This is a genomic window from Planococcus sp. CP5-4_YE, assembly GCF_019042655.1.
Classification (GTDB): domain Bacteria; phylum Bacillota; class Bacilli; order Bacillales_A; family Planococcaceae; genus Planococcus.
Genome location: NZ_JAHPZO010000002.1, coordinates 1 through 378,976, shown reverse-complemented (window position 1 = coordinate 378,976; position 378,976 = coordinate 1). Strand labels below are relative to the sequence as shown.

Here is a 378,976-nt window from a genome sequence, read left to right as displayed (position 1 = left end):
CTTTCGACCCTGCTCGACCTGTCCGTCAAGTAGTCAAGCTCCCTTGTGCCTTTACACTCTGCGAATGATTTCCAATCATTCTGAGGGAACCTTTGAGAGAGAAAGTGAAGAAAGAGGAGGAGAAAGAGAAAGTCAAACTGCCCGCCTGACACTGTCTCCCAAGCCGCTAAGGCTTGTGGGTTAGAAGTTCAATACAACCAGGGTAGTATCCCACCGACGCCTCCCCCGAAGCTGGCGCTCCGGGTTCTCTGGCTCCTACCTATCCTGTACAAGTTGCACCAAAATTCAATATCAGGCTACAGTAAAGCTCCACGGGGTCTTTCCGTCCTGTCGCGGGCGCAGGAAATTTGAGAGGAGCTGTCCTTAGTACGAGAGGACCGGGATGGACACACCGCTGGTGTACCAGTTGTTCTGCCAAGAGCATCGCTGGGTAGCTATGTGTGGCCGGGATAAGTGCTGAAAGCATCTAAGCACGAAGCCCCCCTCAAGATGAGATTTCCCATTGCGCAAGCAAGTAAGATCCCTCAAAGACGATGAGGTAGATAGGTTCGGGGTGGAAGCGTGGCGACACGTGCAGCTGACGAATACTAATCGATCGAGGACTTAACCAATAACTGAAACGTGAGTTTCCCACAATGTCGATTTATCCAGTTTTGAGCGAACAAGCTCAAGAGTCCAGTGATGATGGCAAAGAGGCCACACCCGTTCCCATCCCGAACACGGAAGTTAAGCTCTTTTGCGCCGATGGTAGTTGGGGGTTTCCCCCTGTGAGAGTAGGACGTCGCTGGGCAATCATCTTTTTTTACTTTGTACCGAGATTTCCTTTTACCTTGCTTCCATAGCTCAGCAGGTAGAGTGCTTCCATGGTAAGGAAGAGGTCACCGGTTCGAACCCGGTTGGAAGCTTTTGATTCTTTAAAGTTTCTTTACATCGGAAACTGTTTTCTTTATAATTTTTTTGTAAGGCCCCTTGGTCAAGCGGTTAAGACACCGCCCTTTCACGGCGGTAACACGGGTTCGAATCCCGTAGGGGTCACCATTCATGGAGGATTAGCTCAGCTGGGAGAGCATCTGCCTTACAAGCAGAGGGTCGGCGGTTCGATCCCGTCATCCTCCACCATGTGTCCATTTTCGATATTAATCGTATAACGGTGGGGTAGCGAAGTGGCTAAACGCGGCGGACTGTAAATCCGCTCCTTCGGGTTCGGCAGTTCGAATCTGCCCCCCACCACCAGTTTTTATTGCTTTGGGGTATAGCCAAGCGGTAAGGCAACGGGTTTTGATCCCGTCATGCCCTGGTTCGAATCCAGGTACCCCAGCCATTTTTTATTTTGAGCCATTAGCTCAGTTGGTAGAGCATCTGACTTTTAATCAGAGGGTCGAAGGTTCGAATCCTTCATGGCTCATTTATCTTTGCGCATTTTCGCGCGGGGCCTTAGCTCAGCTGGGAGAGCGCGACGCTGGCAGCGTCGAGGTCAGGGGTTCGAGCCCCCTAGGCTCCATTGTTCCATGTGCAATCCATGTGTAAAAACCCCGTATCCATTCAATTGGATACGGGGTTTTTTTAGCTTCCAATATATTCGGATTGCGGCCGGAAAATCACGTTATCTTGCTGTTGCTCTATCGCATGGGCAGTCCAACCGACGACCCGTGCAACGCTGAAGGTTGGGGTGAATAGCTCGGGTGGCATTTGGATAGACCGCATAATCGCTGCTGCATAGAATTCTACATTCGTATAAAGAGCCCGTCCTGGCTTTCGTTCATTTAGCAAATGAGTGATTTCTTTTTCTGCTAAGACTGCAAGGTTTAGCCATGGGTCTTGTTGTTGCAGCTGCTGGCATTTTTCACGCAGCAGGATGGCGCGCGGATCTTCTGTTCGATACACTCGATGGCCGAAGCCCATGATTTTCTCGCCTTGCACCAGTTTTTGTTCAATGACTGGATTGATCCTTTCGGGAGACTGGATTTCATCAAGCAATTCAAGCACACCGGACGGGGCGCCTCCATGCAAAGGGCCTTTCATGGTGCCGAGTGCGGAAACGATGGCAGCGCTTAAGTCCGATTCGGTGGAAATGGTAACGCGGCCAGCGAAAGTGGATGCATTCATGCCATGTTCCATCGTTAAGTTCAAGTACGTTTCCAAGGCTTCAGTTTGTGCATGTGTCGGTACTTGTCCTTTAATCATCCACAAATAGTTTGCAGTGTGGCTCAGGTCGTTTCTTGGCGGGACGAATTCCTGGCCGGTACTTTGCCGGTATAGAAGCGCGGTCATCACTGGAAGGGCAGCAGTCAGGGCAATGGCTTGTTGTTGGATCTCCAATTCTTTGAATTCGGCATGCTGATAAGCTGAAACGAGTGTCCTCATGCCATCCATTAATGAAGTCTCTTTGGGCAAAACTTGCGCAATGGCCATAAGATAATCCGGCAATTGACGATAGGATGTTAATTGTTCAGTGAGGCTTGAGAGTTCTTCTCTTGAAGCATGATGGCCATGCCATAGGAAGTAGGCGGTCTGTTCGAAGCTCTTTTGATTAATCACTTCATTGATCAATGTTCCGCGGTAACGGAGTTCACCCTTATCCCCTTCGACAGATGCAATGGCAGTTTGAACGGCGACAATGCCTTTAAGGCCTTTTTGAAACATGGAAATTCCTCCTTTTTTTCAAGTATAAGTTGAAGCTTTAATTATGAAAATTAAAGATTTATAATTGAAATAATTAAAAAACCTAATTGAAAGAGGGAATGGAAATGGAGATGCAATGGTTAAGGACCTTTGCGGATGCGGCGGAAACCTTGAATTTCCGCAAGACTTCCGAACGCTTGATGTTATCGCAGCCGAGTGTGACGGTGCATATTCGGCAATTGGAAGAGTATTTGGGGATTCGCTTGTTTGACCGTATCAAGAATCGTGTGGTGCTAACCGAGGAGGGGCGGCATTTTAAACAGCAGGCAGAAATATTGGTAGAACAATTCGATTCGACGGTGGACGAGCTTCAATCGTTTGCCCAGGGCTACCGGCGAAAATGGACCATCGCGATTTCCCCGTTGATGGCTGAGACGGTGCTGCCCTATATTCTAAACTCATTTACGAAAGCGCACCCAGATCTTGAGCTGGTTATCCGGGTGGAAGAGTCGGAGGCGATTGAAGACCTGGTGGAAAGCGGGGAAGTGTCTGCTGGCATTTCCGCTTTGCGGCCGGCAAAACGAATGATGTTTCATGAAGTGGTTTATGAAGATCCTTTATTGCTCATTGTGCCGAGGGATGCTTATGATGATGAGCGAGGACCGGTGGTTTCAGCAGCAGAGGTGTTGCAGCAGAATTTCATTTTCACGCATCATCATCCCGTTTTTTGGGAAGATTTACTGGTGAAATTGCGCGTGCAGCTGCCGGGCATCCGGACCATGAAAGTGACGCAGGCCCATATTGCAAAACGGTTTATCCAGGAAGGGCTCGGTGTGTCGTTTTTGCCGAAGTCGATGGTGCGCCGCGAATTGATCGAGGGGCGTTTGATGGAAGCTCGCTTTGACTTATTCCCATTGCCCAGTGTCGCGACGTATTTCCTCTCCCGCAATATGGGAGAACTGGAAAAAGAGTTCTTGAGCCGCGTGCAATCAGTTTATTTCAGGTGAATTGAAGAGACGACAGTCTTATAGAAAATAGCGGATGTAGCGGATGCACTGGTATACTGCAAATAAGGAGGGGATGGATATGTATATTGAACAGCGCAATATTCGGCTACGTTTGCTGAAACGTGAGGATTTTAAAGCATTATGGGCGCTTTATACACCGGACATCTTCGAATACATGCTGACTAAGGTGGAGCATTTTGAAGATTTAGAGGCGTGGTTATCGGCTGGAATGAACCAATCCAATGTTCTGGTGTTTGCCGTGGAGCTTCCGGAAAGCGGCGAGATTATCGGCACGACACGCATTTATTCGATTGATGAAACGAACAAAAGCTGTGAAATCGGGGCCACTTTCTATAGTGAAAAAGCACAGCGCACACATGTCAATACGGCCGTCAAACATGCGCTGCTGGGCTATTGCTTCGAAGAGCGGGAGATGATTCGCGTCCAGTTCAAAACCGATGCTGAAAATATCCGTTCCCAAAAATCGATCGAACGGATAGGAGCGGTGAAGGAAGGGCATTTACGCAACGAACGAATCCGCTCGACGGGGGAACCCAGGGACGCCGTTGTCTATTCCATCATTGACCGGGAATGGCTGGAAGTGAAAAAATCACTGGAAGAGAAAATGAATAAATATTCGGAATAATGTTAGGTTGAGCCAAGAGAAGCTCAGAGGGTACAATGAATGTATCTTACTGAGGGGGTATAAAATAATGAATAAATTAAATGTTTCTATTATAGGTGTACCAATGGACCACGGGCAAATGCGCCGTGGCGTCGATATGGGGCCAAGCGCGATCCGTTACGCAGGCGTTGTGGACCGTATCGAAAATCTCGGACATTCGGTAAATGACGAAGGCGATATCCAAATCCGCAAAGCAGATGGCAAAGTGGACGAAAACACGAATTTGCGCAATATGGACGTGATTACCGAAGCAACCGAAGCGCTTGGAGAAACTGTTTCAGGTGTAGCTAAAGCTGGAAACTTCCCATTAGTATTGGGCGGCGACCATAGTATTGCGATCGGCACGCTTGCCGGCATTTCGGAGCATTACGAGAATTTGGGTGTTATCTGGTACGATGCGCATGCAGATATGAACACGAGCGAAACGTCGCCGTCGGGCAATATCCATGGTATGCCGCTAGCGGCAAGCTTCGGCCATGGCCATGAGAAATTGACGGACATCCGCGGCTATTCGCCAAAAGTGAAGCCGGAAAACATCGTCATCATCGGGGCTCGTTCTGTTGACCCAGGTGAGCGCGAATTGATTAAAGAGCATGGCATCAAAGTGTTCAGCATGCACGAAATCGATAAAATGGGCATGGATCATGTCATGCAGGAGTCGATTCGCTATTTGCGTGAAGAGCGACAAACGGACGGCGTCCATTTGTCGCTTGACCTCGATGGCATCGATCCGATGTATACGCCGGGCGTCGGTACGCCGGTGCCAGGCGGCATCAGCTACCGCGAAAGCCATTTGGCGATGGAAATGCTGTTCGATGCAGGGTTAATCACCTCTGCAGAATTTGTTGAAGTCAACCCGATTCTCGATGAAAAGAACCGCACAGCTGATGTGGCGGTCGCGTTGATCGGTTCATTGCTTGGCGAAAAATTGGTATAAGAATGAAGGGGCTGTCCGGAATTTCCGGGCGGCTTTTTTTATTGCGCAGCATGTATAAGGGATTAGGGAGAAGGGTGTAGGACTGTCGGGTAACACATTGCACGATTCTTATCAGTGAAATAATAAACTGATGAATTCATTCAAAGAACTGGAAATTGGCTGGTTTTTTCTGGGGATGGTTTGATAGGATAGAAGAAGAGAAAAAAATGAAACCTTTTCAGAACTGGACCGTATATAAAAGACAGCCGCATGGCGGAGGGAAATGAGATCATGGATGCGTTAGTGAATAAACGAATAAAACGAGTCATGAAGGGCGACCAAGACGCATTTGCCGAAATCGTGGAGCTGTATCAACATCAGTTGTTCCAGATTTGCTACCGTATGCTCGGCAACCGGCATGAAGCGGAAGATATTGCACAGGAAGCATTTACGCGGGCCTATGTGAACATACACACCTTCGACCAGAACCGTAAATTTTCTACGTGGCTTTACCGCATCGCCACCAATCTGTGCATCGACCGAATCCGCAAGAAAAAGCCGGATTATCACTTGGATGCGGAAGTAAGAGGCACGGAAGGCTTGAATATGTATTCGAAGATTGCCAATGACGAAGAGCTTCCGGAAGAAGAGTTGATGCGGATGGAAGTTCAGGAGCGGGTGCAGTACGAAATAAGCCGCTTGCCGGATAAGTACCGGGCAGCGATTGTGTTAAAATATATCGAGGAATTGCCGCTGGCTGAAATCAGCGAAATCCTGGATTTGCCGCTTGGCACGGTGAAAACGCGGATACACCGCGGGCGCGAAGCACTTCGCAAGCAATTGAGCAATTTGTAGGAGGCGAGCATGATGAATGCGTGTCCGGAAAAAGTCATTCGCATGATGGACGATTACCTAGACGGGGAAATCAGCCCATCAGAAGAGAAAGAACTGAAAGATTCCTTGCAGAACTGCAGCGACTGCAGAAAAATATATCAAGAACTGACCAAGACCATTGCGTATGTCCAAAGCGCTTCGCACGTCCAGGCACCGCCGGATTTCGTGCAAAAGACGATGGCTGGTTTGCCGAAAGAATCCCAGCGCGTCGGAGTGAAACGCTTTATGCGCCATCATCCGCTGATGATCGCGGCAGCACTGTTCGTCTTGTTGATGAGTGCAGCGATGATGTCGAGCTTCAGCGACGACCAGCAATTTGCCTTTACCAAACAGGAGAATCTGGTGGTGGAAGGCGAAACGGTCGTAGTTCCAGCCGGACAAACCGTTGTCGGGGATATAACGATCCGCAATGGGGATTTACGGGTTGATGGGGAACTTGAAGGCGACGTGACGATCGTCAACGGCCAGTATATGGCATCGAGTGGCGTCATTAACGGCGAAATCGAGGAAATCGACCAAGTATTCGAATGGCTCTGGTATACGATTAAAGGGACATTCCAGGATGCCGTCAGCTTTTTTGGCGGCAATGACCAATCAATAGACGAGTAAAGCCCATCCATTCTGTGGATGGGCTTTTTGTATGGGGGCAGATGTCGCGGGATATGATATACTGAAACTATATGTACATGGAGAAAAGCGAGGGTTGCAGATGCCTTTTTTGGAAAACTTCACTGACCAGACACCGCTTCAGATGATCGGAAATCTTATCGACATCCTGTTGGTCTGGTTCGTTATTTACAAACTTATTACTGTCATCAAGGGAACGAAGGCTGTCCAATTATTAAAAGGAATCTTCTTTATTATCATCGCGCGTCTTGTGACCCAGGCGCTCAACCTGGAGACGCTCGGTTGGATCATGCAGCAAGTGCTCGAATGGGGTTTTCTTGCCATCATCATTATCTTCCAGCCGGAACTGAGGCGGGCACTCGAACAGCTCGGACGCGGAAAATTGTTCTCAAGCAGTACGCTTAATGAAGAATCCGAGCGCAACCGCTTGATTGAAGCGATGAGCAAATCGGTCAGCTATATGGCGAAGCGCCGCATCGGGGCACTCATTTCAATCGAGCGTGAAACCGGGCTCAGCGAATACATAGAGACGGGCATTCCGATGAATTCGGACATCACTTCCGAATTAATGATCAATTTATTCATTCCGAATACGCCGCTGCATGACGGAGCGGTCATTGTCCAAAAGAACCGCATTGCTGCGGCAGCCTGCTACTTGCCGCTGTCTGAGAGCCCGTTCATTTCGAAAGAGCTGGGGACGCGCCACCGTGCAGCGCTCGGCATCAGTGAAGTGACGGATGCAATCACCATTGTGGTATCGGAAGAGACCGGCGCAATCAGTTTGACGGCGAACGGCGATTTGCACCGCAATTTGTCGCTCGAGGATTTTGAAGTGAAGCTTCGCCGCATTTGGTTCGGTGCTGAACAGCAGCAGGCGTCGACGTCCTGGTGGAATTGGAGGGGGAAAAAGAATGGATAAGATGATGGACAATCCGTGGTTTCTCCGGATTATGGCATTATTCCTGGCCTTTCTGCTCTTCTTTTCCGTCCAGACGGAAAATACGACGACCACGACCGAAACCGGTAGAGTGTCGGAAATGATTGAAGATGTGGAACTGCAGGTGTATTACGATGAGAGTTTGATGGTCAGCGGCGTGCCGGATACGGTCGATTTGTATTTGAGCGGCCCGGCGAGTATCATTCAAACGACGCGCCAGCTCGATGATTATACCTTATTCATCGATTTGCGCAATTTGCCTTTAGGGGAGCATCAAGTGCCGATCCAGACAGAAAACTTATCGGAGCAATTGAGCGCACGCGTGGATCCAGCATTTGTTAACGTCGTGCTCGAGGAGCGGGTGTCGCAGGAATTCGACATCGACGCGGAGATGAACGAGCGCTTGCTGGCAGAAGGCTTTATGTTGGATGGTTTGTCTGTTGAACCGGATACCGTAACGGTGACCGGTCCGCAAAGCGTCATTAACGCCATCAGCTTTGTCAAAGCGACAGTGACCGGGGAGCCGGAAATCAAGGAATCTTTTACCGCGGAGGCCCGCGTGCGCGTTTTGGCAGAGGACTTAACGAAACTCGATAATGTCACGATCGAGCCGGAATCCGTAGCGGTAGACGTCACGGTGGAAGAATACAGCCGCGAATTGCCGGTGCGCATCGAGTCGAATGGCGATCCTCAGACGGGCATTACGATTAATTCATGGACACCATCAAGCAAGCAAGTGCGTGTCTTCGGTCCGCGGAGCGTACTGGATACCATGGGTGAATATGTCATTGAAGTGGAAGCGAACAGCGTCACAGCATCTGATACGACAGTGACAGTGGAATTGCCGATTCCATCGGGCGCCTCCGGGGTTTCTCCAGGAGAGATGCAAGTAGAAGCAGCTATTTCAGTAGATGAATCATTAATCATACCGGAAGAGTTGGAAAATCCGGAAGTTGCCGAAAGCAATGAAGAAGAATAAAATAGCTAAAAATGTAAATTTAAGTTAATATAAACAAATCATAATACAGAGTGATTGAAGGAGCGAAAAGCATGGGAAAATATTTTGGGACCGATGGTGTACGAGGGGTAGCCAATAGCGAATTGACGCCGGAACTGGCATTTAGGCTTGGGCGTTTTGGCGGCTATGTCTTAACGAAAAGCTCAAAGGAAAAACCGAAAGTGCTGGTAGGACGGGATACACGAATTTCCGGGGAAATGCTGGAAAACGCATTGGCGGCTGGATTATTGTCAGTCGGTGCAGAAGTTATGCGCCTCGGCGTCATCAGCACTCCAGGTGTTTCATATCTGACACGCGTCATGAGCGCGGAAGCGGGAGTCATGATTTCTGCTTCCCATAACCCGGTCGCAGATAATGGCATTAAATTCTTCGGTTCGGACGGCTTTAAATTGTCGGACGACCAGGAAGCGGAAATTGAAGCCTTGCTTGATGCAGAAACGGACGATCTGCCGCGCCCAACAGGCGGAGATCTTGGCAGCATCACGGAATATTTCGAAGGCGGCCAAAAATACATCCAGTATTTAAAGCAGACTGTGGACGAAGAGTTCGACGGCATCCACGTGGCGCTTGACTGCGCACATGGTGCGACATCGACGCTGGCAACGCACGTATTTGCGGACTTGGATGCAGACATTAGCTCGATGGGCGCATCGCCAAACGGTTTGAACATTAACGAAGGCGTTGGATCGACACATCCTGAAGCACTTGCGAAGCTGGTCTTGGAGAAAGGCGCCGATGTCGGACTTGCTTTTGATGGCGACGGAGACCGTTTAATTGCGGTGGATGAAAAAGGAACAATCGTCGATGGCGACCAGATCATGTACATTTGCGCGAAGCATTTGAAATCGGAAGGCCGCTTGAAGCAGGATACGGTCGTTTCGACGATCATGAGCAATATGGGCTTCTATAAAGCACTTGAAGAAAATGGCATGAAGAGCGTCAAGACGGCTGTAGGCGACCGCTATGTTGTCGAAGAAATGAAAAAGAATGAATATAATTTGGGCGGAGAACAGTCAGGCCATATCATTTTCCTTGATTACAATACGACAGGCGATGGCTTGCTATCAGGCCTTCAACTAGTGAACATCATGAAGATCACCGGCAAGAAATTGTCTGAGCTAGCGAATGAAATGACGATTTTCCCGCAGAAGCTCGTCAACATCCGCGTAACGGACAAGCACGGCGTGACGGATAATGCGCTTGTGGCAGAGAAGATTGCGGAAGTGGAACGCGATATGGACGGCGATGGCCGTGTGCTCGTGCGCCCTTCCGGAACTGAGCCATTGGTGCGCGTCATGGTCGAAGCGCCGTCTGCAGAAGCGTGCGAAGATTACGTGGAGCGGATCGCGGCGGTTGTACGCGAAGAAATGGGCATGAAATAACTAAGCTAAAGGCCGGAGCGGATGCTCTGGCCTTTTTTGTGGGCAAAGTGATATGAAGCTAAGTATAGAATAGAGAGGTGCATAAAGATGGAGATTACGCTCCAGGGAGGACGCTTTCCGGAGGGCTCGCATTGAGCCGCTTCGATCGCTGCACAAAACCCTGCCTGCTCAACTCTCACGATGTTCGAGTTTCGCAAACGAATACGCTCAATACCTTTCGCATATTCGCTTGCAGGGTCTCAATTGTCTCGCTGATCCTCCCGGAGTCGCCTCCCTTCCGCTTCATCTCTAGTTTTAGAGAGGAAATGAAATGAGTTTGGCACTGGACTTAGTGTGAATAGTTTTGTTCTGCTTCGTAAGTCCAAATTGGATAGCTCTGGCAACTTCACCACTAGCAAGTCTAGCTAAGCGTCTCCACCAACGGATGCATCCAATCAACAGCGATACTTTCTCGCACACAACACCCATTGAAATCTAAAAGCCGAACCGCGCACAAGGGCGAGCCGAAGCAATGAGACAAGTGTTCTTCTTGGCTTATTGCGGGAGGCATGCCCAAAGCGGGAGGCGACTGCTTCGCGATGAAAAGGTCAATGACAGCTTCTTCTTACCCGTTTGTCCGATGTCCGACTCACTCCACAAGAGTTTCATTAGCTGAAACCTTTATGGCTATTTATCGTCATTTCAAGGGGCAGCGCCGTCAAAAGTTTACCAAAGAATTCAAAAAGATAGGTTACGGGATTTTCGGCATAAATGCGCAATGTAAAGCAAGGATGCTTGTCCTGGTGGCTTTTTGTGCAGGCTAGAAGTTGTTCGGAGCTGAAAATAGTTAGAAAACATGAGGAGCAATGAACCAGCCGCTGGAAGATGACTGTGCAGATTGTCCTAAGAAGAGTTGTGCGTTCATTGACGGAATTGTGCACAGCGGTTATGATAGGGAGGTCGGTTTAATGCCGATGCAAAAGGGGGATAGAAGTTAGTGCGAAGGAAACCAATTATAGCGCCTGTACTGAAGAACTCGGACGGACCAGTCAGTCTTCAGTAGACGAGGAGGAGGAGTATCGAGTTTTCGGCGGATACCTCCCGGCCGCGAAGCCCGGTCGTTAGGTGCATGCTTAAAACAGTCGAGCGATCGATTGGACAATCAGCTTGCACGGGTTCACGATAAGCGTTCGAGAACGCTTATTTTGACATTTAGAAAATTGGAGGAATATAAATTATGTGTGGAATTGTCGGGTATATTGGAGAACAGGATTCAAAAGAGATTTTATTGAAAGGCTTGGAGCGTCTGGAGTACCGTGGATATGATTCAGCGGGGATTGCAGTGCGCAACGGCGAAGGCATCAAAGTATTCAAGGAAAAAGGCCGCATTGCGGATCTGCGCGGAGTCGTGGAAGATGATGTGACAGGAAACACAGGAATCGGGCATACACGCTGGGCAACACACGGCAAGCCAAGCAAAATTAACGCTCACCCGCATCAGAATACATCAGACCGCTTCACGATCGTTCATAACGGCGTTATCGAGAACTACCACCATATCCAGCGCGACCATTTGGAAGGCGTGGAAATGGAGTCTGATACAGACACAGAAATCATCGTGCAATTGATCGGCAAATTCGTCGAAGAAGGCATGACGACAAAAGAAGCGTTCAGCAAAGCTTTGAAATTGATGAAAGGCTCTTACGCGATTGCATTGCTTGATGCACAAGAAGAGCAGACGATCTACGTAGCGAAAAACAAGAGCCCGCTTCTTGTCGGCCTTGGCGAAAACTTCAATGTCATCGCATCTGATGCCATGGCGATGCTGCAAGTGACGGACCAGTTCGTTGAATTGATGGACAAAGAAGTTGTCATCGTCAAAAAAGAAAGCGTGCAAATCTTGACGCTCGACGGCGAAGAAGTGGCACGCGATCCGTTTACAGCTGAAATCGACATGAGCGATATCGATAAAGGTACGTACCCTCACTATATGCTGAAAGAAATCGATGAGCAGCCAGCAGTTATGCGCAAAATCATCCAAGCTTACCAAGACGAGAACGATCAGTTGACGATCGACTCGAAAATTTTGGACGCTTTGGAATCTGCAGACCGCCTGTACATCATTGCTGCAGGCACAAGCTACCATGCAGGTTTGATCGGCAAGGAATACTTGGAGAAAATGGCGGGCATCCCAGTAGAAGTGCACGTAGCGAGCGAATTCGGCTACAATATGCCGCTTCTTTCTGAAAACCCGTTGTTTATCTTCATTTCCCAGTCCGGCGAAACAGCGGACAGCCGCCAAGTATTGGTGCGCATCAAAGAATTGGGCCATCCATCACTGACGGTGACAAACGTGGCGGGCTCTACGCTTTCACGTGAAGCAGACCATACGCTATTGTTGCATGCTGGCCCTGAAATTGCGGTAGCATCCACAAAAGCATACACAGCGCAGTTGGCTGTACTTTCAATCTTGGCAGCAGTAACGGCAGAGCGACGCGGCCGTGATATCGGTTTCGATTTGGTCCAGGAAATGGGCATCGTGGCGAACGCTGTGCAAGCACAAGTCGATATGAAAGAAGAGCTTGAACAAATCGCAACGGATTTCCTTTCGACGACACGCAATTGCTTCTTCATCGGGCGTTTGATGGATTATTTCGTCGGCCTTGAAGGCGCATTGAAGTTGAAAGAAATCTCTTATATCCAAGCAGAAGGCTTTGCTGGCGGAGAATTGAAGCACGGCACGATCGCATTGATCGAAGAAGGCACGCCGGTCATCGCGCTTGCGACGCAGGAATCCGTCAACTTGAACATCCGCGGCAACGTCAAAGAAGTGGCGGCACGCGGCGCCAATACGTGCATCATTTCCATGGAAGGCTTGAACGAAGAAGGCGACAGCCACGTCTTGCCGAAAGTCCATGAATTGTTGACGCCACTCGTATCGGTCATCCCGCTTCAGTTGATCAGCTATTATGCTGCTCTTCACCGTGATTGTGATGTTGACAAACCGCGTAACTTGGCAAAATCTGTAACAGTTGAATAAACAATGAGTGAACCCTCGCATCCGTGCGGGGTTCTTTTATTTCCTGGGAAATATGAAATTTTCAATAATAAGTTTGAATATTCGTTCTTTTTATTGAAAAGAAATGATTTATCTCCTATGATGAAAGGGCATCGAGATCTGCATACATGCGGTTATCATAAAGGAGGCGGAGTTATGACGAAAATTGGCATCATTACCGGCAGTACACGTCCCGGACGCACTAGTTTGCAAGTGGCGGAATGGGTGAAAGGCATCGCCGACCAGCGCGGCGACGCTGATTATGAACTCGTAGATTTGGCTGAATACAATTTACCAATGTATGCAGAGCCGGTTTCTGCGGCGTACAGCCAGGATTATCAAACGCCCGAAGCCATTCCATGGGCGAAAAAGATTGCGGAGTTGGACGGTTATGTATTCATTTGCCCGGAGTATAACCATGGCGTTACGTCAGCGTTGAAGAATGCCATCGATTATTTGTACATCGAATGGAACAATAAGGCGGCAGGCATTGTCAGCTACGGATCGGCAGGCGGCGTCCGGGCAGCGGAATCCTTGCGCATCATACTGGCAGAACTGCAAGTGGCTACGGTCCGGGTCCACCCCGCCATGTCCTTGTTTACGGATTTCGTGAAAATGGGCGAATTCAAGCCGGCAGCATTCCATGAGAAATCGGTCAATGCCATGCTCGATCAAGTCACTGCGTGGGCGAATGCGCTGGAACCTTTGCGCAAGTGATCAAGTGAATAAACTTTTCCACCGAATCCTGGATGGGGGGCGCGAACAATAGCGTCCCCATTCGGGATTTTATTGTGGAAGAGTCTGGACTCTGAAGCCTGGAAAATATTGAGTTATCGTTTCAACACGAATGGAAGAAAGTGTATCATTAACATGAACAGCAAAGAGTGTAGCGGGAAAAGAGGAAATCGAGTGGGGACTATGACAGAAAAAAAGGCAAGGAAGCGGGCTAAGAAAGTGCTGCGGGCGTTTGCGGTTATCATTGGCGGGTTCATTACAGCATATGGATTGGAAGCCGTATTGATTCCGAATAACGTATCGGACGGCGGTGTGACGGGACTGAGCATTGTCGGTTCCCAGCTGACGGGCATGCAGCTCGGAATTTTGATCGGCCTGCTGAATATTCCCTTCGTTTATCTTGGGTATAAGCAAATCGGCAAGAGCTTTGCCATCTATTCGGTGATCGGCATTGCCGCTTTGGCATACGGGACGACCATTATGCACCATGTCCCGCAGATTGTCGAAGGTGATTCACTGCTGGTGACAGTAGTCGGGGGTATCATCATCGGTTTCGGCATGGGGCTTGCGCTGCGCAATGGCGGTGCGTTGGACGGCATCGATATGCTCGCGGTGTTGCTGTCGCGGAAATTGCCGTTTGGTACAAGTGATTTAATTTTATTCCTGAACTTATTCGTCTTTATCGTCGTGTCGACGGTTTTCGGATTGCAGGGCGCGTTCTTGTCGGGAATCGCTTATTTCATTGCTTCCAAAGTGATTCATATGGTGGAGGAAGGCTTGAGCGGTTCGAAAACGTATAAGATTATCACGAGTGAACCCGAGAATATGGTCGAGACGATCCGCGACCGCTTGGGGCGCAGTGCTACATATAATTTGGTCAAAGGGGCGTACACCAATGAAGACTATAAGGAAATCACGTGCATCATCAACCGCCTCGAAGATAGCAAGATGAAAGAAATCATTTACGAAATCGACCCGCAGGCTTTTGTTGCGGTGTATGATGTCGCTGAAGTGAAAGGCGGCAATTTCAAGAAGCGCGATATCCATTAATGAAACAGGGGGAGACGATATGATCATCGGATTGCATCACGCACAAATCACCATTCCAAAAGGGGCAGAAGTAGAAGGAAAAGCGTTTTATTGCGAGCTATTGGACTTGCAGGAACTCGACAAGCCGGATGCCTTGAAAGGGCGCGGCGGCTTTTGGCTTTCAGTCGGCCATCAGGAAGTGCATGTCGGGACTGAAGACGGCTTTGACCGTTTGGCGACAAAAGCGCATCTCGCGTATCAAGTAGAAGACATACATTATTGGCGCGAGAGGCTGGAAGAAAACGGTGTGGAGATTCTGGAGGCGGTGCCAATTCCGGGATTTGCGCGTTTTGAATTCCGCGATCCGTTCGGCAATCGGGTGGAACTGATTCAACAGGAAGGAGCGGGAGAAAGCCAATGAAAGTGATAGCTGGATCAGATCGACAAGATAGTGAATTTATCCGAAACAAATTGATTGCGTACAATATGAAAAACTTGCCGGACGAAGTTAAGACGCCGGTGGAGCATCTGAATGTTGTGCTGAAAGACGATGACGGGACAATCATGGGCGGCATTACCGCTACTGCGTTCTGGCAGCATTTGCATGTCGACTTTTTGTGGGTGGACGAACGCTTGAGAGGGCAAGGACAGGGGAAGCTGCTGCTTGAGAAGATGGAGCAAGCTGCGAAAGAACACGGCTGCCGGTTGATTACGCTCGATACGTTCAGTTTCCAGGCCCCCGATTTTTACAAGCGAAACGGCTACGAAGTCTTCGGCAAGCTCGAAGATCATCCGAAAGGCTTCAGCCAATATTTCCTGCAGAAACGACTAGAGAATTAAAACACAAGGCCGGCCTGAATGCAGGCTGGTTTTTTCTATGGAAAAATTTCATTTTCTTGATTTTCAAAGTATTGCCGAAGTTTCACGATCAGCCGGTAAAGCTCGGCGTGATCGCGGTGGCTGTTTCAACTTTGGTCATCGGCTTCTGGGTGGCATTTTATTTATGGATGATTCCAGAGAATACAGCGGCTTACTTCACGGCAACGGCTGAACAGAATTATATGATTGTTGCTGTCTGCCTTGTCGCGTTTATCGCCTATGCGCTGTACACGAAATCCTGGATTACCATTATCGTCGCGGCGTTGATGAGTGCGGGGCCGCTTGCGGAAAAATGGATCCCACAGGATGTAAATGAAGATCCGCTATACATCGCCATGGCTATCGGGATTTTCGTCTTGATCGGTATTGCGGCTATCTGGTTGTTGATGCGAAAAAGGCATAAAACGACTTAAGTCATGAGTTAGGTAGAAGGCTTATCTTCACTCTGGATGTCACCGACCAGTTCTTCGAGCAAGTCTTCCAAGGTGATAAGGCCGGCCGTACCACCGTATTCATCGAGCACGATGGCTAAATGGTTATGGCTTTTCTGCATTTCCAGGAACACTTCATCAATTTTGCGCCTTTCAAACACAAAATGGGGCGCCCGCATAATTTGGCGGATATCGAAGACTGGCTTCGGTGGATTTTCCCGATAGCGAAATAGATCCTTAAGGTGAATACTGCCAATCATCTGGTCTCTATTGTCCTGATAGACCGGAAATTTGGAGAAAGGGTGCAGCGTGGCGAGGCTCACGATATCGTCGAGCGAATCATCGACAGAGATGGCGATGATGTCTGTCCGGTGAACCATGATGTCTCCGATGGCTTTGTCGTTGAATTCAAATGCGCGCGTAATGATGAATTGCTCCATGTCTTCGATGGTGCCTTTTTCCTTGCCGGCTTCGAGCATTAGGCGAATTTCTTCTTCGGTTTCTTCCGGCACGGGTTGATGGGGGTCGATGCCAAACAGGCGAATTACTCCGTTTGTTGACCATGAGAGAATGGTGACGAATGGGCTGGTGAGCACGGCGATCGCACGAAGCGGATAGATCATGGCCATTGCAATGGGTTGTGGTTTTTGGAGGGCGAGCCGTTTTGGCACCAATTCCCCGAAGACGAGCGTGAAATAAGACAGCAGCAAAGTGATGAAAATCAGGGAAGTGATTTGCACGATACCGGGGGATACCGGAAGTGCCGTGCCTTGGACATAAAGCGACAATTCATCCGCAAAGCTGTCCGCGGCGAAAGCGCTCGCCAAAAAGCCCGCGAGTGTAATGCCGATCTGGATCGTCGCAAGGAACTGGCTCGGCTGCGACAGCATGGCATCGATCAGCTGGGCTTTTTTATTGCCTGACTCGGCCATTTTCTTGATCTTGTAGTCGTTCAATGAAATTAACGCAATTTCAGACGCCGCAAACAAGGCGTTGGCGAAAATCAATGCACTCAATACCCCAAGTGCCCATCCCATAATGGAAGCCTCCTTCTGACAACGGTAGTCGAGCCTGAAGCAGCATAACGAAAACGGAAAGTTGCGTGAGTGTTAATTAGCTTCAGTTTAGCCGAAAAATGTCGGGAAACCAATTATATGCAATGAAAAAAGAAGAGCTGCCGCGGCAGCTCTTCTTTCCAGGTTGTCGAGAAATGTAAGAAGTCATATTTTCCGAAGCTTATCGCTCGCTTTCCGTGGGCTCGCGCCCAAGCCTCCTCAGCCGCTTCGCTGCTTGCGGGGTCTCGGTCGTCTCGCTGATCCACTGGAGTCGAGCGAACGCTTCTCCAAATACTTGGATAGAACATTGATTTTAGAGTGTAGAATAAGTGATCTCTTTTTTCATTCGTAGCAGATCACAGACTTCTTTCTTATAGATCAATTAAATAGTGCCGGCTTCGAATGATTCGTCGCTAATTTCGCCGACGATTTCTTCGAGAATGTCTTCCATTGTCACTAGGCCTGCGATGCGTCCGTCTTTTCCGGTGATGACCGCCATATGCGTCCGGCTTTGCTGCATGCTGGCGAGCACTTTTTGGATCGGCGTATTTTCCGGGAAGCGCGGCATCGGATGCAGGAAAGATTCCGGCGTCTGGGTCCTGCCGGCTGCCATGCTTGTCAGCAATTCTTTCGTATTGATGAAGCCGAGCAGGCGGTTCGGGTCTCTACCTTCCGTCACGGGGTAGCGTGTATATTCATGGCCATCGAGTACCTTGAAAAGTTGTTCCTGTGTCAAAGAACTCTCGACCGAGACGATTTTCTCTTTCGGGATCATGATGTGCTTGACGATGCGCTCATCAAAATCGAAAATATTTTTCAAATACGTCAGCTCGGTCTGGTTGATCTCGCCGCTTTGGTAACTTTCAGCCATGATCAATTTCAATTCCTCTTCGGAATGGGCTTCCGTATGGCCGCTCGGTTCCACTTTGAACAAACGCAAAAACAAGCGCGCTGAGCCGTTCAATAGCCAGATGAATGGGCTCATGATTTTCCCGAACCAGTACAGGGGCGGGGCAAGCAATAAAGTCATGCGTTCTGCGTATTGGATCGCCAAAGTTTTCGGTGCCAGTTCGCCGATGACGACATGCAAAAAGGTCACAAGGCTGAGGGCGATAGCATAGGATAAAATGGTCGCGATGGCAGGGGACAAATTGAACTCCTCAAACAGCGGATGCAACAGGCGTTCAACGGTCGGTTCCCCGAGTGCCCCGAGTATCAATGCCGTGATCGTGATGCCTAGTTGGCAAGCAGAGAGGTAATAATCGAGTTTATCTGCCACTTCTTTGGCGCGGACGGCTTTTTTATTGCCTTCCGAAATCAATTGGTCGATTCGCGACATCCGCACTTTCAAAATGGCGAATTCAGCGCCGACAAAAAACGCGGTCGCCAAAATCATTAAAGCTACAAGCAATAAGTTAATCGTTATTTGTCCATCCAAGTCGGATCCCCCAGAATCGGGGGCTCACCTCCAGTTAGTCGATTTGGTCTTGTGGTTTTTTCGGATTTTGCGTAAACAGGACTTGCTTGATCTGCTGATGGTCCATATCGGTGACTGTCCATTCAGTATCTTTATACGCCAACTGTTCGCCGATTTGGATTTGTCCGGTCGTGCGATAATGGATCCAGCCGCCGATCGTGTCGATGTCCTGGCTATTGTCGAAGTCTACGCCAAAACGCTCTTCGAGTTCTTTCAATAGCACACGTCCACTCAATACGTACTCGCGGTCTGCGATTTTCTTGATTTCCGGTTCTTCGTCTTCATCGAATTCGTCGCGAATTTCGCCGACGATTTCTTCGAGGATGTCTTCTAGTGTTAGCATGCCAGCGGTCCCGCCGTATTCATCCGCGACGATCGCTAAGTGGACGCGGGCATTCTGCATGCGCAGCAAGGCACCTTGCAAATCTGTCATCTCGAACACAGTCGGCACTTCACGAACAAAATTATGCAACTTCCAATCGCGCCCCGCAACGATCTGCGGCAACATTTTCTTGGCGCTGACAAAACCGATGATTTGGTCCTTGTCGCCGTCTTCCGTTACCGGATAGCGCGTGTAGTTATGTTCATCAAGCACATCGATGATTTCTTGAGACGGCATGTCGAGGTCGAGCGTCACGAGCTCGGTCCGCGGTACCATGATGTCTTTTGCCGAACGTTCATCGAATGTGAAGACATTTTCCATATAAGACAATTCGTTTTGATTGATGGCGCCGCCTTCATAGCTTTGTGCCATGACGATTCTTAGCTCGTCTTCCGAATAAGCCTGCTCATGCCCTGGCTGGACTCCGAAAACTCTCAACAACAGGCGTGCGGCTCCATTAAGCGCCCAAATGAAAGGCTTCATGATTTGGCCGAACCAATACAGCGGGGGAGCCAACAGCAGCGACATCTTTTCTGCGTATTCGATGGCGAGCGTTTTCGGTGCCATTTCCCCGAGCACAACGTGTAGATACGTCACCAATAGGAAAGCAATCGCATAGGAAGCGGCGGATGCGACCGAATCCGACACTTGGAAAAAGTCGAAGACCGGATACATGAGCCGTTCGACGGTCGGTTTCCCGAGCGCCCCGAGGCCGAGTGCCGTGACCGTGATGCCGAGCTGGCAGGCAGATAGGTAATAATCCAAGTTGCTAGCCACTTCTTTGGCGCGCACGGCTTTTTTATTGCCTTCTGCAACGAGTTGATCAAGGCGCGACATGCGGATTTTGACGACGGCGAATTCAGAACCGACGAAAAAGGCGGTCAAAGCGAGCAATAGTACCAGCAAAGCTAAATTCAGTATTGTAATTATGTCCACGTAAGATTCCCTGAAAAGGGATTCACCTCCATAAGTAATTCAGCCAGGCGGGGGGACGTAAAAAAATCCCGGTACGCCTGCTGAGGGTTTTCGAACTCTGCCAGTCGAGAACAGAAATCTGCCGTTTGCCGAAGAGAGGAACCAATCAGGCAATGAGTTTGTGAACTTTGATCTCTTGACACTTGCGGCAGCCTGCCACGAAGCTGGCTAAACAAATAAAATGCTCTATTTCAAGATCAAAATGCGCTAATCCCTTCCCAATGGGTTCCCCTCCTTTTATGATTAAGAAGTATAATACCATATATATTGGCAGATAGTAGAAATTCCATGTGTAATTATTCGGAAATTCAGCGGTGAATTTGGCGATATTATGTAGTAGCTTTTTTGTTTTTATATGTTATACTTTTTTTAACAACTCAATAGACCTTGACATCACGTCAAAGGGGAGTAGCTATGGGGAAACCTATTTCACAGTCGTCATTACATGGACCCGTTCCATCGGTTGTGATAGCAAAAACATTTTGCTTAGCAAGACCTTTGCCTTCTATAGGCATAGGTCTTTTTTGTTGCCAAATTTAAGGAGGTTTTTCAGTTGGAAGCAATTTTATTAGAGTATTTATGGGTGCTGCTCGTCTTAGTGGCACTTGAAGGTTTGCTTGCTGCTGACAATGCCGTCGTCATGGCGGTCATGGTCAAGCACTTGCCGAAAGCGCAACAGAAGAAAGCATTGTTCTACGGGTTACTCGGGGCGTTCGTGTTCCGTTTCGCGGCATTATTCATGATCACATTGCTCGTCGATGTCTGGCAGATCCAGGCACTCGGTGCAGCGTATCTCTTGTTCATCGCGTTTAAGCATATTTACGATCAGCGAAAAGGCAAAGAACACACCATCGAACCTGAAAAGACAAAAGGTTCTGGTTTCTGGATGACGGTATTGAAAGTGGAACTGGCGGACATCGCGTTCGCGGTCGACTCGATGCTCGCAGCGGTTGCGCTTGCCATCACTTTGCCGCATCTTGGCTCTATGGAAATCGGCGGCATCAACGGCGGACAGTTCGCTGTCATGTTGACCGGTGGTTTGGTCGGACTCGTCATCATGCGTTTCGCGGCGCATAAATTCGTTAAACTCTTGGCGAATTACCCGCAGCTTGAAACAACAGCGTTCGTCATCGTCGGCTGGGTCGGCGTGAAATTGACGGTCTTGACGCTTGGGCACGAAGGCGTCGGCATCTTGCCGTACGATTTCGCCCACTCGACAGAATGGAAATTGATCTTCTGGGGCGTTCTTCTGGCCATCGTGGCAGTCGGCGCACTTGTCAGCATCAAGAAAAAGCGCGAACAAAGCGTTGCGTAATTCCGGCTGGCCCGGTTGCAAGTAAAGTTCCTGCATGATAAAATCAACTCAATTCTGAAATGAAACGAGTTGATGGGTGGACAATGCGTAACTAACCTATATTTTTAGTCATTTGAAATAGTTATTTTTCGAAGGCAAAAACATAGGATTAGTCTGCCCATTTCATCCGTAAGGTGTTGTAGTTTATTCGGCGCATCCAAATGTACTGGCTAATCCTTCCAAATTTAGATTTGGGAGGATTTTTTTAATTCTCCCTGTCCAAAACGAGAAGGGGTGGTTCTGCATGACAGAACTAATAAAATTACTGAACATATCCGTGGAAATCGAACAACAAACGCTATTTGAGAACGTGACAGCGAACATCATGAGCGGCGATCGCATTGGCATCATCGGGAAAAACGGCGCCGGAAAAACGACGCTTTTGCGGCTGCTCGCTGGAGATATCGAACCGGCCAGTGGACAGTTAATTCAAGGCACACCGGACATGAGCGTGCGGGCAGTCGAACAGGAACTGCCGGATTACAGCTTTGAAGACGTGACAAAAGCGGAACAAGCGCTATTGAACAGATGGCAAGTCCCGCTTCGTGATTTCGCCCAATTGAGCGGAGGCGAAAAACTCAAAGCGCGGCTCGCGAAAGGCTTGGCAGTGCCAGCGGATCTCTTGTTATTGGATGAGCCGACCAATCATCTGGACGCACAAGGCACAGAATATTTGCTGCGCGAATTAAACGCTTATCCGGGAGCCATCGCGATCGTCTCGCACGACCGCTATTTCCTCGATCACATCGCGACGAAGATCTGGTCGATTGAAAATGGCAAAGTCTATAGCCATAACGGCAATTACAGCGACTATATGGAATTTCGCGAACGTAAGCGGATAAGCCAGCAACACGCTTATGACACACAACAAAAACGCATCGACCGGATCGAAAGCCAGATGAAGCAACTATCCTCGTGGTCTGAATCGGCACATGCCAACTCTACTAAGCAGGAAGGCTATAAGGAATATTACCGGGTCAAAGCGAAGGGCATGGACGCGCAAGTGAAATCGAAGCAAAAGCGCCTGGAGAAGGAATTGGCGAACGAGGCGGTCGACGCTGTCGAGCCGGACTACGAAGTGGAATTCGCTTTCCGCGCCAATCCGAAAGCGGGCAAACGCTTTTTGGAAGTGAAAGATGCCGGGAAATCTTTTAGCGACATGCCAATATTTAAAAATGCCTCGTTTACGGTCCAGCATGGGGAGAAAATCGCGGTCGTCGGCGCAAACGGCAGCGGCAAGACGACGTTTTTGAAAATGCTGGCGGGTGAAGAGCCGGTAAGCGTAGGGGAGCTATGGCTATCGCCTTCCGCTTCTATCGGCTATTTGACGCAAGACGTCTTTGATTTGCCGCTCGACCGGACGCCTGCCGAATTATTTGAGCAATTCACGTTCAAAGAGCGGGGGCGTGTGCAGAATCTATTGAAACACTTAGGTTTCCGTAAAGAGCAATGGCTGGAGCCGATTCGTGAGATGAGCATGGGCGAGCGGGTCAAATGCAAATTGATGAAATTCATCCTGGAGGATAAAGACGCCTTATTGCTCGATGAGCCGACCAATCATTTGGATTTGCCGTCGCGCGAACAATTGGAGTCGACCTTGTCGGACTATCGCGGCACGCTTCTCGTCGTATCGCATGACCGCTATTTACTCGACAAGGCGACGGATGGCAAACTGGTGTTTGAAGGCGGAACAATCCGCAAGCAGCTCGGGGAAGCGCCGCCAAAAGAAGCGCTTGGCAGCACCGGTGAACTTCGGTTGAAACTCGAGACGGAGCGTCAGGCCGTGCTCGGCAAACTGAGCTTTATGCAGCCGAAAGACAAGGGCTACGCTGAACTCGACTGGCGCTTTGTGGAATTGACGAAGCAATTGAAGGAATTGGAGTAGACAGCGATAATTCAAAAGAGACGGCTGCGGCCGTCTCTTTTGAATTATGAAGAAGTCTATGGTCTGCTATGAATCGAAAAGCTGATTATCTTATCTACAATTCAGAATCAATGAAATATCTCAGTATTTGGAGAAGCGTTCGCTCGACTCCTGCGGGAAAAGCGGGTTTGAGAGACCCCGCAGGAACGAAGTGACGAGGAGGCTCGATTCCCGCCCGCGGAAAGCGAGCGATAAGCTTCGGAAAATACGACTTTTCGCCTTTCTCAACAAGCTTGGAAAATGGACGGCCAAGACAGTATCTTTTTTATGCCAAGCGGCCGTCTTTCATGGTGATGACGCGGTCCGGATTATAGGACATAGTGCGAAAAGGCGTTAGATTTTCCTTTCCTGGATGAAGTTGGCTTGTATAATGGAAAGAAAACAACTGCAACAGATCTGATTTTGCTGCGGGGGATGAGGGGTACGGGAGATGAGTGGAATTTCACGGCACAAAGAACAAGATTGCTTAGGGTGCAGGCTGGCAAACGGTGAGCTTCCGGTGCACATGGTGTATGAAAATGAGTGGGTCGCGTGTTTTTTGGACCACGATCCGTTTGGCGAAGGGCATGTGCTCATTTTACCGAAAGCCCATTACCGTTTTATTGATGACATGGATAGTGAGACGGCACTCGCCATTCTAAACGCTTCACAATTAATGAGCCGGGCCATCCGGGAGCTTTACGCACCGTTTGGCATCACGCAGACGCAAAATGGCGGCGGGGCCGATGAATTGACGCATTTTCATTTGCATGTCGTGCCAAGAGATAAAAATCAGCCATTCGCGAGTTTTTATACAGGAGAAGATTTGGATAACGAAGCGCTGAAGCATCATCTAGCCGACACACGTACGAATTTAGTGGCGGCGGTTGAAGCGCAGTTGTCCGGATTTCCCGGGAAATAATATAGTGGTCAGAAAGGAAGACATTATGGCAAAACGAATCGATGAACAACTACTCCATCAACAACATTACGCAGAAATTCGCGACAAAGTGGCAAATGATCCGTATGCCCGTTCGCTCGGCATCCACTTAACTAAATTCGAAGAAACACTAGCTGAGGCGGAGCTGGTGGTGCAGGATCACATGGTCAATGCCTATGGAACTGCACATGGTGCCGTTATTTTCGCGCTCGCCGACCACGTGCTATCGGTAGTCAGCAATGCACATGGCAAAGCATCTGTCGGTTTGTCGACCAACGCCCAGTTTATCCAAGCGGCAAAGCCTGGGGATTTACTGACGGCGCGTGCGATCGAGACGAAACGCAATTTCCGTGTCGGCTTCTACCGCGCGGATGTATTACGTGGAGATGAGATCATTGCAACGGTCGATGGCGTGTCGTACCGGAAAGACCAGTATTTCGTGGAAACGGAAAAAGAATGAATCTTGTAGATGGAACTGGAAAGGGGGCGTGGAGATGCTATTGACGATTCAGCCAGAAGAGCTGACCGAGCGCTGGTACGATGTGTTCGAACAAATTGAATGGACGGAAGTGTTGCTGTTCGTGTTTTACGTGGCGTGCATTTTTCTCGTCAGGGCAATTGTGCTTGCCATTTCTCGCCGTTTAAGCAAAAATCGGGTGTTCCGCTACGTAGATCCAGTGCTGCGCAGCTTATTGAACTGGGCCACAACTTATGGGATTTTGCTATTCATGATCTTTTATTTTTCCAATTCGGGATGGATGTTCGACCGGCTGTTTGAAATCGGCAATGTCGAAATCACGGCATTCTTGGTGATCCTGGTGATCCTGATTGTGTCGCTCGCTAACCGCGCTTCGAAAATCATCACGCGTTATATTTTGCCGAATGTCTATCAACGTTACCATTTGGACCGCGGTATGAGTTTTACATTCGACCGGATGTTCCACTATACCGTGATGGCCATTGCAATCATTGTCAGCTTGACGACGGTCGGATTGGATTTGAGCGCCTTGACTGTGTTTGCAGGGGTGCTTGGGGTCGGAATTGGGTTTGGCCTGCAGAACATCGCTTCGAACTTTATTTCAGGCATCATCCTGTTGTTCGAGCGGCCGATTAAAGTCGGCGACCGGGTCATCATCGACGATTTGATCGGCGATGTCGACAAGATTTCGATGCGCTCGACCGTTATTAAGACGATCCATAATGAACACGTCATCGTGCCGAACTCCTATTTTCTGGAGGAGCAGGTGGTCAACCGTTCCTACGGCGATCCACGCATGCGTCTGGTAGTTCCCGTTGGTGTCGCTTATGGAAGCGATGCGGATCAAGTGAAGAGCGTGTTGCTGCAAGCTGCACAAGAAGAAGAGCAAGCAGGAGGTATCGTCTTGTCAGACCCAGAACCGTTCGTCAATTTTGCGGCGTTCGGCGAGTCGTCGCTCGATTTCGCGTTGATGGTGTGGATCGATAACTCGAACCAGGTCATTGCCACAAAAAGTGCCTTGAATTTTCGCATCAACCGGCTGTTTGCGGAACACAAAATTGAAATCCCATTCCCTCAGCGCGATTTGCATATTAAAAGTATGCCTGAGATAAAGCGGGAATAAAACGCATGGCTCCTTGTGGTCTCCTAACTGCCACAAGACAAAAGGGCATTGCGAACCACCAATAAGTTCAGAGCAGGTGAAGTTGAATGGAAATAATCATCGAACAAGAGCGAGCATCGGAATTTGAAGCAGTGGAAGAACTTATCCGGCAAGCCTTTGCCAGCGAGGAGTACAGTGATCAGACGGAGCATCAGCTGGTAAAGCGCTTAAGAAACAGCAAGGCTTACGTAACGGAATTGTCTTTGACCGCAAAATGTTCAGATGCCAAGTTGCTTGGCCATATTTTGCTGACGAAAGCATGGATTCTAGAGGGGGAAAAGTCATGCGAAACCCTCGCGCTGGCTCCCGTTTCGGTGTCGCCGGAACACCAAAGAAAGGGTATCGGAAGCGCATTGATCAACGCTTCATTCGAACGTGCGAAACAGCTGGGCTTTTCTTCTGTGATTGTACTGGGCCATCCAGCATACTACCCGAAGTTTGGTTTTGAACCAGCGAGCCGCTGGAATATCCGTGCTCCTTTTGATGTTCCGGAAGAGGCGTTTATGGTGATCGAATTGGTCCCAGGCGCATTGGCGAATGTGAGCGGTGTGGTCCAATATGCGGGTGAATTTTCAACTTTAAAAAAGAGGAAGAGACGAATAGGTCTCTTCCTCTTTCTAATTTATGAGACAGCTTTTGCTACAAGCGGTGCTGCGGCCGGTTTGCCGAAATAATAGCCTTGGAACAATTCATAGCCTTGTGCTTTCAGCCATAAGAAATCTTCTTCGGTTTCGATGCCTTCAGCAAGCGGCGTCGAGCCGACTGCTTGGGCTTTTTTAAGAAAGCTTTGTGCGACTGTTTGCTTTTCGGCATCTTGGGCAACGCCAAAAACGTATTTCATATCGAGTTTCATAAAATGCGGTTTTAGTTCACCGAGAACTTCGGCGGTGCTGTAGCCTTCGCCAACATCGTCGAGTGCGTATTGGAAGCCTCTTGATTTGTAATAGCCAAGAATATGCTTTAAGTGCTCCAAATCGTCGACTTTCTCGGATTCGACGACTTCAAAGACCAGTTGGTCCGGATCGACGCCTGTTTGGTGAGCCAGGTCGATTGTCGAACGCAGGCAAAATTCTGGCGAGTAAATCGAAGTCGGGATGAAATTGATGAATGCTTTTTCGCCTGACAATTGGCCGGCCGCGCGAACAGCAGTCATCCGGCAGACACGGTCAAGCGCATACAAACGGCCGCGGCTTTTCGCAGCGGGGAAGATTGTATTTGGGTAGATGACCTGGCCGTCGGCATCGTGGAAACGCGCGAGCATTTCGTAAGCAAACACGTTGCGCTCTTTGTCGACAATCGGCTGGAAATGGGAGACGATGCGTTCATTTTGGATGACTTCATCAATCCATTCCATATCGAATACTTGATGCATATCCGTGATCGGTTGGTAGCTTTCCCGGTTGATGCGGAATTCCGCGGATTCGATGTCCAACAGGTCTTCGCAAAAGCTCAAAAATTCGCGGGCGCCGAATTCGCCCATGCGCAGCCGGTTGTCTTTTAAAGAGACGTCCAGGCCTTGGCGCTCTAAGTGATCTATGGCAATTGGGATAATGGAATGGTTCAATTCACCGCTTAGGCGAATATCAAATGTCAGTGTCGAGACAGAACAATTATTACAGTTCAAACATGCTCCCCCTTAAATTTGTGGTAATTAAAGTATATCCGATGTGACTTAATACACAAGAAGAATTTACAAAGAAGGGATTTAAGGATGAAAAAGCAAATTATTTACCAAAAAATGGTTAGGTTTCTGATTTGGTGATGAAAGGGAGTCGGAAGCTTTGCGCAGCTTCCTGTGAAAACGATAAAATGGGCATATTCATAATTCAGGAGGCGATAAGATGAATGAAGAAATGATATTCCGCCAATGGAAAACATGGCGCGGCATGATCATCAAGCTGCTGGATAAGATAAGTGAAGAAGAGGCCGACCAAATGCCGGCACCGTTCCGCAATTCAATCCGCTGGAATGCTGGGCATTTGGCAACGGGAATTGACAGCTTTGTTTCGAAGTCACTCGGCGTGGAGGCGTTGTTGCCGGAGCATTACAAAGCCTTATTCGCAAGCGGCACATCCCCGCAAAACTGGGAAGGCGACGTGCCATCGCTTGAAGAGCTCAAGCAAGTGCTGCGCGACCAGCCCGGCCAAATCGAACAGGTGACTGCCGGCAAGCTCGACAACAAATTGCTCGAGCCGTTTCTCGGCATGGAGACGCTCGGAGAAGTTTTGGCATTCATGATTTCACATGATGCGCTTCATCTCGGGACGATGAGCGCCATCCGCAAAACGATTAAAATCCAATAAGTAGATGAAAGCCCCGCCTGAAACTATAGGCGGGGCTTTATTACAGGAGTATGACATTGTCGTTTCCATAGTCATATCGGCGTGCCTGCCCTTATACAAAATGGTATACTGAAAGCAATTCATTGGAAAAGGTGGCAGGCGGAATGTCTTCATTTACGGAGTTTTGCGGATATATCACAGCGAGCCCGCGTACGCTCGCTGAACAAGTAGTGGAGCGGGTGCTCGCAAAAATCGACCAGGAGATCCCGGCAGAGGAACGCTTGCGCGCGGTGGACATGTACGAGGAATTGCTTGGCTATCTTGGCGACACCATCGGCAACGAAGCCGACCTCGAGGTGCCGGATGCACTCATTGAGTGGAGCAAGCAAAATGCAGAGATGCAAGTATCTTCCGGCGGCAAGATTTCAGAGATTGTCGTGCGTTATCCGCCGACGCGCGTCGTCATGGCGGAATTGTTTACGGAACTGAGCGTCAAATCAGGGCTCAGCTTGGAAGAGAACGCGCTGGCCATCAAACGCATCAACACCTTGCTCGATGTCAGCCTGAACGAGACCTTCTTTGCATTCGAACGGCTTCAGGAAAAATACGAAGCGGAAATGCAAAGCGAGATGATTGCATTGTCGGCACCGATCGTTCCAGTCGCGGATGATGTTGTCGTGTTGCCGTTGATCGGCTATCTCGACAGCTACCGGGTCAACCACATTTTAACGAATGTCATCCCGCATATCGCAGAGATGGATGTGTATCATGTCATCACGGATTTCTCGGGCGTCTTGACGATTGACGACCAGAACGCAGAAGCGATACACCATATCGGCAGCACGCTCAGTTTGATGGGCATCCATGTCGTCGTAGCGGGTATGCGTCCGGATTTGGTGCAGACCATCGTCCAGTCGGGCATTCAATTAGCCTCGGCGGATGCCTATGCAACCGTCAAGCAAGCACTGGAAAGTCTGGAGAAAATCGAATCGTAACAATGCGAAGAACCGGGCCAGGTAGAGGCCCGGTTTTTTTGTGCCAGTTAGTAAATATTTCAGCGAAACTGCCGATAATAAAAGAGAAGCATCTATAGTGGTTGGATGTTAAAGGCTAAAAAAATGTAAATTTTTTCATTTAATCTTTTACTATGTATTGTATATAGCGTGATAATAAGCTATCGTTTGGAATAAATAATTCATCTCGATTTCAAAGTAAAAACTTATAGTGGAGGCCCTTCATGAACGAAAAGGAACAATTGGAACAGCGCATCCAAGAGTTGATGACTCTATGGGATGCGTCGAAAGAGCTCAACACCCATCTTGATCAGGATAAAGTGTTCGACAATATTTTGCAGCAGATGATGCAAGTCATCGGCGCGGAAGCTGGCACCTTATGGATAGCGGATGCAGACGGGCAGCAGTTACAGGCCGTGTCGGCATTCGGTGCAGCAGCTGAAGAAATTCTCAACGTGAAAGTGCCGAGAGGGCAAGGTGTCGTGTGGAAAGTTCTCGAAACAGGGCAGGCCCAACGTATCGAAGACGTCACGCGGCATGCCGATTGGAACGAACAAATCGACCAGGAGAGCGGATTTATCACCAGTTCTCTCCTAACGGTGCCGTTAATCGTCAAAAGCCAATTACTCGGCTCTTTGCAATTGCTCAACAAGCGCGACGGCGAATTTTTTACCGAAGCAGACTTGCGCTTGGCAGAAGCATTGGCGCATCAATCCGCGCTCGCGCTTCACAATAGCCAAATGTACGATGAGCTGAACCGCATGCTCCTCAGCATGATTCGGACGCTTGCCAGCCTGCTCGATGCGCGGGATCCGTATACGGCGGGGCATTCCGAGCGTGTAGCCAATTATTCCTTATGGATCGCCCAGAAAATCGGGATGACGCCCGCCGAATGCGAAGAATTGTACAAGGCCGCGCTACTGCACGATATCGGAAAAATCGGCATTCGCGACGAGTTGCTGCAAAAACCTGGGCGCTTGTCTCAAGAAGAATTTCAGGCGATCCAGCAGCACACAACCATCGGTGCCGGCATTTTGGCGAATATGGAACCGCAACATGCCATGGAGCGTTCAGTCGAGACGGCGAAATCCCATCATGAGCGCATTAACGGCAGCGGCTATCCGGAAGGGCTAAAAGGCGATGCGATTCCGTTATTCGCGCGCATCGTCGGCGTGGCGGATGCCTTTGACGCCATGACCACCGCTCGCCCGTACAGCACAGGGCGTACGGAAAAACAAGGAGCTGTAGAACTGCTACGCTGCCGGGGCGAATTATTCGAAGCCCATTTGGTGGATGCGATGGTCGAAATCTTGGAAGAATGCCAGTACGACATGAGTACGTATAAAACAGAGCGGAGATACCGGATATGAGCATGTTTGATATTTTACTGCTGGGGCATTTGACCGGTGATTTTCTGTTCCAGACTTCGTGGATGGCGAAACACAAAGCGACGCAGTGGCTGCCGCTGCTAACACATGTGACGGTTTATACCGCGATCGTCAGTTTGTTCGGGCTGCTTGCAGGCGGCTTGTCGCTGACGGCCATCGCGGTGATTTTCGTCAGCCACATAATCTTGGACCGACGCAGCTTTGTCCAATTTTGGGTGAAGCGCGTCCAGATGACGACAGGGGCGGAAAGCAAATGGCTATCGATTGTGGCGGATCAGATTTTCCACCTCTTGTTTCTGGCTTTGGCGATTGCGTTGACATAGGAGTGAGTGAAGATGACATTGAAATCAAAGCATTACACCATTGAAAAAGAATATCCGGTCGACCGGCAGACGGCGTGGGAGCAGCTCGCGGACAATAACCGCTTGAACGATGCGATCGGTTTGTTCCCCGTGAAGTTCCAGCCGAGCCAGACGGAATCGACTGGTTTGTTCTACCGGGAAGCGGCAGCGAAAGTGATGGGCGTCGTGCCGATGACATGGAAATCACTGCCGTTTGAATGGCAGGAGCTGGAGTATTATACGACCGAACGGCAATATCTGGACGGGCCGCTTAATTATTACATATTGACGCTGGAATTTTTTGATGTAAGCGAAGGCGAAAAGCCGCGCACGAAAGTCCGGCTGACGGCAGAATTTTCTCCGAAGAACGTGCTCGGCTATGTCGGCATCCAGGCAACGGGAGTGCCGGCGCTAAAGAAAATCATGGCGTTTTTGGACGATTACCAGCAGGAAGAATCCGAAACAGCCCCGCGTGCGAATAAACGGGCGCCAAAAGTGAACACGGAGCAACTCGAGAGCTTGAGCCGCCAATTGGCCAAGTATCCGGTCGCCCCGCAATTCACGGCGCGCTTGCAGCATTACCTCACCAACAGCACCGACCAAGACGCAGCGGAGATCGTGCCGAAAAACCTCGCAAAGCTATGGGATATGCCGGTAGAAGAAGTACTGCGGGGCATGTTATATGCCACGAAAGCTGGCTTGCTGCAACTGAGCTGGCACGTCATTTGCCCGAATTGCCGTGTCTCCCAAGACAGTCACCGCAGCTTGTCGGAACTCGAGCGAAGCTTCCACTGCGACCTGTGCGGCATAGCCTATGACGCGAATTTCGACCAGTCCGTCGAATTGCATTTTGCGGTGCATCCGACCGTGCGCACCGCTTACGCAGAAGTGTATTGCATCGGCAGCCCGCTCATCACGCCGCATGTCATCGCACAGCGCATCGTTCGGGCAGGGCAATCGGTCAGTTTTAAGCCAGTCGCAGGACACACGCCGATGCGCTTGCGCGTGCTGCAATTGAATGACCAAATCCGGATCGGCCAGACCGGTGCGTTTTGTTACACAGCATCTGGATGGACAGCACAATCACGGGAAGCTTCGGACATTGCCATCACGAACGATAGCGCAAAAGACATCGTCGTCGCGCTCGAGTACGCCGATTGGAATGAAGAAACCGTAACGGCGGCGAAAGTGACCGCCATGCAGGAATTTCGCGATTTGTTTTCGTCAGAAGTACTGGCACCGGGGCAGAAAATCGCCATTGGACATGTAACGATTCTGTTCACCGACCTGAAAGGCTCGACCGCGCTCTACGAAGAATCTGGAGACGCCAATGCCTACGGACGCGTGCGTGGCCATTTCGACTTTTTGACCGAACACATCAAGCAAAATTCCGGCAGCGTTGTCAAAACAATCGGCGACGCGGTCATGGCGGTGTTCTCAAAACCCGCAGACGGCGTCAAAGCAGCACTCGCCATTCAGGAAAAACTGGATGCTTTTAACGAACAAACACATGATACACTGCTACTAAGGCTCGGTCTCTTCAGCGGACCGGCCATCGCCGTCAACTCAAACGACCGGCTCGATTATTTCGGCCGCACGGTCAATTTGGCGGCGCGTGTGCAAGGGCAGGGCGATGCGGGCGAAGTGATCCTGAGCCAGGAGTTGCTCAACCAGCCTGACGTTGCGGCCCTAGTCGATGCACAAGGCTTATCGATTGAACCATTCACCGCCGAATTGAAAGGCATCACAGGCGAACAAGCTTTGGTACGGTTGCGCATGCAGAAGATGGTTCATATAGAAGCAGGCTAATTAGAAGTTTTCATATAGAAAGGAAGTCAGCCATGAAAATCCAGACAGAACAATTCGGCGAGCTCGAACTTGAAGACAATCGTTTGCTCACATTCGAACGCGGCATCCCGGGATTCGAAGAGGAAACGACATTCGTCTTGCTGCCGGCAGACCCATCGGGCGACTCGCCGTTCTTTTTCCTCCAGTCAACGGAACACGCAGCAATCAGCTTCTTCATGGCGGACCCGTTCGTTTTTTTGCCGGACTACGAAGTGAAGCTCGATGACACTTTGACTGCGCAATTTAAGCTGCAAGCCCCATCTGATGCAATCGTCTTGGTGACCGTCACGCCGAACAAGCAAATCGGTGAGGCGACGGCGAACTTGAAAGCGCCGGTCGTCATCAATAATAAACAACAGCTCGGCAAACAGATCGTCCTGAACAACCCGAACTACCAAGTGAAACATCCGCTGTTCCAACAAGCGGCAAGGCAGGTGTAAGGAATGCTCGTACTCGGACGCAAAGTCGGCGAATCGATCGTCATCGACGACAACATTGAAATTACGGTCACTTCCATCGAAGGCGATCTCATCAAACTGGGGATTTCCGCACCGAAGGAAATTCCGATCCACCGGAAAGAGATTTATTTGGAGATTCAGGAAGAGAACAAGAACGCGGTATCGAATGTGATTGATATTAGTGATTTTTTGAAGATGAAGAAATGAGAAGAGCCTGCGATATTTTCGCAGGCCTTTTTTATATCAATTCTATAATCATTTCGCTACAGGCGGAGGCTTTCGGGCTCACAGGATGTGAGTCATGCAACTGGCGCGACAGGACGTCGCGTTGCCAGTTGCCGCGGGCGTCTTCCTAAGGAGTCCCCGCCCTCCGCTTCATTTAGCATATTATTTAAGAATTCATTTACCCTAATCTGAAAAGAAAAAATATATTTTTAAAAATTACTAAACATTTTAAAACGCTTACCGATAAAAAGAATGTAAGGCAGTCCAAACGGATTTGGGCGCTTGCAAAAAACAAAAAACATTACACGGAGGTAATACACAATGATTATCAATCACAACATCGCAGCACTTAACACGCACCGCCAAATGGGCTCAGCTCAAAGCGCGCAAATGAACAACATGGAGAAACTATCTTCAGGACTTCGCATCAACAGCGCAAAAGACGATGCAGCAGGGCTGTCAATCTCTGAAAAAATGCGTGGCCAGATTCGTGGACTAGAGCAAGGGTCACGAAATGCACAAGACGGTATCTCAATGTTGCAAACTGCAGAAGGTGCGTTAAACGAAACACACGATATTTTGCAACGCATGCGTGAATTGTCTGTACAATCCTCAAGTGATACCAACGTTGCAGAAGATCGCACAGCACTGGACACTGAATACCAAGCATTGGCAGCTGAGATTACAAGAATTTCTGATCACACAGAATTTAATAAACAAAAATTATGGAACGGTGATACTACGGTAGTAGATTTTCAAATTGGCGCAAATGTCGGGCAAACGATTTCCTATACATTCTCTGATAAAGATGCTGCTGCATTAACCGGTGGGGTTGGTGATTTATTGACTAAGGCTAGTTCGCAAACAGCACTGGGAGCTATAGATACAGCAATCGCTACAGTATCGACAGAGCGTTCAAAATTGGGATCAACTCAGAATCGTCTTGAACACACAATCAACAACTTAAACACATCTTCTGAAAACATTACAGCTGCGGAATCACGTATCCGCGACGTTGATTATACCGAAGCCGCTTAAGCGAGTGGAGGTACAGTCGTCCTGGCCGGTAACAGCCAGAGATTACGACCGGGTGAATTGCTGGAAAGCCCTGATAGCTTTTATTGCCACAACGTAGTTGGAAACGACAAGCGTGACGGCCCTGAAAAAATAAAAGATTGGGCAATCAGCAGCCAAGCTCCTGTCTCGAAAGAGTGGAGAAGGTTCAACGACTAGGATAGACCATCTAAGGCGAGAGCTATGGTGATGAAATCCGTAGGTGAAACAGTATACATCAGTACTGTGGATCCGAAGTGCCCGGCCCCTACTAACACTAGAGGGTGAAGATATAGTCTAGTCATTTATGAAAGTAAATGTTCGCACGATGGCGAAAGAAATGATGGAACAAACGAAGAACTCGATTCTTGCACAAGCGTCACAAGCAATGTTGGCTCAAGCAAATCAGGCTCCACAGCAAGTTCTTCAACTACTACGCTAAAATAACTTTTTTATTCTTAATTTAGCACCTTATGTTCTTTGATAAATGCGCTTCAAATGGATTTGAGCGCCTAAAAACATTACACGGAGGTAATACACAATGATTATTAATCACAACATCGCAGCACTTAACACGCACCGCCAAATGGGCTCAGCTCAAAGCGCGCAAATGAACAACATGGAGAAACTATCTTCAGGACTTCGCATCAACAGCGCAAAAGACGATGCAGCAGGGCTGTCAATCTCTGAAAAAATGCGTGGCCAGATTCGTGGACTAGAGCAAGGGTCACGAAATGCACAAGACGGTATCTCAATGTTGCAAACTGCAGAAGGTGCGTTAAACGAAACACACGATATTTTGCAGCGCATGCGTGAATTGTCTGTACAATCCTCAAGTGATACCAACGTTGCAGAAGATCGCACAGCACTGGACACTGAATACAAAGCATTAGCTAAAGAAATTACCCGAATTGCTGTGGACACAGAGTTCAATAGACAAAAACTTTGGAGTGGTGAAACTGCTGGGGTAGATTTCCAAATCGGTGCTAATGTTGGTCAAACAATCTCATATACTTTTTCCGACAAAACAGCTAATACTCTAATGGGTGGGACAGGAATTACACATTCTACCAATGTGGATCCGGTGGCAGCGGCAGCGGAGGATGCTACTGCTCAAGCTACTGCTGATGCGGCTGCTATCGGCGATTTGACAAGTAAAGCCAATGCACAGACTGCCTTAGGTAAGTTAGATACAGCAATCGCTACAGTATCGACAGAGCGTTCAAAATTGGGATCAACTCAGAACCGTCTTGAACACACAATCAACAACTTGAACACATCTTCTGAAAACATTACAGCTGCGGAATCACGTATCCGCGACGTTGATTATGCCGAAGCTGCGTAAGCGGGTGGAGGTACAGTCGTCCTGATTGGTAACGATCAGAGATTACGACCGGGTGAATTGCTGGAAAGCCCTGATAGCTTTTATTGCCACAACGTAGTTGGAAACGACAAGCGTGACGGCTCGAGAAAATAAAAGATTGGGCAATCAGCAGCCAAGCTCCTGTCTCGAAAGAGTGGAGAAGGTTCAACGACTAGGATAGACCATCTAAGGCGCAAGCTATGGTGATGAAATCCGTAGGTGACACAGTGTCCATCAGCACTGAAAGATCCGAAGTGCCCGGCCCCTACTAGTTTAGAGGGTGAAGATATAGTCTAGTCATTTATGAAAGTAAATGTTCGCACGATGGCGAAAGAAATGATGGAACAAACAAAGAACTCAATTCTTGCACAAGCATCACAAGCTATGCTAAGTCAAGCAAATCAAGCACCGCAGCAAGTTCTTCAATTGCTACGTTAATTTTAAACACGAAAAGGAGCCTGATTTTAGGCTCCTTTTTTTATAAGCAAGTTCACAAGGGGGAGTTCCTATGGATATCGCCGCTTTATCGATGTCGCTTAGCCAGATGAATGTCCGACAGGAAGCAAGTGTGTTAGTGACTAAGAAAGCGATGGACCAGGCCGAGGCGAATAGCGCGAGTGTCGTGAAGATGCTTGAACAATCGGTTCAGCCGCATATTGGCAGTTCGATTGATTTGAAAGGGTAAAATGTTTATAACGAAAGGGCTGCTAACAAAATCGGCAGCCCTTTTTATATAAGGAAACAATGATTGGTAATCTGACTGATGTTCAAGCCTGTCTCAAGTTTCAACTTGATTAATTGGGCTTTATAACTTTCCTTGATTTCTATTTGGTATGGTTTTGTGTGAATAATCGTACTTTTTACGGAGCTAGCCATTTTGAAAAAACTGATGTGATCTTGAAGCAGTTCCTGGAGGATGGGCAGCTTTTCATACTGGTCATTGATTTCTGAAGTCGGCTTTTCAAGAATTAAATTTTCAGGTAAGTAGATAGTTGACCTTTTCGCTATAGGTCTCATGTTTCTTTGAAATGGCTTTTTTCGAGTCATTGAGACATGAATATATGGTGTAACCAATCTCAAGAAATAGTTAATCTGAAATTGATCATAGAGGACGAGGCGGTTCTGGCCATCTATAGAAAAGTTGAAACCAAATTTTATGTTGAGAAAATCAATGAGGAACTGGTTTTCTGTAGGAGAAAAACTGTCAGTAGAAAGAATGATTTTTTTCACTAGCCCGCTTTGCTGATTTAAATGGCCATCATCCTGGTACCACCAAGATAAGGATCTTTTAGTGAAATGCTGTTCGATATAAGCGAAGGGTAATTCCTTTTTGCCATGAGGATACCATGTTTCATATAAAGTATTTAATTCCTGAGAAGTGCGAGATTGAACTACATAGCATTCTGTAAACCCTTGAGCGACCCTTGAGTCTATTATTCTCTTATACTTTGGAGGAGCTAGTGGATAGAATTCTGAAAGACCTTCGAAGCAGTGTTCTGACCAGCCTTTATCAGTTAAAGTATGAGTGAACTGAAACCTAGGTTTTCTTCCAGCCTGCTTTGTTAAGCAGCCATCTCCGAGTAATTTTCCGCACATCATATCTTCCATACGTATATCTCCTCCTTGATCTAGAGAAGTCTTTAAATAATTATATGAATTTAAAGTGTCGTATGCAAAATAGAACAAGGCATTCAACCGCATGTTTTTTACTTCACAAGCTCATGTATAGAACATGGAAAAAGTCACAGCTTTCATTCCAAATAAAACTACTTTATATAAAGTCTACCACCAATACGCCTATTCTTTTTTCCAACATCTTCTTGTAAACTAAACGAATAAATGGAAACGGAAGGTGTGGAAGAGTATGATGGGGCCGATCAATTCAAATTGGCTGTTTCAGTCGGCGATGAGTTCGCTTCAGCAGACATCGTCAACAAACGGAAGCGGAGCGGCGAACAGCCAAATGCCTGGGATGGCGGGGCCAGGGTCGTTTATGATGCTGTTGATGGCAGCGATGATGGAAAATGTCCAGCAAATGCAGTCACAGCAAATGCCAACTCAACAAGCGCCGGCCGCAAATAACTTGTCTTTCACGACGCCGGCAAGTTCTTCGTATAATCCGGCCGTCGTGAATCTGACGATGCAGCATAAAGACGTGGCGACGAGCGCTGCGGATCAAAGCGACTTGAAGTTCCGGCCGGTACAGTTCTTGAAATTGGATGGGCAGCTCGCTGGTAAACTGAGCGGCAGTGCTGTGCATTTCATTGAAGCTGGAAAGAAATACGATATCGACCCGAATCTCCTGTCTGCGATTGCAGTGCACGAAACCGGAAATGGCTCATCGCGTGCGGCGAATGAGAAAAATAATATCGCCGGTATGATGGGCAAAAACGGCCTCCGCAGTTATGAATCGGTTGCCGATAGCATTTACGACATGGCGCGCAATTTGCGGCAGAATTATTTGAACCAAGGCAAGGAAAGTATCGCGCAAATCGGCGCGAAATATGCTCCGGTCGGCGCAGCGAACGATCCGACCGGCCTCAATAACCACTGGACGCAAGGCGTCAGCAAATTTTATACGCAACTCACATAAGATAAGGCAGGCTCTTTGCGAGCTTGTCTTATTTTTTTGATTCTGTACTAAAAAAAAAGCAAATCGTGCCGATAATAAGGATAGAGAGCTTTTTAGATCGATTTGAGAAGACGGGGAGTGTCGTCATGGAAGTCACTAATCAATCAATGCCACAGCTTCAAGAGGCCAGCAAAATAGAACCTATCGTTGCAAAAGAAACGGGAATTCCTGAAAAAAACCAATTCCAAGAACCCGCTCAGCCTGTTACAAAAGAAATGGTGGCGGATAAAGTCGCCGTCATGAACGAATTTTTAGTGCCGACTGAAACCAATATTAAATTCCAGCTGCACGAGCAATTGGAAGTGTATTACGTGCAAGTGATTGATACCAAAACCGATGAAGTACTGCGGGAAATACCGAACCGGAAATTTCTGGACATGTACGCCTCGATGGCCGAAATTACGGGCATGATGATCGATGAAAAACGATAAGACAGGAGTGAACGAGCTATGAGCGCAATGCGAATCGGCGGATTAGCTTCCGGGATGGACACCGACTCCATCGTAAAACAAATGATGCAAATACAGAAAATGCCGTTAGATAAACTGATGCAACAAAAAGTCTGGACCGAATGGCAGCAAGAAGCGACGCGCGAACAAAACCTCGCGTTCTCTAGTCTGCGCACGAGTGCCAGCAACTTGCGCCTTCAATCGAGCTTCAATGCCTATAGTGCCGAAGCAACAGGCTCCGGCAGTGCGAAAGTGACAGCGACCGCCACGGCGATGAGTGGGAAGTATGATGTGCAAGTCACTGCGATGGCAACTCCCGCGAAATACACTTCCACAGCAGCGATTCAAAAAACACCGGAAGAAGCAGCAAGATCGACCGATGCCATTGGTGTTGCGGGAAGAATTCTCGTAAACGTCGGAGAAGAAACTGAGGTCGAGGTAAACATTACAGCAGACATGACTTATAAAGCGGTCGCAGATTTATTGCAGTCGGAAACAGCCGACAGCGTGCCCGCTCTTCGAGTCAATTTTGATAACACCACTTCTCGCTTTTTCATTTCCTCGAAAGAATTAGGCGAGGCGCAAAACTTTAGCTTATCTTTCAAGACTGCTGACGGGGCTACAGATAACCCAGAGCTCAGCAAACAAATTACCGGCACAAACGATTTATCGGTTACGACAACCAACGGGGCAAATGGTTCTATCGTTATCGATGACGTTGAAGTAACCGGGCTGACCAGCAATAAAACAACGGTTAACGGACTGACGATTGAGATGCTCAAAGTTGATACAGATGGTTCATCGTCCATAACCGTTAAATCGGATCCCGAAAAACCAGTGCAGATGCTCAAGGATTTTGTAGAAGCGTACAACAAAACGATCGAAGACTTGCAAAAACAGATCGTGGAAAAACGCTACCCGGATTTCCAGCCGCTCTCGGACGAACAGAAAAAAGACATGAGCGATAAGGAAATCGAATTGTGGGAAGAAAAAGCGCGCAGCGGCTTGTTGCGCAATGACCCAATCATGAAATCGGCGCTGCAGGATCTGCGCCGCGAATTCATGGATAAAGTCGAAAGCATCGGGGATGGCAGCATTAATTTATTATCACAGATTGGCATCAATACAGGCGATTACCGCGAAGGTGGAAAATTGTTCATCGACGAGGATAAATTGAGGACCGCTCTTTCGGAAAAACCCGATGAAGTGATGAACTTGTTCACGGTCCGCGGTGCAGCTGGCGACGGAATCGGTGCGCGTGTCTACGACAAGCTCAACGATATCGTCAAGAACTTGAGCACACAAGCGGGAAGCCCGGCAAGCGCCGTCGACAATAGCACGATGTCCAAGAAACTGCGCCGCATGGAAACGGAAATCACGCGCTGGCAAGACCGTTTGACGAGCATCGAAGACCGTTACTGGAGCCAGTTCACAGCGATGGAAAAAGCGCTCAGCAAAATGAATTCGCAAAGCGCTTGGATGCAACAGAATATGTTCGGAGGCATGTAATGGAGAACAGGTTCGATGGGCTCACCGAATTTTTGGCGCAAACACAAGCGATTTATGAACAAGCACAATTGATTGATTCAGACATGGATAAAAATGAACTGGCACAGCTCGAACGGCTTCAGGAATTATTCGATAGCCGGCAAGAGACCATCGAAGCGCTCGCTGCACAAGGAACTGGCGAATGGTCAGCAGATGAACAAGCGATCATCGCCAAAATCCAGCAAACAGAAATTCAGCTGCAGCCGCTCATGCAGACGGTGCAGGAACAGTTTTCCGCACAGATGACCCGGCTCGGCCAAACGCGGAAAGTATCGGGGAAATACGCCGGCGCTTACCGCCAGACCGCGAGCGGCGGCTCATTTATCGACCAACGCAAGTAAGAGAGGGGCACTATAATGGCAACAATCAATCCATACCAGACCTACCAGCAAAATTCCGTCATGACCGCATCTTCCGAAGAATTAACCTTGATGCTCTATAACGGCTGCTTGAAATTCATCAAACTCGCAAAAAAAGCGATGCTAGATAAACAGTTTGAAGAAAAAAACAAAAACTTGCTGAAAGCGCAAGCCATCATTCAGGAACTGCGCAGCACCTTGAATCCAGACATCGCGCTGTCGAAAGAACTCGAACAGCTGTATGAATACCAAAACAATTCGCTCATGGAAGCGAATATGAAAAACGACGCAGCGGCACTCGAAGCTGTACTCGCAGACGTAACTGAACTGCGCAACACCTGGAAGCAAGCCATGGCATTAGCAAAACAATAAAGGATATCAATTGGGTTGAAGTATTGCAGAAGTAGGCAACTCTTGCGAATGTCTTTCGATTAAAAGTCAAAAGATATGATATGCAATAGTTGTTAAGTGCTGAAAAAAGCGGAAGGCGGCGACTCCTGCGGGAGCAGTGCCCTGGCAGCTGGCAACGCGACGTCCTGTCGCGCCAGCTGCATGACCCACATCCTGTGGGCCCGAAAGCGTCCGCCTGGAGCGATTTTATCACTATCCTCAAACTTCCAATTATTCAACTCGACAACTATCCAAAGTGAAATGAGGTATGGACGTGGATAAGACATCTTGGTTAGGCATCATTTTGGGCGTACTTGTGCTCGTCGGCGGCATGGCGCTAAAAGGTTCCAGCCCGGCCGCACTATATAATCCAGCTGCATTGGTCATCATTTTCATGGGCACCGCCGCCTGTATCTTGATCGCCTTTCCGATGGACGAAGTCAAACGCATCCCAGGGTTATTCAAAGTCCTGTTCGGGGAACAAAAAACACTATCAATCAAAGAAATGATCCCGATGTTCACCGGCTGGGCGATGGTCGCCCGTAAAGAAGGTTTGCTTGCACTAGAAGAGCGTGCAGAAGAAGTGGAAGACCCATTTTTGCAGCGCGGCTTGAAGATGGTCGTCGATGGCCAATCGCTCGAGCACATCCGTGACTTAATGGAAGAAGACATCGCGGCAATGGAAGACCGCCACGAACTTGGGGCGAAAATTTTCACGCAAGCCGGTACATACGCGCCGACACTCGGCGTACTCGGAGCCGTTATCGGACTCGTCGCCGCACTCGGCCATTTGGACGATGTGGCATTGCTTGGGAAATCGATTTCGGCGGCATTTATTGCGACGCTGTTCGGGATTTTCACGGGATACGTGCTGTGGCACCCATTCGCCAATAAATTAAAGCGCAAATCCGAACACGAAGCGCGCGTGAAACAAATTATGCTTGAAGGCTTGCTTGCTGTACAAGAGGGCTTGCCTGCACGGACTGTAGAAGAAAAACTTTTGACGTATCTGCCAGCCAAAGACCGTGTGCTAGAAGACGGACAACAGAGTGGTGTTGAAGTTGAAGCGTAAACACAAGCACGAGGAACATGTCGACGAATCCTGGCTCATTCCGTATGCCGATATCTTAACGCTGCTCTTAGCACTATTTATCGTGCTGTTTGCGGCAAGCGAAGTCGATGCGAAGAAATTCAAGGCCATTTCCGAATCGTTCAATGTGGAATTGCAAGGAGGCACTGGCTTGCTTGACCAGTCAGCGCCAGTGGAACTGGACACCGACACGTCGCCATTTGCGATCATTCCTGAAGAAGGCATGACCGAGGAAATGATGGAAGAAGTGGAAGCTGTGCGCGACCGCCAGGAACTGGGCGAGTTCCAGGAGAAAATCGAATCGTATATTGATGAAAAGGGCTTATCGCCGAAGCTTCAGACAGAGTTGACCGATAAAGGGCTCATGCTGACGATTAATGAAGGTGTCTTGTATCAATCCGGTAGCGCGAATATCGACGAGCAGGCGCGCACGATCGCGAGCGAATTATCAGAGCTGCTCGTCAGCGATCCGCCGCGGATGATCTACATCGAAGGCCACACAGATAATGTGCCGGCAGCTGGCGGCGAGTTTGAGTCGAACTGGGAACTCAGTTCGGCACGTGCCATCAACTTTATGAAAATTTTACTGGAGAATGGCGACTTGGACCCAAGAAAATTCAGTGCGACCGGCTATAGTGAATACCAGCCGATCGCCGCGAATGACACAAAAGAGGGGCGTGCGCAAAATCGCCGCGTCGAAGTGCTGATTTCGCCTTATAAAGATCAGCCCGAAACCGAAGAGTAAGAGGTGGATGATGAAAAAAGTATTGTTGGTCTTGTTGATTGCGGCGCTTGTAGGTGCTGGAGGAGCAGTTTATTTTCTCCTGACGCAAAAAGATGTGGATGCGGATGCACCGCTGACAGCCGATGAAATGGTGGAGCTGAGCATCGACACGGAAGAAATCACGACGAATCTCGCTACACCGGCATCATATGCAGTGGTTCAATTCAATATCCTATCAGCGGATAAAAAAGTAAAAGAAGAGATGGAAAAGCGCCATGCTGAAGTTCGGGCTGCGGCAATCGCGACCGTAGCGGGCATGGAAAAAGAACAGCTGGTCGGCACTGAAGGCATCGCCTTGCTCCAGGATGAAATGACGGCACAGCTCGAAAGCCTGGTCGGCAAAGGGAAAGTGGAACGCGTGCTTGTGACGCAATTCAAAGTGCAATAATGTTTTTTAAAAAAAGGCTAAACATTTTTCAAGAATGGCCGATATTAGTAGTATAGATAGTAAATCGAATAGTCCCGGACAACGTAGAACTGATTGCGATAAGAAACTAGGTGATCCATTTGACAACCCCGAAACTGGACAATTGCCCCAGCTGCGGAGCGCTCTTTTTGCGTGATCAAATCGCTTGCTGCTTGAAATGCCACCAGGATAATGAAACGGCATTCAAAAAAGTCTATATGTTTTTGCAAGAGCACGAACACCGGAATGCTTCGCTCGAAGATGTCCATCTATTCACCGGCGTCTCTGTCCATAAGATTTCTGAATTCCTGCGGGAAGGGCGGATTTTGACAGGAGATTATCCGAATCTTGGATATCCGTGCTCACACTGCAAACAGCTCATCCATCGCCACATGCTCTGTGAAGACTGCCGACTGGATTTCTTGAGAAGCGCCAACGAAATCCTGGCTGATGACGGCGATTGGGCAAACAGCACGCAAGCACGTTGGAAAATGAAGAAATAACTTTAAGAGGTGGTGAAGGAATGAATATAGATAAGACGAATAGTTCTTCCTTTATACAATCTTATCAAAAGCAAATGCAGGTGACGCCGGCCCAAAAGGCGCGCCCGCTTCAACAGGAAGACCAATTGCAGATTTCGAGTGAGGCGAAGGCGATGTTCGAGAAGAATACGGAAGCGGATATCGCCCGTCAGGAAAAAATACAACTGCTGAAAGCACAGGTTGCTTCCGGTGAATACCAGGTTGATCAAGACAAAGTAGCTGAGAAAATCCATCAGTACTGGTTTGACAAATGACAGTTGAGCGATGGAAAGAGAGGGAACTCCGGTGTTGAAAATGATGAACGCAACACTTGATGAGCTGATCGTAATACAGCAGCAACTGATCCGCTACGCAGAGCGCAAGCAAACGGTGCTGATCGAGCATAAAGTCGATGAGCTGACAGAACTCGTCAAAGAAGAAACACGGCTGCTCCGCAGGCTTGGGCAACTGGAAGATGAGCGAGAACGCTTGGTGATTGAAGTGCTCGAAGAACATCCTGGACTCAGCTTCAGCCAGTTCACAGAACAATTGTCAGATGAAACGGCCAAACAGGCGCTGCAAGAGCAATTAACGACCTTGAAGCAATTGCTCATGGAACTGCAAGCGAAAAACCGCCAGAACGAAAAACTGGTGCAAGACTCCGTAGATTTTATCGCGGGCATGATCGGGCACATCACCACGCCAGTTAAACAGCCATACAATTACCAGCCTCAATCCAGCACCAAACATACACAGTCAACCAATCGGGGCTTTTTCGATACAAAAGCGTAAAGTCCCGAGAAGAAAGCAGGGGATCACGTGTCAACTTTTCACACTTTGGAAACCGGCAACCGCGGCTTGTCTGCAAGCCAGGCAAGCCTCTCCACGACCGGCCAAAATATCGCGAATGCCAATACGAAAGGCTACTCGCGCCAACAAGTGAATACGAGTTCCTCTGTTTCTCTTGACGTCTGGACCAAACAAGGCGCAGGCCAGCTCGGGACCGGTGTTTCCATCGACTCAGTGATGCGTGTGCGCGACCGCTTTCTCGACCAGCAGTACCGCGGACATACGGCAGAATTTTCGGAATGGCAAACAAAGAGCGAAGCGCTCGGAAACGTCGAAACGATTCTCGGGGAACCAGGAGATAACGGCCTCAATGCTTCGATGGGCCGGTTGTGGAATGCTTGGCAAGACTTGGAAAGTGATCCATCAAACATTGCCGTACAAGCCGTCGTGAAAGAGCGGGCGCAAGCATTTGCGGACGTGGCCAAAACGATTGACCGGTCGATGGGTGATTTGACCGTGGAATTGCAAGAGCGCACAACGGCTGCAGAAAAGGATGCCCAGACCTTAATCTCACGAATTGAAGAATTGAACAAAAACATCATGCGGACTGGCCCGCAAGCAAACAATTTGCGTGATGAACGCGATGCGGCCGTCGACAAATTGTCGCAGTTAATGGATATCAAAGTCACAGAAAAAACAGACGGCAGCTATGCGCTAACGCTAGCGGCAAACAATCAGCCAGTGAAAGCCGGCGAAGCGCTCGACCTTGAGACAGCCGGCGGCAAGCTTGGCGGACTCGCGGAAGCCGCAGCCACTGTCACGAGCTACCGAGAAAACATTAACGTCGCGGTTACAGAATTTGCAGAAGCGAATGGTAATGTTTTTAAAAATACAGCAGCAGGCGAATTGAGTGTGGCAAAAGATGCCAAGCTGGAACTGCCGAACGGCCTTGATGGAGACGTGAAAAAAGTGCAAGCCGATTTTCGGGCACTGGTGAGCGGCTTGGGAGCAGAAGCACAGAGTGCGGGCTATGCGGTTTCGACGCAAGAGCAACTGATGGTGTCGACCGAAAACCGCCGCCAGTCAGTCGCGGGTGTTTCGCTGGATGAGGAAATGTCGAACTTGGTGAAATTCCAGCACGCGTACAATGCAGCAGCCCGCTTAGTATCGACCACCGATGAAATGCTCGATACGATCATTAACCGAATGGCTGCACGCTAAAGCTGATAAACGGAGGACAATCCAATGAGAGTAACCCAGCAAATGATGCATCAAAATTCCGTCAACCATATGCAGCAAAATCTCGGCCGCTTTGAGAAAACCAATTTACAGGCATCAAGCGGCAAGTTGCTCCATAAACCGTCCGACGATCCGCAAGCAGTGGCGAAATCGATGAGCTTGAAAACTGTCATGTCGGCGAACGATCAATTCGAACGCAATATCGGGGATGCCAACTTATGGCTGGATGAAAATGATCGTTCCATCCAGGCGATGGTCGATGTCACCCAGCGCATCCGGGAACTCGGGGTTCAAGGCGGGAGCGGAACATTATCTCCAGAAGATCGCGAATTGATTTTCAAAGAGGTCGGTGTGTTGAACGAACAATTGCGCGAATTCGCCAATGCCGAAGTCGACGGCCGATATTTGTTCGGCGGCGGCGACGGCACAGTCAAGCCGTTTGCGGATGCCGTTTCTTTTGAAGCAGCACCAGCGAACGGGCCGCTGAAAACGGCGAAAATCGGCATTGGGCTGCAACTCGAAATCGGCATCTTGCCGGAAACGCTGGTCGGAAAAGGCGACGATCCCACCAATTTGTTCCGGGCCGTTGGAAAACTCGCTGACAGTATCCAAGCTGGCGAATCCGTCAATATCGATGAAATCGATGGTGCGCTGGAACGTTTATTAACCTCAGCCGCAGAAAACGGTGCACGCCAAAACCGCGTCGAAGCGACTGAAAGCCGCTTATTGGACGCCAAGCTTTCTCTTGGATCTGCGTTATCTTCTATAGAAGACGTAGATTATGCTGAAATACTAATAAAGCTAAAGAGTGAAGAAAGCATTTACCAGGCGAGCCTGTCATCTTCTGCCAAAATCATGCAAACAAACTTAATGGATTTTCTTCGGTAAACAGCGGATGCATACAGGCATCGGCTGTTTTTATTTTTGTAAAATGTACTCTGAAAACAATAAAGATAATTTCGAGTTACCATATATGGTGGAGTCTTTCTCATCCAAGGTAGTGTATAAAAACCCGTATTTCCAAGAGTGATCTGGAAATACGGGTTTTATCGTTGTTATTTCAATCAAATATAAAATGGATAATATTAGGATTTCATCGTATTGACCAGACCCATCATGTCATCCGCAAAAGAAATGGCGCGGCCTTGTGATTGAAACAGGCGCTGTGTTGCAATCAGCTCGGTCATTTCACTCGCCATGTCGACGTTCGACATTTCCAGCACCGCTTGGGAAATAGGCGAAGTCCCGAGTTCCAAGGCGCCGGCTGCAATTTGTTCGGCTTCAGTGCCCGGCAAGCGATAGCGGTTATCGCCTGTTTTTTCCAGAAGGGCTGTTCGGTTAATTTGAGCGGTTCCGAATTGGAAAGTTTCAGCCGCTTGGCCGGCATAAGTTGCCGTCACGACACCGTTTGCCCTGATGTTCAATTCTTCGTATCCCGCGGCAAGCGTAATCGGCGTCCCATCAGCATCTAAGACTGAATCGCCCGAAGCAGTAACAAGTGCCAATCGATCGCTGCCTGCAATCGGCTCAGCTTGAAACGATCCATTTCTAGTGTAATAAATGCCATCTTCGTTCGAGACACGGAAATAGCTGTTCGGCGAATCGATGGCAAAATCCAGTTCACGGCCGGTTTGCTGCATTTGGCCGAGCGAATGCCGGGTGACGCCGTCAGATAACAGCGTCCCGCCGCCAATGCGCAGGCCGTTTGGCGTGCTCCGGCCGATTTCATTGGCAGGGCCAGCTTGCTTGTTGACGCTGTGAAGCAACGTGTCCGCAAAATTGGCTTCTTGTTTTTTATAGCCGGTCGTATTGACGTTAGCGACATTGTTGGCGATCATATCGATTTTTTTTTGCAATTCGCGCATTGAGCTGCTCGCTGCGTTCATTTGGATGTTCATCTGTTTGGCTCCTTATTAGACCCGGCCGATTTCATTGACCGCTTTTTCCATGCTGCGGTCGTAGGCCTGGATTACTTTTTGGTTGGATTCAAATCCACGATAAGCGGTCATCATATCGGTCATCGTGCGGGTCAAATCAACATTTGACTGTTCGATGAAGCCTTGCTTGACGAATCGTTCGGCGTTAGCGGCAAGTGTCGGGGCGTCCGCATCATCTCCCGCCCACGCAAGCAAGTTATGGCCTTGCTTGATCAATTGTTCTGGCTCATCCGTTGCCCCGATCCATAAACTTCCGGCATTGGTTCCATCTGCTAGGGTAAGGTCCCCGTTATTTTGCACAGCAAATCCGTTATCGCCGACTTGCAGCGGCTGGAGATTGTCACCGAGCACGCGCTGCCCGAAGCTGGTTGCAAGAAATCCTTGCGCATCGACCGTAAACTGTCCATTGCGCGTATAGCGAACCTCGCCTTCTTCGGTTTCCACGGCGAATAATAAAGTGCCGCGCTCTCCGGTTTCGGCATCTAGCGGCAAATTATCATTGACCAAGGCGAAGTCGGTCGCATTCCCGGTTTCGCGTATCGGCCCTTGCAGGAATGAAGGAATCGCTTCCTGCACATAGACGCCAGTGGAAAGTCGGCCGATCGGTGCAGGTTGATTGGCATTCTGCGCTTTGATTAATTGTTGTGGAAACGAGCGAATTGCCGCTTCATCAGTTTTAAACCCTGGAGTATTGGAATTCGATAGATTATTTGTCAATATTTGTTGATTTCTATTTTGAGACATCATTCCCGAAGTCGCTGTGTATAATCCTCGAAACATATTACCTATTCATCCTCCCTTTTCTAGTCTTTAGGACTATGAGTTCAATTTCATATCTTTATTTTAACAGAAAATCGTAGATTAAATGGAAAAAATAGTAGATTTTTTTTATAAAATAAAATAGCCAAAATAAAAAAAGCATGATACTATACCGAGGTAGTGATGACTCAAAATGATTCTAAAAGACGAGTTTAAAGAAAAATATACCCATATCATGACGAAAATAGCAAACTTATACGAAAGTTAAGGACGCAAAGCTACGGGTCTAACTGTCTCAGACACAGGATCGCCGGGTTACCGAAAGATGGTAGATTTGACTCAAATCCGCCTTTTTCAAAGTGGGTTTTTTATTTGGGCAAATTTTAGAAACGGGGGAGAAAAAAGATGAATATCTTTCCATCAAGCATTCAAAAAATGGAGCAGGCGTTGTCGACTTCAACATTAAAACAACGTGTCCATGCAGGAAATATCGCTAATGTCGACACGGCCAACTACAAGAGCAAGCAAGTAAATTTTCAGCAAGCGATGGAACAGGCAAGTGCCTCGCAGATGAAGAGTTATCGCACTGATGCACGCCACCTGGAGTTTCAGAGCGGGCAAGGGGCCTCGCCAGTGACAGTCAACCACAATACGAAAATGACGCCGAACGGCAATAATGTCGATATGGATTTTGAAATGGCGGAGCTGGCGAAAAACCAATTATGGTATAACGCCGTTACCGAACGGGTCAACGGCAAGTTGTCCAGCTTGAGTTCAGTCATCAATGGAGGGAGATAACGCGTATGTCTTTATTTAATGGTCTGAATATTAGCGCATCTGGCTTGACCGCCAACCGTTTGCGAATGGATGTTGTGTCTTCGAATATTGCCAATGCCAATACGAACCGTGCTGAACTAGTCGACGGGGAATGGGTGCCGTACCGCCGCAAGACTGTGGAATTATCAACAGCCGGCACATCGCCGTTTACTAAACAATTGACGGCCGCCATGGAAAATAAAGGAGCCGGTGCAGGTGTGAAAGCGAGCGCCATCCGGGAAGATGCGACGCCGTTTCCGGTCACTTACGATCCGGAGCATCCGGATGCCGATGCGGAAGGGTATGTACGCACATCAAATGTGGATCCGATTAAAGAAATGGTGGATTTAATGTCTGCAACGCGTTCCTATGAAGCGAACGTCACCGCGATGAACGCTTCGAAAAGCATGTTCATGAAAGCACTCGAAATCGGAAAATAACGAAGTTTAGTTTAGGAGGGGCAGCATGGATAAAATTGCACAGTTGCAGACACCGTTTCTGCAAAATCAATTCCTGGAGAAAATGCAGCCGGAACCGCAAGCGACAGGTTTCGGCGATGTCTTCAAAAATGCGTTGAAAGAAGTTAGTGCCGCGCAGAATGTATCTGATAAAAAGACGGATCAATTGCTGACGGGTGAAGTGAAAGATGTCCACGAAGTGATGATCGCTTCGCAAAAAGCGAGCTTGTCGCTTCAAATGACGATGCAAGTGCGCAACAAAGTAGTGGAAGCGTACCAAGAAGTGATGAGAATGCAAGTATGAAAAAAATTAAGGTGTGCGTTCAATGAAAGAGAAGTTCGAAACCTATAAAACCAAAACAAAAGACTCCTGGGGCAGTTTATCGAAAGCGACCAAATGGCTGATGGCCGCGTCCTTTTTCATCACTTTGCTTGCTTTAGGGCTTTTTGTTTTCTTCAATAGCCAATCCAATATGTCGCCCTTGTATTCCAATTTGGACCCGGCAGAGGCCGGCGAAATCAAGGCGGCAATCGAAACCCAAGGAATTCCAGTCGAAGTATCGACTGACGGTTCGACAATCTCCGTTCCGGACGAACAAGTTGCCAGCTTAAAAGTAAGCTTGGCAGCAGAAGGCTTGCCGAAAAATGGCAATGTTACGTACGGCATATTCAGTGAAAATATGGGCCTTGGCATGACTGACCGCCATTTTGACGTGGTCGAACGCGATGCCATGCAAAACGAGTTGGCGTATTTGGTCAAGCAAATCGCCGGCGTGACTGATGCGAACGTCATGATCACCTTGCCGAAAGAAAACGTTTGGTTGACCGATGAAGAACAAGTATCGACCGCTTCAATCGTCATCCAAGGTGACGGCACCTTGAATTTGGACCAGAAACAAATCAACGGCTTGTATCATTTGGTCAGCAAATCAGTGCCGAATCTGCCGATGGAGCAAATCGTCATCATGGACCAGAACGGCCAAGTATTCGAATTGCAAGATACAGGAGCACCGGACACCAATTTGACGGTGTATCAGCAAAACCGCGAAATCCAGCAAGGTATTGAACAAGACATACAGCGTGAATTGCAGCAGATGCTCGGGCTCTTGCTCGGTCAGGACAAAGTCGTCGTTTCTGTGATGGCGAATATCGATTTCACGAAAGAAAAACGCGAAGAACAATTGGTGGAGCCAGTGGATCTCGAAACGGGCGAAGGCATCGACATCAGCGTTGAGCGAATCGTCGAGACTTACGCAAGTGAAGGAGAGGCGCTGGCAGATGATGCCGGAACCGGGGAGGCGGATATCGCCAATTACCCTGCAGCAGACGGGACTGGAACGAGTGAATCTGAACGGACCGAAGAGCGCATCAACCGTGAAGTCAACCGCATTAGCCGTCAAATCGAGATGAGCCCTTACGTCATCGACGATATTACGATTAATGTCGGTGTTGAACCACCAGTGCCGGACAATCCAGCAACATTAACCGAACAGAACGTGACAGATATCCGTACATTATTGGCGAATACAGTCAGCGCGTCGCTCAGTATGAACGAATTCCAGCCGACGCCGGCAGAACTTGATGACCGTATTTCCATCTTTGCGACAGAATTCCAAGGGCGTCCTGAATTGGCTGAAGAAGAGCCAGTGACGACTTTCTGGACAGGCGTTCCGCTTCTTTGGTACGTAGTGGCTGGAGTGGCCGTCATCCTGTTGACGGGAATCATTCTGCTCGTGGCCAAACGGCGCAAAAAGCAGCAGGAAGAATTGGCAGCTGAGCTGGAGATGGATTACTTCGAACGGGCGGCTGCGAAAATGCAGCCAGCAGCAAACGCAACCGAACAAGACGGTGGAGTCGATTTGTCGGAATTTAATAATCGTACCAATCCAAAGCGCAAAACCATCGAGAAGCTTGCCAAAGGGCGTCCTGATGATTTTACAAATCTACTGCGCTCATGGATGGCGGATGATTAGGGGAGAATTGAATGGTAGAACGCATTAAAGAATTGACAGGAATCCAAAAAGTCGCCGTGTTGCTTGTAGGCATGGGTCCTGACGTTTCCGTCGAAGTATTCAAGCGCTTATCTGAACGGGAAATCGATCAATTGACGATGGAAATTTCTAATGTCCGTCAATTGAAGAACAGCCAGACAGAAAAAGTGATCAATGAATTTTACGAAATGGTATTGGCACAAGATTATATGAACGAGGGCGGGCTCAGTTATGCGCGTGAAGTTCTCGAAAAAGCGCTTGGCAAAGAAAAGGCTATCGACACGATTGGCCGTTTGTCGAACCGCCTTCAAGTCAAGCCCTTCAATTTTGCCAGGCGTTTGGATCCAGCGCGGCTTGTCACGGTGCTTCAACACGAACAAGCGCAAACCATCGCCTTGGTGTTGTCTTACCTCGATCCAAAGCAATCATCGCAAATTCTGTCCCAGCTACCGTCAGAACAGCGGGCAGAAGTGGCAAAGCGAATTGCATTAATGGAAAGTACCTCACCCGATGTCATTCAGCAAGTCGAACAAATTTTGGAACGGAAATTATCTTCTGTGAATGGTGTCCAGGATTACGCAGTGACCGGTGGGGTGGAAGCGATTGTCCGCGTCCTCAACCAAGTCGATCGAAGCACAGAAAAGGCTATCTTATCTGAACTTGAAAGCGGCAGCCCGGACCTCGTTGCAGAAATCAAAAAACTTATGTTTGTCTTTGAAGATCTCGTTAAGTTGGACGTGCGTTCGATACAGCGGGTTATTCGCGAAGTCAGCGATGTGGAATTGAGCCTGGCATTGAAGGCAGCTAGTGATGAAGTCAAGGGAAGTATATTCAGAAACATGTCTTCAAGGCGCTCTGAACTGATTCAAGAAGAGATAGAAGTCATGGGGCCAGTGAAACTGAAAGATGTAGAAAATGCGCAGACAGAAATCGTAGCGCTCATTCGCAAGCTTGAAGAAGAGGGAGAAATCACCGTTTCCCGTGAAGAGGGAGATGAGCTGATTGTCTAACATCATCCGCAGCAGCGAACAAAACGGCACGAAAATCATCCAATTGCGTAAAGTGGAAACCCGCCGGCCGTTCGAAGCTCAAGCGGAGTCAGACATCGAACAGTACGGTGAGCGTTTGAAAGGTGAAGTAAGCGGCTTGGAGCAGCAATTGGACGTACTGAGAAAACAATTGGCCGAAGAACAGCAGCAAGCACGAGAAGAACTGGCCGAATGGCGTGAAACCCAACAGCAACAAGCATTAGAAGAAGCGGAACGACAGGCGCAAGCTGCGGCGGAAGCAGGGTTTCAAGAAGGCTTCGCACAAGGGTTTGCCCAAGCTGAAGCGGATTTTCTCCAAAAGCGCGAGCTGATGGAAAGCTTGATCGCCGCCGCCTACGAAGAACAGCGCCGCATCATCCGTGAAGCAGAACCGTTCTTACTATCGCTTAGCACCGAAATCGCGCGAAAAATCATCCGCAATGAATTGATGCAAGACGATGTGCAGCTCCTGTCGATTATCCGCCACGTACTCCGGCAAGTAGACGACTCAGAAGAAGTCGCCATCCATGTGGCGCTGGAAGATTATCCGGCGATGCTGCCATTTGAAGACGAGCTGAAAAGCTATATCCGGGCAGGCGCTGAACTCAAACTGATGCCGGTCGCAGGGCAAGCGCCTTCCGGCTGCACCATTCATACGAAAAACGGCTCGTTTGACGCGACACTCGATAGCCAGCTAAACGAAATCAAAAAGCAATTGCTCGTTTATTGTGAGGAGAAATCCAATGATGAAACTGATAGATAGCGAGTACCTGACGCTGCTGGAAGAAATCGAGCCGGTGAGAAAACACGGGAAAGTCGTCCAAGTGATCGGCTTGACCATCGAAGCGCAAGGCCCAAACGCCAAGCTCGGCGAGTTGTGCTTATTGTACCCGAGCCGTTTTGACCCGCCGATCGAAGCGGAAGTGGTCGGCTTCAAGGAAAACAAAATCATGCTCATGCCATTGCGCGATTTGGCGCAAGTCGGGCCAGGATGCCTCGTCGTCGCGACAGGCGTGCCGTTGCAAATCCGTGTTGGCCCGGCCATTCTCGGGAAAATTCTCGACGGCACTGGCAAGCCTTTGGATGACAATAAATTGCCGAAAGGTTTGAAGAAATATTCCACGACCAACACGCCGCCGAACCCGCTGAAACGGCCGCGCATCGACAAACCCTTGGAAGTGGGCGTGCGTGCGATCGACGGCTTGCTGACGGTCGGGCAAGGCCAGCGCATTGGCGTATTCGCCGGAAGCGGCGTCGGAAAAAGCACGCTCATGGGCATGATCGCCCGCAACACCGAAGCCGATGTCAACGTCATCGCTTTGATTGGCGAGCGTGGCCGGGAAGTGCGTGATTTCATCGAACGCGATCTCGGGCCGGAAGGGTTGAAAAACTCGGTCGTCATCGCTGCGACCTCCGACCAGACGCCCATGCAACGTATCAAAGGGGCATTGACGGCAACAGCAATTGCGGAGTATTTCCGCGACCAAGGGAAAAACGTCATGCTGATGATGGATTCTGTGACGCGCTTTGCCATGGCGCAGCGCGAAGTGGGCCTGGCGGTCGGTGAACCACCGACCAGCAAAGGCTATACGCCGAGCGTCTTCGCTTTATTGCCGCGCTTATTGGAACGCTCCGGCACTTCGTCGAAAGGATCGATCACGGCATTCTACACTGTGCTGGTCGACGGGGACGATATGAACGAACCGATCGCCGATGCGGTGCGCGGCATCTTGGACGGCCACATCGTTTTGGACCGCAAATTGGCGCAAAAGGGGCAATTCCCGGCGATCAATATCATGGCAAGCGTGAGCCGTATCATGAATGAAGTGACGACGCGCGACCACCAAAGAGCCGCTACCGAATTGAAGCGATTGCTCGCTGCCCACGATTCAGCGGAAGACTTGATTAATATCGGAGCCTATAAAAGCGGCGCTAATAAAGAAATCGATGAAGCAATCCGCGCGTATCCATTGATCCGCGATTATTTACAGCAGGATATTTACGAGAAAGCCGAATTGACGGAAAGCGTCGACCGGCTCGCACAACAATTTGGAGGTGCTGAAACGTGACACGATTCAATTTCCGATTCCAGAAAATTCTCGACCTGAAAGAAAACGAAACCCAGCTGGCACAAGTAGAGATGGCCGAAGCGCTGAAAAAAGAGCAAGCCGTCCGCGAGCAAAGTGAAGTCTTGCATAGCAAGATTACCCAGGCGGAAGAAATGAAAAAAGCAAAAGAGCAAAAAGGCATCCCCATCTCCGAGCTGCGCATGCTAGAAGAATATATCCACCAGCTCTATGAGCAGTCGTTCATGGCGAAACGCGAAGTTGCAACCCACGAACGCAATGTCTCGAGAAGCCAAGATGCATTGAAAGAAAAAGCACGCGAAGAAAAAACCTGGGGCAATTTAAAAGAGCAAAACTATGCCGCCCACCAGAAAGAACACCAAGCGGCAGAGCAAAACTTTTTCGATGACCTGGCCGGCAGCCGCTATTACCGCCTCGGCAGAACCGGTGATGCACAGTGAACGCGCTAGTGTCCGCATTGACCGGCCGGCCCGCTGCACCCGCAGCTGCAGTGAAAACGCCGGCAAGCAATGAGCCCGCGGGACAATTTGGGCAATTGCTTATGGCGCTATCGGCGGATTCGACACAGCCGCAAGCGGAGCCAGAAGCTGCCTTGGAAGAATTGCCGTTGAAAGAACTCACCGCGCTCCTCGAGCAATTATCGGGCATGCCCGTAGAACAATTGACCGAAGAGCAGCAAGCTTTGCAATACGCAGTCTTCCAGTTGCTCGCAGATTTGAACGGGGAGCAGCTGAAGCAAGCCATCGAAGCCTTTAGTTCGGACGAAGAAGTGCAAGGTGAATTGACTGCATTAGTAAAACAAATAAAATCCTTATTACTGACTGCTAAAGAATTCGCACAACCCGCTGGATTTTCGGGGGTCGCGGAAAAAGAAATTGCCACAGCCAAAGCGGCACCGGAAGAAGCGCTGCGTCCGCTTATCGAGTTGGCTGCGCAGCTGAAAGAAGAAACGCTTCCTTCAGAAAAATTGCTGTTATTGAAAGAGCTTACGCCTATCATAACGGAAGCGCGCCTGCCATTTGCGCAAACACCTGCCGCATGGCTCCACGCGCTGTCGAAAGAAAGCACTCAAGCTAACAGTGCAATCGAGCAGCAAGCGCCTGACACGCAAGCCGCGAAAGCGGTGCCTGCAGAAGGCGAAGTGATTCCAAAAGCGGAAGCGGTTCAACCTGCAGCTCCTGTAAAAACTGAAGGGCAGACGCAGGCCGCCGTACTTCCGGCAGCATTTGCTGATCAAAAGCCAGTGGATGTCCCGGTTCGACAAGTGCCGGTGCAGAAGCTTGCAGAAACACTCGCAGAATGGATCAGTTCACCGGCCCGCTTGAGCGCCGGTGGAAATGAAACGCGCTTACGCATCAATATCTTTCCTGAACACCTCGGCCATCTGGAGATTTTGGTGAGTACGGCAGGCGGCAAAGTCAGCGCGCAAATCATCGCGAGCCACGGCGCAGCAAAAGAAGCAGTCGAGTTTCAATTAAATCAATTGCGCATGTCACTGTCTCAACAAGGTGTGGAGATCGATCGCTTGGAAGTGCGGGAAGAGCGCAGTTCATCCGAATTCCAACAGCACGAACGGCAGCGGGAAGCGCCCTTCTCGAATGCGCCGGGAAATAAAGTAAACCAGCGCAGCGGAAGCGGCGGCGAATCCGTTTCGGATGATGCTGAGATAGCGCCGAAGCGCCAGCGTGAAGCTGTTTCAATGAATGGCCAAGTGGATTACAGCGTTTAACAAAGGGGACTGATTGAATGAATATCACCACAGCAACAACAGCTGCGAATCAGCCGGCGGCAGCTACAGAAAAAACAAAGCCGGATGCACTTGGGCAAGATGCTTTCCTGAAAATCCTGATCGCCCAGCTGAAATACCAGGATCCGATGGAACCGCAAAAAGATGCGGAATTCATCGGGCAGATGGCACAGTTCAGCAGCCTCGAGCAATTGACGCAGCTGAACAAGACGATGACGGGCTACGCGGGAGAAGGCGGCAGCGCATCGCTTGCAGGTTCTGCCCATTTGCTCGGGACGGAAATCAGCTGGTCAGCGAATGAGCAAGCTGGCACGGGGATTGTCAAAGCTGTCACGATGAAAAATGGCGAAATCATGGTCGAGCTGGCAGACGGAGAAACGAAGATTCCATTGTCGGCCATTGAACGGATCGAACAGCAAGGCGAAACCAAAAACGAACAGGCGGCCGAGCAAGCTTAAACTTGCAGCCAGCTGAAAGGGGAAATGAAAAATGTTGCGTTCTATGTACTCCGGGATTTCCGGCATGAAAAACTTCCAGGTGAAATTAGATGTTATCGGTAATAATATTTCCAACGTCAATACCGTCGGATTCAAGAAAAGCACCATCACGTTCCAAGATTTACTGAGCCAAAATTTATCCAGTAGCGGAGCTAACCCGATGCAAGTCGGCCTCGGTTCTACCGGCGCTTCATTGAACGTCAATCATAATCCTGGATCTGCTATGTCAACAGGTGTTGGGACGGACCTCACAATTATGGGCGATGGATTTTTCGTTGTGCAAGATCCCGAGGCACTGCTTGGCGAAGGACAATACTTGACGCGTGCCGGTAACTTTACCGTTACCGCAGAAGGGAATTTAGTAACAGCCCAGGGATATAACGTATTAGGTGCTGACGAACAGCCGATCAATATCGCTGGATACGATTCGTATGCCATCAACCGGCTTGGTGAAGTCATCGGAAAACAAGCGGATGGCACGGAAGTCACCGTGGCGAATGTCGGAATCGCTTCTCCTGAAAATCCAACTGGCCTGCGTAAATTTGGGGGCTCATTGTATGAAATGACCAATATCGCTAGTCCGGGTGGCCTCGTGGTCGGAAATGCTGTAGATGCAGGAACAGAAATCGGTTCTGGAATGCTGGAAATGTCCAACGTTGACCTTACGGAAGAGTTCACGGAAATGATCATCGCTCAGCGAGGTTTCCAAGCGAATTCACGGACCATCACGACTTCTGATGAACTGCTTCAGGAAGTCGTGAACTTGAAACGATGATGATATTGGCTGAACGGAGTGAAGCGCAATGATTCACTTAACAAGATTGAACCGTTCTGAAATCGTCTTGAATGCGGTCTATATTGAGCGCATTGAAGCGATGCCAGACACGGTGATTACACTTACTACCGGAAGAAAAGTGCATGTATTGGAGCCAGTACGGACAGTGATTGACTTAGTGACCACCTATTACAGGGATATCAATATCCTGCCGAAATTGCACGATGCACCCATGGAAGAGTAAGGAGAGTCCGCATGGAACCGAATTTTTCAGACAAGAACACAGAAGCTTTGAGCAGCAAGAACATTCATACCTATGATTTCAAGAAGGCCTTGCGGTTTTCACAAGACCAGATCCGGACGCTATCCCGCATCCATGAGAATTTTGCGCGTCTTTTGACTTCCTACTTTTCAACACAATTGCGCACCTATGTGCAAATCATTGCTGAAAAGGTAGAGCAAGTGTCCTATACAGATTTCCTCGAAAATATTGAAAAAAAGTCGATTCTCGGCGTATTTGAAGCACCTCCGCTTAACGGCAGCATGGTGATGAAATTTTCGCCGGAAGTGGCATATGTCATGTTCGACCGCTTGCTCGGTGGGCAAGGAAATGTCGTGCAAAGACCGAGTGATCTGACTGAGATTGAAATCAGTGTCATAAACCGGATCTTTTCCGAGTCGCTGAGTTGCTTTCAGGAAGCCTGGACATCGGTCATTGAATTATCGCCAGAATTAAAGGAAGTTGAAGTGAATCCGCAATTTTTGCCGATGGCTTCGCCGAACGAAACCGTCATCATCGTTAAATTACAGGCGAAGATTGGCGAGACTGAAGGCGAAATTCAGTTATGCCTGCCGCATCTGGTACTGGAACAAGTCTTGCCGAAATTATCCGCACGCCATTGGCTTGCGAGCCAGAAAAAAGCGGTCGAGCATCAAGAAGTGGAAGTGCTTGAAAGACGCCTTCATGCAACGAAGATGGACGTAGCGGCAGTGCTGGGAGAAGTGGCTATCGACATCAAAGATTTTCTGGATCTGAAAAAAGGCGACATCCTGCGTTTGGATGCAGCAATCGATGCACCGGTAAAACTGTATATCGACCAGAAACAAAAATTCCTTGCACAGCCGGGAATTTCGAAAGGCCGTCTGGCTGTACAAATTACAGGATTGTGCGGGGAAGGGGAAGTTTGCGATGAAGGATGAGCGCCTATCGCCTGAAGAGATGAAAGGGCTGTTGAATAAGACGGACAGCACCGTCCCGCAGGCAGCTTTGGGCAGCCATGAACTTGGCGTACTGAAAGAGTTGTTCTGCACAGCGTTCGGCGGCACCGCTGCACTGCACGACCCGCTGTTTCCGGAAACGGCAGCTATCCAAGGGCCAGTTTGGAGCGTAAAGAGCAAGGATGAGCTGTTTGCTGAAACCGAGACGCCGGTTTATGTCGCGCTCGGTGAATATAGCGGCTTGTTGAAAATGCCGCAGATCGTCACGCTCGACCAAGCAGAGGCAGATGCGATGGCTTCAGAACTGTCAGGTGAAGCAGACAACGACGAGCTGTTCGCGGCAGTCCAGGATATGCTCGTGCGCCTGTTCGGATCATCGGCGACCGCTTTGTCGATGGTGAGCGGCCAAGAAGTCGGCTATTCCTTATCGGGCATGGACATTCTGGAGGCGGGACAGAAATTTCCGTTCACTCATTTCACGAAAGAGCAATGGTTTGCTGAAGCGCTGTTTACGCTGACTGTCGGCGACCGCCAAAATGTAGCGTTCCGCATGTATTTGCCGGCCGGCCCGTGCCGAGAGTTGGCCGAAGAGCTGGCAGGCTGCGAACATGTGGAAGAAGCGAAGGAGACACAGGATATGTCATCAAACGAACATCAACAATCAGAAAAAACATCACAGCCGGCGGATTCCAATGGGCCGAACGTCCAGTCTGTCCAATTTTCGAGCTTTGATGAGATCGCCGCTGAACAATCGGCGCCGAACAACCTCGACATGCTCTTGGACATTCCGCTGCAAGTGACGGTGGAACTTGGCCGGACAAAACGGATGGTCAAGGAAATCCTCGAGATGTCGCAAGGATCGATCGTCGAACTCGACAAACTGGCGGGAGAGCCGGTGGACATTCTCATCAACAACAAACTGATCGCAGTCGGAGAAGTGGTCGTCATCGACGAAAACTTCGGCGTGCGGGTAACAGATATTTTAAGTACGGCAGAGCGCATTTCCAAATTGCGTTGATGCAAGGCGAAGGAGTACGGCAAGTGTGAATTACAGACAATGGATTTATCTACTCATAGCGCTCGCTGCCCTTTGGCTTGCTATGCCGGCAATGGCGTCTGCGGACGCAGGAAATGTGGCCGATTGGTTGAATGAAGCCCCAGGTGAAGCTGAACCGGCAGAGGCGGAAGTGGTGCCGGAGATCGAGGAAAAGAGTTTCGCCGCGATTATCGGGCAATTGATTTTCTATACTTTGCTGATCGCCGGATTGATTTACGGGCTCATCAAATTTTTGGCCATGCGCCAAAAAGGCGTGCAGTCGCAGCGTGCGGTCCAGCTGATGGGCGGCTCGCCGCTCGGCCAGAACAAATCGCTGCAGCTGGTCAAAGTCGGCGGCCAATTTTACTTGATTGGCGTGGGCAATGAAGTGACGCTCATCAAGGAGTTTTCGGGAGAAGCAGAAATCGCAGCTTTGGAACAAGACTTGGAGCAACAGCGTCCGGCAGCATCTGCTTTGTTCGGAAACGGCGGCAAATCGAAAGAGTCTTTCGCGAATTTCGAGCAATACTTCGCCCGCAGTTTGGATAAACAAAAAGAGCGGCGCTTGTCTTTCGGCAAAAAGCACACGGATGACGGGGAGGACCAGCGATGATTCCAGAATTATTATTGGCCATTCCCGGCATCTCGCTCGACAATACCGATCCCGGAGATGTCTCGACGACTTTGCAATTATTATTGATGCTCACAGTTCTATCGCTCGCACCAGGCATCTTGATCATGATGACGAGCTTTACACGGATCATCATCGTGTTGAGTTTCGTGCGTACGGGCCTCGGGACGCAATCGATGCCCCCGAACCAAGTACTGGTCGGATTGGCATTATTTTTAACCTTTTTCATTATGGCGCCGGTTGCGACGGAAATGAACGATACCGCGCTCCAGCCGTATTTGGACGAAGAACTGACGCAGGAAGAAGCGCTCGATGCCGCTATGTTGCCAATCAAGGAATTCATGGCGCAGCATACGCGTGAAAAAGACTTGGCGTTGTTTTTCAAATACGCCGAACTTGAAAAGCCGGACGACATCGAAGGCATTCCATTGACTTCGCTGGTCCCGGCATTCGCGCTTAGCGAATTGAAGACCGCTTTCCAGATCGGCTTCGTCATTTTCATCCCGTTTTTGATCATCGATATGGTCGTCGCATCGACTTTGATGGCGATGGGGATGATGATGTTGCCGCCGGTCATGATTTCATTGCCTTTTAAAATCTTATTGTTCGTCCTGGTGGATGGATGGTACTTAATCATCGAATCGCTGCTTGTCAGCTTTTAGCGAGAGGAAGAATTTATTTGACGCCGGATATGGTCATCAAACTAGCAGAACAATCCATTTACCTCATCATTCTCATATCAGCTCCGCTATTGCTCATCGCACTGGGAGTGGGGCTATTGGTCAGTGTATTCCAGGCCATGACCCAAATCCAGGAGCAAACTCTGGCATTCATCCCGAAAATACTGGCGGTATTCCTGTCGCTGGTCATTTTCGGCCCCTGGATGCTGACGATGCTCCTGGATTATACGCGCGATTTGTTCGAGCAGCTTCCACGGTTTATCGGATAAGCGCCGATGAATGATGTTCTTAATCTGCTGCCGTTCTTCTTGCTGGTGCTCATCCGCCTTACCGCTTTTTTCCTGATTGCGCCGCTGTTTGCGATGAGGGGCGTGCCCAATCAATTCAAAATCGGCATCGCCGCTTTTCTCGCGCTGACGGCGACGACCGCGTGGGCCCCGGAAACCGCAGTGGTGCTCGATGGCAGCTACACGCTGTTGATCTTCAAGGAATTGGCGGTCGGTTTGGCGCTTGGCTTTACGGCTGCGTTGCTCCTTTATGCGGTGCAAATCGCCGGAGCCTTCATCGATTTCCAGATGGGCTTTGCCATCGCCAATGTCTTGGATCCGCAGACGGGCGCTCAAGTACCGATCATCGGGCAATTCAAATACACGCTCGCGCTATTGTTCCTATTGACCGTCAACGGCCATCATATGATGCTTGACGGCGTGATGCAGAGCTTGCGCGTCCTGCCGGCGGAAGAGTTCTTGTCGGTCGGCGCGGAATCCATCGCGCGTTTTATGACTGATCTGTTTATAGAGATGTTCATTATTGCCTTCCAGATTTCCTTGCCGATCGTCGCGTCGTTGTTTTTGATCGACGTGGCACTTGGAATCCTGACGAAAGCCGTTCCGCAATTGAACATTTTTGCAGTCGGCTTGCCGCTAAAAATCTTCGTCGGCTTTGTATTGTTGCTTTTGACGATGACCGTGTTCTTTTATCTATTGCAGGTTCTCTTTGAAAAAATGATGGTCAGTATGGGCGAATTAATCAGCTTATTGGGAGGCGGATAGGATGAAGCGCTACCCATTGGACCTGCAGTTTTTTGCGGGTGAAAAAACTGAAAAGGCGACGCCGCAAAAGCGCCAGGAATCACGCAAGAAAGGCCAAGTCGCCAAAAGCCAGGAAGTCGCGGCCGCACTCATCATGCTCGGCGGCATCCTGGTCCTGAGTTTTCTAGGGGATTGGATGCTTGATCAATTGCTGGCCATTTACCGCATCAATTATATCCAATACATTAGCTGGGACATCACACCGGACACGATCCGGCTCATGTTCGAACAATTGGCCATGGATGCGTTCTTGGTGATTGTGCCGATCATGCTGGTCGGCGTGGTCTTCGGATTTCTCGGAAATTACATGCAGGTGGGACCGCTTTTTACGGCAGAACCGTTAAAAGCGAAGCTCGAACGTCTTGACCCAATCAAAGGCGCAAAACGGATCTTCTCGGTACGTGCGCTGGTGGAACTGGCCAAGTCCTTGATGAAGATTGCGATTGTCGGGGGCGCGGCTTTCGGTGTCTTGTGGTTCGGGCAAGAGGAAATTTTCTCGCTGTCGCGGCAAAGCCTGCGCGATTCCCTGAGCCTTGTTGGCGGACTCGTCATTCAGATGGGCATGGTTGCGGCACTGATTTTGCTGTCTTTATCCACGCTTGACTATATGTACCAAAAATACGAGTTCGAAAAGGGCATCCGGATGTCCAAGCAAGACATTAAAGACGAATACAAAAAGGCGGAAGGCGATCCGTTGATCAAACAAAAGATCAAGGAAAAGCAACGCCAAATGAGCATGAACCGCATGATCCAGGATTTGCCGAACGCTGACGTCGTCATCACCAACCCGACGCATTACGCGATTGCTATCCAATACGACGCCGAAACGATGGAAGCGCCGAAAATCATTGCGATGGGAAAAGATTTCACGGCGCTTAAGATCAAAGAAAAAGCGAAAGAGCTCGGCATCGTGACAATGGAAAACAAGCCGCTCGCCCGCTCGCTCTACGCACAAGTATCGATTGGCGATTCCGTGCCCGAAGAACTATTCCTAGCCGTCGCCGAAGTCCTGGCTTATATCTACGCTTTGAAAGGGAAGCTTTCGTAATGTATATATAAACTGAACTGAATGAAGTAAGAACGGATCAGGAGTATTGAATAAATTTATACGCTATAGAGTTTTAAGAAGTAGAACTTTTCAATTCGCCAACTATCAGTGAAATATCTAAGTGTTTGGAGAAGCGTCCGCTCGTAAAACCCTCTGCTCAATAATGCTGCGCATTACTTCGCAAAGATAAGGTCTCACGTAGTTCGACTTTATCTTTCCTGTGGACTAGCGAGACGACCGAGACCCCACAGTGAACGTAGTGAGCGAGGAGGCTTGGGCGCGAGCCCACGGAAAGCGAGCGGTAAGCTTCGGAAAACACGGTTTCCCAGTAATATCCAGAATTATCTTCAATATACATAGCAAACCGCAATACGAAAGAGGAGGAAGCAGTTTGAAATTCAGAGATTATGCGATATTGGTATCGGTGATCATGATTGTCATCATGATGGTTATCCCGCTGCCGCCGCTGTTATTGGATATTTTAATCATGATCAATATCAGCTTGGCGCTGACCATCATCCTGGTGGCGATGAACACGCAAGAACCGTTGCAGTTCTCGATCTTTCCGACGCTCCTCCTGCTGACGACTTTGTTCCGTCTCGGTTTGAACGTCTCGACGACACGCTCGATCCTGACCAATCAAACCGGCGGGCAAGTCATCGAAACCTTTGGCTCGTTCGTGGTCGGGGGCAGTGCCATCATCGGGATCTTGGTGTTCTTGATTTTGGTCATCATCCAATTCCTCGTCATCACCAAAGGTTCGGAGCGGGTAGCAGAAGTTGCGGCCCGTTTCACGCTCGATTCGATGCCCGGTAAACAGATGAGCATCGATGCTGATCTGGGCGCAGGCATGATTTCTGACCGCGAAGCGAAAACACGCCGCGAAAAAGTCGGCCAGGAAGCCGATTTCTACGGCGCGATGGACGGTGCCAGTAAATTTGTTAAAGGCGATGCGATCGCCGGCATCATTATCACCATCATCAATATCATCGGCGGCTTGATGATCGGCGTCGTCGTCCATGGCTTGCCAATTGGTGAAGCGGCGCAATTGTTCACTTTGCTATCAATCGGCGATGGACTCGTCAGCCAAATTCCGGCGCTGTTGATTTCGACGGCAATGGGGATTGTCGTCACCCGTGCCGTGTCGGATGGCAACCTCGGATCCGATATTACCCGTCAATTGTTCGCTTTCCCGAAAATGCTGTACGTCGTCGCTGGAACGCTGATGATGCTCGCAGTTTTTACACCTATCAGTCCGCTGTTGATTATGCCAGTCGCTGGCGTCATTGCCTTTAGCGCCTTTAGGATGCAAAAAACGCTCAACGCCGAGGAAGCGGTTGAAAAAGACAGCGACCCGGGCGAAAAAGAAGCGGCTGATCTGAAAAGCCCGGAAAGCGTCACGGACCTGCTGCATGTCGACGCAATCGAATTCGAATTCGGCTACGGCTTGATTCCAATCGCCGATAAAAACCAAGGCGGGGACCTATTGGACCGTGTCATCATGATCCGCCGGCAATGCGCGATGGAACTCGGCATTGTGGTTCCGGTCATTCGCATCCGCGACAATATCCAATTGCAGCCGAATGAATACGTCATTAAGATCAAAGGCAACCGGGTCGCGCGCGGCGACATCATGCTCGACCATTATCTCGCGATGAGCCCAGGGGTCGATGATGAGAACGTCTACGGTATCGAAACGGTCGAGCCTGCATTTGGCATGCCGGCACTGTGGGTCGATGAAGATATGAAAGAAGAAGCTGAGATGGCGGGCTACGCCATCGTCGATCCACCGTCTGTCGTCTCGACGCATTTGACGGAAATCATCAAACGCCATGCGCATGAACTCGTCGGCCGCCAGGAAGTGAAGTCACTCATTGAAAATATCCGTGACTCTTCTCCAGCTGTCGTCGAAGAATTGATTCCTAACTTGATGAGCATCGGCGAAGTGCAGAAAGTGCTCATGAAATTATTGAAGGAAAAAGTGTCGATCCGCAATTTGCTGGTTGTCTTGGAAACCTTGGCCGATTACGCACCGCAGACAAAAGACATTGATTTGCTGACGGAATACGTGCGACAGGCACTCGCCAGACAAATCACCCGCCAGTATGCGCCGGACAATGAAGCGTTGAAAGTCATCACGGCAGGAGCGAGCCTGGAGAAGAAATTCGCCGATTCGGTCCATCGCACCGAACAAGGCAATTACCTGTCGATCGATCCGGAATCATCCCAGACGATTTTCCAAAAAATCACCGAGCAGGCCGGCCAGCTGCAGCAAAACGGCGTCCAGCCGATCCTGCTTACTTCGCCTGCCATCCGCATCTATATGCGCCAGTTCGTGGAACGCTTTGCGCCGGATCTGCCGGTATTGTCGTATAACGAGTTGGAGCCTGAAATTGAAATTCAAAGTGTTGGAGTCGTGAATATCCCATGAGATTAAAAACCTACCGAGTCACTACGATGCCTGAAGCTATGGTGCTCATCAAAAGGGATTTGGGCGATGATGCCCTCATCCTCAATACGAAAAAAGTGAAAACCGGCGGCTTGTTCGGTTTGTTCCGAAAAGACTGTTTGGAAGTGACCGCGGCGGTTGAAACTATGGAAGAATCGGAGCCAAAATCCATTTCGCCAGTCAACGCGCAAGCGATGCCGGTTGAAGCGCCAGTGGCAAAGAGCCAGGAAAACGATGCGCTGATGGACGAACTGCAAAGCTTGAAGCGGCTCATGATGCACGAAGGGCCGGAAGACCGGTTGCCTGAATCGTTGCGCCCACTGCGAAGCTTGCTGGAAAAGCAAGGCGTGGAACAAGCGGTGCAGACAGAGCTGCTCTCCAAATTGCTGCAGGCATCAGAAAGCGAAGCGCCGGTGCAGGAGGCGTTTCATGCGGAGCTCATCCGCTTTATTGAACAGCATCAACAGGCTGTCAAGGATGACTCGCCGTCAATCGCCTGCTTTATCGGTCCGACAGGCGTCGGTAAAACGACGACCATCGCAAAAGTCGCAGCTGAGCAATTGCTGGAACATAAACGCACCGTCGGTTTAATCACAGCCGATACGTATCGCATCGCAGCCGTGGCGCAATTGAAGACTTACGGCGAAATCCTGGATGTGCCGGTCGAAGTGGTGGAATCGCGCGAACAACTGGCCGGGGCACTGGATGCCTTGAAAGCCTGCGACGTCATTTTGATCGATACGGCGGGGCGCAATTACCAGCAGGCCGAATACATTCAAGATTTACAGAAGCTGCTGCCGGAAACACAGCATATCCATACAACTTTGGTACTGAGCTTAACGGCAAAATATGAAGACATGATCCAGATCATCGGCAACTTCGAGGCGCTGTCGATCGATGAGTTGCTGCTGACGAAAAAAGATGAAACGGCTTCTGCCGGGGTCATCCTTAATTTATTGCATCGCTACCGGATCCCGCTTCGCCGCATCGCGACCGGCCAAAACGTGCCGGATGATTTGGTTGCGGCAACACCTAGGCGTATTGCCGATTACATTGCAGGGGAAGAGCGCCATGCGTGACCAGGCCGTTCAGTTAAGGGAAAAGATGTCCCGCAAAAAAACCAAGCCCAGCCTACGCAATACGCGTGTCCTGGCCGTGACAAGCGGAAAAGGCGGCGTCGGCAAATCGAATTTCACTTTGAATTTTGCGCTCGCGTTGATCGAACAAGGGAAGTCTGTGCTGATTATCGACGTCGATTTGGGATTTGCCAATATCGATATCTTGTTCGGCCATGCGCCGCGCGAAACGATCATTGGCATGCTCGACAAGCAATTGGCGATCGAAGACGTGATTGAGCGCGGCCCGCTCGATTTGCAATTGATTGCCGGAGGGCAAGGGTTTTCAGGATTGTTTGAACTCGATGCTGAAAAAATGAAACGTTTTATGGAAGAGCTTGGCAGCCTGCAAGGAAAAGTGGATTTTGTGCTGCTTGATACGGGAGCAGGGTTGTCCGAGAACAATATGCGTTTTCTGCTCGCGGCCGATGAAGTGCTGTTGGTCACGACGCCTGAACCGACGTCGGTCACCGATGCCTATTCAGTCGTCAAGATGATGCACGCCAAAGACTCGGACCTGGCCATCCGACTCGTCGTCAATCAATGCACCGACGGCAAAGAAGGCCATCAGACAGCCGAAAACTTTGCGGAAGTCGCACAGCGCTTCCTGGATAAAGACATCCGGACGCTCGGCATTTTGCCGTCGGATCTCCATGTGCCGCAATCGGTGAAAAAGCAGGAGCCGTTCTTGTTGGCTCATCCGAGCAGTTCGGCGAGCAAAGCGATGCGCACGCTCGCAGCACAGTATCTGGAGTTGCCGTCGCCGTTCAAGATCGGGCTTCGTGGATTCGTCATGAAATTATTCTTCAAATAAAGGCATAGCGGAAGTGGGGTGGACAGCTTGGTAAATCAGAAATTGTCGAATGCAGAATTAGCGCAATGGGGCAACTGGCAGCAGCATAGGGACCAGGATGCCGGCGATTATTTAGTCGCGAAGTATTTGCCTTTGGTGGATTATGTGATTCAACGCTTTCTTATCAGCCTGCCGAAAACCGTCGATAAAGATGAAGTCCGAAGCTACGCCTACGAAGGCTTGCTGGACGCACTCGATAAATTCAAGCCGGAGAAAGACTGGAAATTCGAAACCTACGCCGCCTGGCGAATCAAGGGGGCAATCATCGACGGCCTCCGGAAAAGCGACTGGCTGCCGCGTTCGTTGCGGGACAAAGTGAAGAAAATCGAAAAAGCGTACGCTGAACTGGAACAGCAAAAAGGCGAAAGTGCCAGTGACCAGGAAGTGAGCGAATACTTGGGGATGACTCCGGCGGAATTGAACCGCGCCGTCTCGGAAGCTGCCTTATCGGCAATGCTGTCGATGGATGACGACCAGTCGAATTTGGAAGAGCGCATGCCGCGTGCGAGTATCGGTTCGCCGGAACGCGAGCTGTCTGGGCAGATGACCAAAGAGGCCTTAGCGAAAGCCATTGCCACATTGCCGGAAAAAGAGAAATTGACGGTTTCGTTATGTTATTTTGAAGAAATGAAGCTGACCGAAATCGCGGAGATTCTCGGGCTCAGCGTTTCGAGGGTGTCGCAATTGCATTCGAAAGCGATGCTCCGGTTGCACGCGGCGATGCTATCAGTCCACGAACATTATTAATCGAAGGAAAGCAGGGAGCAGATGGTAGGACTGTTGATAGTGGTCAGCACTTTATTGTTGTTGCTGAACGTCAAACTGATGATGTCGAGAAAGCTGATGGTCGAGCAGGAATCCGAACGGCTTGAAACGGCCATGGCGGAATTCATTGCAGCCGTCGAACAAGAAAATGATGTCTTATACGATAAATTGATGGACCGGCTAGAGCAGACGGAAGCGAAAATGATGCAATGGGAAAAAACGGATCATCCAGTGGCAGAACCGGCAGGCCCAGCTCTTTCTGCCGATCCGCCTTCCGTGGAAACAAGCCGGCGCGATAAAGTCCGTCAGCTCACGAAACAAGGTTTCTCGGCTGCCCATATCGCTAAGCTTTTGGAGCTGCCGATCGGCGAAGCGGAAGTCGCTGTCCAATTAGAGAAGAAAAGACAGATTCGATAGGTGGGAAATGGAAATGCGTATTGATGCAGCGAGGCCCAGGCCATCAGAACAACCTAATACAAACGTCGCAAAACCGGCAAGCGGCTCGTTTACCGAGGTGATGAAGCAATCCCGGACAGAGCTTCGCCGAGATGCCCTCACGCCGCTATTCTCGCATGTCGAACAGAGTGGCAAACGTCTTGCGGAACATCGGACCTTGGAAAATTTGGTTGCCTATAAACAATCCATCAAACAATTCCTCAAAGAATCGCTTCGCCATGGGATCCAGCTGACCGACCAAGCAGCAGGTAATTTCGGGGAAGGGGCACCGCCTCATCAACTCGTGAAGGTCATTGATGAAAAAGTGATTGCGCTCCAGGATCAATTATTGGATAATGAAGTGGGATATATTGGGATACTGGAAACAGTAGGGGAAATAAAAGGCTTGTTGCTGAATCTTTATATGTAAGCAACATGAGAAAAGGGAGAAGTGCGGCAATGGGGGACAATCGCAGGGAATTTTTTCGTGTATCGTTTATCCGGGCCATCGATGGAAAAGTGGTGGTTCCAGAAAGAGAAGAAGTACTCGTAGACATTTCCAGTCTTAGTGCGGGGGGATTGGTTTTTACTGCCTATCTCGACTTCGCACTGCACGAGCAGGTCATTTGCAGCTTTGAATTGCTGGACGAACCTTTTGAACTCGAAGGGAAGATTATCCGGAAGCTAGCGAAAGAGCATAATTTTGAATATGCTGTGCAATTCAATGCTGGCCAGCGTTCTGTATCAAAGTTATTTCAGCAATTGAATACATATCAAATCCGCAAAAGAAAAAGCGTATTGAATGATTAACGGAAGGCTCCGGCCTTCTTTTTTTTATGCAGGAATATAGATATCTCGAATCGAAAGTAAGGGGAGATGGACGAGGAGAGGGGATTGGGAAATGCGGGCAGGTGAACATCTTCTGAATGTATGGCGGCACTTTGACGGGTTGCCGATGGATAATTTAGTGAAAGCTTGGAATTATGAACGGGCTGGCTTGAAAAAACAGCGCAGTGTCGAGCAAATGCGGGAGCATCGTGAAGCTTACGGGCTTGGCGGAAATTGTTTCGACTTGGCACTTTGGCTGATGGCGGAATTCCGCGAGGCGGGAATCGAGGCATATGCGGTCGGTTCGGAACTCAGCACGGAAGGCGCGCATGCAGCGGTATTGGCGTTCGATGAAAAGGGCAGGCGTTTTTTGTGTGATTTAGGAGACCAGTGGATAGAGCCGATTTTAGTGGACTCGCAAGACCCGTTTTTCTCGGATGCTCCGCAAGCAGGATTTTTTCCGGGAGCGGACGTGCAGTTGTCAGCTGAGTCTGATGGCATGACGATTATCTACCAACGGCCAGGAGGCAAATTGTCTGTACAGAAGTATTCACTGAGTCCAGTCGGCGAAGAAGCATTTTGGCAGGCAGCGGAATATTCGCAGCATCAACTTGGCAAAATACCGCTTATCGAAGTCCGTGTCCCGTTCGAAGGCGAAGTGGCGCATTGGGAATTTGGCAATTGGCGAAGCGAGCTCAGCACGAGTAAAGGCTTATTCGAAGAAGAGCCTGCCCCTTCCTTTGACGCATGGGTGGAGCGCATTCATGAGCGGTCAGGGTATGACCGCGATATAATAGAAGAAGCACTCGCATTTTACAAAAGCATGGACTGAACAAAGCAAGGCAAGGAGGCAAAGCGCATGAACATCAATTCATTACCGAAAGAAATTCAGACGGAGCGGTTGAAACTGGTGCCGATTACGGAAGAACTATACCGTAATTTATACGGCAGCTACGAAATGGGTGCGCATATCAGCCTGCATTTGGATGATTTAAAACAAGACCAGCGGCTTTACGGCTGGGGCGCATGGGTCGCTTTCGATAAATCTGGCGCGCCGGTTGGCGACATGGGATTTAAAGGGCGTCCGGACAAAGCGGGGAAAGTGGAAATCGGCTATGGCGTGAAAGAATTTTACCAAGGAAACGGCTACGCTACAGAAGGCGTGCAAGGCTTGATCGATCGGGCCTTTTCATTTCCGGAAGTGCGGGAAGTGACGGCGGAATGCTACGAAGACAATGCGGCTTCGATTCGCGTGCTCGAAAAACTGGGGTTTGAACGCACCGCACAGTCGAAAGAATTAGTGTTTTGGAGGTTGCGCGATGGCTATTGAAAAAATTGCTTGCGTAACAGAGGATGGCGCGCTGATAGGTGTTGCTACGCGCGATGAAGCCCATCGGCAAGGCTTATGGCATGAGACCTTTCATTGTTGGATCGTGTCGCGTGAATTGGGCCGCACCCTGATCCACCTGCAGCTAAGGAGCCAGGACAAAGCGGATTTTCCAGGGCTTTTTGACATTACGGCAGCGGGCCATATCGCAGCGCATGAAACGATGAAAGACGGCGTGCGGGAAATCGAAGAAGAGCTCGGCTTAGCGCTTGCGTTTGAGCAATTGACGCCGCTTGGAGTAGTACATGATGAGATTTTGCTGCCCGGATTTACCGATCGCGAGCGGGCTTATATTCATCTATACGAAGGAACACAAATCGACTTGGCGAATTACCGTTTGCAGCCAGAGGAAGTCGCGGGGATGGCCACCGTTGATTTCCAGGCATTTTTCGAATTGTGCATGAAGCAAACGGAGACCATTGAAGCGCGTGGATTTATTGAAACACAAGAAGGCAGGCATCTATTGAAGCAAAAGCTCGGTTTGTCCGATTTCGTGCCGCATCAACCATCGTATTGGAAGCAAGTGGCGATCCGCATCCGCCGTCAGTTGATGGATAGTTAAGCAGAAAAATAAAAAGTGCTTGTATGGAATATTTCCATACAAGCACTTTTTTTAGTTTGTCAAAACACGCTGAAGTCTTCTGATTTCAAATCAGTGATGAACATATGCCCAGGTGCATGAGTGATCATCAAAGAAGGTTTGCTTTCCATCGCGACAGCTTGTGGCGTGACGCCGCAAGCCCAAAAGACCGGTACTTCACCGGGCTTGATTTCCACCGCATCGCCGAAATCGGGCTTTGTGATGTCTTGGATGCCGATCGATTCGGGATTTCCGATATGGACGGGAGCGCCGTGGACGTTCGGAAAGCGGCTCGTCACTTGGACCGCGCGCACGATGTCTTGTTCTTTGATCGGACGCATGCTGACGACGGTCGGCCCTTGGAAGCGGCCGGCTGGAACAGCGGGAATCGATGTCTTGTACATCGGTACGTTGCAGCCTTGTTGCTGATGGCGCATCGGGATGCCGTTTTGCGTTAGTGCTTCTTCGAATGTAAAGCTGCAGCCAAGCAGGAATGCGACCATATCATCTGTCCATAATGGCCGGATATCCGTCGTCTCTTCCGTCAATACGCCGTCCCGGTAGATGCGGTATTTGGGGATGTCGGTGCGCAAATCGGCGTTCGGCGCGGACAGTGCCGGCACGAACGAACCGGGTTCTGTGACGTCGATGACCGGGCAGGATTTTGGGTTGCGCTGGCAGAACAGCAGGAATTCAAACGCCATGTCTTTTGGCAAGATGGCCAGATTCGTTTGGATGAATCCTGGGGTAAAGCCGGAAGTCGGTGATTGGAATTCGCCTTTTCGGATGGCGCTGCGCAGCTCTTTTGGAGACGTAAATTGCATGCTTCCTTCACTCCTTATTTAAGATGCCGTTCAATAGCATGTAGCCGTCCAGCCAGGACATGGGGATAACGATGAAGATGTCGAATCCGAATGAAGCCAATATGGTTTCAGTGAAAACGGTCGTTTGGGTCAAGAACCCGGGCCCGATAGCGGAAGTCGCCATCAGCAAGGCAGCGCCGAGCAACACGATGCGATTGGTGTTTTTCACCTTTTTGACATTGTTCATGGAAGTGCCTCTTTAGGCGGTGTTAAACGATTTTCTGAATATGTTGGATAGCGATTCCCGCCTCTTTCAAGGAGCTGGAAATATGCAGCGCGAACTCTTTTGCGGTTTTGCCATCGCCGTGGATGCAGATCGTTTCTGCCTTCAAAGCGGTTTCGGTGCCTTCTGTGTTGATGACTTTGCTTTCTTTGACCATGCGGATGACTTGCTGGATCGCGGCATCTGGATCGGTGATGAGCGCATTGGCCTGGCTGCGCGGAGTGAGTGTGCCGTCCGGTTGATACGTGCGGTCGGAAAACACTTCATTGGCGGTGCGCAGGCCGATGCGGTTGCCGGCTTTGATGATTTCGCTGCCCGACAAGCCAAACAAAACCAGTTCGGGGTCGATTTTATAGACCGCTTCTGCGATTGCTTCGGACAGCTTGGCATCGCCTGCGGCCATATCGTACATGGCGCCGTGGGCTTTCACGTGTTGAAGCTTTCCGCCTTCTGCTTTAACAAAACCGTACAGTGCACCAATTTGGTAAATGACAAGATCATATATTTCCTGTGGTGTGACAGCCATGTTGCGCCGCCCGAAACCGGCAAGGTCCTGAAGTCCTGGGTGCGCACCGATGCCGACGTTTTTATCGAGCGCAAGCTTAACGGTTTCGCGCATCGTCGCCGGGTCGCCTGCGTGAAAGCCGCAAGCGATATTGGCGGACGTGACGTAATCGAGAATCACTTTGTCGTTGCCGAGTGAATACGTGCCGAAGCTTTCGCCCATGTCGCAGTTCAAATCTACTGTATGGTTCATATTTATTCCTCCCGTTTCAGATGGATAGCGATTTTCAATTGGCGGATCTGCTGTTCTTGTTCAATATAAAGCTGCTGTGCATCATTGACGGATATATGGCGGAATTTCAGCGATTCGCCGGGTTTTAATTGGCTGATCAGCGGCAAGTCGACCGCTGCGACTTGGCCGATTTTCGGGTAGCCGCCAGTTGTCTGTCGGTCGGCTAAAAGAACAATTGGGTTGCCGTCTGCCGGCACTTGCACAGAGCCGAACGCAACCGCTTCCGAAATCAATTCTTCCTGCTTCTCAAGTGCCAGTTCAGCACCTTCCAAACGATAGCCCATGCGGTCTGAACTGGCCGAAACGGTGAAAGTTTTTTCGAATATACGTGAGCGGCTCTCTTCATTGAAGAGGGTGAATTGCCGTCCCGGCATCATCCGGACGATTGGTTGCTCGTGATAGGGAACAGGCGGGATGAGCCAGTCAGGCGCCTGTGCGTTCTGGTTTTTTAAGGCTTCCAGGCGCCCGGCAGGAAGAGGGAGCGTCTTCAAGACGTCGCCATTTTTTAAGGCGCGCCCTTCGAAGCCGCCGATGCCTGCCCGTAAATAGGTCGAGTGGCTGTCCATGACAGGCGGCACGTCAAAGCTGCCCGCCACGGCCAAATAACTGCGTGCGCCGCGCTTTGGCTCGCCGAACGACAAGACACTGCCTCTTTGGACGAAATGGCCGCGCCACATCGGGAGCGGCTGACCGTCGAGCAATGGAGACAAATCACCTCCGCAAATGGCGATGAAATGGTCGGCTTCGAACTCGATGACCGGGCCGGACAAGGCAATTTCCAAAGTCGGAGACGTTTCCGCATTGCCCGCGAGCAGGTTGGCGACGCGGTGGGCAAACGGGTCCATGACGCCGCTTGCGATAATGCCGTAGCGCTGGAATCCGGTGCGGCCGAGGTCCTGGACCGCTGTCTGCATCCCACCTTTACGAATGTTCAGCATCTCGCTTCGCCTCCTGTTCATGGTATTCGGCTTCATCGATTTGCGTGAAGCGGATTTCATCGCCTGCGCGCAACAAACTCGGAATGTTTTGTTCCGGAATGAACAGGCGCAATGGCGTTCGGCCGATCAACTGCCAGCCGCCAGGTGTTTCAATCGGATAGACGCCGGTTTGCATGCCAGCGATTCCAACGGTGCGTTCCGGGATGCGCAAACGCGGTGATTTCCTGCGCGGGGCTGCAATTTTTTCGGACATGCCGCCGATGAATGGAAATCCTGGGGCGAAACCGATCATGTGCACGCTGTAGATGCCGGACGTGTGGATTTTTACGACTTCTTCTTCAGTAAGGCCATTATGCTCTGCGACAAAGCTGAGATCAGGACCGAACTCGCCGCCGTAGCAAACGGGAATTTCGATTTTGCGCGGGGCCGGGGCTTCGACATCATCCAACTGTGCGATTAAGAGATGCAGTTCTCGTTCAACTTCCGCTTGCTTGAGGCGGCATGGGTCGTAGAAAACCGTCACGGTCGTGAACGCCGGGATGAATTCGATTAACCAGTCCGGTGCCTCTTTTTCCAGAATCGCCGCTAGTTTGCGAACGGCTTGTTCCGACTCTTTATTGATGTTGGTGCCGGTTTCGATGACCAGCGCTTGTTCGCTGAGTGGGGAAAATGTGAATACCAAAAAGTTCACCTCATCTGCAGATTATTCTGAATACTTTAATAGTATAATACTTCTCACTGGTGAATGAAAGTGGAGAAAAGTTGGAGTTTAGCAAGCACGACTGCCGATAAATCAGTAAAACTATCGAAATGAATCAATAATTTGACTTGATGAATAAGAGGCTTACGGGAGTGGGAAAGGAAAAAACTTCTAAAAAGGTAAGAGGAATGTTATTAAAATAATAGCATTTTATAAAAAACCCGATGGCCGCAGAAGCGGACATCGGGTCAGTGGAGGTTATTCTTCAATTTCAATCGGCTGGGTCACATCGGCTCCGTCGAAAAACTCGGCGGAAAGTTCAGCGATGGTGCCGTCTTCAAGCATTTCATCTATCGCCTGGTTGACGTTTTCGACCAGTTCGTCATTGCCTTTGTTCATGACCATGCCGCCTTCAGATGGGCGGTATTTGATCGTCGGGTGGATGACGATGTCGAGTTCCGGGAACGCTTCGATGGCGAGCGTCTGCAAATAATAATCATTAAGGATAACATCGGTGCGGCCGATTGCCACATCGCGCAAATAGGTTTCATTCGTGGCGTTGTCATACGTCACTTCTTCAGCGCCGTATGAACGGGCTGTTTCCATATAGACGGATGTCGAAGCGCCGGCTGCTTTTTTGCCTTCGAGATCTTCGAGTGTTTCGATGCCGGAAAGGTCGCCTTCACGGACGATAGCAGTACCGTACGAATATTTGAACGGAGTGGAGAACACAAATTTCTCCTTGCGGTCTTCATTGATCTCGATATCGTTCGCGGCGATATCGACTTGGCCTGTCTGGACCGATGTCATCATCTCGTCAAAGCCCATTTCAGAGAATTCGACTTCGAGTTCAAGGCGTTCGGCCATTTCGCGGACGACTTCGACTTCAAAGCCGGTCAATTCATCGGTGCCTTCCTCGCGGTACGAAGTCGGGTAAAGTGTGCCGGATGTCGCAACCGTCAATGTGCCTTGTTCTTGAATCTCGTCCCAGGCGCTTGCCGTGTCAGCAGTTTCTTCGCTATCGCTGCCGCATGCGGACAAAGTAAGTGCTGCGGCTGCAGTGAGTGCGGCGACAGAAAACTTAGGGGTCATGATTTTATTCAAAAGAAGCTCCTCCTGTCTTGTCATACTTATGTAAAACATAGCATGATAAGCGCTTTCAGGAAAGCTAGAATGCTCTTGGAAAATAAAGTTGTAATTATCTGATTTTTAAATTTGACCAGGGTGGTCGAACACTGTATATTTAAATCGACCAGGGTGGTCTAATGGCACGTGAGAAGCGGAGGTGGACATTATCATTGCACGGTTTGAAAGTTTGGAAGCAAGCAAGCAATACACCATCCGCCAGGCAGCGCTTGAGGAGTTTGCGGCACATGGCTACGACAAGGCATCGACCAACCGCATCGTTAAAACAGCGGGGATCGGCAAAGGAATGTTGTTTTATTATTTCACCAGCAAGCAGGAGCTCTATGAGTATTTGGTGAAGTATAGCCTTGAATTCATCCAGAGACGCTATTTGGATCGAGTAGACGCAGAGGAACCGGATTTGATCGAACGGCTCACGCAGCTTGCCCGCCTGAAAATGGAAGCCCAAGCGGAAAATGAAGAAGTGTTCAAGTTTTCGGCCATCTTTTTGCAAGAAAGCAAAGCGCATTTGCCAAAAGAGCTGGCGGCAAAAATAGAGGAATTGAAGCAATTCGGTTACAGCCTTATGTATGATGGCATCGATACTAGCCGGTTCCGTAAAGATGCAGATCCGGATAAAGTGTTTCATTTGATCCGGTGGTCGATCGATGGTTACCAGCAGGAGCTGCTTGCCAGATTGACGGGGCAAAAACTTTCCGAGATTGATTTCGCGCCGTATTGGGAAGAATTCTATGAGTATTTGGCCATATTGAAGAAGAGCTTTTACGAAACGGAGGAGGAATCGCGATGACAGTCGTCAAAACACAAGGGCTCAGTAAAACCTTCGGAGATTTCAAGGCGTTGGATGGCGTTGACATCGAAGTGAAAGAAGGCGAAGTATTTGGCTTTATCGGGCCGAATGGGGCGGGGAAGTCCACGACCTTGCGCGTGCTGCTTGGCATTTTGAAAGCATCCGAGGGCAGCGCCGAGATTTTCGGCAAAGATGTTTGGAAAGATGCGGTCGATATCCATAAACGGGTGGCGTATGTGCCGGGTGATGTCAATTTATGGCCGAACCTGACCGGCGGCGAAGTAATCGATTTGTTCGGTAGACTACGCGGCGGCTACGATAAGAAACGGCGCGATGAACTGATCAGCCGGTTCGGGCTCGACCCAAGCAAGAAATGCCGGACCTATTCAAAAGGCAATCGCCAGAAAGTGGCGCTGATCGCCGCCTTTTCCGCTGATGCCGATCTCTATATCTTTGATGAGCCGACTTCAGGCCTCGACCCGCTGATGGAGCGCGTATTTTCCGAATACGTTGACGAAGCGAAAGCACAAGGAAAGAGCATCCTGTTATCGAGCCATATCTTGTCGGAAGTGGAAAAGCTATGCGACCGCGTGGCGATCATCCGCAAAGGTCGCATCATCGAAACCGGGACCCTCAAGGAAATGCGCCATTTGACTGGTTCCTTGATGTTCATTGAAACCCATCAGCCGATACCAGATTTGGCAGAACTTCCGGGCGTACACCGTGTGCAGGCGTTCGACGGGGGCTGGTCGTTCCAAGTGGACAGCGATGAGCTTGATGCAGTCGTTCGCCATTTAAGTGCGTTCGGCCTGAAGCGGATGGAAAGCCGTCCGCCAACCTTGGAAGATTTGTTTATCCGCCATTATGAAGAAACCGAGACAGGAGCAGGGGGTGGCGTGTGATGAGCCAGCTTTTTGATCATACGTGGAGTTTGATGCGTTTTATTTTGCGGAGAGACCGCGTCCGCCTGCCCATCTGGATCTTGTCGTTCGCTTTTGTATCGGCAGGTGTCGTCCTCGTCTTCGAAAATTTATACGGAGATGATATCGAACGCCAAGCTTTAAGCGAAACGATGGAAAATCCGGCGATGATCGCCATGGTCGGGCCTAATTACGGCGGAATGGACTATACGACAGGCGCTATGACGGCACATGAAATGCTGTTGATGACGGCCGCTGTTGTGGCGCTGATGAATATCTTATTGGTCAGCCGCCATACGCGAGGCGATGAAGAAGAAGGGCGGCTGGAGCTGGTACGTGCGCTTCCTGTCGGCCGGTTGTCGACTACGGCAGCAGTTTTAGGCGTGCTAGCGGGTGTCAATGCCTTACTCGCTTTAGTGACCGGAGTTTCGATGGCAGCTCTTGGAGTCGACAGTGTGGATTTTCATGGCTCGATCTTGTTTGGGGCAGCACTTGGCGCCACGGGCTGGTTGTTTGCCGCGTTCACGACCGTCATTGCGCAATTGACCCAGAATGCACGGGCTACGACCGGATTGTCGATTGCCGCGCTGCTCGCATTTTACATGATTCGTGCAATAGGCGACGTCATGAGCGAACCATTGGCACTCAGCTCTCCGCTCGGATGGATTTTGCGTGCCAAGCCGTATATTGAAAACGAGTGGTGGCCGGTTGGGCTGTCGCTCGGCTTGGCACTCGCTCTCTCTATCCTTGCCTTGTATTTAAACAGCATCCGTGACCATGATTCGGGCTTTTTGCCGACGCGTGCCGGACGCACTACGGCTTCTAGCATGCTGCAGGGGACGTTTGGTTTAGCATTTCGCCTTCAACGCACGAGCCTGATTGCTTGGGCAGTTGCCATGTTTATTCTGGGCGCTTCTTATGGCTCCGTGCTTGGCGAAATCGAAAGTTTCTTCGATGATATCGATCTTTTCCAGCAATTGATTGTCCAGCAGGCGGGATTTAGCTTGATCGAATTGTTCATTCCTGTGTTGTCATCAGTCATGGCCATTTTGGCTTCAATCCCAGCGATTATGGTGGTATTGAAAATTAAGACAGAAGAAAAGAATGAGCGGATGGAGCACCTGGTGAGCCGCTCGGTTTCCCGCGTGCGCCTTGTTTTCAGCTATTGGCTCCTAGCTTCATTGACTGCCGTCACGATGCTTGCGATGACCGGGCTTGGACTCGGCATTGCGGGCAATAGCGTATTAGAAGACAGTTTATCGTTTAACACCTATCTCGGCGCGCCGCTAGCGTATTTGCCTGCGGTGCTAATCATGATCGGGCTGGCCTTAGCATTTATTGGCTACTGGCCTAATATTGCGAGTTTCCTCTGGCTTTACTTAGGTGTATCATTTTTTGTCGTCTACTTGGGAGAATTGCTGCAGCTTCCGGAGTGGGTGGAAAAGCTAACGCCATACGGACACATCCCAGCGATTCCATTGGACGAGGTCAATTACGGTATGCTCGCATTGATGGTCGCAATCGCCGCAGCCTTGGCGCTGGCAGGTGCCTATGGCTTCCGCCGGCGTGATTTGCAAAATTGATGGCTAACTGAATGGCAGCATATATAGAAGGAGAGATGAAAAAAATCCCCCGCGCGATAAAGCGCTGGGGATTTTTAGGTTCATAATAGCAACCAGGCGGCGAGCGGGCTGAGCAATGCGCCCAAAACGGCGGCCAAGGTCATCGCCACGGAACTCATAGAGGCATCCTCCGGGCCGTATTCGAACGCTTTCGCTGTACCAAGCCCGTGGGCAGAAGCGCCCAGGCCGATGCCGCGCCCGATTGGGGAATCGATGTTCAATAAGTGCAGCAAATATGGCCCGAGCAGGATGCCAGTGAAGCCGGCGACCATAACGAATACAGCAGCCAGCGACGGGATGCCGCCGATGGTTAATGCCACTTGCATAGCCACAGGAGTAGTCAATGATTTCGGCAAGACCGTCAAGATCAATTCTTCCGTAAAGCCGAGCCAGCGCGTGAAGAGCGTGCCACTGACCAGACCTGCGACGACGCCGGCGGTAATCCCCGCCGCGATCGGGACCAGGTTTTTCTGGAGCAATTCACGATGCTTATAGAGCGGGACAGCAAGCGCGACCACAGCCGGGCCGAGAAAAGCCGCCACCCAGTCGCCGCCTTCCATATAGGTCTCATAAGGGACATCGAACAGGATCAAAATGGCCACCAGCGCTACCGTCGAGGTAATGACAGGATTCAAGGGCGTTTTACGAAAGCGCATATAGAGGAAATTGGCGATAACATAAGTTGCTACGGTCAGGACAGAGAACACAATGGCGGAGGAAGTGAATGCCATGATTACGATTCCTCCTTTTGTGCTGCGCTTCGATTCGCGATTTGCTGGCTAACAAATCCGGCGGCGGCCATCGTGATGAGCGTACTGATGATCACGATCGGCAGCAGCAACACGCCTTTTCCGGAAAACAATGGGCCGTAGTTAACTACACCGACCGTGGCCGGAATGAAATATAAGGAAAGAAAGCTTAATAAAAAAGTAGCGCCGGCGTCTATCCATTCGAGGGGATAAATTTTCAGCAATAAAGCGCTGAACAACAGCAAGAAGCCGATGATGCTTCCGGGCATCGGCAACTGGAGCAAAGCTTGAATAGCTTCGCCAATCAGCAAAAAGCCGTACAGGACAAGCAATTGCAAAACGATGCGTACGATCTTCATGGGGCACCTCCGCCTTCCGGACAGTTTGGGAAAACGATGGACGTCTTCATATATGTAGATATTTTACAGCAATGGATTGGAAATGCGAGCCAATAGTTCGTGAACTGAGGCGCAGTAACTGTAAGTAAAGGAAGAAAATGTTATAGCGCAAAAGCTCTTTACGCCAAGATTTCTAGCGGATAATGAAATTTTCCGAAAACAATAATTTAATGCTTGCATTTTGTAGAGGATGTTGTACTATTACCTTATGCAATATATCGCATACAATTATTCGTTGATAGTATTTTGATATATAAAAGAATGAATATTCAAAAAGTGAAGGAGATAGTAAGTATGGACAGCAAATTATCGATGAAGGCTTATCTTATCATTGGGACAATGCTTTTCGCATTATTTTTCGGAGCAGGGAACTTAATTTTCCCGGCACAACTTGGCCAATACGCAGGCGAGAATGTTTGGTTGGCAATGGCCGGTTTCTTGACAACTGGCGTCGGTTTACCGCTTCTCGGTATCTTAGCGATCGGCTTTTCGAAAAGCCGCGACTTGCAAGATCTCTCGAGCCGCGTTCATCCGGTGTACGGCTTATTGTTCACTGCCGCGCTTTATTTGACGATCGGACCGTTCTTCGCATTGCCGCGGACAGCAGCCGTTTCTTATGAAGTAGGCATCGTGCCATTCATCGGTGAAGGATCAGTCGCGATCGGCTTGATTGTCTTCTCGGTGATCTTTTACGTGATTTCTTTATTGCTATCATTGAACCCGACACAAATGGTCGACAGCATTGGCAAATTCTTGGCTCCGGCCATCTTGGTCGTTCTTGGCATCTTGCTAGTTGCCGCGTTCGTGTCTCCGATGGGAGAAGCTGGCCCTGCACAAGAGGGGTACGCAAGCGGTGCCTTTTTGACTGGATTTACGGAAGGGTATAACACGATGGACGCGCTCGCTTCTCTTGTGTTCGGGATCATCGTCATTTCAGCCGTCCAGAAAATGGGCGTCACTTCATCGAGTGGTTTGCTGAAGGCGACACTTTGCAGCGGGGCTGTAGCAGCTGCGTTGTTGGCAGTCGTGTACACAGGAATCGCGTTTCTTGGCGCAACCAGCACTTCGCAACTGGGCCTTTTGGAAACCGGAGGTCCGGTTCTGAGCGGGGCTTCTGAACATTATTTCGGTACGTTAGGCGCTATGCTGTTGGCAGTGATCATCACCTTGGCATGTCTTACGACCGCGGTCGGCTTGACTGTCGCCACTTCAGAATTTTTCCATAAGCTGACGCCTGGCATCAGCTACCGGACCTATGTCTTTATCTTTACGGTGTTTTCATTGGTCGTCACCAATGCTGGACTTTCGAATATTATCACCTATTCAATTCCTGTATTGATGTTCTTGTATCCACTCGCAATTGTCCTGATTATGCTGGCGTTTATGTCACCACTTTTCAATCATAGCCGCATCGTTTATGTATCGGCTATCGGCGTGACTTTCTTCATCGCGATCATCGACGGATTGAAAACCTTAACGGGTTCGCTTGGCATGGGAAATCCAGCATGGCTCCAAAGCATCGTCGACTTTTATGCAGAAGTTCTGCCGCTTTATGGCGATGGACTCGGTTGGTTCGTGCCAGCTTTGGCTGCCATCCTCATTTCAGGCATTGTCGCCCGTTTGAGAAACCGCAGGGCGTCGGAATCACCTGCATTTACCAATCGCTAGAAAAAAGCTGTTTCCAACGTGTCCAACACGGTGGAAACAGCTTTTTTAAATGCCTTTGGAAGCGGTCAGTTCTTCGATGGTGCGGACCCAGTTGGATTTCATCAAGTGTGAAATTTTTTCAGCGTCTCCGGCTTTGAGGGTTTCGATAATTTCAATATGCTCGTCATGGGAACGCATCGTCAGGACAAGGGAATGATGGAAAAACTGTCTGCGGACGTGTGATTGAAGCTGGCCGAGAATGGAATCTATATATGGATTGCCGGCTGCATCCACGATGATTTGATGGAACTCCTCATCGATTTTCAATGCAGAGAACGAATCGCTATTGCGAATAGCACGCGCAAATTTTCGGTTGGTTTCTTCTAAAAGCCCAAAAATCTCAGCGGTCAAATTAGGAATGGCCAGTTCACCGGCAAGTGCTTGTAGCACGGCAAGGGGAGGCAGGAGATGTTTGATGTCTTCGATATGGATATCCGTCACGCGTGTAGCTTTGCCAGGAAACATTTCAATGAATCCTTGCACTTCAAGAAGCTGCAGAGCTTCTCGAATCGGTGTCCGGCTCAAATTAAGAGCTTCAGCGAGTTCAGTGTCGACCAGTTTCTCGCCAGGCTGTAAAGTACCATCGATGATCCATTGCTGCAATTGCAAATGGGCACTTTCTTTAGCGGAAACGCGTACCGGCCTTGTATGGTCTACAGGAATCGGCATAGTAAATCTCCTTTCGAAATTATCTGACTCCATTATACACTAATCTGTAGAGCAGTAAAATGCAGAATGCAATATATCTAAAACATGGATTTCTTAAGGTCAGTTTGATGCCTGCTGTAAAGGGAATAACAACACCATCAGGAAACTTTAAGGAGGAGCCGCCATGTTATCATTCGTTACCAGTAAAGACGAACAAACCTTTGCTATCGAAGTCGAAGGCAAGGTGACCAAAGACGATTTGAAAAAATTCGATAATGTCGTATTCGAGAAATTCCGCAACGATGAGAAATTCAATGTCTATGCTGTAATCGGCGATATCGATGCCCCTACAGCAGGCGCGATGTTCGAGGAGCTCGCCATCGATGCCAAGCGGTGGACCCAGTATAATAAACTCGCAATTGTCAGCGAACAAAATTGGCTCGATAAAGCATCGGGCGTTATCGACAAACTTCCGGGCGTTCAAGCTGAATATTTCCCGATCGACCAGATGGAGCAGGCTTGGGATTGGATAAAGGAGAGGTGAAGAGACATGTTGTCAATTGTACCGAGTAAAGACATAGAAACGATTGCGATTGAAGTGGAAGGGCGTGCCAGCAAAGCCGACATTGAGAAATTGGATCATGTCATCCGCGACAAAGTGAGCGAGAAAGGCCATTTCAATATGTATGCGATCATCTATAAAGTAGAAGATTCGACTTTGTTCGATGCAGCAGACAGTGCAGAAATCGATCGGCATAGCTGGAGCCAAGCGCGCAAGTTCGCGGTTATCAGTGAAAGAGACTGGACCTCGGCAGCGAGCGGCTGGCACGGCTTCGCGAACGGCCTGGAAACACGCCATTTCAAGCTCGACGAAATGAACGATGCATGGGAATGGATGCAAGAATAACCAATGAATACAAAGCGTTCCGCGTTACTGCGGAGCGCTTTTTTCTGTTGAGAGAAATGTTGAGAACAAAGTTTAGAAAGCTTGGAATTAAAAGAAGTGATTAAAAAAGTTTCTGTTTATCGACTGCGTTGCAGGGGGCTGCTTGCCGTGGGGCGGGTGTTGAGCCAACGTGCCGCAAAGGACGCGACACGATTGTCTCGCCAGCCCGCACGGTCCCACAGGCGTCAGCCCCCTTCCACTCCGTCTCTAGTTTAGAGGGGAAGAAAACTTCTTCTGTCCACTCGATGGGGGAAATGAGGAGATGCGTCATGGTTTGTAGCTCGTATCATTTGGATCAAAGAGAATGCGATTTTCAATCCTCATCTTCCAACAAGATATTCGGTTCAAGCACCAACGTGCCAGACGCTGCATCATAGGAAGTGATTCCCCCACTAGCCGGCAACTAGTTACAGAAGCAGATCTGATTAAACATAAGAAACTCAATGAAATCTCCCAGCCGCCCAGCGACAAGGGTGAGCCGACGCAGGAAGACAGGCGTTCTTCCTGGCTTACTGCTAAAGGCCAACCCAAAGCACGGCGGCGAATAGTAGGTGACTTTAGAACAACGCCCAACACACTTACACAAATAAACCCTCGCTATCTTCACCTTTACTTCATCCTGGGAAGCGATTTCCCCGCTAGCCGGCAACTGACTAAAGAATCAGATTTGATTAAACATACTCGAATCAACGAAATCTCACAGCCGCCCAGCGCCAAGGATGAGCCGACGCAGGAAGACAGGCGTTCTTCCTGGCTTACTGCTAAAGGCCAACCCAAAGCACGGCGGCGAATATCTCGATGAAGCTTCATTCGAAACATCCTAGCATTTCCGCAAACTAACCCTCACTAACTTCACTAAGCTTCTTCAATGTGCACAAGCTCTGCACGCACGATGTGGAAGAGGTTCAAGACAATCGTCTTGCCCGCTGCATCTTCTACCGGAAATAGGCTGACGGCAATGCCGATGAAATGGTCTTCAAGCGCGCCTTCAATGCGGATGCCTTCCAGCATGTCTCCGTTGGTCAGCAGGATGTTGTAGATGTAGAATTTCTTTTTCACGACGGCTCCTCCTTTCCTTATCCAATTCATTGAAAAGGGCATTTGAAAGTGGGCAGGGCGATGGATTTCCTTTACACTGATTATAATGCAAAACGCAACGGCATAGATAGGATGAGGAATTGTGAGAAACGAATTGACGGCAACAGTGAAAGATGTTTTGAGAAATGAATTGGCGAAAGGGTCTCCACTCATCACAAAAGACGGATTAATGAGTGAAATCGACGCGCCGGAAGGAACCTTACTGCGCCTTGTCGATAAAGACGGGGAACATTTGGGCACTGGCTATTACGGCGAGCAGAACAAGGGCGCCGGCTGGGTGTTGACGAGAAACCAGGACGAGGCAGTCGGCCAAGCCTTTGTTGAACGCAAGCTGGAATTGGCATTCAGCCGCCGCGAGAAATTCTTCAACAATCCAGAGACGACCGCTTTCCGTGTCTTCAACGGCGAAGGAGATGGCTTCGGAGGGTTGACGATTGATTACTACGCAGGATTCTATCTGCTGTCCTGGTATAGCGAAGGGGTCTACTCGTTCCGCGAGGACGTCGTGGCCGCTTTGGAGAACGTAGTGGAATGCACCGGAATCTATGAGAAAAAAAGGTTCGATACGAAAGGCCAGTATATCGAAGACGATGATTTCGTATCGGGCGAGCGCGGAGAATTCCCGTTGATTGTTAGAGAGAACGGCATGAATTTCGCGGTATATTTGAACGACGGCGCGATGACTGGCATTTTCCTCGACCAGCGCGATGTGCGCCAGGCGATCCGCACAAAATATGCGGAAGGCAAAAGCGTGCTTAACACTTTCTCCTATACGGGAGCGTTTTCAGTGGCGGCGGCGCTTGGCGGTGCCGACAAAACGACGAGCGTGGATCTCGCGAAGCGCAGCTCAGCCAAAACCATCGAGCAGTTCAGCATTAACGGCATTGATTTTGACGAGCAGGACATTTTGGTCATGGATGTCTTCAATTATTTCAAATACGCCAAGCGCAAAAACTTAAGCTTTGATCTGGTCGTCCTCGATCCGCCAAGCTTTGCGCGCTCGAAAAAGCATGTCTTCAGTGCGGCGAAAGATTATACCAATTTGATGAAAGAAACAATCGATATTACGGCGCCGGAAGGCTTGATCGTCGCTTCCACCAATAGCGCTTCGTTCAATATGAAGAAGTTCACCCAAATGATCGATAAAGCATTCAAAGATAAAAATCAGAAATACAAAGTGGTGGAGACGTATAGCCTGCCGGCGGATTTCCATGTCGACCGGAGATTTCCAGAAGGTGATTACTTGAAAGTGCTATTCCTCCGTTTACTGTAAGGCGGGCTCATAAGCAGAAACAAAGCGCGCAGATGGGCATTCATTGGTGAATGTGCAACTGCGCTTTTTGTGCATGCTCTTGTACACGCAATGTGGGTTATAATGGAAAAATCGTAATTACTTAATTTGGAGGCGGCTTTATGGCAAAAGCAATTTCTTCATCGTCGCTCGCGGGAAATCCGGTTTATCCGGTGATGTTCGCGATCGGCGGTGTCCATTTACTGAATGATTCCTTGCAGGCGGTGATTCCGGCAATGTTTCCGATTTTAGAGAAGGATCTGGGCTTGTCCTTCACGCAGCTCGGGCTGATCGCTTTTGCGCTGAACATGGTGGCGTCTGTCTTGCAGCCGGTCATTGGATTTGCGAGCGATAAAAAGCCGATGCCCTATGCGTTGCCGCTCGGCATGGTGTTCTCGTTTATCGGGATCGCGGGCTTAGCGTTTGCGCCGGAGTATTGGCTCATCTTGCTGTCGGTGATCTTTCTTGGCTTCGGTTCTGCGGTATTTCATCCGGAAGGCTCGCGCGTTTCCTATATGGCAGCGGGATCGAGACGCGGCTTATCACAGTCGATTTACCAAGTTGGGGGCAACTCTGGTCAAGCGCTGGCCCCTTTGATCAGCGCATTCATCCTCGTACCGCTCGGCCAACGGGGCGCAGCGCTGTTTCTCTTCGTCGCAGCGCTCGGCATTTTCGTGCTCACGAAGATTTCCGCTTGGTACAGGGCGCAGTTAGAGCGTGATAAGCTCGCGAAAGTGAAAAAAGCGGTGCTGTCTTCACTGCCGCCTTTGACGAAAAAGCAAGTGGGTACGGCTTTAACCTTGCTGTTACTAATTATTTTCGCGCGTACTTTTTACATAACGACGATTACGAGTTTTTATATATTCCATTTAATGGATAACTATGGGGTAACTATTCAGCAAGGGCAAATGTTTATCTTTCTATTTCTTGGAATCGGGGCGTTCGGAACCTTTTTCGGTGGCCCGCTCGCAGACCGCATCGGCCGCAAACGTGTCATTGTGCTGTCGTTGATCGTGCCGATTCCTCTGGCGCTGGTGCTGCCGTATGTGGCCTTGCCGATAGTTGCGGTCATTCTGTCCGTCCTGGGCTTTTTCCTCATGTTGAGCTTTTCGGTCATGGTCGTTTACGCCCAGGAACTCGTGCCAAGCAGAATCGGTACAATGTCGGGGCTGACAGTCGGTTTGGCGTTCGGCATGGGGGCTATTGGAGCCGTCGCGATCGGCGTGTTGATGGATTCGATTGGGGTTTATGAAACGATGGTTATTATTTCCGTGCTGCCGATTCTCGGGCTGGTGGGCCTAGCTTTGCCAAAAGATCGAAAAATCACTGCTGCGTAAATGGTTTGACCGGATAGATAGGAGATGGAGTTATGGAATCAATTCAGAAGAAACAAAGTATCAAGCCGTTTTTTACGCTTTTAACGTCGATTAAAATCCCGAAATGGGCACTGATTTTCGGGCTGGCGACAAGCCTAGTCACTACGATTGTCGGCTTGCTCGTCCCGTTGCTCACGAGAGAATTAGTGGACGGGTTTTCAGTGGAGGCATTGAGTGCAGGGTTGATTGCTGCGCTTGCGGCTGCCTTTATCGTGCAGGCTGTTATCAACGGGGTATCGATTTATTTACTAAGTATGGTCGGCCAGCGCATCGTGGCGGGACTGCGTGAGCGTATGTGGCTTCATTTGCTGCGCCTGCGTGTCGGGTATTTCGACCAGCACGCAAGCGGCCAGACGGTGAGCCGTGTCGTCAACGATACCGGCATTGTCCGGAATCTGATCACCGATCATTTCCCGAATTTCGTCACTGGCATTATTACCATTATCGGAGCGGTAGCCATTCTTCTTGTGCTGGACTGGAAAATGACCTTGATCATGATGCTCGCCGTCCCGCTGACGATCGCCATCATGATTCCTTTGGGACGCAAGATGGCGAAGATTTCCCGCAGTTTGCAAGATGAAACCGCTGTGTTCACAGGCGATGTTCAACAAACGCTCGGGGAAATCCGTTTGATGAAATCATCGACTGCCGAACAAGTAGAAGAACAGCGCGGGTTGTCGGGCGTTCAGAAACTTTATGGCCTCGGCATGAGAGAAGCGAAAGTCTACGCCTTGATCGGCCCGCTCATGTATTTAGTCGTCATGGTCGTCATCGTGATGATCATCGGCTACGGCGGCATCCGAGTATCGGAAGGGTCGATGTCGACCGGCTCGCTGGTTGCCTTTTTGCTGTATCTGTTCCAAATTGTCGTGCCGCTTGCTACATTTGCGCGCTTTTTTACGGAATTACAAAAAGCGAGAGGGGCGACAGAGCGCATTATCGATATTTTGGAGTTGCCCCTTGAAGAGCCAGAACGCGGCAATGAAATAGACATTAGCGGCAAAACACTGCGCCTCGAAGATGTCAGCTTTTCCTACGAAACCGGCGAACCCGTTTTGCAAGGCGTGTCATTCGAAGCGCATCCCGGCCAGAAAATTGCTTTTGCCGGTCCAAGTGGCGGAGGCAAGACGACGATTTTTGGGTTGATTGAACGCTTTTACGAACCGACTGCAGGGACGATCACCATTGGCGATGTGCCGATAAATGAAGTGGCCATTGCTTCTTGGCGCGACCAAATCGGTTATGTGTCACAAGAAAGTGCCATGATGGGTGGTACGATTCGTGCCAATCTAACTTACGGCTTGCCGGATGCAGACCGCTATGAGGATGAGGAGTTGTGGCGCGTATCTCGTATGGCGTATGCTGAAGAATTCATCTCCTCGTTTCCCGACGGATTAGATACACAAGTCGGAGAGCGCGGCGTGAAATTGTCCGGCGGGCAAAGGCAGCGCATTGCCATCGCCCGCGCTTTTTTACGCGATCCGAAATTATTGATGATGGACGAAGCAACAGCAAGTCTCGACAGCCAATCCGAGGGCATTGTCGGGCAAGCACTTGGGCGTTTGATGGAAGGGCGCACGACATTGGTCATCGCCCATCGCTTGTCGACCATCGTCGATGCGGATCAGATTGTCTTTATTGAAGGCGGGCGTGTCACAGGCACCGGCAGTCACCGCGAGTTAACTAGGAAACACGCCTTATACCGCGAATTTGCCGAACAGCAATTGACGTAATCTTTTTCTTGACCTTGACGCAACGTAAAGGTTTAAAGTGGGATTATCAGGAGGTGGCGGCATGTATACGGTGCAGAAATTGGCAAGGCTTGCCGGTGTGAGTGCGCGCACTTTGCGCTATTACGATTCGATCGGCTTATTAACGCCGCAAAAAAACGAATCAGGCTACCGGTTGTACGGGAGCGTAGAAATTGATCGCCTGCAACTCATCTTGTTTTACCGGGAGCTCGGTTTTGGGCTTCAGGACATCGCGAAGCTGTTGGACGATCCGGATTTTGATGAAACTGAGGCATTAATCGGGCAACGTAAGCTGTTGCTTGAAGAACGCAGCCGCCTGGACCTTTTGATCACCAATGTGGAGAAAACGATTTCCACAAAACAAGGGGAGAGTCGAATGGCAAATCACGAAAAGTTCGAAGGATTCAAGAAGCAGCTGGTCGATGACAATGAAGCAGCTTACGGGAAAGAGATCCGCGAGAAATACAGCAATGCGGAAGTCGACCGTTCAAACGCTAAAATGCTCGGCATGGACCAAGAACAATACGAAGCGTTCAAGTCCCTTGAGCAAGAGATCTTGGAGAAGTTGGAGCATGCGGTGAAAGAAGGCAAATCGGAAGGGATCTTAGGGCAGGAAATCGCTGATTTGCATCGGCAGTGGCTCGGGTTTACATGGGGCAGCTATGAGCCGAAAGCGCACGCCGGACTGGCTGAAATGTATGTGGCAGACGAACGCTTTGCGGCCTATTATGAAAAAGCCGGCGAAGGGGCGGCGCAATATTTGCGGGATGCGATCATTGCCTATACAGATAAACTGAATGAATGAAACTTGGGCCCGCTTGTTTGCGGGCTTTTTTTGTTTCATCCAACATGGCTAGGGAATGGAAGTAAACAAATAACAAATGAAAATGGCGGTGGGGAAATGCTGACAGTGATGAGCTTTAATATCGCCTCAGGAAAACGAATTGACGGAGAGCTAGACCTTGAAATGACGGCACAAGCGATTGAACAAGGAAAAGTGGATATTGCCGGTTTACAGGAAGTGGACCGCAACTTCTCCTCGCGCAGTGAGTTTTTGGATCAGGCAAAATGGCTGTCCAAGCGGCTCGGTATGCATATGGCATACGGGCCGAACTTGATCGACAGGGGAGCCGGCGGGGCACGCCCGAAACGTGAATACGGCAACGCCATCTTAAGCCGTTATCCGATTATGTCATCCCGAAACCATGATTTGAGCGCAGTCGAAGTGCATCCGGAAGAATTCGAGCCGCGCGGAATGCTCGAAGCAGTTATCGAAGTGGCAGGGCGGCGATTTTCGTTTTATAATACGCATCTGTCTTTGATTGACGAAGAAGTGGATCGCAGCTTGACGGAAATCCTTGCCGTAATTGCCGACAACCCGCTGCCCCAAGTGCTGGTGGGTGATTTCAATGCTGCGCCTTCCACTAAGCACATCCAGCGATTTTCCGCGCATTTTTACAACGCGTTTGGTTCAGGTCCTTATCCCGATACGTATAAAAAGCAAGGTGACCATGGCCAAAAGATCGACTATATTTTCCATGATGCCCATTTCGAAGCGATAGAAGCATGGACCATCGACAGTGATGCATCAGACCACATTCCAATTGTGGCAAAAATCAGAAATTTACAAAACTCTAACAATTTTTAACCTGTTTTTAACTTACAAGCGCGCCATCCTTGCTATAATTGAGGGGACAATTGCAGCTGCCACTGATTCGTTTCAACCAGAAAAGGAGATGGTCTCATGCACGGCGATGCCAGCAGGACCCCAGCAGTGAAAGTGATGTCGTTCAATATTGCCCATGGAATGGGAATGGATGGCCATGTGGATTTAGAAAGAACCGCGCAGGTGATCGAAGCGTCGGGAGCCACTATTGTGGCTCTCCAGGAAGTCGACCGTTATTTTTCAGACCGCAGTTTTTATATGGACCAGGTCGAATGGCTTTCTGAACGGCTTGGGATGTACGCCGCATATGGCGCCAATTTGAACCAGGCACCGGATGACCCAGAGCGACCGAACCGCCAGTACGGCAATGCCACATTAAGCATTTATCCAATCAAATACGCAGAAAACCATTTTTTAACGCAAGTCGTTACGGACATCTATAATAATGAGCAGCGAGGTGTTCTCGAGACAGTAATTGAAGTCGGGGGCACGTACCTCAAAGTGTTAAACACTCATTTAGCGTTGAAAGATGAAGAGCTTGAAATGAGCGTTGCGGAAATATTGGGGATTGCAGGCAAAAGCCATTTCCCGAAAATTATCTTGGGCGATTTAAATGCACCGCCGACACATCGCCATTTGGCCCATCTCCACTGTACGATGACGGATGTTTTCCTGAAAGCCAAACGCGGCGACGCTTATACGTACCCGTCTCCTTATGAAAATCACGAAACCGGCGAATCGTTTAAGCCGATGACACGCATCGATTATATTTTTGCTGATCACGGCTTCGACGTACGAGAGGCAGAAAAAATCGAGACGGCCGTGTCGGACCATTTGCCGATCACTGCAGAGCTCGTCTGGACACAAAAACATGACTCGACTGCAATCATCGTGCCTGCAGCCCAGCCATCTACACAAAAAATTTAAATACCAAAAACCGCCGGCAATTTTTACTGCCGGCGGTTTTTTTATGCGGTGATCAATCAAGCAAAGCTTTTTTGAGTGGCCGTCTTGGAACGGCGCGCGAGTTTGACGAGCAGGTAGACAAGCGGCGTGTCCGCTGCTGCGACGACCCATTTGAACAAATACTGCGTCAAAATCATGGCAGCCAATGCCGACAGCGGCATCGTTCCATAAAAAGCGATGGTGATGAAAATCGTCGTATCCACCAATTGGCTGACCATCGTCGAGGCATTATTACGCAGCCATAGTTTCGACTCGCCGTTACGTGCTTTTAATCGATAGAAAATCGTGACGTCTAAGTTTTGGCTGATGAAATAAGACACCAAACTTGCGAGAGTCACCCGGAAGCCGGCCGAGAAAATCGACTCGAATGCTGCCTGGTCTGCAAAAAACGGCGCGGATGGCAAGTGGATAGCCGCAAAGATGAACGCCAGCGCTGCGAGTTGCGTGATAAACCCGGCCATAACCGTTTGGCGCGCGGCTTCTTTGCCGTACACTTCCGCGATTGTGTCGGTGATGGGGAACGTAAAGACGTAGACGATGACTGCAGCCGGCAGCACGGCCCATTCACTGATGGAGAATAGTTTGACCGCTAGGATATTCGACAGGATGAGCAGGCCGACAAAAGCGCCGTTTAAATAAAGTAACATGGCCGCTTCCCCTTATCGGTTGGTGATCGTTTCCGGATTCATGTCGTGGTTCATCATCCGGTACGTCGCCATTTCTTCGTATTTCGTGCCAGGCTTGCCGTAGTTCGTATACGGATCGATCGACAAGCCACCGCGCGGAGTGAACTTGCCCCATACTTCGATATAGTGCGGGTCAAGCAGCTCGATCAAGTCGTTCATGATGATGTTGACGACATCTTCATGGAAATCGCCGTGATTGCGGAAGCTGAACAAATAGAGCTTCAAGGCTTTGCTTTCGACGAGTTTTTTATCAGGGATAAAGCTTAAGTAGATCGTCGCGAAATCCGGCTGGCCGGTTTGCGGGCACAGCGAAGTGAATTCCGGGCAATTGAATTTGACGAAGTAATCGCGCGTGTGGAGATTGTCGATCGCTTCTAGAATGCCTGGGTCGTACTCGAATTTGTAGCGCGTGTTCTGGTTGCCGAGCAAAGACAAATGCTCGAGCGTCTCTTCATTTCTTCCTGCCATGTGAGTGGCCTCCTTATATTCGGCCGGTTGGGGGAGAGCTATAAAAAATTCGGACAAACGAAAAGCCGAATCGCATGTGGATTCGGCTTGATTTCAAAATCCATAGTTTTTTATAGAGGGTGGAATGCTATGAACCTCTCCCGTTGCCGGGTTATTTAATTTCCTGCTTTATCGTATAAGATGGGGGCGGTTCTGTCAATTGGTGGTTTGTTAGAGCTTAGAAGCTGTATTTTGTGAGGTATATAGTTGATGCGATGGAAAGTGTGAAATGAAAAGAAGTGATTGGAAAAGCTTCCGCTTTTCGACTGCGTTGCAGGGGGGCTGCTTGGGGCTCGCAGGATGCGAGTCATGCAGCTGATGCGACAGGACGTCGCGCTTTCAGCTGCCCGAGTATAGGGCGGGTGTTGAGCCAATGTACGGCAAAGAGCGCCGTACATTTGTCTCGCCAGCCCGCGCGGTCCCTCAGGAGTCAGCCCCCCTTCCACTCCGTCTCTAGTTTTAGAGGGGAAGAAAACTACTTCGGTCCACTCATCAGAAAATGTGGAAATGGGTCACATTTTATAGTTCATATTTTGGATCAAGGAGAGTGTGTTTTTGTCCTCGTCTTCCAACTAGATGTTCGGTTTAAGAACTTATGTATCAGACGCCGCATCTCAGGAAGCGATTCCCTCACTAGCCGGCAACTTTATATAGAAGCAGATCAATTTAATCATGCTCCCATACATTGAAATCGCTAAGCTGCCCAGCGCCACGGGTGAGCCGACGCAGTAAGACAAGTGTTCTTCTTGGCTTACTGCCAAAGGCCAACCCAAAGCAGGGCGGCGACCACAAAGCTGAAGCACCAATAGAATGCTGAAACACTTCAACACCCAAACTCTCACTAGCTGCTTCAAACATATCTCAGGAAGCGATTCCCCCACAAGCCGGCAACTGGGTACAGAAGCTGAACTGCCTAAACACACCCCAATCAATGAAATCTCCCAGCCGCCGAGCGTAAAGGGGTGAGCCGAAGCAGTGAGACAGGCGGTCTTCCTGGCTTATTGCAAGAGGCCAACCCAAAGCCCGGCGGCGACTACAAAATGAAGCTCAACTAGTGAACAGGTATAATTTTACAAGCAAACCCTCGCTATCTTCCTAGTATGGTCGATCCGAGAAGCGATTCCCCCACAAGCCGGCAACTGCGTACAGAAGCTGAACTGCCTAAACACACCCCAATCAATGAAATCTCCCAGCCGCCGAGCGTAAAGGGGTGAGCCGAAGCAGTGAGACAGGCGGTCTTCCTGGCTTATTGCAAGAGGCCAACCCAAAGCCCGGCGGCGACTACCAAAATGAAGTACAAATAGAATGCTTATACATTTGGACAACGAAACCCTCGCTATCTTATTTTCCAGCAAACAAAAAAAGCTAGAGACAGAATCTCTAGCCTTTCATTATCAATGGAATGGGCAACCTGATTGCACCGTCGTGTTCTTTTGTTCGTGATAGAACACATTATCCGGACGGTTTTTCAGTTTTTGGACGTCTTTCAGGATCAAGCGGCTTTTTGGCATCGTTGGCATGCGGGACATGTCGTAGGACAAGTCTTGTTCAGGCACGCTGTATTTCAAGTTCTCTGCAAAATACTTGAAGATCGACTGCATATACATGACCGTCATCCATTCACCCGCACAGCGGTGTCCGGTATGATGGTCGCCGCCTCCTTGCGGAATGAAAGAAAACGGGCTGCCGTCCCATGTGCTGAAGCGTTCTGGGATGAATTCATCGGCGTTGTCCCAGGAATCGGGATGGTGGTTGGTTCCGTAGAGATCAAGAATGACGCGCATATCTTTTTTGAAATCGACGCCGTTCCAGTTGAAATCTTTTTTGGAGATCGCTGCCATGACCGGTGCGAACGGGTAATAACGGCGCACTTCCTGGGCGAAATTATGGCTGTAATTGTTTTCGTCTGCCTGCAGTTTGCCGCGCGTGACCGGGTTTTCGTGCATTGCCATGACACCGAAGACGATAAAATAAGCCGTAGCGATCATCGGGCGGTAGGCATTATTCAAATCGACAGCTGCCGTCTCAAGGTCGAGCAGCTTGCCGTTCGGCGTGCGGTGGTGGGCGACGATATATGCTGCTGTGTACGCTGGCGGATTGTATTCGCCTTTGCGGATTTGTTTGATGATTTTCTTCAGCCAGTCTTCATGTGCATTGCGTGCTTTCATGCCTTCAAGGTAACGCCCTTCAGTGAGGCCAAACGAATCGACCATCGTGACAAGCTCCCATGTGCGCTGCTTGACTTCGCTTTCTTTCATTGGCAGCCCAGCCCAATGGATCATCGAGCGCGTGAAGATTTCTTCGATTTCATCCAATAAGATGACTTCGTCCATGTGCTGCCATTGTTCAGCTTTGGCTTCTAATTCTTGGATCATCATGCGTTTGGCGTCTTCTAACCGCTCAGGTGTCATCATCGACAAGAACATGCGCTTTTGCTGATGATGGTCTTCGCCGTCGCGTCCATGGACAGCTCCGCGCCCGAATAGCGTTTGTTCAAGTGGAAGCGGCGCTGCGCCGCTGCGTTTGAAACAATCGTTATTGTAGAACAGTTCAGCCGCTTCTTCACCGGCCATGCACACGACCTTTTTTCCCATCAGGCGGGTTTCGAAAATATCCGAACCCAGCTCTTTGCGGCGGCCAGGCAGGAAATCAAATCCTTCTCCGAGAAGGGATAGGGTATTGTCCAATTCTTTTGCTTTCGGGATCGGGTGCTTCACTTTCATGTAACGTCAGCTCCTGTCAGTATGTTCAATGCAGGTGATTACCTGTTAAGTTGAATAGTCATTGTAGGAAACCATACCCTTCTGGCGCCTAGGTAAACGCTTCTGGAATTTCCGGATGACACATATCAAAAAGCTGGAGTAGGCGTTTTTTCATGGTACACTTAAAACAAAAGATAGGCTGAAAGGAGCGGCAAGGATGACAAATGGATTCGGCGGCTTATCCCGCCAAGCACTCGAATGGGTCGAGTCGAAATGGCCAGGAGCTGCGTTGGAAGAAGCTGTGCCTTTAGAAGGCGGGACTTCTTCACTGCTTTATGAAATTCGCGCAAGCAAAGGTGGGGAACGGCAGAGCGTCGTGTTACGGCTCCACCATAAAGGAGAGTGGCTCGACCAGGAACCGGATTGGGCGAAGCATGAAGCGATGAACCTGGAGCTTGCAGAAAAAGCGGGCATTCCCGCTCCGCGCATTTTGGCATTTGATGAAAGCGGCGAAGCATGTGGCATGCCGGCCGTGTTGATGACGAAAGTTCCAGGAGCCGTCATTTTGCCGCCAGCTTACGATGCCGCCTGGCTCGATGGGCTTGCTGAAACACTTGCTGGGATCCATCGCCACAAAGCGGAAAGTTTTCCTTACGAATACTTCGCCTATAACGATGCACGGCGGCTCGAGCGGCCGAAGTGGTCCCGTGTAGAGGGCGATTGGATGCGCGCGTTTTATATTGTCGCTGCGGGTGGTCCGCCAGTTGAGTATTGCTTGATTCACCGGGATTATCACCCGGGAAATATTCTTTGGGAAGAGGGCCGCGTGAGTGCGGTCGTCGATTGGGTCAATACGTGCCGCGGGCCGGCTGGTGTTGATGTAGGACATTGCCGTGTCAACTTGGCCCAGCTTTACGGCACGCGGGTCGCCAATGAATTTTTGGATGCTTATGAACGCCATGCCGGCGAGTCATTCGCTTATGATCCGTATTGGGACTTGTTGTCCTTGATCGATACATTGGACGGCAGCCCGGCAGTCTATCCTGGATGGAAGACATTTGGCATGACTGGCTTATCCGACGAATTGGTCCGCTACCGCCTGGATGAGTATTTGATGAGCTTGATGGATCGCTTCGATGATTTCTAAGCTGTAGCCCTGAGGTTTGATTTCTCCGAGAAAGGCAATATATATAGCACAAGCGAGTATTTAGAGGAGGAGTCATAATGACGGACGAACAGCAAAAGAACTTGAAGCAAGAACTCGAAGCGCAATTGAAATCGCTCGAGGAACGGATGGAACATACAGAGGAATTCGAAACTAGCGAACTATCCAACTATGATAATCATCCAGGCGATAATGCCACTGATTTGTATGACCAAGAACGCGGGATGGCGATGGAGCAATTCAAGGAAGAAGAGCATGAAGACGTGCTTGCTGCGCTAAAAGCCATTGAAGATGGAACCTATGGAAAATGTGCAGTGTGCGGTAAAGACATTCCATATGAGCGGCTTGAAGCCATTCCTACCGCACTGACTTGCATCGACCACGCAGACCACAGCTTGGATTTGGAAAGCCGCCCATCAGAAGAAGATGTAATCGGATCATCGACAGACCGCCCGGCCAAAACGGAAGACAGCCGAATCCGCGATTACGACAACAGCTTTGAAGATGTCGAGAATTTCGGTTCCTCGGATGGCCCTCAAGACCAACCTGGAGAAGATCAGGAAGATTTCTACAAGGACGACGAGGCAGAGGAAGACGAACAATTTAAATAAGCTGGTCCCGGCGCTCGCCGGGGCTTTTTTTAATACAGATAGATGGAAGGGGATCCGGATGGAACGCTTGCATAAACAATTTCTAGAGTTAGAGAACAGCCATTTGGCGCCGGCTGCCAGGGAGTCGAACCTCAACATGGCGGAAGTATTGGATGATGAGTTTTTTGAATTCGGCATCTCCGGCGGGATTTGTCAGCGTTCTGACTTTGACGGGGACTATGATTTACAAGAAGGCGACTATCATATTTCCCGCTTTGAAGCAAAAGTGCTCGGCCCGGAGTCGGTTCTGACGCTGTACTTATTGGAGAACCGGACGACAGGGATCTGGAGCCACCGCAGTTCGGTCTGGAAAAAACGCAAAGACGGCTGGAAGCTCTTCTTCCATCAAGGAACGCAGACAGATGGTTTCAAGAAATGGGAATAGGGAAAATGAAAGACAGTCATTAGTTTGAAGGAGGATCATATATGGAGCATGCGATTGTGTTATTCGATGGAGATTGCAATTTCTGCGATTCCAGTGTACAGTTCATCATCAATCACGACCCGGCAGGTTATTTTCAATTTGCTTCCCTGCAAAGCGAGATCGGGCAGGAGCTTTCTGAAAAGCATAATATTCCAGACGACGTCGACAGTCTTGTATTGATTGAAGGCGGCGAAGCGTACGTGAAATCCGAAGGTGCGCTCAAGATTTCACACCATTTGACGGGTCTTTGGAAATTGGCGTATCACCTTCAGCCATTCCCGCGCGTACTTCGCGACGGCGCATACGACGTCATCGCCAAAAACCGCTATAAAGTATTCGGCAAGCTCGACAGCTGCATGCTGCCGCCTCCGCATATCCGCAAGCGCTTTTTGGATCAGTTTTAAATAAGTAAAAGGGCGGTTCCAGAAAAACTGGAACCGCCCTTTTTATATGGAACTGTCTTGCGGTTGTTCATTACAGGAAGTTCGAAAAGCGCCAATAATGGGCTGCGATCGGATCGGCCATCCAAGCAAGTCCTTCGCTTTCGGTCTGGTGAAGCCGCTGCCATGTCCCAGCATCGCCGAGCTTTATATAAATTTCGTGATTTGGCGACTGGTCATGGATGCCGATGAAATCATACACGCCGTTCCGGTAAAACATCGCCGATAGTTCATAATCGATGTTCGGCGATGTCGTCAGCGGATTTCCGACGCTGTGGGTAAGCAGGACTCCAGTTTTCAGGGGTGTCTCTTCCAATATTTTGGCATTGACGCCCTCACTCGAAGCGATATCTGCTTTACGGAATTTCCGTCGCCAATTATAGGAGATGCTGGTGCCGATATCTTTGTCAAAATCGAATACGCTCTGTTGTTGCGACAGGTTGACGATGGAATTAGTGAGCGAGCGGTAATGTTTCGAGTCAGGGTTGAATGTGCGATTATCCCCCTGGAAATAAGTGTTCGGCGATGTCAGGTTTGGATTTTTCAAGACATCATCGGGCAAAAAGGTCAGGTAGCGCAGATGCCATTTTAGCTCCGGTGGCTTGCTCTGGCCTTCCGTGAGCAATTGGTTGAGTGGAGCGATCTTTTTCGACAGCCAGAATTTTTCTACCGCCGCTTGTTCTTGTGACGAGCCTGCGTTCAAGGCTCCGAATATATTGGCGACGAGCGATTTGACTTTGCGCAATGGGCTTTCGGTCCGTTCGACTGGACGTCTTGCGCGCACCCAATAAACCATTTCGCGGTCTTCTGGCACATTCCAGTCGGTGAATTGGGTGTTCTGGATTTTTGCGACTTGCTCGCCGTCGCGGTAGATTTCGTATTCGTCAATGCCGTCAATTGCACCCCAAGCGAGTGAAATCCGCTCGCGTGAAACAATGGTCGACAACACGATCTGTTCCAATTGATTGATGCAATCGGGGTCGCGCTTTTCGGTGCCGGTCAAAAGTTTCAAGGCTGGAACCCAGTTGCCTTGTGCGGTTTGGCGTTCTATCGTGTAACAGAACAATTCGCCGGGGGGCAGGCCTTCATCGCGAAACGATGATTGCGTACCTGTATAGACGATTTCTCCGTCTTTTTTGATCTGTGAAACTTCGTCCGTCGGGGTCCAAGAAAAAGAAATCATGCTATCGGTTTGTTCCAATAATTCTATATCCCATTCTTTGTTCATTAATGAGCCTCCTTTTCGCTTGTGATAAGGTATACCCGAAATTTGGAAATGATGAACCTCCGAAAAAACTGATTTTGTTACATATTTTAAACATTACATATATTAAAGAGCGTTATAATAGAAATAGTTAAAAAGAGTGCGAAAATTTCGGATGAAAAAGTGATGAAGGGGAGATGGAGAATGACGAGGGAAAATCTGAAAAACATAAGGGATTTCAGCGATTTCGACGAAGCGGCTTCATATATTCTCCAAATTCTCAGCAAACAAGCAGGCATGAATAGTTTCTATATCGCGAAGCAAGAGGCTGGTGCTTCAAAAATCGTCAAGGTACATAACACGAAACATCATTTGATTGAAGAGGGAGAAGCATTCCCCTTGCCAAGCATGTTGTCGGCTTTGAGCGTCGAGCATGGGGCACAGGCGTTAATCATCGAACACATTGGAGAACATGAATTGACACGTTCTCTGGGAATTGCGGATGGATTCGAAACAGGTTGTTTTGTCGGCGTGCCGATTTTTTATGAAGACGGGTCAGCCTATGGTACCGTTTGTGGACTTGACGATGGCCCGTGTGAGTTGCCGTCGGATTTGCCGTTCATCTTTGAAACGCTCGCGACCTTATTGACGTATGTCTTAGAGCTTGGACGGGCATACGGGGAAATCGAATCGCTGGCTGCCCCAATGGTCCCGATTGTCGGAAGGGTGGCGATTTTGCCGATTATCGGCGAAGTCAGAACAATGAGGGCCCAAGCGATCATCGACCATGTCATGCACGGCTGTGCAGAAAAAGGCATCGAAGTGCTGGTGATCGATGTCTCGGGTGTGTCGCAGATCAACTCACAAGTCGGTGAATATTTATTGAAACTTGTGAAGGTCTTAAGTTTGATCGGCGTCCAGCCGGTCGTGACAGGCATCCAACCTTATATGGCATTGAAAGTCCCACATTTTGCAGAGACCTTAAAAGGGACGATGATTGAGGCGAATCTCGAGACAGCGCTCAAGCGCCTCGGTTTCAGCTTTCAAAAAGATTGAAACACGTCGATTTTGCCGATGTCGCTTATCTTCGGTGCGTTAAAAGGCCATTTCCTATGTTGAAAGGAAATGGCCTTTTGTTAATCTTCTTTATCGAAAAAAACGTGTTTGAGCTCCCAAGTATCATCGATTTCAAGCAGTCCGAATGAATACTGCGGTTCGCGGCGTTTATCAGTCGGCGAGCCGGGATTGAATAAAGTCAGACCGTCTATTTCGCGCATGAGCGGCTGATGGGAATGGCCAAAAACAATGATGTCGACGGTTTCGCCTTCAAAACTATCCAGTGCTCGCTGTTCGGTCGTTTTGCGTATGCCATCTCCATGGACAACGCCGATTTTCAAATCGCCGAATGTCAAAATTTTTTTCCGGCCGAAACGGTCGACGATTTCCCAAGGATCGACATTGCCTGCCACACCATCCGTTTCAGCATATGCTGATAATTCATGGTAGACGTCGAGTACCTGCCAGTCGCCGGCATGGATAATGAAATCGGCTCCATCACAAGCATCGACAAGCGGTTGGGGAAGTTTTTTTCCGCGGTTCGGAATGTGCGTATCAGATACGATGACTACTCTCTTCATCAAATCGCCTCCAAAATCATTTTATTCCACTTTACCAAACTCTTAGCTATACGTCTAAAAGCGGCAGAGGTTAAGGGGATTGAAAAGGGGGAAGATAAGGTAGAAAGAACAAGTTGGAGGGATCGTTATGGGCATCGACATGAAGAAATTCATCGCATCAGGCGCGGCACTCGGCGCAGGATTGATTTTATTAAAGGCTTATAGTGGGAAAAAGCGCAACGTTTGGGTATATGAAGACAGTGATATGCACAATAGTTATGAAATCGACCATGAGGAAAGTGTTAACGATCCTTATGACCGTGCAGAAGAGGGGCTAACCCAATTGGATTCGGCCTATCGTTCGGAATGGCAAGCGAATGCATTTCCACAAACAAAGAAACAATTGGAAGAACTGGAATCCTGATTGGATGAACGACGAAGAAAGCGGCAATAACCAAGGGCTGAAGGAGGCAATTGCGATGGCTGAACGGAAAGTCATTTGTTATATCGCACAAAGTTTGGACGGTTATATCGCCGATCCCGAAGAAACACTGGACTGGCTATTGGATGTGGAAATGGATGGAGATGCCGGGTATCAGCAATTCATCGAAACGGTCGATACCATTTTGCTCGGCAGACGCACCTATGAATGGGTACTCTCCCAGGAAATCGGAGAATTTCCTTATGTCGATCAGCGCTCCTATGTATTCACAAGCCATCCGAAAGAGGACGAAGGCCAGATCAGCTTTACATCGGAAGACCCCGCTAGCATCGTAAGAAAGTTGAAGCAGCAACCCGGGGGCACGATCTGGCCGGTCGGCGGCAGCTTGTTGCTGGAGAGTTTATTACAAGAAGACCTGGTTGATGAATTTATCATTTCCATCGCGCCGGTAACGCTTGGGAACGGCATCCCATTATTTCAAAAAGCGCAGCGGCAATTTGATTTCATATTGAAAAGCGTGGGACAAGATGGCCAAATCGCACAATTGCATTACACAAGACGAAGAAATTGAATCGATGTATTTTGAGAGAAGGCGGGCGCATAGCTCGCCTTTTTTTCGGTTCTGCGGTGGTGGAAGCGAAGATTTCTAGGTCTAAAGAATCCACTGAACATAGAAAGGCCTAGCGAGTTGATCGAAAAATTCGACAACAAAGTAACTACGTCGTATTGTGTTTGATATTTACCAAAGATATACTTTAAAAAGAATCGATTGTCGATTCTTGTCAAAAAGGAAAAGGAGAGGAAGCATGAAAACAATTAAAGTGCTCTTATTCAGTTTAGCAACGATTTTCTTTCTAACATTTTCACATTCAGCAGTTTCCGCCCATGCGCCTGATTTACACGAAGGCGTTTCAGGAAGCGAAGTAACAGAACTTCAAGCGAAGCTTCAAAAACTCGGCTATTTCCACCTCGCACCGACCGGCTATTATGGCTCGGTCACGAAAGATGCCGTGGTCCAGTTCCAGCGCGATTTCGGTGTCAAAGCAACCGGCTTTACCGGGCCGTTGACGCGTGAAAAGATGAAGCAAGTCGATATGATGGCACGCACCGTTCACGGTGAAGCCCGCGGCGAAATATTCGAAGGAAAAGTGGCAGTAGCGGCCGTCATTATGAACCGTGTGCAATCTCGTGCTTTCCCAAGCAGTACATATGGCGTCATTTTCCAGCGCAATGCTTTTACAGCAGTGAATGATGGGCAGTATTGGCTGACGCCAAACGCTTCCGCTTACCGAGCTGTACGGGAAGCAGTGAAAGGCTGGGATCCATCTTCCGGCGCGACATACTATTACAACCCGGTCACGGCAACTGATCAGTGGATCTTCACCCGTTCGACCATCAAGAAAATCGGCAAGCACGTCTTTGCCAGATAATGAGAAAAGCCTCCGGAAAAATTCCGGAGGCTTTTACGTTTCGTTTCAGCCGGACGCTTTCCGCGGGCACGGCCCCAGCCGCTTCGTCGCTAACGCTCCTGTAGGGTCTTCGGCTCGCGTCGCTCCTTCGCTTAGCTCAGTCACTGCTCCCGCAGGAGTCGCCGGCTTCCACTTCACTAGTGTTAAAAGGATACTTATTTAAAATGACTATAATATTTAGTTATTTTTAATATGAAATAGAATTCGAAATTCTCGTGACAAGAAAGTTGGCATTTGTTTTATATCTCAGAAAAAAGCCTCCGGAATTTCCGGAGGCTTTTTGTTATCCTTTGACGGCGCCGGCTGTGATGCCTGCGACGAAGTAGCGCTGCAGGAAGACGTAAGCGATGACCATCGGTGCTGAGGCGATGATGACGCCTGTGAACAGCATTGGATAATTGGTGGAATATTGTCCTTGGAACTCAAGCAATGCGAGTGGCAAGGTTTTGTAGGCGTTGTCCGTGATGAACAGCAGCGGATACAAAAGGTCGTTCCAGTGCATGACGAACAGGAAAATAGCGGTTGCTGATAGCGACGGCATCGAAAGTGGAATCGCTACTTTCGTGAACATTTTCCAGTTGCCAGCCCCGTCGATCGTAGACGCTTCAAACAATTCCTTCGGCAAAGTTTTCATAAAGCCGGTCAAGATGAAGACAGCAATCGGCAAAGTGGTCGAAATATTAACGAGAATCAAACCGACCAGGCTATTGGTTAACCCTAAATCTAGCATCAATGAATACAGCGGCACCATAATGACTTGCGCTGGCACCATCATGCCGAGTGTGAACAAGCCGAATAGCACATTGCCAACCCAAGTGTTCATGCGTGTAATGCCGAATGCAACCATTGCGGCAAGCAGTAGAGTGAGCGAGACCGAGAACAAGGTGACGATGGTGCTATTGAGAAAATAGCCCGCCATCGTTTGTTCCTGGAATATCGCGACATAATTATCGAAATTAAAGCCGCCGTCTGGCAAACCGAGCGGGTCGCGGAATGTTTCCTGAAGTGTTTTAACGGACGTCAACAGGACGACCACTAACGGAATCAGAATCAGCAGCGCATAGATGAGTAGTGAGAATTTCCTGAACAGCAAAGTTGCCGCCCCCTTTCTAATAAGATACGCGGTCTGATCGCAAGGCCTTGAACTGCAGATAAGTGATCAAGGCAATGATGACCATAAAAATGACCGAAATCGATGAGGCGTAGCCAAATTGATAGCTCTTAAAAGCAACTTCATAAATATACGTGGCAATGATTTCTGTAGAGTTATTTGGCCCGCCGCCAGTCATCGCGAAGACGAGGTCGAAAGCTTTAAATGACTGGATGGTCGTATAAGCAACAACGATGGTGGCAGAAGGTGCAAGAAGCGGCCATGTGACGCTTCTAAACGCCTGCCATTTGCTGGCGCCTTCGATTTTTGCCACTTCGTACAACTCTTCTGGAATGGCCTGCAGCCCTGCGACAAAGATAATCAGCATTTGCCCCGCGTGGAACCACACTTGGGTGATGGCCAGCGAATAAATCGCGATATTGGCATTGCCGAGCCAGTTCTGTGCAAGGAAATCAAGGCCAATGAGTTCAAGTACTTGGTTCAGGATGCCCATCGACGGATCGTAGATGAATGCCCAAATGAACGCTACCGAAACCGAAGAAAGAATGGTCGGGAAAAAGTATAGCGCACGTAAAAATACATTCGTTTTCGTGTTCTTGATGACGATCAGTGCAAAAGCAAGCGCAACGAGTGTCTGGAACACGACGACCGTCAGCATGAACTTCAAGTTATTGCCGATCGTTTTCTGAAAAATCGAATCGCCGGTAAATGCTCGGGTGTAATTGTCGATGCCGACAAATTGGAAGGTGGTGCTTAAGCCATCCCAGTCCGTAAAGGAATAAAACAGGGCGCTGATGGTTGGATATAAAAAGAACAAGCTGTATAGGACAAGCCCCGGAAGAAAGAACAGGTAGATGGATTTGGAAATTCTCATGGACTTGTTATTCCCTATTTTCTTCTACGATTTGCTGGGCTGCTTCAGCCGCCGCCATTGGATCTTCGCCCCCAAGAACGTTTTCAATTGAACTGAGGACCGCATCTTCAATTTGGGCGTTGGTGATCAAAAAGCGCGGCTGGAAGCGCGTATTGCGCTCGTCGATCCAATACGAGGTGTTCTGCAAGGCCTCGGATTCGTATTCGACACCGTTGACAGTCAAGTGCTGCCCGGTTTCATTGGCGTATTTGGAAGCCACTTCCGGCTGGCTCAAATAGTCGATGAATGCTTTTGCTTGGTCTTTCTTGTCGGAATTGCTGTTGACGGCCAGCATGAACGTTGCCGTATTGATACCTTCATAAGTGGCTTCGCTTTCTTCCACTGTGATCGGCGCGAGCAAGTCGAGTTCGAGGTCCGGATTCAAGTCGAGCAATGAATTCATATGGTAAGAACCGGTCGCAAGCATAGCTGCTTCTTCGTTTGCGACCATCGCCATGGCAGAATCCTGGTTAGTGCCGAGCGCATCGTCCTGGATATAGCCTTTATCAGCAAGAAGTTTAAAGTCTTCCAGCGTATTGACCCACCAGTCATTCGTCAAGGACTCTTCGCCGTTCTGAAGTTTTTGGAAAACCTCTTCATCCGGCGCATTGTTCATCATCATGCTGTTCATGAATTGGTTTGGCCCGATGTCAGCGCCTGGGAAAGCGATCGGCGTGATATCGTTTTCAAGCAAGGTATCGGCCATTTCCTGGAATTCTGTCCAGCTTTTCGGCACTTCTAGCCCAAGTTCGTCAAACATGCCTTTGTTATAGACAGGCATATTGAAGACCAATTGATATGGCAAGGCATATTGCGTGTCGTCTTTCTGGCCGACAGCGATCAGGCTTTCGTCAAAATTTGAGACGAATTCTTCTCCGCTCAAGTCTTCAAAAAAGCCGGCGCTTTGGATTGATTCAAATTGTGCGCCCGGGAAAGAAGTGAAAACGTCTCCTGTAGAACCTTCCTGCAGCATGCGCTGTGCCGTTGCCTGGTATTGGTCGGACGGATAGATGTTCTGCTCTACACGAATGTCAGGGTTCGCTTCTTCGAAATCGGCAATGATTTCATCGAGCACGGCTTTGTCTTCTCCTCGCCAGTGCATAAAGCTGATCTGTGTCGCGTCGCCGCTCTCAGAGGAAGAGTCCTCGCCTCCGCTTTCGCCTGCACAAGCGCCGAGTATTAAACCAAGTCCTACTGTTCCTGTTGCCATCCAAAGTCTGTTTTTCATTTTCTGATACCCCCTTCGATTTTGAAAACATTCTTCTACTATATTTATAACCCAAATCTTCTTATAAATACAGAATTATCTAAATTAAACGTTTGCTTTCAGTTGACAGACGGCTCCGAATTCCATAAGATGGTCACAAGCTTTTAATTGCGCGGCAACTTTACAGGACTGCGGAAACAAAGCGCCACATTAAAAAACGTTGAATAAGAAAAGTAGCGCATGGATAGCTTCTGACAGAGAGCCGGGACAGCTGGAAACCGGTGTGGCACATGCGTGAATGGACTTATGAGTGGCCATCTGAAAAGAAGGCCCGTCTGCCCCGCGTTACTGGGGTTCAAGTGGAAGCTGAGAGCTTCAAGATGAGGTGGCACCGCGGTCAATCCGTCCTCTGTACGAAATGATCTTATTTCGTACAGGGGGCTTTTTGTGTTGAACCGGCGGTGCCCGAAAGAAAGTGGAGTTGAGCCGAGATGAGAAGAGATGCACAGATCAAGAAAGTAGAAGGAGATAGCTTAACGCCGATTATGGTGTTTAATCGCTTGCAAGGGCCGTACAAATGCTTATTGGAAAGCTCGCTGAAAACGAGCGCAAGCGGCCGCTATTCATTTATTGGGGCGGATCCGTCGAAAGCATTTATCGGATTGAAAGACCGGTTGGAAGTGATCGATTACCGAAGCGGTGAGCGTTTCATAGAATCAGGCCGCCCGCTCGAACGCATTAAAGAGTTGATGCCTAAAGACGACCGGAATATTGAGGGCTTGCCGTTTACAGGCGGGGCGATTGGCTATATTGGATATGATGCGATTGCTGCTTATGAGCCAGTCGAAAGCGCACGGAAAGATAGCTTGAATATGCCGGACATCCACTTACAGCTGTACGAAACGATTGTCGTGTTTGATCACGTGCGCCATGAGGTCACGGTCATTTCCTTTGAGGGGCGTGCAGACGCTGTCGTGGACCAGCTAGAACGGACAGCGGAAACAGAGTCGATTGACCAGCCGCAAACTTTGAATTTTCATTCGGGAACAACGGCTGAACGTTTCCGTGAGCAAGTGGAGCTGGCCAAACAGGAAATTCGCAAAGGCGAAGTGTTCCAATTGGTGTTGTCGCAGCGCTTGTCTGCAGATTATCGGGGGGATGCGTTCACTTTGTATCGCAAGCTCCGCAAACAAAACCCATCACCCTATCAATTTTTCATCGATTTCGGGGATTATGCCGTCGTCGGCGCGTCACCCGAAAGCTTATTGACGATCCGCGGCGGCGAGATGGTCACCAATCCAATCGCCGGCACGAGAAAGCGCGGCAAGACAGAAGCGGAAGATACAGCACTTGAGAACGAATTGCTGGGGGATGAAAAAGAGCGTGCTGAGCACCAAATGCTCGTCGACCTCAGCCGCAATGATGTCGGCCGCGTCGCGAAAGTCGGTACGGTCGCAATCCCGAAATACATGGTCATCGAGAAATACCAGCACGTCATGCACATCGTATCGGAAGTGACTGGTGAACTAGAAGGCGCGATGCACCCGCTAGATGCGCTTGTTTCTTGCCTGCCGGCTGGTACAGTATCCGGCGCCCCGAAAGTGCGTGCGCTCCAGCTCATCCAGCAGTTTGAAGAAGAGCGGCGCGGCGTTTACGGCGGCGCTGTCGGTTACCTTGGCTTCAACGGCAATCTCGATGTGGCGCTCGCTATTCGGACATTCGTGGTCAAGGACGACGCTGTCCACGTCCAGGCGGGGGCGGGCATCGTCTTCGATTCCGAACCGCAAGCCGAATACGAGGAAACGCTCCACAAAGCGCGTTCATTGACGGAGGTGTTCGGATGATTCTGTTAATCGATCACTACGATTCATTCACATATAATATCTATCAAGCGATTGCAGCTCTCGGTGAAGAAGTGGAAGTCGTGCGTTACGGCCAGTTGAGCCTGGATGAAATCCGCGGCAAACAAGCGCAGGCAATCGTACTGTCCCCAGGGCCGGGGCATCCGAGAGATGTACCCGAATCGATCGAGTTGATCCGAGCGCTCCACCGCGATGTGCCGATCCTAGGCATTTGCCTTGGCCAGCAATTGCTCGGGGAAGCATTCGGGGGGCGTGTGACCGAAGCTCCGGTCATTCGTCACGGGAAGGTTTCCGAACTGTCCCATAGTGGAACGGGCTTGTTCGCTGGAATGCAAGAGCGCGTTCCAGTCATGCGCTATCATTCGCTGGCTATCGAAAAAGCCTCCATACCTGATTGTTTTGACGTGCAGGCAGAAGCGTTGGATGACGGTACCGTGATGGCAATCAAACTTAAAGAGTATCCGGTCTACGGGCTCCAGTTCCATCCGGAATCGATCGGGACGCCGGAAGGCACCGATATGATGGCAAGATTTGTGGAACTTGCACGTGAAAGCAGGCTGCATATGCAGCAAACCGATCGTGATTAAAGATATGGACATAACAACAGCTGCCCGCTAATGCGGGCAGCTGTTTCAGGTTGTCGAGAAAGTTAAGAAGCCGTATTTTCCGAAGCTTATCGCTCGCTTTCCGTGGGCTCGCGCCCAAGCCTCCTCAGCCGCTTCGCGTCTTGCGGGGTCTCGGTCGTCTCGCTGATCCACAGGAGTCGAGCGAACACTTCTCCAAATACTTAGAGCGGTCATTGACAGTTGAAAATAGCAAAAGACGCTCTTTTTTCATAGTTGAGAGCGAATCATAGACTTCTTCACCACTCTGCAACAGCTGCCCGCTAATGCGGGCAGCTGTTTCTGTTCAGCCTCTGGCAACAGGCATCGTGCAGCAGCGGAAAGCGCCACCGGATTTGATGATTTCCGAAAAATCAATTTCGATAACGCGGAAGCCGTGGTCGCGTAACTGCTGATTGACCTTGGTGTTTTGCGGTTGGCTGAAGACGCGGCGGTCGCCGATCGACAGCACATTCGTGCCGAGTTTGAATTGCTCGTCGGTTTCGACAGGAATCAGCGTATAGCGTTCACTCAGCAAGTCAATGGACGCTTGCTCCAAGGCTTCCGGATAAATAAGCGCTTCGGTCGGCGATAAAATATTGAAAACGCAATCGAGGTGCAAGTATTTTTCATTGAGTTGGATAGGGACGATGCGGAAATCGGGCATATGCCGCTGCAATTCTTCAATCGCTTGTTCGGAAGTCCGGCTGCTGATGCCGATAAATACTGTATCCTGATCCACCATGACATCACCGCCTTCAATGCGGTGGCCTGGCAAATGCTTGAAGCGGACGCATTTTTCAGCGAGCCAGTTTTGCAGCACCTGTTCTTCTCCTTGGCGAACATTCGCGGCCATCTCGCTGATGAAGACCGTGTCGCCGATCGTAAAGCCAATGTCACGTGTAAATACCTGCTCCGGATATTCTTCAGAGGCTTCCAAAAAAGCAGTATTGACGCCTTCTGCAGCCAAAGCGTCGACAAAGGCGGTATGCTGTCGCGAAGCTTCCGTTACGTCAATGTTCTCCTCTTTGTATCGTTTCTGTACATCGTTGATGACGTCGCGAATTTCCATGAAACGCGGGGGGCATAAGAGTACGTGGCGCAATGTGTCGTATTCGCTGCGGCAATTGGCCGCTGGGACTGGCTTGGCATGTGTAGACATAGTGAGTTCCTCCAAAGAACGTGATTTTACAGTACTATTCCTTTTTCAAACTCTCATAAAACCTGGAAAAAGATTTATTTGGATTTCACTGCAGACAGTTCTCAGGAAAGTCCTGCTTTTAAAATGGAAAGATCCCCAACAAAAAACAGGCGCTCTATTCGGAGCGCCCGTTAGTCTTAGTCGCGATAAAATACTTTATCAACGTTGTATTTCGCTTTTCCTGTATTGATCAGGTAAGTCTCATAAATTTCGCGTTCCATCGGGTCTTCTATGATGGAAACCGCAATGCGATGGACTTCATCGCGATGGTTTTTCAATGGCGAGACATTGTCTTCAAAATGTTTTTTCACGCGCTGGCGCAATTTGCGGGCTTTTCCGACAAACAGCAACTCACCGCTGTGGTTGAAGAATTGGATAATGCCGCCTTTGTCGCGTGGGATTTCATGCAAATCGATAAACCCGTATAGCGGTTTAATGACTGCTTCATCGCCTTGAATCTCTTGTTTGCGCTGAGTGATGCTAATGTCAGCTTTCGGTGCTTGAATATTAATCATGTTATCACGTCCTCTATTATCGTAAAGTTAGTCTACCATAGAAATGCCGTGAACGCCATCTGCCTAAGGCTTACAGGCGGTCGAGTTCCTGGGCGATTTCAGCTTCGCCTTGAAGAATCTCAAAGACTTTTCCGTAGGTGTTTTTACGATCAACCACTTCAGCAAGTGTACGTGCTACATCTGCGCGTGGAATCGAACGGCCTTCAAAGGATTTAAAGCCTTCAGGGGAAGCTTCGATGTGGTTGGTTTTGTCTTCATCCGATAATGGGCCGGGACGTACGATAGTATAATCAAGGCCGCTTTGTTCAAGAAGGTCATCTGCTGTACGTTTGGCTACCAGGTAAGGCTTCATTTCCTCGCCGCCGGCATCCGGGTCATCAGATCCGACCGAGCCGAGCTGGATAAAGCGTTTAACGCCTTTTTGCTTCGCGTAGTCAGCTGCTTTGACAGAGCCCCATAAGTCGATAGTCAAAGTTTTGTCAGCACCTGTTTTAGGGCCTGAACCTGCTGCGAAAATGACTGCATCAACGTCGTCAAATGCGTGGCTGAAGTCTTTTTCCAAGTCGCCAAGTACGATTTTCTTCGCTCCGCGTTTTTCCATCTCTTCGCGTTGCTCTTCTTTGCGGATCATGGCGACCGCGTCATAGCCCTTTTCGGTTAATTCTTCTACAAGGTTGCGGCCCACTTGGCCATTTGCTCCGATAACTAATACGTTCATCAAAATCCACTCCTAATTTTTTATGTCTGCTTGTTGTTTTCCCGGATCCCTTGCATTTAAACGCCAAACCTTTCCGCCATGCTATTCAAATGGGCAGATGAAAGCTAAAATAGAGCAATGGAGGTGCAATAATGGAAATCATTAATTACGAGGTAGAAAAATTGCAAGACCCAACCGGCATCCTGGCGGGGGAGCGCTTTGAGTATACGATGGCAATCAAAGTGGATGAAGAAGACGAATTGTACCGCCCGGGCGGCCTCGACTTGCGCCTAATCTTGGCGGTGGAAGACGGCAATGCGCGCATCGCCGATTATCATTTTATCGACAACGACAGTGAGAAGCCGCTTGATTTTGCGTTGGACGAAGAGGAGGAGCAGGAAGTTTTGGCATTTTGCAAAGAGCGCCTCGCTGAATAGATAATGGCTGTGAGACCAAAAAACCCCTACCGATTACGGTAGGGGTTTTTGAAAATTAAAGTTTTACTTCGACTTCAGCTTCTTCACGCAATTCCTCTACGCGCGCGAAAGTAGCTTCCTGGTCTTTTTGCTCTTGCAATGATTGGCGGATGGTCGGTTCCATCTCTTCAAAAGCCGGTGCTTCTTCTTCTGAGCTTTCAACGAATTGGTCATACGCTGCCTGGACTTCTTCGTCCGTCACTTCAGGTGAATCGATTTCTTCTTCGATATAGCTTTCGTAGACAAGCTGTTCACGCAATTGCTCTTCCATTTCTTCAAGGGTGAAGCCTGTTTCAGCAAGTGCTTCGTTCATGGCTTCTTCGTCCTCGAAGTTGGCTTTCAATTCTTCCATGCGCTCTTCTACGACGGCATCATCCGCTTCGTGGCCTTTTTCCTTGGCATCCTGAAGCAGCACTGCATTGCCGATGACAACAGACATCGCTTCATCTTCGATCAATTGAAGGTTCTCTTCCGTTGAAGGGTCCTGGCCTTGTGAAAGCAAGGTGGATTCGAACTGGCGGGCGACGCTATTATACACTTTGCCTTGGATTTCTTCGCCGTTGACAACTGCCACTACGGCGTCTTCTTCAGGAAGTTCGAGCGCCGATTCGGCAGGTGCTGCTTCTTCGGTTCCCGTTGCTTCTTCAGTTCCTTCTGCCTGTTCGGTCTCTGGTGCAGCTGCTTCTTCGTTTGCGGTGGATTCTTCATTATCAGAACATGCGCCGAGCACTAAGGCGAGGGCGAATGGGGCAAAAACAAATGTCATTTTTTTAATCATATGAAAACTCCTCTTTCGTCAGTCTCGTTAAAGTAAACCACATTTAGGTAAGGGTTTCAAATTGTAGGCCGTGTACCTTTCGGGAAAGGAGTTTTTCTGTAATAATAGAGACTATTATTTTTCTTTCACTAGGGTGGATATGCAGAAAATTGAGCTTTAATGGTATCATTATCGGTGGCAATACATATTCATTCAACATTATTAAAATTAGATGACGGAGGCGTACATAATGGCGAATTTGGAGAACATAAAAGCACGCAAAACCTTGGATCACATCCAGCCTTACTCACCAGGCAAGCCGATTTGGGAAGTGCAGGAAGAACTGGGCTTGGAGCGCGTCATCAAGTTGGCGTCCAATGAAAACCCGCTTGGCCCGTCGAAAAAAGCTGTTGCGGCCATCGAACAAGGCGTTCTTGGTTTGAACCGCTACCCGGATGCAGATGCGAGTGATCTGAAAATGGCAATCGCCAAAGAACATGGCGTCGAAAAAAACCAAGTCATTCCGACAAACGGTGCTGACGAGTTGATCACGCTCATCTCGGAAGCGTTTCTGGAACAAGGCGATGAAATCATCGTGCCGGACCCATCGTTCAGCGAATACGATTTCGGCGCGCACATCATGGGTGCAAAAGTCGTAAAAGTGCCGTTTACACAAGGTTTCGCATTTGATGTCGATGCCATGATCGCGGCAGTGACCGACAAGACAAAAATCATTTACATTTGTTCACCGAACAACCCGACCGGGACTTATATGAAGAAACAGGATGTCCAGAAATTATTGGACGCTGTGGGAGATATATTGGTTGTCTTTGACGCGGCGTACAGCCATTACGCGGATGCGGACGATTACACGGATGGCGCCGAATTCATCCGCCAAGGCTATCCGTTGCTGACCTTGAAAACCTTCTCGAAAATCTATGGCATTGCAGGGGTACGCGTTGGATTCGGCATTGCGGCGGATTCGATCATCACGTCGATCCTGAAAGTGAAAGAGCCCTTCAACGTCAATACGCTGGCACAACTCGCTGCGACAGCCGCAGTGTCAGACCATGAGCACGTGACGCAATCACGTGAAATCAATACCCGCGGGCTCGAGTATCTGTATGGAGCCTTTGAAGAACTAGGCCTCCCGTATACGAAGAGCATGGCGAACTTCGTATTGGTCAAATTGGGCGACGAAGGAGAAGCGCTTTATCAAGACCTAATGAAAAAAGGCGTTATCGTCCGCTACGGTAAAGGCTGGGGCCTTCCTGAATACGTGAGGATTTCAGTCGGCACAGAAGAAGAAAACGAATTCTTCGTCCAAGCATTGCGTGAATTGATCCAAAAATAAAGCGTATGACATGAAGCCTGCGTTTAAAAACCGATTGTCCGGGAGATCCTGGGCAATCGGTTTTTTTAAAACTTCATCCCTGTTTAATGCAGTGGCGAAGGGGGAAGAGGGGAGGAAAACGAAATTAGAAAAGGATGAACGCTATGCTATACGATTGTGCCATTATCGGCGGAGGGCCAGCGGGTTTAAATGCTGCGCTGGTGCTTGGCCGTTCAAGAAAGAATGCAGTATTATTTGATGATGACAATGGGCGCAATTTAGTGACTCGCGAAGCGCATGGGTTCATTACAAGAGACGGCATTTGCCCGGAAGAACTCAAGCGGCTCGGGCGTGAGGAGATCAGCAAATACGGAAGCGTCAAAACGGAAAACGAGCGCGTCGTCAACATCGACCGTATTTCCGAGACGCATTACGAATTGACGACCAAAAGCGGAAAGGTTTTTCATAGCATCAAAATCATCATCGCGGCGGGATTGAAAGAAGAACTGCCGAATGTGCCGGATATCGAGAAGTTTTACGGCACGACTCTATTCAGCTGCCCTTACTGCGATGGATGGGAAATGCGCGACCAGCCGCTTGCGGTCATTGCCGATAAAAAAGTATTTACTTTAGCGAAGGAGGTCTATACTTGGAGCCGGGACTTGGCGGTCTTCACGAACGGTGAAGGGCGTCTGGAAGAAGAGGAAAAGCAGAAGCTGCTTGCCAAAGGAATCAAAGTTTATGAAGATACGATTTCCGGCCTGGAAGGGGAGGACGGCAAGCTACGCAGTGTCAGGTTGGAAGATGGCACCTTGATCGACCGCAGTGCCGGATTCGTCACGCCTTTATGGAGCCATGCGACCAATTTCGCCAAAGAGCTCGGCTGCAAACAAAACGAGTACGGCGGGATCTTGACGGATGATTATGGGCGCACGAATGTGTGGAATGTTTATGCAGCAGGAGATGCATCGCTAATCGTTCCATCACAGCTTGTCATCGCAGCGGGCGAAGGCAGTGCTGCGGCCATCGGGGTATGCGGGGATTTGATAAACGAATACTTCGATGAAATGTAGGCGCCGTATCAGTTGCATAGACCTGCGTGGGTGCAGTAGACTTTAGAAAAACAGCCGGGAGGCGAACCGAATGGATCCGAAAAGTTTGCTGTCTTCCATTACGTATGTCGACACGGAACGCTCGATCGTAGCCGGCCAGATGAAAATCATCCACACCGAATACGAAATTCATTTATACGAAGATAAATTGATTGCCTCAACCAAAGAGTTTAATTTGATGCATGTCTGGGATATTTCTTATAAGACCTTTTCCGACGATGCCAATTTATTGTATTTACACACGCACCGCGGCGTCTTGACTTATAAAGTGCCGAGGGATCCCGACCGTTTCGTCAAAACCTTTAAAAAACTGAAAAACACCAATTATTGAGAAGCTGGAATTTTTTCCGGCTTCTTTTTTTTCGAGTAGAATGGGAGAAAAGGGGGAATGGATATGGAAAACGAATACGCAGTCGGATGGGGAACGCTTGCGCTGATCAATGCAGGGCTCGCCCAAGGCAAGAACCGGAGTGGCCTTATGTGGTTCCTGGCGTCGCTCCTTCTTGGCCCCATCGCTACTTTGGCCTTGGTGATATTCGAAAAATTACCGGAAGAAGGGAGCACACATGATGATTGAACCGATCAAGCTTGCGGAACGCTTTACCGATTATGTCAATGCACAGAATGTCGACGGGGTTCTTTCCGTCACGGACCATAATGTTGAATTGATCAGTCCCGGAAAATCAGCCGCAGGCCACGAAATGCTTGCCGAATGGGTGAGAGAGTCCGGCATGCAATTGGAGACGCTCACCAAATTCGCCAAAGCCAACCGGGTCATCTTCGAACAGCTCGCAAAAAAACAAGGCGAGCCGGGAGAATCCCATATCTTCCATTATTTTGAGATGGACGATAAGAAAATCCATCGTATTGGGCGCTTTGATGAACGGGATGAAGCTTTCGGGGAAAGCGGATTGAGCGAGAGCGATCAAGTAAAATAAGCGGAACAATTCTTTCTGTTTATGGGGAAACAGGATACGCCCTTCTGCAAATTCCAACTGGAATTTGCAGAAGGGCTTTATTGTGATTTTTAAGGTTTTAATGATAATAATTATCGTTTAAAAATGCTTTGAAAACGTATTAATTGATATGTATTATCAATTAAAAATAGTTATTCTCAATTACTTGGTTCAGCAATAAAGTTGTGCTATGATATCTACATTATAATAATTATAAATAAGAAAATTGAGAAGTTGGAGGTGTGGGCATGAGCACCCAGTACAAACCTGCGATCCACTTTCAGCACGTGGATTATCGCATTGGAGACTTAGAAATCTTGAACGATATCACCGGTTCCTTTCCCCAAGGCCGCATCACCACTTTGGTAGGGCCTTCTGGCGCCGGGAAGTCGACTTTACTTAAATTATGCAACGGTCTAATCTCCCCGGAAAACGGAGAAATCTTTGTGAAGGATAAAGCGATTGGCGAATACGATCCGGTAGAATTGCGCCGGATGGTCGGGATGGCATTGCAGAGCGCACCGATGATCAGCGGCACTGTCTACGAAAACTTGAATTTGCCTTTGGAATTGCAAGGGCAGCAATTGGCGAAAGAAGAGGCTGTTGAATTGCTCGAGGATGTTGGCTTGAAAGGTGATTTGCTGGACCGCAAAGTGAAAGAGCTGTCAGGCGGGCAGCGCCAGAAAGTCTCCATTGCGAGAACGCTTGTCAACAAGCCGGAGATTCTCCTGATGGACGAAATCACCTCTTCGCTCGACCGTGCTTCAAAGCTTGAAGTCGAAGAGTTGATCAGCAAAATCAACCGGAAATACAAGACGACGATCATTTGGATCACCCATAATCTCCAACAAGCGCTCGAAATCGGTGATTACACATGGGTCATGATGGACGGCCAAGTGGTGGAAACCGGTGAGAGTTCGCTGCTTGAAGATCCGCAAAATGACCGTGTTGAAGAGTTCGTGAAAGGGGTGGTGTCATGAGTTATTGGGCTTTATCGTTGACGCTCATTTTTGTCCTCATCCCGCTATTATTATCGAAAACCTTGAATTTAGGCCTCGGCCGCGATATGACAGTTGCGACCATCCGCTCGATTATCCAGCTGCTTGCTGTCGGATATGTTCTGAAATTCGTCTTCGACTCGGAAAGTCTGCTTTATATCTTCTTGATGGTCGCATTGATGATTGTTGCAGCGACCCATAACGCACAGAAAAAAGGAGCAGCCATCCAAGGGATCACTTGGAAAATCGCTGTCACGCTGATTTTCGTGGAAGTATTGACGCAAGGAATTCTGATCGGCTTTAACATCACGCCGGCTACGGCACAGTACATCATCCCAATCAGTGGCATGGTCGTCGGGAACTCGATGGTGCTGTCGATCTTGTTCTTGAATCGCTTCACGGCGGAAGTCGAAGACCATCAAGACCAGACGGAATTAATCTTGTCGCTCGGCGGAACGCCGAAGCAGGCCATTCACCGCCAATTGATCAACTCGATTAAGGCGAGCATGATCCCCACGATTGAGAGCCAGAAGACGGTCGGGCTCGTCCAACTGCCCGGCATGATGAGTGGGCAGATCATCGCCGGGGCAGACCCGATACAAGCGGTGCAATTCCAGTTGCTCATCATGTTCCTGTTATTGACGACGGCTGCTGTGACGAGTGTTTTCCTCGGATACTTGTCCTATCCAACCTTGTTCAATAAACGCATGCAATTATTAAAAGGCTGACGCTAGGTCAGCCTTTTTGTTGTGGTCAGATCTAGTTGGCGGTTCCCGGATAAAAGCTGTCGATTTCAAAGCGTCCTGAGCCGGGCAGGCTTTCGAGCAGGTCCGGGCCGAACAATGCGGCAGGGGTCCAACTGCCGCCTGGGTAGTCGCCTGACAGTAAGCGCTGTGTCACTTCCAGTGCTCCGTAAACGGTTAGGTCATAGACGTTTGCAGTATCGATCCGGCACGTTTTGACAACGCCATCCGTATTTTTGGCTTGTCCCCAAATGTGGGCAGCACTTCTGGCGCGCTCTTCCTGGTCTGGCCCTTTTACGCGTCGCTCGATCCATTTCATCAAGGGTTGCTTCACTTTTTCAGAAGACAGTATTGGGCTCGCCACATTCATGAGCCGTGCCGCTTTGACAGCGGGTTTCGGTGTCGGAATCCACGCCGTTATATTGGGGATGCCGGTGGTGTAATAAGCAGTAGCCACATCACCCCAGGGAATCGCCATGGCGGATTTTTGGCCGCGCCCGAAATCGATCATCCGCTGGTGCTTGCCGATCGCGACAGCGGTCAGCTGCCCATCTTTGCGGATGATATTGCCTCCGCCGAGCCCTTCGACCATCGTCTTCATCGTGCCGGGCGAGATGCCGGAATCCGAATCGAAACCAAGGGCGAGTTCGACGGCATCCGGCAACGCTTGTTTTAACTTCAGGGCGGTGCAATCGGTAGGAATGACATCGAAGCCCACTCCAGAACATAAAATGATATTCTTCTTTTGCGCTTCTTGGTGCAAAGAGTGGGTATGTTCGAACACACTGATCTCCCCAGTGATATCGAGATAATGGGCACCGGCCTCCATGCAGGCGTGGATCATCGGTTTGCTGGTCTTCTCGAAAGGGCCGGCGCAATGCAGCACGAGATCGACCCCCTCCAGATGCTGAGCTGTTTGGTTATTCAATTCGAAGATGCGGAATTCCAAACCAAGTTCTTCGGCAATCGGCTGCACTTTTTCCTTGCTGCGTCCTGCCAGGACCGGCCGCAATCCGCGTTCAACCGCTTGTTGTGCAATTAATTTTCCTGTATAGCCTGTCGCTCCGTACAATAGCCATGTAGTCATTGTGTTGGTCTCCTTGTTATTTGGCGTCTTTCTTGTGTTCTTCAATAAGCAGGAAATTCCTGTCTCTTTATTGAAACTAATAAGAACAACTTTCCATTTTTAATACGAACAAACGTTTGTTTTTAACTGCGGCAGTCAGGTAGAATGAAAGAAATGATCTGAAGGAGGAATTGTCGATGAAAAATATCCATTTGATTCCATACCGTGTTGAACAAGTGACAGCTGCTCCGCCGCGCATTCCGGAAGGCGTAAGGATGATCCAGGCGCCCGAAATGTGGGCGAATGGAGAGCAAGGCAAAGGCAATATAGTGGCCGTATTGGATACAGGCTGCCAGACCGACCACCCGAATCTGGAAGCGCGGATTGCAGGCGGGCGCAACTTTACGCATGATGACGGTGGAGACCCTGAACGATTCGAGGATTATAACGGACACGGCACACATGTCGCGGGGACGATCGCCGCTTCGGATATACAAGAAGAGGGAGTAGTCGGCGTAGCGCCGCTCGCTGATCTGCTCGTCGTCAAAGTGCTCGATAAAGAAGGCAGCGGCAGCTATGAAGGAATCATTGCGGGCATTCATTATGCCGTCGATTGGCGCGGTCCGGAAGGGCAAAAGACGACGATCATTTCGATGTCGCTTGGCGGTCCTGAAGATCATCCTGAATTGTACGAAGCCGTAAAGCGTGCGGTCGATGCAGGAATCCCTGTTATTTGTGCAGCCGGCAATGAAGGGGATGATGCTTATGATACCGATGAATTTGCCTATCCCGGTGGCTACGGCGAAGTCGTTCAAGTCGGCGCTGTCGATTTCGACCGGCGCATGGCCCCTTTCAGCAATACCAATAACGAAATTGATCTGGTGGCGCCGGGCATCAATATCTATTCGACTTACTTGGATGGAAAATATGCAAGTCTGTCCGGCACTTCGATGGCGACGCCGCATGTTTCAGGAGCCTTAGCCCTGATCCGCAATATTTCCGAGCGTGATTTCGACCGAGAGCTGACAGAGGCGGAATTGTATGCGCAGCTTGTCCGGCGCACCATTCCACTCGGTTATCCGAAAACCGCGGAAGGCAACGGTTTGCTGGCACTCGATATCTTGAATAAGTTCGAGCAATTGTTTAAGATCCTCAGCAATTCCTATGCCAATGGACTGAACCGGTAACTGAATCCATTCAAAAAACCCCCAGACGCAATGTCTGGGGGTTTCCTTGCATTTAATCCATCACTGATTTATCCGTTTTCCGCTGCTCTTCAATCCACCAATCAATATGGTTTTCGTCGAACAGGATCATATCGCCATAAGGCCGGGCATGCGGAATCGTTCGTTGTGACAGGAGCTGCTCAATCTGCTCTTCTGTCATGGGGTGCCTTTTCTGCTCCAAGTATTCGAGCAATTTCGGTATTCCCTGGATCTTCCCCATTTAATCACCTCCCACAAAACCTTCCTTGCAGAAGCAAAGAAAGTTCAGCACGAGTTATTAAACAGGTTGCTGAAGATTCCATTCCCCTATTTTTGCATGTTCAACCCTCAAAACCGAATATCTTTTAAAGCGCAAAGTGGAACGCGGGCAACCCCCTCCCGCTCGCTGCGTGAATATGTTAGAATTTCCCCATATGTTAAAAACTATGTAAGGCAGTAAAAGTGCTTTTAAGAAGAGAAGGTGCAGATAGATGAAAGTCGGAATAGATGCGGGTGGGACGCTGATCAAGGTGGCCTATACCGACGGAGGCCCGATTCATTTTGCGAAATCCCCGATTGCTGAAATCGGTTTGGTAGCAGAGTGGATCAACGGGCTTTCGGTTAGTGAAGTATGTGTGACCGGCGGCAAATCAGGTGTGCTTGCATCTTTGTTGAAGAACTCCGTCCAGGAGATGGTGGAATTTGAAGCGACTCATCTGGGCGTCCAGGTTTTGCTTGAACGCATGGGGCTCCACGAGGAAGCTTATTTGGTCACCAATGTCGGAACCGGCACGTCGATCCATTGCGTGCAGGACAATACACAGGTGCGTCTCGGCGGCACGGGAATCGGGGGCGGCACATTGGTCGGCCTCAGCCATTTATTGACAGGCATCACTAGCTTTGATGAAATCGTTGAACACGCCAAGCGTGGATCGCGCGAACGCATCGATTTAAAAGTGAAGCATATTTATGAGGGCAAAGAGCCGCCGATTTCAGGTGAATTGACTGCCAGTAATTTTGGGCAGGATCTGTTTTCCATTTCTCATGAGTTGTCGAAAGAAGAATTGCTTGCGACAGTTATTGGCCTTGTCGGTGAGACAGTCAGTACGGTCAGTGTTCATGCAGCGCGCCAATGCCGCAGCTCGACGATTGTCTATATTGGGTCTTCGTTCAGCGACAATGCCCTTTTGAAAGAAGTGGTCACAAGCTACACCATTCTGCGCGGCTCGACGCCGCTGTTCCCGGATAAAGGTGAATATTCCGGCGCAGTCGGTGCTTTATCTGTTTTGGAATAAAAAAAGAGCATCAGCTTTGATGCTCTTTTTCTTCGTTATTGATCGATGATTTCCAGTTTTTCACGAATGTCGGTGCGCGCTTGTTTTTCCGGCACGTGGGCAGGGTAACCCATCATCATGGTTGCGACGATTTTTTCGCCCGGTTCGACCCCGATGGCCTCACGGAAGACGGGGTTGTAAATCCAGTCGTTCGAGCGCCAAATCATGCCGATGCCGCGCTGCCAGGCGGCCAATTGGAAATTTTGCAGCATGGAACTAAGCGCGCCGTAATCTTCGTCGAAGCGGCGCTGGCGCGGGTCGACCGGCATGATGGCGACCAGGTGGAGTGGGATGTCGCGGAAATACTGTGCTTTATTGAGCACTTTTTGTGGAATGTCGCCGTCCGGTGTTTTCATCGACTCGAGAAATGCCTGGACGAATTTTTCTTTGCCAGCGCCGGCATACAGCTGAAAGCGCCAAGGTTCATTTACTTTATGGTTAGGTGCCCATTTGGCGATATTCAGCAAGTCGATGATTTCTTCGATGTCGACAGCGTCTGGTTTGAATTTTTTGATCGATCTTCTTTCCATGATCATTTGATCAATCGGATTCATCAAGTTGAACCTCTCCTATCCTTTAAATGCTTTCGGTTAAATCCTACCACGAATGGCGAAAATCGTGTTGAAAATGACATATTGACCTCTGTAGAAATACTGGTTTCTTGATAAAATAATTACTATATAAGTTGATGATACGACTTCATAACATTCCGCAAAACCGCTACGAAAAAGCTTTGCTCAACTCTCGCTAAGCTCGAGCATCGCAAATGAATAAGCTCCGCTTTTCCTCGCTTATTCATTTCCTGCGGGCGAGCGCCAAGCCTCCTCAGTCGCTTTGCGCCTTGCGGGGTCTTGCCTGTCTCGCTTTCCCGCGGGAGTCTCCGCGGTTTTGCTCCATTTAGACACCGTTAACATAGTTCGTCTTTTTATAATTTAGATTTCTTTAGTTTGATATATAAGCAAGGAGTGATTCGAATGAAGAAAGCCGTGGTCATCGGCGGAGGGATTACAGGCCTTTCCGCCATGCATTATTTAGAACGATTGAAAAAGCAGCACGGGCTCGAGTTGGAATTGGAATTGGTTGAAAAAGAGAAAGAACTGGGCGGCAAAATTCGCACGGTGAAACAAGAGGGTTTTACGATGGAGGTGGGGGCGGATTCCATCGTTGCACGCCATGCGAGTGTATTGCCACTCATTGAAGAGCTTGGGCTCGAAGAACAGATGGTCTACAACGGAACCGGCATTTCTTATTTGTACACTGACAATCAATTGCACGCCATCCCGAAAGATACAGTATTCGGCATCCCGATGGACCGTGAAGCGCTGTTCAGCTCGACGCTCGTGTCGGAACAGGGGAAAGAGCGGGCGATGGAAGACTTTGAAACCGTAAACGACCGTTTTACAAAAGATAGCTCGATTGGCGAATTCCTGGAAGCGTTTCTCGGCAAAGAATTAGTGGACCGCCAGATTGCTCCTGTCTTATCAGGCGTCTATTCGGGTTCATTGCGTGAACTTACTTTGGCTTCCACCTTGCCGTATTTGATCGATTATAAAAATGATTACGGCAGCATCATCAAAGGGTTCGAAGCGCATAAGGGAACATTCCGAGGGGCAGCGAATAAGAAATTCATTTCATTCGATGGAGGGATGGTGGCTTTGATCGATCGCCTCGAAGAGCAATTGGAAACGGCACTTGTCCGAAAAGGTGTCGGGACGAATTCATTGGAAAAGCGAGACGGACGCTATAAGCTGGGCTTTTCAGACGGCACCTCAAGCGAGGCGGATTTCATCGTGCTGGCGATTCCGCACCAGCAAGCCCAAGCATTGGTGAAGGACGACACGCTTGATGAGGAATTTGGCCAATTGATCAACTCGTCGTTAATCAGCGTTTATCTGGGATACGACTTGCCGGATGAACAATTGCCGGCGGATGGCACAGGCTTTATCGCCTCGGAAGGCAGCAACCTGGCGTGCAATGCTTGCACCTGGACGAGCCGCAAATGGCCGCATACCTCGGCGCAGCAAAAGTTATTGGTGCGTTTATTCTATAAGAGCACGAACTCAGTATTCGCTGAACTGCAAAACAGCTCTGATGAACAGATTGAGGCTATAGCGAAAGCGGATATCCAAAAAAGCCTGGGCATCGAGCAACAGCCTGCTGTCATCGACATCACGCCGTGGAATGAGCTCATGCCGAATTATCATATGGGCCATAAAACGGCGGTCCTGTCACTTGAAGCGCGGCTATCTGGCGGCTACCCGGGTGTCTATCTAGCCGGCTCTTCCTATTACGGTGTCGGCATCGGCGCCTGCATCCAAAACGGCAAAGACCTGGCGCAGAAAATCGCACAAGCAATGGATGAAGATAAAAAATAAAAATATTGTCATCAACACGCAAAAAAGCTCCGGAAAAATTCCGGAGCTTTTTTATATACTGCATTATTTCATGGCATTAAGGCGTTTGTAGCTGTCGAAATGCTTGCCCCAATAACTGTCGTTGAGGCTGGTGATTTGGACGCGGTCACCGCCGGCATGGATGAAGCTATTGTTGCCGACATAGATGCCGACATGGGAAATGCCTGGACGGTACGTATTTTTGAAGAATACCAAATCTCCCAGTTGAGGGGAGCTGACCGTAAAGGAACTTGCGTAATAGCCAATCGTGTTCGTGCGCGGGATCGTGATGCCTGCGCGGTTATAGACATAGTACAAATACCCGCTGCAGTCGAAGCCGCTCGAAGTCGCGCCGCCCCATACATAAGGCACCCCAAGTTGCGTGCGTGCGATGGAGAGCACTTGGTCCACTTTCGAAGAGGAAACCGGATTGGAAACTTGGACAGGCGAAGTGACAGGTACCGTGCCTCCTTGGATTTTTAGCGTTTGGCCGACATGGATAGTAGAGTTGCTCAAATTGTTCCAGCTCATCAATTGGGTAACGGATATGTTATAGCTTCTGGAAATCTTGCTGAGCGTATCGCCTGAGACAACCCGGTATGTAGTAGTGTTCACTTGTGCTGGCGGTGCAGCCGGTGCAGGTGCAGGCGAAGCGACGACTGCTGATGCTGTGCCGCTGACTTTCAGCTTCTGGCCGATATGGATCGTAGAGTTGCTCAAATTATTCAGTTGCTGGATTTTTGCGACAGATGTGGAATGTGCATTGGCAACTTTATAAAGAGTATCACCGGCTTTGACAGTATAAGTGCTGGTTTTGGTGGCAGCTGGTGCGGCCGGTGCCGGAGTGTTCACTGCAGCTGGTGACGTCAAGCGCAGCACTTGATTTGGATAGATAGCATCCGTGCTCAGGCGATTCCATGTTTTCAAGTTGGCGACAGATACATCGTTGCTTGAAGCCACTTTCCATAATGTATCGCCGGGTTTAATTGTATACGAACTTGCTTCTGTATCCGCAGCCCCAAGTGCCAAAGATAGGACTCCTGCCGTGATTGCCATGCCGATCAGCTTCTTCATGCTCATTCCCCTTTTGGTATCCGCAACGTAACTTGCGTACGCAATTTTCTTTAAGTGTATTCAGTTTCACGAATATAGGCAATAAGTTTTATATTACATTTGTGTTACAAAAATCTAAAGGCTTAATTTAAAGTTTTATTTTCCCTATAAATATAATAATGGTAAAAATTTCTTCTAGTCTATTAGATGTGAATCATAACAGCACATTCCTAAAACAATTGTTGAAATATTTGTTCTAATCTGACATTATGGAAGTAGTGTGTTGATGAATCATCATTCAGTAGAGGGAGGAAAAATAATGTATGCGACACTTGGAAGTATATTTGACCATACGGTTTCCCTGCATCCCGAGCGTGAAGCGTTCGTCGATTTAAGAAGGAATAAGCGCTGGACATACGCGCAGTGGCGAGATGACGTGCACCGCTTGGCGAATGCGCTGACGGCAGCTGGCGTCGCTAAAGGGGATCGCGTTTCCACGTATCTTTTCAATAATCAAGAGTTGGCGACCGCATTATTTGCTTGCGCTAAAATTGGCGCAATCTTCAATCCAATCAATTTCCGCCTGAAAGCGGAAGAACTGGCATTTATCCTAGAAGATGCCAAGCCCGAAGTGGTGCTATTCGAAGAAGTGCTAGAAGGCGTCGTACAGGCCATAGCGCCGCAGTTTCCGGCGGTTCAGTTCTGGACGATCGACGATAAAACGCCATCGTTTGCAAAAAATTATCATGAACAGGTGGCAGGGGCATCGATGGAAGATCCGGGTGTCGATATGGAAGAATCGGATACATACGCGATTATGTATACGAGCGGAACGACAGGGCGTCCGAAAGGCGTCATCCACCGGCACCGCAGCATGGCCGAACAGAGCATGATGTGTATCGCCATGCTCAAGACGACCAAAAATGATGTCGGTTTGGTCGCGGCACCGATGTTCCATTGCGCAGAGCTGCATTGCAATATCATTCCGCGCGTCCAGGCGGGCGCATCGAGCATCATCATGCATCAATTCGATCCATTCTTGGCGCTTGATACGATCGAGAAAGAACAAGTGACAGTGATGTTCGCAGTGCCGACGATGTGGAGCATGATTGCCGAAATAGATGGTGCGCAACAGAAAGTAAAGAGCTTGACGCGCGGTCTTTACGGCGCCGCCCCTATGGCACCTGTGCTCGTAAAACGGGTCAAAGAGGTGCTCGGCATCGATTTGATCCAAGCCTATGGACAGACGGAAATGGGGCCGGCCATCACCTTTTTGTCAGAAGAGGATCAGCTGACAAAAGCTGGCTCTGCCGGACAGTCTGCTTACAATCACGAAATTCGCGTTGTCCGACCGAATGAAGACGGCCCGTCTGAACCGGGAGATGTGCTCGCGCCGTTTGAAGTCGGAGAGATTATTGTGCGTGGGCCAAGTGTGATGGAGGGGTATTTCCAACGCGATGACGCGACGGAAAAAGCGCTTTATAAAGGTTGGTATCATTCGAGTGATTTGGGTTATATGGATGAACAAGGTTATTTATACGTCGCAGACCGCGTCGATGATATGATTATCAGCGGTGGAGAGAATATCTATCCACGTGAAGTAGAAGATGCACTTCATGGCCACGACAAAGTACAAGACGTCGCAGTTCTTGGTGTTCCGGATGAGAAATGGGGCGAATCGGTGTTGGCTTTTGTCGTCTCGAAAGATTCGTCGCTGACTGAACAGGATTTGGAAGAATACTGTGTCAATCACGAAAATCTGGCGCGCTACAAGCGGCCGCGCTCGTACCGTTTTGTCGAGGAACTGCCGCGCAATGCCAGCGGAAAAATCCAGAAATTCTTGCTGCGCGAACAATATCGAGAATTATCGTCTTGAATAGACGGCAAGAAAAGAGGGGCAAATATGGTGAAGATGAAGCCTGTGGAAGAAACAATCATGGGGGTGCTCGGCATCGAGCTGACGCAGCAGTCCGCTGAACGGATTGTCGCGACGATGCCCGTGCATGCTGCGACGCATCAGCCATTCGGCTTATTGCATGGCGGGGCGTCGGTGGTTCTCGCGGAGACGGTGGCAAGTTTCGGGACCTGGCATGCGATTGACCAGCAAAACGAAATTGCGGTCGGGCTGGAAATCAACGCTAATCACATCCGTGGGAAAAAAGACGGCGTGGTGACAGCTATCGGCACGCCGCTTCATAAAGGGCGTACGACAATGATTTGGGATATCAAAATCATGGATGAAGAAGAGCGGCTCATTTGCGTGTCGCGCTGCACGGTGGCGATTGTCCAAAAACCAACTGAATGATGGCGAAAGGCCGGATCTCGCACAGAGGATCCGGCCTTTTTGGCGGGTCTAGGCATTAATTCGACCGAGCGGCCATGTTATAATGGGGAAACAAGGAAGCTGGAGACGGGAAGGCAGTGACAGGTTTTGAAAAGGGAGATTATGCAACAAAGCATTGCGTTGTTTGTCGACAAAGGCTATAGCGCCACTTCGATACAGGATATTGTAGACGCGCTGGGCGTGACAAAAGGATCTTTTTACTATCATTACAAAAGCAAAGATGCACTGTTGATGGACATCCATCAGCAATACATCGATGAATTGCTCGTCAGGCAGGAATCGATCCTGCAAGGCGCGGCGCCGGCAACAGATAAACTGGCAGCGATCGTCCGTTTATTGATCGGTGACATGGAAAAGCAAGGGCCGATCGCCAATGTCTATTTCCGTGAACTCCGTCATTTAAAAGAAGAAAACGCCAAAACGATCCGTGCAAAACGGGCAGAATTCCGTGAACAGATCGAATCGGTCTTGCTGGAGGGAATCGAAAGCGGCGAGTTCCGCAAAGAGTTGAATCCGAAGATGACCGCTTTCGCCGTGCTTGGCGTAACCAATTGGAGTTATCAATGGTTCCAGCCGGGCGGTGAACTGGCTACTGATGAGCTGGCTCAACTTTACACCGATTTCATCCTTTACGGCATTATGCCAGCGCAATCTAAAAAGCCGTGATCCGTCCACCCGGATCACGGCTTTTGAATGCTTAATCTTGTTCCGTCTTCAGTAAATGGTGTTTCAGTTCCATGCCGCCCCGAAAGCCAGTCGCATCACCATTTTTCCGGATTACCCGGTGGTAGGGAATGAATAGCAGCAAGGGGTTTGCGCCTACTGCAGAAGCGACTGCACGGACAGCTTGCGGCTTGCCGATGCGCTCAGCCAATTCAGAATAAGAAATGGTTTGTCCGTAAGGGATTTCCTGCAAGGCTTGCCAGATAGAGCGTTGAAATTCAGTGCCTGCCACATCAAGTGGCAGTGAAGATGCTTCACGTGAACCTGCAAGCCAAGCTTCGATCGCATATTGATATTCCCTCAATGCTTGCAGGTCTTGGACGAAATCAGCGCTTGGAAATTGTTTGGCGCAATGCTGCTGCATTTCAACAAGGCCTTCGCCTGGCGAACCAACATAACAAAGGCTCTTATCGCTTTTGACAAGAACGAGCCGAAAGTTATATTGTTCGGCGTAAGCCCAGTGGATGGTATTTGCCATAGCCATCATCCTTCCGTATTTTAGTTTCAGTATACGCTCCGCCCGGCCGCCTTTCGGCAAGCAGATTTCCTGTTTGAGCTTTTGAAGAACGGGAATACGAGGGGTAAGACATAAGGAGGGATCTACATGGCAAGAGACAAAAACAAAGAAAGACTGGAAGAAGAGCGCCGCGAGCAAGAGTTGCGTGAAGAACAACAGGCTTTTAAGGATAGTGCCAGAAACCTCGACGAACAGAACCAAATGACCGATACACAGAACCAGCAAAAATAAGGCAATCGCTAAAACCAGCCCGTGCACCGGATAATCCGGTGGGCGGGCTTTTTTCACTATGCGTGCAAGCGTGGTAGTATGGTACATAATACTTTTTAGGAAAGAGTGGTTTTCATGTTTGACACCCTTGAACAATTGATGGAAGAAAAAGGAATAAACAGCAAGCGTTCGGTCGCATGGAAGAAAATCAGTGAAGAAGAACAGCTGTCGGAAAGATTTCTCGCTGATAATGCGCGCAATATTCATTGGCAGCTGGTTTCCAAGCATCAACCACTGTCCGAAGGTTTTATCCGCCAATACAGCGGCTTTCTTTACTGGGATGAAATCCTCCGCCACCAGCAATTATCAGAGCGTTTTCTGGAGGAGTTTTCAGTGCCTGAGAAATGGCAGCCTGAAGAAGGCCAGCTATCTCCGAAGCAGTTAAAAACTTTGGAAGCGCATAACCAGCCTTTTGACGAACAGCAATATTGGAAGCTCGTATCGGCCAAACGCTTATCGCCGATGTTTATCGAGAAACATCATGACCGAATCGATTGGCAGATACTCAGCGAACAGCAAGCATTGCCGATGACCTTGATCGGCCGCCATGCCGATAAAGTCGACTGGCTCGCTGTGACGCGTCGGCAAAAATTGACGGAACGGTTTATCGAAAAGCACAAAGGCCAAGTGGAATGGGAAACGCTGTCGTTCCATCAGGCGTTGTCGGAGCGGTTCATCAATCGGCATAGCGATAAGATGGCGGCGATTTCTGCAGAACAGCCACGCTCAGAAGCTTTTCTCTATATGCATCTGGAAAAGATGGACCCGGAGACAATTCTGGCGTTTCAACAGATTGGCCAGGCAGTGGAATACGAAAGCTTTAAAGTTTATAGCATTTCCCGGAATAGCCGTAAAAAATACATTGTGGAGTTCTATCATTACGATGAACCGGATTCCCCGCGTTTTCTAAAACTGGACGATGAAGGCTTTTATGATTTGCTGGAAGAGTACGAGTTGCAGGACCATATTGAAGCGGATTTCCCGGAACTTTTGGTCATCGAAGAAATGCGCTTTTGATCAAACGCACCCAATTGTGGGTGCGTTTTTTTAATTGCTTGAGAATTTTCCTGGACGCTGGCAGGCTTGTGTTTTCCGGCATCCCGTTTATAATGGGAAGAAAAATTGAAAGTTGGGAATATGCATGGCGATGACCGATTTGACGATTGCAAAAGAAGCGGCTATCCGGCCGATCCAGGAAATTGCACAGCAAGCTGGGATTGCGGAAGACGCTTTGGAATTATACGGGAAATACAAAGCGAAAATCGATGTGAATAAATTGCCGAAAACCACGAAGGACGGAAAAGTCGTGCTTGTCACGGCAATCAGCCCGACACCGGCAGGCGAAGGAAAATCGACGGTGACAGTGGGACTTGCGGATGCATTAAAACAAAGCGGCGAGTCAGTCATGGTGGCGCTTCGCGAGCCTTCTCTCGGGCCGGTCATGGGTGTTAAAGGCGGCGCGACAGGCGGCGGTTTTGCGCAAGTATTGCCGATGGAAGACATCAATCTTCATTTCACGGGCGATATCCACGCTATCACGTCGGCGAACAACGCGCTCGCTGCCTTGATCGATAACCATTTACACCAGGGGAACGCGCTTCGGATCGATCCGCGGCGCATCACATGGAAGCGCGCACTGGACATGAACGACCGGGCGCTGCGCCACGTGACGATTGGTCTCGGCGGCCCTGCGCAAGGCGTGCCGCGTGAAGACGGCTTCGATATTACGGTTGCATCAGAAATCATGGCGGTGCTGTGCCTCGCCACTTCACGCGAAGACTTGAAAGAACGCTTGGCCCGTATGGTCATCGGCTATACGTATGACCGCGAGCCGGTCACAGTCAGGGACTTGGCAGCGCAAGGCGCGCTCGCGTTACTCTTGAAAGAAGCATTCAAACCGAATTTGGTGCAGACGATCGAAGGGACGCCGGCAATCATTCACGGCGGCCCATTCGCGAATATCGCCCATGGCTGCAATTCTTTGATGGCGACGAATACGGCGAGAAGCCTAGCGGATGTCGTCGTTACAGAAGCCGGCTTCGGGGCGGATCTTGGCGCTGAGAAATTCATGCACATTAAATCACGCAAAGGCGGCTTCCATCCTGATGCGGTCGTCATTGTTGCGACAGTGCGCGCGCTGAAAATGCACGGCGGTGTCGATAAGAAAGAGCTTGGCGCTGAAGATGCGGATGCAGTGCGCCGCGGCATCGTCAATTTGGCGAAACACGTAGAGACGATCCGCCAGTTCGGCATCGAGCCGGTCGTAGCACTCAATCGCTTTACCGGAGACAGCGATGCGGAACTCGCGCAAGTGATGGGCTGGGCGGAAGCGGAACAAGTCGCCATTGCGCTGACGGAAGTGTGGGGCAAAGGCGGGGCCGGCGGGCTCGAACTTGCGAAACTTGTCAGACGCCAACTCAATAATGGCGCTGATTTTACTTATCTGTACGCAGAAGAAGATGCCGTCGAAGAAAAGCTGCGGACGATTGTGCAAAAAGTGTACGGCGGTGCGGATGTCCAGTTGACGGATAAAGCTCAGAAGCAATTGGCCGAGCTGAAAAAATACGGCTGGGACGCATTGCCGATCTGCATGGCGAAAACGCAGTATTCACTGTCGGATCAGCCGAAACTGCTCGGGCGCCCGGAAGGCTTCACGGTGACGATCCGCGAACTCATTCCGAAACTCGGGGCAGGATTCATAGTCTGCCTGACAGGAGATATCATGACCATGCCAGGCCTGCCGAAATCGCCTGCTGCACTCAATATGGATGTAGCGGAAGACGGGCAAGCGCTCGGATTGTTCTAATGACAGCCAGCGTGCAAATTGTAGATTATGTCGAACAAGGCCAATCCCTTTATATTCAATTGAAAGTAGTGGATGCAGAGACTGGCATGGAAGTCGAAGGCGAGGTCCGTTTTCTTGGGGAGCTACTATACGGGGAATTGATCCACGAAAAGAAATCGCCGCTGACAGACACGACGCGTATTGAAACCATCGCTTATTTAAAAACCCATTTCGGAAGATGATTTCCGGAGTGGGTTTTTCTTTTGTTTTTTCGACTGAATATTCAATTATTAATGGTTGGTTTCATGCCGATTGTGCTAAGGTGAAAGAAACGAGTGGCCTGAATGAATAATCGATTCAAAAAGGAGCGGTTGCCATGAAACTGCAGTCTGCACGAAGCCAGCAAAAACATTTATCGGTGGCGGTGTATAACGGAGGATTTGCGCTTGTGCGGGAGATGCGTAATTTGAAGTCGGACGGTCCAGTGGAAGAAGTGCATTTTTTGGGCGTTGCCGAACGGGTGGAGACGGATTCGATTATTGTGAAAGGGCTCGACATCCTGGAGCAGAATTACGATTACGACCTGGTCAGCAAAGGGAAATTATTGGAACGCTATATCAACCGCAACGTTCATGTGCGGAACAGCGAAATCGGGGAAGAGTGGGAGATGCGTCTGCTCAGCGTGTCGGAATGCATCATCGGCGAACGGGCCGATACGAAAGAAATCGTCATCGATCCGGCCGGGGAACTGATTCTTCCGGCATTGCCGGAAGGCTTATTGCTGAAACCGGCACTGGTGTGGAAAATAGCGCCAGCAGCGGTGGACCAGGAAATCAGGGTATCGTATTTGACGAAAAGCCTCGAATGGCATGCCCATTACACTTTGGAAATCAAAGACGAAGGGTTCCAATTTGATGGCTGGATAAAAATTTTGAATCACAGCGGCGCGCATTACGAAAAGGCAGAGCTTGCTTTGGTGGCTGGGCATGTCCGCCAGGAACAGGAAATGAAGAATGGTGATTCACCGATTTTGTATTCGCGTATGCAAGAGTCATTGATTACAGCGGAAGCTTTGCCGGACCGTCTTGTCTACAGGATCAACCGGCCGGTCACCGTCATGAACGAACAGCTCAAGCAATTATCGCTATTCTCGGCGCACGGCGCACAATTCAAGCGGGCTTATCAAGTGAGGTCAGGTGATACCCATGCCGATATCCAGCTCGAATTTTCCAACTCGAGCGAAAACGGGCTCGGCATGCCGCTGCCGGAAGGGGTGGTGAAAGTATACGAAGCCGGGGATTCGGGTGAAACGTTTTTCACGGGCGAAGGTCGAATCGAACACACAGCGCCTGGGAAAAACCTGCGTATCTATATCGGAAAAGCGACGGACATCACGAGCGACAGCCATGAAAAATTGCGTGAAAAGCATGGCGTCCATGAATACATCACTTATGTGTACAAACTCGAAAATGAAAAGACAGAAAGCATCCGTTTACTGGTTGAACACGTTATTTTCGATCCCATTTGGGAAATGGAATCGTCCAGCCACGATTATGAACGGAAAAGCAGTTCGAAAGTGGAATTTGTCCTCCGGATCCAGCCTGAGACCACGGTTGAATTGGAGTTCACGTATAAAGTCGATAAACGGCGAGAAGAGCGAGGCTATTAGAAAAAGGAGGAGAACAATATGGAAGTCGCATCAGTCAATGGGCGCATACATGTGAAAAATCTGGCCGTAAGCATACTCGTTCCGGTCGTCGGCGGGTCGCTTGTCGGAGCGCTTGCCAATAGAGGCACACGCGAACAATACGACCGATTAAAGAATCCGTCATTTGCCCCGCCAGGATGGGTGTTTCCAATCGTTTGGACGGCACTGTATAAAATGATGGGCGTCGCCAAATACCGCGCGCAAGAAACGGCCAAACCGCTCGGGCGGGAACGGCAAGTGCTGACCCCATATGAACTTCAACTTGGGCTGAATTTCCTGTGGTCGTTTTTGTTTTTTAAATGGGGTCTGCGGGGAACGGCGCTCGTTGAAATGGCGGCATTGCTCGGTACAATCATTTGGACATCATATGAGTTTTATCAAGTCGACAAGCTAGCGGGGGGGTTGATGGTACCTTATATTGCCTGGGTGGCGTTTGCGCTTGGCTTGAATTATTCATTCTGGGAGTTGAATAAATAATCACCCGAAGTGTCGGAATCCTCAGCGGTTTCGGCACTTTTGTCTATTTTTTGACCTGGTTTTAAAAAAGTATTTCAAACACTGCAAACTGTTAAAAAATTATGATGCATAGTGATAGGAAAACGACTACAATGAAGGAAGTTGACAACGTTCGAGGCATGGCCTTTTTGGGACTGTTGAAATCAACGCAGTTGAATGGTATCAGGAGGGAAATCAATGTTAAAAGATGTGTTTATCGGCTTGTCTCAAAACCGTCTCCTTACGGCTGCGGCCAAAAAGTACGGCTTGAAATTGGGTGCCCAAACCGTAGTGGCAGGGACCAATATCGAAGAGACTATTAAAAGTATCCGCAGTTTGAACGCGCAAGGCATTAGCGCGACAGTCGATAACTTGGGTGAATTCGTATTCGAGAAAGAAGCAGCGTTCGAAGCGAAAGAGAACATCATGGATATGATTGAAGCGATCCATAAGAATAAAGTCGATGCCCATATTTCCTTGAAACCGACTCAGCTCGGCTTGGATATCGATTATGATTTCTGTCTGGAAAACTTGAAAGACATTGTCGCACTTGCCCATAATTATCATATGCACATCAATATCGATATGGAAGATTTCGGGCATGTCCAGCCTTCGTACGATCTTTTGAATACGCTTTCGAAAGACTACGATAACATCGGAACGGTGATCCAAGCGTACTTCTTCCGTGCCATGGACGATTTGCAGGAACATAAAGATTTCCGCCTGCGCATCGTCAAAGGCGCTTACAAAGAGCCGGCGGATGTGGCTTACCAGACGCGCGAGGAAATCGATGAGAACTTCATCAAGCTGATTGAGTATCATTTGCTGAATGGCAAATTCACGTCGATCGCAACACATGACCACCACATTATCAATCATGTCGAGGCTTTCATCAAAGAACATGGTATTTCATACGATAAATTTGAGTTCCAAATGCTGTACGGCTTCCGCAAAGAATTGCAGCGGGAACTTGCCAATAAAGGGTATAACTTCTGCACATACGTGCCATTCGGCGATGACTGGTACGCCTATTTCATGCGCCGCCTAGCAGAGCGTCCGCAAAACTTGAATCTGGTATTCAAGCAAGTATTCACCAAAAAGAACAATATCGCCATCGGGGCTCTTGCCGGAGCATTCGTGCTCGGCCGCGCGACCAAAAAGCGTAAGTAAGAAAAAGGCGTCTCTTTTAAGAGGCGCTTTTTTTCAATCCCTCAAACCTGAAGGAGTGTAGGTATGTACAAAACGATCATTACCCCTCGTGTCTCGGAGACTGATGCGGTCGGCCATATCAATAATACGACTTTACCGGTCTGGTTCGAGGCGGGGCGCAATCCACTATTTGAACTGTTCACGCCGGACCATGATTTCGCCAAGTGGAAAATGGTCATTGTTAAAACGACACTCGAATTCACCGGGCAAGCGTTTTTCGGCAAAGATGCCGAAGTCCGTACTTGGGTTGAGCGCATGGGCAATAGCAGCCTCGAATTGTATGAAGAATTGTACCAAGAAGGCCGCCTGTGCGCTAAGAACCGTGCCGTCTATGTAAACTTCAATCTGTCGCAGCAGCAAAGCGAACCGATTCCGGAACGGATCCGCGCCGAACTGACCAAGCATCTGCGTGAGGTAAACGAACACTAAACCATATAAGTTAAATCAGTAGCTACACGAAACGACATTTCAAAAAATAACGGAAATCATCAAACCACACTCTATTCATTTATTAGCAGGTGAAGTTGAAAAGCCCCCTATTTTGTTGTTTGTTTACTTGACGAAAGCGTGGAAGATGGCGACTAATGAATAAGCGAAAGGCACTTGAGCTTGTTCATTTGCGACCCATCTGCCTCGCAGATGTGGGAGCAGCTGAGTTTTGAACTCAGCCCTTAGCGAACAAGGGGTGGCTGAAGCCATGCCCTGGCAGCTGGCATCGCGACATCTTGTCGCGCCAGCTGCATGACCCACATCCTGTGGGCAAGAAAGCGCCCGCCTGGAGCGATTTCACCAATCTCTTTTGGTATCATCAACCTCTAATTTAACCTATTACAGTAAACTTGGTCTGATCGAACTTCACTGATGCTTTGCGGGTTCTGAATAGTTTTTTAATTAAAGCCGCTCTTGAATGGCCATATAGACATGCTATAATAAATGCATTCAAAAGAATATTCACTCATATAATAGCGGGGATATGGCCCGCAAGTTTCTACCGGTCCGCCGTAAACGGACTGACTATGGGAAGCAATGGAACGAAAAGAAACCGCCTATTTTTAGCGCGGCTTCCTTTTGCGTTTCCTTTCGGGAAAGCCCGGAGGACCTTGCTCCACTCATGGTTATGATTGGATGCGCGTCCTCCGGGCTTTTTTACGGGGATGCGGGAAAAGGAGCGAAAAACATGAAGCAATTAGAACAGAAGATCATAGCGGACGGCCGGGTATTATCCGAAGCGGTCCTGAAAGTCGATTCATTTTTAAACCATCAGATTGACCCAGCCTTGATGAAGGCGATTGGGGAAGAGTTCGCTTCGCGGTTTAAAGCAGCGGGCATCACGAAAATTTTGACGATTGAATCGTCTGGTATCGCGCCGGCCGTCATGGCGGGGCTTTCGCTCGGCGTGCCGGTAGTATTTGCGAGAAAGCGCAAATCGCTGACTTTGACGGATGGTTTGTACACAGCCCCCGTCCATTCCTTTACCAAAAATGAAACAAATGATATCTCCGTGTCCCATGATTTTCTTGCCGAAGATGATGTCGTGATGATCATCGATGATTTTCTGGCGAATGGCCAAGCGGCACTGGGGTTGCTCGATATCGTCGAGCAGGCTGGCGCACAATGTGCAGGTATCGGCATCGTCATTGAAAAGGGATTCCAGCCAGGCGGGAAATTGCTGCGCGATAAAGGGGTTCGTGTTGAGACCTTGGCGAATATCAAATGGATGGAACCCGGCCACGTGGAGTTTTACGGGGAGGTGCCGAACTGATGAAAAAAGCTTTTGGAGAAGCTGCGCTCGGACTTCAACACGTTCTGGCAATGTATGCAGGAGCGATTCTCGTTCCCTTGATTGTCGGGGCAGCGCTCGGGTTAACACCGGAGCAACTGACTTACCTCGTATCGATTGATATTTTGCTGTGCGGTGTTGCGACGCTGCTGCAAGTGTTCAATTCCCGCTTTTTCGGCATCGGTTTGCCGGTCGTGCTCGGCTGTACATTTACGGCGGTTGGTCCGATGATTGCCATTGGCGGCCAATATGGCATTTCGGCAATCTACGGCTCGATTCTCGTTTCTGGCCTGTTTGTCATTGTCGTTTCCGGATTTTTCGGTAGCCTCGTGCGCTTTTTTCCACCGGTCGTCACTGGTTCAGTGGTCACCATCATCGGCATCACGCTTATTCCGGTCGCTATCAATAATATGGGTGGCGGGCAGGGGGCGGCAGATTTCGGTTCACTCTCCAATATCGCCTTGGCTTTCGGGACATTGGGCTTTATCATTTTCCTGTATAAATTCTCCCGCGGATTTATGCGTGCCGTATCGATACTTCTAGGTTTAATTGCCGGAACGGTGGCAGCCGGGTTTATGGGCAAAGTCGATTTCACACCAATCGCAGAAGCGTCGTACTTCCATATGGTCCAGCCATTTTATTTCGGGATGCCAACGTTTGAGTGGTCTGCAATCCTGACGATGATCTTGGTAGCGCTCGTATCGCTCGTCGAATCGACAGGGGTCTATTTTGCGCTCAGCGACATCACGAAAAAAGAAATCCAAGAAAAAGATTTGGCGAAAGGCTATCGTTCTGAAGGATTGGCGATTTTCCTTGGCGGGATTTTCAATGCGTTCCCGTATACGGCTTACTCGCAAAACGTCGGGTTGATCCAAATGTCCGGCGTGAAGTCCCGCAGGATCATCTTCATCGCGGCAATCATGTTGATCGTCCTCGGGTTTGTTCCAAAAATCGGCGCCATGACGACGATCATCCCGACGCCGGTTCTTGGCGGGGCGATGATCGCGATGTTCGGCATGGTTATTGCACAAGGCATCAAAATGTTGAGTGGCGTCATCTCGGAATCGCAGGAAAATTCCATGATTGTCGCTTGTTCAGTCGGCATCGGGCTTGGCGTGACAGTCGTTCCGGAATTGTTCGCGTTATTGCCTGCAGGCGTCCAGATCTTGACGAGCAACGGCATCGTTGCCGGGAGCTTGACGGCAATCGGTTTGAATATTATCTTCCATATGCTGCCTTCCCGCAAACGAAAACGCGAGGCGAGGGCTGTACAATCCAACCAAGCAGTCACTCCTCACGGATGAATAGAAAAAAGCTGTCCCTTCTAACGTGAGGGGGCAGCTTTTATTTTTGCGCCTGGCTTTTTTCGAGCAGGAATTCCAATGTTTTCTGGAGGGTTTCCTGGCCGTCATTCGTGTCCAAGGCGTATTGATATTCATGCTTCAGGTTTTTATCGGTGCCACGGAAGAAGACATCGGTGACATCGACGCCTTTGATACGTAGGCTATCGGCGAGTGCGACCGATTGGGGCTCGAGTGGATCGGCATCGCCAGCTGAAATGAAGACGTCGGGGTAAGCAGGCGTGACATGCTGGATGGTCGACATTTCATGGATATTACCGAATGTCTCAAAGCTTTCTGCACCTGTATAGGCATTCAAGAAGGAATCGATATTCGGGAAGCCGGATTCGCGGACCGTCTCCATATCGTATAATCCGCAAAATAACAATGCTCCGCGCAATTGTTGCGAGGAAACGGCTGGTGATAAGCCCATCGTGTCAGCGAGGTTCGGATTGGTCTGCAGGGCGGCCAGCTGGCTGGCGATTTGCGCGCCGGCGGAATCACCGCCGACAAAAATCCGTTCCATATCGCCGCCATACTGGATAGCGGATCCGCTCAAAAACTTCAAGGCCTCATTTGCCTGGATGACAGGTCCCGGGTACAACTGGCTTGGCGCCAGCGCATAGTCGATATTGGCAACCAAATAGCCGGCGTTCGCCAGCGTCATGCCATAATCCTGCCGGCTGTCTTTTGATCCGCCGATAAAGCCGCCGCCGTGGATCCATAAAATAACCGGCAAGGGGCCGGTAGCATCCGTCGGATAATAGAGGTCCATGGATGCGTTATCGGACTCATGGTAGGGGATGTCTTTGACCACATTGACATGGGAAGTGATTTCCGCGATGTTTGGAGGCGGGCTATATATGGCCGATCCAATAATCGGTGCAGCTATTTGTTCTTCCGTCAAATGGTTGGCCAGCACTAATCCGGCAGAGGCTAAAAACACCGCTGCAAGAAGTGCCAATATTTTCTTGGAAATGGATCGTTTACGTCTCATAAATTCCATCCTCTACGCGGCAAATTCACCGAAATTTCAATCAAGCTTATTGTCATCCTATCATGTGCCGTGCAGCTCCTCAAAAGATTAACTGTCATGAAATTGAAACGGAACTGTAAGGTTTTGGAGGTTCGCCGGCGGCCAAATCGGGTATTTAAATGAAAGGCCGATGGGTCATTTCAAGAGTTGAAGGAGGGGTTTTCATGTTCGGATTGAGCGATTTGATAGCACTGGTCATATCTGCATTTATCATTTTGCCGGTTGTTGTCTTTATTCGAGAAGCGGGCTATTTGATCGTCAGTGCCTTGCTTGGCGCGCAGAATCCGCGTTTAACAATCGGTTCAGGTCCCCGAGTCTTCAAGATCGGTATGTTCGACGTGAGAAAATATTATCATTTATATAGTTGGTTTGCCTATGATGATTTAAAAAGGCAAAGCAAATTCGCATATATCATGCTATATGCCGGGCCGATTTTAGCGAATGTGATTGTGGCATTCGTTGTCAATGCACTAGTCGCCAACGGGGTTTTGGACCAATACGAGACTTTCTGGAACCGGTTTGTGTTCTACGGGTTCTATTTTGTACTGTTTGATGCAGTGCCGATGAAAACGGCGAATGGCATGCCAAACAACGGCATGATCATTTATGAAATGCTGCGCTACGGCAAGCGCACCGATTTTAATGACGAGCCGTTCTTGCCATCGACAACCGAAGTCGAAGAGCAGTATGAAGAGGAAATGGAAAAGGTAGAAGAGATGAAGGAAAACCAAAAAGACATTATTGAAGATGACGAAGATTACTCAGCAGAGCAGCAAGAAAAAGAACGCCGTCAGAAAGAGGACATCGAGGAAAGCAAACAGCGCGACAAAGAGGAATTGAAAAAAGCCAAGAAATTAACGATTAAACAGCGCCATGAAGCAAAAGAAGAGAGCACGGATTGAAGGCTGCATGCAATCATGCTCATCATGATATGATGAGCACGTCAAGAAAGAGGGAGTGAATATATATGGGTGAAAGAACGAAAGGCATTCATCATATTACTGCGATCGTCGGGGAAGCACAGGAAAACACCGATTTTTATGCAGGCGTACTCGGTATGCGCCTCGTCAAGAAAACAGTGAATTTCGACGATCCGGGTACGTACCATTTGTATTTCGGGAATGACCAGGGCTCACCTGGCACCATCATGACTTTTTTCCCTTGGGGCAAAGCCTATCAAGGGAAAGTGGGAGACGGCCAAGTCGGCGTTACAGCCTTTGCTATTCCTGAAGGCGCTCTTGCATTTTGGCGCAGCCGCCTCGAAAGCTATAAGGTTTCATTCGAAGAGCATCAACGTTTCAGTGAATCCTATTTGAAGTTTGAAGATCCTCATGGGCTTCAGCTAGAACTGGTTGAGCGTGGAGTAGGCAAGGCGAGCGAATGGGCCGGAAGCGGCATTACACAAGGCAATGCCATCAAAGGCTTTGCTGGGGCTGTCTTATTTACGGCCAATGCCGCTAAAACCGCCGAGTTATTGGAAGAAGTGATTGGCTTTACCCGCAAAGAAGAGCAAGGTGATTACGTCCGTTTTGTCTCGGACGGCGAGCTTGGGAATATATTGGATATCAAGCAAACCCGTGTTGGAACTGGCCAAATGGGTGTCGGCACCGTCCATCACATCGCATTCCGTGCGGATGACGACGTCGATCAACTGGAATGGAAAAACCGTATTGAAGCTTATGGTCTCGGCGTCACGCCAGTCCAAGATCGCAATTATTTCCGTTCGATTTATTTCCGGGAATACGGCGATTTGCTCTTTGAAATTGCGACCGACCCACCAGGCTTCACAATCGACGAAAGCCCGGACACGCTCGGTGAGGAACTGCAATTGCCGAAGCAATACGAGCAGTACCGGAAACGTTTATTGGCGGAATTGCCGCCAGTCTATGCGCGGCCACTTGAATAACGAATTGAAAAAGCAGCCTGGACATATGTCCGGGCTGCTTTTTGATTTCATGAGGATTTGGAGAGCGCACCTTTTAATACTAATTGAATGTTCTGCGGCCTTTCGGCAAGCCGCCTCATGAAATAGCCGTACCAGTCTTTGCCAAACGGGACATAAGACGTCACCTGATAGTCTTCAGATAGTTCCTTCAATAAGTCCGTACGGAAACCGTAAAGCATTTGAAATTCAAAACGGTCTTTTGGGATGTCTTGTTCTTCTATATAGTCAATCGCTGCATTGATAATATGGTGATCATGCGTAGCGATTGATGTGAATACCGGTTGGTCGAGCCGTAGCTTGATGAGCTTGAGGAAATTGGCATCCACTTCCTCTGCGGACTGGTATGCGACTTGTTCACTTTCCTGGTAGGCCCCTTTCACCAGCCGCAGCCTGACGTTTCGCAGTGCGTCCAAATCTTGTTCCGAACGGAATAAATAAGCTTGGATGACAGTTCCGACACTGTCGAATTCTTCTCTTAAGGTATGCAATATATCGAGTGTTGGTTGGAGGTGCTCGTAATTTTCCATATCCAAGTTGACGTATATGCTTCGCTTTTCTGCTTCAGCCGCAATTTCACGGATGTTTTCCAAGCAAAATTGTTTATCAATATCGAGCCCAATCTGTGTCAATTTAACGGATAAATGGGCATCTACACAGGCTTCTGTGATAGCTTCAGCCGTCTGGATGATCTCATTTTTTGCTTGTATGGCTTCCTCTCGGCTGGTGACGAATTCCCCGAGCCGGTCGATTGTAGCGGAGATGCCATCCTCGTTCAATGCGCGAACCGACGCCATCATATTCGGAATATCGGTTCCGGCAACGACTTTTGCAGCGCCCAGCTGAAAGCCCCATTTTTTGGCTCCGCTGTTCAATAACCGATTATTGGACAAAGCGATAAAAAAATTCCTCGTGATTCCCATTACTAGCCCTCCAGTAAAATAAAATATCAATGGCAATCCACCTTTTAGTAACAGCGGATCTAAGCGTGAATTAACCCAATAGAATCAGCGGTTGCTGAGCTTCTGCAAGGGGTCGTTCTCCGTGTGGCTAGAGCATATCATATAAATGACTGAAAATAAAAACAACTATTGAAATAATTATATTTCTTATTGTGTACCTTCCACTTATTGGGTTTTAGTAAACAAATTATTCAAAAAAGTTTTTCTGGAAAATGAAAATCCTCTCCTTTGAGTGAAAAGAAAGCCTTTGTAGCCGCAGTGGGGAGGGAAAAGGTGTAAAATAGGCGGTATGTGTTTAAAACTATTTCATATATACGGAAGGAGGGCTTGCAGATGAGGGCATTAGCAAAAAAAGGGTTCACTTTATCTGTAATTATTTATGCCGTTCTTCATTTCATCCATTATTTTTATGCCAATCCATGGACCGAGTCGCTGTTGCCGATTGCCGGCTTATTTAGTTTGGCGTTTGCGTTCGGTGTGTTGCCGCTTCGCAAGCTGCAGTTGCAGACATTCCTCGCTGTCACTGCAATCGGTGTACTAGCAGCGACGAGCCAGAATTTTTGGCAGGATCTGGCGTCAGCGCTCGTTCAGATGAAAAGCCTGATCGCCTTATTGCTGATCGTTCCGATGATCAGTTGGGTGCTTAGGGAAGAGCCTTACATAGAAGAAATCATGAGCTTCGGCAATAAATGGTTAAACAAGAGCCAAACTTTTTACGCAGGGCTGATGGGGATGACGCAGATCATCTCGCATTTCCTATTGTTCGGAGTCGTGCCGATGATGTACAGGTTCATCGATTCATTCCTGAAAGATCATAAAGACGAAGCATGGGAAAATTACAAAGGCACGGCAATTTTGCGCGGCTTCGCCCTGTCGACGATGTGGGTCATCAGCATTCCGAGCTTTATCTTTGCCGTTGGGGCGATGGATGCGGTGTTATGGAAGTCGATGCTGCTCGGCCTCGGCGCAGCTATTGCCGGGACCTTGCTGTCGGTTGCCTTTGCGACGGCGGATGAGAAACGCTACGGAAAGGATTTTTCGGCCGTGCTGACGAACGAAATCGATAAAGCGGTGGCGAACTCGCGGAATGCGGGCAGATGGAATAGAGACGTTGCGGAATTCGTTTTCCTGTTCATCTCGCTATTCGGCACGATCTTCATTCTCCACGAATGGACGGGCGCAGACTTTCTTGTCGTCATCCCGCTCGTCATTCTCGTCTGGACCTTCCTGTACTTCTTGCTTAAGAGACGGACAGGAAACTATGCGCGGGAAGCGGCGATTTATTACAGAGAGGGCGTATCGAGACAAGCTCAGCAGTTCAGCATCCTGCTTGCTGCAGGCTTGCTTATTTATGCGCTCAATCAATCGGCAGTCGGCGATTACGTCATCGGGGCGATGAATTATTTGACTGGCCATGTGCCGTTTTTGAATTTGCTGTTCCTGATTCCGTTCATTGTCATCTTTCTGGGCTTTATCGGACTCGGCCCGCTGCCGGTCATTGTTCTAGTGACGGGAGTACTGGAATCGGCTGTCCTGCCGTTTCCACCTGAACTGATCGTGCTCGCGGTGACATCAGGAAGTGTTATTTCCATCATCCTGTCGCCGTTCGTTATGCCGGTGATTATCTTAAGTAGTGTCAACGGTTTGAGCGGCATCCGCAATGGTTTGCGTTTCAATTTGAAATTCGCCATTGCGTTCTACGTCATGATGCAAGTGTTCGTCCAGACTTTATTGTATTTCTGGAGTTGAAAAAATGCCCGGAGAGCCTAACGGTTCTCTGGGCATTTTTGGGTCTTCATTGAAAGTGAATCCCTTTTGTCATATAATTTAGAAAATAAAGAAAAGGGAGGCTGTCCAGTACTAGAGAGTGCCAGTATGCTTTTTGGGTCAACTGTTACGCTAATGGAAGGGCGAGCTGCCATTCCGGCGTAGTTACCTTAACGTTGTTGCCACGGGAAAGTTATTTGAAAAAAGCGGGCTTATTCGACCTTGCGAAAGCGCAATATGGATAATAGAAAACCCGCCATTCAAGCACTGAATGGCGGGTTTTTGTGCATTTGTTAAGCTTGTGGCGCATGGATGTCCCACGATAACTTCAACGAGTCAGCCAAATACTCGGCAGCTTCCATGGTTTCAAAGTCATCGACTTGGAAGTGGGAGTGGTTGGCTGCATAAATCGATTGGCGTTCGCGGAAAAGCTGTTCCATCTCTTGAAGGGTCTTATCTTTAAGGAGTGGCCGTGTTTCTGTCAGCACGTGAATGCGTTCTTTCCAGGAATCCCAGGAAATATCAAAATATAAAACTGTGCAATTTTCCATGCAATTGCGGCGGTTTTCCTCCTGGAGAAAAGCGCCTCCCCCAACAGAGATCACGAGCAAAGGCTGGCTGCCGAAAGCCTTGATTAATTCCCGCTCTTTGTTGCGGAATGCGTTTTCCCCGTAAGTTTTAAAAATTTCCGGGATCGGCAAGCCGAATGCCTTTTCGATTTCTTCATCGATGTCAATAAAATCGCGGTAAAGCCGGCGTGCCAATAATTTGCCGACTGTCGTTTTTCCGGCTCCCATAAAACCTGTGCAGACGATGCTTTTCTCACGGACGGACAAAGGGAAATTCAACACGACCACTCTCTTTCTATTTTGGATAATATCAGTTTTCACTTCACCACTTTACCGCACTGCATCAGCGAATTGGAAGGGGGAAGTTAAAATATAAAGAACTTTACGCCGCAGCTCGATGGATCATTGGCAGGAGATACAGGGTAAAGAGAAACAAAGGAGGGATAGGATGAGCAGCACATACATATTGAGCGGATCCTATGCGACCGCTGAACAGGCGGGTATCACGCTTTGGGAATTAGAGCCCGCTACAGGAAAATTGACAAAACAGGCAGAAGTGGGGGGAGTGGAGCGCCCTTCATTCTTGGCGGCCCATCCAAACGGCACCAGCTTTGTGGCTGTCAGTGAAACAGGTGATGGGGAAGTGGTCGCCTATTGGCTGAACCCCAAAAAAGGCTTGATCCAAGAACTGAACCGCCAAAATGCGGGGGGCGACCATCCAGCCCACATCACGATCGATGAAGACGGGCAATGGGCGGTTTCTGTCACCTATTCCGGAGCGCATGTTACGGTTCATCCGCTTTCTGCGGACGGATCGATCAGTGAAATGTCCGACACTAAGCGCCATAAAGGAAGCGGCGCGGATCGAGATCGGCAAGATGCTGCCCATCCGCATTCAGTTTTTCAATTGCCGGGAACTAATCGCTTTTTCGTTTCTGATCTTGGAATGGACGCAATTGTCCGTTACCGCCTCGACCTGCATTCAGGAACGCTTGAACAGGAAGCCGTGACCAAGACGGCACCGGGCGCAGGGCCGCGCCATCTCGCGTTTCATCCATCCGAAGATTTCGCTTACGGGGTGAATGAACTGGATTCCACCGTTTCCATTTATGCGCTGGAAGGCAAGGGCTTGAAAGTGGTAAAGAACATTTCAGCGTTGCCGGAATATTTCACAGGGAACAATACTGCTGCTGAAATTGCCGTATCGGGAGACGGGCGCTTTGTTTATGTTTCAAACCGAGGCCATGACAGTATAGCGGTGTTCCGGGTAGCGCAAGGGTTATTGGAATTGGTCGGCCATGCAGATGCTGGCGGAGCGGGGCCACGCCACTTCACGCTGGTGCCTAACAGCCCTTGGATCGTTATTGCTCATGAAGAGTCGGGAACGATCGCCGTCAAGAAAATCGGCGAAGGCGGGATGCCAGGTGAGACAGTCGACATGGTCAATGCGGTCGCTCCCGTCTGCGTGCGCTTGCTGAAATAGCAAAAGGCAGAGCCGAAGCCCTGCCCATTCACCAATCGGTTTGCGTTTTTTCCATTAGCCCAAGTTCTTTTAATAACCGGACTGCCGGACTTTCTTGATTGCTCTCGAACGCTTTTTCCGTACATTCGGAATGCGGCGGGTAATTCAATTCTTGTGCCTGGCCGAGCGTCGATTCTTCCAGGAAATTCGTCGGGTCGGATTCTTCGAAGCAAGACGGTGCGATAAACGTACGATGCGTATGTTCGAGCACAATGCGGCTTTGTGGGGAAGGTTCGTTTTCCTGGGGCATGAAAAACCAGGCAGCCACAACAGCAACGAGCACGCATGCGGCAGCGATGACTAGCGGTTTGCGTTTCATCCTTCCGCCTCGTCGACGAGGATCTCTGCATCGCGGACGATGTCTTCAACCGGTGGGTTGAGACCATCATAGTCTTTCATGATGACGCCTTCGTGGTCGATTAAATAAAACGAAGTGCCATGGATGACTTGATCGTCATCTTGCGGCTTCTGGGCAATCGCCTTGAAGTTCTCAAGCGCAAAGTCGGCGATTTCTTCCTGGGAGTAGCCGGTAAGCAGATGCCAGCTGGTCAAATCGACATCGTAGCTTTCCGCATACGATTTCAAGGTTTCCGGCGTATCGACGGTCGGGTCTACGCTGAATGAAACAATCTCCACATCAAGCCCTTGTGCCTGCAGCTCTTCCTGGACGCCTTTCATGTTTGCCATCATGGGCAGGCAGACAGTCGTGCAATTGGTGAAGACAAAATCAGCCAGCCAGACTTTTCCTTCGAGGTCGCTGGATCCAAAATCTTCATTATTATGGTCAGTGAATGTGAATTCTTCTGTTTCCCAATTCAATGGGTCGTCAATGCCTTGGCCGCAGGCAGCCAAAAACAGGGTGCCAATCAGCAAGAAGCTCAGTAAATAAGTTTGGGCTCGCAAAAATTTCGCGTCCTTTCTATGTGGAAGCTGGTCTTTCTTTAGCCTATTCCAAACCGCGCCTGACAACAAGCCGTTAGATCAGGAAAAATATGAAAACATTGCGACATTCCGGCCGTTTGTGGAATTTCTTGGCAGTCATCAGCATCTTAACAAGGACTTTACATTTCAAATGTAGAATAGAAACTAAACTTGGTTTTGGCCAAAAGGAGGCGCTGCATGGAATTTTTGTTGAACACATGGACGAAAGAACGCCTGCAAGCTTTTCATGAAGGACAGATGGTTGATGGCTATTTGTATTTCGGCGCACATGCAGTTGGCGAAGAAACGACATTTTCGGTTTGGGCTCCTGACATTAAAGGCATCGATGTCGTCTGCGTGGACCCCGAGACGGAAGACACCTCCACGTATCCGTTAGAGCGGCATCCGCATGATGCGAGCATATGGGGAGTGAGCGTCCCGGAAAATTTGGAAGGCCAGCTTTATGAATATGCGCTTCGGACGCCAAGAGGCGAAGTGCTGTGGAAATCTGACCCGTATGCAAGGCAAAGCGAGAAACGGCCGTTCACGAAATCCATCGTTTCGGGTCTGGAGGAATACGCTTGGCCGCTGGAGGTCCTGAAGCGCAAGCAAACGATTAACGACAAGCATCTGGAACGTGCGATGGCCATTTACGAAGTGCATCTCGGCACTTGGCGGCGCAAGGAAAATGGGGAATTCTATACGTACCGTGAAATTGCAGATCAATTGATTCCGTATGTGATCGACATGGGCTTCACGCATATCCAGATTTTGCCGATTACCGAGCACCCGCTCGATGAATCTTGGGGCTACCAGACAACGGGTTACTTTTCGCCGACAGGCCGCTACGGCACAGCCGATGACTTAAAGTATTTCGTCACCGCTTGTGCGCAACATGGCCTTGGCTTGTTCTTGGACTGGGTTCCCGGCCATTTTTGTGTGGACCAGCACGGATTGGCGAATTTTAACGGCCAATTGCTTTACGAAGAAGAGCGGGAAGAGCGCCGCCTGAACCCGGATTGGGGAACCTTGAACTTTGACATCAATAAAGGCGAAGTGGTGAGTTTCATCTTGTCGAGTGCCCATTATTGGCTAGAGGAATTCAAGTTCGACGGCTATCGGATGGATGCCCTCGTCAATCTATTGTTCATCCCGAATATCAAAGAACGCCCACATAACGCGGAGGGGGCAGATTTTCTCAGGAAGCTGACGGCCAGCTTGAAGCTCCATTATCCGGAGAAATTGCTTATTGCAGAAGATGCCTGGCATTATCCGAAAGTGACGCATCCGGTCGAATCTGGCGGTGTCGGCTTCGACTATAAATGGAACTTCGGCTGGATGCATGACACGCTCGAGTATATGAAAACGCCGCCGGCAGAGCGGTCGGGCGCCCATGGCAAAATGAATTTTTCAATGGTGTATCAATACGAAGAGCGCTACCAAGTGATTTTTTCCCACGACACCGTAGCGGATGGCCGGAAATCTTTGCTCAACAAGCTGCCGGGCACAAGGGAAGAGCGTTTCCTCCAACTGCGTTTGCTGTTCGGATTTTGGATGGCGCATCCCGGCAAGAAATTGTTATTCATGGGCCAGGAGTTCGGCCACTTCGAAGAATGGGAATTCCAGCCGGAACTCGATTGGGCATCGCTCGAGGATCCCCAACATAAAGGGATTGCTGAATTCATGAAAGAATTGCTGGCATTCTATCGGAGCGAAAGAGCGTTTTTTGAACTCGATGATGAACGCGACGGCTTTATGTGGCTCGATGCCGATAACCATGAACAAAGCGTAGCGACCTTTATCCGGAGGGGATTTTTGCCGGAAGATGAATGCCTTGTGCTGTGCAATTTCTCTGAACATCATTATAAAAAATTTCATGTCGGGGCACCGCGAAAAGGCTCCTATGAAGAAATCTTCTCCACCAATTCAGCAAAGTTTGGCGGTACGGCTGCAGATTTGCAGCAGGCGGCAGAAACACTCGATGTTTCGTGCGACAATCAGGATTTCTCATTAGAGCTTGATTTGCCGCCGTTTACCATGAGCATCTGGAAAAAAAGAAAAGATGGGAGTGATTTGTTGTGAATGAAAAAGTAGTTGCCATGCTTCTCGCAGGCGGGCAAGGAAGCCGTTTGAAATCATTGACATACGATATTGCCAAGCCTGCCATTCCATACGGCGGAAAATACCGGATCATTGATTTTCCTTTATCGAATTGCACCAATTCGGGCATCACGACGGTCGGCGTACTGACCCAATATCAACCGCATGCGCTCCACCGCTATATCGGGCTCGGCACGCCTTGGGACCTTGACCGCCATAAAGGCGGGGTGACGATGTTGCCTCCTTACGCCGAAATCGACGGCATCAAATGGTATGCCGGAACGGCCAGCGCAATTTATCAGAACATCAATTTCTTGACCAGCTGTGAACCTGATTACGTCTTGATTTTATCGGGCGACCATATCTACAAAATGGATTACGAAAAGTTAATAGAATATCACAAAGAAAAACAGGCGGATGTAACGATTTCCGTCTTAGAAGTTCCTTGGGAAGAGGCGAGCCGCTTCGGCCTTGTTGATACAGATGATGACATGAACGTCATTGACTTCAGTGAAAAGCCGGAGGATCCGAAAAGCAATCTTGCTTCTATGGGTGTTTATGTCTTTGATTGGAAAAAGCTGGAGTCTTATTTAGAAGACGATAACATTATAGAAGAGTCGAGCCATGATTTCGGAAAAGACATTCTGCCCAAAATGCTGTCTGACCAAAAGAAAATGGTGGCATATCCATTTAAGGGCTACTGGAAAGACGTTGGGACAGTGGATAGTTTATGGGAAGCGAATATGGATCTCCTCGACCCATCGGCAGGGCTTGTCTTGCACGACCCCGCCTGGCGGATCTATTCATCGAACCCTCAGCTGCCGCCGCAAGTGATCACCGATTCGGGGCGTGTGCAAGGTTCGATGGTCAATGAAGGCTGCGTCATCAGTGGGACTGTCAGACATTCAGTGATCTTCCAAAATGTCCTCATCGAAAAAGGTGCGGTTGTCGAAGACAGTGTTGTCATGAGTGGAACAAAAATTGGCTCTGGCGCACATTTGAATCGTGTCATCGTTCCGCCAGACATTACGGTTCCGGAAAATTACCGTCTGCACGACCCTGCGAAGGGCATTACGCTGTTAACGCAAGACTTAGTCGATTCATGGAAGGAGAGTGGGCAGCAATGACATTGATGGCCGCAGTGGACGCTTCTGTAAAAGTAGCAGGACTCCAAGACCTGACCATTCATCGATCAGTCTCCTCGATTCCATTCGCAGGAAGATACCGCCTGATCGATTTTGCTTTATCGAATTTAGTGAACGCAGATATCAACTCGGTCGGCATTTTCGCGTCGCAGCCCTTTGCATCATTAATCGACCATATCGGAGTTGGGAAAAGCTGGGATTTGGACCGTCGTAAAGAGGGCTTATTCTTTCTGCCAACCAGTCATCAAAACGGCGGAATTGCCACAGTTGGATCATTCCATGATTTTGAAGAACACATCCAATTTTTTGAAAAAAGCCGCCAAACGCATGTAGTGGTCACAAGCAGCTTTGTCGTTGGGCAATTGGATTATAAAGAAATGCTAGCCCACCATCTGGCATCCGGGAAAGACATTACGGAAGCGGTCGGTGCAAGCGGCTCTTTGAAATCGTATATCCTATCGCGCAGGTTGATGCTTGAATTGATCCGTTCCTATCGTGAAAAACGCATTCTCAGCATCGAAGATTTAGTGAATTTGAAAAAAGCGCCTTATTCGTATGGCGTTTATGAATACAAAGGGTATTTTGCCATCATTGACTCGATCCAGCAATACTTCAAAGAGTCGCTCGGGTTATTGGACGAGAACAACCGCCGACTGTTATTTCTACCCAAAGAACCGATTTACACAAAAGTGAAAGATGAACCGCCAACGCGTTACCTTGATGGATCTAAAGTGTCGAACTCGATGATGGCAAACGGCAGCACGATTTTGGGCAATGTCAAAAACAGCATTGTCAGCCGGGCAGTCACTGTTGGCATCAATGCAAGTCTCGATAGCTGTATCATTATGCAGAAATGCACCATCGAAGAAAATTGCGAACTCTCTTATGTCATTGCTGATAAAGATGTCTATATCGAAAAAGGCGTGACGTTGACCGGCACAGCTGACCGGCCGATCGTCCTCAGAAAAGGCGAACGGGTCACGAAGGAGGATTCCCAATGAAGATTGTGATGGCCGCTGCGGAATGCGCCCCTTTTGCCAAAGCGGGGGGCTTGGCCGATGTAATCGGTGCATTGCCGCAGGAGTTGGCCCGCCTCGGACACGAGGTGCAGGTCATCATCCCGAAATACAGTTTGATCCATAAACGCTACCAGCAGCAATTCCTTAAGGTGGAAGAAAATTCCTTTGAATTTAAGGGAGAAGAGAAAAATTATGCAATCTACGAACTGAATATGCATGGTGTCAGGTTCCTGTTTTTGGAAAATGATTCTTATTTTGAACGGGACAGCATTTACGGGCCGGATGATGCCGAACGTTACGCCTTTTTTAGCCGGGCGGTCCTGGATTTCCTGACGCGTTCCGAAACAGCGCCGGATGTTCTGCATGTTCATGACTGGCATACGGCTGTTTTGCCATTTTTATTGAAAGAAGATCCTCAATACCAGCACCTATCCGACCGCGTGAAAACCGTCCTGACGATCCACAATATCCAGTTCCAAGGGAATTTTCCGAAAGACGTATTTTTGGAACAGTACCGAATGGATGAAAAGTTCTACGAAAACGGCCAAGTTGCATGGCTCGAGAACTTCAATTCTTTAAAAACCGGTATGCTCTATGCCGATAAATTGACGACGGTCAGCCCGAACTACCGCGATGAAATCTTGACGGAAGCTTACGGGGAACATTTGCAAAACCTCCTTATTGAACGGCAAGCGGATTTGCATGGCATATTGAATGGCATCGATACGGAAGCTTATAACCCGAAAACCGATGAACACATCGCACAGACTTTTAGCGTAGAGGATTTGCAGGGGAAACAAGCGAACAAGCGCGCCATCCAAAAACGCTGCGGCTTGCCGGAACAGCCGGATATTCCATTGATGACAATGGTGTCGCGGCTTTCGGGGCAGAAAGGGATCGATATACTCGAACAAAGCTTGCCTGAATTTTTGGAAGGTGATGTCCAGTTTGTGCTGCTCGGTTCAGGAGAAACGCATTTCGAAGAATTTTTCCAACGCCTTGAAGTGGATTATGCTGGGAAAGTCTCCGTCCATCTCGGGTTTGATGAATCGTTTGCCCATCAATTATATGCAGGCGCGGATATATTCCTGATGCCTTCGCATTTTGAACCTTGTGGATTGAGCCAACTGATTTCCATGCGCTACGGCACGATTCCAGTCGCCAACCGGACGGGCGGCTTGAGCGATACGGTAGATGAATACGAGGAAGATGATAAGTCAGGAACGGGCTTTTTAAGCGATTTCAAAGCCGGCACTCATTTCGATGAAGCCTTATCGCGCGCGCTGTCCTTCTATTACAAGCCGGACCATTGGAATGCTTTGATCCATAACGGCATGGCGAGAGATTCGTCATGGTCGCGTTCGGCTAAAGAATACGAGAGATTATATACGAGCTTAAACTGAAGGGTGTGTTGAGAATGTTTTACTCCAAGGAGCAATTCAAGGAAGAATTCAACCGGCGATTAACAGTGGAAAATGGGGATAAAACAGAAAACACAGCCTATAATGTATTAGGGAAAATGGTTTGTGAACAAGTGCTGCAGGAATGGGATAAGCAGCAAGCAGCCAACCGGGACAGCGGCGATAAGCAATTGTATTATTTGTCGATCGAATTCCTGCTGGGCCGTTTGCTCGGGCAAAATCTGCACAATTTGGGCGCTTACAACTTAGTAGAAGAAGCGCTCGGCGAACTGGGCTATAAACTATCGGAAATTGAAGAGCTTGAACAGGAACCAGGCCTTGGAAACGGCGGGCTCGGGCGTTTGGCGGCGTGTTTCCTGGATTCACTCGCTTCGCTCGGCCTGCCCGGGCATGGCTGCGGGATCCGCTACCGCGGCGGTTTGTTCACACAACATTTCATCAAAGGCTTCCAAGTGGAATTGCCGACCAATTGGATTAAAGAAGGGCAAGGCATCGAAGTACGCAGGGAAGATCTTGCACTCGATATCCCGTTTTATGGGGAAGCCAGCATGACTGTAGAAGAGCAAGGCGTCCGTACGGAACTGAAGAATGCGGTTTGGGTCAAAGCCGTGCCATACGATATGCCGATTGTTGGGGCAAAGGGCGGCACGATCAACACGCTCAGGCTCTGGCAGGCGGAACCGTCCGACCAGCCGTTGCCTTATGGGCTCGGTTATTTGGTAAATGAACTCGAGACCGCTAAAATATCCGACCGCCTTTACCCGGATGACGCACTTGATAGCGGGAAGCTGCTGCGTCTAAAACAGCAATACTTCTTGTGCAGTGCCTCTATCCGCACGATCCTCGCGACACGTAACTTCGATATTGAAGAACTGCCTGAAAAAGTAGCGATTCAAATCAACGATACGCACCCGGCTTTATCCGTGCCGGAATTGATGCGGATATTGATGGACGATTACGAATTGGATTGGGATCAAGCATGGTCGCTGACGACGCGAACCATCTCCTATACGAATCACACAATTTTGGAAGAAGCGATGGAAAAATGGGAAAGCCGCCTGCTGCGCCAGTTGTTGCCGCGTGTTTACCAAATCATCGAAGAAATTGATCGGCGTTTCAGAGCCGAATGGGAATCGAAGGAACTGGATGAACAGGCCGTGCATAAACTGTCGATCATCGACGGAGGCGTCGTGAAAATGGCCGTCTTGGCCGTCGTCGGCAGCTATAAAGTGAACGGGGTGGCAAAGCTCCATACAGAAATCCTGAAGAAACGCGAAATGAAAGAACTTAATGAATACTTCCCGCATAAATTCCATAATAAGACCAACGGCATCACTCATCGCCGCTGGCTGCTTGCAGCAAATCCGGAATTATCTTCACTCATTACCGAACACATCGGCCCGGATTGGATCCGCCATCCTGAACAATTGAGTGAACTTGGATATCTGGCGGATAGCCGGCCGTTCCTGGAGGCATTCCAAGCCATCAAAAAGCTGAAAAAAGAGCATTTGATCCACCACCTCGAAAGAGAGCACAATACCATCGTTGACCCCGATTCGATTTTTGATATCCACATCAAACGAATCCACGGCTATAAGCGCCAACTGATGAATATTTTGCATGTCCAGCAATTATACAAGCGCATCAAAAGCGATCCGAATTACCGGCCGTATCCACGGACCTTCTTGTTCGGCGGAAAATCCGCCCCGAGCTACCATTTCGCTAAACAAGTCATCAAGCTGATCAATACGGTCGCCGAGCGTGTCAATAATGATCCGGTCGTAAGGCGCCATCTGCATGTGGTGTTCGTCGAGGACTATAACGTCAGCCATGCGGAGTTCTTGATTCCAGCAGCAGACATTAGTGAACAGATTTCCACTGCCTCGAAAGAAGCATCAGGCACAGGCAATATGAAATTCATGATGAACGGCGCCTTAACCCTTGGGACGTATGATGGGGCGAACGTGGAAATCTTCGATGCAGTCGGCGAAGAAAACGCCTTCGTCTTCGGTATGAGCTCAGAAGAAGTCATGCGTTTTGAGCATGATAGAAGCTATAATCCGAAAGACATTATTGAACAAGACCCGTCTATCCGCGAGACTATTGAAGAATTGGCACGCGGAGAATGGTCAGACGGCCCGCATAATTCCGATTTTATCGTGCGCCAATTGACGGAGAACGGAGATCCATTTTTCGTTCTGAAGGACTTGGCGGACTATGCTAGGACGCATGATCGTGTGCTTGATGCATATGGCCATCCCGTCGAATGGGCGAGCATGTGCGTAAGGAATATCGCGGCATCCGGCATTTTCTCAAGCGACCGGACAATCCAGCAGTATTCCGAAGAAGTATGGGGATTATCGAAAGTTCCGACTAACTGAAACTGGCAGGAGGATAAGCAATGGCACAAGCAAGTTTTGATAATACCGATCTGGCTGATTACAAAGCAAGCGGCGCTTTAGAAGGAAAGGTGGCGATTGTTACCGGTGCAAGCAGCGGCATCGGGCAAGCAGTCGCGATCGCCTATGCAAAAGAAGGGGCGCGTGTAGTCATCGGCTATCTCGATGACGAAGAAGGCGCCGACAAAACCTTGGGCATCATCCGATCTTACGGCGGCGAAGCACGTGCTTTAGGCGGAGACCTTGGAAAATCCGAAAATTGTGATGCACTTGTGAACTTTGCGCTCGAGGAGTTTGGCGCTTTGGATATCGTCGTCAACAATGCAGGGTTCCAATATCCGCAAACTTCGCCGCTCGATATCAGCGATGAGCAAATGCTCAAAACCTTCGAAATCAAGGCATTCGCGATGTTTTATTTAGTGCGTGCGGCGTTGCCTCATTTGAAAAAAGGGTCGCGCATTATCAATACCGCTTCCATCAATGCTTACCGGGGCCATTCCGATCTCATCGACTACTCTGGGGCAAACGGCGCGATGGTCGCCATGACACGCTCCTTGGCAAGACGGCTCGTTCGTGAGGAGATTGCGGTCAATGGCATTGCACCAGGCCCGATCTGGACGCCGCTCATCACAAAAACTTTCGGGGGGGTGAACCCGGACGTCGGGTCCGATTTCGGTGAAGACGTGCCGGCAGGACGCCCCGGACAGCCATATGAACTCGTAAAAGCTTATGTATTCTTGGCGGATCCGCAAAATTCCTATATGACCGGGCAATTTTTGCATATGAACGGCGGCGACTATATGTCGACATGAAAGCACGGGTGCTCCCGTGCTTTTTTATATGGAATTCCACGTTTTTCGTAAGCTGTGGTAAAATTCGGCTAAGAGGTGGAAAACATGAAAAAGCTAATGTGGCTTGCCGTTTTGCTGCTGGGTTTAGCGGGCTGCGTCCCGCTCGGTGAACCGGCTAACCCGAAACCGGCGGAACCGGAACGGCCAGAGCAAAACACAACTGTAGGGCAACTGGGCGGGCTTGCTGTTCATTATATCGACGTTGGCCAAGGGTCCGCCGCGTATCTGGAATGGGACGGCTATTCGATGCTGATTGATGCCGGCGATTGGAACGCCAGTGATGTGCTGATGTATTTGGACAAACTGCAAGTCGAAGAAATCGATATCGCGGTCGGGACCCATCCAGACGCCGACCACATTGGACAAATGGCGCGGGTCATCGAAACTTACGACATCAGGGAAGTGTGGATGTCGGGAAACATGAGTTCCTCCAATACGTTTATCCGGATGCTAGAAGCGGTCGATGAAGCCGGGATTCCATATGAAGAACCACGGCGTGGGGACGAATACGAGATCGGTTCGCTGAAAATCGAAGTGCTCCATCCCAAAGAATTGAGCGGTGATACAAATGGCGATTCGCTGTCATTTCACATCAGCTACGGGGAGACAGCATTCATCTTTACAGGCGATGCCGACATCCAGGCAGAAGGGGAAATGGTCGCCAGCGGCTTGCCGCTCGAAGCGGATATTTTGCTGATGGGCCACCATGGCTCCAATACATCCACGAGCCTGGAATTTTTGCAGGTCGTGGAGCCCGAGGTAGCGATTTATAGTGCAGGCCTTGATAATCCTTATGGCCATCCGTACGCAGAAGTGCTGGCGTCTGTGGAAAATGAAGGGGCGGAAGTGTACGGCACTGACGTCAATGGCACCATCATCGTCGAGACGGACGGCCAGGAATATAGCGTAGAAACCGAACGGGAAGGCGTCGCCAAAGAAGGCAGCAACCGCTGTGTGGATATCAACGGAGCCTCTACTGCGGAGCTGTCGGAGCTGACCGGAATCGGAGAAGCATTGGCGGAAGCAATCATCGACGAGCGCCCGTTTGAAACGCTCGATGACTTGACGCGTGTCAGCGGCATCGGCGAAGGAAAACTGGCTGGGTTGAAAGAACAGGGATTAGCTTGTGTAGGGGAGTGAGCAGATGAGAGGGGTATTGGATCGATTTGAAGATGGCGGTGTGGCTGTCATCATCGCAGAGCAAGCTGGGCGCGAATTCCATGTGCCGCTGCGCTATTTACCGGAAGGCAGCAGGCAGGGCATGTGGTTCAGACTGAGCATCGAAGCGGGACGGGTCGTGGATATCGAAGCGGATCTCACACAGACGAATGAACGCGCTGCAAAAGCCGAAGAATTGATGGCAAAGCTGCGCAACAAAAGCACAGGAAGCCGCTTTAGGCGGTAATAGAAAAGCGTATGGAGAGTGTTCTCCATACGCTTTTCTTACGCTTGTTTTCAATTTGATGCCAGTTCGGTCAGTTCCAGATGATAATCCGCTACTTCATTGTCTTTATAAAGGTTGGTCGTATCTGTGAAATAATTGGAAATGGCAGCGTCGAATTCCTGGTCTTTAGCCGGCAAAGTGACGCGGAAATTCATCTCATACAGCAGGACGGCAATATCGTGGTAAACTTCGCTCGTCACTTTGAAGTCACACGAGAGATGTCTCCGGCCGTCTTCTAATTGACGCAAGTCGAGCTGGTGCGTTTCGATTTGGCGGCCGTTCAATTGAATGGGTTCGCTCATCATTTATTCCTCCGTTCCGTTTGCTGAAAAAACAGTATAGTAACGGTACCATGAAAAAAACACCAAAGCACAATCATGTGCTTTGGTGTCTGATTTTTTCTGCGCGTGTGACTTCTTTTTTCGATTTGCGAAGGTCATTGAAAATTAATGCGCCGACCAAGAACAATCCAAGGTATCCGACAATCGGGTAAAACCAGTTGACTAGTTTCGTGAACCCGACAAAGCTCAGGATGTAAGCAGCGACTCCGACGATGATGACGAAGATGCGGAATTTCGCTGTCCCCATTTCGACAAAGCGTGCGGAGAACGAGAACAGCATGCTGACGCCGGTGTTGTAGATCATGCCGAACAAAATGACCGACATGAAGACGCCGAGTGCAGGCGATAAATCATCCGCAATTTGCAGCATCGGCATTTCTGCCGTGCCGACGACATCGACTTTCGAGAAGATCGCCAAGTGGCTCAAGATGATCAGGATACCAAGCCCAAACCCACCGATCAGCCCGCCGCGTGCTGCGATCTTTTCATCTTTTTCAGTCCCGCCCATGACGATGGACATCGAAGCCCCGACCGCAATATTGAAGGAGACGTAGTTGATGGCAGACAACCACCAGTTGGCAACTGCCGATTCCTGTTCTTTGGCGATGGATTCAAGCGCTGAAAACGAACCATCCATCGTCAATAAACTGTAAGTGGCAAGCCCAATCACTGCAAGAATCAGAAACGGCGTGATGCTTCCGATGATGTTGATGACTTTTTGAACGTTCAGCATGATTGTCAAGATGATCAAAGCCGCCATGACGGTGCTGCCAAGAGCGGCTGACCAGCCGAACTGCTGAGAGAAAATCGAACCGGCTCCGGCGATCATGACGACGCCTACACCGAATAGCGTTAAAATGATTATGTAATCAACGATGGTGCCGATCAAACGGCCACTGATGCCGAAAATGGCTTCTTTATGGGAAGTAGTGCGCATGCGGCTGCCAAGGCGCGTCAAGCTCATCCCCAGATAAGCAAAAAGTGCAGTGGCAATCACGGCCGCCACAGTCCCCATCATTCCAAAACTGGTGAAATACTGCAGGATTTCCTGCCCGGAAGCGAAACCAGCACCGACGATAATCCCAATAAAGGCGCTCCCCATTTTAATACTTTTAAACATCTTGCTCCCCCTCGTTAAGCGTACAAATTTACTTATTTGAAAATTAACCTTTTTCAAATATAGCAAAATTAAAACGTTTTCACAAATTCAATTAGGGAAAAATAGTATTTTACTAGTTTTTCAAGGGATTTTCAGCAGTATAATAATATTTGTGATATAACTTTTTTTGGTAAGAAATAAACTTGGGTCATAATAAAACCCCTCACGGCGAGCTGCCGTAAGGGGTTTAGTTGATCATCAGTTGTCTTTGTTAGCTACGATGACCAATTTGCCTGTGTCTAGAACTTCTTCGTACTCATCTGCTTCTTGCTTCGTGAGGCCAGCTGCTTCGAGTTTCGCGCGCAATTCATCGCCGCGGGAAGAAGTCATGTTTTTCATGCTGTCGAGAAAGCCTTGTTCTTTCATGCCGACTGACTCTGTATCAAGTGCTTTCGTGATGTCTTTTGTGCGTTTCGGGTCATGCGCGAAAATATAGATGTCGTCATGCGTGAATCCTTGTGACTCAAGCTTTTCAATTTCTGCTTTTGCTTGCACTGCGTTTTCGACTGATAGTTTAATTACCAAAACGAATCCCTCCAATATTTTCTTCTTACTCTCTATATACCACGTGCCAAAACTCTTAAACTACGTGGCGTATGTTGAAATGATATACTGGGGAAAAACGGGAGGAGTGGTGACCATGAAAATTACGCCAATCGGGATTTGGGGCGGCTATCCGAATAAAAACGAAGCTACCTGCGCTTATTTGATCGAACAGGACGGCTACCGCTGCTTGCTAGACTGCGGCAGCGGGGTGGTCGCGGCGGTGCAGAATTACACGGAACTGAAAGACATCGATGCGGTCGTCATCAGCCATTATCACCCCGACCATGTGGCGGATATAGGCGTCTTGCAGCATGCTGCGATGGTCGGGATGCAATTGAAAGAATGGGATGTGCCTTTGCCGATCTATGCGCATGACAAAGATCAAGAAGGCTTCGCTGTATTGTCTTATAAAGGTGTGACGGAAGGGCGTGCGATAGAGGTGGGCGACACGCTCGAACTCGGGCCGTTCCAAGTGAGTTTTTGTGAGACAGACCACCCTGTCTACTGTCTGGCGATGCGCTTTACGAATGGCGAACGGACAGCGGTCTTCACGGCCGATACAGCATGGAAAGACGAACTCGTGCCGTTTGCCCAATCAGCTGACCTGCTCGTCGCGGAATCGAATTTATACGAAAAATACCTCGGCGTCATCCAAGGCCATATGAGCGGCAGTCAAGCGGGGAAGCTTGCTTCACAAGCTTCAGCTAAGAAGCTCTTATTGACTCATTTGCCGCAGTACGGAGAATTATCCGAAATCCTCACGGAAGCGAAGAAAACTTACAGCGGCGATGTGGCGTTCGCTGAAATCGGCAAAAGCTATCAATTATAGGCAGAGCAGATAGTTTGAATTTGAAGGAATTTCCTCCTATCCTTATATCATCCGAATTGGATGGAAGGAAGTTGACACATGACACAACAAACAAAAGAGCTTGCAGTATCCATCCTGGACCTGGTTCCAGTGCGCCAAGGCTATCCGGTGGTGCAAGCGTTCGAAGATATGACAAACCTCGCACGCCATGCCGAACAACTGGGCTATAAACGGTTCTGGCTGTCTGAGCATCACAATACACCGACGCTCGCAAGTTCAGCGACGTCGATTCTCATTTCCAAAGTGCTTGAAGCGACCGATACGATCGAAGTCGGTTCCGGTGGCATCATGCTGCCCAACCATACGCCGCTCGTTGTCGCCGAACAATTCGGCACACTCGAGACGATGCATCCCGGTCGCGTCAATCTGGGCCTCGGCCGCGCACCGGGCACCGATATGCAAACCGCTCGCGCTCTTCGCCGGACAACTCAGGAGACGGCGTTCCAATTTCCTGAAGATGTCGAAGAACTGCAGCGTTATCTGGGGCCGAGTGAGGCGCAGGAATCTGTGAAAGCCTATCCGGGCGTGGAGACGGAAGTGCCGTTATTCATTCTCGGTTCAAGCACATCGAGTGCAGTGCTCGCGGCGAAACTTGGCTTGCCTTACGCTTTTGCGGCGCATTTTGCCCCTCAGCAATTGGAATCGGCAGTCGCCATCTACCGCTGCCGCTTCGAGCCTTCCGAAAAATTAGCAGAGCCGTACGTTATCGCCTGCGTAAATGTTGTCGGTGCCGACAGTGCAGAAGAAGCGGAACAGCTTTCGACTTCAAGCGACCAGTTCTATTTGAATGTCGTCCGCGGCACAAAAAACCCATTAATGCCGCCAGTCGAGACGATGGACGGCCGCTGGAGCTACGCTGAAGAAGCGATGGTCAAATCGATGGCGCGCTACACATTCAAAGGGCATGTCGAGCAGCTAGGCGAGCAGATTGGCCGTTTTGCCGGATCATTGCCAATCGATGAATTGATGGCAGTCTCCTATATCTATGACCAGGACAAGCGCATGCGCTCTTACGAAATCCTGAAACAAGCAGTATCGAATGCTGTACGATTGCCATGAAATGTTCACCTTACGGGCGTCAATAGCCGCTCGGCTTCATGTATAATACTAGGGAAACTTGAAGTTTAAAGGTGGTAGTAATTAATGGACTTTCTCTATTTTCCTGAAGACAAGTCTGAATATATTCCGGGAATCATCTCGGTCGTCATTATTTTCATCCTATCGATCCTTATCGTCCGTCTTTTGATGAGAGCGTCGCGGAAACAAGTCAAAAAATTGAATGAGCAAGGATACCCGGTGATTTACGACCGCGGTGAAACGCGGAAAGAGTCTGATGAACAAGCGCAAGCAGATCGACAAGAAAATCCGAACACACCGGATGAGCCGCGGGATACAAACGGCCAGCCAACGGAAAAGCCCTGACGCTTCAGGGCTTTTTATATTTAGTGGAACATGTAGACTGAAACAATACTTTAAATGAAAAGAGTTGCCTCATGACAAAAAATTTAGCGGGCGGCTTTCAATGGGCGATTTTCCTTATCGCTTCCTCCATTGCAGCCCCCATCGCCATCGCAAACATCTTCGGTATGGACACTGCCGACACCGCGCTGTTTTTGCAGCGCACCATCTTCGTCCTCGGCATCGCCTGCCTGATCCAAGCCTTTATCGGCCACCGCTTGCCGATCAACGAAGGGCCAGCCGGCTTATGGTGGGGCGTATTTATCGTCTACGCCGGACTTGTCGGCGTTTTGTATTCAACTGCTGAAGAATCCTTGCAAGTACTGCAAAGCGGCTTGTTCTATAGCGGTATTCTATTTATTGTTTTCGCTGTCACGGGTGTAGTGGATAAGCTGAAACAGTTTTTCACTCCGACCGTCACGTTTATTTATTTACTACTGCTCGTGTTGCAGATTAGTGAATCGATCATGAAAGGCCTGTTCGGCATTTCATCGGAAGGGGATTTATTGGATGTATGGGTGCTGCTGGCAGCGGTCGCGGTCATTTTAATCACTTTCTATTTCATGTTCCACCGTTCAGCGTTCATCAGCCGCTATTCAGTACTCCTGTCCATCGCTTTTGGGTGGCTGCTGTTTTGGGCTATCGGCAAAGCGCCGAGCATTCCTGAAACTAGCGGGGCATGGATAACATTCCCGGACATGCTGGTCTTTGGCCCGCTCGTCTTTGATGGGGGCATGTTTGTAACGACTTTGTTCCTGACCGTATTGCTCATCGCCAACATGATGGCTTCGGTCCACGTCATGGAAAGCTTGCTAAAAAACGCCTTCTCGATCCAGACAGAAGACCGTATGAAGCAGGCATCAGTCGCATCAGGGCTGAACCATCTGCTTGCTGGGCTGTTTTCTTCTGTCGGCCCTGTGCCGATTTCCGGTGCAGCTGGGTTTGTCAGTGCGACAAGGACTCCCGGACTGCGGCCATTCATCGTTGGCGGTGTCATCGTCACGGGCATCAGTTTGTTTCCACAATTGATGGCTGTCCTCGCTTCCTTGCCGGCTCCGGTTGCGTATGCTGTCATCTTTGCAATTTTCTCCAAGATGGTGGAAATGGCCTTCAACGCGCTTGAAGCGGAAGAAAATCGAAAAAGATCTTACAAAGTATCGGCTTTCGGCCTCATGACAGGTGTCGGTTTGATGTTCATCCCGACGGAAAGCATGGCGGGGCTGCCATCAGCTGTCGCTGCTATTTTATCAAATGGCTTGATAACAGGGACCATCATTGCCATCATTATTGAACAAGTGATGATGCGGTTCGTACGTGTAAAATAAAAACAGGCGGCATAAAGGATTTCCCTTTATGCCGCCTGTTTTGTATTAATGTTGCTGGTCGATTTCTTCGGTCAAGCGTTCCAGTTCGTCGATCAATTCGCCGATATAAGCAATTGTGTCGCGCAATGGCTGTTCGGTCGTGATGTCGACACCTGCCATTTTTGATAATTCGACAGGGGTTTTCGTGCCGCCTGCGTTTAATACGTCAATCCATTCGTCGACGGCTGGCTGGCCTTCTGACAGGATCCGCTTCGATACTTGCGTGGAGATGGTTAGCCCGGCGCTATAGGTATACGGGTAAAGCCCCATATAATAATGCGGCTGGCGCATCCAGGTCAATTCTGCACCTTCTGTAACTTCCACATCATCGCCCCAGAATTCCTCCAGCACGCTGCGTTTCAACGCATTGAGCACGCCGGCATTGACGTTTTCTCCGGCATCAACTTTTTTATACACTTCGCGCTGATAAGCTGCTTCGAGCAAATGAGTGACAAAGTTATGGTAATAGGTTCTGGCGACGATCGATGAAATAACCCAGCGCTTAAATTTCGGATCTTCGGAATTCTTCAGTAAATGATTGGCTACGAGCATTTCATTCATCGTTGACGGCGCTTCGATAAAGTACAGCGAAGGGCGCGCGTTTAATAAGTTTTGCTCGCGGTTCGCATGATAGAAATGGCCCGCGTGGCCCAGTTCATGCGCCAATACGAATACTTCGTTCATGCGGCCGGTCCAGGAAATTAGGATATACGGGTGGTCGCCGTAAGGGCTCGCGCAGAATGCGCCTGTCGACTTACCTTTGTTCTGCGCAAAATCGATCCAGCGTTCATCGTACGACCGTTCCACCATATGTAAATAATCCGGTCCCATAATGCCGAGCGCATCATTTATATACTGTTTCGATTCCTCGACCGTAATTTCCGGATCATATTCCGGATCCAAGGAAATCTTCAAATCGGCAAAAGTCATTTTGTCCAAGTTGTGCGCTTTTTTCAGCAATCGCGCATATTTGCGCATATGCGGCGCCAGTCCCGTCTGGATCAAATCGATTTGGCGGTCGTAAAGCGGACGTTCGACTTCCTGGTTGAATAGCAGATACTCGAAAATATCCTCATATCCGCGCAAATCAGCTGTTGTTTTTTCCGTCTGCAATTGCATGTCATATGTTTTAGCAGTCGTGTGTTGATAGTCGCGGAGTTTGTCGGAAAACGCTGTGAACGCAGCGCGCCGCAGTTCGGTATCGGTTTCCGCTTCCCAATCGCCTTCGAACGAGACGTAGCTGAGTGGATGGGATTTGCCGCCAGCTTCGAAATCAGGAAAGTCCATATCGACCATTTTCGTTGTATTGTACAATCCATAAGGGGACTGAAAGACAGAAGAGTAGGAAGCCAATGCTTTCTCTGCAGCTGGGTGCAATTGATGTGGTTTTTTTCGCAGCAATTTCTTCAAATAGCCTTCGAACTCTTGCGATTGCGACATCGCTTGTTTTAAGACGGGTTCGGGCAATTCCAATAACTCACTTGCTACGAAAGCGAGTCGGCTGCTAATTTTAGCTGAAAATGCGCTGAATTTCCCGGCGCGCATCTGGGCTGCCGCATCGGTTTGGTCGGTGCTGTAGGAGAGGTTGGCGTAAGTGCCTGGTGCTACCAATTTCTCAGCAATTTCAAGATACGCTTCAAGGGCTTCAAGGGCTGACTTGGCGTCAGTGATACGGCCTTGGAATTTCTCCGCATAAGCGGCAGTTTCTTGATCAAGTTCCTCTAAAGCAGTGTCGAATGCTTCAGGACTTGCCATAAGACTTTCTAAATTCCATGTTTCTTCTATTGATACTTCTGAACGTGTCGGTAAACTTTTAACCAATGATTTTCTCTCCCTTTGTATTCCGGATGTCGAACTAATTCTAAGTATACGGTTCAAATCTAGAAAAGTAAAAAAGTTTTAAAATTAATAAGAAAATTAAGAAAAATAGGTTTAAGCGCTAAATGACGTGGGTATCCACTTAGTACAAGGCGGAATGACCATCAGAAGACACGAGCGGTTTTTACCGGAATCGCCTTTTGATGAGAATATGCACAGCCTTGGCGGAAAATTTGCTTTACTGGCGATATAGCTCTTGTCGGGAACCAGATGAAAATGGTTCAGCCTAAAGAAATTTCGTTTTAACAGTAACAGGTAGGTTTTTTGTGTAAGTGCAACTGAACGCCTGGCTGCAAAGTCTATTGATCACTGAGAAGTATATGTGAAAAATCCAAAGACGGCCAGCGCCATTAAACTGCATAGGCGGGAGTTTTGTTTTACATCGCCAACATGTACGTTTGTAGAAGAATCGAATTGAATAGAATTTTCCGCGTGCGAAAATCCTCCAGGGACGAATCGGAGGATAAGGTAAGGAAGAGCATGATCCGAGTTTATCGGGTCATGCTTTTTCTATGCCTTCTGGCAGGCATCTTTCGGGGTCATGTGGAATAGAGCATAGAATGACTTTTACCAAAGGAGTGGACGAGATTGAGTGAAATGGTAGAACATGCAATCCAAGACGAGTATGGACAAGATTTTGCCTGGTGCTACGGATGTGGCCGGCTGAATGAAAATGGGCTTCAACTCCGGACAGGATGGGACGGCGAAGAAACCGTGACTTTCTATGAACCGCGGAAAGAACATACGGCGATACCGGGTTTTGTTTACGGGGGATTATTGGCATCGCTTGTGGATTGCCATGGAACGGGTTCGGCGTCGCTCGCCCTTCACCGCAAAAACGGCTATGAGCCTGGCAGCGGGGAAGAACCGCCGCGCTTTGTGACGGGGTCTTTGCACGTCGATTATCTGAAGCCGACGCCGCAAGGCAAGACTTTGAAAGCAGTAGGGGCGGTTGAAGAGATCCATCCGAAAAAATTCAAAATAAACGTAGAAGTGTTTGCGGATGGAGTAAAAGTCGCAAACGGAGAAGTGGTTGCTGTGTTAATGCCATCGACTTTCACTTCTTGAAACGAGCGCCGGAGGCATCCGGCGTTTTTTTATACGTTTTATTCTTTAAAGTCTATAAGACTTGTAGGGATTAAGAGGATGTTGTATGCTCAAGGTATTCAAAGCTCTATTTCTGAGGAGGAACCCGAATGACGGAGAAAGTTTATGTAATTCATGAAAACGAGGAATGGACGGTCCATTTATTCCGGCGCTTAGATGAACTCGGGGTGCCCTATGAAGATTGGTTTACCAACGCAGGATCGGTCGATTTAACGACTGACCCGCCGCAAGGGGTTTTCTATAACCGCATGAGCGCTTCTTCGCATACGAGAGGGCATCGCTTTGCGCCCGAAATGGCTGAAGCGAAAATTGCCTGGCTCGAACGCCACAACCGCCGCGTCGTCAATGGCAGCCGTGCACTCCGGCTTGAAGTGAGCAAAGTGAACCAGTACATGGCGCTTGATGCAGCCGGCATCCAAACGCCGAAAACGGTTGCTGTGAGCGGCAAAGAACAGCTTCTTGAAGCGGCGTCCGTTTTTGAGGGCGAATCGTTTATCACTAAACACAACCGTGCTGGAAAAGGGCTTGGCGTCCGGTTGTTCCATTCATTAGAAGCGCTGGAGGAATATGCGGGCAGTGATGGATTCGACGAATCCGTAGATGGCATCACCTTATTGCAGCAATACATTCAAGCGCCTGAGCCGTTCATCACGCGCTGTGAATTCGTCGGCGGCAAATTCCTCTATGCAGTGCGAGTGGATACATCGGAAGGCTTCGAGTTATGCCCAGCCGATGCCTGCCGACTTGAAGACATCTCTTGCCCAGCAGATGGCGCCTCGGAAACGCGGCCGAAGTTCCAGGTCATCGAAGGTTTTGATGATCCAATTATCGCCAAGTACGAACGTTTCCTTAAAAAAAACGGCATCGAAGTGGCGGGCATTGAATTTATCCAAAATGCCGGGGGCGAACTATTCACTTACGATGTCAATACCAATACAAATTACAATGCAGATGCGGAGGGCGTAGCTGGCACGTACGGCATGCTGGAACTGGCGAAGTATCTAGAACGTCAGCGGCAAACCGTCCCGGCTTTCGCAAAGTAAAGAAAGAACATACAAAAGAACGGCCGGAGCAGAGCACACCGGGCCGTTCTTTTTTTCTTGCCGTTGGCTGGACGTTTACCTCTCGCCATTCAAGGGAACGGTTGAAAAAAGGGATTTGTTTGTGGAAGGGAGTGAACTCGCGATGGATAAGGAAACTAAGGAAGTGGAAGAACGGACACCTTCGGAACCTGAAGATGTGGCCGATGTGGACAGCAAAGAATTGAAAACGGCGTCAAAATTCGATGGCATTTATAGCCGCGTCTCCTCGAACCGTATCGAAAATCTGCGCACGACCCATATCGAAAACAAGGCGAAGGAATTAGCGCGCAAAGGCCGCCGCTAAGCTATTCTTCACGCGGCAATTTCTCCATGGCATTTGCGACTTCAAACGCCAAATCGTCATTGCCGAATGATTGGAGAACTTCGAGCAAGACATCGCCGCCGATATCGTATTCGAACGCTTCGGTTTCTTCCATAGCGGTTTTCAGCAGCTGGTTTTCAGCTTGTGCCGGATATGCCGCTGTATAAAGTGCAAGCGGGTCGACTTTATGGTTGACGCACCATTGCACAAATACACGGACCATCGTTTCTTCGTCTTGCTGATATTTCTTGATGATAAAATCTTCACGGCTTTCGTATTCCATACAGGCCACTCCTTTTACAGAATCTTGGGATGTTTTCACAATAGCAGATAAATCATTCGGTTGCATGGACTTCCTGCATTATTTGCTCTAAAATGGTCCATAGCACTGATAGTATCGGAGGGGAAAGAATGAAATTACTTCAAGTACGAAAAGGACAATTCGTCTATTACAATAACGAATTGCATAAAGTCTATTCCGTCAAGCCGCTCGCTAAAAAATCGGTCTTGATGTTCCGTGTCAAAGACATGGAGCAAGTGGCGAGCCGCGCTGACGAAGTGTCGCTCTATAAACCGAAACATATGGATTCGTTCATGTTCTTCGGCGAGCGCTACACATTGCGCGAAGACGTACCGGCAGAAGAAGGCGGCTACATCTTGATCGCCAAGCCGGATCCGGATTATATGGACCATTATTCCTTGAACGAGTTTGAGAAAATCGAATCCGTTGAAGGCAAGAATGTCATCACGAGCAGACAGAACACTGTCAAATCAAGAGAGTTCTTCGTGATGGTCCCAGGAGAAGAGCAAGGCAGCAACGATATTGCTTATTTCGACAAAGGGAATGTATCGAAAGAACAGCAGCAGCATGACGCCCAATTGGCAGAAGATCTGCGCGACAGAAGCTCGATCCGCCCGTCAATCGGCGATGTCTATTTGAACCTTGATAACACAGGGACGGCCATGGTCGTCGCTATCATGGGCGAAGAAGTGACGCTTGGCACAGGCGATAAGCTGACGTTCCACGACTTGCACAAAGCGGACAACTGGAGCTACCTCTACAACGTAGCGGACGGCGATTTCCGTTAATTTCCTGTAATGAAAAAAAGGCAAGGCGGACTCATTTGAGTCGCCTTGCCTTTTTTCTACTGAAAAATCTTTGTGCTCAACTATCTCGATAGTCGAGCATCGCATAAAAAGATTTACTCAACTTTCGCTTTGCGCAAGCATCATATTAACCACTGCGCTCCCACATCTGCGTGACAGATGCGTCGCCAATAAATGAACTCAGCGATGCTTCGCTCATTCATTGGCTGTTTTTTGATTCTTCAATTCACTACTTCACCAATTATTTATTTCACCAGGACATCCTGGAATTCCTTAGTGTCGTCAATCACTTTTTTAGCGTATGGGCATTGCGGGTCAATTGACTTGCCTTCGTTTCTTGCATGCTCAACCATTTTGCCGACCAGTTCCTTGCCCATCCCTTGCCCGCTAAGCTGCGGTGCCACTTCGGTGTGGTCAACTGTTAGCACATCACCGTTTTCGACGTAGCTGACAAAGCCGACTTCCTCAGAGCCATCGAACATGGCGATCCGGTTATCTTGATGTTGAAAATCCATTTTACGTTCCTCCTTTTTGAAAAGCATTCTACTTAAAAGGTATTCCCGTTCTGTTCAATAATATGCATAGCGGGTATAAAAGGGAAAAGGAGGGATGGCATGGAGCCCAATCAAAAAGAACAACAGGCTGTCACCCAGATTGAAGAAATCTTTGGTGAGCATAAAGGCTATCGGCGTGCGCATGCCAGAGGCGCAGGATATAAAGGGCTATTCCAAGGCAGCGGCGATGCCACCGACTTGACCGATGCTGCGCATTTTCAAAAAGCAAAGGTGCCGGTGCTTGTGCGCTTTTCCCATTTCTCGCCGGATCCCACTTGGGCGGATGCCATGTCGCCGGTCAAAGGGATGGCAGTCCAATTCAAGATCGGGCCGGAAGAGGTGACGAACATCGTATCAGTGACTTCACCGGTATTTTTTACCCGTTCGCCTGAACGTTTTATGGAGATGCTTAAAGTGTCACGATCTTTTCAAAAGGGCCGCCCGAAACTAGGAGAGCTGGCAGAACTGCTGACGGATTTTCCTGAGGTGAGGGCAATGTTCTCGAGCATGAAAAAAATGACGGTGCCGGAAAGTTTCGCAACGGGCATCTATCATTCCATCCACGCTTTCTATTTTGAAAAAGAAGGCAAGAGACAGGCAGTCAAATACGTATTCGAGCCAGATGCTGGGGAAGACAAGCGTTCCTTAAAGGATATGAAAGATTTGCCTTTCGGCTATTACGAACGGGAATTGGCTGAGCGAACCGCACGCAGCCCCGTGTCTTTCAAGCTGTATGCCATCATCGGTGAAACAGGCGACCCGACGGACGATCCGACGCGCGATTGGCCGAAAGATCGTGAACGAATCTTTCTTGGAAACTTGGTAATCGAAGCGCCAGAAGAAGAAGCCGAACAAGCGCTGTACGATCCGACTGTAATGACCGCAGGCCTCAGTTGTTCGGTTGATCCGATTCTCCAGTTCCGCCGGGGTGCATACCGGTATTCCTATGACAAACGCATAGCTGAAAATGAATGAGCGAAGCGCCAGCCATGCGAAAAGCTCCTGGAAATTCGCTTTCCTAAATGAAAAGACAGCCCGTTAAATTACAGGGGGCTGTCTTTTTCAATAGAGATTGCCTTGTTTATGCAATACAGTCGATAGGCGCTGCACGGCATGGATAAAGCAATTTTCACGAAGTGGATATGGGTCTCCAAAGTATTGGGGAAGGATGGTATCCATCGTTTCCTGCATTTTTTCCAGTAACAGGCGAAATACTTCCGATTCTTCGTGATATTGTGTTTCGCGGCCTTGCAGCCATTCAAGGTAAGAGACAATGACGCCGCCAGCATTGGCTAAGATATCCGGGATGATGATAACCCCTTGATTGTCCAAATACTCATCAGCAACGCGCGTCGTCGGTGCATTTGCGCCTTCTACGATGATCTTGGCTTGGATGCTTTCCATATTATCTTGGTGGATTTGGTCTTCAAGTGCTGCCAAAAAGAGTACATCGACGGGCAGAGTCAATAATTCATCGCGTCCCCCGATTTCTGCTTTGATGCCGGATTTGCCAAGTTCTGCGGCATCTTTCGGCAAATCTCCCCGATTGCCGGAAGTGAAAGCGATCAAACTTGGGATATCGAGGCCGTCTTCATTATAAAGGGTGACATTGCGGTCGCTGACGGCGGTTATTTGGTTATTCAAGGCCCGGCATTGATAGGCTTCGAGTGCAGCGACAGATCCGACGTTCCCGAATCCTTGGACCGCCATCTTCAAAGGGCGTTCCGCATGCTCCAAAGCTGTCTGTGCGAAGATATTACCTGAATTTTCCAGGTGTTCTTTGTGTGCCAGCACGTAATCATGGATTAAATAGCGGAAAGTGAAATAAACGCCTTTTCCGGTCGCTTCCCGGCGCCCGAGAGAACCGCCGTTAACGACGCTTTTGCCAGTAAAACTCCCGAGATAAGGCTTGCCGTGGTGGATTTTTTTATACTCTGCCATCATCCAGTCCATTTCACGTTCGCCTGACCCCATATCGGGTGCTGGAATATCTTTGTCCGGCCCGATGACGTCAGCGAAATAGCGCACATACTTGCGCGACACGATATTCAATTCCTTTTCGCTGTAATTTCGTGGATTGATAACGATGCCGCCTTTGCCGCCGCCAAATGGAACTTGGTGAAGGGCATTTTTCAAGGTCATCAAAAAGGCCAGATTGACGACTTCTTCTTCATTGACCCCCTCGTAAAAACGGATGCCTCCTTTATAGGGACCTAAGCTATCGTTATGCTGCACCCGGTAAGCGGGGATTCGTTCGATCGTACCGTCTTCCCGCGGAACGCGCAAAAATGATTTGTGGATATTATTCGGTGTGGAGATAATGGCACTTAAAGAGTTGAACGCTTGTTTACGGACGCCATCAGTTAAATCAGGGAGAAATTCCTTTTTTTCATATAAGGCATCGAGTGAATCCTGAATGATTTTCTTCGTTTCTCCTTCCACTGCAAGCACCTCCAAAAGTCATTACCTTCCTATACCCTTTCGCTGCATCCATAAGCTATAGAAAACCCGCCGTTCGGTAACGGCGGGCGGGAAATTATTTCTTGCGCTGCATCAATTCAAGTTCTGCATTTAAGGCTTTAAACAACGCAATAACCATTAAAATCATGATGAATGAAAATGGCAAAGCCGCGATAATAATGGTGTTTTGCACAGCAGTCAATCCACCGACCGAAAGCAGGATTGCGGCGACGAGCGATTGGGCGATGCCCCAAAGAATTTTGATTTGGTTGCTCGGAAGCAAGGAGCCGTTCGTCGACTGCATGCCGAGCACGAAAGTCGCAGAATCTGCAGACGTGATGAAGAATGTGCTGACGAGCAAAATGGCAAGAACCGACATGATCATGCCAAGCGGTAAATGGCTGAATGCCGCAAACAAAGTTTGCTCTGTGGAAAAGGCCGTCAAATCAATGCCGCTTTTTTGCATATCGATAGCAGTCGTTCCGAAAGTCCCGAACCAAAATGACCCAAAGATTGTCGGTGCTAAAACAACGCCGATCAAAAACTCACGGATCGTCCGGCCTTTTGAAACACGGGCGATGAACATGCTGACAAACGGCGCCCAAGCAATCCACCATGCCCAATAGAAGATAGTCCAGCTATCCAACCAGCTGCGATTTTCAGTACTGAGAGGAGCGGATTCAAAGCTTGATCCAATGAGGTTTTGGATATAAGCCCCGAAAGTTTCTGTATAGATATTCAAAATTAAGATGGTCGGCCCGAGAACAAGAACGAGTGCAAGGAGAGTGATCGCCAGCACCATGTTCGTATTGGAAAGGTATTTAATGCCTTTATTAAGGCCAGACCAAGCCGACATGATAAACAGCAATGTGACTACAGCGATGATGACTATCTGCACCCATTCTTCTTGAGGGGCGCCGAAAAGATAGGCAATCCCGCCATTGATCTGGGCAGCGCCAAATCCGAGCGAAGTAGCTACCCCAAATACGGTAGCGAATACAGCCAATACGTCGACCAATGTACCGAGCGGGCCGTTCATCCGATCACCGAATAAAGGTTTTAATGTAGATGAAATGAGGGCGGGTTCTCCTTTGCGAAATTGGAAGAAAGCCAAGGACAAGGCGACCATTCCATACATGGTCCAAATGTGGATGCCCCAATGATAATAAGTTCGCTGCAGGGCTTCTTTAAACGCTTCGTCCGACCCTATTTCAGCAGTGGCCGGTTGAATTGCAAAATGCGATAGTGGCTCAGCTGCCCCGTAAAATACAAGGCCGATTCCCATGCCTGCTGAAAAGAGCATAGAGACCCAAGTGAAAGTAGAAAACTCCGGGCGGTCCGAATCGCGCCCGAGCCTGATTTTACCGTAAGGGCTGAAAATAATAACAATGACGAGAATCAGGAGGATTGCCATGATTGTAAGGTAATACCAGCCAAAAGCAGTATTAATGTAGTTGCGAATGGTTACAGTGCCTTGCTCAAATAATTCTGGAGCGATAACCCCGAAACCGACAGTCAAAATGACGAGTGCGAATGCGATATAAAAAACTTTAGTTGCGTTGTTCATGTTTCCTCCTATGATGTTTTTTTAACATAACTATTAAAGGTATAGGATTGTGAAGGAATAGTCAAATGCTTAGGTAATATTAAAAAAAGCCGTATCTTTATATAGGAATTGGGCGAATTTGGTTATTGGGCAGCCGGTTTTTCGGCGTGTAAGTTTCATTTTATAGAGAGAAATTTAAAAAAGCCCCGCACATTGCATGCAGGGCATCGACTCACCAGCCATTCCATTCATTTTGCTGTTCCTCTTCCGCGACGATGCGCAGATCGTCGGCAGAGATGATGAGGATGTCGTATTCATTCTTGTCGGCATAGCGCTCCGCTTCCTGTTTGATGAACTTCGGCGAGCCCTCCGTTTCCTCGTCGTAAATCAACAGGATGCCGTCGGAATTTCGGAGGAAGAACTTATTTTTCTCGACAAACTGCCAAGGCGCTTCATAAGGCTTGTTGGTCAAGCTGCGGTGGAAATCGGCTTGGGATAACAGGAATTCGTATTTTTCCTGCTTCGCTTCGTTCCAATTTTTCTCCTGGTCCTCAAAAGGCGTGAGAATGGCGAAATGCAGCTGTGGAAATTCCTCCTGCAAGTCGATGACCACTTCAGCAGCCCAAGTTTCAACGCCGAGCTGGCCGCTCAGGATCACCCATTCAAGCCCTTCGTCGACCAGTGCGCGCAGGCGGTTTTCGAGCGCTTTCTTGATAAAGCGCACCCCTTCGTGCTTGTCGTCGAATATACCGAGCTCATGTGGTTTATAGCCGGTGATGACTAAGCGTTTAAGCATAGCGTCTCCTCCTTTATATCAATCAGTGTTATCAGTTTAACGCATTTTTTTCCATTAAGGAGAATACGGCGCTCTTTCTCATCTTCTGTTTTCGGTTAACTGAATATTCAATCTTATGATAAGCTAGACGGAAAAGGAGTGAGGCCAGTGCCAAAAATCGAAGACGTGGAACAGGCAAGAAGCCGCATTCAAGACATCATCCATAAAACGCCGATCTTACAGTCACGGTCGCTCCAGGAAAAATGGGCGCGCCGAGTGTTCTTTAAAGCGGAACATTTGCAGAAGACGGGATCGTTCAAGATTCGCGGGGCGGCAAACGCTGTGACAAATGCAGTATCGAACGGGGCAACGCTCGTAACGGCCGCGTCTTCGGGCAATCATGGCCAAGCGGTCGCTTATGTAGCTGCGGAGCTCGGCATCGCCTCTGTTATCGTCGTGCCGAGGGATGCAAGCCCGGCAAAAGTCGCAGCGATCAAAGCGCATGGAGGACGGGTGGAATATTGCGGAACGACTTCAGCGGAGCGGATTCCGCATGCCAAGTCGCTCGCGACTCAAATGAAAGGCGTCTACATTCCTCCGTATGACCATCGCGACATCATCGCCGGACAAGGGACAGTGGGCTTAGAGATGGTCGAGCAACTGCCGGATGCTGACGTCATCGTGGTGCCTGTCGGCGGCGGCGGATTGATTTCCGGCATCTTGACGGCAGTGAAAGCACTGCGTCCGGATGTATTGGTGATTGGCGCAGAGCCGGCGCTTGCGAATGACACGGCCTTATCTTTGGAGCGGGGAGAGATTACAGCGATCGGCCCGACCGAAACGATTGCCGACGGCTTACGGACCTCGCAGCCGGGAGACCTGACATTCCCGATTGTCAGCGGGCTGCTCGACGGGCTGGTATTGGTGGAAGAACAAGAAATCATCGAAGCGATGCGCGATATCGCTGTCCGCACGAAGCAATTGGTGGAGCCTTCAGGCGCAGTTGCCGCAGCTGCCGTCATGTCGGGCAAGGCAGGCACCGCGGATCAGACCATCATCGCGGTGATCTCCGGAGGAAATGTCGACTTGCCGCGTTTCGCCGGATTGCTGAACGCTGAAATTGAATAAATCTGATTGCCATATGCCGAGCCTTAATTGTGATGGGGCTCGGCTTTTTGGCGCGGGGAGGCGATTGCATATTAGCGATGAAAACGGTAACATGAAGTTTAAGTATTCTGAACATACCGACTAGTTGGTATTTATAATGGAGGAGGAAGCAATATGCAAGTAATGGATTTATTTGATTTAACTGGCAAGACAGCAATCGTGACAGGAGGCGGCCGGGGGCTTGGCGCACAGATTGCGGAAGGATTCGCGGAAGCCGGCGCCAATGTGGTGCTATGCTCGCGCAAAGTGGAAGCATGTGAGGAAGTCGCCAAGCAGCTCGAAGCGAAGGGCGTGAAAACTTTGGCGCTCGCTTGCGACGTCACCAGTCCACAAGACGTTAAATATGTTGTCGAGAAGACCGTCGAGACGTTCGGGACGATTGATATTCTCGTAAACAATTCAGGAGCTTCCTGGGGAGCGCCTGTAACTGAGATGCCGCTCGAAGCATGGAATAAAGTAATGGCGGTCAATGTCACCGGGACATTTCTCATGAGCCAGGCTGTGGGGGAAGTGATGATTCAAAAAAACAGCGGCAAGATCATCAACATCGCTTCAGTTGCAGGGCTTGGGGGGATCGACCCGCAGCTGATGGATGCGATTGGCTACAATACGAGCAAAGGCGCGGTCATCACGTTCACAAAAGACTTGGCCGCGAAATGGGGGCGCCATAATATCAAGGTCAACGCTATCGCGCCTGGCTTCTTCCCGACAAAAATGTCGAAAGACGTGATGAAGCATGGGGAGGAGGGTTTGCTGGCGAGAACGCCGTTAAACCGTTTCGGGACAGATGAAGACTTGAAAGGGGCGGCTTTATTCCTGGCGGCGAAAGCATCGGATTATGTCACAGGCGATGTCGTGATGGTCGATGGCGGTATGCACGCCATGTAAGGGAGTCAGCCATTGGATGCTGTACGTATTTGAACAAAAAAGGGGACGGAGACGATGAAAGCTGAGGCGAATGTATACCGGGGCGCTGATTTCTTGATAAAAGCCGCGGGCCCGATCTTTACACCTGAACAGTTTACCGACGAACATAAAATGATTGCGAAAACAGCGAAACAGTTTCTGGAGAAAGAAGTGCAGCCGCACAACGATCGGCTGGAAGGACAGGATTTTGAACTCGTCCAAAAGCTCTTCCGCAAAGCAGGAGAACTGGGCCTTCTCGCGCACAGTATTCCGGAAGTTTACGGCGGGCTTGGGCTCGATAAAATCAGCAAAGGGCTCGTCGGCGAATCGCTCGGCCCGGCAGGCGGATATGGCGTAGCACATTCCAACCATACATGCATCGCGACGCTGCCGATCACGTATTTTGGGACGCCTGAACAGAAGGAATATTATTTGCCGAAACTTGCAAGCGGCGAGTTTATCGGCGCGTATTGCCTGACAGAACCGGGAGCGGGTTCGGATGCCTTAGCTGCCCAAACGACTGCGGTGCTAAATGAACAAGGGACGCATTATTTACTGAACGGTTCGAAGTTGTACATCACCAACGCCGCGTTTTCTGATACCTTCATTACCTATGCGAAAGTGGACGGCAAAGCATTCACGGCATTTATCGTCGAAAAGAAACATCCTGGCTTATCGCTTGGCCCGGAAGAAAAGAAAATGGGCATTAAAGGGTCTTCGACGCGTCCAGTCATTTTTGAAGATTGTGAAGTGCCGGTGGAAAACGTGCTTGGTGAAGTCGGAAAAGGCCATGTTGTGGCATTGAACGTTCTGAATCTCGGCCGCTTTAATTTAGGATCGGCTTGCATGGGCGCTGCCAAATTCAGTTTATCGCTGGCGCTGGGCTACACGCAGGAGCGCAAGCAGTTTAATCGTGCCATTTCGGAGTTTTCGGCGACACAAGAAAAAGTGGCGACGATGGCGATGCGCATATTCGCTTTGGAGTCGTTGCAATACCGGACTGCTGGCTATTTGGAAGATGCGCTCGGCGGATTGTATGAATCGCAGGACCATGGATTGATTGCGAAGCGGATGATGGAATATGCCACCGAATGCGCAATTTGTAAAGTCTACGGCTCTGAGACCTTGGATTTTGTCGCGGATGAAAGCCTGCAGTTGTTCGGCGGCTACGGCTATATCCAGGAATACAAAATCGAGCAAGTGTACAGGGATTCGCGCATCAACCGCATTTTCGAAGGCACTAATGAAGTGAACCGATTGCTCATTCCAGGCAATATGTTAAAAGCGGCCGCAAAAGGCGCATTTGACCTGGAAGCGGCAGCGGCGACGGCTGTTGAGGAAATGCAGACGCCGGAAGTGCCATATATTGGAACGCTTGCCCGCGAAACGGAAGCCGTGCGGGCGATGCGGCGCGTCTTCCTCAGCATGCTTGGGCTTGCCGCAAAATCCTATGGGACTGGAATCGGTGAGCAGCAGGAGGCGCTGTTAAAACTTGCAGACATCGCAATTGCCTTATATGCCGCCGAATCGGCGGTCGCGCGCGCACAACAGGCGCTAGAATCGGATGAGAAACAAGCACAGCTTAAAGTGGAGATGACACAAGTGTTTATCGATGATGCCTTGCTCGAAACCGAGATGACTGCACGCCAAATAATCCAAGGCATTGCGGAAGGAGAAGAACTGGCGCGCTTTACAGCGATGGTGACAGCTGAACTTAGCCGCTTGCAGCGCGGCGGGACAGCTACGGCTAAACGCCAATTGGCTCAAACGATTTATCAGGCAGGGCAGTATATTAGCTAAGGGGGAAAAGACATGAAAGTAGTGAAATTCGAGGAATACGGTGGGCCGGAAGTGCTTCAGTATATCGATTCGGAGCAGCCGACGCCGAAAAATCATGAAGTGTTGATCGAAGTGAAAGCGGCAGGCGTCAATTATGCCGATACAGCAAGGCGGGAAGGGAAATATGTCGTGCCGACCGAATTGCCTTATATTCCGGGTTCGGAAGTGGCGGGAGTGGTTGTCGAAACAGGAGCGGGCGTCACGCGCTTCAAATCGGGCGACCGCGTCGTCGCCTTGATTGAATCATCGGGCTACGCTGAATATGCGGCAATTCCGGAACAGGTCTTGACGCCAGTCCCGGCAGGCGTCAGTTTTGAAGAAGCGGTGGCATTGCCGCTTCAAGGCTTGAGCGCTTACCATATTTTAAAAACGATGGGCCGTTTGGAGCCGGGCGAAACGGTATTGATCCACGCTGCCGCAGGAGGCGTCGGGACGATTGCCGTGCAGCTTGCGAAACTTTTTGGGGCCGGAAAGATCATCGCTACGGCGAGCACGGAAGAAAAACTATTCCATGCTGAGAAAATGGGCGCCACTGATTTGGTGAATTATAGCGAAGATGGCTGGGTAGGGCGTATCAAAGAAATCACGGAAGGCAAAGGCTTCGATTTAGCCCTTGAAATGGTCGGGGGCAGTGTCTTCAACGATACACTGAAGACTTTGGCGCCATTTGGGCGATTGGTCATTTTCGGTGCGGCAAGCGGCGAGCAGGCGACATTCGCGCCAGGTCAATTGATGAAGCGCAATCAATCGGTCATCGGCTTTTTCCTGCCGCAGATTATGCGCAAACCAGAATTATTCCAGAAAAGTTTTCAGGAACTGCTCGGGTATATGGATAGCGGGCAATTGAAATTGACAATCGGCGGCACGTATCCACTCGAACAAGCGGCAGATGTGCATGAATTGCTGCAAAGCCGCAAAACGATCGGCAAGCTGGTGCTAAAGCCATGAACGATATCCAACAAGCCAAGTGCCAAGAGCTTTTGGACGAACTTGGATTGAAGCTAGTGAGGCACCCCCTGCCGTTTAGGCTGAACCACGTCAATTGCTTTATGGCAAAAGCAGAGGGTGGCTGGACGATCGTCGATACCGGATTGAACAATGATGTATCGAGAGAGTTGTGGAAGCGGGAAATCGGTGATGACAAGGTAGAGCAGATTCTCTTGACCCATTACCATCCGGATCATTTCGGCTATGCGGGCGGCTTGCAGCAAAAGACCGGCGCGCGACTATCGATGAGCAAAATCGATGCAGATACAGGAATGAAATCCTGGAATGAGGCATTTTTGGACGCTTTGCCCGGCTATTATCGTGCAGCGGGCATCCCGCAGAAAGCGGCCGAGGAAATGGCTAGCAATACGAAAGCATTTCAACCGCTCATTTCGCCGCTCCCGGTAGTGGACCACTATTTCGAAGAAGGGGAGAAGGTGCGCATTGGTTGCTTGGAGTATGAAGTGCTATTCGTGCCTGGTCATTCAGATGGCATGGTGTGTTTTTATCAACGCGAGCATAATACGCTGTTGGCGGCAGATCATATTTTGCCGCGCATCACGCCGAATATTTCCTATTGGTTCCACGGGGACCCGAATCCACTTCTGACGTATATGAATTCTTTGGAGAAAATCCGTGAACTGGATGTGGAATGGGTCATCCCGTCGCACGGGGGCGCGTTCCGAGGCGCCAACAAACGGATTGATGAATTGCTTGCCCATCACGAAGAACGCTTGGATGCGACTTGGCGGATGCTCGAACAACCGCTGACGATTTTCGAAGTGCGCGAGCGCCTGTTCAATCGGCCGCTGACAGTCCATGAAATGCGCTTTGCGGTCGGGGAGACTTTGGCCCATCTTGAATATTTACGCGCCGCGGGCCGATGCGAACGGGTGATGGAAGCGGAGCGCTGGATGTATAAACAAACTTAAAGAAGGATGTGTCAGGATGAGAATGTTGATGGTAGGAGCAGGCGGCATCGGAGGTTATTTCGGTGCGCGTTTGTTGGAAAAAGGAGAAGATCTAACATTTCTGGTTAGGGAAGGACGCAAGAAAAAGATTGAAGAGGATGGCTTGCGTGTCAACAGCCGGCACGGAGATCTGCATCTCCAGCCGGCTCTTTTGACGAAAACGATGCAAGCCGAGCCGTTCGAACTTATTCTTTTATCGACAAAAGCTTATCAGCTTGAACAAGCTATCGAAGACATCCGTCCGTTTGTTGGTGAAGAGACGATGATTTTGCCGCTATTGAATGGCATCGCACATGTTGAACAGCTCGTCTCTGCATTCGGGGAAGAAGCGGTGATCGGCGGCTTATGCTTTATCGAGACCACTATCGGTAAAGACGGATCGATTGTCCAGACGAGTCCGATCCATCAATTGGTTTACGGGGAACTGGGCGGAAAGCGGACAGCCCGCATCGACAAATTGAAATCGCATTTCGATGGAACGAAAGCGGAATTTGTTTTGAGTGATGACATCGATCAGGACATGTGGCATAAATATATGTTCATCACGGCGATGTCTGGCATCACCTCGCTTATGGAATCGCCCATCGGCCCGATTCGCAAGCTGCCGTCCGGCCAATCCGCCATTCAATCGCTGCTCGAAGAACTTGAAGCGGTCATGACGGCAATCCACGCGCCGATCAAAAAAGGGATCGCCGCCATCCAGCTCGACAAAGTGAACAGCATGGACGACAGCATGAAATCATCGATGCAGCGCGATATGGAGAAAGGCCAGGGCATCGAAGTCGATCACTTGCAAGGGCATCTCATCGAACAAGCACAGCAAGCGGATATTCCGGTGCCGGTGCTTGAGACGGTTTATACAAAACTGAAATTATATGACGACAATAACAAATAGAAAAAATAAAACAGAACATTTACAATATTAAATTAATATCCTATGATTAAACAAGGCATGCAGAAATTTCAAATAAGAAGGAGATGAGGAATGTGAATGCAATCGTTTTAGCTGCTATGGGATTATTTATATTCGTTCTCGGATACCGCTTTTATTCCAAGTACATAGCAGAAAAGATTTTCAAGCTGGACCCGAATTATGTCACGCCGGCCCACCGTTACAAAGACGGCGTCGACTTTGTCCCGACCAATAAATTTGTCTTATGGGGACATCATTTCACATCCGTTGCAGGAGCTGCGCCGATTCTCGGGCCGGCCATCGCCGTCTATTGGGGCTGGCTGCCGGCGGTTCTTTGGGTTGTTTTCGGAACGGTTTTTGCAGCGGGTGTCCATGATTTCGGAACACTGGCACTGTCGGTCCGCAACAAAGGACAGTCTGTTGGGACACTTGCTCACCGTTTAATCGGCCAGCGCGGAAAGATTTTGTTCTTATTCATCATCTTGATCCTAGTGCTCATGGTCAATGCGGTATTTGCCTGGGTCATTGCGAATTTGTTCATCTCGTACCCGGCAAGCGTCATTCCGGTATTCATCCAGATTCCACTGGCGATTTGGATCGGCTATGCCGCTTACAAGCGAAACATGAAAATGCTAATCCCTTCTGTGATAGCGCTTGCAATCATGTACGGGACAGCGGTTATTTCCAGCCAAGTGGACTTTCTGCAAATTGACCTGGTCCGCTATATGGGCGGGGAAGAAGGCGCTGGGCTGTTCGGTCTTGGGGCGATTTCCAGCGCATTCTTCATCTGGATTGTTGTATTGATGATTTACGTTTACATTGCATCGACACTGCCAGTGTGGAAACTTCTCCAGCCGCGTGATTTTATCAACTCCCACCAATTGATCGTCGGCCTGGCCATTTTGTATCTGGGTCTATTATTCACGAACCCTGAAATCACGGCTCCGGCAACTAATCCGGGAGTCGATGTTTCGTGGTTTCCATTGCTCTTTATCACCATTGCATGTGGGGCGATTTCCGGTTTCCACGGGCTTGTTTCATCTGGGACTTCCTCTAAGCAGCTGGATAAAGAAACAGATGCCCGCTTCGTCGGGTACTTGGGAGCGGTTGGTGAAGGCGTGCTCGCCTTGATTTCGATCATCGCCGTCATCACTTTGTTCCCTGACCGTGCAGCATTCAGTGCTTCTTACAGCAGCTTTGCCGATGCAAGCGGTGCTGGCCTCGGAAACTTTATCGAAGGAGCAACGGTTCTTGCATCCGGTTTGATGATTCCGGGATCGGTCGCATCGACGATTGTGTCAATCATCGTCGTGTCCTTCGCTGCTACGACGCTTGATACCTCCGTGCGCCTCATGCGTTACATCATTTCGGAGCTCGGTGTCGAATACAACGTGCCGCAGCTCGAGAAAAAGCATGTCGCGACTTCGATTGCGGTGCTTTCAAGCATGGCGCTCGTCATCTTGCCGGAAGGGCCTAACGGATTCGGATCCGGTGGCTACCTCTTATGGCCACTATTCGGAACATCCAACCAGTTACTAGCTGGCATCAGCTTGCTGTTGATTTCAATCTGGCTGCGCAAGCTGGGAAGAAATTACATGATTACCATTATTCCGATGGTGTTCTTGATGTTCATGACATTATGGGCGATGTTCCAGCAAGTGTTCTTGCAATGGGCTTGGTACAACGAAGGATCGAATACCTTGCTGTTCGTCTTCGGGGCCATTATTTTCGTCTTTACCTTGTGGATCATCTTGACCGCTGCACAGGCGCTCATGAGCAAATCAAATCCTGGATTTTCAGACGAAGATTTGAAATAATGAATTGACAGAAAGTTTCATGAAATTTTCTGCTAATGAAACGTTTATTGCTTATAGCAGGGAATGCCAAGGGATCATCTCGATGATCCCTTGTACTTTTTTCAGGAAGAGGTGCCATTATGCCGATCAGCGACAAACTGAAAAAACTAATCGACTGGTACGAGGCTGTCTTGGAACATCCACACCGAACGGAAATTGCCCGTGAGCTTCGCAGTGAAGACGATCTCTTCCTATTGATGCTGTATTCGGAAATGCTGGGCATCCCGAATCCCGCCTATTATTACACGCTCGAGCTTTATCCGTATATGATTGAAGAATTTCACGATTGGCATTTACGCATGGGCATGGAAAAATCGCCGCTGTCTGGAATTCGCTGCTGCTGACTTTTAAGGAAACGAGGGAATGCCATGGACGTCTTATCGAAAAGCATTATTTTTGTCGGAGGCAAAGGCGGCGTTGGCAAATCAACATCGGCTGCCGCCATTGCCTGGCAATCCGCCCAAGCGGGATACAAGACGCTGCTTGTCTCGACAGACCCGGCGCACAATGTCGGGGATATCTTCAATGAACAAATCGGCGGCCGTACAAAAGAAATCGCCGACAATCTATACGCACTTGAAATCGACCCTGAAATCGAGACGGATAAGTACATTAAAGGCGTCAAAAACAACATCCGCGGTACGGTTCACACCAGCATGATGGAAGAAGTGAACCGTCAGCTCGATACGGCAAAAGCTTCTCCCGGAGCGGATGAGGCGGCGCTTTTTGATAAGCTAATCCATATCATTCTCGAGGAGCGCCAGCATTTTGACAAGCTGGTGTTCGATACGGCACCAACAGGACACACGATCCGGCTGTTGTCGCTGCCGGAATTGATGGGCGTCTGGATTGAAGGTTTACTCGATAAGCGCCGCAAGACGAATGAGAACTATACGGCGCTGTTGAACGATGGCGAACCCCGCGAAGACCCGATTTATGACGTGTTGCGCGAACGCCAGGAACGCTTCTCGAAAGCGCGCGATATTTTACTCGACGCTAAGCAAACCGGGTTTGTTTTTGTCTTGAACCCGGAGCGCCTGCCGATTTTGGAGACAAAAAAAGCCTTGGAACTATTAGATAAATACCATCTCCACGTCAAAACCTTGATCATCAATAAAGTACTTCCGGAGCAAGTGGAAGGCGCCTTTTTCCAAGAACGCAAAAAACACGAAACGAAGTACATGGACATGATTAAAGAAACATTTCCGAAACAGCAGCGATTGTACATACCGCTGTTTTCACAAGACATTATCAGCAAGCAACAGCTTGAACAATTCAGCCAACATTTTCAGGAGGGTGACGTAATTTGAAAGCATTCGTGATGGAAGCAGGACAATATAAACTAAAAGATATGCCAGAACCAACAGCGCAGCCAGGAGAAGTGGTGGTGAAAATCCGCGACGCAGGGGTTAACCGCCGAGATCTTGGCTTATTGAAACGTTACGGGGATAACCCGGAAGCGTTGATTATCGGATCTGATGGGGCAGGTGTCGTTGAATCGCTCGGTGAAGGCGTGACGGCTTTTGAAGTAGGAGATGAAGTCATCATCAATCCGGGTCTTCGCTGGGTACAAAACAGCGACGCACCGCCAGAAGGCTTCGATATTCTGGGCATGCCCGACCACGGAACCTTCGCAGAGAAAATCGCCATTTCCGCAGAACAACTGGAGAAAAAACCAGCACATCTATCATGGGAACAAGCAGGAGGGCTCGCTTTGCCTGCTTTGACCGGCTACCGCGCCTTGTTTACGAAAGGGCAATTGAAAAAAGGCGATACCTTGTTCATTCCAGGCGCCGGTAGCGGTGTCGCGACGTTCTTGATTCAATTTGCGAAAAACGCCGGTGCGACGGTAATCGTCACATCCAGAAGTGAAGATAAACTTGCCCGAGCAAAAGAAATCGGCGCGGATATCGCCATTCCGACCGATAGCGATTGGGTCAAGGAACTCGAAGGACACACGATCGACCTCGTCATCGACAGCGTCGGCGGAGCTACCTTCAACCGCTCGCTCGAGGTATTGAAAAAAGGCGGGCGCATCGTCATTTTCGGAGCGACAACAGCCGATAACGTCGATTTCAACTTGCGCAGCTTTTTCTATGGTCAGTATCAATTATTCGGCTCGACGATGGGCAGCCGCGAGGAATTGCGCGACATGATCCAGCACATCGAACAGCACGATACCCATCCTGCCGTCGACCGCGTCTTCTCCTTGGACGAAGCGCAAGAAGCGTTTGATTATTTGGCGCAAGGCAAGCAGTTCGGCAAAGTAGTTTTGCGTGCTTCTGAATAAAAAATGAAACTTTTTTGATCATCGGCCGTATATAAGGGTAAGAAAGCAAATTGACTGGAGGTCATTATAATGGAGAAAACCGGGTTGAAAATACTCGTCCACGCCAGTGCGTTTTTCGCCCCGTTCCTTGTCCCGGTGCTCGTCTTTTTCGTCGCCATGCTTGTGACGGACGACCAAGAATTAAAGAAATTGTCGATTCAAGCCTTGCTGTTCCAATTGGTTATGGGAGCATTGCTTTTCGCATCGACCTTGCTGACGGCCGTATTGATCGGATTCCCGCTCTTGCTATTGTTCGGCGCTATCGGAATCATCGTGCCGATCATGGCAATCATCAAAGCTTTGAAAAACGAACCCTACGATTATCCGATTGTCGGTGCATGGTACCAATAATGCAATAAAAGCAGCATCACAAAACCCGCCGAGAATATTTTCGGCGGGTTTTTGTGTGGAGCTGCAAATCAAAGTTTATGTAAGCTTTCGCTCCATCTCTGTTTTAGAGTAAGAGATTGATCATGCAGCTGATGCGGCAGGACCTCGCTTTTTCAGCTGCCCGGGAATGGGGCGGGTGTTGAGCCAATGTGCCAAAGAGCGCGGCACATTTGTCTCGCCAGCCCGCACGATCCCCCAGGAGTCAGCCATTTCCGCTCCGTCTCTAGCTTTAGAGTGGGAAACCATTTCTTTAGCTCACTTAGCAGAAAGTGTGGAAATGCATCATATTCTACAGCTTGCTTCAACTAGTTCAAAGAATGAAGTGTCGCGAGTTCCCATCCACCAAAAAAATAACAAGATGTCCGATTGAAGCATCACATGATCAGACGCACCATCTCAGGAAGCGATTCCCCCACTAGCCAGCAACTGAATACAGAAGCAGATATTTTTGAACAAGCTGCACCCAATGAAATCTCCAAGCTGCCGAGCGTCAAGGGTGAGCCGACGCAATAAGACAGGCGCTCTTTCTGGCTTATTGCCAAAGGCCAACCCAAAGCCGGGCGGCGAATAGTAAGATGAAGCTTAAAGCAAACACACAAACATTTACACCCGAAAATTCTAGCTATCTTTGTTAATGCTCGATCCGGGAAGCGATTCCCCCGCTAGCCGGCAACTGAATACAGAAGCAGATCTGATTAAACAATCTTCACATAAAGGAATCTCCAAGCTGCCGAGCGTCAAGGGTGAGCCGGCGCAATAAGACAGGCGCTCTTTCTGGCTTATTGCCAAAGGCCAACCCAAAGCCGGGCAGCGAATAGTAAGATGAAGCTTAAAGCAAACACACAAACATTTACACCCGAAAATTCTAGCTATCTTTGTTAATGCTCGATCCGGGAAGCTACTATTCAGAGAAGCACCCAACAATGAATGACACATCTTTTGATTTTCTATCATTCAAATTCACCAATAAAAAAGTGCAACGGCCTGAGCCGCTGCACTTTTTGTTATTCGAAAATATAAGACAAAGCTTTGATTGCCTGGTCACAAGTTTCGACGGTGGCGTTCGCTTTTTGGGATAGCTCTTTTAGCGGATGGTGCAGTTTTTCAGGGCGGATAACGATGAGCGGCTTATGGCTTGCCAATGCGGCGCTTGCATCCATCGCCGTGTTCCACTGCTTGTACTGCTCGCCGAACAAGGCGATGACGAGGTCCGATTTTTCCATCAACACGCTCGTGCGCAAATTATTGAAGCTGGATGCCGCGGCGTCCTTGAAGATGGCGTTCGGTTGTTCGCCAAGGATCTCTTCGCCAATATTATCGGAGCGGTCGTGGTCTTCCATCGGGCCGACGAAATCGACCGGCAAATCGAGCGCCAAGGATTTCTTTTTGATTTCATCGCGCCACGAGCTGTGAATTTCGCCTGCCAGGTAAACGGTTAATCTCATGAGTCTCAACCTCCATTTTCCATTTCCTCTTAGTGTAGCATAAAGGAAGAAGAGGTGGAGAAGGATTCAGACAATTTGACGTTCTCTAGTGCGGACGGGCATGCATGAAAGCACATGGCTGATTTTGAAATGGCGCTTCTCGCGGCGCAAAAAACAATAAGCCTGGAACGAATCACCGCTGACTTTCAGGATTTTGACGCGGCGCTTGCTGATAGTGCCGTCATTTGCGATGTACATCATGTCGATTAATTGCCGGTACTTGAATGCTTTTAGAAGTTGCGCTTTCATGATAACCCTCCCCAGTTAAGAACGTTTGTTCTCATTATAAACCGGTCTGTGGAATGAAACAAGTGAAATGAATCGTGTATAATGGAACGAACGTATATTCTTTTATATAGAAGAAAGGGGATCTTTTTATGAAATTCATCCATACTGCTGACTGGCATCTCGGGAAATTAGTGCAGGGCGTATATATGACAGAAGATCAGCGATTTGTGCTGGAACAGTTGATCAACACGATCGAACAGGAGCGCCCTGATGCATTGGTCATTGCGGGCGATTTATACGACCGCGCAGTGCCGCCGACAGAAGCGGTGCGTTTGCTAGATGATACACTAGCGAAAATTGTACTGGACATGAAAGTGCCGGTTATTGCGGTGGCAGGCAACCATGACAGCCCGGGAAGGCTTGATTTCGGGAGCCGCGCATTGAAAAGCAACGGCCTCCATATCGCGGGACCGGTACGGCCATATTTTGATCCGGTCGTTTTGAGAGACGAAGCGGGCGAAGTGCATTTCCATCTGGTACCTTACACGGATCCGTCGATGGTGCGCCATGTTTTTGAAAATCCGGACATCAAAACCCATGACGATGCGATGAAAGCGATGACCGGACGCATTTCCGCTGAAATGAATCCGTCGGCGCGCCAAGTGTTTGTCGGCCATGCGTTCGTCACGCCTCGCGGAGAACAGGAAGACAATACGAGCGATTCCGAACGGCCGCTTGCGATCGGCGGGGCGGAACATGTCAGCGCGCAGCATTTTCAGCCGTTCCATTACACAGCGCTCGGCCATTTGCATAAAGCGCATTATGTATTGAATGAGACGATCCGTTATTCAGGATCGCCATTGAAGTATTCGATCTCAGAAGAGCATCATCAAAAAGGCTACCATATCGTCGACTTGGCGGCGGACGGTTCCGTTACGGTTGACAAGCGCTTGTTCGAAGCGAAACGCGATATGCGTTCAGTTGAAGGGACCATCGCAGACATCATGGGCCATGAGAGAAGCGACGATTATGTCTTCGTCACCTTGCTCGATGAGACGCCTGTCCTGTATCCGATGGAAAAGGTCCGCTCGGTGTATCCGAATGCGATGCACGTCCAGCGTAAAACGTTCGCAAAACAAGCAGGCGAATCGACCATCGGCAACCGCCGGAAAATGGACCCGATGCAATTGTTCAACGCATTTTACGAGGAAGTAAAGGGCGATGCACCGTCTCAGGAAACAGCTGAACTATTCGGTGACGTGTTGCAGGAATTCCTGCAGGCAGATTCTGAACGGGAAGAGGTGAAGTCATGAAACCGGTCAAATTGAAACTGACGGCGTTCGGTCCATACCGCGATAGCGAAGAAATCAATTTTGAAGACTTGGAAGGTAATCGCTTATTTGTCATTTCCGGCAGCACCGGTGCGGGCAAAACAAGCATCTTTGATGGCATTTGCTTTGCGCTTTATGGTTCGGCAAGCGGCTCGGACCGCAGCGAACCGAAAAACCTGCGCAGCGATTTCGCCAAAGATTCGGTCCATACATCAGCCGAATTGATTTTTGAAGTGCACGGCACGACTTACCGCATCCTGCGACAGATGAGTCATGTGAAAGTAGGCAATAAAAGCGCAACCGGTGAACGCTATGAGTTTTTTGAAGTGACCGACGCGGGCGAAAAGCCTTGTGTGGAGCGGCAAATCGTCTCGGAACTCAATCGCCGCATCGAAGAAATCCTCGGGCTGACTTTTTCACAGTTCAATCAGATCGTCATGCTGCCGCAAGGGGAATTCCGCAAGCTATTGACGTCTGAAACGGATAATAAGGAAGCGATTTTACGGAAGATTTTCCGCACCGAACCGTACCGCTTGGTTGCCGAGCGGCTCAAGCACAAAAAAGACGAGGCGCAAGAGCGCTTCAAAGCGCAGCAAATGCTGTACAAAGAGCAAGTGCAGGCGATTGCGGGTTCTTTGCCGCAGCGTGAATCGGCTCTTTTTGAAGTGTTCGCACAAGGCGATTTCCAGCGCAGCCAATTGCTCGCAGGGCTTGAAGGAGAAATCCGCCATTATGAATCGGAAAGCATCGGCTTGCAGGAGCGCTATCAGCAATCCTATGACTTCCACAATAAAAAAATGGCCGAGTTTCACGAGGCAAAAAGCTGGAACGGGCGCTTCGACGAATTAGAAGCGAAAAAGCGCCATTTGCATAAACTCGAAAAACAACTCCCGGCGGTCAAGGAATGGGAACAGCAAGTCACAGCAGCCGATCAAGCGGGCATGATTACGGGCTTGGAGGAACAGCTACTGGAGCTTGTAGCCAATGAACGCCAAAAACGAGAAGAATTGCTTCGTGCCGAGGCGGCTGAACAGCAAGCCCAAGAAATGAATCGGCAGGCGCAGCAAGTGAAGGACGAAGAAGAAAGCCGCCATGAACAGCGCCAGGCTGCACAGCAAGCGCTGATCCGTTTGCATGATATGGAAGCAGGCGTAAAGGAACTGGAACAACAGCGTACAGCTGTCCAACAATTAGAGAAAGCAGCTATTCACGAAAGAACGGCATTGCAAAGGTCGGACGAACAAACGGCAAGCGCCGAGCAACAACTGGCACAAACGAAATCGCTGATTCAACAACTGGAAGAAAGACTCGAGCATTTCGATGATAAGCGAGACCGCCAGAACCGCTTGGCGGAACAACAACGCGTCTTGGCGGAATATCTTCGCTTGGAGCAAAAGCTAGGGAGTTTGGCCGAACAATCAGCGGGAGATCAGGTGGAATTTGAACAAGCACAAAAATCCTATCAATTGATGGAACATGATTGGTTCGCCAACCAGGCGGCGCTGCTCGCATCGCAACTGCATGACGGGGAAGCGTGCCCGGTGTGCGGCAGTCTCGACCATCCAGCAAAACAGCGAGGCAGTTCTGCAGCAGTGGACCAGCAAGCGATGGAACAGGCCAAGCAAGTGGTGGCGCAAAGCGAGCAAAAATTCCGCAAAACAGAAGCGGAACAAGCCACACTCCGTGAGCAGGCGGCAGAGAAGCGAATGGAAATGGATGCCATGTCACTCGCTGCGGAACAAGCTAGCGCGCAATTGGAGGCGGCGCGTGCTGAACAGCATTCATTAACTGGAGAGCTCAAACAATTGCAGTCCGATAAGGAACAGCTGCGCAAGCGCAAGTTGGCGTTTGGGGAGATGGAAGAGCAGTTAGCTAGCTTAAAAAAACAACAGGCGGAAGCTCAGCACAGCGCGCACGAAAAACGCAGCGCATATGAATCGGCACAGGCGGTATTGGAAAGCAAACTGACATCGATTCCGCAAACGCTCCGTGATCTGGCGTCGCTTCAAAAAGAAACCGCAAAAGCGCAGGAAATGAAAGACCGCTTGGAAGCGGCTTGGCAACAAGCGCAGGAGGCCCTGCAAAAAGCCGAGCGGCAAGTGTCGGAAGCGGCCGTATCGCTTCGCCATAGCCAGCAGTCCATGCAAGAATTGCAAGAAAAGCGCGGCCACGCCGAAAGCCGTTTCGAGGAAGCGCTCGTGAAATCCGCGTTCGCTACGAAAGAAGCTTATCAACAGGCCAAACTGGACACATTCCGCTACGAAGAATTGAAAACGCAAATTGAGCAATACAAGCAAGACCGCCACACGACAGAGCGGCAAGCAGCAGAACTCGAAAGCGCGCTCGATGGCCGTAGCCGCGTTGACGTGTCTGATGCGGAACAAATGCTTGCCGAATTGAAATCCGATTACGAACGAGCACTTTCGGAATTGAACACATCCAAAGAATACAAGAAAAAAGCCCAGGCGTTCTTTGATGAAGTCTACGAGGCGTCTGCCAAAGAAGCTGCGGCTGAAGCCGAATTTGCGCGTATCGTCGACCTTTACGATACGATCCGGGGCCAAAATGATGTGAAGCTATCATTCGAACGCTATTTGCAAATCGAGTATTTGGAACAGATTTTGGAAGCGGCAAATGAACGCTTGAAACATTTGTCGAACGGGCAATTCCATTTGACGAGAAGCGACCGGCAGGAAGCGCGCGGGAAACAAAGCGGCCTTGGCCTCGATGTATACGATGCCTATACTGGCCAGGCACGCGACGTCAAAACGATGTCCGGCGGGGAGAAATTTAATGCCTCCCTATGTCTGGCTCTCGGTATGGCGGATGTCATCCAAAGCTTTGAAGGCAATGTATCGATTGAAACGATGTTTATCGATGAAGGCTTCGGCTCATTGGATGAAGAATCGTTGAATAAAGCCATTGAGACTTTGGTGGACTTGCAGAAATCAGGGCGGATGATCGGGGTCATTTCCCATGTGCAGGAATTAAAAGCGGCAATTCCGGCCATTTTGGAAGTGGAGAAAACAAAAGAAGGCATCAGTCGGACGCGTTTCCAATTGAAATGATGCGCAACGTTTACAATGAGAGAAGAAAGTGAATGATAAGAGCGAAGCTTGCTTTCGGAAACTGTCTTGTTAAATGAGCGAGCGGAGCAGATCGGCAAAGGGGTTTTGACGATGAAAAATTTCAGTTTCAATGCCAGATTGATTTATTTCGGGGCGATTGCACTGTTCAGTCTCGGTTTCTTTTTCCTGCAGCTTTCATCAGTCATGGACGGCGGCACCGGCATCGGCTCGATCATCTTGCTGATTCTATGGGGTGTGATGGCCGCCTTCGGCATCGGCGGCATCATCGCGAGCTTTGCGGTGAAAAAGCGCAACAATAAATAGCGAAAGAGCCACTGCAGAACCGCCAATGGTTCAGTGGTGGCTTTTTTGACTAAAAAGCCGGAATAGCGATGAAATTTCGGCAACTCAATCAAGTGCAAATTCTGTGATAAAGTGGAAGTAATATTAGAAATCAGGAGTGAATGCAGATGTCCAAACAACTTAGCCCGAAGCAAGTGGTCGATTTAATCGAAGCGCAGGCGGATATCATCGTGCCGATCGCGAACGGAGAGCCGATCCGGCTGCTTGATATTTTGGAACAACACGCCCAGGAATTGGACGGGGTCAAGATTCACCAAATGCTCGCTTTGCGTGAGCGTGCCTATATCCGCGGGGAACTCGAACAGCTCCGCCACGTTTCGTATTTCCTGAGCGGGGCGACCCGTGGAGTGTACCAGCAAGCGAAGATGGACCTGGTGCCGAATAATTTCCACGAGATGCCGAGCTTGCTGCAAAAAGCGACGAAGATGTCGATGATCATGACAGTCGCTTCGCCGATGGACGAACACGGTTATTTCACCTTTGGCACACAAGCCGATTACGTCGCTGAATTCGTCGGCAAAGTGCCGTTCATTTTGGAAGTGAATGAACAGATGCCGCGCACATTCGGCCGCAATCAAATCCACATTAGCCAAATCGCAGGCTATGTGGAGCATCACGCACCGCTTGCGGAAGAAAAGGCTTGCGAAATCAGTGAGATGGACATCCAGATCGCTTCGTCGATCATCGGTGATATCGAAAACGGCGATACGCTTCAAATCGGCATCGGTTCTGTGCCGAACGCGGTCATCAGCATGTTGAAAGACCATCGCCATTTAGGCATCCACACAGAAATGCTGCCGGATGGCGTGGCAGACCTGGTCAACTCGGGAGCAATCGATGGCACGCGCAAATTTACAAACCCCGGAAAAATCGTCGCGACTTTCGCTTACGGATCAAAAAAATTGTATGATTTCCTCGATGGCAACCCTGCAGTGGAGATGCTTCCGGTAAGCATCGTCAACGATCCGCGGGAAATTGCCAAAGAGAAGAATATCGTATCGATTAATGCGACAACAGAAGTCGATTTGTACGGGCAATGTGCTTCTGAAACGGTTGGCGGAAAATATTATTCATCCAGCGGCGGCCAAGTCGATTTCGCGCGCGGTGTACGTTTCGCCGATAACGGCAAAGGCTATATCTGCATGCCCTCAACTGCTAAAAGCGGGAGCTTATCGCGCATCAAGTTGAACTTGGCCCCGCAATCGGTTATTACCACTGGAAAAAATGACGTCGATAACATCGTGACAGAATACGGGATTGCGCGCCTCCACGGTGTGTCTCTTGCGGAGCGGGCCAAGCGCTTGATCAGCATCGCCCATCCGAAATTCCGCGAAGAGCTGATGTTCGATGCGAAAAAGAACGGCTTTTTGCTGTAACTATGAACTTCACTGGTTGAATGCATAAATCCCCAGCCGCAAAAGCAGCCGGGGATTTTGTTAATGAACCGACAGTGCCGATTCCTTTATATTTTACTTTGTTGCACCCTCTCCTTAGTTTTATTTTCTTTCTTCAATACGGATGCCTGCATCAGGAGAAGGGAAATTTGCTTTTCGATTGGCTTATCTTATAAGATGATAAGGACAAGCTAGAAAAAGGAGCGGCATACATTATGGGGGAAATTAGCAGAGAGCTATATGATTTCATTCTAAAAAATAAAAACTCTATGGTCGAAGAGTGGCTTGAAACACGCGACAGCCATGCAAATACCGTCTATTCAGCCAATGCATCCGATGATACGGTAGAGAAGCTGAGAAAGGAATCGCTTGGCTTTATCGAGGCCGTCACTGCGATTTTTATCCACGACAAAGAAGAATCGCTTGCCTACGTTGAAGATTGGTCGTCAACGATCGCCAAAGAACGTGCCCAGCAATCCGTTCCGCTTTATGAAGTGATGGAGCATCTTGGGCAATTGCGTAAAATCTATTGGACTTGTGTCCGCCATTTCTTTGAAGAAGTTGATAGAGCGAATAGCCAAGATGCATTGCGCTGGAGTGAAATGTTAAATGATATATTTGACTTTATCATCGAAAGTTTCGCACGCCATCATCATGAAGCTCACCAACGTTTACTGGCGAGCCAGCAGGAAGTAATCGACGAGTTGAGCAGCCCGGTCATACCAATTCGTAAAGGTATCGGCATTTTGCCATTGGTCGGCGGGATTGATACATACCGTGCCAAAGTGATTTTGGAGACAGCTCTTGAAGAGAGTGCCAAGCAGCAATTGACGACGCTTTATATCGATCTGTCGGCGGTGCCGATTGTCGATACGATGGTTGCCCATCAATTGTTCCAGTTGATGGATTCGCTGAGAATCATCGGTGTGGAGTCTGTCCTATCCGGCATCCGCCCTGAAATTGCACAAACCGCTGTGACACTGGGAATTGACTTCAAAAACATCCAAGTCTACGCCAATCTGATGCAGGCGCTTGATGCACTTGAACATTAAAAAAGAGCCGTTCTCCTTGAGAACGGCTCTTTTTGAGTTATAGCACATATAAGTAGACGGCCAGGAAGTGGGATGTGCTTCCAAGCAAGATGAAAATATGGAAAATCTCGTGGAATCCTAAATAACGCGAAGAAAGAAAGTCTGGTTTGAGCCAATAGATGACACCGCCGACCGTGTATAGGAGACCCCCGGCAACAAGAAGCCACAACCCGGCAGCAGGCAGACTGGAGGCGAGCGGTCCCACTGCAAAGATGATAATCCAGCCCATTAAGATATAAATGGCGGTCGACAGCCAGCGTGGTGAATGAAACCAGATCATCTTGAAGAGAATGCCGCTAATGCCAAGTAAGGCGACTATAGCGAAGATCGACCAGCCGAGCGTGCCTTCTAGCGCAATCAAGCAAAACGGTGCATAGGAACCGGCAATCAGCAAGAAAATCATCGAATGATCCAGCTTACGGAAAAAAGCAATAATTCTGGGACGCGCTTTTACGGAATGGTAAACCGTCGACGCCGTATAAAGCAGGATCAAGCTGATGCCAAAGATGACGACTGCTGTGACATGCGCAGCGGGCGCTTGCGAATAGGCGGCTTTAATGGCCATCGCGAGCAAAGCGGAAAAGGACAGAAGTGCTCCGGCCAAATGGGACAAAGCATTAAAAGGCTCTCGGATAAATGCAGTCATGGAACTATACCCCCTGATACGTAGTTATCGAAACTACTTATAATAATATACACATTGATTTCGTGGGTCAAGTTTGTCGCCTTTTCCATCATAGGGTAAAATAGAAAAACAGAAGTTGAGGTGAAGCGAATGGAAAGCATCGATCGGCTCATTGGCCAATTGGCTCTCGACAGCCAAATCCGCACAAGCGATATCCCGAAAATCGATTTATACGTAGACCAAGTCATTCAGTTATTCGAGACAGCCTTCCACGACACGAAAAGGTACCCGGACGACAAAATATTGACGAAAACGATGATCAATAATTATGCCAAAGGAAAATTATTTTATCCGGTGCAGCAAAAAAAATATACGCCCGACCATATTATACTTATCAACTTGATTTACCAGATGAAAAGCACGCTATCAATCAACGACGTAAAAAAAGTGCTGGAAAAAGTGAATGAAAAAGCACAGGCGCGGGAATTGGATCTATCCGAGTTCTACGAAACTTATTTGACGCTTCAAGAGGACAATCACGCTGCATTTAAGGAAGAATTGGAACGGCAAGCAGAGGCCGTCGCCAGCATCCAAAGTGATGAAAGCGGAGAACTTTCCAAAGTGCTATTCATTGCGTCGCTTGTCCATAAAAGCAACTTGTACAGAAGGGCCGCTGAAAAACTGGCCGATGAATTGATAAGGGAGGAATCCAATGGCAAAAATTCTTATTGACGCAGACGGCTGCCCAGTAGTCGATTTGGCGCTTGTGCTTGCCAAGCGTTTCAATTGGCCGGTGCTGCTCATTTGTGATACGTCCCATGAAATGCACCGCGAAGGAGCAGAGACGCTGACGGTATCGAAAGGAGCGGACGCGGTCGATTTTGTTTTGGTGAACCGTGTAGAGCCTGGCGATATCGTCGTCACACAGGACTATGGGCTTGCTGCGATGGTGCTCGCAAAACGCGGAGTGCCGATCGACCAGAATGGGCGCGTCTATAATGAAGGCAATATTGAACAATTACTTCACGGCCGCCATGTCGCCAAAAAAATCCGCCAAAGCGGTGGACGCATGAAGGGTCCGAAAAAGCGCCAGCAAGCCGATAACGATAAGTTCCGTGAAAGCTTGATTCTCCTATTGGAAAGTTGAAAGATCCGCAATCAGGCGGGTCTTTTTTGTTGAGAAATATAGTTACAGTCGGTTCGGACTGAAATGGAAACTGGGAGTAATTTTTAGACTGTAGGGAATATATAGGAATATGAATAACTGGATGGGGAGGAAGATATGATGAAGAAAATAGCAGTTATCGTGACGAATCATAAAGACTTAGGAAATCGAGGCAAAAAGACTGGCCTATGGCTGCGTGAACTAACGGATTTCTATCACGAAGTAAAAGATGATTTTGAAGTCGATATAATCAGCACAAGCGCTGGAAAAGTGCCGCTCGACCCAAGAAGCCTTCCAGCGGCGGTGGTCAATGGACGAACACGCCACTACTACTTGGATAAAAACATCCAGCGCCAATTGGATCGACCGTTGACGCCAGGCCAAGTGAAAGCCGATGAATACGCCGGGATCTATTTTACTGGTGGACATGGAACGATGTGGGATTTCCCTGACAATAAGGAATTACAGCGAATGACGGCGAGCATTTATGAAAAAGGCGGCATCGTAGCAGCTGTTTGCCACGGCCCGAGTGGATTATTGAACGTCCGCCTATCCGATGGCAGCCCTTTGCTTTCGGGGCATCTTGCAACAGGGTTTTCGGATTTGGAAGAAAAGTTGCTCGGCCTTTATAAAGACATCCCATTTTCCTTGCAGAGCGAATTGAAAGAGCGCGGCGCTCTTGTTCAAATCGCTCAGCTGCCGCTTGAAGCATGCGTCATTGAGTCGGGGCGATTGATTACCGGGCAAAATCCGGCATCCGCTTCCGGCGTCGGGGAAAAAATGCGAGAACTGCTTAAATTGGCAGAGCGCTACTCTGATTAAAGGCATCCAGCGCCAATGACAAGAAAGGGAGCTTTTCTAAAAAAGGAATGAGAAATGGACATGCCGCTCATTCAAACGGTTGTAACTGAAAACGCTCGGTATCCTGTAAACCAGCGTGATCTCGTCGGTGGAGTCCGAAATTTATTTGGAAACGACCATGAGGATATGGGAAGATTGCTCAAAGTATTCAACAACGGGCAGATAGAAAACCGGTATTTTGTAGCGCCCTTACAGTGGTTTTAGTAGAACAGGGCGCTTGAAGAAAGAAGGTAAAAAAACTTTCCTTTTTCCTAATTAAAATTTTATTAATAGGGTATACAAAATAGAAATGACAGAAACACGCATTATTTTGGAGGGATTCTGATGAAGAGATCAACGATGAATACAGTAGTGGGCAGCGCGCTTGCAGCGGCTGCAGGGGTTTTCGTCTACAAAACCTATCAAGAAAAAAATACACTCCGCGTCCAGGAAGACATCGACATGCACAACAGCAAAGAAATCGATGAGCGCGAAAGCGTCTACGCCATCGAAGACTCAAGTGAACAAGGGCTCTCGCAATTGGATTCCGCTTACCGCGAAGAATGGCAAGCGAACGCGTTCCCGCAAACCCAGAAAGAATTACGCGAACTGGAAGAAGACAAATAAATCATATCAGCAAGCGAAGGCAGAAAATCATCTGCTTTCGCTTTTTCTTCGTGTATGATTTGAAGGTAGAGTAAATTTGAAAGGAGTGTCAGCACGTGTGGATCCGAAAGCCGTTTTTTGAATACACAGCGGGAATACTATTGCTCGCAATCACATTATACGTACTCAGCAAGTTGGACTATATTTGGGAACCGATCCGCATCGTCATCGCTACATTGTTTGCGCCGATCGTCATTGCCGGAATTCTATACTACCTGCTCCGGCCATTGGTCCGCGTTCTTTCCCGCCGCATGCCGAAAATCGCAGGGATTGGCATTGTTTTTACAGTGATTGCGCTTGCGGTTGCGAGCCTCGTCTATTTCTTTGGGCCGACCTTGATCGAACAAGGAGAAAGCTTGGTGGATTTAGCGCCTGAGAAAGTGGAGGAAATGGGTTTGGAATCAAATAATCTCCTGGAAGGTTTTGAATTCGGCGGGTTTTCTGGGCAGGAAATTAGCGACCGTATCTACGGCTATGCCCAAAGCCTCTCGAGCAATCTATTTGAAAATGTGCTCGACATCCTCGGCATGCTGGTAAATGCGGCCATTGTCTTGATCGTAGTGCCTTTCATCTTGTTTTTCCTGCTGAAAGACGATGATAAATTCATTCCGCATTTAGTAAAGCAGCTTCCGGAAGACCATAAATTGGAAGGGAAGAAGCTGCTGAAAGATCTGGATGAAACTTTATCCACTTTCGTGATCGGTCAGGCAACGGTCGCGGCTGTGATTGGTGTACTGATGTACATCGGTTATTTGATTATCGGACTTGAATACGCGTTCACGCTTGCTGTTTTTGCCATGTTTCTCGTAGTGGTTCCATTTCTCGGGCCTCTCATCGGAATCATCCCGGCGATTTTGGTTGCCTTGTTGAATGATGGCTTGTTTATGGCATTTAAAGTCATACTCGTCCTATTGGTGGTGCAGCAGCTCGAAGGCAATCTAGTCACGCCGAATGTCATGGGCAATCGGCTTCATGTCCATCCATTGACGATTATTTTGCTGTTGATGGTTGCCGGCGCTTTATATGGCTTTATTGGAATTTTGATTGCTATCCCAGCTTATGCCGTACTGAAGACGCTCGTCCATAATTTCCGTTTGTTTTATCGGCTTTATAAAAAGCGCAACGTTAGCCGTTGAAGCTAGTCATTTAGGCACAAGCATACATCCTACTCCCTATTAAATTTCATTCGAAAGGTTCTGAATTTGTGAATATTGTGATATATTAGTCAATAGAATGATCATTATCTAATAGAGGGGATGTTTATTGATGAAAAAATGGACCTTATTGGCATTATTGCTAGCAGTTCTTACAGTACTTGCCGCGTGCGGCGATTCAGATGAAGAATCCGGTGGGGGAGACGGGGAAACATACCGTGTTGGAATTGATACCACTTATCCACCTTTCGAATTTGAAGACGAGGGCGAATATACAGGAATCGATATTGATTTGATCAATGCCATTGCCGAGAACCAAGGATTCGAGATCGAATTCAACCCGATGGATTTTGGAGGCATTATCCCAGCGTTGCAAGCTGACCAATTGGATGTGGCGATTGCGGGTATGAGTATTACCGATGAGCGCAAAGAAATCGTGGATTTCTCGGATCCGTATTTTGATGCCGGCCTTTCTTTGGTTGTGGCTGAAGACAATAGCGACATTACCTCACTTGAAGATCTAGAAGGCAAGACCGTTGCAGTGAAGAGCGGAACAACAGGCGCTCAATTCGCGCGCGACAACGAGGATGAGTATGGCTATGAGATTTCCCAGTTTGAAGACAGCCCTTCGATGTTCCAGGAAGTATCAAACGGCAATGCCGATGTGCTTCTTGAAGATTACCCTGTCATCGCTTATGCCATCGCAGAAAGCGAATTGGCTTTGAAAACTGTCGGCGAGCGCTTGACGGGCGACCAGTATGGCATCGCTGTCTTGAAAGGCGAGAATGCAGAATTGCTTGAACAAATCAATGCAGGGCTGCAGGAATTGCGCGACAGCGGCGAATATGATGAAATCTTAAACAAATACATCGCAGAATAAAATCATGTAGCGCGCATTCGCGCGCTGCATTTTTTTATGTAAGGGGGAACTGAGGGTGCAGACAATTATCAATGCTTTTCCATACTTAATGGAAGGCTTGCAAGTTACGCTTTATATTTTCAGCATAGCCATTGTCCTAGGCTTCTTGCTCGGGCTGGTTGTCGCTTTGCTGCGCTTGGCACCGTTCAAGATCTTGAACTGGATCGCTAAAATCTTCGTCGATGCAATCCGGGGAACGCCTTTCATTGTTCAGCTGTTCTTCATTTACTTCGGCTTGAACTCACTTGGGTTCTTTTCGCTTGATAATACCACTGCAGGGATCGTAACAGTCGCGATCAACGCCGGTGCTTACTTCTCGGAAATCATCCGTGCCGGTATCCAGTCGATCGACAAAGGGCAAACGGAAGCAGCGCGCTCGCTCGGGCTGGGCTCGACGCAGACCATGCGCCACATTATTTTGCCTCAGGCATTCCGCCGCATGCTCCCGACCATTACCAACCAGGCGATCATTTCCTTAAAGGATACCTCGCTACTGTCGGTTATCGGGGTGGCGGATTTGACACAGGAAGGGCGCATCCAGGCAAGTGCCACGTTTGATGCGTTTAACGTGTACTTGATCCTTGGCATCATTTACTTTATCGTTATTTACTTGCTCTCGATGCTCGCGAGCTTTGTAGAAAGGAAGTTTGTATTGCGATGAGTATGATCAGAGTCGAAAACCTCAAAAAATCATTCGGAGATTTGGAAGTCATCAAAGATATGAGCACAGTTGTGGAAGAGAAAGAGGTCATTTGCGTTATCGGCCCTTCCGGTTCCGGCAAAAGTACGTTTCTTCGTTGCTTAAATCGCCTAGAAGACATCAGCGGTGGCCATGTTTATATTGAAGGAACGGACATCACGAATCCGAAAGTCGATATCAATAAAGTGCGCCAAGACGTGGGAATGGTATTCCAGCAATTTAATTTGTTCCCGCATAAAACGGTGCTTCAAAATGTGACGCTGGCGCCGATTAAATTGAAAAAAGGCGACCAGAAAGCAGCCGAAAAGAAAGCTTACGAATTGCTGGATAAGGTCGGTTTGCGCGAAAAGGCGAAAGCGTACCCGGGCGAATTGTCAGGCGGGCAGAAGCAGCGCGTCGCCATTGCGCGCGCACTCGCGATGGATCCGAAAATCATGCTGTTCGATGAGCCGACTTCAGCGCTCGATCCGGAAATGGTTGGAGACGTGCTGGATGTCATGAAGCAACTCGCGAGAGAAGGCATGACCATGGTTGTCGTGACCCACGAAATGGGCTTTGCGGCGGAAATGGGCGACCGCGTGCTGTTTATCGATGGCGGCTATATCGTCGAAGAGAACGTGCCGAAGGAATTGTTCGGTAATCCGCAGAATGAACGGACGAAAGCGTTCTTGAGTAAAGTGTTGTAAAGATGAGTGGAAAAGCGTGCCTATTGGGCGCGCTTTTTTAATTTGGTTGGAAGTAGATAACGAGGGCTTTTGAGCGGAACTATTCTTGAGGGTTGAGTTGAGCATCGTTTTGGCAATCGCCGCCGTGCTTTGGGTTGGCCTCTTGCAATAAGCCAGAAAGAGCATCTGTCTTATTGCGTCGGCTCACCCTTGGCGCTCGGCGGCTTAGAGATTTCGTTGTATATACACTGTTTAAATAGCTCTGCTTCTATAGTTAGTTGCCGGCTAGTGGGGGAATCGCTTCCCGGGTGGCGGTTGAAATAAGATAGCGAGGGTTTGCTTGCGGAAGTGTTTCGGCTTTCTAGTTGAGCTTCATACTGGCAGTCGCCGCCGTGCTTTGGGATGGCCTCTAGCAATAAGCCAAGAAGAGCACTTGTCTTATTGCATCGGCTCACCCCTTTACGCCGGGCGGCTTGGAGATTTCGTTGTATATACACTGTTTAAATAGCTCTGCTTCTATAGTTAGTTGCCGGCTAGTGGGGGAATCGCTTCCCGGGTGGCGGTTGAAATAAGATAGCGAGGGTTTGCCTGCGGAAGTGTTTCTGCGTTCTAGTTGAGCTTCATATTAGCAATCGCCACCGTGCTTTGGGTTGGCCTCCTGCAGTAAGCCAGAAAGAGCATCTGTCTTATTGCATCGGCTCACCCTGGGCGCTCGGCGGCTTGGAGATTTCATTGTTTTCTGCTTGATGAAATCGATCTGCTTCTATATAAAGTTGCCGGCTAGTGGGGGAATCTCTTCCCGAGAAGGGACATCAGACAGGTCGCTGGTGGAACAGGAAAACTTTTTGTTTTGCAAATGGAGACTCGGAACACTTCAGTCTTTGGCTTGTTTGGAGCAAGCTATAGAACATGATGCGTTTTAATCTTTTATATCAAGAGGATTGAAGAAACGATTTTCTACTTTAAAACTAGGAGACGGAGTGGAAGGGGGCTGACGCCTGTGGGACCGCGCGGGCTGGCGAGACAAACGTGGCGCGTCCTTTGCGGCACGTTGGCTCAACACCCGCCCCATTCCCGGGCAGCTGAAAACGCGACGTCCTGTCGCATCAGCTGCATGACTCGCATCCTGCGAGCCCCAAGCAGCCATTGGAGCGCAGTCGAAAAGCGGAAACTTTTCAAATCTCTTACTCATCAATCGTTCAATATTTTATGGTCAGACTTCAAATTCAAACAAAACAAAAAACGTGCCGCAGGGGCACGTTTTTTCTGATGGATTATTCAGCGTCAAAGACGTGGACTTTCTCCATTTTGTCGCCGTTTTTCATAGCTTTCGCAGTTTCCAGGCCTTTTGTTACTTGGCCGAATACTGTGTGGACGCCATCAAGATGCGGCTGTTTATCATGGACGATAAAGAACTGGCTAGATCCAGTGTCTTTGCCGGCATGTGCCATAGAGAGGCTGCCTGGTTGGTGCTTATGCGGGTTGCCTTCAGTTTCACATTTAATTGTTTTGCCGCTGCCGCCCATACCTGTGCCAGTTGGGTCTCCGCCTTGGGAAACGAAACCTGGAATAACGCGGTGGAAAACAACGCCGTTATAGAATCCAGAGTTTGCAAGCTCCTCGAAGTTTGCGACTGTGTTCGGTGCTTCATTCGGGAAAAGGTCGAATTCGATTACTTCGCCGTTTTCCATGTGCATGTGGCCTTTTTTCGCCATATCTAACATCTCCTTTTCATTTGGTTCATCCCTTAGTATATCGACTTTTGGTGCCACTGCCTACTGAAAAGGGGCTTATAGCGCTTTTAGGAATCCGCCATCCACGACGATTGATTGCCCAGTGACATAGGAATTGGCAGCGGAGGCCAAAAAGACGACTGTGCGGGCGAATTCAGCGGGTTCACCTAAGCGGCCTCGAGGGATTTGGGCTTCCGTATTTTTCATTACTTTTTCGGGCGAGAGACCCTGTCTGTCTGCAGCTGCTTGAGTCAATTCGGCGACACGATCAGTTGAGATTTTGCCGGGGCCGACGGTGTTGACCATGATATTGTCTGCAGCCACTTCGCGGGCAAGTGTTTTCGCAAAGCCGACCATGCCAGCGCGCATCGTATTCGATAAGATCAAGCCGTCAATCACTTCTTTTGTCGAAGATGATGAGATATTGATAATGCGGCCGAATTGTTGTTCTTTCATATATGGAAGCACTTCACGGCATGTACGGATATAGCTCAATAAGTTTTGGTCGAATGCTGCATACCAATCCTCATCGCTCATATTGTCGAAGCCGCCTGCTTTTGGGCCGCCTGTGTTGTTGACCAGCACATCGATGCGTCCGAACTGCGCGTTGATTTTGTGGAATAATTGCTGGATGTCTTGAGCTTTTGACAAATCGCACGCATAAGCGTGAACCTGTTCATTTTTGCTTGTGCTGCGGATTTCTTCAGCAGCTGCGCTTGCTGAATCCTCACTACGGCTCGAGACGATGACAATCGCCCCTTCTTTAGCGAACTCCAAGGCAGATGCTTTGCCGAGACCTTTACTGGAAGCCATGACGACAACTACTTTTTCTTTTAATCCAAGATCCACATTTATCATCCTTTCCATTTGGTTCCTTGTTTCAGTTTACGATAGAATAAAAGGGATGGAAATGCTTGTTTCGGATTTCCGCCATAAGTCCAATGGCGGAGACCCTATATAGATGTGGTAGGATGGATATATTGATTAGATTAGGAGTGTTGGAAATGGAAGAACGTGAAATCTTCGATATTACAATCATCGGCGGCGGCCCGACTGGCTTGTTCGCTTCGTTTTACGGCGGCATGCGCAAAATGAAAGTGAAAGTGCTGGACAGCCTTCCGCAGCTTGGCGGGCAATTGATGGAATTGTACCCGGATAAATTCATTTACGACATCGGTGGTTTCCCGAAAGTACTGGCAAAAGATTTGGTGGATAATCTGGTTGAACAGGCCAAATATGGCGACCCTGAAATCTGCCTGGAAGAAACAGTGGCTGCTGTTGAGCGGGAAGACGAGCATTTTGTCATCACGACCGACAAAGGCGCGCATTATTCTAAAGCGATTCTGTTAACGGCGGGCGTCGGGGCTTTCCACCCGCGTAAATTGGCAGTCGATAGCGCTGAACAATTTGAAGGCAAGACGCTGCATTACGGCGTGAAAGACTTGACACTGTTCAGCGACAAAAAAGTCGTAGTTCTCGGCGGAGGAGACTCTGCAGTTGACTGGGCGATGATGCTTGAAAATGTAGCGGCACAAGTGACATTAAGCCATCGCCGTGAGAAAATGACGGCGCATGAAGCGAATATTGATACGATGATGCAGTCGACAGTAGAAGTGAAGAAGCCTTTCAACGTCAAGGAACTGGTCGGAGACAACGGCGAAATCCGTGAGCTTGTGCTGGAAGATAAAGAAGGAAACGAAGAGCGCTTAGAAGTCGATCACGTCGTCGTCAACTATGGCAATATCACCTCGCTCGGCCCGATTAAGGAATGGGGCCTTGAGATGGACAAGAACTCGGTCATCGTCAATTCCAAAATGGAAACGAACGTACCGGGCATCTACGCGGCAGGTGACATCGCCACTTACGAAGGAAAAGTGAAATTGATCGCTGTTGGCTTTGGTGAAGCACCGACGGCCATCAATAATGCGAAGTCTTACTTGGATCCGAAATCCAGAGTACAGCCTTTGCATAGCACGAGCGTGTTTAAATAAAGAACAGAAAATGCCCGGCAAGCTGTTCAGCTTGCCGGGCATTTTCTGTCTGAAATCACAATGGGTGTTTTTTCTTTTTCACTGCAACAGGATCTTGGCTGGCCGCTTTCAAGAACGCGGCCCCCATCAGCAGGACGACGACCGAGAATGGCAAGGCCGCAATGATCAAGGAGTTCTGCAAGCCTTGTGTACCGCCGCTGTAGACGACGATAGCTGCAACAGCTGACTGGATCAAGCCCCAAGTAATTTTCACCAAGTTCGGGGGATTTAATAAGCCGCCGGTTGTCTGCATGCCAAGCACGAATGTCGCGGAGTCAGCAGAAGTGATGAAGAAGATAGCGACTACGAACAACGTGAGTATCGACATGACGGTGCCGAGTGGATAATGCTGGAGTACGCCGAATGTGGCAGTTTCTAAGCTATAATCGGAAATCGTATCGATACCTTTCTGTTGCAAGTCCAAAGCAGAGACTCCGAACACCGAGAAGAAAATAAAGCAGACGAGTGACGGGACGGCGAGAACGCCAAGCATGAATTCACGAACCGTTCGCCCCCGTGAAATGCGGGCAATGAAAATGCCGACGAACGGCGCCCAAGATACCCACCATGCCCAGTAAAAGACTGTCCAGCCGTCTACCCAGACGCGGCGTTCGGTGTTCAGCGGCTCCAAATTGAAGCTCATCGATAAGAAATTGGAGAAATAGCCGCCAAGAGAATCTGCAAACATATTCATAATATAAAGCGTCGGTCCGACAATCAACAGCATGCCGAGCAAAATGAATGCCAGCACCATATTGATATTACTTAAATATTTGATGCCCCGGCCAATGCCGGACCAAGCGGAAATGATGAATAATAAGGTAGCAACGGCAAGGATCAATAATTGAAAGGCGAACGTATTCGGTGTCCCGAACAGGAACGACAGCCCTTCGTTGATTTGCGCAGAGCCAAATCCAAGTGTAGAAGCGACGCCAATGACCGTTGCGAAGACAGCGAGCGTATCGATCAGCTTGCCGAGCCAACCGCTCATCCGCTTTTTGCCGAACAGCGGAATGAGTGTCGCGCTGATGAGGCCTGGCGAACCATTATGGAATTTCGCGTAAGCGAGCGATAAAGCCACCAGCCCGTAAATGGCCCAGGCATGGATGCCCCAATGGAAAAATGAGAACTGCATCGCTTCTTTGACGGCTTCATCAGAGCCGACTTCAGAACGCGGTGCGCTAATAAATGCGTGGGAAATCGGTTCGGCTGTTGTCCAGAAAACAAGCCCCATGCCCATTCCGGCGGAGAACAACATTGCAAACCATGATACCAAACCAAATTCCGGTTCGTCGCCGGCTTTCCCGAGTTTGATATCGGCAAACTTAGAAAAAATCAAATAAAGGCAAAAGATAAGGATGACGAAGACAGAGGCGAGGTAATACCAGCCGAATGTGGATGAGATCCACGAAGTGAGCGCACCGGTCTGCGCTTGGAAGTTTTCGGGCTCTAAAAATCCCCAAGTGACCATAGCCAGGCAGATGGCGATCGAAATCCAAAAAACAATCGTGACATTTTTCAAATGAGTTCCCCCTAATTTAATAAAAACTATACTTTTCTAAATAAATAAAGCTGTAATTAGTTATTCCCCAACAAAGAAAGGCTAATCCATTCTGTCGTTGTTAATAGAAGAAAAAAGGAGGAAGGCAAGAAAAAAGCTTTGTTTCCGATTTATAAGAAAGAATATTCTGATTTATTACAGTCTGTCATATTTAAATGGATGTCGTAATGTAATTGTTAAATATCATCTGTCGTCCTGTCATGTTCTTGCAATGCGCACGTGTTAAGCTGTGTCTTGTGTTAGTGAAAAGGAGGAATTTCAATTATGAAAAAGCAAATCGTTACACTAACTGCAATCGCGGCATTAAGTGTAGGCGCAGCATCGACAGCAAGCGCTAATTCATCGTATACAGTTCAGTCAGGTGACACTTTGTGGGGAATCTCACAAGAAAAGAACGTTTCCGTTCAAAATCTTAAAAACTGGAACGATCTATCATCAGACTTGATTTTCCCGAACGAGACGCTCTCTGTTGAAGGAAAAGAACAGGCATCCAAGAAATCATCGAACTCATCATCTACCTATACAGTTAAAAGCGGCGATACTTTGTTCAAGATCGCTTCCGCTCACGGAATCTCATTGGATCAATTGATGAACTGGAACAACATCTCCGGCCACATGATCTACCCTGGACAAGAATTCGCAGTTAAAGGCGCAGCAGCAAAAGCCGCAGCACCAGCACCGGCAGCAAAGGCACCGGCTAAAGAAGCACCGAAATCAACTCAAGCAGCACCAACTCCTGCAAGTGCACCAGCAGCGGCTAAACCAGCAGCAGCTTCTACACAATCAGGTAAAGAAATGACAGTATCTGCAACAGCTTACACAGCTTATTGCGCAGGCTGCTCAGGAATCACACGTACAGGAATCGACTTGCGTTCGAACCCGAACCAAAAAGTGATCGCAGTTGACCCATCCGTTATCCCACTCGGCTCAAAAGTATGGGTTGAAGGATACGGAACAGCAATCGCTGGCGACACTGGCGGAGCAATCAAAGGCAACAAAATCGACGTCTTTATTCCAACTCAAGGTGAAGCTTTGAACTGGGGACGCAAAAACGTCACAATCAAAATTCTAGACTAATTTTTATAAGCTACAAAGCCGAGGTGTTCATTCCCTCGGCCTTTTTTTATGTCGGCCCTTGCACCTATGCAAGGGCTTTTTTATATTAAATTCGCATTTTTTTAGTGAATAATCGGAAAAGTATTGAAATCAAAGTTAAGAAGCATATAATGTGGGGTATAGTTATGGAGTATTTATAATTTTTATACCTATTAAAGGAGGCGCATGAGATGGCAGAGAAGAAAAATGTTTCCAGACGCGATTTCTTGAAAACGTCAGGGATCGCGGCAGGCGCTCTCGTCGGTGGAGGAATTATTGGTGGAGTGATTGGCGCAAATACACGTCAGGATACGGCCGCTCCAAGTGGCGGTGAAGCAGGCCAAAACGGAGGGGCAGAAACGACCGAACCGGTGCGCGGCTTGCAATTCTTCAAGAACCAACAGGAGTTTGCGGTATTACAACAAGCAACTGAACGTATTTTCCCGGAAGATGATTTGGGGCCAGGCGCAATTGGCCTTGGCGTGCCGTTCTTTATCGATCACCAGCTAGCAGGGAGCTATGGCGAGAATTCACGTGAGTACATGCAGCCCCCATTTCAATTAGGCGAAGCGACTCAAGGGTATCAAAGCCGCTTGAAGCGAAATGAACTATTCAGACAAGGCTTGCAAAAAATGCAGCAGGAAGCCCAAAGCCGCTTCGAAGCGAACTTTGTCGATCTTGAACCCGAGCAGATGGATGAAATCCTGACAGCTTTCCAAGATGATGAAGTGGATATGCAAGCGGCAAATGCCCAATTCTTTTTCCGCCTTCTGCGACAGGCAACATTGAACGGGGCCTATGCAGATCCGATTTACGGAGGCAACCAGAATATGGATGCTTGGCGCATGAAAGGATTCCCAGGGCACCGTCCATCCTATATCAATGAAATCGAAAGCGAAGACTTCGTGGAAATGGATCCACATTCAGTAGGAGACATGCTGAGCTAAATAAGAAGGGGGAGTACGTATGGCGACAACGTTAGATAAAGTAGATGTAGTCACGGTAGGAGTCGGCTGGACCGGCGGAATCATCGCTGCCGAATGTGCAAAAGAAGGATTGAAAGTTGTCGGCTTAGAACGTGGTCAAGAGCGTTCGACAGAGGATTACTCTATGGTCCATGATGAATATCGCTATGCGATCCGTTACGAGTTGATGCAGGATTTATCGAAAGAAACCATTACATTCCGCAACTCTAGAGACCAGAAGGCATTGCCGATGCGCCAATTAGGTTCATTCCTTCTAGGGGAAGGCCTTGGAGGCGCAGGGACGCACTGGAATGGTCAAAACTGGAGATTTTTGCCATATGATTTTGAAATTAAAACCATGACCGATGCCAAATACGGTGAGAATAAATTGCCTGCCGAATATACATTGCAGGACTGGGGCATCACTTACGATGAACTCGAACCTTATTTCGATAAGTTCGAAAAAACGGCAGGGATTTCTGGAGAGGACAAGAACCCATTCTGGGGCGCACGGTCTTCAGAGTATCCGACCCCGCCAATGAAAAAGACGCCATTGCTGTCGAAGTTTGAAACGGCGACTAGCAACCTCGGCTATACGCCATTCATGATGCCTTCTGCCAACTTGTCGGAAGCATATGAAAACCCGGATGGACAACAAATTGCTGCATGCCAATATTGTGGATTCTGTGAACGCTTCGGCTGCGAGTACGGGGCCAAAACATCACCGGAAATCACTGTCGTTCCAGCGGCTCGTGCCACTGGCAACTACGATATCCGCTTCAATGCCAATGTAGTAGAGGTAATGAAAGAGGGCGAACGTGTAACAGGCGTGCGTTTCATCGATACAGTAACGCTTGAAGAGTTCATCCAGCCGGCGGAAGTCGTCGTATTGACGAGCTATGTAATGAACAACGCGAAACTATTGATGGTATCAGAAATTGGTCAAATGTATGACCCTGAAACCGGAGAAGGTTCACTTGGGAAAAACTACGCATACCAAATTCTTCCGGGCGCATCTGGCTTTTTCGATGACCAGATGAATGTCTTTATGGGAGCAGGCGCACTTGGCATGACGATTGATGATTTCAATGGCGATTCTTTTGACCATAGCGACCTTGACTTTATCCACGGAGCGAGTATTTCCATGACACAGACAGGATCGCGTCCGATCGCATCCAATCCACTGCCTCCGGAGACACCGTCTTGGGGAGCGGATTTCAAGAAAGCTTCCATTGAAAATTATACGCGTACATTGTCAGTAGGTGCACAAGGGGCATCCATGCCACACCGTGATAACTACTTATCGCTTGACGAGACGTATAAAGATGTTTATGGTGTTCCACTTCTGCAACTAACTTATAACTTTACAGATCAGGATCGTGCGCTGCACAAATATCTTACTGAAAGAACAGTCGAAATCATGCAGGAAATGGGTGCGAAAACGGTTGTCGGAAGAGCGCCGATTTCAGATTACGACATCGTCCCTTATCAGACGACACACAATACAGGCGGCACCATCATGGGTGGAGATCCTGCAACTAGTGTCGTGAACAACTATCTGCAACATTGGGACATGGAGAACCTATTTGTTGTAGGCGCGGGGAATTTCGCGCACAACGGTGGTTATAACCCGACCGGCACAGTGGGTGCGTTGGCATATCGCTGTGCAGAAGGCGTCATCAAGTACAGCCAAGAAGGCGGTTCTTTAGTTTAATTTGTGAGGAGGAAAAGATATGGGTGGATTGGCTTCAATTGGTGTACCAGGCTTAATCATCATTTTAGTTATCGTGTTGATTATTTTCGGACCGAAAAAACTTCCGGAAATCGGCGGAGCCGTCGGCAAGACTTTTTCAGAATTCAAACGTTCGACAAAAGGCTTGATGGACGACGATGAGGAAGAGGACAAAGATAAGAAGGATAAAAAAGAAATAGCAGAAACGAATAAAACCGAAAGTTTATGAAGGTGGTTAAATGGATCCGTACGGAGAAAACAATCTGATCAGTCCCTTGCATAAGAAAAAGGCGAGCGAAGATCCGGCGGGACAGGAAAAGCAGAAGGCCGACTCCGGAACGGAACATGAAACCGGAGACATGCCAAAAGAGCCGACTCCGGGAGGGGGCCAACAACCTCCTGAAGAGCCTGAGGACAGAGTGGAAACCTTAGTCGACCATCTAGGGGATTTGCGAAAACAATTGATCAAAAGTTCCATCGTTTTCCTGTTCTTCCTGTTGCTCGTCTTTTCTACGCTGAATTTCTGGTTTCCATATGTGGTAAAGGGCAATGAATTGGTGATTCTCGGGCCTCTTGAAGTCGTGAAATTCTATACATCGATTTCTGCCACTATGGCCCTTGGTCTGTCACTGCCGTTTTTAATCCACTTCATCTGGCAGTTCGTTAAACCAGGGCTTGAAGAGACCGAAGCCAGATTTCTCGGCTTGTATTCGCCGGTAATGCTGCTCTTGTTTGTATTCGGCGTCGCATTCGGCTATTTTGTCGTCAATCCGTTGAGCTATCAGTTCCTGATCGGCCTAGGAGCGGCAAATTTCGATGTAATGATTTCGGCGAACGAATACGTCCATTTCTTGATCATGACCACGATTCCGCTTGGTTTATTGTTCGAAATGCCTATCTTGGCATTGTTCTTATCATCAGTCGGCGTCTTGACGTCCGTTTCGATGAAAAAAGTCCGGAAATGGTCATACCTTAGTTTAGCCATTGTTTCCGCTCTTATCACGCCGCCGGATTTTCTCAGCCAGCTATTGGTTTTGATTCCGATGGCGGGGCTTTATGAAGCCAGCATTTATGCGGTGAAGAAAATGGAAGCGCGAAACGAACGGATAGAAGATACGACTGTATAATAGAAAGCAAAAGGGCTGCCCAAAACATCATGTTATGATTTGGGTCAGCCCTTTTCTTGTACTGCTTACTTGAAAAGGAGGACGTGAAGATGCCGATGGAAATTAGAGAAATCGAAGACTTGCGCGAAGTGGATGCAATGGACCTTGTGGAAGAAAGTGAAGCTGAGGGATATCGTTTCCTGAGGCGGCTCGTCGATCAATACGAGGACGGAAGCAATCGCTTCGACCAACAAGGGGAAGTGCTATACGGTGTGTTTGAACCCGATGGCAAATTGGTCGCGATCGGTGGATTGAACCGGGATCCTTATTCTACGAAAGAAGGGATCGGCAGGCTCCGGCGTATTTATATTGCCGACGCTGTAAGAAGAGAAGGAATCGGAACGAAATTGTTGCAAAAGATCATCGATTCTGCCAAAGGCCAATTCAGTGAACTTGTGGTACGTACGGATTCCGCTTCAGCGGATGCCTTTTATCGTCGGAACGGCTTCTCTGGTGATGTCGGCTTACCGGATGTCACGCACCGGCTCGCTCTGGAGCAGCACGCTGCAAAACCATAAGATAAATTCATGAAGCGATGGATTAAAATCCGTTTGCTGAATCACCTTTTCTTGTACAATGGAAGTCAAAGGACTGCCATTTGAGAAAAGGTGATTTTTTGATTTGCATCGGGGGTGGAAGAGAATGCGTAAAGTGGTGGTCACAGTGTATGATGAGGGATGGCCTATTGAATTTGAGCATGCTGCAGAAGCGATCTGTGGAATGCTCGGGTCCAAGTGTCTGGAAGTAGAGCATATCGGCAGTACCGCAGTGCCGGGACTTGCGGCCAAGCCAGTAATTGATTTGCTCGTGATCGTTTCAGATATCGAGGCGTTGGACCAGCTTGAAGAAGAGTTCCGACAGCTTGGGTATCAAGCGAAAGGCGAAAATGGGCTGCCGGGCAGGCGCTATTTTGAACGCGGCGGAAATGCACGCACACATCACGTACATTGTTATGGACAGGGCGATCCGGAAATTTTACGCCATCTGGCTTTCAGGGATTTCTTGAAGACGAACCCGCAAACTGCAGCAGCATACGGTAGACTGAAGTTAAAGTTAGCGAAACAATACCCTCTGGACATCGACCAATACATAGAAGAAAAACAAGCGATGATCCAGGAAATCGAGAGAAAAGCGATGGGAGAGATTTGATGGAAATGGCGAATTGGAAAGGCGCTGCTGGCGTCTGTGTTAATGAGCGGAATGAAATTTTATTGGTGCTCATGAAAGCACCGGAAGAAGACAGCAAATGGTCGGTTCCTGCAAGTGGCACGGAAGCGGGCGAAACGCTCGAACAATGCTGTGAGCGTGAATTCGAGGAAGTGACGGGGCTTTCGGTCAAGGCAGGGGAAATCTTGAAGACCCGGAACGGCAATTATGAAGATGCCGCCGTGCTATTTGATTTGCATTATTTTCGGGTTGAAGTAACAGGTGGCGAATTAATCATTCCGAAAGATGATTTTTTAATCGAGGACATCTCTTGGAAACCCATCGAAGAAATCGAAAAACTGGAGCTTGCCTATCCGGATGATTTTGAGCTTTTCAAATCGCTTGTTGCAGCGTGAGTACAGCAGGATTTAAAAAATGGGGCTGGGGTAAAGAAGAACTAACAAAGTTTTCGGGAGGGCGATCGCATGGACAAGGAACGGAAGGACAAAGAAGGCGAGAAACTGCTGCCGGATGTAGAACCGGGCCGCCATCAGCCGCCGGATAAAGAAGTGGATCCGATGCCGGACAGAGAATTGGAATACGAAGAAAACTCCAATGAAAAATATCGGGATCAGCTACCAGATGACAACAAGAATGACTAGATTAACCGGCCGCTTGTAATAGAGCGGCATTTTTCATGTGCTTAGATAAAGGAGAGTTCAAAGCCTGTTCATCAGGAAGAAAAGGGGGAGGCTTATGCCGCGACATCAATTTGCAAATGCAGTGTGGCAAGAAGAAAATGCGATGGAAGCGGCGGATTTTCGCCAATTGCTCACAGATAATCCGAAGCTGCAGCAATGGATCGATCAATCGAAAAAATTAACCGTCAATATTCTTCATGCAGATACTTCTCAAGTAGGGAGAGAGGTCTTATGGGGCTCATTGATTTATAAGCAAAGCCGCCATGCCAGGGACGCCCAGGATGTCTTTCACTTCTATGTTTCGGCTGAATTGTTGGTGACCAGTACACTCGATTTCGAGGAAGACTTGGATATGCCAAGGCATTTGATGATCCAGCAGATGGAAAGTGCTGATACACCGATCGAAGTGATGATGATCCTGCTCGGAGGAATGGTCGGTTCGGTTTTGCATAAAATTGACGGTTTTGAAGAGCGCCTCCATCAATTGCTGTGGAATATCAAAGAACACAACAACCGCAAAACTTTGGAAAGCATCGAGGAAGTGCGGCATGAAATCTTGTTATGGAAACATTTAATCATGGGATTCCGTGAAATCAGCATGGCGGTTGAGGAGATCTTCGGTGAAGCCGTTCATGACGGCAGAGAATATAAACGGACAGCTAAACGAATCGATCGTTGTGTCATGCTCGTCGAATCCTATGAAGATGAAATTAACAATATGGTCGATATGGAAAACGTCGTCGCGAATTACCGCGGCAATGAAATCGTCAAAACCTTGACGGTGCTGACAACTTTGTTCACGCCGGTCATGGCATGGGGCGCTTTATGGGGAATGAACTTCAAAGTCATGCCCGAACTCGATTGGAGTTTAGGATATGTGGCAGCCATATTGGTCATCGCCATCTCCACATTCTTATTGTATTTGTATTTCAAGCAAAAAGGATGGACTGGGGATATTCTCCGCTCAATCGACAACAAAGGCAAAGAAAAACAAAGGCAGGACTGATGCCAGTCCTGCCTTTGTTATTTCGGTTTATCTTTTTTTAGTTCTTCAAGTAGCTCGGTGTAACGATGCAAGTCACGGTCATCGTATTTGCCGATATAATTGATTAGCATCTCTTCGACGTCCCGCCGTTGCCGCTCCGCTGCGATGAGTTTTTCTTTCATCGACTTCTGCTTCCAAAGGATCGTATCTTCCACGTCTTCCATTTTGTTGAGCATATCGATTTCTGCGAGCAGTACCAATGCGGCGTTCTTTTTCTCTTCGTACTTCTTCAATGCCTTGTCAATTTTCCGCGTGTCGTTCTCATAGGTCATATTGGAATACATCGACATACGCATACGCCTCCTCCGCCATTTATACTTTTACATTAACAGATATTAGAATATTCTGTCTATAAATAATAGGCAAAAAGATGGCGGAAACACTCTTTCGTCATGAAGTGCTTTCCGCCGTCTCCGCAGGCTCTATCCAATTTTGTGACCAACGTTCGATTTCCTTCATGACCGGCTGGAGCGAAGCACCTTTTTCAGTCAACGAATATTCAATCCGCACTGGGGTCTCGGGATGGACAGTGCGTTCGACCAATCCGTCTCCTTCTAGAGTTTTCAGCCGTTCAGACAGGAGGCGTCCGCTGATTCCAATTTCTTCCGTTAATTGGCCAAAGCGCTTTGGTTCGGCCATCAATTGGTGGATGAGCAGGCCTGTCCAGCGCTGTCCCAATAAGGAAATAGCTGCTTCAAAACGTGGGCAAATTTCCTGGTTTTTCATGTTCACCGCTCCTTTTTCTTCATAATAGCATATCCCCATAAGAATGAAAAAAACAGATGACTTTACGTAACTTAGTTATTAAAATATAATCAGTTACAAATAGTAAGTAGATGGAGGAGTTATCATGAATTTTCATCAAAAGCCTGTGCATTATGTCGAAAGCCTAGCATTGAAAGTGTTGGATTTGAAAGGGATGAGCCGTTTCTATATGGAAGTGTTGGGGTTTGAAACCATCGAAGAAAAGGAAAACGAGACCGTTCTTGGGGTAGGCGGGGAAGAGATCCTGACGCTTCAATCCGCGCCCGAGTTCAAGGCGAAAGCCGGCCGCTTTGCCGGATTGTATCATTTCGCGGTGCTATTGCCGGACCGGAAAGAACTCGGCAAAATATTGCTTCATCTTCATGAGCAGCAGATTCCGATCGGCTCTTCCGATCATCAAGTGAGCGAAGCCTTGTATCTATCGGATCCTGAAGGGAACGGCATTGAAATTTACCGCGACCGCGAACCCGGTGAATGGGAATGGCGCGGAGACCAAGTGCATATGACCGTCGATCCGCTCGATGTGCAGGAAGTCGCACAAGCGTCAAATAGCGAGAAATGGGGCGGCATGCCGGCAGGAACGGTGCTTGGGCATATCCATCTCCATGTCTCGGATCTTCAGGCAGCCCATGATTTCTATACCGGCGCACTTGGCTTCGGCTTGGTCGCGAACCTCGGCAATCAAGCGTTATTCGTCTCCGACGGAAATTATCATCATCATATCGGATTGAATATCTGGAACGGCACAGGCATTCCGGCCTTGCCGGATGAAACGGCAGGTCTTGCGCATTACGTGATCCGAGTCGCAGATGAACAAGCGCAACAGGACATGCGCGACCGCTTACAAGCATACGGAGCTGAACTTCGCATGGATGGGGGGGCGCTTGAAACCGCTGACCCATCCGGCAACCGCATCCGCATTTTAACTGCATAAGAAAATCCCCGAAACGCCAAAGCGTTTCGGGGATTTTTTGCATTAAGGTGCCGGGCACGAAGCGGATGCATCCGCATATAATAAGGGGTGTGTGGAACGCCCAGGCGCAACAGCTTGCTGAATATTGCCCGTTTGTTCGGACAGCAGGTTATCTCTTGTTTCTGTATAAGCCTGGAGTCGCTCCTGGTTTTGCCAGTCTTCAAAAGGTTCATTGTAAAAGCCCAAAAGGATCAATCCGCAAAATGCGGCAATCAATGTGATGCCAAGTAACGAAAGGAAACCTTTCATGATTCAATCCCGCCTTCTCATAGATGCTGATATTAAGAACGCAGACCGTTCGGAAAAGGTTCCCGGTTGAAGAAATCGCAAAGACTGGGATACTGATAAGTAAGCATATGAACGGGAGGGGAAACCATGATTTCATTGAATACAGATATTTGCCGCTTGCTCGGAATCGACTATCCGATTATTCAGGCAGGAATGGCAGGAGGCCCGACCACCGCCGAACTGGTGTCCGAAGTTTCGGAAGCCGGAGCTTTGGGGACACTTGGCGCTGCCTATTTGACACCTGACAAGCTACGGGAGGATATCGCGGAGATACGCGACCGGACGAACAAGCCATTTGCCGTCAATTTGTTCGCGCCTGTGCCAAAAGATGATTTCTCGCGCATTACTGAAGTGAAACAAGCGCTGCAGCCGATCTACGAGGAACTTGCGATTGAAGGGCAAAGCGCTGAATACCGCTCTCCAGATCACGGGGAAGAGCTGTTTCGCATTTGCCTGGAACTGAATGTGCCGACCATCAGTACAGCCTTCGGTTCGTTGTCGCCTGAGCACATGGCTTCTGCCAAAGCACAAGGTGTTACCATTATCACTATGGCGACAACTGTCGGAGAAGCGTTAGATGCACAGGCAGCAGGAGCTGACGCCATCGTGGCACAAGGCAGCGAAGCGGGAGGACACCGCGGCAGCTTTTCATTTGATCGCCATCCTATGGGGGCGCAAGTCGGCTTGATGGCGCTGCTTCCACAAGTCGCAGATACTGTAGATGTGCCCGTGATCGCGGCTGGCGGAATCGCGGACGGGCGGGGGCTGGTGGCATCGCTCGCACTCGGTGCGCAAGCTGTTCAAGTCGGGACGCGTTTTGTCGCAGCGAAGGAGTCCGGTGCGCATAAGGCGTACAAGCAAGCGATTTTTGACAGCGATGAAGAAAGTACCGTCGTGACCAAAAGTTTTTCGGGGCGGCCGGCACGCGGCATTAAAAATTATTTCATCGAACAATTCGAATCATCGGGAACCAAACCGCTGCCATTTCCGTCCCAAAATACAGTAACAAAAGAAATACGCGGAGCGGCGGCGAAAGCCGGCAATCCGGAATTCATGTCGTTATGGGCAGGGCAGGCAACAAGGGCAATGACGCAGGAAGAAGGCGCGGCGGAAATCGTCTCTTCCATGATGGATCAAGCACGTACACTCTTGTGGTAATACGGCTCGAATTTCCTGTTTCTGCGTGCTATACTGTTGAAAGTGATTTTGAAATGAGGAGATTGAACGAATGGAATGGAAAAATATATACCGTGGTATTTTAATGGGCATCAGTGATTTGATTCCGGGAGTCAGCGGCGGAACGATTGCCTTTATCCTGGGAATTTATGATCGCCTGCTTGAATCGATCAGTGGCTTTTTCAGCCGCGAATGGAAAAAACAACTAGGCTTTCTTGTCCCTCTCGGCATAGGGATTGTCATTACCTTATTGTTGTTCAGCCGATTTATCGAATTTTTGCTGGAAAACCATTACGAAGCAACGCAATTTTTCTTCATGGGGCTAATCCTTGGAGTCTTGCCTTACATCATGAAGCAAGCGGAGGTGAAAAAGAATTTCACGGCGCGCCATTTGGTCATCTTGTTGGTCATCGGGGCAGCGCTTGCTTCCATGGCATTTATCCAGACCGATGAAAATGTAGCGCCGATTACGGAATTGAGCTTGCCAACGTTCTTCCTGCTGTTTTTCTCTGGCTGGATTGCGAGCATGGCGATGCTGTTGCCTGGCATCAGCGGTTCGTTCATCCTATTGTTGATCGGTGTTTATTCGACAGCCATCAACGCCTTGTCGACATTGAATTTGCCGATCGTCCTGGCAATCGGTGCCGGGGTCATGGTCGGGTTTGTCGTTTCGAGTAAAGCGATCAGCTATTTGCTGGAGCATTTTACGTACGTGACGTATGCGGCCATCATCGGCTTGATCCTTGGCTCGCTGTTCGTTGTCTTCCCCGGCTTTGCGGCTGATCCGATGACCTTAGTGACTAGCTTGATTACGTTCATGGTCGGCTTAGTGTTCACGCTTTGGTTCAGTTCGCCGAAGAAAACCGATATTACGAGCGAATACAAGGTGGAAGCTTAACAAATGAAAATAGCAAAGCGGACAGTGAAAAGCACTCCTTTTCCTGTCCGCTTTTGGTATTTATTTAAGAAAAAAAGTAAAAAAGGCTTTTTGCTTTCCGGATTCCGCTTTTGCGATTAAACTAAAATTAAGAGAAAGAGGTGATGCGTGTGCGGAAATTTTTTGGCATCTTGTTGCTCATAGTCTTATTGTTTTTCACCCGCCCAGTATGGGAGGCGTCTGTCGAAGAATACGTCGACCTGAGCTTTTTGGATTCGGTAGATGAGGTGATCGGAAATTTAACGGCTGACTCAGATGTTTCCAAAGCGCTTGATGAAGCCAAATATTTCACGACGCGCATGAGCCATCAACTGCAGGCAATGGTGACGGAAAGCTCAGCTGCATTGCCTGAGGCGGTCGCAAAACCAGAGCTCTCCGATACGGATTCCATGGTGGCGGTTCATAATGTTACGCTTGGCATGAGCAAGGAACAAGCCCAGCAAAAAGTCGGCTTGCCGATGCGTTTAATGGAAAATGAATACGGAACCGACTGGCATAGCTATCATCAGGATTACCAAAATTATGTATTGCTGTCCTACGATGAGAACGGAGAGGTCAACGGCATGTTCACTAACCAGGATCTCATCTCTTCTACGGAAGGCTTCTCGATGGATTCGACCAAAGCACAAGTACGGGAGTTGTTCGGGGCACCGCTGACGAGCCTGCAAAAAGGGCGTGTGCAATATATTCTGGATTCGCGCGATGAGTACGATTTGTTTGAAACAGCGGATTCCTATACAACGGTTTTTTATGACGTTCACGAAGGGGATACAGTTACAGCGGTCCAGGTCATCGATAAGGATTTGGAAGAGCAGCGCGGTGAAATATACGCGGAGCCTTCCCCGGAATTAAAGTCAGGCTATGAATTTTTATTGTTCGAACTGACTAACTCAGCGAGAATCCAACGCGAGCTGCCGCTCTTGAAATGGGACGACGAAACGATGGAAACGGCGCGCGACCACAGTCAGGAGATGGCTGAAGAGCGTTATTTCAGCCACACCAACCCTGCTGGACAATCGCCTTTTGACCGCATGAAAGAAGACGGCATTACGTTCTTTATCGCCGGTGAGAACTTGGCGTACGGGCAGTATAGCGCCGTATTCGCCCATGAAGGGCTCATGAACTCGATGGGCCACCGGGAAAATATCGTTAAGCCCGACTTCGGCTATCTTGGCGTCGGTGTCGCGTTCAACTCAGACAAGCAGCCGTATTTCACGGCAAACTTTTTTAATCGCTAACCAAAAATCCCTCTATTGCATTTGCGCAATAGAGGGATTTTTTTATTAGTTTAACAAGAACCAAGCGAGCACGACGAGCGGTCCGACGATAAAGCAGTAGATCGCAAAATACTTGAGCTGGCCTTTCGCCATGATGTTCATGAACCATTTCAGCGAGAAGTACGAAGCGACGAGCGAGCCGGCAAACGCCATGATATACGGCACGGCCATTGTCGCTAAATTATCGTCATTGACAATGTCGGTGATGCTCAGCACAGCTCCGCCAAAACTGACCGGAATGAACAGCAGGAACGAAAAGCGCAATGCTGTCTCTTGGTTGATGCCGCGAGCCATAGCGGCGACAATCGTGGCGCCGCTGCGGCTGATGCCGGGAATCAAAGCGACGGCTTGGGCACCGCCGATGATCCAGGCGTCTTTCATCGTCATATTTCCGTCTTTTCGTTGGCCACGCATATTGCGGATCAGCCAAAGGGCAAGACCGGTGATAATCAAGGTGACACCGACCGTGACGATCGTCGACAAGTAGGAATCAATCGTGTCTTGGAATAACACACCGATAATACCTGCCGGGATGGTCGCAACGACCAAGTAAACGACAAACATGAAATCGCGCCGCGTTTCCGGCGTTTTTTCTTTGAAGAATTTCAAGCCGTTGATGACCAGCCGTTTGATGTCTTCGCGGTAAATGATTAAGACAGCAATTAAAGATGCACTATTAACGAGCAACGCAAACGTCGAATTGCTTCCTTCAATTTCAACATCGAGAAAATACTGCGCGATCAGCAAGTGGCCGCTTGAAGAGATCGGGATCGGTTCCGTAAGCCCTTGGAATAGCCCAAGCAGCAAAAATTTAATGGTAAGCCATAATTGTTCCATCTGTATGTATCCTCCAAATTCTATTCATTCTTGCAACTACAGTCATAAGACGTGCAGTGCTTGAAAAAGTTCACGTTACATAAAAACATATAATACCATATAATCATGATAAACTGGGTATACACATGAAAGAAAGGAAGTGTAATAAGTGACAAATAAATTATGGTTTCAAGCAGGCGTTGGAATTATCCTGACACTGGTCATTATTCGTTTATTCATCGAAGTCCAAGGGATTTTCGACCCGCTGTTCATCATTGCAGGAACAATTTTTGTGCCGCTGCTTCTCGGGGGTGTCTTGTTCTATTTGACGCGTCCGCTGCTATATTTTTTGGAGAATCGCAAATTCCCGAAATGGGCTGCTATTTTAACTATCGTTCTCTTGATTGGTCTGGTCTTTTATCTATTATTTGCAATGGTTGGGCCGAAGGTGACAGAACAAGTCAACTCACTTGTTGACAATGCCCCAGGAATTATCAATGACGTAGAGGATTACGCGCAGTATCTGCTTGCCCAGCGCGACCGCTTGCCGGATTCACTCGAAGAGCAAATCAATGATATGAGCGGCCAAATCGGTGATCGCATTGGGGATATTGGCGGATGGGTCGTGTCGTTCATCACCAGTTTCATCTCGGGTGTCATCACGCTTGTACTCGTGCCATTCTTCCTGATTTACCTATTGATTGACCACCGCAAATTCGTGCCGTTCATTTCCGGTTTCTTCAGCGGACAACGCAAGCTTTGGGTCATTAAGACCTTGAAAGACATTGACCACACCTTGCGTTCGTATATCCAAGGACAGCTGTTCGTCAGTTTTTTGGTCGGGGTTATGCTGTTGATCGGCTATTTAATTATCGATCTAGACTATGCGCTGCTATTGGCATTGATCGGCATGGCGACAAATGTCATCCCATTCCTCGGGCCATACATCGCCGTCATCCCGGCGATATTGATCGCGCTCGTGCAAGACCCGATCATGGCAGTTTATGTCGCCATCATCATGTTGATCGCACAACAGATCGAGAGTAATTTCATTACCCCGAACGTTATGGGCAATGCGCTCGACGTCCACCCGCTGACAGTCATCACATTGATCCTTGCAGCCGGGAACATCGCGGGCATTTGGGGGATTATCTTGGCGATTCCGTTCTATGCGGTCGTGAAAACGATCATCAAAAATATTTACGCAAGGCGTCAGGAAATCCGCTCGACCGCAACAAGAGAAGTGTAAGGGAAAAGGGGCTGTCCCATAAGCCCCTAAAATAAAACAGACGGAGAAAAAAATTCTTTTTCTCCGTCTGTTTTTCATTTAGTCGAAATGTGGCTTGTTCAGTGTTATAATTTGAGGAAGTAATCTTCGGATTGCACATAAAAATCGTCCTTTCTCTAATGGTGGTGTGGTAACTCCCATTTTACAGAAATGGACGATTTTTTTGTATCCTTTTTTCTTTTTAAACCCGGCCGATGGGAATGGAGACGGCGACTCCAGCGGGAGCAGTGACTGAGCGACGCGAGCCGAAGACCCTGGACTGAGCGAAGCGAGGGAAGCGGCTAAGGCCGTGCCCGCGGAAAGCGTCCGTCGAAATGGACATCAGCCCTTTCTTTAGAAGACGAAAAAGAGACTGCCCCTAAAAGTCACTTTACATGACCTTTTGGGACCGCCTCTTTTTGTTATGGGCAATTACTTGACGATAAATGGTTTACCCCCTAAACTATTTATAGTTGAGGGGGTAAACCATTTATGGATATGCGTATTAAAGAAGCGGTCGAATTGTTTCAGGAAGTATTATTTTACGGAACGGAACGGGTTATCCGTTCGGTGGATAATCCGTTATGGGAAGAGTTTTCCCCTGAGCAGATGCAGTCGTTGAAACTGATTGGCAAAGAAGGCCAAATTACATCGGCAAGGCTTGCGGTGCTGCAGGGTGTACATAAAAGCGCCGTCTCGAACCGCACGAAAAAGCTATTGCAAAAAGAATTGATTCAAGTTGTCCAGACCGCAGATCGGCGGGAAAAGCTGCTTGAATTGACCGATGCCGGAAAATCGGTGCTCGAAGAATCGGATAAAATATTGGCAGAGTATTTGGAAAAACTGATGTCGGAACAAGTCGACGACCAGGAAATCGATCAATTCCTGGTGATCTTCCGGAAATTGAGCGCAATCATGAAAACGGATGGAGTGTAAGGGATGCAAACGATACTGAAATTAAAATGGCCGATCATGATCGGGCTCATCGTATTGACGGCGGCATTGTTTTTAGTGGCGCCAAACTTAACGGAACAAGCGGAAGAAGCAGGTTCGTTCCAATTGTCCGAACAAGCGGACTCGCAGCGTGCGGCTACCATTTTGGAATCTGCTGATGTATCGGGGCAGACGATTTCATTGGTGATCGAACTGGAGTCGGAACTCGATGAAACAAGCGAGCAGCAGATTGCGGATATGAGAGCGGAAATCGAAGCGCTCGGCGATCCGGTGACGACAGTATTGGATCCGTTTGAAAATGAAGAACTCGAAGCGCAATTGGTGGCAGAAGATCGCCAGACAGTCTTGCTTCCGGTATCAATTGAAGGAACAGACGAAGAAGCGGCCGCACTCGCGGATGAAATCCGTGAAACGATTGTACCGGAAGATTTAACGGTCTACTTGACGGGTGAGGCGATCATCAACCAAGACGTCAACACCAGCGCGCAGGAAGGCCTGAAGAAAACAGAAATCATTACCGTGATTTTGATTTTCGGCTTGCTGCTGGCGGTGTTCCGTTCGTTTATCACACCAATCATCCCGCTTGTGGCGGTAGGGCTCAGCTATTTGCTCAGCCAATCGCTCGTGGCGTTTTTCATCGATTGGTTCGGCTTCCCGGTATCGAATTACACGCAGATTTTCCTGGTGGCGATTCTGTTCGGTCTCGGGACCGATTATTGTATCTTGTTGCTCAGCCGTTATAAAGAAGAGCTGACAGAAGGAAAAGATGTGCAAGAAGCGATTCTGAATACGTACCGGACGGCAGGGAAGACTTTGTTCATCAGCGGATTCTCGGGCTTTATCGCATTTGCAGCTATCGGTTTTGCGGAATTCCCGATTTTCAAATCGGCCGTTGCCGTCGCAGTCGGCATCGCCGTACTCCTTGTCGTGCTGTTTACCGTCATGCCGTTTTTCATGGCGGTGCTAAAAGACAAGCTGTTCTGGCCAAGCAAGGGCTCGGCTTCCCATAAAGACAGCAAATTGTGGATCTGGATCGGCAAGTTGTCCGTCAACCGGCCGCTTTGGTCGATGCTGCTGGTGGCGGCCATTACGGTTCCTTTGTTGTTCTCCTATAATAATGACCTTTCATTTAATACAGTAGACGAAATCAGTTCGGATTATGAATCGGTGAAAGGCCTCGATGCCATTGAATCGGCATTCGGCGCAGGCAATACGATGCCGGTGCAAGTCGTCATCAAAGGCGAAGAAAACCTGACGGCAGAAGAAACAATTCCGTATCTGGATGCCTTGGCGCAGGACATGGAAAAAGTCGAAGGTGTCGACATGGTTCGCGCCATTACGCGCCCTACCGGTTCGGTCATCGATGAATTTTTCGTCGATCATCAGTTGGGCCTTATCGCAGAAGGACTTGAAGAGGCGAATGCCGGAATTGGCGAAGTCCAGTCCGGCCTCGGGGAAATCGAAACCAACCTGGAAACGATCAGCGGACAGGCGGGAGGCGCTGGCCTTCGCGAGGCAGCTGCAGGCTTGGCGCAAGTGAACGGCCAGCTTGAACAGATTTCAGGCGGCCTCCAGCAGACCGGCAATATTGAACAGACAGTCGGTGCGCTCGCGCAAGTGAATGCCGGGCTTTCAGAGATCGAACAAGGCTTGAACGGCGGCGCTGGCCAGTATGATGAATTGGCTGGCGGCATCGGGGAGCTTGCACAAGGCGTCGGCGCTTCATCCGACGGCCTTGTGGAAATAAGTGAAGGCTTGACTGAAATCGCCGACACGCTGACAGGAATCAGAGACAGCGAAGCGGTGCGCGGCACAGGGATCTATCTTCCTGAAGGCACCTTGGAACAAGAAGAATTCGAACCGCTGCTTGATCAGTATGCATTTGCCGAAGGGGAAGGCATGCTGATGGAAGTGGTGCTCGAAGAAGATCCATATTCGCCGGAAGCGATCGACATCGTCACGAATTTGAAAGAAGCGGCCGAGAGAAGCATTAACGGCACGCCCCTTGAAGAAGTGGACATCGCATATGGCGGGGTTCCAAGCATCAATAGCGACTTGAAGGACATCTCAGAGAGCGACTTTACGCGAACGGTCAGCATTATGCTCATCAGTTTGTTCGTGGTTTTGGCAGTCCTTCTGCGTTCCTTCATCATGCCGCTGTTTATGATCGGCTCTCTATTATTGACGTACTATAGTTCGATTGCGATCACCGAGCTGATCTTCGTCGGATGGCTCGGCTATGATGGCATCACTTGGGCCGTTCCATTCTTCGGCTTTGTCATGCTCGTCTCGCTCGGCATTGATTACTCGATCTTCCTGCTCGACCGCTACCGGGAAGAAGCCTTGACGGCTGCAGACTTCTCGAAAGCGATGCACCGGTCGATGGCGAAAATGGGGACGGTCATCATCACAGCCGCCATTTTGCTCGCCGGAACCTTCGGCGCGATGCTGCCATCCGGTGTGCTCAGCCTGATGCAAATTGCAGCCATCGTTATCACGGGCTTGCTGCTATACGGCTTAATCGTCTTGCCGCTGCTCGTGCCGGCGATCACCGTTTCATTTGCGGGCGGCGCTTGGTGGCCATTTGGGTTGAAAAAGAAAAAATAAGTTTTAAGGGCTGCCTTATAATTACCTTGAAATGTCCGGAGAAAAAGAAGTCCTTTTTCTTCGGATATTTTATTTGTATGTTCGTGTTCGTCCACTCTCTTCAATTCAGAACATGGGATGGGAATGGAGAAGGCGACTCCTGCGGGAATAGCGCGAGCTGAAGACCCTGGACTGAGCGCAGCGAGGGAAGCGGCTGAAGCCGTGCCCGCGGAAAGCGTCCGTCGAAATGGACATCACTCATTTCTTATGGGCAGCCCTTTTTCTATTATTTCGCAAACGGCGAAGCACACCCTATGCGTGTTATAATAAAGTCAGAAATCCAAAGAAGAAATGGGGATGTCCAGTGCTGACATTTGAACAAAAACTAGAAGTGATCGAAGCGTTTCCGGAACTGACACGAAAAGAAGTGTCGATGAAACGAGTCAACTTCCAATTTGAAGAAAGCCTCTACGATAAGAAAAATGTGGTCTACCATCTGCACCCGAACGGCAACGGCTTCGTCTTCGTCGGCGATTTGCCGCATTACGAAGCGGACAGCCGCGGCTTGGTCAATATCCGCGATTTTTCAGCGAGCCAGTTGCGCAGCATCATTGCCGACTCGATTGATTATTTGGGCCAAGAACCGGAGCCGCCTTATGACAAGCGGTGGACCAATAGAGAAGGTGAAAAACTCGACCTTGTCTACGAAGAGCCTTTCTGGAATATCTACACAGGCAAAAACCTCGAAGAAAGCTTTGGCACATTTGATGATGCTGAAGATTATCTGCTCGACCAAGGATTCAGCGAGCGGAAATAATGAAAATCCGGAAACTGCGAGTGCACGAGGAATTGCCGATCGGCCTGTTGCTGGAAGCAGATCCGTCTGAGCAATTGGTCCGCAGCTATTGTGCTGGCGGCCACTGCTTTATCGCCGAATGGCAGTAAACCGTCACGGACGTGTTCGTTTTGGTTGCGCTGGATTCTGAAACCGCTGAAATTAAAAACATTGCACTTGCTGAGCGTGAGCGCGGCAAAGGGTTTGGCAAGCTCTTAGTGTTTTCAGCGCTCGAAGAAGCGAAAAAACTCGGTTTCTCTACTGTTGAGATCGGCACGGGAAATTCGAGTTTGGCGCAATTGGCGCTCTACCAGAAATGCGGCTTCCGCATGAAATCGATTGACCGGGATTTTTTCACCCGTCATTACGAAGAGCCGATTTTCGAAAATGGCTTGCAGTGCCGGGATATGGTCCGGCTTGATTATCGGTGGTAACAAGCGAATGCAGCAGATGCATTCGCTTTTTTCTTTTATTATCAATAAGACAGCTCTGTACGCGCGAAAAAGAGGAAAATTCTGACCATTTTCGGTATGCTGAGAGAAGAGGTGAGGACATGTTCAAGAAAGTGATATTGTACACAAACCGTTTGAATGAAATGAAAGGCTTCTATGAATACCAGCTAGGCTTCCGGATTGTCGCAGAAGACGACACAAGTTTTGCGCTTTCGATCGGCGCGTCCGTTTTGGAATTTCGTCAGTCGGATCGAGCGTCTTTTTACCATTATGCGATCAATATTCCAGGCAATCAGTTCAGTTTGGCCAAATTCTGGGCACGTGCACGCATCGAACTGAACCGCCAAGAGGGCATGGATGAAATCTATTATTCGAATTTCAATTCCGATGCCTTTTATTTCCAGGACCCTGCAGGAAATATTGTTGAGTTTATCGGGCGCCGTCACGTTGATATTATGGATGACTTCACGATCGATTCGCTGCTTGATATCAGTGAAGTCGGCATTGTTTCACCATATGTCAAGGAAGTGGGCGAAGCACTGGAACGGATGGAGATTCCGGTGCGCGGAAATAAAGGCATCGACCCAAAAACGCTGAATTTTCTCGGCAAAGACCCCCATTTTCTGGTGCTAGTACCGCCGAAACGCACATGGTTTTTCTCCAAGCTGAAAAGCGAAACCCATCCGCTGGCAATCGAGCTTGCAGACGGGCGAATGATCGAGATCGATGGAGAAGGGCATATGTTAGAAAAGCAAGCAGATAATCCAATTTCTGACTTGATGGAATCCGCCGCATTTTCCGGAACTGCCCATATAGCCGGCAAAGAAAATTGGTCGCTTGCCAAAGGCTTCGCCAATCGTGTGGACGAACGGCCGATTGCCGTCGATAGCCGCTTCGGCATCGCGTCCGGCAGCAAGATCTTTACAGCAGTGGCCGTATTGCAATTGGTGGAGCAAGGCAAGCTCGAGCTTTCGGCCAAATTGTCAGAGCTATTGCCAAAGACTTTTCCGCATTTCAATGCTACGGTTCACCAGTTATTGTGCCATACGTCGGGTCTTCCTGATTATTTCGATGAAGAAACGATGGATGATTTTGAACAATTATGGCGAGAAATTCCCATGTACCGGATGCAGACGCCGGCTGATTTTGTGCCAATGTTCCGTGATTTGCCGCCTGTCGAAGAACCTGGTGCGCGATTCCGCTATAACAACGCGGGCTATATTGCACTTGGGCTGATTATCGAGCACGTAACTGGCGAAGAGTTCGCCGATTACATCGAGCGAGAAGTATTGGCGAAAGCGGAGATGTCGGACTCGGGTTATTTCCGTTTGGACCGCTTGCCGAAAAATACGGCTTATGGATATATCGAGGAAGGCGATTCATGGCGCACGAATCAATACGCGATTCCTGTTCGCGGTGGTGCGGATGGAGGCGCATTCGTCACAGTAGGCGATATGGCGAAGTTCTGGAACCGGCTAATGGATAGAACTTTATTGTCTGAAGAGATGAAAAACCACCTGCTGACGGTTCAAGTGCAAGAAGGCGAAAAGGCTTACGGCTATGGTGTATGGATCGATCAGCGAGAAGGAAAAGTGGTTATGTATCATGTCATGGGGTACGACCCGGGTGTGAATTTTCACTCGTGCTATTATCCCCAGCAAAAATCCGTTGTTTCTGTATTGTCAAATGCCGGGGAAGGCGCGTATGATATAGTGAAAGCCATTGAACGCGAGAAAAAACTGAGAGGGTGAGTCGATGGACGGAAAAAAACTGGCCATGAGCGTAGTGGTCGGAACGCTCCTGTTGGTCGCGATCATTTTCCTGGTCTTCCAATTGTATTTCATCATGAATTAAAAAAAGCTGCCATTGTGCAGCTTTTTTCCAGGCTGTCGAGAAAGGTAAGAAGTCGTATTTTCCAAAGCTTATCGCTCGCTTTCCGTGGGGCGGGAATCGAGCCTCCTCAGCCGCTATCGCGACCTGCGGGGTCTCTCAAACCCGCTAGTCCCACAGGAGTCGAGCGAACGCTTCTCCAAATACTTATACAGTCCACTAGTTTTTAGGTTGTAAAAAAGCATCTACTTCTCGTGGTTTTTAGTGGATTCTATACTTATTCAACACTCTGAAAAAAAGCTGCCATTGGGCAGCTTTTTTCTTTGTGAAATACGGGACGGAAGTGAGTGGAGAAAGTTTGTACTATTCGACTGCGTTGCAGGGACACGCTTTCCGGAGGGCTCGCATTGAGCCGCTTCGTCGCTTCGCAACCCCCCGCCTGCTCAACTCTCACGATGTTCGAGCTTCGCAAACGAATATGCTCAATGCTTTTCGTATATTCGCTTGCAGGGTCTCAATTGTCTCGCTGATCCTCCCGGAGTCGGCCCCTTCCACTCCGTCTCTAATTTTAGAGTAGTGGATAATTTCTTCAACCATACAATATAAAGTGTGAAAGAGCTCCAGTCTGGATAGCTCATGTCTCTTCTAATCTACCAACAATAATTCTTTGCTCAAAAACTTCATGATTAGATGCCTTATCTCAGGAAGCGATTCCCCCGCTAGCCGGCAACTGAATACAAAAAGAAAGCTATATAAACTAGCATAATCCAATGAAATCTCTCAGCTGCCCAGCGCCAAGGGTGAGCCGACGCAATAAGACAGGTGCTTTTCCTGGCTTATTGTAAGAGGCCAACCCAAAGCAGGGCGGCGAATACTAAAGCGACGCTTATATCAATATGCCGGAACATTTCCGCAAACAAACCCTAGTTATCTTCACTTCTGTTCTATTCAGGAAGCGATTCCCCCGCTAGCCGGCAACTTATTATAGAAGCAGTTCTGATTAAACGCACCCGAATCAAAGAAATCTCTCAGCCGCCAAGCGTAAAGGGGTGAGCCGACGCAATAAGACAGGTGCTTTTCCTGGCTTATTGCAAGAGGCCAACCCAAAGCAGGGCGGCGAATACTAAAGCGACGCTTATATCAATACGCCGGAATATTTCCGCAAACAAATACTCGCTACCTCCACTTAAAGAACGCGCTCAATTGTATGCATGTATTTTTAGACAATAAAAAATGGACTCTTCCGAAGAAGAGTCCATTGAAAGTTTAAGGGTTAATTAAGCTTTTGATACGTTAGTAGCTTGAAGACCGCGTTGGCCTTGCTCGATGTCAAAAGTAACTTCTTGACCTTCGTCAAGAGTTTTGAATCCTTCGCTTTGGATAGCTGAGAAGTGTACGAATACGTCGTCTCCGCCTTCGCGCTCGATGAAGCCGAATCCTTTTTCTGAGTTAAACCATTTTACTTTACCTTGTTCCATGTGTGTTTCCTCCTCGTATGCTATTGCATACATTGTATTACTATCCTTGCTCAAATCCTTCAGATTAAATCTGATACTTAATGAAAAGCCATCGAACAAAAATAATTCTTCCTTAGAATAGCATGGTGCTCTTTGGAATGCAAGGGTTAAGTTCGGTTGGTTCTTTTTCCTGCCATTCGTTATAGTTGAATGAAGAGGGATTGGAGGGGGAGCAATGCGAAGAGTCATGGTGATCGGTGTGTCGGCAGGAGCAGGTAAATCAACATTTGGAAGACGTTTAGGGGAAGTGGCCGAACTGCCTGTGCATCATTTGGATGCATATTTTTGGGAGCCGGGGTGGGTCGAAGCAGAGGAAAGAGAATTTCGGCACAAGCAACAGGAGCTGGCAAACGAACCTAGTTGGATCATCGAAGGCAACTATAATAGCACGGCAGCTATCCGCTTGGCGGCTTGCGATACACTTATCCAATTGCAGCTGCCGCTTTGGCGCTGTTTATGGCGTGTATTGAAAAGGCGCCTCCAGTACCGCAGACAGGCAAGGCCGGATATGGCACCAGGATGCCCTGAAAAGCTGGATTATGAATTCCTGAAGTTCATTATGACGACCTATCACGAGCGGCAAAAATCGCAACACCATTTAATAGAAGAATTTATTAGGAAGTATCCTGAAAAACAGGTTTATATCCTCCGTACACAAAAAGAAATTGAGGCTTTTTTTGGGACAAGTCGGTAAATAGTTTCAATTTTACAGTCAATTGAAAAAACTTGAAGACGATGGATAGGGAACATGGTATTCTGATAGTACGAAAGAAACGAGGGGGAATGGGCTTTGAAAGACCGCCTATATGAAGGTACACTGACCAATGTGCGCATGCACAAACAGGTGCCAATGTATATGAAGCGCCTGTACCTGGAGGATTTGGCTGAAATCGAACGGGTTCAGCAAACGGTTATCGACTCGCTGCCAGAGAAAAATACGTTGCAGCCGTTGTCGACTGAAGAATTTCTGTTTATTTTGCAGCATAACGGGCTGATTGTTGGGGCTTTTGTAGAAGGAGAGCTAGTGGCTTTTCGGGCACTACTCGTTCCGGAAGTTGACGAGGAGCATCTTGGGCGGGATATCGGGCTTTCAGAGGAAGAGCTTGGCGACATGATTTACCAGGAAATTTCGGCTGTCGCCCCCGATTACCGGGGAAACCGCCTTCAGCAGAAATTAGCCGAAGTGGTCATGAAGGAATTGAAAAAGTTGGATAAGAAGTTCCGCTATGTGGCCTGTACAGTGGCACCGATGAACATCCCGAGCTTGAAAGATAAATTCATGCAGCATATGCATATCGCTGCATTAAAAAAGAAGTACGACGGTCTGGAACGTTATATCTTGGTAAAGGATCTCGAGCAGCCCAATGCAGATTATGGCAATCAAATTACAGCCCCGATTGACGACCTGCAAAAACAGAAGGAATTACTAAATGAAGGATATGTTGGAATTGGCTTCCAGATGGTCAAGGGCTTTCATGCGCTGCAGTTTGCCAAACCTCTTAGTTGATCGATAATTTTTTTAAAAAAGCGTCTCGAATTGTGGAACACTAATGCGCTTTCCTGTAAAATTATCAGAAATTCACATAAATTTATCTTCAAGAGGAGTTACGATATGAAGTTGCAATTTGCACAAATACCCGGCGTACGCATAGTAAAATCATTCGGGCCAGAGTCAACGGACATCCAGGCGATTGTCTATAACTCTTCGGCTGCACGCAATGGTTCTGCATTTTTTTGCGTCATCGGTGAGAACACGGACGGACATTTATACATAGAGCCTGCCATCGAAAATGGTGCACAGGCAATTATCGGCTCCAATGAGGAAATTCTGTCCCAACAAGCGAAGCGCCATCCGGCTGTCAGCTTTGTGCTGGTGGCGGATGTGCGCAATGCACTCGCGCACACTGCAGATTTCTTTTTCAGCTCGCCACAGCATGATTTGTTTAAAATCGGCGTGACGGGCACGAACGGCAAGACCACGACAGCTACTTATGTCCGTAATTTATTTAATTTGCTCGGGACACCTTGTGGATTCGTCGGTACAACGGGCGTAGAAACGGCTGAAGGCAAAGTTCCGTTTAAGAAAAGTACGCCGACTACGCCAATTGCCTCGGACATCCATCAGATTTTTTCCATGCTGGTGGAAGCGAAAACAGAGGCGGTCGCCATGGAAGTGTCATCGACTGCGTTGGATCAGCAACGGGTGGAAGGAATCATTTTCGATGTAGCGATTCACACCAATTTATCCGAGGAGCATCTCGAATACCATAAGACGTTTGAACATTATCGGGAGTCCAAGCTGAAATTGTTCGAGCGCGCGAAAGCGGCAGTCGTCAATCTCGATGACCCGGGGTTGAGCGACGGCATTTTAGCGGTAGCGGATTATCCAATCTTGAGCTATAGCCAGGACCCATCCAGCGGTGCCGATCTTATATGGGAGAATTACAGCGCTTCCGCACAAGGGATGCGTTTTGAGTTGAACTATAACGGCGACAGCCGAATAGTCGAAGCTCCATTATTTGGTGATTACAATGCCGCGAATTTGACGGCGGCGATCGGAACGGCATTGCATGCAGGATATTCCATTGACCAGATCATTGCCGTCTTGCCTGATATGCCTCAAGTCGAAGGGCGTTTTCAAGTTATCAGAGGGCCTGAAGAGCGGACCATCATCTTGGACTATGCCCATACTCCGGTCGCAATCGATGCGGTATTGACCGAAGCCCGTAAATTGCCCCATGCCCGCCTCATTGCCTTGATTGCCGGAATTGGCATTCGGGATTTTGCAAAGATGCCGAAAATGGCGAAAGCATCTGAAGGGAAAGCGGACGTCTTGGTCGTAACGGTCGATCATCCAGGGTTTAACGATCCGGAAGATGTCGTCGAAGAAGTGATCAAAGGTTTCAGTGTGCCATACATGCAAAAAGTTCTGAAGGCGCCAACGCGCAAACAGGCTGTAGAAAAAGCCTTAGAAGAGAGCGGACCAAACGACATCATCTTGCTTTCGAGCGGCTGTATCAACGGCGCACAGATCATTAAAGGGGAATATATTCCCCATTCAGACGAAGCGATTATCGAAGCATTTTTCTCAAGCGAGGCCGGGGAATTTTAGCGGAGAAGGTCGCTTTTTCCGCGCGGAATGTGTTTAATAGAAGAGAAGCCATAAAGAATAAGAATTGGAGTGAATGGAATGCAGTATCGTACAGAAAAAGACACGATCGGTGAAATTCAAGTTGAAGCTGACAAAATGTGGGGCGCGCAAACACAGCGCAGTGTCCAGAACTTTGCCATCGGAACAGAACGTATGCCCCATGAAGTGGTCATGGCATTTGCTCAATTGAAAAAAGCGACAGCCAAGGCGAACCACAAGCTTGGCAAAATGTCCGACGCGAAAATGCGCGCAATCGAAACCGCTGCCAACGAAGTCATCGCCGGTAAATGGAACGATCATTTCCCGCTCGTCGTCTGGCAAACAGGAAGCGGCACGCAGTCCAATATGAACATGAACGAAGTATTGGCGCGCCGTGGAAATGAAATTTTGGCGGAACAAGGATCAGATGAACAACTTCATCCGAACGATGATGTCAATATGTCCCAAAGCTCGAACGATACATACCCAACGGCGATGCACGTTGCTGGCGTTCTAGCAGTTACGGAGCAATTGATCCCAGCGGTCCAGAAGTTGAAAACGACACTGGATGAAAAAGCGAAGAAATTCGACGAAGTCATCAAAATTGGCCGTACGCATTTACAGGATGCTACACCGCTCACATTAGGCCAGGAAATCAGCGGCTGGCGTCACATGTTGGTGAAAAGCGAACGCATGATCAAAGAAAGCGTAGAGCATATGCGTGAACTGGCAATCGGCGGAACAGCAGTCGGGACAGGCATCAACGCAGACCCGAAATTCGGTGGCTATGTAGCGGAATTTATCGCACAAGCGGTCGGCATGGAATTTACTTCAGCAGAAAATAAATTCCATGCATTGACTAGCCATGACGAAATGGTCTACGTGCACGGAGCAGTGAAAGCACTTGCGGCGGATGCGATGAAGATCGCCAACGACGTACGCTGGCTGGCAAGCGGCCCGCGCAGCGGCATCGGCGAGATTACGATTCCGGCGAATGAGCCAGGCAGCTCGATCATGCCAGGGAAAGTCAACCCGACGCAAAGTGAAGCCTTGACGATGGTATCGGCACAAGTCATGGGTAATGACGCGGCGATCGGCTTTGCGGCAAGCCAAGGGAATTTTGAACTCAATGTCTTCAAACCGGTCATTGCCTATAACTTCTTGCAATCGGTTCGCTTGCTGACAGATTCACTCATTTCCTTTAACGATAATTGTGCGATCGGCATTGAAGCGAACTTGGACGTCATCGAAAACCACGTGAAGAATTCCTTGATGCTCGTGACATCCCTGAACCCGCATATCGGCTACGAAAAAGCGGCAGCCATTGCCAAGCAAGCACATAACGAAGGCACTACATTAAAAGAATCAGCAGTCAAGAGCGGCCATTTAACGTCGGAGCAATTCGACGAATGGGTGCGCCCGGAGAATATGGTAGGAAAATAATGCAAACAGCCGGGGATTTCCCGGCTGTTTTTTTGTGGAACAAGGAGTTTCACGCCAGTAAATAGAAGTAGAGGGAACGAGAGTGATGAAATCGCTCCAGGCGGACGCTTTCGTGGGTCATGCAGCTGGCGCGACAGGAAGTCGTGCTGCCAGGGCAAGACTGATGTCGCTCGGTCGCTATGCTCCCTGTGGGGTCTCAAGACTCATGTTGCTCCTTCGCTGTGCTCCGTCACTGCTCCCGCAGGAAGCGAATCGTGTTTGACACGATTCGTTTGCGACGCAAGAGCGGAGCGATGTGGGAGCACATCTTTGCCCTTCGCCGCCTTCTACTCTTTCATCAAGACTATTAATAGTAAAACACTACAAAAATTACAGAAGAGGTGCAGCATGCAAAAACCATTTATTACATCATGGAGCGGCGGCAAAGATTCCGCTTTGGCATATTACCGGGCAGTACAGCAAGGGCATGTGCCGATCGCATTGTTTACGATGTTCGAAGAAGACGGAGAACGCTCAAGATCCCATGGGCTAAGAAAGAAAATCCTGGAAGCGCAAGCGGAACGAATGGGCTTGCCTTTGGTGATTGGACAAGCAGACTGGTCAGGGTACGAAGAGGAGTTTATCCATCATTTACAGAATTTCAAAGAGCAAGGCATCGAAATGGGTGTCTACGGTGATATTGATCTGCAGGACCATCTCGATTGGATTGAAAAAGTCAGTGAAAAAGCAGAACTTGACGTCTTGCATCCATTATGGCAAGAAGCCCGCCAATCGCTTTTGGAAGAACTGATCGCAGAAGAGTTCAAAGCTGTTATTACGGTAGTTGATACCGCGCGTGTCGGAGAGGAGTTTCTCGGACGCGTCTTCACCCGGGAACTGATCGAAGAATTGGAAGCACTCGGCATTGATGCCTGCGGAGAAGAAGGGGAATTCCATACGACATTGGTGGATGGCCCGATTTTTGTCGAGCCATTGCCAGTGGAGCTTGGAACCATTGTGCATAACGGCCAGTACGCGATGCTTGAGATGAAACTTCAAACAGGGGAGTGATGGAATATGATCCAGATCATCAGTGTTGAAGAAAAGCATATCCGCCAAATGTCGGCATTGCTGTCAAAACGCCAGGCGAGGGAGCGGAAGATTTTCCCGTACCTGCCGGATAAATTCGAGGAAATTGACGAGGCGGAAGTGGTTATCCGCAAGCAGCTTGAGCGTCCTTATGTCAGTGGCGTGGTTGCTGTGCGCGGCATCGACGTCATCGGATACCTGATTTATGAGTTTAAAGAAGAAGCGCATCGCGGCCGTTACGTATGGATGGATTATGAATCGATGGCTATCAGTGAGCATGAACATCCGCGCCTGTTGCGCTTATTGTATGCAGATGCCGGAACAGAGTGGATCAAGCATGGCTATTTCCATCATGTGCTGATGGCGTCACTCGGAGACGAAATGGTATTCGAGCAATGGATTGATCAAGGATTCGCCTTCGAGCAAAAATACGCCATCCTGTCGCTAGATGATTACGAACCCAAAAACGGGACGTTGCCGGATCTTGAATTTCGCCGTGGCACAAAAGCGGATGCCCTGCTCTTGAAAAAAATGGCAGTATGGAATAGCATCCATCAGGCAGCCGCCCCTTCTTGGCATCCGATTACAAGAGAGGCGATGGAAAATGTCCAGAAAAGCTATGTCGCACTGACCGAAGACGAAGAGGCCTATCTATGGCTCGTTACCCAAGGCGACCAAGCTGCCGGCTTCCATGTGTATTTCCGTAAGAAAGACTCTTTCAGTTTGGTGACTCCAGAAAATTGTGTGGAACTGCTGGCTGCTTCGACCAACCCTGATATGCGCGGCCGTGGCATCGGCCGGGCATTGGCCAACCATTGCTGCAGTGAATTGAAGAAAGAGGGCTATGATTATATCTTTGCCGATTGGCATACGCCGAACCAAATGGCATCCTATTTTTGGCCGCGGATGGGTTTCCAACCGGTCATGGTCAGGATGTCGCGTCAAATCGATCCGCGCATTTCATGGGCGCACGGACAGGACTAAGAGCGAGCATCGCTTTACTTGCTCGTGGAAACTGACTTCGTTATACTCGTAGGCGTGTTGGAAATAATGATATTTCCCAGGCCTTTTCTGAAAAACTACATTTCTTTGTAGTTTTTTTCTTTTTTATGATTACAGTGCAAAACTGTGGGGAAGGCAAGAAAGGGATTAAATAATTGAGGGGGATTCGATGGAAAAGAAAGGCTTGATCGATTACCGGATTTTTCTTCCGGCTTTGATCATTATCATCGCAATCAGCGTTCCGCTCGCGCTTTATGAAAGCCGTTCACTGGAATTGCTGAATGGGATTTTTACGACAATTGTTGACGTATTCAGCTGGGGCTATCTCTGGTACGGCATTATATTAGTTGGGGCTGCGTTGTATTTTTCGTATTCCAAATACGGCGATATCGTGCTCGGCGACCCGGCAGAAAAACCGCGCTTGACTTTATTTGAGTATGCTTCTATTTTAATCGCCATGGGACTCGGTTCGACAATTATGCGCACCGGTATGCTGCAATGGACATCGGTTGCGAACAACCCGCCGGCCGGCATGGACGCAGGTTCGCCGGAATCGATCCTGATGGGCAACGCCTACAGCATGTTCTTATGGGGCTTTCAAGTATTCGCGATTTTCGTTATGATCGCCCCGGCGATGGCTTATACGCTGCACGTCAAGAAAAAGCCGATGATGCGCATGTCTGAAGCGGCTCGACCGGTTTTCGGCGATAAGTTGACGGATGGTTGGGCAGGTCGCCTGCTTGATATCCTGTTCTTGCTCAGCATCATGACAGGTGCTGCCGTAACGCTTGGTTTGGGTGCGCCTATCATCACCTATAATATTTCTGCTTTATTGAATATTGACGTAACGTTTGTGTTGACCCTCATTGTCACTATCGTATGGGTAGCCCTGTTCTCTGTCAGCGCCTATCTCGGGGTGGAAAAAGGCATTAAACGTCTCAGTACGTTCAATATCTATTTAGCTGGCGCCTTTACAGTGTTTATTCTATTGGCTGGGCCGGGTGTCTTTATCTTGAATTACTTCTCGGACAGCGTTGCTTCGCTGTTCACCAATTACTTGAGTTTTTCACTCAATACTGACTCGGTCTATCAAGGTGCAGCGTCGCATGTGCAAAGCAATACGGTGTTCTGGTTTGCTTATAGCGCTACATGGGCGATGCTGCATTCGGTGTTTGCGGCCCGTATTTCAAGAGGGCGCACCATCCGCGAGATGATCATGACCTATCTATTGGCGCCGACGCTGTTGTCTTGGATCGCGACAGGCGTTCTCGGCGGGCTTGGTGTTCACCGTTACTTAACGGGAGAATTGCCGATTTTGGATATGGTGAAGGAAAACCGGATGGCTGTCATTCCTGAAATTCTTTCAACCTTGCCGTTTGGCGGGCTCGCAATCGTCGTCTTCATTATCGTCGCGCTCATCTTCCTAACGACGACGCTCGATTCGACGACTTACACGATTGCGGCTTATACGAGTACGCTCGATATGAGTAAAAACGAACCGCCGAAAATTTTGCGTATCCTAGTGGCTGGCATCATCACCGTCATTTCGCTGGTGCTCATGAGAATCGGCGGCTTGGCACCATTAGAAGTTGTTTCCGGCTTGATGGGCTTGCCAATCATTTTTATCACCTTCCTGATGATTTATTCAGCGAAAAAAATGATGGACCAAGACCGGGCTTGGCTTACGAATGTGCGGGACAAAGAAACACCTTTGAAACGGTCGAAGCAGAAAACGAAAAGCGAATAAGTGTTCAGCTTATCTGGGCGCCCGGCTTCGATCGTGTCGAACGAAAGCCGGGCGCTTTTATGTGTAGAAAACAATCAATCGCCTCTTCTGACAAGGAAATTCTGGACAAATTTGGTTGTAGCGTGGAAGATAAAGATAACGTCATCGGTTCGAATGCTGAAAGTAAGAAACCGATCGGCTAATTGACGAATGTTAAAAGTGTAAATGACCGACTCATTAAAGGGAGTGTTGAAAAATGTACAAGAAAATTCTACTTGCTGTGGACGGTTCTGACCATTCAGTCCGCGCAGCTAAAGAAGCCGTGAAAATTGCAAAAGGATCTGATGATTCACAGGTCACCATCGTTTTTGTAGCAGATCACGACAACGCAAAAAACGAAGTGCTTCACAGCGGCAGTTCCGCGGAGCTCGATTTCCAGCGCCGCAAGAAATTGCAGCCGGTCGAAGAAGCGATCGCATCGGAGAAAATTAAATACCGTGTCGAAATCCTACACGGGACGCCGGGCCCGGCGATTGTCGAATTCGCTAACGAAGAAGCGTTCGACATGCTCGTAATTGGCAGCCGGGGCTTGAATTCTCTGCAGGAAATGGTGCTTGGCAGCGTTAGCCACAAAGTGGTCAAGCGCGCGAACTGTCCGGTATTGATCGTCAAATAAGAAAAAGGGCTCCCGGGTGGAGCCCTTTTTGCTGTAGCAGGCAGGGAGGAGAACTAAGTGAAACATACTGCGCCAATACATACGCCGTTTTATTATGGCTGGGTCATCGTCGCGATTTCGGCGTTGTCGTATTTCTTTTCGGGACCTGGCCAAACATTTTCCAATGCCATTTTCATTGATTATTATATCGAAGAGTTCGGATGGAGCCGCTCAACGGTGTCGGGCATTTATTCTGCGGCCACCTTGCTCGCTGGTTTTTTGATCTTCATGGTCGGCAGGCTGTTCGATAGTCAGGGAGCGCGCAAGATGGCGGTGATCATTTCTGGCTTGCTGGGGCTTGCTTGTTTGTTTAATGGCTTGATCGCCAACACCTTCATGCTGTTTGTTGGTTTCTTTTTCATCCGTTTGCTCGGACAAGGCTCCATGTCACTAACGCCAAAGTCATTGGTCCCTCAATGGTTTATCGTCAAAAGAGGGCGTGCACTCAGCTTGGCTGCACTTGGAGCGATGGTCGGCTCTGCGGTTTTTCCGCTGCTCAATGTGTGGTTGATTGAAACGGTTGGTTGGCGCATGGCGTGGATGTTGCTTGGTGCGTTTGTAGTGGTCATTTTCACGCCACTCGCGTTTTTGCTAATCCGCAACAAGCCGGAAGATATCGGTTTGCGTCCGGACGGGGAAGTGATTCCTGAAGGGGAAACGGCAGAAAAAAGCTTGTCAGCCGATATCAGTTGGACCGTGAAAGAAGCGCAAAAAACACGCGCTTTCTGGTTGCTGTTGTTTTGTGTCGCAACACCAGCCCTAGTGAACACAGGCATCACGTTCCATTTGGTGTCGATTTTCTCGCAGCAATCGCTGACACCCGAAGCGGCAGCGACCGTGCTCAGCTTGATGGCTGTCGTTGGGTTTCCTATCACGTTCTTGGCCGGCTATTTGCTAGATAAAATCGAAGTGCGCTGGATGCTGGTCGCGTTATTTGCTGGGGAGATCCTGTTCATCTTGCTGCTCCAGCAAGCGACCGTTCTGTCGTTAGCGATCCTGTTTGGCGTTGTATGGGGAGTCGTGTCAGGAATTGAGCGGGTTACCTTAAGCATTGTCTGGCCCAATTACTACGGTCGGCAGTATATCGGCAGCATCAGTGGCATCGCCATGGCAGTTATGGTCATCGGTTCGGCTCTAGGCCCCTTGCCGTTTGGCTTGTTTTACGATTTTCTCGGCGGCTACGACGAAGCCTTGAGCTTTCTCCTCATTATCCCGGCCATGGCAATCGTCGCATCCATCCTAGCCAAACCACCTGTAAAAGAAGAACTGAAAACAGAACAATAAAAAAAGAGCGCACTGGCGCTCTTTTTCAATTCTCCAAATAACGATACAAAGTAGACTTGCTAATGCCGGTCTGTTCTTTGATTTCCGCTAAGCTATGTGATTTGTTTTTATACATCTCGATTGCTTTTTTGACATTGGCATCGGGTTTGCGCGGACGCCCGGCGTGCATGCCTTTTTGTTTGGCTTCCGTTAAGCCGGCTTTGGTTTTGGCGCTGATGGAGTCGCTTTGGAAGTCGGCAATCGCTTTTGTGATCTCCAAAAAAGAAAACGAAGTTCCTTTCGTAGTGTCGATCTGTTCTTCAACGGCATAAAGAAAGGCAGCCTTGTCTTCCAGCACTTCCACCAAATCGACTAAATGCCTTGTCGAATCCGCTAACACATGAAGTTTCATGACAACAATGTGGTCACCGGGTTTCACGGCTGCCATCATTGTGTCGAGCGCTATCCGCTGTTTGGGGGAACTATGTGATTCTATATGGATCGCCTCACAGCCGAACTCTTCAAAAAGGGCCTGCTGCTTGTGGCAGTCTAAATCTTCTTCAATGGCTCTTGCATAACCGATTCGCACCTAAAAAACCCCTCGCTGTACAAAGTGAATACATTATAACATATTAATTTTTAATAAAAACGGCCCAAAAAGGTTCCATTAATGGAGCGTCGGTGCTAAACTGTTTTCATTGTGAAAAAATAAGATTTCCGGTTCAGCGGAAATTTGCAAATAACCAATAGAGGAGCACGACCAAGTGAAACAAAGTCTTAAAACCCAATGGTTTGGGAATATCCGAGGGGATATCCTGTCGGGGATCCTCGTAGCCATCGCGCTTATCCCAGAAGCCATTGCCTTCTCGATCATTGCGGGGGTTGATCCCATGGTCGGCTTGTATGCTTCCTTCAGCATCGCCGTCATCATTGCCTTCGTCGGTGGACGCCCAGGCATGATTTCAGCCGCAACCGGCGCGATGGCGCTATTGATGGTGCCGCTTGTCCGTGACCACGGGCTGGAATACTTGCTCGCTGCCACGATTTTGACAGGGGTTATCCAACTCTTGTTCGGCGTCTTCAAAGTCGCAAAAGTGATGAAATTCATCCCGCGCGCCGTCATGATCGGCTTCGTTAACGCACTGGCCATTTTGATTTTTATGGCGCAAGTGCCGCATTTCATCGGCATCAACACGATGACCTATGTATTTGTGGCAATTACACTGGCCATCATCTATATCGTCCCGCGCTTTTTCAAAGCTATTCCAGCCCCGCTCATTGCGCTGGTCGTATTGACGGTCGTGGCCATCTATTCTGGATTCGAACTGCGCACAGTGGGCGACCTTGGCACAATCAGCCAGACGCTTCCGAGCTTCCTGTTGCCGGATGTGCCGTTCAATTTGCAAACCTTGTCGATCATCTTCCCATATTCACTTGCGTTAGCGATTGTCGGCTTGCTTGAATCGCTCTTGACGGCAAATATCGTCGATGACATGACCGATACAACGAGCGATAAGAATAAAGAAGCAAGAGGGCAGGGAATCGCCAACTTCATCACCGGTTTCTTCGGCGGAATGGCGGGCTGTGCGATGATTGGGCAATCGGTCATCAACGTTAAATCGGGCGGCCGTGGCCGCTTGTCGGCACTCGTTGCCGGTACGTTCCTGATGTTCTTGATCATCGTTCTCGGCAATGTCGTCGTGCAGATCCCGATGCCGGTGCTTGTCGGCATCATGATCATGGTGTCGATCGGCACATTCGACTGGGCTTCGTTCACTTACTTGAAAAAAGCGCCGAAAACCGATTCGATCGTGATGGTCGCAACGGTCGCCATCGTTGTCTACACGCACGATTTATCGATTGGTGTACTGGCGGGCGTCTTGCTAAGCGCCATCTTCTTCGTCTCGAAAATTTCCAAGATCAAAGTGGAAAAGCGCCTGCTCGATGCGACGCAATATCGTGTCGAAGGCCAATTATTCTTCGCTTCAGTTGAGGATTTCCTGGAGAAATTCGATTTCGATATCGAACGCGAAAAAGTGGTTATCGATTTCACGGATGCCCATATTTGGGACGATTCCGGCGTTGGTGCCGTCGACCGGGTCGTGCTGAAATTCCGCGAAAACGCCAACGAAGTGGAAGTAACTGGCTTAGATGCCGGCAGCCAGAAACTGGTCGATCAATTGGCGATTTTCAAAAGTTCGAATGCAAAACTGCCCACTCATTGATTGAGCATAGTGAAAGCCCGTCCTTCTAATGGAGGACGGGCTTTTTTGTGTTTTGTGGCATAAAGAAAATCAAGTAATTAGCAAAAAGATGCAATGTGTTCACTTTTTAGAAATATTTTCTATTTAAACAAAATTTTTATATTATATAATAACCGTAACTAGGCATCATAGGAAAAGAGGGATCATTGTGAAAAAGACATTCATCGGGGTGGTAATCATCTTGCTGCTATTGCTGACACCATTCATCATCTGGCTGTTTCAAGGAAGCGAGCCTTTGAACGTGGCGATTGTCGACAAAACCGTCCCAACGGAAAATTACCGCGAACATAAAGGGCTGACTTGGGTGTTGAACCATAACCGTTTTGTCAAAGAGGATGAGTCGGACTACCGCGCAGATACGGATTACTTCGGGTTTATGCCGGATGAAACCGACAAGGATTATGAAATTCGCGGCATCGAGGAACTCGGATTGGGCTATGATTTGATTTATTTGGCTGATGCCTACGGGGTATATGAAGACGATCTCCCTTGGCAAGAGGCCAAAGGTGAACGCTCCGAGCTCATCTATGGCGGCTTGGAGATGGCTGAATGGCAGGCGATCAAGCAGCAAGTAATCAATACGGGCAGTGATTTAGTCGTTGAATTCAATACATTCGCTTCCCCGACAGATGCTGCCGTCAGCACGGATATGGAAGAATTTTTAGGCATTAAGTGGAGTGGCTGGAGCGGCCGCTATTTTCCTGACTTAGCAGGTGCCGAGGTGCCTGCATGGATCGTCCAGAATTATGAACAGGAGGCAGAAGAATGGCAGTTTACGGGCGGAGGGTTCGTGCTTGTTGAAGATGCCAGTGGCGAGATTGTTGTGTTGTCTGAAGAGCGGGGCGATATCGAAAATGCTGGACTGCATGTGAAATTCACAGACTCTGGGCAAACGGCTTTCGGTCTTCAGGAAAGCCCGACGTTCGACTATTGGTTTGATATCAATGAAGTGCAAGGACAGACCGAAGTGCTTGCCGAATACGAATGGTCTCTCGGCGAACAAGGCCAAGCGGCGCTTTCCGAACGCGGGATTCCGGAGAATTTTCCGGCCGTCATGCACACGACTGTAAATGATGCGGACGTCTATTATTTTGCTGGCGACTTTGTTGACGTCGAGGATGTGCCGTCATTCTACCAATACGGGGGGCTTGCCAAGATGCGGGATTGGATGTCATTTGGCGGCAACGATAGTTTTTATTGGAAAACGTATGTGCCAATGATGGAAACGATTCTTGCGGATAGTTCGGCAAAAGAGCAAGAAACAGCATCACAAGTGTCAACAGCCGCCGAAAAAGACGGGATTTCCTATCCATCGCGTGTAAACGGCGAGCAGTTTGAAGTGTTCGAAGATGGCGAGTGGAAAGAATTCACCGTCAAAGGCGTCAATATGGGCATGGCAAAACCCGGCACATTCCCTGGCGAAGCAGCGATCACCCGCGAGGAATATGACCGCTGGTTCAAGGCAATCGGGGAAATGAACGCCAATGCGATTCGCGTCTATACGCTTCACCCGCCTGCTTTCTATGAAGCATTGGCCAAGTACAATGAATCAGCCGAAACGCCGCTGTATGTATACCACGGCGTATGGATTGATGAAGGGCCGCTAGAAGAAACCTTGGATGCGTTCACGCCTGAGATTACAGAGCGTTTCCAACAGGAAATGAAAAAAGTAGCCGATGCGGTTCATGGTGACGCGAAAGTTGACGAAGAGCCGGGACACGCTTCCGGAACTTACACGGCAGACGTTTCCGATTACGTCATCGGCTGGATGATCGGTATTGAATGGTACCCGTTCACAGTCGACGAGATGAACCACAAGTACCCGGATCTTGGTGAGTTTTCGGGCACATTCATCGAAACCGAAGATGCCAATCCAATGGAGCATTGGATTGCCGAGCAGTTGGACGTTTTAGCTGTCTATGAATACGAGACCTATGACAGCATGCGCCCGCTCAGCTTTACAAACTGGGTAACAACGGATAATATCGACCAGCCGGCGGAGCCGAGCGAGCAGGAAGACTTGGCGACCGTCGATCCAAATCATATACGTACGACCGGTGAATTGACCGAAGTGGGTATGTTTGCTTCCTATCACGTCTATCCGTATTATCCGGATTTCCTCAACTTAGAAGAGAAATACACGGAATTTATCGACCACCGCGGCGAGCGCAATAATTATGCGGGGTATTTGCGAGATTTGAACGAATCACACGATATGCCATTGCTGATTGCAGAGTTCGGGGTACCGGCTTCAAGGGGCATGACCCATAAAAACCCATTCGGCTGGAACCAAGGCTTTATTTCCGAGAGTGAGCAAGGGGAAATCGTCAGCCATTTGTATGAAGATATCCTAGAAGAAGGGATGCTTGGCGGTTTGGTGTTCACTTGGCAGGATGAATGGTTCAAGCGTACATGGAATACGATGGATTATGACAATCCGGACGAGCGCCCGTTCTGGTCCAATGCCCAAACAAATGAGCAGCAATTCGGCTTATTGAGTTTTGACCGCCATAAGGTGAAAGTCGACGGCGAAGACGATTGGCAGAACGGATCGCTGCTGCATGAAAAAGAGCAAGGAGCCCTGCGTTCGCTATCGATGGATTCCGATGAGCGCTATGTATACGTCAAAGCGGAGTTCGATTCACAAGAGGAGTGGTGGAATGAAGACCGCTTCCGCCTGTACTTCAGTGTTCGAGAAGATCAGGGAATCGAAGTGTCAGACAGCTTCCTGGCTGATTTCGAACTAACCATCAACGGGGAGGATGCGGCGCTTAAAGTAGCCGGCGATTACGACACTTTCTATTACGATTACCACAAACGGTTGGAGATGATTCCACAAGAGCCGGATATCGAAAACAACTTCCATCCGATGCGCCTGGCGTTGAATAAGGAATTCACGCGCCCAGATACAGGAGAAGTCTATCCTTTTGAGTATTATGAGACAGGGAAGCTGCGCTTTGGCATAGCAGACCCCGAAGACGATCAATACGATTCATTGAATGACTATTATTATTCAGAAGAGGCCGGAATTTTGGAAATTCGGATTCCGTGGATGCTGTTGAATGCGAAAGACCCGGCGAAAAAGGAATTCACGGGTGACTTGCAAGAAGACGGTATTGCAGCAAGTATGACAGTAGAGGGGATAGAAGCTGCAGCGGTTCTGGAGAATTCGGACGGAAAAGAACTGGAATCGATGGGATTGGACAGCAGCAAGCTGTACTCATGGGAACCATGGGGGTTGCCGCAAACACAGGAACGCTTGAAAGAATCCTATTACATTTTGCAAGAAATGTTCAAAAATACTGAGTGAAGAAAAGACCCATTACCGGGCTACCCGAGAACCGTTAGGAACAACTAACGGCCTAGAGGCAGTTCGCGCTGGGTCTTTTTTTATTGTGAACAGCTGAAGAAAGAGCGGAGCTTCAGCTATTTCATTCGCGAAAAAACAAATGAAAATAATTCTCATTTAGTTCTTGAAAGTAGTTTTTATTCTGCTATACTAATAAATGTGGTTAAGTGATAATGATTATCAGTATCATCTGATCAATGAAGGGAGCGGTTTTTCAAGCGTCATCGAAGAAAGATTACATAATGCAGTGCGGATGTCCTTCATCCAATAATTTCAATAGAAGAGGAGACGAAAAAAATGAAGAAATGGTTAGCGGCAATTTTGGTATTAATGATGTTTGCAGTTCTCGCAGCTTGCGGTGCAGAAGAAGAGGCGACAGACAGCCAAACGGCGGATGCACAAACAACGGAAACGGTTAAAGTGACGCATGAACTGGGCGAGACGGAAGTTCCGAAAAATCCTGAGAAAGTCGTCGTATTCGATTTCGGGATTCTCGATACACTCGATCAATTGGGAGTAGAAGCTGTGGCAGGCGTTGCACAAGGGAATATTCCTACGTATTTGGAGCAATACGAAGACACTGAGAAATACGAAAACATCGGCACATTGAAAGAAGCGGATTTTGAAGCGATCCACGCCATGGATCCGGACTTGATTATTATTTCTGGCCGCCAAGCGGAAATGTATAACGAGTTCAGCGACATCGCACCGACTATTCACTTAGGCGTGGACACTACGGATTACATGAACTCGTTCACGACGAATATGGAAACAGTAGGGGAAATCTTCGGCAAAGAAGCGGAAGTTAAAGAAGAGCTTGCAGCCATTAACGAGCAAATCGAAGGCATCAAAGAGAAAACAGCAAGTTCTGAAGAAAAAGGCTTGATTGTTCTAGCTAACGAAGGGAAAGTCAGTGCATACGGTGCAGCTTCACGTTTTGGCATCATCCATGACGTGTTCGGCGTCAAACAAGCGGACGAAGGCATCGAAGCGTCTACGCATGGCCAAAGCATCACGTACGAATACATCCTCGATACGAACCCAGACATGATGTTCGTCGTCGACCGCAATGCAGCAGTCGGCAATGACGCAAGTGCGAAAGATTCATTGGAAAACGAATTGGTCCAGAAAACGAACGCTTACCAAAACGATAAGATCATTTACTTGGATCCGGATTACTGGTACCTGTCCGGTGGTGGGCTGCAGTCTGTCAGCGAAATGGTCAACGCCATCGAATCTGCATTTTAATCACAAAAGCCTCGGGATGCCGGGGCTTTTTCTCAATCACGGGGAGGGATAGGAGTATGGAGCAAATCAATTCTTATATCAATAAAGTGTTTGTCGAGCAAGATGAAGTGCTAGAAGGTGTACTTACCGCCATCAACGAAAAAGGCATGCGGCCGATTTCGGTATCGCCAGCATCCGGAAAACTGCTGACGATGCTCGTGGCGATGACGGGAGCAGAAAAAGTGTTGGAAATCGGCGCACTCGGCGGCTATAGTGGCATTTGCCTGGCGCGGGGCTTTGGTGCCAAAGGCCATTTGACTTCACTAGAATTGGAGCAGGACTATGCCGAATTGGCAAACACCCAGTTGATAAAGGCGGGGTTCGACGGGCAAGTTAACTATCTGACCGGAACTGCCTTGGAGAGCTTAGCGAAACTGAAAGACCAGGGGCGGACATTCGATTTCTTTTTCATCGATGCAGATAAGGAGAATTACGAAAACTATTTAGTTGCTTGCTTGGAACTTGCAGAAAACGGGGCATTGATCGTCGCCGATAATGTCCTAGCAGGGGGAAGTGTGGCAGAGGCGGGTAAAGAGCGCCAGCACACCGAAGCGATGCAGAAGTTCAACGAAACAGCTGCAAGGCATCCGCAATTGGAGTCGATTCTGCTGCCCGTCGGTGATGGCTTGCTCGTGTCGAGAGTGAAAAAGTAACAAAAGGACAGAAGGTGTGAGAGCCTTCTGTCCTTTGCTCTATAAATAGAGCAGAGTTTATTCATATTTGCGGAAAAAGGCGAGCGTGCCGTCGATGATCCGTTGTTGGTCGTGATCAAGCGTCGCCACATGGTAGCTGTCGGGCATTTCGATGAGGTCTTTTTCCTCAGAAGAAATATGATCGAAAATGAATGTTGAATTAACTGGCGGAACGACATGGTCTTCCGGTGAGACGAACAGCAGTGTCGGGCAATGGATAGCCGATAGGTTTTTTTGGACCAAATCCATGAAGGACAAGATCTCTTTGACGGAAGCGACTGGTGTTTTGTCGTAGGCAAGCTCAGTGATGCCCGGTTTTTTGATATCGGATCCGATAGCGTCCAAAAAGCGTACATCCTGCAATTCTCTGACGCCTTCCATGTCGGGGACTTCGACAGCGGCGTTAATCAAGGAAATAGCGCGGATCTCCGGATGGTTTTCCGCCATATACAAAGCGAGCGTGCCGCCCATCGACAAGCCTGCCACGAATATCTTATCGCAGCGCTCCGATAGCGAGGCGTAAGCTTCCTCTACAGAAGCGATCCAGTCCTGATATGTGCTTGTTTCCATATCTTCATAATGCGTGCCATGCCCTTTAAGGCGCGGGGCATAGACGCTATATCCTTCTTTTGCAAAAGCTTCGGCAAGCGGGCGCATGCTTTGTGTCGTGCCGGTAAAGCCGTGGGAGATGAGAATTCCCGTTTTCCCTCCTTCTGAAATAAACGGCTCTGCGCCGGGAAGTACATCGAAATCGTTTGTCATCCAAAAACCTCCTTTTAGGTAGTCCTTAAGTATTCGTTGCTTTTTGGGAAAATCCTTCCCCATCAATCGCCTCAAAAAGGAGTGCTATACTAATGGAAGAGTAATCAACTGGGGGAGATCGCGTGCAAAACGTACAGGAATATACGCAATTGATCGAGCAGTTCGAGAACGGCCCTTATTTCCAGATGCTCGGTTTTGAAATCGACCGGGTGGAGTACGGCAAGGCGTCTATGCGTTTGAAGAAAAAAACCGAAAATGACAATATGCAAAACATGCTTCATGGCGGTGCGATCATGTCGGGAATCGATATCGTCATGGGCTTAGCTTCTCGGTCGCTTGGGAGTGACGCGGTTTCGACGATTCAAATGGAAGTTCGCTTCATCAAAAGTTTGGCGGAAGGAACGGCCATTTTCCATGCTGAAATGCTGCATCAGACGAATAGTACAGTAATCCTGACAGGACGTGTCGTCAGCGATCAAGACGAATTATTGGCGTATAGCACTGGCACTTTCAAATTATAAATTTCAATAGCTCCTTTTCGCATCTGGCGAAAGGGAGTTTTTTTGATTGGCTGCAATTGGAAGCCGTTCTCTTGACCCATGGATGACAGCTTGTTATAATTACTTTTAATTAAAGATATTTTAATTCGAAGTAAAGAGGTGGAATATAAATGGAGTTCTCCAACCAAAACCTGAAAGCTGTGACGGTTTTGATTCGCGCGGCTGATGCTGTCCATGACGCCATCAAACGCGACGTAGCGGGATACGGCTTGAACGCGACGGAATTCTCTGTGCTTGAATTGCTTTATCATCAAGGCCGCCAGCCCATACAGGCAATCGGCAAGAGAGTGTTGATAGCGAGCAGCAGTATCACCTATGTAGTCGATAAGCTGGAACAAAAAGGCTATGTCGAACGGGAAGCGTGCAAAGAAGACCGGCGTGTAACGTATGCGCTTTTGACGGACGACGGCCAGGAATTGATGAAGCGGATCTTCCCTGAACATGAACGGCAGATGGATAAAGTGTTTGCCGGGCTTGAGCAAGAAGAAGTAATGGAATTGATCGAGAAGCTGAAAAAAGTAGGCTATGAAGCACAAGACAGCAACGAAACGGAAGATAGAAAACCAACAGACAAGGAGCGGTATGCATGAACGAATTGAAAGGGATCCACCACGTAACGGCGATTACGAGCAGCGCCGAGAAGAATTATGAGTTTTTCACTTATGTATTGGGTATGAGATTGGTCAAGAAAACGGTGAACCAAGATGATATCCAAACCTATCACTTGTTTTTCGCTGACGATAAAGGCTCTGCTGGGACGGATATGACTTTCTTTGATTTTCCTGGAATCCCGAAAGGCTCTCACGGCACAAACGAAATTTACAAAACGGCTTTCCGCGTACCGACGGACGAAGCGCTTAGCTATTGGGAAAAACGTTTTGACAAATATGAAGTGCAGCATAGTGCTATAACCGAGCAATTCGGCGGCAAAACTTTGTCGTTCACAGATTTTGACGACCAGCAGTATATGCTTGTATCAGACGAGAACAACAAAGGCGTACAGGCAGGCACGCCGTGGCAGCACGGCCCGGTTCCGCTTGAATTTGCCGTCACCGGCCTTGGCCCGATTCATATTCGCATCGGCCAATTCGATTATTTAAAGGAAGTATTGGAAAAAGCGATGCATATGCGCGAGATCGCCAATGAGGGGCAGCTTCATTTATTCGAGATGGGCGAAGGCGGCAATGGTGCGCAAGTGATTGTCGAGCATAATGCAGCTTTGCCGTCCGGCCAGCAAGGCTTCGGCACGGTGCATCACGCCGCCTTCCGCGTGGCGGACCGCGAAGCGTTGAACGAGTGGATCGGCCATATGCAGGACATTGGATTCTCTACTTCCGGCTATGTCGACCGCTTCTTCTTCGAATCATTGTATGCACGAGTCGCACCCGGTCTGTTGTTCGAATGGGCAACGGATGGTCCGGGCTTCATGGGCGACGAGCCATATGAAACGCTCGGCGAGAAATTATCCTTGCCGCCGTTCTTGGAACCGAAGCGCGAACAGATTGAAAGCATGGTGCGCCCGATCGATACCGAGCGCAGCACGAAGACTATCGAAAAAGAATACCTATAAGGAAAATCCGGCACTGCTCATAATGGGCAGTGCTTTTTAACGCTGAGGAAAAGCAGAAAGAATGCCCAAAATCCAAAAAAATGGGGCGATTTTGGGAACTTATCCCACTTATGGGCGTAAGTATAGATAGAAAGAGGAAAGGGGAGAATGGCGATGCCGAAATGCCGAAATTGCGGGACGACATGGACGTGGGGGCAGACTGTCTGGCGGCTGTTCACACTCGGGGATAGCTTGACTTGCCCGGCTTGCCGGCAAGAGCAATACGTTTCCATGGAATCGCGGAAGAAGACCAGCTTGTTTGTCTTTGCCGCTCCGCTCATCATGTTCATTTCGGTGGCTTTCGGCATCGATCCGTTCGTTTCCCTCGCGCTATTCTTGGCTTCCTTTTTAGTAATCATGGGCATTTACCCATTCTTCATCGAATTGACAGACGAGCGCGGGCCGATGTGGTGATGAGTAAAAAATCCGAGTTTCTTTCTAGGGATTGAGTTGGTTGCGCTCAACAAATGAATATTCTTTTCTGGACAGCTCCAGAAGCTTACGCTAAACTTACAGATAATCATCTATAGCGTTCTTCGGGGTCGGGTGAAATTCCCAATCGACGGTAACGGAGCAATCCAAAGCCCGTGAGCCTTTCGGGGCAGGATTTGGTGCAAGTCCAAAGCCGACAGTTAAAGTCTGGATGGGAGAAGAACCGTCAAACAGCCTACTAGCAATCGCTTAGGTTTCTTTGATATGCACTTTCAAGGCCCCTTTCTTTTATAGAAGGGGCCTTTTTTGCATACTGTGGATGATCAACTGAATAGTATTCCTTCGGGGTCGGGTGAAATTCCCAATCGACGGTAACGGAGCAATCCGAAGCCCGTGAGCCTTACGAGGCAGGATTTGGTGAGAGTCCAAAGCCGACAGTTAAAGTCTGGATGGGAGAAGGAAGAACACGGAAATTATAGAGCAATCTATAGTTCTATTTCCTATTGTCTTCTAACCCATTGGTTTATCAATGGGTTTTTATTATGTTGTGAAAGGCGTGATCAAGTGGATGATCAGCAAATCATGAAGCAAGCACTAGAGCTGGCGCAATCAGCCGCCGGACAGACTTCGCCAAATCCGCTTGTCGGCTCGGTGATTGTCAAAAAGGGCCGCATTATCGGCATGGGCGCGCACCTGAAAGCGGGGCAGCCCCACGCAGAAATCCATGCGCTGAATATGGCAGGCAGTGAAGCGCAAGGCGCAGATTTGTATGTGACACTGGAGCCTTGCAGCCATCATGGCCGGACAGGCCCTTGCGCAGACGCGATTATTCGTGCGGGCATTCGCCGTGTTGTTGTCGCGGTGCTGGACCCGAACCCACTTGTCTCAGGCCAAGGTATTCAAAAGCTTGAAGCCGCCGGAGTGATCGTAGAGACCGGCGTCTGCGAACAGCAAGCAGCGGAGTTAAATCGAATGTTCTTCACCTATATCCGCAAAAATCGACCTTTTGTGACATTGAAGCACGCCATTACCTTAGACGGCAAAATCGCGGTAACCGGTGGCCGTTCGGAAAAAATAACAGGACCGGATGTTCAGCAAGACGTTCATAAACTGCGCTTGCTGCACGACGCCATCCTAGTCGGTGCACAGACTGTAGCACTCGACAACCCCCGCTTGACCAATCGGTTTGCCGACTCCCCGAGGCAACCGGTCCGCGTCATATTGGATCACCATTTACGAATCCCGATCGAGAGCCACATTATTCAAGTACCTGATGCCCCTACTTGGATTATTGTCGGATCAGGGGTGGATATCGATAGCCGCGGAGCTTTTCCAGAGCATGTCGAAATCTTGCAGCTGGATACGCCCGATGTAGACATTGCCGCAGCATTGAAAGTGCTGGCTGCGCGCAAAATTTTATCGGTACTTGTGGAAGGCGGCCAAAAAATCAATACCGCTTTCTTGCAAAGCAAGCAAGTGGATGAAATCGCAACGTATATCGCGCCAATCATTCTCGGCGACGAAGGAACCGTTTCGGTATTCGGTGATCTGCACGCCAGTTCCGCATCAAACGGCGTCCGCTTGGAGACGCAGAAAGTAGAACGAATCGGAACGGATTTGAAGATCATCTCCACCTTAAAGGAGTGACACACATGTTTACAGGCATTATCGAAGAAACTGGACAGCTCGCAAGCATTAAACGCGGTGCGTCCAGCATGGAAATGACGATACGTGCAACTGTCGTCTTAGAAGAAACAAAAATCGGCGACAGCATTTCAGTAGAAGGCGTGTGCTTAACCGTGACTTCAATGTCGAATGGCCGATTTACGGTGGATGTCATGCCGGAAACCTTTCACGGCACCACACTTTCGTCATTAAGTACCTCTAGCTCCGTCAACCTCGAGCGGGCGATGGCGGCGAATGGCCGTTTTGGTGGACATCTTGTCGCTGGCCATATCGACGGGGTCGGCAAAATTTTACGCAAGCGCCCTCAGGAAAACTCCTTGTATATCGATATCGCAGCGCCTGCCGAATTGCTTGCACAGTCCATCGTCAAAGGGTCTGTTGCCATCGACGGCGTCAGTTTGACGATCTTCGAACTCAGCGAAAACCACCTGACCGTTTCGCTTATTCCTCATACAGCTGGGGAAACGACTCTAGGCGGTAAAAAAGCTGGCGATTCAGTCAATCTCGAAACCGATATGTTCGGGAAATACGTGCAGCGTTTTATGGAGCATGCGCCAAAACAACCGATGAACGCCGATTATTTGCGGCGCCACGGATTTTAAAGGAGCAAAACCGATGCTAAATACAATTGAAGAAGCAGTAAAGGATTTGCAGGTAGGAAAAGTCATTATTCTGGTTGATGATGAATCAAGAGAAAACGAAGGCGATTTCGTCTGTCTCGCAGAACATGCGACGCCTGAGAACATCAATTTCATGGCCACGCACGGCCGGGGGCTTATCTGCACGCCGGTCTCGCCGGACATCGCCTTGCGATTGAAACTCGATCAAATGGTCAGCCATAATACCGACCACCACGAAACGGCGTTTACCGTCAGCATCGACCATAAAGATGCCAAGACGGGCATCAGTGCATTTGAACGGTCGGACACCATCTTGCAGATGCTCGATACGAAAGCCGTGCCGCAAGATTTCAAACGGCCTGGGCATGTCTTTCCGCTCGTCGCGAAACTGGGCGGCGTATTCCAGCGCCAAGGCCATACGGAAGCGTCTGTTGATTTGGCGCGTCTATCCGGCAGTGAGCCGGCAGCGGTGATTTGTGAAATCATGAATGCGGATGGCACGATGTCGCGCATGCCTGATTTGGAAAAATTAGCGGATGCGCTGGAGTTAAAAATCATCACGATCGAAGACCTCTATGCGTACCGTGCAGAAAAAGACCCGCTCATCACGCGTGAATCGAGTGTCCATATGCCGACTGATTTCGGCGAGTTCCGCATGGTCGGCTATTCCAACCGGCTGGACGCGGAAGAACATGTGGCCATCGTCAAAGGCAATCCGGAATCAGTAGAAGCGCCGATTGTGCGCATTCATTCCGAATGTTTGACGGGCGATATTTTCCACTCGCGCCGTTGCGACTGCGGGGCACAACTGGCCAAGTCACTCAAATTGATCGAACAGGCAGGAGCGGGCATCGTCCTTTATATGAGGCAAGAAGGGCGTGGCATCGGCTTGTTGAACAAGCTGAAAGCCTATGAATTGCAAGAACAGGGCTTGGACACTGTCGAAGCGAATGAACAGCTCGGCTTTCCTGCAGAGATGCGCGACTATACTTTATGCGCGTTGATGCTGAAGGATCTAGGCGTATCGCGTGTCCGGCTGCTGACGAACAACCCAGCCAAGACAGACGCACTGATCGAATACGGCATTCAAGTGGAAGAGCGGCTGGCGCTCATCATTCCACCAACGGAAGACAATACGCAGTACATGGAAACGAAAAAACAACGCATGCACCATCTAATCGACTAAGGAGTGTTCATAATGGAAACAGTTTACGAAGCTAATTTAATCGGATCGGATTTAAAAATAGGGATCGTTACAGGCAGATTCAACGACTTCATCACATCGCGCTTATTGGACGGCGCAGTGGATGGCTTGGTGCGCCACGGCGTCAATAAGGAAAACATCGACACCGCTTGGGTGCCAGGGGCATTTGAACTGCCGCTGGTCGCGAAGAAAATGGCGGAAACGAAAAAATACGATGCGGTCATCGCGCTTGGCACGGTTATCCGCGGTTCTACGACGCATTACGATTACGTCTGCAATGAAGCGGCGAAAGGCATCGCGCAAGCAGGCATGTCGACAGGCGTCCCAGTCATCTTCGGCGTCTTAACGACAGAGACAATCGAGCAGGCGATTGAACGCGCTGGCACTAAAGCCGGCAACAAAGGCTACGAAGCGGCAGTTTCCGCTGTCGAAATGGGCAATTTGATGAAAGCATTCGATTGATCGCGTAGAGCGAAAAAAGAACTTCATTGTGTTCTTGATGAGAACGCTTGGTGGCTGCTGATTGCCGTTCCTGAAATTTAACTGTATAAAAAAAGAACTTGCATTCATGAAAGAATGCGAGTTCTTTTTTGTAATATCCCTTATATTTCGAAATCACTTGAAGCTTAATTATAATAATGCATTGACAATTAACTGAAATTTTAGAATAATGAAAAATGAGATAGCTATTATCCTTAAAATGGAAAGGAGGAGGGAGCGCGGGCTCATGGTAGAAAGCAGTCTGGATGCATAAAAGTTTGAATGTGTTATTAAAAAAGGGGTGAAGAGATGATTTGGGTTCTCTCATTGAGCCTTATCACGATAATTTCGGTGATTGCGGGATTGAAGAAAAGGAGAATAGCATATTTTTTCGTTCCCCTAGTGTCGATTTTTGCATTTATGCTCATTAAAATCATCATGGTGCCATTGCCTTTCACGGACACAGTTCGGTTCATATTTCAGTTAAGAGGCTGAATGCGTACAGGTAACTCGTCTTCGATACCGATAAAGGGGTGGGAAAATTGAGGAAGATTGATAAAAAAGAGGCAGATTCCTATTTTCGAATCCGGACTATATTAATCACCATCTATTTGCTTATTGGCTTTACAGCATCCTTTGTGGTGGTATTTTTTGCAGAAGAACTGTCGGAATTCAGCTTTAATGGCATGCCGTTTCACTATTTCATGGGGGCGCAGGGAGCTATTTTGATTTTCATCATTTTACTGTTTATAAATGCCATCATCAACGACCGCATCGATAAAAAGTTCGGGCTGGACCAGGATCAAAAAGATTAATAGACTCTGCTGATGCATAAAAGAAACCGCCATACAGAGTTCTGATACTTATAAAGGGGGAGAAGCAGTGGATTCACAATTTCTCGTATCGCTTTTAATGATCCTGGGAACCTTCGGATTGTATATCGGCATTGCAGTCTATAATATGGCTAGGCAAACTTCAGATTTCTACGTTGCCGGACGGAATGTGCCTGCGGTCTTCAATGGGATGGCCATCGGTGCTGACTGGATGAGCGCTGCTTCGTTTATCGGGCTTGCAGGTACCGTCATGCTGCTTGGATACGACGGGCTGGCCTATATCATGGGGTGGACAGGTGGATATTTGCTGCTGACTTTCCTCCTCGCGCCGCAGCTCCGGAAATCGGGCCGTTATACAGTCCCGGAATTTATCGGGGACCGTTATAGCAGCAGCACAGCCCGCTTGATTGCCGCGGTCGCTACCATCATCATCAGTTTTACGTATTCCATCGGCCAGCTCTCGGGTTCTGGTGTTGTGATCGGGAGGCTACTTGAAGTACATACTGCTGTAGGAACAATCATCGGTGTAGTCTTGATCGCTTTTTATTCCGCTCTTGGGGGGATGAAAGGGATCACTTGGACGCAAGTCGCGCAGTATTTAGTCTTGATTATCGCTTATTTGATTCCTGTGATTTTCATGTCTTTGCAATTGACGAATAATCCGATTCCGTGGATGACCTACGGGCAGATTGTTGGGGAACTCCAGCAGCTGGATGCACAATTAGGCGTCTCCGAATATGTTGTGCCGTTCACGGAAGCGACTAGGTGGCAATTCCTGGCATTAATGTTTACGCTGATGGCCGGGACGGCAGGGCTGCCTCATGTCATCGTTCGGTTTTATACGGTTTCTACGATGAAAGCAGCGCGATGGAGTGGGGCATGGGCGCTTTTGTTCATTGGTTTGCTTTATTTATCAGCTCCAGCATATGCAGCATTTTCTCGCTTTATTCTAATGACTCAAGTGGCAGGTTCTTCGATCGCCGATCTGCCGGCATGGACAGCCTCTTGGGTAAATACAGGATCATTATCCGTAGCCGATACGAACGCGGATGGGATCCTCCAATGGGAAGAAATTGTCATCAGCAATGATATTGTCGTAATGGCGACACCGGAAATCGCCAATTTAGGGATTTTTGTTATCGGCCTCATGGCAGCTGGCGCAATGGCCGCGGCACTTTCAACAGCGGGTGGGCTGATGATCGCTATTTCTGCAGCTTTATCACAAGACATTTATTACCGCTCAATCAATCCTGAAGCGACGGAGAGCCAGCGCCTTCTCGTTGGCCGGGCATCTATCATCATTGCAACAGTAGCCGCAGGTCTTGTCGCATTGAATCCTCCTGGTGCAATTACTCAAATTGTAGCGTGGGCATTTGCTCTCGCTTCAGGTACATTCTTCCCGGCACTTATCTTAGGTGTCTGGTGGAAACGGGCGAACGGGCCTGGGGTAATCGCCGGTATGCTGACCGGATTAGGTGTAACTTTATCCTATATCTTCGCCGCGAAATACGGAGGCTTCACGATCCTTGGCATTATCGACACGGGAGCCGGCGTATTCGGTGCCGCTGCAGCGATTATCGCGATTATCGTAGTTTCTTTAGCAACCAAAGCACCATCGAAGGAAACGCAGGAAGAAGTGATGGACTTGCGTTACCCTGAGGGCATGACTTATAAAGATGGAGAAGTTTGGCGTACCGACCCGGCTGATACTAAGCGTCCGGATCATTGAAAAAAGAGCGGAAGCCTGTGCTTCCGCTCTTTTTCTATGGATATCTTTTTTATTCTTTCCGGAAAACCCAAGCGCGTTGGACCACGAAACCGAAGATGAACAGCACCGTATCGACCATCACTTTCAAAATAACCTCTCCACGTCCGAGCCATTCTGCATAGAGGAACTGGACGGAGGCTGCGGAAGCGCCCATGATGAAAGCAGCCAATATATAATAGCGCAGCAAGGATCGTTTGGAGCCCTGCTTAAAGACTTTATTGCGATTAATATAATAATTGAACAAGGAAGACAGGATGCGCGCCGCCACCGTGGCGATGATGATGAACGTTTCCGGCGACTCATCGCGCAATAGTTGGACGAACAGCCAGAACAAGGCGATGTCGAGCCCAAATGAGGCTGCACCTGAGATTCCGTAGAATATAAAGATCTTGTAGATGTGATAGGAGTCCCGAAGTGGATGGAAATGAGACGATTTGTTCTCGTCCAAATAAACGGTTTCAATGGTCACTTCCGACACTGGGATGTAATTTTTCTTCAGTGCCGCGAGCATGTTCATTTCATATTCAAAGCGTTCACCGAGCACGTCGAGAAGCCTGGGCAAGAATTTAACAGGGATGCCGCGCAGGCCAGTCTGTGTATCGCTTAAGTCTGCGCCCGTCGATAAGCGGAACAATAGGCGTGTGAACCTGTTGCCAAAGCGGCTGCGGAACGGGATGCCGGGCTGTGTGAAATCCCGAGCGCCGAGCACCACGTGGTTTGGTGAAGTTTCCAGTTCGTCGGCGATTCTGACCATATCCGACACCAGGTGCTGTCCGTCTGCATCGGCAGTAATGATGGCTTCGATTGGCAATTGTTGATTGAGGATGTAATGGAAGACGGTTTTCAGCGCACGCCCTTTTCCTTGATTGACCGCATGGGTCAATAAAGTGACTTGAGGCAGTTTTTCCAGCTCGTCAAAAAAGCTTTCATAGTCGGCACCACTGCCGTCATTAACGACAATGATCCGTGAAAAGCCGGCTGATATCGCTTCTTCAATTATAAGTTTACAAGGCTCTTCCGGTTTATAAGCCGGAATGACGACGGCGAATTGTTTCACAGGCAACCTCTTTCCATTTCTGGCATCCAGAAATAACATACTGGCACATGTTTCTATCTCTATATAATAATACTACCCTAATTGCAGTCCTTTAGTCATGACCTTCAGGAATTCCTGGGTGCTTTTCGAGAGGAATCGATTCACAGGCCAGCATAGAGCTTAATCGGAGATGACATCTTCAGGGCGATAGCCATCCTGCAACTGGCGGATCGATAAGCCGAAATCCAGTTGAAGATGGGGATAATCTTTGAAGCCCATCCAATCGCCGCCCCATTCGAAGCCGAGCCCTTTGGCGATATCCGCTACTTCAAACCAATCGGGACGCCCATTCCCATTGCCGTCGTGCTGGATATCCCAAACGACTGACCCGTCAGGCAGGCGCAGCGCAAAATCGATGGCCAGACCATAATTATGGTAGGACTCGCCCCCTTCAGCATAAGTGACGACGCTCCCGCCCCGCGTACGGCCTTGAGCATGGATCTCGTTTTGTTCTTCAACGGAACGAAAACCATCGGTGATAAGGATATCGATCTCGACTTCTTCAGCTTGCGCGATTAGCTGGTCGCGTTTGGATTCGACAATGGGGTGCAGCCCGGTCGGCAGTGGACGTTCAGCGCGTTCGTTGCGCTCTTCTATTTCCCGTTCGATCCATATGAACAAAAAAGCACCGAGGATGAACAAAAACAACAATGAAAAGACGGTGCGGAATGTTTTCAAGTGATTTCACCTCGTAACTTGATTGTAGCAAAAATCCTCAAGCAAGTATCCGCCAAGAGTTTTTGGTACGATAGTAGAAACAGATTTTTTGGAGGGATACATAATGGTCATTGAATTAATGAAATCACACGCATCGGTCCGCAATTACAAAGACCGGCCATTGACGCGTGCACAAGTCCACGAATTGGTCGAAGCAGCACAATATGCAGCGACGTCCCATTTTGTTCAAGCCTATTCAATCGTTTGGGTGACAGATGAAGACAAGCGCAAACGACTTGGTGAGCTATCCAAAAATCCGAAACAGATGGAAGGGGCAGGCGCTGTGTTCCTAATGTGCGCGGATTATAACCGGCTAGCCCATGCTGCGAAACTGCAAGGGGAAGATATTGTGTTCGACCAGGCGGAGAATTTGCTGGTCGCGGTCACGGATGTCGGCTTGCTCGCACAGAACTTGGCGCTTGCCGCTGAATCCAAAGGCTACGGCATCTGCTATATTGGCGGAGTGCGCAACAATATGGAAGAAATCAGTGAACTGGCCGGTTTGCCAGAAGGCGTCTTCCCAGTCTACGGCTTGACGGTCGGCGTGCCGAACGAAGCCAATGAAGTGAAGCCAAGGCTTCCTGTAGAAGCCGTGCTTCATGAAAATGAATACGACGAAGCGAAATATGCGAAGATTTTGCCAGCGTATGACGAGACCATCATGGCCTATTATTCCGCACGCTCAAATAACCAAAAAACCGCCAAATGGAGCGAACAGATGGCGACATTTTTAAACAAGCCGCATCGCCCAGATTTGAAGGACGTATTGGCTAAGCGCGGGTATCTATTCAAATAAGAAATGCATTCATCGATAACTGGAATGATTGAGGAGGCTGAGAAGCAATGAAAATCGCTTTATTTGGAGCAACTGGAAGAGTTGGCGGTTACGTCTTGAACATGGCGCTTCGTGATGGCCACGAAGTGAAGGCACTGGTCCGGAGAGAGGGCCTTGAACCCCGTGCAAACCTGAACTTGATTGTTGGCAATGTCCGCAATGAAGAAGATATCCGTCGGACGCTCGAAGGGGCCGATGCTGTGATCAGCGCAATCGGCACTGACCGCACAACCACGTTGTCGGATGCGACACCGCTCATCGTGAAAGCGATGGAAGCGGAAGGCATCCGGCGCATCATCACTATAGGTACTGCCGGTATTTTGAACAGCCGCTTGAGCCCAGGGCTGCTCCGCTATCAGGGCGGCGATTCGAAGCGCCAATTGACCTTTGCAGCGGAAGAACACGAAAAAGCCTATAAATCATTGGAACAAAGTGAGTTGGACTGGACAATCGTCTGCCCAACGTACTTGCCGGATGGGGAACCGAAAGGCTATTTCCGCTTCGAAGAAAATTACTTGCCTGAAGACGGCAAAGAAATCACGGCTGGCGATACCGCATTGTTCGCTTACGAGCAATTGGATTCGGATGATTTCCTGAAAAGCCGCGTCGGCATTGCATATTGAATGACAAAACCCCTTGAACCGTAAAGCGTTCAAGGGGTTTTGTGTGTATCAGGCAGTGACGTCGCGTTTGGAGAATGTCCAATAACTGATCAACATAAAGACCAGGAAGTAGACAGCCAAAACGATAAGCGACATAACCATCGTGATGTCTGGGACTGGCATGAAGCCTGTATAGAATTGAGTCAAATCGGTATGCGTGAACAAATAGTATTTGACGATTTCAAAGCGCTGCAACAAGAAGACAACTTGCACGCCGACGAACATCAAGAAAATCGATACGCCGATAGCAAGTGAACTGGAACGGAAAACCGTCCCGAGCATGAACGCAAATGTGCCGATCATCCATGTGCTGGCTAAGCTAAGCGCAGATAGTTTCAATGCTTCAGCCCAGTAGGAGCCTTCCACAACTTCCGATCCGTTCCAAACGAGGAATGTGCCGTCTCCGGTGCCGAAGAAAATCCAGCTGAATAAAGCAATCGATACGAAAGTAAGGATGGCAAATAATAATGCGAACAACATCGTCGTAATGTATTTTGACGTAAGTACTTTCCATCTTTTAACCGGTCGCGTCAGCAGCATCTTGATCGTTCCTTGTGAAAACTCAGAAGCAACGATTCCTGCGCCCACGATGACCGTAAACAAGGTGACAAGCGATAGCATCATATGGCTGTCGAGCACTTGCTGTTGAAGACTTTCGACTTTGAACGGCTCGGCGTCATTCGCCAAGCGGTATTCTGCGATGGCAGCCTGGCCCTCATAATAATCTTTTTGGGCTGGGCCGAGGTCCGAATTCTGCAATTGGTCCTGGTACATCATCATGTCCATCGTCGCCATTTCCTGCCAGTCGCTTTCCGGTGCAGGTGAGGTCGATTCGATCCATTTCGTGATGCCAGCATTTGCCAATAAGATGACGATCAACAGGATAGCCATAATCCATGTCGCTTTTTTACTCCATAATTTCATCCATTCATTTTGTATGAGCTTGAGCAATTTCGCCGCCTCCAGTCATTTCAAGGAATTGATCTTCTAAGGTCGTGCGGTGCGGCTGGACAGCGTACAAATCGACGCCCGCAGCAGTGAGCAGCTTGATGGCTCCCGGAATATGCTCCGCTTCTGTATCGATCAGATAGCCATTTTCGTGCGGGTGCACGGTGAAGCCGATCTCTTCGAGCACTTGTTTCGCCTGGTCAGCGGGCTTGGCTTCTATGTAATAGCGGGATTGCTGGTGCTCGTTGACGTTTTTGATGTCGATCAATTCGCCATTTTGGATAATGGCGATGCGGTCGCACAATAATTCAATCTCCGACAATAGATGGCTGGAGACGAAAATGGCAACATCGTTTTCGCGTGCCACTTTGCGCAAATACATGCGGAACTCGCGGATGCCTGCAGGATCCAGTCCATTTGTCGGTTCATCCAAAATCAAGAATTCCGGATTGTTGAGGAGTGCTTGTGCAAGGCCAAGGCGTTGGCGCATGCCGAGTGAATACGAACCGACTTTTTCCTTGATGCGGTTTTGCATGCCGACTTGCTGGATCACTTCGTCGATGCGGGCTTTTGTCACGCCCTTATGCATACGCGCAAAATGCACCAGGTTTTTGTAGCCGGACATAAATTTATACATCTCCGGATTTTCGACAATAACGCCGACTTTTTCGATGCTTCCCTCAAAATCGGTACGGATCGATTTGCCGCCGATCAGGATGTCGCCTTGCGTCGGCTTCATCAATCCGACCATCATCCGGATCGTCGTCGTTTTACCTGCTCCGTTCGGCCCTAGAAACCCAGTGATTTCTCCTTTATGGAGATCCAAGTTCAAATCTTTGATGATTTGTTTTTTGCCGATCGTCTTGGAGAGCTTGCGAATCTCGACAATTTTATCATTGCTCATGTGAGCCACCTTCTTTCCATTTTGCTTCCTTCAGTACTAACGATTCATTTCCTGGAAAGTTTCAGTTTTCTGGAAATCCAACAGGCTTAACTATCGCCTCATCGGGAATAAACCAATTAACAACAAATATATGGAGGGTTTAGCCTTATGAATGAATTGCAGGAAACAGAACAAGTGCTCATGGCGTATTATGCCCAATACTATAAAGGCGCATCATTGGAGGAAATCCGGGAACTTGACCGCAGCTTGTCGCAAGGCATCGGGGAAGAGCAGTATAAAGAGGCGATGGATAAATTGAAAGAACAAGGGCTGGTCCATGGCTTAGAGACCGTCGAGGAAAGAAACCAAGGCGGCGCCGATTCCCCGATGGCGACAAATGAAGGGATGCTTTATATCAATGATGTGCTGAATTTGCAGTCGGATGCGGTGGAAGACCACCAGCTCGATTATTTGGCGAAGCATCTGGAGACCAGCCACCTGGAACTGACGCTGGAGCCGGTGAAGACCTATATTGAATCCGTCGTCAAAGAACAGGCAGATGAAAAGCCGAACGACAACACGCCTTGAATATTCGAAAGCCGCTTCTTGAAAAAGAAGCGGCTTTTTTGTGTGAAAAATAGTTGGCGATAATAACTGCGCGTTGGAACGAGGTTCGGAGCAGGGGAGCGGAAAAGCTTCCGCTTACGACTGCGTTGCAGGGGCACGCTTTCCGGAGGGCTCGCATTGAGCCGCTTCGTCGCTACGCTCCTGCAGGGTCTCAATTGTCTCGCTAATCCTCCCGGAGTCGGCCCCTTCCACTTCGTCTCTAGTTTTATAGTGGTGAACAATCTCTTCGATTTATTCAATATAGATAGTGGAAGTGTGTCAGACCTGATAGTTTTTGTCTCCTTGGATAGAGGAGCTACAATTGTCCGTTTGAATCCGTCAATAAGCATCTATGTCTCAGTTGCTGCCTCCCAGAAAGCGATTCCCCCGCTAGCCGGCAACTTAATGCAAAAAGAAAGCTATGTAAACTAGCATCATCCAATGAAATCTCTCAGCCGCCCGGCGCCAAGGGTGAGCCGAAGCAATAAGACAGGTGTTTTTCCTGGCTTATTGCAAGAGGCCAACCCAAAGCAGGGCGGCGACTAGTAGATGAAGCCCGAATCGAAATGCAGAAACACTTCGACACGCAAACCCTCGCTATCCTCATATGCGCTCAAACCAGGAAGCGATTCCCCCGCTAGCCGGCAACTCGTACAGAAGCATTTCTGATTAAACAAACCCGAATCAAAGAAATCTCTCAGCGGCCAAGCGTAAAGGGGTGAGCCGACGCAATAAGACAGGTGTTCTTCCTGACTTATTGGCAAAGGCCAACCCAAAGCAGGGCGGCGAATCGTAAGATGAAGCACAAATCAACTTCAGCAACAACTTCACAAGAAACCCCTCGCTATTCTTATATGCGCTCAAACCAGGAAGCGATTCCCCCGCTAGCCGGCAACTAACTAAAGAAGTAGAGCTATTTGAACAGGCTACACTAAACGAAATATCTAAGCTGCCCAGCGCCAAGGGTGAGCCGACGCAGTGAGACAGGTGTTCTTCCTGGCTTGCTGTGAGAGGCCAACCCAAAGCAGGGCGGCGACTAGTAGATGAAGCTCAAATCAACATCAGCAACAATTCCACAAGCAAATTTATTCTCACAAAAAAAGAAACCAATGCTGAGCATTGATTCCTTCCGCACACATCTGAAGTTAGAGCCCAAGCACGAAGAATGCCAGGAAGATGGTGACAATGACCAAAGTGTTGGTAATCAGCGATGTTCGTTTGCTGACGGGTTCATCGAGTGCCGGGAAGCGCTCGACCAGGCGGATGCCCCCGTAAATCAGCATCATCAACAATGCCAAAGTCAATATGAGCGGCATATCGTAGACGCGGACGTCGATAAAGCGGATAAAAATGACCGAAAAAGCAAGGATCATGCCGTTGACTAAATTTTTTCGTTTCATAGGAGCTCCTTCAATTCGTTTTCAAGAAACGGCTTGGCGTTCAATAGTTTGGTAAATTCCCGGTAGCGTTCCAATTGTCCCGCTGCCGGTTTTTTATTCGTGCGATAAGCGCGGATCAAAATGTTTTTCGGCGTGTGCTCCATATCGATGAACTCCATCAATTGGGTTTCATAGCCGACCAAGGACAGCAGTTCCGCACGAATGGAATCGGTCGCGAGTGCGCTAAAGCGCTCCTTGATCAAGCCGTGCTGGAGCATGACATCGAGCGGAGACGACTGGATCTGGCTATTGAGTTCATTTTGGCAACACGGCACGCTCAAGATGACGCCGGCGTTCCATTTAACGGCGCGTGCGAGCGCCATATCGGTCGCCACGTCGCAGGCATGAAGCGTAACGACCATATCGACTGCGGTATCTTGGTCGTAATCGTTGATATCGCCGACGAGGAATTCCAGCTGCCGGTAGTCGAGGTCGCGGGCGATGTTCTGGCATTCCTCGATGACGCTTTTTTTCAGGTCAAGCCCCGTGACGCGCAGATCGAGCCCTTTTTCGACGCGCAAATAATGATACAGCGCAAAAGTCAGGTAAGACTTGCCGGAGCCGAAATCGAGTATGCGGATCGGGCGGTCTTTCGGCAAATGCTCGAGTGCATCATCGATGAATTCGATAAAGCGGTTGATCTGGCGGAATTTATCGTATTTCTGTTTTTTGACTTTGCCGTCCGGCGACTGGACGCCAAGGCGCACAAGAAACGGATAAGGTTTGCCGTCCTCTAGCAGATAATCCTTCTTGCGGTTGTGGGACAAATCGGCGGCAGCGCGTACGTCCGCTTCTGATTTATAGCTGACTTTGAATTTCTTGGTCAATTGGATCTGGACTTTTTCGTCGGTGAACTGGAACAGGCCTTGCCGGAAATCGGTGAATAATTGTTCGAGCTCTACAGCTGCCTGTTCGACTGTCAGGTTTTGGTGTTTCAAGATCTGTTCATATTGATATTCGAACTGGATGCGGTAGCCTTCTTTCAGTTCGACCGGTTTTAATTTGATGCGCTTCAAGTCGTTCGATTTTTGGCGCGGCTGGCTGATGGTGGCCGTGACGAGTGCATGGCTTTGCAGTTTTTCTGCAAGTTGTACGTGCATAGTTTGAAGTTCCATGGAAAATCCCTTCCGTCTTTATGATAGCCTCATTTTAGCACGGCTGGCAGCCTGGGGCGACTTCATGAGCCGGAAATGGCGCTTTCCTTTTATTTGGAATTTTGCGATAATAAAATAGATGAAACCGTTTTCAATAAGGGGGACGAAGAAATGGCAATTCTCGATCAAACAGTAGGGGAAATTGTACGGGAGCAAGCGAAAAAGTTTCCGCAGACAGAAGCGTATGTCTATCCAGAACGCGGCATCCGCAAAACCTATGCAGAATTTGACCAAGAGACCGATACACTGGCGAAAGCATTCATGGGGATGGGCATCGAAAAAGGCGAGCATATTGCCATATGGTCCGATAATAAACGCGAATGGCTGCTCAGCCAATATGCCACAGGCAAGATGGGCGGCGTGTTAGTCACGGTCAACACGAGCTACCAGGCGAATGAGCTGGAGTATCTATTGAAGCAATCGGATTCTACGACCTTGATTCTGGGGGAAGAATTCAAAGGCACGGATTATATCGAGGTGTTAAAGCAAGTATGCCCGGAGCTGGAACATGCAGAAAAAGGGCAGCTCGATTCGCCTAAACTGCCGCATCTGAAGCGCGTCATCGTCATGAGCGAAAATAGCTACCCGGGCATCTACACATGGAGTGAATTTGAAACATTCGCCAAAAGAGTGGCGGATGAACAGCTCGAACAGCGCTTCCGTTCGATGGAACCGAATGACGTCATCAATATCCAATACACATCCGGGACGACCGGATTCCCGAAAGGTGTCATGCTGACGCATCGCAACGTCGTCAACAACGGGCGCCTCGTCGGCGATATGATGAACTTGGGTGAAACCGACCGCCTGTGCATCCCGGTGCCTTTTTTCCATTGCTTCGGCTGCGTGCTCGGGACGCTCGCAGCAGTGACGCACGCGACGACCATGGTCATCGCGGAACAGTTCGAGCCGAAGCGCGTCCTGCAGATGGTGCAGGACGAGAAATGCACCGCGCTTCACGGCGTGCCGACGATGTTCATTGCCGAACTCAACCATCCCGATTTCGACTCGTTCGATACTTCGACATTGCGCACGGGCATCATGGCAGGCTCCACTTGCCCGATCGAAGTCATGAAGAAAGTCATCAGCAATATGGGTGCAAGCGAAATCACCATCGCCTACGGGCAAACCGAATCATCGCCGGTCATCACGCAGACCGGCAAAGACGATGCCATCGAAAAACGTGTGGCGACGGTCGGCAAGCCGCATGACGACGTCGAAGTGAAAATCATCGATCCGGCGACCGGCGAAGAAGTGGTGAAAGGCATGCCGGGCGAATTGTGCACGAGAGGCTATTTGATCATGAAAGGCTATTACAAAAACGAAGAGGCGACTAAAGAAGCGATCGACCCTGACGGCTGGCTGCATACCGGAGATATCGCAGTAGAAGACGAAGACGGCTATATCTCCATCACTGGACGTATCAAGGACATGGTCATCCGTGGCGGAGAGAATATCTATCCGCGTGAAATCGAGGAATTCCTCTATCAGCACCCGTCGGTCCAAGACGTCCAAGTTGTCGGCGTGCCGGACCCAAAATACGGAGAAGAATTGATGGCCTGGGTTATTCTAAAGGGAGACGAGACGCTCAGTGCGGACGAACTGCGCACTTATTGCATGGGCAAAATCGCCCATCATAAAATTCCGCGCTATATTGAATTCATTGAAGAATACCCGATGACCGCTTCCGGGAAAATCCAAAAATTCAAGCTGCGTGAAATGTCGGAAGAAATCGCTGAGAACGTTAACTAATCGAACCACCGCCAGATGAAGGACCTCCTTCATCTGGTTTTTGTTGATTGGAACCCACAGTTGTTGATTTACAAATAATCATGGATATTCAGAAAAGAAAGTTTAGTATCGTTCCATTTAGGGCACACTAGTAACAGAAGTTATCTTGAATATAGGATAATTAGTGCAAGCCACGGACCAAATTGATAGAGGAGAGGTTATGGGATGAGTAATGTAAACTTGGCAATCATTTATTACAGTTCAACAGGAACCAATTATCAGATGGCACAATGGGCAGAATCGGCTGCGAAAGAAGCAGGAGCCGAAGTGAAAGTGGCAAAAGTGAAAGAGAATGCGCCGATGGGGGCAATTGAATCGAACGCGGCTTGGAAAGAGCATTACGAAGCGACACAGGAAGTGCCAGAAGCCGACAACGATTTGCTCGAGTGGGCAGACGCCATTATTTTCAGCGTGCCAACGCGCTTTGGCCACGTATCGTCCCAAGTACAGCAATATCTTGATACAACCGGCGGCTTATGGGCGCAAGGCAAACTGGTGAACAAAGTTGTGAGCGCTATGTCTTCTGCGCAAAATCCTCACGGTGGACAAGAATCGACTGTACTGGCGGTCTATACGACGATGCATCATTGGGGTGCGATCATTGCAGCGCCTGGTTACACAGATGAAGTGTTGTTCAAGGCAGGCGGCAACCCTTATGGCACGAGTGTCAGTGTTGACCAGGACGGCAATATGATTGAAGATGTGCAAGATGCCGTGGCGCACCAGGCAAAACGCACGGTACAAGTTGCCGGATGGGTTAAAAACGGCTTGAATGGGTAACTAAAAACTACATGCCTAAAAGGCGAATGCTGGCAGATGGGCGAATGCGCCCGTCTGCTTTTTTAGTCGAGGAGGGGTAGTTTGGAATGGCTTAGCTTGCTGTTTGTAATGGGATTTGTCGTTATCCATTTATTTTCAAAAAACATGAATTTCCTAAAAGCCGTGCCGCGCAGCCGGTTCTTATCAATTGCAGGCGGTGTTTCCGTTGCCTATGTATTTTTGCACTTATTGCCTGAACTGGGCGAATTTCAGGAAGAGGTCCATGAGGAGTTCGGCGCTCCGGGTGAAGGTTTCCTGAGCAATCATATATACCTCGCGGCTATGGCCGGGCTGGTCCTTTTTTACGGCTTGGAGCAAATGGTGAAAAATTCGAAGCGCCGGACAGCGGAAGGCAAGTCTTCATCAGGCGTATTCTGGATCCATATCGGTTCCTTCGCCATGTACAATGGAGTCATCGGTTATTTGATGATGCGTGAAGAGTACGAAGGTGTAGTAGGAATGATCCTATTCTTCATTGCGCTTGGCGTCCATTTTATTACCAATGACAAGGGCCTTCGGGAAGCGCACCAAGGCGAATATGACCAATATGGCAGATGGCTTCTCGCTGCAGCCATTGCGGCAGGCTGGGTCATCGGCTGGATGACAGAAGTTCATGAATTGATCATTGCGTTTCTCATGGCTTTGATTGCGGGCGGCGTTATTTTAAACGTACTGAAAGAAGAGCTGCCGGAGGAGCGGGAAAGTAGTTTGGGTGCTTTTGTAATAGGTTTGTCTATTTACTCGATGCTATTATTATTCATTTAAATGAAATAATGATGCTATTTATAAAAAAGATGAATAATATTTCGGATATCGGGTAAAGTGGTAGGTAATGAATCACGTGCGCAATCCTCGCGTTGGTGTCGAAAGGTGATGTTTATGCCATGATCACGAAAGAGGAAGAAGCAGTCTTTGAATATGAACTTCAGAAATTGACGGCAGAGTGCCAGGAATGCCTAGACACCTCGTTGAAGAGGAAGATTGAAGATGATGCCCTGTGGTTACAGGCAGTCGTTTTCTCAAGCTCTGGAAGAAGGCCGTAAAATGAGTGAATATCTGATATACCAGCCACGCAGCCTTGCTGCGTGGCTTTTCTTCGTGGAATGTGAACCTTTTTGTAACAATTTCCCGGGAAATGCCTTTCAGTGCGTGCGTCCTCAAAGGAATCTTGCGGATGCTCCTTTATAATAGGGATAAGTGAAAGAAAGGGCGATGGGAATGGGAAGTTTGAAACAAATGGCTTACAGCCAGAACAATCATATACGGTTGTTGTTTCTAGCCTCATTGGCAAAGGGGCTCGCGATGATCGGGCAGGCTGTGTTCTTTGTATGGGTAGCTGATTCAGTATTTCTGAAATCTGCTTCTTTTGAAGAAGTGCTGCCATTATTGGCTGCGCTGCTGGCAGTCATTGTGCTGCGGGCTGGTGCAAGTTATGCAGTCGGCCGGCTCGGTGTCACGCTTTCTATCGAAGCGAGACGCAGTTTGCGGCGGGAATTGATCGCTTCGTACAAGGAAAATCCGCTGCAAGGATCGATTGCTGGCCAGTCAGGGCGGAAAGTCGGCTTGTTGCTCGAAGCAGTCGATGACACAGATGGTTATTTCAACAAGTATATTCCACAGATGATCCAAAGCTATACAATCCCGCTGATGCTCCTCGGGGTGATTTTTTATCTGAACTGGACGACCGGGCTCATCATCTTGATCACGGCACCGTTCATTCCTTTATTCATGGCGATTGTCGGTAAACGAACAAAACAGAAAGCGGATGAAAAAGTTGAGCAATTGGCTGGCTTTTCAGGCGCATTTCTCGATGTGCTGCAAGGGTTGACGACATTGCGCTTATTCGGCCAGGCGAAGCGGCAGGGCGATACGATCCGCGAAAATAGCTTGAAGTTCCGTGATTCGACGATGGACGTCTTGAAATCGGCTTTCTTGTCTTCTTTGACGCTCGAATATATTTCCATGCTGAGCATCGGGATTATAGCGCTCGAAATCGGCTTGCGCCTTGTGGTTTTCGACAGCATCACATTCTTCCCGGCTTTCCTCGTCATGTTGCTTGTTCCGGATTTCTTTAATCTATTAAAAGAATTCGGCAGCGCTTTTCATACGGCGAGAGGCAGTGCGGCATCTGCTGAGCTGTTGTCGGAAGAATTGGCGAAAAGCCATCAGCCGGTCGTGTGGGGAGAATCCCCAGTCGATGCGCCGATTGAGTTGGCTTTGGAGCAAGTGGGCTTTCAGTACGGAGAAGGATTCCAACTCGAAGCGACAAGTTTCAAGCTGCACGGGGGAAGCTCCATCGCGCTAGTCGGTGCGAGCGGCTCCGGAAAAAGCACCTTGATGAATGTTATGGCCGGGTTATTGCCGGCTACGAGCGGGAGAATACTGATCAATGGCCTCCCGCGAGAACAGGTAAGTGAAGATGAATGGTTCGGACAATTAAGCTATATTACGCAAGATCCCTATTTATTTACTGGGACTATTAAAGAAAATATCGAACTCGGGGCGAACCGGGTCGTGGCGCAACAAGAACTGATTGTGGCTGCACAAAAAGCGGGCATCCTGGAATTGATCGAATCGCTTCCTGAGGGATTCGAAACAGTAATCGGTGAAGCGGGGCGCGGATTGTCCGGAGGCGAAAAGCAACGGCTCGTTTTGGCGCGTGCGTTTCTTAAAAAACCGGCGCTGTTATTTTTTGATGAACCTACAGCAGGCCTTGACCTTCACACGGAGCAAGTGCTGCAAAAAGCCATCGAAGAACTGTCAAAAGAAGCTACGGTCATTACGATTGCACACCGCTTGCACACGATCCGGAGCGCATCGCGCATTATCGTCTTGGATGCAGGAAGGGTGGAAGCCATCGGCACGCATGAAGAGCTGATGGACAGCTTCAGCTCTTACCGGTCCATGATTGAGGCGCAGCAAGGAGGCAAACAGGCATGGGTGAATTAAAGACAGTTTTTTGGCTGACGCTGAAGGAAAAACGCGACGTCGCCCTTGCCGTAGTGTTCGGCTTTCTGGCAGGGCTTGCCGGCGTTGCGCTTCTCGGGGCAAGCGGCTATTTGATTTCAAAGGCGGCGCTGACCGCCCAAATGACGACTTTGGTCGTTATGGCAGCGTCACTCAAATTATTCGGTTTTGCAGCAGCCATTACCCGCTACGCGGAACGGCTGTTTTCACACCGCGCAACATTTACGATGCTCGGCCATTTGCGCAGTAGTTTTTTTGAGCGGCTGGCACCGCTCGCACCGGGCATTTTCCAGCGCCACCAGAGTGGCGATCTGCTGTCGCGTATCGTCGGCGATGTGGAAAGTTTGCAGAATTTCCTGCTGCGCGTATTATATCCGCCGATTGTTGTCGGCATGGCTTTGGTGGCCACGGTGTTCTTCACATCGTTTTATTCGCTGCCTATGGCCTTAGTGGTTTTGGCGGGTGCAATTTTTGTAGTCGTCATCCTGCCGGCGTTCTTCGCTCTACGGAGGCGGAAGAAAACGCATGTGACAGGAGAAACCCGCGGAGAGTTCGCAGCAGCATCGGCAGAATTTCTTTACGGGTTCAAGGATTTGAAAATCCATTTGGCACTCGACCAAAAAAGTTCGGAACTGCAGGAAACCGCACATCGTTATGAACAGGCGCAGCAAAACGAAGGGCTTGAGGAAAACCGCGTTCAGTCAGTGAATGCACTTGTAGCTTTTCTGGCTTCGTTTTTCGTTTTGGCAACGGGTGCGTATTTCGTGTCCATCGGGGAATTGTCCGGTTTGTATTTGGCGATGCTGGTCATGGTGTCACTCGGGGCATTTGAAAATGTCGGCCCGCTTGCTGCACTTCCGGCGTATTATGAAGAAAGCCGGATCGCTGCACGCAGGCTTGAAGAAGTGGTGGAGGGAAAACCTGACGACAGCACAGGCGCGATGCCGGAGGGGCCGGTGGATATCAGGGTGGATCAGCTAAGCTACCGCTATCCGAATGATAGCCGCTTGTCGCTCGACGAAGTCAGTTTCCAGTTGCCACAAGGGTCCAAAACAGCGATTGTCGGCCCGAGCGGTTCAGGCAAGTCGACCCTATTGCAGCTAATGTTGAAAGTGGCGCTGCCCGAGGGTGGCGAAATCCGTTTCGGAGATGAAGTGCTTAACAGCATGCGCCCGGAAAACGTATGGGCACGCATGAACGTTGTGCTTCAGGAGAACCATTTCTTTTCAGGGACAATCGAAAGCAATTTGCGTATTGCGAATGAACAGGCGGACGCAGAACAATTGCACGAAGCACTCGAACTTGTACACTTGGGGCATATGGAGCTGTCGGCACCGGTGTATGAAAAGGGCCGGAATTTATCGGGCGGCGAAAAACAGCGCCTCGCGATGGCTCGCGCTTTCTTGAAAGGCGAGCGGCTATGGCTATTGGACGAACCGTTTTCATCGGTCGACGGTATAACCGCCCAATCCATTTACAGTGAACTGTTCACCCGCCATCCCCAGGACACCTTTGTCATTATCAGCCACGATTTAGCAGGGCTTGAAAGTATGGACCGCATCCTGGTGCTGGAAAATGGCCGATTGATCGAACAAGGCGATTACCAACAATTAATGGATCGCCGTGGCTATTTCTACGAGTTGAAGAAAATAGAAGAGCAAGTTTTCGTCTGAGCTGTTCAGGCTAACCGAAAACTGTTCAAGCAAAAAGACGCGTCTATGCAGACGCGTCTTTTTGACGTTCGACTATGAGTGGTTGGTTTTTCAAGGCGTCGTCGAGTTTCATCTGCTCGAGTTCAAGACGCAGCTTCTGCGTTTCGATGACGTAATTGTCATGCTTGAGTTTTTCGAGTTCCACTTCTGTCTCCAGTGCATGCTGATGCATTTTTTTCTTCCTGGTCAAATAGTCTGTCCAGATAGCGACAAGGGGAATGGAAAAAACCATGATGACAGCTACCAGTCCTGTCATAGTGTTCACCTCTATTCAGAGTATTCTGCCTATAAATAAGTATACACGTTTTTCTTGATTTTAGAAAGTTGTAAAAAAGCGAAAACCATGACAGGTGTCATGCCCGGAAACAGACGTTTATGTCTTATGAAGAATGCTGTAGGGGCGTAATATGATGATTAACAAGTAAACAAGTGGGCACGCCCATTTGAGGAGGAAGACAAGATATGAGCAAAGAAAAGACAGCGCAATTACGTAAGTTTGTCGCCCCTTTCGAAAAAGCAGATGTTAAAGCAAGCGTTCAACAAATGATCAATACTATACCGCCATTTCTCGTTCTTTGGTTTTTAGCTTATCTCGCATTGGATGTTTCTGTTTGGCTAACAGTCGGAATTTCCATTGTTGCAGCTGGATTTGTCGTCCGCATGTTTATCATTTTCCATGATTGCACACACGGGTCGTTCTTTAAGAACAAAAAAGCGAATGCGGTCGTCGGAACGATTACCGGTATTTTGACATTATTCGCTTATGAAAAATGGAAACGCGAGCATGCGATCCACCACGCATCGAGTGGTAATCTCGACAAGCGCGGAGTCGGCGATATCTGGGTCATGACCATCGACGAGTATGTAGAAGCTTCTAAATGGGAACGCTTCAAGTACCGCATGTACCGCAACCCTCTCGTTATGTTTGGTTTAGGGCCGTTATTCTTGGTCTTGATCTCAAGCCGTTTCAACCGTAAAGACGCACGCAAGAAAGAACGCAACAACACGTACTTCATTAATGTTGCATTGGTCGTTCTTTATACCATCATGATCTTGGCGATTGGCTGGCAGGCATTCGTATTGATCCAAGGCACGATCATGTTTACCGCTGGGGCACTGGGCATTTGGTTGTTCTATATCCAGCACACATTCGAAGATTCTTATTTCGAGGACGAAAGCGAATGGGATTACGTGAAAGCGGCAATCGAAGGCAGCTCGTACTACGAATTGCCGAAAGTTCTGCAATGGGTGACTGGCAATATCGGTTTCCACCATGTTCATCACTTGAGCCCGCGCGTGCCGAACTACAACTTGGAAAAAGCGCATGTTTCCACGCCGCCGCTTCAAAAAGCGACGACGGTCAATTTGAAGACAAGCTTCCAATCCTTGAAGTACAAAGTGTATGACGAAGATAACAAGAGATTCGTGACATTCGGCGCAATCAAGCATTTGCTTAGCGACTCCCGGACAGCACAGCAATAAAGTGGAACTGTTCTTGCCTCGATCTAGAGGCGAGGACAGTTTTTTTCTTTGCGGAAATCCTTGTTTGCAATAGGGGACTGCGCAGGTTTTCTCTTTGTCCGTGAGCTTTGGTATGATGGGAGCAAAGAAACTTTAGGAGGCAGTTATGCAAAACTGGTATCAAATTTTCCCCCGGAATACATGGTTGAGCATCTATGCATGGACGATTTTTTGCATTTTGCCGTTCTTTTTCATTTTCCGGTCATCTTCTCCAACTGAAATTGCAGCAGGCATCATTTTGTTGGTGGCGTTTTTCCTCGCTTACCGCTTGTCGTTCACTTCACACTCGTTCCTTGTGTACTTATGGGTAAGTGTCGAGATGATCATCAATGTCGCGATGATCTTTTTATTCGGCTATGTCTACCTGGCGATTTTTCTAGCGTTCTTCATTGGCAATATCCGCAACAAAGTTGGCTTTTTCATCATTTACGGCCTGCACATCGGGACAACAATCGCCGCTATCATGTATGGCATGATTATGGACTTCAATTTGTATATGACACAATTGCCATTCATCGTCTTGAGTGTTCTCGGCGTCATCTTGCTGCCATTCAATACCTATAACCGGCATAAGCGCGAAAAGCTTGAAGGGGCACTGGAAGACGCCAATAAGCGGATTTCCCAGTTGGTACTGATCGAGGAGCGGGAACGGATAGCCCGTGATCTGCATGATACACTCGGCCAGAAATTGTCGTTGATCGGCTTGAAAAGTGATCTGGCGGGGAAACTATTGAGTAAAGACCCAGAACGCGCAGCTGCTGAAATCCAGGATGTCCGCCAGACGGCGCGCACAGCCTTGAAGGAAGTGCGGGAGTTGGTAACGGATATGCGCGGCACGAAACTGGAAGATGAGTTGGTGCGCATCCAGCAAATCCTCCGAGCCGCAGACATGGATTTCGTCTTTTATGGCAATGCCAAACTCAATAATACGCCGCTGTTAATGGAGCATGTGTTGAGCATGTGCTTGAAAGAAGCAGTCACCAACGTCGTGAAACATAGTGCAGCTTCCCGCTGCACGGTGTTGATCAAGCAGATGCCGAACGAGATTCTGGTTCAAGTGCAAGACGACGGCGTCGGATTTCCTGAAGGCAATCCGCTAGTCCAGGGCAACGGACTCACGGGTATGCGTGAACGTTTAGACTTCGTCAATGGGCAAGTGGATGTCGCAGTAATGGACGGCACGACCTTAAACATCCGAGTGCCGAACGTCATTCTTTATCAAGATGTGGAGGGGAGAAATTCATGATTCGAATCGTATTGGCGGAAGACCAGCGCATGATGCTTGGTGCGCTCGGGTCGTTACTGGATTTGGAAGACGATTTGGAAGTAGTCGGTATGGCGTCGAACGGGGAAGAGGCAATCCGTTTGGTTGAGGAGCTGAATCCTGACGTCTGCATCATGGACATTGAAATGCCGATCAAGAGCGGCTTGGACGCGGCAGAAGCTTTGAAAGACCACCCGTGCAAAACTGTCATCCTGACAACTTTCGCACGTTCAGGTTATTTCGAGCGGGCACGAAAAGCAGGTGTCAGCGGGTATCTTTTGAAAGACAGCCCGAGCGAAGAACTGGGGACATCGATCCGCACCATCATGGATGGCCGCCGGATTTATGCGCCGGAACTTGTCGATCTTGCGTATGCGGCAAGCAATCCGTTGACTGAACGGGAGCGGCAAGTAATGGAGTTGATCACGGAAGGGCGCAGCACGAAAGAAATCGCCAAAGAGCTTTTCATTACAACGGGCACCGTACGCAATTACATTTCCACGATTCTCGATAAACTCGAAGCGAGCAACAGGATTGAAGCCATTGCCCGCTACCGTGAAAAAAGCTGAAAGGCAAAACAGCAGAACCGGCCGCTTTTCCGGTTCTGCTGTTTTTGTTTTTAATCGTATAATTTTTCCTGCAGCGAATCATCTTCTCCGTAAACATGAAGTTCCCCATTATTGCGGTTGACGTAACGCTTCGCTTCGCCCATCAAGTCATCCTTCGTTTCTTCGATAAGGATGGCTTTTTTACTGTCTTTCTTTTTCAGTTGCCAGCCTTCAGAATGCTTACGGATTTCGTACACGGGCGCGACACCGTCCCCTTGAACGGTGTCACGTGCCTGATCCAAAGCAATCGGAATTGCGCGTCCTTCTTCATAACCATCGCGCAGCAGCGCATTGGCAATCTCAATCGCTTTGTTGCGGACATCTTCATCCAAATTTTTGAAAGAATCTGGGTAATCATTCTTGTTCCATGGCATATTTATCGCCTCCTTGCCTCTCTATGCCCATTCAAATAGGAAATAAAACGCAAAGTCCCCTTTTCATATAAGCTCATTATGTTAAAGTATTTAATAAGGAGGAGATGTCATGACAGATACTACTTATCAAATCATAGCCTTACTCGTGTACCTTGCGGCTATGCTATTCATTGGCTGGTATGCGTATAAGAAGACAGCCGACTTATCCGATTACATGCTCGGGGGAAGGGGACTCGGCCCATCCGTTGCGGCTCTCAGTGCCGGCGCATCCGATATGTCGGGATGGCTCTTGCTCGGACTGCCCGGAGCGATTTACGTTGGGGGTCTTGTAGAAGTCTGGATCGCCATCGGTTTAACAATCGGTGCATTCCTGAACTGGTTCTTTGTTGCGCCTCGTCTGCGAATCTACTCATTTGTCACCAGTGATTCCATCACCATTCCTAGCTTCTTAGAAAATCGTTTAAAAGACAGCTCGCGCCTATTGCGTATTGTCGCTGGTATTATCATTTTGATTTTCTTCACATTCTACGTTTCATCCGGAATGGTCGCTTCTGGCTTATTCTTCCAGAGTTCATTCGGAATGGATTATCATCTTGGCCTGGTCATAGGCTCGGTGGTAGTTGTTGCATATACTTTATTCGGCGGATTCCTCGCCGTCAGTTACACGGACTTTGTGCAGGGGATTATGATGTTCCTGTCACTTATTGCAGTACCGGTCGTCGGGATTTTCGTTACCGGCGGATTCGGTGAAACGGCAGCAAGCATCAGGGAAGTTGACCCGAACATGTTGAGCCTTGTGTCAGGAGCCTCTACGATCGGCGTCATTTCTGCCGCTGCGTGGGGTCTTGGTTATTTCGGCCAGCCGCACATCATCGTCCGTTTTATGGCCATTAAAACCTTGAAGGAAGTTCGTACGGCTCGCCGCATCGGCATGAGCTGGATGATCTTAAGCCTGATCGGTGCAACAGGTACGGCTTTGGTCGGGATTGCCTATTTCCAGCAAAACCCTGGCTCTACATTGGTGGATCCGGAAGCGGTCTTCTTGGACATGAGCCAAGTACTGTTCCATCCGCTCGTGGCAGGTTTTGTCCTGGCAGCAGTTCTGGCAGCGATCATGAGTACGATTTCGTCTCAATTGCTGGTCAGCTCGTCAGCATTGATCGAAGATTTGTACAAAATCGCCTTTAAGAAAGAGTCAAGTGCTAAAGGTTACGTTACGCTTGGGCGTATCGCCGTAGCAGTCATTGCTGTTATTGCAGCAGCACTTGCTTGGGAGCAGAACAATACCATTCTTGGATTGGTTGCTTATGCTTGGGCAGGATTCGGTGCTGCTTTTGGCCCGATCATTTTGCTGTCGCTCTTCTGGCGCAAGCTTACTTCTAAAGGTGCGCTCGCTGGTATGCTCGTTGGTGCCATCACGGTCATCATCTGGGATCTAGTGGGTAACATGGAAGGCGCATCTGCTAATGATCTAACCATGTTCATGGGCAGTGTCTACGAAATCATTCCTGGCTTTTTCCTTAGCTGGTTAGCTACTTGGGGTGTCAGCTTGATGACGTACAAACCGAACGCTGAAATCGAAGCAGAATTCGATGAAACGGAACGTTTGATCCAAGAAGATAAAAAATAATTCATGACAATAGGCTATCCTCATTGAGAGGATAGCCTATTTTTATTGCCAAGTGCTTAGAGGGGAGCGGGAATTGTTTGTTTTCTCATTGCCGGAAGTCGTCATGGCTGAACATCCAAATGATCCCGAATTTGTCTTCTACTATACCGTATCCGAGGCTCCAGAATGTTTCCTGCAACTCCATTTGAACTGTCCCGTCCTGGGCAAGCTGCTTGAATTCCTCTGTCATTTTGTTTAAGTCGTCGGATATCACAGTTACGTTAATATTCTTGCCGATGGAAATTGGGACATCTGACATGGCATCTGAAAACATGACGACGCTTCCGTGGATGTCCAAGCTTGCATGCATAATCCGGTTTTTCATCTCTTCAGGCATTTCCTGTCCAGGCTCAGAAGGCATGTCACCGAAACGTGAAAGCCCGTTCGGTTCTGTGCTGAATACTTTTGCGTAGTACGCTACTGCTTCTTCGCAATTGCCATTAAAGATCATATAGACATTGACGGTCATTGGGAAAACTCCTTTCTGTTAATGGTATGTAAAATACGAACAAACATTCTCTTTATTTTTATTGTAGACCCTTGACGAAGAATGTAAAGGGGTATTGACTAAATTATCAGTTTTTTAAATGGCTCGCTGAACGAAAGCATCATCAGCTTATTCAATGAAAAAATGCCTTAAAAGCTCTGTATCTAGGGCTTTTAAGGCATTGTTGATGTTGCGCTTACTTATTCTGTTGTTTTCTTGCTTCGCGTTCCAAGCGTCTAAAGCGGCGCAGTTCCGATTTACGGATCGGCGGCGACTCGCCGCGGATGATTTTGGTGAATGACCAAAGCATCAGGAGCAGGAGCACCGTAAACGGTAAGGCCGATATGAGTGAAGCGGTCTGTAAGGCACTAAGCCCACCAGCGTAAAGCAGAACGGCTGCAATTGCTGACATTAAAACTCCCCAGATGACTTTGAACAAAGTCGGAGGATTCAAGCTGCCGAAGCTGGTCATAGTCGCCAGAATGTATGTAGCGGAGTCAGCCGATGTCACGAGGAATGTGAAGATCAGCAAAATTGCCAATATGGACATAATGGTCGACAGCGGAAGAACATCAAAGGTTTGGAACAAGGCAGAGGTTAAATCTACATTGACCGCTTCCGCGATGCCTGCTTGTTCGTTCAAGTCATACCATAAAGCTGTACCGCCGAAGACGGCGATCCATACACAAGCGATGGCTGGTGGAATGACCAAAACGCCGAAGACGAATTCGCGGATGGTACGCCCGCGTGAAACCCGTGCAACGAACGCCCCGACAAATGGTGACCAGGCAGTTGCCCAAGCCCAGTAGAAGATGGTCCATCCGAGCACCCATTCTCCACCTGTATAAGGCTCCATGCGCAGGCTATACTGAACGAAATTAGTGATATAATCGCCGATTGCGAGTGTAAATGTATCCATGATAAAGACTGTCGGGCCGGCAAAGAAGACGAACACCATTAAGACGAGTGCCAAGCCTAAGTTTAAATTACTCAAATAGGCGATCCCTTTGTGAAGCCCTGTAGAAGAAGATAGGGTATAGGCAGCGAACATGACGCCGATAATCGCCAATTGGATTGGGAAGGCGTTGTCGATACCGAATACAGCGTTCAAGCCGCCGTTCATTTGCAAGACGCCGAGACCAAGTGAAGTCGCGATTCCCATGACGGTTGCAATGACTGCGAGTGAATCAATCGTGTGCTTGACTACTGGCTTTGAACCTAAGACCGGCTCGAGTGCGGTCGAGACAAGGCCAGGCTTTTTGCGTCTAAACTGCAAGAAGCCGATGACCAAACCGACGATGGCAAAGACGGACCATTGGCTGATGCCCCAGTGGAAGAATGAATAGCCCATCGCAATGCGCGCGGCTTCTTCCGTCTGCCCTTCCGTACCGAACGGTGTCGTAAAGAAATGGCTCATCGGTTCCGCGACGCCCCAGAAGACGAGCCCTGCACCGAAGCCGGCTGAGAACAGCATGCCGATCCAAGTGAAGAACGGGAATTCCGGGCGGTCGGAGTCGGCTCCGAGCCGGATGCTGCCATATTTGCTAATGGCAATGATGATTAGGAAAAGGGTGATGATGAAGACAGCTAGTAAGTAGAACCAACCGAAGTTAAGAGTGGTGAAGTTAAATAAAGTGCCGGCGATTTCACCGAAACGGATCGGCATAAATGCCCCGGCAACTACCAACAGCAGGATCACGGCTGTCGATATGAGAAAAACGGGGTTTTTTAATAATTTTTTATCCATGATGACCTCCTTTGAAATATGGTAATTATCTTTTCCTATACCCTAGCCTATCGAAAATGATGCCTAAAAACCACCCATTTTCCCGAAAAATCAGAATTGACAGGGGAAAAGTGACCATATACACAGCAAATTGGCAACGCTAGCGTGTATTATATTTAATAGAAGAAAGCGATTAATGAGTAATGAAAAGGAGTGCTTGCAAATGAAATTGGACCATATCGTCCATTTTACTCATACCAGCCCGGAAGCCAGCAGCAAGTTTTGGAACGAAAAAGGTTTCCACGCAATTTCTGGAGGCAGCCATGAAGACTGGGGAACACAAAATGCCCTGATGTACGGGCCGGATTATTATATCGAGTGGCTCACGGTCGAAGACGAGCATATAGCCCAAGCTTCTGAACATCCGCTTATCCAACAACTACAACTCGATGGGCGAGGCTTCGGCACAATATGCCTGCGTTCTGATAACCTGGACCAATTAGCTCAACAGATCGAAGGGCGAGGGTTCCAAACCGTTGGGCCAATGGATGCCAATCGTTTGACTGAGACCGGTGAGACCGTTCGTTGGCGCTTGCTCTTTGTCGACCAGCCGATTTCATCGGCTTTGCCGCTGCCATTCTTTATTGAGTGGGAAGAGCCGGACGAGGCGCGTTTTGCCGGCTTGAAACAAAAAGGCGCAATCACTGAGCTCAATGAAGGCCTGCGCTTGGAGGCGCTTGTTTTCTCAGTAGAAGATCCGGAGCAAAAGGAAGCGCAATGGAGCCGCTTGCTCGGCGGTTCCCTCGACTTGGAAAATTGCCGTCTCCTTTTTGAGGATGGCAAAGGAAAAGAGCGACTGAGTGAAGTGCATTTCGAATCGGCCGGACAGGAAATTGTCTTTGAGCAGGGAAACTACCTGGCGCCGCGTTTCGTATAGAGGCGGGCGTGGTACTGTGATAGGATAGAGGCAAACTTCAAGTTGATACAGACATGAGGGACCGGGCGGAATCGAGATTCTGCCGAAGGAGGCAACAATAGATGGAACAATTGATTGAAAAAGCGATTATCGTGGGTGTCCAATTGCAAAAAGATACCCATTTTGAATACAGTATGGAAGAATTACGGAATTTAGCAGAGGCACTCGGTGTCGAAGTGGTGGGCGAACTGCACCAAAACTTGGACCGCGTGAACCCAGCCCATTACGTTGGCACGGGAAAAGTCGAGGAAGCCAAAGTATTGTATGAGGAAGCGGATGCCAACTTGATCATCTTCAATGACGAATTGTCGCCGTCCCAAATCCGCAATCTTGAGGAAGAATTGGAATGCAAAGTGATCGACCGGACGATGCTCATCCTGGACATCTTCTCGAGGCGCGCCCGTACACGCGAAGCGCAAGTACAAGTGGAATTGGCGCAATTGCAGTATATGCTGCCGCGCCTTGTCGGCTTGCGTGCCTCACTCGGGCGCCAAGGCGGTGCCAGCAGCGGCGGGCTCGCCAACCGCGGTGCAGGAGAGACCAAGCTTGAGCTGGACCGCCGGAAAATCGAGGACCAGATCACCAAGCTCAGACGGGAACTTGACCAAGTAAAAGAGCAGCGCACCACGCAGCGCAAGCAGCGTTTGAAAAAAGGCATGCCGGTTGTATCGCTTGTCGGGTATACCAACGCTGGCAAGTCGACGATCATGAACAGTTTGCTCTCGAAGACCGGTCAAGACGCGGACAAGCAGGTTTTCGAGAAAGACATGCTGTTCGCGACTTTAGATACATCCATCCGCCAAATCCGGCTGGAAGACAATAAGACCTTTTTATTGTCCGATACCGTCGGATTTGTCAGCCGCTTGCCTCACCATCTAGTCAAAGCATTCCGCTCGACACTGGAAGAAGCACGCAATGCGGATCTGCTGCTTCACGTTGTAGATGTCTCGAATGATGAGCATGATTACATGATGGAAGTGACCGACGCGACGTTGCAGGATGTAGGCGTGGAGAACGTCCCAACTTTATATGTCTATAATAAATCAGACCTGGCTGGCGTTGTGTATCCGAGAAAAAGCGCCGAAGCTGTCTGGATATCAGCCAAAGAAGGAGCGGGACTCGATGAACTAGTCGAAAGTATCCGCGACCGGCTCTTTGCGAACCACGTCATGTGCCGGATGGAAATTCCGTTCGGGCGTGGGGATGTCGTCGCGTATTTGAATGACCATGCGAGCATCAAGGAAACCGAGTACGGCGAAGAAGGAACGTTGATCACCGTGGAACTGAGTCGTGCGGATTATGACCGCTACGAACAATTCGTCGTTGGTAAATAATCAAACTATATGCAAATAGACGAAAACGAGAAAAAGCCGGAGAATTCTCCGGCTTTTTCTTGTGGAAATTCTTTATTCTAAAAGAACGGCAATTAACCGGCTATAAAATGGGTAAACTGTGAGTAAGGGCAGAATGCTGTATAATGGACGACAAGTCTTTATAAGGAGAGTGAACGCCATGAGAAAATGGGTGGCAGTCATAGGAACGGGCGCCGCGGTCATCGGCCTTGGCGCATGCAGCAATGTGCAAGCGCCGACGACTGAAGAAGAAAATGAGAATCCTGCACAAGAAGCGCCAGAAGAAACGAAGAGCGCTTCGGAAGTTTATGCAGAAGCGGTGGAGGCTTCGCAGCAAGTGGAAAGCTTGCGCGCGCAGTCGAACACCGAACAGCAAATGAAAATGCAACCGGATGGTATGGAAATCGACATGACAGTGGATTCTGAAATGGAAATGACCTATGAACCCCTGGCATTCCATCAAAGAGGAGAGACCAGCATTGTATCGGAAGACATTGACAACAACAATCCGATGTTGACGGAAATGTATATGACGGAAGAGGGCTTATACATGCATGAGACGTCCGTCGATATGTGGCTAAAGATGCCGGAAGAAATGCACGGAAACATGCAGTCGATTGCCGGGCAGCAATCGGCTGACCCTGCGCGCCAATTAGACGAACTTGGTGCTTTCGAAGAGGATTTCGTGTTGGAGGAAACAGATGAAGCCTACATCCTGACGCTTGATGCTTCGGGAGATGAGTTCCAGGAACTGACGGATGAACAATTGGAGAAAACGCTGGGCCAAATGGAAATCGAAGCCCCTCTAGCTCCGGAAGACCTAGAAGTGCACGCTGTGAATTATGTCATCACGCTGAATAAAGAAAACTACTTACTAGACCGCATGGAAGTCGACATGGAACTCGATGTCGACGTGCGAGGCGAAATGATGGCGATCCAATCGCAGATGCAAGTGGATTACAGCGATTACAATGCCATTGAGCCGATCGAAATTCCCCCAGAAGTATTGCAACAAGCACAGGAACTAGAATTTTAATAATGAGTACGGCAGGCAGAGGGAACTTTCCTCTGCTTTTTTATATCGAAACGATTCTGTACAAATCGGTGACTCCGCAAGCTACGACCGATTCCTTGGCACACTCTAGCTCCAACCCAAGAAGCGATTTCCCAACTAGCCGGAAATGCCTAAAGAAGCAGATCCGGTTAAACGAACTTCACTCAATGAAATATCTCAGCCGACCTGCGTCAAGGGTGAGCCGAAACAATGAGACAAGTGTTCTTCTTGGCTCATAGTGAAAGGCCAACCCAAAGCAGGGCGGCGACTCCGCAAGTGACGCCAAATCCTTCGTCACACTCACCCCCCCAACCCAAGAAGCGATTTCCCAACTAGCCGGAAACGCCTAAAGAAGCAGATCCGGTTAAACAAATTTCACTCAATGAAATATCTCAGCCGACCTGCGTCAAGGGTGAGCCGAAGCAATGAGACAAGTGTTCTTCTTGGCTCATAGTGAAAGGCCAACCCAAAGCAGGGCGGCGACTCGACAAGTGACGCCAAATCCCTTGCCAAATCCTGATTTCCACCCCAAGAAGCGACTCAATAAGAGGTGCAACAAGTCGGTCACCAATTTTGAAAAACAAGTGAACATTTCAAAGCGCCAGAATTCTTAATGACAATAGTTCTCAATTATCCCTTGACGCTATTTTTTATACTGCTATACTAAAAAACAGTTAGTCATTGATAATCATTATCATTCTCAATTGGCAATAGCACTAGATAGGGAGCATCATTACATGAAAAAACGCATTTTAATACCCATCTTGATCCTTCTGTCGTTCATCTCTCTGTTTGTCGGAGTCAGCAGCATCAGTCCACTGGATCTTCTGGATTTCCAGTCTGAAGAAACACAGATTTTCCTCGTCAGTCGTTTTCCTCGGCTCGTCGCGATTTTGCTTGCGGGAGCGGGTATGAGCATGGCGGGGCTCATCATGCAGCAATTGAGCCGCAATAAATTCGTCTCGCCAACGACTGCCGGGACGCTCGATGCCACGCGCCTCGGGATTCTCGTGTCGATGCTATTGTTTGCGAACGCGTCGATGATCGAGAAAATGGCAGTAGCCTTTTTCTTTGCGCTCGCCGGCACGTTCTTGTTCATGCAAATCCTCAACCGCATCAAATTCAAGGATGCCATCTTCATTCCGCTTATCGGCTTGATGTTCGGCAATATCCTGTCGTCGATTACGACATTTTTCGCCTACCGGGCGGACGTCATCCAAAACATGTCAGCGTGGCTGCAAGGTGATTTCTCGATGGTCATGAAAGGCAGTTATGAACTTCTTTACATAAGTGTGCCGGTCTTCATCATTGCCTATATGTATGCCAACCGCTTTACGGTCGCGGGAATGGGTGAGGACTTCTCGAAAAACTTGGGATTGAAATACCGCAGCGTCGTCAATATCGGCTTGACCTTAGTCGCGCTTATTACAGCGACCGTTGTTTTGACGGTCGGCATGATTCCGTTTCTCGGTTTGATCATCCCGAATATCGTTTCTATTTTCAAAGGGGATCACCTCCAGAAAACCTTGCCGCATACCGCGATGCTCGGTGCCATTTTCCTCTTGGTCTGTGACATTCTCGGGCGCGTATTGATTTATCCGTATGAGATTACCATCAGCTTAATGGTGGGCGTCATCGGTAGCTTTATCTTCCTGATTATGTTGTTTAGGAGGAAGGCGTATGCGTGATGTACATAAACTATGGATTTTGATTGCGCTTGCTGCTTCAGCATGCGGCTTGTATTTATTCGATAATTTAAATGGCAGCTTCGATTATGCGCTGCCGAGAAGAGGTGTGAAAGTCTTCGCGATGGTGTTAACGGGCGTGGCGATTGCTTATGCGACGGTAGTGTTCCAGACCATCACCCATAACCGCATTTTGACGCCAAGCATCATGGGCTTGGATTCGCTGTATATGCTCCTCCAGACAGTGTTGATTTTCTTTTTAGGTTCGGGGCATATTACCATCATCAATAAGCAAGTGAACTTCCTGCTGTCGATTGCTGTCATGGTCATCTTCGCTTTATTGTTCTATAAATTGCTATTCAAGAAAGACAACCAGCCGATTTATTTCCTTCTATTAATCGGCATCATTCTCGGTACGTTTTTCGGCAGCGTCTCGACGTTCCTGCAGGTGCTGATCGATCCGAATGAATTTCAGATTGTCCAGGACCGGATGTTCGCAAGTTTCAATAACGTCAATGCCGATTTGGTGTGGCTATCGCTGTGTTTCATTGTCGTCTTAATCGGTCTGGCTTGGCGCCATAATCCGTCGCTCGACGTGTTGTCTTTGGGGCGTGATACCGCAGTGAATCTTGGTGTCGGCTATGATGCGCTCGTCAAGAAGATGCTTGTGCTTTCTGCAGTGTTGATCGCCATTGCCACGGCGCTCGTTGGGCCGATCGCGTTCTTTGGGTTGATCGTCGCCAATCTATCCTATCAATTCTTCAAATCCTATAAACATTCGATTGTCATTGCCGGAGCGAGCATCATCAGCATCGTGGCGCTTGTTGGCGGACAATGGGTCGTCGAGCATGTCTTCACGTTCAATACGACGCTCAGTGTCATCATCAACTTCATCGGCGGCGTCTATTTCATCTATTTGCTATTAAAGGAGAGTCGGTCTAAATGATCCAAGTCCGTGAACTGACGAAATTATATGGAAAGAAACAAGTCGTGGAAAATGTCTCGGTCGATATTCGGAGAGGGCAGATCACTTCCTTCATCGGACCGAACGGGGCGGGGAAATCGACGCTCTTGTCGATGGTCAGCCGGCTTTTGGATGCAGATACCGGGGAAGTGTTGATCGATAAGACCAATACCAAAGCCATGAAGTCTAATGATTTCTCAACACGTGTTTCCATCTTGAAGCAATCGAATTTCATGAATGTGCGCTTGACGATCCGCGAATTGGTGTCATTTGGCCGTTTCCCGTATTCGAAAGGCCGCTTGAACGCAGAAGATGAGCAGATGGTCGACCAGGCGATCGAATACATGGACCTTGGGGATATGGAAGACTCTTATTTAGATGAATTGTCCGGCGGGCAGCGGCAGCGTGCGTTTATCGCAATGGTTATCGCCCAGGATACGGATTATGTGCTGCTTGATGAACCGCTTAATAATTTGGACATGAAGCATTCCGTGCAGATCATGAAGATATTGCGCCGATTGGTCGATGAACTCGGCAAAACGGTTATCATCGTTCTTCACGATATCAATTTTGCATCGGTCTATTCCGACCGCATCGTTGCATTGAAAAACGGCCGTGTGGTCAAAGACGGGCCGACCGAGGAAATCATCCAATCGGAGGCATTGAAGGAAATTTACGATATGGATATCCCGATTCAACAAATGAACAATTGCCGGATTTGTGTGTATTTCAATTCTTGATCGTGGAAGTTATTAAATGCGAAAACAAGGAAATACGGAACCTGTGTGGAAGTGTATTCCATGCGGGTTTTTATGTTGCGGAAAATTTCCGGAATGCCTGGTCGATGCGGCAGGAAAGAAGGTGTAGAGATGAAACGAATCTTTTATCCGATGGCGATGGCGACATTGCTTGGGTTTTTCGGCATACTTTATTATTATCAGCAAGAACCGGTCCGGGAATTGGATGAACGGGCGGCTTTGCTGTTCGGTGGGATGGAGTGGCTTAAGGCCATGTCGTTTATCGGGGAGCAATGGATGATCTTTGCTGTCAGCTTTCTGCTTCTCGTATTCCTTTGGGCGTTCCGTCACAACTACCGGGGCATGTTTTTCGTCTTTTTGGCGGTCGGTGCAGGGAACGCATTGAATCAATTGTTGCAGCAATGGTTCGGCCGCCCGATGCCGGACTTCCCCGAAGAAGTGGCGTCCTATAGTTTTCCGTCCGATCATGCGATGGTCGGCCTATTGTACTTGTTCACGCTGGCGTATTTTCTTAGCGAACGGGCCGGCGCGCGATCGATTCGCTTGGCGGTGTGGCTGGCCGCTGTATTGCTGACTTTTCTCGCGGCTTTATCACAAGTGGCAAGCGGCGCGCATTTTCTATCGGATGTGCTGGCAGGTCTGTTTCTTGGTTACACTTTATTCGTCCTAGTAGCCATCTGGTATGAAATGAGGGAGCGGCAATTCCGCAAGCGTCAGTATTTGCGTGCTGCCGAACAGGAAGGCATGGGGGAGCGTTAAACGAGGCAATTAAAAAAACGAACGGAGAGTTTGTCTCCGTTCGTTTTTCTATTGAGAAGCCCCAAATTCTTCTCTCGATCTCTCTTTGTTTTATACTTTGCCTGAAGCTGGCCGTTCTTCGCCTAATTGGTTCAGGCGGTCTGCGAAATTGTCCGCTCTGCCGGATGAACCGCGCAGCACGTCTTGCATCGAATAAGCTTGCGAGCCGTGTTCTGCGAAATCCAACCCGGCTTCTTCCTCTTCGGCTGTCACGCGCAGCGGCGTTACGATGCTTATCAATAGAAGGACGGCGCCGGTAGACAAGGAGGCCCAAGCGATGACGGCCAGTACGCCGACTGCTTGAATGCCGAGAATTTCAGCCCCTCCTCCGTAAAGCAATCCGCTGTTAACATCGAAAAATCCGATTGCAAGAGTTCCCCAAACCCCTGCGATTCCGTGTACCGATACAGCCCCTACCGGATCGTCCACGCGAATTTTCGTATCCAATAGATGGACGGCTTCCGTCATGATGATGCCGGCGATCAAGCCGATTGCGATCGCGCCGAGGAACGAGACGTTGGCAGCGCCGGCAGTGATGCCGACAAGCCCTGCGAGTGCACCGTTCATCGTCAATGTGCCGTCAATGCGGCCGTAGCGGAAGCGAGTGTAAAGGGCCGTAGCCAAAACACCGGCGGATGCCGCAAGCAAAGTGTTAGCGATGACGGGCGGGACGAGCGCAGGGTCTGCTGCGAGTGTGCTACCGCCGTTAAAGCCGAACCAGCCAAGCCATAGGATGAACACGCCGAGTGCTCCGAGCGGCAAGCTGTGCCCAGGGATCGTGTTGACGGTTTTTCCGGAATACTTCCCGAGGCGCGGCCCGATTTTCCAAGCCGCGATAAAGGCAGCGACGGCTCCAGTCAAGTGGACGACGGTGGAACCGGCGAAGTCGATAAAGCCGATTTCTGATAACCAGCCGCCTCCCCATACCCAGTGGCCGACAATCGGATAGATGATAGCAGTCATGGCAACGGTAAGTAAGATATAAGCGGTCAGATGCATACGCTCTGCGACAGCGCCTGAGATGATCGTAGCGCATGTTGCAGCGAAGACTGCCTGGAAGACGAAGAACCCAATATCTGTGACACCTGATAAAGCAAAGCCTTCCGTGCCGATCAAACCGAACGAGGACGGCCCGAACATTAATGCGTAGCCGACAATGAAATAAAGGATGGACCCTAGTGAAATAGTGATCATGTTTTTCATCAAAATATTAAGGGTATTTTTAGAGCGAGTGAATCCTGTTTCCACCATGGCGAATCCGGCGTGCATGAAAAAGACAAGCATGGCACCGAGCATCACCCACAGCATATCGACTGAACTTTGTACAGCTTCCATAATGATCTCCCCTTATCCAATCGCGACGGTGCCGCGTTCTTTTGTTCTGATCCGGATGGCTTCTTCTACAGGCAAGATGAAAATTTTCCCGTCTCCGACTTCGCCTGTAGAAGCATAGTCGAGCAAAGCTTGAATGATGTCCTCGACTTTTTCGTCCGAGACGACCATTTCTAATTTAAGCTTAGGAGAAAACTCCATTCGGTAGGCATTTCCGCGGAACAAGCCGACGCGCCCTTCCTGTTTGCCGATTCCCGCGATTTCGGTGACGGTCAGCCCATCGATTCCTTCAAGAGCCAATGCTTGACGGACATCAGCGAAAACAGAAGGGCGAATGATAGTCTCAATCTTTTTCATGCTTCTTCCTCCTCGTGTTAGGTTTTCTAACATGTATTTCGTGTTAGGTTTGTTAACATATTAATCAATATTTTCTGACAACGCAAGTTTTATTTTTATTTATGTTAGGTTTTATTACGTGAAAGCGATTTCAAATAGCGGTAATCAAGAGGAAATTATATTTTTGACCTATTTAAAGAAAAAGGTGATGAGAATGTATAGAATTTCACAAGAACTGGCTGAATTGGGGAAAAAGCGCATTGCGGATTTTCCGGTGGAAGGTTTTGTTTGGGGAAGCGGACCGCAATCACCGGCCTTGATGCTGGTTGGAGAAGCACCAGGCGAGAACGAAGTGGAGACAGGCATTCCGTTTACGGGGCGTGCCGGAAAGGAATTGATGGCTTCATTGGAAGGGATCGGCCTTGAGCGTGAAGATGTCTACATCACCAGCGCTGTCAGAAGCCGTCCGTATAAATGGGGAGAAAAACGCACCCGCAGCGGTGAAGTGGTGAAGCGTAAATACAACCGGGCCCCGAATAAAAAAGAAATCATCGCCCATGCCCCGATCCTCGATGAAGAAATTCGGGCAGTGAAGCCTCCATTGATCGTGACGCTCGGGAATATCGGACTGCAGCGGCTCGTCGGGCGTGAGGCGAAGATCATGCAGGTGCATGGAACCTTGATGGAAACACCGATCCTTTATTGGGACGAAGACAGCGGCACATTTTTGAAAACCGAAGAGAGCTATCATATTTTTCCGACGTTCCATCCAGCGAGTGTATTTTATAACCCGGCAGTCCGCCAATACAAAGATGCGGATTGGGAAAAACTTGGCCGTTTGCTGCGCAATGAAGTGCATGAATAATGGAAAATCTTTCTTTGTTAAAAAAAGTTGCACAAAGGAAACTTCTCGAGTAGAATAGCCTTATTCATTACTACTGGAAGGAAGTTGGCTTTATGGACAGTACGGTTTTATTCGCGCTTGGCTTGACACTGTTTGCGGGGCTTGCGACCGGGATCGGCAGTTTGATCGCATTTTTTGCTTCACGCACCAATACGAAGTTCTTGTCAGTGTCACTCGGTTTCTCGGCTGGGGTCATGATTTATGTCTCCATGATCGAAATTTTCTTTAAAGCGAAAGATTCGCTGACAGCTGCACAGGGGGAGACGGCGGGATACTGGCTAACACTCGCTGGCTTTTTTGGGGGCATGGTCTTTATGGCTGTGCTTGACCGAATTTTGCCGCAGATGGGGAACCCCCATGAAGTACGTACTGTAGAAGATATGGATGCTGGCCCGACCAATGATGAATACGCGCGCCTCCGCAAGCTGGGGATTTTCACGGCGCTGGCCATCGCAATCCATAATTTCCCGGAAGGCATCGCGACGTTTATGTCAGCGATCCAGGATCCTGCGCTCGGCATCGCGATTGCAATCGCGGTGGCGATCCACAACATCCCAGAAGGCATCGCGGTGTCGGTACCGATCTATTACGCGACAGGCAGCCGCAAGAAAGCCTTCCAATACAGTTTTCTCTCGGGGGTATCTGAACCGGTTGGCGCAATTGCCGCTTGGCTATTTTTGATGCCTTTCCTCAGTGATACTTTGTTTGGCATCATCTTCGCCAGCGTTGCTGGAATCATGGTGTTCATCTCGTTGGATGAATTATTGCCGGCGGCGAAGCGTTATGACGAAGCCCATTTATCGATTTATGGATTGGTTGCCGGAATGGCGGTCATGGCGCTCAGCCTCGTCCTTCTTGCGTAACTTGAAACCTCACGCCTCCTTGACCGTATAAATGGTCAAGGAGGCGTTTTCAATGGAAGCCAAAAAAATCGAAGAAACTTACGGGCAAGTCTCAAAAGCGCTCGGTTGGACGGTTGATAAGCAAGTGTCGCTTGCCGTTACGATGATTTATTTGAGCCGAGGACGTGAATTCGATGAGGATGCACATCGCGAAGTTTCTCAGCTCATCAAAAAGAAAGAAGGGTTCACTTCACCGCTGCGCGCACATCTCCATCACATTGTGACGGCATATCTGGTGTTGGATGAAAAACCGGCGGAAAATGGGTTGGCTGAGCTCAATGCCAATCAGCAAGCGCTGAATAACAATAAATTCTGGAAGAGTGCCTATACATATCTCGCGGCCTTGATGATGGACTCTCCTGGACAAGCGGAGCGGTCGAGGGAATTGTACAATGCGATGAAAACCTATCATCCATTCCTCACATCCAGTGAAGACATCCCATATGTCGCTTTGCTTTCGAATCGGGAAGGGGACGTCGGGGAGCGCGCGGAAACGATGAACCGCTATTATAAAGAACTGCGGACGCAAGGGTTTTCAGCCGGCAATCATCTGCAATGGCTGAGCCAGGTCATGACTTTCGATTCGCCGGCGTTTCAACCGGAAGTGGCGGGGCGTGTCGTGGCGATCCGTGATTTCCTGAAAGCGGAGAAAGTCAAAGTGCGCGGGGAGCATTATCCAATACTCGGTTTTTTAGCTGTCGCGAATGCGGATGGAAAGGCGCTGGCAGCTGTTGTGGAGACGGCCCGTGCACTGGAAGCGTCAAAATTATTCCGCTGGTACGGTGGATGGGTTCTTCCTTCCGCAGTTCAATTGGTGATGGCAGAATCGGTGGAGTTGCGTGAAAGCGAAGCCGCGGTATTTTCGGCTTCTGTGGAAATGCTCATGCAGGCGCAGCAGGCGGCGATGATGCTTGGCATGAGTACGGTGATCGCTTCTTCTAACAATTCCGGGAGCTGATCACGATCGGGAAGCTGCCCACTCATCCCTTGTCACTTCAAGTCTGTAACGGTATAGTTAGGGTGTAAAGAATAACAGACAAGTGTCAAGACAAGGGGAAAGAACATGACAACTGCTACAGAAAAAAACACAAACTCTATATCACAGCGGAAACTATTAGGCGTAGCGGGACTCGGCTGGCTTTTTGATGCCATGGACGTCGGGATTCTGGCTTTTATCATTGCTGCGCTTCATGAAGACTGGGGACTGACTTCCCAGCAAATGGGATGGATCGGCGGCGTCAATTCCATCGGCATGGCGGTCGGTGCATTTGTTTTCGGAATTTATGCCGACCGTATTGGCCGCAAGAAAATCTTTATCATCACCCTGTTGCTATTCTCGCTGGCCAGCGGTATCTCAGCCTTCACCACAACGCTTGCCGCTTTCTTGATCCTGCGTTTCTTCGTCGGTATGGGGCTTGGGGGAGAATTGCCAGTCGCTTCGACTTTGGTATCGGAAAGCGTCCCGGCAAAAGATCGTGGGCGAGTGGTGGTCCTGTTGGAGAGTTTCTGGGCTGCCGGTTGGTTATTGGCTGCCATCATTTCTTACTTCATCATTCCCGCGTATGGTTGGCGAGTCGCTCTTTTGTTGACGGCGTTGCCTGCATTTTATGCTTTGTACCTGCGCCTCAATTTGCCGGATTCGCCACAATTTACAGCGAAAAAAGATGTGCTGCGTTCTGTTTCCACCAATATTCGTGACGTGTGGTCAAAAACGTATCGGCGTCCAACGATGATGCTGTGGATTGTCTGGTTTACAGTGGTCTTTTCGTATTACGGGATGTTTCTATGGTTGCCGAGTGTCATGGTGATGAAAGGATTCCCGCTTATCCAAAGCTTCCAATATGTATTAATCATGACGTTGGCGCAATTGCCGGGTTATTTTTCCGCTGCCTGGCTGATCGAACGCGTGGGCAGGAAGTTCGTGCTGGTGACTTATTTGGTCGGGACGGCTGCTTCCGCGCTGGCTTTCGGGAATGCAGACACCATCACGGCATTATTGGTATCGGGTGCGTTCCTGTCGTTCTTCAACCTCGGAGCTTGGGGAGCTCTCTATGCGTACTCTCCTGAGCAGTATCCGACAGTCATCCGTGCGACGGGCACAGGAATGGCAGCGTCATTCGGCCGAATCGGCGGCATCCTCGGACCGATTCTTGTGGGTTCGATGCTGACGGCGGGCTTCGGTATCAATGTCATTTTTGCGATTTTCTGCGTTTCGATTCTGATCGGCGCCTCGGCGGTCGCCTTCCTCGGGACTGAAACGAAACAAATGGAATTGGAATGATGAAGCGCGGGCCGAATGAGGTCCGCGTTTTTTGTTTCTCTAAAGTGAAAAAAGGGAATGAGCCAAAAATAGCTAATAAGTAATGGAGAAATGAAATTAATGGAAACGAGTGTGGAGATATGGAGTGGAAATGGTACAAGGAGATTGGCGAATATGTAGAAAAAGCACGGCCGCTGCTTGAGAAAAGGGAAGACCTATACAGTTTGTTTCTCGGTGTGCTTGGCCAAATTGAACAAGGGCGTTATGAAACATTCTTTTTAGGGCTCGCGGAAGACGCGCAAGGAATTGCGGCATTAGCCTTGATGACGCCTCCCCACCCGTTGCAATTGATTGTCTTGCGGGAAAGCGTGAATGTGGAAGTGCTGGCAGCGAATGAATTCCGCGATGCGAAAATTGAGATTTCCGGAGTGATCGGGGATAAAAGGACTGCTGAAAGATTTACAGAAGCATGGGGCGGCTTTGCAGAAATTGCAATGGATCAAGGCTTGTACCGGATCGACGCAGTGCAGAAGAAATTGCCGAAAAGCCCTGGCACCTGGCGAGTGGCGAACCGGCTTGATGCCGCGTTGCTCGCCGATTGGTATCAACTATTCGGTGAAGACACGGGTACCGGCAATCCTTCGCAAGAGGAGGCGGAAGAAAAAATAGCCGATTTCATTTCGCGCAAAGAGGTATTTCTCTGGGAAGATGGCGGACGTGTAGTATCCTGCATGAAAAAAGCACGCCCATCCAAGCATGGCGTCACCGTTTCATTCGTCTTTACGCCCAAAGAGTTGCGAAAAAAAGGCTACGCGCGGACACTAGTTGCAGAAATTACAGAAGAGCTGCTGAATGAGTATGATTTTGCTATGCTTTATACAGACTTGGCGAATGGCACTTCCAATAAAATTTACCAGGAAATCGGCTATGAACAAATCGCCAATCCGGTACACTTGAAATTTGGACAGCCGGAACGGGAGTAAAGCCCTGTGTATAAGGGTATAGAAAAACGACCAATTGAAAGGGGGCGAAGTGAATGATCCGCTTTGACAAGGTCACGAAACGATATCCGGATGGTACGGAAGCATTGAAAGACGTTACAGTCGATTTGCCTGCCCGCCAGCTGACCGCCATTATTGGCCCCAGTGGATGCGGGAAAACAACCTTAATGAAAATGGTGAACAAGCTGGAAAATCCGACGGCGGGCGCCATATACATAGACGATGAACCGATCACCGGCATGGACGAGGTGAAGTTAAGGCGGTCGATTGGCTATGTCATCCAGCGCATCGGCTTATTTCCACATATGACCATCGCCGACAATGTCTCGTTGGTTCCGAAGCTGTTGAATTGGCCAGCCGATAAAACCGACGCACGCTCAAAAGAACTGCTGCAATTAGTGGGATTGGATCCTGCTGTCTTCATGGATCGCTACCCACTGGAATTGAGCGGCGGCCAGCAGCAACGGGTCGGCGTTGTCCGCGCACTCGCGGGTGATCCGAACATCGTGCTGATGGATGAGCCGTTTTCAGCGCTCGACCCGATCAGCCGTGAACAATTGCAGGACGAGCTGCGCCATTTACAGCAAGAAATCCATAAAACGATCATTTTCGTCACCCATGATATGGATGAGGCCTTGAAAATCGCCGATACGATTATTGTGATGAAAGATGGGCAAGTCGAACAGGTCGGGACGCCGCAGCAATTGATCGATGAACCTGCCAATGAATTTGTGCGGAATTTTATCGGCACTGAGCGCATCAACCAAAAACGTTCATTTGGAGACCGGCGTCTGAAAGAATTCGCGTTTTTCTTCGATGAGGACTGGGCAGGGGAAGCGGAGCGGGCAGATGCCAAATTGTCTGTCAGTGACGCGTATCAGCTATTGGAGCAAAGCGGCAAACCGCGTCTTGCTGTAGTTGATGAAGGAACACTAGTCGGCTTTGCCGGAGAGCGTGAATTGTTGAAAGCTGCCCTCCATGTTGAAAAGGAGGCGACTGCATGAATGCATTTTTCGATACACTGGTAAGCCGCCAGGACATGATTCAAGATGCCTTTATCGAACATATCTATTTATCCTTTGTCGCTGTAGCCATCGGCATCGCAATTGCTTTGCCTACGGGTGTTATGATTGCCCGCTATCGGCGCTTTGCCGAACCGATCATCGGAATCACCGCTATCTTTCAGACGATACCAAGTTTAGCGTTATTTGGGTTTTTGGTGCCGGTTCTTGGCATCGGTTCTCCGACTGCTTTAATTGCACTGATCATCTATGCGTTATTGCCGATTTTGCGCAATACTTACGCCGGTATTGTCGGAGTCGATGGATCCACGATTGAAGCAGGGCGTGGAATGGGCATGACGAGAACGCAGATCCTGCGTCAAATTGAATTGCCATTAGCGCTACCATTCATCATGGCCGGCATCCGCACCGCGACGGTACTGACGGTGGGCATTGCAACGCTCGCGACTTTTGTCGGAGCGGGCGGGCTTGGCGATATTATCTATCGTGGGCTGCAATCGTATAATAATTCACTGGTACTCGCGGGTGCACTGCCGGTTGCTTTGTTGGCGATTGGGTTTGATTTGATTTTAAAATGGATCGAAAAACGCGCTACACCAAAAGGGTTGAAAACTTAAGCTCTATGCCTACAGTATGAAGTGAAGCCGTAATATGAATGAGAAACTGGGCTCTAAACGGGCCGAAAAGGGGGAAACATCAATGAAAAAAACAGCATTTGGTTTATTGCTCGGGACATCTGCGATCCTCGCTGCCTGCAGCGGCGGCGCAGAGTCGGAACCGATCGTCATCGGGGGCAAACCTTGGACAGAACAATATATCCTGCCGCATATTGTCGGGCAGTATATCGAAGCGAACTCGGACTATAGCGTAGAGTACGAAGAAGGGCTCGGGGAAGTGTCAATCTTGACGCCGGCACTCGAGCAGGGCGATATCGACTTATACGTCGAATATACTGGAACGGGCTTGAAAGACGTCTTGAAGCGCGAGTCGACGCCTGGACAATCTTCTGAGGAAGTGTTGGAAGAAGTGCGAGCGGGCTATGAAGAAGAGCTGGACGCTACATGGCTCGAACCACTCGGATTTGAAAATGGCTACACCTTGGCGTACGCCAAAGATTACGACGCAGAAACCTATTCCGACCTTGCGGAAATTTCGCAATCGGAAGATATGACTTTCGGGGCGCCACACCCATTCTATGAGCGCCAAGGAGACGGTTATGATGATATGGTCGCGACCTACCCGTTCGAGTTTTCAGCGACTGAAAGCTTTGACCCGGCCATTATGTATGAAGCGGTCCAAAATGGAGATGTCGACGTCATCCCAGCCTTCACCACCGACAGCCGCATTGACTTGTTCGACTTAGAGACGACAGAAGACGATCAATCGTTCTTCCCGAAATACGATGCTGTACCGGTCGTTCGGATGGAAACGCTCGAAGAATATCCGGAACTTGAGGGCTTGTTGAATGAGCTCGCCGGGCAAATCACGGAAGAAGAGATGCTCGCGATGAATTCGCGTGTGGATGTGGATCAGGAAATCCCGAATGAAGTAGCTCGTGAATTCCTGGTTGAAAAAGGCTTGATTGAAGAATGATGGAAACCTCTGCAGCAACATGCTGCAGAGGTTTTTTTAGTTGTGCTGAAGTTCCGTTCGTGGTTTTCCGTGTAGTAATCCGTAAGTGATTCTTGTACAATAAATAAAGATGAGTGAATAGTCATTCAATTCTGTTTAATAAAATAAAAGCGATTTCAAAATAGGAGTGATTATGAATGAAAGAAGTAGTCATCGTTGAGGGTGTCCGGTCGCCAGTCGGCAGGCGCAAAGGGCAATTCCAGGAGATGCGACCGGATGAACTAGCAGCTGTCGTGCTGGAAGAATTGGTGAACCGTGCGGGCGTTGAAAAAGGTATGGTGGAAGACATCATTCTCGGCTGTGTCTCGCAATCGGGTGAACAAGGCGGCAACATCGCTAGAACGGCAGCATTGATTGCCGGGTTCCCGGATTTTGTGCCGGGTGTCACCATCGACCGCCAATGCGGATCGAGCCAGCAAGCCGTCCATTTCGGGGCGCAGGCGATTTTGTCCGGCGATATGGATATCGTCATCGCGGGTGGCGTTGAGAGCATGACGCGCGTGCCGATGTTTTCCAATATGCAAGGAGCACAGCCGAGTAAAAAACTGACCGATCAATACGAAATCATCAACCAAGGCTTGTCTGCAGAACGCATAGTTGAAAAATGGGGATTTAGCCGCCAACAATTGGACGCTTATGCAGTCAAAAGCCACGAACGTGCACAAAATGCGATCGATGCAGGCCTTTATGATAAGGAAATCATCTCCATGGATGTAGCGGATGAACAAGGCGGTTTCCAAAAAGTCGCGACGGACGAAGGGCCAAGGCCTGGAACGACCGATGAAGTGCTCGCGGGTTTAAAGCCTGCATTCGACGAACAAGGTGTCATCACAGCAGGCAACGCCAGCCAAATGAGCGACGGGGCTTCCGCTGTTTTATTGATGTCAAAAGAAAAAGCGCAGGAACTTGGCTTGAAGCCGAAAGCGCGCATTATTGCACGTGTGGTTGTCGGATCTGACCCGACTTTGATGCTGACGGGGCCGATTGCCGCGACGAAAAAAGTGTTGGAGAAAGCCGGGCTGTCAATCGAAGATATGGACCGCTACGAAGTGAATGAGGCATTTGCGCCTGTTCCGCTCGCGTGGCTTGCGGATATCGGAGGAGATCCGGATAAGCTCAATGTCAACGGCGGCGCGATTGCACTCGGACACCCTTTAGGTGCGACCGGTACGAAATTATTGGTGTCGCTTGTGCATGAACTGGAACGCTCTGACAGTCGCTACGGCTTGCTGGCGATTTGCGAAGGCATGGGAATGGCCAATGCAACGATCATTGAACGAATCAATTAACTAGATAAAGACACAGCCAAAGGGGAGAATGAAATGGATTTTTCTAAAGTGAAAGCCATCGTCACGGGCGGTGCATCGGGTCTTGGTGAAGCGACAGTACGCCATATCGCTGAAAACGGCGGGCGGGCGATCATCTTCGATTTGAACGAAGCGCGTGCGCAACAAGTGATGGCTGATTTCAGTGAAGGGCAAGTCAGTTATTTCGGGACTGATGTAACAAACGCACTACACGTGGAAGAAAATGTGAAATTGGCGGTCGATCAGCTTGGCCATGTCAACCTCCTGGTCAATTGCGCAGGCATCGGCACACCCGGAAAAGTCGTGTCGAAAGGGGAGCCGCTTGCACTCGAACGTTTCGAACAAGTCATCCAAGTCAATTTGATCGGCAGTTTCAACGTCTTGCGTGCTGTGGCGGCGGCTATGCAAAAGAACGTGCCGAATGAAAACGGCGAGCGCGGCGTCATCATTTCGACCGCATCCGTCGCGGCCTTTGAAGGGCAGATCGGGCAAGCAGCCTATAGCGCCTCAAAAGGCGGCATCGTCTCGATGACCTTGCCGATTGCGCGTGAATTTGCGCGTGACGGGATCCGCGTCATGGCAATTGCGCCGGGGCTCATGAAAACGCCGATGTTCGACGGCTTGCCGGAAGCTGCCATCGCTTCACTTTCTGCGACAGTACCGTTTCCGGCGCGTCTCGGACACCCTGCGGAATACGCAAAATTGGTCGAAAGCATTGTGGAAAACCCGCTCTTAAACGGCGAAGTGATTCGTTTGGATGGTGCGATTCGCATGCAGCCAAAATAAAACAAGAAAAGGGGTGTGGGAGAAATGGCTAGATACCGTTTTGAAGAACAAGAGCATACGATGTTCCGCAAATCCTTACGCAAGTTTTTGGAAAAAGAAGCGGTGCCGCATTACGAACAATGGGAAAAAGACCGCCTGATCCCGAAGCCGTTCTGGAGACAGCTCGGCGACATGGGCTTTTTATGCCCTCAAGTAGAAGAGCAATACGGCGGGCTTGGCCTCGATTTTCGCTACGGCGTCATTATCGGTGAAGAAATGGAGCGCGTCGGGGCGAGCTTGACGGGTGTCGGGCTGCATAATGACATTACTGTCCCTTATATTGAAGCCTATGGAACAGAACAGCAGAAACAGGATTGGCTGCCGGGCTGCATCAGCGGAGAGTATATTACCGCAATTGCGATGACCGAACCAGGCGCTGGGTCGGACCTCGCCAATATTTCGGCTACGGCTGTTAAAGACGGCGATCATTATATCGTCAACGGCCAAAAAACCTTTATTACCAACGGCATCAATTCGACGCATGTGCTGGTGGTCGTCAAGACCGACTTGAAAGCGGAACCGAAGCATAAAGGCATTTCGCTCTTGATGGTCGAAGAAGGGACGCCTGGGTTTACGAAAGGGCGCAAGCTCGATAAAGTCGGGCTTCATGCGCAGGATACGTCCGAACTGTATTTCGAGGATTGCAAAGTGCCGGCCGCCAACCTAGTCGGGGAAGAAAACAAAGGTTTCACATACTTGATGGAAAAACTCCAGCAGGAGCGGCTCGTCGTGGCGCTTGCCGCGCAGATTGCATCGGAAGATATGCTCGAGATGACGATTGACTATGTAAAATCCCGCAAAGCATTCGGCAAGCCGATCAGCGCATTTCAGAACACCCAGTTCAAACTGGTGGAGATGGCAACTGAAATCGAACTCGGCAAAGCGTTTCTGGAATCCTTAATTGAAGAGCATATGGCTGGAAAAGACGTGGTCTCGAAAGTATCGATGGCCAAATACTGGCTGACGGAAACAGCGAAGAAAATATCAGGTGAATGCATGCAATTACACGGAGGCTACGGGTATATGGAAGAATATAAAATCGCCCGGCGCTACCGAGACATTCCAGTCGCAGCAATTTATGCGGGTTCCAATGAAATCATGAAAACCATCATCGCTAAACGGATGGGTCTCTAGATAGAAAAAACTTGGCGGGCTCCTGTGTCCTAGACGAGGAGTAATGCATGCCCGAACGCGGCTTGCGCAAACCGGTTCAAGCGTCGTCAAAATCGATCCTTCCGCCGGTGATACGTCGAGGTGTAAAGAGAAGTTAGAGTTTGTCACTTGACAGAATATACAAAACCTTTTAGTATGAAAGACAACTTGTTGGTAGCGGCAAGTCTATTCGAGAGAAGAGTTAGCAGAGATGAGAACAGAAGAGTGAAAATCGAGGATTGAGACGAGTAGGCAGTGGCCTCTATTTAGAGAGTCAGCGGGTGGTGGAAGCTGATTAGAAGTGCTGTGCGAATGGACTTATGAGAGCCAGCCGGAAAGCGGAAGCGAGTATGGCGGACGTATCCCTGCGTTAAAGGGAAAGGCTTAAGAAGCCTGTTTGAGTGAGTGCAAAATGCATTAATGCGTGGTGGTACCGCGGTTAAAACCGTCCCCGCAACCGGAATAGACCCCGGTTGCGGGGATTTTTGCATTTAAAAACGAGACGAGGAGAGATTGAGATGAGCAGAGCAGAGAATATGAATGAACATACAATGAAACAGCGAGCATTGGAATTATTGGAAGGGCGCATGGACCGCCAGCAGATGAAAAATTTCTTGAATGAATTGCACGAAAAAGGCGAGACGGCTGATGAATTGGTCGGCATGGTCCTGGCGATGCGAGAGAAAGCAGTGAAGCTTCCGGAAATGGCAGGCGAGCTGGTGGATGTTTGCGGAACCGGCGGCGACAAATCCTTTAGCTTCAATATCAGCACATTAACGGCTTTCGTCTTGGCAGGCTGCGGCATGAGCGTCGCAAAGCACGGCAACCGAAGCGTCTCCAGCAAAACGGGCAGCTCTGATTTATTGGAAGAGATCGGGATTTCCACTCAATTGGCTGTAGAGGAACTGCCGGCACTCGTCGAACAGACAGGCATCGCCTTTTTGTTCGCGCCGGCGATCCATCCGGCACTCGGTGGCTTGCGCGAAGTGCGCAAGGAAATCGGCACGCCGACCATCTTCAACTTGGTCGGCCCGCTGGCGAATCCTTTGCCGATCGCCATCCAAATGAGCGGCGTCTACCGCCCGGACATGATGGAACCGATGGCCGATGCCTTGATGCGTCTCGGCAGAAAGCGCGGAGCCATCGTCCACGGGGCAGGCGGATTGGATGAATTGTCGCTTTCCGGAACCAACCAATTGATCGTTTTTGACGAAAACGGCAAGCGCAGCATGACAGTCCATCCTAACGAAGTCGGGCTTGAAACCGCGCCGATCGAGGCGATTCGCGGAGGCGATTCGAAGCGCAATGCTGAGATCTTCAAAGAAGTCATCGGCGGGACGCCGAGCGCTTATTTGGATACAGTAGTATTGAATGCGGGAACTGTGCTTTATGTGAGCGGCCGCGCCGCAAGTATTGCGGAAGGCGTGCATCAGGCAAGAAAATCAATCATTTCAGGCGAAACGGCGCATGTGTATGAATTACACCGCCTAGCATCGGGGGTGCTCGTATGACCATATTGGACAAAATCATGGAAACCAAACGGCAGGAAATCACTGCCTATGAAAATAGTTATCCTAAAACCGAGCAATATCCGGACAAACCAAAACTCATCGACAGCTTGCGAAAAAGCCGCGGAGTCATTTCGGAGATCAAACGCGCATCGCCCTCAAAAGGCGCCATCCGTATGGAAGTGGACGTCGTTGAACAGGCCCGCCAATACGAAGGGGCTGGTGCAGCCGCCATTTCCGTTTTGACGGATGAGCAGTATTTTAAAGGATCGATTGAAGACTTGAGAAAAGTGGCACGCGCGGTTTCGGTTCCGGTGTTGTGCAAGGATTTCATGGTCAGTGAAATCCAAATCGAACGGGCGAAAGCGGCTGGAGCGACGATCATCTTATTGATCGTCGCAGCGCTTAAAGACGAGGAGCTCGAACGGTTATTCCGCTATGCGGATTCGCTCGGCTTGGAAATTCTCGTGGAAGTGCATGATGCAGCAGAGTTGGAAAAAGCGGTCGCGTTCGGTGCGCAGCTGATTGGCGTCAACAACCGCAATTTAAAAACTTTTGAAGTTTCACTTGAACGTACGGCGGAATTGGCTGGTCAATTTCCATTCAGCAGCGGTTCGGTACTGATTAGTGAAAGTGGCATGAATGATACGGCGGATGCGCACCGGGCTTATGAACTCGGAGCACAAGGTGTGCTGGTCGGAGAGGCGTTGATGCGTTCGGAAGATCCGGCAAGCTGGATTCGCCAGGCAACAGGACAGGAGGCAGCGCAATGACACGTGTTAAAATCTGTGGATTGATGGAAGAGCAACACGTTAAAGCCGCATCGCAAGCGGATGCGATCGGATTTGTCTTTGCCCCAAGCAAACGGCGCGTATCGGTCGAACGGGCGCAAGAGTTATCGCGTCTCGCAAACAATGACATGCAACGGATCGGTGTCTTCGTCAACGCCTCATACGAAGAAATCGATGAAGCCGTTAAGACAGTGCCTTTGACGATGGTGCAATTGCACGGCGATGAACCGGACGAATTGATCCGGCGCATCGACGTGCCGGTCATTCAAGCCTTCTCGATCCGCTCACCGGACGATGTAGAGAAACTGAACAACTCGATTGCGGATTATATATTGGTCGATGCACCAGGCACCGACTACCGGGGAGGCAGCGGGCATGTGTTTGATTGGAGCCTCCTGGAAAATGTGAATTTGGATCATAGCCGCCTCATTTTAGCGGGTGGATTGAATAAAGACAACGTGCAAGCGGCCATCAGCCAAACCACTCCTTTCATGGTCGATGTATCGAGCGGCGTGGAAACGGCCGGCCGGAAAGATGAAGTGAAAATCCAGCAATTCATACTACAGGCAAAGGGTGATTCGATGGAGAGAACACAAGAAAAGACGATAGATCCAGTAGGTTTTTTCGGGCGCTACGGCGGACAGTTTGTACCGGAAACTTTGATGAAAGCCGTCAAAGAACTAGAAGCGGCTTATGAAGATGCAAAGAATGACGATGAGTTTCAAAAAGAATATCACCATTACTTGAAAGAATACGTCGGTCGTGAACAACCGCTGACGTTTGCGGCGCGCATGACAGAAGCGTGGGGCGGTCCGAAAATTTATTTGAAACGCGAGGATTTAAACCACACCGGCGCACATAAAGTAAACAATGCGATTGGCCAAGCCTTGCTTGCGCAGCGTATGGGTAAGCGCAAAATCGTGGCAGAAACTGGAGCTGGCCAGCATGGCGTGGCGACGGCTACCATCTGTGCGCTGTTCGATTTGGACTGTGTCGTCTTCATGGGTGAAGAAGACATCAAACGCCAGCAACTCAATGTGTTCCGTATGAAATTATTGGGTGCGCGGGTGGAAAGTGTCACAAAAGGAAGCGGCACGCTGAAAGATGCGGTGAATGAAGCGCTGCGCTACTGGGTCACCAATGTCGAAGATACGCATTACTTGATCGGCTCAGCTCTTGGGCCGCATCCATTCCCAACGATGGTGCGCGATTTCCAAAGCGTCATCGGCAAGGAAACAAAACGGCAGATCCTGGAAAAAGAAGGGCGTCTGCCAGATGCGATTGTGGCATGTGTCGGGGGCGGTTCCAACGCAATCGGCATGTTCCATCCGTTTGTCGAGGATGCATCGGTTCGCTTGATCGGCGCAGAAGCGGCTGGAGCAGGCGTGGATACGGATCGCCATGCGGCTACTTTGACTAAAGGATCAGAAGGCGTGCTGCACGGGGCGATGATGAAAATCTTGCAAGACGATGCAGGGCAAGTGCAGGAAGCGCATTCGATTTCTGCAGGACTCGATTACCCGGGCATCGGCCCGGAACACGCTCACCTTGCGGACAACGGACGTGTGACGTATGAAGCGATTACAGACGACGAAGCGCTTGCATCGGTCATTGAAATGTCACGCTTAGAAGGCATCATTCCGGCTTTGGAAACTGCCCATGCGATAGCGGAAGCGAAAAAACAAGCGCAGTCGATGACAGCGGATGAAGTGCTCGTCATTTGCGTATCCGGCAGAGGCGATAAGGATATGGCGACATACGCCGAAAAATTGGAGGGGCTGTCATGAAACGATTAGCAGAACTGAAACAAGCAGGACATAAAGCCTTTGTCGCTTACATCATGGCAGGCGATGGCGGAATTGAAAAACTCGGTGAGCAGATCCAGTATCTGCAAGAGCGCGGGGTGACGGCGATTGAAGTCGGCATTCCGTTTTCGGATCCGGTTGCTGATGGCCCGACGATCGAAGCGGCAGGAAACCGGGCGCTTGATAAAGGCATCACACTGGAGAAAGTACTCGATGAAATGCAGCGCTTCGATTTCGAAGTGAAAGTGCCGCTCGTCATCATGACGTATTTGAATCCGGTCATTCGCTTCGGAGCGGAGCGTTTTACCCAGGAAGCGAAAAAAGCGGGGGCATCGGGCGTCATCATTCCGGACTTGCCGTTCGAGCATCGCCAATTGATTGAACCGTTCGCGAAACAGCAGGAACTTGTGCTGATTCAGCTCGTCACCTTGACGACCATCGAGAGCCGTTTGGAAGAAATCCTGAAACAAGCGGAAGGCTTTGTCTATGCAGTTACGGTTACCGGCATTACGGGAACTCGTGATGATTTAGCTGAAGAAGTCGGCGCCTTCACGCGCAAAGTAAGGGAATTGAGCCCGGTTCCGGTTTATGCGGGGTTTGGCATCTCGAAAGAAAGCCACGTCAATATGCTGCGTGACGATGTCGACGGTTTTATTGTCGGCAGCGCAATTGTCCAAGCGTTCCATGAAGACCGTATTGAAGATCTCGAGCCTTTGATTGATGCAGTGACGATCCCTCATTCGGTATAATGCCGTCAGGAGGGATCATTATGTTCGAACCGTTGGATTTAAGTTTTTTTGAGGCACCGACACTTGATTTATCGCGCGACTTGTTAGGGAAAATCCTGGTCCACGAAGGGGCTGAGGGAATTGTTGCCGGCCGGATCGTTGAGACCGAAGCCTATATGGGGGCGGAAGATCGGGCTGCGCACAGTTTTGGCAACCGCCGTACGAAGCGGACAGAAGTGATGTTTGGCAGATCGGGCCTTGTATATACGTATCAAATGCATACCCATACGCTAGTGAATGTCGTCAGCGGGCCGGAAGATGAGCCGCGCGCCATCCTGATTCGTGCGGTCGAACCGATTGAAGGCACCGAATTCATGGCAGAGCGTAGAGGCCACCACATGCCGATGAAGCAGTGGACGAACGGGCCGGGTAAATTGACAAAAGCGATGGGCATCACGATGGATTATAATGGCCATCATTTCACGGACCGCCCGCTTTATATCGCTGAAGGCAATGCGGTGCATGCGGTGTCGACGGGGCCGCGCGTTGGTATCGGAAATTCACAGGAAGCGGTCCATTACCCGTACCGTTTCTGGGAATCGGAAAATCCGTTTGTCTCGAAATTCCGTCCGTAATCCGGATGTTTAAGCTTTCCAATTCGTGGAATACTGAGAGGGAGCACATAAACAGAAGGAGTGAAGGAAAGTGGCAAAAATTGCAACGTTAATTACAGATATGTTCGAAGATGTGGAGTATACAGAACCGGCAAAAGCGTTTAACGAAGCTGGCCATGAACTGATCAATATCGAAAAGGAAGCTGGCAAGAAAGTGACTGGCAAACAAGGTGAAGCCGTTGTCACAATCGATAAAGGCATCGATGATGTGAACCCGGATGAATTTGATGCGCTATTGTTACCAGGCGGTTTTTCACCAGACCAATTGCGCGGTGACGATCGTTTCGTGACATTCACAAAAGCATTTATGGATTCGAAGAAACCAGTCTTCGCAATCTGCCACGGGCCGCAGCTATTGATCACGGCGAAAGCTTTGGAAGGCCGCAAAGCGACAGGCTTTAAGTCGATTCAAGTCGACATGGAGTATGCTGGCGCAACGGTTGTGGACGAAGAAGTGGCTGTATGCCAAGACCAATTGGTAACAAGCCGCCAGCCGGATGATATCCCGGCATTCAACCGCGAGTCACTGAAATTGCTTGAAAACAAATAAAGAATTATCCAAACCGCTCCCTTTAACGGGGGCGGTTTTTTCTCGTTAAAATTATTAGGAAATCGAAATGCCCTCTTGTATACATAAGTAATTGCTTATATAATAAACCCATTGCCAAAAAGAGGTGACTGAAATGGACTATAAACAAATGGAACAGAGCTTGAAAGCGGTAAGCGACGAGACCCGCATGCTGATTTTGAAATACTTATCGAAAGAGGCATTGTGCATCTGCGAATTCACGGAGCTGCTCGATATGTCGCAGCCGGCCATCAGCCAGCATATGCGCAAGTTGAAGCAGGCCGGGTGGGTCTGTGAAGAAAAGCGGGGCCGCTGGACGATCTGGTCGCTTAATGAAAAACATGGGCTTTTCGGGGTGCTGACAACGCTTCTTACGATGTTGCCGGAACCTGAACGAACGGTGGCGTCATTAGTCGCTGAAGGCAAGAAAGTGGATTGTAGTTAAGGAGTTGTAGATGGAATGGATGTTTGGTTAGCGATTATTATTTTTCTGGTGACATTGCTTTTCGTTATTTGGCAGCCGCGCGGATTGTCGATCGGTTGGTCGGCTATTGCAGGGGCAGTTGTCGCGTTGATATTCGGCGTCGTGGATTTCGGCGATGTTTGGGATGTAACGGGGATTGTGTGGAATGCGACATTGACATTTGTCGCCTTGATTATCATTTCCTTGATTTTGGATGAAATCGGCTTTTTCGAATGGGCTGCATTACATATGGCGCGCTTTGCCAAAGGCAGCGGCTTGCGCATGTTTTTCCTTGTGACATTGCTCGGTGCTGTGGTGGCTGCATTATTTGCCAATGACGGCGCGGCGCTAATTCTGACGCCGATTGTTCTGGCGATGGTAAGGGCGTTAAAATTCCGCGATACGATGATTTTGCCGTTTATCATGGCATCCGGCTTTATTGCTGATACGGCCTCCTTGCCGTTTGTCATCAGCAACTTGGTCAATATCGTGTCTGCTGATTTCTTTGGCATCGGCTTTACGGAATACGCATTGCATATGGTGGTTCCGAACTTATTCAGCATACTGGCAAGCATGCTTGTGCTGTACTTATTTTTTAAAAAAGACATCCCGGGCCGCTTTGATCCCGGCGTGTTGAAAAAACCCGAAACTGCGATTAAAGATATCCGCATTTTCCGCCTGTCTTGGGTGGTTCTTGGGATCTTGCTGGTCGGTTACTTCATGAGCGAATCGCTGGAAATTCCGGTCTCCTTGATTGCTGGCTCAATCGCGATCATTTTCCTGGCGATTGCGCGCAACAGCAAGCATGTTGAAACGATGACGGTTCTAAAAGGCGCACCATGGGCAATTGTCTTCTTCTCGATCGGCATGTACGTTGTTGTCTACGGATTACGCAATGTAGGCCTAACCTCGGTGCTCGCTCAGGCGATTGAGTGGACAGCGGGGCATGGTTTGTACGCGGCGACGATCGGCATGGGCTTTATCGCGGCGATCCTATCATCCGGCATGAACAATATGCCGACCGTCATGATCAATGCCTTGGCTATAGCGGAGACGGGCACAAACGGTGTCATGCGCGATGCCTTGATTTATGCCAATGTCATCGGATCCGACCTCGGCCCGAAAATCACGCCGATTGGTTCACTCGCGACACTTTTATGGCTTCATGTTTTGAAGACGAAAGGGGTCGAAATCAGCTGGGGTTATTACTTCAAGGTCGGCATCATCCTCACTGTCCCGACTTTGTTCATTACCTTGACTGGCCTGTATTTGTGGTTAACGATACTGAATTAATTAACGCAACGAAAATGCCCACCATTCAAAAGTGAATGGTGGGCATTTTTGATTTTGGCTTAGTCCAAAAACTTAGCTAAGTAGATTTCATCGTGTTCTTTTCCGTCGATGATGAGCGAGCGGTGGCGAGTACCTTCTGCTTTGAACCCGGCTTTTTCATAGAGCTTGCGGGCGCGCTCGTTGGCTTCGAGGACCGTCAATTCCAGGCGGGAGATGCCTTTTTGCTTGGCCCAGTCTTCCGCTTTTTCGAGGAGCGATTTGGCGATGCCTTTGCCTTGTGCTTCCTTGAGAAGGCCTAGGACCAATGCTGCTCGGTGTTGTGCCCGCTGCGCTTCATTGCCGATGACCATCAAATAGCCAACGTGCTGGCCATTCAAAATGGCGATGATAATAGCGGAATGGCCACTTTGCTTCCACTCGATGATTTGCTTGCGGACACGCTGCGTGGAAAGCGAGCGCTCGTCCTTTCCATAAAGCATGAAGTCGGATTCCGCCTCCACGGCTTTTTGGAGCAAAGCCAGCGACCGGGCATCTCCGTGTTCAGCAGTGCGGATCAACAAAATATCTTTGTCTTCGTCCTCTTTATTGGCTGCTGTGTTCTTGGCATCTGCTTTTTCGAAGACGACATAACGGTCGGGTTCGACTTCCGCAACGCGGTAGCCGGAATCCATCCAGGCATGGAAATGTTTTGCGGGGGGCTTCGACTTTTTCCACCAGCTTTTGTTCAAGTAAGCGGCGTTGGGCAAGTTCTGGCCCATGATCTGCTCGATTTCCGAAAAGGTCAAACGGATATTGGAATTCGTCGCGGATTGAAAATAATGGGACAGGGGAATGTATTTCTTTTCCAATAATATAGTCACTGGCACCTCTTCCTTCCAAAAAAATAGGATTAGTTAGTAATATAATACCATTCAAGCGTGCTAAAGTACACACTAAACTTTAAAAATACTGATAATTCTAAAATTATCTCTACATTTAGTTAGTGGAACGCTGTGTAATACTAGGTTTTCAGTCGCAGATTTTTTATGGAGAAGAAATTTGTGATAGAATAATCTCAGAAACTACACAAGCCAGGAGGCCATTATTTATGTCAAACGTTTTTGTATTAGGTCATAAAAATCCGGACACCGATTCGATCTGTTCGGCGATCGCTTATGCCCATTTGAAAAAAGAGCTCGGAATGGATGCTGAAGCCATTCGCCTCGGTGAATCGAACAATGAGACGCTTTTTGCGCTTGATCGTTTTAAAGCCGCGAATCCCCGTTTAGTGAAACGCGCTTCGGACGAAGTGAAGCAAGTCATCCTTGTTGATCATAACGAGCGCCAGCAGAGTATCGATGATATCGATGAAGTCCAAGTGATCGAAGTAATAGACCACCACCGAATCGCCAATTTCGAAACAACCGATCCGCTCTATTTCCGCGCAGAGCCTGTCGGATGCACAGCGACGATTTTATTGAAGCTCTATAAAGAGCATGGTGTCGAAGTGCCGGCTGATATTGCCGGGTTGATGCTATCGGCCATCATTTCGGATTCATTGCTGTTCAAATCCCCGACCTGCACTGATCAGGACATTCAAGCAGCGCAGGAACTGGCAGAGATCGCCGGCGTCGATTCGCAAGAGTACGGCCTTGCCTTGTTGAAAGCTGGCGCCGATTTAAGCAATAAAACACTGGAAGATTTGATTTCACTCGATTCCAAGGAATTTGATGCGGGCGACCATCGTTTTGAAGTGGCACAAGTCAACGCTATCGATGTTTCGGAAGTGCTGGAGCGCCAGGCGGAATTGGAAGTGCTCATCAGCAATACAGTCACCGCCAAAGATCTGGACCTTTTCGTCTTCGCTGTCACAGACATCCTGAACAATAACTCAGAAGCGATTGTCCTTGGACGCCGCGCAGACATCATCGAATCTGCCTTCGAGTCAAGCGTCGTCAACAACCGCGTGATCCTGCCGGGCGTCGTCTCAAGAAAAAAACAAATTGTTCCGGTCATTACCGAAGCTTTAAGCTGATTCCCTATGGGGAGTCAGTTTTTTTGTGCTGGGAATTATTTTCAAGCAAAAAAATTGTGGCGTATCTATGTCATTGCTATAGTAAGTGGCGAGGTGAGTAGTTATGAAAATTGAAGTTTGGTCAGATTACGTTTGCCCATTCTGTTATATAGGAAAACGCACATTGGAACAAGCACTCGTACGCTCAGGCTATGAGAGCCAAGCGGAGATCACATTTAAAGCATACGAATTGGATCCACAAGCGCCAGTGGACTCCAACAGGTTCGCCTATGAACACTTAGCGGAAAAGATGGGGCAAAGCCTCGAACGAGCAAAGGAAATGACAGTGGGCGTTGCACAGCAGGCTAAAGCATTCGACCTGCATTATGATGTGGATAACATGCCTCACGCTAATACATTTACTGCACATCGACTCGTCAAATGGGCTGCCACGCAAGGTGGAGAACATCAACTGACCGAGCTATTGATGCACCACTACTTCGAAAAAGCGAATAATATCAGCAACGTGGAGACATTACTGACGATTGCTGAAAAAGCCGGTCTTAATCGACAACAGGCAGCGGAAGTTCTTAATTCGAATCAATTCCAGGGCGAAGTCGAACAAGACATCCAAGAAGCTGGACAGATCGGTGTACAAGGCGTCCCGTTTTTCGTCGTTAACCGAAAGTATGCGATTTCCGGCGCACAGCCGCTTGAAGCGTTCATTGAGGCATTGGAACAAATCGGTGAAGAAGAAGGTTTGCGTCCGGCATTGAAGCCGATCGGAAAAGCGAAAACAAGCTTTTGCACAGGAGATTCCTGCGACGGCGAATGACTTGAGCAAGCAAATTGACTTTGTATCTCGAATTACTTATAATTAAAAAGTCTCGAATTAAAGAATAATATTAATAGTATAAGGGAGTTTTACAAGTGGAAAACATTTTAGTCGTAAAAGCCAATAACCGTCCGGCTTCTGAGGGCGTTTCAAGTAAAATGCACGAAGTATTCATGGATAACTTAAAGACAGATGCGGAAGTCAACACGTTTGACGTATTTGCAGAAGATATGCCGTATTTCGGCCAGGATTTCTTCGATGCCATGCAGAAGTCCGCACAGGCTGAAGAATTGACTGACCTGGAGCAGCGCATCTTGACTGCAGCCAACAAGGCGATGGACGCATTCATGGACGCTGATGTAGTCGTTTTCGCATTCCCATTGTGGAATAAAACAATTCCTGCCGCATTGCAAACATTCATCGACTATGTCTACCGTGCAGGCATGACCTTCAAGTACACGGAAGAAGGCCCGGTTGGCTTGGTCCCAGAGAAGAAAGTCATCATCTTGAACGCACGTGGCGGCGTCTACTCGACACCGGAAATGGCGCCTAGCGAAATGAGCGTCAACTACATCCGCGCCATCATGAACTTCTTCGGCATCACAGATATCGAAGAAGTCATTATCGAAGGCCACAATATGTACCCTGACCGCGCTGAGCAAATCATTGCAGACGGCATGGAACACGTGAAAGAAACAGCTAACACACTTTCTAAAGTAAACGCATAATGGTTGAAAAAGACGGAAATGCTTCGGCGTTTCCGTCTTTTTTTGTTTAAAATTGCCGGGACCAAGCTTTTCCAATCAAATGGATCAATTCAGCTTTTCTTTTACGCATTTAATTGCTCGACTTTCACTGCGCTCAAGCCTCGCAATTAAATGAACTCAGCTGACCTTCTTCCATTTATTGATTAATGATTTCCACATAGGGGTAGACAGTCAATAAGCAAAACATTCAATAAAGGAGGGGCAGCATGTCTCAAAATGAACAGCAAAGCCGTATTCCCGAATCGAAGGAGTCTTTTTGGAGAGCGTACAAGGAACTGCCGGATTACCCGGCATTTACCGGCAATAAGTCTACGGAAGTTGCAGTAGTGGGGGCTGGCATCGCCGGTGTCATCACCGCGTATCTATTGGCGAAGGAAGGAAAAAAAGTAACACTTCTTGATGCTGGCAAATTGATCGATGGCGTTACGGGCTATACCACTGCGAAGATTTCAGCTCAGCATGGCCTGTATTATGCGCCGCTAATCAAGTTAGCTGGGGAAAAACAAGCGAAGCTTTATTACGAAGCCAATATGGAAGGCTTGAAGTTTATCGAAGAAACGGCAAAAGAGCTGAACATCGATTGCGATTTTTCACATCAAGATGCATTTATCTATTCGACAAAAGATTCCACGGTAAAGTTGTTGGAAAAAGAGGCGGAAGCATATCAAAAGCTTGGCATAGACGGCGGGCTTGCGCGTGAGGAGTCGGAACTGCCATTCCCTGTGACAGAAGCGCTCGTCATGCGCAACCAGGCGCAATTCCATCCGGTAAAATTCCTGACCGGCCTTGTAAAGGAACTGGAGAAAATGGGCGTGGACATTCATGAACAAAGCCGCGCCGTGAAAATCCTGAGCAAAAAAGATCCGGTGATCCAAACGGAAAACTTATCTCATTTGTCCTGCGACAAAGTAGTAGTCGCTACGCATTATCCATTCAATGATTTTGACGGCATGTATTTCTCAAGGCTGTCTGTCAACCGCTCCTATGCCATTGCTGTCCGGACTGAGGGCAAGATTCCTGAAGGCATGTATATCAGTGCCGACAGCCCATCCCGATCCATCCGCTTTACGCCGGGAGAAGACGGAGAGAAACTCTTGTTGCTTGGCGGGGATGGCCACGCCACAGGGCAAAGTTCCGCAGACACGATGGAACATTACGAGAATTTAGCGAAATTCGGCGAAGATTATTTTGCTGCAGAGGAAATTCCGTATCGCTGGTCATCCCAGGATATGACGACTTTGGATAAAATCCCTTATGTCGGCACGATCACCGCTGGATATGAAAATATTCTCGTCGCGACCGGATTCCATAAATGGGGCATGTCGAATGGCGCCATTGCCGGTCGGATTTTGACCGACCAAATCGTCGGGCGCGATAACCCATACGCTGCGCTATTCGACCCGACACGGCCGAAAGTAAAAGCTATCGACGCGGCAAGCTTTTTGAAAGACAATGCATCAGTGGCGAAAGAACTGGTAAGCGGTAAATTGAAAAAAGCGTCTAAGACCATCGACGACCTTGAAAAAGGGCAGGGCGGCCTTGTCAAAGTGGACGGCAAAAAAGCTGGCGGCTACCGCGATGAATACGGCCAAGTGCATCTCGTCAAACCGACCTGTACGCATATGGGCTGTGACGTGGCATGGAACGATGCTGAAACTTCCTGGGATTGCCCGTGCCACGGCTCACGATTCTCACACACAGGCGAAGTACTGGAAGGGCCTGCCGTGAAACCACTGAAGAAATTAGAAGGCGGCGTATAAAACGTAAAAAAAAGAAGCAGCGCAGGCTGCTTCTTTTTTATGCTTACTTATGCTGGGTTCGCTTGGATTTCCAAGTTCAATTTAATGTCTTCGCCGACAAGCACGCCGCCTGTTTCAAGCGCCTGATTCCATGTCAATCCGAAATCTTTACGGTTAATCTTGCCGTTGACGTTATACGCAACAACTTCTACGCCCCACGGGTTGGTGGCTTTGCCGCCATATTCCGCTTCGAATTTCGCAGGACGCGTAACGCCTTTGATCGTCAAATCACCTTCAAGCTCGTATTCGTCATCGTCTTTTTTGCGGATATCGGTTGCGTTGAACGTAATGTAGGGATGCTGTTCAGCGTCAAAGAAATCTGCAGAGCGCAAATGGTTGTCGCGGTCTTCGTTATTGGTGTCAATGCTTGTCACATCGATTTTGAAATCGATCAATGCATTTTCCAAGTTGTTTTCATCTGCTTCCACCTGGGCTTCATATGAAGCGAAAGAGCCTTTCACTTTCGAGATCATCATGTGTTTCACGGAAAATCCGATTTCTGAATGCGCTTGGTCTACTGTCCATTTTTTCATGAGTAATTCCTCCAATTTCATATGTGGTAGCTTTACTATAAACACATAATATCTTGAAGTCAATAGGTTTTAATTAAAGTAGTTTTAATTAAAGATAAAATTTATCTGGACTTTAGTCCTTAACAAGGCAATATCACTTGTCAAAACATGATGAAAAATGGATACTATTAAGAGCGAAAAGTTTAGAAGGGATTTGCTTGGAATGATGAAAGAAACTTGGTTGATGGATTTGCGCCGTTTTGTGGCAGAAGATCACGTCAAAATGGACGAGCCTTTGCATTTGCATACATTGACGAAAATGGGCGGGCCGGCCGATATATTTGTAGCACCAACAACTGAAGATGAAGTAGCTTATACTGTGAAATATGCATATGATAATGATATCCCGCTCTTGATGCTCGGGAATGGCTCCAATATGGTCGTTCGCGATGGCGGCGTCCGTGGAATCGTGCTGACTTTCAAAAAGCTGGATGGCATCATGATCAACGGCACGACAGTCATCGCACAAGGTGGAGCAGACATTAAAACCGTATCGCGAGCGGCAGCTGACCGACAGCTGACAGGATTGGAATTCGCCTGCGGCATCCCGGGTTCAATCGGCGGCGCAATGGCAATGAACGCCGGTGCATACGGCGGCGAGATTCAAGACGTCATCGTCCAGGCGACGGTCTTGACGAAAGAAGGGGAAAAGCTGGTCTTGACGAAAGATGAGTTGGAACTCGGCTACCGGAAAAGCATCATCACGAAGAAAGGCTTTTATGTCCTAGCTTCCGAGTTTGGCCTCGAAATAGGCGAGCAGCGGATCATTGATGCGAAAATGTCTGATTTGACTTTCCAACGTGAAAGCAAGCAGCCGCTTGAATTCCCTTCTGCAGGAAGTGTCTTCAAACGTCCGCCAGGTAATTTTGCCGGCAAGTTGATTCAGGAGAGCGGATTGCAGGGCAAGGGATTTGGCGGTGCGGAAGTTTCGACAAAGCACGCTGGATTTATCGTCAATAAAAACAACGCGACCGCTAATGACTATATTCAAACGATTGAAATGGTGAAAAAAGCGGTGTTCGAAAAATTCGGCATCGATTTGGAGCTTGAAGTGAAAATCGTCGGCGAAGAAATGGCTTGATTTAAACTAGCGGCACTCCTTTAGACGGAGTGCCGCTTTTTTAAGTAGGGCCATTATTATGGTATAATGAATTCAAAATATTTTACGGGAGAGGTGGTCAATATACAGAATTTCAGTGTAGATGGTGTGATATTGATCGGCGGAATTTTCCTCTTGGCTGGCGTTCTGATGACGAAAGTCTCGGCGCGTGCCGGCGTTCCCTCACTTGTTTTGTTTATGTTCCTCGGCATGGTGTTAGGCAGTGATGTTTCAGGCCTTATCTATTTTTCCAATGCAGAAATTGCCCAAATGGTCGGAATTGTTGCCCTCATTATTATCCTCTTCGAAGGCGGTTTGCAAACCCAGTGGAAGCATATCCGCCCGGTTCTTGGCAGTTCAATCGTCCTGGCGACGCTTGGGGTTTTGATCACGACAGGCATTGTGGCTGTCGCAGCGTATTATGTTTTTGATTTGACTTGGCTGCAGGCGTTGCTGCTTGGTTCCATCGTCGGTTCGACAGATGCCGCAGCGGTATTTTCGGTTCTCGCAGGCCAAAACATCAAAGCCAAAATCTCCTCAACGCTCGAAGCGGAGTCAGGAACGAACGACCCGATGGCGATGTTTTTGACCATCGCTTTCGTGCAATTGATCATGATCCCAGATTCATCGGTCTGGACGATGCTCGGCAGCTTCCTGCTTCAAATGGGGCTGGGCTTGGTTCTGGGATTGGCACTTGGATTTTTCGCATCATGGACCATCAACCGGATCCGGCTTGATGCATCTGGACTTTACGCGGTGCTTGCCGCGGGTTTTGCGATTTTCATCTATAGCTTTACAGCTGTCCTTGGCGGCAGTGGTTTGCTTGCGGTTTACTTAGCAGCGCTTGTGATCGGGACGCGTGATTTGACGCATAGCTATTCGATCGTCTCCTTCCACGAAGGTTTCGCTTGGCTTATGCAAATTGTCATGTTCGTCATTCTGGGGCTGCTCGTCTTCCCAAGCCAATTGGCTGACTGGGATCTTATTTGGAAAGGGCTTGTGTTATCGTTTGTGCTGATCTTCATAGCGCGCCCAATCGCCGTCTTCATCAGCACGGCATTCTTCGATTATGATTTGAAAGAAAAGCTGTTCATGTCCTGGGCAGGGTTGCGGGGAGCAGTGCCAATCGTTCTGGCGACGTTCCCGATGCTCGCCGGCATGGAAAACAGTATCCTGTTTTTCAATATCGTTTCGTTCATCGTGCTGACGTCTGCGTTGCTGCAAGGTTCGACCATCTCGTTTTTTGCCGAGAAACTTGGGTTGAATGGCCGTCCGGTTCCAAAGCGCATCCATTCCCTGGAATTGGTGTCGATGGACCGTGCCAATGCAGAAATGCTTGAAGTCGAATTATCGGAGAAATCGCCTTTCGCTGGCCAGTTGGTACAGACGATCGGCCTTCCGAACCAGACCTTGATCAGTGCTATTATCCGTTCCGGCAAGCTCGTCATGCCAACTGGAACGACGCGTCTCAGAAAAGGCGATGTGCTGTATGTCCTTACTGAAAAGAAACAAGTGCCGAAAGTGAAATTGGTGCTTGGAGAAGAAGATTTCGTCAACTAAGCTTGCCTCTGCGGCAAGCTTTTTTTGATGCTGAGGAAGGATTTTCTACGGCGCCAGTCGAATGAAAAGCAAAAAGGGGGATCCAATGATGAAAAAGAAAAAATGGGGGAAATGGCTATTGATTGCATTCGGGTCGCTGCTCGTATTGGCAGCCGTTGCAGTTATTTTTGCAAACGTTTACATATCGAAGTCTAAACCGGTTATTGAAGGCGAGGTGGCTGTCAGGGTGCTAGAAGAGCGCGTGACGGTCGTCAGGGACGATATCGGTGTGCCGCATATCCAAGCACAAAGCGATGCGGACCTGTACCGTGCGCAGGGCTATGTGCAGGCGCAGGACCGCTTGTTTCAAATGGATTTATCGAGGCGGCAGGCAAGCGGACGCTTGGCTGAAGTGATCGGGGAAGCGGCCATTGATACCGATAAATATTTCCGCACCTTCAGCTTGCGCCGTGCCGGTGAAGCGTCTTGGGCTGGCTACGGGGATGAAGCGAAGCAAGTGCTCGAATGGTATGCGGAAGGCGTCAACGCGTATATCGAAGAAGCAAAAGAGGAGGAACGCCTGAGCTATGAATTCGCGTTGCTTGGTTATGAACCTGAAACGTGGACACCTGTCGATTCCTTGGCGATCGGCAAATTCATGGCTTATGATCTTGGCGGACATTGGAATTCACTTGCCGTCCGGCATTGGGCATTGAATGAATTCCCGGAAGATAAAGCACGCGAATTATTCATCCGCTATCCGGAAGAGGCGCCGGCGATTTTGGCAGCGAACAAAAAACAGCCGGTCGCAGTCGCAGGTGCGTTCGATCCATCGGTCATTCCGCCAGAATTCAACGGCAGCAATAACTGGGTTGTGTCAGGAGACAAGACGGAAAGCGGGCTGCCGCTGTTAGCGGACGATCCGCATCTCGGGCTCAGCACGCCATCCATTTGGTACCAGATGCATTTGGAGTCGCCGGAGCAAAATGTCAGCGGCGTCATTTTTGCGGGTATTCCGGGAATCATTCTCGGACATAATGAACAGGTCGCATGGGGTGTGACAAACGTCGGGCCGGATGTACAGGATTTGTATATCGAAACGCCAAACCCAGATGATCCGACGCAGTTCCGTTATGAAGGGCAATGGGAACAAGCGGAGGTGCTAGAAGAGCCGATAAAGGTAAAGGATGGGGAGACAGTCGATTTCGAAGTGCTGGTCACTCGCCACGGCCCTATCGTGTCACCGGTTCTGTATGAAGAGGAAGAGCCTTCCGCTGTTTTTTCCATGCAGTGGACAGCACTTGAGCCCACGCTCGAACTGCAGGCCGTGTTGAATTTCAATAAAGCAGAGAACTGGGAACAATTCGAAACGGCGTTGGAAGACTTCCAGGCGCCCGCACAGAATTTCGTATTCGCATCAACCGATGGGACGATCGCTTATAAAGCGAACGGGCGCATCCCGATACGAAAACAAGGTGATGGGCAATTGCCGGTGCCGGGCGATTCTGCCGAATACGGATGGGACGGCTATGTGCCGTTCGATGAATTGCCACGTTCGGTCAATCCGGAATCCGGGTTCATTGCAACCGCTAATAACCAAGTCATAGATGATAGCTATCCGTACCATATCACGGACTTTTGGGCGCAGCCGTATCGCTATGAGCGCATTGCAGAAGTGTTGGAAAGCAGCGACAAGCTTACGGCAGAAGATATGATGGACCTGCAGATGGATCAGAAGAATTTGTACGCTGCAGAATTTCTTGAAGGAATGATGGCAGAAGTCGAAAAAGTCACGGATGAACACGATAAATTGTTCGAGATGCTGCGTGAATGGGACCAAGTCGACAGTGCCGATCAGGCAGCACCGTTTGTGTTCCATACATGGATGCGCCAATTGCCGGATACTTTATTCGAGGGACAGTTTCCTGAAGATGTCTACGATATGCTGTCAGGCAAAAACCATATCACTGACGCTATGTTGCGCCAAGCTTTTGAAGGAGACGAGGGCGCATGGGTCCGTGAATATGGCGGCACTGGGAAATGGCTCGCTGATTCGCTCGATCTTGCTCTCGATGATATCGAAACAGCGCAAGGCAGCGATCCGCAAGACTGGGAATGGGGCGAATACCATCAATTGACCTTCCCACATCCTGTTGCGGGGGCCTCTCCGATTCTTGAACAATTCCTGAATCCGGACAAAGTGCCAGTGGGCGGCTCGAATATTACCGTCCAGGCAGCGGCTTTCAATGATGATGGCGATGTCGATCACGGGGCCTCTTGGCGTTTTGTGGCAGACCTTGCCGATTTGTCGAAAGCCTATCACATTGTCGGGCCAGGGCTGAGCGGCCATGTGAAATCCGACTTTTTCCATAACCAAGTCGACAAATGGGCGCAAGGGGAGTTTCATGAAACGAGTATCGATGGAGACGTAGAAGGAGCTGAATTAACGCTCACTCCTGAATAAGGTATACTGGAGAAAAATAGTCGGGGGATTTTATGAAAAAGGTATTGGCTGTAGGATTCGGCGGCATGGCCGGATCGCTTCTCCGCATGATTGTGTTTCAATTTGCTGGAGCGGGGCCGGGCTTGTGGCTGGTGAACATTCTCGGAAGCTTCATTATTGGCATCGCAGCCGCCCGCTTGGTGAAACGATCGGCGGAGACGCGGTTGTTCGTCTCGACGGGGCTGGTCGGTTCGTTCACGAGCTTTTCCGCCTTTTCGGCGGATTGGTTCCACTTGCTTGAATCATCCTTATTAACAGGCATCATTTATGCTCTTGGCATGACGTCCGCATCGATTGTGGCAGCGGCTTTGGGGCTGTTGGCGGGGCGCAAGGGGGCGGTCGAATGATCAGCATCGCGATATTCGGCTTTCTCGGGGCCGTTGCCCGTTATCTCTGTTATCTGGCGTTGGAGAACCGTGTGCGCCAGCCGAAGATTGCGACTTGGTTCGTCAACAGTCTCGGGTCGCTCATTATCGGAGCATGCCTCGGGGCAGGTTTGCCAGCAGCTTCCGGCATCTTCGGGTTTCTCGGCGCGTTCACGACATTTTCGACGATGGCGCTCGATGGTGTGAAGGATTTTGAAGACGGCCATTGGAAGCAAGGCATCTTTTATATTTCCGCGACGCTCATTTTTGGCTTGCTGCTGTTTGCTGCCGGTTATTCCATTGCTACTATGTAAAAAAACCGTTCCGCTGAAATAGCGGAATGGTTTTTTTGTGTTTTTATTCGAACTGGCCTTTTTCGACGACGCGTCCCATGCGCCCAGAAGTGGTTTCGGCATGGAATAGCGATTGATAGACCGCTTCTTCCGTTGATTCGATCACGCCTTGGAACAGCCCCGCCATCACTTCGTGGTCATCGCGCAATAGCCGTAAATCGGTAAAAGGCGATTGCTGCTGGTGGGGAATGGTATAGGCGGTGGAGAAGGCGATGATGATGTCCCCTGAGCCGTTATGTACATGCGTGCCGGTGCGGCCAAGCCCGATCGCCGCACGTTTGGCGAGCCGCTTCAGCTGTCGACTGTCGAGCGGTGCATCGGTGGCGACCACGATGATAACGGATCCATCCGGTCGTTTTTCGGGGGCGTCTTCAGGCAGCCAATTGGCGATGGCAATTTCTTCTTTGCGCCCGAAATTGGTCAAAGCGAGTACGCCGGCTGCGAACTGTTCATCCCCGTATTCCACGGTGCGTGAAGAAGAACCGATGCCGCCTTTGACGCCGTAGCAAATCATTCCTTTGCCGGCACCGACTGCCCCTTGTGCAAAGTCAGAAGAAGCTGTGCGAATTGCTTGGGCAGCATGAATCGGTTCGACGGCCATCCGCCGCATCGAATTCAAATAACTGTCATTGCATTCGCCGACCAGCAAATTCAATGAACTGGTCGAATCGCCAATTGCTGGATTTTCAGCGAGCATGTAGTCCATCGTTCCTTGTAGCACCGCCGCCACGCTGAAAGTATTGGTCAGCATAATCGGGGATTCGATCACGCCGAGTTCTTCGACCTGAACAAGCCCTGCGGTTTTGCCGAAGCCATTCAATACAAACGAGGCAGCAGGCGTTTTTCGTTCGAACCAGTTGCCGGCATGTGGCAAGATCGCCGTGACACCGGTGCAGACAGATTCTTCTTCATCGATCTTTTCATCAAGTGTGACATGGCCGACGGTGACGCCTGGCACGTCCGCGATGGAATTGCGTTTTCCTTTATGCATCATGATCCCCATTTCCGTTTTCTTGCTTTAGAGAGGTTGCGGATCACGATTTGGTTTGGAAATTGTGAAATCCAATAGCTCCGCTGAACGCAGGTCCTCATTATTTGATAACCAATACCGGCGCTTTAACACGTTTGGCTACTTTGTGGCTAACGCTGCCGAGCACGAATTCCTGAACGGGATTCAAGCCGCGGCTGCCGATGATGACGATATCGTATGGATGTTCGTTGGCGTGGGAGACGATGGCTGGCCCAGGCGCACCATGGACAATGACGCTTTTCACGCGGACTTCTGCCTGGTGGAAGATATCTTCAAACGGTGCCATATGTTCGCGGGCAGCTGTGGCTATTTGCTCGCTTGTGAGCCCTCGATTACTTTCTCTTTCAGATTTTCCGTAGTCGACCGCACAAACAATTGTTACTTGTGCCAAAGGCGTTCCTTCAACGAGTTGAATCGCGTGTTGTGCGGCGCGTTTTGAATGATCGGATCCATCGATGGCAACCAATACGTGTTGGTACATAATTCGTCTCTCCTGTTCTATGGTGTCGGTGTTTTTACTAGTATAGCATTTACTGAATTACGAACGGGAGGCTGCACTTTTCATTCAAACCACGGTTTGACTGTTAAGTTAAATCAACGTATACTGAAATCAATCAAATGAAGGTTTGAATGAAGGGTGTGAACAGGATGAAAGAAATGTGCGATATTACAAAAGTTCATCCCGAAGCGGTCGATCGTGTGCAGCAGCATATGGTCGAGCTTGATGGCGTTTCGGCTTTGTTTAAAGCGCTGGCGGATGAAACTCGCTTAAAGATCGCCTATGCGCTGACGATCGAGCCAGAAATGTGCGTGTGCGACATCGCTGCGGTGATCGGTTCCTCAACAGCGACTGCATCACATCATCTGCGGTATTTGCGCGAACGGGATTTGGCGAAATCCGAACGTAAAGGCAAGCAGATTTATTATTCATTGGCGGATGACCATGTGCGTCAGCTTGTGACCATCGCGAATGAACATGCGAAAGAAGGTGTTTCGATTGAGCAAAACTTATCGTCTTGAAAATTTATCGTGTACAAGCTGTGCCGCGAAGTTCGAACAGAACATCCGCAATCTGCCGGAAACGAAACATGTTGAATTGAATTTCGGCGCATCCAAATTGCGCGTCGATGGCAATGTGTCAATTGAAGCGCTAGAAAAAGCGGGTGCTTTCGATCATATCCGCGTTTATCCGGAAAAACAACGCGTGCCGCATGTGCCATTTTACAAACGGCGCCAGACGGTAGAGACGGCCATTTCCTTTGTCTTTTTGCTTGTCGGCATTATCGCTTCCTTCCAGCTAGGTGAGACGCATCCAGCGTCAATTGGCTTGTTCGGTGCATCGATGCTCATTGGCGGCTACCGGATGTTCACGACCGGATTGAAAAACCTCGGCCGTTTGGAATTCGACATGAAAACTTTGATGACCATTGCTATTATTGGTGCTGTCATTATCGGGGAATGGCGGGAAGGCGCAGTCGTCGTATTCTTATTTGCCATCAGCGAAGCGCTTGAATCCTTCTCGATGAACAAAGCGCGCCAATCGATTCGTTCACTGATGGATCTTGCTCCTTCCCGCGCATTGATTCAGCGCGACGGGGAATTAATTGAGCTAGAGACCGAAGACATCCGGATCGGCGACGTGTTAATCGTCAAGCCTGGCCAAAAAATTGCTATGGATGGAACTGTTTTGCGTGGTGAATCGGCTGTCAATCAAGCGGCGATCACCGGGGAATCGATTCCTGCCACAAAACAGCCGGGTGACGAAGTATTTGCAGGAACCATGAACGAAGAAGGCGCGTTGGAAGTGACTGTCACTAAACGCGTAGAAGATACAACCATCGCGAAAATCATCCATCTAGTAGAAGAAGCGCAGGCAGAAAAAGCGCCATCGCAGCAATTCGTCGACCGTTTCGCGAAATATTACACTCCGGCAATTATTGCTGTTGCATTTTTGGTTGCGCTCGTTCCAGGGTTTGTTACGGGAAATTGGGAGCTGTGGGTGTATCAAGGCCTGGCCGTTCTAGTTGTCGGCTGCCCATGCGCGCTTGTTGTATCGACACCTGTCGCGATTGTCACGGCAATTGGCAATGCGGCAAGACAGGGTGTACTTATTAAAGGCGGCATTCATTTAGAAGAAACAGGGCGCCTACAGGCTATCGCATTCGACAAAACCGGCACCTTGACGAAAGGTTATCCGGAAATGACCGATGTGTTACCGGAAGAAGGTTATACGCCTGAGGAAGTGGTCAAGCTCGCGGCGTCTGTCGAAGCTTTATCACAGCATCCGCTCGCCCGTGCCATCACGAAACAAGCGCCCGAACTATACCCATCTGAACGCTTTCAATCCTTGACCGGTAAAGGCGTGCATGCAGAAATCGGCGGCACGCGCATCCGTGTCGGCAGCTTGAAATGGGCTGAGGAGCACGGGTTCCATGCACCCAAAGCTGCTTATCGCCTGCAGGAAAACGGAAAGTCTGCGATGGCGGTATTTTCCAGCAAGCATTTATTCGGGGTAATCGGCGTTGCGGACGCCATTCGGGAAGAAAGCCCGATGATTATCGAGCGCTTGAAGGAAATCGGTGTCGATCATACGATCATGCTGACGGGTGACCACCCGGCAACAGCTAAAGCCATCGCCGGGGAAATCGGTGTGACGGATATCCGTGCCGGATTGATGCCGGAAGACAAGTTAGCGGCCGTTAAAGAGTTGCAGTCAAAATATGGGCGCGTGGCGATGGTCGGCGACGGCATCAACGACGCACCGGCACTCGCGGCGTCCGATATCGGCATAGCCATGGGCGGAGCCGGAACGGATGCGGCGCTCGAGACAGCGGATATCGCCTTGATGGCGGATGATTTGGAGAAACTTCCATATACTATTCGACTAAGCAGAAAAACTTTGCGTATAATAAAGGAAAATATCATCTTTGCACTGGCACTGAAAATCTTGGCTCTGCTCTTGATCATTCCAGGCTGGCTCACGTTATGGATCGCAATCTTTGCGGATATGGGGGCTACGCTATTGGTCATCTTGAATGCATTGCGTTTGGTAAAAGTCCAGAAGTAAGAGGCGTTTGGAGGTTGCGATTTGAAGTTAACAGAATGGACCATGGAAGAGCACGAGAAATTGATCGAGTTTATGACGACCAACTCATGGCCTTATCATGGCCACGAACACCCGGTGCGCGCCTTGATCGAAAAGACGATCGTAGAAGGCGGCTATAAATCGGATCAGGTCAAGACCTTTTGGATCGAAAACGACGAAGGCGAACAAGTGGGCTTGGTGAAAATCTTCGACCTGCAGGATGAGATTCCGCTGTTCGATTTGCGGATTGCCGATTCCTACCGGGGGCAAGGCTACGGCCCGAAAGCGCTGCGCATGATCGCTGACTTCGTCTTTTCCTTGCCGGAGAAGAAAATTCGCCTGGAAGGCCATACACGCCACGATAATTTTGCGATGCGCAAAGCGTTCGAACGAACTGGTTTCGTGAAGGAAGCGCATTTACGCCAAGCATGGTTTTCGCCGAAACAAAACCGTTATCACGATGCGGTAACTTACGGGATGACCCGTGAAGACTGGGAAGCAGGTGTGACGACGCCAGTCATGTGGGATGACGCAGTGAAAGCGCCAGCAGATCCCCCTTTCAATCCGTTGTTACTGGAGTTTCCAGAGACATTTGAATCAGAGCGTTTATTGATCCGTGCACCGAAAAGGGAAGATGCCGTGCTTAGTTTTGAAGCGGTGCGCCACTCACTAGAAGCGCTGCGCCCGTGGATGCCTTTTGCGCAACACGAGCCGAATCTAGCGGAAATGACGGCGAATTTGATTCAAGCAGAAACAGATTTCATGTTGCGCAAAGACCTGCGGCTGCATTTCTTCGATAAGAATAGCGGGCAGTTCATCGGGTCGAGTGGGTTGCACCGCATCGACTGGGAAGTGCGAAAATTCGAAGTTGGTTATTGGGTGGACAGCCGTTTTGAAGGAAAAGGCTATGTAACGGAAGCGGTAGAGCGCATCACGCGTTTTGCGTTCGAAGAGTTGCAAGCGAACCGCGTAGAAATCCGCTGCGATCCGGACAATGTCCGGAGCCGCGCAGTAGCGGAGCGACTTGGCTTTGAACTCGAAGGCATATTGCGCAAGGACAGCCTGTCGCGGCATGACGGGAAAATCCGCGATACGTGTGTCTATGCAAAAGTGAGAGTATGAAAAAACCCCGGAAAAGCAGATTACTCTGCTTTTCCGGGGTTTTTAGGGTCTGGTATTTATCTAAACACCTTTCCTGCCTGTCACTAAGTTGATGATCAAGACGATTGCCGCGATGATCAAAAGAATGTGAATAAGTCCGCCTGCTACGTCTAATAAGAATCCGATTACCCATACCGCAAGAATTACTACCAAAATAATCCAAAGAATACGTCCCATGTTCTCCACCTACCTTTCAATTTCGTCTATCTTTTGTGTTATATGTATCATTACCCTTAGCGAAAATGCGCTAAACCTATTGCCATACGTTCAATGCTGTTTTTATAGATGTTGGAAAATTGCCTTTATTCAGCGCTTTGGAAAGCGAATCGCAAGCGTCCATGCTCAGTTGTTCACAAGGCGGCAGTATAGTAAACTGAACATAGCGACGCGAGGGAGGAACGGAATTTGCCTACTCCAAGTATGGAAGACCATATTGAAATCATTTATTCATTAATAGAGCAAAAAGGGTACGCGCGCGTCTCGGATATCGCCGAGGCGCTATCGGTGTTGCCGTCATCTGTAACGAAGATGGTACAGAAACTCGACAAGGACGGCTACTTGATCTACGAACGCTACCGGGGCCTGATGCTGACGCCTAAAGGGCAAAAACTCGGCAAGCGCTTGCTTCAGCGCCATGATTTGCTTGAGCAATTTTTGCGGCTGATCGGTGTGGATGAAGATAAAATCTACGAAGACGTAGAAGGAATCGAACATCATTTAAGCTGGAATTCCATCGACCGCATCGCTGATTTAGTCCAGTTGCTTGAAGAAGACAAAGGCGTAGCGGAAAAATTGAAGAAGTTGAGCAATGACCAAAAAAACAGCTAACCCAAATAGAGGAGGTATGCAGCATGGCTTTGCATCCAGGATTGAAAGCATTATTGCACATTAAAGACCGTTCCACATCCCAGTGGATCTTATCGGATGGCTCCGGTGATGAAGTAACTATGAACGCATCGGAAATCGCAGAAGGGCAAGAGGTCGGCGGGGAGATTGAAGTCTTCTTGTACCGAAATCGCCAAGGCGGCATCTCCGCCACGCCAATGATTCCGCATATTTTACCGAGTGAATACGGCTGGGCGAAAGTATTGAAGATTTCTCCGCGAGAAGGCGCAGTCGTTGATATCGGCACGACACGCGAAGTTTACGTTCTGCCGGCTGATTTGCCGCCAGTGCAGGAATTATGGCCAGCGCAGGGCGACCATATTTTCATGACGCTCCGGACAGACCGCTATGGTGATCTTTATGGGCGCCTGGCGACAGAAGAAAAGGTGCTAGAACTTTATGAGCGGGCGCCTGCTGAAGTTTATAACAAAGATCTGAAAGCGCGGGCTTACCGCTTGCTGCCGGTCGGCTCATTCATGTTGTCGGTGCCAGAAAACTACCGTGTCTTCGTCCACGAAACAGAGCGTGAAGCAGAACCGCGCCTCGGAGAAGAAAAAACGGTGCGCATCATCGATGTCAAAGACGATGGAACGCTCAACGGGTCTCTATTGCCACGCAAACAGGAACGCTTGTCGGACGATGCGGAAGAAATTTTGCGCTATCTGGAAAATGCTGGCGGCCAAATGCCGTTTACCGATAAATCATCGCCCGATGAAATCATGGAAATGTTCGGCATGAGCAAAGCCGCATTCAAGCGTGCGCTCGGCAGGCTTTACAAAGAACGCCGCATCGTGCAAGAAGACGGCTGGACAAAATTGCTCGGCTAAGGAACCTTTCTGCCTCAAATGCGTACTAATATTTGAAGAAAGGGGCAAAAAAACATGAAAAAAATAATGATACTTGCCACATTGATGATGGCTTTCGCATTAGCTTTTGCGGGCGCAGCATCCGCAAATGTCGGGATAAATGAGAAATTCGGCTTGCCGATCGTCGTTTACGGAGGCGATTTATCCGCAGATGAAAAGGCGCAAGTTGCTGAAAGCCTGGACGTTGCTGGCGAAGCGGAAGTGGAAGAAATTGAAGTAACCGGGCAGGACCTAGTCACATACATTACGGATGGAGACGCGCGGGCACGCATGTATTCTTCTGCTAAAATCACCCGCACAGAAGAAGGTGAAGGGCTGGTCATTGAAATCGCCACGCCGGATAATATCACTCAAGTGACAACGGATATGTACGCCAACGCCATGCTGACGGCAGGCATTGAAAATGCCACCGTGGAAGTGGCTGCACCGAAAGCGGTAACTGGGCACTCTGCACTTGTGGGAATCTACAAAGCCTATGAAGTCAACGGGGAGCAGCTCGATCCTGAACGGACAGATGTTGCCAATGACGAATTATCCGTGGCGACAGAATTGTCTGAAGGCGGCGTCGACCAGGAAAAAGTCAGCGAATTATTGACAGAAATCAAAAAGCAGATCGCCGAGCAAAACCCGGCAACGCGTGAAGACGTTGAGCAGATTGTCGAAGAGCAATTAAGCCGTCTGCAGATTGAATTGAGCCCTGAAGATCGCCAATTGCTAGTCGATTTGATGGACCGCATCCGCCAGCTCGATATCGATTTCTCGAAATGGTCGACTGAATTGGAAGACTTGAGCAAGACGATCAGTGATAAAATTGGTACCGTCGTCAATGACGAGGGGTTCTGGGAAAGTGTGAAACAATTTTTCCGTGATTTGGCCAATACCGTTCGCGGCTGGTTCAACTAAACCATTTTTCTCCAGAGATGAAGCCGCAGGAAAATAATGAATAGAAAATAACGCAGTCCTGGAAAATCGTGAAAATGGTTTCCAGGACATTTTTTTGTCCTTTAACCCGATGAAGCGGAAACAGCTGTCTTGCAGAAAAACCTCAGTAAATGATAAGCTATAAGTAATAATCTCGAATTCGAGATAAAGAAAGGGTGCTTTTCATGCAAGTTGCAGGCATTCACCACGTTTCGGCAATTACAGCCAACGCAGATAAAAACCATGACTTTTTCACGCGTATTCTTGGGATGCGTCTCGTCAAAAAAAGCGTCAACCAAGACAACCCGTCTTCCTATCATTTGTTTTATGCAGACGCAGTAGGGACACCGGGAACCGATATGACTTATTTTGATATCCCGATGGCAGGCAGAACCTATCCAGGCGTCACTTCCATCAGCAACACCGGATTTCGTATCCCATCAAGCGAGGCACTTGATTACTGGTTGGAGCGTTTCCGTGAGTTCAGCGTCCCATACGGCGAAAAAACCCAGCGTTTTGGCCGGGATACTGTGGAATTCCAGGACTTTGAAGGATCGCGCCTGATGTTAGTCGTCGATCAAGGAGAGGGCATCCCATTCGGCGAACCTTGGACAAAAGCGAGTGTTCCGGAAGAGTTCGCGATCCGCGGGCTTGGGCCGGTCAGGCTGACAGTGCGTAAAGCGGAGCGTACAGCTAAGGTGTTGACGGATATTCTCGGGTTTTCAAAAGCCGGTGCCTATGCGCCGGAAGTGGAAGGTCAACCAGAAATAATCGTCTTTACGACAGGAGAAGGCGGCCCTGGCGGCGAAATACATTTAGAGGAGCGCTCAGACCTTCCGCCGGAGCGTCCCGGCCGGGGAAGCGTCCATCATGTAGCGTTCCGCGTGAAAACTTATGAAGAGTATCATCAATGGAACGAATATTTGCGTGCCAACGGCTTCCAAACGTCCGGTGAAGTGGACCGTTATTATTTTAAAGCGATTTACTTCCGTGAGCCGAACGGGATCCTGTTTGAGTTATCGACAGATGAGCCTGGCTTCGCGACTGATGAAAATGCAGACGAACTTGGCGAAGGCTTGGCCTTGCCGCCATTCCTTGAGCCGAGACGCAAGGACATCGAAGACTCTCTCCGTCCGTTGAAGATCAACCGCTAACTGGCGGTCAAATCTGAAGCAATGAGAAGTTTCGATTCGCTTGCACAGCTAAAGTGGAACATAAGGAGGAATCGGATCGATGAAATTGAAATTTACAGAACTTGGGCATGATGAATTCGCTTTTCGCGAATCAAGCGGCGAGACAGTGAAAGCTGAAATCACGTGGACGCAAATGGCTGATTTAATGGTCGTGGAATACACCTATGTCGAAGAAAGCCTGCGCAATCAAGGGCTTGCAAAAGAACTTGTCGACCACGCAGCAGCTTATGCACGTGAAAACCAGTTCAAGATGCAGCCAGTTTGTTCATATGTAGCGGAAGTGTTCGAGCGTTCGGATGAATACAACGACGTCAAAGCTTAAGTTGCAAACCACAAAAAAAGCAATCCATTTCCTCATTGGGGTGGATTGCTTTTCTATGTATTGATGAATGTTTGGCTCATAGGCTCACTCCTTCTTACAGGCTTGTCATGAAGAACACGATGGCTGTAAGGATAGATGCGCCGCCTACTCCGTACATGAAATCCGCTTGGTTAAAAATTAGTTTATTTTCCATTTTTTAGAACCCCTTTTATATTTTGTATTTGTCTTGCTGATAGTAATAAAATACCCAGCTTGATAAAATTTAAACAAGTTTTAATAATATTTCAGCGGGAATGAAAGTAATACGAAACCAAAATGGCGCGAAAGCGTATAGATGAGAGAAGAAACATAATAAGGAAAGAAGGGCACGCGGGAAGCGTTCAAATACGCCGTGCAGCCCGGAGACAGAAATGGGAGGTTTTTTAATGAATCAAGCACCGGAGAATTACGGAACCATCAAAAGGACAGGAGAAAAAGCTCTTGGCATCATCGGTTCCATTTTTAATGTAATCGGCATCATTTTATCCATCATTTTCATCACCAGCTTGAGCGGTTTTGAAGGCAGTCAGATGCAAATGCAGATGGAAGAGGAAATTCGCAATGATCCAAACTTGACGAATTCAGGAGATGTCGAGATGACCATCGACATGGTCAATTCATTCGTACAAGGATTTGATGTGCTTGGCTGGATCGTCGTCGCATTATTGGTTGTGAGTACGGTCTTCGCCATTTTGGCCATCACGAAATTGAAATCGTTTGAGAAGGCAAACACGGCAGGTATTTTCTTCATCCTAGCCGGTATCTTCGCCGGGATTTTATCGCTGACATCCATCCTCTTCTACATCGCTGCGATTATGTGCTTCGTGCGCAAGCCGCCGCTCCGTGAAGATGAATTGATGCGCCGAGACAATGAACCGGCCCCAAGAAATGAAGCGGTGACGCGTGAAGACGACACGCCGTACCGCCCGTTGTAAGAAAAGAAGAATCGTTAACTCTTAAATTCAAGCAAAGAAAACCCCCTCGAAGCGAATTCGAGGGGGTTTTGTGCAGTTCTAGATTTATTGCGCTTGGCCTGAAAGATCAAAAACGTACTTGGCTGTCTGAAGGGGATGCCCTTCGAACAATTCCTCGAACTCTTCTAGCAGCAGGAAGCCATTTGCTTCATAGAAATTGCGGCCTTTCTGGTTATCGCTTTCCACATAGACGAATAATTGTTGGCCACCTTTTAAGCGCGACAACCCATCCGACAATAACTTTTTGCCAAAACCTGAACGTTGATGCTCGGGTTTCATGTACATGGCGATCAATTCGGCATCGCCGTCTTCGTCGACTTTTGTGAAATTGGCGAAGCCCACAGCTTGCCCGTCTTGCTCGGCAAGCAGGAGGATCGTCCGCTCCATGCGCATTTCAAGCATGGGGGTGGAGTAAGATTGCTCCAAAAACTTCTGTTGTATAGGAGATGGAATGATCCCTTCGTACGTATCATTCCAGCTAATGTGAGCGATTTCCCGTACAGATTCAATATCTGCCGGTGTACCTGTGCGAATCATGCAATCACCTCTGGAATTATTTTTGCTATCATATCAAACTCTAGCCTGAATAGCCATTGATGTGGAATAATGAAATCATAGGAGGCGATGGATTATGGCGTGGAAAAGTTATCAATTTGACGACTTCACAGCACAAGCATTATACAATATATTAAAGCTTCGTGTCGAAGTATTTGTGGTGGAACAGAATTGCCCGTACCCGGAATTGGACGGGTTGGATGAAGTTTCAACCCACATGGTATATGAAGAAGATGGCGAGGTGCTTGCCTATGCCCGGCTTGTGCCGGCAGGGAAGAAATACGATGCGCCATCGATCGGCCGCGTTATCGTCCGCAAAGAGGCGCGCGGACGCGGACTGGCAAAAGAACTCCTCGAGCGATCGATTCGCTATATTGACGAACAATGGAAAGAACCCGAAATCCAATTGCAAGGACAAGTGTATCTGAAAGAGTTTTATGGCTCATTCGGTTTCGAAGCGATTTCAGAGATTTACAATGAGGACGGAATTCCACATATCGACATGAAGCGATATGCGGCTGAAACAGCTGGGTGATTCATGATTAGCTTTGGCCGATTAGGGTAAACAAAACATAATAAGAAAACAAAAAGGAGTGCTGCAAATGGCTAGGAAAAAAGGTGGCGGCAGAGGCCTGCTTTTAGCAGGTCTGGCAGCCGGTGCATACGCATATTTCAAAAAACCGGAAAACCGCGAGAAAGCAACTGTTGCATTTAATGACGTGAAAGCGAAGGTGAATGAGTATATGGAATCTCAAAACTTGGATCAGAACAAAGACCAGCAAGACCAAAAGAGCGAAGGCCTGGACAAGACCGACCTGCAGGAAAACAAGATGACGGCTGAAGGCGGCACACAAGCGACTGTCCAGTATTACAATGAGAAAGAGCAGAAAGAAAAGAAAGAAGATAAGGACGACGCTAAGCTTTCTTCAAACGATAACAGTGAAGAAAAATCAGAGAATACGGATTCGGTTTCATCTGAACCGCGTTTGAATACAGATAAGCTATAAATCTTTAAAAGACCGCCCCGGCACAGATGCCTGGGCGGTCTTTTTCATTGCCGAGAAAATCAGCGTTCGAGCGTTAGCCAATTGGCCAAGGCGATCGATAGCAGTAGAGAGCCGCTGAACAGGAAGCCGCCGTCTGCAGTGAGTGCCAAAGCCCCAGTGACGCCGGAACCTGCGACGACACCGATGGAGAAAAAGGCATAAAAATATCCGTAAGCACGTCCTCTTGATGTGGGTTCTGTGGCATCGATCAATAAGGAATTGATCGAAGGGAACAAAAGTGCGAAACCGAATCCGTACGTACACATCGCCGCATACAGCAGCGGTTCTGTCGAGATATTGGAAAGTACAAACAGCGAAGTGCCCATGACGGCAAAGCCGATAATTAGAGTGATGATCGGGCGCACGGTATCGAACAGCCGATTGATCGGCAATAGGAAGACCAGGATGGCTGACAAGCCGAATGCGCTTAGCAATAAGCCGCTCAGCTGAGTGGGAAGCCCGAGCGCCTCCACTTTCAGCGGCAGCATATAAGCGAGCACGCCTTGTGAAAACATCAAGAAGAACGCGCCTGAAAACGAACGCCAAAGCCCTGCGTTCCATTGAAAAGCTTGGCGTTTAGCAGACGAACTATCCGCTGGCTTATTCACTTGATGCCTCCGCAACAGAAAGAACGCAGCAATCGCGAGCAAGCCGATCAAGGTGCCGGTGACGGCCATAGTTTCTGGGACGCTGCCGTGGCTTGTATAAATTGCTCCGTAAGCGGGGCCGATGATTGCTGCAAGCCCAACGAAGGCGCCGGAAATCGCTGCATTTTTACCGCGGCGGCTGTGGTCGGTACGGTTCGCTAAATAAGTGAACGCAGCCGGCACCGTCAATCCGGCCGCTAAGCCATGTAGGAAGCGGATGGCGAGGAGGCTGTAAGGTCCATCTGCCAAGCCGTAGATGAACAGCGCGGCACTTGTCGAAGCAAGGGCCGTCAGTAAGATGGCAAAGGGCCCTTTGCGGTCGGAGAAGATGCCTGAGATGATATTGCCGAATGTATTCGACAATGAATACATTCCGACGGCTAGGCCTGCCAAAAACGGACCAGCGCCAAGTGACAGGGCAAACGGGCTGATGATCGGCAATTGTGCAAATAAATCAAAAAACGCGAAGAAGATGATAAGATAAATGAAAAAGCGCAAAGGGGTCCCCAACTTCCTTTAAGATGTAGTGATGTGCGGCACTTCAAGCTTGGCCGGCGCCCGGATAAAAAGAAATAATCGCGGCAAGGTGGATTATATTCCGCATCGTTTTGGGTATTGAAACACATGACCTTATTATAGCACCGGAGGGAAAAAGATGAAAAAAGCGATGTTCATTTGGAACCCTTCCTCAGGGAAGGAACAAGCGGCAGAGTATAAAGACTTTGCGGAAAAGACTTTAACAGAAATGGGCTACGAAGCCGATACACGTGAAACGACGGGACCTGGCGACGCTACAGATTTTGCTGAGGAAGCCTGTGAAAAACGCTATGATCTTGTCGTGGCGATGGGCGGCGACGGAACGCTCAACGAAGCGGTATCGGGTTTGGCGGAAAAAGAACATGAACCGCTTTTCGGATTGGTTCCGCTCGGCACGGTCAATGACTTTGCACGTGCACTCGGCATCTCATTGGATCCGGAAGAAGCGATTGAAGGCTTGAAAACAGGGCGTGAAAAACGTGTAGACATCGGAAAAGTCGGCGATCAATACTTCATGAATATCCTGGCGATCGGTGAAATCGCTGAATCGACTTATGAAGTGGAGCCTGAACAGAAAACCAAACTCGGGGCTTTCGCTTATTTCGTTGAAGGCGTCAAAGCAGCCACTTCCGATGAAGTCACTACATTCGTCATCGAGCACGACCACGGCACTTGGGAAGGCGAGGCAAAGCTCGTTCTTGTGGCATTGACCAATTCGGTGGGTGGTTTTGAAAAGCTTGCGCCGGAAGCATTGACCGATGACGGCTTGCTTCATTTGTATATAGTCGAAAACGCTGCGCTTCCGGCATTTGTCCGTATGGCCACTGCTTTGGTGCGTGGCAAATTCGAGGAAGACCGTTCGGTTGAAGCCATCCATACGACGCGGGTCTCTATACGGACGAGTGAACCTCTGTCTTGTAATATCGATGGCGATGAAGGCAGTACCACGCCATTCGACATTGAAATCATGCCACGCCACATCCGTGCGGTCGTTCCTGGGGAAACCGACCAATAATTGATGCTAGGTGGCTGATCGGATATACATGCAGTACAGAACAGGCCGTGAATCAGCGACGGCCTGTTTTGATTTTTTGTAAAAACATTGGAAATTGGAACTTTTTCGTCGCTGAAACGTACAGTTAAGTGTATAATTGGCTTTAACTGTTACTGATGTCATATGTTTGAAAGATAAATTAGCTCAATTTACTTAAAAACTTGTAAATTTATCTGTAAAACGCTATTATTATTATTTATTCAAGCAGTTCATTAAATGAATAAGTTCGTTAAATTTTTTACATAGAAAGCCGGGGAGAAGATGAATATACTTGAAACGCCATCCATTCAGGAAACTATTTCCAGAATCTTTATGAACGAAACAGAAAATGTCGCGCAGCTGGAGGGGCTGGAGCGGTTTTTTGAAGTGGAGACTCAATTGATGCACGAAATTCATAATTTAGAGAAAGATCGTGCCAAAGAAACATTGCGTGAATTAATCGATATGCTTGCCCTTCACGCAGGAAAAGACATTATCCGCACTGTTCGCAATTACTACATCATTTTATCATCCGTTATGGCACGCAAATTGTATGAGATGCGCGTCCCGCCGAAAAAAGCATTCGCTTTCAACGCGGCTTGTGTCGAATTGGTCGATAAGCATATGAATGATTCGGAATTCATGTATGTTGCCGATGAACTGATCGAGTTTTTCACATCGATCATCTCGGAACGTAAACAGCCGTCATTCGGTCACCAAACCGTTAACAAAGTGGTCATTTTCATTAACGATGAAGTTGAGCGTGATCTGTCGGTGGAAGAAATCGCTAAACACTTCAATATTTCTACCAGCCATCTGTCGCGTATTTTCCGCGAGCATGCAGGGATTACACTGGTGGAGTACTTGAACGTGCGCCGCGTGGAAGAATCGCAATATTATTTGCGCCATTCAAATAAAGGGATTTCGGAAATTTCCAAGCAATTCCACTTCTGTAACCAGAGCTATTTCACGCGGATCTTCAAAAAGTATACAACGGTGACGCCGAAGCAATTCCGCGACAGCCAGCATATTCCTTATTTCCGCTATACTTTGCCAAACGCCAAATAAAGGAGAAGATATTCTCCTTTTTTTCTATGCCTAACTTTCGTCACAAGAAAAGAAAAAAGCAGCCAGCCTCGGGACCGTGCATTGAATTTTTGCGCCTATATCGTTATACTTCTTAGTAGTCCAAAAAGGTGAAGGTGACAAACGTGAAAAAGAAACTTACATTACTGCTCATGCTTGCGGCAACGATCGCTTTCTTGAGCGGCTGTTCAGCAGTTGAAAACAAAGAAGGTTTTTTCTACTCGATTTTTGTAGCGCCATTTGATTTCTCGCTCGATTATTTAGGAAACCTCTTCGGAGGAAGCTACGGCATGGCGATTGTGGTCATCACAATCATCATCCGTCTCGTCTTGATGCCATTCATGCTGCGTACCTATAAACGCCAACAAGGCATGAAAGTGAAGATGGATTCGATGCGCCCGGAAATGGAAGACATCCAGAAGCGCTTGAAGGAAACGAAAGATAAAGAAGAGCAAATGAAGCTCCAACAGGAAATGATGGGGCTTTACAAAAAGCATGACGTCAATCCGCTCAATATGGGCTGCTTGCCGGTCGTCATCCAGATGCCGATCATCATGGGCTTGTATTTTGCTATTCTTTATTCACCAGATGTTCGATCGCATGAATTTCTTTGGTTCAATCTTGGCTCGCCCGATATTATCATGACCTTGATTGCGGGAGCTGTGTATTTCTTCCAAGCCAGAGTGTCGCTATGGACTATGCCGGAACAGCAGCAAAAACAGATGAAATTTTTCATCTACCTGTCTCCGATCATGATCATGTTCATTTCGTTCACATCAATGGCTGCATTGCCTGTGTACTGGGCAGTTGGCGGGATCTTGTTGATCATCCAAACATTCATCGGCCGGAAATTTTATTCGGCGCATCCAGAAAAAGCCTTGGAAGCCGTGGAAGAGACAGAAACAGCAGAAAAGAAAAAATAACCAAAAAAGCCGGCGCAATCGCCGGCTTTTTTTTCAGGAGAGATTAGTGATGAACCCGAAAATTTTGCAAGGCGTCTTGATTTTACTACTCAGCATCTTGGCGATCGTCTTCTTGTTCATGGGCAGTATGGAAATCGCTGTATTGTTCATGACGCTCCTGTTCGTCTTGACGAACACATTCCGCTATAAGCAAATGAAAGAATTGGGCATGGCCCGTGAAGCAAGATGGACAAAGGGTATGGCGATACTCTTTGCCGTGTTGTTCGTCGTCGTCTTAATTGTAATCTTTATCTAGAAAAAACAGCACAGGCTAATTAGCCTGTGCTGTTTCTGTATGATGGTGTTTATCTTTTTTGCGTTCTTCCAGAAGAAAGTCCAACTGACTCATGAGGGTCAGCAGGTCATGCTTTGATATTTCTTTCAAAATTCCCAGCTCCCTTAACAGTTATGCCGAATTATTCGGCGCAATGGCGGCCGTTAAGGGGGTCGGAACGTTATTTTTAAATATTTTTAATAAGCAAAACGTTTGCGTGTCAACAACACCAGTACCACGGCTGGGAACGAAGACGCCGCCATCCCGAGGAATGAATAGCCCGGCGCGATTTCGTATAGATAGCCTCCAGCGAAAGTCAACAATGCGACGCTCAAGCTCATGCCGAGTGCAGCATACATGCCCTGAGCCGCTGGGATATTGATCGGGTCGAGCTTTTTGAAGATATAGCGGATAAAGGCGAAGTGCGCGACGCCGAAAGACAAAGCGTGAAGCGTTTGCGCCAAGATAAACACCCACACCGATGGAAATAGGAAAATCAAAATCCAGCGAACGGTTGAGCCGATGCCTGCCAGCAGGAACATCGACGACACCGACCATTTCTCGAATAGTGTATCGGCTTTGACGAAAAAGACGATTTCAAAAATTACGGCTACATTCAAAATCAGGCCGATATAGAAACTGTTGACGCCGATATCCTGAAGGTAGATAAAGCCGTAATTGTAATAGGCTGCATGCGCTCCTTGCAGCAGGATGGATACCACTAGAATCGTCACAAAACCTTTCGATTTCAACAGTTCCGCTGTGGCGCTCGGCCCTTTCTTCGTTCTTGGTGCCGTCCTTGATTGCAGCGGAACAGGAGAAGCGAGCGATTGCGTGACCGCCATGAACAGTAAGCCTAGAAGCATAATCCATAAAATCGCCGTTTCCTGCCAGATGGCGGTAGCTGCCCCGACAATCAATAAAGCAATCGTATAACCGAGCGAGCCATAGGATCGGCTTTTGCCGTAATGGATGCGGTCGGTCTGCATCAGCACGGTTGCGCCGCTTTCCATTGCAGGCAATAGATTCGGATAGATAAAGCTGAAAGCGAACGTGATGATGAACAGCAAAGTGTAGGAATTTGCCGGGATATAGAATGTCATTACGAGAAATGAGGCGATTGCAAGGAGCTGCATCAGTCGTCCAAGCGAGAACAGCCTTGTCAGGAGCGGGAAGAAAAACAAAGTCGATAGTGACCGCGCGACCATGCCGGTCCCCATGATGACACTTGCTGCCGATACACTCAAGCCTTTCTCATTTGTCAGCCAGCCTGTCCAGTAAGGCAAAAAGACGCCCCATGTAAAGAAAAACGCAAAAAAGTTCAACGATAGCCATTTTTGATTGTGCATGAATAAATCTCCACTCTTTTCCAGAAGTCTGATTAAAGTATACCGAAATATTTTCGCGCCAGGGGAATTTTTGGGAAGAAAATGATAGAATAGAAAAGGAATTGACAGGAAAGTTGGCCAGCCCATGAAACCCACAAATAAGAAAAAAGAGTTCGACAAGAAATTTTATATAAAATGGATGGTGATCGCAATGACAGCAATCTGGGCAGCAATTGCCGCGGTTTGGCTCTCTATGCATAACTGGGATACAGAAGATAGCATGCAAGCATTGGCACAGGCCTTTACCGAACAGCCGGCAGAAACTGAGCAGCAAGAGCAAGCTCCAGCAGAACAGGAGGAACCGGCAGTGGAAGAAGAGCAAGAAGTGACGGAAGAAACCGAACAGCCTGAAGCACAACCGGAAGAGCAGCCGGAAGCGGAAACGCCTGCACCTGCACCGAAAGACGCCACTGTCTATCCGGATATCGATCAATTGCCATCAGAACCGACTATCGTGAATGGCATCTTGCTGGCGAATAAACAGTACCCGCTGCCAGAAACCTATGCACCGGGCGAAAATGCGGAGGCTCGTGCAGCATTTGATTCGATGGCACAAGCTGCCGCTTCGGACGGGCTGCAGTTGGTCGCCTTTAGCACATACCGCGAATTTGCACGCCAAAAACAACTATACGAAGGCTATGTTGCCAAAGACGGACAGGAAGCGGCCGACCGCTATAGCGCACGCCCTGGCTACTCTGAGCACCAGACTGGCCTCGCTTTTGACATCGGTGAAGCCGGCCAGGAACAACACTGGGCATCTGCATCATTCGGTGACACGGCAGGGGGCAAATGGGTAAAAGAAAATGCCCACAATTACGGCTTCATCCTGCGCTATCCGCAAGGAAAAGAACAGATCACCGGCTATATGCACGAATCTTGGCATTTCCGCTATGTCGGAAAAGAAGCCGCCACCGCGATCTACAACCAAAACATCACCTTGGAAGAATATATCGGAATATAAACAACAACCGAATAACAGAACCGGCCGTTTTCCTGAAAGGGAGAGCGGCCGTTTTTTTTATTGGATATTATGTGTGAGGAAGTGTCACTGTTAGTTGGTTTCATCCACTGGCGGGGATACTTAGCTGGGCTTGATAGTGAGATGGCTCGGCCGTTGATTATTTCATTGTGAAGCAATCGCCTCCCGCTTGGGGCAAGCCTTTCGCAATAAGCCAAGAAGGGCACTTGTCTTATTGCTTCGGCTCGCCCGTGTGCGCGGTTCGGCTTTAAGATTTTATTGGATATTGGGTGCCAGGATGTGTCGCTGTTAGTTGGTTTCATCCGCTGGTGGCATCGCTTATTTAGACTTGATAGTTATGAAATTGCTGTGGTTATTTAATTTGGATTTACGAAGCTGACCAAAATTTTTTATAATTACTTCAATGTGTGATGAATTTCATTTCCTCTCTAAAACTAGAGATGGAGCGGAAAGGGGCCGACGCCGGAGGGACCGCGCGGGCTGGCGAGACAAATGTGCCGCTCTCTTTGCGGCACATTGGCTCAACACCCGCCCCTCGGCAAGCGTGCCCCTTGCAGCGTAATCTCTCCCATATACTTTTTATATCATTATTAATGCAAGAAGATCCCTTAGTACATACAACTCACCAAACGAAAAAAACGCCCCTTCCATATGGAAAGGGCGTTCACTGGTTTGATTAAAGAATCGGTGCCAGTAGGCGGGCGATGGATTCTTTCGATTTGATCATGCGGGTTCTCGCCATATACATCTCATAAGTCAGCTCTGATGATAATTCCGTATCCTGCCTGAACATATCCGCAAGTTCCATCGACACCTTCTCATCATAAATGAAGGCATTCACTTCAAAGTTCAACTTGAAGCTGCGGACATCGATATTCGCGGTCCCGACCGTTGACGCTTCGTCGTCAATGACAATCATTTTCGTATGCAGGAAGCCGTTATCGTAGATGAACACCCGAGCTCCTGCCCGCAACATCTGCCCTGCATAGGAATAGGTCGCCCAATAGACGAATGGGTGGTCCGGCTTGTTCGGGATCATGATGCGCACATCGATTCCAGACAGCGCCGCAATCCGGAGGGCGTCATAGAAACTCGCATCCGGAATGAAATAAGGTGTCTGGATGTAAATGTATTCGCGCGCCAAGTGGATCAGCTTTAAATAACCATCTTTAATCTGTTCCCATTCCTCGTCGGGGCCACTCGAGACAATTTGCAGAGAAGTCGTGCCATCGTTTGGCTGTACAGGAAAATACGCTTCATCATATTCGATATCTCGCCGTGCAGAAGCCTGGTTCCAGTCGAGGATAAAACGCGTCTGGAGCGGATACAGGGCATTACCTTCCAAGCGCAGATGCGTATCGCGCCAATAGCCGAAGCGGCGGTTGAGTCCGAGATATTCCTCCCCGACATTAAAGCCGCCGATATAGCCGACTTTTCCATCGATAATAGCGATTTTTCGGTGATTTCGATAGTTGAGCCGTGGATTGATGATCGGCATAATGGAAGGAAAGAACGTTTCCACTTCACCGCCGGCTGCTGAAAACTCCTTGAAATGGCGCTTGCTCAAACTGCGGGAGCCCATGTCATCGTAAAGTAAGCGCACCTTCACGCCTTCCCTTGCTTTAGCGAGCAAAGCGTCCATGATGCGATTGCCGAGCTGGTCCAGCCGGAAGATATAATATTGGATGTGGATGTGGTCTGTCGCCTGTTCGATATCACGGATCAAAGCATCGAATTTTTCCCGGCCATCGTTGAAGATTTTCACATGATTGTTTTGTGTCAATAACGCGCCGTTATTGCGCAAATGCAAGTAAATTAGATTGCTGTAATCCTTCGTGCTGACATCCTGAAAAGCGAAGGTGCCGTCATGGATTTCATTCATTTGATGGGCAATCAGGCTTTCGATTCCGATCCGTTTGCGTCCTTCTTCCCATTTAAAAAGCTTTTTTTGACGAAGCTTGCGGCCGAGCAACAGGTAGATGAAGAACCCGGCAATCGGAATGAAGAATAGCACCAATAGCCATGCCCAAGTGGAGGAAGCATCCCGGCGTTCCAGAAACACCAGCGCCGCTGCGAGGAAAATGTTCAAGATGAAGATTGCAGCAGTCAACACACTGATAATGGTGACGGTCATGGCCATTCTCCTTTGTGGATAATTGTTTATTGCTTCTAGTATAGACTAGTTGTGTAATTGAAAGAAAGGAAGAGTTAGATGGATGTTATTTCCTCACTATAAATTTTATTGTAATTAAACCCCTATTTATTTCATTGACTATAAAAAAACTGCACTCTACGGATGAGAGTGCAGTTTTATTTAACTGAGGCGTTCTTCTTCTTTCAATTGTTCAACAATGCCTTCGACTTCCTGGCGGCTCATCTTTTCCTTGCCGGATTTGAGCGCTTTTAAGGTGCTATGGGCCAGGGCGAGCGGAACTTTACAGAACATGAGGATGCGTTTGTTTTTGATGGATTTTACGTAGTGATCGGCTTGCGACAGGTTTTCCCTTGCGTAGCTGAACATATCGTCACGCGTCCAGCCATCTGGGACGAACGTGACGCCGCGCTCGTAATCTTCATCGTAATTGCGCAGCATGTTGACGGCCTGCAAACCGCGTCCGAACCCGATGGCGAGTTCTGTATCGGTTTCAGTGCCGTCATGCCATCTCCAAAGATCGGAAAGCATGACGCCGACGAGGCCGGCGACATAATACGTGTAATCGTCCAGGTCTTCACGCGTATGGATGACCCAATCTTTTTCGACCCACTTGGCCATGCCACCAGCCATGATGGCCGTCGACTCGAGCACTTTTCCGCGTATTTCGGGAGGACATACTTCGATCCAGTCGGGAAGCCGCATCGTCACGGAGGGCAAATAGTCCGCGTAGGGGGCGACAAGTGCCGCGTATTCCGTTTCGTCAATATCCGTTTCGAGCATATGTTGGATGGAGCGCAGAAGAGACGCTTTCACTTCAGCAGGAAGCTCGGGATGATCTTCAATTTCATCGATTGCGCGCATGCACAAATAGGCAGAGCCGACGGTTTTCTTCAGGACAGGATCCAAAAAGCTGATTGGAATGAAAAAGGTCCGGCTCGTTTGTTTCAGCATCGCGAGTGATTCTTTTTGCAGATTGGCGACTTTGCTCATCTTCAGTCCTCCTTTATGTAGAGTTTAAACGTGCTTATGTATGGGCGCGGCCCACTTGATTCGTAAAATGTCTTCCTTCTAAATATAAACGAAATGGCTGAAAAAACAAATGATTACCCATAGCACCATAAGAAAACCCTTCGGAAGAAACAAGTTCTCCAAAGGGTTCAGTCTACATGAAAATAGTTCCACGCTTCGTATATTCCGCCGGCACAATGGCGATTTGCACGGAAAATCAGCGGGTGCTCTTCGTGGGTTTTGAGTTCCGGCTGAGCGTTGCCGACGATGACGGAGGGGAAACCAAGCGTCAGCATTTCCAGGTCGTTTCCGGAATCACCTGCGACCAGCAGTTTAGCGTCTGAAATTTTATGGCGTTCCAACAAGTAGCGGAGGGACTGGCCTTTTCCGCTATTCGGAGGCAGGATATCGAGATCTTTGCCGCCGCTGAAGATCAGCTTATGGGGCACCTTTTCTGCTTCGAGCAGCTGGCGGAATTGGTCGACTGCCCGTGCATCCGTCACATGGTAAGAGCGCCGACTCTTCACAGGCAGATCCTGTGGGGTCAAGCCGTCGATTGCCTTCGCTACCTCTTCGATTTGGTTGGGGGCCCAATCGTCCATCAAATGGGCTTCCCAATTTTCGTCTTTTAGAAAACTGGTTCCCATATAGATTTCGGTTCCAACATCAGTGACGAGCGCTTGTGGAATCGGGAGGCCTTCATCCGCAATCAGCTGTTGTGCAGAAGCAAGATGGCGGCCGGTAATATAGATCAAGCCGACTTCGTAAGGCTGCTGTTCATAGAAATCCAGCAATTCCTCCAGCCCGGCTCTATCACCGACTAAGGTTCCGTCCAGGTCGGTCGCTAGCAAGTGTGTTGCTCCGTTCACGGATGATCACCTCATACAATGTATTTATTCTTTTTGAAATGCTGACCCAATTGAAATCTTTGCGCGCGATGCGCACGGCTTGGCGGCTAAGGCGTTCAACCAATAGTGAATTGACTGAAAGCACCTCCATGGCAATCGCCAAGTCGATTTCGTTCTGCGCATCGACCAGCAAGCCGCTGACGCCATCTTCGACCACGTTTTTCAAGCCGCCGACTTTCGAGGCGATGACTGGGCTGCCGCAAGCCTGCGCTTCAGCTGCTACCATCCCGAATGATTCGTAGAAGCTCGGAACGATGGTGGCGGTAGCTGAGTTGAATAGTAAGGCCAATTGTTCTTGGTTTTTCGGTCCGACAAAGCGGACGTGTTGTTCAATGCCTCTCACCGCTTTGCGCAGCTCAGGATCTTTTGGCAAACCTGTTTCCGTGTCGATGGCATCGGGTTCACCACCGGCGATCACTAATTCAGGCGTGTAGCGGTCGCCGCTTTTTTCTGCCAAAAGCTTGAAGGCTTTCAATAAAGTGAAAATGCCTTTTGTTGCTTCCAGACGTCCTGCGAAAACGAAGAGGGGGTCCTCGTAGCCAAATTTTTTCCGGATATGGTGTCGGCTGCCGCGGACGCGGAACGCTTCGTCGACTCCGATGGGGATTACTGAGATGGGAGAAGCAGCGGAAACGTTCTCTTTGATCACTTGTTTTTCTGTATTTGTCGTCGCAAGGATATGGTCGCTGTGGGCAAGTACAGTTTCTTCCGCTTTTTCGCGCCGCGCATCATGCGTGCCGGTCGCTTCTTCTTTTGCCCATCCAAGCGAGTGGGATGTATGGATATAAGGCAGCCCAAATTCTTCTTTGAGCTTTTTGCCGATCAATCCTGAAAGCCAATAATGGGTGTGGACAATATCGTATTTTGACAGCGGCAATAGCCGTTTCATTTCTTTATAAAATGCCGGAAGCATGGAGTACATTTCATTTTTCGAAACGAATCCTTTATAGCCGGCTTCTACACGAATTACACGGCAGCGTTCGCCGAAATGTTCAACTTGAGGGGCATTTTCATCGCACCAATGGGTCACGACATCCACCTGCCACCCTCTGCTTTCAAGAGCGAGTGCCAGTTGCTTGACGTAATTGTTTTGGCCGCCTGCTTGTTTTCCGCCGAGCTTTGCCAAAGGATCGCCATGGTCTGATACAAAAAGCACTTGTTTGGTCATTGTCGTTCATCTCCGTTCGTTAGTTCCTCCCCGAAAAAGGTGGGAGTGCATATTATATATACCCATAATTAGGAAACGCTAAACAGGATTTCTGAAAAGTTCCAAAACTTTTAGCGGTATTAAAAAAAGACGCCTTTAACAGCGTCCTTTAGCGTGGTCATTTTGTATGGACAAATTTTCCGTGGGAGGGGACGGCGACATCAGGGAAATGATCCGCCAGTTCAACCAGGCCTTTAGCCAAGGCTGAGCCTTTCATCGGTTTGCCGTGCCCGGTGGCGGCGAAGGAAGGTTTCAAGTCTGCGAGTTTGGATACCGACTCCCAAGCGGCGCGCCAATCGGTTGTTAAATACACGGGCGGGCCGTGCACTTGTTTTTTCTGGCGCATCACTTTATAAAGTGAATCCTGTTTGACCGTAACAAATGCATCCCCTGCGATCAAAACGCGGCCGACGTCCTTGAAGAACGAGACGTGGCCTTTCGTATGGCCGGGTGTATGCAGCCAGCGCCAATTCGGCAAATCAGGAATGCTCCCGTCTGCTGGAAGCTCGACCAAGTGCTCCGAAATATCGATGGCTTTTACCGGGAAAGTCTTGGACATTTTCGCGACCATTCCGCCTTCTACAGTAGAATCGGGCTCTGGATAATCTTCTTTTCCAGTCAAGTACGCGAATTCCTCGGGATGTGCATAGACCGGGACGGGATGCTTTTCAAGGATGTCGATGAGTGCGCCGACATGGTCGAAATGACCGTGCGTCAAAAGAATCGACTGCAATTGCTGATCCGGTCCGAAACGTTTTTCAGCTTCCTTTAAAATCTTTTCGGCCGAATGCGGCATGCCAGCGTCCACCAATACCCAGCGCGGGCTGATGGAAGGGTTCCCGATCAAGAAAACATTGGAGATTTTTGTCGTGTAGCAATACGTATCCGGAGCGATTTCGATGCCCGAGCCGCTGCGGATCGATGTCATCGGCATGATTGCCTCAGTTTCAGTGCTGCGTTCCATAAACATTGATTCCTCCTTAAAATTCGTCCGGTGGATTTTCTTCATATGACTGCTTTACCCGAAATGAAGATTTCCAATCCAGCCTGGCACAATTTGAGTCTCCTGCTGCGATTCGGTAGAATGTAAGGAAGATTGTTAAGGAAGCAAGGTGCAGAAAATGAAATCGATCATCATCATCGGCTCCGGCATCGTCGGGGCAAGTGCGGCATATTACGCAGCAAAAGCAGGGAATAGCGTCACATTGATTGACCGGGCGGACCGCGGCCAGGCGACGGGCGCGGCAGCAGGGATTGTGTGTCCGTGGATTTCCCAAAGGCGCAACCAGGCCTGGTACCGCCTCGCTTCAAACGGCGCCGCCTATTACCCGGTTCTCATTAAAGAACTCGAAGCACTCGGGGAGAAAGAGACCGGCTATAAGCAAGTGGGCATCGTCAGCATCCACGAAGAGTCGAAACTCGACAAAATGGAACAAAAAGCGCGCGAACGCCAAGCGGGATCACCAGAGATGGGCGAAATCAAAAGGCTGACGCCGGAAGAGACAAAAGCCAGGTTCCCATATGCCGGCGACCGTTACGGCTCTCTGTATGTCAGTGGGGCGGCGCGTGTCGACGGCAGCGCTATCCGTGATGCACTCATCCGTTCCGCCAAACAATTGGGAGTGACGGTCATTCAAGGTGACGCCAAACTGTTTATTGAAGCAGGACAGGCAACAGGTGTGGCAGTAAACGGTGAAAGTTTGAAGGCAGAGCGAATCATCTCAGCGGGCGGCGCGTGGGCGGCGGAACTGTTCAAACCGCTCGGGCTTCAATTGAAAGTTGTTCCACAAAAGGCGCAGATTTTGCATCTGCAGTCTGGCGAGTCGGGGACAGGCGACTGGCCGGTTGCGATGGTGCCTTTCGGCCAATACATCGTGCCGTTTGAAGATGGGCGCATCGTCGCGGGTGCCACCCACGAGAACAATGCTGGCTTTGACGCTAAACTGACCGCCGGCGGCATTTTTCACATCCTAGAGAAAACTTTGGACGTCGCGCCAGGACTCGCCGCAGCTGAGTTCACGGGCGCAGCCACTGGGTTCCGCCCGGCGACACTCAGCGCCTTGCCGTTCATCGGCCAAGTACCGGGGCAAACGAAGCTTTTTGCCGCCAACGCACTCGGTGCATCAGGGCTTACGGCGGGACCGTATCTCGGCATGCAGCTCGCGAAACTCGCCATTGGCGAAACACTGGATCTCGACATCAGCTTATATGATATTGAAGAAGCTTTCGAAGAAATTTAATAAGAAAAGGCAGGAGACCCGGGTCCCCTGCCTTTTCTGCATTCACGAATCAAAGCCCTGTCTCAATACTTGAAGAAGCGTTTGCTTGTTATTGCTTTGGCTTAATAATGCAGAGCATTACATCGGAAAGATAAGCTCTCACGTAGTTCGATCTTATCTTTCCTGCCGTTTTGATTATCAGTCCGCCTTGCCAAAAATTTTCCGATGTGTTTCCAAGATAAACTGTTTATACGGAAGGTCCGGCATCGGTTCGATCAATTCTTTTGCTTGTTGTGCATAGATTTTCGCTTGCTCATGCTCGCCTAATTGTTCATAGATCAAGGCCATATAGGCTTCTTTTTCGTAATGCATCGACAGGTCGTAAGGGTGCGGCATAAAGGGGTTCATGTGATGTTGTTTAAAGCAATCCAGTGCTTCAGCATAGTGTTTCATTCCATATAATGCTTTTCCTTTTTCCAAATAGTAATAATCGTCCATCCCCATTTGCTTACGGTTTTCTTCAAGCAAATGATCTGCTTTTTCATATTCGTGAGTGAATGAATTGAAATAATGGATTTCGATGGCATTGGCATAAGCGCTGATATCTTCGTCCTCTGAAAATTCGGCGAACAGCCGGAGTTTACCAATGTAATAGTTTTTGAGTTCCAAATCTCCTGCAAGCAAAGCTTCAAATCCTGCTAGGCGATACAGCGCATTAATTTGGTAGAAAATCTGATGTTTCTTAGAATACGTGATTGCCTCTTCCATCAGCCGGTGAGCATTCACTTTATCTCCAGTAGCGGAATACAGAATTGATTCGTAATAATCAAAGTCGAGTTTTTTTAACGGATCTAGTATACCTGTCTGCTCCTCAAACATCTTGCGAGATGCTTGCAAAGTCTCCAGTGCCTCTTCATACCTGCGCTCACTCAATTTCATCAGCGCACGGAACATGTGAAGGTCAGCGACAGAATTGATCAAATGCAGCTGTTCGTAAATCGTTTGGGCACGATCGAACGCCGGTTTCCAATCGAAACGTTTCGTGTGATAGCAGCAACGGCTGTAGATTTCAAGCAGCCGTGCAGATTCGTAGCGAAACGGCAGCTTGTCTACGTAAGGATGGATGCGTTCTACGATTTCCTCATATTCTGCTATCATTTTGTCTCCTGTACCGGCGATATTGCGATGTTTTTCTTCAATTTCATCGAGTAAAGCGCGAAGCTCTGCGGTCGGCATTTCCTGAAGCAATTCAGTCCGGTCAATCCCGAGCCGCTCTGCAATATAGGAAAGGCTTTCCATCGACGGATTTGCTTTATTGTTCTCAATCAAACTGAGCATGCCCTTCGACAGCTCATCTCCGGCAAGCGCCTGCAAAGTCAGGCCTTGTTCTTTTCGTATCTGTTTAATTCGTTCCCCCAAAGTTGCCATAAACTCACCTGCTTTTTCTATAATGTATTGTCTTGGTGCTGTTCTTTAGAGTATTTTATATCCATTGTAAATGAGTGCAACAATTAATGTCGCTTATCTGGAAAATAATAATGGTCATTTGTTTAATTATATTAAACTTTCTCTTGCATTGCGAATAAAAGCATGATATATTTTGTTTAATTAAATTAAACTTTTTGAAAAGGGAGCGAAAAACATGAACGAAGCGGGTAAAATCAAACAGGCTACGTACCATCTGTATACGTTCACCATCAGCAAATTGATTTCCACATTTGGCAGTTCGGTATACGCATTCGGCATCAGCCTCTACGTCCTAGCTTTGACCGGTTCCGCCGCCAGTTTCGCAATCAACTTAATCTGCAGCATTCTGCCACGGACTTTGCTAGCCCCATTTGCCGGTTATGTCGCGGATAATTACCCGAAAAAAGCCGTGGTGTTGCTGTCTCAGGCGGCGAGTGTCTTATCCGTCGGCGGGCTTTTACTCTACAGCTTGTCAAACGGCCTGTCGCTTACGGCAATCTACACGGCGACTGCATTGATTTCCGTCAGTTCCATGTTTACCAGCGTCGCCTTTTCCTCTGCCATTGCTAATTTGATCGATCCGGATCGCATCCAAAAAGCGATGGGTTATAACCAATCGGCACTTGCTATCGCGACGATCGGCGGTCCGGTCATCGGCGGCATGCTGTTCGGCTTCGTGTCGATGAATATCTTTCTGCTGATCCAAGTGATCGCCTATGCACTCGCAGCGATTCTAGAAGCGACGATGAATTTCCGGCTCTATACAAGACGCGTCGAAACGGACACGGCAGAAGACAAGCAAGGCGTCTGGCAGGGCATGAAGGAAGGAGCTGCCTATTTGCGGAAAAACCGCGTCATTACCGTCATCGTCACAACGGCTGTCGGATTGAATTTCTTCTTCTCCGCCTTGATGATTGGCTTGCCGTTCATCGCCGTCCAGCAATTAAAAGTACAAGCGACGCATTTCGGTTTCATCGAAGCGATGATTGCGCTCGGCATGCTGCTGGCATCGATTTATTTCTCGGTGCGCAAAGAAGTCAGATTCCCGCTGCAATTTTCCAAGCGTGCCATCCTTGTCATGTCGCTCTTGCTTGCGGCGGTCTCCCTGCCACTTATTGCCGGATTGTCTTATTGGGGCAATGTCATCTACTTGCTCGTCTTGATGCTGGCGTTCGGCATCTCCAATGTCTTCGTCAACACGCCAATCGGGGTCATGATGCAAAAAGACGTCGACGAAGAATATCGCGGCCGTGTCTTCGGTATCCTGGAATCAATGGCGATGGCCATGATGCCGCTCGGGTACTTACTGTTCGGTTTGCTTTACGACCTAGTACCGGCCGAATACGTGTTATGGGCTTGCAGTCTCTGCCTAGTGATCTTGACAGCTTACAGCATGCGCCCAGCCATCATCCGAGAAGCTTATCCAGAACTCGCAGAAAAACCGCTGCACAAAGTTTTATCCTGAATCCGAAACAGCCGACTTATTTTCATAAGTCGGCTGTTTTTTTGCGTAACGGTGATTCCATGTTTTAGGGAAACGGGGAAGGGGAAAAAGAAGGAGACATAAAACCCGAGAAAGGTGGAGATGCATAATGAAAGACAAAGTGGAAAAAGTGCCGGCGCAGCATCAGGAGCGTCAGCCCGGCTTTGAAAACGACATGAAACCGAGCCCAGATTACCAAGGGAATCTGGCAGGGGCCTCGCAGCGCTTGCCTGGTAAAGCCGCACTTGTAACCGGAGGCGATAGCGGAATCGGCCGAGCCATCGCTGTCGCTTTTGCAAAAGAAGGGGCAGACGTGGCGATTTCCTATCTGGATGAACACGAAGACGCAAAGGAAACGAAGCAACTGGTCGAAAAGGAAGGCCGCAAATGCTTGTTAATTGCTGGAGACATCGGCGATGAAGGATTTTGCCAACAAGTCATTTCACAAGTGATCGAGGAATTCGGAAAACTCGATGTGTTGGTAAACAATGCCGCAGAGCAGCATGTACAGGAATCGCTAAGGGATATCACGGCAGAGCAGCTGGAAAAAACATTCCGCACCAATGTCTTCAGCATGTTCCACCTGACAAAAGCCGCACTGGATCATCTGAAGCCTGGCGCATCGATCATCAATACCACATCGATCACCGCCTTCCGCGGCGAGCCAAGCCTTATCGATTATTCGTCCACCAAAGGCGCGATTCTAGCATTCACCCGTGCTTTGTCCGGATCGCTTGCAAAAGAAGGAATTCGAGTCAATGGTGTGGCACCCGGACCAATTTGGACCCCGCTCATTCCGGCTTCCTTCCCAGCGGAGGATGTCGAAAGCTTCGGAAGCGGCACGCCGCTCGGGCGGCCCGGGCAACCCGATGAACTGGCGCCAGGGTATGTATACTTGGCTTCCGACGATTCATCCTACGTCACCGGTCAAGTCCTTCATATAAACGGAGGCACGCCATATTAAGGATTTTCAGGCATTCAATCAGTCGAACTGATTGAATGCCTTTTTTATCCATAAATAAATTAATTTACAGGGAAGAGAGGTGCATGCGATGTCCGAGCAATTAATAACGCCGCTAAAGAAACCGATTTGGACATTGGCTGTGTTGAACTTAGCAGATGGTTTTTTGACTTATTGGGGGCTGCTGGCGGGAGCGATCGAAGAAGCAAACCCTTTGCTCAGCGGCTTGCCTCCGTTTGCGATTTTTACGCTTAAGCTGTTGTTGTCCGCTTGCCTTGCCGCGTTCCTCTTTACCCCGCTTGTACGGCTCGAATCCTGGGTCTGGCGCTATTTTCTTCTGGCAGCCAATTTTGTGTATATCAGTATATTATCGCTGCACATCATTTGGATTGCTTTATTGTATCTATAAAAAAATCCCCAGACAGCCGTGCTGTCTGAGGATTGGCTATGCCGGGGTCTGGCCGGCTTCTGGTTCTGTGAAGCGCAACGATTTTTTGGAAGCTTTGAATAGGACGATCAAGATGATGCTGAAAATGGCCAATCCGCCGGAAAGATAATAGATGGCGCCGGATTGCATGGTGAGTAGCCAAGTGAAAAACAGCGGGCCGATAATGCGCCCGAGGTTATCCATCGAATAGGTCATGCCGGCCGCTGTCCCATATTTGCCGCCCGCTTCTTTGGAAGTGAGCGAGACGAGCACAGTTCGCGCGAGGGCGTTGCCGGCGGTGAAGATGCTGAGTGCGACGCCGGCAAATACCAAGCTAGTCGTAAACGGCAACAGCACCAAGCCAAGAGCGGTGACGATCTGTGCACCGATGATCCATTGTGTTTCCGTCCCATTCTTTACGCGTCGGACAACACCGCCTTGGATAGCGGCATCCACAAAGCCTGAGGCCATGAACAAATAGCCCAGTTGAAGCGGAGTAATCTCAATTTGATCAATCTGGAACAATTGGAATGTAGATTCCAAGCCTGCGAGCAGGAATGTCACCATGAAAGAGAATACGAACAAATAACGGATGCGGTAATGCCAAAGCGTGCTGGCGCCTTTTGGTAGCAGCTTGCGTTTGACCGCTTCGCCTTTACGCACCGGTTCTTTCAAGACGATGCTTGCATAGACCATCAATAACAGCACGAGGACAGCTGAAGCGGTAAATGGCAAGGACAAAGAGACTGCTCCGAGCAAGCCGCCAATCGCCGGACCAAAAATAAAGCCGAGCCCGATCGACATGCCGAGAAGGCCCATGTATTTATTGCGTTCTTCATCTGTCGTGATGTCCGCGACATATCCCGTAACTGCCGTATAAAGCGCACCCGAGAACAAGCCGCCGATAACGCGCGACATGTACAGCAGGGTGAGATTATCGAGAAATAGCGAGAATAGGAAAAAACTGAGCGAGAATCCGGCAAGGCCGACCAAAATTAGCTTTTTGCGGCCGGTGCGGTCGGATAATCTTCCCCATAACGGCGCGGTGAAAAAGGACGATAGAGCATATATTGTAATTAATCCTCCAACATGGATGTCCGCATACCCTTGCTGGACGATCACCTCGGGGAGTATCGGGATGATCAAGCCGAAGCCAAGATAGACGAAAAATTGGACGGACATGAGCAATAAAATGGTTTTCTTCATAAAGGAATTCCTGCTTTCTGCAAAGACTGGTATTTTCATTTTACTCTTGTTTGCCACTCAGAACAACGGCAGCAGAAAAAAGATGGGCAACGAAAAAGCTCCCGCTTGCCTGATGGCAGCCGAGAGCTTTGGGAATCGGTTACTTATTCAATTTAACGCGCTGTAAACGCAATGCGTTCATGACAACGGAAACGGAACTGAACGCCATCGCGGCACCTGCGAGCCAAGGTGCAAGGAAGCCGGCAGCGGCAATCGGAATGCCGACCGAATTGTAGGCGAGCGCCCAGAACAAGTTTTGCTTGATGTTGCGGACGGTCAGGCGGCTCATGCGAACAGCATCTGCGACGCGCATCAAATCACCTTGCATCAAAGTGATGTCGGCCGCTTCCATGGCGATTGCGGTGCCAGTGCCCATGGCCATGCCGATATCCGCGGTCGCAAGTGCCGGTGCATCGTTCAAGCCGTCTCCAGCCATCGCGACTTTGCGCCCTTGTTCTTGCAACTTCGCCACATGTCCCGCTTTTTCAGCAGGCAATACATCGGCTACGACTTCATCGATGCCGACTTGTCTGGCGATGGCATCGGCGGTGCGCTGCTGGTCGCCAGTCAGCATGACGACGCGAAGTCCCATGCGTTTCATTTCTTCGACTGCGGCTTTTGCGGAATCCTTGATCGTGTCTGCGACAGCGATAAGGCCCGCGTATTTTCCGTCGATGGCAATGAACATTGCCGTCTTGCCGTCTTGTTCCAACTGTTCAGCCGCTTGTTCGTCGACTGCGATGCCATCGAGCAAGCGGCGGTTGCCGACCCAAACATCCTGGCCATCCACATGCGCTTTGATGCCATGTCCAGGAACTGCTTCAAATCTGCTGATCGCAAGCCCAGCAGCACCGAAGTCTGCGATTGCCTGTGCAACGGGGTGCTCGGATTCGCTTTCCGCGCTAGCCACAAGCCGTTTGACTTGTTCGGTATCGACATCCGGCGCCGGGATGAAGTCAGTGACGACCGGTTTGCCGTTGGTGATGGTGCCGGTCTTATCGAGCACGATCGTGTCGATATGCTTTGTCGTTTCCAGCGATTCCGCTGTTTTGAACAACACGCCTTGTTCAGCGGAACGTCCGGAACCTGCCATGATTGAAGTAGGTGTCGCAAGTCCCAAAGCACAAGGGCAGGCGATGACAAGTACGGCGACCGTGCTGGTCAGCGCCGCTGCAAAATCTCCGGGAGCGGCCAGGAAGTACCAGACGAGGAAGGTCATGATCGCAATTCCGACAACGATCGGGACGAAGATTCCGGAAATCTGGTCAGCCAGCCGCTGGATTGGCGCTTTCGAGCCTTGCGCCTGTTCGACGACGCGGATGATGTTCGACAGCACAGTTTCTTTGCCGATTTTATCGGCGCGGACTTTCAAGGAACCGTTGGCGTTGACAGTCGCGGCATATACCGCATCTCCCTCGTTTTTATCGACCGGCAGGCTTTCGCCCGTCAGCATCGATTCGTCGACAGCGGAACTTCCGGAGATAACCGCTGCATCAACAGGGATGGAAGCACCGGGTTTGATCAACAGCATATCGCCTTCTCTAACTTCTGCGATCGGTACGCTAATGAATTCTGCGCCGCGTTCGATGAGTGCATGCTGCGGCTGCAGCTTCATCAGTTTCTTGATGGCGTCGGACGAGCGGCCTTTCGCGCGGGCTTCAAATACTTTGCCGAGAACGATCAAAGTAATCAAGACAGCGCTCGTTTCGAAATACAAGCCCATATTATGGCCCATCCCTAAGTTTGCAAGGACCAGATAGACGCTGTAAAAATAGGCGGCCGATGTACCGAGTGCAACCAATACATCCATATTGGCGCTTTTGTTTTTTAAGGCGAAATAAGCGCCTTTGTAGAAGGTCGCCCCGACCCAGAACTGCACTGGCGTTGCGAGCGCCCATTGCATAAATGGGTTCATCAGGAATTCCGGAACATACATCCAGGACGTGAATGTAAAGTGGCTGAACATCGTCCACAGGAGCGGCAGCGAGAAAGCGGCAGATATCCAGAAAAGGCGAGTCTTTTTCTTGATTTCCTGTTCTTTGTAATCGGTTGCTTCCTGCTGGTCCTGCTCGAGCACGGCGTCATAGCCGAGCGATTGGATCTTTTGGACGAAAGCTTCAGGAGTCAAAGTGCCTGGGCTGTAAACCACATGGCCGCTTTCTAGCGCCAAATTGATTGTCGCGTTTTCGACACCGTCCATTCGGTTCAGCGCCTTTTCGATCCGTGCTGAACAGTTTGCGCATGTCATGCCCTGGATCGAAAAATCGACTTCTTCTTGCTGGATGCCATAGCCGAGCTGTTCGACTTTTTGATGCAAATCGTTCAAATTGGATTGTTCGTCATCGAAATTGACCGATGCTTTTTCAGTTGCGAAATTGACCGTCGCCTCGGACACGCCAGGGAGCTTCTGCAAGCCTTTCTCGACCCGGTTTGCACACGCGGCACAGGTCATGCCGGTGATCGGCAATTCCGTTTGCTTTATTGCCATTGGGAATCCCACCTTCATACCTTATAGGGGTATATTGTTTTGAAAAAAATAACTGCGTTTCCGCAGTTATTCGCTCAATGCTGCTACATCATAGCCTTGATCTTCGATAGCTGAGGCGATTTGCGCCACATCGACATTCGCGCTGTCATATGTGACATCCACTGCGCCTTGTTCAAGTGAAACATCTACTTTTTCGACGCCAGAAAGTGCGCCGACGCTGTCTTCTACGGATTTTACACAATGTTGACAGCTCATGCCGCTTACTTGCAAATGGACTTGTTCTTTCATGAAAAATTCCTCCTTAGTTATGTGGAAAGCAGATCGCTTCCTCTATTTTATTTTCTCATCAATTTTTGGAACGTGATGAGCAATTCGTCAAGAATCTCTTCATCGCCTGAAGCCAGGCGGTCTTTGACACAGCCTTTTAAATGGCCGTCGAGCAGCACTTTCGTTACGCTGTTCAATGCAGACTGGGTAGCAGCCAATTGCGTAATAATGTCATCACAATAGACATCCCGGTCGACCATGCCTTTGATGCCGCGCACTTGCCCTTCGATGCGATTCAGCCGGTTCGTCAAATCCCGTTTGACCGAAGGGGGATGGTGGCTTTTTCTACAGGCATCGGAGGCTGGCATTTCTTCGATTGCTTCACTCATTCGAAACCCCTCCCATTTTTCGGCTGGCGAATCATTCGCCAACCTGATCCACTCCAAAGTGGATAGTCCCGATTACAATCCGAGCATACCTTAAGGGGGTATGTAAATCAAGGAATTAACTCAAGCTTTTCATTTGTCATCAAATTGATACGTTTGAAACCCTGAAATGATGGTATTATATACGTAGATAAAGAAAAGTCAACTATTTCGAACGGAACAGTCACATCAGCGAGATCTGCACACGTCCAAATAGCAACAACTACTCTATAAAGAGGTGATCATGGATGATTAAAAATGGAGAGATCCGCAACATTGTATCGAATCTGGCAAAACTTGGCGTTCAAGCCACGATAACAAAATCCCGTGTAGAGCTGAGCAAAACCCTGGCATTGCCGCAACCGACGCAAGCTTCATCGCATTCTTCATAAAAAACTCCGACGCCCAATGCGCCGGAGTTTTTTATTGAGCTTATGAATTTTGGTTGGAGCGATCGAACATATAGTTCTTATGATGGAACCGCATGCTGAAGACGACGCCGAGCGCGAGCATATTACCGATCAAAGAACTGCCCCCGTAGCTGATGAAAGGAAGAGGGATCCCTGTAATCGGCAGCAATTGGATCGTCATGCCGATATTCTGGAAGACGTGGAACGTGATCATTGCGATAATGCCGGCGCACACATAGGTACTAAAAGTATCCTTGAATTGAAGCGTGATTTTCGTCAAATGGTAAATGAGCATGAAGAACAAAATAATGACGGCGCTTGCCCCAATAAAGCCAAAATCTTCCGAGATGACGGTAAAGATGAAATCGGTATGGTTTTCGGGAACGTATACTTGGCGGCCTTGGTAGCCTTTTCCGAACACTTCCCCTGAACCAATCGCATTCAATGCAGCGATCAGGTTGTAACCGCCTGATTCCGCATAGGAGTAAGGATCAAGCCATGTGTAGATGCGCTCAAACATATAGGGCTTCAAGCCGATGCGTCCAAGCAATTCCTGCATATTGAGCGTCATCCACAACAAGGTGACGCCTATGAGCGCCACGCCGCCGAAGCTTGGCAAGATGATTTTCCAGGAAATTCCGGAGACGACGACGATGGCCAATGTAATGGCAATGAATACGAGCGCCGTTCCAAGGTCGGGCTGGAGCAGGATGAAGCCGAGCGGAACCGCGAGCATGAAGGCGATTTTCCCGAGCAACAGTAAATCGGTTTTAATAGTGCTCAGCAAATGATGTTCATGATGCGAAGAAATCATTTTCGCGAGCGCTAAAATATAGAAGGTTTTCATGAACTCGGCTGGCTGGATATTGACGAATGGCGTATGAAACCAAGCTTTTGCGCCATTGATTGGCTGTGCGATCTGGCCTTGCCCGTCCGGCGCGATCATCAAAGCGAGCAAGAGCAGGATTCCCGCCCCGTACAAATAATACGCCATCTTTTTGTATTGATCGGTATCGAAGTACATCAATACCGCAATCATCCCGGCCGACACGATGTAGAACAACGCCTGGCGCGGGACGAAATTGGTCAAGTACTGCCCCGAAGTCTGGGCAGAAGAGATCGCGACCAAGCTGACGATGAAAAACAGGAACAATATAAAGGTGAGCGACCAATCGAAACGATCGGAAAAGCTCTTGTTAGTTTGCATATCAATTCACCCATACTTTTCTTAATCTATAACGCCCATCATTATACAGCATATGCTAAACTTGTGCGCATGCAAAAAGTAATGACGATTTGAAAACAGGAATGTTTCCTAACCGGCCCCCCAAGCCGTATAATGAGATAGGAAATGGAGTGGGGCACATGGAGAAAAGGCCGTTGAAGACGGATTTTTACATACAGCATTTATATATCTATGTGAGCGAAGCGGATCGGATGGCGCTCTTTAGCGGTTTTGGCTTCGGGCATTTTCTCGAGGCGGTCGATATGCCGGAGAATTTATTGCTTTTGAAGCATCCGTATGAGGAAGCTTCTTTTAATATGCATACCCATCTGGACTTCGCAACAAGAGAAGAATACAGCCAATTAAAAAGGGCGCGTTCCAATAAAAGAAGTGAATTCTGTTGGGTCGATTTTCGCAGTGAAAAGCAATTAAATTCATTGACTGCGCAGGAGCAGGCGGAACTTCTCTACTTGGGGCATAAAAAAGAACCGGTGAAAAGCCCGTTCTTCACGACGCTGCAAAACGATTATGTGTATTTAGCAGGCGAGGAAAAGGAATGGACGAAAATCTATTTCCGGCGCATGGAAAAACTCGGCGCCTTAATTGCCAATCATTTTACGCAAATCATCCGCAAAGAAACGAACGGCCAGCATTTCTTCCGTCGCCGCATGAGGGACTTGATTCCTGAGCTGCCGAAAGAACAATTCCATAAGCTGCGCATGGACATGGGCGAAGGGGTTCTGCTGTCGCTGGCTGACCCTGAAAAGACGAAAAATACAATCGAACTCCACGTCCGGACCGTTGGCGAAATCGATTTTATGGACGAGTTCTGGGAAGATCTCGGGGAAACGATCCGCAAGCCGCTATCGGGACGGATTGTCTACGACAGAAAACAAAAAGGCTGGAAATGATACCCGTTTGTTTGCGGGTATCATTTTTGTTTTTCGGGTATATTGCAGGGGAGTGCAATTTCCTGTCCAGACGGATGGTGCCGCTGGGATTTTACAGCCACTGACAAAAAGATTTTTCGGCTGACAACGTTCGTGATAAACTAAGCAATATGCAAAACGAAATGAGGGTCATTAATGAAAAAACGAATTGGGCTTTTATACGGCGGCAAATCCGCTGAACACGAAGTATCTTTGACGACAGCGAGCGCATTCTCTAAAGCGCTTGATTTTGATAAATACGAAGTTTACCCGATCTACATCACACAAGAAGGCGAATGGCGAAAAGGCACGCCTTTAGCTGGGCCTGTTTCTTCTATAGAAGAACTTCAACTGGCAGGGGATGCGGAACGCAATAACGACATTTCCAGTTTCCTTCCAAATGATCAAGAGCAAGCACTTGATGTCATCATTCCATTGCTCCACGGCCCGAACGGTGAAGACGGCACGGTGCAAGGGTTACTCGAAGTGATGAATTTGCCTTACGTCGGCAATGGCGTTCTCGCCTCATCAGCAGGCATGGACAAAGTAGTCATGAAGCAATTGTTTGAACAAGCCGGGTTGAACCAGACGCCTTATGTCTATTTCCTGCGCCGCGATTGGAAAAACGGCCAGGATCTGTGGCTGGACAAAGTCGAGCAAGAACTAACATGGCCAGTATTCGTCAAGCCGGCAAACCTTGGTTCTAGCGTCGGCATCAGCAAAGCTGAATCACGCGAAGAACTGATTGCTGCGGTGGAGGAAGCACTTAAATTTGACCGGAAAATCGTCATTGAACAAGGCGTCGTCGGCCGTGAAATTGAAGTGGGCGTGCTTGGGAACGATGAGCCGGAATGCTCAGTGGCAGGCGAAATCAAACCGTTGAAAGCTTTCTATGATTACCAAGCAAAATACAAAGACGGCAACACGGCGATGATCATCCCGGCGGAATTGCCAGAATCGGTTTATCCAGAACTCGTCGAGTCCGCCAAAAAAGCGTTCAAGATCCTCGATTGCACAGGCCTCGTGCGCGCAGACTTTTTCGTGACAGATGCAAATGAGATCATCATCAACGAAGTCAATACCTTGCCAGGCTTTACGCCGTACAGCATGTTCCCGCTGTTGTGGCAGCATACCGGTCTTGAGTATCCTGACTTAATCGAGAAACTGATCGCACTTGCTATTGAACGTTTCGAAGAAAAACAATTATTGCAATTTAAAATGGATTGAGTGGGGAGAACCTATGAAAAAAACGATTGAACAGATAGCCGGATGGCTCGACATCAAGACGAATTTAAAAGGGATTGAAGTGACTGGCGTGTCGATCAATACGCGGACGCTGAAGCCGGGCGATTTGTTCATTCCGTTCCGCGGCGAAAATGCCAATGGCCATAAATATGTTCGCTACGCGATCGAGGCTGGGGCTGCTGGTGCTTTATGGCAGAGCGACGAACCGGAACCGCCGTCCGATTTGCCGTTATTGATCGTTGACGATTGCGAAAAAGCGTTGCAGGAAATGGCGCGCGCTTACCGCAATGAATTGAAGGCGACCGTGATCGGAATTACCGGATCCAACGGCAAAACCTCGACGAAAGATCTGGTCGCGAGCGTATTGAAGCCATATTATAAAGTCCAGAAAACGCAAGGCAATTTCAATAATGAACTCGGGTTGCCGCTGACGATCCTGTCTTTGGATGAAGACACCAAATACGTGGTCCTCGAAATGGGCATGAGTGGCTTCGGACAAATTCAATTCTTGTCTGAGCTTGCACGCCCGGACTATGCGGTCATCACCAATATCGGCGAAGCGCATATGCAGGACCTTGGATCGAGAGAAGGAATCGCCGAGGCGAAATTTGAAATCGTCGCCGGGCTGGAGCAACATGGCAAACTTTTCTACGACGGCGATGAGCCTTTGCTGTTGCCGTTTGTTGAAGATTTCACGCAAGCGGTATCGTTCGGCTTTGGCCCGGATAATGAATTGAGCGTGACCGATATCAAAGCGACCGAAGACGGCAGCAACTTCTTGGTCAATGGCATCATCGACGCGAAGTTCTCCATCCCCGTCCTGGGTGAACATCAGGTGAAAAACACTTTGCCGGCGATTTTGATCGCCCTGGAAGCCGGATTGACGGAAGAAGAAATCCGCCGCTCATTGAAAAATGCAGCGCTGACCGATATGCGTATGCAATTGGTGCCTGCGGAAAACGGGGCAGTGTTCATTAATGATGCGTACAACGCGGCACCGACTTCCGTGAAAGCGGCACTGAACTTCATCCGTGAGACGACGATGAAAGAAACAAAATGGGCTGTGCTTGGCGATATGCTGGAACTTGGCGAAAATGAACAGCACTTCCATGAAGAGCTGGCAAGTTCGATTGGCCTGGAACTTGAAGGGGTCTGCCTTTACGGTCCGCGCATGAAATGGCTTTACGACAAACTGGCCACTTCTTATAAAGGGAAATTGTTGTGGAGCGAAGACGAATACGGCCCGATCATCGATCTTTTGAAAAAAAACGTTAAGAAAGATACAGCTGTCCTCGTCAAAGGTTCGCGCGGCATGGCGCTTGAAAAAGTGATCGAACCGTTTATCGGCCAATGAAAACCGGCGTACTGTGCATCCATGGTTTTACCGGCGGCCCATTTGAAGTAGAGCCGTTTGCCGAATACTTAGGCGAGCAGACGGATTGGGTCGTCGAAATTCCGACCTTGCCGGGACATGGAGAAAAACTTGAACTCGGAGAACAAAGCGCAGAAGTATGGATGATGGAAGCGGAGCTGGCATTAAAACGCCTGAAAGCGAAAGCCGACCGTGTCATCATCGTCGGTTTCTCGATGGGCGGCTTGATCGCGCTTTACTTATCGATGCGCTATAAAATCGATCGGCTCGTGTTATTGAGTGCGGCTGTGAAATACATCAGCCCTTTGCAGATCCGTGAAGAAGTACGGGAGGCGATGCGTGATGTGCTCGGCAGGCGCATCAACCAAAACGCACTATATCATTTATATGAATACAAATTCCGTAATACCCCGATCCGTTCGACCATTGAATTCCTGCGCGTCGTTAAGACCGTAGAGCCTTATTATCATTTGATCGATGTGCCGGCGTTCATCGTCCAAGGTGAAAAAGACAGCGTCGTCCCGCCATCTGCAGCACAACATATTTACGATCACCTCGGTTCAAAAGAGAAGTATCTTTACCATTCGGCGAGCGGCAAACATTTAATTTGCTATAGCGACGACGCCGCTGAATGGTTCCCGAAAGCCTTGGAATTCATGCGCAAGGAACAGTAAACTGATAATTGGAACCTTTGCATATCAATTGCATGTAGAGGTGAAGCGTGTTATTCTGTTTAGAGCAATGGATACATTTTTGAGACACTCTTCCTTCGTGAAGAGGTTTTTTTTGAGCATAAACGGTTTGTTCTACTTAATGGGGGAAGACAACCCCTGCTGTGCAGACCGCTCGGCAACGACCGAGCTTTTCCTGTTCACACATCCCCTCTGACTTAACACTCCAGAGCATGATTTTCGACGTGAAAGTTCCTACTAAAAGGCTCGACCTTGTCATAAATTCATCTAAAATGTGTACCATTTGTAAATAAGATGAAGACAAAAGGAGATTGAAAAAATTTGGTTAAATTTACAGAACTAAACATCAGCGAAACAACATTGAAATCCGTAAGACGTATGGGCTTTGAGGAAGCGACACCTATCCAGGAAGGCACAATCCGCCTAGGCATGGAAGGCAAAGACATTATCGGGCAAGCACAAACAGGTACTGGTAAGACAACCGCTTTCGGTATTCCATTGATCGAGAAAATCGACACACGCGACGGAAGTGTGCAAGGTTTGGTCATTGCACCGACACGCGAATTGGCAATCCAAGTTTCTGAAGAGCTTTACAACCTAGGTAAAGACAAAAACGTGCGCATCTTGTCCGTATTCGGTGGTCAAGAAATCGGCCGTCAGATCCGCGCTTTGAAAAACCGCCCTCAAATCATCGTCGGCACACCTGGTCGTTTGCTTGACCATATTAACCGCCGCACGTTGAAGCTTGAAAACGTCAATACGCTTGTGTTGGATGAAGCTGATGAAATGCTGAACATGGGCTTCATCGAAGACATTCAGTCAATCATGTCGAATGTCCCTGATACCCGTCAGACGCTTCTGTTCTCTGCTACAATGCCGGATCCGATCCGTCGCATCGCAGAAAAATTCATGAAAACACCTGAAATCGTCAAAATCAAGTCAAAAGAAATGACTGTCGAAAACATCGAGCAGTTCTTCGTGAAATCCGTAGAACGCGAAAAATTCGATATTCTTTCTCGCTTGTTGAACGTTCAACAGCCAGAGCTTGCGATCGTCTTCGGACGCACGAAGCGCCGCGTTGATGAATTGGCGCACGCATTGAATCTCCGCGGCTATCTAGCTGAAGGAATTCACGGCGACCTTAGCCAAGCGAAGCGTATGTCTGTTTTGAAACAATTCAAAGCAAACAAAATCGACATCTTGGTTGCAACTGACGTAGCAGCACGTGGACTCGATATCTCAGGCGTATCTCACGTATACAACTTCGATATTCCACAAGACCCTGAAAGCTATGTTCACCGTATCGGCCGTACTGGCCGTGCCGGTAAAAAAGGTGTAGCTGTCACTTTCGTTACACCACGCGAAATGGGCTACTTGTCTATCGTTGAAAGAACAACGAAGAAAAAAATGGAAGCTCTAGTTCCTCCAACTGCTGATGAAGCGGTAATTGGACTTCAGCGCGTTGCTGTAGAGCAATTGGAAACAATGACTGAGAAAAACAATCTCGGTAGCTATCGTGAGCTTGCAACAGAAATGTTGGAAAAACACGATGCAGTTGATTTGATTGCAGCAGCACTTAAAACATTGACGAAAGATCCGGAAGACGCTCCAGTCCAAATTACCGAAGAGCGTCCATTGCCATCACGTGGCGGTGGCGGCTACAAAGGTAAAGGCGGCGGCGGACGTTCATCCGGCGGCGGATACAAAGGCAAAGGTGGCGGCGGACGCTCGTCTGGCGGTGGCTATAAAGGCCGTCGTGAGTCATCAAGCTCAAGCCGTCCTTCAGGTGGAGGGCGTCCAGGACGCACTCGCCGTCACGAATCCTAAAACCCGATCAATAAAATTAAAAGACGGAGAACCGGCAGCAATTGCCGATTCTCCGTCTTTTTTGTCGTTTCGGAATAAGGTACAATGAAATGAAACGTTCCGGTTCACAAAACGTATAGAAGAAGAGAGTATTCTTGATTGGAGATGACACAATGAACCATCAACCGAAAAACCGGATTTCTCGAAAAGGACTTACGGTCTGGCGCCTTTACGGAATGATAGAGACAGCGGTCGTCGCTTTGCTATTGGCCGGTGTAGGCACTCTTACATATTTCTTCGACTGGCCAAATTGGATCTATGCTGCAGCTGGCGGTCTGCTCCTGCTGTTCGCTATCCTATTCATTTACTTATTCCCGAAAATCCGCTGGGAACGATGGCGCTATGAAGTGCGCGACCAGGAAATCGAATTGCAACACGGCTTGTTTATTGTCAAGCGGACGCTCGTGCCGATGGTTCGCGTTCAGCACGTCGACACAGAACAAGGGCCGATCTTGCGGAAATACGATTTATCGGAAATTTCCATTTCGACTGCTGCTACAACCCATACGATTCCGGCATTGATTACGGAAGAGGCAGACGAATTGCGCTCCCGTATTTCCGTGCTCGCAAGGGTGGCGGAAGATGATGTCTGAGACGCGTTATAAACTGCATCCGATTTCTGCACTTATTAATTTCTTGAAAGGCTTAAAAGAATTGATCTTGCCGTTTGTCATCATTTTCGGTGCGAACTTATTTCGTGAAGACGGGATTTCCGGCATGTTCAACCAAGGCTGGCAAGGCTTACTGCCGCTGCTCGTCGGCGGCGTGGTGCTGTTATTCATGCTGATCGCCGGCATCGTCAAATGGAAACGCTTTGTCTATTGGTTTGAAGATGGGGAGTTGCGGATCGAATACGGATTGTTCGTCAAAAAGAAACGCTATATCCCGTTTGAGCGGATCCAAAGCTTGAATTATACGGAAGGGATCTTCCACCGGCCGCTTGGGCTTGTCAAAGTGAAAGTCGAAACGGCCGGCTCTGGAAAAGCGGGGCAGGCGGAAGCAGAACTGACCGCCATTTACCGAGCGGAAGCTGACCGTATCGAACAGGAAATGCATGTGGCAAAGCGCGGCTATGCAACGCAAGCCGAGCCAGCTGGCGAAAAGCTCTACGGTCCGGCCGAAGCCGAGCCGCCGCGCGAGGCGCCTGTGGAAGAACAAGCGCGTGTCTTGTACCGGATGAGCATAAAGGAGTTACTGGTGCTTGCGACGACTTCAGGAGGAATCGGCGTCGTCATTTCCGGTGTCGCCTTATTCCTGTCGCAGTTTGCTGAACTGATCCCCTACGACGCGATTTACGAGGAAGTCATGCTGTTCATGCGCTTCGGCTACCTGGTTGTGGCATTGACTGTATTTGCAGGGCTATTACTTGCCTGGGTCATTTCAGTGGCCATGACACTTTTCGCCAATTATCAATTCACCATCCATGCAGATGATGAACGGATTTACATTACACGCGGCTTATTGGAAAAGAAAAAAGTCTCAGTGCCGTTTAATCGTGTGCAAGGCATTAAAATGACACAAAATCCGCTGCGTCAATTATTCGGCTATGTCAATGTCACGGTCGAAAGCGCAGGTGGCACTTTGGCTGATAAAGATGAAAAAATCCGTTTGTTCCCACTCGTCAAGCAGGAGAAGATGAAGCCGGTCCTGGATGAATTGTTCCCGGATTTTGACTGGTCGCCGGAACTGACGCGCTTGCCGAAAAGAAGCCGGCCGTTCTTTTACCGACTGTCGATTGGCTGGCTCGTTCCGGCATTCGCGGCGCTCGGTTATTTCTTCTATCCGTATGGTTTATGGGCACTTGTAGTTGTTCCGGCCATTATTGCAATCGGCCTCTGGCAGCACCGCTCAGCGGGATATGCCATCTCTGGGCGCCAATTGACCGCGCAATTCCGAGGCATTAGCCTGCACCGCTTTTACATGCTAAAAAAACGTATCCAAGTAGTTGTTGTGACGCGGACGATTTTCCAGCGCCGCCGCGATGTCGCTTCTGTCCATGCCACCATCAAATCCGGCATGCTCGGAGCCACTGCACTTGTTCCGAATTTGGCACGAGAAGATGCCGAAGAAATCCTTGCTTGGTACGAGCCGTCGAGGCAACGCCAGACAATGGATCGTGAACAAACGAAAAACCCTCAACCGAATGAAATCGGCTGAGGGTTTTTTCGTACGGATTAGCGGCGGTTTTTGGCGCGCCAGCTGACGATGCGTTTCGGGTGGAAATAGCTAAGCCCAATCAAGAAGCCGGTGATCATCCCGGCGATGTGGGCTGTAACATTGATGTTCGGCGTCACGAATGTCATGACTATACTAATGACGATAATCGGGAGTATAATTTGTTTGAGTTGCGGCAGCGCACGTCCGCCGTAATAGACGAGTGCACCGAATGCGCCGAAGATCCCGAAGATCGCTCCGCTTGCCCCGACATGTACATAATCGAGCGGCTGCAGGAAATAAGTGGCCGCCGATGCGAAAAGGCCGGCCAGCATATAAATCGTGATAAAACGCACCTTGCCGGTCAAACGCTCAAGCTCTGGACCGAACAGGAACAGCGAAAACATATTGAACAGCAAATGCATAAAGCCGCCGTGGAGGAAGATCGGAGTCACAAAACGCCACCACTCGCCGTTCGCGATGTGGAAGTTCGACCCCACGCCGTAATAGTAAATGTATTCGCCGAGCATCGGCAAAAATGTCAGCAAGTGAATGAGGACATTCAACGCGATCAAAGTGGATACGACCGGATACATTCTTAAGTACTGTGAAAAACTTTCTCTTCTGATAAACAATAAGGTCACCTCAATTTCATAGCTTTATTATACCCGTTACCCATTTGCGAATGAAAGGAGAAACCTTTATGATAACAGGAATCGGTCTTGATATTGTCGAGCTGGAGAGAATCCGCAAGCTCGATGAAAGATCTTCAAAATTCCGCGAGCGTGTCCTTACCGAATCGGAACTTGCTGAGTATCTTCTATTGAATAATAAACGCAGAACCGAATTTTTGGCAGGGCGCTTTGCAGCGAAAGAAGCATTCGCCAAAGCCCGCGGCACCGGAATCGGCGCAGCATGCCCTTTTTCGGATATGGAAATCAGAAAAGATCAAAACGGCAAACCCGGCATGTTTTTCCGCGGTGCGGAATGTGGGCTTGTTTCGATCACCCATTCAAAAGAATTTGCCGCCGCGCAAGTTGTTTTGCAAACCGAATGAACAGGATGTGTAGAATATGGAAATGTATCGACCGACAAAAGCAGTCATCAACCTACAAGCGATCCGCAATAATCTAGCGGCGTTTCAAAAGCGGGCCGGCGATGCTGAAGTGATCGCAGTCGTCAAAGCGGACGGCTATGGACACGGGGCAGAAGAAATTGCCCGCACGGCTGTTGAGTGCGGCATCCGCATGTTGGCAGTCGCCACACCAGACGAAGCGCTATTGCTGCGCCGCGCAGAAATTGAGCAGGACATCCTGGTAATGGGGGCGGTGCCGGCTGCATTCGTGCCTGTTGCGCAGCGCGAAAATATCATCGTTACCGCCCTGTCGCTCGAGTGGATCGAAGCGGCTGAGAAAGCAGCTGCTTCAGGACAGCGGCTCCGTGTCCATTTAAAAGTCGACAGCGGAATGGGACGCATCGGTATACAGCCTGGGGAAGCGGAGACGGCATTTGCCAAACTGGCTTCGGAAAAATTTTCGTTCGAAGGCATCTTTACACATTTTGCTGCAGCAGACGATGAGGACCCCACGCTTTTTGAGCGGCAAGTCGATCGAATGAACGGCGTATTGGAACAATTGCCAAAACGAGTCATGGTTCACGTGTCGAACAGCGCTGCTGCGCTCATGCATCCATTTGTCGCTAGTGATGCCGTGCGGATAGGCATCTCACTCTACGGCATCGCCCCGTCGCCTTATGTCGGCGAGCATTCACCGGTCACGCTCGAACCAGCACTAAGCCTGGAAACGCAAATCGTCCACATCAAAAAAGTGCAGCCAGGTGCGACAATCAGCTACGGCGCGACGTACCGGAGTGAAGGTGAAGAGTGGATCGCCACGCTTCCGATTGGCTATGCGGATGGCATGCTGCGTGGTTTGCAAGGGCAAGAAGTGCTCGTGCGCGGTGAGCGGGCGCCGGTTGTCGGGCGCATCTGCATGGATCAATGCATGATCCGTTTGAGTGAAGAACTCCCGGTCGGAGAACCGGTCCAGTTGATCGGCCGCCAAGGGGACGGGGAAGTCTTGATAGACGAATGGGCCGAAAAGCTGGGCACCATCCCCTATGAGATCCCTTGTATTTTGACGAAGCGGGTTCCGCGCGTCTATGCGAATGGCACCAAAAATACCGGATTGCCTTTTCAGTCGAACGATTCAATGGTAAGATGAAAAGGTAAACTAGACAGAGATCGGGATTTTCGGAGGTGTCGGCTGTGTACGAGAAGTCAAAGACGAAAGAAGTGGTAGTCAAGTTGCCGAAGCAATTCATGTCGGAGCTTACTGCCCATTCAGATGAACGCATTGAGGAGAACGGTGAATTCATTTACGTATCTACTCAACGGGTAACGAAAAATGTCTACGATTCATATCATATTCGGGAAGCGATGATCAAGGGCTACGTGGAAATGTCGCAGATCAACCTGTCGATTGCCTGCGAATGTTCGCACGCTGAGTACGAAGCGGAGCACACGACAGTGCAACTCGTAAGCGGAGGGTGACAACTTGATTGTAAAACGCGGGGATGTTTTTTTCGCAGAATTATCACCGGTCGTCGGGTCTGAGCAAGGCGGGACCCGTCCAGTCTTGGTGATACAAAACGATATCGGGAACCGATTTAGTCCGACAGTGATCATTGCGGCGATCACCGCCCAGATCCAGAAAGCCAAATTGCCGACCCACGTGGAAATCAATGCCAAGAAATACGGCTTTGAGCGTGATTCCGTTATTTTGCTTGAACAATTGCGGACCATTGATAAATCGCGTTTGACTGATAAGATTACACAGCTGGACGATGCGTTGATGGAAAAGGTGGACGAAGCCTTAGAAATCAGTGTCGGACTTGTAAAATTTTAGCATACATACTCCATGGAAATACCCCCGAGATGGCTTTTCTCGGGGGTTTTTCGTATAGAAAATCATCATAATCGGGACGGTTCATCAAAAAAGATGTGAAATGCTCCGTTTTCCGATACAATGGATAGACAAGTATGAAATTGTGGCTGCGAGGGTCACCGGGAGGGTTTTACGACAAGATGAACAAACAAATGGTTACATATATACAAGAAAACATGACCGGCATCATTGCCAATTGGCAGCAAATGATGCGAAATGAGAAAGACGAACCCTCATTTCAGGTAATGTCGGAAGAGATGGTGAACCAGACAAGCCGCGAATTTGCAGGGCTGATGACTTCAAGTCTTCTTGAAAGCCATCAGGTCTATGAAAACCGCTTAAAGGATTTTGCCGAGAAAGTCGTCCGCCTTGGCTGGTCCATCACGTTCATGACAAAAGCGATCGACCACTTCGCTGAAATCGTTTACGAAGGAATGCGCGAAGCGGGTACAATCCATCCGGACAATATGGATGGATTTGTTCACGAGTTTGCGAAGTGGGCAACACCGATCCGCAATAGCATGATTGACACATACTCCAAAACCTGGGAGCGCACGGTCAGCCTGCAAAAAATTGCCTTGCAGGAACTATCCGCTTCCCTGATCCCGGTGTTCGATAAAGTTTCTGTCATGCCACTCGTCGGAACGATTGACACGGAACGGGCGAAATTGATTATGGAGAACTTGCTCGACGGAGTCGTTAAGCATCGTGCTGAAGTGGTGTTGCTGGATATTACAGGTGTGCCGGTCGTCGATACGATGGTCGCCCATCACATTATCCAAGCAGCAGATGCAGTCCGTTTGGTTGGGGCGAAATGCATGCTCGTCGGGATTCGCCCAGAAATTGCCCAAACAATCGTAACGCTTGGAATTAACTTGAACGACTTTACGACAACGAGCACACTGCAGCGCGGCGTAGAGCAGGCGCTGGCGTGGACAAACCGAAAAATTGTGGAGGTTGAAGAAGTATGAATGTGAGAATCCCAATTCTAAAACTGAAAGATACATTAATTGTTTCGATTCAATGGGAGCTGGATGACCAGACGGCTTTGCAGTTCCAAGAGGATCTTTTGACTAAATTGCACGAAACCAGCGCCCGCGGGGTGGTCATTGATTTGACCTCCATCGACTTTATTGATTCATTTATTGCCAAAGTGCTAGGAGATGTCATCAGCATGTCCAGCTTGATGGGGGCAAGAGTGGTTATTACCGGTATCCAGCCGGCAGTTGCCATCACTTTGATCGAGCTCGGAATTCGACTTGAAGATGTTATGACGGCACTTGACCTAGAGAACGGCTTGGAGAAACTTCAACTGGAATTGGAGGCTTGAAAATGAGCGACCAATCCTCAGTGGAAATTTTAACGGAATGGGATATTGTAGCTGCAAGGCAGCTTGGGCGTAATGTCGCCAAGGAGCTCGGCTTCGGCACGGTTGACCAGGCTCGGATTACAACTGCCATCAGCGAACTTGCCCGCAATATTTATTTATACGCCGGTCAGGGCAGGATTGAAATCCAGCAGCTGACTGAAAATGGCATGAAGGGAATCTTGATTATCGCCGCCGATAGCGGGCCGGGGATTCCGGATGTCAGAAAAGTAATGGAAGACGGTTTTACGACATCAGGAGGATTGGGTGCAGGCCTGCCGGGTGTCAAGCGCTTAATGGACGATTTCAAGATCGAAACGATCCAAGGTGAAGGGACAGATATACGGGCTACGAAGTGGCTCCGCTAGGGGGAACGCTAAATGCCTCAACACATTGAAGCGCAATATCAGGAAATTCTGAACGAATATGTAAAAAAGCAGACGGAGCAAAATTTGTACGTTGGCCAAAATTTCAGTAGGCAATTGATTCTGGAGAATATTTCTCCGGAAGAAGTGATCAGCATGCACAAAGCAGCCATCCGGGAGCTCTATAGTGATCTTCCGGATGTTGTTTGGCATTCCTTTGATTTCCTTATTGAGATGATGATTAATTACGGGCTGGCATTGCAGGAACGCCAAAGTTTACTGAAGCGTCAGGAAGAGCTGAAAGTGGAGATGGACTTGGCAGCCAATGTGCAGGAAACATTGCTCAAGACCAAGTTACCGTCCCTCGAAGGGCTGGATATCGGCTTATTGTCGATCCCTGCCAAAAAGATGAACGGAGATTATATTTATTTTGTCAGTGATTATGATGGCTACGCTGGCGTAGCCGTTGCCGATGTAATCGGTAAAGGCCTGCCAGCGGCTCTTTGCATGTCCATGATCAAATTCGGCATGGACAGCTTGAACAGCTCGCACGCCCTGCCGAAAGACGTGCTCGGCGTCATCAACCGGATTGTTGAAAAAAGCGTCGACGACTCGATGTTCGTGTCGATGTTCTACGCGAATTACGATGCCGGTGCAGCCAAGCTCACATACGGATCGGCCGGTCATGAGCCTGCCATTCTCTATCGTGCAGATACAGAAGAATTTGATGAACTCGAAGCAAAAGGCCTGTTGCTCGGTGTTTCGCCAGCCGCAGTTTATGAAGAGCATTCCGTTGCCTTGGATAAAGGTGATATGGTCATCATGATGACGGACGGGGTGACTGAAGGCCGTACGGAGGAAGGTTTTATCGAGCGCGAGGTTATTTACAAACTAATTGAGCAAAAAAAAGACCAACCGGCTCAGGCAATTGTCCAACACGTTTACGATGAGCTTGAACGAATGCAAAATGCAGAACTACAGGATGATTTCACTTTAGTGGTTTACAAGAAGGTTTAATCTGATGTTTAAAAGCGTTAGATAGCGGGTATGAAAGCGTAGAATGGCTTTTCTTCAGCCGAATTGAATCATACAAAACGGGGTGTCATATAGAGATGAATATTCAAGTTAATTTGACAGAAAATAACAATAAATTAAAAGGCGAAATTCACGGGGAAATCGATGCGCATACTGCACCGGTACTTCGCGGAAAATTAGAAGCGTACCAGGCTCAAGAAGGCTTGAATGCCGAATTGGACTTATCCGGTGTCGATTATATGGATAGTACAGGCTTGGGCGTCTTTGTTGCGTTCTATAAATCCATCAACGCAAAAGGCGGCCATTTGAAACTGACTGGGCTTTCAAGCCGCCTGAAGCGCCTTTTCGATATCACTGGCTTAGGCGATATTATGGATATTGAAGCAGCAGTCGGAAAGGGTGGGAATTAATCATGCGTCCTTTCGATTATGTAGAGATGCGCGTCCCGGCCAAATCCCAGTATGTTGGCGTTGCCCGTCTGACGATTTCAGGTCTTGCAAGCCGCATCGGTTTTTCATTTGATGATATTGAAGATTTGAAGATCGCTTCAAGTGAAGCAGTAACAAATGCTGTCCAGCATGCTTATTCAGAAGGTGAAGAAGGCGAAGTGGTCATCGGTTGCGCATTATATGAAGACAAAATTGAAATCATGGTAGCCGACCACGGCCAAAGTTTCAATTTTGAAGAGACCAAGGCAAAAGTGGGCCCTTACCACGATCAGGAAGAGGGAGCGTTCCTGCGCGAAGGGGGTCTCGGTCTGTATTTGATCGAAACGCTTATGGATGAAGTGAAGGTGCATCATCAGGAAGGCGTTACTGTCTTTATGACCAAGCATGTTGAAGGAGAGCGGGTGGAAGAGGATGTCGAAACAATCTCATCCTAATCAGCCAACGAAAGAACAGGTACTGGAATGGATTGAAGCTTATCAAAAAACCGAGGACGAGGAAGCACAGACAAACCTTGTCCTTAATTACCGCCGTCTTGTGGAATCGATTGCCCGCAAGTATTCAAACGGGAAGTCCTACCACGAGGATATCGCACAAGTGGGCATGCTTGGCTTGCTAGGTGCAATCCGGCGTTATGATCCATCCTATGGCCGCAGCTTCGAAGCTTTCGCGGTGCCGACCATCATCGGTGAGATCAAGCGCTTTTTGCGTGACAAAACATGGGCGATCCATGTGCCGCGCCGCATAAAAGAGCTGGGCCCACGCATCAAAGCGACGGTCGAAGTGTTGACGACAGAGCTTCAGCGTTCTCCACAAGTGTGGGAAATCGCCGAATATCTAGATGTTGATGAAGACGACGTTTTGGAAGCGATGGAGATGGGCAAAAGCTATCAAGCGCTTTCCATGGACCATTCACTCGAGGCGGATTCGGACGGCAGTACGGTTACATTGTTTGATGTAGTCGGCCAAGAAGATGACGGATACGAAAAAGCGGATCAGCGCATGCTCGTAGCGGAAGCGATGAATGTCCTTTCCGATCGGGAAAAGCAGATCATCCAATACACCTACATAGAGCAGCTGAGCCAGAAGGAAGCGGGCGACCGCCTGGGCATTTCCCAGATGCACGTTTCGCGCCTTCAACGAAAAGCCATCAAAAAGCTTCAAGAAGCCATTTTGGCTGCCGGCGGGGTTTCCTAGTGGAAGAAATTCGCCATGAAAATGTGGAAGCCTATGCCTACAACGCAGCAAAAAAAGGAAATTACGAATCCGGCGACAGTTATTTCACTGTATTGACGGACGATTACTTTATTTGCTCCGTAGCCGATGGTTTGGGAAGCGGGCCCGTAGCGCGTGAATCGTCACAGGTCATCCCGCAAATCTTGAAAGAGTACCATCATGAGACAATCGATCAATTGATGAATCGCTTCAACGGTTTGATGTTGCAAAAACGTGGAGCAGCGGTCGCAATTTTTAAAGTGGACTTCAGGAAGCGCACTTTAGAATACAGTTGTGTAGGTAACATTCGTTTCTATCTTTATAGAAGAGAAACCGATGAAGTAATTTATCCACTACCAGTCATGGGCTACCTATCGGGAAGGCCTCAAAAGCTGAAAACCCAGCTTTACACGTATTTGGAAAACGACTTATTTTTGATTCACTCAGATGGCGTGGATTTACGCAATCCAAAAGCGATGATGAGAAGAGCAGGAGCGCCTAGGCGGCTGTATGAAGACATTCTTGCGTCCATTCAAACAGGCGACGACGCTACATTAATTTCAGGAAGCCTTCTCCATTAAGGAGAGGCTTCTTTTTTTATGGGGAAAATCAATGGCGGCGGCTTGTTTCTCCGATTATCAACAAGCATGTTAAAATAGAGAGGCAGAAAGGAAGTGCGTAGAATGGATATTCAGCAATTGCACGCATTAATCGCCAAAGAGACTGGCGTTAAACCAAACCAAGCAAAGCAAGTCATTGAGCTGCTTGAAGGTGGCAATACGGTGCCTTTTATCGCCCGTTACCGAAAAGAAGCGACTGGTTCATTGGATGAAGTCCAGATAAAGGCAGTGGAAGATCGTTATACATATATCCAGAATTTGGAACAAAGAAAAACAGATGTGATCCGTTCAATTGAAGAACAGGAGCAATTGACTCCTGAGCTTGAAAAAGCTATTAAAGGAGCCACTGTTCTCCAAAGAGTGGAAGATTTATATCGACCTTATAAACAAAAACGCCGCACAAAAGCGATCATCGCAAAAGAAAAAGGGCTGCAGGGACTGGCAGATTGGCTTTTGAAACCAGGAAAAGAGCAGATCGAAAAGGTAACGGAACAGTATATCAGTGCTGAAAAGGGTATTGAAACAGCGGAAGAAGCGATAGCAGGAGCACAGGATATTTTAGCTGAGCTTTTTGCGGACGACCCTGATATCCGTGAAAAAGCCCGTCGAATGACCCGTGATACCGGCCTGTTGGAGACAGCGGCTAAAAAGGGGCACGAAGACGAGAAACAAGTCTTCCAAATGTATTATGAATACAGTGAAGCAATCAAAAAAATCGTCCCACACCGTATTTTGGCCATCAACCGGGGCGAAAAAGAAGGTGTATTGAAAGTGACTGTCACACCTCCAGTCGACCGGATCATTCGTTTAATGAAAGACAAATGGATGAAAATAGGGAGTCCTGCCGCCAAAGAAGTAGAAGCGGCCATTGAAGACAGCTATAAACGCCTGATCCAGCCATCCATCGAACGTGAAATCCGTACGGAACTAAGTGAAAAAGGTGAAACGCAAGCTATACACATCTTTTCAGAAAACCTTCGCAACCTGTTATTGCAGCCTCCGATGAAAGATAAAATGGTGCTCGGTGTTGATCCGGCGTACCGTACGGGTTGTAAATTAGCAGTGATAGATGCAACAGGAAAATTATTGGAAGTAGCGGTCATTTATCCGCATCCCCCAAAATCCGATCAACAAGGCGCAAAGAAAACTTTACAGCGTCTAACGGACACCTATCCTATTGAAATCATGGCGATCGGAAATGGCACAGCATCACGCGAGACCGAACAATTCGTTGCGGATTTTCTCGGTGAAACTGCGAAAAACGCATCTTACGTTATTGTCAATGAAGCGGGTGCCAGTGTTTACTCGGCTTCCGATGTAGCCCGTGCAGAGTTTCCGGATTTGCAAGTCGAAGAGCGCAGTGCAGCTTCCATCGCCCGACGACTTCAAGATCCGCTTTCGGAACTCGTGAAGATCGACCCGAAAGCAGTAGGCGTTGGACAATATCAACACGATGTCTCCCAGAAAAAACTGGCAGATCAATTGACCTTCGTTGTTGAGACTGCAGTCAACCAAGTCGGCGTGAATGTTAATTCTGCTTCAGCTTCTCTACTTCAATACGTTGCTGGACTCAGCAAGACCGTCGCAGAAAACATCATTAAAGTGCGTGATGAAAACGGGCGCTTCACTTCTCGCGTCCAACTAAAGAAAATTCCTCGCCTCGGCGCCAAGACTTATGAGCAAGCTGTAGGATTTTTGCGCATAACGGAAGGGAAAGACCCGCTCGATGCTACTGGTATTCATCCAGAAAGCTACGAAGCTGCCGAGAGGATCCTTAAGTTGATCGATGCGGACAAAAAAATGATTGGCCGTCCAGAAATTATCGCGAAGCTGGAAAATATGGACCTAGAGGCATTAAGCCATGAGTGGGAAATCGGCAAAGTGACACTCAAAGACATCGTGGATGCATTGAAGAAACCATTCCGCGACCCGCGAGATGAGTTCCCTCAGCCATTGCTAAAGAGCGATGTCTTGAAGATGGAAGACTTAACGCCTGGCATGGAAGTACAAGGAACGGTTCGCAATGTCGTCGACTTCGGAGCCTTCGTCGACATTGGCGTGAAACAAGACGGGCTGGTCCACATCTCTAAATTGAAAAAAGGATTTGTCAAACACCCGCTTGATGTTGTGGCAGTCGGAGATATCGTCACGGTTTGGGTAGACCAGGTCGAAAAACAAAAAGGGCGGATCGCCTTGACGATGCTGCCACCGAAAGAACAACAGCCGGATCTTCAGGAGAGATAAGATGACGAACGAAGAATTGACTAAGATGATTGCAGAGATTTCTCGTGACATTTTCGGGAAGCCATTTCGCCATCAAGGCGTATTCAATAAACGCCTCCGTACGACAGGCGGCCGTTACTTACTGAGATCGCATAACATTGAAATCAATCCGGCTTCATATGAGAAGTTCGGCGGTGATGAACTGACGGGCATCATTAAGCATGAGCTTTGCCATTATCACCTCCACCTTGAAGGAAAAGGATACAAACATCGAGACAAGGATTTCCGAGAGTTGTTACTAGAGACAGAATCTCCACGGTTTTGTTCTCTCCTCGCAGAGAAACGCCGGAAGACGAATGGCTTTCATCTATATGAATGCATCTCCTGTAAAACGGAATTCCCGAGAAGGATCCGCATGAACACCGCGAAGTACAGATGCGGACGTTGCAGCGGCAAGCTGCGGATGAAAAGAGAAAAGAGTTTATAAGGAAGAGCCGCCTCTTTGAGCGGCTCTTTTTTTAATGTCTAGCGACTTGTAGCGAAGTCTCGCTAAACGGAGATGAACAAAAGAAAATACTGGCGATTCGTATTTAATAGAAGAAGAGAAAGGGTGGATTTGAACCACCCACTGCTCATACTCTATTAACTCAGGGTCCGTATTGGCCAGCTAAATACTCTGTAGGCTAAGGTAATTTGAAGGGTAGATTATTAAACGAAATACAGAACATAAATTAAAATATAAAATGATGAATAAAAGTATTGACGATTGCTGTCAGGCTCTTTATAATAGAAAAAGTCGACAAGTACTTAAACATTATTCCGAAGTAGCTCAGTGGTAGAGCACCGCACTGTTAATGCGATGGTCGTAGGTTCGAGTCCTACCTTCGGAGCCATTTATTTGGCCCCTTGGTCAAGCGGTTAAGACACCGCCCTTTCACGGCGGTAACACGGGTTCGAATCCCGTAGGGGTCACCATACATATATTGAATTATCTTTTCTAATATAATACTTGTGTGTGATACAATTGAAAATATTATTATTGTCGCGGGGTGGAGCAGTTCGGTAGCTCGTTGGGCTCATAACCCAAAGGTCGCAGGTTCAAATCCTGCCCCCGCAACCAAATGGTCCCGTGGTGTAGCGGTTAACATGCCTGCCTGTCACGCAGGAGATCGCCGGTTCGATCCCGGTCGGGACCGCCATTTTTTCAATGGGGTATAGCCAAGCGGTAAGGCAACGGGTTTTGATCCCGTCATGCCCTGGTTCGAATCCAGGTACCCCAGCCAATTTCAGGGTTACTGAGACGAACTTAAAGTTAAAAGTAATTCTTGACAATAAAGGCTAGAAGTTATATAATATAATTTGTCTCGAAAAATATAATTTGCGGTCGTGGCGGAATGGCAGACGCGCTAGGTTGAGGGCCTAGTGGGAGAAATCCCGTGGAAGTTCGACTCTTCTCGGCCGCACCATACATATTCAATTATTTGCGCCCGTAGCTCAATTGGATAGAGTACTTGACTACGAATCAAGCGGTTAGAGGTTCGAGTCCTCTCGGGCGCGCCATTTATCTTTCATATAATTTGCGGGTGTAGTTTAGTGGTAAAACCTCAGCCTTCCAAGCTGATGATGAGGGTTCGATTCCCTTCACCCGCTCCATCATTATTTTGAACCTTGAAAACTGAACAGCAAAACGTCAATAATACAGTCGCGAGCGATCGCGGCAAACTTACTGATCAGCTTCGGCAGATCAAAGCGAATCGCGCGTCTTTCGAGACGGCGATGCGCCAGCAACTATTGAGCAATCAATACTACTCTATAATGGAGAGTTTGATCCTGGCTCAGGACGAACGCTGGCGGCGTGCCTAATACATGCAAGTCGAGCGGAACCATTGGAGCTTGCTCCTTTGGTTTAGCGGCGGACGGGTGAGTAACACGTGGGCAACCTGCCCTGCAGATCGGGATAACTCCGGGAAACCGGTGCTAATACCGAATAGTTTACGGCCTCTCATGAGGCGGTACGGAAAGACGGTTTCGGCTGTCACTGCAGGATCAATACTACTC

Annotated in this window: 393 protein-coding genes, 15 tRNA genes, 2 rRNA genes, 1 pseudogene, 5 riboswitches and 3 other annotated features; of the genes and pseudogenes, 317 read left to right on the top strand and 94 right to left on the bottom strand. The window is 49.1% G+C overall.

Translation table 11 applies throughout. The features are described from left to right. Window positions 1-599, top strand: a sequence feature (most likely nonfunctional fraction of RNA operon). 75 nt (window positions 600-674) lie between these two features. The 8 genes from rrf to KTG14_RS04375 all read left to right on the top strand — a co-directional run bounded on the left by rrf (window position 675) and on the right by KTG14_RS04375 (window position 1,501). Beyond that, window positions 675-790: ribosomal RNA gene (gene rrf / locus KTG14_RS04410) — 5S ribosomal RNA — on the top strand. Window positions 791-832: 42 nt separating this feature from the next. Then, window positions 833-905, top strand: a tRNA-Thr gene (locus tag KTG14_RS04405). A gap of 58 nt (window positions 906-963) precedes the next feature. Then, window positions 964-1,038: transfer RNA gene (locus KTG14_RS04400), tRNA-Glu, on the top strand. Between the two features lie 5 nt (window positions 1,039-1,043). Then, window positions 1,044-1,119: transfer RNA gene (locus tag KTG14_RS04395), tRNA-Val, on the top strand. 30 nt (window positions 1,120-1,149) lie between these two features. After that, window positions 1,150-1,233, top strand: a tRNA-Tyr gene (locus KTG14_RS04390). A 13-nt stretch (window positions 1,234-1,246) separates the two neighbouring features. Beyond that, window positions 1,247-1,321, top strand: a tRNA-Gln gene (locus tag KTG14_RS04385). 11 nt (window positions 1,322-1,332) lie between these two features. Continuing rightward, a tRNA-Lys gene (locus KTG14_RS04380) sits at window positions 1,333-1,405 on the top strand. Window positions 1,406-1,428: 23 nt separating this feature from the next. Beyond that, window positions 1,429-1,501: transfer RNA gene (locus tag KTG14_RS04375), tRNA-Ala, on the top strand. Window positions 1,502-1,563: 62 nt separating this feature from the next. Here the strand turns inward: KTG14_RS04375 and KTG14_RS04370 are convergent. Then, window positions 1,564-2,643, bottom strand: a complete 1,080-nt coding sequence (locus KTG14_RS04370; RefSeq protein ID WP_216969682.1) for a citrate synthase/methylcitrate synthase — start codon at window positions 2,641-2,643, stop codon at window positions 1,564-1,566. A 104-nt stretch (window positions 2,644-2,747) separates the two neighbouring features. On the opposite strand from KTG14_RS04370, the gene KTG14_RS04365 reads away from it, so the two are divergent. The 14 genes from KTG14_RS04365 (at window position 2,748) to KTG14_RS04300 (ending at window position 16,181) form a co-directional block, all read left to right on the top strand. Beyond that, window positions 2,748-3,629: a LysR family transcriptional regulator gene (locus KTG14_RS04365; protein ID WP_216969681.1), complete on the top strand. Its 882-nt coding sequence runs from the start codon at window positions 2,748-2,750 to the stop codon at window positions 3,627-3,629. Window positions 3,630-3,708: 79 nt separating this feature from the next. Continuing rightward, window positions 3,709-4,275: a GNAT family N-acetyltransferase gene (locus KTG14_RS04360; protein ID WP_254177967.1), complete on the top strand. Its 567-nt coding sequence runs from the start codon at window positions 3,709-3,711 to the stop codon at window positions 4,273-4,275. Window positions 4,276-4,342: 67 nt separating this feature from the next. Further along, complete coding sequence (rocF, locus tag KTG14_RS04355) at window positions 4,343-5,251, top strand: arginase (protein ID WP_216969677.1); 909 nt, start codon at window positions 4,343-4,345, stop codon at window positions 5,249-5,251. A 270-nt stretch (window positions 5,252-5,521) separates the two neighbouring features. Then, complete coding sequence (gene sigW / locus KTG14_RS04350; RefSeq protein WP_216969675.1) at window positions 5,522-6,085, top strand: RNA polymerase sigma factor SigW; 564 nt, start codon at window positions 5,522-5,524, stop codon at window positions 6,083-6,085. A gap of 12 nt (window positions 6,086-6,097) precedes the next feature. Next, the gene (locus KTG14_RS04345) at window positions 6,098-6,733 is read left to right on the top strand and encodes a zf-HC2 domain-containing protein (protein WP_216969720.1); all 636 of its coding nucleotides are present in this window, start codon (window positions 6,098-6,100) and stop codon (window positions 6,731-6,733) included. A gap of 100 nt (window positions 6,734-6,833) precedes the next feature. Beyond that, window positions 6,834-7,670: a diadenylate cyclase CdaA gene (gene cdaA / locus KTG14_RS04340; protein ID WP_211652871.1), complete on the top strand. Its 837-nt coding sequence runs from the start codon at window positions 6,834-6,836 to the stop codon at window positions 7,668-7,670. Beyond that, window positions 7,663-8,667 (top strand): CdaR family protein, encoded by a 1,005-nt coding sequence (locus KTG14_RS04335; RefSeq protein ID WP_216969673.1) that lies wholly within the window; start codon window positions 7,663-7,665, stop codon window positions 8,665-8,667. The genes cdaA and KTG14_RS04335 overlap by 8 nt, the downstream gene beginning before the upstream one ends. Before the next feature lie 71 nt (window positions 8,668-8,738). After that, entirely contained in the window at window positions 8,739-10,088 is a 1,350-nt protein-coding gene (glmM, locus tag KTG14_RS04330) for a phosphoglucosamine mutase (RefSeq protein ID WP_216969672.1), read from the top strand. Between the two features lie 1,216 nt (window positions 10,089-11,304). Then, window positions 11,305-13,107: a glutamine--fructose-6-phosphate transaminase (isomerizing) gene (gene glmS / locus KTG14_RS04325; RefSeq protein ID WP_216969671.1), complete on the top strand. Its 1,803-nt coding sequence runs from the start codon at window positions 11,305-11,307 to the stop codon at window positions 13,105-13,107. A 174-nt stretch (window positions 13,108-13,281) separates the two neighbouring features. Then, a complete protein-coding gene (locus KTG14_RS04320; RefSeq protein WP_216969670.1) occupies window positions 13,282-13,842 on the top strand; it encodes an NADPH-dependent FMN reductase in 561 nt (186 codons plus the stop codon). A gap of 201 nt (window positions 13,843-14,043) precedes the next feature. After that, the gene (locus tag KTG14_RS04315; RefSeq protein ID WP_254177998.1) at window positions 14,044-14,910 is read left to right on the top strand and encodes a YitT family protein; all 867 of its coding nucleotides are present in this window, start codon (window positions 14,044-14,046) and stop codon (window positions 14,908-14,910) included. A gap of 19 nt (window positions 14,911-14,929) precedes the next feature. Further along, a complete protein-coding gene (locus KTG14_RS04310; RefSeq protein ID WP_216969666.1) occupies window positions 14,930-15,310 on the top strand; it encodes a VOC family protein in 381 nt (126 codons plus the stop codon). After that, complete coding sequence (locus KTG14_RS04305; protein WP_216969661.1) at window positions 15,307-15,729, top strand: GNAT family N-acetyltransferase; 423 nt, start codon at window positions 15,307-15,309, stop codon at window positions 15,727-15,729. Before KTG14_RS04310 ends, KTG14_RS04305 begins: the two co-directional genes overlap by 4 nt. A gap of 56 nt (window positions 15,730-15,785) precedes the next feature. Next, complete coding sequence (locus KTG14_RS04300) at window positions 15,786-16,181, top strand: hypothetical protein (protein ID WP_216969660.1); 396 nt, start codon at window positions 15,786-15,788, stop codon at window positions 16,179-16,181. Between the two features lie 8 nt (window positions 16,182-16,189). Here the strand turns inward: KTG14_RS04300 and KTG14_RS04295 are convergent, their stop codons facing one another. The 3 genes from KTG14_RS04295 to KTG14_RS04285 all read right to left on the bottom strand — a co-directional run bounded on the left by KTG14_RS04295 (window position 16,190) and on the right by KTG14_RS04285 (window position 20,049). Continuing rightward, on the bottom strand, window positions 16,190-17,236 hold the full coding sequence (locus tag KTG14_RS04295; RefSeq protein WP_254177966.1) for a hemolysin family protein: 1,047 nt from the start codon (window positions 17,234-17,236) through the stop codon (window positions 16,190-16,192). A gap of 400 nt (window positions 17,237-17,636) precedes the next feature. Continuing rightward, complete coding sequence (locus tag KTG14_RS04290) at window positions 17,637-18,692, bottom strand: hemolysin family protein (protein WP_216969658.1); 1,056 nt, start codon at window positions 18,690-18,692, stop codon at window positions 17,637-17,639. Window positions 18,693-18,726: 34 nt separating this feature from the next. Beyond that, window positions 18,727-20,049: a hemolysin family protein gene (locus KTG14_RS04285; RefSeq protein ID WP_216969656.1), complete on the bottom strand. Its 1,323-nt coding sequence runs from the start codon at window positions 20,047-20,049 to the stop codon at window positions 18,727-18,729. 592 nt (window positions 20,050-20,641) lie between these two features. On the opposite strand from KTG14_RS04285, the gene KTG14_RS04280 reads away from it, so the two are divergent. From KTG14_RS04280 to KTG14_RS04255, 6 genes are all read left to right on the top strand, one after another. After that, entirely contained in the window at window positions 20,642-21,403 is a 762-nt protein-coding gene (locus KTG14_RS04280; protein WP_216969653.1) for a TerC family protein, read from the top strand. A 283-nt stretch (window positions 21,404-21,686) separates the two neighbouring features. Continuing rightward, window positions 21,687-23,327, top strand: a complete 1,641-nt coding sequence (gene abc-f, locus KTG14_RS04275; protein ID WP_216969651.1) for a ribosomal protection-like ABC-F family protein — start codon at window positions 21,687-21,689, stop codon at window positions 23,325-23,327. Window positions 23,328-23,796: 469 nt separating this feature from the next. After that, window positions 23,797-24,267 (top strand): HIT family protein, encoded by a 471-nt coding sequence (locus tag KTG14_RS04270; RefSeq protein ID WP_216969650.1) that lies wholly within the window; start codon window positions 23,797-23,799, stop codon window positions 24,265-24,267. Between the two features lie 25 nt (window positions 24,268-24,292). Continuing rightward, window positions 24,293-24,745 carry a PaaI family thioesterase gene (locus KTG14_RS04265; protein WP_216969649.1) on the top strand — a complete coding sequence of 151 codons (453 nt, stop codon included), beginning with the start codon at window positions 24,293-24,295 and terminating at the stop codon, window positions 24,743-24,745. A 34-nt stretch (window positions 24,746-24,779) separates the two neighbouring features. Then, entirely contained in the window at window positions 24,780-25,886 is a 1,107-nt protein-coding gene (locus tag KTG14_RS04260; RefSeq protein ID WP_216969647.1) for a mechanosensitive ion channel family protein, read from the top strand. 86 nt (window positions 25,887-25,972) lie between these two features. Beyond that, window positions 25,973-26,599, top strand: a complete 627-nt coding sequence (locus tag KTG14_RS04255) for a GNAT family N-acetyltransferase (RefSeq protein WP_216969639.1) — start codon at window positions 25,973-25,975, stop codon at window positions 26,597-26,599. Here KTG14_RS04255 and KTG14_RS04250 read toward each other — a convergent pair. After that, complete coding sequence (locus KTG14_RS04250; RefSeq protein WP_216969638.1) at window positions 26,548-27,549, bottom strand: EAL domain-containing protein; 1,002 nt, start codon at window positions 27,547-27,549, stop codon at window positions 26,548-26,550. The two genes, KTG14_RS04255 and KTG14_RS04250, sit on opposite strands and share 52 nt — an antisense overlap. A 217-nt stretch (window positions 27,550-27,766) precedes the next feature. Here KTG14_RS04250 and KTG14_RS04245 point away from each other — a divergent pair, with 217 nt between their 5' ends. The 12 genes from KTG14_RS04245 (at window position 27,767) to KTG14_RS04190 (ending at window position 36,581) form a co-directional block, all read left to right on the top strand. Beyond that, window positions 27,767-28,228, top strand: coding sequence for a DinB family protein (locus tag KTG14_RS04245; protein WP_216969636.1), 462 nt, complete (start codon window positions 27,767-27,769; stop codon window positions 28,226-28,228). 143 nt (window positions 28,229-28,371) lie between these two features. Beyond that, on the top strand, window positions 28,372-29,202 hold the full coding sequence (locus KTG14_RS04240; RefSeq protein WP_216969635.1) for an STAS domain-containing protein: 831 nt from the start codon (window positions 28,372-28,374) through the stop codon (window positions 29,200-29,202). 242 nt (window positions 29,203-29,444) lie between these two features. Further along, window positions 29,445-30,590, top strand: coding sequence for a GAF and HD-GYP domain-containing protein (locus KTG14_RS04235; protein ID WP_216969633.1), 1,146 nt, complete (start codon window positions 29,445-29,447; stop codon window positions 30,588-30,590). Then, on the top strand, window positions 30,587-30,931 hold the full coding sequence (locus KTG14_RS04230; RefSeq protein ID WP_216969631.1) for a DUF3307 domain-containing protein: 345 nt from the start codon (window positions 30,587-30,589) through the stop codon (window positions 30,929-30,931). Before KTG14_RS04235 ends, KTG14_RS04230 begins: the two co-directional genes overlap by 4 nt. A gap of 12 nt (window positions 30,932-30,943) precedes the next feature. Beyond that, window positions 30,944-32,758 carry an adenylate/guanylate cyclase domain-containing protein gene (locus KTG14_RS04225; RefSeq protein WP_216969629.1) on the top strand — a complete coding sequence of 605 codons (1,815 nt, stop codon included), beginning with the start codon at window positions 30,944-30,946 and terminating at the stop codon, window positions 32,756-32,758. A 32-nt stretch (window positions 32,759-32,790) separates the two neighbouring features. Further along, window positions 32,791-33,237, top strand: a complete 447-nt coding sequence (fliW, locus tag KTG14_RS04220) for a flagellar assembly protein FliW (RefSeq protein ID WP_216969628.1) — start codon at window positions 32,791-32,793, stop codon at window positions 33,235-33,237. Between the two features lie 3 nt (window positions 33,238-33,240). Beyond that, complete coding sequence (gene csrA / locus KTG14_RS04215; protein ID WP_058382099.1) at window positions 33,241-33,462, top strand: carbon storage regulator CsrA; 222 nt, start codon at window positions 33,241-33,243, stop codon at window positions 33,460-33,462. A gap of 339 nt (window positions 33,463-33,801) precedes the next feature. After that, a complete protein-coding gene (locus tag KTG14_RS04210) occupies window positions 33,802-34,518 on the top strand; it encodes a flagellin N-terminal helical domain-containing protein (protein ID WP_216969626.1) in 717 nt (238 codons plus the stop codon). Between the two features lie 322 nt (window positions 34,519-34,840). Beyond that, entirely contained in the window at window positions 34,841-34,975 is a 135-nt protein-coding gene (locus tag KTG14_RS04205; RefSeq protein ID WP_008431706.1) for a flagellin, read from the top strand. 99 nt (window positions 34,976-35,074) lie between these two features. Then, the gene (locus KTG14_RS04200) at window positions 35,075-35,878 is read left to right on the top strand and encodes a flagellin N-terminal helical domain-containing protein (RefSeq protein ID WP_216969625.1); all 804 of its coding nucleotides are present in this window, start codon (window positions 35,075-35,077) and stop codon (window positions 35,876-35,878) included. A 321-nt stretch (window positions 35,879-36,199) separates the two neighbouring features. After that, window positions 36,200-36,334: a flagellin gene (locus tag KTG14_RS04195; protein ID WP_216969623.1), complete on the top strand. Its 135-nt coding sequence runs from the start codon at window positions 36,200-36,202 to the stop codon at window positions 36,332-36,334. 70 nt (window positions 36,335-36,404) lie between these two features. Beyond that, complete coding sequence (locus KTG14_RS04190) at window positions 36,405-36,581, top strand: YjfB family protein (protein WP_216969622.1); 177 nt, start codon at window positions 36,405-36,407, stop codon at window positions 36,579-36,581. 44 nt (window positions 36,582-36,625) lie between these two features. Here the strand turns inward: KTG14_RS04190 and KTG14_RS04185 are convergent, their stop codons facing one another. Continuing rightward, the gene (locus tag KTG14_RS04185) at window positions 36,626-37,504 is read right to left on the bottom strand and encodes an endonuclease (RefSeq protein WP_216969621.1); all 879 of its coding nucleotides are present in this window, start codon (window positions 37,502-37,504) and stop codon (window positions 36,626-36,628) included. Between the two features lie 256 nt (window positions 37,505-37,760). Between KTG14_RS04185 and KTG14_RS04180 the strand changes: the two genes are divergently transcribed. The 13 genes from KTG14_RS04180 to flgL all read left to right on the top strand — a co-directional run bounded on the left by KTG14_RS04180 (window position 37,761) and on the right by flgL (window position 46,991). Next, window positions 37,761-38,489 carry a glucosaminidase domain-containing protein gene (locus tag KTG14_RS04180; RefSeq protein WP_216969620.1) on the top strand — a complete coding sequence of 243 codons (729 nt, stop codon included), beginning with the start codon at window positions 37,761-37,763 and terminating at the stop codon, window positions 38,487-38,489. A 125-nt stretch (window positions 38,490-38,614) separates the two neighbouring features. Then, window positions 38,615-38,959 carry a flagellar protein FlaG gene (flaG, locus tag KTG14_RS04175; RefSeq protein WP_216969619.1) on the top strand — a complete coding sequence of 115 codons (345 nt, stop codon included), beginning with the start codon at window positions 38,615-38,617 and terminating at the stop codon, window positions 38,957-38,959. Window positions 38,960-38,977: 18 nt separating this feature from the next. Further along, complete coding sequence (gene fliD / locus KTG14_RS04170) at window positions 38,978-40,486, top strand: flagellar filament capping protein FliD (RefSeq protein WP_254177965.1); 1,509 nt, start codon at window positions 38,978-38,980, stop codon at window positions 40,484-40,486. After that, window positions 40,486-40,866 (top strand): flagellar protein FliT, encoded by a 381-nt coding sequence (fliT, locus tag KTG14_RS04165; RefSeq protein ID WP_216969617.1) that lies wholly within the window; start codon window positions 40,486-40,488, stop codon window positions 40,864-40,866. Before fliD ends, fliT begins: the two co-directional genes overlap by 1 nt. Window positions 40,867-40,881: 15 nt before the next feature. Beyond that, on the top strand, window positions 40,882-41,256 hold the full coding sequence (gene fliS, locus KTG14_RS04160; RefSeq protein WP_216969616.1) for a flagellar export chaperone FliS: 375 nt from the start codon (window positions 40,882-40,884) through the stop codon (window positions 41,254-41,256). 292 nt (window positions 41,257-41,548) lie between these two features. Beyond that, window positions 41,549-42,346 (top strand): flagellar motor stator protein MotA, encoded by a 798-nt coding sequence (motA, locus tag KTG14_RS04155; RefSeq protein WP_216969615.1) that lies wholly within the window; start codon window positions 41,549-41,551, stop codon window positions 42,344-42,346. Next, the gene (gene motB / locus KTG14_RS04150) at window positions 42,336-43,109 is read left to right on the top strand and encodes a flagellar motor protein MotB (RefSeq protein WP_216969613.1); all 774 of its coding nucleotides are present in this window, start codon (window positions 42,336-42,338) and stop codon (window positions 43,107-43,109) included. The genes motA and motB overlap by 11 nt, the downstream gene beginning before the upstream one ends. A gap of 10 nt (window positions 43,110-43,119) precedes the next feature. Then, window positions 43,120-43,536 carry a flagellar basal body-associated FliL family protein gene (locus KTG14_RS04145; protein ID WP_254177963.1) on the top strand — a complete coding sequence of 139 codons (417 nt, stop codon included), beginning with the start codon at window positions 43,120-43,122 and terminating at the stop codon, window positions 43,534-43,536. Window positions 43,537-43,703: 167 nt separating this feature from the next. Further along, window positions 43,704-44,057 carry a flagellar protein gene (locus tag KTG14_RS04140; RefSeq protein WP_216969610.1) on the top strand — a complete coding sequence of 118 codons (354 nt, stop codon included), beginning with the start codon at window positions 43,704-43,706 and terminating at the stop codon, window positions 44,055-44,057. After that, window positions 44,039-44,350 carry a flagellar biosynthesis anti-sigma factor FlgM gene (gene flgM, locus KTG14_RS04135; RefSeq protein WP_254177962.1) on the top strand — a complete coding sequence of 104 codons (312 nt, stop codon included), beginning with the start codon at window positions 44,039-44,041 and terminating at the stop codon, window positions 44,348-44,350. The genes KTG14_RS04140 and flgM overlap by 19 nt, the downstream gene beginning before the upstream one ends. Window positions 44,351-44,390: 40 nt before the next feature. After that, window positions 44,391-44,867, top strand: a complete 477-nt coding sequence (locus KTG14_RS04130; RefSeq protein WP_254177996.1) for a flagellar protein FlgN — start codon at window positions 44,391-44,393, stop codon at window positions 44,865-44,867. A gap of 27 nt (window positions 44,868-44,894) precedes the next feature. Continuing rightward, complete coding sequence (gene flgK, locus KTG14_RS04125) at window positions 44,895-46,085, top strand: flagellar hook-associated protein FlgK (protein WP_216969608.1); 1,191 nt, start codon at window positions 44,895-44,897, stop codon at window positions 46,083-46,085. Window positions 46,086-46,109: 24 nt separating this feature from the next. Continuing rightward, complete coding sequence (flgL, locus tag KTG14_RS04120; RefSeq protein WP_216969607.1) at window positions 46,110-46,991, top strand: flagellar hook-associated protein FlgL; 882 nt, start codon at window positions 46,110-46,112, stop codon at window positions 46,989-46,991. A gap of 197 nt (window positions 46,992-47,188) precedes the next feature. Here flgL and KTG14_RS04115 read toward each other — a convergent pair whose 3' ends face one another. Beyond that, window positions 47,189-48,001, bottom strand: a complete 813-nt coding sequence (locus KTG14_RS04115) for a flagellar hook-basal body protein (protein WP_216969606.1) — start codon at window positions 47,999-48,001, stop codon at window positions 47,189-47,191. A 15-nt stretch (window positions 48,002-48,016) separates the two neighbouring features. Then, the gene (locus KTG14_RS04110; RefSeq protein WP_216969605.1) at window positions 48,017-48,820 is read right to left on the bottom strand and encodes a flagellar hook-basal body protein; all 804 of its coding nucleotides are present in this window, start codon (window positions 48,818-48,820) and stop codon (window positions 48,017-48,019) included. 215 nt (window positions 48,821-49,035) lie between these two features. Continuing rightward, window positions 49,036-49,122, top strand: a riboswitch (cyclic di-GMP riboswitch). Window positions 49,123-49,204: 82 nt separating this feature from the next. Between KTG14_RS04110 and flgB the strand changes: the two genes are divergently transcribed. The 29 genes from flgB to KTG14_RS03965 all read left to right on the top strand — a co-directional run bounded on the left by flgB (window position 49,205) and on the right by KTG14_RS03965 (window position 72,296). Further along, the gene (gene flgB / locus KTG14_RS04105) at window positions 49,205-49,597 is read left to right on the top strand and encodes a flagellar basal body rod protein FlgB (protein WP_216969604.1); all 393 of its coding nucleotides are present in this window, start codon (window positions 49,205-49,207) and stop codon (window positions 49,595-49,597) included. 5 nt (window positions 49,598-49,602) lie between these two features. After that, entirely contained in the window at window positions 49,603-50,055 is a 453-nt protein-coding gene (flgC, locus tag KTG14_RS04100; protein ID WP_216969603.1) for a flagellar basal body rod protein FlgC, read from the top strand. A 25-nt stretch (window positions 50,056-50,080) separates the two neighbouring features. After that, complete coding sequence (gene fliE / locus KTG14_RS04095) at window positions 50,081-50,377, top strand: flagellar hook-basal body complex protein FliE (protein WP_211652921.1); 297 nt, start codon at window positions 50,081-50,083, stop codon at window positions 50,375-50,377. A 22-nt stretch (window positions 50,378-50,399) separates the two neighbouring features. After that, window positions 50,400-52,046: a flagellar basal-body MS-ring/collar protein FliF gene (fliF, locus tag KTG14_RS04090; RefSeq protein WP_216969602.1), complete on the top strand. Its 1,647-nt coding sequence runs from the start codon at window positions 50,400-50,402 to the stop codon at window positions 52,044-52,046. Between the two features lie 11 nt (window positions 52,047-52,057). Beyond that, window positions 52,058-53,074: a flagellar motor switch protein FliG gene (fliG, locus tag KTG14_RS04085; RefSeq protein WP_216969601.1), complete on the top strand. Its 1,017-nt coding sequence runs from the start codon at window positions 52,058-52,060 to the stop codon at window positions 53,072-53,074. Further along, window positions 53,067-53,855, top strand: coding sequence for a FliH/SctL family protein (locus KTG14_RS04080; RefSeq protein ID WP_216969600.1), 789 nt, complete (start codon window positions 53,067-53,069; stop codon window positions 53,853-53,855). The genes fliG and KTG14_RS04080 overlap by 8 nt, the downstream gene beginning before the upstream one ends. After that, window positions 53,839-55,161 (top strand): flagellar protein export ATPase FliI, encoded by a 1,323-nt coding sequence (fliI, locus tag KTG14_RS04075; RefSeq protein WP_216969712.1) that lies wholly within the window; start codon window positions 53,839-53,841, stop codon window positions 55,159-55,161. Before KTG14_RS04080 ends, fliI begins: the two co-directional genes overlap by 17 nt. After that, window positions 55,158-55,619 carry a flagellar export protein FliJ gene (fliJ, locus tag KTG14_RS04070; RefSeq protein WP_216969599.1) on the top strand — a complete coding sequence of 154 codons (462 nt, stop codon included), beginning with the start codon at window positions 55,158-55,160 and terminating at the stop codon, window positions 55,617-55,619. The genes fliI and fliJ overlap by 4 nt, the downstream gene beginning before the upstream one ends. Then, window positions 55,616-56,908, top strand: coding sequence for a flagellar hook-length control protein FliK (locus KTG14_RS04065; RefSeq protein WP_216969598.1), 1,293 nt, complete (start codon window positions 55,616-55,618; stop codon window positions 56,906-56,908). Before fliJ ends, KTG14_RS04065 begins: the two co-directional genes overlap by 4 nt. A 17-nt stretch (window positions 56,909-56,925) precedes the next feature. Continuing rightward, window positions 56,926-57,384, top strand: a complete 459-nt coding sequence (locus tag KTG14_RS04060) for a flagellar hook capping FlgD N-terminal domain-containing protein (protein WP_216969597.1) — start codon at window positions 56,926-56,928, stop codon at window positions 57,382-57,384. A 31-nt stretch (window positions 57,385-57,415) separates the two neighbouring features. After that, window positions 57,416-58,198, top strand: a complete 783-nt coding sequence (locus KTG14_RS04055) for a flagellar hook-basal body complex protein (protein ID WP_216969596.1) — start codon at window positions 57,416-57,418, stop codon at window positions 58,196-58,198. Between the two features lie 28 nt (window positions 58,199-58,226). Further along, window positions 58,227-58,442, top strand: coding sequence for a flagellar FlbD family protein (locus KTG14_RS04050; protein WP_216969595.1), 216 nt, complete (start codon window positions 58,227-58,229; stop codon window positions 58,440-58,442). 11 nt (window positions 58,443-58,453) lie between these two features. Continuing rightward, the gene (fliM, locus tag KTG14_RS04045) at window positions 58,454-59,398 is read left to right on the top strand and encodes a flagellar motor switch protein FliM (protein WP_216969594.1); all 945 of its coding nucleotides are present in this window, start codon (window positions 58,454-58,456) and stop codon (window positions 59,396-59,398) included. After that, entirely contained in the window at window positions 59,388-60,434 is a 1,047-nt protein-coding gene (fliN, locus tag KTG14_RS04040; RefSeq protein ID WP_216969593.1) for a flagellar motor switch protein FliN, read from the top strand. The genes fliM and fliN overlap by 11 nt, the downstream gene beginning before the upstream one ends. Before the next feature lie 25 nt (window positions 60,435-60,459). Further along, window positions 60,460-61,065, top strand: a complete 606-nt coding sequence (locus tag KTG14_RS04035; RefSeq protein WP_216969592.1) for a flagellar biosynthetic protein FliO — start codon at window positions 60,460-60,462, stop codon at window positions 61,063-61,065. Next, window positions 61,062-61,745: a flagellar type III secretion system pore protein FliP gene (fliP, locus tag KTG14_RS04030; protein WP_216969591.1), complete on the top strand. Its 684-nt coding sequence runs from the start codon at window positions 61,062-61,064 to the stop codon at window positions 61,743-61,745. The genes KTG14_RS04035 and fliP overlap by 4 nt, the downstream gene beginning before the upstream one ends. Before the next feature lie 17 nt (window positions 61,746-61,762). Further along, complete coding sequence (gene fliQ / locus KTG14_RS04025) at window positions 61,763-62,032, top strand: flagellar biosynthesis protein FliQ (RefSeq protein WP_058382069.1); 270 nt, start codon at window positions 61,763-61,765, stop codon at window positions 62,030-62,032. A gap of 6 nt (window positions 62,033-62,038) precedes the next feature. Next, entirely contained in the window at window positions 62,039-62,815 is a 777-nt protein-coding gene (gene fliR / locus KTG14_RS04020) for a flagellar biosynthetic protein FliR (protein ID WP_211652933.1), read from the top strand. A 1-nt stretch (window position 62,816) separates the two neighbouring features. Beyond that, window positions 62,817-63,902 carry a flagellar biosynthesis protein FlhB gene (gene flhB / locus KTG14_RS04015; protein WP_216969590.1) on the top strand — a complete coding sequence of 362 codons (1,086 nt, stop codon included), beginning with the start codon at window positions 62,817-62,819 and terminating at the stop codon, window positions 63,900-63,902. A 391-nt stretch (window positions 63,903-64,293) separates the two neighbouring features. Further along, entirely contained in the window at window positions 64,294-66,333 is a 2,040-nt protein-coding gene (gene flhA / locus KTG14_RS04010; RefSeq protein ID WP_216969589.1) for a flagellar biosynthesis protein FlhA, read from the top strand. After that, window positions 66,330-67,430, top strand: coding sequence for a flagellar biosynthesis GTPase FlhF (flhF, locus tag KTG14_RS04005; protein WP_216969588.1), 1,101 nt, complete (start codon window positions 66,330-66,332; stop codon window positions 67,428-67,430). Before flhA ends, flhF begins: the two co-directional genes overlap by 4 nt. Next, entirely contained in the window at window positions 67,423-68,280 is an 858-nt protein-coding gene (locus KTG14_RS04000) for a MinD/ParA family protein (protein WP_216969587.1), read from the top strand. Before flhF ends, KTG14_RS04000 begins: the two co-directional genes overlap by 8 nt. 27 nt (window positions 68,281-68,307) lie before the next feature. Beyond that, the gene (locus tag KTG14_RS03995; RefSeq protein WP_216969586.1) at window positions 68,308-69,066 is read left to right on the top strand and encodes a FliA/WhiG family RNA polymerase sigma factor; all 759 of its coding nucleotides are present in this window, start codon (window positions 68,308-68,310) and stop codon (window positions 69,064-69,066) included. Window positions 69,067-69,087: 21 nt separating this feature from the next. Beyond that, a complete protein-coding gene (locus tag KTG14_RS03990; RefSeq protein ID WP_216969585.1) occupies window positions 69,088-69,501 on the top strand; it encodes a hypothetical protein in 414 nt (137 codons plus the stop codon). A 13-nt stretch (window positions 69,502-69,514) separates the two neighbouring features. Further along, a complete protein-coding gene (locus KTG14_RS03985) occupies window positions 69,515-69,949 on the top strand; it encodes a YaaR family protein (RefSeq protein ID WP_216969584.1) in 435 nt (144 codons plus the stop codon). Between the two features lie 29 nt (window positions 69,950-69,978). Then, window positions 69,979-70,329, top strand: a complete 351-nt coding sequence (locus tag KTG14_RS03980; RefSeq protein WP_216969583.1) for a PilZ domain-containing protein — start codon at window positions 69,979-69,981, stop codon at window positions 70,327-70,329. 91 nt (window positions 70,330-70,420) lie between these two features. After that, a complete protein-coding gene (locus KTG14_RS03975) occupies window positions 70,421-71,179 on the top strand; it encodes a hypothetical protein (RefSeq protein WP_216969582.1) in 759 nt (252 codons plus the stop codon). Window positions 71,180-71,206: 27 nt separating this feature from the next. Next, complete coding sequence (locus KTG14_RS03970) at window positions 71,207-71,677, top strand: GNAT family N-acetyltransferase (protein ID WP_216969581.1); 471 nt, start codon at window positions 71,207-71,209, stop codon at window positions 71,675-71,677. Next, complete coding sequence (locus KTG14_RS03965; protein WP_216969580.1) at window positions 71,667-72,296, top strand: NUDIX hydrolase; 630 nt, start codon at window positions 71,667-71,669, stop codon at window positions 72,294-72,296. Before KTG14_RS03970 ends, KTG14_RS03965 begins: the two co-directional genes overlap by 11 nt. A gap of 59 nt (window positions 72,297-72,355) precedes the next feature. Here KTG14_RS03965 and KTG14_RS03960 read toward each other — a convergent pair whose 3' ends face one another. From KTG14_RS03960 to KTG14_RS03935, 6 genes are all read right to left on the bottom strand, one after another. Beyond that, window positions 72,356-73,138: a putative hydro-lyase gene (locus KTG14_RS03960; RefSeq protein ID WP_216969579.1), complete on the bottom strand. Its 783-nt coding sequence runs from the start codon at window positions 73,136-73,138 to the stop codon at window positions 72,356-72,358. A 7-nt stretch (window positions 73,139-73,145) separates the two neighbouring features. After that, on the bottom strand, window positions 73,146-73,364 hold the full coding sequence (locus KTG14_RS03955) for a hypothetical protein (RefSeq protein ID WP_216969722.1): 219 nt from the start codon (window positions 73,362-73,364) through the stop codon (window positions 73,146-73,148). Between the two features lie 22 nt (window positions 73,365-73,386). Continuing rightward, window positions 73,387-74,157, bottom strand: coding sequence for a LamB/YcsF family protein (locus tag KTG14_RS03950; protein WP_216969578.1), 771 nt, complete (start codon window positions 74,155-74,157; stop codon window positions 73,387-73,389). 2 nt (window positions 74,158-74,159) lie between these two features. Continuing rightward, window positions 74,160-75,134, bottom strand: a complete 975-nt coding sequence (locus KTG14_RS03945) for a 5-oxoprolinase subunit C family protein (RefSeq protein ID WP_216969577.1) — start codon at window positions 75,132-75,134, stop codon at window positions 74,160-74,162. Continuing rightward, window positions 75,118-75,816: a 5-oxoprolinase subunit PxpB gene (gene pxpB, locus KTG14_RS03940; protein WP_216969576.1), complete on the bottom strand. Its 699-nt coding sequence runs from the start codon at window positions 75,814-75,816 to the stop codon at window positions 75,118-75,120. The genes KTG14_RS03945 and pxpB overlap by 17 nt, the downstream gene beginning before the upstream one ends. Before the next feature lie 276 nt (window positions 75,817-76,092). After that, a complete protein-coding gene (locus KTG14_RS03935) occupies window positions 76,093-76,938 on the bottom strand; it encodes a transporter substrate-binding domain-containing protein (RefSeq protein ID WP_374939899.1) in 846 nt (281 codons plus the stop codon). Between the two features lie 181 nt (window positions 76,939-77,119). Between KTG14_RS03935 and KTG14_RS03930 the strand changes: the two genes are divergently transcribed. Genes KTG14_RS03930 through KTG14_RS03920 form a run of 3 tightly spaced genes read left to right on the top strand, consistent with a single transcriptional unit; the run spans window position 77,120 to window position 80,273 of the window. Then, complete coding sequence (locus KTG14_RS03930) at window positions 77,120-77,770, top strand: TetR/AcrR family transcriptional regulator (RefSeq protein ID WP_308462010.1); 651 nt, start codon at window positions 77,120-77,122, stop codon at window positions 77,768-77,770. Next, window positions 77,767-78,672: an ABC transporter ATP-binding protein gene (locus KTG14_RS03925; RefSeq protein ID WP_216969575.1), complete on the top strand. Its 906-nt coding sequence runs from the start codon at window positions 77,767-77,769 to the stop codon at window positions 78,670-78,672. The genes KTG14_RS03930 and KTG14_RS03925 overlap by 4 nt, the downstream gene beginning before the upstream one ends. Next, window positions 78,672-80,273 carry an ABC transporter permease gene (locus KTG14_RS03920; RefSeq protein ID WP_254177961.1) on the top strand — a complete coding sequence of 534 codons (1,602 nt, stop codon included), beginning with the start codon at window positions 78,672-78,674 and terminating at the stop codon, window positions 80,271-80,273. The genes KTG14_RS03925 and KTG14_RS03920 overlap by 1 nt, the downstream gene beginning before the upstream one ends. Before the next feature lie 80 nt (window positions 80,274-80,353). Here the strand turns inward: KTG14_RS03920 and KTG14_RS03915 are convergent, their stop codons facing one another. Further along, a complete protein-coding gene (locus KTG14_RS03915; protein WP_216969573.1) occupies window positions 80,354-81,043 on the bottom strand; it encodes an LrgB family protein in 690 nt (229 codons plus the stop codon). Between the two features lie 2 nt (window positions 81,044-81,045). Continuing rightward, window positions 81,046-81,420: a CidA/LrgA family protein gene (locus KTG14_RS03910; RefSeq protein WP_216969572.1), complete on the bottom strand. Its 375-nt coding sequence runs from the start codon at window positions 81,418-81,420 to the stop codon at window positions 81,046-81,048. Between the two features lie 333 nt (window positions 81,421-81,753). Between KTG14_RS03910 and brnQ the strand changes: the two genes are divergently transcribed. Beyond that, the gene (brnQ, locus tag KTG14_RS03905) at window positions 81,754-83,127 is read left to right on the top strand and encodes a branched-chain amino acid transport system II carrier protein (protein ID WP_216969571.1); all 1,374 of its coding nucleotides are present in this window, start codon (window positions 81,754-81,756) and stop codon (window positions 83,125-83,127) included. Window positions 83,128-83,172: 45 nt separating this feature from the next. Here brnQ and KTG14_RS03900 read toward each other — a convergent pair whose 3' ends face one another. Further along, window positions 83,173-83,835: a GntR family transcriptional regulator gene (locus KTG14_RS03900; protein WP_216969570.1), complete on the bottom strand. Its 663-nt coding sequence runs from the start codon at window positions 83,833-83,835 to the stop codon at window positions 83,173-83,175. Between the two features lie 163 nt (window positions 83,836-83,998). On the opposite strand from KTG14_RS03900, the gene KTG14_RS03895 reads away from it, so the two are divergent. Then, complete coding sequence (locus tag KTG14_RS03895; RefSeq protein WP_216969569.1) at window positions 83,999-84,358, top strand: SpoIIAA family protein; 360 nt, start codon at window positions 83,999-84,001, stop codon at window positions 84,356-84,358. Between the two features lie 6 nt (window positions 84,359-84,364). After that, entirely contained in the window at window positions 84,365-84,721 is a 357-nt protein-coding gene (locus tag KTG14_RS03890) for a SpoIIAA family protein (RefSeq protein WP_216969568.1), read from the top strand. An 894-nt stretch (window positions 84,722-85,615) separates the two neighbouring features. Here the strand turns inward: KTG14_RS03890 and KTG14_RS03885 are convergent. Beyond that, window positions 85,616-85,819 carry a hypothetical protein gene (locus KTG14_RS03885; RefSeq protein WP_216969567.1) on the bottom strand — a complete coding sequence of 68 codons (204 nt, stop codon included), beginning with the start codon at window positions 85,817-85,819 and terminating at the stop codon, window positions 85,616-85,618. A 121-nt stretch (window positions 85,820-85,940) separates the two neighbouring features. Between KTG14_RS03885 and KTG14_RS03880 the strand changes: the two genes are divergently transcribed. The 6 genes from KTG14_RS03880 to KTG14_RS03855 all read left to right on the top strand — a co-directional run bounded on the left by KTG14_RS03880 (window position 85,941) and on the right by KTG14_RS03855 (window position 92,869). Beyond that, window positions 85,941-87,131 (top strand): class I SAM-dependent rRNA methyltransferase, encoded by a 1,191-nt coding sequence (locus KTG14_RS03880; RefSeq protein ID WP_216969566.1) that lies wholly within the window; start codon window positions 85,941-85,943, stop codon window positions 87,129-87,131. Window positions 87,132-87,271: 140 nt separating this feature from the next. Further along, the gene (locus KTG14_RS03875; protein WP_216969565.1) at window positions 87,272-88,486 is read left to right on the top strand and encodes an MFS transporter; all 1,215 of its coding nucleotides are present in this window, start codon (window positions 87,272-87,274) and stop codon (window positions 88,484-88,486) included. 32 nt (window positions 88,487-88,518) lie between these two features. Next, window positions 88,519-90,258 carry an ABC transporter ATP-binding protein gene (locus KTG14_RS03870; protein ID WP_216969564.1) on the top strand — a complete coding sequence of 580 codons (1,740 nt, stop codon included), beginning with the start codon at window positions 88,519-88,521 and terminating at the stop codon, window positions 90,256-90,258. 61 nt (window positions 90,259-90,319) lie between these two features. Continuing rightward, window positions 90,320-91,081 carry a MerR family transcriptional regulator gene (locus KTG14_RS03865; RefSeq protein ID WP_216969563.1) on the top strand — a complete coding sequence of 254 codons (762 nt, stop codon included), beginning with the start codon at window positions 90,320-90,322 and terminating at the stop codon, window positions 91,079-91,081. Window positions 91,082-91,177: 96 nt separating this feature from the next. Further along, the gene (locus KTG14_RS03860) at window positions 91,178-91,924 is read left to right on the top strand and encodes an endonuclease/exonuclease/phosphatase family protein (protein ID WP_216969562.1); all 747 of its coding nucleotides are present in this window, start codon (window positions 91,178-91,180) and stop codon (window positions 91,922-91,924) included. Window positions 91,925-92,020: 96 nt separating this feature from the next. Continuing rightward, complete coding sequence (locus KTG14_RS03855) at window positions 92,021-92,869, top strand: endonuclease/exonuclease/phosphatase family protein (protein ID WP_216969561.1); 849 nt, start codon at window positions 92,021-92,023, stop codon at window positions 92,867-92,869. Between the two features lie 56 nt (window positions 92,870-92,925). Here KTG14_RS03855 and KTG14_RS03850 read toward each other — a convergent pair whose 3' ends face one another. From KTG14_RS03850 to KTG14_RS03840, 3 genes are all read right to left on the bottom strand, one after another. Beyond that, the gene (locus tag KTG14_RS03850) at window positions 92,926-93,555 is read right to left on the bottom strand and encodes a queuosine precursor transporter (RefSeq protein ID WP_216969560.1); all 630 of its coding nucleotides are present in this window, start codon (window positions 93,553-93,555) and stop codon (window positions 92,926-92,928) included. 12 nt (window positions 93,556-93,567) lie between these two features. Further along, window positions 93,568-94,062, bottom strand: coding sequence for a preQ(1) synthase (gene queF, locus KTG14_RS03845; protein ID WP_216969559.1), 495 nt, complete (start codon window positions 94,060-94,062; stop codon window positions 93,568-93,570). 96 nt (window positions 94,063-94,158) lie between these two features. After that, window positions 94,159-94,206: riboswitch (PreQ1 riboswitch) on the bottom strand. Between the two features lie 1,289 nt (window positions 94,207-95,495). Continuing rightward, complete coding sequence (locus KTG14_RS03840; RefSeq protein ID WP_216969558.1) at window positions 95,496-96,824, bottom strand: cytochrome P450; 1,329 nt, start codon at window positions 96,822-96,824, stop codon at window positions 95,496-95,498. 196 nt (window positions 96,825-97,020) lie between these two features. On the opposite strand from KTG14_RS03840, the gene KTG14_RS03835 reads away from it, so the two are divergent. From KTG14_RS03835 to KTG14_RS03820, 4 genes are all read left to right on the top strand, one after another. After that, the gene (locus KTG14_RS03835) at window positions 97,021-97,950 is read left to right on the top strand and encodes a phosphotransferase family protein (protein WP_216969557.1); all 930 of its coding nucleotides are present in this window, start codon (window positions 97,021-97,023) and stop codon (window positions 97,948-97,950) included. A 77-nt stretch (window positions 97,951-98,027) separates the two neighbouring features. Next, window positions 98,028-98,579 (top strand): TraR/DksA C4-type zinc finger protein, encoded by a 552-nt coding sequence (locus tag KTG14_RS03830; protein WP_121300734.1) that lies wholly within the window; start codon window positions 98,028-98,030, stop codon window positions 98,577-98,579. 58 nt (window positions 98,580-98,637) lie between these two features. Further along, a complete protein-coding gene (locus KTG14_RS03825; RefSeq protein ID WP_216969556.1) occupies window positions 98,638-99,003 on the top strand; it encodes a DUF4440 domain-containing protein in 366 nt (121 codons plus the stop codon). A gap of 41 nt (window positions 99,004-99,044) precedes the next feature. Continuing rightward, window positions 99,045-99,446 (top strand): thiol-disulfide oxidoreductase DCC family protein, encoded by a 402-nt coding sequence (locus KTG14_RS03820; protein WP_216969555.1) that lies wholly within the window; start codon window positions 99,045-99,047, stop codon window positions 99,444-99,446. A 70-nt stretch (window positions 99,447-99,516) separates the two neighbouring features. Here the strand turns inward: KTG14_RS03820 and KTG14_RS03815 are convergent, their stop codons facing one another. After that, window positions 99,517-100,710, bottom strand: coding sequence for a DUF3238 domain-containing protein (locus KTG14_RS03815; protein WP_216969554.1), 1,194 nt, complete (start codon window positions 100,708-100,710; stop codon window positions 99,517-99,519). A gap of 180 nt (window positions 100,711-100,890) precedes the next feature. Between KTG14_RS03815 and KTG14_RS03810 the strand changes: the two genes are divergently transcribed. Next, window positions 100,891-101,742, top strand: coding sequence for an STAS domain-containing protein (locus tag KTG14_RS03810; RefSeq protein ID WP_216969553.1), 852 nt, complete (start codon window positions 100,891-100,893; stop codon window positions 101,740-101,742). An 80-nt stretch (window positions 101,743-101,822) separates the two neighbouring features. Here KTG14_RS03810 and KTG14_RS03805 read toward each other — a convergent pair whose 3' ends face one another. Beyond that, on the bottom strand, window positions 101,823-102,323 hold the full coding sequence (locus tag KTG14_RS03805; protein ID WP_216969552.1) for a metallophosphoesterase family protein: 501 nt from the start codon (window positions 102,321-102,323) through the stop codon (window positions 101,823-101,825). A 127-nt stretch (window positions 102,324-102,450) separates the two neighbouring features. On the opposite strand from KTG14_RS03805, the gene KTG14_RS03800 reads away from it, so the two are divergent. The 3 genes from KTG14_RS03800 to KTG14_RS03790 all read left to right on the top strand — a co-directional run bounded on the left by KTG14_RS03800 (window position 102,451) and on the right by KTG14_RS03790 (window position 104,174). Continuing rightward, window positions 102,451-102,726, top strand: coding sequence for a hypothetical protein (locus KTG14_RS03800; RefSeq protein ID WP_254177960.1), 276 nt, complete (start codon window positions 102,451-102,453; stop codon window positions 102,724-102,726). A 4-nt stretch (window positions 102,727-102,730) separates the two neighbouring features. Next, the gene (locus KTG14_RS03795) at window positions 102,731-103,315 is read left to right on the top strand and encodes a dihydrofolate reductase family protein (RefSeq protein ID WP_254177959.1); all 585 of its coding nucleotides are present in this window, start codon (window positions 102,731-102,733) and stop codon (window positions 103,313-103,315) included. A 235-nt stretch (window positions 103,316-103,550) separates the two neighbouring features. Then, the gene (locus KTG14_RS03790; RefSeq protein ID WP_216969551.1) at window positions 103,551-104,174 is read left to right on the top strand and encodes a cell wall hydrolase; all 624 of its coding nucleotides are present in this window, start codon (window positions 103,551-103,553) and stop codon (window positions 104,172-104,174) included. Between the two features lie 322 nt (window positions 104,175-104,496). Here KTG14_RS03790 and KTG14_RS03785 read toward each other — a convergent pair whose 3' ends face one another. The 3 genes from KTG14_RS03785 to KTG14_RS03775 are packed head-to-tail and all read right to left on the bottom strand — an operon-like array spanning window position 104,497 to window position 107,465. Then, entirely contained in the window at window positions 104,497-105,306 is an 810-nt protein-coding gene (locus KTG14_RS03785; protein ID WP_216969550.1) for a carbohydrate ABC transporter permease, read from the bottom strand. Window positions 105,307-105,322: 16 nt separating this feature from the next. Beyond that, window positions 105,323-106,198, bottom strand: a complete 876-nt coding sequence (locus KTG14_RS03780; protein WP_216969549.1) for a carbohydrate ABC transporter permease — start codon at window positions 106,196-106,198, stop codon at window positions 105,323-105,325. A 7-nt stretch (window positions 106,199-106,205) separates the two neighbouring features. After that, window positions 106,206-107,465 (bottom strand): ABC transporter substrate-binding protein, encoded by a 1,260-nt coding sequence (locus tag KTG14_RS03775; protein ID WP_216969548.1) that lies wholly within the window; start codon window positions 107,463-107,465, stop codon window positions 106,206-106,208. A 190-nt stretch (window positions 107,466-107,655) separates the two neighbouring features. Continuing rightward, window positions 107,656-107,857: a binding site (T-box leader), on the top strand. A gap of 78 nt (window positions 107,858-107,935) precedes the next feature. On the opposite strand from KTG14_RS03775, the gene trpE reads away from it, so the two are divergent. Both trpE and KTG14_RS03765 read left to right on the top strand, forming a co-directional pair. Then, entirely contained in the window at window positions 107,936-109,288 is a 1,353-nt protein-coding gene (gene trpE, locus KTG14_RS03770) for an anthranilate synthase component I (protein WP_216969547.1), read from the top strand. Further along, on the top strand, window positions 109,285-109,893 hold the full coding sequence (locus KTG14_RS03765) for an anthranilate synthase component II (protein WP_216969546.1): 609 nt from the start codon (window positions 109,285-109,287) through the stop codon (window positions 109,891-109,893). Before trpE ends, KTG14_RS03765 begins: the two co-directional genes overlap by 4 nt. A 322-nt stretch (window positions 109,894-110,215) precedes the next feature. Here the strand turns inward: KTG14_RS03765 and KTG14_RS03760 are convergent, their stop codons facing one another. From KTG14_RS03760 to KTG14_RS03750, 3 genes are all read right to left on the bottom strand, one after another. Beyond that, complete coding sequence (locus KTG14_RS03760; RefSeq protein WP_216969545.1) at window positions 110,216-111,070, bottom strand: dimethylarginine dimethylaminohydrolase family protein; 855 nt, start codon at window positions 111,068-111,070, stop codon at window positions 110,216-110,218. Between the two features lie 176 nt (window positions 111,071-111,246). Continuing rightward, window positions 111,247-111,624, bottom strand: coding sequence for a nucleotide excision repair endonuclease (locus tag KTG14_RS03755; protein WP_216969544.1), 378 nt, complete (start codon window positions 111,622-111,624; stop codon window positions 111,247-111,249). A gap of 70 nt (window positions 111,625-111,694) precedes the next feature. After that, window positions 111,695-112,342: an SDR family oxidoreductase gene (locus KTG14_RS03750; RefSeq protein WP_216969543.1), complete on the bottom strand. Its 648-nt coding sequence runs from the start codon at window positions 112,340-112,342 to the stop codon at window positions 111,695-111,697. A gap of 131 nt (window positions 112,343-112,473) precedes the next feature. Between KTG14_RS03750 and KTG14_RS03745 the strand changes: the two genes are divergently transcribed. Beyond that, window positions 112,474-112,758 (top strand): DUF6509 family protein, encoded by a 285-nt coding sequence (locus KTG14_RS03745; protein ID WP_216969542.1) that lies wholly within the window; start codon window positions 112,474-112,476, stop codon window positions 112,756-112,758. 55 nt (window positions 112,759-112,813) lie between these two features. On the opposite strand, the gene KTG14_RS03740 is transcribed toward KTG14_RS03745, so the two are convergent. Continuing rightward, on the bottom strand, window positions 112,814-113,575 hold the full coding sequence (locus tag KTG14_RS03740; protein WP_216969541.1) for a SurA N-terminal domain-containing protein: 762 nt from the start codon (window positions 113,573-113,575) through the stop codon (window positions 112,814-112,816). A 229-nt stretch (window positions 113,576-113,804) separates the two neighbouring features. Here KTG14_RS03740 and hisC point away from each other — a divergent pair, with 229 nt between their 5' ends. The 7 genes from hisC to KTG14_RS03705 all read left to right on the top strand — a co-directional run bounded on the left by hisC (window position 113,805) and on the right by KTG14_RS03705 (window position 118,681). Further along, the gene (gene hisC, locus KTG14_RS03735; protein ID WP_216969540.1) at window positions 113,805-114,908 is read left to right on the top strand and encodes a histidinol-phosphate transaminase; all 1,104 of its coding nucleotides are present in this window, start codon (window positions 113,805-113,807) and stop codon (window positions 114,906-114,908) included. Window positions 114,909-115,051: 143 nt separating this feature from the next. Next, window positions 115,052-115,960 (top strand): NAD(P)/FAD-dependent oxidoreductase, encoded by a 909-nt coding sequence (locus KTG14_RS03730; RefSeq protein WP_216969539.1) that lies wholly within the window; start codon window positions 115,052-115,054, stop codon window positions 115,958-115,960. A 70-nt stretch (window positions 115,961-116,030) separates the two neighbouring features. Beyond that, the gene (locus KTG14_RS03725) at window positions 116,031-116,330 is read left to right on the top strand and encodes a hypothetical protein (RefSeq protein ID WP_216969538.1); all 300 of its coding nucleotides are present in this window, start codon (window positions 116,031-116,033) and stop codon (window positions 116,328-116,330) included. Between the two features lie 63 nt (window positions 116,331-116,393). Next, window positions 116,394-116,576 (top strand): hypothetical protein, encoded by a 183-nt coding sequence (locus tag KTG14_RS03720; protein WP_216969537.1) that lies wholly within the window; start codon window positions 116,394-116,396, stop codon window positions 116,574-116,576. Continuing rightward, window positions 116,566-116,937 (top strand): nuclear transport factor 2-like protein, encoded by a 372-nt coding sequence (locus tag KTG14_RS03715; RefSeq protein ID WP_216969536.1) that lies wholly within the window; start codon window positions 116,566-116,568, stop codon window positions 116,935-116,937. Before KTG14_RS03720 ends, KTG14_RS03715 begins: the two co-directional genes overlap by 11 nt. A 266-nt stretch (window positions 116,938-117,203) precedes the next feature. Further along, window positions 117,204-117,935, top strand: a complete 732-nt coding sequence (locus tag KTG14_RS03710; RefSeq protein ID WP_216969535.1) for an ABC transporter ATP-binding protein — start codon at window positions 117,204-117,206, stop codon at window positions 117,933-117,935. Beyond that, window positions 117,932-118,681, top strand: a complete 750-nt coding sequence (locus KTG14_RS03705) for an ABC transporter permease (protein WP_211652989.1) — start codon at window positions 117,932-117,934, stop codon at window positions 118,679-118,681. Before KTG14_RS03710 ends, KTG14_RS03705 begins: the two co-directional genes overlap by 4 nt. Window positions 118,682-118,712: 31 nt before the next feature. Here KTG14_RS03705 and KTG14_RS03700 read toward each other — a convergent pair whose 3' ends face one another. Next, entirely contained in the window at window positions 118,713-119,783 is a 1,071-nt protein-coding gene (locus KTG14_RS03700; protein ID WP_216969534.1) for a saccharopine dehydrogenase family protein, read from the bottom strand. Window positions 119,784-119,959: 176 nt separating this feature from the next. Between KTG14_RS03700 and KTG14_RS03695 the strand changes: the two genes are divergently transcribed. Continuing rightward, window positions 119,960-120,949, top strand: a complete 990-nt coding sequence (locus tag KTG14_RS03695) for a S8 family peptidase (RefSeq protein ID WP_216969533.1) — start codon at window positions 119,960-119,962, stop codon at window positions 120,947-120,949. A gap of 52 nt (window positions 120,950-121,001) precedes the next feature. Here the strand turns inward: KTG14_RS03695 and KTG14_RS03690 are convergent, their stop codons facing one another. Next, a complete protein-coding gene (locus KTG14_RS03690; RefSeq protein WP_216969532.1) occupies window positions 121,002-121,208 on the bottom strand; it encodes a hypothetical protein in 207 nt (68 codons plus the stop codon). 250 nt (window positions 121,209-121,458) lie between these two features. Here KTG14_RS03690 and coaW point away from each other — a divergent pair, with 250 nt between their 5' ends. Next, window positions 121,459-122,262 (top strand): type II pantothenate kinase, encoded by an 804-nt coding sequence (gene coaW / locus KTG14_RS03685; RefSeq protein ID WP_216969531.1) that lies wholly within the window; start codon window positions 121,459-121,461, stop codon window positions 122,260-122,262. Window positions 122,263-122,297: 35 nt separating this feature from the next. Here the strand turns inward: coaW and KTG14_RS03680 are convergent, their stop codons facing one another. Continuing rightward, window positions 122,298-122,855 (bottom strand): nitroreductase family protein, encoded by a 558-nt coding sequence (locus KTG14_RS03680; RefSeq protein WP_216969703.1) that lies wholly within the window; start codon window positions 122,853-122,855, stop codon window positions 122,298-122,300. Window positions 122,856-123,275: 420 nt separating this feature from the next. Between KTG14_RS03680 and KTG14_RS03675 the strand changes: the two genes are divergently transcribed. Beyond that, a complete protein-coding gene (locus KTG14_RS03675; RefSeq protein ID WP_216969530.1) occupies window positions 123,276-124,676 on the top strand; it encodes a protoporphyrinogen oxidase in 1,401 nt (466 codons plus the stop codon). A gap of 63 nt (window positions 124,677-124,739) precedes the next feature. Here KTG14_RS03675 and KTG14_RS03670 read toward each other — a convergent pair whose 3' ends face one another. After that, window positions 124,740-125,768 carry a C40 family peptidase gene (locus KTG14_RS03670; RefSeq protein ID WP_216969529.1) on the bottom strand — a complete coding sequence of 343 codons (1,029 nt, stop codon included), beginning with the start codon at window positions 125,766-125,768 and terminating at the stop codon, window positions 124,740-124,742. A 298-nt stretch (window positions 125,769-126,066) separates the two neighbouring features. On the opposite strand from KTG14_RS03670, the gene KTG14_RS03665 reads away from it, so the two are divergent. From KTG14_RS03665 to KTG14_RS03655, 3 genes are all read left to right on the top strand, one after another. Further along, window positions 126,067-127,623, top strand: a complete 1,557-nt coding sequence (locus KTG14_RS03665) for a fatty acid--CoA ligase (protein ID WP_216969528.1) — start codon at window positions 126,067-126,069, stop codon at window positions 127,621-127,623. Between the two features lie 27 nt (window positions 127,624-127,650). Next, a complete protein-coding gene (locus tag KTG14_RS03660) occupies window positions 127,651-128,052 on the top strand; it encodes a hotdog fold thioesterase (protein ID WP_216969527.1) in 402 nt (133 codons plus the stop codon). A gap of 141 nt (window positions 128,053-128,193) precedes the next feature. Then, the gene (locus KTG14_RS03655) at window positions 128,194-128,757 is read left to right on the top strand and encodes a TetR/AcrR family transcriptional regulator (RefSeq protein ID WP_254177958.1); all 564 of its coding nucleotides are present in this window, start codon (window positions 128,194-128,196) and stop codon (window positions 128,755-128,757) included. A 31-nt stretch (window positions 128,758-128,788) separates the two neighbouring features. On the opposite strand, the gene KTG14_RS17925 is transcribed toward KTG14_RS03655, so the two are convergent. Further along, the gene (locus tag KTG14_RS17925; protein ID WP_302054926.1) at window positions 128,789-129,292 is read right to left on the bottom strand and encodes a methylated-DNA--[protein]-cysteine S-methyltransferase; all 504 of its coding nucleotides are present in this window, start codon (window positions 129,290-129,292) and stop codon (window positions 128,789-128,791) included. A 126-nt stretch (window positions 129,293-129,418) separates the two neighbouring features. Between KTG14_RS17925 and KTG14_RS03645 the strand changes: the two genes are divergently transcribed. The 10 genes from KTG14_RS03645 (at window position 129,419) to KTG14_RS03600 (ending at window position 138,882) form a co-directional block, all read left to right on the top strand. Further along, complete coding sequence (locus KTG14_RS03645; protein ID WP_211652999.1) at window positions 129,419-129,562, top strand: hypothetical protein; 144 nt, start codon at window positions 129,419-129,421, stop codon at window positions 129,560-129,562. A 114-nt stretch (window positions 129,563-129,676) separates the two neighbouring features. Continuing rightward, a complete protein-coding gene (locus KTG14_RS03640; RefSeq protein WP_216969525.1) occupies window positions 129,677-130,618 on the top strand; it encodes a hypothetical protein in 942 nt (313 codons plus the stop codon). Window positions 130,619-130,742: 124 nt separating this feature from the next. Next, entirely contained in the window at window positions 130,743-132,407 is a 1,665-nt protein-coding gene (locus KTG14_RS03635; protein ID WP_216969524.1) for a formate--tetrahydrofolate ligase, read from the top strand. After that, window positions 132,407-132,628, top strand: a complete 222-nt coding sequence (locus KTG14_RS03630) for a hypothetical protein (protein ID WP_216969523.1) — start codon at window positions 132,407-132,409, stop codon at window positions 132,626-132,628. Before KTG14_RS03635 ends, KTG14_RS03630 begins: the two co-directional genes overlap by 1 nt. Window positions 132,629-132,762: 134 nt before the next feature. Then, window positions 132,763-134,055, top strand: a complete 1,293-nt coding sequence (locus tag KTG14_RS03625) for a DUF4139 domain-containing protein (protein ID WP_216969522.1) — start codon at window positions 132,763-132,765, stop codon at window positions 134,053-134,055. An 18-nt stretch (window positions 134,056-134,073) separates the two neighbouring features. Further along, entirely contained in the window at window positions 134,074-134,571 is a 498-nt protein-coding gene (locus KTG14_RS03620; RefSeq protein WP_216969521.1) for a TspO/MBR family protein, read from the top strand. 216 nt (window positions 134,572-134,787) lie between these two features. Then, entirely contained in the window at window positions 134,788-135,759 is a 972-nt protein-coding gene (locus KTG14_RS03615) for a proline dehydrogenase family protein (RefSeq protein ID WP_216969520.1), read from the top strand. A gap of 63 nt (window positions 135,760-135,822) precedes the next feature. Beyond that, window positions 135,823-136,227, top strand: coding sequence for an acyl-CoA thioesterase (locus tag KTG14_RS03610; RefSeq protein ID WP_216969519.1), 405 nt, complete (start codon window positions 135,823-135,825; stop codon window positions 136,225-136,227). A gap of 506 nt (window positions 136,228-136,733) precedes the next feature. Continuing rightward, a riboswitch (purine riboswitch) is annotated at window positions 136,734-136,835 on the top strand. Window positions 136,836-136,975: 140 nt separating this feature from the next. Then, a complete protein-coding gene (locus tag KTG14_RS03605; RefSeq protein WP_216969518.1) occupies window positions 136,976-137,560 on the top strand; it encodes a xanthine phosphoribosyltransferase in 585 nt (194 codons plus the stop codon). After that, a complete protein-coding gene (locus tag KTG14_RS03600; protein WP_216969517.1) occupies window positions 137,560-138,882 on the top strand; it encodes a nucleobase:cation symporter-2 family protein in 1,323 nt (440 codons plus the stop codon). The genes KTG14_RS03605 and KTG14_RS03600 overlap by 1 nt, the downstream gene beginning before the upstream one ends. A 40-nt stretch (window positions 138,883-138,922) precedes the next feature. Here the strand turns inward: KTG14_RS03600 and KTG14_RS03595 are convergent, their stop codons facing one another. Continuing rightward, window positions 138,923-139,915: an alpha/beta hydrolase gene (locus KTG14_RS03595; protein WP_254177957.1), complete on the bottom strand. Its 993-nt coding sequence runs from the start codon at window positions 139,913-139,915 to the stop codon at window positions 138,923-138,925. A gap of 203 nt (window positions 139,916-140,118) precedes the next feature. On the opposite strand from KTG14_RS03595, the gene KTG14_RS03590 reads away from it, so the two are divergent. Next, a complete protein-coding gene (locus KTG14_RS03590; RefSeq protein ID WP_216969515.1) occupies window positions 140,119-140,856 on the top strand; it encodes a hypothetical protein in 738 nt (245 codons plus the stop codon). Between the two features lie 65 nt (window positions 140,857-140,921). Continuing rightward, a complete protein-coding gene (locus KTG14_RS03585) occupies window positions 140,922-141,860 on the top strand; it encodes a ring-cleaving dioxygenase (protein ID WP_216969513.1) in 939 nt (312 codons plus the stop codon). 47 nt (window positions 141,861-141,907) lie between these two features. Here KTG14_RS03585 and KTG14_RS03580 read toward each other — a convergent pair whose 3' ends face one another. After that, the gene (locus KTG14_RS03580) at window positions 141,908-142,819 is read right to left on the bottom strand and encodes a proline dehydrogenase family protein (RefSeq protein WP_216969511.1); all 912 of its coding nucleotides are present in this window, start codon (window positions 142,817-142,819) and stop codon (window positions 141,908-141,910) included. Between the two features lie 372 nt (window positions 142,820-143,191). On the opposite strand from KTG14_RS03580, the gene KTG14_RS03575 reads away from it, so the two are divergent. Beyond that, window positions 143,192-144,607, top strand: a complete 1,416-nt coding sequence (locus KTG14_RS03575; protein WP_216969509.1) for a hypothetical protein — start codon at window positions 143,192-143,194, stop codon at window positions 144,605-144,607. A 311-nt stretch (window positions 144,608-144,918) separates the two neighbouring features. Here the strand turns inward: KTG14_RS03575 and KTG14_RS03570 are convergent, their stop codons facing one another. Further along, entirely contained in the window at window positions 144,919-145,476 is a 558-nt protein-coding gene (locus tag KTG14_RS03570) for a shikimate kinase (RefSeq protein ID WP_216969699.1), read from the bottom strand. Between the two features lie 166 nt (window positions 145,477-145,642). Here KTG14_RS03570 and KTG14_RS03565 point away from each other — a divergent pair, with 166 nt between their 5' ends. Then, window positions 145,643-146,677, top strand: a complete 1,035-nt coding sequence (locus KTG14_RS03565) for a lactonase family protein (protein WP_216969507.1) — start codon at window positions 145,643-145,645, stop codon at window positions 146,675-146,677. A gap of 28 nt (window positions 146,678-146,705) precedes the next feature. Here the strand turns inward: KTG14_RS03565 and KTG14_RS03560 are convergent, their stop codons facing one another. Together KTG14_RS03560 and KTG14_RS03555 are read right to left on the bottom strand one after the other, a co-directional pair. Further along, on the bottom strand, window positions 146,706-147,035 hold the full coding sequence (locus KTG14_RS03560; RefSeq protein WP_216969505.1) for a hypothetical protein: 330 nt from the start codon (window positions 147,033-147,035) through the stop codon (window positions 146,706-146,708). After that, window positions 147,032-147,619, bottom strand: coding sequence for an SCO family protein (locus tag KTG14_RS03555; protein WP_254177956.1), 588 nt, complete (start codon window positions 147,617-147,619; stop codon window positions 147,032-147,034). Before KTG14_RS03555 ends, KTG14_RS03560 begins: the two co-directional genes overlap by 4 nt. 216 nt (window positions 147,620-147,835) lie before the next feature. Between KTG14_RS03555 and glgB the strand changes: the two genes are divergently transcribed. From glgB to KTG14_RS03515, 8 genes are all read left to right on the top strand, one after another. Then, on the top strand, window positions 147,836-149,719 hold the full coding sequence (gene glgB / locus KTG14_RS03550) for a 1,4-alpha-glucan branching protein GlgB (RefSeq protein WP_216969503.1): 1,884 nt from the start codon (window positions 147,836-147,838) through the stop codon (window positions 149,717-149,719). Further along, window positions 149,716-150,864 carry a glucose-1-phosphate adenylyltransferase gene (locus KTG14_RS03545; protein ID WP_216969502.1) on the top strand — a complete coding sequence of 383 codons (1,149 nt, stop codon included), beginning with the start codon at window positions 149,716-149,718 and terminating at the stop codon, window positions 150,862-150,864. The genes glgB and KTG14_RS03545 overlap by 4 nt, the downstream gene beginning before the upstream one ends. Beyond that, window positions 150,861-151,883 (top strand): GlgC family sugar phosphate nucleotidyltransferase, encoded by a 1,023-nt coding sequence (locus KTG14_RS03540; protein WP_216969500.1) that lies wholly within the window; start codon window positions 150,861-150,863, stop codon window positions 151,881-151,883. Before KTG14_RS03545 ends, KTG14_RS03540 begins: the two co-directional genes overlap by 4 nt. Then, a complete protein-coding gene (gene glgA, locus KTG14_RS03535; RefSeq protein WP_216969498.1) occupies window positions 151,880-153,304 on the top strand; it encodes a glycogen synthase GlgA in 1,425 nt (474 codons plus the stop codon). The genes KTG14_RS03540 and glgA overlap by 4 nt, the downstream gene beginning before the upstream one ends. Before the next feature lie 14 nt (window positions 153,305-153,318). Further along, window positions 153,319-155,703 (top strand): glycogen/starch/alpha-glucan phosphorylase, encoded by a 2,385-nt coding sequence (locus KTG14_RS03530; RefSeq protein WP_216969496.1) that lies wholly within the window; start codon window positions 153,319-153,321, stop codon window positions 155,701-155,703. Between the two features lie 20 nt (window positions 155,704-155,723). After that, entirely contained in the window at window positions 155,724-156,533 is an 810-nt protein-coding gene (locus KTG14_RS03525; RefSeq protein WP_216969494.1) for an SDR family oxidoreductase, read from the top strand. Window positions 156,534-156,617: 84 nt separating this feature from the next. Beyond that, window positions 156,618-157,712, top strand: coding sequence for an MBL fold metallo-hydrolase (locus tag KTG14_RS03520; RefSeq protein ID WP_216969492.1), 1,095 nt, complete (start codon window positions 156,618-156,620; stop codon window positions 157,710-157,712). A gap of 4 nt (window positions 157,713-157,716) precedes the next feature. Beyond that, window positions 157,717-157,977 carry a DUF3006 domain-containing protein gene (locus KTG14_RS03515; protein ID WP_216969489.1) on the top strand — a complete coding sequence of 87 codons (261 nt, stop codon included), beginning with the start codon at window positions 157,717-157,719 and terminating at the stop codon, window positions 157,975-157,977. Window positions 157,978-158,027: 50 nt separating this feature from the next. Here the strand turns inward: KTG14_RS03515 and KTG14_RS03510 are convergent, their stop codons facing one another. From KTG14_RS03510 to KTG14_RS03500, 3 genes are all read right to left on the bottom strand, one after another. Then, a complete protein-coding gene (locus KTG14_RS03510; RefSeq protein ID WP_254177955.1) occupies window positions 158,028-158,318 on the bottom strand; it encodes a DUF3219 family protein in 291 nt (96 codons plus the stop codon). Window positions 158,319-158,391: 73 nt separating this feature from the next. Further along, the gene (locus tag KTG14_RS03505) at window positions 158,392-159,477 is read right to left on the bottom strand and encodes a YkvI family membrane protein (RefSeq protein ID WP_216969485.1); all 1,086 of its coding nucleotides are present in this window, start codon (window positions 159,475-159,477) and stop codon (window positions 158,392-158,394) included. Between the two features lie 237 nt (window positions 159,478-159,714). Next, window positions 159,715-160,041 carry a YflT domain-containing protein gene (locus tag KTG14_RS03500; RefSeq protein WP_216969483.1) on the bottom strand — a complete coding sequence of 109 codons (327 nt, stop codon included), beginning with the start codon at window positions 160,039-160,041 and terminating at the stop codon, window positions 159,715-159,717. Window positions 160,042-160,156: 115 nt separating this feature from the next. Between KTG14_RS03500 and KTG14_RS03495 the strand changes: the two genes are divergently transcribed. From KTG14_RS03495 to KTG14_RS03480, 4 genes are all read left to right on the top strand, one after another. After that, window positions 160,157-160,891, top strand: a complete 735-nt coding sequence (locus KTG14_RS03495) for an MBL fold metallo-hydrolase (RefSeq protein WP_216969482.1) — start codon at window positions 160,157-160,159, stop codon at window positions 160,889-160,891. 78 nt (window positions 160,892-160,969) lie between these two features. Then, window positions 160,970-161,989 carry an LLM class flavin-dependent oxidoreductase gene (locus KTG14_RS03490; protein ID WP_216969480.1) on the top strand — a complete coding sequence of 340 codons (1,020 nt, stop codon included), beginning with the start codon at window positions 160,970-160,972 and terminating at the stop codon, window positions 161,987-161,989. Window positions 161,990-162,073: 84 nt separating this feature from the next. Continuing rightward, window positions 162,074-162,352, top strand: coding sequence for a hypothetical protein (locus KTG14_RS03485; RefSeq protein WP_216969721.1), 279 nt, complete (start codon window positions 162,074-162,076; stop codon window positions 162,350-162,352). A gap of 71 nt (window positions 162,353-162,423) precedes the next feature. Further along, entirely contained in the window at window positions 162,424-163,713 is a 1,290-nt protein-coding gene (locus tag KTG14_RS03480) for a purine/pyrimidine permease (RefSeq protein WP_216969478.1), read from the top strand. A gap of 45 nt (window positions 163,714-163,758) precedes the next feature. Here the strand turns inward: KTG14_RS03480 and pepF are convergent, their stop codons facing one another. Beyond that, window positions 163,759-165,573: an oligoendopeptidase F gene (gene pepF / locus KTG14_RS03475; protein WP_216969476.1), complete on the bottom strand. Its 1,815-nt coding sequence runs from the start codon at window positions 165,571-165,573 to the stop codon at window positions 163,759-163,761. Between the two features lie 654 nt (window positions 165,574-166,227). Between pepF and KTG14_RS03470 the strand changes: the two genes are divergently transcribed. The 3 genes from KTG14_RS03470 to KTG14_RS03460 all read left to right on the top strand — a co-directional run bounded on the left by KTG14_RS03470 (window position 166,228) and on the right by KTG14_RS03460 (window position 168,123). Further along, entirely contained in the window at window positions 166,228-166,698 is a 471-nt protein-coding gene (locus KTG14_RS03470; RefSeq protein ID WP_216969696.1) for a PaaI family thioesterase, read from the top strand. Window positions 166,699-166,826: 128 nt separating this feature from the next. Then, a complete protein-coding gene (locus KTG14_RS03465; RefSeq protein WP_216969474.1) occupies window positions 166,827-167,780 on the top strand; it encodes an ATP-grasp domain-containing protein in 954 nt (317 codons plus the stop codon). A 142-nt stretch (window positions 167,781-167,922) separates the two neighbouring features. Beyond that, window positions 167,923-168,123: a hypothetical protein gene (locus KTG14_RS03460; protein ID WP_211653033.1), complete on the top strand. Its 201-nt coding sequence runs from the start codon at window positions 167,923-167,925 to the stop codon at window positions 168,121-168,123. 1 nt (window position 168,124) lies between these two features. Here the strand turns inward: KTG14_RS03460 and KTG14_RS03455 are convergent, their stop codons facing one another. After that, window positions 168,125-168,424 carry a hypothetical protein gene (locus KTG14_RS03455; RefSeq protein WP_211653034.1) on the bottom strand — a complete coding sequence of 100 codons (300 nt, stop codon included), beginning with the start codon at window positions 168,422-168,424 and terminating at the stop codon, window positions 168,125-168,127. A 128-nt stretch (window positions 168,425-168,552) separates the two neighbouring features. Between KTG14_RS03455 and KTG14_RS03450 the strand changes: the two genes are divergently transcribed. Next, complete coding sequence (locus KTG14_RS03450) at window positions 168,553-169,230, top strand: hypothetical protein (protein WP_216969473.1); 678 nt, start codon at window positions 168,553-168,555, stop codon at window positions 169,228-169,230. 263 nt (window positions 169,231-169,493) lie between these two features. Here KTG14_RS03450 and KTG14_RS03445 read toward each other — a convergent pair whose 3' ends face one another. After that, window positions 169,494-169,763, bottom strand: a complete 270-nt coding sequence (locus KTG14_RS03445) for a GNAT family N-acetyltransferase (protein ID WP_211653036.1) — start codon at window positions 169,761-169,763, stop codon at window positions 169,494-169,496. 99 nt (window positions 169,764-169,862) lie between these two features. Here KTG14_RS03445 and KTG14_RS03440 point away from each other — a divergent pair, with 99 nt between their 5' ends. Continuing rightward, complete coding sequence (locus tag KTG14_RS03440) at window positions 169,863-170,777, top strand: catalase (RefSeq protein ID WP_216969471.1); 915 nt, start codon at window positions 169,863-169,865, stop codon at window positions 170,775-170,777. Window positions 170,778-170,864: 87 nt separating this feature from the next. Here the strand turns inward: KTG14_RS03440 and KTG14_RS03435 are convergent, their stop codons facing one another. From KTG14_RS03435 to KTG14_RS03425, 3 genes are all read right to left on the bottom strand, one after another. Beyond that, complete coding sequence (locus KTG14_RS03435) at window positions 170,865-172,244, bottom strand: Glu/Leu/Phe/Val family dehydrogenase (RefSeq protein WP_216969469.1); 1,380 nt, start codon at window positions 172,242-172,244, stop codon at window positions 170,865-170,867. A gap of 94 nt (window positions 172,245-172,338) precedes the next feature. Further along, the gene (locus KTG14_RS03430) at window positions 172,339-173,829 is read right to left on the bottom strand and encodes a glycine betaine uptake BCCT transporter (RefSeq protein WP_216969467.1); all 1,491 of its coding nucleotides are present in this window, start codon (window positions 173,827-173,829) and stop codon (window positions 172,339-172,341) included. A gap of 211 nt (window positions 173,830-174,040) precedes the next feature. After that, window positions 174,041-174,604, bottom strand: coding sequence for an SLOG family protein (locus tag KTG14_RS03425; RefSeq protein WP_216969465.1), 564 nt, complete (start codon window positions 174,602-174,604; stop codon window positions 174,041-174,043). A gap of 147 nt (window positions 174,605-174,751) precedes the next feature. On the opposite strand from KTG14_RS03425, the gene KTG14_RS03420 reads away from it, so the two are divergent. The 12 genes from KTG14_RS03420 to KTG14_RS03365 all read left to right on the top strand — a co-directional run bounded on the left by KTG14_RS03420 (window position 174,752) and on the right by KTG14_RS03365 (window position 186,454). Beyond that, window positions 174,752-175,711, top strand: coding sequence for a threonine ammonia-lyase (locus tag KTG14_RS03420; protein ID WP_216969458.1), 960 nt, complete (start codon window positions 174,752-174,754; stop codon window positions 175,709-175,711). Window positions 175,712-175,864: 153 nt separating this feature from the next. Then, window positions 175,865-176,638, top strand: coding sequence for an SDR family oxidoreductase (locus KTG14_RS03415; RefSeq protein ID WP_216969456.1), 774 nt, complete (start codon window positions 175,865-175,867; stop codon window positions 176,636-176,638). Between the two features lie 54 nt (window positions 176,639-176,692). Beyond that, complete coding sequence (locus KTG14_RS03410; RefSeq protein WP_216969455.1) at window positions 176,693-178,456, top strand: acyl-CoA dehydrogenase family protein; 1,764 nt, start codon at window positions 176,693-176,695, stop codon at window positions 178,454-178,456. Window positions 178,457-178,468: 12 nt separating this feature from the next. Continuing rightward, complete coding sequence (locus KTG14_RS03405) at window positions 178,469-179,443, top strand: quinone oxidoreductase family protein (protein WP_216969454.1); 975 nt, start codon at window positions 178,469-178,471, stop codon at window positions 179,441-179,443. Further along, window positions 179,440-180,414 (top strand): MBL fold metallo-hydrolase, encoded by a 975-nt coding sequence (locus KTG14_RS03400; protein ID WP_216969453.1) that lies wholly within the window; start codon window positions 179,440-179,442, stop codon window positions 180,412-180,414. Before KTG14_RS03405 ends, KTG14_RS03400 begins: the two co-directional genes overlap by 4 nt. Before the next feature lie 16 nt (window positions 180,415-180,430). Beyond that, the gene (locus KTG14_RS03395) at window positions 180,431-181,348 is read left to right on the top strand and encodes a ketopantoate reductase family protein (RefSeq protein WP_216969452.1); all 918 of its coding nucleotides are present in this window, start codon (window positions 180,431-180,433) and stop codon (window positions 181,346-181,348) included. Window positions 181,349-181,440: 92 nt separating this feature from the next. Beyond that, entirely contained in the window at window positions 181,441-183,183 is a 1,743-nt protein-coding gene (locus tag KTG14_RS03390) for a carbon starvation CstA family protein (protein ID WP_216969451.1), read from the top strand. 119 nt (window positions 183,184-183,302) lie between these two features. Continuing rightward, entirely contained in the window at window positions 183,303-183,566 is a 264-nt protein-coding gene (locus KTG14_RS03385) for a cory-CC-star protein (RefSeq protein WP_216969450.1), read from the top strand. A gap of 24 nt (window positions 183,567-183,590) precedes the next feature. Next, complete coding sequence (locus tag KTG14_RS03380; protein ID WP_216969449.1) at window positions 183,591-184,532, top strand: ArsA family ATPase; 942 nt, start codon at window positions 183,591-183,593, stop codon at window positions 184,530-184,532. Continuing rightward, window positions 184,529-185,512 carry a zinc-binding dehydrogenase gene (locus tag KTG14_RS03375; RefSeq protein WP_216969448.1) on the top strand — a complete coding sequence of 328 codons (984 nt, stop codon included), beginning with the start codon at window positions 184,529-184,531 and terminating at the stop codon, window positions 185,510-185,512. Before KTG14_RS03380 ends, KTG14_RS03375 begins: the two co-directional genes overlap by 4 nt. Window positions 185,513-185,581: 69 nt before the next feature. Continuing rightward, window positions 185,582-185,902 carry a DUF4870 domain-containing protein gene (locus KTG14_RS03370; RefSeq protein WP_216969447.1) on the top strand — a complete coding sequence of 107 codons (321 nt, stop codon included), beginning with the start codon at window positions 185,582-185,584 and terminating at the stop codon, window positions 185,900-185,902. Between the two features lie 405 nt (window positions 185,903-186,307). Next, window positions 186,308-186,454 carry a hypothetical protein gene (locus KTG14_RS03365; RefSeq protein ID WP_216969446.1) on the top strand — a complete coding sequence of 49 codons (147 nt, stop codon included), beginning with the start codon at window positions 186,308-186,310 and terminating at the stop codon, window positions 186,452-186,454. 491 nt (window positions 186,455-186,945) lie between these two features. On the opposite strand, the gene KTG14_RS03360 is transcribed toward KTG14_RS03365, so the two are convergent. Both KTG14_RS03360 and KTG14_RS03355 read right to left on the bottom strand, forming a co-directional pair. Next, window positions 186,946-187,386, bottom strand: coding sequence for a YtoQ family protein (locus KTG14_RS03360; RefSeq protein ID WP_216969445.1), 441 nt, complete (start codon window positions 187,384-187,386; stop codon window positions 186,946-186,948). Between the two features lie 66 nt (window positions 187,387-187,452). After that, window positions 187,453-187,674 (bottom strand): transcriptional regulator, encoded by a 222-nt coding sequence (locus KTG14_RS03355; protein ID WP_216969444.1) that lies wholly within the window; start codon window positions 187,672-187,674, stop codon window positions 187,453-187,455. Window positions 187,675-187,802: 128 nt separating this feature from the next. Here KTG14_RS03355 and KTG14_RS03350 point away from each other — a divergent pair, with 128 nt between their 5' ends. From KTG14_RS03350 to KTG14_RS03330, 5 genes are all read left to right on the top strand, one after another. Then, a complete protein-coding gene (locus KTG14_RS03350; protein ID WP_216969443.1) occupies window positions 187,803-188,966 on the top strand; it encodes an exonuclease SbcCD subunit D in 1,164 nt (387 codons plus the stop codon). Continuing rightward, a complete protein-coding gene (locus KTG14_RS03345) occupies window positions 188,963-192,052 on the top strand; it encodes an SbcC/MukB-like Walker B domain-containing protein (protein WP_216969442.1) in 3,090 nt (1,029 codons plus the stop codon). The genes KTG14_RS03350 and KTG14_RS03345 overlap by 4 nt, the downstream gene beginning before the upstream one ends. Before the next feature lie 111 nt (window positions 192,053-192,163). After that, window positions 192,164-192,376 (top strand): hypothetical protein, encoded by a 213-nt coding sequence (locus KTG14_RS03340; RefSeq protein ID WP_216969441.1) that lies wholly within the window; start codon window positions 192,164-192,166, stop codon window positions 192,374-192,376. 146 nt (window positions 192,377-192,522) lie between these two features. Beyond that, window positions 192,523-193,791, top strand: a complete 1,269-nt coding sequence (locus KTG14_RS03335; RefSeq protein WP_216969440.1) for an acetyl-CoA hydrolase/transferase family protein — start codon at window positions 192,523-192,525, stop codon at window positions 193,789-193,791. 233 nt (window positions 193,792-194,024) lie between these two features. Then, window positions 194,025-194,861, top strand: coding sequence for an STAS domain-containing protein (locus KTG14_RS03330; protein WP_216969439.1), 837 nt, complete (start codon window positions 194,025-194,027; stop codon window positions 194,859-194,861). A gap of 37 nt (window positions 194,862-194,898) precedes the next feature. On the opposite strand, the gene trhA is transcribed toward KTG14_RS03330, so the two are convergent. Beyond that, on the bottom strand, window positions 194,899-195,546 hold the full coding sequence (trhA, locus tag KTG14_RS03325) for a PAQR family membrane homeostasis protein TrhA (RefSeq protein ID WP_216969438.1): 648 nt from the start codon (window positions 195,544-195,546) through the stop codon (window positions 194,899-194,901). Between the two features lie 129 nt (window positions 195,547-195,675). On the opposite strand from trhA, the gene KTG14_RS03320 reads away from it, so the two are divergent. From KTG14_RS03320 to KTG14_RS03285, 8 genes are all read left to right on the top strand, one after another. Next, window positions 195,676-196,257, top strand: coding sequence for a DUF1836 domain-containing protein (locus KTG14_RS03320; RefSeq protein WP_216969437.1), 582 nt, complete (start codon window positions 195,676-195,678; stop codon window positions 196,255-196,257). Next, on the top strand, window positions 196,238-196,672 hold the full coding sequence (locus tag KTG14_RS03315; protein ID WP_216969436.1) for a YaiI/YqxD family protein: 435 nt from the start codon (window positions 196,238-196,240) through the stop codon (window positions 196,670-196,672). The genes KTG14_RS03320 and KTG14_RS03315 overlap by 20 nt, the downstream gene beginning before the upstream one ends. Before the next feature lie 138 nt (window positions 196,673-196,810). Then, window positions 196,811-197,512 carry a type 1 glutamine amidotransferase domain-containing protein gene (locus tag KTG14_RS03310; RefSeq protein ID WP_216969435.1) on the top strand — a complete coding sequence of 234 codons (702 nt, stop codon included), beginning with the start codon at window positions 196,811-196,813 and terminating at the stop codon, window positions 197,510-197,512. A 363-nt stretch (window positions 197,513-197,875) separates the two neighbouring features. Then, entirely contained in the window at window positions 197,876-198,157 is a 282-nt protein-coding gene (locus tag KTG14_RS03305) for a hypothetical protein (RefSeq protein ID WP_216969434.1), read from the top strand. Between the two features lie 95 nt (window positions 198,158-198,252). Beyond that, window positions 198,253-199,332, top strand: a complete 1,080-nt coding sequence (locus KTG14_RS03300) for an AI-2E family transporter (RefSeq protein WP_216969433.1) — start codon at window positions 198,253-198,255, stop codon at window positions 199,330-199,332. A 130-nt stretch (window positions 199,333-199,462) separates the two neighbouring features. After that, window positions 199,463-200,230, top strand: coding sequence for a transporter substrate-binding domain-containing protein (locus tag KTG14_RS03295; RefSeq protein WP_216969432.1), 768 nt, complete (start codon window positions 199,463-199,465; stop codon window positions 200,228-200,230). Window positions 200,231-200,285: 55 nt separating this feature from the next. After that, a complete protein-coding gene (locus KTG14_RS03290) occupies window positions 200,286-200,930 on the top strand; it encodes an amino acid ABC transporter permease (RefSeq protein WP_216969431.1) in 645 nt (214 codons plus the stop codon). Continuing rightward, window positions 200,927-201,655, top strand: a complete 729-nt coding sequence (locus tag KTG14_RS03285) for an amino acid ABC transporter ATP-binding protein (RefSeq protein WP_302054925.1) — start codon at window positions 200,927-200,929, stop codon at window positions 201,653-201,655. Before KTG14_RS03290 ends, KTG14_RS03285 begins: the two co-directional genes overlap by 4 nt. Window positions 201,656-202,908: 1,253 nt before the next feature. Here the strand turns inward: KTG14_RS03285 and KTG14_RS03280 are convergent. Together KTG14_RS03280 and KTG14_RS03275 are read right to left on the bottom strand one after the other, a co-directional pair. Then, window positions 202,909-203,349, bottom strand: coding sequence for a peptidylprolyl isomerase (locus tag KTG14_RS03280; protein ID WP_216969430.1), 441 nt, complete (start codon window positions 203,347-203,349; stop codon window positions 202,909-202,911). A 75-nt stretch (window positions 203,350-203,424) separates the two neighbouring features. Then, complete coding sequence (locus tag KTG14_RS03275; protein WP_216969429.1) at window positions 203,425-204,216, bottom strand: SDR family oxidoreductase; 792 nt, start codon at window positions 204,214-204,216, stop codon at window positions 203,425-203,427. A 155-nt stretch (window positions 204,217-204,371) separates the two neighbouring features. Here KTG14_RS03275 and KTG14_RS03270 point away from each other — a divergent pair, with 155 nt between their 5' ends. Continuing rightward, window positions 204,372-205,358, top strand: a complete 987-nt coding sequence (locus tag KTG14_RS03270; protein ID WP_216969428.1) for an NAD(P)/FAD-dependent oxidoreductase — start codon at window positions 204,372-204,374, stop codon at window positions 205,356-205,358. Window positions 205,359-205,413: 55 nt separating this feature from the next. On the opposite strand, the gene KTG14_RS03265 is transcribed toward KTG14_RS03270, so the two are convergent. After that, window positions 205,414-206,919 (bottom strand): BCCT family transporter, encoded by a 1,506-nt coding sequence (locus KTG14_RS03265; RefSeq protein WP_216969427.1) that lies wholly within the window; start codon window positions 206,917-206,919, stop codon window positions 205,414-205,416. A gap of 303 nt (window positions 206,920-207,222) precedes the next feature. Here KTG14_RS03265 and KTG14_RS03260 point away from each other — a divergent pair, with 303 nt between their 5' ends. The 10 genes from KTG14_RS03260 to KTG14_RS03215 all read left to right on the top strand — a co-directional run bounded on the left by KTG14_RS03260 (window position 207,223) and on the right by KTG14_RS03215 (window position 214,769). Next, the gene (locus tag KTG14_RS03260; protein WP_216969426.1) at window positions 207,223-208,035 is read left to right on the top strand and encodes a LysM peptidoglycan-binding domain-containing protein; all 813 of its coding nucleotides are present in this window, start codon (window positions 207,223-207,225) and stop codon (window positions 208,033-208,035) included. Between the two features lie 209 nt (window positions 208,036-208,244). Continuing rightward, entirely contained in the window at window positions 208,245-209,000 is a 756-nt protein-coding gene (locus KTG14_RS03255; RefSeq protein WP_216969425.1) for a gluconate 2-dehydrogenase subunit 3 family protein, read from the top strand. A 19-nt stretch (window positions 209,001-209,019) separates the two neighbouring features. Continuing rightward, window positions 209,020-210,732, top strand: a complete 1,713-nt coding sequence (locus tag KTG14_RS03250; RefSeq protein WP_216969423.1) for a GMC family oxidoreductase — start codon at window positions 209,020-209,022, stop codon at window positions 210,730-210,732. Between the two features lie 19 nt (window positions 210,733-210,751). Continuing rightward, entirely contained in the window at window positions 210,752-210,979 is a 228-nt protein-coding gene (gene tatA, locus KTG14_RS03245) for a twin-arginine translocase TatA/TatE family subunit (protein ID WP_216969421.1), read from the top strand. Between the two features lie 10 nt (window positions 210,980-210,989). After that, window positions 210,990-211,877 carry a twin-arginine translocase subunit TatC gene (gene tatC / locus KTG14_RS03240; RefSeq protein ID WP_216969419.1) on the top strand — a complete coding sequence of 296 codons (888 nt, stop codon included), beginning with the start codon at window positions 210,990-210,992 and terminating at the stop codon, window positions 211,875-211,877. 89 nt (window positions 211,878-211,966) lie between these two features. Continuing rightward, complete coding sequence (locus KTG14_RS03235; protein WP_216969417.1) at window positions 211,967-212,434, top strand: GNAT family N-acetyltransferase; 468 nt, start codon at window positions 211,967-211,969, stop codon at window positions 212,432-212,434. Between the two features lie 124 nt (window positions 212,435-212,558). After that, on the top strand, window positions 212,559-213,065 hold the full coding sequence (locus KTG14_RS03230) for a GrpB family protein (RefSeq protein WP_216969415.1): 507 nt from the start codon (window positions 212,559-212,561) through the stop codon (window positions 213,063-213,065). Continuing rightward, complete coding sequence (locus KTG14_RS03225) at window positions 213,065-213,478, top strand: NUDIX hydrolase (protein WP_254177953.1); 414 nt, start codon at window positions 213,065-213,067, stop codon at window positions 213,476-213,478. Before KTG14_RS03230 ends, KTG14_RS03225 begins: the two co-directional genes overlap by 1 nt. Window positions 213,479-213,547: 69 nt before the next feature. After that, window positions 213,548-213,724, top strand: a complete 177-nt coding sequence (locus KTG14_RS03220) for a hypothetical protein (RefSeq protein ID WP_216969413.1) — start codon at window positions 213,548-213,550, stop codon at window positions 213,722-213,724. 94 nt (window positions 213,725-213,818) lie between these two features. Continuing rightward, window positions 213,819-214,769: a magnesium transporter CorA family protein gene (locus KTG14_RS03215; protein ID WP_216969411.1), complete on the top strand. Its 951-nt coding sequence runs from the start codon at window positions 213,819-213,821 to the stop codon at window positions 214,767-214,769. A 17-nt stretch (window positions 214,770-214,786) separates the two neighbouring features. Here the strand turns inward: KTG14_RS03215 and KTG14_RS03210 are convergent, their stop codons facing one another. Further along, on the bottom strand, window positions 214,787-215,098 hold the full coding sequence (locus tag KTG14_RS03210; RefSeq protein WP_058381919.1) for a hypothetical protein: 312 nt from the start codon (window positions 215,096-215,098) through the stop codon (window positions 214,787-214,789). Between the two features lie 100 nt (window positions 215,099-215,198). Further along, entirely contained in the window at window positions 215,199-215,534 is a 336-nt protein-coding gene (locus KTG14_RS03205; protein WP_216969410.1) for a winged helix-turn-helix transcriptional regulator, read from the bottom strand. 124 nt (window positions 215,535-215,658) lie between these two features. On the opposite strand from KTG14_RS03205, the gene KTG14_RS03200 reads away from it, so the two are divergent. Continuing rightward, on the top strand, window positions 215,659-216,507 hold the full coding sequence (locus tag KTG14_RS03200; RefSeq protein WP_216969408.1) for a VOC family protein: 849 nt from the start codon (window positions 215,659-215,661) through the stop codon (window positions 216,505-216,507). Between the two features lie 42 nt (window positions 216,508-216,549). Here KTG14_RS03200 and KTG14_RS03195 read toward each other — a convergent pair whose 3' ends face one another. Next, a complete protein-coding gene (locus KTG14_RS03195) occupies window positions 216,550-216,795 on the bottom strand; it encodes a hypothetical protein (protein ID WP_216969406.1) in 246 nt (81 codons plus the stop codon). Between the two features lie 126 nt (window positions 216,796-216,921). Between KTG14_RS03195 and KTG14_RS03190 the strand changes: the two genes are divergently transcribed. The 3 genes from KTG14_RS03190 (at window position 216,922) to KTG14_RS03180 (ending at window position 220,185) form a co-directional block, all read left to right on the top strand. Then, window positions 216,922-217,992 carry an NAD(P)H-dependent flavin oxidoreductase gene (locus KTG14_RS03190; RefSeq protein WP_216969404.1) on the top strand — a complete coding sequence of 357 codons (1,071 nt, stop codon included), beginning with the start codon at window positions 216,922-216,924 and terminating at the stop codon, window positions 217,990-217,992. Between the two features lie 70 nt (window positions 217,993-218,062). Continuing rightward, window positions 218,063-218,908 carry a DUF368 domain-containing protein gene (locus KTG14_RS03185; protein ID WP_216969402.1) on the top strand — a complete coding sequence of 282 codons (846 nt, stop codon included), beginning with the start codon at window positions 218,063-218,065 and terminating at the stop codon, window positions 218,906-218,908. A 149-nt stretch (window positions 218,909-219,057) separates the two neighbouring features. Further along, window positions 219,058-220,185, top strand: coding sequence for a CAP domain-containing protein (locus KTG14_RS03180; protein WP_216969400.1), 1,128 nt, complete (start codon window positions 219,058-219,060; stop codon window positions 220,183-220,185). Between the two features lie 45 nt (window positions 220,186-220,230). Here the strand turns inward: KTG14_RS03180 and KTG14_RS03175 are convergent, their stop codons facing one another. Continuing rightward, window positions 220,231-221,061 carry an undecaprenyl-diphosphate phosphatase gene (locus KTG14_RS03175; protein WP_216969398.1) on the bottom strand — a complete coding sequence of 277 codons (831 nt, stop codon included), beginning with the start codon at window positions 221,059-221,061 and terminating at the stop codon, window positions 220,231-220,233. A gap of 148 nt (window positions 221,062-221,209) precedes the next feature. Here KTG14_RS03175 and KTG14_RS03170 point away from each other — a divergent pair, with 148 nt between their 5' ends. From KTG14_RS03170 to KTG14_RS03145, 6 genes and pseudogenes are all read left to right on the top strand, one after another. Beyond that, window positions 221,210-222,289, top strand: coding sequence for an AI-2E family transporter (locus KTG14_RS03170; protein ID WP_216969396.1), 1,080 nt, complete (start codon window positions 221,210-221,212; stop codon window positions 222,287-222,289). 510 nt (window positions 222,290-222,799) lie between these two features. Next, the gene (locus KTG14_RS03165) at window positions 222,800-223,243 is read left to right on the top strand and encodes a MarR family winged helix-turn-helix transcriptional regulator (protein ID WP_216969394.1); all 444 of its coding nucleotides are present in this window, start codon (window positions 222,800-222,802) and stop codon (window positions 223,241-223,243) included. Window positions 223,244-223,246: 3 nt separating this feature from the next. Then, window positions 223,247-225,868, top strand: coding sequence for an MMPL family transporter (locus KTG14_RS03160; protein WP_216969392.1), 2,622 nt, complete (start codon window positions 223,247-223,249; stop codon window positions 225,866-225,868). A gap of 343 nt (window positions 225,869-226,211) precedes the next feature. Next, a complete protein-coding gene (locus KTG14_RS03155; protein ID WP_211653090.1) occupies window positions 226,212-226,664 on the top strand; it encodes a hypothetical protein in 453 nt (150 codons plus the stop codon). Further along, window positions 226,664-227,116, top strand: a pseudogene (locus KTG14_RS03150) (GNAT family N-acetyltransferase). The gene KTG14_RS03155 and the pseudogene KTG14_RS03150 overlap by 1 nt, the downstream one beginning before the upstream one ends. A gap of 119 nt (window positions 227,117-227,235) precedes the next feature. Next, a complete protein-coding gene (locus KTG14_RS03145) occupies window positions 227,236-228,885 on the top strand; it encodes a serine hydrolase (RefSeq protein ID WP_216969390.1) in 1,650 nt (549 codons plus the stop codon). Between the two features lie 1,356 nt (window positions 228,886-230,241). Here the strand turns inward: KTG14_RS03145 and KTG14_RS03140 are convergent. Continuing rightward, entirely contained in the window at window positions 230,242-230,442 is a 201-nt protein-coding gene (locus KTG14_RS03140; protein ID WP_058381906.1) for a cold-shock protein, read from the bottom strand. A gap of 214 nt (window positions 230,443-230,656) precedes the next feature. Here KTG14_RS03140 and KTG14_RS03135 point away from each other — a divergent pair, with 214 nt between their 5' ends. From KTG14_RS03135 to KTG14_RS03095, 9 genes are all read left to right on the top strand, one after another. Continuing rightward, complete coding sequence (locus KTG14_RS03135; RefSeq protein WP_216969388.1) at window positions 230,657-231,175, top strand: P-loop NTPase family protein; 519 nt, start codon at window positions 230,657-230,659, stop codon at window positions 231,173-231,175. A 138-nt stretch (window positions 231,176-231,313) separates the two neighbouring features. Beyond that, window positions 231,314-231,988: a hypothetical protein gene (locus KTG14_RS03130; RefSeq protein WP_216969691.1), complete on the top strand. Its 675-nt coding sequence runs from the start codon at window positions 231,314-231,316 to the stop codon at window positions 231,986-231,988. 105 nt (window positions 231,989-232,093) lie between these two features. Next, the gene (locus tag KTG14_RS03125) at window positions 232,094-233,593 is read left to right on the top strand and encodes a UDP-N-acetylmuramoyl-L-alanyl-D-glutamate--2,6-diaminopimelate ligase (protein WP_216969386.1); all 1,500 of its coding nucleotides are present in this window, start codon (window positions 232,094-232,096) and stop codon (window positions 233,591-233,593) included. A gap of 78 nt (window positions 233,594-233,671) precedes the next feature. Then, window positions 233,672-235,054, top strand: coding sequence for a class II fumarate hydratase (gene fumC / locus KTG14_RS03120; protein ID WP_216969385.1), 1,383 nt, complete (start codon window positions 233,672-233,674; stop codon window positions 235,052-235,054). 387 nt (window positions 235,055-235,441) lie between these two features. Continuing rightward, entirely contained in the window at window positions 235,442-236,104 is a 663-nt protein-coding gene (locus KTG14_RS03115; protein ID WP_216969383.1) for a Dph6-related ATP pyrophosphatase, read from the top strand. A 6-nt stretch (window positions 236,105-236,110) separates the two neighbouring features. Further along, complete coding sequence (locus KTG14_RS03110; RefSeq protein ID WP_216969380.1) at window positions 236,111-237,106, top strand: GNAT family N-acetyltransferase; 996 nt, start codon at window positions 236,111-236,113, stop codon at window positions 237,104-237,106. Window positions 237,107-237,293: 187 nt separating this feature from the next. Further along, window positions 237,294-238,871, top strand: a complete 1,578-nt coding sequence (locus KTG14_RS03105) for a BCCT family transporter (protein WP_216969378.1) — start codon at window positions 237,294-237,296, stop codon at window positions 238,869-238,871. Window positions 238,872-239,106: 235 nt separating this feature from the next. Beyond that, on the top strand, window positions 239,107-239,526 hold the full coding sequence (locus KTG14_RS03100; RefSeq protein WP_069577324.1) for a universal stress protein: 420 nt from the start codon (window positions 239,107-239,109) through the stop codon (window positions 239,524-239,526). 57 nt (window positions 239,527-239,583) lie between these two features. Next, window positions 239,584-240,849 (top strand): MFS transporter, encoded by a 1,266-nt coding sequence (locus KTG14_RS03095; RefSeq protein ID WP_216969376.1) that lies wholly within the window; start codon window positions 239,584-239,586, stop codon window positions 240,847-240,849. Between the two features lie 25 nt (window positions 240,850-240,874). Here the strand turns inward: KTG14_RS03095 and KTG14_RS17795 are convergent, their stop codons facing one another. After that, window positions 240,875-241,417, bottom strand: coding sequence for a recombinase family protein (locus tag KTG14_RS17795; RefSeq protein ID WP_068460191.1), 543 nt, complete (start codon window positions 241,415-241,417; stop codon window positions 240,875-240,877). A gap of 175 nt (window positions 241,418-241,592) precedes the next feature. On the opposite strand from KTG14_RS17795, the gene KTG14_RS03085 reads away from it, so the two are divergent. From KTG14_RS03085 to KTG14_RS03070, 4 genes are all read left to right on the top strand, one after another. Next, on the top strand, window positions 241,593-243,053 hold the full coding sequence (locus KTG14_RS03085; protein WP_216969374.1) for a SulP family inorganic anion transporter: 1,461 nt from the start codon (window positions 241,593-241,595) through the stop codon (window positions 243,051-243,053). 187 nt (window positions 243,054-243,240) lie between these two features. Further along, window positions 243,241-246,402, top strand: coding sequence for a glycoside hydrolase family 2 protein (locus KTG14_RS03080; protein ID WP_216969372.1), 3,162 nt, complete (start codon window positions 243,241-243,243; stop codon window positions 246,400-246,402). Between the two features lie 336 nt (window positions 246,403-246,738). After that, complete coding sequence (locus tag KTG14_RS03075) at window positions 246,739-247,689, top strand: siderophore ABC transporter substrate-binding protein (RefSeq protein ID WP_216969370.1); 951 nt, start codon at window positions 246,739-246,741, stop codon at window positions 247,687-247,689. Between the two features lie 56 nt (window positions 247,690-247,745). Continuing rightward, window positions 247,746-248,381: an O-methyltransferase gene (locus KTG14_RS03070; RefSeq protein WP_216969369.1), complete on the top strand. Its 636-nt coding sequence runs from the start codon at window positions 247,746-247,748 to the stop codon at window positions 248,379-248,381. A gap of 57 nt (window positions 248,382-248,438) precedes the next feature. On the opposite strand, the gene KTG14_RS03065 is transcribed toward KTG14_RS03070, so the two are convergent. Next, complete coding sequence (locus KTG14_RS03065) at window positions 248,439-249,182, bottom strand: alpha/beta hydrolase (protein WP_216969367.1); 744 nt, start codon at window positions 249,180-249,182, stop codon at window positions 248,439-248,441. A 122-nt stretch (window positions 249,183-249,304) separates the two neighbouring features. On the opposite strand from KTG14_RS03065, the gene KTG14_RS03060 reads away from it, so the two are divergent. From KTG14_RS03060 to KTG14_RS03015, 10 genes are all read left to right on the top strand, one after another. Beyond that, a complete protein-coding gene (locus KTG14_RS03060) occupies window positions 249,305-249,703 on the top strand; it encodes a PaaI family thioesterase (RefSeq protein WP_216969365.1) in 399 nt (132 codons plus the stop codon). Between the two features lie 149 nt (window positions 249,704-249,852). Then, window positions 249,853-250,332, top strand: a complete 480-nt coding sequence (locus tag KTG14_RS03055; RefSeq protein ID WP_216969363.1) for a MarR family winged helix-turn-helix transcriptional regulator — start codon at window positions 249,853-249,855, stop codon at window positions 250,330-250,332. Beyond that, the gene (locus KTG14_RS03050; RefSeq protein ID WP_216969361.1) at window positions 250,329-251,312 is read left to right on the top strand and encodes a ring-cleaving dioxygenase; all 984 of its coding nucleotides are present in this window, start codon (window positions 250,329-250,331) and stop codon (window positions 251,310-251,312) included. The genes KTG14_RS03055 and KTG14_RS03050 overlap by 4 nt, the downstream gene beginning before the upstream one ends. Before the next feature lie 153 nt (window positions 251,313-251,465). Then, window positions 251,466-251,765 (top strand): TIGR04104 family putative zinc finger protein, encoded by a 300-nt coding sequence (locus tag KTG14_RS03045; protein WP_216969359.1) that lies wholly within the window; start codon window positions 251,466-251,468, stop codon window positions 251,763-251,765. A 114-nt stretch (window positions 251,766-251,879) separates the two neighbouring features. After that, window positions 251,880-252,010: riboswitch (FMN riboswitch) on the top strand. 107 nt (window positions 252,011-252,117) lie between these two features. After that, window positions 252,118-252,248: riboswitch (FMN riboswitch) on the top strand. A gap of 99 nt (window positions 252,249-252,347) precedes the next feature. Then, the gene (gene ribD, locus KTG14_RS03040; protein ID WP_216969357.1) at window positions 252,348-253,430 is read left to right on the top strand and encodes a bifunctional diaminohydroxyphosphoribosylaminopyrimidine deaminase/5-amino-6-(5-phosphoribosylamino)uracil reductase RibD; all 1,083 of its coding nucleotides are present in this window, start codon (window positions 252,348-252,350) and stop codon (window positions 253,428-253,430) included. A gap of 5 nt (window positions 253,431-253,435) precedes the next feature. Beyond that, the gene (ribE, locus tag KTG14_RS03035) at window positions 253,436-254,071 is read left to right on the top strand and encodes a riboflavin synthase (RefSeq protein WP_216969355.1); all 636 of its coding nucleotides are present in this window, start codon (window positions 253,436-253,438) and stop codon (window positions 254,069-254,071) included. Between the two features lie 13 nt (window positions 254,072-254,084). After that, window positions 254,085-255,275 (top strand): bifunctional 3,4-dihydroxy-2-butanone-4-phosphate synthase/GTP cyclohydrolase II, encoded by a 1,191-nt coding sequence (locus KTG14_RS03030; RefSeq protein ID WP_216969353.1) that lies wholly within the window; start codon window positions 254,085-254,087, stop codon window positions 255,273-255,275. A 12-nt stretch (window positions 255,276-255,287) separates the two neighbouring features. Further along, window positions 255,288-255,755: a 6,7-dimethyl-8-ribityllumazine synthase gene (gene ribH / locus KTG14_RS03025; protein WP_216969351.1), complete on the top strand. Its 468-nt coding sequence runs from the start codon at window positions 255,288-255,290 to the stop codon at window positions 255,753-255,755. Window positions 255,756-256,315: 560 nt separating this feature from the next. Next, window positions 256,316-256,588: a DUF4212 domain-containing protein gene (locus KTG14_RS03020; RefSeq protein WP_216969350.1), complete on the top strand. Its 273-nt coding sequence runs from the start codon at window positions 256,316-256,318 to the stop codon at window positions 256,586-256,588. A 67-nt stretch (window positions 256,589-256,655) separates the two neighbouring features. Then, window positions 256,656-258,335, top strand: a complete 1,680-nt coding sequence (locus tag KTG14_RS03015; RefSeq protein ID WP_216969342.1) for a sodium:solute symporter family protein — start codon at window positions 256,656-256,658, stop codon at window positions 258,333-258,335. A 49-nt stretch (window positions 258,336-258,384) separates the two neighbouring features. Here KTG14_RS03015 and KTG14_RS03010 read toward each other — a convergent pair whose 3' ends face one another. Both KTG14_RS03010 and KTG14_RS03005 read right to left on the bottom strand, forming a co-directional pair. After that, window positions 258,385-259,431: a bifunctional glycosyltransferase family 2/GtrA family protein gene (locus KTG14_RS03010; RefSeq protein ID WP_216969340.1), complete on the bottom strand. Its 1,047-nt coding sequence runs from the start codon at window positions 259,429-259,431 to the stop codon at window positions 258,385-258,387. A 159-nt stretch (window positions 259,432-259,590) separates the two neighbouring features. Continuing rightward, entirely contained in the window at window positions 259,591-260,148 is a 558-nt protein-coding gene (locus KTG14_RS03005; RefSeq protein WP_216969338.1) for a M15 family metallopeptidase, read from the bottom strand. A gap of 103 nt (window positions 260,149-260,251) precedes the next feature. Here KTG14_RS03005 and nfsA point away from each other — a divergent pair, with 103 nt between their 5' ends. Both nfsA and KTG14_RS02995 read left to right on the top strand, forming a co-directional pair. Further along, window positions 260,252-260,983, top strand: a complete 732-nt coding sequence (gene nfsA / locus KTG14_RS03000; protein ID WP_216969336.1) for an oxygen-insensitive NADPH nitroreductase — start codon at window positions 260,252-260,254, stop codon at window positions 260,981-260,983. A 47-nt stretch (window positions 260,984-261,030) separates the two neighbouring features. Further along, window positions 261,031-261,645 (top strand): NAD(P)-dependent oxidoreductase, encoded by a 615-nt coding sequence (locus KTG14_RS02995; protein ID WP_216969334.1) that lies wholly within the window; start codon window positions 261,031-261,033, stop codon window positions 261,643-261,645. A 48-nt stretch (window positions 261,646-261,693) separates the two neighbouring features. Here the strand turns inward: KTG14_RS02995 and KTG14_RS02990 are convergent, their stop codons facing one another. Further along, on the bottom strand, window positions 261,694-262,635 hold the full coding sequence (locus KTG14_RS02990; protein WP_216969332.1) for an ABC transporter permease: 942 nt from the start codon (window positions 262,633-262,635) through the stop codon (window positions 261,694-261,696). Beyond that, on the bottom strand, window positions 262,613-263,536 hold the full coding sequence (locus KTG14_RS02985; protein ID WP_216969330.1) for an ABC transporter ATP-binding protein: 924 nt from the start codon (window positions 263,534-263,536) through the stop codon (window positions 262,613-262,615). The genes KTG14_RS02990 and KTG14_RS02985 overlap by 23 nt, the downstream gene beginning before the upstream one ends. Window positions 263,537-263,683: 147 nt before the next feature. On the opposite strand from KTG14_RS02985, the gene KTG14_RS02980 reads away from it, so the two are divergent. Next, the gene (locus KTG14_RS02980) at window positions 263,684-264,103 is read left to right on the top strand and encodes a hypothetical protein (RefSeq protein WP_216969328.1); all 420 of its coding nucleotides are present in this window, start codon (window positions 263,684-263,686) and stop codon (window positions 264,101-264,103) included. Between the two features lie 1,163 nt (window positions 264,104-265,266). On the opposite strand, the gene KTG14_RS02975 is transcribed toward KTG14_RS02980, so the two are convergent. Beyond that, window positions 265,267-265,521 carry a hypothetical protein gene (locus KTG14_RS02975; RefSeq protein ID WP_216969326.1) on the bottom strand — a complete coding sequence of 85 codons (255 nt, stop codon included), beginning with the start codon at window positions 265,519-265,521 and terminating at the stop codon, window positions 265,267-265,269. Further along, on the bottom strand, window positions 265,518-266,675 hold the full coding sequence (locus KTG14_RS02970; protein WP_216969324.1) for a class I SAM-dependent methyltransferase: 1,158 nt from the start codon (window positions 266,673-266,675) through the stop codon (window positions 265,518-265,520). Before KTG14_RS02970 ends, KTG14_RS02975 begins: the two co-directional genes overlap by 4 nt. Window positions 266,676-266,825: 150 nt before the next feature. Between KTG14_RS02970 and KTG14_RS02965 the strand changes: the two genes are divergently transcribed. The 6 genes from KTG14_RS02965 to cydC all read left to right on the top strand — a co-directional run bounded on the left by KTG14_RS02965 (window position 266,826) and on the right by cydC (window position 273,964). Continuing rightward, window positions 266,826-268,466, top strand: a complete 1,641-nt coding sequence (locus KTG14_RS02965; RefSeq protein ID WP_216969322.1) for an AMP-binding protein — start codon at window positions 266,826-266,828, stop codon at window positions 268,464-268,466. Window positions 268,467-268,670: 204 nt separating this feature from the next. After that, a complete protein-coding gene (gene wrbA / locus KTG14_RS02960; RefSeq protein ID WP_216969320.1) occupies window positions 268,671-269,285 on the top strand; it encodes an NAD(P)H:quinone oxidoreductase in 615 nt (204 codons plus the stop codon). A gap of 81 nt (window positions 269,286-269,366) precedes the next feature. Beyond that, a complete protein-coding gene (locus tag KTG14_RS02955) occupies window positions 269,367-270,089 on the top strand; it encodes a ZIP family transporter (RefSeq protein WP_216969311.1) in 723 nt (240 codons plus the stop codon). A 119-nt stretch (window positions 270,090-270,208) separates the two neighbouring features. Beyond that, window positions 270,209-270,367 (top strand): hypothetical protein, encoded by a 159-nt coding sequence (locus KTG14_RS02950; protein WP_216969309.1) that lies wholly within the window; start codon window positions 270,209-270,211, stop codon window positions 270,365-270,367. Window positions 270,368-270,542: 175 nt separating this feature from the next. Further along, on the top strand, window positions 270,543-272,273 hold the full coding sequence (gene cydD, locus KTG14_RS02945) for a thiol reductant ABC exporter subunit CydD (RefSeq protein ID WP_216969307.1): 1,731 nt from the start codon (window positions 270,543-270,545) through the stop codon (window positions 272,271-272,273). Continuing rightward, the gene (cydC, locus tag KTG14_RS02940; RefSeq protein WP_216969297.1) at window positions 272,261-273,964 is read left to right on the top strand and encodes a thiol reductant ABC exporter subunit CydC; all 1,704 of its coding nucleotides are present in this window, start codon (window positions 272,261-272,263) and stop codon (window positions 273,962-273,964) included. The genes cydD and cydC overlap by 13 nt, the downstream gene beginning before the upstream one ends. Window positions 273,965-274,007: 43 nt before the next feature. Here cydC and KTG14_RS02935 read toward each other — a convergent pair whose 3' ends face one another. After that, window positions 274,008-274,259, bottom strand: a complete 252-nt coding sequence (locus KTG14_RS02935) for a hypothetical protein (protein ID WP_216969289.1) — start codon at window positions 274,257-274,259, stop codon at window positions 274,008-274,010. A 206-nt stretch (window positions 274,260-274,465) separates the two neighbouring features. Between KTG14_RS02935 and desA the strand changes: the two genes are divergently transcribed. The 3 genes from desA to KTG14_RS02920 all read left to right on the top strand — a co-directional run bounded on the left by desA (window position 274,466) and on the right by KTG14_RS02920 (window position 277,357). Beyond that, a complete protein-coding gene (desA, locus tag KTG14_RS02930; RefSeq protein WP_216969287.1) occupies window positions 274,466-275,485 on the top strand; it encodes a Delta(5) desaturase DesA in 1,020 nt (339 codons plus the stop codon). A gap of 145 nt (window positions 275,486-275,630) precedes the next feature. Next, window positions 275,631-276,770, top strand: a complete 1,140-nt coding sequence (locus KTG14_RS02925; RefSeq protein ID WP_216969285.1) for a sensor histidine kinase — start codon at window positions 275,631-275,633, stop codon at window positions 276,768-276,770. Next, complete coding sequence (locus KTG14_RS02920; RefSeq protein WP_216969283.1) at window positions 276,767-277,357, top strand: response regulator transcription factor; 591 nt, start codon at window positions 276,767-276,769, stop codon at window positions 277,355-277,357. Before KTG14_RS02925 ends, KTG14_RS02920 begins: the two co-directional genes overlap by 4 nt. A 50-nt stretch (window positions 277,358-277,407) precedes the next feature. On the opposite strand, the gene KTG14_RS02915 is transcribed toward KTG14_RS02920, so the two are convergent. Beyond that, on the bottom strand, window positions 277,408-277,770 hold the full coding sequence (locus tag KTG14_RS02915) for a DUF2188 domain-containing protein (RefSeq protein ID WP_216969281.1): 363 nt from the start codon (window positions 277,768-277,770) through the stop codon (window positions 277,408-277,410). Between the two features lie 109 nt (window positions 277,771-277,879). Between KTG14_RS02915 and putP the strand changes: the two genes are divergently transcribed. Next, window positions 277,880-279,400, top strand: coding sequence for a sodium/proline symporter PutP (gene putP, locus KTG14_RS02910; RefSeq protein WP_216969278.1), 1,521 nt, complete (start codon window positions 277,880-277,882; stop codon window positions 279,398-279,400). Between the two features lie 85 nt (window positions 279,401-279,485). Here the strand turns inward: putP and KTG14_RS02905 are convergent, their stop codons facing one another. Together KTG14_RS02905 and KTG14_RS02900 are read right to left on the bottom strand one after the other, a co-directional pair. After that, window positions 279,486-279,908, bottom strand: a complete 423-nt coding sequence (locus KTG14_RS02905) for a VOC family protein (protein WP_216969277.1) — start codon at window positions 279,906-279,908, stop codon at window positions 279,486-279,488. Between the two features lie 214 nt (window positions 279,909-280,122). Beyond that, window positions 280,123-281,673: a BCCT family transporter gene (locus KTG14_RS02900; RefSeq protein WP_216969275.1), complete on the bottom strand. Its 1,551-nt coding sequence runs from the start codon at window positions 281,671-281,673 to the stop codon at window positions 280,123-280,125. Window positions 281,674-281,875: 202 nt separating this feature from the next. Here KTG14_RS02900 and KTG14_RS02895 point away from each other — a divergent pair, with 202 nt between their 5' ends. The 7 genes from KTG14_RS02895 to KTG14_RS02865 all read left to right on the top strand — a co-directional run bounded on the left by KTG14_RS02895 (window position 281,876) and on the right by KTG14_RS02865 (window position 289,200). Further along, window positions 281,876-282,589, top strand: a complete 714-nt coding sequence (locus KTG14_RS02895) for a VOC family protein (protein WP_216969272.1) — start codon at window positions 281,876-281,878, stop codon at window positions 282,587-282,589. A 101-nt stretch (window positions 282,590-282,690) separates the two neighbouring features. Beyond that, window positions 282,691-283,962: a GTPase HflX gene (gene hflX, locus KTG14_RS02890; RefSeq protein ID WP_216969270.1), complete on the top strand. Its 1,272-nt coding sequence runs from the start codon at window positions 282,691-282,693 to the stop codon at window positions 283,960-283,962. A gap of 178 nt (window positions 283,963-284,140) precedes the next feature. Further along, window positions 284,141-285,016 carry a DUF6612 family protein gene (locus KTG14_RS02885; RefSeq protein WP_216969261.1) on the top strand — a complete coding sequence of 292 codons (876 nt, stop codon included), beginning with the start codon at window positions 284,141-284,143 and terminating at the stop codon, window positions 285,014-285,016. A gap of 755 nt (window positions 285,017-285,771) precedes the next feature. After that, entirely contained in the window at window positions 285,772-286,722 is a 951-nt protein-coding gene (locus tag KTG14_RS02880; RefSeq protein WP_068460268.1) for an ABC transporter permease, read from the top strand. Beyond that, window positions 286,715-287,665 (top strand): iron chelate uptake ABC transporter family permease subunit, encoded by a 951-nt coding sequence (locus KTG14_RS02875; RefSeq protein ID WP_216969260.1) that lies wholly within the window; start codon window positions 286,715-286,717, stop codon window positions 287,663-287,665. The genes KTG14_RS02880 and KTG14_RS02875 overlap by 8 nt, the downstream gene beginning before the upstream one ends. After that, window positions 287,662-288,423 carry an iron ABC transporter ATP-binding protein gene (locus KTG14_RS02870; RefSeq protein WP_216969258.1) on the top strand — a complete coding sequence of 254 codons (762 nt, stop codon included), beginning with the start codon at window positions 287,662-287,664 and terminating at the stop codon, window positions 288,421-288,423. The genes KTG14_RS02875 and KTG14_RS02870 overlap by 4 nt, the downstream gene beginning before the upstream one ends. Window positions 288,424-288,552: 129 nt before the next feature. Beyond that, entirely contained in the window at window positions 288,553-289,200 is a 648-nt protein-coding gene (locus KTG14_RS02865) for a phosphatase PAP2 family protein (protein ID WP_216969255.1), read from the top strand. Window positions 289,201-289,290: 90 nt separating this feature from the next. On the opposite strand, the gene KTG14_RS02860 is transcribed toward KTG14_RS02865, so the two are convergent. After that, on the bottom strand, window positions 289,291-290,574 hold the full coding sequence (locus KTG14_RS02860) for an ammonium transporter (protein WP_216969253.1): 1,284 nt from the start codon (window positions 290,572-290,574) through the stop codon (window positions 289,291-289,293). Window positions 290,575-290,586: 12 nt separating this feature from the next. Beyond that, window positions 290,587-290,928: a P-II family nitrogen regulator gene (locus tag KTG14_RS02855; RefSeq protein WP_101189453.1), complete on the bottom strand. Its 342-nt coding sequence runs from the start codon at window positions 290,926-290,928 to the stop codon at window positions 290,587-290,589. Window positions 290,929-291,121: 193 nt separating this feature from the next. Here KTG14_RS02855 and KTG14_RS02850 point away from each other — a divergent pair, with 193 nt between their 5' ends. The 19 genes from KTG14_RS02850 (at window position 291,122) to KTG14_RS02760 (ending at window position 309,742) form a co-directional block, all read left to right on the top strand. Beyond that, window positions 291,122-291,772, top strand: a complete 651-nt coding sequence (locus tag KTG14_RS02850) for a uracil-DNA glycosylase (protein WP_216969251.1) — start codon at window positions 291,122-291,124, stop codon at window positions 291,770-291,772. Between the two features lie 92 nt (window positions 291,773-291,864). After that, window positions 291,865-292,674, top strand: a complete 810-nt coding sequence (zupT, locus tag KTG14_RS02845) for a zinc transporter ZupT (RefSeq protein WP_216969250.1) — start codon at window positions 291,865-291,867, stop codon at window positions 292,672-292,674. 52 nt (window positions 292,675-292,726) lie between these two features. Then, complete coding sequence (locus KTG14_RS02840) at window positions 292,727-293,671, top strand: DUF4003 family protein (protein ID WP_216969248.1); 945 nt, start codon at window positions 292,727-292,729, stop codon at window positions 293,669-293,671. Between the two features lie 105 nt (window positions 293,672-293,776). Further along, complete coding sequence (locus KTG14_RS02835; protein WP_216969245.1) at window positions 293,777-294,994, top strand: MFS transporter; 1,218 nt, start codon at window positions 293,777-293,779, stop codon at window positions 294,992-294,994. Window positions 294,995-295,113: 119 nt separating this feature from the next. Beyond that, window positions 295,114-295,956: a GNAT family N-acetyltransferase gene (locus KTG14_RS02830; RefSeq protein WP_216969243.1), complete on the top strand. Its 843-nt coding sequence runs from the start codon at window positions 295,114-295,116 to the stop codon at window positions 295,954-295,956. Between the two features lie 53 nt (window positions 295,957-296,009). Next, complete coding sequence (locus KTG14_RS02825) at window positions 296,010-296,978, top strand: ABC transporter ATP-binding protein (RefSeq protein ID WP_216969241.1); 969 nt, start codon at window positions 296,010-296,012, stop codon at window positions 296,976-296,978. Further along, window positions 296,975-297,613, top strand: coding sequence for an ABC transporter permease (locus KTG14_RS02820; RefSeq protein ID WP_216969239.1), 639 nt, complete (start codon window positions 296,975-296,977; stop codon window positions 297,611-297,613). The genes KTG14_RS02825 and KTG14_RS02820 overlap by 4 nt, the downstream gene beginning before the upstream one ends. Window positions 297,614-297,695: 82 nt before the next feature. Further along, window positions 297,696-298,589, top strand: a complete 894-nt coding sequence (locus KTG14_RS02815) for a glycine betaine ABC transporter substrate-binding protein (RefSeq protein WP_216969237.1) — start codon at window positions 297,696-297,698, stop codon at window positions 298,587-298,589. A gap of 176 nt (window positions 298,590-298,765) precedes the next feature. Then, window positions 298,766-299,917 (top strand): thiolase family protein, encoded by a 1,152-nt coding sequence (locus tag KTG14_RS02810; RefSeq protein WP_216969235.1) that lies wholly within the window; start codon window positions 298,766-298,768, stop codon window positions 299,915-299,917. A gap of 33 nt (window positions 299,918-299,950) precedes the next feature. Beyond that, on the top strand, window positions 299,951-300,721 hold the full coding sequence (locus tag KTG14_RS02805) for an SDR family NAD(P)-dependent oxidoreductase (RefSeq protein ID WP_216969233.1): 771 nt from the start codon (window positions 299,951-299,953) through the stop codon (window positions 300,719-300,721). 24 nt (window positions 300,722-300,745) lie between these two features. Then, entirely contained in the window at window positions 300,746-301,894 is a 1,149-nt protein-coding gene (locus KTG14_RS02800; protein WP_216969231.1) for an acyl-CoA dehydrogenase family protein, read from the top strand. Window positions 301,895-302,138: 244 nt separating this feature from the next. Next, window positions 302,139-302,368: a binding site (T-box leader), on the top strand. Between the two features lie 62 nt (window positions 302,369-302,430). Then, window positions 302,431-303,423, top strand: a complete 993-nt coding sequence (gene trpD, locus KTG14_RS02795; protein ID WP_216969229.1) for an anthranilate phosphoribosyltransferase — start codon at window positions 302,431-302,433, stop codon at window positions 303,421-303,423. Next, window positions 303,420-304,193: an indole-3-glycerol phosphate synthase TrpC gene (trpC, locus tag KTG14_RS02790; protein WP_216969227.1), complete on the top strand. Its 774-nt coding sequence runs from the start codon at window positions 303,420-303,422 to the stop codon at window positions 304,191-304,193. The genes trpD and trpC overlap by 4 nt, the downstream gene beginning before the upstream one ends. Continuing rightward, entirely contained in the window at window positions 304,190-305,998 is a 1,809-nt protein-coding gene (trpB, locus tag KTG14_RS02785; protein ID WP_216969225.1) for a tryptophan synthase subunit beta, read from the top strand. The genes trpC and trpB overlap by 4 nt, the downstream gene beginning before the upstream one ends. Further along, complete coding sequence (gene trpA / locus KTG14_RS02780) at window positions 305,995-306,765, top strand: tryptophan synthase subunit alpha (protein WP_216969223.1); 771 nt, start codon at window positions 305,995-305,997, stop codon at window positions 306,763-306,765. Before trpB ends, trpA begins: the two co-directional genes overlap by 4 nt. 20 nt (window positions 306,766-306,785) lie before the next feature. Next, on the top strand, window positions 306,786-307,379 hold the full coding sequence (locus KTG14_RS02775; protein WP_216969221.1) for a DNA-3-methyladenine glycosylase: 594 nt from the start codon (window positions 306,786-306,788) through the stop codon (window positions 307,377-307,379). 70 nt (window positions 307,380-307,449) lie between these two features. Continuing rightward, window positions 307,450-307,968, top strand: a complete 519-nt coding sequence (locus KTG14_RS02770) for a type 1 glutamine amidotransferase domain-containing protein (RefSeq protein WP_216969219.1) — start codon at window positions 307,450-307,452, stop codon at window positions 307,966-307,968. Window positions 307,969-308,101: 133 nt separating this feature from the next. Further along, the gene (locus KTG14_RS02765; protein WP_216969211.1) at window positions 308,102-308,431 is read left to right on the top strand and encodes an ArsR/SmtB family transcription factor; all 330 of its coding nucleotides are present in this window, start codon (window positions 308,102-308,104) and stop codon (window positions 308,429-308,431) included. 15 nt (window positions 308,432-308,446) lie between these two features. Next, window positions 308,447-309,742, top strand: coding sequence for an arsenic transporter (locus KTG14_RS02760; protein WP_216969209.1), 1,296 nt, complete (start codon window positions 308,447-308,449; stop codon window positions 309,740-309,742). A gap of 59 nt (window positions 309,743-309,801) precedes the next feature. Here KTG14_RS02760 and KTG14_RS02755 read toward each other — a convergent pair whose 3' ends face one another. Then, the gene (locus KTG14_RS02755) at window positions 309,802-310,602 is read right to left on the bottom strand and encodes a GNAT family N-acetyltransferase (RefSeq protein ID WP_216969207.1); all 801 of its coding nucleotides are present in this window, start codon (window positions 310,600-310,602) and stop codon (window positions 309,802-309,804) included. 227 nt (window positions 310,603-310,829) lie between these two features. Here KTG14_RS02755 and KTG14_RS02750 point away from each other — a divergent pair, with 227 nt between their 5' ends. From KTG14_RS02750 to KTG14_RS02735, 4 genes are all read left to right on the top strand, one after another. Beyond that, window positions 310,830-311,756 carry a manganese-dependent inorganic pyrophosphatase gene (locus tag KTG14_RS02750; RefSeq protein WP_216969205.1) on the top strand — a complete coding sequence of 309 codons (927 nt, stop codon included), beginning with the start codon at window positions 310,830-310,832 and terminating at the stop codon, window positions 311,754-311,756. A 103-nt stretch (window positions 311,757-311,859) separates the two neighbouring features. Further along, on the top strand, window positions 311,860-312,570 hold the full coding sequence (locus KTG14_RS02745; protein ID WP_216969204.1) for a DsbA family oxidoreductase: 711 nt from the start codon (window positions 311,860-311,862) through the stop codon (window positions 312,568-312,570). Window positions 312,571-312,665: 95 nt separating this feature from the next. Further along, entirely contained in the window at window positions 312,666-313,298 is a 633-nt protein-coding gene (locus KTG14_RS02740) for an FMN-dependent NADH-azoreductase (RefSeq protein WP_216969202.1), read from the top strand. A gap of 245 nt (window positions 313,299-313,543) precedes the next feature. Continuing rightward, window positions 313,544-315,097 (top strand): FAD-dependent oxidoreductase, encoded by a 1,554-nt coding sequence (locus tag KTG14_RS02735; RefSeq protein ID WP_216969200.1) that lies wholly within the window; start codon window positions 313,544-313,546, stop codon window positions 315,095-315,097. Window positions 315,098-315,144: 47 nt separating this feature from the next. Here the strand turns inward: KTG14_RS02735 and KTG14_RS02730 are convergent, their stop codons facing one another. Next, a complete protein-coding gene (locus KTG14_RS02730; RefSeq protein WP_058381824.1) occupies window positions 315,145-315,669 on the bottom strand; it encodes a YceI family protein in 525 nt (174 codons plus the stop codon). Between the two features lie 202 nt (window positions 315,670-315,871). On the opposite strand from KTG14_RS02730, the gene murB reads away from it, so the two are divergent. The 5 genes from murB to KTG14_RS02705 all read left to right on the top strand — a co-directional run bounded on the left by murB (window position 315,872) and on the right by KTG14_RS02705 (window position 321,528). Next, window positions 315,872-316,789, top strand: coding sequence for a UDP-N-acetylmuramate dehydrogenase (murB, locus tag KTG14_RS02725; RefSeq protein ID WP_216969198.1), 918 nt, complete (start codon window positions 315,872-315,874; stop codon window positions 316,787-316,789). A 66-nt stretch (window positions 316,790-316,855) separates the two neighbouring features. After that, complete coding sequence (locus tag KTG14_RS02720; RefSeq protein WP_254177951.1) at window positions 316,856-318,367, top strand: potassium/proton antiporter; 1,512 nt, start codon at window positions 316,856-316,858, stop codon at window positions 318,365-318,367. A gap of 85 nt (window positions 318,368-318,452) precedes the next feature. After that, window positions 318,453-320,810: a penicillin acylase family protein gene (locus KTG14_RS02715; protein ID WP_216969196.1), complete on the top strand. Its 2,358-nt coding sequence runs from the start codon at window positions 318,453-318,455 to the stop codon at window positions 320,808-320,810. Window positions 320,811-320,842: 32 nt separating this feature from the next. After that, window positions 320,843-321,196, top strand: a complete 354-nt coding sequence (locus tag KTG14_RS02710) for a fluoride efflux transporter FluC (protein WP_216969195.1) — start codon at window positions 320,843-320,845, stop codon at window positions 321,194-321,196. After that, window positions 321,193-321,528 (top strand): fluoride efflux transporter FluC, encoded by a 336-nt coding sequence (locus KTG14_RS02705; RefSeq protein WP_216969193.1) that lies wholly within the window; start codon window positions 321,193-321,195, stop codon window positions 321,526-321,528. Before KTG14_RS02710 ends, KTG14_RS02705 begins: the two co-directional genes overlap by 4 nt. Before the next feature lie 43 nt (window positions 321,529-321,571). On the opposite strand, the gene KTG14_RS02700 is transcribed toward KTG14_RS02705, so the two are convergent. After that, the gene (locus KTG14_RS02700; protein ID WP_216969191.1) at window positions 321,572-322,558 is read right to left on the bottom strand and encodes a P1 family peptidase; all 987 of its coding nucleotides are present in this window, start codon (window positions 322,556-322,558) and stop codon (window positions 321,572-321,574) included. Between the two features lie 100 nt (window positions 322,559-322,658). Next, window positions 322,659-323,078 carry a universal stress protein gene (locus KTG14_RS02695; RefSeq protein WP_216969189.1) on the bottom strand — a complete coding sequence of 140 codons (420 nt, stop codon included), beginning with the start codon at window positions 323,076-323,078 and terminating at the stop codon, window positions 322,659-322,661. A gap of 167 nt (window positions 323,079-323,245) precedes the next feature. Between KTG14_RS02695 and KTG14_RS02690 the strand changes: the two genes are divergently transcribed. From KTG14_RS02690 to KTG14_RS02680, 3 genes are read left to right on the top strand one after another with little or no spacing between them, the layout of a single operon-like run. Then, a complete protein-coding gene (locus KTG14_RS02690; RefSeq protein ID WP_216969187.1) occupies window positions 323,246-323,617 on the top strand; it encodes an ArsR/SmtB family transcription factor in 372 nt (123 codons plus the stop codon). Continuing rightward, on the top strand, window positions 323,574-325,664 hold the full coding sequence (locus KTG14_RS02685; protein ID WP_216969688.1) for a heavy metal translocating P-type ATPase: 2,091 nt from the start codon (window positions 323,574-323,576) through the stop codon (window positions 325,662-325,664). The genes KTG14_RS02690 and KTG14_RS02685 overlap by 44 nt, the downstream gene beginning before the upstream one ends. A gap of 21 nt (window positions 325,665-325,685) precedes the next feature. Beyond that, window positions 325,686-326,804: a GNAT family N-acetyltransferase gene (locus KTG14_RS02680; protein ID WP_216969185.1), complete on the top strand. Its 1,119-nt coding sequence runs from the start codon at window positions 325,686-325,688 to the stop codon at window positions 326,802-326,804. 60 nt (window positions 326,805-326,864) lie between these two features. Here KTG14_RS02680 and KTG14_RS02675 read toward each other — a convergent pair whose 3' ends face one another. Beyond that, window positions 326,865-327,020, bottom strand: coding sequence for a lmo0937 family membrane protein (locus KTG14_RS02675; protein WP_112233087.1), 156 nt, complete (start codon window positions 327,018-327,020; stop codon window positions 326,865-326,867). 228 nt (window positions 327,021-327,248) lie between these two features. Between KTG14_RS02675 and mntR the strand changes: the two genes are divergently transcribed. The 6 genes from mntR (at window position 327,249) to KTG14_RS02645 (ending at window position 332,004) form a co-directional block, all read left to right on the top strand. Beyond that, window positions 327,249-327,671, top strand: coding sequence for a transcriptional regulator MntR (gene mntR, locus KTG14_RS02670; RefSeq protein WP_216969183.1), 423 nt, complete (start codon window positions 327,249-327,251; stop codon window positions 327,669-327,671). Window positions 327,672-327,694: 23 nt separating this feature from the next. After that, window positions 327,695-328,555: a CvfB family protein gene (locus KTG14_RS02665; RefSeq protein ID WP_216969181.1), complete on the top strand. Its 861-nt coding sequence runs from the start codon at window positions 327,695-327,697 to the stop codon at window positions 328,553-328,555. 54 nt (window positions 328,556-328,609) lie between these two features. Further along, complete coding sequence (locus tag KTG14_RS02660) at window positions 328,610-329,497, top strand: DUF1002 domain-containing protein (protein WP_216969179.1); 888 nt, start codon at window positions 328,610-328,612, stop codon at window positions 329,495-329,497. A 203-nt stretch (window positions 329,498-329,700) separates the two neighbouring features. After that, entirely contained in the window at window positions 329,701-330,669 is a 969-nt protein-coding gene (locus KTG14_RS02655; RefSeq protein ID WP_216969177.1) for a ring-cleaving dioxygenase, read from the top strand. 79 nt (window positions 330,670-330,748) lie between these two features. Then, window positions 330,749-331,030, top strand: coding sequence for a GNAT family N-acetyltransferase (locus KTG14_RS02650; RefSeq protein WP_216969175.1), 282 nt, complete (start codon window positions 330,749-330,751; stop codon window positions 331,028-331,030). Window positions 331,031-331,455: 425 nt separating this feature from the next. Further along, on the top strand, window positions 331,456-332,004 hold the full coding sequence (locus tag KTG14_RS02645) for a DUF4064 domain-containing protein (protein WP_216969173.1): 549 nt from the start codon (window positions 331,456-331,458) through the stop codon (window positions 332,002-332,004). Between the two features lie 84 nt (window positions 332,005-332,088). Here KTG14_RS02645 and KTG14_RS02640 read toward each other — a convergent pair whose 3' ends face one another. Next, window positions 332,089-332,580: a GNAT family N-acetyltransferase gene (locus KTG14_RS02640; RefSeq protein WP_216969171.1), complete on the bottom strand. Its 492-nt coding sequence runs from the start codon at window positions 332,578-332,580 to the stop codon at window positions 332,089-332,091. A gap of 94 nt (window positions 332,581-332,674) precedes the next feature. On the opposite strand from KTG14_RS02640, the gene KTG14_RS02635 reads away from it, so the two are divergent. Both KTG14_RS02635 and KTG14_RS02630 read left to right on the top strand, forming a co-directional pair. Beyond that, window positions 332,675-333,133 (top strand): GNAT family N-acetyltransferase, encoded by a 459-nt coding sequence (locus tag KTG14_RS02635; RefSeq protein ID WP_216969169.1) that lies wholly within the window; start codon window positions 332,675-332,677, stop codon window positions 333,131-333,133. A 67-nt stretch (window positions 333,134-333,200) separates the two neighbouring features. Continuing rightward, on the top strand, window positions 333,201-333,605 hold the full coding sequence (locus tag KTG14_RS02630) for a hypothetical protein (RefSeq protein ID WP_216969167.1): 405 nt from the start codon (window positions 333,201-333,203) through the stop codon (window positions 333,603-333,605). A gap of 59 nt (window positions 333,606-333,664) precedes the next feature. On the opposite strand, the gene KTG14_RS02625 is transcribed toward KTG14_RS02630, so the two are convergent. After that, the gene (locus KTG14_RS02625) at window positions 333,665-334,789 is read right to left on the bottom strand and encodes an MFS transporter (protein WP_216969165.1); all 1,125 of its coding nucleotides are present in this window, start codon (window positions 334,787-334,789) and stop codon (window positions 333,665-333,667) included. A 157-nt stretch (window positions 334,790-334,946) separates the two neighbouring features. Here KTG14_RS02625 and KTG14_RS02620 point away from each other — a divergent pair, with 157 nt between their 5' ends. From KTG14_RS02620 to KTG14_RS02605, 4 genes are all read left to right on the top strand, one after another. Then, window positions 334,947-335,843, top strand: coding sequence for a diacylglycerol/lipid kinase family protein (locus KTG14_RS02620; RefSeq protein WP_216969163.1), 897 nt, complete (start codon window positions 334,947-334,949; stop codon window positions 335,841-335,843). A gap of 300 nt (window positions 335,844-336,143) precedes the next feature. Beyond that, window positions 336,144-336,929 (top strand): helix-turn-helix domain-containing protein, encoded by a 786-nt coding sequence (locus tag KTG14_RS02615; protein WP_068872033.1) that lies wholly within the window; start codon window positions 336,144-336,146, stop codon window positions 336,927-336,929. A 143-nt stretch (window positions 336,930-337,072) separates the two neighbouring features. After that, on the top strand, window positions 337,073-337,870 hold the full coding sequence (gene yidC, locus KTG14_RS02610; protein WP_216969160.1) for a membrane protein insertase YidC: 798 nt from the start codon (window positions 337,073-337,075) through the stop codon (window positions 337,868-337,870). 49 nt (window positions 337,871-337,919) lie between these two features. Further along, window positions 337,920-338,165 (top strand): hypothetical protein, encoded by a 246-nt coding sequence (locus tag KTG14_RS02605; RefSeq protein WP_216969158.1) that lies wholly within the window; start codon window positions 337,920-337,922, stop codon window positions 338,163-338,165. 215 nt (window positions 338,166-338,380) lie between these two features. Here KTG14_RS02605 and KTG14_RS02600 read toward each other — a convergent pair whose 3' ends face one another. Beyond that, entirely contained in the window at window positions 338,381-339,532 is a 1,152-nt protein-coding gene (locus KTG14_RS02600; RefSeq protein WP_216969156.1) for a 3-phenylpropionate MFS transporter, read from the bottom strand. Between the two features lie 124 nt (window positions 339,533-339,656). Between KTG14_RS02600 and KTG14_RS02595 the strand changes: the two genes are divergently transcribed. After that, window positions 339,657-340,532, top strand: coding sequence for a M15 family metallopeptidase (locus tag KTG14_RS02595; RefSeq protein WP_254177949.1), 876 nt, complete (start codon window positions 339,657-339,659; stop codon window positions 340,530-340,532). Between the two features lie 694 nt (window positions 340,533-341,226). Here KTG14_RS02595 and cls read toward each other — a convergent pair. The 5 genes from cls to KTG14_RS02570 form a co-directional block, all read right to left on the bottom strand. Then, complete coding sequence (gene cls / locus KTG14_RS02590) at window positions 341,227-342,684, bottom strand: cardiolipin synthase (protein WP_216969154.1); 1,458 nt, start codon at window positions 342,682-342,684, stop codon at window positions 341,227-341,229. Between the two features lie 180 nt (window positions 342,685-342,864). After that, window positions 342,865-343,695, bottom strand: a complete 831-nt coding sequence (locus tag KTG14_RS02585) for a squalene/phytoene synthase family protein (RefSeq protein WP_216969152.1) — start codon at window positions 343,693-343,695, stop codon at window positions 342,865-342,867. Window positions 343,696-343,862: 167 nt separating this feature from the next. Further along, window positions 343,863-344,582, bottom strand: a complete 720-nt coding sequence (locus KTG14_RS02580; protein ID WP_308462004.1) for an HAD-IIB family hydrolase — start codon at window positions 344,580-344,582, stop codon at window positions 343,863-343,865. Beyond that, on the bottom strand, window positions 344,527-345,789 hold the full coding sequence (locus KTG14_RS02575) for a glycosyltransferase (RefSeq protein ID WP_216969149.1): 1,263 nt from the start codon (window positions 345,787-345,789) through the stop codon (window positions 344,527-344,529). Before KTG14_RS02575 ends, KTG14_RS02580 begins: the two co-directional genes overlap by 56 nt. 157 nt (window positions 345,790-345,946) lie before the next feature. Then, on the bottom strand, window positions 345,947-346,792 hold the full coding sequence (locus KTG14_RS02570) for an MBL fold metallo-hydrolase (protein ID WP_216969147.1): 846 nt from the start codon (window positions 346,790-346,792) through the stop codon (window positions 345,947-345,949). Between the two features lie 157 nt (window positions 346,793-346,949). Between KTG14_RS02570 and KTG14_RS02565 the strand changes: the two genes are divergently transcribed. After that, window positions 346,950-348,068 carry an NAD(P)/FAD-dependent oxidoreductase gene (locus tag KTG14_RS02565; RefSeq protein WP_216969684.1) on the top strand — a complete coding sequence of 373 codons (1,119 nt, stop codon included), beginning with the start codon at window positions 346,950-346,952 and terminating at the stop codon, window positions 348,066-348,068. A 177-nt stretch (window positions 348,069-348,245) separates the two neighbouring features. Here KTG14_RS02565 and KTG14_RS02560 read toward each other — a convergent pair whose 3' ends face one another. After that, window positions 348,246-349,475: a helix-turn-helix domain-containing protein gene (locus KTG14_RS02560; protein ID WP_216969145.1), complete on the bottom strand. Its 1,230-nt coding sequence runs from the start codon at window positions 349,473-349,475 to the stop codon at window positions 348,246-348,248. Window positions 349,476-349,689: 214 nt separating this feature from the next. Between KTG14_RS02560 and KTG14_RS02555 the strand changes: the two genes are divergently transcribed. The 3 genes from KTG14_RS02555 (at window position 349,690) to KTG14_RS02545 (ending at window position 352,367) form a co-directional block, all read left to right on the top strand. Then, on the top strand, window positions 349,690-350,979 hold the full coding sequence (locus KTG14_RS02555) for an MFS transporter (protein WP_216969143.1): 1,290 nt from the start codon (window positions 349,690-349,692) through the stop codon (window positions 350,977-350,979). 127 nt (window positions 350,980-351,106) lie between these two features. Beyond that, window positions 351,107-351,961 (top strand): SDR family oxidoreductase, encoded by an 855-nt coding sequence (locus KTG14_RS02550; protein WP_216969141.1) that lies wholly within the window; start codon window positions 351,107-351,109, stop codon window positions 351,959-351,961. Between the two features lie 88 nt (window positions 351,962-352,049). Next, complete coding sequence (locus tag KTG14_RS02545; RefSeq protein ID WP_216969139.1) at window positions 352,050-352,367, top strand: DUF5658 family protein; 318 nt, start codon at window positions 352,050-352,052, stop codon at window positions 352,365-352,367. A 36-nt stretch (window positions 352,368-352,403) separates the two neighbouring features. Here KTG14_RS02545 and KTG14_RS02540 read toward each other — a convergent pair whose 3' ends face one another. The 4 genes from KTG14_RS02540 to KTG14_RS02525 form a co-directional block, all read right to left on the bottom strand. Continuing rightward, window positions 352,404-353,591, bottom strand: a complete 1,188-nt coding sequence (locus KTG14_RS02540) for an MFS transporter (RefSeq protein ID WP_216969137.1) — start codon at window positions 353,589-353,591, stop codon at window positions 352,404-352,406. Between the two features lie 139 nt (window positions 353,592-353,730). Further along, window positions 353,731-356,118, bottom strand: coding sequence for a heavy metal translocating P-type ATPase (locus KTG14_RS02535; RefSeq protein ID WP_216969135.1), 2,388 nt, complete (start codon window positions 356,116-356,118; stop codon window positions 353,731-353,733). Between the two features lie 66 nt (window positions 356,119-356,184). Then, entirely contained in the window at window positions 356,185-356,406 is a 222-nt protein-coding gene (gene copZ, locus KTG14_RS02530; RefSeq protein WP_068872065.1) for a copper chaperone CopZ, read from the bottom strand. Between the two features lie 47 nt (window positions 356,407-356,453). Further along, window positions 356,454-356,774 carry a metal-sensing transcriptional repressor gene (locus KTG14_RS02525; protein ID WP_216969133.1) on the bottom strand — a complete coding sequence of 107 codons (321 nt, stop codon included), beginning with the start codon at window positions 356,772-356,774 and terminating at the stop codon, window positions 356,454-356,456. Window positions 356,775-357,058: 284 nt separating this feature from the next. Between KTG14_RS02525 and KTG14_RS02520 the strand changes: the two genes are divergently transcribed. Then, window positions 357,059-357,202 carry an Lmo0850 family protein gene (locus KTG14_RS02520; protein ID WP_211653203.1) on the top strand — a complete coding sequence of 48 codons (144 nt, stop codon included), beginning with the start codon at window positions 357,059-357,061 and terminating at the stop codon, window positions 357,200-357,202. Window positions 357,203-357,242: 40 nt separating this feature from the next. Here KTG14_RS02520 and KTG14_RS02515 read toward each other — a convergent pair whose 3' ends face one another. Next, entirely contained in the window at window positions 357,243-358,427 is a 1,185-nt protein-coding gene (locus tag KTG14_RS02515) for an FtsW/RodA/SpoVE family cell cycle protein (protein WP_216969125.1), read from the bottom strand. Window positions 358,428-358,585: 158 nt separating this feature from the next. Between KTG14_RS02515 and KTG14_RS02510 the strand changes: the two genes are divergently transcribed. The 7 genes from KTG14_RS02510 (at window position 358,586) to KTG14_RS02480 (ending at window position 366,706) form a co-directional block, all read left to right on the top strand. Continuing rightward, window positions 358,586-359,356 carry a hypothetical protein gene (locus tag KTG14_RS02510; RefSeq protein ID WP_216969123.1) on the top strand — a complete coding sequence of 257 codons (771 nt, stop codon included), beginning with the start codon at window positions 358,586-358,588 and terminating at the stop codon, window positions 359,354-359,356. Window positions 359,357-359,530: 174 nt separating this feature from the next. Then, window positions 359,531-360,601, top strand: coding sequence for a D-alanine--D-alanine ligase (locus KTG14_RS02505; protein ID WP_216969121.1), 1,071 nt, complete (start codon window positions 359,531-359,533; stop codon window positions 360,599-360,601). Window positions 360,602-360,614: 13 nt separating this feature from the next. Then, the gene (locus KTG14_RS02500) at window positions 360,615-361,973 is read left to right on the top strand and encodes a UDP-N-acetylmuramoyl-tripeptide--D-alanyl-D-alanine ligase (RefSeq protein WP_216969119.1); all 1,359 of its coding nucleotides are present in this window, start codon (window positions 360,615-360,617) and stop codon (window positions 361,971-361,973) included. Continuing rightward, window positions 361,970-362,665, top strand: a complete 696-nt coding sequence (locus KTG14_RS02495) for an alpha/beta hydrolase (protein WP_216969118.1) — start codon at window positions 361,970-361,972, stop codon at window positions 362,663-362,665. Before KTG14_RS02500 ends, KTG14_RS02495 begins: the two co-directional genes overlap by 4 nt. 339 nt (window positions 362,666-363,004) lie before the next feature. Further along, the gene (gene cshA / locus KTG14_RS02490; RefSeq protein ID WP_156889025.1) at window positions 363,005-364,510 is read left to right on the top strand and encodes a degradosome RNA helicase CshA; all 1,506 of its coding nucleotides are present in this window, start codon (window positions 363,005-363,007) and stop codon (window positions 364,508-364,510) included. A gap of 152 nt (window positions 364,511-364,662) precedes the next feature. Continuing rightward, window positions 364,663-365,142, top strand: a complete 480-nt coding sequence (locus KTG14_RS02485; RefSeq protein ID WP_216969116.1) for a PH domain-containing protein — start codon at window positions 364,663-364,665, stop codon at window positions 365,140-365,142. Continuing rightward, entirely contained in the window at window positions 365,135-366,706 is a 1,572-nt protein-coding gene (locus KTG14_RS02480) for a PH domain-containing protein (protein ID WP_216969683.1), read from the top strand. The genes KTG14_RS02485 and KTG14_RS02480 overlap by 8 nt, the downstream gene beginning before the upstream one ends. 17 nt (window positions 366,707-366,723) lie before the next feature. On the opposite strand, the gene KTG14_RS02475 is transcribed toward KTG14_RS02480, so the two are convergent. Continuing rightward, window positions 366,724-367,338 carry a rhomboid family intramembrane serine protease gene (locus KTG14_RS02475; RefSeq protein WP_216969114.1) on the bottom strand — a complete coding sequence of 205 codons (615 nt, stop codon included), beginning with the start codon at window positions 367,336-367,338 and terminating at the stop codon, window positions 366,724-366,726. A 68-nt stretch (window positions 367,339-367,406) separates the two neighbouring features. Between KTG14_RS02475 and acpS the strand changes: the two genes are divergently transcribed. From acpS to KTG14_RS02360, 23 genes are all read left to right on the top strand, one after another. Further along, a complete protein-coding gene (gene acpS / locus KTG14_RS02470; RefSeq protein WP_216969113.1) occupies window positions 367,407-367,760 on the top strand; it encodes a holo-ACP synthase in 354 nt (117 codons plus the stop codon). 16 nt (window positions 367,761-367,776) lie between these two features. Then, on the top strand, window positions 367,777-368,925 hold the full coding sequence (alr, locus tag KTG14_RS02465; protein WP_216969112.1) for an alanine racemase: 1,149 nt from the start codon (window positions 367,777-367,779) through the stop codon (window positions 368,923-368,925). A 44-nt stretch (window positions 368,926-368,969) separates the two neighbouring features. Beyond that, window positions 368,970-369,254, top strand: a complete 285-nt coding sequence (locus KTG14_RS02460; RefSeq protein ID WP_058381777.1) for a hypothetical protein — start codon at window positions 368,970-368,972, stop codon at window positions 369,252-369,254. Between the two features lie 4 nt (window positions 369,255-369,258). Continuing rightward, window positions 369,259-369,609: a type II toxin-antitoxin system PemK/MazF family toxin gene (locus KTG14_RS02455; RefSeq protein WP_058381776.1), complete on the top strand. Its 351-nt coding sequence runs from the start codon at window positions 369,259-369,261 to the stop codon at window positions 369,607-369,609. A 179-nt stretch (window positions 369,610-369,788) separates the two neighbouring features. Further along, entirely contained in the window at window positions 369,789-370,619 is an 831-nt protein-coding gene (locus KTG14_RS02450; RefSeq protein ID WP_216969111.1) for an RsbT co-antagonist protein RsbRA, read from the top strand. Continuing rightward, window positions 370,616-370,978 carry an STAS domain-containing protein gene (locus KTG14_RS02445; RefSeq protein WP_058381774.1) on the top strand — a complete coding sequence of 121 codons (363 nt, stop codon included), beginning with the start codon at window positions 370,616-370,618 and terminating at the stop codon, window positions 370,976-370,978. The genes KTG14_RS02450 and KTG14_RS02445 overlap by 4 nt, the downstream gene beginning before the upstream one ends. 2 nt (window positions 370,979-370,980) lie before the next feature. Continuing rightward, a complete protein-coding gene (locus KTG14_RS02440) occupies window positions 370,981-371,382 on the top strand; it encodes an anti-sigma regulatory factor (protein ID WP_058381773.1) in 402 nt (133 codons plus the stop codon). Window positions 371,383-371,394: 12 nt separating this feature from the next. Further along, the gene (locus KTG14_RS02435) at window positions 371,395-372,396 is read left to right on the top strand and encodes a PP2C family protein-serine/threonine phosphatase (RefSeq protein WP_216969110.1); all 1,002 of its coding nucleotides are present in this window, start codon (window positions 371,395-371,397) and stop codon (window positions 372,394-372,396) included. Between the two features lie 95 nt (window positions 372,397-372,491). Then, window positions 372,492-372,824 carry an anti-sigma factor antagonist gene (locus tag KTG14_RS02430; RefSeq protein ID WP_216969109.1) on the top strand — a complete coding sequence of 111 codons (333 nt, stop codon included), beginning with the start codon at window positions 372,492-372,494 and terminating at the stop codon, window positions 372,822-372,824. A gap of 2 nt (window positions 372,825-372,826) precedes the next feature. Next, entirely contained in the window at window positions 372,827-373,297 is a 471-nt protein-coding gene (rsbW, locus tag KTG14_RS02425) for an anti-sigma B factor RsbW (protein ID WP_058381770.1), read from the top strand. After that, entirely contained in the window at window positions 373,275-374,057 is a 783-nt protein-coding gene (sigB, locus tag KTG14_RS02420; RefSeq protein WP_058381769.1) for an RNA polymerase sigma factor SigB, read from the top strand. Before rsbW ends, sigB begins: the two co-directional genes overlap by 23 nt. Next, on the top strand, window positions 374,057-374,656 hold the full coding sequence (locus KTG14_RS02415) for a PP2C family serine/threonine-protein phosphatase (protein ID WP_216969108.1): 600 nt from the start codon (window positions 374,057-374,059) through the stop codon (window positions 374,654-374,656). The genes sigB and KTG14_RS02415 overlap by 1 nt, the downstream gene beginning before the upstream one ends. Before the next feature lie 102 nt (window positions 374,657-374,758). Continuing rightward, entirely contained in the window at window positions 374,759-376,939 is a 2,181-nt protein-coding gene (locus KTG14_RS02410; protein WP_216969107.1) for a Tex family protein, read from the top strand. 1 nt (window position 376,940) lies between these two features. Further along, window positions 376,941-377,405 carry a SprT family protein gene (locus tag KTG14_RS02405; RefSeq protein ID WP_216969106.1) on the top strand — a complete coding sequence of 155 codons (465 nt, stop codon included), beginning with the start codon at window positions 376,941-376,943 and terminating at the stop codon, window positions 377,403-377,405. A 331-nt stretch (window positions 377,406-377,736) separates the two neighbouring features. Further along, window positions 377,737-377,811, top strand: a tRNA-Asn gene (locus tag KTG14_RS02400). 7 nt (window positions 377,812-377,818) lie between these two features. Next, window positions 377,819-377,893 (top strand) — tRNA-Glu (locus KTG14_RS02395). Between the two features lie 68 nt (window positions 377,894-377,961). After that, a tRNA-Met gene (locus KTG14_RS02390) sits at window positions 377,962-378,038 on the top strand. Window positions 378,039-378,041: 3 nt separating this feature from the next. Beyond that, window positions 378,042-378,117: transfer RNA gene (locus tag KTG14_RS02385), tRNA-Asp, on the top strand. Between the two features lie 9 nt (window positions 378,118-378,126). Then, a tRNA-Gln gene (locus KTG14_RS02380) sits at window positions 378,127-378,201 on the top strand. A 97-nt stretch (window positions 378,202-378,298) separates the two neighbouring features. Beyond that, window positions 378,299-378,384: transfer RNA gene (locus KTG14_RS02375), tRNA-Leu, on the top strand. A 17-nt stretch (window positions 378,385-378,401) separates the two neighbouring features. Then, a tRNA-Arg gene (locus tag KTG14_RS02370) sits at window positions 378,402-378,478 on the top strand. Window positions 378,479-378,497: 19 nt separating this feature from the next. Beyond that, window positions 378,498-378,571 (top strand) — tRNA-Gly (locus KTG14_RS02365). A gap of 159 nt (window positions 378,572-378,730) precedes the next feature. Continuing rightward, window positions 378,731-378,976, top strand: a 16S ribosomal RNA gene (locus KTG14_RS02360); the annotation flags it as partial.

Bases quoted from the DNA above. Each gene is read 5' to 3' on its own strand.
- KTG14_RS03115 (WP_216969383.1), top strand. From the start codon at position 235,442: ATGCAAAAACCATTTATTACATCATGGAGCGGCGGCAAAGATTCCGCT.
- KTG14_RS03355 (WP_216969444.1), bottom strand. From the start codon at position 187,674: ATGAAAGCGCAACTTCTAAAAGCATTCAAGTACCGGCAATTAATCGAC.
- tatC (WP_216969419.1), top strand. From the start codon at position 210,990: ATGGATCCGTACGGAGAAAACAATCTGATCAGTCCCTTGCATAAGAAA.
- KTG14_RS02905 (WP_216969277.1), bottom strand. From the start codon at position 279,908: ATGACCGTCAATGTCTATATGATCTTTAATGGCAATTGCGAAGAAGCA.
- KTG14_RS03835 (WP_216969557.1), top strand. From the start codon at position 97,021: ATGACAAATGGATTCGGCGGCTTATCCCGCCAAGCACTCGAATGGGTC.
- KTG14_RS03695 (WP_216969533.1), top strand. From the start codon at position 119,960: ATGAAAAATATCCATTTGATTCCATACCGTGTTGAACAAGTGACAGCT.
- KTG14_RS03425 (WP_216969465.1), bottom strand. From the start codon at position 174,604: ATGCTTAAACGCTTAGTCATCACCGGCTATAAACCACATGAGCTCGGT.
- KTG14_RS03730 (WP_216969539.1), top strand. From the start codon at position 115,052: ATGCTATACGATTGTGCCATTATCGGCGGAGGGCCAGCGGGTTTAAAT.
- cls (WP_216969154.1), bottom strand. From the start codon at position 342,684: ATGACCGTCACCATTATCAGTGTGTTGACTGCTGCAATCTTCATCTTG.
- fliG (WP_216969601.1), top strand. From the start codon at position 52,058: ATGGTAGAACGCATTAAAGAATTGACAGGAATCCAAAAAGTCGCCGTG.
- KTG14_RS02860 (WP_216969253.1), bottom strand. From the start codon at position 290,574: ATGGAAGCTGTACAAAGTTCAGTCGATATGCTGTGGGTGATGCTCGGT.
- KTG14_RS04185 (WP_216969621.1), bottom strand. From the start codon at position 37,504: ATGGAAGATATGATGTGCGGAAAATTACTCGGAGATGGCTGCTTAACA.
- KTG14_RS02585 (WP_216969152.1), bottom strand. From the start codon at position 343,695: ATGAGCAAAGTCGCCAATCTGCAAAAAGAATCACTCGCGATGCTGAAA.
- KTG14_RS04110 (WP_216969605.1), bottom strand. From the start codon at position 48,820: ATGTTTCGAGGATTATACACAGCGACTTCGGGAATGATGTCTCAAAAT.
- KTG14_RS02690 (WP_216969187.1), top strand. From the start codon at position 323,246: ATGAAAGAAATGTGCGATATTACAAAAGTTCATCCCGAAGCGGTCGAT.
- KTG14_RS03780 (WP_216969549.1), bottom strand. From the start codon at position 106,198: ATGAGAATTTCCAAATCCATCTACCTGTTCTTTCTTCCGGGGCTTGTC.
- KTG14_RS03590 (WP_216969515.1), top strand. From the start codon at position 140,119: ATGTTCGGATTGAGCGATTTGATAGCACTGGTCATATCTGCATTTATC.
- cydC (WP_216969297.1), top strand. From the start codon at position 272,261: ATGGGTGAATTAAAGACAGTTTTTTGGCTGACGCTGAAGGAAAAACGC.
- fliN (WP_216969593.1), top strand. From the start codon at position 59,388: ATGAAGGATGAGCGCCTATCGCCTGAAGAGATGAAAGGGCTGTTGAAT.
- KTG14_RS03165 (WP_216969394.1), top strand. From the start codon at position 222,800: ATGGATATGCGTATTAAAGAAGCGGTCGAATTGTTTCAGGAAGTATTA.
- KTG14_RS04255 (WP_216969639.1), top strand. From the start codon at position 25,973: ATGGAAATAATCATCGAACAAGAGCGAGCATCGGAATTTGAAGCAGTG.
- flhF (WP_216969588.1), top strand. From the start codon at position 66,330: ATGAGATTAAAAACCTACCGAGTCACTACGATGCCTGAAGCTATGGTG.
- fliT (WP_216969617.1), top strand. From the start codon at position 40,486: ATGGAGAACAGGTTCGATGGGCTCACCGAATTTTTGGCGCAAACACAA.
- KTG14_RS03160 (WP_216969392.1), top strand. From the start codon at position 223,247: ATGCAAACGATACTGAAATTAAAATGGCCGATCATGATCGGGCTCATC.
- KTG14_RS02620 (WP_216969163.1), top strand. From the start codon at position 334,947: ATGAAAAAAGCGATGTTCATTTGGAACCCTTCCTCAGGGAAGGAACAA.
- KTG14_RS02925 (WP_216969285.1), top strand. From the start codon at position 275,631: ATGCAAAACTGGTATCAAATTTTCCCCCGGAATACATGGTTGAGCATC.
- fliW (WP_216969628.1), top strand. From the start codon at position 32,791: ATGAAAATCCAGACAGAACAATTCGGCGAGCTCGAACTTGAAGACAAT.
- KTG14_RS02450 (WP_216969111.1), top strand. From the start codon at position 369,789: ATGAACAAACAAATGGTTACATATATACAAGAAAACATGACCGGCATC.
- KTG14_RS04260 (WP_216969647.1), top strand. From the start codon at position 24,780: ATGCTATTGACGATTCAGCCAGAAGAGCTGACCGAGCGCTGGTACGAT.
- KTG14_RS03910 (WP_216969572.1), bottom strand. From the start codon at position 81,420: ATGAAGATCGTACGCATCGTTTTGCAATTGCTTGTCCTGTACGGCTTT.
- KTG14_RS03385 (WP_216969450.1), top strand. From the start codon at position 183,303: ATGCCGATCAGCGACAAACTGAAAAAACTAATCGACTGGTACGAGGCT.
- KTG14_RS02935 (WP_216969289.1), bottom strand. From the start codon at position 274,259: ATGACAGGACTGGTAGCTGTCATCATGGTTTTTTCCATTCCCCTTGTC.
- KTG14_RS02980 (WP_216969328.1), top strand. From the start codon at position 263,684: ATGAATGAATTGCAGGAAACAGAACAAGTGCTCATGGCGTATTATGCC.
- KTG14_RS03820 (WP_216969555.1), top strand. From the start codon at position 99,045: ATGGAGCATGCGATTGTGTTATTCGATGGAGATTGCAATTTCTGCGAT.
- KTG14_RS03810 (WP_216969553.1), top strand. From the start codon at position 100,891: ATGACGAGGGAAAATCTGAAAAACATAAGGGATTTCAGCGATTTCGAC.
- KTG14_RS03455 (WP_211653034.1), bottom strand. From the start codon at position 168,424: ATGGAATACGAAAGCCGTGAAGATTTTATCATCAAGAAATATCAGCAA.
- KTG14_RS03540 (WP_216969500.1), top strand. From the start codon at position 150,861: ATGACATTGATGGCCGCAGTGGACGCTTCTGTAAAAGTAGCAGGACTC.
- KTG14_RS02520 (WP_211653203.1), top strand. From the start codon at position 357,059: ATGATTAAAAATGGAGAGATCCGCAACATTGTATCGAATCTGGCAAAA.
- KTG14_RS02970 (WP_216969324.1), bottom strand. From the start codon at position 266,675: ATGGAACTTCAAACTATGCACGTACAACTTGCAGAAAAACTGCAAAGC.
- KTG14_RS03560 (WP_216969505.1), bottom strand. From the start codon at position 147,035: ATGAAACGCAAACCGCTAGTCATCGCTGCCGCATGCGTGCTCGTTGCT.
- KTG14_RS02810 (WP_216969235.1), top strand. From the start codon at position 298,766: ATGAAAGAAGTAGTCATCGTTGAGGGTGTCCGGTCGCCAGTCGGCAGG.
- KTG14_RS02835 (WP_216969245.1), top strand. From the start codon at position 293,777: ATGACAACTGCTACAGAAAAAAACACAAACTCTATATCACAGCGGAAA.
- KTG14_RS02540 (WP_216969137.1), bottom strand. From the start codon at position 353,591: ATGAAGAAAACCATTTTATTGCTCATGTCCGTCCAATTTTTCGTCTAT.
- KTG14_RS02505 (WP_216969121.1), top strand. From the start codon at position 359,531: ATGAAAAAACGAATTGGGCTTTTATACGGCGGCAAATCCGCTGAACAC.
- flaG (WP_216969619.1), top strand. From the start codon at position 38,615: ATGGAAGTCACTAATCAATCAATGCCACAGCTTCAAGAGGCCAGCAAA.
- KTG14_RS02850 (WP_216969251.1), top strand. From the start codon at position 291,122: ATGTATAGAATTTCACAAGAACTGGCTGAATTGGGGAAAAAGCGCATT.
- fliE (WP_211652921.1), top strand. From the start codon at position 50,081: ATGGATAAAATTGCACAGTTGCAGACACCGTTTCTGCAAAATCAATTC.
- KTG14_RS03065 (WP_216969367.1), bottom strand. From the start codon at position 249,182: ATGACAAACGATTTCGATGTACTTCCCGGCGCAGAGCCGTTTATTTCA.
- KTG14_RS02700 (WP_216969191.1), bottom strand. From the start codon at position 322,558: ATGCATAAAGGAAAACGCAATTCCATCGCGGACGTGCCAGGCGTCACC.
- KTG14_RS02515 (WP_216969125.1), bottom strand. From the start codon at position 358,427: ATGCAAACTAACAAGAGCTTTTCCGATCGTTTCGATTGGTCGCTCACC.
- KTG14_RS03185 (WP_216969402.1), top strand. From the start codon at position 218,063: ATGGAATGGAAAAATATATACCGTGGTATTTTAATGGGCATCAGTGAT.
- KTG14_RS03110 (WP_216969380.1), top strand. From the start codon at position 236,111: ATGATCCAGATCATCAGTGTTGAAGAAAAGCATATCCGCCAAATGTCG.
- zupT (WP_216969250.1), top strand. From the start codon at position 291,865: ATGGACAGTACGGTTTTATTCGCGCTTGGCTTGACACTGTTTGCGGGG.
- KTG14_RS03985 (WP_216969584.1), top strand. From the start codon at position 69,515: ATGCGTATTGATGCAGCGAGGCCCAGGCCATCAGAACAACCTAATACA.
- KTG14_RS02575 (WP_216969149.1), bottom strand. From the start codon at position 345,789: ATGACCAAACAAGTGCTTTTTGTATCAGACCATGGCGATCCTTTGGCA.
- KTG14_RS03270 (WP_216969428.1), top strand. From the start codon at position 204,372: ATGGAAGAACGTGAAATCTTCGATATTACAATCATCGGCGGCGGCCCG.
- tatA (WP_216969421.1), top strand. From the start codon at position 210,752: ATGGGTGGATTGGCTTCAATTGGTGTACCAGGCTTAATCATCATTTTA.
- KTG14_RS03340 (WP_216969441.1), top strand. From the start codon at position 192,164: ATGAAAAATTTCAGTTTCAATGCCAGATTGATTTATTTCGGGGCGATT.
- KTG14_RS03840 (WP_216969558.1), bottom strand. From the start codon at position 96,824: ATGAAAGTGAAGCACCCGATCCCGAAAGCAAAAGAATTGGACAATACC.
- KTG14_RS02830 (WP_216969243.1), top strand. From the start codon at position 295,114: ATGGAGTGGAAATGGTACAAGGAGATTGGCGAATATGTAGAAAAAGCA.
- KTG14_RS04000 (WP_216969587.1), top strand. From the start codon at position 67,423: ATGCGTGACCAGGCCGTTCAGTTAAGGGAAAAGATGTCCCGCAAAAAA.
- KTG14_RS03190 (WP_216969404.1), top strand. From the start codon at position 216,922: ATGATTTCATTGAATACAGATATTTGCCGCTTGCTCGGAATCGACTAT.
- KTG14_RS17925 (WP_302054926.1), bottom strand. From the start codon at position 129,292: ATGGCAAATACCATCCACTGGGCTTACGCCGAACAATATAACTTTCGG.
- KTG14_RS03220 (WP_216969413.1), top strand. From the start codon at position 213,548: ATGGACAAGGAACGGAAGGACAAAGAAGGCGAGAAACTGCTGCCGGAT.
- trpA (WP_216969223.1), top strand. From the start codon at position 305,995: ATGAAACGATTAGCAGAACTGAAACAAGCAGGACATAAAGCCTTTGTC.
- KTG14_RS02920 (WP_216969283.1), top strand. From the start codon at position 276,767: ATGATTCGAATCGTATTGGCGGAAGACCAGCGCATGATGCTTGGTGCG.
- trhA (WP_216969438.1), bottom strand. From the start codon at position 195,546: ATGACTGCATTTATCCGAGAGCCTTTTAATGCTTTGTCCCATTTGGCC.
- KTG14_RS03900 (WP_216969570.1), bottom strand. From the start codon at position 83,835: ATGCCGATTCCTGTAGACCATACAAGGCCGGTACGCGTTTCCGCTAAA.
- KTG14_RS03515 (WP_216969489.1), top strand. From the start codon at position 157,717: ATGAGAGGGGTATTGGATCGATTTGAAGATGGCGGTGTGGCTGTCATC.
- KTG14_RS02435 (WP_216969110.1), top strand. From the start codon at position 371,395: ATGCCTCAACACATTGAAGCGCAATATCAGGAAATTCTGAACGAATAT.
- fliR (WP_211652933.1), top strand. From the start codon at position 62,039: ATGAATGATGTTCTTAATCTGCTGCCGTTCTTCTTGCTGGTGCTCATC.
- KTG14_RS03760 (WP_216969545.1), bottom strand. From the start codon at position 111,070: ATGTCTACACATGCCAAGCCAGTCCCAGCGGCCAATTGCCGCAGCGAA.
- KTG14_RS03505 (WP_216969485.1), bottom strand. From the start codon at position 159,477: ATGTTTAAAAGTATTAAAATGGGGAGCGCCTTTATTGGGATTATCGTC.
- KTG14_RS03855 (WP_216969561.1), top strand. From the start codon at position 92,021: ATGCACGGCGATGCCAGCAGGACCCCAGCAGTGAAAGTGATGTCGTTC.
- KTG14_RS03230 (WP_216969415.1), top strand. From the start codon at position 212,559: ATGCGTAAAGTGGTGGTCACAGTGTATGATGAGGGATGGCCTATTGAA.
- KTG14_RS03415 (WP_216969456.1), top strand. From the start codon at position 175,865: ATGCAAGTAATGGATTTATTTGATTTAACTGGCAAGACAGCAATCGTG.
- KTG14_RS03200 (WP_216969408.1), top strand. From the start codon at position 215,659: ATGAATTTTCATCAAAAGCCTGTGCATTATGTCGAAAGCCTAGCATTG.
- KTG14_RS03675 (WP_216969530.1), top strand. From the start codon at position 123,276: ATGAAGAAAGCCGTGGTCATCGGCGGAGGGATTACAGGCCTTTCCGCC.
- KTG14_RS02445 (WP_058381774.1), top strand. From the start codon at position 370,616: ATGAATGTGAGAATCCCAATTCTAAAACTGAAAGATACATTAATTGTT.
- KTG14_RS03705 (WP_211652989.1), top strand. From the start codon at position 117,932: ATGAGTTATTGGGCTTTATCGTTGACGCTCATTTTTGTCCTCATCCCG.
- KTG14_RS03395 (WP_216969452.1), top strand. From the start codon at position 180,431: ATGAGAATGTTGATGGTAGGAGCAGGCGGCATCGGAGGTTATTTCGGT.
- brnQ (WP_216969571.1), top strand. From the start codon at position 81,754: ATGGACAGCAAATTATCGATGAAGGCTTATCTTATCATTGGGACAATG.
- KTG14_RS03410 (WP_216969455.1), top strand. From the start codon at position 176,693: ATGAAAGCTGAGGCGAATGTATACCGGGGCGCTGATTTCTTGATAAAA.
- KTG14_RS03465 (WP_216969474.1), top strand. From the start codon at position 166,827: ATGACGGAGAAAGTTTATGTAATTCATGAAAACGAGGAATGGACGGTC.
- hflX (WP_216969270.1), top strand. From the start codon at position 282,691: ATGGAACAATTGATTGAAAAAGCGATTATCGTGGGTGTCCAATTGCAA.
- KTG14_RS02895 (WP_216969272.1), top strand. From the start codon at position 281,876: ATGAAATTGGACCATATCGTCCATTTTACTCATACCAGCCCGGAAGCC.
- KTG14_RS03310 (WP_216969435.1), top strand. From the start codon at position 196,811: ATGAAGAAAATAGCAGTTATCGTGACGAATCATAAAGACTTAGGAAAT.
- KTG14_RS04180 (WP_216969620.1), top strand. From the start codon at position 37,761: ATGATGGGGCCGATCAATTCAAATTGGCTGTTTCAGTCGGCGATGAGT.
- KTG14_RS03955 (WP_216969722.1), bottom strand. From the start codon at position 73,364: ATGAACAATGTCAAAAAGGTGAAAAACACCAATCGCATCGTGTTGCTC.
- KTG14_RS03070 (WP_216969369.1), top strand. From the start codon at position 247,746: ATGGAGCAAATCAATTCTTATATCAATAAAGTGTTTGTCGAGCAAGAT.
- KTG14_RS02495 (WP_216969118.1), top strand. From the start codon at position 361,970: ATGAAAACCGGCGTACTGTGCATCCATGGTTTTACCGGCGGCCCATTT.
- KTG14_RS04370 (WP_216969682.1), bottom strand. From the start codon at position 2,643: ATGTTTCAAAAAGGCCTTAAAGGCATTGTCGCCGTTCAAACTGCCATT.
- KTG14_RS03485 (WP_216969721.1), top strand. From the start codon at position 162,074: ATGGACTTTCTCTATTTTCCTGAAGACAAGTCTGAATATATTCCGGGA.
- coaW (WP_216969531.1), top strand. From the start codon at position 121,459: ATGAAAGTCGGAATAGATGCGGGTGGGACGCTGATCAAGGTGGCCTAT.
- csrA (WP_058382099.1), top strand. From the start codon at position 33,241: ATGCTCGTACTCGGACGCAAAGTCGGCGAATCGATCGTCATCGACGAC.
- KTG14_RS03630 (WP_216969523.1), top strand. From the start codon at position 132,407: ATGACAGCCAGCGTGCAAATTGTAGATTATGTCGAACAAGGCCAATCC.
- KTG14_RS03140 (WP_058381906.1), bottom strand. From the start codon at position 230,442: ATGGAACAAGGTAAAGTAAAATGGTTTAACTCAGAAAAAGGATTCGGC.
- KTG14_RS03350 (WP_216969443.1), top strand. From the start codon at position 187,803: ATGAAATTCATCCATACTGCTGACTGGCATCTCGGGAAATTAGTGCAG.
- KTG14_RS03610 (WP_216969519.1), top strand. From the start codon at position 135,823: ATGTACAAAACGATCATTACCCCTCGTGTCTCGGAGACTGATGCGGTC.
- KTG14_RS02765 (WP_216969211.1), top strand. From the start codon at position 308,102: ATGGACTATAAACAAATGGAACAGAGCTTGAAAGCGGTAAGCGACGAG.
- KTG14_RS03100 (WP_069577324.1), top strand. From the start codon at position 239,107: ATGTACAAGAAAATTCTACTTGCTGTGGACGGTTCTGACCATTCAGTC.
- KTG14_RS03285 (WP_302054925.1), top strand. From the start codon at position 200,927: ATGAGTATGATCAGAGTCGAAAACCTCAAAAAATCATTCGGAGATTTG.
- KTG14_RS03775 (WP_216969548.1), bottom strand. From the start codon at position 107,465: ATGAAAAACAGACTTTGGATGGCAACAGGAACAGTAGGACTTGGTTTA.
- KTG14_RS02645 (WP_216969173.1), top strand. From the start codon at position 331,456: ATGAATCAAGCACCGGAGAATTACGGAACCATCAAAAGGACAGGAGAA.
- sigW (WP_216969675.1), top strand. From the start codon at position 5,522: ATGGATGCGTTAGTGAATAAACGAATAAAACGAGTCATGAAGGGCGAC.
- KTG14_RS03490 (WP_216969480.1), top strand. From the start codon at position 160,970: ATGACACAACAAACAAAAGAGCTTGCAGTATCCATCCTGGACCTGGTT.
- KTG14_RS04265 (WP_216969649.1), top strand. From the start codon at position 24,293: ATGGCAAAACGAATCGATGAACAACTACTCCATCAACAACATTACGCA.
- KTG14_RS03135 (WP_216969388.1), top strand. From the start codon at position 230,657: ATGCGAAGAGTCATGGTGATCGGTGTGTCGGCAGGAGCAGGTAAATCA.
- KTG14_RS03720 (WP_216969537.1), top strand. From the start codon at position 116,394: ATGGAAAACGAATACGCAGTCGGATGGGGAACGCTTGCGCTGATCAAT.
- KTG14_RS02615 (WP_068872033.1), top strand. From the start codon at position 336,144: ATGAATATACTTGAAACGCCATCCATTCAGGAAACTATTTCCAGAATC.
- KTG14_RS03280 (WP_216969430.1), bottom strand. From the start codon at position 203,349: ATGGCGAAAAAAGGCCACATGCACATGGAAAACGGCGAAGTAATCGAA.
- KTG14_RS03125 (WP_216969386.1), top strand. From the start codon at position 232,094: ATGAAGTTGCAATTTGCACAAATACCCGGCGTACGCATAGTAAAATCA.
- KTG14_RS04310 (WP_216969666.1), top strand. From the start codon at position 14,930: ATGATCATCGGATTGCATCACGCACAAATCACCATTCCAAAAGGGGCA.
- KTG14_RS02865 (WP_216969255.1), top strand. From the start codon at position 288,553: ATGAAACGAATCTTTTATCCGATGGCGATGGCGACATTGCTTGGGTTT.
- cydD (WP_216969307.1), top strand. From the start codon at position 270,543: ATGGGAAGTTTGAAACAAATGGCTTACAGCCAGAACAATCATATACGG.
- fliM (WP_216969594.1), top strand. From the start codon at position 58,454: ATGGAACCGAATTTTTCAGACAAGAACACAGAAGCTTTGAGCAGCAAG.
- KTG14_RS03965 (WP_216969580.1), top strand. From the start codon at position 71,667: ATGGCTATTGAAAAAATTGCTTGCGTAACAGAGGATGGCGCGCTGATA.
- KTG14_RS03860 (WP_216969562.1), top strand. From the start codon at position 91,178: ATGCTGACAGTGATGAGCTTTAATATCGCCTCAGGAAAACGAATTGAC.
- KTG14_RS02705 (WP_216969193.1), top strand. From the start codon at position 321,193: ATGATCAGCATCGCGATATTCGGCTTTCTCGGGGCCGTTGCCCGTTAT.
- KTG14_RS04230 (WP_216969631.1), top strand. From the start codon at position 30,587: ATGAGCATGTTTGATATTTTACTGCTGGGGCATTTGACCGGTGATTTT.
- KTG14_RS03975 (WP_216969582.1), top strand. From the start codon at position 70,421: ATGCGGGCAGGTGAACATCTTCTGAATGTATGGCGGCACTTTGACGGG.
- KTG14_RS03800 (WP_254177960.1), top strand. From the start codon at position 102,451: ATGGGCATCGACATGAAGAAATTCATCGCATCAGGCGCGGCACTCGGC.
- KTG14_RS03210 (WP_058381919.1), bottom strand. From the start codon at position 215,098: ATGTCGATGTATTCCAATATGACCTATGAGAACGACACGCGGAAAATT.
- glmM (WP_216969672.1), top strand. From the start codon at position 8,739: ATGGGAAAATATTTTGGGACCGATGGTGTACGAGGGGTAGCCAATAGC.
- fliP (WP_216969591.1), top strand. From the start codon at position 61,062: ATGATTCCAGAATTATTATTGGCCATTCCCGGCATCTCGCTCGACAAT.
- KTG14_RS03765 (WP_216969546.1), top strand. From the start codon at position 109,285: ATGATTCTGTTAATCGATCACTACGATTCATTCACATATAATATCTAT.
- KTG14_RS04365 (WP_216969681.1), top strand. From the start codon at position 2,748: ATGGAGATGCAATGGTTAAGGACCTTTGCGGATGCGGCGGAAACCTTG.
- KTG14_RS03235 (WP_216969417.1), top strand. From the start codon at position 211,967: ATGCCGATGGAAATTAGAGAAATCGAAGACTTGCGCGAAGTGGATGCA.
- KTG14_RS03615 (WP_216969520.1), top strand. From the start codon at position 134,788: ATGTTAAAAGATGTGTTTATCGGCTTGTCTCAAAACCGTCTCCTTACG.
- KTG14_RS02950 (WP_216969309.1), top strand. From the start codon at position 270,209: ATGATCACGAAAGAGGAAGAAGCAGTCTTTGAATATGAACTTCAGAAA.
- KTG14_RS03260 (WP_216969426.1), top strand. From the start codon at position 207,223: ATGAAAAAGCAAATCGTTACACTAACTGCAATCGCGGCATTAAGTGTA.
- KTG14_RS02500 (WP_216969119.1), top strand. From the start codon at position 360,615: ATGAAAAAAACGATTGAACAGATAGCCGGATGGCTCGACATCAAGACG.
- KTG14_RS02995 (WP_216969334.1), top strand. From the start codon at position 261,031: ATGAAAATCGCTTTATTTGGAGCAACTGGAAGAGTTGGCGGTTACGTC.
- KTG14_RS04050 (WP_216969595.1), top strand. From the start codon at position 58,227: ATGATTCACTTAACAAGATTGAACCGTTCTGAAATCGTCTTGAATGCG.
- KTG14_RS03400 (WP_216969453.1), top strand. From the start codon at position 179,440: ATGAACGATATCCAACAAGCCAAGTGCCAAGAGCTTTTGGACGAACTT.
- sigB (WP_058381769.1), top strand. From the start codon at position 373,275: ATGTCGAAACAATCTCATCCTAATCAGCCAACGAAAGAACAGGTACTG.
- KTG14_RS03525 (WP_216969494.1), top strand. From the start codon at position 155,724: ATGGCACAAGCAAGTTTTGATAATACCGATCTGGCTGATTACAAAGCA.
- KTG14_RS02665 (WP_216969181.1), top strand. From the start codon at position 327,695: ATGGCTTTGCATCCAGGATTGAAAGCATTATTGCACATTAAAGACCGT.
- KTG14_RS02710 (WP_216969195.1), top strand. From the start codon at position 320,843: ATGAAAAAGGTATTGGCTGTAGGATTCGGCGGCATGGCCGGATCGCTT.
- KTG14_RS02480 (WP_216969683.1), top strand. From the start codon at position 365,135: ATGTCTGAGACGCGTTATAAACTGCATCCGATTTCTGCACTTATTAAT.
- KTG14_RS04235 (WP_216969633.1), top strand. From the start codon at position 29,445: ATGAACGAAAAGGAACAATTGGAACAGCGCATCCAAGAGTTGATGACT.
- copZ (WP_068872065.1), bottom strand. From the start codon at position 356,406: ATGAAAGAACAAGTCCATTTGCAAGTAAGCGGCATGAGCTGTCAACAT.
- KTG14_RS03950 (WP_216969578.1), bottom strand. From the start codon at position 74,157: ATGAACCATACAGTAGATTTGAACTGCGACATGGGCGAAAGCTTCGGC.
- KTG14_RS03690 (WP_216969532.1), bottom strand. From the start codon at position 121,208: ATGGGGAAGATCCAGGGAATACCGAAATTGCTCGAATACTTGGAGCAG.
- KTG14_RS02410 (WP_216969107.1), top strand. From the start codon at position 374,759: ATGGATATTCAGCAATTGCACGCATTAATCGCCAAAGAGACTGGCGTT.
- KTG14_RS02825 (WP_216969241.1), top strand. From the start codon at position 296,010: ATGATCCGCTTTGACAAGGTCACGAAACGATATCCGGATGGTACGGAA.
- KTG14_RS02555 (WP_216969143.1), top strand. From the start codon at position 349,690: ATGAACGAAGCGGGTAAAATCAAACAGGCTACGTACCATCTGTATACG.
- KTG14_RS03320 (WP_216969437.1), top strand. From the start codon at position 195,676: ATGGAAAGCATCGATCGGCTCATTGGCCAATTGGCTCTCGACAGCCAA.
- queF (WP_216969559.1), bottom strand. From the start codon at position 94,062: ATGGCAGGAAGAAATGAAGAGACGCTCGAGCATTTGTCTTTGCTCGGC.
- KTG14_RS02805 (WP_216969233.1), top strand. From the start codon at position 299,951: ATGGATTTTTCTAAAGTGAAAGCCATCGTCACGGGCGGTGCATCGGGT.
- acpS (WP_216969113.1), top strand. From the start codon at position 367,407: ATGATAACAGGAATCGGTCTTGATATTGTCGAGCTGGAGAGAATCCGC.
- KTG14_RS03575 (WP_216969509.1), top strand. From the start codon at position 143,192: ATGAGGGCATTAGCAAAAAAAGGGTTCACTTTATCTGTAATTATTTAT.
- KTG14_RS02870 (WP_216969258.1), top strand. From the start codon at position 287,662: ATGATCCAAGTCCGTGAACTGACGAAATTATATGGAAAGAAACAAGTC.
- KTG14_RS02880 (WP_068460268.1), top strand. From the start codon at position 285,772: ATGAAAAAACGCATTTTAATACCCATCTTGATCCTTCTGTCGTTCATC.
- KTG14_RS03130 (WP_216969691.1), top strand. From the start codon at position 231,314: ATGCACAAACAGGTGCCAATGTATATGAAGCGCCTGTACCTGGAGGAT.
- KTG14_RS04335 (WP_216969673.1), top strand. From the start codon at position 7,663: ATGGATAAGATGATGGACAATCCGTGGTTTCTCCGGATTATGGCATTA.
- flgB (WP_216969604.1), top strand. From the start codon at position 49,205: ATGAATATCTTTCCATCAAGCATTCAAAAAATGGAGCAGGCGTTGTCG.
- KTG14_RS02815 (WP_216969237.1), top strand. From the start codon at position 297,696: ATGAAAAAAACAGCATTTGGTTTATTGCTCGGGACATCTGCGATCCTC.
- KTG14_RS04295 (WP_254177966.1), bottom strand. From the start codon at position 17,236: ATGGGATGGGCACTTGGGGTATTGAGTGCATTGATTTTCGCCAACGCC.
- KTG14_RS03105 (WP_216969378.1), top strand. From the start codon at position 237,294: ATGGAAAAGAAAGGCTTGATCGATTACCGGATTTTTCTTCCGGCTTTG.
- KTG14_RS02655 (WP_216969177.1), top strand. From the start codon at position 329,701: ATGCAAGTTGCAGGCATTCACCACGTTTCGGCAATTACAGCCAACGCA.
- KTG14_RS02510 (WP_216969123.1), top strand. From the start codon at position 358,586: ATGGAGAAAAGGCCGTTGAAGACGGATTTTTACATACAGCATTTATAT.
- KTG14_RS03580 (WP_216969511.1), bottom strand. From the start codon at position 142,819: ATGGGAATCACGAGGAATTTTTTTATCGCTTTGTCCAATAATCGGTTA.
- KTG14_RS03745 (WP_216969542.1), top strand. From the start codon at position 112,474: ATGGAAATCATTAATTACGAGGTAGAAAAATTGCAAGACCCAACCGGC.
- KTG14_RS02550 (WP_216969141.1), top strand. From the start codon at position 351,107: ATGAAAGACAAAGTGGAAAAAGTGCCGGCGCAGCATCAGGAGCGTCAG.
- KTG14_RS03585 (WP_216969513.1), top strand. From the start codon at position 140,922: ATGGGTGAAAGAACGAAAGGCATTCATCATATTACTGCGATCGTCGGG.
- KTG14_RS02735 (WP_216969200.1), top strand. From the start codon at position 313,544: ATGTCTCAAAATGAACAGCAAAGCCGTATTCCCGAATCGAAGGAGTCT.
- KTG14_RS03740 (WP_216969541.1), bottom strand. From the start codon at position 113,575: ATGATTAAAAAAATGACATTTGTTTTTGCCCCATTCGCCCTCGCCTTA.
- glgB (WP_216969503.1), top strand. From the start codon at position 147,836: ATGGAATTTTTGTTGAACACATGGACGAAAGAACGCCTGCAAGCTTTT.
- cdaA (WP_211652871.1), top strand. From the start codon at position 6,834: ATGCCTTTTTTGGAAAACTTCACTGACCAGACACCGCTTCAGATGATC.
- KTG14_RS03305 (WP_216969434.1), top strand. From the start codon at position 197,876: ATGAAGAGATCAACGATGAATACAGTAGTGGGCAGCGCGCTTGCAGCG.
- KTG14_RS03715 (WP_216969536.1), top strand. From the start codon at position 116,566: ATGATGATTGAACCGATCAAGCTTGCGGAACGCTTTACCGATTATGTC.
- nfsA (WP_216969336.1), top strand. From the start codon at position 260,252: ATGGTCATTGAATTAATGAAATCACACGCATCGGTCCGCAATTACAAA.
- KTG14_RS02570 (WP_216969147.1), bottom strand. From the start codon at position 346,792: ATGGAACGCAGCACTGAAACTGAGGCAATCATGCCGATGACATCGATC.
- KTG14_RS02965 (WP_216969322.1), top strand. From the start codon at position 266,826: ATGGCAATTCTCGATCAAACAGTAGGGGAAATTGTACGGGAGCAAGCG.
- glmS (WP_216969671.1), top strand. From the start codon at position 11,305: ATGTGTGGAATTGTCGGGTATATTGGAGAACAGGATTCAAAAGAGATT.
- KTG14_RS04130 (WP_254177996.1), top strand. From the start codon at position 44,391: ATGATGAACGCAACACTTGATGAGCTGATCGTAATACAGCAGCAACTG.
- KTG14_RS04200 (WP_216969625.1), top strand. From the start codon at position 35,075: ATGATTATTAATCACAACATCGCAGCACTTAACACGCACCGCCAAATG.
- KTG14_RS03655 (WP_254177958.1), top strand. From the start codon at position 128,194: ATGCAACAAAGCATTGCGTTGTTTGTCGACAAAGGCTATAGCGCCACT.
- KTG14_RS02685 (WP_216969688.1), top strand. From the start codon at position 323,574: ATGCGAAAGAAGGTGTTTCGATTGAGCAAAACTTATCGTCTTGAAAAT.
- KTG14_RS03700 (WP_216969534.1), bottom strand. From the start codon at position 119,783: ATGACTACATGGCTATTGTACGGAGCGACAGGCTATACAGGAAAATTA.
- KTG14_RS03830 (WP_121300734.1), top strand. From the start codon at position 98,028: ATGACGGACGAACAGCAAAAGAACTTGAAGCAAGAACTCGAAGCGCAA.
- KTG14_RS02975 (WP_216969326.1), bottom strand. From the start codon at position 265,521: ATGAAACGAAAAAATTTAGTCAACGGCATGATCCTTGCTTTTTCGGTC.
- KTG14_RS02750 (WP_216969205.1), top strand. From the start codon at position 310,830: ATGTCAAACGTTTTTGTATTAGGTCATAAAAATCCGGACACCGATTCG.
- KTG14_RS03605 (WP_216969518.1), top strand. From the start codon at position 136,976: ATGAAGCAATTAGAACAGAAGATCATAGCGGACGGCCGGGTATTATCC.
- KTG14_RS02885 (WP_216969261.1), top strand. From the start codon at position 284,141: ATGAGAAAATGGGTGGCAGTCATAGGAACGGGCGCCGCGGTCATCGGC.
- KTG14_RS02820 (WP_216969239.1), top strand. From the start codon at position 296,975: ATGAATGCATTTTTCGATACACTGGTAAGCCGCCAGGACATGATTCAA.
- KTG14_RS03565 (WP_216969507.1), top strand. From the start codon at position 145,643: ATGAGCAGCACATACATATTGAGCGGATCCTATGCGACCGCTGAACAG.
- KTG14_RS03480 (WP_216969478.1), top strand. From the start codon at position 162,424: ATGACAAAAAATTTAGCGGGCGGCTTTCAATGGGCGATTTTCCTTATC.
- fliD (WP_254177965.1), top strand. From the start codon at position 38,978: ATGAGCGCAATGCGAATCGGCGGATTAGCTTCCGGGATGGACACCGAC.
- rsbW (WP_058381770.1), top strand. From the start codon at position 372,827: ATGCGTCCTTTCGATTATGTAGAGATGCGCGTCCCGGCCAAATCCCAG.
- KTG14_RS03460 (WP_211653033.1), top strand. From the start codon at position 167,923: ATGGATAAGGAAACTAAGGAAGTGGAAGAACGGACACCTTCGGAACCT.
- KTG14_RS03755 (WP_216969544.1), bottom strand. From the start codon at position 111,624: ATGATTAATATTCAAGCACCGAAAGCTGACATTAGCATCACTCAGCGC.
- ribE (WP_216969355.1), top strand. From the start codon at position 253,436: ATGTTTACAGGCATTATCGAAGAAACTGGACAGCTCGCAAGCATTAAA.
- trpE (WP_216969547.1), top strand. From the start codon at position 107,936: ATGAGAAGAGATGCACAGATCAAGAAAGTAGAAGGAGATAGCTTAACG.
- KTG14_RS03960 (WP_216969579.1), bottom strand. From the start codon at position 73,138: ATGCAATTTACGTCTCCAAAAGAGCTGCGCAGCGCCATCCGAAAAGGC.
- murB (WP_216969198.1), top strand. From the start codon at position 315,872: ATGATGAAAGAAACTTGGTTGATGGATTTGCGCCGTTTTGTGGCAGAA.
- KTG14_RS03825 (WP_216969556.1), top strand. From the start codon at position 98,638: ATGGAACGCTTGCATAAACAATTTCTAGAGTTAGAGAACAGCCATTTG.
- KTG14_RS02720 (WP_254177951.1), top strand. From the start codon at position 316,856: ATGAATTCAAAATATTTTACGGGAGAGGTGGTCAATATACAGAATTTC.
- KTG14_RS02660 (WP_216969179.1), top strand. From the start codon at position 328,610: ATGAAAAAAATAATGATACTTGCCACATTGATGATGGCTTTCGCATTA.
- KTG14_RS03315 (WP_216969436.1), top strand. From the start codon at position 196,238: ATGGCAAAAATTCTTATTGACGCAGACGGCTGCCCAGTAGTCGATTTG.
- KTG14_RS03665 (WP_216969528.1), top strand. From the start codon at position 126,067: ATGTATGCGACACTTGGAAGTATATTTGACCATACGGTTTCCCTGCAT.
- ribH (WP_216969351.1), top strand. From the start codon at position 255,288: ATGGAAACAGTTTACGAAGCTAATTTAATCGGATCGGATTTAAAAATA.
- KTG14_RS03250 (WP_216969423.1), top strand. From the start codon at position 209,020: ATGGCGACAACGTTAGATAAAGTAGATGTAGTCACGGTAGGAGTCGGC.
- KTG14_RS03865 (WP_216969563.1), top strand. From the start codon at position 90,320: ATGTATACGGTGCAGAAATTGGCAAGGCTTGCCGGTGTGAGTGCGCGC.
- trpD (WP_216969229.1), top strand. From the start codon at position 302,431: ATGAGCAGAGCAGAGAATATGAATGAACATACAATGAAACAGCGAGCA.
- KTG14_RS03330 (WP_216969439.1), top strand. From the start codon at position 194,025: ATGGGGGAAATTAGCAGAGAGCTATATGATTTCATTCTAAAAAATAAA.
- KTG14_RS04205 (WP_008431706.1), top strand. From the start codon at position 34,841: ATGAAAGTAAATGTTCGCACGATGGCGAAAGAAATGATGGAACAAACG.
- KTG14_RS04360 (WP_254177967.1), top strand. From the start codon at position 3,709: ATGTATATTGAACAGCGCAATATTCGGCTACGTTTGCTGAAACGTGAG.
- KTG14_RS03255 (WP_216969425.1), top strand. From the start codon at position 208,245: ATGGCAGAGAAGAAAAATGTTTCCAGACGCGATTTCTTGAAAACGTCA.
- KTG14_RS03345 (WP_216969442.1), top strand. From the start codon at position 188,963: ATGAAACCGGTCAAATTGAAACTGACGGCGTTCGGTCCATACCGCGAT.
- KTG14_RS03445 (WP_211653036.1), bottom strand. From the start codon at position 169,763: ATGGATTTTCAACATCAAGATAACCGGATCGCCATGTTCGATGGCTCT.
- KTG14_RS04315 (WP_254177998.1), top strand. From the start codon at position 14,044: ATGACAGAAAAAAAGGCAAGGAAGCGGGCTAAGAAAGTGCTGCGGGCG.
- KTG14_RS03895 (WP_216969569.1), top strand. From the start codon at position 83,999: ATGTTATCATTCGTTACCAGTAAAGACGAACAAACCTTTGCTATCGAA.
- KTG14_RS02440 (WP_058381773.1), top strand. From the start codon at position 370,981: ATGAGCGACCAATCCTCAGTGGAAATTTTAACGGAATGGGATATTGTA.
- KTG14_RS02875 (WP_216969260.1), top strand. From the start codon at position 286,715: ATGCGTGATGTACATAAACTATGGATTTTGATTGCGCTTGCTGCTTCA.
- rocF (WP_216969677.1), top strand. From the start codon at position 4,343: ATGAATAAATTAAATGTTTCTATTATAGGTGTACCAATGGACCACGGG.
- KTG14_RS04145 (WP_254177963.1), top strand. From the start codon at position 43,120: ATGAAAAAAGTATTGTTGGTCTTGTTGATTGCGGCGCTTGTAGGTGCT.
- KTG14_RS03530 (WP_216969496.1), top strand. From the start codon at position 153,319: ATGTTTTACTCCAAGGAGCAATTCAAGGAAGAATTCAACCGGCGATTA.
- hisC (WP_216969540.1), top strand. From the start codon at position 113,805: ATGGCGAATTTGGAGAACATAAAAGCACGCAAAACCTTGGATCACATC.
- KTG14_RS02800 (WP_216969231.1), top strand. From the start codon at position 300,746: ATGGCTAGATACCGTTTTGAAGAACAAGAGCATACGATGTTCCGCAAA.
- KTG14_RS03495 (WP_216969482.1), top strand. From the start codon at position 160,157: ATGAAAATTACGCCAATCGGGATTTGGGGCGGCTATCCGAATAAAAAC.
- KTG14_RS03335 (WP_216969440.1), top strand. From the start codon at position 192,523: ATGTCCAAACAACTTAGCCCGAAGCAAGTGGTCGATTTAATCGAAGCG.
- KTG14_RS03670 (WP_216969529.1), bottom strand. From the start codon at position 125,768: ATGAAGAAGCTGATCGGCATGGCAATCACGGCAGGAGTCCTATCTTTG.
- KTG14_RS03450 (WP_216969473.1), top strand. From the start codon at position 168,553: ATGAAATTACTTCAAGTACGAAAAGGACAATTCGTCTATTACAATAAC.
- KTG14_RS03295 (WP_216969432.1), top strand. From the start codon at position 199,463: ATGAAAAAATGGACCTTATTGGCATTATTGCTAGCAGTTCTTACAGTA.
- KTG14_RS03195 (WP_216969406.1), bottom strand. From the start codon at position 216,795: ATGAAAGGTTTCCTTTCGTTACTTGGCATCACATTGATTGCCGCATTT.
- KTG14_RS03815 (WP_216969554.1), bottom strand. From the start codon at position 100,710: ATGAACAAAGAATGGGATATAGAATTATTGGAACAAACCGATAGCATG.
- KTG14_RS03725 (WP_216969538.1), top strand. From the start codon at position 116,031: ATGGATCCGAAAAGTTTGCTGTCTTCCATTACGTATGTCGACACGGAA.
- KTG14_RS03870 (WP_216969564.1), top strand. From the start codon at position 88,519: ATGGAATCAATTCAGAAGAAACAAAGTATCAAGCCGTTTTTTACGCTT.
- KTG14_RS03030 (WP_216969353.1), top strand. From the start codon at position 254,085: ATGCTAAATACAATTGAAGAAGCAGTAAAGGATTTGCAGGTAGGAAAA.
- KTG14_RS02560 (WP_216969145.1), bottom strand. From the start codon at position 349,475: ATGGCAACTTTGGGGGAACGAATTAAACAGATACGAAAAGAACAAGGC.
- KTG14_RS03405 (WP_216969454.1), top strand. From the start codon at position 178,469: ATGAAAGTAGTGAAATTCGAGGAATACGGTGGGCCGGAAGTGCTTCAG.
- KTG14_RS04320 (WP_216969670.1), top strand. From the start codon at position 13,282: ATGACGAAAATTGGCATCATTACCGGCAGTACACGTCCCGGACGCACT.
- KTG14_RS02745 (WP_216969204.1), top strand. From the start codon at position 311,860: ATGAAAATTGAAGTTTGGTCAGATTACGTTTGCCCATTCTGTTATATA.
- KTG14_RS02985 (WP_216969330.1), bottom strand. From the start codon at position 263,536: ATGAGCAATGATAAAATTGTCGAGATTCGCAAGCTCTCCAAGACGATC.
- abc-f (WP_216969651.1), top strand. From the start codon at position 21,687: ATGACAGAACTAATAAAATTACTGAACATATCCGTGGAAATCGAACAA.
- KTG14_RS03045 (WP_216969359.1), top strand. From the start codon at position 251,466: ATGCCGAAATGCCGAAATTGCGGGACGACATGGACGTGGGGGCAGACT.
- KTG14_RS03075 (WP_216969370.1), top strand. From the start codon at position 246,739: ATGAAGAAATGGTTAGCGGCAATTTTGGTATTAATGATGTTTGCAGTT.
- KTG14_RS03805 (WP_216969552.1), bottom strand. From the start codon at position 102,323: ATGAAGAGAGTAGTCATCGTATCTGATACGCACATTCCGAACCGCGGA.
- KTG14_RS03660 (WP_216969527.1), top strand. From the start codon at position 127,651: ATGGTGAAGATGAAGCCTGTGGAAGAAACAATCATGGGGGTGCTCGGC.
- putP (WP_216969278.1), top strand. From the start codon at position 277,880: ATGACAGATACTACTTATCAAATCATAGCCTTACTCGTGTACCTTGCG.
- KTG14_RS03215 (WP_216969411.1), top strand. From the start codon at position 213,819: ATGCCGCGACATCAATTTGCAAATGCAGTGTGGCAAGAAGAAAATGCG.
- fumC (WP_216969385.1), top strand. From the start codon at position 233,672: ATGCAGTATCGTACAGAAAAAGACACGATCGGTGAAATTCAAGTTGAA.
- KTG14_RS03050 (WP_216969361.1), top strand. From the start codon at position 250,329: ATGAACGAATTGAAAGGGATCCACCACGTAACGGCGATTACGAGCAGC.
- KTG14_RS03205 (WP_216969410.1), bottom strand. From the start codon at position 215,534: ATGAAAAACCAGGAAATTTGCCCACGTTTTGAAGCAGCTATTTCCTTA.
- KTG14_RS02640 (WP_216969171.1), bottom strand. From the start codon at position 332,580: ATGATTCGCACAGGTACACCGGCAGATATTGAATCTGTACGGGAAATC.
- trpC (WP_216969227.1), top strand. From the start codon at position 303,420: ATGACCATATTGGACAAAATCATGGAAACCAAACGGCAGGAAATCACT.
- KTG14_RS04305 (WP_216969661.1), top strand. From the start codon at position 15,307: ATGAAAGTGATAGCTGGATCAGATCGACAAGATAGTGAATTTATCCGA.
- fliF (WP_216969602.1), top strand. From the start codon at position 50,400: ATGAAAGAGAAGTTCGAAACCTATAAAACCAAAACAAAAGACTCCTGG.
- glgA (WP_216969498.1), top strand. From the start codon at position 151,880: ATGAAGATTGTGATGGCCGCTGCGGAATGCGCCCCTTTTGCCAAAGCG.
- KTG14_RS03470 (WP_216969696.1), top strand. From the start codon at position 166,228: ATGGTAGAACATGCAATCCAAGACGAGTATGGACAAGATTTTGCCTGG.
- KTG14_RS03640 (WP_216969525.1), top strand. From the start codon at position 129,677: ATGTTTGACACCCTTGAACAATTGATGGAAGAAAAAGGAATAAACAGC.
- KTG14_RS03370 (WP_216969447.1), top strand. From the start codon at position 185,582: ATGGAGAAAACCGGGTTGAAAATACTCGTCCACGCCAGTGCGTTTTTC.
- KTG14_RS02630 (WP_216969167.1), top strand. From the start codon at position 333,201: ATGGCTAGGAAAAAAGGTGGCGGCAGAGGCCTGCTTTTAGCAGGTCTG.
- KTG14_RS03595 (WP_254177957.1), bottom strand. From the start codon at position 139,915: ATGAGACGTAAACGATCCATTTCCAAGAAAATATTGGCACTTCTTGCA.
- KTG14_RS03945 (WP_216969577.1), bottom strand. From the start codon at position 75,134: ATGCTGAACATTCGTAAAGGTGGGATGCAGACAGCGGTCCAGGACCTC.
- KTG14_RS02605 (WP_216969158.1), top strand. From the start codon at position 337,920: ATGAACCCGAAAATTTTGCAAGGCGTCTTGATTTTACTACTCAGCATC.
- KTG14_RS04270 (WP_216969650.1), top strand. From the start codon at position 23,797: ATGAGTGGAATTTCACGGCACAAAGAACAAGATTGCTTAGGGTGCAGG.
- KTG14_RS03990 (WP_216969585.1), top strand. From the start codon at position 69,088: ATGGTAGGACTGTTGATAGTGGTCAGCACTTTATTGTTGTTGCTGAAC.
- KTG14_RS02595 (WP_254177949.1), top strand. From the start codon at position 339,657: ATGAAACCCACAAATAAGAAAAAAGAGTTCGACAAGAAATTTTATATA.
- KTG14_RS02635 (WP_216969169.1), top strand. From the start codon at position 332,675: ATGGCGTGGAAAAGTTATCAATTTGACGACTTCACAGCACAAGCATTA.
- KTG14_RS02600 (WP_216969156.1), bottom strand. From the start codon at position 339,532: ATGCACAATCAAAAATGGCTATCGTTGAACTTTTTTGCGTTTTTCTTT.
- flgL (WP_216969607.1), top strand. From the start codon at position 46,110: ATGAGAGTAACCCAGCAAATGATGCATCAAAATTCCGTCAACCATATG.
- flgC (WP_216969603.1), top strand. From the start codon at position 49,603: ATGTCTTTATTTAATGGTCTGAATATTAGCGCATCTGGCTTGACCGCC.
- KTG14_RS04225 (WP_216969629.1), top strand. From the start codon at position 30,944: ATGACATTGAAATCAAAGCATTACACCATTGAAAAAGAATATCCGGTC.
- KTG14_RS03680 (WP_216969703.1), bottom strand. From the start codon at position 122,855: ATGAATCCGATTGATCAAATGATCATGGAAAGAAGATCGATCAAAAAA.
- KTG14_RS03750 (WP_216969543.1), bottom strand. From the start codon at position 112,342: ATGAACGTATTAGTTATCGGAGCAAATGGCCAAGTGGGCCGCAACCTT.
- KTG14_RS03980 (WP_216969583.1), top strand. From the start codon at position 69,979: ATGGGGGACAATCGCAGGGAATTTTTTCGTGTATCGTTTATCCGGGCC.
- trpB (WP_216969225.1), top strand. From the start codon at position 304,190: ATGACACGTGTTAAAATCTGTGGATTGATGGAAGAGCAACACGTTAAA.
- KTG14_RS02840 (WP_216969248.1), top strand. From the start codon at position 292,727: ATGGAAGCCAAAAAAATCGAAGAAACTTACGGGCAAGTCTCAAAAGCG.
- KTG14_RS02915 (WP_216969281.1), bottom strand. From the start codon at position 277,770: ATGCCATGGAACAAGAATGATTACCCAGATTCTTTCAAAAATTTGGAT.
- KTG14_RS03635 (WP_216969524.1), top strand. From the start codon at position 130,743: ATGGCGATGACCGATTTGACGATTGCAAAAGAAGCGGCTATCCGGCCG.
- KTG14_RS03890 (WP_216969568.1), top strand. From the start codon at position 84,365: ATGTTGTCAATTGTACCGAGTAAAGACATAGAAACGATTGCGATTGAA.
- KTG14_RS03625 (WP_216969522.1), top strand. From the start codon at position 132,763: ATGAAACTGCAGTCTGCACGAAGCCAGCAAAAACATTTATCGGTGGCG.
- KTG14_RS04115 (WP_216969606.1), bottom strand. From the start codon at position 48,001: ATGAACATCCAAATGAACGCAGCGAGCAGCTCAATGCGCGAATTGCAA.
- KTG14_RS02535 (WP_216969135.1), bottom strand. From the start codon at position 356,118: ATGGCAATAAAGCAAACGGAATTGCCGATCACCGGCATGACCTGTGCC.
- KTG14_RS03600 (WP_216969517.1), top strand. From the start codon at position 137,560: ATGAAAAAAGCTTTTGGAGAAGCTGCGCTCGGACTTCAACACGTTCTG.
- fliI (WP_216969712.1), top strand. From the start codon at position 53,839: ATGAAACTGATAGATAGCGAGTACCTGACGCTGCTGGAAGAAATCGAG.
- alr (WP_216969112.1), top strand. From the start codon at position 367,777: ATGGAAATGTATCGACCGACAAAAGCAGTCATCAACCTACAAGCGATC.
- KTG14_RS03970 (WP_216969581.1), top strand. From the start codon at position 71,207: ATGAACATCAATTCATTACCGAAAGAAATTCAGACGGAGCGGTTGAAA.
- KTG14_RS03055 (WP_216969363.1), top strand. From the start codon at position 249,853: ATGGAGTTCTCCAACCAAAACCTGAAAGCTGTGACGGTTTTGATTCGC.
- KTG14_RS04210 (WP_216969626.1), top strand. From the start codon at position 33,802: ATGATTATCAATCACAACATCGCAGCACTTAACACGCACCGCCAAATG.
- KTG14_RS02485 (WP_216969116.1), top strand. From the start codon at position 364,663: ATGAACCATCAACCGAAAAACCGGATTTCTCGAAAAGGACTTACGGTC.
- KTG14_RS02900 (WP_216969275.1), bottom strand. From the start codon at position 281,673: ATGGATAAAAAATTATTAAAAAACCCCGTTTTTCTCATATCGACAGCC.
- KTG14_RS04245 (WP_216969636.1), top strand. From the start codon at position 27,767: ATGAATGAAGAAATGATATTCCGCCAATGGAAAACATGGCGCGGCATG.
- KTG14_RS03710 (WP_216969535.1), top strand. From the start codon at position 117,204: ATGAGCACCCAGTACAAACCTGCGATCCACTTTCAGCACGTGGATTAT.
- KTG14_RS02525 (WP_216969133.1), bottom strand. From the start codon at position 356,774: ATGAGTGAAGCAATCGAAGAAATGCCAGCCTCCGATGCCTGTAGAAAA.
- KTG14_RS03795 (WP_254177959.1), top strand. From the start codon at position 102,731: ATGAACGACGAAGAAAGCGGCAATAACCAAGGGCTGAAGGAGGCAATT.
- KTG14_RS03645 (WP_211652999.1), top strand. From the start codon at position 129,419: ATGGCAAGAGACAAAAACAAAGAAAGACTGGAAGAAGAGCGCCGCGAG.
- KTG14_RS03925 (WP_216969575.1), top strand. From the start codon at position 77,767: ATGACAGTCGTCAAAACACAAGGGCTCAGTAAAACCTTCGGAGATTTC.
- KTG14_RS04345 (WP_216969720.1), top strand. From the start codon at position 6,098: ATGAATGCGTGTCCGGAAAAAGTCATTCGCATGATGGACGATTACCTA.
- wrbA (WP_216969320.1), top strand. From the start codon at position 268,671: ATGAGTAATGTAAACTTGGCAATCATTTATTACAGTTCAACAGGAACC.
- fliS (WP_216969616.1), top strand. From the start codon at position 40,882: ATGGCAACAATCAATCCATACCAGACCTACCAGCAAAATTCCGTCATG.
- KTG14_RS04190 (WP_216969622.1), top strand. From the start codon at position 36,405: ATGGATATCGCCGCTTTATCGATGTCGCTTAGCCAGATGAATGTCCGA.
- KTG14_RS03620 (WP_216969521.1), top strand. From the start codon at position 134,074: ATGGAAGTCGCATCAGTCAATGGGCGCATACATGTGAAAAATCTGGCC.
- KTG14_RS02565 (WP_216969684.1), top strand. From the start codon at position 346,950: ATGAAATCGATCATCATCATCGGCTCCGGCATCGTCGGGGCAAGTGCG.
- KTG14_RS02775 (WP_216969221.1), top strand. From the start codon at position 306,786: ATGTTCGAACCGTTGGATTTAAGTTTTTTTGAGGCACCGACACTTGAT.
- KTG14_RS02760 (WP_216969209.1), top strand. From the start codon at position 308,447: ATGGATGTTTGGTTAGCGATTATTATTTTTCTGGTGACATTGCTTTTC.
- KTG14_RS03850 (WP_216969560.1), bottom strand. From the start codon at position 93,555: ATGTTACTTTATTTAAACGGCGCTTTTGTCGGCCTGCTCATCCTGTCG.
- desA (WP_216969287.1), top strand. From the start codon at position 274,466: ATGAGCAAAGAAAAGACAGCGCAATTACGTAAGTTTGTCGCCCCTTTC.
- KTG14_RS03920 (WP_254177961.1), top strand. From the start codon at position 78,672: ATGAGCCAGCTTTTTGATCATACGTGGAGTTTGATGCGTTTTATTTTG.
- KTG14_RS03790 (WP_216969551.1), top strand. From the start codon at position 103,551: ATGAAAACAATTAAAGTGCTCTTATTCAGTTTAGCAACGATTTTCTTT.
- KTG14_RS03510 (WP_254177955.1), bottom strand. From the start codon at position 158,318: ATGAGCGAACCCATTCAATTGAACGGCCGCCAAATCGAAACGCACCAG.
- KTG14_RS03430 (WP_216969467.1), bottom strand. From the start codon at position 173,829: ATGAACAACGCAACTAAAGTTTTTTATATCGCATTCGCACTCGTCATT.
- KTG14_RS03915 (WP_216969573.1), bottom strand. From the start codon at position 81,043: ATGGCATTCACTTCCTCCGCCATTGTGTTCTCTGTCCTGACCGTAGCA.
- KTG14_RS03225 (WP_254177953.1), top strand. From the start codon at position 213,065: ATGGAAATGGCGAATTGGAAAGGCGCTGCTGGCGTCTGTGTTAATGAG.
- KTG14_RS04060 (WP_216969597.1), top strand. From the start codon at position 56,926: ATGAATATCACCACAGCAACAACAGCTGCGAATCAGCCGGCGGCAGCT.
- KTG14_RS03145 (WP_216969390.1), top strand. From the start codon at position 227,236: ATGTTCAAGAAAGTGATATTGTACACAAACCGTTTGAATGAAATGAAA.
- KTG14_RS03175 (WP_216969398.1), bottom strand. From the start codon at position 221,061: ATGGAACAATTATGGCTTACCATTAAATTTTTGCTGCTTGGGCTATTC.
- KTG14_RS04240 (WP_216969635.1), top strand. From the start codon at position 28,372: ATGTCTTCATTTACGGAGTTTTGCGGATATATCACAGCGAGCCCGCGT.
- KTG14_RS02405 (WP_216969106.1), top strand. From the start codon at position 376,941: ATGACGAACGAAGAATTGACTAAGATGATTGCAGAGATTTCTCGTGAC.
- KTG14_RS02545 (WP_216969139.1), top strand. From the start codon at position 352,050: ATGTCCGAGCAATTAATAACGCCGCTAAAGAAACCGATTTGGACATTG.
- KTG14_RS03360 (WP_216969445.1), bottom strand. From the start codon at position 187,386: ATGAGATTAACCGTTTACCTGGCAGGCGAAATTCACAGCTCGTGGCGC.
- flhB (WP_216969590.1), top strand. From the start codon at position 62,817: ATGAAGCGCTACCCATTGGACCTGCAGTTTTTTGCGGGTGAAAAAACT.
- KTG14_RS03440 (WP_216969471.1), top strand. From the start codon at position 169,863: ATGGAGCCCAATCAAAAAGAACAACAGGCTGTCACCCAGATTGAAGAA.
- KTG14_RS02650 (WP_216969175.1), top strand. From the start codon at position 330,749: ATGAAATTGAAATTTACAGAACTTGGGCATGATGAATTCGCTTTTCGC.
- KTG14_RS02430 (WP_216969109.1), top strand. From the start codon at position 372,492: ATGAATATTCAAGTTAATTTGACAGAAAATAACAATAAATTAAAAGGC.
- KTG14_RS04055 (WP_216969596.1), top strand. From the start codon at position 57,416: ATGTTGCGTTCTATGTACTCCGGGATTTCCGGCATGAAAAACTTCCAG.
- KTG14_RS02855 (WP_101189453.1), bottom strand. From the start codon at position 290,928: ATGAAAAAGATTGAGACTATCATTCGCCCTTCTGTTTTCGCTGATGTC.
- KTG14_RS02715 (WP_216969196.1), top strand. From the start codon at position 318,453: ATGATGAAAAAGAAAAAATGGGGGAAATGGCTATTGATTGCATTCGGG.
- KTG14_RS02695 (WP_216969189.1), bottom strand. From the start codon at position 323,078: ATGTACCAACACGTATTGGTTGCCATCGATGGATCCGATCATTCAAAA.
- KTG14_RS02675 (WP_112233087.1), bottom strand. From the start codon at position 327,020: ATGGGACGTATTCTTTGGATTATTTTGGTAGTAATTCTTGCGGTATGG.
- KTG14_RS03380 (WP_216969449.1), top strand. From the start codon at position 183,591: ATGGACGTCTTATCGAAAAGCATTATTTTTGTCGGAGGCAAAGGCGGC.
- KTG14_RS04195 (WP_216969623.1), top strand. From the start codon at position 36,200: ATGAAAGTAAATGTTCGCACGATGGCGAAAGAAATGATGGAACAAACA.
- KTG14_RS03875 (WP_216969565.1), top strand. From the start codon at position 87,272: ATGGCAAAAGCAATTTCTTCATCGTCGCTCGCGGGAAATCCGGTTTAT.
- KTG14_RS03520 (WP_216969492.1), top strand. From the start codon at position 156,618: ATGAAAAAGCTAATGTGGCTTGCCGTTTTGCTGCTGGGTTTAGCGGGC.
- KTG14_RS02730 (WP_058381824.1), bottom strand. From the start codon at position 315,669: ATGAAAAAATGGACAGTAGACCAAGCGCATTCAGAAATCGGATTTTCC.